Here is a 456,650-nt window from a genome sequence, read left to right as displayed (position 1 = left end):
CGAGGGCGATACGCAGTTTCTCGGCCTGCGCCTCCATATCGGCGTGAGGGTGGGCCTGTGAGCCGGCCCTTGCGCGCACTGGCCTGGACCTCGTTCGGGCTGCTGATTCTGCTGGTGTCGATCCCGGCGATCGTCGCCTGGCTGATCGGCAGCGAATCGGGCAACGGCTTCCTGCTTGCCCGCCTGCCGGGCCTGCTCGGCGCGCAGATCAGCGTCGGCGAGCGCCACGGCTCGGTGGCCGGGGCGCTCGAATGGAAGGACATCGTCTACGAGGACGACGGCATCCGCGTCGGCGTGCGCCGCGTGGCGCTGGCCTGGAAGCCCGAATGGCTGCTCGACCGGCGCGTCGGCATCGAGTCGCTCGCGGTCGAGGGCGTCGACGTGCGGCTCAAGGACAAGCCCGAGGAACCGCCCAAGCCCGAATCGAACCAGCCGCCGCTGTCGCGCTTGCCGGTGGCCATCGAGATCAAGTCGCTGGCGCTGCGCGACTTCCAGCTGTGGACGGTCGGCGCCACGCAGCCGACCGTCATCGTGCCGAACGCGGCGTTCAAAGGCAGCTGGATCGGCCGCGAGGTGAAGATCGAAAACCTGTCGGCCGACTACGCGCCGATCGGCAAGGCCCAGCTCAGCGGCAAGGCCAAACTCAGCGACGAGGGCGTGGACATCGCGGCGCTCGACGTGACCGCTCCGGCCGCGCTGAGCGCCAAGGGTTTCGTCGGATACCAGAAGCCCAGCGATCTCGCGCTGTCGTGGCGCGACCTGCGCTGGCCGCTGCAGGCCGTCGATCCGCAGGCGCCGCCGATCGTCACGAGCCGCCAGGGCCAAGCCACGCTCAAGGGCCGTTGGGACGATCTGCGCTTCACGCTCGACACCGCGCTCGGCACCACCGCGCAAGTCCAGGGCGAAGGCCGCTGGAACGGTGCGCTCGACGCCAAATTGTCCTGGACCCGCCTCGGCTGGCCGCTCGTGGCGGCGCAGGCGGACGCCAAAGTCATCGAGAGCGCGCGCGGGAAGCTCGCGTTCAAGGGCATGCCCGAGCATTACGAATTCGATCTCGATGCCGACCTGCTCGCTCAGAAACAGAGCGGCGTCATGCAGGCGCAGGGTTCGGGCAGCACCGAGTCGGTGGATTTGAGCCTGCTGCGGCTGACCGTCGGCAAGGCGGTGCTCGAAGCGGCCGGCCCGCTGACCTGGGCACCGAAGCCGGCCGGGTCGCTCAAGGGCCGCATCGCGCATTTCGATCCGGGCCTGTTCGCGGCCGAGTGGCCGGGCGACATCAACGGCGAATTCGAAGTCACCGGCGACCCGGCGCCGGGCCAGCTGCCGGCGGTGCGCTTCAAGCTCGGGCTGCACGATTCCAAGCTGCGCAATTACCCGCTCAAGCTCGACGGCGAAGGCCAGTACGTCGACGAGGTGCTGCAGATCGCCAAACTCGAGGTGCAGAGCGGCGGCAGCCAGCTGTCCGCGAGTGGCCGCGCGAGCGCGCCGTACGATCTCCAGGCGCAGCTCGTGAGCCTCAAGCTGCAGGAGCTGGCTCCGCGGCTGGCCGGCTCGGCCCAGGTCACCGCGAGCTTCAAGGGCACCGTCGAAAAGCCGCATCTGGTGGTCGAAGCCGATGTCGCGCGCGCCGCTTTCGGCGACTACGCGGTGAACTCGGCCGAGCTGACCGCCGATCTCGACTGGAACGGCCCGCTCACGCTCGACCTCAAGACCACCGGGCTGGCGGTCGGCGTCGAGATCGACGAGCTCACGCTGACGGGCCGCGGCACACGCGGCGAGCACACGCTCAAGCTCGACGCCACCAGTCGCGAAGGCCAGGTCGGCATCGAACTCGCCGGCGGCTACGACGATAAGAAGCAGCGCTGGCAGGGCCAGCTCGCGCAGGGCCGCATCGCCCCGGCCGCGCTCGCGCCGTGGACCTTGCAGGCGCCGGCCGCGCTGAGCCTGTCGGCCCAGCAGAACGAAATCGGCCAGGCCTGCTGGACCAGCGATCCGGGACGCGTCTGCCTGCAGGCCAGGCAGACGCCGGCCACGACCAGCGCCGAAGTGCAGATCGAGCAGCTGGCCTTCGCCTATTTCAAGGCCGTGCTGCCGCAGGACTTGCACCTCGACGGCGCGCTGAGCGGCACCGCCGCGGTGGAACTCGCAGGCGGGCAGATCCGCCAGGCGCGCGCCGAGATCAACACCACCGAAGGCTCGGCCGGCTACGGCGACCAGCGCATGGGCTTCAAGCCCGCGCGGCTGCTCGTCACCGACGGTGCCGAAGGCCGAATCGAGCTGCGACTGCCGCTCGACGTCGGCGGCATCGAGGCCGATGCCCAGCTCGCGCCGAACGCGGTCATGAGCGACCGCGCGCTGAGCGGCGAACTGCGGCTCGATTTTCCCGATCTGGCCTTTTTGTCGGTGCTGAGTCCGGAGATCGGCGGGGCCTCGGGCCGGCTCGACGGGCGCTACCAGCTCGCCGGCCGCGTCGGCGCCCCCGAACTGCATGGCGAAGCCCAGCTCAGCGACGGCCGTATCAAGCTCACGCGGCCCGGCATCGAGCTGACCGAAGTCAGCGCGCGCGTCGCCGGCAGCCCGGGCGGGCGGCTCAGCGTGGATGCGCGCGCCAAGTCCGGCGAGGGCGAGCTGACGATCCAGGGCCAGGTCGAGAACGCGCACGAAACCACCGTGCTGGTCGAGCAGCCCAAGCCCGAGAACGCCGCCACCGAACTCGAGAACGTCGCCACCGCGACCCCGCCCGAAGCGCCTGCCGAACCGCCGTCGGCCGAACCGGGCTCGGTCGACGCCGAGTTGCCGGAGAAGCCCGAGCCCGGCGGAATCCGCCTCCAGCTCGCGATCAAGGGCGACAACTTCCTGGCCGCCAACCTGCCGACCGCCCGCGCCTGGATCGCACCCGATCTGACGTTCGAGATGGGCAACCAGCAGGCCCGGCTCAAGGGAACGCTCGGCGTGCCGCGCGCCGAGATCAAGCTCGCCAACGTCGAGGACAGCGGCGCCGCCCCGAGCGGCGATCAGATCATCGTCAACGCCGCCGGCGAAGCGCCCGATCCGGTCCAGGGCCTCAAGCTGTTCGCCGAGGTGAAACTGGTGCTCGGCAACAAGGTGTCGCTCGAGGGCTTCGGCCTGAAGACGCGCATCGAAGGCGACGTGACGGCGGTCGAGGAGCCCGGCCGCGACACGCTCGGCTATGGCGAACTGCGGCTCGTCGACGGCCGCTACAAGGCCTACGGACAGGACCTCACGATCGAGACCGGCAAGCTGCTCTTCAACGGCGGGCCGATCGCCAAGCCGGGGCTGGAGATTCGAGCCTTCCGCGAAATCCAGCAGGCCGCGCAGGAACAGATCAAGGTCGGCATCTACGTCCGCGGTACGCTCGAAAAGCCGCAGCTCTCGCTGTATTCCGAGCCGACGATGACCCAGCAGCAACAGCTGTCGTGGCTGCTGTTCGGGCGGCCGCTCGACCAGAGCAGTTCGTCGCAGGACCGCAGCATGCTGTCCGGTGCCGCGGTGGCGCTGGGGCTCGGCGGCGGCAGCGCGCTCGCCCAGAACCTGCGTGGCGGCCTGGGCGTGGATGAAATCTCGCTGGGCTCGTCACCGGGCGAAACGCAGGAGCAGGCGCGGCTGACGGTCGGCAAGTATCTGTCGCCGAAATTATTCGTCTCCTACGGCATCGGGCTATTCCAGCCCGGCAATGTTTTCAAGCTGCTCTACGATCTCGGAAAAGGATTCAAACTCTCCACCGAATCGGGCACTTTCACCGGAGCAGATTTGCTTTATACGGTCGAGCGCCGCTGAACGGCACAAAAGCTTGCCGCTATCTGAATCAAGCTGAGCATCCCGTTCGCTGAACCGTGGCCTATTCACAACGATCGCAAAAGCATCTGCTATCTGAACGTCAAGTCTTGCAATCGTCACGAGCCTGTAAAAGCTTGGCAAGGCAATGATTTTAATAAGGTTAAATAGAATGTTTGACAGCGGGCCCGGCGGCAGGGTTGGGAAGGCGGATCCGGCCCGTACCGCACTGCGGCATTTATTCCCCAAAGTTATCCACAATACCGATCGCTGATGGAAGTGCTGCTTTCCGTCGCGGTTCCGGTGCCGATCTACGGTAGTTTCGACTACCGAATCGGGACTTCTGCAGTGCCCGCCCCCGGATGCCGGGTAGAAATCCTGTTTAACCACCGTACGCTGATCGGGATCGTCGTCTCGGAGGCGCGCGAACCCGGTGAAACCGAGCCGCTTTCACGCTTCCGTCCGATCGAGCGGGTGATCGACGCCGAGCCGCTGCTGTCGCCCGCGATGATGGCCTTGGGCCAGTGGATCGCGGACTACTACCATCACCCGATCGGCGAAGTGCTCACGGCCCTGCTGCCGGTCAGCCTGCGCCGCGGCGAGCCCGCGCAGTTGCGCGCGACCCCGGCCTACCGGCTCACCGAAGGCGGGCTCGCGGCACTGGATCGCCTGCCGGCCCGCTCCCAGCGCCTGCGCGCGCTGCTCGAAGCGCTGCGCGATCAGGGCGCGGTCAGCCGCGCCGGGCTCAACGGCATCCAGGGCATCGCGGCGAGCCTGCGGCGCTGCCTCGACGAAGGTTGGGTCGAGCTCGCGGCCGAGGCGCTGCCTTCGCCGATCAGGCTCGCCGAATCCGAGCTGCCGCAGCTGACACCCGACCAGGCGCGCGCGGTGGAGGCGCTCGAAGCCGCCGGCAGCGGCTTTTCGACGCATCTGCTGCAGGGCGTGACCGGCAGCGGCAAGACCGAGGTCTATCTGCGCGCGATCGCCAGAGCCATCGCCCACGGCGGCCAGGTGCTGCTGCTGGTGCCCGAGATCGGGCTCACGCCGCAGCTGCTCGATCGCGTGCGCGAGCGTTTCGGCGAGATGGTGGTGGACGGCTACCACTCCGGGCTCAACGACGCGGCGCGCGGGCAGGTCTGGCTGCGCGCGGCCTCCGGGCGGCTGCCGGTCGTGGTCGGCACCCGATCGGCTGCGCTGCTGCCGATGCCGAGGCTCGCGCTGATCATCGTCGACGAGGAGCACGACACCTCGTTCAAACAGCAGGACGGTCTGCGCTATTCGGCGCGCGACGTGGCGGTGCTGCGCGGCAGCCGCGAAAACGCGCCGGTGATCCTCGGCTCGGCGACGCCGTCGCTCGAAACCCTGCAGCGCGTACAGGCCCAGCGCTATTCGCTGCTGCGCCTGCCTCGGCGCGTCCGAAGCGTCGATCCGCCGCGCCTGCAGCTGCTCGACGTGCGCGGCCAGCCGTTCCAGCAAGGTCTGGCGCCGGTACTCGTAGCCGCGATCGAGCGTCATCTGCAGGCCGGCGGGCAGGTACTGCTGTTCATCAACCGGCGCGGCTATGCGCCCGCGCTGATCTGCCACGACTGCGGCTGGACCGCCACCTGCACGCATTGCGATGCGCGGCTGACCTGGCATCGCGGCCGCGGCCGCCTGATCTGCCATCACTGCGGAGCGCGCCAGGTGCCGCCGGCCGCCTGCCCGCAATGCCAGTCGACGCAGATGCTCGCGGTCGGCCACGGCACCGAGCGCATCGAAGAAACCCTGCGCACGCGCTTCCCCGAAGCGCGCGTCGAACGCTTCGATTCCGATCGCCTGCGCAGCGTGCGCGCCCTGCAGGCCCTGCTCAAAGACACCCGCGAGGGCCGCGTGAACATCCTCGTCGGCACCCAGATGCTCGCCAAGGGACACGATTTCGCCGGGCTTTCGCTGGTCGGCGTCGTCGATGCGGACCAGGCGCTGTTCTCGGTGGATTTTCGCGCCGTCGAGCGCATGGGCCAGCTGCTCACGCAGGTGGCGGGGCGTGCCGGCCGTGCCGGGCAGCGCGGCGAAGTCATCGTGCAGACGCACCAGCCCGATCATCCGGCGCTGCGCCGGCTCATCGAAGCCAGCTACGACGGCCTCGCCGCCCTGCTGCTGCACGAGCGCGCCGAAGCCCAGCTGCCCCCGTTCTCGCACCTGGCCCTGCTGCGCGCCGAGGCCAGCACCGAGCAGAACGCGATGGATTTCCTCGACGCCGCGGGCGCCTGCCTGCCGACCCTGCCCGGCGTGCAGAAGCTCGGCCCGGTGCCGGCCCCTATGGAGCGACGCGCCGGCCGCTTCCGCGCACAACTTCTGATCCAGGCCCTCGACCGCGTCGCCCTGCATCGCGCGCTGACACCGTGGCTACCGCTGCTCGACACGCTGCCCGGTGCGCGCGGGCTGCGCTGGTCGATCGATGTCGATCCGGTGGATTTGTATTGAGGCGATGAGCCAGGTGGCTGCCGTCGTGCAGGGCGGGTCGCGACCCGCTTCGCAGGCGGAACCGCTGGCAAGGGCGCGAGTCGCCCTGCCAACGACTCACGGCAGGAACAGCCCGCCGAGCACCGTCGATCGTGCAGCTCCCGTCACGCTTGGCAGATTGCCGGTCGCCGCATCGAGCCTGCGCAGCGCGAGCCAGGCGAAGGCCGACGCTTCGACCCAATCCGCATGCAGGCCGTGCGCTTGTGTCGGTTCGACGATGCGCTGGGGGCTCAATTCGCGCAGCCGCTGCATCAGAAAGCCGTTGTGCGCTCCGCCGCCGCAGACCAGCAGGCGGCGCGCGGTTGGCAGCGTGGCGTCGAGCGCCTCGAGGGCCGATCGTGCGGTGAGTTCGCAGAGCGTGCGCTGCACGTCGGCAGCGGGCAGCGAAGCGAGCGCCGGAAAACGCCGGCGAACCCAGTCGATCAAAAAATAGCCGCGCCCGGTGCTCTTGGGCGGGGGCAGGGCGAAGTACGGGTCGGACAGCAGGGCATCGAGCAAGGCCGGAACCCGCTGGCCGCTCGCCGCGAACACGCCATCGGCGTCGTAGCGCAGGCCCCGGTGCAGCTCGATCCACTCGTCCATGAGCCCGTTCGCCGGGCCGCAGTCGAAGCCGCGGACCTGCGAGGCGTCGGCGTCCGGCAGCAGCGTGAGGTTGGCGATGCCGCCGAGGTTGAGCACGGCGCGCGGCTCGTCGGCGCGGGCGAACAGGGCGTGATGGAACACCGGCAGCAGCGGAGCGCCCTGGCCGCCAAGCGCGATGTCCTTGCGACGCAGATCGCCGACCGTGGCGATGCCGGTGCGCGCGGCGATACGCGAGGGGTCGCCGATCTGCAGGCTGTTGCCGAGCGCGGCGTCGTGAAAAATGGTCTGGCCGTGGCTGCCCAGCGCGCTGACCTGCGCGGCCGGAATTCCGGCCTGGCTCAGCACGGCGAGCGCGGTGTCGGCGAAGGCATCGGCGACCGCGCGATCGAGTTCGGCGAATTCGGCGAGCGAAACCGGGCGATTCTCGTAGCCCAGCGCGAGCAGCCGAGTCCGAACCGCTTGCGGATACTGCCCCGAGTGCGTCGCGACGATGCCTTGCCAGTCATCGTCTTCGAACGCGGCGAGAACCGCGTCGATGCCGTCCTGGCTGGTGCCGGAGATCAGCCCCAGCGCAAGACGCCGCATTCGATCAGCGGGCCGTCGTGATGGCGGCGGCGGTCGGGGCCGTGGTGGCCGGGCCGCCGATCGCCTTCTGGGTCTGCGCCTGGGCGGTCTGCTGGGTGCCGTCGCTGTCGAGCGCGGCGAGGTAGACGGCGGTCTCGGACTTGAACTGCGCGAGTTCCTTGCGATCGATCGGGTTCGCGCGCGGCATCGCCACGGTGACCGGATTCACCACCTTGCCGCCGATATGGAATTCGTAGTGCAGGTGCGGGGCGGTCGCCAGGCCGGACATGCCGACGTAACCGATGACGCGGCCCTGGCTCACGCGCTGGCCGGCGCTGATGCCCGGCGCGAAGCGCGACATGTGGGCGTAGAGGGTTTCGTACTGGTTGCCGTGCTGGAGCACGACCACGCGGCCGAAGCCGTTCTTGTTTCCGACGAAGGTCACCTTGGCGTCGCCCACGGCCTTGATCGGCGTGCCGGCGGCGGCGGCATAGTCGACGCCCTTGTGCGCGCGGATGGTGTTGAGGATCGGATGACGGCGCGCCAGGTTGAACGGCGAGCTGATGCGGATGACGTCGAGCGGGGTGCGGATGAAGGCCTTGCGCAGCGATTCGCCGGCCGGCGTGTAATAGGCGACGCGACCGTCGGCACCGACATGGCGAACCGCGCGGTAGGCCTTGCCCTGGTTGACGAATTCGGCGGCCAGGATGTCGCCGTAGCGCAGCGACTTGCCGTCCTTGTAGAGCTTCTCGTAGACCACCGAGAAGCGATCGCCCTGGCGCAGGTCGAGCGCGAAGTCGACGTCGTAGCCGAAGATTTCGGCCATTTCCATGACCATGCGGTCCGACAGGCCGGCCTTGTTGCCGTCGGCGAACAGCGAGCTGGTGATGCTGCCGGTGGCTTTTTCCTGGCGCCGCTCGAGCTCGGCGGTGATCGTCACGGCTTCGAACTGATCGTCGACGCGGCGCACATTGAGGGTGCGCATTTCGTCGAGGGCGTAGCGCAGCTCCTGGAGCTGGTCGCCGTCCTTGCGGATCTGCAGCTCTTCGCCGGCCTTGAGGCGCTTGAGCTCCATCACGTCGCCGCCGAGCTTCAGCAGCGCGATCCATTCATCGCTCGGCAATCCTTGAGCGCCGAAGATCGTCGAAAGGGTGTCGCCTTTCTTGACCTGCCAGTTGACCCACTCGCTGGCCTGCGGAACCACCAGGCTGCTGTCGGCCAGGGCGGCCTGGATCGAGGCGTCGTACTGGGCGGAGTCACCCTCGGACAACACGAGCGGCATCGCCGCCGTATCGGGCATGTGACGGTTCGCGGAGGTTTCCCGCGTGACCAGAATTCCCAGACCGAGTGCGCAAATTGCGCCGATAAAAACCGCTCTATGAGCCGAGCGGCGGGGCGCCGGCTCGGCTGAGCTATAATCAAATTTCATTTACAGACCCGTCGATTTGCACGAACCGGCCCGCATGGTGTTTCCCATGCCGCCGCTGTTCAGTGGCTCGGTCCCTCTCGTTTTAAGAATGAAGCATTTGTGACCGAACACACAGGTCACGTAAGAAACCACACAAACCCGTCGATCTGCAAGAGATTTCCCCCTTCGATTCGTAACAGCGCCCCTCTTTTCGATACTTTTGCACAAGCGCTGTCGAAGCTCTCAACACCGTCGAAACCTGGACCCATGGCACTCGAAGAACTGGAACGCGCGACCAATGAAATCATTCCTCTGGAAGAGTTCCGCAGTCGTCTGACCCAGGCCGAGGCCAAGGGCGAGCGTCTTCGCATCAAAGCGGGTTTCGACCCCACGGCCAAGGATCTTCATCTCGGCCACACCCTTTTGCTTAACAAATTGCGTGCCTTTCAGGAGCGCGGGCATGAGGCAATCTTCCTAATCGGCGACTTCACCGGAATGATCGGTGACCCGACTGGCAAGAACGAAACGCGCAAGCCGCTGACGCGCGAGCAGGTCGAGGAAAACGCGCAGACCTACAAGGAGCAGGTCTTCAAGATCCTCGATCCGGAGAAGACCACCATCGCCTTCAATTCGGCCTGGCTCGACCAGCTCGGCACCGAGGGCATGCTCAAGCTCGCGGCCCAGCACACCGTGGCCCGCATGCTCGAGCGCGACGATTTCTCCAAGCGCTACAGGGACGGCCAGCCGATCGCGATCCACGAGTTCATGTATCCGCTGCTGCAGGGCTACGACTCGGTGGCGCTGAAGGCCGACCTGGAGCTCGGCGGCAACGACCAGAAGTTCAACCTGCTGGTCGGCCGTCATCTGCAGGGCGCCTATGGCCAGAGGCCGCAGGCGATCATGACGGTGCCGATCCTCGAAGGGCTCGACGGCGTCAACAAGATGAGCAAGTCGCTCGGCAACTACATCGGCCTGACCGACGAGCCCCGCGACATGTTCGGCAAGCTCATGAGCATCTCGGACACGCTCATGTGGCGTTACTACGAGCTGCTGTCGTTCAAGCCACTCGCCGAGATCGAAGCGCTGCGCAAGGCGATGGCCGAGGGCGCCAACCCGCGCGACATCAAGATGACGCTCGGGATCGAGATCGTCGATCGCTTCCACGGCGCGGGTGCCGGCGAGGCGGCGAAGGCCGCCTTCATCGCCCAGTTCTCGCAGGGCGCGCTGCCCGAGAACATTCCGCAAGTGACCATCGCCGCGCCGGCCGAAGGCCTGGCGCTGGCCCGCGTGCTCAAGGAAGCGGGCCTGGTGACGAGCAACGCCGAAGGCAATCGCATGATCGACCAGAAGGCGGTGCGCGTGGACAACCAGCGCATCGAAGACCGCGCGCTCGTGCTCGCTCCGGGCGAATACCTGCTGCAGGTCGGATCGCGCCGCTACGCCAAGGCGACGCTCGCGAGCTGAGCTCGGCCCGGTCCAGCGAAACGCGATCGCCCGGCCGGTCGCTGAGGCGACCGGCCGGGCGTGGACATCGCTGCGTGGGATCGCTCAGTGCACCGAGGCCAGCGCCATGTCCATGAAGCGATCCGACAGCTGGCTGGTCGCGGTGCGATAAGCCGGGTAATCGACGACCACGCCGTACCGGGTCGTGTGCACCATGCCGGCACCGCTGCCCGAGCCGGCCGCGGCGGCCGCGAGCTGGGTCAGGCCCGCGAACACGTTGTAGGCGGTCTCGCCGACTTTGGAGCCGGTGGACTTGATGTCCGCGATCGATGAGTAGAACGGCTCGCCCGATTCGAGCGGAAGCTTGGCGATCACGCGCGGGGAGCGCGGCGCGTTCGGCATCGAGCACGGGGTGGCCAGGCTCTTGAAGCACTGCAGGTCGGCCACCGGATAAAAGCTCACGAAGCCCGAAACCGCGAGCGAGACCTTGGCGTCGACTTTCGCGCTGTCCTGGCCGGTGATGTTGCCGAGAATGCCCTTCTTGTCGTTGGATTTGGCGCTCGCGAAATCGACCAGGATGTTGATGTGCACGGCCGCGGTCTGCAGCTCGTCGATCAGCGCCGCTTCGGCCACGCCCGGGCCGCCGCCGCCCATGGCCTTGAACACATTGCCGATCGCCCCGCCGGTCGACATGAAGCCCTGATCGACCACCGATTGCCCGGCCGGCGTGAACACCGTGTAGGTGGTGCCGTTCTTCTGCTTCATCGTGAACGGCGTGGCCTGGCCGGCCGCGTGCATCTTCTGGTAGCTCGCATGGGCCGCGAGTTCGGAGCCCGGAATCAGCGTGTAACCGGCCGCCGCGAGCTTGGCCGATGCGCTTTCGCAGAGCGAGCCCGTGAGCGCCTGCAGCTGCGTGTTGTCGACGCCTTGCATGACGTAGAGCGTCGACACGTTGACCTCGCCGCGGCTGCTGCGGTCTTCGCCGAGGCCCGGCCGCGTCGAGGCCGAGGCGCCGGTTTCGGTGCCGTACAGCACGTTGCACGAGGTCACCGCGAGCTTGTCGAGCTTGGCGATGTCGGATTTCTTCTGCACCTCCATGAACAGCGCAGCCTGCGATTTCGCCGAGGCGTTCGGATCGAATCTGGGCGTGCTCTGGCCGTCGGCGCAGGCGGCGATCAGGGCGGTGGCGGACAAGCTGGCCCAGCGCAGGGAGCGCGGGCGGACGACGAATGCAGGCATGGTGGCTCCCCGGAGCGATGAGGCCAGCCCCTTCGGCTGGCCGGCGCCAATCTAGTCAGGCCGCCCCCCGGGCTTAACCCCCAGAACGGGGTGCAACGCGGGTTTCGTGCTAAAAAGGCCACTCTCGCGAGCCGGGAAGGTGTCGCGCCCTATATCGAGCGGGTTGCCAAGACAGCCGGCCGGTTGGAGAAAACGCCCTCATGCAGCAGCACGTCGACCGCATTCTGGAGGTCGCATCCGGCGCGATACCCCTGCGCGGGACTCATCAAACCGATAGCGGTCTGCTGATCGAGCGATCGTGGTTTCGCTGTGTCAACGAATACGGGCTCGATCCCTCCAAGCCCCGGCGCGGACGCATCGAAACGCGCCAGCGCCTGCGCGAGAGCCGCGAGCAGATCGAGGAATACATGCTGGTCGCGCGGGCCGGCATGGAACAGCTGTTCAAGCGGGTGCGCGCGCTGGGCTACGTACTGCTGTTGACCGATGCGCAGGGCATCACCGTCGACTACATCGGCAACGATTCCTGGGACCGCGAGCTGCGCAACGCCGGTCTGGCGCTCGGCGCGAACTGGCAGGAGTCGCATGCGGGCACCAATGGTATCGGCACCTGCATCGCCGAGCAGGCCGCGCTGACCTGCCATCGCGACGATCATTTCTTCTCTTCGCACCTGGGCCTCTCCTGCACGACCACGCCGCTGTTCGGGCCCGAGGGTGATTTCATCGGCGCACTCGACGTTTCCGCACTGTCGTCGCCCGAAGCCAAGGAGAGCCAGCATCTGGCGCTGCATCTGACCCTGCTCTATGGGCAGATGATCGAAGACGCCAACTTTCTGCGGCACTTTCGCGATCGCTGGATCCTGCGTCTCGGCACCGCGGGGCCGCTCGTCGATGTCTGCGGCGAACTCATGCTCGCCTTCGACAAGGACGGGGTCGTCGTCGGTGCCAATCCCGCCGCGCGGCGCGAACTGTGCGGGCTGGCCATCGCAACGCAAGGCAAACCGCAGCGCGACACCATCGTCGGACGTGCGCTCGACGAGCTGTTGCGCTGCCGTCTCGACGACATCTGGAAACTCGCGCGCAGTGCGCATCTGGACGAACAGACGCTCATCACCGCGACCAACCATCAGGTTTACCAGGCATCGCTGATCGTTCCGCGCGTGCCGGGCCCAACGGCGGTGGCGCGCATCGAACCGGCCAACGACGCGCTGTCTGCGAAGCAGGATTTCGCCGCGCTCGACAAGCTCGCCGGCGAAGACCGGCATATGGGCCGCGTGCTCGATCATGCGCGGCGGCTCGTCGACAAGCAGGTCAGCATTCTCGTGCAGGGTGAAACCGGAACCGGCAAGGAGGTCTTCGCGCGTGCCTTGCACGCATGCAGCCAGCGCAAGGACATGCCGTTCGTCGCGGTCAATTGCGCCTCGATTCCCGAGACGCTGATCGAGAGCGAATTGTTCGGTTACACGCCCGGCACCTTCACGGGTGCGCGCAGCCGCGGCATGAAGGGCTTGATCCAGCAATCCGACGGCGGCACCTTGTTCCTCGACGAGATCGGCGACATGCCGCTGCAGTTGCAGACACGTTTGCTGCGCGTACTGTCGGAGCGCGAAGTCTTGCCGCTCGGTGCGGAGCGTCCGGTCAAGGTCGCGCTGACCGTGATCGCGGCATCGCACCGCGACCTGCGCAAGCAGATCGCAGCGGGAACCTTCCGTGAAGACTTGTACTACCGTTTGTGCGGCGCGACCCTGTCGCTGCCTCCGCTGCGCGAGCGCGGAGACAAGCTCTACATCATCGATCGCATCCTGCGCGAGGAAGCCGAGCATCTGGCGGCTATGACCGCGATCAGTCCGGCGGCGATCGATCGGCTGCTTGAATACGACTGGCCTGGCAACGTGCGCCAGCTGCGCAACGTCATTCGCTTCGCGCTCGCGATTTCCGATGGTTTGGGCATCGGCGAAGAACACCTGCCGCCCGAACTCGGCGAGCCTGCTCCGTCGATCGCGAGCATCGAGATCAAGGCGCAGCCCGCGGCAAACGTCAGCGCCAACGCCTCGGAAGCCGAGCGCGAACTGCTCGCCACGCTGCAGCGCCTGCGCTGGAACATCTCCGCCGTCGCCAGCGAAATGGGGGTATCGCGCACGACGATCTATCACCTGATGCGCCGTCACAACATCGTCTCGCCGAAGGATCGCGACCTTCAGGCTTGAAGAAAACTCCCGCGAAAGCCGCGTAAGAAGCAGCGAGCAAAAAAGAAGGCCGGCATCGGAGCGATGCCGGCCTCAAGGCCCTCACGAGAGCGATTGGAGTGGTGCGCGATCCGGCTGCGGTGCAGCCGGATCGTTGAAGCCTTGCTGCGGTTGCCGCTTGAAACGGCGGCGAGACTTATTCGCCGAGCGCGAAGACCCAGACGCTGCCGCCTTCCGGAACCTTTTCGTCCCAGCCGGCCAAGCCATGCATCTTTCCTTGGATCCACTGGGCATCGACGCCGTAGCCGGAGACGACCGCGACGTACTGCTTGCCGTCGATCGAGAACGAGCTCGGGGGCGAGATGATTCCGGACGGGGTCGGGAACGACCACAGCAGCTTGCCGCTCTTGGCGTCATAGGCGCGGAACATCTTGTCGTTGGTGCCGCCGGCGAACAGCACGCCGCCCGCCGTCGTCAGGATCGAACCGAAGTTCCACGAGGTCGGATACTTCTCGGTCCATTCGACCTTGCCTGAATCGACGCCCCAGGCCTGGATGCCACCGATGTGATCGAAGCCGGGCTTGACCGACAGGTCGAGCTTGTTGATGTCCGCACCGGCGGACCACTGGCCAGGAATGATCGGCTGGATGATGCCGGTCAGCGTGAGGCAGTGGTTGTCGTTGTACGGCACGTACAGCATGCCCGTCTGCGGGTTGTAGGCTTCATACGGCCAGTCCTTGCCGCCCCAGAGGCTCGGGCAGTAGGTGTGCGTTTCGCCCGTGGTCGGCTTGGCGTCCATGTTGTACGTCGGACGGCCGGTCTTCTTGTCGACGCTCTTGAACACCGTGTTGGTGACGTAGGGCTCGGACTTGTTGTACGAGATCTTGCCCTTGGCATCGCGGTCCAGCCAGTAGATGCGGCCGTTGCGCTGGGCGCTGATCATGCCCGTCACTTTCTTGCCGTTCTTGGTGTACTCGACGAGCGTCGGCGCGTTCATGCCGGCCCAGTCCCACGAGTCGTTCCAGTGATACTGGAAGTGGCTCTTGATGTCGCCGGTGGCCGGGTCGAGCGCGAGCACCGAGGCCAGGTACAGGTTGTCGCCCGGACGCTGGTCGCCCATCCACGGACCGCCGTTGCCGACGCCCCAGTAGATGACGTCGTTCTTGGCGTCGTAGTTGCCCGGCATCCACATGGTGCCGCCGCCGTGCTTCCACGCATCCTTCCACTTGCCGTCCTTCGGCCAGGTTTCGAAGCCCTTCTCACCCGGCGCCGGAACGCTGTAGCGCGTCCAGACGAGCTTACCGGTTTCGGCATCGAAGGCCTTGAGGAAGCCGCGCACGCCGAACTCACCGCCCGACGGTCCGATCAGCACCTTGCCCTTCACCACGAGCGGAGCCGAGGTGATGTAGGCGCTTTCCTGTTCCCAGTTGCAGACTTCGGCTTCCCAGATCAGCTTGCCGGTCTTGGCGTCCAGCGCGCTGAGCACGCAATCGACGCTGCCGACGTAGACCTTGTCGCCGTAGAGCGAAACGCCACGGTTGGTGCGGTGCAGGGCGCCGATGCCTTCCGGAACTTCGCGCTGGAAGTGCCAGAGCGGCTTGCCGGTCTTGGCGTTGTACGCGAACACGTGGTTGTGCGGCGTGGCGACGAACATGTATTCGCCGTTGACGATCGCCGGCGCTTCATGGCCCGACAGCACGCCGGTCGACGACGACCACACCGGCTTGAGCTTGGACACGTTGGCGGTGGTGACCTGGTTCAGCGGGCTGTAGCTCCAGCCTTCGTAGTTGCCCTTGGTCAACAGCCAGTTTTCCGGTTCCGGATTGGCCAGGCGTGCGTCGGTGACCGGCTTGTAGGCCGGTTGCGGGGCGGCCGACGGTGCGGCTGCGAGTGACGCCGATGAAACGGTCGCGGCGAGCGCGGCCATCATCAGCGATTGTTTCAGCGAGACTTTCATGATTCTCCTCTCTCCTGGATGAACTTGATTGACTGCTCGGGGTTTGAACGCTTGGGGTTGTTGACGCGTCGTGAGGCCTGCTGGAACGCGACCAAGGTGCACATCAAGTCGGCGGTCCCAGCGGACCGTCGAACTTGCCCTTCACGACGATGGCGCCGTCCTTGAGCTCGAGCGGCAGCATCGCCAGGCGGCGAGTTGCCGGGCCGTTGGTGACGACGCCGCGATCCGCAGCGTTGAACACCGATCCATGGCAGTTGCAGACGACCTGCGTTCCATTCGGATGCAGAGTCGTGATCGGACAGCCGTAGTGCGTGCACATCGATGAGAAAGCCACCACGCCACCGTCGGCCGCGTTCTTCGCACTGCCGGGCTTGAGGTCTTCCGGCTTCAGGCGAACGACGACCAGCAGGCTGGCCTTGGCCACCAGCGCCTTGCCGGTCGCCGGATCGAGCGGGTAGGCGAGCGTAGGTTCTGCGCCGATCTTCAGATCGGACGGCAGAATCTCCTTGCCTTCCTTCTCGCCGAGCATGAAGGCGAGCTTGTCGCCCTCCTGCGGCTTGGTGCTGCGCTTGGGTGCTGCGTCCGCAGGCTCGCCGTCCGCGAGTGCGGCCATCGGGGCCATGGCGGCCAGCGCGAGTGCGCTGGTCAGCATTTGGCGACGACCGCTGTCGGCGAGTTCGTTTGCCGGCAGATTCGGACAGCTGCAGGCGCAGGCGTGGTTCTCGTTTGGCTTGCTCATCTTCACTGGCTCTTTGGCTTTTACTGGGGCTTTACTGCGTTTGCAGATAGACGACGTGGGTTTCGGTGAACTCGAGCAAGCCATGCTTGCCGTCGGCTCCACCGATGCCGGATTTGCGACGGCCCGCATGGAAGCCCTGCATGGCTTCGAAGTGCTCGCGGTTGATGTAGGTCTCGCCGAACTTCAGATCGCGCACGGCGCGCATCGCCGAGTTGATGTCGCGCGTGAAGATCGAAGAGGTCAGGCCGTACTCGGAATCGTTGGCGAGCGCGATGGCTTCTTCGACGTCGTCGACGATCTGCACCGGCAGCACCGGCCCGAAGATCTCCTTGCGCATGATCTCCATGTCGGCGGTGCAGTGGGTGATCAGCGTGGGCTCGTAGTGCCAGCCCGCGCTGTCGACCACGCGACCGCCGGTGACGATCTGCGCGCCATCGGCACGTGCACGCTCGACCATCGTCGCCACCTTGTCGCGACCGACGCGATTGACCAGCGGGCCCATGTCGACATCGGGCTGCGCGATCGGATCGCCGTAACGCGTCGCAGCGAGCTTGGCGGCGAGCTTCTCGGCGAGCGCATCGGCGACGCCGCGCTGCACGTAGACGCGCTCGGCGCAGTTGCAGACCTGCCCGGTGTTGATGATGCGCGAGTCGACCAGCGCCTTCGCAGCGAGATCGAGATCGGCATCGTTGAGCACGATCGCCGGCGCCTTGCCGCCGAGCTCGAGGTTCACGCGCGTGAGGTTCTGCGCGGCGGCCTGCATGATGCGGATGCCGGTCGGCACGCTGCCCGTGAAGGTGATCAGATCGACGCCCGTATGCGACGACAGCTGGCTGCCGACGGAAGCGCCACGGCCGCAGACGAGGTTGAACACGCCGGCCGGCAGATCGGTTTCGGCAACGAGCTTGGCGAATTCGTACGCGTTGATCGGCGTTTCTTCGCTGGGCTTGATGACGATGGTGTTGCCGGTGATCAGCGCCGGCGCCATCTTTCGCGCGATCAGGAAGAACGGGAAATTCCAGGGCAGGATGCCCGCGACCACGCCGATCGGCTTGCGCATGAGCCAGATGTGCTCGCCGGCGCGATCGGAGGTGAGCACTTCGCCGTCGAGACGACGTGCCCACTCGGCCATGTAGTCGATGTAGTCGGCGGTGAAGTCGACTTCGACCGTTGCCAGGCCGAGCACCTTGCCCTGCTCGCGCGTGATGATCTGCGCGAGACGGTCGCGATGCTGGCGCAGCTTGGCCGAGATCTGGCGCAGATAGCCGGCGCGCTGGATCGCAGGCGTTTTTTCCCAGCTTCCCTGCGCCTTGCGGGCCGCGGCGATCGCTTCTTCCACCGTGTCGGCCGACGATTCCGGCACGCGCGCGAGCAACTCCTGCGTCGCCGGGTTGTAGACATCGAGCATCGATGCGGCGGCTTCCACGAAGCGCCCATCGACGTAGTCCTTGTAATGTTCAGTCACAACGAATCTCCTCTAAGAAGCAGATGTGTTCTGGGATGTGTTCAGGCGGCGACGGCTTCGGCGCGCGTGAGCTTTGCTCCGAGCCATGCCGAGGCGTAGCCGAGCGAAACGCCGCAGAGCCAGCTCAGCGCGACGAAGGCGACGCTGATGTCGACCTTGCCGCCGGAGCCGAAGAACGACGCGGCGCCGAGAAACGCGGCCGGTGTGTAGGCCAACGACGGAACCGCCGCCATCGCCACCAGCACGAAGGCGAGCACCGCAACCAGCGCGATGAGCCAGATCAGCGATCCGCCCAAGGCACCGACGCCGAACAGCGTCAGTGCAGTGAGGCCGACGCCGGCGAGGCCCGCGATCGAAGCGTTGACGTATCCGCCGTTGCCGCCGCCGGCTGCGAAGAACGCAGCCCAGGCGACGAAACCGATCCACGGATTGAGATTGAGCTGCGGCTGTCCGACGCTGAGCCAGACCCAGAAGGCGACGAGTAACGCGATGCTCAGCGCAAGCGCATTCAGGCTTTTCATGGGGCAGATCTCCCGAGCGCTTACCAGGAATAGATGTAGCGGACGTTGAGGCTGTCGTTCTCGACGCGGCTCACGGCATCGAGCGTGGTCGAGTAGCGCACGGTGATCGACTGGTTCTTGAAGGTGTGGAACATCACGCCCACGCCGCCATCGATCGTCCACGAGTGCGGCGCGCCGTCGTTGCCGTCCTGGTATTCGGCGTCGAAGCCGATGAAGGGCTCGACGTGCTCGCTCACGCGCAGGCCGAAGCGATCGTTGGTGAACCACGACAGGCCGGGCTTGAAGCCGCTGACGCGCTCGGTCTGGTAGAGGTAGCCGGCATCACCGGTGAAGCCGAACTTGGCCGGCAGGCGGAAATCCCAGAAGAAGCTGGTGTTGCTCTTCCAGTTGGTGTCGGACACTTCGCCGCCGACCGGAATGTGCACGAACGACTGGAAGCCGAGGGTGGCGTTCTCGTTGGGCTTGTACCAGACCGCGAAGCCGGTCAGCGGATCGCCGATGCCGCTGGTTTGCGTGCCGGCGGCCTTGTCGCGCACGCCGATGGTCGGCACCAGGATTTCATAGGCCAGGCCGATCTTCGGCGCCCAGCCCGGCGTCCAGAAGCGGACGTACTTGCTGATGCCGACGAGCGTGCGCGTGCCCGGTCCGTCGATCTTGTCGCCATCGGCGTCGTAGGCCTTGTCGTCGTCCGACACCGAGGCGTACTGCACGAAGACGTTGAACGGCTCGAAACCGCCGGCCGGCAGGTTGTATTCGTGCGGGCCGATGGCGTCGAAGTTCACGCCGGCGCTGGCGCTGGCCGACATCAAGGCCAGTGCGGCGGCGACGAGCGATTTCTGAGTGTGCTTGTGCATCATGCTGCTCTCCTCATGGTTGTGTTTGAGCCGTGCCTGGCTGGGTGGTCTGCCGAAGGCACAGCCGTCCCCGAAACCCCGTTTCTGCGGGGCTTTTTTTGCTGCCACTGATGTGAGGGCCTTGCTGTCGTTGCTGCGCCTTGGACGGTGATCGTCCGCAGCACGCATTCGCATCAAGGTTTTTTATTTTTCGCGCGGACGTCGCCGTTGCTTGTGGTTTTGTCCGGCAGGTGAAGCGTTCTTCATCTGCTCATTGCCCTCGGTTGCGGCCGATAGGGGCAAGGCACGTGCCATGCGCTGTCCGGATCGACGGTTCACCTGATGAAAAACGGCCGACAGACACTCGCAAACATATGATTAGGTTTGAAAATCCTTCCGGCTGGAATTTGGCGTGCCGATGGCGTGACCGCCGGCCGCACAGCGCCGCCGTACAGCTCCGCGCAACACTTGTTGCAGGTGTTCTGGACAGTTGTACGGAGCACTTGAACAGCTGATGCGAGCTGCAGCAAAACCCTTCGTCGCCCATTGGTCCGACCAATTCCAGGGCGCGGGAAAAGCGCGCTAGAACTGCGCGTGAGCGATCCGCCGATGGCACAGACGAGCGGAAGCCCTCGCGATCAATGGAGAGAGCAGCATGAGTACGCAAACGCATGTCGAGCGCGTGATGGCCGGCGTCGGTGGCCTGATGCCCCTGGGCGGTATCGATGGCCTCGCCGAGCCGATCCAGCGCTCGTGGACGCGCTGCATCAATCAGCACAAGTTGCATCCGGGCAGCGCGGTCGTGGCGCATGTCGAATCGCAATCGCGCCTGCGTGAATGCCGCGGTCAGATCGAGGAATACCTGCACGTCGCACGAGCCGGCATGGAGCAGCTGTACAAGTGCGTCGCGGGCCTGGGTTATGTGTTGCTGCTCGCCGATTCCGAGGGCGTGACGATCGACTACATCGGTGACGACAGCGCCGATCACGCACTGCGCCGCGGCGGCCTGCATCTCGGCGCCAACTGGCGCGAGGAATACGGCGGCACCAACGGCATCGGCACCTGCCTGATCGAGCAGCAGCCCTTCGTCTGCCATCGCGACGATCACTTCTTCTGGTCGAATACCTCGCTGAGCTGCGTGACGACACCGCTGTTCGATCCCGAAGGCCAGTTCCTCGGCGTGCTCGACGTGTCGGCATTGTCGGCCCCGGTTTCACGCGAGACCTCGCAGCTCGCGCTGGGCCTGACGACCATGCATGGCCGCATGATCGAAGACGCCAACTTCATGCGTCACTTCGCCGACCGCTGGGTGTTGCGCCTGGCCACCGCGGGCGCGCTGGCCGATGTCGCATCCGACCTCATGCTCGCGCTCGACAACGACGGCATCGTCGTCGGCGCCAACAGCGGCGCGCGTCGGCGCCTGCGCACGGCAGCCGAATGGCGATCGGACAACGCCGACATCATCGGCCGTCCGATCGCCGACCTGTTCCGCGATCCGATGGATGCCTTGTCGCGCCTGCGCAAGCCGCATGCCTCGCACGATCGCGCGGTGCTCGTGACCACCGATTTCGTCTCGTACTACGGCTCGCTGGTTCCGCCGCGCACGCAAGCTCGCACAGCTTCGATGGCGACGGCGGTCGCGTCTCCGTCGGTGACGCCGACGCGCGAACACGTACTCGACCGACTCGCGGGCGACGATCGCCACATGCAGCGCGTGCTCGACCAGGCCAAGCGCCTCGTCAACAAGCGCATCAACGTGCTGATCCAGGGCGAAACCGGAACCGGCAAGGAAGTGTTCGCGCGTGCGATGCACGAGGCCAGCGCGCGCGTCGACAAGCCCTTCGTCGCGATCAACTGCGCGGCGATTCCGGAGTCTCTGATCGAGAGCGAGTTGTTCGGCTACACCGCGGGCACCTTCACGGGCGCGCGCGCCAAGGGCATGAAGGGCCTGATCCAGCAATCCGACGGCGGCACCCTGTTTCTCGATGAAATCGGCGACATGCCGCTGAGCCTGCAGACGCGCCTGCTGCGCGTGCTGTCGGAGCGCGAAGTGCTGCCGCTGGGTTCCGACAAGCCGATCGCGATCGACCTGACCGTGATCGCCGCCTCGCATCGCGACCTGCGCCGGCAGATCGCGGCCGGCACCTTCCGCGAAGATCTCTACTACCGCCTGTGCGGCGCAACGATGGCGCTGCCCGCGCTGCGCGAACGGCAGGATCGCGAATACATCATCAATCACCTGCTGCGCGAGGAATCGGCCAAGCTCAATGCGCGTCCGTGGCTGCAGGATCGGGCGCTCGCGCAGCTGCTGTCGTACAACTGGCCCGGCAACGTGCGCGAGTTGCGCAACGTGCTGCGCTACGCGGTGGCGATGTCGGACGGCGAGGGCGTGTTCATCGAACACCTGCCGGCCGAGCTGCTCGCCGCCAATGCCGTGCCGCGTGCGGTTTCGAGCGTGCCGGCTTCCGCATCCGCCGACGAAGCCACCGCGGAGCCGATGAGCATCGCCGGCGTCGCGCCCATGCATGTAGAGCCTGAACTGCCCGCCGTGCCGCCGCTGCCGATGAAGACCCAGCCGCTCGTCACCGCGCTGCGGCGGAACAAGTGGAACATCTCGGCCGCGGCGGCCGAGCTCGGCATGTGTCGCACCACGCTGTATCGGCAGATGAAGCGCTACGGCATCACGCCGCCGACGCACTGGTAGGAGGAAGCTCGCTCCGCAGCCTCAGCGCATTCCTGCGCGCCGCCTGCGCGACAACAGCGCCGGCACCAGCAACAGCAGGTTCCAGAGTCCGAATGCACCGCCGCTGCGGATGGGTTGATCGCGGCTCGGAGCGCCCGGATCGGCGATGCGGCCCGGCGTCGGGTCGCTGTCGCCGCGTCCGTTGTCGACGAGCGTGAGAATCACGGTATCGCCGACGATCTGCGCGCCCGGACCGCTGGCGGCATCGAACAGATACCAATGCGGCGTCGCGTTGCCGGCTTCCGGCCCGTATTTGTAGTAATGCTGGGGCCGCGTGCCGCTCGGCAGCTTGATCGCCACCTGCACCGTCGCACCGGCAGCGAGGCCTTCGATCGCGAAGCTGAAGGCGCCGTTCGCGAAGATTTGGTCGGCCGGCGGCTCCACCTCGCTCGGCAGCGACACGGCGCCGGCGTTGACGAGTCGTCCCGCATTGGTCGAGATGCCGACCGCACGCCCGTTCGCATCGCTGACGACGGCGCTGCGATCGTCGGTCGGCGGCGCGGCATCCGCGCTGGTCACGGTGAAGTTCGCGCTGACGCCGCCGATGCTCAAGCTTGCCGTCTTCGACTGTCCTGCCGCAGCGGACTGCAGGCGCAGGCTCACGCGGTCGCCGTTCTGCACTTGCCCCGCAGCGCTCGTGAAGGCGCCATCGCCGATGCGGTACTCGCCGCCGCTGACGCTGATCGGAGCTGCGACGTTGATGCCGCTGACGACGATGCTCTGCGAGCTCACCGGTGTGTTCGCGGGCGCATTGCGAATGCTCGCGAAGCTGAAAGCATCGGGCGTGCTGTCGGCTGCCGGCGGGGTCGCGGCGCGCGTGGTGCTCGCGAAGCTGCCGTTGACGCCGCCGATGCCGAGCGTCGTCACCGTGCGCAAGCCGTTGCCGCTCGCCGCGGTGTGGCGCACGCGCAGTGAGTCGCCATTGGCGACGCTGCCGTTCGCACGCGTGAAGTCGCCTCCGTTGATCGAGTATTCGCCGTTGTCGATGCTGACGCCTGCAGGTGCGTCGATGCCGGCGACGATGATCGCGGCACTCGTGACGAGGCTGCCGGGCTCGACTTCGGTCTGCTCGGGAAAGCTGAACGCATCCGGCGTGGTGTCCGCAGGCGGCGGCACATCGGGTTGCTGGCGTGTGCGCACGCTGTAGGCATCGCTGACGCCGCCGATGGTCACGCTGCTGTTGACCGTCGTCGAATACTGCGTCGAGCTGCGCAAGCTCAGCGTCACGACGTCGCCGTTGCGCACGCTGCCGTCGGCGCTCGTGAACGCGGCGCCGTTGATGCTGTAGGTGCAGCCGCTGCAGCGAATGCCGGTGACCGCATCGATGCCGCTGATGGTCTGCGGTTGCGAGCGCACGTCGGTGTCGGGCAGCGCATCGACCACGTCGGCGAAGTCGAAGGCATCGGGCGTGGTGTCGGGCGCCGGTGCCTGCGCGGTGCGGCTCGTGAAGCGGCCTTCGATGCCGCCGACCGTGACGACGCTGACGACGGCTTGTCCACCGTTGGCCGACGAGCTGTGGCGAACGCGCAGCCTGGCGCCGTTGACGAGCGTACCGGCCGCTCGTGTGTAGGCGCCGCCGTTGATCGAGTATTCGCCGACGTCGCCGATGCTCACGGCGGTGGGCGAGTCGATGCCGCTGATCGTGACTTCGTTCGAGGTGACGAGCGTGTTCGTCGCGACGTCGTTCTGGTCGGCGAACGTGAAGGCATCGGGCACCGTGTCGGGCGCTGCGGGCGGCGGTGTCGTGGCGGCGAGATCGCTGCGATAAAGCCCGGCGTCCTGCACGGCGATGCGCAGGCCGTTCGCATCGGCCACCAGCGCGGTGCCCCAGCTCGAACGCGGAGTCGTGCGCGGCAGGCCGTTGCGATCGCGCGTCCAGCCCGTTGCGTTCGCGCCCTTGTAGTAGACGTCGGCGCCATCGGGTCCTGCGTAGCTCAGGTAGAGCGTGCCGTTGGCGTCTTCGGTCATCGAGGTGATCACGAAGCTCGCCGTCGGCAGGCCGGAGGTGGTGAACGCGGCCCAGCTGGCGCCCGCATCGCTCGTGCGATACAGCGCGCTGTTGGTGGTCTGCACGTAAACACCCGACGGCAGCGTGTAGAAGCGGTTGAGCCGCGTGTCGAAGCTCGAGGCCGACAGGCTGATGCCGTTGTTCGCGAGCGTCAGCGTGGCCCCGCCGTCGGTGCTGCGATAGACGGCCTTGGGCGTCGAGAACTCGTTGACGATCGCGAGCAGCGTGCCGCCGACGGCGGTCAGCGAGGCGATGCGCTCATTCGCCGGCAGCGTCGCGCTCGTGGCGCTCCAGCTGCTGCCGCGATCGGTGGATCGATACAGCTTGCCGGCGACGCCAACGAACCAATCGCCGTTGACGATCGCCGGTCCGAACGCCGGGTTGTACTGGATGTCGGCGATGCCGCTGTCCGCACGGCTCCAGCTCGCTGCGCCATCGTTGCTGCGATACAGGCTGTTGGTCGCGTTGACGATGATCGCATCGCCGTCGACGGTGAGCGATCGCCCGCTGCCGAGATCGAGCGCGGCGTTCGCCGGGCGCTGCGCGATGTCGGCCGAAAGCCTGTGCAGGCCGCTGCCCGAGACCAGTGCGATCAGGCCCGCTGCATCGAAGCCGAGCGCACTGATCGACGACACCGCGAGGCCGCCGTTGGCGCGGCGGAAGCCGCCACGCGTCACGCCGAACAGGCCGTCGCCGCTGGTGCCGAACAGGATGCCTTCGCCGCTGCGCACGAATTGCGTGATGCTGCGTCCAGTCTGCGCCTGATAATCGACGCCGCTCGCATCGCCGAAGCTCGTGCCCGCATCGGCGCTCGACAGCAGCTTGCCCGAGGCGCCCGCGACGTACAGCACACCAGCCAGGCTCACGCCGAGCGCGCGCGGCGGATCGATGTTGCTGAAGCTGGAGGGTGCGCTCGAGCTGAAGGTCTTGCAGCCGTCGTCGCTGCGATAGAGCCGGGCGTTGCCGACGTTGTTCGCGTAGAGCCGCGTGCCGTCCGCGCTCAGGGCGGTGCCTGCGATCGCAGACGGAGCCGCGTTGTTGCTGAAGTCGCCCGGCGCCGGATAGCCGAAGCCACTGCCCTTGATCCAGGTCGCTCCGCTGTCGAGGCTGTATTCGACACCGAAGCGATAATCCTGCGGAGACCACAGGCACAGCGAGGTCGCGGTGCGCACGAGTACCGCGTCGCGTCCGTTGCCGAGTCCATGCACGAGCGACCAGCTCGCGCTGGCTCCGTGCGTGCTGCGATAAATGCCCTGGCTGCTGTTGGCGTTGGCGCCGACGTAAACGTACTGCGCGTCGGCAACCAGGTTGCCGATGCCGAGGTTGTAGGTGCCGAACTCGGTCGGCAATCCGGTGTTGAACGCGCGCCAGCTCGCGCCACCGTCGTCGCTCGCGAAGATGCCGCTGTCGGCGATGGCACTGCTCGTGAACGTATTCGCGTAGTAGACGCCGCCGCCGTAAGCGAGTTCGGTGACCTGTCGTCCGAGCGCTGCACCAAAGCGGCTCCAGCGCACGCCGCCGTCGAGGCTTTCGAACATCTGTCCGCCCGCCGCGACCGCGATCAAATGCTCGCCATCGATGGCGACGAGCTGGCGGATCACCGGGCTCTCGGGCTGCGCCGCAACGGGCGTGAACGACAGCGCTTGTGCGCTGCCGGCGGACACGGCCAAGGCTGCCGACAGCGCAGCGGACACAGCGGTGACGAAGTAGCGAGCCGACATGCGGAAATTCCCCCAGTGAAGGTGCAGGACTCTAGGCACCGGCGCGAGATGTCCCCACCCCCTGTTCTGGGGGCATGCCTTGACGCTCGGAGGAGCCGCGCATCAGGCTTGCGTCACGGCCATCCTGGCCGCAGCGCTTGGGGGAGCGGCGACACGATGACGAGCATTCGGCAGGCCATGGTGGTGGAAGATCAGCCTGCGCTCGCGCAATGGCTCGTGCAGACGCTCGAAGAGGCGTTTCCGGGGGTGCACGTGGTCTATGCCGGAACCCTGCAGGCCGCGCGGCTCGTGCTCAAGGAGCTCGCGACGCCCGAGATCGCGCTGATCGATCTCGGTCTGCCCGATGGCTCGGGCGTCGACCTGATTCGCGAAATCGCGACGGCACATCCGAACTGCCAGTGCATCGTCAGCACCATCTACGCGGACGACCAGCATCTGTTTCCGGCGCTGCGTGCGGGCGCCGGCGGCTATCTGCTCAAGGATCAGCCGCGCGAGCGCATCGTGCAGTCGCTGCGCGGCATCGCGGCCGGCGAGCCGCCGCTGTCGGCGTCGATCGCGCGTCGCCTGCTGCGCGTGTTTGGCGATCCGGCGCCGACGGCCGCCGGCGCATCGACAGGTTCGGGAGAAACGCTCACGCCGCGCGAGCGCGAGACGCTCGCGCTGATCGCCAAGGGCTTCAAGATCGCCGAAGTGGCGACCAGCCTCGGCGTCACGCGCAACACCGCGCATGGCTTCATCAAGAACGTCTACCGCAAGCTCAAGATCGGCAGCCGCGCCGAGGCCGCCACCGAGGCAGCGCGCATGGGGCTCATCAACCCGCATCTGTAGTGAAGTGATCTGCGTATTGCTGGCACACTCAGCCAGACAACAACGAGAGTGCGCCGAGCCACATCGGCGCACCCGCTTGGGGGAGCCTCGTGAACCATATCGACGACAGCGGTCTGCCGCAGCAGATCGGGCCTTATCGCATCCTCGGCCTGCTCGGAGAGGGCAGCAACGGACGCGTCTACAAAGCGCAGCAGAGTGATCCGCAGCGCGAGGTGGCGCTCAAGGTGCTGCGCAGCGCCGGGCTGTCGGGCGAAGCGCAGCAGCGCTTCCGACGCGAAGCCGAGCTGCTCGCGCAGCTCGAGCATCCCGGTATCGCGCGGCTTTACGCGGCCGGTGTCGCCGACGGCGACGCCGGCCCGGTGCCGTACCTGGCGATGGAGCTCGTGCGCGGCACCGACCTGCTGCGCTACGCGCAGCAGCATCAGCTCGATCTGCACGCCAAGCTCGCGCTGCTCGCGCAGGTCTGCCAGGCCGTGCACTACGCGCATAGCCGCGGCATCGTGCATCGCGACCTCAAGCCCGCGAACATCCTGGTCGGCGAAGACGGGCATCCGCGCATCCTCGACTTCGGTGTCGCGAGCGTGGCCGAAGACGCGGCGAGCATGACCGTGGCCGGCGAAGTGCTCGGCACGGTGCCGTACATGAGTCCCGAGCAACTCGCGGGCGGCGCGCGCGGCAGCGATCCGCGCAGCGACGTCTACTCGCTCGGCGTCATCGCCTATGAGCTGCTGACCGGCGAGCTGCCGTATCCGGGCTTGTCGAAATCCACCGTCATCGAAGCGATCACGCTGATTCGCGAAGGCCGCATCGAGCCCTTGTCGAAACGCGAGCCGCGTGCGCGCGGCGACGCCGAAACCGTGATCATGAAAGCGATGGCGCAGGAGGCGCCACGTCGCTACGGCTCGGCCGCCGAGCTCGCGAGCGACCTCGAACGCTTTCTGCGTCATCAGCCGATCGAAGCGCATCCGCCGAGCGCGATGTATGTGATGCGCCTGTTCGTGCGGCGGCATCGAGCGGTTTCGGCCGCGATCACCGCCGCGCTCGCGATGCTCGTGATCGGCGCGCTAGTGTCGCTGCGCTACGGCCTGGCCGAGGCCGAGGCGCGCAAGCAGGCCGATGCGACCAATGCCTTCCTCGAAAAAATGCTCACGGCCGCCGATCCGGCGCAGGACATGGGCCGCGATCTGCGCGTGCGCGAGCTGCTCGACGAGGCGCGCCGGCAGTTGCCGAACGAACATGACCCGGCCGTCGTCGCGAGCCTGGATCGCACGCTCGGCGCGACGTATCTGAGCCTCGGAGAGGCCGAAATCGCGCTCGAGATGCTCGAGCGCGCGCTCGAGCTGTCGGCCGCGGCCGAAGGCGAGCAGGCGCAGCGCACGCGCGAGCTGCATCTGCTGCATGCGCGCGCGCTCGTGCAGCAGCGCCGCTACGACGACGCGCAGCGCGAGCTCGAAGCGCTCGTCGCCTCGCCCGCGAACGACGATGCGCAGTGGCGCCTGCGCTTCGATGCACGCCGGCAGCTCGGCATTTCGATCATGGAGCAGGGCCGCGAGGACGAGGCGGAAGTCTTCATGCGGGCCTTGCATGCGGACATGGCGGCCCGCTTCGGCGAGGAAGACGGCCCGACCCTGGTGGTCGAAGCCGATCTCGCGGCGATGCTGCAGATGGGCGGAAAACCCAAGGAAGCGCTCGCCCTGCAGGAAAAGCTGCTGGCCATCCAGACCCGCAAGATCGGCGCGGATGCGGCCGAAACCCTGGACGTGCAGAGCAGCCTCGCGGTCACGCTGGCCGATCTCGATCAGAGCGAGCGCGCGCTCGCGATCATGCGCGAGGTGGTCGAGCGCGAGCGCCGCATCTACGGGCCGACGCATCCCAAGACCATCATCAGCCTGCAGAATCTCGCAGGACAAACCGCGGTGGCCGGGCTTGCGGAAGAAAGCTATGCGCAGCGTCGCGAGTTGCTCGCCGCCGCGCTCACGCGCTATGGCCGCTCGCATGCGCGCAGCATCGACGCGCTGGCGATGATGGCGACGCAGAGCTCGGTGCTCGGCCGCGAGGACGAGGCCGCGGATTACTACCGCCAGTCCATCGAGGCCGCGCACAGCGATCCGCTGCTGGTCGTCAACGGCATCATTCCGCAGCACAACTTCGCCAACTGGCTGCTCAAGCGCGGCCGCCCGGCCGAGGCGCGTCCCGAGTTCGAGACCGCGGTGGCCGACGCGATCAAGCACTTCGGTGCGGAGGACTGGCGCACCGCGGCCTTCATGGCCAACTACGGCAACTGCCTGTCCAAGCTCGGCGAATATCCGCTGGCGCGCGCGCAGCTCGAACGCAGCCTCGCGGTGCTCGAAAAGGAGCTCGGCCCGCAGCACGACCGCACGCGCGATACGCGTGAAAAATTGCGCGCGGTATATCTGGCGATGGGCCTCAGGGCCGAAGCCGAGGCGCTACCGGCGAGCGTCGCCCCGTAGGTTCGGCGGGGCGCTGCTTCAAAGGAGCTGCGGCATGCAGCCGCAGATCACGTCGGCGGGGTGATACGCATCCTGATGCAGCTGTCGAAGCTTCAAAAGAGCTGCGGCATGAAGCCACGGAAACCCGCCGGCAACGGCAGTGCCGTGACCGGTGGAGCGATCGACTACCATGGCGCGCTCCTTTCGCCGGGTTCGTGATGCCGTCCCCATGCCGTCGTTGATCGCCGCCGCCGTCCTGCTCGCCGCGCTGATCGCTTTCGCGGTCTTCATGCTGCGTCGTCAGCGACGTTTGCAGGACCAGCTCGCGCAGCTGCAAGCCCAGCTCGCGGATGCCTTGCGCGCCGAGCGCCTGAAGGCCGCGGCCGAGGAGCGCCAGCGCCTGCTGGCCGACCTGCACGACGATATCGGCGCCAAGCTGCTCACGCTCGTGCACGCGGTGCGCGAGCCCGAGCTCGCCGATCTGGCGCGCGCGGTGGTGCAGGATTTTCGCGACGTGGTCAGCCGGACCAACCAGGACGCCTGCACCTTGCAGCAGGCGCTCGGCCAGATTCGCGAGGAAACCGAACACCGGCTCGAATCGGCCGGCGGCCTGCTCGACTGGCAGCAGGACGCGGCGCTGCCCGATCCGCTTCTCGACGAGGCGCAAGTGCTGCACCTGTTCCGCATCTCGCGAGAAGCCGTCACCAACGCGCTGCGCCACGGCCACGCCACGCACATCCGCGTGCGTGCGAAAGCGGTGGGCCAGAGCCTGCTGCTCGACGTCACCGACAACGGTCCCGGCTTGGCCGCCGAGCACCACGCCGGCCGCGGCACCGACAGCATGCGCAACCGCGCCCAGCAGCTCGCCGGCACCATCGACTGGACCGCCGGAACGCGCGGCGGCACCAAGGTGGTTCTGGAATTTCCGCTGCCGATAGCGCTGGCTGGCCAATCAGAACATCAGACCGGTTCGGTGCGGTAAGCGACTCGGATCGGAAGCGTAAACGCAGTCACGTTTGCCCGAAGCATTCGTCGCTAAGCTCGGCTCTTCATATGTCAGAGGGGGCTGAGAATGTCGAACCAAGTGGTGATGGAAGATGATGCCAAGAGCTCACGGGAGACGCTAGACAAGCGAATCGAAACGGCAATGAAGCTGAGCCACTTCGCGCTCCAGTTTGCTGTTGCCGTGGGCGTTATCTCCACGTACTGCTATTGCGCATTTGACGCGCACTTCTTTCCTACAGGGCTGACGCTAGGTGACGGTCTGCTATTTCTTTTCGTAGCGTTCGGCTTCGGATCAGGTTACGTGGTTTGGCTGTGGACGGGATGGGCGGTCATGGCGGGAGCACTTTCGCACAAGCTGGGCTGCAATAAAGATGACCGCCGGGTGATGATCTGGATGGCTGGCGCGGTCGGCGGTTTCTGGATATTGATGGTGGTCTGCACCTGGCAGTGCACCTGGGATTTTCTGTGGCTGGTCATAGAGGCAACGCTTCCTCCGCTAGTCAGTGGATTCTGTGTGTGCGGGGCCCTGATGCTTGAGGTGAAGGCCAGCAAAAACAGCATAGAAGATGAAGGATTACCGGCCGGGGTGCAGAAGAGGCGTAGGCAAGTGCAGGCGGTTATGATCGCTGTGGCTCTGCTTACCCCTGCGATCGTTGGGGCGACGCCGGTATTGCGCCTGATGTCTCACGCGATGAGCCTGCTGAGCATTCGCGTCAGCAGTGCTTCGCTCCTCGTCGATGAAGATAATTTCCGGATCATCGAGAGCGTTGCTTCGCAGATGGGACTGCCCATTCAGGGATGCGGCGTCAGCGACTCGAATGCGTACTTTGTTCATGGCGTACGTGTCTGGTGGCATGGCCTAGGAGAGCGCAGTTTCATCGAACTGGTCGATTTGGGGCGACAAAAAGACGGCAAGATCGTCGAGATTCCGGGCGCCCGGCTGGAACTCGCGCGAGCCGGCACAAAAGTTATCTCGTGGAGTAAAGCGCACCAGCAGATTCAGACTTGCCGCAACATCAAAACGGACTTGCTGTTTGATCGAAACAAAGCGGAGATCAGCACCTCGGGGCGGTCCGAAGTCGATCGCCAGCGACGAGACATCGAACAGCAGATCGAGAAATTCGGCTGGCGCATCGAGTCGGCAGAAGTGGTCGGCTACGCAGATCGGCAGCTGGTTCGGACGGAAGGCGGAAATCGGAAGCTTTCGCACGCACGCGCTCAAGCAGTCCGAGATGCGCTGGCCCCTTTGTTCCAGGGAGTCTCAGGCGACAAGATCGCGGTCGAAGGCATGGGCGCGCTGGAATCGCGAACCCACTGCGGCATGACATTGGCTGGGGAAGCGCTCAACGAATGCCTGGCGCCTGATCGGCGTGTCGAAATCAGGCTGAACGTGACGCGGCCATGAGCAACAGAGTGACGGCTTCTGTCATGGCCCGCCTCGCGCTTGAATTCTGCGGCCATATAGCCGATAAGCCGGCCCGGCCAGCAGCACGAGCGCGATCAGACGCACGAGCTGGAACGCCGCGACCACCGGCACGCCCAGGTGCAGCAGCTTCGCGGTGAGGCTCATTTCGGCGATGCCGCCGGGCGCCGTGGCCAGGATCATCGTCGGCCAGGAGGCTCCGGTGGCCGATGCCACCAGGCCCGCGAACAAGGCGCAGACGGCGACGATGAGCAGGCTCGTGACGCTGACGCAGGCCATGAAGCGTGGAGCGGCGCGCAGAAAATCGGGCGAGAAGCGACCGCCGAGCGCGCAGCCGAGCAGCAGCTGTCCGGCCCCGACGACGACGGGCGGCAGCGCCGACAGCGGCACGCCGGCGACCGCCATCGCCGCGACGGCGGCGAGCGGGCCGAGCGTCCAGGCGTTGGGCACGCGCAGGGCTTGCAGCAGCAGGCCGGACGGAACGGTGGCGGCAAGCATCAGCAGCAGCCGGCCGGCATCGACGCCCAGCGCAGCGGCGCCCAGCAGGTGGGTATCCGGATCGCTGCCGTGCGCGCCCGACATGAAGAACACATAGGGCAGGCCGACGACCACGATCACCACGCGCAGCGACTGCGCGGCGGCCACGCGATCGACGCGTGCGCCCGAGCGCTCGGCCTGGTTGGTCATTTCGACCGCGCCGCCGATGGCGACCGAAAAGAAGCCGGTGGCCCGGTCGACCCCGCTCAGGCGGCTCAACAGCGCGCCGCCCGCCGCGCTGATCGCGAGCGAGAACGCCACCGCGATCAGCAGCCAGGGCCACAGGTGCAGCAACTCGCGCAGCACCTCGAGGCTGAAATAGAGCCCGACCGCGGTGCCGATCGCCCATTGGCCGGCGCTGCGCAGCGGCATCGGCAGGCCGAGCCGGCGATCGAAACCGACGTTGAGCGTGGCGGTGACCAGCAGCGGGCCGAGCATCCACGGCAGCGGCGAATGCAGCAGCGTGAACAGCCCGCCCGCGGCCAGGCCCACGAGCAGGGTCGTGAGGATGCGCCAGGCGGCGTCGGGTTCGGGTGCAGCGCAAGAGGAGGACATCGGCGCGCATTGTCGCCCCGGCCTGGCGGATTTGCCGCGCCGATCGGCCGCATCGCGAGGGCCAATGGCGGAAGGCTTCGGTATTCTCCGCGCCCATCGCGCCGCCGGCTCGCGGCTGGCAGAGGCCTTGCTAATGCGGCGGTCCTTCGACTGCGGACAGGTCGCGTTACGGTCGCATCTGGCTTCATCGCCTGTCATCGATGTTGCACAACCGGATCAGATGTCATGAGCAGTGTCATGAGCAGTGTTGCGGAAAAGAAGCAGTCGCGGCGCCGCGTGGTGGTGGTCGGCGGTGGGTTCGGCGGCCTCAAGGCCGTGGCCGCGTTGCGCAAGGCCGAGGTCGACCTGACCCTGGTCGATCGTCGCAACCATCACCTGTTCCAACCGCTGCTGTACCAGGTCGCCACCGCCGCGCTGTCGCCCGCGCAGATCGCCCAGCCGATCCGCGCGATCCTCAAACGCCAGCGGAACGTCGACGTGGTGCTCGACGAAGTCACCGGCATCGACACGACGGCCCGCCAGGTGCTCACGCGCAGCGGCCCGATCGCCTACGACGACCTGATCCTCGCCACCGGCGCCTCTCACGCCTACTTCGGCCACGATCACTGGCAGGAGGCCGCGCCGGGGCTCAAGTCGCTCGACGATGCCACCGCGCTGCGCCGCCGCATCCTGAATGCCTTCGAGCAGGCCGAGCTCAGCGAGGACGCCGCCGAGCGCCAGGCGCTGCTGACCTTCTGCGTGGTCGGCGGCGGCCCCACCGGCGTCGAAATGGCCGGGGCGATCGCCGAACTCGCGCATCGCACGCTGGTGCACGAATTCCGCCGCATCGACACGCGCATTGCCCGCGTGATCCTGATCGAAGCCGGTCCACGCATCCTCGCGGCGATGCCGGCTTCGCTGTCGGCCAAGGCCCAGCAGGGCCTCGAACGGCTCGGCGTGACGGTGCGCGTCAACACCGCGGTGACCGATTGCACGCAGACCTCGGTGCAGGTCGGGGCCGAGCGCATCGATTGCCGGACCATCGTCTGGGCTGCGGGGGTGCGCGCCTCGCCGGTCGGCAGCTGGCTCGGCGCGAACGTGGCGCTCGATCGCGCCGGTCGCGTCAAGGTGAACCCGGACCTGTCGGTGCCGGGCCTGCCGGGCGTCTACGTGATCGGCGACGCGGCCGCGGTCAACATGGCCGGAGGCAAGCCGGTCCCGGGCGTCGCCCCGGCCGCCAAGCAGCAGGGCCGCTACGTGGCCGGGCTGATCTCGCGCCAGGTTCGCGGCCAGAGCGCGCCGCCGCCGTTTGCGTACGTAGACCAGGGCAATCTCGCCACCGTCGGCCGCGGCGAAGCGGTGGTGGACCTGGGCTGGCTCAAGCTCAGCGGCCTGCCGGCCTGGCTGTTCTGGGGCCTGATCCACGTGTTCTTCCTGATCGACTTCCGCAACCGCATCACGGTGTCGCTGGACTGGATCTGGTCGTTCGTGACCGATGGGCGCAGCGCGCGGCTGATTACGGAAGGCGAGCGGAAGCAGCCGTAAGACGGAGACCGGGAGACGCTAGAAGCGGCTTCGCTTTTACGTCTCCCGTTCCCCGTCTCTCGTCTCCCGGCTTCAATCGATACTCGATTTCCAGCGCGTATCGGGCATCGTCGCGTAGACGATCAGCGAGATCGCGATGCAGCCGGTCACGTACCAGTAGAAGCCGCTTTCGTGGCCGATGTCCTTGAACCAGAGCGCGATGGCTTCGGCGGTGCCGCCGAACAAGGAAACGGTGAGCGCGTAAGGCAAGCCCACGCCGAGGGCGCGAATTTCGGTGGGGAACAGTTCGGCCTTCACGACCGCATTGATCGAGGTGTAACCGCTGACGATCACGAGCGCAGCCATGATCAGCCAGAAGGCTTCGGTGGCCGACTGGGCTTCGCGCAGGGCGCTCAGGATCGGTACCGTGAGCAGCGTGCCGAGCACGCCGAAGCTCAGCAGCACCGGACGCCGGCCAATGCGATCCGACAGCGCGCCCATGAGCGGTTGCAGCAAGGCGAACAGGAACAGCGTGGCGCCCGAGATCAGCGTCGCATCGTTGTTGCTCATGCCGACGCTGTTGGCGAGGTATTTCTGCATGTACGTGGTGTACGTGTAGAACGCGAGCGTGCCGCCCATCGTCAACCCGACGACCGTCAGCAACTGACGCGGATGCTGCAGCAATCGCTGCATGGGGCTCACGTCGGTGCTGCGCTTGTGCGCGAACGATTCGGTCTCTTCCATGCCGCGTCGCAGCCACAGTGCGGTGACGGCCGCGAGCGCACCGATCAGAAACGGAATGCGCCAGCCCCAGGCTTCGAGCTGCTCGGTGGTCAGAAATACCTGCTGCAGCAGGATCAGAACCCCGAGCGCGAGCAGCTGCCCGCCGATCAAGGTGACGTACTGAAAGCTCGACCAGAAGCCGCGATGCTCGCGTGTCGCCACCTCGCTCAGGTACGTGGCCGAAGTGCCGTATTCGCCGCCGACCGAAAGCCCCTGCAGCAGCCGGGCCAGCACGAGCAGAACCGGCGCGGCGATGCCGATGCTCGCGTAGCCGGGCGTCAGCGCGATCACCAGCGACCCTGCGCACATCAGCAGCACCGACAGCAGCAGCGCGGCACGGCGTCCGTGCTTGTCCGCGTAGAGGCCCATGAGCCAGCCGCCGATCGGGCGCATCAGAAAGCCCACCGCGAAGATCACGGAGGTCTTGAGCAACTGGGCGGTGGGATCGCCGCTAGGGAAGAACACCTTGGCGAAATACAGCGAGAACGCGGAGTACGCGTACCAGTCGTACCACTCGACGAGATTGCCGACCGAGCCGCTGAAGATCGAGCGCAGCCTCCAGGCGGTGCCGTGGTCCGCGGTGACCGTCGCGCGCGCTTCGCCTGTCATGGGTCCTCCCGATCCTGGTATTGGCTTGAGCATCGGGGTGATCGGGGCTCGCCGCAAGCGCACGCCCGCCGCCTGACAGCTCGGCGACAGGCGAGTGGCCCCGGGCTGCACTAGAATCGCGGCGCATCGCCGCCAGCGCGCCCCGCATGAGAGAGTTCAGATGACCACGCAGCCGCAGACCCCACAGCTGCATAAGGCCAAGGTCAAATTGTTGGAGCCCTTGCAGGGCATCGCCTACGTCGATGCCGGAGAGGGCGATGCCGTGGTGTTCGTGCATGGCTCGATGTGCGACTGGCGCTACTGGCTGCCGCAGCTGTCGGGCATGGCCGAATCGCATTGGGTCGTCGCCCCGAGCCTGCGTCACTTCTTTCCGCGCCTGCCGTCGTCGATCGGCCGGCCGTTCAGCTGGGCCGATCATCGCGATCAGCTCGCGCAGTTCCTCGCCAAGCTGCAGAGCCCGAGACTGCATCTGGTCGGTCATTCGCGTGGAGCCTGCGTGGCCTACCAGCTCGCGCTCGCGCATCCGCAGCTCATCGACAGCCTCACGCTGGTCGATCCGGGCGGCCCGGCAAAGGACGCGGGGTCCGATGGCACGATGCCCCTCGAAACCGTCCTGCTGCGTGAGAAGGCGGTGTCGCTGATCGAAGAAGGCCATGTCGACGAAGGGCTCAAGATCTTCGTCGATTCGGTGAGCCGCCCCGGCTTCTGGGATCGCAGCAACGCCTTCTTCCAGGACATGGCGCGCGACAACGCGCAGACGCTCGCGCCGCAGATGAACGATCCGCTGCCGTTCTATATCGAGAGCGAGGCCGCGGGCATCGCCTGCCCGGCGCTGATCGTCGACGGTGAGCGCAGCCCGACGCCGTACCGGCACAACGCCGAGCTGCTCGGCGAGTGGATGCCGAATGCGCGCCGGCTCACGATGACGGGCGCCTCGCACGGCATGACCATCACCCACGCGCAGCGCTTCAATCGCGAATTGACGGCGTTCTTGCGGGACGCATCGAAAACCTGATCGGCCTTCATCGATAAAGACGCTTGGCCCCCGGGCGAGGCTTCGTGGTATCCCTTCCGGCCCGCTCGCTCCCATGAGGATGGGTGGCAGAACGGCGTCCCTATAATGATTTGTGGTTATTGATCCGCCCTCCCGGGCGCAAAGACAATTCGAACATGAGCCAGGAAGCCCCCGTCCCCAGCAAGGTGCGCGAAAGCCTCAGAGAGGCCGCGCTGTACTACCACGAGTTCCCGACGCCCGGAAAACTCTCGGTCACCGCCACCAAGCAGCTCACCAACCAGCGCGATCTCGCACTGGCGTATTCGCCGGGTGTGGCCGCGGCTTGCGAAGAGATCGTCACCGATCCGGTCAACGCGTTCCGCTACACCGCGCGCGGTAACCTGGTGGCCGTGATCACCAACGGCACCGCGGTGCTCGGCCTCGGCAACATCGGCCCGCTCGCGGCCAAGCCGGTGATGGAGGGCAAGGCGGTGCTGTTCAAGAAGTTCGCGGGCATCGATGTGTTCGACATCGAAGTCAATGAGCTCGACCCGGACAAGCTCGTCGAAGTGATCGCGGCGCTGGAGCCGACCTTCGGCGGCATCAACCTCGAAGACATCAAGGCGCCTGAATGCTTCGACATCGAACGCAAGCTGCGTTCGCGCATGAAGATTCCGGTGTTTCACGATGACCAGCACGGCACCGCGATCATCGTCGGCGCGGCCACGCTCAACGGGCTCAAGGTCGTCGGCAAGGACATCAAGCAGATCAAGCTCGTCGTCAGCGGCGCGGGCGCCGCGGCGCTCGCCTGCGTCGACCTGCTCGTCGACCTCGGCCTGCCGATCGAAAACATCTGGCTCACCGACCTGGCCGGCGTGGTCTATCAAGGCCGCGTCGAACTGATGGATCCGGACAAGTCGCGCTTCGCCCAGCCCACCGACCAGCGCACGCTCGCCGAGGTGATCGAGGGCGCCGACATGTTCCTCGGCCTGTCGGCCGGTGGCGTGCTCAAGCCGCCGATGGTCGAAAAGATGGCGCCGAATCCGCTGATCTTCGCGCTCGCCAACCCGAATCCTGAAATCCTGCCGGAAGACGTCAAGTCCGTGCGCAGCGACGCGATCATCGCGACTGGCCGTACCGACTATCCGAACCAGGTCAACAACGTCCTGTGTTTTCCCTTCATCTTTCGCGGTGCGCTCGATGCGGGCGCGACGACGATCACGCGCGAGATGGAGATCGCGGTCGTGCATGCGATCGCCGAACTCGCGCGCCAGGAACAGAGCGATGTCGTCGCGGCGGCTTACGGCATCGAGAACCTGTCGTTCGGCCCCGAATACATCATTCCGAAGCCCTTCGATCCGCGCCTGATCGTGCAGATCGCGCCGGCGGTTGCGAAGGCGGCGATGGAATCGGGCGTCGCGGCTCGCCCGATCGCCGATTTCGACGCGTATCGCCAGCAGCTGCAGCAGTTCGTGTATCAGTCCGGCACGATCATGAAGCCGGTATTCCAGGCCGCGCGCCAGGCGCCGCCGGAACGCAGCCGCATCGTCTACGCCGAAGGCGAAGAAGAGCGCGTGTTGCGCGCCGTGCAGATTCTGGTGGACGAGAAGATCGTCAAGCCGATTCTGGTCGGTCGTCCGGCCGTGATCGAAGAGCGCGTGCAGCGCTACGGTTTGCGCATCAAGCCCGGCGTGCACTTCGACATCGTCAACCCCGAGCACGACGATCGCTATCGCGAATACTGGTCCGAATATCACCACATCATGGCGCGCCGCGGCATCACCGCCCAGTACGCCAAGCTCGAAATGCGCCGCCGCAGCACGCTGATCGCCTCGATGCTGCTGCGCAAGGGTGAAGCCGACGGCATGATCTGCGGCACCATCAGCACCACCGCGCGTCATCTGCAGTACGTCGATCGCGTGATCGGCAAAGCCGAAGGCCGCAGCATCTTCGCCGCGATGAACGCGCTGATCCTGCCCGATCGGCAGGTGTTCATCGTCGACACTCACGTCAACATCGAGCCGACCGCCGAGCAGCTGTCCGAAATCGCGCAGATGGCGGCCGAAGCGGTCGCGCGTTTCGGCATCGAGCCCAAGATTGCGCTGCTTTCGCACAGCAATTTCGGCAGCTACGACTCGCCGTCGGCGCAGAAGATGCGCAAGACGCTTGCGCTGCTGCGCGAACAGGCGCCCGATCTCGAAGTCGACGGCGAAATGCATGGCGACTGCGCGCTCGACGAAGCGCTGCGTCGCCGCATCCTGCCCGAGACCACGCTGTCGGGTCCGGCGAACCTGCTCGTGATGCCGAACATCGACGCCGCCAACATCGCCTACAACCTGCTCAAGACCGCGGCCGGCAACAACGTCGCGATCGGCCCGATCCTGCTCGGTTGCGCCGCGCCCGTGCACATTCTCACGCCGAGCACGACGGTGCGCCGCATCGTCAACATGACGGCGCTGACGGTGGCCGAGGCCAACGCGAAGGCGAAGTGACTTGAGGTAAAGCGGTGCGTACATCGGCCGCTCAATGCGGCCGATGTGTTTTGCGGATCAGCTTTGGGCTGTCTTGTCCGACGAAAGCAGCACCGGCTTTTTCTTCGGTGAACCTTCCGGCTGGCCGATTCGCAGCTGGCTCGTTGCCAGATACATTTCACGCAGCGCGATCAACAGGCTGCTGATCAACGCGAGCATCGCCGTGATGAACGTAAGCGTCCGAGGCTCACCGCTTGAAGGGAGTGTTGTGGCGTAGAAGATAAGCGTCCCTTGGGCGCCGATGGTGTCCACGATTGATTAAGTGGACACCATGCAAGCATCATCCTTGGGCAAGAAGCGGCGCAGCTATTCGGCGGAATTCAAGGCGGCGTGCGTAGCCGAAGCACGGCAGAAGCAGAGTTCGGTCTCGTCGATCGCCCGGCGCCATGGGCTGAATCACAATCTAATTTTCAAATGGTGGCGCGAGGCGGACGCGGCGAGCAAGACGACGTTGCTGCCGGTCACGATCGTCCCGCCTGCTGCACCGACTCCGCAATCGACGAGCGTCGCTTTGAGCGTGTCCTTCGCCGACGGTGCCTGCCTACGCATCGAATCGGCATCCGATGCGATGGTGCTGACGATCCTTGATCGCCTGCGCTCACGATGATCGGTTTGCCAGCCAGCACACAGGTGTGGATCGCGGCCGGCGTGACGGACATGCGCAAAGGCTTCGATGGTTTATCGGCACGGGTGCAGCAGGTGCTCGCAGATGATCCGTTCTCGGGCCATGTCTTCGCCTTTCGCGGTCGCCGCGGCGATCAGCTCAAGCTGCTGTGGTGGGACGGTGACGGCTTGTGTCTGCTATCGAAGCGACTGGAGCGCGGCCGCTTCGTCTGGCCGAAGGCGGAGTCGGGCCGCGTGCATCTGACCGCAGCCCAGCTCTCGATGCTGCTCGAAGGCATCGACTGGCGACGACCGGAACGCACCACAAAACCCTCGAAAGCCGCCTGATTCTGCAAGCTTTTTGCATCGAGATGCCATGCTCGATGCGCCCGAATCCGATCTGCCCGATACCGTCGAAGCGCTGCGTGCGCTGGTGCAGTCGCATGCCGCCGAGCTGTCGACGCTGCGCAGCGTGCTGCGCCATCGCGATGCCCAGATCGACAAGCTGCTGATCCAGCTGGCACGCCTCAAGCGCATGCAGTTTGGCGCCAAGAGCGAGAAGCTCGACCGTGAGATCGAGCAGCTCGAATTGCTGATCGAGGAGCTGCAGACACCCGACGCGGTACCGGTCGTTTCAGCGGCCACGGAAGCCAGGCAGAAACCTGCCCGCAAGCCATTGCCCGATCACCTGCCGCGCGAGTCCATCGTCCATGCGCCGGCATCGGCGTGCCCCGACTGCGGCGGCGCGCTGCGGCCGATCGGCGAAGATGTTTCGGAAATGCTCGATTACGTGCCGGCGCACTGGAAAGTGATTCAGCACGTGCGCCCCAAGTGCGCCTGTGATGCCTGCTCGCGCATCGTCCAGGCCTCGGCACCTTCACGGCCGATCGCCCGTGGCCTGGCCGGCGCTGGCCTGCTGGCGCATGTGCTGGTCAGCAAGTACGGCGACTCCCTGCCGCTGTATCGGCAAAGCGAGATTTACGCCCGTGAAGGTGTCGAGATCGAGCGCTCGACGCTGGCCGAATGGGTCGGCGGCAGCGCGGCGCTACTCGCCCCGCTGGTCGAACGCATTGCCGCGCACGTGATGAGCGCGACCAAGATTCATGCGGACGACACGCCGGTGCCAGTGCTCGCGCCAGGCAATGGGAAAACCAAGACCGGACGGCTGTGGACTTACGTGCGCGACGATCGCCCGGCTGGCAGCCAGACTCCCGCAGCGGTGCTCTTCCGCTACACGCCCGATCGCAAGGGCGAGCATCCGAAGCGGCACCTGAGCCGTTTTGAAGGCACGCTGCAGGCCGATGGTTACGCCGGTTTTCATCACCTCTACGGCGGCGGCAAGATCCAGGAAGCCGCCTGCTGGGCGCACGTGCGAAGAAAATTCTTCGACATCCACCAGGCCAATGCCTCGCCCATCGCCAAGCAAGCCCTCGATCGCATCGGCGCTTTGTATGTCGTCGAGCAAGACATTCGCGGTAAACCAGCACAAGAGCGAAAAGCACAACGGCAATCGCGCGCCGGACCACTGCTGCAAGAACTGAAGGGCTGGTTCGATCAAACCGTCGGCACGCTCTCGACGAAATCCGAACTCGCCAAGGCGATTCGCTACGCCACCTCACGCTGGCCGGCGCTGACGCGCTATCGCGACGACGGGAATCTGGAAATCGACAACAACGCAGCGGAGCGATCCCTGCGCGTCGTCGCGCTCGGGCGCAAGAATTTTCTCTTCTGCGGCTCCGATGCCGGCGGCGTGCGTGCCGCTGCGATCTACAGCCTGATCGGCACGGCCAAGCTCAACGGACTCAACCCCGAAGCCTATCTGCGGCATGTGCTCGATCGCATCGCAGATCATTCCATCAACAAGCTTGATGAGCTGCTGCCCTGGAATGTCGCCGCTCAGCTCCCGCTATAGGTAGTCTCTGGACGCTTACTGATGAACAGCGTGGCCACGATCGCGCTCAGATTGATGCCGACGAGGCTGCTGACGAACAGCGTCACCACCACGCTCGCCACCAGAATCGCAGTCGCGATGCACAAGCCGATCGCCCAATTGATCAGCCGCGCGCGTCCCGCCTGCTGCCTGAGCATGCGATGCAACTGCTCCGCATGCACCGGATCATCCGTTCCAAGCTGAGCCTCCAGGCGACGAGCCCGATCGACGATGCGCGCGAGCCGGTTCGACAGCACGCCAAGCAAGCTCGCGACACCCGTGAGCAGGAACACCGGCGCCACCGCGAGCTGAATGACATGCGCGATCGCGACTGAAGTTGCGCCGGTGGTTTCGAGGTCTAGCGCCATGTTGGTGTGCATTGAACGGTCCGGAAGGCGAGTATACGGCGCGGTGCTGGGGGGATATTGATAGAGGGGCTGCGGCATGAAGCCGCAGATCACCGCAGCTCGCTACCTTCGTCGGGCTCGCTCACGTAGACGCTTCAAAGGAGCTGCGGCATGAAGCCGCAGATCACCAACGGCACCGAGCAGTACCGCGCGCTCGCGATCTGGGCCGCGCTTCAAAGGAGCTGCGGCATGAAGCCGCAGATCACCGCCGACCGCGCGCTGCGCCTGCGCGAGCGTGCTCACGCTTCAAAGGAGCTGCGGCATGAAGCCGCAGATCACGGAACCCTTCGCGATTCCTCCGTCGGGCAAGGTCGTGCTTCAAAGGAGCTGCGGCATGAAGCCGCAGATCACACGCAAGTTCGGCCATGTCCGGTGGGCCGTCGAACTCGCTTCAAAGGAGCTGCGGCATGAAGCCGCAGATCACCAACGTGCGAGACGCTTCGAGCCGCTGCGAATTGTCGCTTCAAAGGAGCTGCGGCATGAAGCCGCAGATCACGCGCGTCGCCGAAGCGTTCTGCAAGCAGGGCGGCGAATGGCTTCAAAGGAGCTGCGGCATGAAGCCGCAGATCACAAGTCAACAGAACCTCAAAACCTCAAAGTGATTTGACGCTTCAAAGGAGCTGCGGCATGAAGCCGCAGATCACGTGCTTAAACGCATTCTCAAGAATTGGGATATCAAAAGCTTCAAAGTAGCTGCGGCATGAAGCCGCAGATCACAAGCAGTGGAACAAACTGAAGGAACTGGAGTGGTTCCGGCTTCAAAGGAGCTGCGGCATGAAGCCGCAGATCACCGCAGTGTGTAGCTCGTCGGGTTCAACCAGAAACGGGCTTCAAAGGAGCTGCGGCATGAAGCCGCAGATCACTCGGACTTCGCTTGGTACCGTCGCTGGAAGATGCATGCTTCAAAGGAGCTGCGGCATGAAGCCGCAGATCACGCGTAGAGGCTGAGAAGCGTCCTCGCAGCTGGGATCAGCTTCAAAGGAGCTGCGGCATGAAGCCGCAGATCACCAAGCTGATGGCGCTGCGAGCGCCGGCCGTGCCGACGCTTCAAAGGAGCTGCGGCATGAAGCCGCAGATCACCAGTGGTGGGCAATACCGTATCCACTACTAGAATCGGCTTCAAAGGAGCTGCGGCATGAAGCCGCAGATCACTACGGCATGGCGAAACATGCCTGCGGTGGTTCGCTCGCTTCAAAGGAGCTGCGGCATGAAGCCGCAGATCACTCATCGAACACACGCGCCGCCTCTTCCCGTGGCAAGCCGCTTCAAAGGAGCTGCGGCATGAAGCCGCAGATCACCTCATTGATGCGGATAAGCTGCTCTCCGCCAGATACGCTTCAAAGGAGCTGCGGCATGAAGCCGCAGATCACGCCCTCCGAATCCGGGTCTTTCTCGATTTCTCCAGCCGGCTTCAAAGGAGCTGCGGCATGAAGCCGCAGATCACAAGTAACCCTTATCCAAGCACCGCCTCGTTAGATGGCTTCAAAGGAGCTGCGGCATGAAGCCGCAGATCACCTGCCTTGCAGTTGACACGATGCTCGTTGGAGGATCGCTTCAAAGGAGCTGCGGCATGAAGCCGCAGATCACGCCACCGAGGGGCGGTTGCTTGATCAGCGCCTTGAGGCTTCAAAGGAGCTGCGGCATGAAGCCGCAGATCACCAGCACACGCCAGTTCCCTAGCTAACTCATTGTTATCGCTTCAAAGGAGCTGCGGCATGAAGCCGCAGATCACTCGTTTTCTCATCGATGAGACCGGACTCCTCTTCCACAGCTTCAAAGGAGCTGCGGCATGAAGCCGCAGATCACGAGTGGCTTAGCTGGTTAATAGTAACGCGTTACAATGCTTCAAAGGAGCTGCGGCATGAAGCCGCAGATCACCGCCGCCGCCTGGTTCATCGCCTCACCGACGAGCACATGCTTCAAAGGAGCTGCGGCATGAAGCCGCAGATCACGGATGCACTCGATTTCCGAGAACACCGGGTGGCTCTTGCTTCAAAGGAGCTGCGGCATGAAGCCGCAGATCACCCTGGGACGGCCTACGCTGTTCTTGGTGGCGTCGTCCTTGCTTCAAAGGAGCTGCGGCATGAAGCCGCAGATCACTGGCCTTGGCAACGGACTTCGTGCTAGCCGGATCGCCGCTTCAAAGGAGCTGCGGCATGAAGCCGCAGATCACCAGAACGAACTCAGCACGGTCGACACGACCAGCAGCGGCTTCAAAGGAGCTGCGGCATGAAGCCGCAGATCACGATTGTCGGAATGGGGCTTGCTATTTATTCTGAGCTGCTTCAAAGGAGCTGCGGCATGAAGCCGCAGATCACCTTCGGATACACCCAGAAACTGGTCCATCACCTGACCGCTTCAAAGGAGCTGCGGCATGAAGCCGCAGATCACAAAAAATCCAAGATTTTCTTTCGCAGGCTGACAACAGGCTTCAAAGGAGCTGCGGCATGAAGCCGCAGATCACATGACTTTATTGATGCCCTTAGCCATTACGCGGCCTCGCTTCAAAGGAGCTGCGGCATGAAGCCGCAGATCACAAGATGCTCCGAGCGGGCCGTGGAATGACGATCTTCGCTTCAAAGGAGCTGCGGCATGAAGCCGCAGATCACCCAGCATCAAGGGCCAGCCAGGCAGCATTGCCGAGTAGCTTCAAAGGAGCTGCGGCATGAAGCCGCAGATCACTTCTGCGCGAGGAGGAGGGCGCTACCGCGCCATCTACGCTTCAAAGGAGCTGCGGCATGAAGCCGCAGATCACGGCGCCTGTGTGGACGACGTCAGTCACCCGTGCCGGGCTTCAAAGGAGCTGCGGCATGAAGCCGCAGATCACAGGCCCGCTTGTGCGGGCCTTTCTGATTTGCTTCCTTGCTTCAAAGGAGCTGCGGCATGAAGCCGCAGATCACCAGGAAGAGGCCGGCGCACCGGATCTGTCTGTCGAAGCTTCAAAGGAGCTGCGGCATGAAGCCGCAGATCACCAGCGCACGCGCGACCTGGCGCGCATCCATGTGCTCAAGCTTCAAAGGAGCTGCGGCATGAAGCCGCAGATCACGCGATACGAAAGCCAGCGGATCGCCTGCTGCAGCTCGCTTCAAAGGAGCTGCGGCATGAAGCCGCAGATCACCTCGTCAAGAACGTGATGGCGCTGCACAAGGCGCACGGCTTCAAAGGAGCTGCGGCATGAAGCCGCAGATCACCGCGTCATCCGCAGCGCTGGCTCGGTGCGATCTTCGGGCTTCAAAGGAGCTGCGGCATGAAGCCGCAGATCACCACCGAGGCGGCGTTGCGCCGTGACGTCACGCAACCTAGCTTCAAAGGAGCTGCGGCATGAAGCCGCAGATCACCTCGGCGTCGCCGGGAGCTCGCGAATTCAGCAGGTTTCGCTTCAAAGGAGCTGCGGCATGAAGCCGCAGATCACGCGCACGCGGGTGTGCGTGGGCTTGATCACATAGCCCAGGCTTCAAAGGAGCTGCGGCATGAAGCCGCAGATCACGAGCTCGATGTAGTCGACCACCGTGCTCGGATCTCGGCTTCAAAGGAGCTGCGGCATGAAGCCGCAGATCACGGTCCGCTTGATGCCCTCTCGCCAGCGAATCTCGATCAGCTTCAAAGGAGCTGCGGCATGAAGCCGCAGATCACCACCGACAAGCAGCGCGATTCGATCCGTGCCCACGTGCTTCAAAGGAGCTGCGGCATGAAGCCGCAGATCACCTAGCGCGCGCTCAAGTTGCTTGGGCCCCGTGTAGCGGCTTCAAAGGAGCTGCGGCATGAAGCCGCAGATCACCGAACTATTGCCGCATGACGTACTGGGACGGCACCGCGCTTCAAAGGAGCTGCGGCATGAAGCCGCAGATCACCTGCTGATTGCGGTAATGCGCTTCGGTGCAGGCTCGGGCTTCAAAGGAGCTGCGGCATGAAGCCGCAGATCACCGCCCGCATACAGCGGGAGAAGTTATTGCCTGAGAAGCTTCAAAGGAGCTGCGGCATGAAGCCGCAGATCACATCGGGACTACCACCGAAAAGTGACGGAGCCCACGTCATGCTTCAAAGGAGCTGCGGCATGAAGCCGCAGATCACCGGCCGCGTAGCCAAGCAAGCCATAGCCCGGAAACGCGCTTCAAAGGAGCTGCGGCATGAAGCCGCAGATCACCCGATGCTGGTCGACCTGCACTTTGCGCTGGGTTTGCTTCAAAGGAGCTGCGGCATGAAGCCGCAGATCACGGGTCTATTCCGTGTTCTGGCGGCCTCCGGAGTGCTCGCTTCAAAGGAGCTGCGGCATGAAGCCGCAGATCACCTCGCCGATCAAGCGAATCAGGCCGCTGTCGCGCTGGCTTCAAAGGAGCTGCGGCATGAAGCCGCAGATCACCGCTACGCCAATGTCTACGTGCTCGGCGTACAGACCGCTTCAAAGGAGCTGCGGCATGAAGCCGCAGATCACGCGCCTGCAGACGGGCGGCAGCTGCGCCAGCCAGGTCGCTTCAAAGGAGCTGCGGCATGAAGCCGCAGATCACCGGAAAGTCTGGGGGTAGGCCCAGGAGGCCAGAACGCTTCAAAGGAGCTGCGGCATGAAGCCGCAGATCACCGGCAAGACCACCACCCTGATGGCAGTGCTGGCGGAGCTTCAAAGGAGCTGCGGCATGAAGCCGCAGATCACGAGCGCCGGTGAGGCGGGGCGTGTCGATGACCGAGCTGGCTTCAAAGGAGCTGCGGCATGAAGCCGCAGATCACCAGATACGCAAGGCGCAGACCCCGCACCTTGCCCCGGCTTCAAAGGAGCTGCGGCATGAAGCCGCAGATCACGCCGGCGGCAATCCCTATTGAGCAACAACCAGGAGCGCTTCAAAGGAGCTGCGGCATGAAGCCGCAGATCACTCGGCAAAGGGCAAGGAAATGCACCTGTGCCCACTGGCTTCAAAGGAGCTGCGGCATGAAGCCGCAGATCACTGGAGTGCCTGCTACGGCGGGTGAAGCCTGCTCATACCGCTTCAAAGGAGCTGCGGCATGAAGCCGCAGATCACAGTCACCAACCGCAAAAGGCTTTCCGCGCTGGACCCTAGCTTCAAAGGAGCTGCGGCATGAAGCCGCAGATCACGGCTCCCGCATCGCGATGACATCCATCTGCCGTTCGCGCTTCAAAGGAGCTGCGGCATGAAGCCGCAGATCACCGCAGGGCGCCACTCGCGAAGGCGTGGGCCTGCTCGCGCTTCAAAGGAGCTGCGGCATGAAGCCGCAGATCACAGGCGGTAAACAAGGGGAACCCCGAAGCCGGGCGGCTGCTTCAAAGGAGCTGCGGCATGAAGCCGCAGATCACATCGTAAAGTTAGCCGTTTCGTACGCGAATTGGCCAGCTTCAAAGGAGCTGCGGCATGAAGCCGCAGATCACCGCATAGCTCGCGGCCGTAGCCGCACGAATATAGATGCTTCAAAGGAGCTGCGGCATGAAGCCGCAGATCACGAGCGATGGGAATGGTGCCCGGATGGGAGCAGGCGGGCGCTTCAAAGGAGCTGCGGCATGAAGCCGCAGATCACAGTCTACGACGTCGAAGCGTCGTCGCGCGGCGTGCTCTTGCTTCAAAGGAGCTGCGGCATGAAGCCGCAGATCACAAGCGGTCGCACGACGAAACAAATGCAAGATGCGCCGCTTCAAAGGAGCTGCGGCATGAAGCCGCAGATCACGCGATGACACAACAGCCCCCTTGAGTTAGAGACGATGGCTTCAAAGGAGCTGCGGCATGAAGCCGCAGATCACCCATCACACACCTCCTGTATACAGGGCCCTGTGGCCCGCTTCAAAGGAGCTGCGGCATGAAGCCGCAGATCACGTCGTTCGACCTCGATCGCTATCTCGGGATCACGTCGCTTCAAAGGAGCTGCGGCATGAAGCCGCAGATCACCGGCCTGGGCATTCAACGCCGCTACGGCGCTGCCACGCTTCAAAGGAGCTGCGGCATGAAGCCGCAGATCACATGATCCGATTCACGCCGGCCGCGTTTGCTCGACCGCTTCAAAGGAGCTGCGGCATGAAGCCGCAGATCACCTGTTCGCCGAATACACGGGCATCACGCTCGCGCAGATGGCTTCAAAGGAGCTGCGGCATGAAGCCGCAGATCACCGAGCTCGCGACCGCGCAGGCGCTCGGCCACGGCCTGCTTCAAAGGAGCTGCGGCATGAAGCCGCAGATCACGGACACCGGGGGAACGCCCCCGAGCCCGTTGATGCTGCTTCAAAGGAGCTGCGGCATGAAGCCGCAGATCACTAGGTAACCGTGACTCGGTCATAGGCCGATCTCTTGCTTCAAAGGAGCTGCGGCATGAAGCCGCAGATCACCCAAGCACACCATGAAGGGCGACCAGCTCATCGTCGCTTCAAAGGAGCTGCGGCATGAAGCCGCAGATCACGGCTCGCAAACCTGGATGCCTGTTGCGGTCGGCGTTGCTTCAAAGGAGCTGCGGCATGAAGCCGCAGATCACCGCGGCCAAGATGCGCCGCCGCGCCGAGCGCTACCGCAAGCTTCAAAGGAGCTGCGGCATGAAGCCGCAGATCACCACGATGTAATCCATCGGGGATTTCGTGGCTTGGCAGCTTCAAAGGAGCTGCGGCATGAAGCCGCAGATCACGCGATGCCGATGCCGAATCGGCCGCTTCCGTCGCCACCGCTTCAAAGGAGCTGCGGCATGAAGCCGCAGATCACCTTGCCAACGCCCATGTTCCCAAGGCCTTGCGCGTGCTTCAAAGGAGCTGCGGCATGAAGCCGCAGATCACGCCGACGAAGCAACTCGCGAGCAATTCTCGACGCTCGTGCTTCAAAGGAGCTGCGGCATGAAGCCGCAGATCACCGATTACTTTTCGATCATTGAATGCCAGACCGCTTTGCTTCAAAGGAGCTGCGGCATGAAGCCGCAGATCACACGCTGTGCGCGCCTTCATGGACGATCTGCGCACGCAGGCTTCAAAGGAGCTGCGGCATGAAGCCGCAGATCACCGGATTCTCGATCCGGCTCAGCGCCACCAGGCCGCCGCTTCAAAGGAGCTGCGGCATGAAGCCGCAGATCACCGGGTGCAAAGACTCGGGCGAACGACATCGGCGATGCTTCAAAGGAGCTGCGGCATGAAGCCGCAGATCACAAGGCTGCGGCTATCGCGGACCCGAGAAAGCCTTCGGCTTCAAAGGAGCTGCGGCATGAAGCCGCAGATCACGCCGCGATCGAGCAACAGCGCGAGCAGGAGCAGCCGAGCTTCAAAGGAGCTGCGGCATGAAGCCGCAGATCACGCAGGAATCAGGTGTTTTGTTGTGGATGGGCTCATGCTTCAAAGGAGCTGCGGCATGAAGCCGCAGATCACGTGATTGTGCTGATGCAGCAATGCCAGAGGGTTCTTGCTTCAAAGGAGCTGCGGCATGAAGCCGCAGATCACCTCTCGAAGCTGCCCGCGCACACAGTTCTGCGCCAGGGCTTCAAAGGAGCTGCGGCATGAAGCCGCAGATCACCTGGGGCACCTGTGGATTGCCTTAGGGCTCGACGAATGCTTCAAAGGAGCTGCGGCATGAAGCCGCAGATCACGTTTCAGGGGGGCAGCATAATCAATGGAAAGCTCTTGCTTCAAAGGAGCTGCGGCATGAAGCCGCAGATCACACCCGGGAGTCCCGTCGGATGCAGTGCGTTGATACACGCTTCAAAGGAGCTGCGGCATGAAGCCGCAGATCACCGCTCAAGCGTTCGAACTCGACTTCGCACTGCAAGGGGCTTCAAAGGAGCTGCGGCATGAAGCCGCAGATCACAAGGTTCTGGTCACTGGCGTCAAGTGGTTCGTCGGGCTTCAAAGGAGCTGCGGCATGAAGCCGCAGATCACATCGACGATGATCGTTTCGGACGAACCCTTGCCATCGCTGCTTCAAAGGAGCTGCGGCATGAAGCCGCAGATCACCCGAGCCTCAGCACCCGTAGCGAGCAACGCGAGAAGAAAGCTTCAAAGGAGCTGCGGCATGAAGCCGCAGATCACATGCTAACTCGGCTGCTGACTCGCACATGGCGGTAGCGCTTCAAAGGAGCTGCGGCATGAAGCCGCAGATCACTCATTGTCAATCCCATCGCTGCATTGCGAGGGCACGGCTTCAAAGGAGCTGCGGCATGAAGCCGCAGATCACCCGCCATGTGCGAGTCAGCAGCCGAGTTAGCATCCACAGCTTCAAAGGAGCTGCGGCATGAAGCCGCAGATCACGCGTCCTAGAACGAAGCTCCTTAGCGTGTCTCTGCCTAGCTTCAAAGGAGCTGCGGCATGAAGCCGCAGATCACCATGCTCAGAACGGAACGCCGCTGCACGTCTTGCAGGCTTCAAAGGAGCTGCGGCATGAAGCCGCAGATCACGGCCTGATCTGAAGCCTTTGATCTTGCCGGGCGCTGGTTCAAATTTGCGAGCGCTGGCGGACGATAGCGTTCCGAGGGGCTCGGTGTCGACAGACAGCGGCGCCCGGCCGCTAACAACATCATGTTTTTAAAGAGCATTACAGGCTGCGAGCGCTGTCTGGGTAAAACGACACCATAAGAGCGCTCGCGAAAAGACGGCATAGGCTGACCGAGGCGAGCCATGCTCAGACTACGATCGGTTCTCGCCTGACGGCCTCGAACGTCTTGCCCAAGCTGACCACGCGAGGCTTTACGCTGTCTGCCGGCCCCAGGTCGAGCATCATGACGTGGTCCTGGCCGTCGATGATGATGCCGTTGATGAGTCCGACGAGTTCGGCATGGCGGCGCTCCGAAAGGCGGCATTGGAACACCGACAGTTGCAGCCATTCGCCGTAGCCATGCATAAGCTTGAACAAGCGGCGCCAGCGCTTCTGGTCGCCGATGTCGTAGCTGATGACGTATAGATGTTCGTGGGTCTTCATCGCGTGGTGAAGTTCGGGTTTTCCTGCAATTCTCCGAGCAAGAATCGTCCCAGCAAGCGACATTGCAGTTCGAGCAGGCGTCGATAGCTGAGCTTGTAGCCGAACAGCGGGTGCGTGATCTCCTGCGATAGTCGGCGCTCGAACGTGGCGATGAATCGCTTGCGACCCTCGTCCGAAAGATTGACACGTCCCGAGCCGCCGATGAAATCCGTTGGTCGGACTTCTCCATTGTTGATCGCCTGGATCACGGCGGAATCCGCGATCAGCGGGCGGAACGGCTCCATCAAATCCAGTGCCAGTGCGGGGCGTCCATAGCGAGGTTGATGGTAGTAGCCGCGATAAGCATCGAAGCCGACCGTCGTCGCCGTGATCGTCAGTGTTCGAGCCAGCATCGAGTATGCGAACGAAAGCAGCGCGTTGACCGGATCGGCAGGCGGTCGTCGATTGCGTTGCATGAAATCGAACGTGAAAACACCGTCGTTGTCGGCTTCGCGCTTCAACAACTGGCCGAAGGAGCCAAAGTAAATCGCTGCGCCATTACCCTCGATACCGCGCAGCTCGTCGAGATTGCGCGCGCGATTCACTGTTTTAATCGAATGTTCGAGCTGGGCCATCATCGGGTCGACGGACTGCAAGCCGCGCCAATTGCGCCGCAGCATGACCCGACTATTGACGAGCTTGGCGCGCACCCAACCTTTAGCCAGCGCCAGACACACGCGCTCATCTTCGGCCCCGCGATGCTGAGCGATGCGTAGTTCCACGTTCTTGTGGCCCATGCCCGCCGTGTAGCCGATGAACCAGCCGCCGTGGCTATGCCAGACCACCGGAATCTCCCGCTGCATGAGCTCGTGCAAGGTCGGCGTCGTCACATAGATGTTGCCGTGCAGGATCAGCTGCGAAACTTCGGCGAGCCGGGGCTTGGAGGCCAGCTTGTCGTCGATGGTGATTTCGAGATTTTCTCCGTCCTTGGCAACCTTGGCCTTGCGCGCCTGCACGTATACGGGCAGTGATTCTTCGATGCTCACGGCCAGCGGGCGCGGCGGCGTGTCCTGTCGCCGAAGGAAGTTGATTTCGTCTGGCAGGCAAATGCCGACGAGCGAGCAGCGCGGGCACTTGGATGAATCTTCGAGCGGCGCCGGAATGCGACCACCGAGCGCCACGCCACGCAGGCCGTGGATCGAAGACAGCGTGAGATCGCGCAGCTCCGCATCGAAAGCCACCGGTACGCGCTCCCGCGATTCGACGAAATACAGTACGCCCGATTCGCATTTGTAGCCCTGCTCTTCGAGGATCAGCGCTTGCACACACAGCTGCACCCGCTCCGGATCGTAAGCGCCGCGCGCCACGTGCGGACGCTTGCCGCGCTTGTAATCGACGGGTTGCACAAAGCCGTCTTCGGCCTCGATCAGATCCATCTTCGCGACGAGGCCGAGGCGGTTCGACGAGATCGTCACGGAGCGCGCGTGGATGCGTTCACCCCGCTCGACATCGGCAGGTGACGGCAAATCGGCGCCAGGCTTGTCGACGCGCTTGTGCTTGTTGCGTCCATCCACCGTATCGCCGGAGTCGGACCACTCGCCCTGCACCCATTCGAGATACGCGAGCCGGGGGCAGTACACGTACTCGTTGATCATGCGCGCGGGCAACTGCGGCTGGTCGCCCGTGAGTTCGGGGAAGGGCAACGCGAGTTCGTGCTGTTGACCGTCCATCGAGTGCGCCTTTTAGTCTTGAGGTGGGCCGAACAAGCCGAGACCGAAGTGACAGCCGAAGCCCAAGGCGATCGGGCCTTGCATGGGCTTTGAAAAGTACAGCCTGAGCAGCTGACCGTAGGTGTCCGGCTGCATGACTTCGGTTTTCTTTTTGCGGAATCGATGGAATTGCAGACTATGCAGTCGCTTCCCCCCTTTGAGTTTGACCGTGGGCATAAACTCGATGCGCTCGATCACCGCATGCGATCCGAAACGCGCTTCCCACTCGCGCCGAATCTGTACCTCGACCGCCGCTTCCTTCGCTTCTCGCGAGCGCAACTCGCGCGGTTTCAGATGCCAAGGGAACAGATACGGGGTCGCGCTTTCCCAAACTGTTCCCGGCGCGACGTAAGGCGTTGCTGCCGCGAACAGTTTGGCGGAACCGATGCCTTCGAGCATGAGCTGCAACATGTCCTGCTCGCCACGTCGAATCTGTCTCAATTCATTCAAGACGCGTAGTGATCGATCGGACAAGCCGTCGGGCGCGTGCACGATTAAATGGTCGATGAAGCCATCGCGATCGGCATCTTCCGGTAGCCAGAAGGCATGGCCGTGGCAGCTGCCATCGGGCAGGTTGTGGCCGGAGAGTTCTGCGGGCAGTGACTCGGGCTTGGTGATTTGCATGGCTGCAAGACGTGCCGCTTCGCCGATTCGAATCGCATCTTCGATACGCGGTAGCGGCTTGCCATAGAGCGCATAGCGCGCGATGGTAAGCGCCGGATTGCGAGTGTCGTCGATGTTCGAATGCGTGCGCTTGCCGCCAGCACTGCGTCCGATCGTCTCGAGCACATGTGCGGGCCGGCCGTAGCGCACCTGGCGCGAGCCAGGCGGCGTATTCCAGCCTGCCGATTTCAGCGTACCGGTATCGACGCTGACTGCATCGAGCCAATCTTCCGGAAGTGTGCCGACGAGTTTGCGCCGCACGCCGTCGAGTTTGGGCATACGCCCGCGTGTATCGGGCACGAGGCCGGCCTCGGCGAATCGAGACGAGCGGAACTCCACGTAATCCGCCGGTCGGCGAGGCAGCATCAGATCGACGATTTCTTCGCCTCCCGAGCCGAGTTCGATCGGCTTGCAGTTATAGTCGTCCTCGACCTGCGATTTTCGGAACGCGTGAACCCAGGATTCCGCACGCCCCAAATAGCCGAGATGTTCGAGCAAGGTGTCGAGCAATTCGAGTTGCGGCGACGCCAACTCGAGTGCCGGCCAGGCCATCACGAGCTCGTCATCGCTCGAAAGCCGCGCGAACGCGTCGAACACCAAAGTTTTCTTGTCGCCCTTGCCGGGCATGTAATGCCGAGTGTGCGCATGCACGACGGACTGCGGAAGCCGGTACGACGGCGGGGCTGCTTCTGCGAGCGCCGCAAGCAGGTCGGCGAGCCGCTCGCGTGGAAACGCATCATGCGCGAGCTTTCGATGCCAGATCGCGATGAACGCGCGGCTGAGCCTCCACAGATCCGGCGGCCAGGCCACGTCGGCCTCGTTGACGTGTCGTCCCCAGGGAGTGGCGTGATAGCGCCCGGCCGGGAACTGAAAGGCGATGGCGAGCATGAAGGCGCGGTCTCAGTTGCTGTCTTCGTTCGCCTTGTCTTTCTTGGCTTTCGCCGACGGCTCCCATGTCAAGGTCGTAACCGGGTCGCTCGGCCATTGTTGCTCGCTTGCGACGCTCTTGATGAGCTGCGGCAACAATGCTTCCAATTCCGGTAGGCTCGGAACTTCGAAGCCCTTGGGTCTCTTCACCGACAAGCCATTGTCCTTGACCTCTAGATCGCAGGCCGTGCGCAGGCGCAACCCGGAGTGCAGCAGCGCCTGGATTTTGTAAAGCGAGATCGCGATGAGCAGCGTGCTCACCGCATCGCCGAGACCGAAGCCGCGAATCTGGGAGAGGTCGAGATTGAAGTAGGCGATGATCTTGGGCGACGTGAACTCCGTGCGCGCGAACGGAACGTTGCCGAAGCCGCGCGCGGTGTCCCCCGATGGATTCACGTGGTCGTTCTTGACGCCGCCGCTTTGCGCTTCACGTACGTCTTCGGCTTCGATGAACGACGACAGCACGCGCGGCAAGCGCAGGCGCCCCCCGGCGAGCTCGGACTTGGCCAGAAATATGCCGTGGATGAGGGCGTTCGCATCGAGCTTGAGCAGCACGCTCGCCAGCAGCTTGATGTCGACCGGCCCTTCTTCCATGCCCGCAAGCTCGCTCTTGAGGCGATCGAACACACTGCGATCCTTGCCTTCGAGCACGTACGGTGAGTTCAGGCGATGCGATTCGAGCACGGTGTTGGTCAGTGGCTCGTCCTTGGCCGTTCGCACCTTCACGAGCGGCAAGCCCTTGAGCGGCGTAACCCAATCATCCGCGTCGCGATCCCAGCAAACCGCTTCGAGGCGGTTCGCCATGCTCTGTGCCGATTCGACCAGTAGCATGCGCTTGTCGCCGCCTGGGCCGTCGTAGGTCGCATGGCCCAGGTTCGGGAAACCCGTGGGCTGAAAACGCGTGCCCTGGATCGGTTCGAGTTCGGCTTCCAGCAGCAGGCGCGGAGCGTGTTTGAGCGCGTCGAAGTTCAGTGGCATCGGGTGGTTCCTTGATGGCGATCAGGTGGCGTCGTTGGTTTCGGATTGCAGCTTCGATTCGAAGGGCAGCGTGGCGATCAGTTTGCGAAGCTCGGAGTCGCTGAGAGGAACGCATAGCGCGGCGAGCCAGCGTGTGCGTTCCTGCGGTGAGACGACGGGGACTGGAGGTGCGCGGCCGGGCAGCTTGATGTCGTAGGCCTTGAGCCGGCTCCAGGCGATCTCGACCGCCTTTGCGATCTGGCCGACGGCGAGCCGGCTGTAGATTTCGGCTGGCGTGTTGAGCGGTCGGTCTTCCGGCAACCAAGCGGGCGCAATCCGTTGTAACTGTGCTTCCGACGAAAAGAACAGCTTGAGCAGCGCAAACGCCGGTGGAAGAACCGCATCGCGTCCCGCTTCGCCACCCATGCGTACGCCGTACAGATTGACGCAGGCCAGGCCGCCGAGCAGATCGTCGATGCGCGCGTCATCGGTCTTGCCGGCCAGAAACGCATGCAAGTGGCGGCGACGGGTACCGGTGTAACTCTGCAGCGTCTGTCTTTCGCTCTGCATGGACAGCGCATCGAGGCGGCGGCGATGCAGCATCGAGGCGAGGTTGCGAGTGAGTGCTCCTGGGCCCCAGACGGCATGAGCGGAAGTCGGCTTCCATTCGCGATTGCCGTTGCCGTACAGCGGCTCGCCGACCCCGACACGGTGCATGCGGTAGTCGAGGATGCGTCCCTTCTCATTGCGCAGGGATAAGCCCGCGAGCGCGAGCGCAATGCTGAATTCCGCCGAGCGATCATCCGCTCGCTCGAGCCACTTCGCGGAAAGCTGAGGTGCGGGTGTGCGTACCGCCTCGTGCGATTTCACGCTCAAGCCCAGCGCCGATTCGATGCGCCCCACGCAGCGCAGTACCGTTTGCACGCTGTGGCTGTCCGCGCGTCGCGTCATCGCAAACAGCGCTGTATCGAGTTGCCGCGCAGCCGAGCGGAAGGCGTTCGGCGCGCTGTCTTCACGCGCATGTCGTTGAACGGATGAGAGCCAGCCTTGTTGATCGAGATTGTCGATCAGATCGGCATTCACATTGCGCGTGACCTCGATGCGATCCAAGGGCGTCGCCAGAAACGCCTTGCCCGAGCGCATCAGGAAGCCGTAGCGCTGAAACTGGCTGATGCCGCGATCTACGCCCAGATGCGCAACCGCGCGAGCGAAATCGAGCCCGTCGCGCGCCGGCTTGCCATTGAGTGCGGCGCGGCCCTCCGACAGCAGGCTGCGCAACTCGTCGAGGCCAAACGGTGCCGACCACAGCGGCATCCATATTTCGCCGCGTGCGTCGCCATCATCGGCGGCGCTCGCGGAGCCGCTCGTGCCGGCACGGCTGCGCACGGTGAATGGAGCGGACAGTACGCCAGCCTCTGACGATTCTAGGCGTCGCGCCGCGGATGCGCCGAACAGCAGCGCGCCTTCGAGCATCAGTACGAAATCCCAGGTGTTGATGCCGGCGCTGGCTTCGAAATCCGTCGTAGCGTTGGGTCCACCCGCGGAGCCGGGCGCGAACTGTCCAATCGCCCGATCCGACAGGCAGCGCGAAGGCTCGGCGAACAGCGCGGAATCGAGCGCCTCTGCGCTGCCTGGGAGCACGGCGCCCGACTGCGGATCGAACAGCTCCGCGAGCCGCTGCATGAAATTGTTGGTGAAGTCGAGCCGCCCGTCGTTGCCTCCCGTGCCGAGCAAGGGCGGATAACGCGGATCTTCGCCGGCGAGGATGACGGCGGCGTCCATCCAGCGCAGCAGGCCTTCGGGCGCGAGGTTGCGAAGGCGCTTGATGAAGCCGGCCTTGTCTTCGAGCTTGGGGCTTTCCTTGAATTGCGGCGCGGCGACGGCATGGGACGCCACCGAGATGGCCTCGCGATACGCCGCGAGCCTCGGCGTCTGCGAGTTCGCCATCGCCTCGATGCCGGTGCGATTATCCTTCGGATAGAAGCCGCTGCCCCCATTCCACGGCGCCACCAGCGGGGTCGGCGCATACGCTTCGAGAAAGAAGCGCCGAATCTCCTCCCTCGATCTCATCGTCTCGAGCACGAAGCGATCGTCGCGCCAGAAGCCGCGCACGTCCGGATCGCCGCCGTGCGGCTCGGGCGCTTCGGCGATCAGCCGCAGAATCGCAAGGGCTTTCAGGTAGCCGGCCAAAGGGGTCGGTGAGCAGCCCGACAGTTCGACGAATGCCCGGCCGGCGCGTGGCTCGTAGCGCTTCATGGGTTCGCGCGCCTGCAAGGCTTTCTCGGTCGAAGCCTGGGCGTACCGCACGCTGTGCTGCTGGAAGTGCAAGGCCGTGTCCGTCATCGCATCGAGCGCTTCGAGGCGCTGACGCAGGCTCATCGCGCGCGTTCGGCGCAGCTGTTCGCGGCGGCTGCCTTCGAACGTGGCCTTGGACCAGTCGATGTCGGAGTCGCGAGCGTCAACGTGATCAGGATCGGGATCAACCATGTCCTTGCTCCTCGTCGAGTATCCACTGCAAGTGCTGGATGTCGTCCAGATCGCGTGCGCGTCCGGCTTGTCGCTTCATGGCGATCAGTGTCGGAATGCAGACGAAGCGCACCGGCAAGCCTGGCAGCAGCTCGCCCCGCATCGCCGTCTCGAATTCCACTTCGAAGTCGAAAGGCTCATACACGAAGACATCGACCGATGTTTCGGGATGCTCACCGCTGAAGAAATTCAGCACGCGCATGCCCTTCTCGTCGATCCAGCGCTGGCGCAGGCTGGTGTTGGCGAACTGCTCAGCGGTGATCGGCAAGCTCGGCTCGTAGCCGGCGGCGGACATGGCCGCGAAGGCGGCGACGATGTTGCCCGCATCGAGTGCGATGACCAGATCGATGTCGGCGGTGAATCGCGAGTAGCCATGCGCATTCACGGCGAGACCCCCCGCGACGATGTAGCGCACGCCGTTCTCGGAAAGTGCGCGGGAGATCGCTTCGAAGGCGCGAAGCTTCATTGCTGCTCCTCGCGCGTTGCGCGCCAGTCGGCGAGACGTACCAGCGTTTCGAGCCACGCCAGGCGGAACGGGCCGTAGGCTTTCAACAAGGCTTGCGTGCGCGTGACCCAAGAGGCGCCCTGCGGCCCCTCGCCGAGCCGCATGAGCTCCAGGCTCAGCGAAGTTCTCGGTAGCTTTTCGCCAGCGAATTCGAGCTCGGGAAGCTCGTCGCCCTGCCAGACTCCGCGTGCGAACAGCTTGCCCGCATGCTCACCCTCGGGTTCGGCTTCATCCGGCAGCGCACGCAGTGAGAGCCGGACCTTGCCGTGATGCGCAGCGATCAGAAAAGCGATGAGATCGGCATCGGGCGCGTCGCCATGCCGGGCGATCCAGGCCAATGCGGATGCGAGCTCGTGGCGAAAATGCTTCCGGTCGACGCCGTCGGCTTCGTAGCGCGGTGGCGTCCAGCGCACGCCGGCGATGCGGCGCTTCGATCGTCCGCCGGATTTCGCCCAGAACTGCTGGGTATCCAGCGGCTCCGTGTCCTCGTTCGCGCTGCGATGCGCGGCTCTGATCATGGACTGAAACGCATCGTGCGCCTTTCCCACGTCATGCCAGCGCGCTGCGCGAACCACGGCGGCGGATTCGGGCACATCGAGCGCTGCGCAGAGCTTCTGAGCCGCCCGTTCCACGTCGGCCAGATGCTCCGGCAACGAGACGGCTTTGCTCTGCAGGCTGCGGTGTTCGTCGGACATCGCTTCGATGGCGATTTCGGCCGAGCGGTCGATGTCGACGGGCAAAACAGCGGCGGTGCGATCGGGCGAGAGGCCGCGCTCCGCCGAGTAGCCGCCGACGCTTGCGCGGATCATCAAGCTCATGCCGGGGCGCAGCCGCGCCTTGCCCGGATTGGACAACGCGGTCCACTGGCGTTGCAGGCTGTCCCACAGATAGACATCGCCGGTCTTGATGTCGCGCCGTCCGAGCAGTTCGGCCGCGGCGCGCAGCCCGGCGCGGCAAAGTTCCTGCTGCTGCATCGGCAGCTGCTTCTTGGCTTCCGCAGGTTCGGCCCAGTCGCGCCAAAACAGGAAGACGTCGGCATCTTCGGTGTCGCGAATGTATTGCGCGATGTCGATGTCGAATCCCGAGAGATCGGCCTCGGTGCTGAACAGATCGAGAAAATCCTTGCGCCGCAGCACCGGATGCAGCGGCGTGGAGTCGGGCGGCTTCTGCAAGCTGCCCGGCGAAGCACTGTCGAGACCGTTGAGCATGTCGCGTGCGACGGCGAGTTCATCGGACGAGTACGGTTTCGCGTCCGCCACGTCGATCCATTCGATGCGCGCACTGGCGTCTTGGTTGAATTCCCCGTAGCGATTGCAGCGACCGAAGCGTTGCACCATCGAGGCGTAAGGCGCGAGTTCGGTGAACAGCAGGCGCGCGGAAAGATCGACGCCGGCCTCGATCGCCTGCGTGGCGATGATGATGCGGCCGCTGGCGGATGCGGATACTTCGCACAACTGCTTGTTGCGCGCGCTACGTTCCGCGGAGCGAAAGCGCGAATGCACGAGCAGCAACTGCGGGGCGTCGCCATCGGGCGCAGCCTCGGCCGATGGCGACTTGCGCCCTTTGGCCGGCTTCGGCGTGAGCGAAGCCAGCAGCGCGTCATGAAGCCCTTGCGCACGCTCGACGGTGTTCAGAATGACCAGCGTCGTGCTTGCGGGCTGCTCCGTGTGCGCCGCGAGAACCTGCGCGGCGAGTGCGTTCAAGTAAGCCCCGACGGTGGCTTTGGTGTCGCCTTCGAGCCGGATTTTGCATCGGGCGAGCGGCTTGATCGAGGCGCTGCGCTCGCGCACCGCGGGCGAGGCCTGTTCTTCGGCGCTCAGCGTCAGGCGGGTCAGCGCGGCCGGATCGAAATCGACCGTCTTCATCCACGCCGTATTGAGCGTCGCCGAGACCCAGAGGCTGCGGCTGTTGCGCGCCGTGCCCAGCGAGCGGCGGAACGCATCGAGCTGCACGCTCGTGACCAGGCCCGGCCCCATGAGCTGCACTTCGTCGAACACCCACATCGCGTCGTTGTGCAGCGTCGCGAAGTGAATGGGCCACAGATAGCGGCTCATGCCGTAGCCGCGCATGAGCGCGCGCGACAGCAGCATGTCCTGGGTGCCGATCAGGATCTGGTCTTGCTCGGGATGTTCGCTCCAGAGCGGCTTGGCCAGGTCTTCGGAGCCGCCCATGAGCACGTGCACGCTGACGCGGCCATCGCCGGGCTCGCCTTCGCAGTGCAGGTTACGAAGCCATTGTCTGCATTCGGCTTCGGTCTGCTCGATCAGCACGCGCATCGGCAGGCAGATGACGAGCCGGCGCGGCGTGTCGGCTTGCGGATCGACGCGCGTTCCATCGGCGCGCCAGCCGCGCTTCCAGAGCCAGGCGAGGATGACGGCAGCGGTTTTGCCGAGACCTGTCGGCACGTTCAGGGTGTCGGGCCAGGCGGATTCGGCTAGTCGCTGCTGGTAGGGGTATGGCCCTTGTTTCCTGCACGTGGCCCGAGTGAAGAAGTCGGAGTAATCCATCGCCCGTCAATGCCCGCCCATTGTCGTTGACGCCCCTGGAGATATTCGCCGATTACCCAGCTATCGAAAAAGCTTCAAAGGAGCCGAGGGGTATCGTCGATAAACAACTATCAAAAAAGAATCGTGGCGCTGAGTGAGAACAAGACTGCACGATGTCATTCGATAGAAACAGGAACTACGTCACAAATCCACGGCGCAGCGCGCAGCAGACGACTCAAACAATCGGCGGCTCGTCCGACTCGATGTCCCGCGTGGCTGCCTCCAGCTGCGAGAACGCGATCGCGGCTTCGCGCGGTTCGGCGACCTGGGCGATGTGGAAGACGGCGTCGCCTTCGTGCACGAGCGGCAGGCTCAGTTTGCCGATCACCAGCCCTTCGTCTTCGGCGATGACGGGCCAGTCGTTGCCGCCGAACGGGTCGCCGACGATGCCGAGCGTCTGACCCGCTTCGACGTGATCGCCGAGGGCGACCTGCGCTCGCAGGATGCCGCTCGATGGCGCGCGCACCCAGCGGCTTTTCTGCGCGAGCACCGGCTCGGTCGCGTTCCAGGCCGAGGCGTCGGGCGGCAGCATGCCGGTTTCACGCAGCACGTTAAGCACGCCTTGCACGCCGATGCGGATCGCGGTTTCGTCGAAGCGCAGGGCTTCGCTGGATTCGTAGAGGATCACCGGAATATTGCGCTTGGTGGTGGTCTCGCGCAGCGTTCCGGGCGCCGGCTTGGAGTTCAGCAGCAGCGGGGCGCCGAAGGCTTTCGCCAAGCGCAGGTTGACCGGGTTGCGCAGGTCGGCGCGAATCTGCGGCAGGTTCGGGCGATGGATCGCGCCGGTGTGCAGGTCGATGCCGTAATCGGAGCGTTCGACGACTTCGCGCAGGAACACGTGCGCCAAGCGCGCCGCGAGCGAGCCCGATTCGCTGCCCGGAAAGCTGCGGTTGAGATCGCGCCGGTCAGGCAGGTAGCGCGACTGGTGCAGGAACGCCATTACGTTGACGACGGGCACCGCGAGCAGGGTGCCCGCGAGTTCGTCGAGCACCGGCAGCTTGAGCAGGCGGCGAATGATTTCGACGCCGATGATCTCGTCGCCATGCAAGGCCGCGCTGACGAACGCGGTCGGCCCCGGCTTGAGCCCGCGGTGCACGACCACCGGCAGCGCAACAGGCGCGCTGTTGTAGAGCGTGGCGATGGGCAGCTCGACGCTGCGCCGTTCGCCGGCCGCGATGCGGGCGTCGCCGATGGCGAACGGCGTGGCGGGATCGATCGAGCGGGTCATGCGCGAATGGTAGCGCGCATCATCGGCAGCCCGCGCAGCGCGGCGATCAGCTCTTGCCGCGCGTCTTGGTGCGGCCCTGGCGCGCGTTGTTCTCGATGAACTCGATGATGCGGTCGGCGATGTCGATCTGCGTGACCGTCTCGATGCCTTCGAGTCCGGGCGAGGAATTCACCTCCATCACCACCGGGCCCTTGTTCGAACGCAGGATGTCGACGCCGGCGATGTTGAGGCCCATGGCCTTGGCCGCCTCGATCGCGGTGCGGCGCTCGTCAGGCGTGAGCTTCACGGCCAGTGCGGTGCCGCCGCGATGCAGGTTCGAGCGGAATTCGCCGGACTTGGCCTGGCGCATCATCGCGGCGACCACCTTGTTGCCGATGACGAAGCAGCGAATGTCCGCGCCCTTGGCCTCGGCGACGAAGTCCTGCACGAGAAAGTACGCATCGAGCCCGCGAAACGCATCGATGACCGATTCGGCGGCCTGATCGGTTTCGGCGAGCACCACGCCCTGGCCCTGCGTGCCTTCGATGAGCTTGATCACGAGCGGGGCCTTGCCGACCAGGCTCATCAAGTCCTTGGTGTCGTCGGGCGAATGCGCGAAGCCGGTGATCGGCATGCCGATGCCGTGGCGTGCGAGCAGCTGGTGCGCGCGCAGCTTGTCGCGCGAGCGCGTGATCGCCTGCGATTCGTTGACCGAATACGTGCCCATCATTTCGAACTGGCGCACGACCGCGGTGCCGTAGAACGTCACCGAGGCGCCGATGCGCGGAATCACCGCGTCGAAGCCTTCGAGCTTGCGGCCGCGATAGTGGATCTCGGTGCAATTGGGCGCGATGTTCATATAGCAGCGCAGCACGTCGACCACTTCGATCTGGTGGCCGCGGGCTTCGGCGGCTTCGACGAGGCGTCGCGTCGAGTAGAGCTTGCCGTTGCGCGAGAGCAGGGCGATCTTCATGCATCCCGCTCCGAGCTGGAATCGGCATCGTTCACGTCGTTCTTGCGCCCTTGCAGATAGCTTCCGCCCGGGTCGACGCGAAAGCGTCCGGCCAGTGCGGTGCGGCCGAGCAGCATGCGGAATTGCAGCGAATCGCGCGCGGTCAAGGTGATCTCGATCGGCCAGGTGATGAGTCCGAGCGTGATCGGCGTGAGGATCACCGGGCGATACTCGCGGCGACCGCCCGAATCGGTGATCCAGCGTTCGTCGATCACCTCGGCTTCGCACCAGACCTGCGTGGTCGCGTGCTGCAGCGGATGCACGCCAAAGCGCACGCGTCCCGGAACCGGGCGCTCGATCGCGAAAGTATGCAGCGCCGAGGTGCGCGCGCCGGTGTCGATCTTGGCCTTGACGCGGTCGATGCCGAGTTCGCCGATGCTCACCCATTCGCGCCAGCCCACCAGTGGGGCATCGGGGGACAGAGCGGCTCGCTTGCGGCGCCAGGCGGGTGAGGTCATGCGAAGAAGATTCGCGCGTCTAAGGGGTGCGTATCCTGAACCGCCTGCGTGACGTTGTCGCGTCCTTTTCTCCTCCGCGCCCAGGCCCTACACTGCGCGGCCAAATTTTGCTCAACAGAGTGCGGCCATGCAGGACAACAGCTTCGACGTCATCGTCATCGGCGGCGGCCATGCCGGCACCGAAGCGGCGCTCGCCGCGGCGCGCAGCGGAGCGTCCACGCTGCTGGTCACGCAGTCGATCGAAACCCTGGGCCAGATGTCCTGCAACCCGGCGATCGGCGGCATCGGCAAGGGTCACCTGGTTCGCGAGGTCGATGCGCTCGGCGGGCTCATGGCGATCGCGGCCGACAAGGCGGGCATCCAGTTCCGCACGCTCAACGGCAGCAAGGGCCCGGCGGTGCGGGCCACGCGCGCCCAGGCCGATCGCATGCTCTACAAGTGGGTCGTGCGCGAGGCGCTCGAGAACCAGCCGAATCTCACGCTGTTCCAGAACGAAGTCGAAGACCTGATCGTCGAGGGCACGCGCGTCGCCGGCGTGGTGACCAAGATCGGCCTGCGCTTCATGGCGCGCGCGGTGGTGCTGACGACGGGCACTTTCCTGGGCGGACGCATTCACGTGGGCCTTGCGAATCATCCGGGCGGGCGCGCGGGCGATGCGCCGTCGCTGCCGCTGGCGCTGCGCCTGCGCGAACTGATGCCGCGCACGGGCCGGCTCAAGACCGGCACGCCGCCGCGGCTCGACGGCCGCACGATCGATTGGGCGCAGCTCACGCCGCAGCCCGGCGACACGCCGGTACCGGTGTTCTCGTTCATGGGCTCGGCCGCGGATCATCCGCGCCAGATCGACTGCTACATCACGCACACCAACGAGCGGACGCATTCGATCATCCGCGAAGGCTTCGATCGCTCGCCGATGTTCACCGGCGTAATCGAGGGTGTCGGTCCGCGCTATTGCCCGAGCGTCGAAGACAAGGTCAACCGCTTCGCCGACAAGCTCAGCCACCAGATTTTCCTCGAGCCCGAAGGGCTCAACACGCGCGAGATTTATCCCAACGGCATTTCGACTTCGCTGCCGTACGACATCCAGGAGCGTTTCGTCCGCAGCATTCGCGGCCTGGAGAACGTGCGCATCACGCGGCCCGGTTATGCGATCGAATACGACTACTTCGACCCGCGCGATCTCAGGCGCAGTTTGGAGACCAAGGCCGTCGACGGCCTGTTCTTCGCGGGCCAGATCAACGGCACCACGGGTTACGAAGAAGCCGCCGCGCAAGGCCTGCTCGCGGGCATCAACGCCTCGCGCTTCGCTCGTGAGCTGGAGAGCTGGACGCCGCTGCGTCACGAGGCCTACATCGGCGTGCTCGTCGACGACCTCATCACGCGCGGCACCAACGAGCCGTATCGCATGTTCACCTCGCGTGCCGAGCATCGCCTGCTGCTGCGCGAGGACAACGCCGATCTGCGGCTGACACCGGTCGGCCGCGATCTCGGGCTCGTCGATGACGCACGCTGGGCGAGCTTCACCGCCAAGCGCGAAGCCATCGAAGCCGAACGTGCACGCCTGACGGCGCTGTGGCTCAAGCCGCAGCAGCTCGCGGCGCCCGAAGTGGTCGAAGTATTCGGTCCGGCGCCGGTGTCGAACGGCGCGAGCGCGCTCGAGCTGCTGCGCCGCCCGGAAGCCGATTACGCCACGCTGCACCGCCTCGGCCTGGCCGACGATGGCATCGATCCGCTCGCGGCCGAGCAGGTCGAGATCGAAGTGAAGTACGCCGGCTACATCACGCGCCAGCAGACCGAGATCGATCGCGCGCGTCGCTACGAGGATGCCGTGCTGCCGAAGGATTTCGATTACGCGGCCGTCAGCGGCCTGTCGAACGAAGTGCGCCAGAAGCTGATCCAGCATCGGCCCGAAACGGTCGCCCAGGCCGGACGCATTTCGGGCGTCACGCCCGCTGCGGTTTCGCTGCTGTTGATCCAGCTCAAGAAGACCGGCCAGCTGCGGCTGGCGCCGGTCGTCGCTGCGGGTTGAGGCGTCTGCCTAGCTGCGCGAAGACGAGAAATATTTCTCGGCCATCGTGAGCTCCTGCAGCGTGCCCGAGCAGGCATCGCTGATCGCACGCAGCGCGTCGCGGCGCGAAACGATGCCGACGAGCCGGCCGTTCTCGATCACCGGATAGCGGCGGTGCGAGGCATTGGTGAACAGCTGGCAGAGCTGCGTGATGCTGGTGTCCGGCGCCACCGAAGCCACCTTGCTGCTCATGAACTGGCTCACCGGGCCGGCGACGCAGGAGTCGCTCGAGGCGATGAAGGCGATCGACAGGCAGTCGCGCTCCGAGAGCATGCCGACGAGCTTGCCGTCCTCCACCACCGGGGCGCTCGCGATGCGGTGTTTGACCAGTTCGTGCACCGCGCTCATGACCTCCATGTCGGGCGGGAACGAGATGATCTGCGTGGTCATGTATTGCCTGACCTGAACCGTATCGAGCGTGGACATGCGCGTGCCTTGGTTGGGTGATCGCCTCGCGATACCGGTATGGGCCGGAACCGCGTCTCCTGTCATTCACCTTACTCCCGCCTTACAAGGGTCGACAACCGCCTTTGGGACGAGTTTTTGTCAGCCGATGCAGGCAGCGTCGATTCCCGCCACCGGGGCAGGATCAGCTTTTCAGATACCAGTGCAGGCGCTGACCGTGCTCGCGCAGCCACTGGCGATGGCGCGCGTGATCAGGCATCTGCCGGGCAACCAGCGACCAGAACGCATCGGAATGATCCAGGTGAACGCGATGGCAGAGCTCGTGGATCACCACGTAGCGGAACGCTTCGGGCGGCGTCAGCAGCAGCCGCCAGGACAGGCTGATGAGTCCGTCGGGCGTGCAGCTGCCCCATAGCGTTCGCTGGTCGGCGATGCGCGGACCCTGGAAGTTCACGCCGAGCCGGGTGGCCTCGCGGTTGAGCAGTACGCGCGCCTCGGTCGCGGCCTCGCGCCGCAGCGTCTCGCGCAGCAGATGTTCGAGCTTGGCGGTCTCTGCGAGCCAGCTGCCCGGGCAGAACAGCGTCACCCGCTCGGGCTCGACGCGCACCACCGGCCGAACCTGCGCCTGCACGATCTTGAGCGGCACCGCGCCTCCGTGCAGTGGTAGCAGGTCGGTGCCGTCCCAGCGCAGGTGCGGCGAAGGCCCACCCTCGGCATCGCGATCGGCGCGCTGCTGGAGTTCGGCGAGCTTCTGGCGAATCCAGCCATCCCGGCTGCGCAAAAAATCGCGCGCAACCTGACGCGCGACGAAGCGCGGAATCACCAGTGTGACCTCGGTCGGCGAGATCACCTCGACGCGAATGCTGCGCGATTTGGCGCTGATGCGTTCGGTCACCTTGTAGGTGTCGAACCGCAAGTCGAGTTGTTCGTCCGGAATCTGCAATTGTGATTTAATATCTAATATTAAAGTTTAGTTGTGTGATTTAAATGTAAACTAAAACTCAGTATCAGATGAATAAAAATAAAACTAAATTGTAGAAATGAAGATTTAATCAAGAAAGCCGATTGAACGCATCGAGCTCCGCCTGGTTCAGCAGCACGATCTGCTGCTCGGCCGGGTCGCGTTCGGTATCGCCTCGGCCGACGCCGAGCAGCTTGAGCAAATAAGGCGCCAGCGCGAGCCGCACGCGCTTTTCGAGCAGCCCGCCGTGCATGCCGAAATCGTGCTCGACGACGCGCCGCTGCGGCAGGGTGAGCCCCGGATGCGGGCCAATGCGCACGGTCACCTGGTTACGCCAGTCCCAATCCGCGTCCGGGCTGTGGCGGCAGGCTTCGCCGAGCTCGGGCAGGCCGAGGATGCGCGAGAGCAGAAAGTCGCGAAACGATTGGTGCTCGGCCGAGTAGGCACGCGCATGCCAGCGGCCGACGTAGGCCAGCGCATGCGGGGCGATCCGCAACTTGCGTGGGTCCGGGCGGTTCATCGACTGGTATTCGATCGTCAGCCAGCGGCCTTCGCGGATCGCCGTGCTCATGCGTTGCAACACGCGCACGTCGAACTCGCGCTCGGGTAGTTCGAGCGTCTCCGCAGGCACGTGATCCGAGGCCGCCATCGCCAGCGGCAGATCCTGCGCGAGGTCGTGATTGCGCAGTACGCCGAGGAACTCCTGCGCGGTGCCGCGCAAAAAGATCGGCTCGAAGCGATCGTCCGGGTAGAAAACGCCGGTTTCGTCGTCGAGCACGAGGTTGCGCGGGCAGCGTTCACGGTAGAGCTGCAGGTCCTTCTCGGCCTTGCGCGTGCCGATGTCGAAGGCGTCGCGCAGGTCGCCGAGCTGGATTTTGCCGGTCCAGATCAGCCGGGCTTCGAGCAGCATGAAGCGCTGGCGCTGGTCCCAGGGCAGCTTGGTGTCGTAGACGGTCATGGAGGCGATGGACCTTGGTAACTGATTGAAGAGTAAGACATGCCGGGCGCGCGCGATGCGGTAAAAAAATCGTCATCGCGCTCGGAAGCCTGCAAAAAGCAGGCTTTGTGATCCTTCATGACCGGCTTATCCACAGGCTTATCCAGCGTTGCTGTCGATAACTTGGACAAGTGGGCCGGGCCGTCGAAAGACTAGCGGCTGCGATAGCCGAGACGCTCGAGCAGGCCGTCGAGTTCCTCGAGCGAGTGGAAGCGGATGCGCAGCTCGCCTTCGCCGCCACGGTCACTGCTGACACTGACCGGATAACCGATCTGATCGGAGAGTTCGCGTTCGAGCAGGGCGATGTCGCCGGACTTGGCGGGCCTGAAGCCTGGTTTCGAGCCGGTCGCCGCCCTGCGCCGCTGGGCGACGCGGCGTTCGAGCTGGCGCACGGTGAGCTTGAGCCGGATCACTTCGTCGGCGGTGGCGACATGTTCGCGCATCGGCAGGCCGGCGATGACCTTGGCGTGGCCCAGGTGCAGGTGGCCTTCGTTGACGAGCGCCCCGACCTCGGGCGCCAGATTGAGCAGCCGAAGGTAATTGCTGACGTATTCGCGCGACTTGCCGATGCGCCGGCCAAGCTGCTCGTGCGTGAGCGTGAAGATTTCGCCGAGCCGTTTGATGCCGGCGGCGGTTTCCATCGGTGAAAGCGATTCGCGCTGCAGGTTTTCGACGAGCCCGAGCACGAAGGCTTCGGATTCGGACAGATCGTCGCGAACGATGGCCGGGATATCGTGCAGCCCGGCCTGCTGGGCAGCGCGCCAGCGGCGTTCGCCGGCGAGCAGCTCGAAACCCCAGACCCGCGTGCGCAGCACGATCGGCTGGACCACGCCCGATGCGCGGATCGACTCGGCGAGGTCGGCGAGCGTGTCCGGGTCGAAGCGGCGGCGCGCCTGCTGCGATCCGGGACGGATCAGGTCGACCGGGATCAGGCGGACAGGATCGGGTGAGGGCTTGCCGAGCATGCGTGCGAGGGAGGTAAGGGCCTGAATACCTTGAATTGCCGGCAACCATTGCCATGAGGAGGCGAGACCGCCTGTGACACAATGGCCGGCATACCGAGAAGATCCGCCCGAGGGCGGGCCGGCCATAAAGGACCATTATCGTGGAAGAACACTACCGAGCCATCATCGAGGCCATCGGCGAGAACCCGGAGCGCGAGGGCCTGCTGCGCACGCCGCACCGCGCCGCCAAGGCCATGGAATTCCTGACCCGGGGCTACGATCAGGACATCGGCGAGATCGTCAACGGCGCGATCTTCGAGTCCGACAACGAGGAAATGGTCATCGTGCGCGACATCGAGCTCTACTCGATGTGCGAGCATCACCTGCTGCCGTTCATCGGTCGCTGCCATGTGGCCTACTTGCCGCAGGGCAAGGTCATCGGGCTGTCCAAGATTCCGCGCATCGTCGACATGTTCGCGCGCCGCCTGCAGATCCAGGAGAACCTGACCAAGCAGATCGGCGATTGCATTCAGGGTGTGACGTCAGCCGCCGGTGTCGCTGTGGTCATTGAAGCGAAACACCTGTGCGCGATGATGCGGGGCGTCGAAAAACAGAACTCATCGATGATCACCTCGATGATGCTGGGCCGCTTCCGCGAGGATCCGCGGACCCGCCAGGAATTCCTGAACTTGGTCCAGCGCCGGTAGTGGTTCAAGCTTGAGGTAGAATTCTGGCGACCAACGCCTCCGGCTTGTTACGTATGGTGGCATCCATCGTGCGATGCTGCTCGTAAGGCCGAAGCGAGGCCACTTACTCGGAGATGGAACGATGGGCGCTGCGGATGCACAGCTGGTCACTCCCGATCAGGTCGAAGTCCTGGTTTCGATGGAGCCGGCCGTCCTGCGCGAAACCGAGGCGCACAAGGAACGCCGCAATCTCTGGTTTCCCAACGACCTGGTGCGCGCCGACACCAACGCACCGGCCGAGTGGGACGAACAGATCATCGAGGTCCGTCGCGCTGCGCGCGAGCTGCCCGATTCGGTGCGCGTCGCCGTCGCGGTCAACCTGCTGACCGAAGAGGGCCTGCCGCACTTCCACCGCCTGATCGCCGTGCACTTCGGCGAATCGTCGCCGTGGGTGACCTGGAACAACATGTGGACGGCCGAAGAAGACCGCCACGGCTGCGCGCTGCGCGACTACGTGCGCGACGCGCGCCTGTTCGAAATGGGCGCGCTCGAGCGCCTGCAGTATTCGTACATCGAGGCCGGCTTCGATCCCGAATGGGAATCCGATCCGTATCGCCTGCTCGCCTACACCTCGCTGCAGGAGAAGGCGACGCAAATCTCGCACGCCAACACCGGCCGCACCGCCGGAACCACCGAGCCGCTGCTGCGCCGCGTGCTGGGCCACCTGGCCGGCGACGAATCGCGGCATTACGTGTTCTACCGCGAGATGTTCAACGAGATCCTCGCCCGCGATCCGAACCGCGCGCTCAACTCGCTGCAGAAAGTGGTCTCGAACTTCTCGATGCCGGGGCATCGCATCGCCGGCTTCGACGAAATGAGCGAAGTGGTGCGCCGCGCCAACATCTTCGGCCCGCGCCAGTACCAGCAGATCGTCGAGGAATGCCTCGATTACTGGAAGGTCAGCGAGTTGACCGGCCTGTCCGGCGAAGGCAACGAGGCGCAGGACAAGCTCATGAAGGTGCCCAAGCGCCTGGCGCGCATGGCCGACTACGTCGAGAGCAAGAGCGCCCCACGCAAGTTCCGCTTCGACTTCGCCTACGACCGCGAGCTGACGATCTAAGCGATCGCCTCGTCGCCGGCCCGCGCCGGCGCTTCGGAGTCGGGGCTTGTTCAGCGCCGCACGACAAACTCGGTCGGCAACTCTCCGGGCGCGCTCTCCACGCGCTGCCAGTCGACCGCGTCGACGCGCGCTGCGGGCGGTCCGAGCAACAACCAGCGATGCAGGGCTTCCAGCGCCGCCTCGCTGCCGTGGGCGACGCCTTCGACGCGTCCGTCCACGAGGTTGCAGACCCAGCCGACAAGGCCGAGCGCTTCCGCCTGCTCACGCGTCGATTCGCGGAAGTAGACACCCTGAACCCGGCCGGTGACGACGAAGCGATAAGATGCGGACATGACGGTCTGAAAGTTTTCCCGGAATCGCATGCAGGCCGCGAAGGAGCTCAAGATGGGCATGTTAAGCCGATTGCGCGAACGCCTCGATGCGACATTCGAGAATCGCGGTGGAGCCGAGGCGGAGCGCTTCGCGTTCTCGGCCGAATTGCCGGCCGGTCGTCGCGGCCCTATCTGCAGTGTCAACGTACAGGTGCTCGTCGAGCCGCAGCAGGACGGTGATCGCGTGCGCGTTCGCGCCCATCTGCAAAGCAATCTGGCATCGGTGCTCCGGCCGGCGCTGCGTGCGCAGCCCGAGGTGGAACCGGCGGTCTCGACCTCGCGTTCGCTCGTGCAGGCCAGCGGCCAGCGCATGAGCCGCATCGCCGGCAACGGCCTGCAGCGTGTAATGGCGAGCCGCGTCGTCAGCCGTATCACCGAGCCGCTGCTGCGGCGCGACTTCAACACCTGGGTCGAGGTGCAAGCCTCGACCGAACCGCTGAACGATGGGGCGCACAGCATCGTGCCGCAGCAGGACAAGCTCGCGTCACTCGGCATTCGCCCATCGAAAGGGCGCAGCGCGCTTGCTGAATCCTGGTCGGGTCATACACCGACAGGTTTCGCGCAGCTCTCGCTGCTGCAGATCGACAAGCAGGATTTGCCGCCGGACCTGGTCCGACGCATGGGGCCGCGCCCGTTCCAGCTCGCCGCCGCCATCGTCAACACGGTCGAGCGCAAGTAGCGAGCGCAAGTAATTTGGTGTGAGGCGTGAGGTGAGATGAGCTGGCTTTGGCGCTCGCTCCCCACGGCTTCCCTCAAAAAAATCTCAGCCGCCGACCGGAACCTGCAGTTTCTCCAGCGATTCCATGCTGATGCCGCTTTGCGGCAGCCCGTTGGCAGCCTGGAACTGGCGCATCGCACGGGCGGACTGGGCGTTCCAGCGGCCGTCGGCGCGGCCCGGATCGTGTCCCGCCTTCTTGAGGGCCTGCTGCACGCGGCCGAGCAGTTCGCGCGTCAGGTTGGTTTCGCAGAGCACGCTGCGCCATTCGCTACGCGCCGGGCTGATCTGCACTATCCGCACCACATCTTCGTAGACCGCAGGCGTCGGCTCGAGGGCGAAGCCCGCGGGCTCGACGAGTTGCTTCACGCGCTTGGTGATCGTGCGCTCGGGGCGGTCGACGAGCCTGGTTTCGGCCGGGGTGACGAGCTTGCGATGCTGGACGGTCTTGTAGCGCGCCTGGGTTTCGACCATCTGAGTGCCGGCCGGTGTGATCAGCTGCTTGCGCTTGACGATCTGGTACTCGATCGGCCCTTCGACGACGCACAACTCGCCGGTCACCGGATGCGGCCCGAGCACGGCACCGGTCTTGGACGGCACGCGCTCCTCGATCGTGCGGTAGGTGGCCGGCGTGCTGACGGCGCGGCTGCCGGCCGGGCTGATCAGCACCTGCTCTTCAGTGATTTCGTACTCGGCCGCTTTGACGACGATGCGCCGCTTGCCGGCCGGAACCGTGATGGTCTGTTCGACCCACTCGTAGCGCGCCGGCTTGGGAATCCGCTTCTCGCCGGCCGGCGTCTTCAGCACGGTTTCGACCTGACGTTCGAACGTGGCCGGAACCACCACCAGGCTCCAGCATTCGCCGGGTTTGGCCGCGGGCGGCTCGGCGATGGCGATGCTGGTGGACGGGGCCGCCTCCTGAGCGATCGCGAGCGGGCTCAGGACGAACGCGAGCAGCGGCAGCAGGCGCGAGGGCATGGCAGTGATCACGGATCGGCGTCGGGGCTGCGGGTCGGCGTTCAGTAAGTGCCGGCGCCGCTCGCCGAAATGTGACTCGTGCTCACGCCGAGACGCTGCAGCACTTCGAGCGTGATGCCGCCTTCGGCGAGACCGTTGGCCTTCTGGTAGCGGCGCACTGCGTCGGCGGTGCCGGCGCCGAGACGGCCGTCGATCTTGCCGGGCGCGTAGCCCGCGTTCTGTAGCGCGGTCTGCAGGGCATGGACGGTTTCGGGCGTGGCGTTGGTTTCGCACAGCACCTGGCTCCAGACCATGTGGCCGTCGGCGACTTTCTCCTGGCGCGTGACGGTCTGGTATTCGGCCGGAATGGCGATGCGCTCCTCGCGCGCCGCCTCGACGAGCTTGCGGACCCTGACGGTCTGGTACTGCGCGGGGACCGCTTCCTTGCGGACCTCGGCTTCCTTGACGAGCACCTGACGGCGCACGGCCTGGTATTCGGCTGGAATCGTCACGCGGCGGGTACTGGCCGGCGTTTCGACTTCGGAACGCGTGATGGTGCGGTATTCGGCCGGCACTTCGACCAGGCACATGATGTCGCCCGTGAGGTTATCGATCTTCTCGACCGGTCCGCGACCGCGCTTCCACTCGGTGGTGGCGGCCTTGACGAGTTCGGTCTGGGTGACCGTCTTGTAGGTCGCGGGTACTTCTTCGATTTTCTCGGAAGCCGGCTTGACCATCACCTGCTCCTCTTCCCAGCGGTATTCGGCCGGAATGACCTGGGCGATGCGCTCCGAGGCCGGCTTCACCATCACGGTTTCCTCGGTCCACTCGTAGCGCTCGGGAATCACGTTGACGCGCTCGGATGCGGCCTTCTTGATCACCGTGTCGGTCACGGTCTTGAACTGCGGAGCCGTGTAGACGCGGGCATAGCATTCGCCCGGGCGCGCGTTCAGCGGCAGCGCCGCGTCGGACATCATGGTCTGTGCGTGGGCCAGGCTCGACGACAGCGCAATGACGGCAGCCGCCAGGGCGGCAGGCGGAAAACGACGCGACATTCGGAAGGCTCCCTTGTTTGCGGCAAGCCTATCGGGTGCACGTACCAGCGCAAAGCGGCAAAACATACTGATCGCGGGCTCAGGTCAGCCTCACCTTGAACAGCTGGCGCGAGCGGCTGGCGATGTAGCCGACGGTGAGCAGCGTGCCGATGCCGCCGGCGACCACCGAAGGCACGGTGCCGAGCAGGCGCGCGGCGAGGCCGGATTCGAACGCACCGAGTTCGTTGCTGGCCGAAATGAAGATGCTGTTCACCGAGGCCACGCGCCCCCGCATGTTTTCGGCCGGCAACGATTGCAGCAAGGTGTTGCGGATCACCACGCTGACGCTGTCGAAGGCACCGGTCGTGAACAGCGCCGCGATCGACAGCCAGAACGTCGTCGACAGCGCGAACACCAGGGTCGCCGCGCCGAAGCCGGCGACGACGATCAGCAGCGTTTCCCACGGGCGGCGTGTCGGCGGGAACCAGTTGCAGGCGATCACGGTGACGAGGGCGCCGGCGGCCGGCGCGGCGCGCAGCAGTCCCAAGCCGTCCGGCCCGACCTTCAGAAGATCCTCGGCGAAGATCGGCAGGATCGCGACCACGCCGCCGAACAGCACCGAGAACATGTCGAGCGAGATCGCGTAGAGCAGGATCTTGGTGCGCCAGACGTAGACCAGGCCTTCGCGCAGGCTGGTCCACAGATCGCCGCCGCCGGACTTGAGCGGCGCCACCGGCTGCGGCGGAATGCGGCCGATCAGCAGCACGTTGGCGACGATCATCACCACGGTGATGACGAGCGTTCCGGTGAGCCCGACCGCCAGGTACAGAATGCCGCCGAGCGCCGGTCCGGCGATCGCCCCGGCCTGGAAGAAGGTGCCACTCCAGCTCGCCGAGTTGGCGTAGATCTCGCGCGGAACCAGGAAAGCGCGCAGCGCGGCCGAAGTCGGCGAATAGATGCCGCGAGCGAGACCGAGAATGAAGATGCTCGTATAGACCGTCATCAGCAGCGCGTTGCGCGACAGCGTCTCGCGCGTCGACGGCAACATCGCCCACAGCAATACGAGCGAACTGACCACCACCACCGCGCCAGCCTGCTGCATGAGTCGGCGCTTTTCGCGCCGGTCGGCCAGATGGCCGCCGAACAGGGCCAGCCCGATGAAGGGCACCGCTTCGGCCAGGCCGACCAGCCCCAGCGACAGCGGATCGTGGGTGATCTGGTAGAGCTGGTAGCCGATCACCACGGTCTGGATCAGCAGCGCGGTGGACAGCAGCAGGTTGGCGGAGATCAGCAACAGGAACGGCTGGTGACGCAACGCGGCGAAGGCGTCGTGCGTGGAGGTTTTCATGGCGGGGCGCAGCTTAGCCAGGGCGTCGCCGAAAGTCCTGTGAAACTTGCTTCAATTCCTCGACGCAAAAAAAGACCGGGCGGCTTGCGCCGCCCGGTCCGTCACAGCTTACGACTTGAGGCTTACTTCGCCAGCACGCGGAACTCCACGCGGCGGTTCTGCGCACGGCCTTCGTCGGTGTCGTTGGTGGCGACCGGCGACTTCTCGCCGTAGCCCTTGGCGACCAGACGGGTGGCCGGCACGCCCTGGCTGACCAGGTAGGCCTTCACCGAGTTGGCGCGGTTCTGCGAGAGCTTCTGGTTGTAGGCATCGCTGCCCTTGCTGTCGGTGTGACCGGCGATTTCGACCTTCATGTTCGGGTCGCTCTTGAGGCCGGTGGCCACGTCGTTCAGAACGCTCTGGCTGTCCGCGGTCAGCGTGGCCTTGTTGAACTCGAAGTTCACGTTCTGCAGCACGATGGTCTGGGCTTCACGCACGCAACCGGTAGCGTCGACCTTCAGGCCCTTCGGCGTGTTGGGGCACTTGTCGAGGTAGTCCGGAACGCCGTCGCCGTCGGTGTCGAGCGGGCAGCCGCTGGCGTCGACCGGGGTGCCGCGCGGGGTGTTCGGACACTTGTCGAGGTAGTCGAGCACGCCGTCGCCGTCGGAATCGAGCGGGCAACCCTGAGCATTGACCGCCGCACCGCGCGGGGTGTTCGGGCACTTGTCGAGGTAGTCCGGAACGCCGTCGCCGTCGGAATCGAGCGGGCAGCCCTTGGCATCGACCGTCACGCCGGCCGGGGTGTTCGGGCAGGCATCCTGCGGATCGACCACGCCGTCGCCGTCGGAATCGATCGGCTTGCGCTTGCCGATGTCGGCCTGCAGGCCGAGACCGACTTCCACGTCGTAGAGCGGATCATCGCCGTTGGTCGAGGCGAAGTCGTTGAACACCGCGCGATAGCGGCCTTCGGTACGCAGCTTGAGGCCTTCGGTCAGCGGAACGAAGAAGCCGAGGCCGACGTTGGCGTAGCCCGAACCATCGGTGCTGCCGTTGACCTTCTCGTCGAGGTAACCGCCACCGGCGAGCACGAACGGCTGGAAGCCGCCCTGGGTGAACGGGAACAGGAAATCACCGCCGACGCCCCAGGCGGAATCCTTGCCGCTACCGATGTCGCGGTTGCCTTGCAGCCCGAAGCCGTTGACTTCGAACATCAGGCCGCTGTTGAGGCGCGTGCCGAGGAACACGCGCGAGCCCCAGCCGTCCTCCATGTTGCGGTTGGAATCCGGCTTGTTCCAGAAGGCGCTGCCGCCCACATAGGCCTTGGGTTCTTCGTAGCCCGCGGAATCCGCGGCGGTAGCTGTGTTGATGAATCCTGCGGCCGCGCACAAAGCAGCGGCCGATAGCGCGAGACGACGCAGTCGGGACGACATTGAAACCTCCTAGTAAGGGCGAAACTCCCGGGATACTCCCCGTTGATTCTTGTTCGGCGCGTCATCGTCGCAGTCCGTCCGACGTCTGAGGCACCGGGCCTTGCAGCAGGCGCTATGGTTAGCTGAACCAATGAACTCAACCTGAATGTTTCGCTCGTAAGCCTCGGTATCGAGAGAGATTTTCCGATTAACGGAGCTTTCGGAAACGACAAAAAAACCGCCGCTCGCGCGCATCGCGAGGGCGGTTCCAAAACTGATCGAGGTGTCAGGATCGGTCGTTCAGGAGCGACCGTGCTCCTTGGTGTCGAGGAAGCGGACTTCGGGGTGGCGCTCGCGCGTCATCGACAGGTTGACGCTGCTGCTGGCGAGATAGACCAGGTCGCCGTAGTGGTCCTTGGCGATGCGCAGCTCGTTCTTGTCGACGAAGGCCTTGAGCGTGCGCTCGTCGTCGGCCTGCAGCCAGCGCGCGCAGTAGACCTGCACGGGCTCGAACACCGATTCCACGCCGTACTCGTCGCGCAGGCGGAACTGCACCACGTCGAACTGCAGCGTGCCGACCGCGCCGAGCACGATGTCGTTGTTGGTCAGCGGCCGGTAGACCTGCGTCGCGCCCTCTTCGGAGAGCTGGTCGAGGCCCTTGTTGAGCTGCTTGGCCTTGAGCGGGTCTTTCAGCACCACGCGGCGGAACAGGTCCGGCGCGAAGTTGGGGATGCCCGTGAAGCGCAGCGTCTCGCCCTCGGAGAACGAGTCGCCGATCGCGATGGTGCCGTGGTTGTGCAGGCCGATGATGTCGCCCGGGTAGGCTTCTTCGACCGACTCGCGATCGGCGGCCATGAAGATCAGCGCGTTCGACACGCGCACGCCCTGGCCCAGGCGCACCGAGTACGGGTTCATGCCGCGCCGGTAGACACCCGAGCAGACGCGCAGGAAGGCCACGCGGTCGCGATGCTTGGGGTCCATGTTCGCCTGGATCTTGAACACGAAGCCGGTGAACTTCTCCTCGCTCGGCTGCACCTCGCGCGTCTCGGTTGCGCGCGGCAACGGGCTCGGCGCCCAGTCGGTGAAGCCATTGAGCAACTCGCGCACGCCGAAGTTGTTGATCGCACTGCCCATGAACACCGGCGTGAGCTTTCCGGCGCGGTATTTCTCGAGATCGAAATCGGTGCCGGCCATCTGCAGCAGCTCGATCTCGTCGAGCAGGGTCTGGTAGACCGCGCCGAAGCGCTCGGCGAGTCCGGGTGCATGCAGGCCGTCGATGGTCTCGATCTCGGAAACGCGGTGCTTGTCGCCCGTGTACAGGTAGAAGCGGTCTTCGAGCAGGTGGTACACGCCCTTGAAATCGCGGCCCATGCCGAGCGGCCAGGTGATCGGCGTGCACTGGATGTTGAGCACCTTCTCGACCTCGTCGAGCAGGTTCAGCGGGGCCTGGCCTTCGCGGTCGAGCTTGTTGATGAAGGTGATGATCGGCGTGTCGCGCAGCCGGCAGACTTCCATGAGCTTGATCGTGCGCGCTTCGACGCCCTTGGCCGCGTCGATCACCATCAGCGCGCTATCGACCGCCGTCAGCGTGCGATAGGTGTCTTCGGAGAAGTCCTCGTGGCCCGGCGTATCGAGCAGGTTCACGATCTTGCCGTTGTACGGGAACTGCATCACCGAGGTGGTGATCGAGATGCCGCGCTGCTGTTCGAGCGCCATCCAGTCCGAGGTCGCGTGCCGGCTGGCCTTGCGGCCCTTCACCGTGCCGGCGAGCTGGATCGCGCCGCCGAACAGCAGCAGCTTCTCGGTCAGCGTGGTCTTGCCCGCGTCGGGGTGGGAAATGATGGCGAAGGTGCGGCGCTTCTGCGCCTGCTCGAGAACGGCGGACATGGTGTCGGCACTGCGGACGGCGGGCGCGGATTGTAGCGGGTCGGGCCGCGGAGACGGGACCCGAGTGCCTAGCCGGCGGATCGGGATCGCGAGTGCCAGGTGGCGTGAGGCTGTCGACGGGTCATAGCTCGCCGAGCCCCTCCTGCTCGCCTTTGATGCCGCGCTCGCGCATCGCCTCGGCGAGTGCCCGCAGCGTGGTGGGCAGAGGTCTGCCCAGCAGGCGCGACAGCAGCACCCGATCGGCCTCGGCCAGCGGTTTCGCGGTCGGCAGCCGATTGAGCACTGCGGGTTCCATCTGCCATGGCTGCCAGTCCAGACCTGCCGATTCCCACGGCGCCGCGGCGCTCAGCGCGATCTCGATGCCGGCCGGATCGGGATCGCAGGCGATCAGCGCGGGTGCCGGATGCTGTTCGAGCAGTTGCGCCACCGCCTTCATCCACCAGCCCGGCGGATAACCCGGCAGCCAGATCACGCCATCCTCGGCCCCATAGCGGCGCGCGGCGCGTTCGAAGCTCGTGCGGTTTTCGACCAGGCGCCAGCGCGGGATCCGGGCTGGCGAGCCGATGCCGGCGGCGATGGTCTCGGGCGTCAGGCCGATGAAATCGGGAACCGCTGCGATCGCCAGCGGTGCGCGCATCAGCAGCAGTGGCGTGTGCGCCTCGATGCCGAACTCGGCGAGCGAGAGCGATGCGGCGAGCCAGTTCCAGTCGGCATCGGCGATGCCCTTGGTGTCGCCGGCCGCGAACAGTGCGAAATCGCGGCGCGTGCCGCTGCGTCGGTCGGCGCTCCAGTCCGCGAGCTTGCCGAGCAGGCTATGGCGGCGGATCGCGAGCGCGGGTGCCGTCTCGATGAGGGCTTGCGCGGCGGCATCGAGCGCCGCGTCGTCGAAGCGCCGATCGAGCAAGCCTCGGTGCCGCTCAGCGAGGCGATCGCGGTTCGGCAGCCCGAGACGTTCGCGCAGGCGTTCCAGCTCGCGAAATTCCGCGCGCACGGCGACCCAGCGGCCGTCCTCGCGCTTCTCGTCGAGCGTCAGCCAGCCCGCGACGAGCAAGGCATCGAGCAGCTCGGGCGCCATCGCGGCGCGCGTCGGACCGGCAATGCCGAGCAGCGTCTTCCATTGCCGCGACGCGCTGTCGGCGAGCCATTCGCGCGCGAGCGTGCGCCAGTCCTCGGGCCAGGCCGCGCAGGCTTCGGGATCGAGCGCATCGACTCGACGCTGGCGCTTGCCGCGCAGCGTCGATTTGGCGCCGACGTCGATCGCGCGCGTGCGAATGCCGCGCGCATCGGCGGATGACCAGTCCGCCTCGCTCATTCGCGCCTCAGCCCACCGCCCGCCGCAAAAACGCGATCGGCGGCGCGAAGCTCATGCCGCCGCGCTTTTTCTGCGTGACCAGCGTGAGTTCGGACGGCTTGAACACATTGACGTTGTGCGTGTTCGGCGTGGTGACGATGTACTGCGCGCGTGTGGCCTGCAGAAACGCGCCGACCTTGTCGATGTTGAAGATATCCAGGTGCGCGAACGGCTCGTCGATGAAGACGAAGCCGCCGCCCTTGTCGTCCTCGGCCATCAGGCCGACCAGCAGGATCATCGATTTCATCACCTGCTGGCCGCCGCTGGCTTCGCCGTCGTTGAGGCCGATCATGCCCTTCTGGTCGAAGTTGAACTGCACTTCGAGCCGCGCCTGCGCGAGCGACAGATCGTCGTTCGACAGCTCCGGATGCTTGACCTCGACGTCGATGCCGGCGAGCGCGCCGAGCGAGCGCAGGTTGCTGGCGTAGCGGCGCAGCGTGGCACGCAGTACGCCGATGTAGGTGCTGCGCGCGCGGTCGGTGCTGTTGCGCGCGCGGTCGAGATGCACGTGCTGATCGTCCATGCGCGATTCGAGCTGCTGGTGCTCGGCGAACAGCTTGTCGCGCAGCGGAATGCACTGCGGATCGGTGACGTAGTTCGTCTCGGCCTTGCGCTTTTCCTGTCGGTCGATTTCGCGCTCCACCGCAGCCACCGATTCGAACTTCGCACGCGTTTGGGCGAGCCCCGCGTCGGAGCGCCAGGACAGCGGCTTGCCGCTGCGCAGCGAGCGCCACGACAGCACGTGCTCGACGTAGGCGCGCTGTGTCCTGCGCAGCTCGAAGTCGATCTGCTCGGCGGCCTTGCGCGCGCGCTGCAGTTTTTCCTCGGCGAGCGCGTGCTGCGTGCCGAGCGGCTTGGTGCGCTCGACGGCGGCGAAGTAACGCGTCGCCGCGTCGGCACGCGCGCTCTCCAGCGCCTGCGCCTCGGCCGTCAGGCGTTCGAGTTCGGCGGTTGCCGCTTCGAACTCTGCCGCGCGCGCCGCGAGTTCGCGCGTCGCGTCGAGTCCGGCGAGCGCCATCTGCACGGCCGAGAGCTTCTGCGCGACGCTCTGGCGCGCTTCGCGCAGGCCGGCGGCTTCGTCTTCGATCGCGAGCAGTCGCGTGCGTGCCTGCGCGGCGGCGTTGCGGCCGAAATGCACGTCGGCGACCGAAATGTCGCGCCCGCCGCGGCGTTCGCGCTGATAGCCGCGCGGTGTGATCCAGGCCTGGCTTTCGGGCAGCCTGGCGCCTTCGTCGGTGCTGTCGACACGCTGGATGCCGTCGAGCAGGCGCACCAGCCAGCTCGGCGGATCGGCCGTGAAGCGCAGGCATTCGAGCAGCGAGCCGCTGCGCGCGGATGGCGCGGGCGCGCGATCCGGCACCACGTAATGGCGATAGCGATGCTGCTCGCCGAGCTTCCACGCGCGGCCGCGGTCCTCGGGCTTTTCGAGCAGCACCAGCTGGCGCACGCCCGCGAGCACGGCTTCGATCGCGGGCTGCCAGCTGTCGTCGGTGATCTCGACGATGTCGGCGAGCATGCGATGCGCGATGCCTTCCTTCTGCAGCGCGGCGCGGAACGCGACGACTTCGGCTGGTTCCGGACGACGACCCGATTCGAGCGCGGCGACGCGCTGGCGCAGCTCGTCGCGTTCGCGGCCGAGCGCTTCGATCTGCGCATCGAGCTCGTAGCTGCGGCGCGAGAGCTTGTTCTGATCGCGCGTCGCGGCTTCGACATCGAGGCCTTCGGCCTGGCGCGCGGCGCGATCGAGCAGGCGCTGGTGTTCGTCGACGAGGCCCTGCGGCTTGCGCAGCTGCTTGGCGAAATCCTTCTCGGCCTTCTGCGCGCGATCGAGTTCGAGCTTGCTGGTGGATTCGAGCTCGGCCGCCTGCGCGAGTTCGGTGGTGAGCGCGGCATGCGTGGCTTCGGTCTCGCTCATCGTGCGCTGCAGCTCGCGATGCTCGCGACGCTTGCCGACCAGGTTCGTGCGGCTGCCGCGCAGGCTGTCGGACAGCTCGGCGAGCTGCACGCGCGGGCGCCACTGGCTCGTCAGTTCGGCGAGCTCGGAGAACAGGCGCTGGTATTCGCGGTAGGACGACACATCGCTCTCGGCCGCGCGCAGGCGCGTGTGCAGGCTCGCGAGCTGCACCGTGAGCTCGTCGAGCTCGCGCTGGCAGGCGGTCTGGTCTTCGCGCGCCTTCTGGTAGTTGTCGAGCACGTCCTTGTCGCCGAACACTTCGAACACCAGCGACAACAGCTCGCGTCCGTTGAGTTCGCAGAGCTTGTCGGTGTGGCCCTGGTCGAGTGCGAGCACGCGCTTGATCGCGCGCGTCAGGCCGGCGCCTTCGAGCTGCGATTCGTACTGACGCAGGCCGACCCAGTTCACCGCCTCGGCGGTTTCGGCTTCCTCGACGCTGATGTCGCCGCGGCCGATGCCGTAGCTGCGCTTCCATTCGCCGCCGTCCTTGCGGATGCGGCAGAACAGCGTCACGCGCTCGTCGGTGATCGGCCAGAACGCGAGCTGGCCGTTGGCGCGCCGCGGATTGCTGACGACCGCGCGCAGCCAGGCGTAGGGCCTGTCGGCGCGGCGCACGTAGCGCTTGAAATCGCGGCCGTTGCTGCACGGAATGGTCAGCAATACGCGCAGCGCGTCGAGCAGCGTGGTCTTGCCCGAGCCGTTGGGCCCGACCACGGTGACGATGTTCGCGTCCAGCGGCAGCGAGAAGCGCTCCCACCAGTCCCAGTGAACGATCTCGAGCTTATGGAAGCTGAACATCGTCTTCGCTCTCCGGCGGTTGTTCTTCGTTGAGGGTTCCGTCTTCTTCGCCGGGCGAATCGATCGACGGCTCGTTCGGCGCTTCGGCCTGCTCGGCGAGGCTGCCGAACAGCTCGGACAGCGTGCCGTCGAGCACGCGCGGGGCCATGCGGCTGTAGTCGAGCGCGAGATCGAGCAGCGGGCCTTCGGAGATGCGGCCGTTGCGGCGTTCGATGAAGCCCAGTCGCGACAGCATCGGCAGCGCGATGCTGATGCGCGTGCGTCCGCCCAGGCGATCGCCGAAGTCGGCCACCAGTGTCGCCTCGGCCACGCTGATGCCGATGTCGGCCGCGGTCGGCAGCGGCTTTTCGACCGCGAACATTTCATTCTGGCGTTGCGTGTTCGGTGCATCGCGGCGCTCGTGCTGGCGCGAGCGCTTGGGCAGGATCAGCAACGCCCACAGCACCACGAGCAGCGCGATCTGGTCGCGCTTGAGCCCCACGTTGTTCGACAGCCAGGCGTCTTCGCCGCCGAACACCGCGTGCTCCATGTCGCGGCGCACGCGCAGGCAGACGTTGTCGGCGTAAGGATGCTCGACGAGTTCGAGCCCGCAGGCGGCCAGGCGCTCGTTGAGTGCGTTGTAGAACAGATCGTCGGTCAGGGCGCGCCGGACCTGCGCGTCGGTGCGCGGCAGCACACGATGCGTGGACAGCCGCGCCACCAGGGTTTGCAGCTCAGTTTCCATTCGGGTCGCCTGCTTGGTTGTCGGGTTCCGCGGCTTTCGCCCGCAGATGGCCTTCGCTCATTTCGGCGACGCCGTCGCGATCGAGCCGCAGCACGCGGCCGCTCCAGACCGGGCGCGTGGCCAGCCGCGCGAGGTCGGCGACCGGGCCGTCGAGCGTGGCCGATTCGCGATCGCCGATCAGCGCGAGCAGCGAGAGCCGGTAGCTCGAGAGCTCGTAGTCGCGCAGCGGTACCGCTTCGGCGAGCGGCCAGCCGTCGGGCGCCACGCGCAGGGCGTCGCGCCAGTGTTCGAGTTCGGCGTAATCGGGCGGCTCCAGCTCCACGCCTTCGCTGAGCGGCGACTCCGCGGCGTTCGGCAACCGGGCGTCGAGCTTGTCGGGCAGCAGCTTGTCGACGAGCTCGAATTCGGCCGCGTCGAGCGCGATGTCGCCGAGCACGAAGTTCATGTCCGGCACCGGGGAGACCGCGCCCTGCGCGAGCGCGACGAGCCGGCTCTGGTCGAGGCTGCGCAGCCAGGCCGAAACGTCGGCGGACGACAGGCCGCTCGCGCCGAGGTGCACTTTCTGGCTCTCGATCTGGTTCAGCGCGCGCTGGAAGGCGCCGCTCATGCGCAGCAGTTCGCTCTGGACCTGGCCGATGCGCTGGGCCGCCCGGTGCGTGGGGCCTTCGAGATCGGTCTCGTCGATGATGCGGCGCAGGATGTCGCTGCCCTTGTCGACCCAGCTCCAGACCGAGGCGAGCTTGGTTTCGGCTCCGCGGATGCGGTGCTCGGAGCCCGACAGGATCGCGCGCTCGAATTCGTCCTTGAGCTCGACCAGGCGCGACAGCAGATGCTGCAGCTCGTCTTCCTGCACCGAGCCGATCGCTCCGCTGCCGGCGAGTTGCGCGGCCAGGTAGCCGAGCTCGGCGCCGTCGTCGTCGAACTTCAGCAAGCCCGACAACGCCGCGATGATCATGCGTCCGAGCGGGCTGACGCTGTAGCGCGCGGTTTCGCTGTCCCAGGACAGCAGGCCGTTGATGCGCAGGCGGCCGATCAGGTGGTTGAGCTTGGCTTCGTCGAGATACGGGAACTGGGCGCGCAGCTCGCCGGCCTCGAAGAACGGGTCGCCGCCGCGCCGCCCGAGCTCGCGCAGCACCAGCAGGCGCACGAGCACGGCGGCCTCGGTGCCCGAGAACAGGGTACTCAGCGACTGGATCGCCGGCCGCGCCTGGATCAGGGCGTGCAGGGCGGGAACGTCGTCGGGCTCGACGCCGCGGACGAACCAGTCGGCCAGGCGTTCTTCGGTGCTGTTGGGGCGGGGCTCGCTGCGCATCCGCGATTTTACCCCGCCCCGCCGGCTGGAGCCGGTTCGCGATCTGTCGGTCACTGCGTTTCCTGTGCGCCAACCCTTCGGGCTGGCGCAGCGATCGCCAGATCGTGAACCGGCTCTTAGGGTGCGGCGCGGCGGCGCACGACGAACAAGGGGTGCGCCCCGTGCTGCTTGGCCAGCTCCAGTTCGCCGGCGTATTCGGCCGAGAAGCGATCGGGCGATTCGATCGCCAGCCGGGCGACGAAGGTATCGGAGCCGAACAGGGTGCCGGGCGGCGTCACCGGCTCGATGCGCGCCGCGAACGAGATCTGCGAGCCGTAGAACACCGGGGTCTGGCGCAGCGGATCGGTTTCCTCGAAGGCCGGGGCGTAGTGCGCGGCGATGCGCAATTCGAGTGCCTGCAGGCTGCCGCTGCGCTGCTGCCTGCGGGTTTCCATGAGCCGCTGGATATCGGCCGCGATATCGGCTGCGGTGGTGGCGTTGTCGGTGATCACGTGCAGGGCGTCGCCCCAGGTGGCGGCGTGCAGCACGCGCTCGCCGTAGGCTTTGAGATGCGAGATCAGGGCGATCATGACCTCGCGCCAGAAGCGCGGCATGTCGATGTCGGCGATGCGCCGGAAGCCGACGAAATCCGCGAACAGGATGCCCACCATGCGCCGGCCCGGGCCGGCTCCGGATTCCTGCTGAAGGCAGGCCAGGCGTTGCTGCTCGGCGCCGAGCTTGACGCCGAGGCAGCGCGCGATGCCGTCGTCGAGGCTGACCGACACCAGCCGCCACGGGCAGCCGAGCCGGCGCGCGGTCAGCAGCGAGGCGCCGAGCGCGGTCGAATCGAGCTGCCGCGTGCACCAGTCGCGTTCACTGTCGAGAAAGCCCGGCGCCACCGCCATCGGCTGTGCGCGCCGTAGAATCTGCAGCAACTGCGCCGCCGAAGCCTCGCCCCAGTTGCGGGTCCACTCGCCTTGCAGTTCGCGTTCGGGCTGGGCGAGCACCGGATACAGGTTGAGCCCGCGTTCGAGCAATTGCTGGGCGAGCTGCAGATCGAGCGGGTCGAGCAGGCTCGCGAACACCGGCATGCCGGGCTTGAGTCCGTCGCCGAGCTCGATCGTCGGCGCGGCGCCGGCCTCGAATGCGAGCCGCGAGCCGGCGCTGCGCCGCAGCAGCACCAGCGTCGGCATCTGCAGCGCATCGAGCACCGCCTCGTCGATCCGCAGCTGGCGGCAGAGCTGGCGCAGCTGTCGCAGCGTGCGTCCGCGCCGCGTGATGTCGCCGACGAGCAGGCGGTCGGCGCGGGCCAGGCTCGCGGAACAGGCGCTGAAGTCGCCCAGGTGCAGGGCGATTTCGGCCACGGTGGCGTGGCGGTAGAAGTCCCGCACCGGATTGCCCGCGGGCAGCTCGTCGAGCGCTTCGCGCGCGGTGAGCGCGGTGAGACGCGCCCGCTCGGTCTTGCCGGCCATGCAGTACATCGTCGCCGCATTGACTCCGCTGTAAGCCCCGCGAGAGCGCAGGAAGGCCGAGGCGTAGGCGTCGGCCGAGTGCAGGTAGTGCGCCTGCGCCTCGGCGTCGCTCGAAGCCTGCTGGGCGAGGTCTTTTTCGAGCCGGCCCTGCAGGGCCATCCAGTCTTCGTCGATCTCGTCGGGCGCCAGCACCAGGCCGCGGTAATGCTCCAGCGCGAGCGCGGTGTTGCCGAGGTTGGCGAGCGTGAGGATGCGCAGATAGTCCATGCGCCGCGAGCGCAGCCCGCGCTTGGACGCGCTCGCCAGCAGGTCGTGGCAACGCAGCTCGTTGCCGCTGCGGCGGGCCTGCTCGACTTCGTCGAGCATCGCGCGCTCGTCGTCGCGGCGATTGTCCTGGGGCATCGTGGACTGTGCCTCGTAGTGGCCGAAGCGCACGCTCGGGTCGATGACGATGAGCGGACGCCGGCGCGCGAGCGATTCGGGCTCCTGCGCATCGAGCGTGCTGAGCTGCGGCGGAATGCGGCGAATGTGCCGGCGCCATTCGACCACTTCGGCGGTGCCGCCGGGCTCGCGCAGGTTTTGCGCGCGCAGCATGGCGACGAGGATGTCGGGCTGCTCGGCCAGGCAGGCCGCGAGCTGGCGGTATTGATCGGTGCGCCAATCGAGCGAGCGTGGCGCCGGTTCGCTGCGCGGCCGGTACAGCGTCACCCGCCATTGCGATTCTTCGAGCATCAGCGAAAGCGCGGCGCGATGGCGTGCAATGGTCTCGTCTTCGAGCGCCAGGCCGGCGCTGCGTGCGTAGAGCACCCAGTCCTGGATCAGCCATTCGGGCGGCACCGGCAGCAGCGCGACGCCGCGACAGGCAATGCCGGTGCGGCGGAACCAGTCGAGCGCGGTGCGATGAAACACCAGATCGGCTCCCGGGGCCGCGCCGGTGGCGACGAGCACGCCGCCGCTCGGCGCCTGGCGGGCGATGTCGGGCAGGACGCGGCCGACCAGGTGAGCGGTGATTTCGGCCTCCTCGGCCGGCGACAGCAGCAAATGCCCGGTGCCGCCGAGCACCAGCGTGGCACCGGGTCCGCTGCGCGAAAAACTGCGGCGCAAACACAGCCACTCGTCGAGACCGATTTCGCCACCCGATGTTGGAATCATGGTTCAAGCCTGCCATGCCGGAACGGCCGCGGCATCGCGGAAGTTCGTGTGGCGTTCAAGGAGTCAGGCCCGATTGTCTTGCTTTGTCGCATCCGCAGCCGCCGATCCGTTCACAATAGGCCCGACGGATCGCAGGGGCGCGGTCCGTCGGGCGCTTTCTCGGGGGAGAACGTGTTGATGTCATCGCAGCCGCAGGACCCGCGCCGGTATTGGGCGTTCATCAGTTACAGCCATCACGACAGCCACGCCGCGATCCGGCTGCATCGGCGGCTTGAGGCGTATCGCGTGCCGAGACATCTGGTCGGCCGGTCGACCGCCAGCGGCGCGGTCCCCAAGCGGCTGCAGCCGATCTTTCGCGACCGTGACGAGTTGCCGAGCTCGGCCGAGCTCGGCGGCGTGATTCGCCAGGCGTTGTCGGAATCGCGCCATCTGATCGTGATCTGTTCTCCATCCGCGGCCGCCAGCCGCTGGGTTGATGAGGAGATCCGGCTGTTCAAGGCGATGGGCGGCGGCGATCGCATCCTCGCGCTGATCGTCGACGGCGAGCCGCACGCCGCCGATCCGTCGCGCGAATGCTTTCCACCCGCACTGCTCGAGTCCGAGCCGATCGCGGCCGATCTGCGCAAATCCGGTGACGGTCCTTTCCTGGCGCGCATGAAGCTGCTCGCCGGCCTGCTCGGCCTGGGACTCGACGAGCTCGTGCGCCGCGAGCGGCGCCGGCAGCGCGAGCAGAGCCTGATCCGCGGCGGCGTGCTGGCCGTCTTCGCTTTGCTGATCGTCGTCGCGATGACCGTGCAGCGTCGTGATTTCGATCAGCGCGAGCAGCTCGAGTATCGGCGTCAGCTCGTCGAGCACGGTCGTCGCGAACTGCTGGCCGAGTCGCCGATGCGCGCCGCCGTCTATCTCGCCGAGGCCTATCGGCGCGGCGAGGACAGCCTGGCCCTGCGTTACATGCTGCAGCGGGCGATGCAGCCGATCGATGCCCTGCGCCAGGTGCTGAACAGCAACGGCGTGCCCTGGCGTTCGTTCCTGACCGAGGACGATGCGCTGCTGACGGTGGTCGGCCAGGACGGCTGGATCGATGTCTGGTCGCTGGAGCAGGGCAGGCGGCTGGCTCACATCGAAGATGCGGCGATAGCGGCGCGGAACTTCGTCAAACGTGAAGAGCCCGCCCTCAGTCACGATCGCCGACTGCTGTCGGTGGCGGTTGTCAACTCGAAGACGCTTCAGGGCCATCGTACGGTCTGGTCGATCCAAGATCAGCGCCGGTTGCTCGATGTCGCCGTCGATCCGTTCGATCCGGCTTCGGTCCAGCCCTTCGGCCCCGATGGCGAACTGCTGGCGATCGCCCCGGGTGGCAAGCCCAGGTTGTGGTCGATCGCCGATGGCGCTTTCAGGTCGATCGACGTGGATGGTGAGGTCACTCTCTCCACCTTCGATCGCAGTGGTCGCTGGATGGCCTTCGGTAAGCGTTCCGGTGAGGTCGAACTGCGCTCGCGACAGCCGGGCGGTCGTTCTCTGAGGTTGCGCGGGCTCAGCCGCCCTGTGGTTCTCATGGTGTTCGATGACGACAGCGGTCGCCTGCTCGCAGCCGGCGAAGACGGTAGCGTGCGTGGCTGGACCTTGCCGAACGGGGAGCTGGTATTCGCCAGCGGTCATTCCCAGCAAGTCACCTTTCTCGATTTTTCGCGTGATCGCGAACGCTTCCTGACCGCAGCGGCCGATGGCCTGCGCATCTGGCGCAGCCGGGATGGCAGCCTGCTGTACTCGGGCGCATCTCCAGATTCCAAGCCATTCTCGCTGGGGCCCGACGGCGCGCAGTTTGCCCAGATCGTTCCGGGAGGGGCACAGGTTGTCGATGTGCAGACCAACGAGAGTCTGTTGCGCCTGGAGGGCAACATTCTCAATGTGCTGCTCTCGAATCGCGGGCGTCAGCTGTTGACCGTCAATGCGAGCGGCCAGATCGCCCGTTGGCGAGCCGATCAGCGCCCGCTCGGGCAACGCTGGCATGGCGATCGCCCGGAAAGCTCTCGGGTCTTCTGGCGCAATTCGGTCGATTTCGCGTTGCTGCCGGACGGACGGATTGTCAGTGGAGGCCTCGATGGCAGGCCGCGAATCTGGCGAGGCTCCGCGCTGGAGCCGCTCGCAAGCCTGGATCCGCTTGGCGACGCCATCTCTCGCGTGTCCGCCTCGGCGGACGGCGAACGCGTGGCGGTCTCGACGATCTCGGGCGTCATCGAGGTCTGGAATCCGCAGACGCAAGAGCGACTGCGCCGCTTCGAGCTGCCCGGCCGCTTCATCTCCAACCTGCGCCTCAGCCCGGACGGACGTCATCTGTTCGCGGCCGACAGGGGCAACACCGGCCATCTGTGGAATGTCGACAGCGGCGAGCATCGGGCGCAGTACGTCATGGATTCGCGCTTCGCGCTCGACATCAGCGGTGATTCGCGCTGGCTCGCGATACCGGTGCAGCGCCGGACGCTCGTGATCGATCTGCTGACGCTGGAGTCGCGCCTGGAGGAGCCGCTCGTCGGCGATGCGGAAGAATCGCCAGAGATCGGCTGCCTGCGCTTTGCTCCCGATGGCCGGGCGCTGGTTGCGATGGCGTCCGAGAGCGATGAGGTCGGCTGGATTTCGCTGCATTCGCCGCAGCGGTACCACATGCATCTACCGGATGCCGGCGGCTGCTTCGCTGCCAAATTCTCGCCCGACGGCCAACGGATACTGCTGCTCGACCAGGCGCGTACCTCCGCCGCCATCTGGGAGCCCGCACAAGGGCGAATCGGTGATCTGGCTGGGCACACCAAATCGGTCTTCGATGCCGACTGGAGCCCGGACGGTCGTTTCCTCGTCACGGGCGGCAGCGACGGGCAGATCAAGCTCTGGGATGCGCAGAGCCTGTTGCTGATCGATGACATCGGAAGTCATATGGGAGCGATCTCGACCATTTCGTTTTCGCCCGATGGCCGGACCCTTTACAGCAGCGGGGTCGACGACGGTCGCCTGCAGGCCTGGCCTTTCGGGCTCGAAAACAGAACGGCCGGCGAAATCGCCGGCCGTGTGAACTGCGTGAGTCCCTGGACGCTGGAGAACAATGCCCTGCTGCCGAAATCGGTGGATCTGCAGCGTTGCCTCGAACCCTGAGCTGGACTCGTTCTTGCCGATCAACGCGGTGGCTTGGTTCCGCCGCCTCCACCACCGCCAGCGTCCTCGGGCGGTGTGCCCGGCGGCTTCGGCGGCGGCGGCTCCGGGTCGGCGCCGCAAATGCGGGCATGGACTGCAGGCGAATGCAGGTGCTTGGCTGACATCGAAAACTCCCCCGTTTGAAAGGTGAGCCATAGATATCGAGCACATCGGTTCGCGGCCGTGCACAGTTCACAGTGCGCGGCCTTGCCGGAAGCATTTTGTTAAGTCGGTCTCACTACCAGGCTTTCGAGAGGTTCCAAAACACCGCGCTGCCGTCGAGAGCCGGATCGCGGCTCTGGTTCCACTGATAACTCAGGCGGGCGGTCAGCAGATTCGCCGCGCCGATCTGTTCGGCGAGCCAGGAGCGCAGGTCGAGTCCGAGCGCGAGCTGATCGACGGGGCTGGCGATTCCCGGCACGAACCAGAGCGGATCGGCATCGCGCTTCCAGCCCGCGGTGAGGACGACATCGCGAATCTGTCGCTGCAGCTTGGCCTGCGCGGTCCAGTCGGTGGTGCCGCTGCCCGTTTCGATGGTGGCGACGCGACGCAGGCTCAGTGCGGATTCGCCGGTCCAGCTGCCGGCCGAACGTGTCTGGGTCAGGCGCAGTTCGTAGCCCGAACCCGCATCGATGGCCGTGAGCGGGGTGTTCGCCACTTCGAGCACCGAGAAACTCAACTGGTGCCGCAGCGCCGTTTTGCCGAACTGCCAGGCACCGCTCCAGTTGTCGACGCCCAGGCTGCCGACGAGCCGGTCGGGCGAATCGACCTGGCAGTTGCGCGCTCCGAGGCTGAGCGATTGATCGTCCGCGCCGAAGCGATCGAGCCCGAGCTCTAGGCGTCCGCCGAGGCTGCAATCGAGCGGCTTGTTGAGATCGGAGATCAAACGCGGAGCCGACCATTCCAGGCGCAGGTCGAACGGCGCCGGGCTCCAGTCGAGCAGCGCCTTCTGCTCGCGTTGCGGCGTATCCGCCACGCCGTTGAAGCGGCTGCCGCTCAGGCTGCTGAAGCTGAGCTGCGGCGCGTTGCCGACCAGGCTCGGCAAGGTCGCGCTGATCGATTGTCGCAGTGCCTCACCGGAGTAATCGCGCGGCGCTCGCGTGAGCAGCGGCTGCGTCCCGCTGCCATCGAGGCGCGACAGCAGATCGCCGCCGTCGACGACGTAGCTCACCTGATATTGCAGCCGATCGAACGGGCCGCTCAGGCTGATGCGGCTGTTGAACCAGTCGTTGCCCGTGGCGCTGCGATCGGCGACCAGGCCGCCGAGGCTGATGCGCGGATCGAGCGGAGCCGTGCGCTGGGCAGTTGAAGCGCAGGCCGACGCTGCCAGCACGCCGGCGAGTGCGAGCATTCGGTGAAGCACTTTGGTTTTCGGCATGACCGCAGGCATGCCGGTCTTTCCGATTTCGTCCGTGAAAAGTGTGGAGGGCATCGTCCGTGATGGGCTCCAACGAACCGCGATGAAGCGGGCGCTCGCAGTAATCCTGATGGCCCTCGATTGTGCCCGCGTAATCCCGTCGAATCACCCCAGCAGCACGATCTGGCGTGAATACAGACTCGACAGCAGTTGGGCACCGGCTTCGACGACCGGCTCGGGTGCCTGCGAGAGCTCGGCTGCGAGCCGCCGCAACTGCTCTCGACCGCTGTGCGTGGGTGCATCGCGGAGCGCTTGCAGCAGTCGTGCGCTCAGCGCATTGATCTCGATGAAACGCACGCTGTCCGCGCGATCTCGCCAGATCACGAGTTGCGTGCGCTGATCGGCGGAGGGCTGCGCATCGTCGCGTGTCGCAGCCGCAAAAGCCGCATCGATGCGATGCACGGGCCATTCGGATTCGAACAAGCGCGCCAAGGGCGAGAGCTGCGGTCGTCCGTCCAGCAATTGCAACGCGAGCGCCTCGCCTTGCGGTGCGGGCGCATCGGGCAGCTCGATATCGGCCATCGCCAGTTCGAGCTCGATCTGCTCGTAGCGGCACAGCGCAAGCCACCAGGCTGGAGCCTCACGTGGCGCCTCGTCCGCCAGCCAGCGCGTGAACTCCGCAGGCAGGCGACGCAGCTGGGGTTCGCGCGTGCGCAAGGTTTTGAAGAAAGCACCGACGAGCGCGTTCCAGCGTGCTTCGCTCAGCAAGGAGTGCGAGACCGCGAAGCTGCGCGCGAGCGCGCGTTGCAGATTGTTGAAGGCGAGCTCGCGATAAATCTGCAGCGGTCGCGCAGCGATCCAGGCTGGTGCCGCCGCGGCGGAATCACGCAAGGCCTGCGCGAACGCGAGTTGCTCGGCCTGGTCGCTGGCCGCACTCATGCGGCGCTTCGCTGCAGCTCGCGAATATGTCGCACTTCGTCGAGCAGTTCCGGGAACGGTGGTATCCGGCTATCGCGTTCGAGCAGCGTCGGCCGCACGCCGAAGCGCGCATGCGCGGCTTGCAGCAAGCGCCAGACCGGATCGATCACCGGCTCGCCGTGCGTATCGATGCGCAGCCCGTCGCGGGTTTCGAGGTGCCCGGCCACGTGATAGCTGCGGATGCGCTCGGCCGGCAATTCGCGCTGCAGCCGATCGAGCAGCGCGATCGCATCGCTGCCGCCCTCGCGATGCGGATGGTTGCCTTCGTTGACGTAGAGATTGTTCAGGTCGAGCAGCAGGTCGCAGCCCGATTCGTGCAGCACCGCGAGCAGGAAGTCGGCTTCGCTGAGCGATGACGGCAATGTCGCGTAGCGGCTGATGTTCTCCACCGCGATGCGCCGTTCGAGCACGTCCTGCGTGCGGCGAATGCGGGCGCTCACGTGGCGCACCGAGGCGTCGGTGAACGGCAGCGGCAGCAACTCGTAAAGCTGACCGCCGGCTGCGGTCCAGCTCAGGTGTTCGCTGTAGTCGGCGATGCCGTGCGTGTCGAGGAAGCGGCGGATGCGGCGCAGCCAGTCTTCGTCGAGCGGATCGGGTCCGCCGAGCGAGAGCGAGAGCCCGTGCGCGGCGACGGCGTAGCGCTCGGTCAGCGCGCGAAAACGGCGGCCTGCGCTGCCGCCGAGTTCGGCCCAGTTCTCGGGGGCAAGCTCGACGAAATCCACAACCCCGGCGGGTGCCTGCAGCAAGTCGTCGAGCAGCGACCGGCGCAGGCCCAGGCCGGCGCCGGTGAACTCGGACATTCGCGGCCCCGCTGCGTCAGGCCTGCTTACTTGGACGGCTTGGCCTTGTCCTGGCCGGCATGATCGTCGCTCTTTTTCGCATCGGCCTTCTTGTCGTCGGCCTTGCCGGCATCGGCGCCCATGTCGCCGCCGCAGCCGCCTTCACCGCCGCAAGCGTGATCGGCCGCTTTTTCGCCGGCCTTGCCGTCTCCGGCCACCGCCACCGCGTAGCCCGAGGCGAGCTCGCTGGCCACGAACAGCAATTGTGTCGAGGCTGCCGAAGCGCTGCCGGCGCCGAGCGCCACCACCGTGCCGAGCGCGATGGCCAGCGGTTGATTCAGGTGAGACTTGCTCATGTCGTACTCCGTCGAAGGGCCGTCCAGGCAGGGCGGCGGATCAAGATGCGGGCCGCCATCCTAGCCGAAGCGCCGCCGCGAGCCGCGTTGTCGAAGGCCTGGCCACCCGCCGGGGCTTCGCGCTCATCGGCTATGATGCCGGCCGCTTGTTCGCAAGCAGCGTTGACGCAGGGCCTATAGCTCAATTGGTTAGAGCAGGAGACTCATAATCCCGCGTTTGGGATTTTCAGAAGTCCAAGGCGCTGGTTGGGGAAAGTGTAAAAAGGGCCTATAGCTCAATCGGTTAGAGCAGCGAACTCATAATTCGTAGGTTCTCGGTTCAAGTCCGGGTGGGCCCACCAATTTGATTATGGCTCCGGCATGGCTCCGGCTTTTACGGGCATTTGCCGTTGCCCTTTTGCCGCTTCTTTTGGCTCGCCAGCAGGTATCCTCACCTGAGAAAAAGAGCCTCGGAGTTGCCTGTGCCAAAAGAAATCCCTGGCATTCCTACGGAAGTGCTGCTGCGTGAGTTGTCGCAGCTTGATGGGATGCTGTTGGTGACCCCCCAGCAGGCGGCCATCATTCTTTCAAGAACACCGAAGCAACTCAGTGATGACCGAGCGGCAGGCCGTCCCCCGCCATTCACAAAGGTGGGCGGATCGAACCGGTACAGCATTCAGGCAATACGTGAGTACGTTCGAGGCAATACGTTCAAGAGCACTGCCCAAGCTTCAAGCCATGAACGCAAGCTCACCAGTGGCTTGGTGAGTGCTTCTTTCAGTGCCTTTATGAACGAAGGTCATGACTCACTGTGGCCCTTTATGGTTGAGGCCGGGAAACCGCTGGAATTCTTCTACTCCCTGACCCAGAACCTATCTGAAGACGCAGCAGGCGAGTGGCTGACGCTTCCTCAGTATCTGGCAGCAAGGCAGAGGCACTTAGATGCCGAGAGGGCGTCCGAACAGGACGCAACGATTAAGGCTGACATGGCCCACAAAGACTTGCCGACTGGTGAAGGCCGCCCAGTTCTATAAGCCGGTGTAGCGTTTCCGCTTCTTTCCTGCTGGAAGGTTTTTGCCTTCAATCAAGCTATCAATCTGCGCCTTCTGCAGCAGTGGTTGGATGCCAGCCAGTATCAGGGGATGCGCTTCTGCCGGTGGCATGATGAGGACATGGGCAGGCACATGGATGGCAGCCCCCAGCGTTACCAGTGAGTCGATGCTGGCCCCGCTGGCTCCCCGCTCGATGGCACCCACAAGGCTGCGGTCTACATTGACCCGCTCTGCCAACTGTTCCTGAGTCAGCCCCAGCAGGGTCCTGCCGTACTTGAGGTTCATCCCAAGATGGCGGCGGATGGTTGTGTTTCGTGCTCCTTTTGGCATTCGCCCATGTTCTCGGGAGACATGCCGCCTATACAGCCAACTAGGCTACCGCTAGGCTAGTTGTACTCCCATTTTGGGAGAATTACGGGAGCCACGCGTGAAAAAAGTAGCGGTTGGGGGTTTTGCTGTCCTGTTGTCGGCCTGCGCTTCAATGGCTGTCACAGATCAGAGGCTGGAACAGAACACAGCTTTTGCCCTGGGTCTGGACGTGGGAGATTTCACGATCGCAAACCGCATGGATGAAGGGCTGAAAACGACGTACTCGGTGAAGACGAAGGCCGGCAAGCAGTACAACTGCTATGTGATGGGCACCATTGGCATCACTGGCAAGAACGTCTCCGATGCCATGTGCAACGAGAAGGGGAAACCTGCTGTTAATCCTCTGACCGGTAAGTAAGGCGGTCACCATGAGAGGGCTTATCTACTTGGCGATGTGTGGTGGCCTTTGCTTCTTCATGTGGACCCATCTGCAAGTGATGCGCTCAAGGCGGATTTCCACCAAAGCGATACCGGGCTACCAAAGAGCGCAGGCCGGGGCTGGGGAATGGAAGTTCACCGTTTCCCCGCATGTAGACCAAGGCAAATACCTTGGCACCTCCTTCATTGCGTTGGTTGGGGGTTTCATCGGTGGATCAATTGGCATGATGGTGTTAGCCGCCCTTGCTGCTGGAACAAGGGGTGGTGATCCAGATTTTGGAGCCATGAATTTTCTGGCTGTGCCTGCCGGCTTGATCACCTCCATCGTCTTTGCTGTTTGGCTGACAGTGTTCTGGCGTCATCATGCAAAGAAGGGCTTCCAGAAGCAGACGCTAGGCCGCCCTTACGAATTTGTGGTCAGTGAAAATGAACTGTCGATCGATGGCCGAACCTATCCTGCGCATTCGATTGCTCGGTTTCTGACGCGCAATGTCATGACAGGCAAGGAGTCCATCAGCACGACGATTGTGGGCACGTCAGGAACCATGATGGCCGCAGGATTGATGAATGCCGTTACAGAGGGAATTCGTGAAGCCCGTCAAGCTCAGGTGGCAGCAGTGGGTAACATGGTTTGCTTCGAGGCAAGTGGAAACAGGCACATCATCGGCAGCGCACTGAATGAAGCGCAGGCTTATGGCCTTATGAAAGAAGTTGCTGACATCATGGGCTTCCGCTGATTTCTTGGCACTCAACAGAACCTGCCATCAATTGCTTGGTGGCGGGTTTTTCTTTGCCTGCTTCAGATCCTCTGCATTGGCTAGCATGGAAGCGTCGATTTACAGGACAAGCCTTTTTCTCTTCGTGACGGTTTGCAGTTCCTTTCTTTCCAGCAGTCGCTTCATCAGAACCTGCTCGATTGGTTCGCGCTGGTGAGGCTTGAAGGACTCTACGTTTTCCGCTAACCACTGCTCCAAATGCAGGCAGTCCTGCTGGTTGAGGCAGTCAAACACTGTCTGGCCCTTGTCATTGGTGGCCGTGATATCTGCGCCACCCTTGATGCATGACTTGATCATGCTCAAGTGATTTTCTTGGAGCTTGCACAGTCTGTGCTCCTCTAGCCACTGATACTGCTGGCAATTCCAAAAGAGCAGTTCGGTCATGAATTTTATGAAGTCGTCGTCGGCCATCACCACCCCCTTGGCTTCATTGGCGTTGGTGGTGGCAAGCTCATAGCTGGCACAGGTGGACCTGTGGCTACTGGTGCGGCCGCTGGCCTGCTTGGGAATGTGGGGCCTGTGCTGCCGCCCCCCTTCTGCTTCGTCTTCTGGTCCAACTGCTGAGCAAGCTGGGCTTTCAGGTTTTCAATCTGCTTCTTGAGGCTGGCACGCTGCTGGCTGACCTTGGGGTTAAAAGCACCGGGTAACGCTGCAAGCTTAGCTTCTAGGGCATCGATTTGGCTGATGGTGGCTTCTATCGAGCCATCCATTGAACTGCCACCACTGCTGCCCACTGATGGGTTTTGCTGGCCCGCCAGATGTGCAACCAGATTTCCAAACTGCTCAAAGCGAGCATGTGGGCTTGAGGTGGCAATGGGTCCAGAAGGTTTTGCCTTGCTGGGTTCGGCGCTCAGGCCCAGCATTGCCAGCGCTTCCTTCTTGATCTCGATGGGATTGATCTCTGCTTTCAGCAGGTCGATGAATTCACGCTGCTGCTGGAAGTTCTCAGCCCTAATCTGAACATTCACTGCCTTTCTGTGTTCGCTGCCTGCTCCATGCCCTTCCTTGATGGTGGGCTGTCTGTTGGCATGGACCAAAGCTTTGAGATCGCCAGCATCTGCTGCTGCCTGCTGTTGATCCAACAAGGAACGATGGTCAACACGCGCGCTGAAGCCTGCATGGGCAAGGTGTTCGTTGGTGATATCGGCAACCAGCTTTCTGACTTCGAGAATGGCAGGGTTGAAGCGCTTGCCGTCTTCATCCTTGGCCTTGGCTATCTCATCGAGGTCGCGGGTTTTGTCGGTGAAGCCTTCTGCTTCCAGCATTCTGGTTGAAGCCAGCATGTGTACATGATGGTTGAGGCCACCGGGCTTGTCTGGCAGATGGATATTGAACTGCAAGGCAAAGCCAAAGCGTTCAACCAGCTTTGAACCCAAGTCCCTGCAAAGCTCGATCCTCTGTTCTGGACTGAGTTCGTGGGGCAGAGCGATCAGGAATTCACGTGCAACCGTGGAGTTCTTGCGCTTCTCTGCTTTCTCGACCTGGTTCCAGAGGGTGGATTGATCCTTGGCCCATGCAGGTGAGTTCTTGGGCAGCAGGATTTCAGAATGAGCAAGACCAGGGCGCTTGCTGTAGTCATATCTCAGGCCGGTGCTTTCATCCAGCAAATTGTCCCTAGCACGATAGGCAGCTTTTGCGACCGCTGAATGTCCAGCAGACCGGGAAAAAGTTTTGACCTCACACCTGTAGATTGCCATCCATTTTGCAGACCTAAATAACAAGGGAAAATCTTTCGCTTCTGCTGTTGGGGTCAAGGGGGCTTCATCCCCTTGCGCGGGCAAACGGCTTCATCGTTTGCATAACCGCGCTTTACGCTTCGCTTTGGGTGTGGCTTTTGAGGGCCACCCTTGTTCTTTGGATCAACTCCGGTTCTTACATATATGGTGACTCCTTTTCACCGACCGGCAAGATTTTTCTCTGTTACAAGAAAAAATCAGGAATGCAAATTTTTGGGCCACGTTCATTGTGGCAACAAAACGCCTCCTGCTTGACTCTTTTTTCTCGTCCGTCATCTTGGGATCAAGAACCATGTTGCCGCTCGCTGAAAACTGACCAGCAAATCGAGGATCTGCTCGCGGAAAATTGACCAGGGTGTTCCGACTTAGCCTGCGGGGTTTAAGGCCCAGCAGGGAGAAGAGGTGCACACCATGGCGACATACGCGAAAGTCCGCAGGATGCGGCTTCGGGACGGGCTATCGATCAGCGAGATCGCACGACGCACGAGCCTGTCGAGAAACACGATCAAGGCGTGGCTGCGGGAGGCGACCCGCAGCGAGATGAAGTACCGGCGCCCTGCCGGCCCCAAGAAGATCACGGACCACGAGCAGTGGCTGCGCAAGGCGCTGGAGGCCGATTCGCGCCGTCCGCGTCGAGAGCAACGCACCGCCCTGAAGCTGCATGCGCAGCTCAAGGACCAGGGCTTCACCGGCAGCTACGCGCGCGTCACAGAGTTTGTCCGTAAGTGGCGCGCCGAGCTGGGTGCGGTCAGCGCCCGAGCGGTCTACGTGCCGCTGACCTTCACCTGGGGCGAGGCCTTCCAGTTTGACTGGAGCGAGGAGCGCCTCGTGATCGGCAGCATCTGGCGCAAGGTGCAGCTGGCACACATGAAGCTGTGCGCCTCTCGCGCCTTCTGGCTCGTGGCCTATCCGAGCCAGGGCCACGAGATGCTCTTCGACGCCCACACGCGCTGCCTGACCGGGCTGGGCGGGGTCGCCCGGCGCGGCATCTACGACAATATGAAGACGGCGGTCGACCAGACCCCGCGCAAGGATCGCGGTCGCGTCGTCAACGCGCGCTTCGCCGCGATGACGGCGCACTATCTCTTCGATCCCGACTTCTGCAACGTCGCCTCCGGCTGGGAGAAGGGTCGCGTCGAAAAAGGCGTGCAGGATGCCCGTCGCCGGATCTGGCTCGACGCTACGCAGCAGCGATTCGGCAGCTTCGCCGAGCTCAATGTCTGGCTGGCGACCCAGTGCATGGAGGCCTGGTCAGCGCCGCACCCGGACTTCTCCGGCATGACGATCCGCGAGGCCTGGGAGCACGAGCAGCCACAGCTGATGCCGATGCCCACACCGTTTGACGGCTACGTCGAGCTGCCGGCCAGAGTGTCGAGCACGAGTCTGGTGTCGGTCGCCCGCAATCGCTACTCAGTGCCGTGTCGGCTGGCGGGCCATCGCGTCAGCGTGCGGCTGTATCCGGAGCGCATTGTCATCGTCGCCGATCAGTCGATCGTGGCCGAGCATGCCCGCGCCGTCGATCGCGATCATGTCGTCTACGACTGGCAGCACTACCTGCCGCTGATCGAGCGCAAGCCCGGTGCGCTGCGAAACGGTGCGCCGTTTGCCGATCTGCCGGACCCGCTGCAACGGCTGCGTCGGGCTTTGCTCAAACGTGACGGCGGCGACAAGGTCATGGCACAGGTGCTCATGACGGTGCCGACGCACGGATTGGAGGCGGTGCTGGTCGCCGTCGAACTGGTGCTCGACAGCGGTCGGCCCAGCGCCGAGCACGTCCTCAATGTCCTCGCGCGACTTAGGGAGGGACCACCACCGCAGACGGTCGAGACCTCCCTGCAGGTGAAGGCGGCGCCGATTGCCGATACCGAGCGTTACGACACGCTGCGTACGGAGCTGAGCCATGGCTGATCTGATCAATGATCTGAAGCGGCTGCGCCTGTATGGCATGGCGGCTTGCTATGCCGAGGGCCTGGAACAAGGCTCGACGACGGGCCTGACCAGCTACGAGACCCTGCTGACGCAGCTGGTACAGGCCGAAATCAACGGACCGGGCGATGCGCTCGATCCGCTACCAGATGCACGTCGCGCGCTTTCCGATCCACCGCGATCTGGCGGGTTTCGATTTCGAGCAGTCGAAGGTCGACCGCCGGCAGATCACCACCTTTGCCACGACCGCCTTCACCGAGAAGGCCGAGAACATCGTGCTGATCGGCGGTACTGGCACCGGCAAGACGCATCTGGCCACGGCGCTGGGGATCGAAGCCGTCGCCCGCCATGGCAAGCGGGTGCGCTTCTACTCGACCATCGAGCTGGTCAACACGCTGGAGAAGGAGAAAGCCGCTGGAAGGGCTGGCCGGCTGGCGCACCAGCTGATGCATCTGGACCTCGTGATCCTCGATGAGCTGGGTTACTTGCCGTTTTCGCAGGCCGGTGGCGCGCTGCTGTTTCACCTGCTGTCGAAGCTCTACGAGCACACCAGCGTGATCATCACGACCAATCTGGTCTTCGCCGAATGGGCGTCCGTCTTCGGCGATCCGAAGATGACCACGGCGCTACTGGATCGACTGACGCATCACTGCCACATCGTCGAGACCGGCAACGAGTCCTATCGCTTCCGGCACAGCAGTCACATCGCCAAAGCACGTATCAAGTCCAGGGAGCAGGCCAAGACCCGGCAACAGGAGGAAACCGACGAGACGATCTGACGACCAGCGATAGAATCAAACCACGCCGGCAGCATCCGCCGCCGGCCTCCATCCCTGGTCAATTTTCAACGAGCAGTGATGGTCAGTTCTCGGTGAGCGCCAACACCGGGCAGACGCTGACCATGTGGCTGCGGCCCCTGGAGGCCCGCCGATGAAGCTTGCCGTGGCCAAGTACTCCGTGGGCAAACCCGCGGACTTCGGGGAATTCGCCGCACGCCAGCGGCTGATCTTGGAGGAAGCGAGTCGCGCCGGCGCCGAACTGGCGGTGCTGCCCGAGTACCTTGCCCTCGAGCTGGCGGCGACGTTTGCCCCCCGAGATCAGCCGCGACCTGAGCGCCTCGCTGGCCGCGCTGCAGCCTCTGCAGCCGGCGTGGTTGACGCTGTACGCTGATCTGGCGCGCGAGCTGCGCATGACCCTCCAGGCCGGCACGTTCCTCACCGAGGTGGCCCCGCAGCGCTATCGCAATCGGGCCTGGTGGTTTGCGCCAGACGGCACGCGCGGTTATCAGGACAAGTTGCAGCTGACGGGGTTCGAGAGGGCGGCCGGCATCATCGAGGGCGGCGACGACCTCAAGGTGTTCGATCTCAACGGTGTGCGTGCCGGCATCTCCGTCTGCTACGACAGCGAATTCCCCTTGCCCGTACGCGCCCAGCGCGAGGCCGGCGCCCGCCTGCTGCTGGTCCCGAGTTGCACGGACACCGCGGCGGGCGCGACACGGGTCCGCGTGGGCTGCATGGCACGCGCCCTGGAGAACCGGATGTTCGTCGCGCAGGCGGTGACGACTGGAACCGCCGGCTGGAGCCCTGCGCTGGACACGAACACCGGCGAGGCCACGATCTATGCACCGATGGATCATGGCTTTCCGGAAGGCGGCATTCTCGCCATGGCCCGCGGCGAGCAGTTGTGGGCGATCGCCGATCTGGACTTCGAGGCGCTTGAAAAGCACCGGGCACAGGCCCAGGTCGCGGTTGACCGCGACTGGGATGGGCAGAAGATGCCGGCTCTCCAGAGGGCTCGGCATGCGAATCCGTAGCTGGTTTTTCCCAACCACCACCCGGACCCCAGGCGGATCGCCCGCCATCGGGTTCATCTCAACCCAGAGGTTTCAATCATGACGAAGCTCCCTGTTCTAACCCTGATGTTCTCCTCTCTCCTTCTGCCGCTCGCGGCTCACGCGGGCGCGTGCGACCGCCTTCCTGGCTGGCAGCAGCTCAAGGAAACGCTCACCGCCGCCCGCAAGGAATCCAATGGCGGCTTCAACCTCGACATGTGGGGCACGGTTGTCAGCACCGACGGCACCGTGTGTGCCGTGGCCTTCACCGGCGCGGAGTACGGCGACCAGTGGCTCGGTAGCCGCGTGATCTCCGCGCAGAAGGCGAATACCGCGAATGCCTTCAGCCTTCCGGGCCTCGCGCTTTCCACCGCCAATCTCTACTCGGCCACGCAGCCGGGCGGCAGCCTCTACGGCTTGCAGCACTCCAACCCGGTGGACACCGGCGTGGCCTACGCCGGCAACGCCGCGTATTTCGGCACCGCGAAGGACCCCATGACGGGCAAGCGGATCGGCGGCGTGAACGTGTTCGGCGGCGGACTGGCGCTATACAACGCGAAAGGCGATCGCGTGGGAGCACTGGGCGTAAGCGGCGATTCTTCGTGCGCGGACCACAACATCGCCTGGAAGACGCGCCAAGCGTTCGCGCTCGACTACATGCCGGGTGGTGTCAGCCCCGCGAAGGACGACAACATCATCTTCCTCGGCCAGACCGAGAAGTCGAGCGGCTTCAAGCATCCACTCTGCGGGGGAACCGAGGAGAAGGTGAAGCTGTCGGTGGTGAGAAAGAAGTAAATCAGCCCGCGCAGGGCGGGCATAACCCGCCCTGCGCGCTGTTTCCGAAACATGCGGCTCACAACCTTCGGGGGAAAAAATGACGAAACCTGCTTCCGGTGGTTCATCCCGCACCGCAGGGGCCAGCGGTTTCCTGGAAGTGCGTGGCGCACGCGAGAACAACCTCGAGGACGTTGACGTCGCCATCCCACGCAATGCGCTGGTCGTGTTTTCCGGCGTCTCCGGATCCGGCAAGTCCTCGCTCGCCTTCGGCACCATCTATGCCGAGGCGCAGCGGCGCTACTTCGAGTCGGTGGCGCCGTACGCGCGGCGCCTGATCGATCAGGCGGGCGTGCCGGATGTCGATGCGATCGACGGCCTGCCTCCTGCAGTGGCGCTGCAGCAGCAGCGCGGATCCAGTAACGCACGTTCCTCCGTGGGCAGCGTGACTACCTTGTCGAGCCTGGTGCGGATGATGTATTCCCGCGCCGGCGCTTACCCGCCATGCCAGCCGATGCTGTATGCCGAGGATTTCTCGCCAAACACGCCCCAGGGAGCATGCCCGAGCTGCCATGGCCTCGGACATGTGTACGAGGTGACCGAAGCCAGCATGGTGCCGGACCCGTCACTGAGCATTCGCGAACGTGCGGTCGCCGCCTGGCCGCCGGCCTGGCACGGGCAGAACCTGCGCGACATCCTGGTGACCCTGGGCTACGACATCGACCGGCCATGGAAGGACCTCTCCAGGAAAGACCGCAACTGGATCCTGTTCACCGAGGAAACGCCCACCGTGCCGGTTTACGCGGGCTTCACAGCTGCCGAAACCCGCGCGGCGCTCAGGCGCAAGCTGGAGCCCAGCTATATGGGGACCTTCACCGGCGCACGGCGCTACGTCCTGCAGACCTTCGCCAACACGCAGAGCGCGCTGATGAGAAAGCGCGTATCCCGCTTCATGAAGGGCCAGCCGTGTCCGGCCTGCCACGGCAAGCGGCTCAAGCCCGAGGCGCTTTCGGTGACCTTCGCCGGGGCGGACATCGGCGAATTCCTGAAAATGCCGCTGGACCAGGTGGCGTCCTTGCTGGAACCCATTGCCAAGGGCGATTTCCGTGCGCATGCCGCTGGAGCGGGCGCCGACAAGGAGGTCACGCGCCGCGACCGTGCCGCGCGTGCGGCCTCGGGCCGGGCTGTCCATGCGGCATCGCCCGATGTACGTCGCAGCTCCGCGCTGTCGGAGGAAAAGCGCCTCGCCGCGCAGCGGCTGGCCGACGGGGTATTGGCGCGCTTGCGCCAGTTGCGGGAGCTGGGCCTGGGCTACCTGACGCTGGACCGCGCAACGCCGACCCTCTCGGCCGGCGAACTGCAGCGCCTGCGGCTTGCCACGCAGCTGAGTTCCCTGCTGTTCGGCGTGGTTTATGTGCTCGACGAGCCCTCGGCGGGCCTGCATCCCTCGGACAGCCAGGCTTTATACGGCGCACTCGAAAGGCTGCGCGACGCGGGCAATTCGGTGCTCGTGGTGGAGCACGACCTGGATCTGATGCGCCGAGCGCAATGGCTGGTGGATGTCGGCCCGGAGGCCGGTGAGCGCGGCGGCCGCGTTCTCTACAGCGGCGTGCCTGCCGGCCTGCGCGACGTCGCCGAGTCGCGCACTGCGGGCTACCTGTTCGCCAAGATCCCCGCGCCGGGCAGCCGCGGGCGCACACCCGCCGGCTGGCTGGAGTTGCAGGGTATCCGTCGACATAACCTGCGTGGGGTGGATGCGCGCATACCGCTGGGCGTCCTGACGGCCGTCACCGGCATCTCCGGCTCCGGCAAGTCCAGCCTCGTGGCGCAGGCGCTGCCCGAGCTGGTGCTGCTGCACCTGGGGCACGAGCCCGAGGACGATCCGGTCGAAGCAGAGGACGGTGATGGGCCTGCGGTGATCGAGACCACCGGAGGCCACCTCGCCGGCGATGTGGACGCCGTGCAGCGCCTGGTGCAGGTAGACCAGAAGCCGATCGGCCGCACGCCGCGTTCCAACCTGGCGACGTACACCGGGCTGTTCGATCACGTGCGCAGGCTTTTCGCCGCTACCCCCGATGCGCGACGCCGCCGTTTCGATGCGGGCCGGTTCTCGTTCAATGTGCCGAAGGGACGCTGCGAAACCTGCGAGGGAGAGGGATTCGTTAGCGTGGAGTTGCTGTTCATGCCCAGTGTGTACGCGCCCTGCTCGACCTGTCATGGCGCGCGTTACAACGAAGCCACACTGAAGGTGCTCTGGAAGGGGCGCAACATTGCCCAGGTGCTGCAGATGACCGTGGAGGAGGCGCATGAATTCTTCGGCGGCGAGGATGCAGTGGCGCGCCCACTGCAGTTGCTGATCGAGATCGGGCTGGGCTACCTGCGCCTGGGACAGCCGGCTACCGAGCTGTCCGGAGGCGAGGCGCAGCGCATCAAGCTGGCCACTGAACTGCAGCGCAGCCAGCGCGGCCGCAACCTGTACGTGCTCGACGAGCCGACCACCGGGCTGCATGCATCGGATGCCGATCGGCTGCTGGTTCAATTGCAGCGCCTGGTCGATGCGGGCAACACGGTAGTGATGATCGAGCATGACATGCGCGCGGTGATGCAAGCCGACTGGGTGATCGACGTGGGTCCGGGCGCGGGCGACGCCGGTGGCCGGCTGGTGGCGAGCGGCACGCCGCATCAAGTATCTCAGGAAACGGGCAGTCGAACCGCTCTATTTCTCGCGCAAGAGCTGCAGGGCCATCCCCGCAATATAGCGCCGGTGAAATGACGGGCCTTTCTTACTTCCGCAGGTCGGAACCCTTGCGAAGCCGCGACGCCTTGGCAGGGCTCAAGCACAGAAGCGACAAAGACCATGCGGTAATGATGCTTGCTGTCGCAGCGAGCAGCTGAACACGCGACTGCCCGCTCGGAGGCCGCCGGGGCATCCAGTAGGTTCCCACAAAGCAGGCCCGGGATAGAGCGCCACTCCGCCCCGGCAAATTGCACGCTCATCCGCGTTACGTTGCAGATCGAGGTTGCTCCCCGCTGGTGCCAAGAGCGAGCGGCCGCGCGGCGATTTCCGCTACCAAAATCCGCTTTTTCTGCAGGAAACGCGGTTCCCTTTTTGTCGACCGAGGGATAGCACCAGTTTATTCATCCCAGTGATGGCGATCATTCCCGCAATCGGGTTCACTTATATCGCTGCTTCACTGATTCTCCCTCCGCAGTTTATTACTACTCGGAGGAGACTCGGCAATGAGCCGTCCCGCGCCACTGGCGCTCCATCTTGGATTGCCCAGCGCGATCCTGGCCATTTTTGCTGTGGCTGCCGCCTTTTCGCCGATCGCCCATGGCGCCACGCACGTCGCTGACGACCTGCAAAAAATTGCGTCGAATGGCCAGGCGATCGTGGCTGTCGGCAATGACCTACTGTCCCGTTCGACCGATTCCGGCAAGACCTGGGAAGCGCAAAAGCTGGAGAGCCGAGCGGCGCTGATCGACGTCGCGGCCTGCGCGGACAGAAGCTTTGTCGCACTCGACTTCCATCGCCGTGTCTGGACTGGGAATGCACAAGGCACCGGCTGGCGCCTTGCCGCGGGCTCGATGCCGGAGGACTTCACCCCTATGGCCCTGGCGTGTGCTCCGGACGGCGGATTCTGGGTCGTTGGGACCTATTCCACTGTTCTGCATAGCGGCGATCGCGGAGTGAGCTGGCAGAAGACCGAGTTTGGCCAAGACGCGATCCTCACCACCATCCGATTCATCGACGCCGGCAATGCGGTTGTCGCCGGTGAGTTTGGCATCGTTGCGCGCAGCAGCGATGGCGGCGCCAGCTGGGAGATGCTGCCCCCCATCCCGGACGATTTCTACGCCTTCGACGTCTGGTTCACCGACGCCGATACCGGCTGGCTGACGGGTCGCGGCGGGATCATCCTCGGCACCCGCGATGGCGGACAGAGCTGGACGCCGGAAACCAATGCCGCCGGTGTGCCGATGTACGGGTTTCTTTCGGGTGCCGGTGGCCGCCTATTTGCTGTCGGCGAACTCGGTTTGATCCAGCAGCGCGGATCCAACGGCAAATGGCGGGTTTTGCCGAGCGCTACCTCCGGCAGCGGTTACCTCCGTGGCGGCGTCGCCCTCCCGGGCCGCTCGTCCCTGATCGTGGTCGGCGGTTCCGGCGCCAGCACGCCGGCGATGGTGAATATCGAATCGGAGGGCATCCATTGATTCGCCAAAAGATAGTCGCCGCGCTGCAGCGGGGCGAAGAGTGGATTTTTGCCAGCCCGCGCTTCGTGCTCGCGCTGATTCTCGGCCTGTCGGCGTTCTTCGCCAGCCAGATCCCCGGCATGAAAATGGCGTCGGATTTCGAGGACCTTCTGCCGCAGCAGCATTCCTATATCCAGCTGCACAACGAGGTGCGCGGGATTTTTGGCGGGGCCAACGTCATCACGGTTGCGGTGGAGGTCGGGCAGGGCACGATCTTCAGCAACGAAGCACTCGCCGCGATCGAACGCATTACGCAGGGCATCGACATGCTGCCGGGGGTCAATCACAACCTCGTGGCCAGCATCACGCATCGCACGACGCGCCGGGTCTACATCAATGAAGCCGGCACGATCCGCTCCGATCCCTACTACGACCCGAATGCCGAGGCGCTGACGCCGGCGCAACTGAAGACCTTGCAGTTGCAGGTGCAGGCGGATCCACGCATCAGCGGGCGCCTGGTGTCGGCCGATGGCAAGGTGGCGATCATCCGGGCACAGATGAACAGTTCGACCTCCGACGAACTGCTCGAAGCCTTCGCCGGGCTGCAGAAGATCCGCGAGGCGGAAGCACGCAACGGCCTGCGCATCTACGCGGTGGGAAACCCGGTGCTGACCGGCTGGGTCTACACCTATCTGCCGCAGATCGTCGAGATTCTGCTCTACACCACGGCCTTGATAATCCTGTTGCTGGCGGGATACTTCCGCCGCCTCTACGGCATCGTGTTGCCATTGCTGGGCATTCTCCTGTCCTCGGCCTGGGGCCTGGGCTTCATGAATCTGGTCGGCATTCATCTCGATCCGCTGTCGATGCCGATCCCTTTTCTGATTGCCGCCCGTGCGACCTCGCACGGGGTGCAGTTGGTCGAGCGCTACTACTACGAACTGGCGCGCACCCAGAACGGTCGTCAGGCTGCGCGCAATGCATTGGACGCGCTGTTCCGCCCGGGCTCCCTGGCGATCATCGTCGACGCCATCGGTATCGCCGCGGTGGCGATCGGCGCGGCGCCGTTCAACAAGCATCTCGGCGCCTTTGCCGGCTTCTGGGCCTTCTCGGTGATCTTCACAGTGCACTTCATGGTGCCGCTGGCGCTGACCGTGCTACCGCAGCCCCGGCGCACTGAGAACAGCCGTGACCAGACTTCGGCGACGCTGCACCGGATGGTGGAGCCGGTCTCCAACGCCGGCGTCGGCCGTGCGGTGTTGTTGGGCGCCCTGGTGCTGCTCGGGCTGGGTGCATGGGGCGCGTCCCAGGTGCAGTTCGGAGAGTCCGAGCCTGGCTCGCCGATTCTCAAGCGTGACCACGACTACAACCGCTCGGCGCACCTGATCTCGGAGAGCTTCCCCGGCAGTGAGGAACTGTTCGTGGTGGCCCGCTCCAGCGAGCGCGAGGGCTTGCGCAGCCCCGAGGCGATGGCAGCCATGGAGAAATTCGAGCGCTACATGCTTGAGGAGCCGGTGGTGGGCGCCGCCAAGGGCCTCCCTGACCTGGTGAAGCAGGTCAATCGCCTGACCCACGAGGGCGATCCGCGCTGGCTGCAAATACCCGGAGACGCACGCGGCGTGGGCAGCCTGATGTATGCCTTCGAGTACTCCAGTCCGGTACCCGGAGCCCTGCGCGAGTACGTCAACCCCGAGGAGACGCTGGCAAACCTGAGCTTCTACCTGCCGGACCTGCAGGCGAAGACGATCGAGGCGGCGGTGCAGCGCGCGAAGCAGGGCGCCGAGCTTTACGGCAAGGGTATCGAGGGCTTCACGATCGAGCCGGCGGCCGGTGTCGTCGGCGTCAACGCCGCTATCAATCAGGCCAACTTCCATGACAGCGTCATGGTCACGGCTTTCGTGTTGATCGCATCGTTCCTGATGGTGGCGACCTACTACAACTCGGCGCACGCCGGCTGGCTGATGATCCTGCCGATGATCTTCGCCACGGTGCTCAGCTACGGCTATCTGGGCATCGCCAATGTAGGCATAAACGTCAACATCATCCCGGTGGTCGCGGTGGGAATGGGCGTGGGCATCGACTATGCGATCTATGTGATGGACCGCGTTCGCGACGAGATAGAGAAGGGACGAGCGCTGCACGATGCCGTCGCCCATGCCATCAGCACCACTGGCCTTGCGGTGATGTTCACCGCAACGACCCTCGTCGCTGGTGTGGTCATGTGGGTGTTCTTCTCAGACCTGCGCTTCCAGTCCTCGGCCGCACTGCTGCTGATTGTGATGCTGGTGCTCAACGCCATTGGCGCCATGGTCGTCGTACCCGCCTGGATTCTCGCCTTCCGCCCCGGCTTCGTGACGGCCTCGTCCGCCGCGCCCGCGGGTGCAACCAAGGCGGCATCGTCCCCGGCTTTCGCCACGCCCGGCTGCGAGCGCCAGTCAGCCGCCGAATAACCAGAGACCTGAGAGAGGAGTGAATCAGATGAGGATTGCCGGAAAGGCATTGGGAAGCCTCGTGATGGGATTGTGCGCATGGGGCTTGGCCCTGCATGGCAAGACGGTACAGGCCGGGGAATTGGGCGCATGGCGCATCAATGGCTTCCTGGAGAACGATACCCGCGTCCGCCAGGATGTCGGCCTGTCGAAGGAGCGCAATACCCTGCGCCTCGAGGCAGATCGCGAGTTCGACGATCTCGGTGCCTTCACCGGCAACTCCTTGACCTTGAAGCTGCGTGGCACCTACGACGGTGTTTATGACCTCAATTCGAAGGAGTACGGCCGCAATGCCGGTGGCCCGATCTGCCTGGAGGACACCTCCGGCTTGATCCCGGCCGGCTGCGTGGCGCATGGCCGCGGCGCCTTCGGCGGCAATAACCTGCAGTACGGGGTGTTCAACGGCGTGCCGGGCGCGGGCCTCGGCCAATTCGGTTTCAACCTGGCCAACAATCCCAACGACGGCATGATCGTGCTGGGCGAGCCCCTGCACCGGCCGGGCGGCGGTGTCGCATTCGGCGTTCCGGTGCGGCCCTGCGACGTGGATTCCCGCGGCTGCCTCCGCGGCTACATGGACGGCAGCGAGAACGATCTGCGCTTCCCGGAATTCGCTGATGCCGACCGCCTCGACTGGCTGCGCGAAGCCTACTTCGACAGTTCCCTGCTGTTCTCATCGCCGCTCAGCGACGAGGAGCAGGAACTGTTCTTCCGCGTAGGCAAGCAGCAGGTCATCTGGGGCCGTACCGATCTGTTTCGCGTGCTCGACGTCATCAACCCGGTCGACTACTCGCGCAACAACATCTATGACGAATTGCAGGACATTCGCATCCCGATGTGGATCGCCACGGCAGAGTACCGAATGGGCCCGGTGGGGGCCCTGCAGGATCTCAACTGGCAGGTGGTATGGAACTTCGACAAGTTCCGCCCCAACAGCCTGGGCCAATGCGGCACCGCCAACGTCATCCTGGATGCCGGCTGCTTCTTCCGCGGCATGAAGAATCTCTGGGATAACGGCGGTACGGTGTCCAACTTTGCCCTGGTGCCGCCAATCCTCGGGCAGCCGGGTACGGCCATGACTACGGACTTCGGCCCCAACCAGGTCGGCATCCGCGAGGTGCAGCTGCCGAACTGGACGCTGTCCAACACGCAGATCGGCACCAAGTTCGAGGGCGTGCTCGGCGACGTCAGCTTCTCGCTCAATGGCCTGCTCTACCGTTCGCAGCTGCCCAGCCTGCATGGTGGCTCCGGGGGACCGCCAGCGATCAGTCCCTTCGCCAACCTGCTGCTGCCGGTGGACCTGCAACTGCCGGAACTGCTGCCGGGGGTGGGCCAGTACAACACCGTGCCACGCCCGGTGCCTTACCTGATCGCCTTCGACATCGCCTTCCCGCGCGTCAAGCTGCTCGGCGGTTCGCTCGACTTCACCATCGCGCCGATCAAGACAGTGGCACGCATCGAAGCGGCGATGACTTGGGGCGAAGAGTTTCCCAATACCCTGCGCCCCGAGCTGTACAGCAAGTCGCGCGTCGCGCGCTACGTCGTCGGGCTTGATCGCCTGACGTTCATTCCCTTCCTGAACGCCGACCGAACCTTCCTGTTCTCGCTGCAGATTTTCGGCCAGCACCTGCTCGATCACGAACTGGAGCAGGCGCAGCTTGGCCAGATCGGCATGCCGGACTGGAAGGACAACTGGACCGGCACGCTCTTCATCCAGACCTGGTACCTGCAAGACCGCTTGCAGCCCAAGCTGGTGATGGCGCGCGACTGGAAGGCTGGTGCCTACGCGATGCAGCCTTCGGTCGACTACCTGCTATCGCAGAACTTCAAGATCTCGATCGGTGCCAACGTCAAGTTCGGCGACGGTGCGCAGAAGTTCAACGACTGCCGCGACTGCAACCCCTATCCGCCGTTTACCGCCTATGCCTCATCCGGCGGCCCCTTGCTGGAGGCCGGCCCCATCGGTCTCACCGGCTTCGAGCCGCTGGGCCGTTTCCGCCAGGGCCCCCTGGGCTCATCGGACAAGGAAGACGAGGTCTTTATCACCCTGGGCTACCAGTTCTTCTGATCCGGCCCCACGCATAAACCCCCGAGAGGAATCCAAGATGAAGAGAATCACCCGATCCGTATTGGCGATGCTCGCCGGAACGCTGTTCACTGCTCCGGCGCTGGCGCAGAGCGCCGACGAAGTCATCAACCAGTCCTTTTACCCCTACAAGGCCGGCGCGCCGACGGCGCCCGGCGTTAACGTCGGGGTCGTGATCGACAAGAACAATGCCGACCAGTTCAAGGCGGTGCTGGACCCGGTCACCTACGACCTGCTGAAGAAAGGTGAGCAGCCGGCTATCAAGGTTGGCCCTACCGATTCCTTCGATGTGCATCCGAAGTACGTGGAGGCGACACGGCAGAACATCGGCAAGGTCAAGATCGTCGGTGGCAACCTCGAAGGCTACAGCGCCGGCCGACCGTTTCCGGAGCTGCCGTCGAGCAGCGATCCCGACGCCGGCCGCAAGCTGGCGTTCAATTTCCGTCACACCTTCTCGGCTGGCGACAACGTCCAGATCAAGCCGTTCTACTGGAAGTACCGCAACGCCGCCACCGGAAAGGTGGATCGCACGGTCGAATTCCAGTTCAACTTCCTGAACTTCAAGCACCGTGTCGCCGAGGAGCCGATCCCGGCGGTTTCGCCCAATCCCAACGACTACTTCCGCGGCATCTACGGCAAGGCGTTCAGCCCGCAGGACGTTCAGGACACGCAGCTGATGATTCTGAACTTCGACCAGGACCAGAAGGCCAGCGACGGCTACCTGTATCTGGGCTTCCAGCGCCGCGTGCGTCGCCTGGAGACCAGCCAGACCACGGATGCCTTCCTCGGTTCCGACCTGATGATCCAGGACTTCGAGGGTTACTTCGGGCGCGTGGCCGAGATGAACTGGAAGTTCAAGGGAACCAAGACCCTGCTGATGCCGCTGTACCGCCATAACGAGCAGAAGCTTTCGGATGAGTACAAGCAGCCGGACGGCTACAAGTTCGTTGCGATGACCGGCAAGGGCGAGTGCTTCCCCGACGTCACCTGGCAGCTGCGGCAGGTGCACGAAGTGGAGATGACGCCGGTTGATAAATCCTCGCCGGTTGGTCGCCGCGTGATGTACCTCGACTCCCAGACTTTCGTCGCGCCGCGCACGCTGGTCTATGACCGCGCCGGAAAGCTGTGGAAGTCCTGGATGATCGGCCACACCTCTACCGAGCATCATCTGCCGAGCAACAAGGGCAAGTTTGCGGCGATCTACGATAGCTTCAGCATGTTCGACGTGCAGAACCAGCGCTGCACCACCGGGCAGTTCCGCACCGAGATTGACGGAAGCAAGAGCCCGGTGCGCATGTTCAACCCGCAGTTCATGCGCAGCGGTGGTGCTTGATGGGCAGGCAGTTGCTCACTGTCGATGAGGTTCGTGGGTGTTGGGCGATCATGCCCACACCCGCGACCCCGGACGCCGGCGACTGGCGCGTCCAGAACACCGTTGACCTCGACGAAACCGCGAGAGCGGCCGAAAAGCTGATCGCCGCCGGAGTCGATGCGATCGTGACCCTGGGCTCCCTGGGCGAGTGCGCGACGCTGACCTGGGAGGAGAAGCGCGCCTACCTGGGGACGCTGGTCGAGACCGTGCGTGGCCGCGTGCCGCTGTTCGGCGGCACCAGCAGCCTGGGCACGCGCGAGACCATCCGGCAGACGCGCGAGGCACGCGACATCGGTATTGACGGCGTCATGCTCGGACCGCCGATGTGGTGCGCGCCTGATGTGCCGACCGCGGTGCAGTTCTACCGCGACGTCGCCGAGGCATGCCCGGACACGGCGATCTGCATTTACGCCAACCCGGAGGCCTTCAAGTTCGATTTCCCGCGGCCGTTCTGGGCACAGGTCGCGGAGATCCCGCAGGTCATCACGGCGAAGTACCTGGGTATCGGCGCACTGATGGCGGATCTGAATCTGACCAAGGGACGCATCCGCTTCCTGCCGATTGACGCCGACTACTACGCCGCCGCACGTATCGCGCCGGAGGCCTGCACCGCGTTCTGGACCAGCGGCGCAGTCTGCGGCCCGGCGCCGGTGCTGCGGCTGCGCGACGAGGTGGAACGGGCGAAGAAGTGCGGCGACTGGGCGCAGGCGCAGGCGCTGACCGGAGCTATCGGCCGCACTTACCAGACACTGTTCCCGCAAGGCTCGTTCAAGGAGTTCTCGCTTTACAACATTGGCCTGGAGAAGGCGCGCATGGACGCCGCCGGCTGGATGCGAGCGGGCCCGGCCCGGCCGCCGTACACGCTGGTGCCGGAGGCTTATCTCGAAGGCGCCCGCGAGTCTGGCCGGCGTTGGGCACAGCTGCACCGCGAATATGACAGCAGGGGAGGGTGACATGAGTACCAATGCACTGGAAAAGGCCTTGTGGCAGATCGGCACCAACCCGGTGGAGACAGAGCGCTACCGCGCCTGCCCGCAGACCTATGCGGCCGAGTTCCGGCTGGACGAAGCGGAGCGGGCCATCCTGGCTGATCTGGATGTCGGCGCGATGGCGCGGCGCGAAACCAGCACGCTGCTGCTGATGATGGCTTTCCTGGCGGTGCGCGGGCCTGGATCGATGGGCGAGTACATGCAGAGCATGAACCGTCCGGCCTGAGGCCGACCTACGAAGGAGATAGAAATGGCAGAAATAGTGGGCGGCTTCCTGATGCCGCATGACCCCTTGATCCCGAGCATTACCGATGCGGCGGAACCGGCGCAGTGCGACCGCGTGCTCGGTGCCTTCGAGAAGGTCGCGCGCCGGGTCGATGAACTTGATGCCGACACTGCGATCATCATCGGAGACGATCACTACGCGCTGTTTGGGCCGCACTGCATCCCGCGCTGCCTGATCGGCATTGGCGATGTCGAGGGGCCGGCCGAGAAGTGGCTCGGCTTCGAGACCGGCGTGATCGAGAACAACGAGCCGCTGGCCAAGCACATCCTGTTCAGTGGCTATGACGATGGTATCGACTGGTCCTTTGCCAAGGCCCTGACGGTGGACCACGGGGTGGCTGTGCCGCATCACTACTGCGTCAAGTCCAATGTCGGGCTGCGCACCATTCCCGTGTATCTCAACTGCGGTGTGATGCCGGTGGTGCAGGGGCGTCGTGCCCAGCAGATTGGCCAGAGCATCCGCCGCGCTATCGGCAGTTGGGGTGGCAAGGAGCGGGTGGTGGTGTTCGGAACCGGCGGCATCAGTCACTGGGTCGGCAGTGCAGAAATGGGCCGCATCAACGAGAGCTTCGACCGCCGCATCCTGGCGCTTGCGGGCGCCGGTGACGTCGAGGGTCTGATCGCGCTGTCCGACGAGGAGATCCTGCGCGAGGGCGGCAACGGCGCTCTGGAGATCCGCAACTGGATCTGCGCCATGGCTGCTCTCGGAGAATCCAGGGCCGAGCTGATGCTGTACGAGCCGGTGCCGCAGTGGATCACCGGCATCGGATTCGCCGAACTGAAGGCGGCCTGAGCTCCCCGTGTCCCACAACCTGCAGTTCTTCCTAGACTTCATGAGTCCCTTCGCCTACCTGGCGCACCAGCGGCTGCCGTCGCTTGCGCGCCGCTATGGGCGCGGCATCACCTACTGCCCGATCGACCTGCCGGCAGCCAAGCGTGCTGCCGGCAACAGCGGCCCACCCAACGTGAAGATCCCGGTGAAGCTGCGCTACCTGGTGACCGACATGGATCGCTGGGCGCGGCGCTACGGCGTACCGCTGAAATTCCCGGTGTCGCTGGACTCGGGCCTGATGAACAAGGGTCTGTTCTATGCCATCGACCGAGCCCAGGCGGAATCCTATGCAGGCGTCGCCTGGCGCCGCTGTTGGGGCGAGGGCGGCGATATGGGTGACCCCGCGCTTCTGCAGGAGGTTGCGGAAGAGCTCGGCTGGGACGCGGGCGAGTTCCTCGGGTTTCTCCATTCGGAGGACGCCGAGGCGCGGTACGACGCCAGCAACAGGCGCGCCCAGGAACTGGGTGTTTTTGGGGTGCCGACGATACTGATCGGCGATCAGATGTGGTGGGGCAACGACCGCCTGGACTTCCTCGAGGAGTACCTCGCGCAGCCCGATTTGAAGTTTGCGATACAGGAGAAAGTACCATGAGTTCCATCAATACCTTGATCGATGTGCGGAACGGTCTGCAGAGCGCGCGCATCTATCATGACCGTGATATCTACGAGCAGGAGATGGCGCAGATTTTCGCGCGCTGCTGGCTGTTCCTGACGCATGAGAGCGCGATCCCGAATCCGGGTGACTTCGTTACCGCGCGCATGGGCCAGGATGAGGTCATCGTCGTGCGACAGCAGGACCGGGGCATCAAGGCCTTCCTCAACGTGTGCCGTCACCGCGGAGCGCGCCTGTGTCCGGTCGAAGCCGGAAATTCGCGGGGCTTCGTCTGCAACTACCACGGCTGGTCCTATGGCTCGGATGGTTCGTTGCAGTCCGTGCCGTTCGAGAAGGAGCTGTACAAGGGTCGACTGGACAAGGCCACGCATGGCCTGCGCGAAGTAGCCAAAGTGAAGAGTTATCACGGTTTTGTTTATGGCTGCTTTGATGCCGCCGCCCCGAGCCTGGAGGACTACCTGGGCGAGGCGCGCTGGTACCTGGATATCTGGATGGAAGCCAGCGGCGGCGTCGAGTTGATCGGACCGCCCGGGCGCTCTATGGTGCATTGCAACTGGAAGGCGCCGAGCGAGAACTTCGTTGGCGATGCCTATCACGTTGGATGGACCCATGCTGCCGCGCTGAAAGCCGGTGGCGGCATGCTGGCGCCGATGGCCGGCAATGCGGGCCTGCCGCCGGAGGGCGCCGGCCTGCAGGTGGCGACGCGCTACGGCCACGGTTTGGGCATCCTCTACGACGTCGCCCCCGGCTCCCACGACGGCAAGCTGGCCGCCGACCTACTGGCGTGGCAGGCCCAGAAGCGTCCCGCGATCGAGAAAGCGGTGGGCGCCCTGCGCGCGCGCTACTACGGTTCGCACATCAACGGTTCGGTGTTTCCCAACAATACCTACCTCTGGGGATCCAACCTGTTCAAGGTCTGGCAGCCTCACGGGCCCGATCGCACCGAGTGCTTCACCTGGGCGATTGTGGAGAAGGACATGCCGGCGGAGCTCAAGCAGCGCATCGCCAATTCCATGCACCGCACCTTCGGCGTGGCGGGCTACTGGGAGGCGGATGACAACGACAACATGGAATCGGAAAGCCAGCTGTCTCGCGGCTATGTCACGCGCCAGGGCTTCATGAACGCGCAAATGGGTATCGGTGGTGACCGCGAGGACCCGGAACTGCCGGGCGTGGTCGGCGAGTCGGCCATCGGCGAGACCTCCTACCGTGGCTACTTCCGCTTCTACCAGGAAGTGATGGCCGCGAAGGACTGGCACGACATGGATCCCAACGACTCGCAGTGGAAGCGCCAGCTTATCGAGGCAGGAGCCGATCCGACCACCGTCGCGGCAGCGGCCTGATCCCCGGAGACCCTATATGGCAAACGATGCAGCGGTAGCGGTGAAGCAGGACACGGCCGGAACCGTGCCGCCGGAACAGTACGCTCCGGACGCGGTCTGGCGCGAGGCCGAGCGGCTGTTGTACCGCGAGGCCCGGTTGCTCGACACCGAGCGCTTGTCCGACTGGCTGGAGCAGATCGTGGATCCGACGATTCGCTACATGGTGGTGAGCAGGGAACTGCGCTTTCGCAAGGAGAAACGCTATGGACAGCCCGCGGAGGTCTTCATGTACGACGACGACTATGGCTTCCTCAAGGCGCGTGTCGACCAGTTCCACAGCGGCATGCAGTGGCGCGTCGATCCGCCGGAGCGCTACCGGCGTCTGGTGACGAATGTCGAGGTGTTCGAGACCGGCAAGGACGGCGAGTTCGCGGCGCGCAGCAATTGCCTGGCGGTCCGCACGCGCCGCGCCTACGAGATCGACCAGTTCGTGTACTGCCGGGAGGACGTCCTGAGGCGCTGCCCCTTCGGCACGCTGCGGCTGGTGCAGCGACGTATCGACTTCGACGAGCGCTCGGTGGCTGGCCGCAATCTGGTGATGATCCTTTGACAGACGAGAAACAACATGGCGGAGCGAAGCATGGGATGGCTTGAAGGCAATGTGGCAATCGTCACCGGCGGCGGTTCCGGGCTTGGCAGGGCGCTGGTCGAGCGCTTCATCAAGGAAGGCGCAAGGGTGGGCGTACTGGAGCGCAGCGCCGAGCGCGGCGAGGAACTGCGGCGCGATTTCGGCGATCAGGTCGAGGTCGTAACGGGCGATGTCACGACCTGGGAGGACAATGCCCGTGTGGTGGAACGGACCGCCGCGCGCTTCGGCCGGCTGGACACCTTTATCGCCAACGCGGGCATCTTTGATTTTTTCCAGGCCCTGCCGCAGCTGGAGCCTGAGAAGATTTCCGCGGCCTTCGATGAATTGTTCGCGGTCAACGTCAAGGGCGGCCTCCTCGGGGCCCGGGCAGCGTTGCCGGAGTTGCTGAAGAGCCAGGGCAGCATCATCTTCACGATCTCCAATTCCGGCTTCTATGCCGGCGGAGGCGGCCCGATCTATACCGCCTCCAAGCATGCGCTGGTCGGCCTGGTGAAGCAGCTGGCGCATGAGCTGGCACCGAAGGTGCGCGTCAACGGCGTCGCCCCCGGTGGCCTGCGCACCAACCTCAGCGGCCTGGCCGCGACGGGGACCGCGCAGCAGGCGCTGAACCAGATCGATGAATTCGACCAGATGATCGTCGGAATCACGCCTTTGCGTATGGCGCCGACGACGGCACAGACCTGCGGACCCTACGTCCTTTTGGCCTCGCGCGAAAACGCGGCGCCCATCACCGGTGTCGTCATCAACAGCGATGGCGGCTTCGGCGTGCGCGGCATCATGAATGTCTGCGGCGGCGAGAACCTGTAACTCCATTACATAGGGGAAAACCCATGCTGAAGCTGTACTACAGTCCCGGTGCCTGCTCGCTGGCGGCACACATCGCCTTGTGCGAGTCAGGCCTGTCCTTCGAGCTGGAGAAGGTCGACTTGGCCAGCCGCCGGACCGCCTCCGGCGGCGACTATCTCTCGATCAATTCCAAGGGCTATGTGCCGGCGCTGCAGTTTGCCGACGGCTCGGTATTGACTGAGGGGCCGGCGATCCTGCAGTACGTCGCGGACCAGAATCCGGGGCTGCGACTGGCGCCGCCAGTCGGCAGCCGAGAGCGCTACCAACTACAGGCCTGGCTGAACTTCTTCTCCTCCGAACTGCACAAGCAGTACAGCCCGCTGTTCAACCCGGCTTGCACCGCCGAGCAGCGCCAGACAGCGATAGCCGCGCTGGAGCGGCGCTATATCTGGCTGGCCAACGAGCTGCGCGACCGCACCTATCTGGTCGGCGATTGCTTCACGATAGCCGACGCTTACCTGTTCACGGTCAATGGCTGGGGCGCTTTCATCGGTTTCGATCTTGGCCGCTGGCCGGTGATCGGGGCATACCAGCAGCGCATCGCCGCCCGCCAGGCGGTGCAGGCCGCGTTGCGCGCGGAGGGCTTGCTGAAGGATATGACCTGAAGCGCGGGGCATGACATGAAAATCTGTCGATTCAACGGCAACCGCCTCGGAGTTCTGGTAGGAGACGGCGTTCTGGACGTGACGCCGGCGCTGGCCGCGATCCCCCTGCAGCATTGGCCGTTGGCACAGGGCGATCCCCTGATCCTGCATTTCGACACTGTACTGGAGCGAGTGCGGGAGCTGCTGCCCGAGGCACCGCGCCTGGCGCTGGATCGCCTGGCGCTGGATTCACCGGTGGCCAATCCCGGCAAGATCGTCAATGCGCCGATCAACTACCGGGCACACATCGACGAGACCAGCCAGGACGCAGCCATTGCGCATGGGCGCGACATGACCCGGAGCATCTGGGACTGGGGCCTGTTCCTGAAGGCCAGCAGCGCGCTGATCGGTCCCTCCGAACAGATTCGCCTGCGCTTTCCCGATCGCCGAAATGACCACGAAGTGGAACTGGCGGTGGTCATCGGTCGGCGCTGCCACCAAGTGTCCCGCGAGGAGGCCTTGAACTACGTCGCCGGCTACGCCATCGGCCTGGACATCACGATCCGCGGCCCCGAGTTGCAGAGCTTTCGCAAGTCGCCGGACACCTATGCGGTATGCGGGCCCTGGCTGGCGACGCGGGACGAGATTCCGGATCCCGGCGTATTGGATCTGCGCCTCTGGGTCAACAACGAACTGCGGCAGTCGGCCAATACCCGGCAGCTGATTTACGATGTGCCGCGCCTGATCGAATACGCCTCCAGCTTCTACACGCTCCATCCGGGCGATCTGATCTTCACGGGCACGCCGGAGGGGGTGGGGCCGTTGCTGCCCGGTGACCGGGTGGACGCGGAAATCGCGCAGATTGGCCGTTTCAGCATCCAGGTGGCGGACCGCTACGTCTGATCGTACAGAAGGCTCGTCTCCAATCACCGCGCCGGCATTTTGCCGGCGCGGTGTGTCCGCTTAGACGAAACGGTCGAAATGCAGCTGTGCGGTTGGCACGCGCTTTTCCAGCATCAGTAGTCGCTGCAGTGCGTCCGTCATCGGCGGCGGGCCACAGAAGTAGTAGTCGTATCTGCTGGCATCGCCCGCCGACTCCAGCCACCCCTGCAGCACCTGGTGCACGAAGCCGCGCTGGCCTTCCCAGGCCCCGGCATGCGCTGGGTCGGAGATCGCGGTGACGCACTCGACTCTTCTGGCCAGCGCCTCATCGCGCGCCAGCAGGGCCGGCGCGCAGAGGTCTGCCGGCGTACGGCCGCCGTAGAACAGCAGCAGCCGCTTTGACGCCAGCTGCGGTGCCCGTGCCGCAGCGGCCAAGATCGACAGCAGTGGCGAAATGCCCGAGCCGCCGCCGACGCAGACGATGTCGCGGTCATTGTCCGGGCGCAGGTGTGCCATGCCGTAGGGGCCGTCCAGGCCGATCGTATCGCCGGGCTGCAGGCCCTCGAACAGAGCCGCGCCGCCGCGACCGGCGCCTATTTGTTTGATCACGAACTGCCAGAGGCCCTCGCCGTTCGGCAGATTCGACATGGAGTAGGCGCGCGCGCCAGCGACGCCCGGCAGGTCCAGCAAGGCGTACTGGCCAGGCAGGAAATCCGCCGGGTCCCCTGCGCGGAAGCTGAACTCGGCCATGTCGGCGGTCAGCCGCGTTCTCGATACCAGGGTCGCACGCCGCCGCGTGGGTCGCAGCGACGGCTGGCAGTCTGGCTTGAGCCGGACGCGCAGTGTGCAGTCACCGCTGGGGACCGTTTGGCAGGCCAACTGCCGCCCGCGCTCGCGGGCCCGTGGCGTGAGGCCCGGGGCCTGAGGCCACAATTCTTCGAGGTCGCCGGAAACCCTTTCGAACTGGCAGGAGCCGCAGCCACCGGAATTGCACTCGTAGGGGAAGGCGATTCCGGCACGCAGCGCGGCACGCAGCACCGTATCTCCGGCATCGCAAGGAAAGCTCTGACCGCTGGCTTCGAGGGTAATCAGGTGTCTGGCCATTGTGTTATGGAATAGAAAAGGCGGCCGGCGTCGACACTGCCGACGTGGCCGCCAAGGAGGAGCAGGGAGGCTTACTGCTGCCCGAAGACGCCGATCGGACCTTCAGCAAGGTTGACGATCACGCTCTTGGTCAGGGTGTAGTGGTTCATCACCTCGGCGGCAAACTCGCGGCCGAAACCGCTCTGCTTGTAGCCGCCGACCGGCATGCCGCCAAGGAAGTTGTAGTAACGGTTGACCCAGACCGTGCCGGTTTCCAAGCCCCGCGCGATGCGATGGGCGCGGGAGAGGTCCCTGGTCCACAGTCCGCCACCGAGACCGTAGACCGAGTCGTTTGCCATGCGCACCACCTCTTCGTCGTCGCGAAAGCCGATGACGCAGCTGACCGGCCCGAAGATTTCTTCCTGGGCGATGCGCATGCTGTTGTCGACGTCGAAGAACACCGTCGGTTCGATGAACAGACCATCCTCGAATCCGGCCGGGGCGGCCTTGCGGCCACCGGCGGCGAGCTTGGCGCCCTCCTGCTGGCCGAGTTCGAGGTAACCCATGATCTTGTCGTACTGCGTCCTGGAGACCTGCGGGCCGATCTGCGTCGTCGGCTCGCGCGGGTCTCCTGCCTTCACGCGCTTGAGCAGGGAGGTGAACTTGTCGAGGAAGACATCCTTGACCTTTTCGTGCACGAAGACGCGGCTGCCAGCCAGGCAAACCTCGCCCTTGTTGAGCACGGTCGACATCGCCGCGCCCTCGGCGGCGGCATCCAGGTCGGCATCCTCGCAGACGATATTGGCGGACTTGCCACCCAACTCCATGGTCTGCGGAATGATGTTGACGCTGGCGTACTGCATCAGCTTTTGTGCCGTCGGACGGGAGCCGGTGAAGGCGACCTTGCGCACCTTCGGGTGCGTCACCAGTGCCTCACCGACGCTGGGGCCATATCCGGTGACGACGTTGACCACGCCTGGCGGCAGAAGATCTGCCATCTCGCGGAAGAACTCCAGCACCGACAGGCAGACGATCTCGGAGGGCTTCAGCACCACGGTGTTGCCAGCAGCCAGAGCCGGCGCCAGCTTCGCGGCCATCATGATCAGCGGAACGTTCCAGGGAATGATCTGCGCCACCACCCCCAGCGGTTCACGCAGCACGATACCCAGGGTATTAGGTGCGTCGATCGACTGGCCATGAAGGAACCAAGGAGCTCCGGAGAATATCTCGAACTGCTCGATGGCCATCGGCAGGTCGAAATGCATCGCTTCCATAGCGGGTTTGCCATTGTCCAGGCAATCCATCATCGCGTAGTCGGCCATTCGCGCACGCAGGCGGCGCGCCATCTCGTAGAGGACGCGCTGGCGCTCGGAGCGCGGCGTCAGCGACCAGGCCGGAAAGGCTTGCGCTGCGGCATCGACAGCTCGGCGCGCGTCCTCGGCGTTGCCGGACTGGATATACGACAGAGTCTGACCGTTGGCGGGATTGATCATCGGGATGCGCTCGCCGCTGGCACCCTGGACCCATGTGCCGCCTATGAAGTGGCCATACTCCTTCTGGAAGTATTTCGCTGCATAGGCGGCATCGCCGTTGCGGTCCGGGAATTCGCTCTTGGTCATTTCTGGTCTCCTCGTTCGACTGGCGGCTTGTCCGTCAGTGATCCTTGATTTCGGTATAGAGATCGCCGCCCTCGACGATCACCGGGTAGGTCTGCAGCGGCACTTCACAGGGGAACTGCGTGGCCTCACCGGTCCTTACGTTGAAGCAACCCCCGTGGAGGGGGCACTCGATGGTGTCGCCCTCGAAGAAGCCGTCGCTCAGCAGGGCGACGTTGTGCGTGCAGACGTTGCTGGTGACGTAGATTTCGCCGCCGACGTCGAAGGCGGCAACCGGCGGAAGGCCGGCGATGTCCAGGGGCAGCATGCCGGCAGCGGGGACGTCGGCCCTGCTACAAAGCCGTATTTTTCTTGTCATTGAAGTGCGCTCTCCGATTCTCGACCGTTGGTCTGTCAGCTGTTGCCAAAGGATCGTGAACGGCAGAGCATCATTCAATAGAATGAGAGTAATGGACCTCATCACTCCGCTGAATGTCGGTCCAGCGCGCGTCAGGTTCAAATGGAGGCGCCATGGATCTGAATAAAGTCGACCTGAACCTATTGCTTGTGTTCAACCAGCTGGTAATCGAGCGGCGCGTGTCGCGCGTCGCCGAAAGCCTGGGGATCTCGCAGCCAGCGGTGAGCAATGCGCTTAACCGCCTGCGCAAGCTGCTCAACGATGACCTGTTCCTTCGTACCTCTCACGGCATGGAACCCACGCCTCGTGCGCTGCAGCTGGCCGAACCGATCGCCTACGCGATCGATACGATCAAGAGCGCGCTGAGCCAGGAGAGTGTGTTCGAACCGGCGACCAGCACGCGCAGCTTCACCATTGCGGCGACCGACATCGGCGAGATCTATTTCCTTCCGCCGCTGCTGAACCGGCTCGCGGAGATGGCGCCGGGCGTCACCCTGTCGACGATCCGCCACAACCCGGCAAACCTGAAGGACGACATGGAGAGCGGCCGCGCGGATTTTGCGATCGGCCTGCTGCCGCAGCTGCAGGGCAGCTTCTTCCGCCAGCGCCTGTTTCGTCAGCGCTTCGTCTGCGTGTTCCGCAACCAGCATCCGCTGGCCAAGCGCAAGATCGTCAGCAAGGAAGATTTCTACTCGGCGAAACACGCCGTGGTGGTGCTCCATGGCACCGGTCACGGAGAAATTGACAAGCTGATTGACGGCAAGGGCGCCGAGCGCAGGATACAGTTGTCAGTGCCGCATTTCGTTGCGATGGGCCATATCCTGCAGGAAACCGACCTGATCGCGACTCTGCCGGAGCGTCTCGCGAAACGCCTCGAAGGTCCCTTCAAGCTCACATGCGTGCCGCATCCGGTCAAACTGCCGGATCACTCCATCGACTTGTTTTGGCATGCCAAGCTGCATCGCGACCCGGCCAACCAGTGGCTGCGGCGATTGCTGTTCGAACTGTTTACCGTTTGACGATGGCCGCGGGGCGCCGTTCCAGGCGCCGCCCGGCCTTGAGGATTTGACCGGGGACTTCGTGGCCGACCAGCTTCTGCAGCCTCTCGGAAGCGGCGAGCAGGATGTCGATGTCGATGCCGCAGTCGTAGCCCTGCAACTCCAGCATGTGCGCGACGTCCTCGGTGCAGACATTTCCTGTGGCACCCGGCGCATACGGGCAGCCGCCCAATCCGCCCAGCGAAGCGTCGAAGCGCCTGACGCCTGCAGCTGCGCCGGCCAGCACGTTGGCCAGGCCCATGCCGCGGGTGTTGTGGAAGTGCAGTGTCAGCGTCTCCAGCGGCCATCGTCGCGCCCAGGCGGCGCTGATCGTGGAAACCTGGGCGGGGTAGGCCATTCCGGTGGTATCGCAGAGCGCAATGCTGTCCACGCCGAGATCGAAGAACTGCCATGCCCAGTCGAGCACACGTGCCTGAGCGACCTCACCTTCGTAAGGACAGCCGAAGGCGGTTGATAGCGAGACGTTGATGGCGATGCCGGCCGTGCGTGCCAGGGCGACGACCTCGCGCAAGGCGCTGAAGGACTCTTCGCAGCTGCGTCGCAGGTTGGCACGGTTGTGACTCTCACTGACCGACATCACCAGGTTGAATTCGTCCGGCCGCAATGGCAGTGCGCGTTCGGCTCCCCGCAGGTTCGGCACCAGGACCGTGTAGATGATCTCCGGCGCGCGATGGATCGTGCCTAGCACGGCGTCCGCATCGGCCAGCGCCGGGATGGCCTGGGGCGATACGAAGGACGTGACTTCGATCTTGGCCAGGCCGCTGCGCGACAGCATGTCGATCAGCGCGATCTTGTCGGCACTGGGCACAAAGCAGGCTTCGGCCTGTAGGCCGTCGCGCGGGGCGACCTCGGTGAGGTGGATGCGGGGACGCGGATTCATTGCATGGGTCATACGATGCGCGCCCCGCGCAAGGCAGAAAGGCGCTCGCCCTCGATCCCAAGGCTGGCCAGCACGGCCTCGGTGTCCTCACCTAGCCGCGGCGCGGGGTGGCGAATTCCGCCAGGACTTAGCGACAGCTGGGGGATGATGCCCGGAACTTCCAGCATGTCGCCCTCCCGCGTGGTCACGGTCTGTATCATGCCGCGTGCACGGTATTGCGGGTCCTCGGCGATGTCTCGGGCGGAGTAGACCCGGCCGCAGGGCACGCGTACTGCCTGCAGTGTCCCTAGTACCTCCTCGACGCGGCGTAGCCGGGTCCAGGCGCCGATCGCTTCATCGAGCTGCGCGGCGCGGGCAACACGGCCTTCGTTGTCGGCTAGTGCCGTGTCCTGCGCCAGGTCTTGGCGGCCGATCGTCTCCATCAACCGCCTGAAGATGCTGTCGCCGTTGCCGGCGATCAGGACGTGGCCGTCGCTGCAGGGATAGGCGTTGCTGGGTGCGATACCCGGCAGCGCGCTGCCCGCTGGTTCACGTATGACGCCGGCGGCGCTGTACTCCGATAGCAGGCTCTCCATGCAGTTGAACACGGCCTCGTACAGCGCCACGTCGATCATCTGGCCGGCCCCGCCGTTGACCTTGCGGTGGTACAGCGCCAGCAGTATGCCGATCACGCCGTGCAGTGCGGCCAGGGTATCGCCGATGCTGACGCCAACCCGAACCGGCAGGCGTCCGGGCTCGCCGCTGAGGTGGCGCAGGCCGCCCATGGCTTCGCCGATGACGCCAAAGCCCGGACGGTCGCGGTAAGGGCCGGTCTGGCCATAACCGGAGATGCGCAGCATCACCAGGCCCGGGTTAAGCGCCGATAACTGCTTCCAGCCCAGTCCCCAGTCCTCCAGCACCCCGGGGCGGAAATTCTCGATCAGCACGTCGGCCTCTTCCGCGAGACGTCGCGCGATGTCCTGCGCCTCGGGCTGGCGCAGGTCCAGCGTCACCGAACGTTTGTTGCGCGACTGTATCTGCCACCAGACCGAGGTGCCGTTGCGAAGCAGGCGCCAGTTGCGCAGCGGATCGCCCTGTCCCGGCGGCTCGATCTTGATCACTTCGGCGCCGAAGTCGCCGAGAATCTTGCCGGCGAAGGGACCGCCTATCAGCTGGCCAAATTCGAGAACCTTGAGTCCTGTCAGAGGCGGCGGGTCGGTACGTGCATCGCTGCTCATCGTTGATCCCTGTCGGTGTCGGAGTGCGCAGACTAGCCCGCGATCCTCCGGATACAACATTCACCAGAGTGAACTGCATCATTCACCTCATACGATTTACTTATGGTGGGGCATCTCCGATTCTGCAATCGAAGTGGATCAGAGGAGCAACGAGAGTGGAACTGGTGGTGCGACCCAGCGGGCGTGTCCTGGAAGTACAGGCGGGGGAGACCCTGCTGAACGCGCTATTGGCCAACCAGGTTCCTATCTCGCACAGCTGCAAGGACGGACGCTGCGGCGTCTGTCGCTGCCGGCTCCTGCGCGGCAAGGTCGTGGGGCCGGCGCGGCAGATGCGTCCGTCGCCGGTTCCGGGGTCGTCCTGCGTGCTGGCCTGCCAGAGCGTGCTGACCGAAGACTGTGTGATCGAGATTCCCGCGCCGGAAGAGGTTGTAGTTCACCCGGCGCGCACGATGAGGGCCGAGGTCGTGGCGGTGGCGCCGCTGTGCCGCGACACCCTGCGGCTGAGGTTGCGGCCACAGGCGGCGCTGTCGTTTTCCCCGGGACAGTACGTCGAGCTGGAATTCGAGCGCGGCCTTGCTCGTCCGTACTCGATGTGCGGATTGCCGGGAAACGAACTGGAGTTTCACGCTCGTCTCCATCCAGGGGGCCGTGCTTCCGCCCGCCTTTCCGGAGAGCTCAAGCCCGGCGACATGCTCAAGCTGCGTGGGCCGCTGGGAAGCACCTTCCTGCGATCTCGCAATGAAGATCCCATCCTCTGTGTGGGTGCCGGCACCGGTCTGGCACCGACGCTGTCGATCCTGCGCGGCATCGCCGCCGCAGGAATGAAGAATCCGCTGCAGATCTACTTGGGGTTCACCTGTCGGGAAGACGTCTATGGCCAGGACGAACTGGCGCAGCTCCTGGAGCATTTGCCGGCGGCGTGTGCGCACACCGTGGTCGCGACCGGAGCCCTCGACCGTGGCATGAGGCGTGGCCTGCTGACAAGCGCGATCGCGGCTGATTTCCCCAGCCTTGCGGGCTGGCGCGGCTACGTTTTTGGATCGCCGCACGCGGTGGACGCCACGGTTCGTACGCTGCGGGAGAAGCAGATGGCGGAACAGAGCATCTACGCGGAACCCTTTCACATCACCGGAAACTAGCCAGGCTCCCATGACCTCCGCTGCCATGATCGACCCCGCTGGCCTCGATGCCCGCCGCGAGTACTACGAACGCATCGACCGCCACCACCTCACGCCGCTCTGGGAAGTGCTAGGGACGTTGGTGCCGCCGACGCCGAGAAGCCCGGCACAGGCGGCACTGTGGCGCTACAACCAGGCCCGCGCCTATCTGCTTGAAGCCGGCGGGTTGATCAGTGCGCACGAGGCCGAGCGCCGGGTGCTGGTGCTGGAGAATCCCGGATTGCGGGGGCAGTCGCGCATCACTCAGAGCCTTTATGCCGGCCTACAGCTGATCCTGCCGGGTGAAGTCGCGCCAGCGCATCGCCACACGCAGTCGGCGCTGCGCCTGGTGCTGGAGGGCGAGGGCGCCTACACCGCGGTGGACGGCGAGCGCACGACGATGCGCCGGGGTGATTTCATCATCACCCCGGCTTGGACCTTCCACGATCACGGAAACTCCGGCACACAGCCGGTGATCTGGCTCGATGGCCTCGACATCCCGATCGTGCAACTGCTCGACGCCGGCTTCGCTGAAAAGAGCGCGCAAGACGAGCAAGCGGTGATACGGCGCGAGGGCGATGCACTCGCGCGCTACGGGTACAACATGCTGCCGGTGGATTTCGAGCCGCAGCGCCAGGATCCGACCAAGGTCTTCGTCTATCCCTACGCCCGGACGCGAGAGGCGCTGCGTGGGATCGCATCAGGCGACATCGATCCGCATCACGGTTACAAGCTTCGCTACGTCAACCCGGCCACCGGAGGTTCCCCGATGCCGACGATCGGCGCGGCGGCTCAATTGCTGCCCGCCGGCTTCGAGACCCGCGGTTGCCGCAGTACCGACAGCAGCATCTTTGTCTGCCTGCAGGGCGGTGGTGCGGCGCGCATCGGCGAGACCGAACTGAGCTTTGGCGAGAACGACGTGTTCGTCGTGCCCTCCTGGAATGAACTGCATCTCCAGGTGACCTGCGAAACCATCCTGTTCAGCTATTCCGACCGCCCGGTCCAGCGACTGCTGGGTCTGTGGCGCGAGCAAAAGGCCTGATTACACATCCAGGTTCACAACCCGATTCACAGTACTCGAGGAGAGTTTGGTGAAGTACACATTTTCGCCCGCGCCGGGCTATGTGCTGCCGGTGGCCGGCAGCGACGAACAGTTTCCGGTCAATCGCATTTTCTGCGTCGGCCGCAACTACGCGGCCCATGCCCGTGAAATGGGCCAGGACGAGCGCGAGCCGCCGTTCTTCTTCATGAAACCCGCTTCCGCGACCGTGGCCGTCAACGGCCAGACCGCGGAGATTCCGTATCCGCCGATGACCGGCAACTTCCATCATGAGATCGAGCTGGTGGTGGCGATCGGCCGGCAGGGCAGGGCGGTGTCGCAGGACGAGGCCGAGTCGCTGGTCTACGGCTACGCCGTGGGCCTGGACATGACGCGCCGTGACCTGCAGCTGGAGGCTCGCGACAAGGGGCGCCCCTGGGAGTTCGGCAAATCTTTTTCGCAGTCTGCGCCGATCGGCGCGATCCGTCGGGTCGCCGACGTGGGCCATCCGAAATCCGCTTCCATATCGGTCGCTGTCAATGGCCAGCCGCGCCAGGCTTCGGATATCGCCAAGCTCATCTGGAGCGTGCCGGAGTGCATCGCCTTCTTGTCGCAGTTCGAGACCCTGCAACCGGGCGATCTGATCATGACCGGCACGCCGGAAGGCGTCGGCGCGGTGGTCGTCGGCGACCTGATGGTGGGACGGATCGATGGTCTAGGCGAAATCCAGGTACGCGTGGCGGGCTGACCGCTCAGGAGAACCGCCATGAACGACGCCCCCATCACTCTCCCTTCGTCGCCGGGTTGGCCGGGCGACGGGGTGCACCGCGTGCCCTATTGGGTCTACACGGATCCGGATACCTATCGACGCGAACTCGATCGCTTCTACTACGCCGGTCACTGGTGCTATATCGGCCTGGAGGCCGAGATCCCGCACCCGGGCGACTTCCGCCGCTCGGTTGTCGGAGAGCGTTCGGTCATCATGGTGCGCACCCAGGACGGCGGCGTGCGGGTGCTGGAGAACGTCTGCGCCCATCGCGGCGCGCAGTTCTGCCGCGAGCGCCAGGGTAACCGCAAGGAATTCGTCTGCCCCTACCATCAGTGGGCCTACGATCTTGAGGGCAAGTTGCGCGGCATTCCCTATCGCCGAGGTATCCGCCAGGACGGTCAGCTCAATGGCGGCATGCCGGCTGATTTCCAGATGGAGGGCCGCGGCCTGACCTCGCTCAAGGTCGCGGTGCGCGGCGGCGTGGTGTTTGCCAGCTTCGACCACTCGCTGGAGTCCTTTGAGGACTACCTCGGTCCGACGATCCTGTCCTACTTCGACCGCGTTTTCGACGGCCGCAAGCTGAAGATACTGGGCTACAACCGGCAACGAATTCCGGGAAACTGGAAGCTGATGCAGGAAAACATCAAGGATCCCTATCATCCGGGCCTGTTGCATAGCTGGTTCGTGACCTTCGGCTTGTGGCGCGCCGACAGCAAGACCTCACTGAAGATGGACCCGCACAAGCGCCATGCCGCGATGATCGGCGTGCGCAGCGTCGGCAAGCCGGCCGGGGACGTCGTCTCCGGCGTGACCAGCTACAAAGCCGACATGAGCCTGCGCGACCCGCGCCAACTCGACATCGTGCCAGAGGAATGGTGGAAGGGTCCGACCGCGGTGATGTTGACGCTGTTTCCGAGCCTGATCATTCAGCAGCAGGTCAATAGTCTCTCAATGCGGCATATCCAACCGCGCGGGCCTGGCGTGTTTGATTTCGTGTGGACTCACTTCGCCTTCGAAGACGACAGCGACGAGATGATCCAGCGGCGCTTGCTGCAAGCCAACCTGTTCGGCCCGTCCGGCTATGTTTCCGCGGACGACGGCGAGGTAATCGAGTTCTCGCAGATGGGGTTCCAGGAAAAGCCAGACCAGCAATGCCTGCTGGAAATGGGTGGGCACGATAGCGAAGAGGCAACCAACATCGCCTCGGAGACACTGATTCGGGGCATGTATCAATACTGGCGGCGGGTGATGGGCGTATGAATCAGGCACTTGAACCGCTGGTGTACACCGAGCTTTTGCAGCTCTACGCCGAGTATACGGCCACCGTCGATGCGGGCAACTGGGACCGCTGGCCCGAGTTCTTCACCGAGGATTGCGTCTACAAGCTCCAGCCGCGCGAAAACCATGAGCGTGGGCTGCCGCTGGCGACGCTGCATTTCCATAGCAAGGGCATGCTGCAGGACCGCGTCTACGGAATCCGCGAGACCCTGTTCCATGACCCCTACTACCAACGGCATGTCGTGAGCCTGCCGCGCGTCCTGGCGGTGGACCGCGGCCGCTGGTTTCTGGAGGCGAACTACGCGGTGTTCCGTACCAAGCTTGGGGAAATCAGCACAGTGTTCAATGTCGGCCGCTACCTGGACGAAGTGGTGAGGGTAGATGGTGCGCTGAAGTTCGCGTCGCGCTTCTGCATTTACGACAGCGAAATGATCCCCAACGCGATCATCTACCCAATCTAGGAACCTAATGACCGGCGTATTTCGGATCACCGAGCTGATCGACACGCGCCCGCTGGGACGCCTGCAGCTTGAGGTTGTCACGCTGTGCGCTCTGGTGGCCTTGCTTGACGGCTTCGACACCCAAGTCATCGCCTACGTCGCTCCCGCGATTGCCGAGCAATGGGGCATGGCGCCGTCGGCGCTGGGGCCGGTGTTCGGTGCCGGGCTGCTGGGTCTAATGGCCGGCGCGCTTATCGGCGGGCTGCTGGCCGACCGTTGGGGGCGCAAGTGGACGATCGTGGTTTCGACTCTGCTGTTCGGTGTGTTCGCGCTGGCGACAGCCTGGGCGCAGACGCCCGGACATTTGCTGGCCTTGCGCCTGCTGACCGGGCTAGGCCTGGGCAGCGCGATGCCCAACCTGGTCGCGCTGACCTCCGAGTATGCTCCGGCGCGACTGCGCACCATGCTGGTGACGCTGATGTTCTGCGGCTTCCCGCTGGGCTCGATCCTCGGTGGCGTGCTTAGCGCGCTGTGGATTCCAAGCCTGGGCTGGCCGGCGCTTTTCGTGTTGGGTGGCGCTGTCCCCCTGCTGCTGGCGTTGGTGCTGGCCTGGCGCTTGCCGGAATCGCCGGGCTTCCTGCTTTTGCGGCGCGCGCGGAGCCGTGAACTCCAGCGCGTGCTGGAACGGCTGGAGCCGGGCAGACGTCATGATTTGCGAAGCGTTATCGCCGGCGAACCGCCGCATCCGGGATTTCCTCTACGGGAGTTGTTCCGCGGTCGGCGCACGAAGGTCACCTTGCTGCTGTGGACCGCGTTCTTCATGAACCTACTGGTCATGTACTTCATGGTCAACTGGCTGCCGACCCTGCTGACGCTGACCGGCTACTCGCTAAGCTTGGCGATCCTGGCCTCGTCGTTGCTCAACTTGGGCGGGATCGGCGGGGGCATCCTGTTGGCTGCCTTGGTGCGACGCTATGGCCCCTACCGGACGCTGGGAGCTGCCTTCGTGCTGGTTGCCGCCATCGTGGCGGCGCTGGCCCACGTGACGGCGCTACCGCGGCTGACACTGCCAGCGATCTTCTTGGCCGGCGCGGGCGTAGTCGGCGCGCAATTCTGCCTCAACGCCTTGGCTGCCGAGGCCTATCCGACCGCGATCCGTGCTACCGGTGTCGGTTGGGCGCTGGGCATCGGTCGAATAGGCTCGGTCGCCGGTCCGCTGCTGGGTGGACTTCTGCTGGGCTGGGGGTGGTCCCCAGACCAACTGGTGCTGGCCTGCGCGATCCCGGCGCTGGTCACGGCAGCGGCGATCTTCGGCCTGGCGCGGCTGAGCGCCCCGGCTCCCGGCCCCTCGTCCCGGAACCTGCTTCCATGAAACTTCACACCTACTACCGCAGTTCCGCCTCCTACCGCGTCCGCATCGCGCTTAACCTCAAGGGGCTGGAGGCCGAACATCTGCCCGTGCATCTGACGCGAGATGGGGGCGAGCAGTTCCTGGCGAAGTTCCGCGCTACAAACCCCGCGGCGCTAGTACCGGTGCTGGAAGACGGTAGCGAACGTATCGCCCAGTCATTGGCAATCATTGAATATCTCGACGAGCGTTACCCGGAATCGCCGTTGCTGCCGGCCTCCGCCGCCGACCGTGCCTGGGTCCGGCAGATCGCGCTGGCCATCGCCTGCGATATTCACCCGCTAAACAATCTGCGCGTCCTGAAGTACTTGACCGGCCCGATAGGCTTGTCGGAGGAGCAGAAGCAGACCTGGATACGCCATTGGATCGATCTCGGGCTACAAGCGCTCGAGAGCAGGCTGGCCACATCGCCGCGCCGCGGTGCATTTTGCTTCGGCGATCGACCGACTTTGGCGGATTGTTGCCTGGTGCCCCAGTTATTCAATGCGGAGCGCTTCGGGATGGCGCTGGACGCCTATCCGACCCTGCGGCGCATCGAGCAGGCCTGCAATATTCTGAAGGCTTTCCAGAATGCACATCCGGCGAATCAACCGGATGCGGAGTGATGCGAGCCGGCAGCCGGCACTTAATGTTCCTGACCGGGAAACTTCGATGTCATTTGCTGGGATCGGTTTGCGTGGTCGCAACTCCAGAGTAAGAGTAGAGGTCCTGACGAACCGTGAGAAGCTCGTCTTCCAAGCCTTGCGGGACGGGTTGACCGCTCCCGAGACTGCAAAGGCGTTGGGGGTGTCAATCAACACCATCAAGTTTCATCGAAAGAATCTTTACTCGAAGCTGGGAGTAGGTCGCGCCTGGATGCCGTGAGAAGGTTTGATGCTGGTGAGGAAGCCTACTCATCCTGGCATGCATAGGCATCACGTTGTAGCAGGAGGCCGAGCAAGCGAGACGGCCACTTCGCTTCTCCCGCCCATATACGCATGTGCCCTTAGGTCTTCATCCGAGCATCTCGGAGGCGGTCATTTTCGAAGGCGATAACTGACACTTAAGCGACAGTCGCTGATCAGCCCAAAGCAGACGTTTAGCGTACGTCTCTACCCGTCCATTCCGCCTCGTCTTCCTATCCATGCACGATAGGCCGTGGGTGTCATGCCCGTATGCCGCACGAAGGCGCGGCGGAAGCTGCCCTCATCACGCCAGCCGCAATGCTGCGCTACGGCCTTGACCGCGGTGCGGCTGGTTTCCAGCAGGGTGCGGGCGGTCTCCAATTGCACGCGGGCAATAAAACCCTTGGGCGACTCCAGTCCAAGATTCTTCAGACGCCGGTGCAGGGTGCGCTCGCTGGTGGAAAGCTGTGCGGCTAGCGCACTCGGTGTCAGTCCTGCGTCGCCCCGGTGACTGCGCACGGCTTTCTCGGCTGCCAGCAGAAAAGGATCATGCGCTTGCATGTGGCTGGGCGGCACATACACGCTCTGCGCCAACGGCGCGGTATCGACCACGGCGAAATCGGCGGCAGTGCGCGCCGCCTCCGGCCCGGCCAGCACGCGGATGGTGTGCAGGGCGAGATCAATCCACGACAAGGGGCCGCCTGCCGTCACCACCCGGCCATCCTCGATCAGGGCGCTTCCCCAGGCCGGGTCGGCTTTCGGAAAGCGGTGCTTGAGCTCGTCGTGCAGCCACCAGGTGGTGGTGCAGCGACGGCCATTGAGCAGGCCGGCCTCGCCCACCACGAACACGCCCGCGCAGCTGCTGCAGATGTAAGCACCGTGTGCGTGCTGCTGGCGAAGCCAGGCGGCGGCCTTGGCGGTCTGCGCGTTTTGAGGCGGCAGGCCATCACTGGCGGGCATGAGGCCGGGGATGAGCACAGCGTCGGCGCGGGGGATGTCCTTGAGCGCGGCATCCACGGCGAGCCGGCGGCCCCGGCCATCGGTTACGGCGCGGCCATCGGGACTGGCGACGATCACCTCGCATAGCGGCCAGCGCCGCGCCTTGGGTTGGCTCTCGCCCGCCTTGCCGGCCAGCCAGAACACATCCGCGAGACCGACCAAACCGGAGGGCAGGTTACCGTCGAGGGCGAGCAGCACGACATGCATGGCGGATTCCGGCGGTTTGGAGTGATGGCGGATTTTGCCGGTTAATTGTCCGACCCGCCACAGCCAGGTGGAGGTTGGACACGTCCATACTGCGCCCCGCAGTCGCTGTATTCCCAAACCGTTAGCCGGAGCACCCCATGAGCCACGTCGCTGCCGTCGTCACCTTCAAAGCCCAGCCCGGAAAGGGCGCGGAAGTCGCTCGCCTGGTCGGTGCCGCCCTGCCGGAAGCCCTCAAGGAAACCCCCATGCCGCTGTGGCTGGTGCTGCACTCCGAGGCCAACCCGGACGTCGTCCATATCGTCGATGTGTTCGTGGACGCCGCCGGACGCGACAACCACCTGCGCGACACCACTGCCGCCCAGATCATCGCCACCGTGCCACCGCATCTCGCAGCGCCTCTCGACATAGCCCCCATGCGGCTCGTTGCCGCCAAGGGTCTCTGAATCCCCCTCACCTGAAACACCGCACCGGAACTCATGAAAACGACCATCTCCCTGGTCGCACTTGCCCTCGCTACGGCCACGACGGCCCAGGCCGCACCCGCTGCCACCGCCAAGCTGCTGGCCGCCGACAAAAGCTGCGCGGGCCTGCCGACGCACGCCGAGTTCAAAGCCGCACTGCAAGCGGCGCAGAAAGAAAAGAACGCCGCCTTCGGCCTCAACATGTGGGGTGCGGTGGTGAACCGCGCCGGCGTGGTCTGCGCTGTCGCCTTCACCGGCGACAATTGGGGCGATCAGTGGCCCGGCAGCCGCGTGATCGCCGCGCAAAAGGCCTACACCAGCAACAATTTCAGCCTGCCCAAACTCGCGATGGCAACAGCCAATCTCTACAGCATCGCCCAGCCGGGCGGCTTCGCCTTTGGCATCCAGGAGTCCAACCCCATCACGCCGGAACGCGCCTACGCCGGCCCCACCGCATACTGGGGCCAGCCCAACGACCCTATGGTGGGTGAGCGCGTGGGCGGCTTCAACGTCTTCGGCGGCGGCCTGCCGCTCTACAACGCCAAGGGCGAACTGATTGGCGCGCTGGGCACCTCGGGCGATAGCAGTTGTGCGGATCACTTCATCAGCTGGCGCACGCGCAGCAGCTTGAAGCTCGACTACGTGCCGGCAGGCCTGGGCCCCAACGGCGTGGATCAGATTGCCTTCTCCGGCCAGTGGAGCCAGCCGGTCTGCGGCGACCTCAAGGCGCACGAAGAGGTGGTGAAGAACCTGCCGCTTACCCGGAAAGCCGGTCAGTAACCCGCTGATCGCTTCTCAAATTTCTCAGATTGTCGTTGCTCGGCCCCAGTGGATCAGTACAAGGCCACTGGGGCCTTGGTCCGCAGTGACTGGCCATCGCGTGTCCCTTTGCAATCGGTCGGACAAATCTGAGGCTCAACCATCCTCTCGAGAATCATCATGCTGATCCCTGGCAATTCGTTGATCACCGCCACGCCAGAGGAGGGTCGCCAGCTTGCCATGACGATATCCAGGCTGGTCATCAAAACCACGCAACCGGATGACGCGGTGCGATCCAGGCTGCGCGATGTCTATGCGAACGACGCGATGGCTTTACTGCAGGTCGGCCAAACGGTCGCCATCGAGTTCGCCACGATCGCAGCCGCAAACAACTATTGGAGAAAGTAGCCAGGTCTCGGGCCTGCAGCTCCAGAAGGTCAAACCCTAAATGCCGACTAGCGGTTTAGTGCGGCTGATCAGCCGGAGCAACTCGACTTGAAGGACCGCTTCTGGCACCTCAGCGACAGTCGCTGATCAGCCCAAAGTCGCCATTGGCGGTCCGACTCTGGAAGGTCGCCGATCCAACGCGAGCGGACGGGCGTGCTGTCGACACGGCCCTGACTGCAACATTGCGGCGACACATGGCCGGACCGCTCTCTTGCGAACGAGCGACTTCTTCCGGGGGCAGCCGTGACGATGCGGCCGCCTCGGTGGCTGGCGGCCGGCCGATGTCGATGATCCAATCCGCGGCGGCGACGAGTTCCGAACGAGCGACGACTTGCCCAGTTCGGAGAGACGTTCGAACGCCACAAACGCGTGACGACGGAGGGCGACGGGCGCGCGCCCGAGGGAACGGAAACACCCCTGCGCTGTCTATGTAACCCGGCAGCGAGGGACCTGTCGTTCAATTTCCCGGAGGTGCGAGATGATTACCCGTGGCCTGCTGGTTCGCCTGGAAGCCAAGCCAGGCGAAGAGTCGGCGGTGGAGGATTTCCTCCGATCGTCGCTACCGCTCGTGCAAAAGGAAGCCGGCACCACCGCGTGGTTCGCCGTTCGGTTTGGGCGGGGCGAGTACGGGATCTTCGATGTCTTTCCGGACGACGCCAGCCGCGATGCGCACCTGGCCGGTGAGGTCGCAAAGGGGCTGCAAGCGCGCGGCGAAAAGCTCTTCTCGCGGACGCCGCGCATCCAGAAACTGGACGTGCTCGCCAGCAAGCTGCCTGTGGGCAGCGTCCCGCAGCAGGACACCAAGGGGCTGCTGCTCACCTTCAAGGCCAAGGCGGGTCATGAGCAGGAGGTCGAAAGCTTCCTGCGCGATGCCGAGAACCTGGTGAAGGAAGAGCCGAAAACCACCGCGTGGTTCGCGATCCACACTTCCGAAGGTGAATACGGAATATTCGACGTATTTCCGGACAACGGCGGCCGCTTTTCCCATCTGGTGGGGCACGTGCCGCGAGAGCTGGCGAAGCACGCGCTCACGCTGCTGGGCTCCGTACCCGACATGGAGATGCTGAACATAGAAGCGGAGAAGCTCGCCGCCTGATGGTCGGCGCCGCGTCGCTAAATGGCTCTTTCGAGGATGTCGAGACCGCGCTCGGAGGTGGCGCGGTCGATGGTGAGGGCGGGCATCAGCATGAGGACGTTCTCTTCGGCGGAGATCAGCAAGCCGCCTTTCCTGCACGTAGCACCGATTTTGCCCGCGTAGTCCTCGTCTTTCAGTTCGATGCCGATGGCGAGGCCTGTTGCCGCTCGCTGAAAACTGACCAGCAAATCGAGGATCTGCTCGCGGAAAATTGAATAGGGTGTTCCGACTTAGCCTGCGGGGTTTAAGGCCCAGCAGGGAGAAGAGGTGCACACCATGGCGACATACGCGAAAGTCCGCAGGATGCGGCTTCGGGACGGGCTATCGATCAGCGAGATCGCACGACGCACGAGCCTGTCGAGAAACACGATCAAGGCGTGGCTGCGGGAGGCGACCCGCAGCGAGATGAAGTACCGGCGCCCTGCCGGCCCCAAGAAGATCACGGACCACGAGCAGTGGCTGCGCAAGGCGCTGGAGGCCGATTCGCGCCGTCCGCGTCGAGAGCAACGCACCGCCCTGAAGCTGCATGCGCAGCTCAAGGACCAGGGCTTCACCGGCAGCTACGCGCGCGTCACAGAGTTTGTCCGTAAGTGGCGCGCCGAGCTGGGTGCGGTCAGCGCCCGAGCGGTCTACGTGCCGCTGACCTTCACCTGGGGCGAGGCCTTCCAGTTTGACTGGAGCGAGGAGCGCCTCGTGATCGGCAGCATCTGGCGCAAGGTGCAGCTGGCACACATGAAGCTGTGCGCCTCTCGCGCCTTCTGGCTCGTGGCCTATCCGAGCCAGGGCCACGAGATGCTCTTCGACGCCCACACGCGCTGCCTGACCGGGCTGGGCGGGGTCGCCCGGCGCGGCATCTACGACAATATGAAGACGGCGGTCGACCAGACCCCGCGCAAGGATCGCGGTCGCGTCGTCAACGCGCGCTTCGCCGCGATGACGGCGCACTATCTCTTCGATCCCGACTTCTGCAACGTCGCCTCCGGCTGGGAGAAGGGTCGCGTCGAAAAAGGCGTGCAGGATGCCCGTCGCCGGATCTGGCTCGACGCTACGCAGCAGCGATTCGGCAGCTTCGCCGAGCTCAATGTCTGGCTGGCGACCCAGTGCATGGAGGCCTGGTCAGCGCCGCACCCGGACTTCTCCGGCATGACGATCCGCGAGGCCTGGGAGCACGAGCAGCCACAGCTGATGCCGATGCCCACACCGTTTGACGGCTACGTCGAGCTGCCGGCCAGAGTGTCGAGCACGAGTCTGGTGTCGGTCGCCCGCAATCGCTACTCAGTGCCGTGTCGGCTGGCGGGCCATCGCGTCAGCGTGCGGCTGTATCCGGAGCGCATTGTCATCGTCGCCGATCAGTCGATCGTGGCCGAGCATGCCCGCGCCGTCGATCGCGATCATGTCGTCTACGACTGGCAGCACTACCTGCCGCTGATCGAGCGCAAGCCCGGTGCGCTGCGAAACGGTGCGCCGTTTGCCGATCTGCCGGACCCGCTGCAACGGCTGCGTCGGGCTTTGCTCAAACGTGACGGCGGCGACAAGGTCATGGCACAGGTGCTCATGACGGTGCCGACGCACGGATTGGAGGCGGTGCTGGTCGCCGTCGAACTGGTGCTCGACAGCGGTCGGCCCAGCGCCGAGCACGTCCTCAATGTCCTCGCGCGACTTAGGGAGGGACCACCACCGCAGACGGTCGAGACCTCCCTGCAGGTGAAGGCGGCGCCGATTGCCGATACCGAGCGTTACGACACGCTGCGTACGGAGCTGAGCCATGGCTGATCTGATCAATGATCTGAAGCGGCTGCGCCTGTATGGCATGGCGGCTTGCTATGCCGAGGGCCTGGAACAAGGCTCGACGACGGGCCTGACCAGCTACGAGACCCTGCTGACGCAGCTGGTACAGGCCGAAATCAACGGACCGGGCGATGCGCTCGATCCGCTACCAGATGCACGTCGCGCGCTTTCCGATCCACCGCGATCTGGCGGGTTTCGATTTCGAGCAGTCGAAGGTCGACCGCCGGCAGATCACCACCTTTGCCACGACCGCCTTCACCGAGAAGGCCGAGAACATCGTGCTGATCGGCGGTACTGGCACCGGCAAGACGCATCTGGCCACGGCGCTGGGGATCGAAGCCGTCGCCCGCCATGGCAAGCGGGTGCGCTTCTACTCGACCATCGAGCTGGTCAACACGCTGGAGAAGGAGAAAGCCGCTGGAAGGGCTGGCCGGCTGGCGCACCAGCTGATGCATCTGGACCTCGTGATCCTCGATGAGCTGGGTTACTTGCCGTTTTCGCAGGCCGGTGGCGCGCTGCTGTTTCACCTGCTGTCGAAGCTCTACGAGCACACCAGCGTGATCATCACGACCAATCTGGTCTTCGCCGAATGGGCGTCCGTCTTCGGCGATCCGAAGATGACCACGGCGCTACTGGATCGACTGACGCATCACTGCCACATCGTCGAGACCGGCAACGAGTCCTATCGCTTCCGGCACAGCAGTCACATCGCCAAAGCACGTATCAAGTCCAGGGAGCAGGCCAAGACCCGGCAACAGGAGGAAACCGACGAGACGATCTGACGACCAGCGATAGAATCAAACCACGCCGGCAGCATCCGCCGCCGGCCTCCATCCCTGGTCAATTTTCAACGAGCAGTGATGGTCAGTTCTCGGTGAGCGCCAACACCTGGTCAATATTTGGTCATCAGAACCCATTTGGACGGCAAATTGTTAGTCCGTAGTACTAGTCTAACGACACATAACCTCCACCTGCTGCAAGTCAAGGCAGGTACGCCGGAGGTACACGCGTCATGCGCGCTGAACTGCGCGAAAGCGCGCTAAGCCACTGGTTATAAACGACACTCACCATCGCCGATGCGCGATAACAACTACTTAACTATCATATAGTTAAGCCTTGAGGCCCCGACTCATAATCTCTTGGTTGTCGGTTCAAGTCCGGCTGGGCCCACCATTCACCCAGAAACTGGCGCTAGGACGGTGCCGGTCGGCGCACGTAGGTCAGGAGGTCTCGACCGAAGGCGATGCTCAGCCGGCAGACGATGTCGTCACGCCCGAGCCAGGCCGCGACCGTGCTGCGTTTGCTTCCGTTCACGCTTTCGAAGCGGCGGTGCCGACACTCTTCGCCCTCGTAGCGAACGATCCGTGGCGGATCGGATTTCGCTGATGAATTCGCCTTGAGCTCGATGACCTCGCCGGTGGCGAGATTGAAGTGCGGGCCTTCGGTCAGCGTGCGGCCCGACCAGATGCTCAAGGGCAGCGCGTCGGGCGGTAGCTCGTGCGATTTCCCATCAACGGTGGCGCGAAGCGTCCCCGAGGTTTCACGCGTCACCGCGAGCGATTTCTTCGACGCGCCGACCGCCACGTCGGAGCGCGTTTCCGAGCTCAGTGCGAGCAGGCTCTGGCCTTGCCAGCGCTCCTCGACCGTTTGCTCGAGCTTCGCCGTCAGCATCATTCGCCGAAGCTCGAGCTGGCCGCGCTGGCGCGCGATCAAACCCTGCGGCGACGGCTGCAGCGAGACCTCGAGTTGGCCGACGCGCTTGTCTCCGTCGAGGATGTCGTAGAGCAGCCGCGTCGGTGAAGCTTCCGCAGCCACGGCGTGCGAATGGCCGAGCGCCAGCAGCGCGCAGATCGTTGCGATGAGTGGAGTTCTGATGAGCATGTTCGGGTGTCGGGGTGCTTACACGTAAGCGGCCAGGGCGTCGCGCCAGCGGGCATAACCGGCGCCGTTGAGATGCAGGCGATCGAGCGTGCAACGCGAATCCAGCTCGCCGCTGCCATCGTCGAAGACCGGGAACAGGTCGATGAACGCAGCCGAGTGCCGGCTCGCCAGATCGCGATAGGCGGCGTTCAAGAATCTGATGCGATCGGCGTATCGACGTGCACGCGGCATCACGCCCTGCAGGTGGAGCGCGGCATCCGGCAGCGCGTTACGCAGCTGCCCGAGCAGCGAATCGACGTTCGAAGCAATGTCGTCCGGCTTGAGGCCCGAGGCCAGATCGTTGGTGCCGATCAGGATGAAGACCTTGTCGGGCTTCAATCGAACGAGGGGATCGAGTCGCATGAGCAGATGGCCGCTGCGTTCGCCGCTGATGCCGAAGTTGCGGGTTCTCGCGTCCGGGAACAGCAGATCCCAGCGGCCGAAGTGCGTGATGCTGTCGCCGAGCATCGCGATTCCGCCGCTGCCCGGCACCACGCTGTCGGCGATGCCGCTGCGCAGGGCGTCCCAGGTTTTACCGAGGACTTTCTCGGTCAAGGCGCGCACGAGGGCTCCCATCAGTTTCTCCGCCGGCCAAGAGCGGGGCTGCGGCGAGCGGCGGGAAGCGACGGCGTCGAGGGCGGCCGGAGTCGCGTCGGGGTTGGAAAGGGCATTCGGGTTCTCCTCGCTGTGCATCGGACCAGGTCGGCCCTGCAGGCTTCCTAACGATCGTTAGTCTCTGATGGCTGAAATTTATCCGCTCCGCGCCGGGCTGACAAGCCGTCACTCGTGGCGCGCGGCCGTGATCGGAGCCCGATGCGGCGGCTCGTGTTTCAATCCGGGAAGGGCAGTCCATTTCAGGAGAGCGATGTGAATTCAGGCGAGCACTATGCGATCGGAACGCCGGGCACGCCCTGGGCCGCGGCCGAGATCTCGGCCTGGCGTGCGCGGCGGCAGCGCCAGCGCCGCTACGCTGACGATGTGCTGAGCGTGATCGAGAGCTTCCGCACGCGTTTCGACATCATCGAATACGGCCGACTCGAGTACGCCGCGCCGTCTTATCCGCTGTTCGCGGTCAGGAGCCGCGCATGGAACGACGCGCTGCCCATCGTGCTCGTGACCGGCGGCGTGCATGGTTACGAAACCAGCGGTGTTCACGGCGCGCTGCGCTTCATCGACCGGCATGCGGCGCACTACGCGGGCCGCGTGAACCTGCTCGTCGTCCCGTGCGTGAGCCCTTGGGCCTATGAAGTGATCCAGCGCTGGAATCCGGATGCGATCGATCCGAATCGATCGTTCTTCGGCGACAGCCCGGCACCGGAATCGGCCGCCTTGCTGCAGCTGGTCGCGCCTTATCGCGATCGCGTGCGGCTGCATGTCGATCTGCACGAGACCACCGATACCGACGAAAGCGAATTTCGTCCGGCGCTCGCGGCGCGCGATGGTGTCGCTTACGAGCCCGGCGAAATTCCGGACGGCTTCTATCTGGTCGACGACAGTGCGCATCCGCAGACGGCGTTTCAGCAGGCCGTGCTCGCAGCCGTGGCGCAGGTTACGCATATCGCCCCGGCCGACCGCAAGGGCGAGATCATCGGCTCGCCGGTCGTCGCCCCGGGCGTGATCGAGTATCCGCTCGAACAGCTCGGGTTATGCGCGGGAATTACCCAGGCCGCTTACAAGACGACGACCGAGGTTTATCCGGACAGCCCATCGGCCACGCCCGAGCAATGCATCGTCGCGCAGGTGACGGCCGTCTGCGCGGCGATCGATTACGTTCTGGAGCACTGAGCCAACACACGCTGAATCGATGCGGCTGACACCAAGCACGTTGATTCACCGCAGCTGGCTGTCCTTGCTGCCGCGCCGGTTGTAGCCGCTGAACACCTGCGCCTCGTCGTCCTGTTCCTGCTGGCAGCTCACGCAGAGCCGTACACCTGCAATGGCCTGCCGGCGACGCTGCGGAATTTCTTCGCCGCATTCTGCGCAGTGCACCAGGCTTTCGCCCGCAGAAAGCTCGCTGCGTGCGCGTGCCACCGCATCGCCGACGGTGGCGTCGATCTGATCCTGGACGGCGCCTTCACGTGCCCAGCCGGTTGCCATGACTCATCGCTCCTGATGGTGGCTCGATGCATCCAAGATGCGGCCGCAGAAGCGCTTTGCAAGCAAGCGCTAGCTGATCTGCGTGATGTGGGCCGCGCTGAGCTGAAACGCGAGTGCCGACGATGCGACTGTCGAGGCTTGGCCGTTGTCATGGATCGCATCGGCTCCTGGCGACGGCGGTTGTTTCGCCACGTTCTATCAGGATTGAGGCGAGCTGTGTGCGGTCTGGCCCGATATGAACGCTTTTGTTGATTAGGAGCTCTGTTCAAACTGCTGCGCTTGCGATGCTCGAGCAGGGTTTTCTTGGGCGTTCCTTGGCGGCGGGCGACCACTAGCTGCGATTGCGGCGCCACCGAGCCGGCGGCAGGCCGGCGATGCGCGTGAACAGGCGGGTCAGATGACTCTGGTCGGCGAAGCCGCAGGCATCGGCGACATCGGCGATCGCCATGCCGTCGAGCAGCAGGGCCTTGGCCTTTTCGATCTTGTACTCCTGCAGCCAGCATTGCGGCGATCGGCCGGTGGTCTGCTTGAAGGCCTTGCTGAAGTGGCTGCGCGAGAGCCGGCATGCGCTTGCGGCATCGGCGATCGTCGCTTCGTTCGAGTCACGGCCCGACAGCAGGGCTTTGGCTCGAAGCTCCTGCCAGTGCGCGAGCCCGCTCTTGACCGGCCGGCTCGGAATCTCGACGGGCTTCGGCGCCGGCGTACGCAGCGTAACGAGCATCTGCTCGATGAAAGCCTGTTCGCCGGGATGCTCGAGCGCGGACAGCAGGGCGCTCGCGAAGCGCAGGGCGATCCAGCGTTGCTCGCTGTCGTCGACCGCCTCGTTCCGCGCCGCGAGATCGCGTGCGAAGCGTTCGAGTGCGTCGCGCGACAACACCTGATGGGCGTTGCTCGCTGCATCCGGCATCTGAAGATTCGACTCGATCATGTCCAGGCTCCAGCTCGATCTGAATGCGTCACCCGCGTGTGAACTTTCTCCACCGAGGACTCCGCCTCGATGGAGAAAGCAGCCGCTACCGCTTACTGCAGGCCCGGCAGTTCGTAGGGGCGCAGATCGAACAGCAGCACCTCGCTGTCGCGGCCGTTGGCGAAGCTCAGCGCTTGCGATTCGCGAATGCGCACGCCATCGCCTTCGACGAGCTTCTGGCCATTGAGCTCGACTTCGCCACGGGCCACGTGCACGTAGGCGTAGCGGTTCTCGGGCATGGTGAACGTGGCCGCTTCGGCGCCATCGAACAGGCCGGCGTAGACCTTCACGTCCTGGCGGACTTCCAGCGAGCCTTCGTTGCCTTCGGGCGAGATGATCAGGCGCAGGCGGCCACGCTTGTCGTCGGCGCTGAAGTTGCGCTCACCGTAGCGCGGCGTCGCACCGCGCACGTTCGGCACGATCCAGATCTGCAGGAAGTGCACGAGCTCGTCGCGGCTGCCGTTGAACTCGCTGTGCGCCACGCCGCTGCCGGCGCTCATCATCTGCACGTCGCCCGGACGGATCGTCGAGCCGTTGCCCATGGTGTCGCGGTGAGCGAGCGCGCCTTCGAGCACGTACGAGAAGATTTCCATGTCGCGGTGCGGATGCGTGCCGAAGCCTTCGCCGCCGTCCACGCGATCGTCGTTGATCACGCGCAGATCCGAGAAGCCGATCTGCTCGGGGTTGTAGTAACCGCCGAACGAAAACGTATGACGGGACTTGAGCCAGCCGTGATTGGCGTAGCCGCGGTCGTTGGCCTGGGTGATCTGCATGGCGATTCTCCTTTCGAGTCGGGCGCTCGGTGCGAGCTCCATTGAGGCCATCGTAATGTCGCTCTATGATCCGAAAAACCGGCTGACGAGCGACTGATTGTCGCCGCCGAGTGGACAAATACGGAGAGACGATGAACCAGCTCGAAGACATGCGCCTGTTCGTCCAGACCGTGGACTCGGGCAATTTCACCGCCGCGGCCGACAAGCTCGGCCTGTCCAAGCAGTTCGTCAGCAAAAGGCTCATCGCGCTCGAAGCGCGGCTCGGCGTGCGCCTGCTCGTTCGCACCACGCGGGCGCTGCGCATGACCGAGGCCGGGCAGTCGTATTACGAGCAGGCGAGCCGGCTCGTGCAGGAAGTCGATGGCCTCGAGCAGGCCATCTCACGCCACAACGAAGCTCCGCGCGGGCGCCTGCGCGTGTCGGCGCCGATGACTTTCGGAACCATGCATCTGAGTGCGGCGATTCCGCGTTTCTTGAGCGCCTATCCGGACGTGATGCTCGAGCTCGACCTGAACGATCGCACCGTCGATCTCGTCGCCGAAGGCTACGACGTCGGCATCCGCATCGGGGTATTGCCCGACTCCTCGCTGATCGCCACGCGCGTGACGATGATGGAGATGGCGACCTGCTGCAGTCCGGACTATCTGCGCCGCAGGGGCAGGCCACTCAAGCCCGACGACCTGCGCCAGCACGAATGCCTGCCGTATGGACACAAGCGCCATGTCGAATGGAGCTTCGAAGTGCAGGGCAAGCGCAAGCTCGTCGCCGTCAACGGGCGCTTGTGCAGCAACAACGGCGAGATCCTGCGCGATGCGGCCTGCGCCGGGATCGGCATCGCGCATCTGCCGACCTTCATCGTCGGCGACGCGATCGCACGCGGTGACCTGGTGAAGGTCCTCGGCGAATTCCGTCCGCCGATCGCGGGCGTGCACGTGGTGTATCCGGGCCATCGACAGGCCTCGATCGCGGTGCGCGCGTTCGCCGATTTCGTGCGCAGTACTTTTGCGACTCCTCCGCGGCAGGAAGCGAGCGCTGCGAAGCCGTCAAGCCGGCAGCGCGGCCGTGGCACCGCGGGGATTGATCGCTAGCCGGGCGGTGCCAGGGCCTGCCGCAGGGCCCGTCGCAGGCTGCCGGCCTTGCGCATGTCGGCCAGCAGGCGGCGCCATTCGCCGAAGGCGATGCGCAGCGGGTTGTGGCCGACCGATGCGCCGCCGAGGCCGAAGCGCAACGGCTCGTGCTCGGGCGTCGCTGCGTAGGTTCCGAACAGGCGATCCCAGACGATCAGCACGCCGCCGAAGTTCTTGTCGAGCAGGCTCTCGTTGCAGGCGTGATGCACGCGATGATGGGTCGGTGTGTTGAAGATCCATTCGAGCGGGCCGAGCCGGCCGATGGCTTCGGTGTGCAGAAAGAACTGGAACAGCAGGTTCAGCGCGAGCGCGCCGGTCGCGGCTGCGGGTGGAACGCCGAGCCAGACGAAGCCGAGCACCAACAGCCAGGCGCCGGCGAGCAGATCGGTCCAGCCGAGGCGATAGGCCGCCGACAGATTGAAGCGCGTGGTCGAGTGATGCACCGAATGGGTGGCCCAGAGCCAGCGCACACGGTGGTTGGCCCGATGAAAGCCGTAATAGGCGAAATCGACCGCGACGAGCAGCAGTGCAAAGCGGGCCGCATCGAGCTTCCAGTCGAACACGCGATGCTCGTGGACGAAGTCGAACAGCGGCAACAGCAGCGCGGCCGTCAACGGACGGATCAGCGCGTTGCCGAGCGCGATCGCGGTCGACGCGCCGCTTTCGCGCCAATCATAGCCGCGCCCGGCTTCGGCACGGCGGTGCAGCCACAGCATTTCGAGCAGCGCGAACAGCATGAAGAACAGCAGCAGCCCGCCGGGCCGGTGCTGCGGCAGCAGGACATCGATCGACATGGCGAGGTTTCCGTCGAAGGGAGACGGGATGCGGCCATCGAGCCACATCCCGCCATGAAGTGCGGTGCGGTTCGGCGCTCAGCGCTTGTGCGAGGTTTCGCGGCTCACGCTGCCGCCGTTGGGTCCGTAGCGATACGCGCTGCGGCTGCCGCCGGTTTCGTCATGGCTCACGCTGACGCTGCTGCCCGCGCTGGCGCCGCCGGGGCCGCTGACGCTGCGCGATCGGCTCATCGAGCCCTCTTCGATACTCGTGCTGCGACTGCGGCTCCAGTCGTCGCCGGACGCCGTGGTGCCGCTGACCTCGCGATAGCGGTTGCCGTCCTCGTGGCCGCGCTCCACGCTGCGCGAGCCGCCGTTGGGGCCGCTTTGCGAGCGCGCGGCCGATCGATAGCCCGGGCCGGCCTGAACCTGCGATTGGCGCTCGAACGATCCGGCGGCCGTTTCGCGGCTCACCGAACGATTGCGCTCGCGCGCATCGGCGATGCTCGAGAAGGCCAGCCCGACCGCGAGTGCGCCGGTGATCAGGGCCAGGCGATTGTGAACCGGGCCTGCGGTTTTCGGCTGTGAAGCAAATGTAGGCGTCATGGGATCAACTCCGGTTGAAGAAAGGGGCGCGAATCAGCGTTTCCTGCGTGCCGCCTTGGCGGCCTGGCGCATTTCGCTGCGGTCGATTTCGCCGTTGCCGTCGGCATCGAGCGCGGAAAACATTTCGAGCCGCGCATCGACGAACTCGGCCTGGCTCAGCGAGCCGTTGTGATCACCATCGAGGCGCGCGAACTGCTGGGCTGCGGCATCGCGCACTTCCTGCGTGCTGATCGATCCGTTGCCGTCCCTATCGGCGCCGGCCATCTCGCCCATCGGCAGCTGGGCCATGGCCGGAAACGCCAGCAGGCCTGCCAGGCCGAGCGCGCAAGCGGCGGGCGTGAAGCGGGTTCTGAACCTCATCGAAAGCTCCTGTGATGGCCGTCGCGGCCGGTGGAATCACGGTGCGCCGTCGCGGTTTCGGCACGATCACCGGGGCATGACGGACCGTGATCCCGTGTTACGGCGGGTTACAGGCTGGTTCGGCGGGCCGCGTCTTCCCGTATAAATCCGCTCATGCACGCCATTACCGAACTGCTTGTGGTCGAGGACGACGCCGAGATCGGCCCGCTCGTGCGCGACCGCCTGCAGCGCGACGGCTATGCGGCGCGCTGGGTGCGCAATGGCGTCGAGATGGACGCCGCGCTGGCCCAGAAGCCCGCCTCGCTGCTCGTGCTCGACCTCATGCTGCCCGGCGAAGACGGGCTGTCGATCTGCCGGCGCGTGCGCGCCCGGAGCAATCTGCCGATCATCATGCTCACGGCCAGGGGCGAGGATCTGGACCGCATCATCGGCCTCGAGATCGGCGCCGACGATTACCTCGCCAAGCCCTTCAATCCGCGCGAACTGCTCGCCCGCATCCGCGCGGTGCTGCGCCGCTGCGAGCCGGCCACGCCGGCGGCCGATGCGAACGCCGAGCTGCTGCGCTTCGATCGCTATCGCTTCGACCTCGCTGCGCGCCGGCTCATGCGCGACGACGGTGTCGAGATCGAGCTGTCGGCCGGCGATTACGACCTGCTCGCCACCTTCGTGCATCACCCGCAACGCGTGCTCTCGCGCGACCAGCTCATGGATTACACCAAGGGCCGCAGCTGGGAGGCTTTCGATCGCTCGATCGATGTCGCCCTGATGCGTCTGCGCCGCAAGATCGAACCCGATCCGGCGAAACCGACATTGCTGCGCACCGTGCGCAACGGCGGCTACCTGTTCACGGTTCCGGTCGAGCCCTGCTGATGTGGCTGCGGCCCGGGCTGGCGCTACGCCTGATCCTGCTCACGAGCGCTGCGCTGCTGCTCGCGGTGTTGACCATGTATGGAGTTTTTCAGCTGCAACGGCATGCCGATACCGGACAAGACCTGCGCCTGCCGCTGCCCGATCAGATGGCCGCGATCGCCGAGCTGCTCGATCGCACCCCGGCCGAGCAGCGGCCGCTGGTCCTGCGTGCGCTGAGTTCGGTCGATCTGCGCGTGAACCTGCAAGACCATTGGCCACCGAAAGCCGAGCAGGGGTTCGCGCTGCCGCGCATCGCCTGGATGACCGCGCGCTATCTCAACGCACTCGGCGAACGTCCGGTGCGAGCCGAACTCGAGAGAGGCGCGGACGATGATTTTCGCGGCCCGCTGCGCATCGCCATCGGCTTGCGCGATGGACAGATCGCGGTGGTCGAACTGCGCGGCCCATTGATGCGTGCGGCGCTCGGACGGCCGCTCGTGCGGCTGATGATGCTCGCGCTGCTCATGATCGGCGTACTTTCCCTGCTGGCGCTCAAGCGGCAGATCCAGCCGCTCGAGCGACTCGTCGAGGCGGTCGAGCGCTTTGGCACCGCACGCGAAATTCCACCTCCGCCACCCAAGGGCGCACCCGAAGTGCGTCGCCTGCTCGATGCGTTCACGCGCATGCGCGAACGCATGCACGGTTTGCTGGAGGGCCGCGCCCAGCTGTTCGCTGCGATCAGCCACGATCTCGGCACCTATCTCACGCGGCTGCGCCTGCGCGTCGACGACTTGCCCGACGAGCGACAGCGCGATGCAGCCGAACGCGACATCCTGCAGATGCGGCAATTGCTCAGCGACACGCTCGCGCTGGCAAGACCGCGCAGTACGGGTGACACGCAAGCCGGTCCGCAGGAGATCGTCGATCTGTCGATGCTCGTGCTTCGCGAGATCGCGGCCCATGCGGGTCCGGCGCAGGCGATACAGCTGTGCGAACTCGACGAGCCTGCGCGCGTCTGTGCCCGCGAAGCTTCCCTGGCCCGGCTCCTGAACAATCTCGTCGACAACGCACTCAAGTACGCAGGCTCGGCGCAGATCAGCGTGCTGTCGCGGCGCGGCCTGATCGAACTGCGCGTCGAAGATCGGGGTCCGGGCATCGCGGCGGACGAGATCGAGCGCGTCACCGAGCCGTTCTATCGAGGTGATCGCTCGCGCAATCTCGATGCGGGCGGATCGGGCCTGGGCCTGGCGATCGTTTCCGATATCGCGCGCCGGCTCGGTGGTGAACTCGAACTCAGGCCGCGCGAGGGAGGCGGGCTCAGCGCGCGCGTGCGCCTGCCTGCGGTCTGATCGTTCGCAGGCGAGTGCCCGTTCAGACACCGGGTTCGTTCGCAGTGGCAAGATCGTCGCTCGCCTGCAACGAGCCGAGCGCATGGGTCATCCGAATCAAAAAGCCGTCGACAGTCCCTACCTTGTGCCGTTCGACGGCAATCTGCGCGTTTCCAGGCTCGACACCAAAGCGGCGAAGAAGCTGCAGCTTGACGGCAAGGGCGAGCGCGAAGCCAGGCTGCAGCAGCACGTCGCCAACATCTCCGATCTGCAGCGTATCCTGTACGCGGACAACCGCTACTCGCTGCTGTTGATCTTTCAGGCGATGGACGCGGCCGGCAAGGATTCGACGATCCGCGCAGTGCTCACGGGCATCGATCCTTCGGGCTGCGAAGTGCATGCGTTCAAGCGGCCGACCGAAGAGGAGTTGAGCCACGATTTCCTCTGGCGCACGAGCCAGCACCTGCCGCAGCGCGGGCGCATCGGCGTGTTCAACCGCAGCTACTACGAAGAAGTGCTCGCGGTGCGCGTGAAGCCGCAGTTTCTGAAAGCGCAGCGCCTGCCGAACCCGGCACCGCTGCCGGAGCTCTTCGGCCAGCGCTACGAATCGATCCGCGATCACGAGAAACACCTCGCGCACAACGGCACGGTGATCCTGAAGTTCTGGCTCAACGTCTCGGCCGAAGAACAGCGCACGCGCCTGCTCGCGAGGCTCGACGAGCCCGAGAAGAACTGGAAGTTCGAATCGGCCGACCTGCTCGTTCGCGAGCACTGGAAGGACTATCAGGCCGCGTACGAAGAAGCGCTCAACCAGACCTCGCGCCCGTGGGCGCCGTGGTATGCGATTCCGGCTGACAGCAAGTCCTACATGCGCGTGGCCGTGGCTGACATCATCGAGCGCACGCTCGCCGGGCTCGACCTGCGCTGGCCCGAGCTTGCGCAGCACGAGCGCGACCAGCTCGACGAGATGCGCAAGAAGCTCGCCGAGTAAGGTGCGCCGGCCGAACGGTCGGGCGAGTCAATCCCATTCCGGCTGCAGCCGGGCCGGAGCCGCGAGTCGTTGGCCGCGATCGAGCCTGGCGATCGCCTGCATGTCGCTGTCGTCGAGCGCAAGGTCGAGCGCCTTGAGATTGCTCGCGAGATTCTCGCGCTTGGTGGACGACGGAATCACCGCGTGGCCGAGCTTCATCGCCCAGGCCAGCGCCACCTGCGCGACCGTCGCGTCATGGCGTTCGGCGATCTGCTGCAGCACCGGATCCTGCATCACGCGGCCCACCGCGAGCGTCATGTACGAGGTCAGGTGGATACCTGCGCCTGCGGCGAATTCGGCGAGCTTGCGGTTCTGCAGAAACGGATGCAGCTCCACCTGGTTGGTCGCGATGTGGTCGGCGCCGACGATGGCGATGGACTGGCGCAGCAGATCGATCGTGAAGTTGGAGACGCCGATCGCCTTGGTGAGCCCCTGCGACTTGGCCTCGGCGAGCGCGTTCAGCGATTCGGCGAGCGGCACGGCGCCGCCCGGCGACGGCCAGTGCAGCAGCGTCAGGTCGACGTGATCCAGGCGCAGCCTGGCGAGGCTTTCGATCAGGCTCGGCACGAGCTTGTCGCGCGAGAAATTGTCGACCCAGATCTTGGTGGTGACGAACAAGTCCTTGCGCGGAACGCCCGATTCGGCGATCGCCCGGCCCACTTCGGCCTCGTTCTCGTAAATCTGCGCGGTGTCGACGAGCCGATAACCCAGCTCGAGCGCGTTGCGCACCGAGTCGATGACCACCTGGTCTTTGAGGCGGAAGGTGCCGACGCCGAAAGCGGGAGTGCTCATGGAAAGTCCTTTTGTCGAATGATGGGCCGTGTGCCGAGGAAAGCCGCGCCCCGATCGGGCGCCCTTGTCCGTTGAGTTGAGGGCCGCGCCGGTGAATCCAAGTCGCGCCGGGCCGCGAACGAATCGGAACCGCAGCTTCACGATGTCTTCAGAGAATGCCGGCAACGTAGGACTGCAGCTTGCCATCGGCCGTCACCGACGGCGTCAGGAGTTGACCATGATATCGCTTGCCTTCCCGTGTCGTTCGTCCTTGCTCGCGGCTGCCGCCGCCGTCGCTGTACTGGCCGGCTGTGCGAGCCAGACGCCTTACCAGCCTGCGCAGAAGCCGGCCGGCTTCGGCTACACCGAGACCGCGCTCGCGGCCGACCGCTATCGCATCAGCTTCAAGGGCAACGACATTACACCGGCCGAGACCACGCGCAATTACGCCCTGCTGCGCGCCGGCGAACTCGCGCTGCAGCGTGGTGCCGACTGGTTCCAGATCGTCGGCAGGAACACCGACAAGAACACGCGCGAATTCGGCGGCTCGCCCGAGTTCATCTCGCCGCCGCAGACCACGGTCTATCAGCGCTGCGGCCTGATCCGCTGCGATGCGGTGGTGACGACCTCGCCGGGCTACGTCAGCGGAGGCGACATCGCGCCGACGACAAGCACGCAGTACACCTCGGAGCTCGAGATCCTGATCGGCAACAACCCGATGCCGGCCTCGGTGGAGTCTTACAACGCGCGCGAACTGGTTTCGAACTTGAGACCTTTGGTTTACGGGAAGCCGTGAGGGCGCCGAGGGCAGGTCGCGGCTTCGCCCGACCTTAGCTTGCCAAACGAGGCCGGTAGAGTGGGTGCGCCGCACAGCTGCGGCGCGCCCGGCTTGCGGACGAACGCCCGAGCGGCGTCGTCCTGCCTTCGCGCGTGCACGGATCGCGATTCAATCCGCCGCCGCGTGCACCGCTGGCCCGCCACGCGGACGCCGCGTGAGCCAGACCAAGCCGATCGAGGCGATCGAGATCCAGGCGCAGATCCAGAAGAAATCGAGCGTGGACATCAAATACGCCTGATTGGCGAGCTCCCGCGCGAGCGCGCCGATCGACTGGCCTTCCGACAGGCCACGTTCCTGCAGCGTGCCCATCGCCTGCTGCAGGCGCGGGTCGGTGATGCTCGTGGCTTCGGCGAGCCGCGTCTGGTGCAAGGCCGCGTGACGGTCCCAGAACGTGGTCGTGATGCTGGTCGCGAACGCACCCGCGGTGATGCGCAGGAAGTTCGACAGCCCCGAGGCCGCGGGCAGGCGCGCGTCCGGCACGCCGTCGAGCAGGATCGTCAGCATGGCGACGAAGAACATCGACATGCCCACGCCCTGCACGAGCAGCGGCAGCACGTAGTCCATGAATTCGGCGTTGGCGGTGTAGCCCGCGCGCATGAAGTACGAAATGCCGAAGGCGATGAAGGCGATGGTCGCAAGAATGCGCGGATCGACGCGGCCGATGTTGCGGCCCACGAGCGGCGACAGCAGCACCGCCACCATGCCGCTCGGCGCGGCGACCAGCCCGGCCCAGGTCGCGGTGTAGCCGAGCCAGGTCTGCATCCACAGCGGCAGCAGCACCACGCCGCCGAAGAACACGCCGTAGCCGACGCAGAACACCAGCACGCCGAGCGTGAAGTTGCGGTTCTTGAACAGCGACAGATCGATGATCGGATGCTTTTCGCCGAGCTCCCAGATCAGAAAGGCGATGAAGCCGACGCCCGCGACGATCGCTTCGGCGACGATCACCGGCGACGAGAACCAGTCTTGGTCCTTGCCGGTGTCGAGCATGATCTGCAGCGCTCCGACCCATAGCACCAGCAGCGACAGGCCGATGCTGTCGATCGGAATCTTGCGCGTGGGCGTCTCGCGGTGCTTGAGCCCGTTCCAGCAGATGAAGGCGCAGAACAAACCCACCGGCACGTTGATGTAGAAGATCCACGGCCACGAGTAATCGTCGGAGATATGCCCGCCGAGGATCGGCCCGCAGATCGGCGCAACCAGGGTCGTCATCGACCAGATCGCCAATGCCGAGCCTTTCTTCTCGGGCGGGAACAGCGAAATCAGCAAAGCCTGCGAACCCGGAATCATCGGCCCCGACACCGCGCCCTGCAGGATGCGGAACAGGATCAGCGACGACAGACTCCAGGCCGCGCCGCATAAGAACGAGGCGATCGTGAACAGCAGCACCGAGGCGACGAAGGTGCGCACCACGCCGAAGCGCTGCATGAGCCAGCCCGTCAGCGGCACCGAGATGCCGTTGGCGACCGCGAAGCTCGTGATGACCCAGGTGCCCTGGTCGGTCGAGGTGCCGAGGTTGCCCGCGATGGTCGGGATCGACACGTTGGCGATGGTCGTGTCGAGCACCTGCATGAAGGTGCCGAGCGCCAGCGCGGTCGCCACCAGCGCGCGACCGCCCGGGATCGCCGCCTGAGCCTGCGGCGCTGCGCCTCCGGCGTTCGGATTGGCGGCGGAGGTGCTCACAGCGCGGCGTGGCCGGCGTTGTCGGCGATGATGCGCGCGATCTGCTGCTGCACTTCGGCGTCGCGCTGCTCGTTGATCGTCACGCGCTGCGGCTCGCTGCGCAGTTGTGTCGCGACGAGCGGGCCGGAGCCGTCGTGCAGGTCGACCGTCGCGGTCATCGACAGGCCCACGCGCAGCGGATGATCGCTGAGCTCCTTCGGATCGAGCGCGATGCGCACCGGAACGCGTTGCACGATCTTGATCCAGTTGCCCGAGGCGTTCTGCGCGGGCAACAGCGCGAACGCCGCACCGCTGCCGGCACCGAGGCCGGCGATCTTGCCGTGATAGTTCACGTCCTTGCCGTAGAGGTCGGAATGCAATTCCACCGGCTGGCCGATGCGGATGCCGGCGAGCTGCACCTCCTTGAAGTTGGCATCGACCCAGACGCGATCGAGCGGCACCACCGCCATCAGCGCGGCGCCCGGCGCAATGCGCGCGCCGATCTGCACGCCGCGACGCGCCACCGTGCCCGACACCGGCGCGACGATCCTGGTGCGACGCAGCGCGAGCCCGGCTTCGCGAACCTTGGCCGCCGCCGCGAGCACCTGCGGATGCGTTTCGATCCGCGTGTCGGCGATCTGCGCCTGCGTCGTGCGCAGCGATTCCTGCGAGATGTTCAAAGCGGCTTCGAGCTGCGCGACCTGGTCCTTGGCGTGCTGCAGTTCTTCGGCGGACACCGCGCCGTCGGCGGCGACCTTCTGCCGGCGCTGCAAATCCGCACGCGCGCTGCGCAGCGCAATCTGGCGCTCGTTGATCTGCGCCTTCAGGCCATCGGCTTGCGAGAACACGGCGCGCACCTGGCGCACCGTGCGCGCGAGTTCGGCTTCGGCCGCGGCCGTCGACACTTGCGCATCGGCGTCGTCGAGCTGCACGAGCAGCTGGCCGCGTTCGACGTGCTGGGTGTCGTCGACGAACACCGCGGTCACCGCACCGGCGACTTCGCTGGTGATCTGCACGAGATCGGAGGCCACGTAGGCATCGTCGGTTTCCTCGAAGTGGCGTGCGTGCAGATACCAGTAGCTGCCGTAGAGGCCGACGCCGACAAGGACCGCGACGCCGAGCGCGATCAGGCGCGTGCGGCGTTTGCCGTTTTGGGCGGGTGCTTCTTGATTGGGAGTGTTCATGGCGAGGTGCCTTGTTGTTTCTTGATTTTCTTGATTCAGGGCGAAGCGCTGTCAGTCGCGACGACTGCCAGTTGCTGTTCCCCTCTCCCGCGTGCGGGAGAGGGTCTCGCGTCAGCGAGGGGTGAGGGGGCTTCTTCCGATGAAGGCGCTTGCTCCGAGAGCGCAGCTCGATCTGCGTATCGAGCCCGGTGTCGACGCGCTGCTGCGTGAGCTTGAGCAAGTGTTCGCGCTGGGCGAGCTGGCGATCGGCGATGTCGGACAGCGTCCAGGCGCGATGCAGGTCGACGTAGGCCTGGGCGATGGCGCCGGCGAGCGCGAGCCGGGCGGCTTCGACGTCGAGCTCGCTCGCGGCCTGGGCGTCGCGCGCCTGCGACAGCTGCGCGGCCTGCTTGCCCCAGAAGTCCAGGTTCCAGCTCAGGTTGGCGCCGAGGTTGCTGACCCAGTAGGTATGCCCGCCGTAGGGCGGCGGCACGATGTAATTGGCCGACAAGCGCTGGCGCGAAGCCTCGCCGTCGATCGAAACGCCAGGCCGGTCTTCGGCGCTGATCGACAGGCTTTGCGCCTGCGCGGCGCGCACGCGGGCGAGCCCGGCCTGCAGGCTCGGGCTGTTGGCGAGCGCCTGGTCGACGAGCTTGTCGAGCTGCGGGTCGCCGAAGGCCTTCCACCAGCCGGCGGCGACCGGGGCCATCGGCGTGCCGGTCAGGCCGAGCGATTGCGGAGCCAGCGCGGTGGCGCGCGGATCTTCGACCTGCGGGGTGACGCAGCCCGCGAGCGCGAGCAGGGCGCCGGCCAGCGTGCCGGCGATCGCGAATCGGGATGGGCGGATCATGAAGCGCTGCCTTTGGGTTCGGACCCTTTGAGTTCTGAGGCACTCAGCTCGGACTCGGTGCGCGACAGTCCGCCGATGAGCTTTTCGATCAGACGCGTGAACTCGGCGAACTCGGCCGAGCTGAAATCGGCGAGCGCCTCGTTGAGCTTGGCGACGGCCAGCGGCGTCATCTCGTCGAGTTTTTCGAGCCCGGCTTCGGTGACTTCGAGCTCGACGACGCGGCGATCCTGGCGGCTGCGTTCACGGCTCAGGTAGCCGCGCTCTTCAAGCGAATCGATCAGCCGGGTCACCGCACCGGTGTCGTAATACATGCCCTTGCAGAGATCGCCCGCAGTACGCGCCGAGCCTTCGCGCAGCTTGGTCAGCACGATCCATTGCATGAAGTTGAGATCGTGCTCGGAGAAGGCCAGCGAGGCGCACTCGTGCATGCGCGCGTGCGCCACCTTGAGCAGGTAGCCGAGGCTCTTGTTCGAACGGAACGTCTTGGCGTCGTAGTGCTGGACCATGTGTCTGCCGATTCGTATTTCTGCCTAAGCAGATAATGAGGCGGCAGATGGTGATCTGGCAGTTACTGCTTGTCAATGGGAATTGGGATTTTCAAGCGGCAGGATTGGTGTCGCCGCGACCGCATGCTTGTCCTCTCTCCCGCTCGCGGGAGAGAGTCCCGCCGAAGGCGGGGAGAGAGGGCCAGGTCGGAAAATGCGCGCTCTTTACGAGCCGACCCTCTCCCGGCGCTGCGCGCCGCCCTCTCCCGCAAGCGGGAGAGGGGAACATCAACAGACGATCAAAAACTACGGCTTGACCACCTGTCCCGCCCCGATCCGCCGGCCCGGCCGGGCCCGGCGCTTGGCCGCCGTGCGCGGCTGGCGCACGAGCTCGCCGATGAAGCGGTGCAGCGTTTCGATCGCCTCGGCGCGACCGTCGCGGGCGTGCTCGCCCATGTGGCTGCGGTAGTAGCTCTCGTTGCCGAGGAAGCGATCGATGTCGCTCGGCGTCAGCGTGGCGAGGTTGCCGCGCATGCCCACGCCCATGCGTTCGATCATGTGCGCGTTCAGGCGCTGCTCGAAGGCCTGCTCGGGCAGCGCGAGGATCGGCTTGCCGAAGTGGATCGCTTCGCCGATCAGCTGGTTGCCCGCCGTGCTGACGACCCCGCGGCAACTCGCGAGATCGTTGACGAACCACTCGTTGCTCGGGGCGCGGAACTCGAGGTTGTCGCTCCTGCCGCGGTTCGGTGTGCCATAGACGACCACCGGGCAGTCGAGCAGGCGCAGCGCGCGGTCGACGTGCGGGCGGTACTGGTGCTCGCCCTTGTTGAAGTAGGCGAGAAGGAAATCCTTGGGCGCGGCCCCGCGCGAGACCGCGCTCGCGCGCAGCACTTCGTCGCGCAGCATCGGGCCGACGATGCGGGTGCCGCTCTGGCGCGGCTCGGCCGGGTAGAAGCTCGAAATGATGATGCGATCGGGCTGGCCCATCAGCGAGCGATAGCCGACCGCGTCGCGCATGCCGGAGAGCCAGAGCTCCGCCGGGAAGTGCGGCTTGCACCAGGCGATGATGCCGACGTGGTCGAAGCTGATGCGCGGCAGCTTGAGCTTGGCCGCGGCGCGGTGGCACCAGGCCTCGGAGTCCGAGATCACCAGCTGGATGCCGCGGTCGCGGAATTCGCGCTCGACCTGCTCCATGCCCGGGCCGTGCAGCAGCAGATCGGCCATCGGCCCCAGGTTCTCGCCGACGGTGCGCGGAATCGAATGTCCGCCGCGGCTGTTGTAGCGATAGCCGATCATCGGGATGCGCACGGTCGGGAACAGCGGGGCGAGCACGTCGTAGGCGTCGCCGGCCGTGAACACGGTGACCTCGTGCTCCTGCATCAGCGAGGGCAGCACGCTGAGGCTGCGCATGGCGTGGCCGCGGCCGTAGCCCATGACTCCATAGGCGATGCGCATGGCGATCTCCGGTCGATTTTTACGCCTGCCAGACTAGATCGCGTCTCTGCCAGATCGATGAAGATTCGGCGAAGCTTTCATGACAGCTTCGAGCAGCCGGTATCATTCAGCGGTGTTTGTCGCCCCTTACGGGCAATCCCTCATCTTTTAGCGAGAACAATGGAAGCTCTGGCCAACCCCGAAATGTGGGCCGCGTTGTTGACCCTCACCGCGCTCGAGATCGTGCTCGGCATCGACAACGTCATCTTCATCTCGATCATCGTCTCCAAGCTGCCTCAGCATCAGCAGGGCAAGGCGCGCACGCTCGGCCTGGCCGGTGCGCTGCTCACGCGCGTGGGCCTGCTGTTTTCGCTGGCCTGGCTCGCGAGTCTCACCGCGCCGCTGTTCTCGCTCGGTTCGCTGCCGGTTTCGGGCCGCGATCTGGTCCTGTTCTTCGGCGGCCTGTTCCTGCTCTACAAGGCCGGCAAGGAGATCGTCGAGATGCTCAGCGCGGGCGATCACGCGGCCGAGTCGGGCACCGCGACGCCGCGCAAGGTCATGAGCATGAGCGGCGCGATCGTGCAGATCATGATCCTCGACATCGTGTTCTCGCTCGACTCGGTGATCACTGCGGTCGGCATGACCAACAACCTGCCGGTGATGGTCGCGGCCATCGTCATCGCCATCATCACCATGATGTTCTTCGCCGGCCCGCTGTCGCGCTTCGTCGATGCGCACCCGACCGTGAAGATGCTCGCACTGGCCTTCCTGGTCATGATCGGCTTCGTGCTGATGGTCGAGAGCGCCCACGTCCACGTGTCCAAGGCCTACGTCTACGTGGCGATGGCGTTCTCGGTGGCGGTGGAGTTGCTGAACCTGCGGCTGCGGCACCGGCTCGACCCTCAGAGCGAGCCGGCCCTTTCGCCCGAAGAGGCTCTCAAGAAATAATCCGCCTTTGACACGAACCAGGGTCCATGCCGTGAGCCGCCAGATCATCCATACCGACGACGCACCCGCTGCCATCGGCACCTATTCGCAGGCCGTGCGCGTCGGCGACACCGTCTACGTCTCGGGCCAGATTCCGCTCGATCCGAAGACGATGACCTTGCTCAACGCGAGCATCGAAGACGAGATCCACCAGGTGTTCAAGAACCTGTCGGCGATCGCCAAGGCCGCCGGCGGCTCGCTCGACAAGGTCGTCAAGCTCAACGTGTTCCTGACCGATCTCGCCCACTTTCCGAAAGTGAACGAGATCATGGCGCAGTACTTCACGCAGCCTTATCCGGCGCGCGCGGCGCTCGGCATCAGCTCGCTGCCCAAGGGCGCGAACGTCGAAGCCGATGCCATCGTCGTGCTCGACTAAGCCGTCCTGAGCACCCGCAAAACGGTAGCGCCGGACGGCGGGCTGCAGACGCGGCTCGCCGATCTCAAGGGCTTCGGGCCGCAGCTCGCCGGCGTGCTGCGCGGCATCGGGCTCGAGACGCTGCAGGACCTGCTGTTCCATCTGCCGACGCGCTATGAGGATCGCAGCCGGCTGGTCGCGCTCGCCGATCTGCGCGACGGCGAGGACGCGCTCGTGCGCGGGCGCGTCGAAGCCTCCGAAGTGCGCTACGGCGGCCGTCGCTCGCTGCGCGTGGTGATCGGCGACGCCGGCCGCTCGCTGCTGCTGCGCTTCTTCTATTTCAACGATGCGCAGCGCAACGCGTTCAAGAACGGACGCTGGGTGCAGGCCTATGGCAGCGCGCGTTTCGCGGCCAGCGGCTTCGAGATGGTGCATCCCGAGTATCGCGTCGCCGACGATGTTTCCGAGTTCGAGATCGCGCAAGGCCTCACGCCGATCTATCCGCTGACCACCGGCGTCACGCAGGCGCGCCTGCGCCGGCTCGCCGAGCGCGCGCTCAAGGCTGCGGCGGGCGACGTGGGCCTGTCCGCGCAGCTGCCGGGCCTCGAAGGCCCCGGGACGCTCGCCGCGCTGCGCATCGTGCATGCACCGCCGACGCCCGAGGATGCACAGCTGCTCGTCGCCGGCAAGCACCCGGCGCAGCGCCGGCTCATCAACGAAGAGCTGCTCGCGCATCAGCTCTGCATGCGCCTGTTGCGTGCGCAGGTGCGCGCGCGGCCGGCGCCGGTGATTCCGGCAATGGAAAAAGCCGCCGATGCGCTGCAGGGCGTGCTGCCGTTCGAGTTCACCAAGGCGCAGCGCAAGGTGATCGGCGAAGTGGCTCGCGATGTCGCGGCGCGGCGGCCGATGCTGCGGCTCGTGCAGGGCGATGTCGGTTCGGGCAAGACCGTGGTCGCCGCATCGGCGATGCTCGCGGCGGCGAACGCGGGCTTTCAAAGCGCGCTGATGGCGCCTACCGAACTGCTCGCCGAGCAGCATTATCTGAATCTCTCGCGCTGGTTCGAGCCGCTCGGCATCGCGGTCGAGTTCATCGCCGGCAAGCTGCGCAAGAGCGAAAAGGACGCGCGGCTCGCACGCGTGGCGAGCGGCGAATCGCGCATCGTCGTCGGCACGCACGCGGTGTTCCAGAGCAGCGTGAGTTTCTCCAGGCTCGCGCTCGTGGTCGTCGACGAGCAGCATCGCTTCGGCGTACAGCAACGGCTTTCCTTGCGCGACAAAGGACCGCAAGGGTCGTCGCCACACCAGCTGATCATGTCGGCCACGCCGATCCCGCGCACGCTCGCGCAGACCGTCTACGCCGATCTCGATGTGTCGGTCATCGACGAGCTGCCACCGGGTCGCACACCGGTGACGACGGTGGTGCTCAACAACGCCCGGCGCGACGAGATGCTCACGCGCATCGGCGAGGCCTGTCGCGCCGGACGCCAGGCGTACTGGGTCTGCACGCTGATCGAGGAATCCGAGGAACTCGACGCGCAGGCCGCCGAAGTCACCGCCGCCCTGCTGCGCCAGGAACTGCCCGATCTGCAGATCGGGCTCGTGCACGGCCGGCTCAAGGGCGACGAGAAGGAAGCGCAGATGCGCGACTTCAAGGAAGGCCGCACGCAGCTGCTGGTCGCGACCACGGTGATCGAAGTCGGCGTCGACGTGCCGAACGCGAGCATCATGGTGATCGACAACGCCGAGCGCCTGGGCCTGGCGCAGCTGCATCAGCTGCGCGGTCGCGTCGGTCGCGGCGCGGCCGCGAGCCAGTGCGTGCTGATGTATCAGCTGCCGCTGTCGGAGGCGGCCAAGAGCCGGCTCGAAACCATGCGCTCGACCACCGATGGTTTCCGCATCGCCCAGGCCGATCTCGAACTGCGCGGTCCCGGAGAGATTCTCGGCCGCCGCCAGACCGGCGTGATCGGCCTCAAGATCGCCGACCCGGTGCGTGACCAGGCGCTGATCGCGCCGCTGCAGCAGCTCGCCGATGAATGGCTCGAGCGCTTCCCGCTCGATGCCAAGCGCCTGATCGCGCGCTGGGTCGGCGACGTCGAGAAATACGGACAGGTCTGACTCTTACACTGCGCGCATGAACACCTCTTCCACGCCGAGCTTCGCCGCCAAATTCGACATCTACTGGCGGCTGATGCGCTTTCACCGGCCGATCGGCATCTACCTGCTGCTGTGGCCGACGCTGTGGGGACTGTGGTTCGCGGCCGGCGGCCTGCCGCCGCTCAAGGTGCTGGTGGTGTTCGTGCTCGGCACCGTGCTGATGCGCGCCGCGGGCTGCGTCATCAACGATTTCGCCGATCGCGATTTCGACCCGCAGGTGGCGCGCACGCGCGATCGTCCGCTGGCGGCCGGCGAGATCGGCTCGGGCGAGGCGCTGCGGCTGTTCGTGGTGGTGGCGCTGATCGCGTTCGGGCTGACGACCTCGCTGCACAACGTGCGCGTGCTCGCGCTGGCGCTGCCGGCGGTGGCGATCGCGGCCGCGTATCCGTTCATGAAGCGATTCATCAGCATTCCGCAGGCGGTGCTCGGGCTCGCGTTCTCGTGGGGCATTCCGATGGCCTACGCGGCCGTGCGCGAGCGTTTGCCGATCGGCGAGATCGCCGCGCTGATGCTCGCGAACATCGCCTGGGTGATCGCCTACGACACCTACTACGCGATGGCCGATCGCGCCGACGATCTCAAGGCCGGCGTCAAATCGAGCGCGATCCTGTTCGGTCGCGCGGATCGCGTGATCGTGCTCGCGCTGCAATGGATCGCGCTGCTGCTGATGGCCGGCGTCGGTGTCGCGCACGCGCTCGGCTGGGCGTATTACGCGGGCCTGGCGCTGGCCGCGCTGACGACGCTTCACCAGTGGCGCATCACCGCGGCGCGCGAGCCGGCGGCCTGCATGCGCGCGTTCTTGCATAACCACTACTACGGGCTCGCGATCTTCGTCGGCACGGCGCTGTCTATGCCTCCGGTTTCCTTGTGAAGCCGTAGCTTCTTCCAGGATCCTCCATTCAGGAGCAGGGATGCTGCGCCAACTCGCCACCACCGCGCTGATCGCGTTCGCCGTGCTCGGCGCGGCCTGCAGCACGCACCTGGGCAAACCGAGCACGCCGGGGCCGGCGCGCGTGCAGACGCATTACGAGCGCGTGCGCGACCAGGTCTTCACGCCGGCCGACTGGCCCAAGCCGCTGCTCGCCGATGTCTACGTCCCCGAGGGCGCGGGCCCGTTTCCGGCCGTGCTCGTGATCCACGGCGGCGGCTGGGAGAGCGGCGATCGCGATCAGGTGAAGTCGATCGCCAAGCGCCTCGCGAGCCGCGGCTTCGTCGCCGTCAACGTCACTTATCGGCTGGTGCCCGAGGCGATCTTCCCGGCGCAGCTGCAGGACGTGCAGCAGGCCGTGCTGTGGACGCGCGCGAACGCGCAGCGCTTTCGCATCGACCCGAAGCGCATCGGCGCTTTCGGTTATTCGGCCGGCGCGCATCTGGCCGCGCTGCTCGGCGGCATCGGCGAGGCGCCGCCGCTCGGCAGGCCGGGGCTCGCGATCCAGGCCGTGGTCGGCGGCGGCACGCCGACCGATCTGACCCGCTCGGCCGGCGGCGGCCTGGTGCCGCGCTTTCTGGGCGGCAGCGTCGAGCAGAAACCGGCCGCGTACCGCGATGCCTCGCCGATCAATCACGTCAGCGCGGGCGACCCGCCGGTGTTTCTCTATCACGGCGGCGGCGACAGCCTGGTCAGCATCGATCACGCCAAGGATTACGAAAAAGCGCTGCAGGCGGCCGGCGTGCCGACCGAGCTTTACGTGCTGCGTGGGCGCGGGCACATCGGCGCCTTTCTGACCGATGGCAGCGCGGTCGATGCGGCGCTCGATTTTCTCGATCGCTACCTGCGCCGCTGAAGAAACGCCGCATCGCCGAAGTCATTCGACCCGCCCTGCGTGTGCGCAGAGCGGTGCGCCGCGTGGTTCAGGCTAAGGCGCGTTGGCAGCGGCGACCGCTGCGTCCATCTGCTGCTGGATGCGTTGCACATCGGCCATCGCCACATCGAGATAGGCGTTGACGCAGGCGGTGTAGGCCTGCGCCTGCTGGTTGTAGCGCTCGACCACGAGCTTGTACTGGGCGGCGGCCGCCGCGCTGTTGATGTCCAGCGGCGTGAACGGCTTAACCGGCTTGCTGCAGCTCATCGCCGGGTAGCGGCTGTCGGGCAGCCTGGAATCCTGTGCCTGCGCCTGCGACGACGCGAGCAGCAGGGCGAGGGCGACGAGGCTGGGTGAGCGTGCCGGATGGGGGCGCGCGTGCCGGGCGAGTGTCATGGTCGGGTTCGGTCGGAAAAACGCTTGCGCAACATAGCGGCTCGAACTGCGCGGCGCGCGCGGGTTTACACACTTTTACCCGGCAGTTTTGCCGGGCCCGCGCTCCGATTCACGGCGTGCGCGCGGCCGCCCAGGCTTCGATGCGCAGCGCTCCGGCCTTGCGGCAGACGCGCGCGAGCTCGTCGAAAGTGGCGCCGGTGGTCATCACGTCGTCGACGATCGCGACATGCAGGCCGTCGAGCCGGCGTGTCAGCTCGAACGCCTTGCGCAGATTGTGTCGCCGCTCGCTGGCCGATCGTCCGATCTGGTCGGGCGTCGCATGGACACGCCGCAGGCTGCGGACGTCGAGCTCGATATCGAGCGCCCTGCCGATTTCGCGCGCGAGCAGCTGCGCCTGGTTGTAGCCGCGGCTGATCAGCCGCCGCCAGTGCAGCGGAACCGGCAGCAGCAGATCGGGCGAGGCGCCGCCACGATGCTGCAGGCCTTCGGCCATCAGCCCGCCGAGCAAACGAGCCTGCTCGAAGCGCGCTGCGTACTTGAGCCCGAGAATGCCGAGCCGCACCGGCGGGGCGAGCCGGAACGGTGCCCAGGCCGCGTCGAAGCGTCGAGGCCGGCGCAGGCAGGCCGGGCAGGGCAGGCCGCGCGTCGACGGGATGGCGCAGCCCGGGCAGGCTTCGAGGTTCCAGGGCAGGTCGGCCTTGCAGCCTTCGCAGAGCAGCTCGGTGGCCGTCGGCAGCTCGCAGCACAGGCAATGCGGGCTGCTCAGCAGTCGTCTGACGGGCTCCAGCTTGTAAACCTGGAGGCGCCGAAGAAAGTTGACAGCCCTGGTGCCGGTTTTCACACTCGCTCCCCTCAATCCCCAAAAGTAGCCACGCGTGCCGCCTATGACGACCGCCGCCGACATCCGCCACGACTGGACCCGCGAAGAAGTCCAGGCCCTGTTCGACCTGCCCTTCATGGACCTGATGTTCAGAGCCCAGGAGTTGCATCGCCGCTACCAGAAGCCGAACACCGTGCAGTTGTCGACGCTGCTCTCGATCAAGACCGGCGCCTGTCCCGAGGACTGCGCCTACTGTCCGCAGTCGGTGCGCTTCGAAACCGGGCTCAAGAAGGAGCCGCTGATGGAAGTGCGCGCCGTGGTCGAGGCCGCTCGCGAGGCCCAGGCCAACGGGGCGACGCGCTTCTGCATGGGCGCGGCCTGGCGCAGCCCCAAAGACCGTGATCTCGACAAGGTCGAGGCGATGGTTCGCGAGGTCAAGGAACTGGGTATGGAAACCTGCGTGACCTTGGGCATGCTCAAGTCGCACCAGGCGAAGCGACTGGCCGACGCCGGGCTCGATTACTACAACCACAACCTCGATACCTCGCCCGAGTTCTACGGCAAGATCATCAGCACCCGCACGTATGAAGACCGTCTCGACACACTCGCCAACGTGCGCGCGGCCGGCGTGAAGGTCTGCAGCGGCGGCATCGTCGGCATGGGCGAACAGACCGCCGATCGCGCCGAACTGCTGCGCCAGCTGGCGACCATGGACGTGCATCCTGAGAGCGTGCCGATCAACGACCTCGTGCAGGTCGACGGCACCCCGCTCGCGATCGGCAAGCAGGAGCCGGTGCAGGGCCTCGACTTCGTGCGCGTGATCGCGGTCGCCCGCGTGCTGATGCCGAAGTCGTCGGTGCGGCTGTCGGCGGGCCGTCAGGCGATGTCGGACGAAACCCAGGCGATGTGCTTCATGGCCGGCGCCAACTCGATCTTCTACGGCGACAAGCTGCTGACCACCGAGAACCCGCAGAACGCCAAGGACCGCGCGCTGATCGCCAAGCTCGGCATGCAGATCGAAGGCAAGGTCACGACCGAAGTGGCGGTCGGCAATGCCGAGGACTGCCATCGGCATGGCGGCGCGGCCTGCGAGCATCATCAGCATCACGAACATGGGCACGAGCACGCGGCTGCGGTTTGAGCGTGATGGCTTCGCCGACGGCCGACGTGATTGATCCCCTCTCCCGCACGCGGGAGAGGGGTAGGGGTGAGGGAGCGCCGTTGGTCGGTGGCGCTGAGGAATCGGATTGTGCTCCCTCACCCGCCCCTGCGGGGCACCCTCTCCCGCAAGCGGGAGAGGGGAAGAAGCAAAGCCCGCTCGACGCCCGCCTGGCCCCGCAGCTCGACTCCCTGCGCGAACGCTCGCTCTACCGCAGCCGCCGTACCGTCTCGGGCCATCACGCGGTCCAGATGGTCGTCGACGGCAAACCCTGCCTGAATTTCTGCGCCAACGATTACCTCGGCCTGGCCACCGACCCGCGCGTCGCCGAAGCGGCGAAGCGGGCGATTTCGAACGGCGGCGTCGGCAGCACCGGCTCGGCGCTGATCAGCGGCTACGACGCCGAGCATCGCGCTTTCGAAGAGGAATACGCCGATTTCATCGGCCGCCCGCGCGCCCTGCTGTTCTCGACCGGAACGGCCGCGAACATGGGCGTGCTCAAGGCCTTGCTCGGTCGCGGCGACGTGGTGATCGCCGACGAGCTCAACCACGCCTCGCTGATCGACGGCGCGCGCGCGAGCCAGGCCGAATACCTTCGCGTTCCGCATGCCGATCTCGCGGGCTATGAGTCGGCGCTCGCCACGCTGGAGCCTTCGCGTTTCGCGGCCGTCGTCACCGACGGTGTCTTCAGCATGGACGGCGACATCGCCGACCTGCCGTCGCTGGCCAGGCTCACGCGGGCTGCCGGCGCGGCGCTGATCGTCGACGACGTCCACGGCCTGGGCGTGCTCGGCGAGCGCGGGCGCGGCAGCATCGAGTTGCTCGATACCGAGCCCGACGTGCTGATCAACGGGCTCGGCAAGGCGCTTGGCTGCGCGGGCGGCATCGTCGCGGGCTCCGAAACGCTGATCGAATTCCTGATCCAGCGCGCCCGCAGCTGGATCTTCTCGACCGCGCCGCCGCCCGCGATCGCGGCCGCCGCGCGCGAATCGCTGCGCATCCTGCGCACCGAACCCGAGCGCCGGGCCAAGCTGCTCGCCAATGTGCATCGTTTCATCGCCGGCGCCCGCGAGCGCGGACTGGCGATTCCCGAACGGCCGGTGGCGACGCCGATCCAGCCCGTGATGGTCGGCGACGATGCGCGCGTGATGGCGCTCTCGAACGAACTCATGCGGCGCGGCTTCTGGGTGGCCGGCATTCGCCCGCCGACGGTGCCGCGCGGCACCGCGCGCCTGCGCATCACCCTGTCGGCGGCGCACGAGTTCGGACAGATTGACGCGCTGCTCGACGCCCTGCACGACAGCCTCGCCGTGCTGGCGCCGGCCTGATCGCCTTGTCGAAGCTGCCGACCGTCTTCGTCACCGGCACCGATACCGGTGTCGGCAAGACCCACGTGAGTGCTGCGCTGCTGCGGGCTGCCCGGTCCAGCGGCCTGCGCGCCTGCGGCTACAAGCCGGTCGCGAGCGGCTGCGAGCGCGATGCCGGCGGCCGGCTGCGCAACGAGGACGCGCTGGCCCTGCTCGCGGCTTCCGGCGCGGACGAGACCTACGAGGCGGTGAATCCCTACGCCTTCGAACCGCCGCTGGCCCCGCACATCGCGGCGCGCGAGGCGGGCGTCGAGGTCGAGCTGCGCGTGCTCGACGCCGCGGCCGACCGGCTCGCCGCTCGCCACGACTGGCTGCTCGTCGAAGGCGCCGGCGGCTGGCGCGTGCCGCTCAACGATGCGGCCGACTTCGCCGACTGGGTCGGCGCGCGCGGCTGGCCGGTGCTGCTCGTCGTCGGCATGCGCCTGGGCTGCGTGAGCCACGCGCTGCTGACGGCCGAATCGATCCGCGCCCGCGGCCTGCATCTGGCCGGCTGGGTCGCCAACGAACTGCCGCCGCGACAGGATCGGCTCGACGAGAACATCCGCAGCATCGCCGATCGCGTCGGCGCTCCGTTGCTCGGGCGCATCGCCACCGGCGGCACGGATGCGGGCGAGGTCTTCGCGTCGCTGCGCAGCGTGCTGGCCTGAAGCCCCGGCGCCGAGCCCGTCGGAAAGCCCAATTCCCAAAAATTTTTGCGCCGGCTCAGCGGCATCCACTACAATCCGGCGGCTCGAAAGCCTCTGCACAGTGTGCGGCGCTCCCAGCCATCACCCGATACCAACCATGCCGCAACCATGCCGATCACACGCATCGTCATTGGGCCGAACGCGTCGCTGGATGTTCGCGGGGCGTTGTGGTTCCTGGGTTCGCTGAGCGCTCTGGCGCTTTCGGTGGCAGCAGTCTGCGTCTGGTTCGGTTTTTGGCCCGTGTTGCCGTTCGCGGGTGCCGAGATCATGGCGGTGACTGCCGCGGTGTGGGTCAGCCTGCGCCGCAATCGCTACCGGGAAGTGATCAGTGTGGACGACGAGCGAGTGCTGGTGGAGTTCGGACAGACGGGGCGAGCTGGCGCAGCCAGCATCGATTCGCGGATCGAGTTTCCAAGAGCGTGGGCACGGGTTGCGATCGAGGCGGGCCACTACCGCCATGATCCGAGCCGGCTGCGCCTGGGCAGCTCGGGGCAATGGGTCGAGATCGGCAGCTGTCTGACGGAAGAGGAACGCGCGGCCTTGGCCGTGCGGCTAAAACAAGTATTGTCCGCTAAGCCGGCTTGGGGCCGGGTGATTGCCACCGAGGGGGCCGACGGGTCCGCTGGGAAGCCTTTTGGAGACTAGAAGCATGCTGAAGATGCCGGGTTGGGCGCGCGCTATCGCGTTCTTGGGCTCACTTCTCGCCAGTGGTTCGGCGTTCGCCTACACGGGTGCGAAGTGGAATCTGCCCGAGGGTGTGACCGAGATCAGCCGCGAGGTCCACCATCTGCACATGATCATCTTCTGGGTCTGTGTGGTGATCGCCGTGGTGGTCTTCGGCGTCATGTTCTACTCGGTGTTCGCGCACCGTAAATCGCGCCATCCGAAGCCGGCCGATTTCCACGAGTCCACGCTCGTCGAAATCATCTGGACCACGATTCCGTTTCTGATTCTGATCGGCATGGCCATTCCCGCGGCCGCCACGCTCGTGCGCATGGATGACACGCGCAATTCCGAGCTGACCGTGAAGGTGACGGGCTATCAGTGGAAATGGCAGTACGAATATATCGGCGAAGACGTTTCGTTCTTCTCCACGCTGGCCGCCGATTCGAACAAGGCGCGCCAGCTGCAGTCGGGCATCGACGTCAACACGGTGCCGAACTACCTCGTCGACGTGGACAACCCGCTGGTGCTGCCGGTGGGCAAGAAGGTCCGCTTCCTGATCACCTCCAACGACGTCATCCACGCCTGGTGGGTGTCCGAACTCGCGGTCAAGAAGGACGCGATCCCGGGCTACGTCAACGAAATCTGGACCAAGATCGACCAGCCCGGCACCTATCGCGGCGTCTGCGCCGAACTCTGCGGCCGTGACCATGGCTTCATGCCGATCGTCGTGAAGGCGCTGCCGGAAGACGAATACGCGGCCTGGCTCGCTTCGAAGAAGCAGGGTGGCACCGAAGTCGCCGCCGCCGCTCCGGCCACCGCGACCGATGCGGCTCCGGCTGCCGCCGAAGCGCCGGCCGCTGCCGCCGTCGAAGAGAAGACCGAAGTCGCCGCTGCAGCGGCTCCGGCCGAAGCCGCCAAGCCTGCTGCCGCTCCGGCGGCCGACGGCGAGAAGATCTACAAGGCCAACTGCGCGGCCTGCCATCAGCCCACCGGTGCCGGCGCTCCGCCGACCTTCCCGGCGCTCGCCGGCGGCAAGATCGTCAATGGTCCGAAGGATGCGGTGATCGGCCAGGTGCTGCACGGCAAGAACATGATGCCGCCGTTCCCGCAGCTCTCGGACGCCGAGATCGCCGCGGTGGCGACCTACATCCGCAGCTCGTGGGGCAACAAGGCCGACGCGGTGAGCGCGGCCGACGTCGCGGCGCAGCGCAAGTAAGCCGCACGCGCCGCCGACCCCAAACAGATAGCAGTCGACAGAGTTTTTCGGAGTTTTCGCATGGCTCACACCGATCACGCCCACCACGACGATCACGCGCACCACGGCCCCGAGAAGGGGATCATGCGCTGGATCAAGACCACCAACCACAAGGACCTGGGCACGCTGTACCTGGTGTTCGCGTTCATCATGTTCTTCATCGGCGGCCTGATGTCGCTGGTGATCCGTGCCGAGCTGTTCACGCCCGGCATGCAGTTCGTGCATCCCGAGTTCTTCAACTCGATGACCACGCTGCACGCGCTGGTGATGATCTTCGGCGGCGTGATGCCGGCCTTCACCGGCCTGGCGAACTGGATGGTGCCGATGCAGATCGGCTGCTCCGACCTGGCCCTGCCGCGCATCAACAACTGGGGCTTCTGGATCCTGCCGTTCGCGTTCGCGCTGCTGCTGTCGACCCTGTTCCTGCCCTCGGGCGGCCCGGCCGGCGGCTGGACCATGTATCCGCCGCTCGTGCTGCAGATGGGCGAAGGCTTTCCGTTCCTGATCTTCGCCGTGCACTTGATGGGTATCAGCTCGATCACGGGCGCCATCAACGTCGCCGTGACGATCCTGAACATGCGCGCGCCCGGCATGACGCTGCTGAAGATGCCGCTGTTCTGCTGGACCTGGCTGATCACCGCCTACCTGCTGATCGCGACCATGCCGGTGCTCGCCGGCGCGGTGACCATGCTGCTGACCGACAAGTACTTCGGCACGAGCTTCTTCACGGCTTCGGGCGGTGGTGACCCGGTCCTGTTCCAGCACGTGTTCTGGTTCTTCGGCCACCCCGAGGTGTACATCCTGATCCTGCCCGCGTTCGGCGTCGTCTCGACGATCATCCCGACCTTCGCGCGCAAGACCTTGTTCGGCTATGACTCGATGGTCTATGCCACTGCCTCGATCGCGTTCCTGAGCTTCATCGTCTGGGCGCACCACATGTTCACGGTCGGCATGCCGCTGGCCGGTGAGCTGTTCTTCATGTTCAGCACCATGCTCATCGCGGTGCCGACCGGCGTGAAGGTGTTCAACTGGGTGGCGACGATGTGGAAGGGCTCGATGACCTTCGAGACCCCGATGCTGTTCGCGGTCGCCTTCGTGTTCCTGTTCTCGATCGGCGGCTTCTCGGGCCTGATGCTCGCGGTCGCCCCGGTGGACTTCCAGTACCACGACACCTATTTCGTGGTCGCGCACTTCCACTACGTGCTGGTGCCGGGCGCGGTGTTCTCGATCCTCGCGGGCGTCTACTACTGGATCCCGAAGTGGACCGGCCGCATGTACAACGAAACGCTCGGCAAGCTGCACTTCTGGCTGTCGGCGATCGCCATCAACGTGACCTTCTTCCCGCAGCATTTCTCGGGTCTGGCTGGCATGCAGCGCCGCGTTCCGGACTACGCGGTGCAGTTCACCGACTTCAACCAGATCTCCACGATCGGCGCTTTCGTGTTCTTCATCGCCCAGTTCATCTTCATCGGCAACATGCTCAAGTGCATGTTCAAGAAGGGCACCAAGGCAACCGACCGCGTCTGGGAAGGCGCGCACGGCCTGGAGTGGACGGTGCCGTCGCCGGCTCCGTATCACACCTTCGTCGATCCGCCGTACGTCGGTGACGCCGAAACGCAGAACCTGCACGACACCACCCACGCGCACGCCGGTCATCACTGATCGCGTCGCTATCGATGAGTGCAATGGAAGCTGATCGCAAGCGGGCCCGGCGCAACGTGATTCTCGCGCTGGTGCACGTGGCGCTCGTGATCGTCGTGCTGGCCGGCTTCGTCTACGCGCAGACCCGGCGCTGAGCCGCATGAGCGCCACGGAACAGGGCCGCAAATCGGTACGCCGCACGGCCTTGATCATGGTCGCGGTGGTCGCCGGCATGTTCGGCTTCGGCTACGCGACGGTGCCGCTGTACAACGCGCTGTGCACGTTCATCGGCCTCAACGGCAAGGTGTCGACCGAGGCGGTCAGTGAAAGCGGTGGGGCCGCGGTCGACAAGACGCGGCTCGTGAAGGTGCAGTTCGTGACCACCGTGAACGGCGGTCGCAATTGGGAGTTTCGTTCGGAGCAGGCACAGGTCGAAGTGCATCCGGGCGAGTTTTCGACGGTGATGTTCCATGCTCGCAACACCGAGGACCACGACATCGTGGCCCAGGCGGTTCCGAACGTTGCACCCACCACCGCCGCAAGGCATTTGCGCAAGTCGGAGTGCTTCTGCTTCAACAACCAGCCGTTCAAGGCCGGGGAAGAGAAGGAGATGCCGGTGCGCTTCGTGATTGATCCGGAGTTACCGCCGGAAGTGGATACGGTGACCCTGTCGTATACTTTTTTTGACGTGACGCAGACCGCTGGAAAGAGCGCGCCTGCTTCGCCCAACAGCTAGCACGAGGTTTGAGAGAGACCCATGGCGACGCCAGCCGCAACCCACGATCACGCCCCGGACAAGAGTCACTATTTCGTTCCGGAGCCCACGGCCTGGCCGTTCATCCTGACTGCGGCTCTGGTGGCCGTCGTCATCGGCGTCTGGGGCTATCTCGAAGAGCAGCACGTCGGCATGCTGCCCGTGTGGATCGGTGCGGCGCTGGCCATCTACATCGTGTTCCGCTGGGTGCGCGGCATCTGCCTCGAGAGTGAGAGCGGCGCGTACAACGCGCAGGTCGATCGCACCTATCGCATGGGCATGGCCTGGTTCATCTTCTCCGAGGTCATGTTCTTCGCCGCCTTCTTCGGCGCGCTCTGGTATACCCGCGAAATGTCGGTGCCGTGGCTCTCGGGCGAGGGCGCCAAGGTCGCCACGCACCTGACGCTGTGGCCCGGTTTCGAGAACACTTGGCCGACCAACGGCCCGGCCGCGGTCGGCGGAAAGTTCGAGACGGTCGGCGCCTGGGGCCTGCCCTTCGTCAACACCGTGCTGCTGATCACGTCGGGCATGACGCTCGAGAAGGCGCATCACGATCTCAAGGAAAACCACCGCCTGTCCTGCATCATCTGGATGTGGGTCACGGTCGCGCTGGGTTCGCTGTTCCTGTACTTCCAGGCCAGCGAATACATCCACGCCTACCACGAGCTCAACCTCAAGCTCACCTCGGGCGTCTACGGCTCCACCTTCTTCATGCTCACGGGCTTCCACGGCTTCCACGTGACGCTCGGTACGCTGATGCTCGCGATCATCGCGATCCGCCTGATGCTCGGCCATTTCAAGCCCGACAGCCACTTCGGCTTCGAGGGCGTGGCCTGGTACTGGCACTTCGTGGACGTGGTCTGGATCGGCCTGTTCATCTTCGTCTACATCGTCTGATCCTCGATCAGGCGACGTGGTCAGCAAAAAGGCCCGCTCAGCGGGCCTTTTTGCTGTACGGATGCGATTCCGCGTTTCGGTTTCGAAGCCTCAGCCACCGACCCCGTGCGGCTTGATCCAGCCGAAGAAGAAGGCGAGGACCAGGAAGATCAGCAGCAAGGCCTGCAGGCCGACGCGCCAGATCAGGGCCCACAAGGCGCGGCGCTGGGTGCTCGGATCGCGCACGACGAAGTAGCCGCCGGCGAGCAGGGCGACGATGATCGCGACCAGGAAGATGACGATGAATCCGTTGACGACCATATGTCGATGTTGTCCAAGGCGCTCCAGGCTGAGCGGCGCATGGTATCGCCGTTCTCGGTCGCTGCTAATGCCCGCATCTTCGCCATTCCCGACTGAAGGCCGCCCGACCGTTCGATGAGTGCTTCTTCATACAGCCGACTGCAGTTCCGCCCACCGCTGTGGGCCTGGCTCGGCCTGCTGCCGTGCCTGGCCTTGCTGATCACGCTCGGAACCTGGCAACTCGATCGCGGAATCCGCAAGATCGCCCTGCAACAGACGCTCGACGAGGCGGGGCAGCAGGCGCCGACGGCGCTGTCGCGCAGCAGCGAGGCCGCGCAGAAGGACGGCGCCCTGCACGCCCAGGCCGTGGGTCGCTACGACAGCGCGCACCAGCTATTGCTCGACAATGAAGGCTACGAAGGTCGCCCGGGGTATCATGTGCTGACCCCGCTTCGACTCGACGACGGCGCCATCGTCATCGTCAACCGTGGCTGGGTGCCGCAGACGGCGAGCCGTAGCCAGCTGCCGAATGTCGCGGTCGGCGAGGAGACGCGGCAGGTGGCCGGCCTCTGGCGCGAGCCGGCCCGTCCCGGTTTGCGACTGGCCGTCGACAACTGCGCAGGCGAGGCCTGGCCCCGCGTGCTGCAGTATCCGGAGGTGAAGGATTTTCGCTGTCTGCTCGGCGAGGCCGTGTTGCCGGGCGTGCTCTTGCTGCAGGCCGACGCCGCCGATGGCTACGTGCGCGACTGGCGCGTGAGCACCGGTTTTCCGCCGCAGCGGCATTACGCCTATGCGGCCCAGTGGTACGCGTTCGCGGCCACTCTGTTGTTCCTGTTCGTGAAGCTCAACCTCAAACGCATTCCGAGAAGTCCCGACGCATGAACGCTGCTCCGCCCACCGCCGGCCCTCGCTCGCGCCTCACCGGCCGCACGCAGTTCGTGCTGCTCGCCCTGCTGTTCTTCGCCCCGTTCGTCGCGGCCTGGTCGCTGTATTTCTATTTTCCCGACGCCCGGCCGACCGGCACGACCAACTACGGCCAGCTCGTGAACCCGCCGCTGCAGCTGCCGAACTGGTCGCTCACCGAGCCCGACGGCAGCGCCTCCACCACCGAAGCCCTGCGCGGCAAATGGCTGCTGATCCAGCTCGTCGATGGCGACTGCGAGAAGCTTTGCACCGATCGCCTGGTCACCACGCGGCAGATGCGCACCGCGCTCGCGGCTGAGCGCGAGCGCCTGCAGCGCGTCGTGATCGGCAACGACGCCGCCGGCCTCGCGGCCCTGCAATCGCGGCTCGCGGCCGAGCAGCCCGACGTCAGCTGGCATGCGATCGCCGACCTCGGCGAAGCGCGCCGCTTCTTCGGCTCCACCGATGCCGAGACGCTGTTCCTGGTCGATCCGGCCGGCAATTACCTGATGCTGTATCCGGGCGGCCACGGCGTGCAGGCCGATTTCAAGGGCATGCAAAAAGACATCAACAAGCTGCTCAAGCTGTCCCGCCTGGGCTGATAGGTCACTAAAATGCCGTCCGCCGCGTCCGCGTCGCCTCACACGTCACCGTCCATGCTCTGGTTCCGCCGCATCAATTTCACCGCCGTGCTGCTGTGCTTCGTCGTGGTGGTGTTCGGCGCCTTCGTGCGGCTGTCGGATGCCGGCCTCGGTTGCCCGGACTGGCCGGGCTGCTACGGACACGTCGGCGTGCCCGAGGCCGATCACGATGTCGCCCAGGCCCAGCAGGCCTTTCCGGAGCGTCCGGTCGAGGCGCACAAGGCCTGGAAGGAAATGATTCATCGCTATCTGGCCTCGACGCTGGGTTTCCTGATCGTGGCGCTCGCGCTGATGAGCACGCGCATCAAGGGTGCGCCCAAAAAACTGCCGTGGGTGCTCGTCGGGCTGGTCGTGTTCCAGGGCATGCTCGGCATGTGGACGGTCACCCTGCTGCTCAAGCCGCTCGTGGTCACCGGCCATCTGATCGGTGGATTGACCACGCTATCGCTGCTGCTGGTCCTGTGGCTGTCCGGCCGCGCGCACGGCGCCGCCAAGGCGCCGCGCCCGCTGATCGGCGTCGCCACCATCGGCCTGATCCTGGTGGCCCTGCAGATCTTCCTGGGTGGCTGGACCAGCACCAATTACGCCGCGCTGGCCTGCCCGGATTTCCCGACCTGCCATTACCGGCTCGTGCCCGAAACCGATTTCAAGACCGCGTTCACGCTCTGGCACGGGCTCGGCATCAATTACGAACACGGCATTCTCGATGCGCGCGCGCGCGTGACGATTCATTGGATGCATCGCGTCGGCGCGCTCGTGGTGAGCCTGTTCCTGCTGCTGCTCGCGGTGGCGCTGCTGCGCTGTCGCGAAAGCGTCTGGAAGCATTTCGGCCAGGCCGTGCTCGCGGTGCTCGCGCTGCAGATCACGCTCGGCATCACCACGGTGCTGTTCCAGCTGCCACTGCCGCTGGCCACCGCGCACAACGCCGGAGCCGCGCTGCTGCTGAGCACGCTGCTCGCGCTCAACGTGCGCCTGCGTCAGGCGCCTCCGCGCTGACATGGGCACGAGTTCCGATATGACCTCCGCCGCCGAACAACCCAGCTCGCTGCTCCACGAGTACTACGAGCTGTGCAAGCCGCGCGTGGTCATGCTGATCGTGTTCACCGCGATCATCGGCATGTTCCTCGCGGTGCCGGGACTGCCGCCGATCGCGGCGCTGGTCTGGGGCACGCTCGGCATCACCTTGCAGGCCGCTTCGGCCGCCGCGATCAACCAGATCATCGATCGCAACATCGACGCCAACATGGCGCGCACCTGCGGCCGTCCGCTCGTGACTGGCCGCCTCGGCATGACCGAGTCGATCGCCTTCGCGACCGTGATCGGGCTCGCGGGCTTCGTCGTGCTGTGGTTTCTCGTCAACCCGCTCACGGCCGTGCTCACGCAGTTCACGCTGGTCGGTTACGCAGGCATCTACACGCTGTATCTGAAGCGCGCGACGCCGCAGAACATCGTCATCGGCGGCGCTGCGGGCGCTGCGCCGCCGGTGCTCGGCTGGGTGGCCGCGACGGGCGAACTGCATGCGCATTCGCTGATCCTGTTCCTGATCATCTTCATCTGGACGCCGCCGCATTTCTGGGCGCTCGCGATCGAGCGTCGCGACGAGTACGCCAAGGCCGGAGTGCCGATGCTGCCGGTCACGCACGGCATCGAATTCACGCGCACGCAGGTGCTGCTCTATACGGTGCTGCTCGTCGTCGTCACGATCCTGCCATTCGTGACCGGCATGAGCGGGCTGCTGTATCTGATCGGCGCGCTCGGGCTCGGCGGCGTGTTCCTGTACTACGCCTGGCGGCTCAAGTTTTCACCGGTTCCGGGCCTGCCGATGCGCACCTTCGGCTATTCCATCGTGTATCTGATGGGCCTGTTCACGTTCCTGCTCGTCGATCATTACGTGCGGCTGTTCTAGCTTTTCGAGCGCCTCATTCCCCAGCGTGCTTTCGACGTATAGCGGTTCAGATTCGCTTGGGTATGCTGTGTGTTCCGACCGGCACATCGAGCAGCACTGAATGAGCGACGACCGTTTGCGCGTGGTGGTGGGCTGGCACATGCACCAGCCCGAGTATCGCGACCCCGCCACGGGCGTCTCGGCGCTGCCTTGGACGTACCTGCACGCGATCAAGGATTACGCCGACATGGCGGCGCATTTCGAGGCCGAGGTGTCGGCTCGCGGCGTCGTCAACTTCGCCCCGCTGCTGCTCGAACAGCTCGAAGCACGTGCGCAGACCATCGCCGATTTCCTCGCCCGCGGCGCCGAACTCAAGGAGCCGCTGCTCGAGGCGCTCGTCGCCGAGCACTATCCGCCTGACGCGAATACGCGAGCCGCGCTGATCCAGGCAGGATTGCGTTCGCACAAGGAGCGCCTGATCGCACGCTGGGCGCCTTATGCGGCGCTCGCGAAGATCGCCGAGCGCATCGATCAGGAGCACGAGTTCGCGGCGTATCTGTCCGATGCCTACATCGCCGATCTGCTGACCTGGCTGCATCTGGCCTGGATGGGCGAGACGGTTCGCCGCGACAACGCATTCGTGCAGCAACTCGCCGAGCAGGGCCGCGGCTACACGCTGCAGCAGCGACGCGAACTGCTCGAACTGATCGGCCAGATCACCGCCGGCATCATCCCGCGCTATCGCAAGCTCGCCGAAAGCGGACGCGTGGAACTCACCACCACGCCTTACGGGCATCCGATCGTGCCGCTGCTGCTCGATCTGCAATCGGCGCACGAGGCGATGCCGGGCGCTCCGCTGCCGACTTCCGCCGCGCAGTATCCGGGCGGCATCGATCGCGCACGCTGGCACTTCGAACGCGGGCTGCAAGTGTTCGAACGCTGCTTCGGCTTTCGACCCGAAGGTTGCTGGCCGTCCGAAGGTTCCATCAGCGAGGCGACGCTCAAACTGCTGCCTGAGTTCGGCTTTCGCTGGACGGCTTCGGGCGGCAACGTGCTGCATCACAGCGTGCTCAACGCGGGCCTGCGCTCGGCGCCCGCCAACGCGCCCGTGCAGTTCGGCGACAACCCGCTGGCCTGCGTCTTCCGCGACGACGAGCTCTCCGACGCGGTCGGCTTCCAGTATCAAACCTGGCACGCAGACGACGCGGTCACGCATCTGCTGCAACGCCTCGAATCGCGCGCCTGGCAAACGCCCGGCGGCCTGTTGCTGATCTATCTCGACGGCGAGAACGCCTGGGAGTTCTATCCGCACAACGCCTACTGGCTGCTGTCGACGCTGTACGCGCGCATCGCCGCGCATCCGCAGCTCAGGCTCTCGACGATGTCCGAAGCGTTGGCCGGACAAGCGCGGCTTTCGCACCTGCCCAGGCTCACGGCCGGCAGCTGGGTTTACGGCACGTTCTCGACCTGGATCGGCAGCGCCGACAAGAACCGCGGCTGGGATCTGCTCGTGCATGCCAAGAACGCCTACGACCGCGTGGTCGCGAGCGGGCGCCTGTCGCCAGCCGAACTCACGGCCATCGATCGCCAACTCGCGGTTTGCGAGGGATCGGACTGGTTCTGGTGGCTTGGCGACTACAACCCCGATCGCGCGGTCAGCGATTTCGAATCGCTTTATCGCCTGCACCTGCGCCGGCTCTACGAAATGCTCGGTGAGCCGCCGCCGGCCGAACTCGCGGCCGTGCTGAGCTTGGGTCAGGGCGATCCGGCCGCCGGCGGCGTGATGCGCGCGAACTAGGGACTTGGGAAAAGGACTTCCGATGACGCTCCAAGCTGTGCCGGCCGCGACGGTGCCGGTCAATCCGCTGGCCAGGCGCCGAGCCGGCGTGCTTGCGCACATCACCTCGCTCCCCGGGCCGCTCGGCAACGGCGACTTCAGCCACGATGCCTACCGTTTCGTCGATTTCGCGGTGCGCGCCGGATTTTCGATCTGGCAGGTGCTGCCGCTGAATCCGACGCACGAGGATGGCTCGCCGTACTACAGCACCTCGGCGAACGCCGGGAACCCACTGCTGATCAGCCTCGACTGGCTCGTCGATCGCGGCTGGCTCGCCGGCTACGATCGCGGACTGAGCCGGGTCGGGGCACGCGAGCATCGCGCGGCGTGTCTGCGCGAGGCGCACAAGAAGTTCTTCGAAACCGCTTCGGCCGATTGGCTGGCCCGCTATCGCCGCTTCTGCCACGAAGCCGACCACTGGCTCGAAGACTACGTGCGCTTCGTCGCCTTCGACGCGCAATACAACAGTGGCTGGATCGACTGGCCCAAAGCGGTACGCGATCGCAAGGGAGCGGCCTACGAGCGCGCGGTCGAGGCGGTCGCCGAGCGTTGCGATTTCGAGCGCTTCCAGCAATTCATCTTCGCGATGCAATGGGCCGATCTGCGCGCCTACGCCAACGATCGCGGTCTCTATCTGTTCGGCGATTTGCCGATCTTCGTCGCCCATCACAGCGCCGACGTCTGGGCGCGGCCCGCGCTCTGGAAGCTCGACAAAGCCGGCCAACCGACCGTGGTCGCCGGCGTGCCACCCGATTACTTCTCCGAAACCGGGCAGCTCTGGGGCAACCCGCTGTATCGCTGGCCCGAGCATCAGAAGCACGGCTACGACTGGTGGCTGCAGCGGCTGGCCCGCCAGCGCGAGCTGTTCGACCTGCTGCGCATCGATCACTTTCGCGGCCTGGAAGCTTGCTGGGAGATTCCGGCCGGAGACGAAACCGCGGTCAACGGCAGCTGGGTCAAGGCGCCCGGCGAGGAATTGCTGACGGCGGTGTCCGAAAAGCTCGGCGCCCTGCCGCTGGTGGCCGAAGACCTCGGCGACATCACGCCCGAAGTCGACCAGCTGCGGAAGCGCTTCGGACTGCCGGGCATGCGGGTGATGCAATTCGGATTCGACGGCGACCCGGCCAACCCGCATCTGCCGCACAACTACATGGTCGATTCGGTGGCCTACACGGGCACGCACGACAATGCCGTGACGCGCGAATGGTTCGAAAACCTCGACGAGCAGAGCCTGGCCGACGTGCGGCGCTACCTGCCCGACCCGGCACCGATGCCAGACCCGCTGATCCGCGCGATCTACGCTTCGTGTGCGCAGCTCGCGATCGTTCCGATGCAGGACGTGCTGAGCCTCGGCGCAGGCAACCGCATGAATACGCCGGGCACGCTGGCCGATACCAACTGGACCTGGCGTTTCGACTGGAGCGAACTCGCCGTCGGGCGGACTCAGGAGCTCGCCGGGCTCGCGAAGCTCTACAACCGCTGACCCTGCGAAATACGAAGCAGCGACTGCAGCAAAGATAAAGCCCGCTGATAGCGGGCTTTATCTTTGCTCAACTCGATGAAGCAAGCCGATCAGGCCGGCAATGCCTCGATGGCCTTGCGCAGCTTCTTCATCGCCGCGGCCTCGATCTGGCGGATGCGCTCGGCCGACACGCCGTACTCGTCCGCCAGCTCCTGCAGGCCGGCCTTCTGGCCATCTTCCGACAGCCAGCGGCGCATCAGGATGCTCTTGGCACGGTCGTCGAGCTTGGCGAGCGCGTTGCGCATGGTGGTTTCGCGGCGCTCGTTCCAGCCGGCGTCCTCGATCTCGGCGTAGGTCGAGTCTTCGGTCGCCAGATAATCTTCCGGCACGTAGCTGGTTTCCTCGCTGTCTTCCGTGGTCATGCTGAAGGACACGTCGTGCCCGCCCAGGCGCGATTCCATCTGCATGACTTCTTCGGGCTTGACCTTGAGATCCTTGGCGATCGCCTCGACCTCGGACTGGTTCATCCAGCCCAGGCGCTGCTTGGCCGAGCGCAGGTTGAAGAACAGCTTGCGCTGGGCCTTGGTCGTGGCGATCTTCACGATGCGCCAGTTCTTGAGGATGAACTCGTGAATCTCGGCCTTGATCCAGTGCACCGCGAAGCTGATCAGTCGCACGCCGACGTTCGGGTCGAAGCGCTTGACGGCCTTCATGAGGCCGACGTTGCCTTCCTGGATCAGGTCGGCCAGCTGCAGGCCGTAGCCCATGTAGCCGCGGGCGATGTGAACCACGAAGCGCAGGTTGGAGAACACGAGTTTCTGCGCGGAGGGCAGATCCTGCTCATCGTGCAGACGATGAGCGAGGCGGGATTCTTCTTCGGCGTCCAGCACCGGGATGCGCGAGACCGACTGGATGTACGACTCCAGGCTGCCCGACAGCGGCATCAGAGCGGCGCCGGTATTGGCGCGCAGGCTCAGGGCGGTGGATTGCGTCATGACTTACTCCATTAGGACGGCTGCTACCCAGAGCATTACCGTGTGAGGCAATGCTAGCAGTCGGAATCATAGAGTGCTAAGGCTATGGAAAGTTCGCTTGATGCGGTTTGAATTTATCAATCGCCACGATCGGCAAAACGCAAAGTTCTACAAATAATCACGTCTGTGCGACGGCGAGTCCCCCCTTTCGGGGAGAAGCGGAACGGCTCCCGTAAGATGGCTCCGTCGCCCGCTCACTCAAGCTTCGGGAGTTCCAATTCGCATGCGCCGTCAACGCAACGCCAAGATCGTCGCCACGCTGGGTCCCGCGAGCAGGGATCGCGAAACCATCGAAGCCCTGTTTCGCGCCGGCGCCGACGTCTTCCGCCTGAACTTCAGCCATGGCTCGCACGAGGATCACCGGGCGCGTTTCGAGCTGATCCGCGAGATCGAGCGCGAGCTCGGGCGGCCGATCGGCATCCTGATGGACCTGCAGGGGCCGAAGCTGCGCATCGGCACCTTTGCCGCCGGGCCGATCAGGCTCGAACCCGGCCAGCCCTTCCTGCTCGACCTGCGCCGCGAAGTGGCCGGCGACAGCACGCGCGTGGCGCTGCCGCACCCGGAAATCTTCGCCGCGCTGACCGAGGGCACCGACCTGCTGCTCGACGATGGCCGCATCCGCCTGCGCGTCGAGCGCTTCGACGCCCTGCATGCGCAGACCCGCGTGATCACCGGCGGCTCGCTGTCGGAGCGCAAGGGCGTCAACGTGCCGGGCGTGACCCTGCCGATCTCGGCGCTGACCGAAAAAGACCGCCGCGATCTCGATTTCGGGCTCGAGCTCGGCGTCGACTGGATCGCGCTGTCGTTCGTGCAGCGGCCCGAGGACATCGAGGAGATCAAGGCCATTGTCCAGGGCCGGGCGGGCATCGTCGCCAAGCTCGAGAAGCCCGCCGCCATCGGCCAGCTCGACGCCATCGTCGAGGCCACCGACGCGGTGATGGTGGCCCGAGGCGATCTCGGCGTGGAAATGCCGGCCGAGTACGTGCCATCGATCCAGAAGCGCATCGTGCGCAGCAGCCGTCGGCTCGGACGACCCGTGATCGTCGCCACGCAGATGCTCGAATCGATGATCTCGGCCCCGGTACCGACGCGCGCCGAGGCCTCCGACGTCGCCACCGCGATCTACGACGGCGCCGACGCGGTGATGCTGTCGGCCGAATCGGCGGCCGGCCAGTACCCGGTCGAGGCGGTGCGCATGATGGACCGCATCATCGCGCAGACCGAATCCGACCCCTATTACCGCGAGGTCATCGACGCGGCGCACACCCCGCCGCAGGCCGACATCGCCGGGGCGATCGGCGAGGCCGTCTGCGCGATCGCGGGGCGGCTCAAGGCCGCGGCGGTGGTCACCTACACGAGCTCGGGCTACTCGGCCCTGCGCGTCGCGCGCGAGCGTCCGGAAGCGCCGATCATCGGCATGACGCCGCGCGCCGACACTTCGCACCGGCTCACGCTGGTCTGGGGCATTCACCCGGTGATCACGCCCGACGTCGCGAGCGTGACCGAGATGACCAACTTCGCGAGCTGGACCGCGTCCGAGGAAGGCTTCGCGCGCGCCGGCCAGACCGTGGTGATCGCCGCCGGCATGCCGTTCGGCGCGCCGGGGCACACCAACCTGCTGCGCGTGGCGCAGGTCGGTGGCGAGGCCTCGACCGGCGCTTGATCGATGGCGGGTGACGCGGCTGCGCCGCCAGCCCGCCTACGGCGCTCCGAGCTCGGCGCAGCGCTTTTGCAGCAGCGCATGCAGCTCTCGGATCGACGGAAGGAATTGCTTGCGGTGCGGGCAGACCAGGCTCAGCGGCGTCGCCTCGGTGGGCTGGCCCGCTAATAGCAATTCAAGCCGGCCGGCGCGCACGTCGGAGCAGACGTCGAGCCAGGACTTGTAGGCGATGCCCTGGCCGTCGATCGCCCAGCGACGCGCGACGTCGGCATCGTCGCAAGCCAGCGCGGCTTTCATCGTCACCGTCTGCCGGCGCCCGCCTTCGAGCGGGAACACCCATTTGTCGTAGAGACGGCCGTCGAGCCCCCAGAGCAGGCCGTCGTGGGCGCGCAGTTCGTCGAGCGACTGCGGGCGACCCTTGCGCCGCAAATAGTCCGGCGAGGCGACCAGCACGCGCCGGTTGTGCGGAGCCAGCGGCAGCGCGACGTAGCTGGAGTCCTCGATGCGCCCGTAGCGGATCGCCACATCGACCGGATCCCGATACAGATTCGTCACCTGATCCGAGAGCGACAACCGCAGGCTCAGCTGCGGATGCGCATTGCGCAGCTCGGCGAGCCAGGGCAACAGCATGTTGCGGCCGAAATCCGATGGCGCCGCGAGCTGCAGGACGCCGCGCAGCGCACCCGATTCCGCGTGCAGGCTGTCGCGGCCCTCGCGCAGTTGGGCCAGCGCCTGCTGCGCGTGGGGCAGGTAGCGCTCGCCCTCGGCGGTCAGCCGCAGGCTGCGCGTCGAGCGCGCGAACAGCCGGATGTCGAGCTCGCGCTCCAGCCGCTGGATCGCGGCGCTGACCTGGGCCGGCAGCAGGTCGGCCTCGCGGGCCGCGTTCGAAAAGCTGCCGAGCGCGGCCGTGCGCACGAACAGGCTCAGGTCGTCGAGACGGATCATTTTCTTCACTGGTGTGAAAGTGATGTTCGATTCTGCGGGTTTCTCGGATCAATGGAGGGGTGCAGCATGGCCGCCTGTTCCCCATCACCAGAGTTCGACATGAAAGCCATCGTCTACACCCGGCAGGGCCTGCCGATCGAAGACCCGCAGGCCCTGCACGAGATCGAGTTGCCGCGCCCGACGCCGGGCCCGCGCGACCTGCTCGTGAAGATTCGCGCCGTATCGGTCAACCCGGTCGATACCAAGGTCCGCCGCAATGCGGTCACCGAAACCCCGCGCATCCTCGGCTGGGACGCGGTCGGCTCGGTCGTCGAAGTCGGTTCGGACGTCAGCCTGTTCAAGCCCGGCGACGAGGTCTATTACGCGGGTTCGATCGCGCGGCCCGGCAGCTACGCCGAATACGGGCTCGTCGACGAGCGCATCGCCGGCCACAAGCCGGCTTCGCTGCCCGACGCGCAGGCCGCGGCCCTGCCGCTGACCTCGATCACCGCCTGGGAATTGCTGTTCGATCGCCTCGGCATCGCCGAAGGCGGCGGCGAGGGCCACAAGCTGCTCGTGATCGGCGCGGCGGGCGGCGTCGGCTCGATGCTCGTGCAGCTCGCGCGTCGGCTGACCAAGCTCACGGTGATCGGCACCGCCTCGCGCGAGGCGACGCAGCAGTGGGTGCGCGAGCTCGGCGCGCACGAGGTCATCGATCACTCGCGTCCGCTCAAGCAGGAGCTCGATCGTCTCGGCCTAGGCACCGTGCACTATGTCGCGAGCCTCACGCATACCGATGCGCACTACGCACAGATCGTCGAGGCACTCGCTCCGCAGGGAAAACTCGCGCTGATCGACGATCCCGCGACGCCGATCGACATCATGCCGCTCAAGCGCAAGTCGATCTCGCTGCACTGGGAGCTCATGTTCACGCGCCCGCTGTTCGAGACCGACGACATGATCCGCCAGCACCAGCTGCTCGATCGTGTCGCCGAGCTCATCGACGCGGGCACGCTCAAGACCACGCTCGGCGAGCATTACGGGCGCATCGATGCGCAGAATCTGCGACGCGCGCACGCGCTGATCGAAAGCCACCAGGCACGCGGCAAGATCGTGCTCGAAGGCTTCGAGTGAAGCCTCTGATCGGATTTGGCTGTCATTCCCGCGAAAGCGGGAATCCAGTCTGGTAGTGAGCAGCAACAGCCCTGGACGCCCGCCTGCGCGGACATGGCAGCTTGGTTTACTCGGCGGTGATTTCCACCAGCGCCGAGCCTTCCTTGACCTGCTCGCCGACCGCGCACAGATAGCTCGCGAGCTTGCCGGCGCTCGGCGCGGAGACGGTCAGCTCCATCTTCATCGCCTCCATCACGAGCAGGGCATCGCCCTTGGCGATGCTCGCGCCGGGCTCGACGAGCAGGGCGATGATCTTGCCGGGCATCGGCGCGGTAAGCCCGCCTTGCGCCTCGTCGGATTCACCGGCGTGGGCGAGCGGATCGAGTACGTCGATCACGTACTGGCGCTCGCGCAGGAATAGATGCAGCTGATCTCCTAGCCGCAGCGCATCGGTGTCGATGCGACGATCGCCGATGGCGATGCGCAGCCGCTGCGCCGAAAGCCGCACGACGCTCGCAGGCTCGCTGCCGATGCGATAGCCCTTGCCTGCGTAGCGCACGTCGATCTGCACGTTCTGCTCGCCGCTCGCGAACGAGAGGCGACGGCTCTGCGCTCCGTTGATGCGCCAGCCATCGGCGATCGTCCACGGCGATGGTGGCTCGTTGCTCGCCGCGTCGCGCTCGAAGGTGAGCTGCGCGAGCGCGACGACTTCGAAGACTTCGGCGGGCAGCTCGCCCGGCGGCGGAATCAGCGCCTCGCGCTCGCGCTCGATCAAGCCGGTGTCGACGCGGCCTTCACGAAACAGCGGATGGCCGATGAGCTTCGACAGGAACGCGATGTTGTGGCCGACGCCGACCACACGCAGCTGCGCGAGCGCGCCGAGCATGCGTTCGATCGCGGCTTCGCGCGTGCGGTCCCAGACGATGAGCTTGGCGAGCATCGGATCGTAATGCGGCGTGATCTCGTCGCCCTGTTCGACGCCGCTGTCGAGTCGCACGTGCGCCGAGGTCTGCGGCGCCGAGAAATACGCAAGCTTGCCGATCGACGGCAGAAAGCCTTTCTCGGGTTCTTCGGCGTAGACGCGCACTTCGATCGAGTGGCCGTTGAGCGGCACCTGTTCCTGCGTGAGCGGCAGCGATTCGCCGGCCGCAACGCGCAGCTGCCATTCGACGAGATCGAGCCCGGTGATCATCTCGGTGACCGGATGCTCGACCTGCAGACGCGTGTTCATCTCCATGAAGTAGAAATCGGAGCGGCCCGAATCATGGTGACTTTCTGCGATGAACTCGACCGTACCCGCGCCGACGTAGCCGACCGCGCGTGCCGCATCGCAGGCCGCGCGACCCATCGCTTCGCGCTGCTGCGTGCTCATGCCCGGCGCGGGCGCTTCTTCGACGACTTTCTGATGCCGGCGCTGCGCCGAGCAATCGCGCTCGTGCAGGCTGATGGTGTTGCCCTGCGCATCCGCGAACACCTGGATCTCGATGTGCCGCGGCTGCTGCAAGTACTTTTCGATCAGTACGCGATCGTCGCCGAAACTCGCGCGCGCCTCGCGCTGGCAGGAGGCGAGCGCGGCAGCGAAATCGGCACTCGCGTTGACCACGCGCATGCCCTTGCCGCCACCGCCGGCCGAGGCCTTGATGAGCACCGGATAGCCGATGCGATCGGCCTCCTTCTGCAGCAGCGCGGGATCCTGATCGTCGCCGTGATAGCCCGGAACCAGCGGAACCTTGGCGCGCTCCATGAGCGATTTGGCCGCGGACTTGCTGCCCATCGCGCGAATGCTTTCGACCGGCGGGCCGACGAAGACGATGCCGGCTTCGGCGCAAGCCTGGGCGAAGGTTTCGTTCTCGGACAAAAAGCCGTAGCCCGGATGGATCGCCTGCGCGCCCGAGCGCTTGGCCGCGTCGATGATGCTTTCGATGCGCAGATAGCTTTCGCGCGAGGCCGCGGGGCCGACGCAATAGGCTTCGTCGGCGAGCCGCACGTGACGCGCCTGCGCATCGGCTTCCGAGTACACGGCGACCGTGCGAATGCCCAGACGACGGCAGGTGCCGATGATGCGGCAGGCGATCTCGCCGCGATTGGCGATCAGGATCTTGGTGAACAAGGTCGAGTCGCGTCGGTTGCTTGGTGTGCTCATTCGCGCGTTCTCACATGCGGAAGACGCCGAAGCGGGTTTCGCGTATCGGCGCGTTGGAAGCGGCGGCCAGGCCGAGCGCGAGCATGCGCCGGGTCTGCGCCGGATCGACGATGCCGTCGTCCCAGAGTCGCGCGGTCGCGTAGTAGCAGCTGCCCTGCGCATCGAACTGCGCACGCGTCGGCGCCTTGAACTTCTCTTCTTCTTCGGCGCTCCAGGTTTTGCCCTGCGCTTCGAGTCCATCGCGTCGCACGGTGGCGAGCACGCTCGCAGCCTGTTCGCCGCCCATGACCGAAATCTTCGAGTTCGGCCAGGTCCACAGAAAGCGCGGCGAATACGCGCGTCCGCACATGCCGTAGTTGCCGGCGCCGTACGATCCGCCGATCAGCACGGTGAACTTCGGAACCTGCGCGGTCGCAACCGCCGTGACCATCTTCGCGCCGTGGCGCGCGATGCCTTCGTTCTCGTATTTGCGGCCGACCATGAAGCCGGTGATGTTCTGCAGGAACAGCAGCGGAATGCCGCGTTGCGCGCACAGCTCGATGAAGTGCGCGGCTTTTTGCGCCGATTCCGAAAACAGCACGCCGTTGTTGGCGACGATGCCGATCGGATAACCGTGGATATGTGCGAAGCCGGTCACCAGCGTGGTGCCGAAGCGTGCCTTGAATTCGTCGAAGCGCGAGCCGTCGACGATGCGCGCGATCACTTCGCGCACGTCATAGGGCTTGCGCGTATCGGCCGGAATCACGCCGTAGATTTCTTCGGGATCGTAGAGCGGCTGCTCGAACGATTGCGGGTGTAGCGAGAACGTGCGCGGCCCGAGATTGCCGACGATGCGGCGCACGGTCGCGAGTGCGTGATAGTCGTTCTCGGCGAGGTGATCGGCCACGCCCGAGATGCGCGTGTGCACGTCGCCGCCGCCGAGGTCTTCGGCGCTGACCACTTCACCGGTCGCCGCCTTCACGAGCGGCGGGCCACCGAGGAAGATCGTGCCCTGGTTCTTGACGATCACGGTTTCGTCCGACATCGCCGGAACGTAGGCGCCGCCGGCCGTGCACGAGCCCATCACGCAGGCGATCTGCGGAATGCCCTGCGCCGACAGATTGGCCTGGTTGTAGAAGATGCGGCCGAAGTGTTCCTTGTCCGGAAACACCTTGTCCTGCAGCGGCAGGAAGGCGCCGCCCGAATCGACCAGGTACACGCAGGGCAGGCGATTCTCGAGCGCGATTTCCTGCGCTCGAAGATGCTTCTTCACCGTGATCGGATAATAGGTTCCGCCCTTGACCGTGGCATCGTTGGCGACGATCACGCATTCGCGTCCGTTGATGCGGCCGATGCCGCCGACCGCGCCGGCGCTCGGCACTTCGCCGCCGTACATGCCATGCGCGGCGAGTGGCGAGAACTCGAGGAACGCCGTGCCCGGATCGAGCAGGGCATCGATGCGGTCACGCACGAGCAGCTTGCCGCGCGCGGTGTGCTTGGCGCGCGCACTTTCAGTACCGCCGAGAGCGGCCTGCGCGGTCTTCTCGCGCAGCTCGTCGACGAGCTTGCGCAAGGCCGCGCTGTTGGCCCTGAACTCCTCACTGCCGGTGCGCAGCCTGGACTGAATCGCCTGCATCAGGCGGTCTCGCCGAACAGCTCACGACCGATCAGCATGCGCCGGATCTCCGAGGTGCCCGCGCCGATTTCGTAGAGCTTCGCGTCACGCCAGATTCGACCCGTGGGGAATTCGTTGATGTAACCGTTGCCGCCGAGCGCCTGAATCGCCTGGCCTGCCATCCACGTCGCTTTCTCGGCGGAATAAAGAATCGCGCCGGCCGCATCCTTGCGCGTGGTCTCGCCGCGGTCGCAGGCCTTGGCGACCGCGTAGACGTAGGCGCGGCAGGCGTTGAAGCCCACATACATATCGGCGAGCTTGGCCTGCATGAGCTGGAATTCGCCGATGCTCTGGCCGAACTGCTTGCGCTCATGCGTATAGGGCAGTACCACGTCGAGGCAGGCGGCCATCAGGCCAAGCGGTCCGCCCGAAAGCACCGCGCGCTCGTAGTCGAGGCCGGACATCAACACGTTCACGCCCTTGCCGACGGTGCCGAGGACGTTCTCTTCGGGCACCTCGCAATCCTGGAACACGAGTTCGCAGGTGTTGCTCCCGCGCATGCCGAGCTTGTCGAGCTTCTGCGCGGTCGAGAAGCCCTTGAAGCTCTTCTCGATGATGAACGCGGTGATGCCACGCGGACCGGCGCTGATGTCGGTCTTGGCGTAGACGATCAGCGTGTTCGCGTCCGGGCCATTGGTGATCCACATCTTGTTGCCGTTGAGCACGTAGCGGTCGCCTTTCTTGTCGGCGCGCAGTTTCATGCTGACGACGTCCGAGCCGGCGCCGGGCTCGCTCATCGCGAGCGCGCCGATGTGCTCGCCGCTGATGAGCCGGGGCAGGTACTTCTGCTTCTGCGCCTCGCTGCCGTTCTTGGTCAGCTGGTTCACGCAGAGATTCGAATGCGCGCCGTAGGACAGGCCGATCGAACCCGAAGCGCGCGAGATTTCTTCCATCGCGACCACGTGTGCCAGATAGCCCATCGGCGTGCCGCCGTAGGCCTCGGGCGCGGTCAGCCCGAGCACGCCGAGTTCGCCGAGCTTGGGCCACAGCGCGTTCGGAAACGCATTGTCGCGATCGGTCTGCGCCGCTATCGGCGCAATCTCGCGCTGCGCGAACTCGCGCACCGCGTCGCGCAGGGCCTCGATATCGGCGCCCAGATCGAAGTTGAAGGCACTCAGTGACATTGGGGTCTCCTCCAGGCGGAATGTTCTAGGCGTGGTCCCGGGAGACGCATTCTAGGCGCGCCTTTTGAAAAAGTGAATTACAATTCACCAAAGAAATATCGGTTCACAAATTCATGGCCAGCAAGGAAGTCCGAATGCCGTATCGCCGTTCGTCGCTGATGGAGGAAAGGTTGGCCGACAACCGCTTGCGCATCCTCAAGTCGGCGCGCGCCCTGGTCGCCGAAGGCGGTTTTCGCCAGGCCTCGATCACCGCGGTCGCCGCACGGGCCGGCTTATCGACGGGCGCGATCTACCGCTACTTCCCGGCCAAGGCGGATCTGTTCGTCGAGGTGCTCAACAGCGCCGTCGACTACGAAGTGGCGATGCTGCAGAAGATCGCCGACGGCAAGGGCGATGTCGGCACGCGCCTGCGCGCGGCGGTGCGCTCGTTCGTGAGTCGAGCGGTGGAAGGGCCGAATCTGGCCTATGCGTTCATCGCCGAACCGGCCGATCTCGAAGTGGAGGCCGCGCGCCTCATCTGCCGCGAGCGCTTCGGCGAAGTGTTCAAGCAGCTGCTGCGCGAAGGCATCGCCGCCAACGTGCTGCCGGCGCAATCGATCGACGTCGGCGCGGCCTGTATCGTCGGCGCGTTCACCGAGGCGCTGGTCCGGCCGATCACGCCGAACGCCAAGCGCGAGGCCAGCAAGGCGCTGATCGAGGGGATCGTGGAGTTCTGCGCGCGTGCGGTCGGCGCGGCGAAAGCTTCTTAAAGAATGGCCGCGGTACCGGCGCGCGCGACCTGCGCATCCTGATCGGCCTTGACGCCGGAGACGCCGACCGCGCCGATGCAGTCGCCGTCGACGATCAGCGGAACGCCGCCTTCGAGCAGGCCGCGACTGATGTCCGCGACCGCGACGAAGGCCGTGCGTCCGCCGTTGATCATGTCTTCGTAGGCCTTGGTTTCGCGGCGGCCGAGCGCCGCGCTGCGCGCCTTCTCCATCGCGATGTAGGCGCCGACCGGCGCGCAGCCGTCGAGGCGCTGCAAGGCCAGCGGATGCCCGCCTTCGTCGACGATGGCGATGCTGACCTTCCAGTCGTTGCGCAGCGCTTCCTCGCGCGCAGCGGAGGCGATGCGCTCGACATCGGCGGCGGTCAGCACGGGGCGGGTGGTCAGGACAGGCATGCGGGTCTTCCTTGAAATGGGGACGGAACGATCAGCCGCGCAGCGACTGATCGACGATTTCGATCCAGTGCCGCACGGGCACTTTCGACGCGGCCGCCAGATGCGTCTGGCAGCCGATGTTGGCGGTGACGATCTGTTGCGGATCGCCGCTCTGCAGCGCGACCAGCTTGTTGTCGCGCAACTGCTTGGACAACTCGGGCTGCGTGATCGAATAAGTGCCTGCGGAGCCGCAGCACAGATGGGCATCGGGCACGCTCGTCAGCGGAAAGCCGAGCCGCTTGAGCACGTCTTCGACCGCGCCGCCGAGCTTCTGCGCATGCTGCAGGGTGCAGGGGCAATGAAACGCGAGCTTGTCGTCGCCCGCGTCGGGAAGGCGCAACTTTTCGAGCGGCTCCTTGCGCAGCACTTCGACCAGATCGAGCGCGAGCGCACTGACTTTTCTCGCCTTGGCCGCGTACGCCGGATCGCGTTCGAGCAGATGGCCGTATTCCTTCACGAAAGCTCCGCAACCGCTCGCGGTCTGCACGATCGCCTCGGCGCCTGCTTCGATCGCAGGCCACCACGCATCGATGTTGCGGCGCGCGTGATTCAGGCCATCGTCCTGCGCGTCGAGGTGATAGTCGACCGCGCCGCAGCAGCGCACGCCGCCGATCGGCTGAACCTGGATGCCGAGCTTGTCGAGCACGCGCGCGGTCGCGGCATTGGTGTTCGGCGACAGGCTCGGCTGCACGCAGCCTTCGAGCATCAGCACCTTGCGTGTGCGCTGCGCAAGCGGACGCTTGCCCGGCGCAGCCGGATGCGCGGGCACCTTGTCGCGCAACAGCGCCGGCAGCAGCGGACGGAACAGACGGCCGATGCGCAGCAGAAAGCCGAACAAGGCCGGTTGCGTCATGAGCCTGCGCAGCGTTCCGCGCAGCAGCTTTTCGCCCGGCGTACGCGGCACGCGGCGTGCGATCTCTTCGCGGCCGATATCGAGCAGCGAGTGATAGCGCACGCCGGACGGGCAGGTGGTTTCGCAGTTGCGACACGTCAGGCAGCGATCGAGATGCAACTGCGTCTCGCGCGTGACCTCGCCGCCCTCGAGCATCTGCTTGATCTGGTAGATGCGTCCGCGTGGCCCATCGAGCTCGTCGCCGAGCAGCTGATACGTCGGGCAGGTGGCATTGCAGAAGCCGCAATGCACGCAGCTGCGCAAAATGCTTTCGGCCTCGGCCGCGCGCGGCAGTTGCAGGGCGACGGAATCCAGTCGGGTTTGCATGGCTTAGAGTCCGGCGTACAGGCGGCCCGGGTTGAACAGGCCCTGCGGATCGAGTTGTGCCTTGAGCCGCTGCTGTAGCGCGAGCAGCGCTGCGGGCAGCGGATGGAACGGGCAGTCGATGTCAGATGCACCGCGCCAGCGCGTCGCATGGCCGCCGACGGCGGCCGTGCGCTCGCGAATCAGCGCGGCGTCGGCGTCGCTGCGCAGCCAGATTTGCGCGCCGGCCCAATCGATCAGCATCGTGCCGGGCAGGTGCTGCGGCAGCTGCTTGTGCGTCGGCAGCGAGAGTCGCCAGAGCGCTTGCTCGCCCGTAAAAAACGGCAGCTCGTGATCGCGCAGCGCCGACCAGAATTGGCCGTCGACGATGTCGCCGCCGAGTCTTGCGGCGGATGCTTCGACCGATCCGTGGCCACCTTCGAGCCGCAGCATCAGCGCGGTGCCATCGTGGCTCGCGCCCGAGATCGGTAGCGGTTGGCTGGCCCAGCCGGCGAGTCGGCGCAGTGATTCGGCGATGTCGAGATCGAGCTTGAGCGTGATCGTGTGCAGCGGTCGCGGCAGCACCTTCATCGAGATTTCGGTGAGCAGCGCGAGCGTGCCGAAACTGCCGGCCATCAGGCGCGACAGGTCGTAGCCGGCGACGTTCTTCATGACTTCGCCGCCGAAGCGAAGATGGCGCGCATGGCCGTCGATGAGCCGGCAGCCGAGCACGAAATCACGCACGGCTCCGGACCACGGCCTGCGCGGTCCCGACAAGCCCGCGGCAACCGCGCCGCCGAAGGTCGCGCCATCGCCGAAATGCGGAGGCTCGCAGGGCAGCATCTGATTGTGCTCGGCGAGCGCGGCTTCGATCTCGCGCAGCGGCGTGCCGGCGCGCGCGGTCAGCACGAGTTCGGTCGGATCGTAATGCACGATGCCGCGATGCTCGCGCGTGTCGATCTCGCGGCCTTCGATGCGCCGGCCGAGGAAAGCCTTGCTGTTGCCGCCCCGGATGCGCAGCGGCACGTCGTCGGCGATGGCGGCGCGCACCTGTTCCTGCAGCGCATCGCTGCGATCGATGGAATCGCCCATCAGAAGCGCTCCAGGTGAGGATGCGGCAGCTGGCCGTGATGCACGTGCAGGCGTCCGAACTCGGCGCAGCGCGCGAGCGTCGGCACGTTCTTGCCGGGGTTCAGCAGCGCATCCGGATCGAACGCGAACTTCACCGCGTGAAAGGTCTCGAGCTCGTCGTGATTGAACTGCGTGCACATCTGGTTGATCTTCTCGCGGCCCACGCCGTGTTCGCCAGTGATGCTGCCGCCCACTTCGACGCAGAGCTCGAGAATCTTGCCGCCGATTTCCTCGGCGCGCTCGAGCTCGCCGGGCTGATTCGCATCGAACAGAATCAGCGGATGCATGTTGCCGTCGCCCGCATGAAACACGTTGGCGACGCGCAATCCGTAGTGTTCGGATAGCTCGCCGATTTTCTCGAGCACCATCGGCAAGGCGCGCTTCGGAATGGTGCCGTCCATGCAGTAGTAATCGGGCGAAATGCGGCCGACGGCGGGGAAGGCGTTCTTGCGGCCGGCCCAGAACTGCTTGCGCTCGTTTTCATCACGCGCGAGCCGGCAGTCGACAGCGCCTGCATTGATCAGCACCGCTCGCACGCGCTCGCAATCGGCCGCGACATCGGCTTCGACGCCATCGAGTTCGCAGAGCAAAATCGCCGCCGCGTCGACTGGATAACCCGCATGGATGAAATCTTCGGCGGCGCGAATCGACAGGTTGTCCATCATCTCGAGTCCGCCCGGCACCACGCCGGCCGCGATGATGTCGGACACCGCGCGGCCGGCTTTCGCCACGTCGTCGAAGCTCGCGAGCAGCACCTTGGCGACTTCGGGCTTGGGCAGCAGCTTGACGGTGACTTCGACGACCACGCCGAGCAAGCCTTCGGAACCGATGAACAAGGCGAGCAGATCGAGGCCCGGGCTGTCGAGCGCTTCGCTGCCGAGCGTCAGCCGCTCGCCGTCCATCGTGATGACGTCCACGCGCAGCACGTTGTGCACGGTGAGACCGTACTTGAGGCAGTGCACGCCGCCCGCGTTCTCGGCGACGTTGCCGCCGATCGTGCAAGCGATCTGCGAGGACGGATCGGGCGCGTAGTACAGACCGTGCGGAGCCGCGGCTTCGGAGATCGCGAGATTGCGCACGCCGGGCTGCACGCGCGCGACGCAGCTCACCGGATCGACTTCGAGGATGCGCTTGAGCCTGGCGAGCGAGAGCAGCACGCCTTTGGCGAGCGGCAGCGCGCCTCCCGACAAGCCGGTGCCGGCACCGCGGGCGACCACGGGCACCTGAAAGCGATGGCAGCAGCGCAGGATCGCCTGCACCTGTTCTGCGGTTTCGGGCAGCACGACCAGCAGCGGCACGGTGCGATAGGCCGAGAGCCCGTCGCATTCGTAGGGGCGCAGCTGTTCGGCTTCATGCAGCAGGGCGGCGCCCGGTGCAGCTTCGCGCAGCGCTTTGATCAGTGCCGGGCGGTCGATGTCGGGCAGCGGCCCGTCGATGGCTTCGTCGTAGAGCAGGTTCATGGCGGGGAGCGTGGCTCGTGGCGGGGCGGATCGTTCCATGCGGTTGCGACGATCGCAAACTGGTCTTACCAGATGCCCATACAATGCCGCCCTAGTATCGCGTGGGAGAGGAGCAGAGCATGAAAATGGTCATACCAGATGCCGGGAGTGACAAACCGGTGGTCGGCGCGGTCGCGGACCGCGTCGCGGCCCGCATCGAGCAGCTCATCGCCGACGGGGTGTTCGCGGTCGGCCAGAGCCTGCCGGCTGAGCGCGAGCTCAGCGCGAGCCTGGGCTTCTCACGCCCCGCGGTGCGCGAAGGCCTGCGCCTGCTGCGCGGTCGCGGGCTGCTGCGCACCGAGCACGGCCGCGGCACTTTTGTCGCGAACCTGCACGAGAGCGCGGCGACCACGCCGCTGCTGCAGCTGTTCGCGAGCCAGCCGCGTACGCTCTACGACCTGCTCGAAGTGCGCGCCCTGCTCGAAGGCGAATCGGCGCGGCTCGCGGCGATACGCGGCACCGACGCCGACTTCGTGCTGATGGCGCGCCGCTACGAGGAACTGCGCCAGGCCGAGTCGGCGCGCACGCAGCTCGATGTCGACACGCACGCGCGGCTCGATCACGCGTTCCACCTGTCGATCTGCGAGGCCTCGCACAACCCGGTGCTGCTGCACACGCTGCGTTCGCTGACCGACCTGCTGCTGAGCTCGGTGTTCGCCGCGGTGGTGAACCTGTATCACCGCACGCCCTACAAGGAGCTCATCGACACGCAGCATGCGCGGCTCTATCAGGCCGTGCTGTCGCGCAAACCCGATCTTGCGCAGCGTGCGGCGCTCGACCATCTGCACGGCATTCGCGATGCGCTGCGCGAGATCGAGCAGGACGAGCAGCGGCTGATCCGTTCGATGATGCGGCTCGAATCGCGCAGCTGAGCCGAAGACAGGCTACTTCGGCTTCTTGCAGCCCTTGGCCTGCGCCATGTAAGGCGCGAACACCTTCGCCTCCTCCGCGCTGTTCATCGCCTTGGCCGCATCGCTCGCGGCCTGCCACTGCGCGGGGCTCAGCGAGCGATTGAAGGTGTCCGCGATGCAGCCGCAGAAGGCCGCGATGCCGGCCGGCGCGTCTCCACGCTGAATGCCCTGATTCACGCAGCCCTGCTTGATGCCGGTTTTGTAGAGCTCGACGTCCTGGCGGCTGTCTGCAGAGGGCATCGTGGGTGTCGTCGTCTGAGGCGCCGTCGACGGAGCGGGCGGCTGCGTCGCCGCGGCGGCCGTCATGGGTGTCCTGGAGCTGCAGGCGGTCACGAGCATCACGGCGAAAAGCACCGCACCCCTCGACGCCCGTGCGGAAATTTTCATGTGTGCGTCGACGAAAGCGCTCCTGAACGGGTCCGTCGATAGACGGCCGATCATGCGAGCACCCTCGAAATCGTCCCTGACATCAAACCGAAACATTGCCTGCTGACCATGCTGTCATCCCAAGTCCGCAATCCCTGGCGCCATGAGCTCCGCTTCTCTCGCTACTCCGCCGCTGGCGACTCCTTCGCGACCGCAGCTCGATCGCAAGCCCAGCATCGTAACCGTGATCCTGTTCGTCGGTCTGCTCGGCGCCGGCTTGCTCTTCACCGGCATCAGCCTCGTCAGCGATGTCAGCGAAGCGGGAGCGCGCACCACGACACTGGTTCCGTTCATCCTGCTCGGCGTGGCGCTGCTGATCGCGCTGGGCTTCGAGTTCGTCAACGGTTTCCACGACACCGCCAACGCGGTGGCGACGGTCATCTATACGCATTCGCTGCCGCCGAGTTTCGCCGTCGTCTGGTCGGGCTTCTTCAATTTCGTCGGCGTGATGGTGTCGAGCGGCGCGGTGGCCTTCGGCATCATCGCGCTGCTGCCGGTGGAGCTGATCCTGCAGGTGAGCTCGGGTGCCGGCTTCGCGATGGTGTTCGCACTGCTGATCGCGGCCATCGTCTGGAACCTCGCGACCTGGGCGCTCGGCCTGCCGGCTTCGTCCTCGCACACGCTGATCGGCTCGATCATCGGCGTCGGCATCGCCAACGCGCTCATGCATGGCCGCGACGGCACCAGTGGCGTCGATTGGGCGCAGGCGACCAAGGTCGGCTATTCACTGCTGCTGTCCCCGATGATCGGCTTCGGTTTCGCCGCGCTGATGCTGCTCGCGCTGCGCACGCTCGTGAAGAAGCGCGAACTCTACGAGGAGCCCAAGGGCAACACGCCGCCGCCGTGGTGGATTCGCGGCCTGCTGATCGCCACCTGCACTGGCGTGTCGTTCGCGCACGGTTCCAACGACGGCCAGAAGGGCATGGGCCTGATCATGCTGATCCTCGTCGGCACGGTGCCGATGGCCTATGCGCTCAATCGCGCGATGCCGCAGAGTGAAGTCACGCATTTCGTCGAAATGGCGCAGGGCGCGCAGCAGTTGCTCGTCGCGCATTCGCCTGCGAACGCGCCGACCGATCCGCGCGCCGCTTTGACCGACTACGTGCGTACGCACGAGTTCAAGGCCGAGGTGCTGTCTTCGCTCGCGTCGATCTCGGGCAGCATCGGCGAACAGGTTCGCGAACACGGTTCGCTCGCGCGCCTGCCGGCCGATGCGGTCGCCAACGTGCGCAACGACATGTACATCGCCTCCGAGACGATCCGCTTCCTCGACAAGCATCACCACGGCGATCTCGGCCAGGACGAGATGGCCAGGCTCGGCGCGTTCAAGAAGGAGATCGACAACGCGACCAAGTTCATCCCGCTGTGGGTCAAGGTCGCCGTCGCGATCGCGCTCGGACTCGGCACGATGGTCGGCTGGAAGCGCATCGTCGTCACCGTCGGCGAGAAGATCGGCAAGACGCACCTGACTTACGCGCAGGGTGCGTCCGCGGAACTCGTGGCGATGATGACGATCGGTGCGGCCGACCTCTACGGCCTGCCGGTATCGACGACGCACGTACTGAGTTCCGGTGTCGCCGGCACCATGGCGGCGAATCGCTCGGGCCTGCAGATGTCGACGATCCGCAATCTGCTGATGGCCTGGGTGCTCACACTGCCCGCGGCGATCCTGCTGTCGGGCTCGCTCTACTGGCTGTTCACGCAGCTGATGTAAGCGCGCGCGTTTACCGGCCGCGCCAGCGGGTCATCGCGGAGTCTTCCGCCCTGGTGTCTCGCGCAGCGGCGAGCAGTTCGCCGACCGCGGCGAAGAAGCTGTCGCGTCCGGTGCCGTGATACGGCGAATCGGGCGGAAGCGCCGACGACAATCTGCGATGCGCTTCGCCCAGATTGTGATACGGCATCGTCGGAAACAGATGATGCAGCGCGTGATAGCGCAGCCCGACCGGGAACAGCAGCACCGTGAGCCAGCTCTGGCCGGTGATGTTGATCGAATTGATGAACTGTTCCGCGTGGCTCATGCGATCGCCGCGGCTGTCGTAGCGGTGCGCCGCGAGATTGCGCACCCAGTTCAGGCTCAAGGTCCAGGCCATCAGCGCATAGGCCATGAGCAGCTGCGTGCCGCTGACGGCGCGCGTGTAGATCAGCGCCGCGAGCGCGATCAGATAGGCGAAGCACAGCGCCTCGACGAGCGTCAGGTGAGACTGCTCTCGCTTCGGAAAACGCTTGCGGTAATACGGATTCGACACCGCGGCCGAAGTCGCCGTAAGCACCCACTCGCGCAGGCCGCGATGAAACCAGGACAGCGGCCCCAGAATGCCGAAACGCACGAGCGTGAAGATCGGCAGCAGCGGTGCCTGCGCCAGGTACTTCACCGTCTCGCGCAGCGGCGAGGCCGCGAGCGGCAGGTATTCGCCGTCGTCGGGCGAGCCGAAGTGCTTGGCGCTGTGGTGGTCGACGTGATTGCGATACATCACCCAGGGCATCAGCAGCGGAATGCCTTGCAGCAGGTTCCAGGTGCGACCGAACCAGACCATCTGCCCGGGCGGGAAATGCACGATCTCGTGGATGAAGGTGCCCGCGCGGAAGAACAGCACGCTCGCGACCAGAAACGCGCCGATCTGCAGCGCACTCCAGGCCGGCGCGAGGAAGTACACCGCGGTCGCGGCCCAGGCGATGCCGATGCTGAGCAGGAAGTCGGTCCAGTAGATCGCAGGCGAACGCACGTACAGATCGCCGACGATGCCGCGCGCCTGCCTGAGCCAGGCCGGATCGCGGTTGCTGAAATGCAGCGCGTCGGGCGACGTGGCCGCGATCGTGAAGGACGGGGGAAGAGGGGCGTTCATGCCGGCCAGCTCCTGATGCAGCACAAGGGAATCACTAAAAGGGAGGGGACGAGGGCTACCCGTCGATCGCGTCGCGAGCGGGCCGCGGCTCCCTGTGGGCGTCACGACGAGGCTTTCGTCGATCGGCATACTGCAGGCTTCGAAACGCATTGAACTTTTCAATATACATACTGTATATCGACAACATGCCTGTCAAGCCTCCGCGCCAGCCATACAGCAGCCGCGTCCGCGAAGCCGCTGCGGACGAGACCCGCTGCCGCATCGTGGCCGCGGCCCGCACGCTGCTCGCGGGAGGCGAGGGCTTGCCGGCGTTCTCGGTCGACGGCGTCGCCCGCCAGGCCGGGGTCACGCGGCTGACGGTCTACAACCAGTTCGATTCGCGCTGCGGATTGCTCGAGGCGGTGTTCGACGACCTTGCCCGCCAGGGCGGCATGTGCGAATTGCCTGCGATCTTCGCGGAGCGCGATCCGGCCCAGGCTTTGCGCAGTTTCGTCCACGTGTTCTGCCGCTACTGGGCCCACTACGGAGTGGTCATTTCACGCTATGCAGCCGTCGCCAGGATGGACGAGGACGTGGCCTGCAGCCTGAAGTGGCGCACCGAGCAGCGGCGCGTGGCGCTGAGCGAATTGGTCGAGCGAGTCGTAACGGTGCCGTGTCCGCAGGCGGCGGCCGAACTCGTCGACGTGCTGTTCGCCCTCACGAGCCTCGAAATGTACGAAGCCCTGAGTGTGAGCGGACGCGGGGCGGAGGCGGTCGAACGGCTGATCCAGGGGCTGGTCGAGCAGGCTTTGCACGCCGTTTCGGTAAAGCTGGCGGCATCGGCATAGCGACAGTCGCGCCATAACAGTTGCAGGTTGTCTCGAAAACCGGACACCAGAAAAGCCAAGGCCCATCGACACTTGCATGTAGACGGGCCTTTTTTCTCCTCTCGCACCTCGCTCTCGACTACGCGAGAGTTCTTTTAAGGCGAGGTCCGAACGGAGAGATATCAATCCGGTCGATGCTCGCGATCCACGGGGCGGATTGTGCCTGCCCTTCGCATCCGGAGCAACCGGTATGGCTGGCCCGGCTTTTGCTCGAACTTCTACAAGCCGTGAAAAAAGTTTGTCGAAGTCTATTTACATGTAGGTAAGTTATCCGTATATTTCGCTCCATCAGGCACGTCGAACTTCCGGTTCCGGCCTAACCAGTCTCCTCCAGAAGGGCCACGCGCCCTTCTCGCACTTTGGCCCCCTTCTTGGGGGCTTCTTTTTGTCCAAAATTCGGACAGAGCGCCGAAATCCCGCGAAAAACCAGCCGATTCAGGCCGTCAAAGCTCGAATCGGCTTTTGAACTCGCGTTGCTCGCCGCCGACCGGATCTTCGAACGCCAGGCTGCGGGCGAGCAGCTTGAGCGGTTTGCGGTAGTCGTCTTCGCTCTCGTCCAGCAGATCCGGATACCAGCGATCGTTCTCGATCGGCAGGCCGAGCGCGGCCATGTGCAGGCGCAGCTGGTGCTTCTTGCCGGTTTGCGGACGCAGCCGATAGCGACCGCGGCCGGTGTCGTGGTGCGTTTCGATGAGCTCGATCTGCGTATGCGCGTTCGGCTCCCCGTCGATCTCGCGCATGCGGAAGAACGGCTCGCCTGCGACGATGCGGCTGCTGCGCTGCAAGGGAAACCGATGCGCCGGCGACAGCGGCGCGAGCGCCTCGTAGACCTTGTCGATGCGCCGTTCGGCGAATAAAGCGCTGTACGCGGCGCGCGAGCGCTCGTCGATCGAGAACAGCACGAGCCCCGCCGTTTCGCGATCCAGGCGGTGCAGCGGCGCGAGCGAGCCGAGCCCGGTTGCGAGCTTCAAGCGCATGAGCAGCGATTCGCGCACGAAGCGCCCCGCGGGCACGGTCGGCAGAAAATGCGGCTTATCGACGACGAGCAGATGCTCGTCGCGATGCAGGATGTTCGCTTCGAACGGAATGCGCGGCTCGTGCTCGACCTCGCGGAAGTAGCGCACGACCTGCCCCGCGACGAAGGGCGCGTCGACGCTCAAGGGTTCGCCGCGCGCGTCGAACACCTTGCCCTGCTGCAGTCGCGCGATCCAGACCTCGCGGCCGATTCGCGCAAAGTGCTCGGCGAGAAAATCGACCAGCAGCGCCCAGTCGCCCGGTGGCAGCTGGATGCTGCTGCGTCCGACGCCGGGCTGCATGGGCTCGCGAACCGCTCAGGCGTGGCCGGCGCTGTCGTCCTCGACCGTCAGCCAGCGCGCCGAAACGAACACCAGCGCCATCAGCGCATAGGCCCAGACCCAGGGCCAGGCCGGCTGCAGCTGCAGCACGGTGTCGGCCGGCGTGTACTGATAGCCGTGCATGAGCCCGGTGGCCGAGACCGCGGCGGCGATGCCGCACCAGACCGCGGCGCGCACGAACTGGCGCTCGATCACCGCGACCGTCATCGCCGACAGGATCATCGCGGTGAACACCACGCCTTGTTCGAGCGCGAAGGCGCCGGTGATATGCACGTCGCCCTGCAGAAAGCCCGGCACGATGTCGGCTCCGAGCGCGTGTTCGGGCGAGCCGATGCCGGCCGCGCGCAGGCCCGACTTGGCCATGATGGCGCCCCAGGTCGCCAGCCCCGGAAGAATGCCGATGACGACGGCCGGCGCGTGGTGCCTCGGCGTGGCCTGGAACGCTTGTGCGGTCATGACGATGCCGATCCACAGCAGGATCGCCATGCCGGCTTCGACGGGCATCGCCCAGGCCACATGCGCGATGGTGCCGGTGAAGCAGAGCAGGGCGATGAAAATGCCCGAGAGCGCCGAATAGCCGGCGCGCGCGCCCATCGCCTTCCAGCCCGGATGGCCGATGTAGAGCGTGGTCGGGAAGCAAGAGCCGAATGCGGCGGCGGCGATCGAGCCGATGCCGTTCACCGCGAGCGAGGGCCGTGCCGCGAACTTGTCGCCGGCGGCTTCGGCCGATTCGAGGTTCTGCATCGAGCCGGCGACGATGAACAGGCCCATCGGCAAAATGATCGCGAAGTAGCTCAGCAAAAAATCGCCGCGGAACGAGGCGAGCAGATCGCCGATCACGGGCAGCGGCAATGCGAGCTGAGGTGCGCCCGGAGCCGGGCCGACCGGAGCCAGGCCGGTTCCCCAGGCCAGCGCGGTGCCCAGCGCGACCGCGACCAGGCCCACCGGCAGGCCGCCGCGAAACTTCACGCGACCGAAGTAGCCGAGCAGGATCACCGCGAGCGTGGTGAGCCCGACCACCGGCGTGGCGTAGGCGCGGAACAGGAAGCCCAGCGAAATGAAGGCCAACGCCAGACCCGCGAGCGTCGACAGCAAGGCGGCGCGCGGAGTGGCGCGGCGAATGCGATCGACGATCGTGGAGCCGATCAGCTCGATCGCGCCGCAGCTGAAGCAGGCGAGCAGGCCGGCCTGCCAGGCGATGCGCGCCGGATCGGCCGCGCCCGCCGCGGTCGCCGCGAGCTTGGCCGGCAGCATCACCAGGAACACGAAGGTGAAGACGGTGACCGCATTGAGCCCATACGGCAGCGCGCAGACATCGCGGCGATTCTCGGCGCGCGCGAGCTGCAGGGCCTGCCAGGCGTAGTAGAGGTTGCCGACCAGCAGCGACACCGCCGCGCCCGGCAGGATGCGTCCCACCACGAGCTCCTCGGGGAAGCCGAGCACGTAGCGGCACAGGGCGGACAGCACCAGCAGCAGGATCAGATTGTCGAGCGCGAGCCCGAAGAAGCCGTCGATATCACCGCGGACGAACAAGCGCATGGTCGAATCCGGTCACGCCACAGGAAAGGGAAGAGCCGCTCAGCTCAGAACGACACGTCGGCCGGCTGGGTCACGCGCAGCACCGACAGATCGCCGGTGGCGGCTTTCCAGGCGCTGCGAATCTGCTCGATCTTCGCATCGTTGGCGGCGTTGGACTCGTGCAGCAGCACGACGACTTTCGAGCGCAGGCGCTCGGGTGCGGGCGCGCCCTGGTCCTGCCACTGGCCGTAGATGTCGAACACGCTGAGCCCGCTGGCAAAGCGAGTGGAAATCTCGCGGTCGAGAAAGGCGCGCCAGCCGGCTTCGTCGACTCCCTTTTTGAGGTCGTCGGCCGGACCGGTGGCGAAGTAGAGCTCGGTGCGCACCCAGTTCTGCGCCTGCCCCGGATGCGAGGCATCGCCTTGCAGGCGCGAGGGCGTGCCGCCGGTGCCTTGCAGCGATGGCGCAGCGCAGCCTGCGAGGAGCAGCAGCAACAAGGCGCAGGCGCGCGGTGCGAAGGATCGGGCGAACGGGCTCATCGAGTGTGATTCCTGGAGCGGTCGATAAATGCGCAATGCAGGCCGCGGCGCGTTATAGCGCCTATTGCGGCTTATATAAACGGAGACTGCTAGTCGAAATTGGTCTATTGACACGCCCTCGACAGAAACTTCCCAATGCGCGCCTGCATATCTTCTGGGGGATTTATGAGTCATCGCCTCGCCGCGACCGTCGCGGCTGCCGTCTTGAGCTTTGCGGGCTCCGCCGCTGCACAGGAAGCTCAATCCAGCGCCACCGAGACCGCCCGCAATACCCGCGCGGACGACGGCGATCTCGCCGAAGTCATCGTCACCGGCACGCGCGCCAAGAACCGCACGGTGCTCGATTCGCCGGTGCCCGTCGACGTGCTGACCGCGCAGGATCTGCGCTCCGCGGCTTCGGTCGGCGGCGAGCTCGGCCAGGCGCTGCAGGTGCTGCTGCCCTCGTTCAACTTCCCGCGCCAGTCCAACTCGGGCGGCGCCGATCATGTGCGCGCCGCGCAGCTGCGCGGCCTGAGCCCCGACCAGGTGCTGGTGCTCGTCAACGGCAAGCGTCGCCACACCTCGGCGCTCGTCAACGATTCCTCCAAGATCGGCCGCGGTACCGCGGCGGTCGACTTCAACTCGATTCCGGTCAGCGCGATCAAGCGCATCGAAGTGCTGCGCGATGGCGCCGGCGCTCAATACGGTTCCGATGCGGTCGCCGGCGTCATCAACGTGATCCTCGACGACGGCGCCGAAGGCGGCGAACTGTCGGCGAGCTACGGCGGTTATCACACGCATCAGGACGCCATCGACAAGACCACGACCGACGGCCAGAACGTGTTCTACAGCGCCAAGGCCGGTGCGGCGATCGGCGACGGCGGCTTCATTCGCGCGGGCGCGGAATACAAGGATCGCAATCCGACCAATCGCGCGGGCTTCGATGGCTTCGACGACGTGCCGGGCCGCCGCAATTATGCGATGGGCGACGGCGAGGCGCGCGACGTCAACGCCTGGTTCAATAGCGATCTGCCGTTTTCGTTCGGCGAGGCCTACGCCTTCGGCACCTACAACACGCGCGATACCACCGGCTACGCGTTCTATCGCTATCCCGATGCCGAGCGTCCGATCTTTCCGGAAGGCTATCTGCCGCAATCGCTCGGCGAGAACACCGACATTTCGGCCAGCGCCGGCCTGCGCGGTGATTTCGCGAGCGCCTGGACCTACGACGCGAGCCTCACGCACGGCCGCAACAAGTTCGAATCGGCGGTGCAGCGCACGATCAATACCTCGCTCGGCGCGGCGTCGCCGACCTACTTCAACACCGGCGACTACGAGCTGCGCCAGAGCCTCGCGAATCTCGATTTCACGCGCGCGCTGAACCTCGGCGGGCGCAACTTCCTGCTCGCGCTCGGCGGCGAATATCGCTACGAAAACTACGTGACCGGCGCGGGCGACGAAGCCTCGTACGCGGGCACCGGCGCCGATGGCGCGAGCGGCCTGCGCCCGAGCGATACCTCCGACATCGATCGCAACGTCTTCGGCGTTTATCTCGATCTGTCGGGTGACCTGACCGACAAGCTGTTCGTCGACATCGCCACGCGCTACGAAGACTACGACGACGCCGGCGACAAGCTCACCGGCAAGCTGTCCGCGCGCTATCAGCTCGTCGATGCGGTGGCGCTGCGTGGCGCGGTGTCGAACAACTTCCGCGCGCCTTCGCTGACGCAGATCGGCTTCCAGAGCACCACGAGCAACTTCGGCGACGGCGGCGTGCTCGTCGACGTGCGCACCTTGTCGGTCAACGATCCGATCGCGCGCGCGCTCGGCGCGCGTGACCTCAAGCCGGAGACGTCCGAGAACTTCAGCCTCGGCGTCACCGGCCAGCTCAGCGATCGCCTCGATGTCTCGCTCGACGTGTTCCAGATCAACATCGACGATCGCGTGACCTTGTCGCAGCGCCTCGGCAGCGATGCGCTGGAGGACTTCGTCGAAGACAACTTCGGTGTCAGTGGCGTGCACGACGTTGTGTTCTTCAGCAACGCGGCGAACACGCGCACGCGCGGGGCCGAACTGGTCAGCAACTACAGGCAGCCGCTGTTCGCGGGCAAGCTGCTCGTCACCACGAGCTACACCTACAACAAGACCAAGGTGCGCAGCACGCAGGCGATTCCGGGGCAGCTCACCGATCTCGACATCACCGAAACCGATCTCGTCGGTGTGGAAGAGCGCAACACGCTCACCGATGCGACGCCGCGTGATCGCTTCATCGTCAACGCCACCTGGAACAGCCCGCGCTGGGGCCTGCTCGGCCGCGTCACGCGCCACGGCAAGACCACGCGCGTGTTCAACTTCGGCGGCGGCTACGAGCCCACGCAGACCTACGACGCACGCTGGCAGCTCGATGCGGAAGTCTCGTATCGCGTGACGCAGAACCTGTCGTTCGCGGTCGGCGGCAACAACCTGACGGACAATTACCCGGAGCGTTCGAGCGACGAGATCAACTACGGCGGCAACCTGCCGTACGACGTGCTCTCGCCGATCGGCTCCAACGGCGCGTATTACTACGGCCGCGCTGCGTTCACGTTCTGATCCTTGTGCCGAGCATGCCCTGAGCGCTTTGCCTAAAGCGCTCAGGGTCTGGAGCCTCATGTCGCCAGTCGTCGACGACCGCGCAGCCGGCCCGCGCCGCCACCTCGGCACGGCGACGGCGCTCGTCGTCACGCTGGGCATGACGATCACCACCGACATCCTCAAGACCGCGCCGACGGTCGCGCAAGGTGTCGGTGAATCGTATTTCTACGCGGTCTGGCTGCTCGGCGGCGTGTTGTCGGTGATCGGCGCCCTGTGCTTCGCCGAGCTCGCCGCCGCGTTTCCGGATGCCGGTGGCGATTACCACTTCCTGCGGCTCGCCTACGGCCCCTATGCCGGTTTCGTCTACGCGTGGTCGCGCTTCTCGGTGCTGCATACGGGCTGGATCGCGCTGACCGCGTTCTTGTTCGCGGATCACCTGGCCTCGTTGCTGCACTGGCCAGCCGCGGCGGAAGGCGGGTGCGCGGCGGCGATCGTGATCGCCTTGGTGGCGACGAATCTCGCCGGCATGCGCATGGGCCTGCTCACGCAAACCGTGCTCGTCGCGCTCGTGGCCCTGGGCTTCGTCGCGATCATCGGCGCAGCCTGGTGGAGCGAGCCGGCTCCGGCTTCAACAGTGGCGGAATCATCGCCGAGCTTCGCAGGCTGGTCATCCGCGATGATCTACGTTCTGCTCGCTCTGGGCGGTTGGGGCGATGCGGCGACCTTGTCGGCCGAAGCTCGCGATGGCCGCCGTGGACTGCTGATCGCTCTGGTCGGCAGCATCGTGCTGATGCTCGCGATTTATCTGGCGGTGAACTGGGCGTTTGTGCGTGGGCTCGGTTTCGACGGACTCGCGGCAAGTGAAGCGCCGGCAGTGGAATTGCTCACGCAGGTGTTCGGAAAATCCGGCGGCCTGCTGATCGTCATCGTGGTCGGCGTCACCGCGGTATCGAGCATCAACGCGGTGTTGATCGCGGGCCCGCGCGTGACTTTTGCGGCGGCTCGCGATGTGCCGGCGCTCGGGCGTCTCGGCACCTGGAACGAAGATCGCGGCGTGCCCGCGTTCGCCTTGCTCGCGATCGGCGCGGTGTCCTTGCTGCTGATCGCGTTCGGCAGCTACGCGGACGATGGTTTCAACGCGATGGTCGAATACATGACGCCGGTGTATTGGTTCTTCATGAGCCTCAGCGGCTTGTCCCTGATCGTACTGCGACGGCGCTTTCCGCAGGTCGAGCGGCCGTTCGCGGTTCCGTTCTATCCATGGCTGCCGCTGCTGTTCCTCGCGCTCTGCATCGCCATGTTCTGTTCGAGCGTGGTCTACGTCGGCTGGGGCGCCTTGCTCGGTCTGGGCATCAGCTTGATCGGCGCGCTCGTGCTGGCTTTGCTGCAACTGCGGCGCTCGCGACGGCCGCGCGCTTCTTCATCGGGAGTTTCCACTTGAATCTGCGTTCCCTGTTGTGTGCCGCGATGGTCGGTGCTTCGGCTTCGCTGATGTTGTTGCCCGTGAAGGCGGCCGACGAGGCTCCGGCCGTGCGTCAGATGCTGCGCACCGAGCTGTACTTCACCGCGATCGACGCGGCGCAGTGGGACACGTTCCTGGCCGAAGTCGTTACGCCGCGATTTCCGGATGGACTGACCTGGTACGACGTGCACGGCCAATGGCGAGGCCCGAGTGGAAAGCCCGAAAAGCTGCCTTCGCGCCTGCTGATCGTGCTGCACGCGGATAACCGCAACAACGAGCGCGCGCTGGTTGAAGTGGGCGCACTGTTCAAGCAGCGCTTCGGTTATTCGGTGCTGCGCGCCTCGGCGAAAGTCGAAGCCTCCGATCCGGATTGGACGACGGACCGCGTCAATCGCAATCCGCAGCTCACACCGCAGAGCCGCTTCCGGCCGTGACGATGAAGCGGTGCGCGCGGCTCAGATCAGAGCGTGATCTCGAACGCATCCGCATCGAGCCAGGCCGGAAAGCGCTTGCGATGCGCGAGCAGCGGGGCCGGATCGAGCGCGAGCGTGCTGCTCTGTTCGCGCTCGTCGAGCTCGACGAGGTTCTCGCCTAGCGGATCGACGATGGTGCTGTCACCGCTGTACGGATGCCCGTTGCCATCGGTGCCGGCGCGATTCACGCCGACGACGTAGCTGAGGTTTTCGATCGCGCGCGCCTTGAGCAAGGTGCGCCAGGCATGGCGGCGGGCACTCGGCCAGTTCGCCACGTAGAGCGCGAGGTCGTAATCCATGCCGCCTTCGGCCTGCTCGTTGCCGCGATTGCGCGACCACGCCGGAAAGCGCAGGTCGTAGCAAACCAGCGGCAACACGCGCCAGCCGCGCAGCGTGAACACCGGCCTGCGCCTGCCGCTCGCGTAGCGCTCGTGCTCGCGTGCCATGCGGAACAGATGGCGCTTGTCGTAATACTCGATCGCGGTGTCGGGCGTGGCCCAGATCAGCCGGTTGAAGAACCGTCCGCCTTCTTCGATGACGAGGCTGCCGGTGATCACCGCGCCGGTTTCGAGCGCGAGCTTGCGCAGCCACTGCACGCTGGGGCCCTCCATGCTCTCGGCGGCCTTGGCGACGTCGTTGGTGAAGCCAGAGGAGAACGTCTCGGGCAGCACGATCAGGTCGGGCTTGCCGTCGAGCGCACGAATGCGCTCGGCGTAGTAGTCGTGATTGGCCTGGGCGTCGAGCCAGCGCGTGTCGCCCTGGATCAGGCTGACGGTCAAAGTCTGCATAAGGCATCCGCTCCGGCGCGCAAGGTGTCGTCGTTCTTGGCGAAGCATAGGCGGATCAGCCGCGTGGCGGGCGGGGTTTCGTAGAACACCGAGATCGGAATCGCTGCGAGCTTGTGCTTTTCGACGAGCCAGCGACTGAAGGCGACATCGTCGAGTTCGTCGTCGATCGCCGAATAATCGGCGAGCTGGAAGTAGCCGCCCGGCACGTCGAGCAGCTTCAGGCGCGACCCCGCGAGCAGCGAGCGGAAGCGGTTGCGCTTGCGTTGATAGAACGCCGGCAGCTCGAGGTAATGCGCGGGCTCGTGTTCGAGCATGTCGGCGAACGCCCACTGCGCCGGGTTGAACGTGCAGAACGTGAGGTACTGGTGAACCTTGCGGAATTCCGCGCTCAGCGCAGCCGGCGCGACGCAGTAGCCGACCTTCCAGCCGGTGCAGTGAAACGTCTTGCCGAACGAGCTGATGACGAAGCTGCGCCCGGCGAGTTCGGCGTGTCGCAGCACGCTGTGGTGTTCGGCGCCGTCGAAGGTGATGTGCTCGTAGACCTCGTCGGACAGCAGCAGGATGCCGGTGCCGCGCAGCAGCCCGGCGAGCTGGTCCAGATCGGCCGCGCCGAGCATCGCGCCGGTCGGATTGTGCGGCGAGTTGATGACGAGCAGGCGCGTGCGCGGGCCGATCGCGTCCCGCAGGCGCTGCCAATCGATCGAAAAGCGTGGAGCGAGCAGCGGCACGTGCACCGCACGAGCGCCTTGCAGCTCGATCGCCGGTTCGTAGCTGTCGTAGCACGGGTCGAGCAGGATCACTTCATCGCCGATGCCGACGGTGGCGGCGATCGCCGCGAAGATCGCTTCGGTGGCGCCGGAGGTGATCGTGATTTCGGTTTCGGGGTCGAGCCTGCGCGCATGCAGGCGCTGCGACTTGATGGCGATCTGCTCGCGCAGGCGCAGCAGTCCGGTCATTGGAGCGTACTGGTTCGCGCCTGCCGCCATGGCGCGGACAAGCGAATCGCGCAGGCGCTGCGGCGGCTCGAAATCCGGAAAGCCCTGCCCGAGGTTGACCGCCCCGTGCTGCTGGGCGAGCTGGCTCATGACAGTGAAGATGGTGGTGCCCACGCGCGGAAGCTTGCTGGCGGGCGGAACGAGCGTGGGAAAAGACAGCGAATCGGCCATGATCGAAAGCGGCTTTGCGCGGTGGGCGACTGGGAGACGCGATCAGACCATGGTTGGCACCGCGTGGTTGCGAGAACCGCTAGTCCGAGTGGCGCTAATCACATTCGTTTGGGGAATATGCGCGCGGCGTGATGGGCCACAGCTTGGTGAAAAATCAGCGCCATTGCTGGCTTCCGCGCAGATGGCGGCTGCGAACTGTTGGCTATCCAACAAGCGCGTCAACAATTTGCTGAACAGCTCGTCGATATTCAAGTTATCGCTTAAGAATAGCGTCTGTAATTCTTTTACGTATCTCTACGCGGCCTCCTAGATTGCAGCTCGACGAATCAGCAAGCGAGCAACTCGGAGCCAGGATGTCTGATTGGGGATCAAAAGCCACGGTGTTGTCCTTGGACGGCGTACACGCGCAGCCTGTGTCGATACGCGCCAAGGCCCTGGTGTTCGAAGACCCGGCGTCGCTGGAACTCAGACGCTATCTCGAACGCGTGGCGCCGAGCGAGGCGCCGGTGGTCATTCTCGGTGAAACCGGCACCGGCAAGGAGCTCGTCGCGCGGCATATCCATCAGCTCAGTGGCCGCAAGGGGCCTTTCGTCGCGGTCAATTGCGGCGCCATCAGCGAGCAGCTCGCCGAGAGCGAACTGTTCGGTCATGAGCCCGGCGCGTTCACCGGTGCGACGACGCGCCGCGAAGGCTGGTTCGAAGCCGCGCATCGGGGCACTTTGTTCCTCGATGAAATCGGCGATCTGCCGCTGCCCTTGCAGGTCAAGCTGTTGCGCGTATTGCAGGAGCGCGAGGTGGTGCGGGTCGGTTCGCGCAGGCCGATTCCGGTCGACATTCGCCTGGTTGCGGCGACCAACGTCGATCTCAACGAGGCCGTGAAGGCCGGGCGTTTCCGGCTTGATCTCGTCTATCGCCTGAACATCGCGCAGGTGCGGCTCGCGCCGCTGCGCGAGCGCATCGGCGACATCGTGCCGCTGGCCGAACATTTCCTGCGGCTCTATACGCAGAAGCTGTCGTTGCCGCCGCAATTGCTGAGCGATCGGGTCAAGCAGGAGCTGGAGCGTTATCACTGGCCCGGCAACATCCGCGAGCTCGAGAACGTCATCCACTTTGCGTTGCTGGTCGCGCCGAATCGTATCCAGCCCGAGCATTTGCAGCTGGCGGGCAGCGTCGGCGCGCCGTCGTCGTCTTCGTCCCAGCCGCTGGAGCCGAAAGAGCAGATCGCGCAGGCCCTGCGCACGATGTTCGAGGCCGGCGGAGACAAGCTGTTCGAAACCGTCGAGAAGCTGGTCGTCGACGAGGCGTTTCGCCACTCGCGCTACAACCAGGTTCGGGCGGCGTCCTTGCTCGGCATTTCGCGCAACGTGCTGCGGACCCTGTTGAAGAAGTACCACTACCTGTCGGGCCGGTCTGGCAGCGATACCGCGTCCGGTGCCGAAGACGAGCCGGAAGACGAGGCTCGAGGCTGGCAGGGCGCCAGCTGGGCGGCTTCGAGATGAACGCTTAAACGTTTATCGATCGGCGCCGACGCCATCGGCGTCTTCAATACGCATACGAGTGGCCACGAGGCCATCGGTGGGTCGCGCCCCGCGTTTGCGGGGCTGGGCAAGGAGTACGGCTCACGCCGCCTTACACCCGGATGGCGGTCGGAAATCCTGGTCAGGAGTCGTGGGCAGGCGCAGCGCCGAAAGCGCATCGCGATGTTGGTTCGCAAGCAACTCGATAGAGCCGCTGCTTGCGAATCAGCAGCGTGATTTTGCGAAAGCAGCAGACGCAGGCGAGCAGCGTCCCGGAGAGTGCCGGAAGGCGTCTCCAACAGGGGCGAAATATCGAGCCGAGTCAGCGTGCTAGCGCGGTCTGGAGCCGAGCTTGACGACGGTGATTTCGGCTGGCTCGCTCGTTGCAAAAACGCTGGCCCGGCAAGCCTCAGGAAAGCCTGGGACGGCATCGAAAGCTTCATTGGCATGCGTGCTTCGCAGTGGGCGAGGTACGACGGAATGGTTCTGCACCGGGCTCGAAACCGGTTTTGGAGTTGGAGTCGATCGAATGAAGAAGAGCGCATCTATCGCGGTTCTGGTGGGCGTGGCATTGGGGGCGGCAAGCAGCTCGGCGGCGATCGCGGCTGACGGCATCGCCGCGCAGCCGGCCGCGATCGCGATCGCGGTTGCCGCGGTGGACACGACGGCGGTCGCCAAGGCCCCGGCCCGCTCGCTGCTCAAGCCGGCGCAGCTGTGGTCGTATCAGCCGGTCAAGGAGCAGGCCGTGCCGGCGGTCAGGCAGCAGAAGTGGGTGCGCGATCCGGTCGACGCCTTCGTGCTCGCCAAGCTCGAAGAGAAGAATCTCAAGCCCTCGGCCGAAGCCGCGCGCGGCGCGTTCATTCGTCGTGCCACGCTCGACGTCTGGGGCCTGATCCCGACGCCCGAGGAAGTCGTCGCGTTCGAGAAGGACAAGTCGCCCGACGCCTACGAAAAGCTCGTCGATCGCCTGCTGGCGTCGCCGCGCTTCGGCGAGCGCCAGGCGCGTCGCTGGCTCGATCTGGCCCGCTATGCGGACAGCACGGGCTTTCAGAACGACGACACGCGCCCGAACATGTTCCGCTACCGCGACTACGTGATCGGCGCGTTCAACGACAACAAGCCCTACGACCGCTTCATCAAGGAGCAGCTCGCAGGTGACGAGCTGTATCCGGACGACCAGAACGCGCTGATCGCCACGGGCTTCATGGCCGGCTTTCCGGACAACAGCAACTCGCGCGACCTGGTGCAGCGCAAGTACCAGATCACCACCGACATCGTCGACACCGTGGGCACCGTGATGCTCGCGCAGACCGTCGGGTGCGCGCGTTGCCACGATCACAAGATCGACAAGATTTCCGAGAAGGAATACTTCCAGCTGCAGGCCTTCTTCGCGAACCTCTCCGCGGTCGACAACCTGCCGGCCGCCGTGGGTCCGCAGGAAATCGCGTACCGGGCGCAGCAGGCGAAGTGGGAAGAGGCGACCAAGGACATCCGCGCCAAGCGCAAGGCGATCATCGACAGCGTCTACGACGCCGGCCTGAAGTACCACAAGGAGCGCTATCTCACGGACAGCCGCGAGTCGATCTTCAAGCCCGAGAGCGAGTGGAACGCACACGATCGCTGGATCAACCATCGCCTCGCCAACGTCACCGACGAAGCGAGCATCGCCAACTATCTCGAAGAGGCCGGCAGCAACAAGGACAACGCGGTCTACGACGCCAAGTACGAAGAGCCGTACAAGCAGTACAAGAAGCTCGGCGAAGAGCTGAAGAAGTTCGACAACCTCAAGCCGGCCAAGGGCTCGGACCAGATCTCGGCGATGACCGAACTCGGTTATGCCGATGCGCCGCCGACCTTCCTGTTCTTCGGCGGCAACCACGAGCGCCCGCTCGAGGAAGTGCAGCCGGGCTTTCCGGCCGCGTTCTCCAATGGCGAGAAGCCGGTGATCGTGCCGACCGCGACCTCGTCGGGCCGCCGCACCGCGCTGGCCAACTGGATCGCCAGCCCGGGCAATCCGCTGACGGCCCGCGTGTTCGTCAACCGCGTCTGGGATCAGTACTTCGGCACCGGCATCGTCAAGACGGTCAGCGACTTCGGCAAGGCCGGCGAGAAGCCGACGCATCCGGAACTGCTCGATTTCCTCGCCGATCGCTTCGTCAAATCCGGCTGGGACGTCAAGCAGCTGCATCGCGAGATCCTGCTGTCGAGCGTCTACCGCCAGGCTTCGGACTATCGCGCAGACATCGTCGCCGCCGATCCGGACAACAAGCTGCTCGCGATCTTCCCGCGCCGTCGCCTCGAGGCCGAGCAGATCCGTGATTCGCTGCTGGTCGCATCGGGCAAGCTCACCGATCAGCTCGGTGGCCCGAGCGTGTTCGCACCGCTGCCGGCCGGCGTGAACGCCGGCAACATGTGGAAGGTGTCGAAAGACGAGGCCGACTGGAACCGCCGCAGCCTTTACGTCTTCACGCGCCGCAGCCTGACGTATCCGCTGCTCGAAACCTTCGACATGGCCTCGGCCCAGCAGGCGCACAGCAAGCGCGACGTGACGACCACGCCGCTGCAGGCGCTCACGCTGGTCAACAACGACCAGGTGTTCCAGTGGTCGCAGGCGCTGGCCGGCCGCGTCATCAGCGAATCCAATGGCACGCCATCGGCGCAGATCGACCGGCTCTACGAAATCCTGTTCGCCCGCAACGCGAGCGAGCAGGAGAAGCAGCAGCTGCTGGCCTTCCTCGACGAACACCAGAAGGTGATCACGCAGAAAGCCGCCGACGGCAAGCTGTCGCTCGCATTGCCCACGGGCCTCAAGACGAGCCCGAGCGATCCGATCCGTGCCGCCGCCTTCGTCGACCTCGTGCACACGGTCGCCAACTCCAACGATTTCACCTACCGCTTCTGAAGCGCCGCTCGCTTCCCAACGAATCAAGCGATCACAGGAACAAGGACAACCCCATGAGCAACAACCATCACTCTCGTCGCAACTTCCTGCGCAACGCCGGCATCGGCGCTGGCTCGCTCGCCCTCGGCGGCTTCGGCGGCGGCCTGCTCAATGTCGCGCAGGCGTCCGACCTCGCCAATCCGGTGCAGGTCGATCCGCTCGCACCGAAGGCGCCGCACTTCGCGGCCAAGGCCAAGTCGATCATCTGGCTGCACATGAACGGTGCCCCGAGCACGCTCGACCTGTACGACTACAAGCCCGAGCTCGTGAAGCTCGCCGGCCAGGACGTGCCGGAATCCTTCCTCAAGGGCATCAAGACGAGCACCCAGGGCGGCGTCGGCAAGCTCTACGCGTCGAACCGCAGCTGGAAGCAGTACGGCGAGAGCGGCGCCTGGTTCTCCGATCTGCTGCCGAACCTCGGCAAGCAGGCCGACAAGCTCGCCTTCATCAAGTCGAGCACCACCATCGGCGCGACGCACGACATCTCGATCCTCAAGCTCAACACCGGTGACCTCAACCCGGGCCGTCCGACGCTCGGCGCCTGGGTGCAGTACGCACTCGGCACCGCGAACCCGGACCTGCCGGCCTACGTCGTGCTCTACGGCGGCGATCGCGAGCCGAGCGGTGGTTCGGTGAACTGGGCTTCGGGCTTTTTGCCGGCGATCTACCAGGGCACGGCGTTCCGCCCGGGGCCGTCTCCGATCCTCAATCTGTCGAGCCCCGAGCTCGTCGCCGCCGCCCAGCAGCGCGACAACCTCGACCTGCTGCGCAAGCTCAACCAGCAGAACGCGGCGCGCTATCCGCGCGACACCGAGCTGGCGGCGCGCCTGAACTCCTACGAGCTCGCGTACCGCATGCAGTCGGCGGCGCCCGAAGCGGTGGACCTGAGCAAGGAAAGCGACGCCACCCGCGAGCTCTACGGTCTCAACGATGAGCTGACCAAGGATTACGGCACGCAGATGCTGCGTGCGCGTCGCCTCGTCGAGCGCGGCGTGCGCTTCGTGCAGGTGATCAACGGGCCGGTGAAGATTGCGGGCGAAGATCGCACCAACTGGGACGCCCACGAGAATCTCGAAGCCAACCACGCCGCGAACGCGAAGGCTGTCGACAAGCCGATCGCCGGCCTGCTCGCCGACCTCGAATCGCGCGGCCTGCTCGATTCCACGCTCGTGGTCTGGGCTTCGGAATTCGGCCGCACCTCGTACGGCCAGAGTGGCAACGGCCGCGACCACAACCCCTGGGGCTACACGCAGTGGATCGCGGGCGGCGGCTCCAAGGCCGGCACCACCTTCGGCGCGACCGACGAAATCGGCCTGCGCTCGGTGGGCCGCACGGTCGACACCTATGACCTGCACGCCACCGTGCTCGCACTCATGGGCCTGGATCATCTCAAGACCACTTACCTCAACAACGGCCGCTCCGAGCGTCCGACGGTGGTCTACGGCGAAGTGATCAAGGAACTGATCGCTTAAAGGCCTTGCATCCCTCTCCCCACGGGAGAGGGATGCGTCCGTCGATTCAGTGGATTCACTTAGGTTCTATTACGCAAATGCGCAGTGTTTGGAAGTGGAGTGTCTGGCTGTCGCTCATCGTCTCGAGTGTAAGTCCCGCGCTGGCGGTGGAGCTGGAAGGTTTCGACAAGGACGTCATGCAGGCGATGGACGATGCCTTCAAGGACCTCGAACCCGTGATCGGGGCGCGCAACACCGAGGCCGCGATCTCGGACGTGCAGGTGCTGCTCGAGGGTTATCAGTGGACGGGCGATTACTTCAAGGCACGGACCGACACGCCCGATGCGGTGCAGTGGAACGCCGAAGGTCATGCGCTGCTCGAATCCGTACTCGCCTCGCTGAACCGTCAGGACTTCGAGAAAGCAGCTGAATCGGCGCGCGCCACGGCGAAGAATTGCAAAGCCTGCCACGAGGTCTATAAAAAGTCCTTGAGCCGCTGACCGCTGCATCTGACCGCAGCGTCACTGCGCCTTCGTCCCATCCACAACCGTGAGTCATCCCATGATCCGTTTCGCCTCTCGCATCGCCCCTCTCGCATTGCTCGCCGCCTGCATCTCGCTGCCGGCCGCCGCCGCGCTCAAGCAGGGCGATACCGCGCCCGATTTCAAGACCCAGGCTTCGCTGGCCGGCAAGGCCTTCACGTTCTCGCTGAAGGATTCGCTCAAGAAAGGCCCGGTGGTGGTGTACTTCTATCCGTCCGCGTACACGGGCGGCTGCAATATCCAGGCGCATACGTTTGCCGAGAAGAGCGACGAGTTCGCCGCCGCGGGCGCCACCATCATCGGCGTCTCGCTCGACAGCATCGAGCGACTCAACGATTTCTCCGCCGACCCGGACTACTGCGCGGGCAAGTTCCCGGTGGCATCGGACAAGGACGGCAAGATCTCCAAGTCCTTCGATCTCGCGGTCCGCGAGGCGAGCGCGGGCAAGAAGGATTCGCGCGGCGTGGAGATCGACCACGGCTTCGCCGAGCGCACCACCTTCATCGTGACGCCGGACGGCAAGGTCGCCAGCACGCTGGGCGGGCTGGCGCCTGCGGCGAACGTCGAGCAGGCCTTGCAGGCCGTGCGCGAAATCGCAGCCAAGCGCTGAGATAGCAGGATCAGGCTCGATGCGGATTCGCTCATCGCTCATTTCATCGACTGGCGCGCAGTGGTGGGTCTTGCTGTTTGCGCTGCTGGTGAGCGGATTCGCCAGAGCCGCGATCAGCGATCAGGAGCTCGCCGAGCGCGTCGGCGATGGTGATCCGGTGGCAGGCCAGTCGAAGTCGCAGGCCTGCCAGGCTTGCCACGGAGCCGACGGCAACAGTGCGGGCCCGGCGCCCGCGCTCGCGGCGCAGTATTCGAGCTATCTGCTCAAGCAGTTCCGCAAGTTTCAATTCGGCGAGCGTCCGCATCCCGGCGACGCGGCCAGCAACATTCTTTCGAGCGAAGACCTCGCCGATGTCGCGGCCTACTTCGCATTGCAGGACAGAACCGCGCCTGTTTCGGCGGTTTCGCCCATCGGCGAGCGCTTGTTCGCGCGTGGCGACGCGCCGCGCCAGATCGCCCCGTGTACGAGCTGCCATGGCGACAAGGGCCAGGGCCTGATCGCGGGCAGCGATGCCAACCCGGCGATCGGTGGCCAGCACGCGGCTTACCTGCGCGCGCAGCTGCTCGATTGGCGCAGCGGCAAACGCGTCGGCAGCACGGCGATGAGCCTCACGGCCAAAGCGCTCAGCGATGCCGAGATCGAGGCGCTGTCGGTTTATCTGGCCGGTCTGCGCTGACCGGTCGGGTTTTCGTTCCTGTCATTCACGTCAAGAGGTGCTGGATGTCCACAGTGGTTTCGAGCCGGCCGCGTGCGCTGGCATTGGCAGTCGCCGTGCTCGCGATGTCGCACGCGGCTTCGAGCGCCGCCGACCCCGATCCGGTGACGCCGACGATCGCGGGCGTGGTGGCCGGCGGCATCAAGATCCGGCTGATCAAGGACGGCCTCAACGGCTCCGAAGGGCCGATCGCGCAGCCCGACGGCAGCCTGCTGTTCACCGAGACGCGTGCGAACCGCATCGTGCACGTCGGGCTCGACGACAAGATCGGCAGCTTCCTCGAGAACAGCAACGGCTCGAACGGCCTGGCGTACGCGCCCGGCGGCGAACTCGTGTCGGTGCAGACGGCCAAGGCGAGCGTCGGCGTGGTGTATCCGAAAGACAAGGCCAAGGTCTGGGTCGATGGCTTCGAGGCGACGCCGCTGCGCCGGCCGAACGATCTGGTCATCGATCGCAAGGGCGGTGTCTACTTCACCGACCCGGGCCCGTTCCGCAAGGCCGACGAGCCGGCGTCGCCCACGGCCGTGTACTACCGCACGCCGGCCGGCGAGCTGCGCCGCATCGCCACCGACATCACCTGGCCCAACGGTATCCAGCTGAGCCCCGAAGAGCGCGTGCTGTATGTGGCGGATACACACGGCGAGTTCGTGATCGCCTACGACGTCGCCGATGACGGCTCGGTTTCGAACCGCCGCAACTTCGCCAGGCTGCAGGGCTGGAACAAGCCGGAGAACGGCAACGGCAGCAGCGGTGCAGACGGCCTCGCCGTCGATTCGCTGGGGCGCCTGTATGTCGCATCGAGCGCGGGCATCGAGGTGTTCGACGCCGCCGGCAAGGCGCTCGGCGTGATTCCGATTCCCGGGCAGACCCAGAACCTCGCGTTCGCCGGTCCGGACAAGAAAACGCTCTACGTCGTCGGCGGCGGAAAGCTCTATCGCTTTGCCGTGCTGACGCCGGGACTTTCCACGCGCGCGAAGTGATCGCGCCTTTGCATCATCGTTGAAGCCATCATGAAGAAAGCCATCAGTCGAATCGTCGTCCCCGTGCTCGCGCTGTCCGCGCTGAGTGTTTCCATCGCCTATGCGCAGCAGGGGCCACGGCCCGAGAATCTCGTCAAATGGCGGCAGTCCGCGTATCAGGTGGTGGCCTGGAACTCGGCGCGCATCAAGGCCTCCGTCACCGGCAGCTACGACAAGGCCGAGGTCGCGCAGGCCGCATCTACGCTCGCCGCGGTCGCCAACTCCGGCCTGCCGAAGCTGTTCGCCGCGGGCACCGAGAAAACCCGTGGCTGGCACGAGACGAGTGCCAAAGCCGAAGTGTTCAGTGAGAGCAAGCGCTTTTCCGAACTCGATGCGGATTTCGCCAAGGCCGCCAACGAACTCGCCAAGCTCGCCCAAGCGGGCGACGAAGCCGGCGTGAAGACGCAGTACGTCGCGCTCAACAAGACCTGCAAGGCCTGCCACGACTCGTACAAGGCTTCCGAATGACATGAGTTGATTGGGCTGCACGTGGAGAAAACGCAATGAGCATCGACGACCGCATCGGTCAAACCATCGAAGAAACCGCACGCTCGCAGCAGGCGACACGCAAAGTCTGGGACCTGCCGGTGCGCGTGTTCCACTGGAGCCTCGCGCTCGCCTTCATCGGCGCCTATGTGAGCAATCGCGCCGGCATCGAGTATTTCACGGTGCATCTGTGGTGCGGCTACGCGGTCATCGTGCTCGTTGCGTTTCGCATCGTCTGGGGGCTCGTCGGCACGCGGCATGCGCGCTTCTGGAACTTCGTGCGCGGGCCCGTGAGCACCTGGCGCTACACGCGCGCGACGCTGCGCAATCGCGAGCAGCACACGCCCGGGCACAATCCGCTCGGCGCGCTGATGGTGATCGCGCTGCTCGCGTCCTTGCTCGTGCAGTCGGTGTTCGGGCTGTTCACCAATGACGAGATCTTCAACGTCGGTCCGCTCTACGGCTACGTCAGCGATGCGCTGGCGCTCAAGCTGACGTCCTGGCATCGGCAGCTGTTCTACTGGATCGCCGCCGCGGTGGCGCTGCACGTGATCGCCGTGCTCGTGCACGTGGTGCTCAAGAAGGACAACCTGGTTCGCGCGATGATCACCGGTCGCAAGCCGGCGGCGCAGATCGCAGCCAGCGATGAAATCCGCTCCTCGCGCTGGTGGCTCGCACTCGTGATCGTACTGGCGCTGTCGGCGCTGCTGGCCTGGATCGTTCTGCATGCGCCGCAGGGTTCTTCGGGCGAGCTCTACTGAAGCGGAACCACAGCTGTAAGAAACAGCCGCAAGGCACAAAAAGAAAACCCCGGCGCGAGAGCATCGCGCCGGGGTTTTCTTTTGAACTGATGCTCAGAGCCTGCCGGTGAAGACCACGCCGAGCCAGCGCTCCGGAACCGGAATCCAGCTGTTCCAGGTGATGACCTGCGACTGATCCTCGTCGAACACGTTCTTGGCGATGAGGCTCGCTTCGAAGCGCCCGTCACGCGTGCCGACGCCGATCGCCGCATCGGCGATGCCGTAGGCCTTGGTCCAGCCGTAGCTCGACAGCGTGATGTCCGAGTTGTAGCGGCTCGTGTACGCATAGTTGCCGCTCAGGTGCAGCTCCTTGTCGTTCAGGATCGGCAGGCGATAGTCGATGCCGACGTTGCCGGTCCACTTGGCGGCACCCGGCAGGTTCTGGCCGCTGACGTCGCGATAGCGCGGAAGTGCAGGCAGAGCGGGCTGACCGGGCGGGGCGACCGGGTTCAGGTTGACTTCGGGAGGCTGGCCCAGGTTCGTGAACTTCCTGTAGTACGCATCGTTGTAAGCGCCCGAGAAGCGGATCGTGGTGTTCTGGATACCGCTGTAGAACGCATCGATCTCCACGCCCTTGGTCCTGACTTTGTCCGCATTGCCGGTGGCTGAGATGTACGTCGGCGGATTGTTGGGGTTGAGGTTGCTGGTGTATTCGTCCAGAACGAAGACGGCCTGCTGGTAGTCGTCGATGTCGGCCAGGAACACGTCGGCATTGAAGGTCAGCGTGTTGTCGAGCAACGCGGTCTTGATGCCGATTTCGTAGGAGCTGTTCTTTTCAGGCTTGGCGAGGTTCGAATAGCCGTTGGTGACCTGCGCGATGCCGGCCTTCTCACCGTACTGATACGAGAGATACGTCGTCACCTGCTCGTTGATCTTGTAGCTCGGGCTGATGATGTAGGTGGGTTGCACTTCCTTGAACGTCTCGCCTTCGACTTCGTTCCAAAGCACCCCGATCTGCGACTGGCGAATCGCTTTGGCGGCGGCGATCTGCCTGAACTGCTCGTCGCTGAGATCGTTATAGCTGGCGACGCCGAAATACTTGTTGGCGGTGGCGTCAGCCAGCGCAAGCTGTTCGGCGGAGTTGGCGTTATCGGTCAGTCTTCCGTTCGAGTTGGTTGCAAAGCCGCCGAGCTGTACGCCGTTGACCTGTACGGGGTTGAGTTCCGAGCCATAGCCATTGCTGTAAACGAGCTTGCTGACACGGTTGCGACGGTTCTCCTGGGTGAAGCGCAGGCCTGTGGTCAGCGTGAGCGGCTCGCTGATGTGCCAATTGGTCTGGCCGAACACCGCAGCCGTCTCGTTGCGAATCTTCTGCAGCGGCTTCTGGTTGAGGCCGTTGAGAGAGTTCTCCATCAGGTAGCGGCCATTGCTGTTCTTGTCGAGCAGATCGTACTGCGTGGGTGTCGCGAACCATGCACCCGCATCGGAGCCGTAACCACTTCCCGAATCGTAATCGTTGGAGGTCTTGAGGAAGTAGACGCCGGCCTGATAGTCGAAAGCGCCTCCGACCGGTGAACTCAAGCGCAGCTCCTGGCTGATCTGGTCATATTCGACGTGGCCGCCACCGTTCTTGCTCGCATCGAACGGCGTGCCTTCGTCGTTGCGGGCCTGGAAGTAGAAGTCCTTGTAACCCGAGACCGAGGTCAGCGTGTGCTCACCGAAACGCCAGTTCAGCGTCGCGGTCGCGCCGCGGCTCGAGGTCACGAGCGGCTGCTGGGCATCGAGATTCACATGCTTGCTGTTGAGGTAATCGCGCTCGTAGCTGTACTGCGTGTCCTGCCGGAACCAGCGCCGCGCCAGTCGAGTCGAGGCATCGGTATTGAGGTTGGTCGGTGTGCCGTCCGAGTACGTGGCCGGCGTCGGCTTGTAGAACACCCAGCCGTTGTAGAACTCGGCATGGCGCGGCTGCAGTTCGAGCTTGAGCAGCGCATCGAAATTGTCCGTCGGCGTGTAGAGGAACTGCACGCGGCCCGAGACGTTGTCCTTGTTCTTGTAGCTGAAATCCTCGTTGTAGGCGTTGGAGTAATCGCCATCGCCCTTGTCGACCGAGAACGCGCCGCGCCAGGCCAGCTTGTCGGCGACGATCGGTCCGCCGCCCGCCGCGATACCGATCACGCGGTCGTTCTGACCGAGTGCGATCGAGTAGTAGGCGTCCGGCGTGAACGACGGCCTGCGCGTGCGAATGTTCAGCACGCCGAGCGTCGCGTTCTTGCCGAGCAGCGTGCCTTGCGGGCCACGCGTGACTTCCACCGCTTCGATGTCGGTGAAGTCGAAGCTCGACAGCGGGTTGTAGGCGTAGGCGAGGCCGTCGACGATGATGCCGACGCTCGGATCCTGCGCATCGGTCTGCGCCTGCTTGCCGATGCCGCGAATCGACAGGCTGCTCGTGCGCGAGTTGCCCTGGTTCCACGAAATGTTCGCAGCGCGCTGCGTGATCGTGCTCATGTCGGTGGCGATCAGGCGAGTGAGTTCAGTGCCTTCGACCACCGAGACCGAAACCGGAACGTCCTGCAGCTTCTCGAGCCGGTTGCGCGTGTTCACGACCACCGTGGCGATGTCCGCATCCGCGACGATGGCGGCGGACACTTCTTCCACGGCGGCAACCTCCAGCTTGTCGACGCCGGCCTCGTCGGCGGACTCGACTGCAGCCTCGTTGGCGTCGGAAGCCACGTCGGCTGCGCGCGCATGCGTCGCGAGCAGACTGCTGCCCGCGAGCATGCCGAACATCGCGATAAGGAACGACGACAGTGCGAAAAGTGAGCGCACCTGCTGCGGTGCAGCCTCTGAATCAAAAGCCGGAATCATTACGTCCTCGATGTTGTCGCATGCCACTGCGGGAAAGGAGTGGGCGATAAGGCAGAGTCCGTACCAGTCGTTCGCGGGCTTCGAACAAAACAGCCTACGATCGCTGCAAGCAGCAGCAGACGTTGATAAGCAAAAGGCTTTTTTATCGGCTCATTTCATGCGGCGGTTTTATAAAACTTCTTTTATGTTGTGTTCTTGCGGCTTTCAAACCAGCTGCGCAAGCAGATTGCTGAGAACCACGCAGTGCAAGCAGCAGCATCAATGTGCTTTGGCCTGCGTGGTTTCGAGCGGACCGTAGCCGGTGACCTGAATGATGGTCTCCTCGTTCTTGGCGCCGTCGTAATGCAACTGTCCGCCCTTGTGCAGAACGTAGCTGCCGGCCGGAAGCGGCACGGTGTCGTTCGGATCGTAGTGATCGCCGGTGCCGACCCACCAGGTTCCCGAAATCACGGTGAAGAAGCGATCGCCGTTGTGGAAATGCGGCCGGCTGAAATTGCCCGGCAGCCACTTGATACGCATGACGTAAGGGCCGGGCTTGCTCGGATCGCCGAACAGAATCGCGCGCTCGCTGGTGCCTTCGGCATTGCGTACCCACTGAATCTGCTGGGCCGTCTTGAACTCGACCGAAGCGGAATCGAGGCTGGCGGCGGAGATCGAAAGCGCAGGCGTGAGCGCGAGCGCAACGACGAGGGCGGATGACAGCAGGCGTAGCGGGTTGAGCATGGTGGTCTCGGCAGAAGAAGCGTGGAGCGCGATTCGTGGCAAGCACCGCACCATCCGTCTCAGAGCCTTGTCCTCAAAGGCTTTTGTGACATCGGGTGGCAACGTGCCGCTGTATCGATGCTGCATCGGCAACAGTCGCGCGACGCGCGCTGTTGCGATCCACGCAAATCAACAATTCGTGAACCTGCGAAGAGGCCAAGAACAAGGCCGCGAGCGGCCGATTCGTGTGCTTGGTCTGTCGTCGAATCATGGGCTTGCGATGCACTGAAAGACGGGATCGCGAATGCGGCGATCACTGGCACGATCACTGCGGATAGGCGCCAACCTGAGAAGCACCAACATCCACACGAATCACTACCGAGGAATCACCGTGGCGAAGATCAACAAGGCTTGGGTCGTTGCAGCAGCGGTGCTGGTCGCCGCCGGCGGCTATGCGAAAGCCCAGCAGAAAACGGCGACGACGGCAGCGGCTGCGACGCCGGCATACAAGACCGTCAAGCTGGATCGCAAGCAGATCGATGCGCTGCTCGCCAAGCCCGGCGAGCTTACGATCATCGACGTGCGCCGTCCCGACGAACTCACGCGCATCGGCGGCTTTCCGGTTTACCTGAGCATCCAGAACGACGACGTCGAGAAGAACCTCGCCTTCATACCGAAGGATCGCAAGATCGTGACGGTGTCGAACCACGCGGGGCGCGCGCTCAAGATCGGTGATCTGCTGTCGTCCAAGGGCTACAACGTGGTCGGCGCAATCGGCGTGCAGAACTACGAGGAAGAGGGCGGCAAGCTCACGCGCATCGAGCCCAAGGCGCCCGCCACCGCTGCAGTGACGAAGTAGGAAGCGGAGCTCGATCGCCTCCTTCCATCGATTCAAGCGCTGATGATTCCGGCATTCCCCGCGCAGACCCCGTACTACCGAGACGCGGTTTCCCCAAGCCCGTCTCGTTGTCTGCGCGGGCTTTTTATACCGGGCATCGGAGCTAGGCTGTAGCATCGAGCTGTCTCGATTTGTCGATCGATTTCACCAACGGAGAAGAATCATGTCGCTGGTTTCCTTCACCCGCCGCGCTGCGCTTGGCCTGGCTTTCGCCGCGCTGATTCCGGTTTCCGCGTTCGCGGCCTTGCCGACGATCAGTCAGCCGGCGCCTGCCTTCACCGCGAAGACCGCGGACGGCAAGACGCTGAGTCTCGATTCGCTGCGCGGCAAGACCGTGGTGCTCGAATGGACCAATGCCGATTGCCCGTTCGTGAAAAAGCATTACGAGAGCGGCAACATCCCGAACCTGCAGGAAGCCGAGACCGCCAAGGGCGTGGTGTGGCTGCAGGTGATCTCGTCCGCGCCCGGGCAGCAGGGCAACGTCGACGGCCCCACCGCGATCAAGCTCAACGACTATCGCGGCGCCAAGCCGACGGCGACGCTGCTCGATCCAGAAGGCAAGATCGGCAAGCTCTACGGCGCACAGACCACGCCGCATTTCTTCATCATCGACGCCAAAGGCCAGCTCGCCTACAAGGGCGCGATCGACAGTATCGCCTCGGCCGACCAGGGCGATATCGCCAAGGCCGACAACTACGTCAAGGATGCGCTCGCCGCGATCGCGACTGGAGCGAAGATCGAACACGCGAACACCAAGCCCTATGGTTGTTCGGTGAAGTACGCCAGCTGAGCGACAAGAGCGTTCGCTGCGATTGTGCTTTTGCGACTGTTTTTCAGGGGGGGGAGAGTGCCGGTGCGATGCACCGGGTAAGGGGACCGGCGGTCTCGCGTGTGCAATACGCGCGAGACCGCCGGTGATGTTGCAAACGTCGACAGCGACGCGACGACCGGATGCAGCAAGAACCAGGATCGAGCAGCGCCCGTCGTCGGGACTGAGTTACTTCAGGCGATATTCGTCGTGGCAGCCCTTGCAGGTCTTGCCGGTCTCGGCGACCTGCGCCTTGAGCGTCGCCAGATCCGCCGCTGCGGCCGGCAGCTTGGCGGCTTCGAGCTGGAACTTGTCGGCGAGCGATTGGAACTTGGCCGGGTCTTCCCAGATTTTCGGCGAGGACTTGTGCGAGGCCCCGGCATCGGTGCCCGGGCCGAACGATGCGAACGGCAGCGTCGACAGATCGGCAACCAGCTTGGCCGCCTTGACGGCCTCGGCCTGATCGTAGGGGCGCTCGCCCTTGGCGATCGCGCCGAGCACGCCGCCGAAGTTGCGACCGATGACGTTGAAGACCGATTGGCGATAGCGAATTTCGTCTTCGGGTTTGGGAGCAGCGAAAGCCGAACCCGCCACGATGGCGAGCGCGACACCGCATCCGGCTGCTTTCCAGGCAGAACTGTTCATTTGGATACCTTTTGGGTTTCTGGGAGCGCCACTGCGCGTGGCTTTCGGCAGAGAGCAGAGAGCGTGCCATGCGGAGCGATGCCAAAAATCCCAATGCACAGCGAGGATTGTGCGTGTCGATGCCGATGTCGCGTATCGAGCGTGTGCGGTTTTCAGCAGCGATAAAGCGCGTCTTGCTGCTAGACCAACACGAGCGCAAGCGATGTGCGGGCTTTTCGAAGCATGAACCACAGTCTTCGCATGTCGTGGCAGCAATGAAAACTCCCGTTGCGAAAAGGGCTTTCGATCGACTGCGAGGATCGTGCGGTGCATGCCCGGTTCACTGGCACGCTCGTTGCCATTTTGCCGGTTCGCACTGATTCACACTGATTCGCACTGATTGATACGGAGCCGACAACATGTCCTCGATGCGCCTTGCCGACGTTTTGAATCCGTCTTCCACGCTGGCCCTGCGAGTGAGCGTGCTCGCCACGCTGATCTGGGCCGGGCATGCCAAGGCTGAGGATCTGGTGACGCCGGCGATCGAAGGCGTGGTCGCTGCGGGCACGAAGATCGAACTCATCCAGGACGGCTTCAACGGCACCGAAGGGCCGCTAGGCTTGCCCGACGGCAGCCTGGTTTTTACCGAGACACCGGCCAATCGCATCACGCGCATCGCGGCCGACGGCAGCGTGTCGGCGTTCGTCGAAGACAGCAACGGTTCCAATGGACTCGGAGTCGATGCGCACGGCGACATCGTTTCGGTGCAGCGCGGCAAGCCACAGGTGGGCGTCATCTATCCCGCCGAGCATCGCAAGCTGCTGGCCGACAGCTTCGAGGGCAAGCCTTTCAATCAGCCCAACGATCTCGTGGTCGGCAGCAAGGCCGGCATCTTCTTCACCGATCCGGGCGCGCAGCCCAAGCCGGGTGAAGCCGCGCCGGCGCCGGCGGTCTATCACATCGATACGGGCGGCAAGGTGCAGCGCATCGCGACCGACATCGCGCGCCCGAACGGCATTCAACTTTCGACCGACGAAAAGACGCTCTACATCGCCAACACCGCCGGCGAATACGTGATCGCCTACGACGTCGCCGCCAACGGCAGCGTCGGCAAGCCGCGCAACTTCGCCAAGCTCAAGGCCGGCCTCACGCCGACCGACACCGGCGCGCAATCGAGTGGCGCCGACGGCCTCGCCGTCGATGCGAAGGGACGGCTGTACGTCGCCTCGAACGCGGGCATCGAAGTGTTCGACGCCAAGGGCAAGGCGCTCGGCGTCATCGCGCTGCCGAAGAAGCCGCAGAACCTGGCGTTCGCGGGCCAGGACAAGAAGCTGCTTTACGTGGTCGGCCGTGGCGCGGTCTACAAGATCGCCACCCAGAGCGCCGGCTTTTCCGGACGCGCCAAGTAAGCGCTGCGGTCGCTTCCCCAACTCCATCGAGAATTCCGACATGACTCGCAAGACCGCGAACGATTTCGATCCCGAAGTGCTCAAGCTGTTCGACCGCTATGTGCATGGCCAGCTGTCGCGCCGCGGCTTTCTGCAAGGCGCAGGCAGGTTCGCGATCGCAGCCGGTGTGACGGCCGAGGGCTTGCTGCTCGCGCTGAACCCGACTTTCGCCGCCGCCGAGCAGGTGAAGCCCGACGATGCGCGCCTGAGCGCGCGCTACGTGGAATATCCGTCGCCCGAGGGCTACGGCAAGCTGCGCGGCTATCTCGTGCAGCCCGCCAAGGCCAAGGGCAAGCTGCCGACGGTGCTCGTGGTCCACGAGAATCGCGGGCTCAATCCGCATATCGAAGACATCGCGCGCCGCCTCGCGCTCGATGGCTTCATCGCGTTCGCGCCCGATGCGCTGTTCCCGCTCGGCGGCTATCCGGGCGACGAGGACAAGGCGCGCGAGCTGTTCCAGAAACTCGACCAGACCAAGACCCGCGCGGATTTCGTCGCCGCGGCCGACATCCTCAAGAAGCTTCCGGAAGGCAACGGCAAAGTCGGCGCCGTGGGCTTCTGCTACGGCGGCGGTGTGTCGAACTTCCTCGCGACGCGCATTCCGGACCTGGCCGCCGCGGTTCCGTTCTACGGCCAGCAGCCGGCCGATGAAGAGGTGTCGAAGATCAAGGCGCCGCTGCTGCTGCAGTACGCCGAGAACGATGAGCGCATCAACGCCGGCTGGCCGAAGTACGAGGCAGCGCTCAAGGCCAACCAGGTGAACTATCAGGCCTACGTCTATCCAGGCGTGCAGCACGGCTTCAACAACGACACCACCCCGCGTTACGACGAGGCGGCCGCGAAGCTCGCCTGGAGCCGTACGGTCGCATTCTTCAAGCAGCATCTGGCCTGATTTAGTTTCATCCCCGGCATTCCAGACTCGTCGAGCCTGGAATGCTCAACAGAAAAGCCACGGCAGATCGCCGTGGCTTTTCTGTTTGCAGCCCTTGCGATCAGCTCAGTCGCAAGCTCAGCGTCACGCCGAACGTCAGCGGCTGGCCGAGGCGGACGGTGGCCGGTGCGGTGGCGTTGTTGAGGTTGACGCGATCGTAGTAGCGCTCGTCGAACACGTTCTTGCCCCACAGCGTCAGCGCGAAGCTGCGGTCCGGGCGACGGATGCCGATGCCGGCGTTGGTCAGCGCGTAGGTATCCTGGCCGCGATAGTTCAGATCGGCTTCGGTGGAATAGCGCGTGTCGCCCTTGACGGCCTCGTTGACGTAGACGAACAGATCGATCGGCGAGCCCTGGAAGTTGCCGATCGGCTGGTCGTAGTCGAAGCCGAGGTTGGCGGTCCACTCGGGCACGTTCGGAATGTCGGTGCCGGACAGATCGGTCTCGGTGGTGTTGACCCAGGTGCCCGATGCGTTCTGCACGCGCGCGCCCTGCGTCGGCGGTGCGTTGGCGAAATCGACGTACTTGGCCTCGGTGATCGCCGCGTTGGCCCAGACGTTCAGACGGCGCGTCGGCGACCAGCTGCCTTCGATCTCGACACCGCGCAGGCGCACGTGATCGATGTTGCCGAGGTACTGGCGCGGCAGCAGCGAGCCCGTCGCCGGATCGGTGAACACGCCCACGAGCACGCCTTGATAATCCTTGATGTCGTTCTGGTACAGGTTCACGTTGAGCGTCGTGCGCAGTTCCGGCCAGCTCTTCTTGAAGCCGAGCTCGTAGTCGGTCGCCTTCTCGGGATCGATGACCACGGCCTGCGTTTCGATGATGGCGCTGCCGGCGCCGCCCGCGTAGATCGGACGCGCGTCGGTGTTGATGGCGCCCGACTTGGAGCCCTGTGCCACCGAGCCGTAGACGAGCAGATCGGGATTGATCTTCCACGATGGATTGACCAGCCAGGACACCGAGGTGTCCTTCTTCGAGCCGTCGACCGAGAAATCGCCCGAGCGTGCGGTGAACAGGTAGTTGTCGCGCCGGGTCTGATCGGCCGCCGGCAAATCCTGCGCGCCACCGAACGAGTAACCGTCGTTGGAGCCCGAGCGCTTCTCGTGCGTGAGGCGCAGGCCCGCGGTCAGGTCGACGTTGCTGAGCACGTGCCAGGTGCCCTGGCCGAACGCGGCGTAGCTGCGCGTATGCGCCTTGCCGAACGAGTCGTGCTCGACGTTGTTGAGAATGGCCGGGTTCGCCGTCTTGTCGTTGAGCAGGAAGGTGGCGGCATCCCTGCCGTAGAGAAAGCGATAGTTGCTGTCGCGGTCGTCCTTCAGGAAGAAGCTGCCGACCTGCCAGTCGAAGATGTCGGAAACCGCGGAAGCCAGGCGGAATTCCTGCGAGTACTGCTCGGCTTCCACGTCGTAACCGGTGCTGACCGAGTAGATGCCGTTGTAGCCCTGCGTGTTGCGCGGATACAGCTCGAACTTGCGCCAGGCGGTCACCGAGGTGAACGTGTATTCGCCGATGTTCCAGTTGAGTTCGTTCGAGAGTCCGTCCGTGCTCGACGGCAGCTTCGACGGGTTGGTGGCATCGCCCGTCCACGGGTCGTAATCGATCTGCTCGATGCCGTAGAGATTGCGGATGCGCGTTTCGTAGAGCGGGAACGCGGCACCGTCGGAGTATTGCGTGAGAATCGGGGCGACGATGCCACTGTAGTTGTTGAATTCGTCGGAGCTGATGTGGTCGTAGATCACGCGGCTGGTCGCATCGCCATCGGCGAACTTGAACAGCAACTGCCCGCGCGCGGCCCAGCGGTTGGTATCGAGCAGGCGCTTCTCGTCGCGCTGATCGTCCTGGACGATCGGATAGCTCGGGTTCGGCACCAAGCCTTCGTCCTTGTCGCTGTAGTAGCTCAAGCGATAAGCCACGCGATCCTCGACGAGCGCGCCGGTGCTGTAGGCCGAAGTCTGCAGACCCTTGTAGTTGCGCGGCGAGATGTCGACGCCATTCTCAGCCGTGAAGCTCGGCGCCTTGGTGCGCAGGATCACCGCGCCGACCGTGGTGTTCTTGCCGAGCAGCGTGCCTTGTGGCCCGCGCGCGACCTCGATGCTCTCGAGATCGTAGAGCGGAGCCCATCCGAAGCCGACATGCGTATAGAACACGTTGTCGACGATCTGGCCGACACCCGATTCGGAGCCGTCGCTGCCGCTGCCGAGCCCGCCGACGCCGCGGATCGACAGCGAGGACGTGCGCGGATTGCTGGTGTCGGGATTGAAGTTCGGAATGCGCGCCGCGAACTCCTGGATGCGCACGAGGTTCTGCTCCTGCACGAACTCGCCGCTCAGCGCGCTGATCGATAGCGGAACGTCCTGCAGGCGTTCTTCGCGGCGCCTGGCCGTGATGACGACTTCGGCCACCGCAGCCGCTTCGGCCGGCAGCGGATTGACGCCCAGCTGCGCGGTCTCGATTCGATCGGTCTCGAGTTGAGCCGTCTCGACGGCTGCGCCGCTGGCGGGTTGCGCTGCTTCGACGGCATCGGCCGACTGCACGTTCCACGCAGCCAACAGCAAGCCACCACCGACCATCCAAGCTGCATCGGCCTGGCTCAGCGCAGGTCGCAGCGAAAACGTCCTCGACATCTGATGACACTCCCTTCTTTTTGATAAGCGCCGTAGCGCAATGGAGTGCCGCACGAGGCGAAGAGCGTACCAAGCGAAAAAGCGCGAGCCCGATGGCTTTCGTTATCGGATTTTTCCGATGTAAGCCATTCACTCGAAATACTTTATTGGAATTGAATCGATGGTCCACGAGCGGCTTTCGCCCTCAAACAGCGCTTTTTCTGCTGGTCTTTCATCAATAATCGCAGCAATGCTGTTCTGATTGAAGCATTCGGCGTTGTTCCAAACGCAGACGATTGCTGCAAAAGCTGTTGCATGCTCATGGAGTTCTATCGATAAGCCTCATCGTTGCAACCGCAATCGAATTGGAAGGCAGCACCACCACCGTTTAGTAACGACTGGTTGTATCGATAGAAATCAAATGCCATCCGTGCTTTTGTCCAGGTCCATCGACTCGATGTTCACTAATGACCTTGCGTCGAAAGCAGCAGGGCATTCGGAATGAATGGTCGCTGTACAGCAGCGCGACCATGAAATACCAGGCCACGGCAGCGTCTTTTCGCTGGAATATGAGTGGAGCGTTCTGATCAAAGCTTTTCCAATAATCACTTAACTGCATTCGAATCATCGTTTCGTGCATACAAAGACGATTCGATGATGACTGGTACGCTCTCTGCCTAGGAGCCACTCCATTGCGTGCATCGGCGCGCTTCTATGAGGGAGTGGCTTCAACATGTTTGTTTCGCGCGTGCTTTCATCTTCACCTCCATCCGCATCGCATCCGCTGCCAGTCAGAACGCTGCTGAGCACGGGCATTCTGTTGATGACGGCGGCACCTTGGTCCGCAACGAATGCGGCGGATGCAGCGGCTTCGACAACGTCTACCGATGTGACCGCGACGCAGAAAGCGGCTCAGCCCGTAGAAGCAAGGTTCGCGGCGGAAGCACCTGCCACGGCGGAGAACTACGTCATCACCGAAACGGCGCAAATCGAGGTCGAGGCGCAAGCCGCCACGTCGGCATCGAGTGCACTGCCCACCAGCGCGGAAGATGCAGCGGCCGCGGGCGAGATCGAGACGATCTACGTGAGCAGCCGAGTCGCGCTCGCGGCCAAGCAGGACGTTCCGGCTTCGATTTCCGTCATCAGCGGCGACGACCTGCGTGCGCTTGGCGCCGATTCGCTGCGCGACATCACGCGTCGCGCCGCAAACATCTCGCGCAACAATTCCAGCAATGCCCGCAGCCAGGGCCTGGTCGTGCGCGGCATCGGCCGTCGTGGATCGACCGAAGCGCAGGACCCGACGGTCGGCATCACTGTCGACGGCATTCCGTATCTGTATCCGGGTTTGTCGGCCTGGGACTGGGTCGACATCGACAACGTCGAAGTGGCGCGTGGACCACAGGGAACCACGGGTGGTGGTTATGCGAGCTTCGGCAACCTGACGCTCAACACCAAGCGGCCGACCTTCGATCCGACCACCGAGTGGTCGCTGCGTCTAGGTCAGCGCGACACGCTGTTCGGAACGGCGGCCATCGGCGGTCCGATCGTGGAGGACAAGCTCGCATGGCGCGGCACGTTCTACGTCAACAAGTTGCTCGGCTACTACAAGAACGAGTACTGGAACGGCAATCAGACCTATACCGACCGCCTGAAAATCTCCGGCAAGACGCAGTTTCTGTTCAAGCCGACGAACAACTACAGCGTGCATGTGTCGGTCGATCTGCAGCCGAAGACGTTTCAGAACGACAACGGCCTGAACTTCTTCCATCAGACGCCGGCCACGTACTCCGACGGCAAGCCCGTCAATATGAACAACGATCCCAAGACGCGCCTGGAGCGCAGATGGTTCGGGCAGCTGGAAAGCTACAACTACGAAGACAACTATCTGAACTACAACAGCGGAACCCAGAACAACGACAACCAGCTGCCGTTGATCACCGGAACGCGCGGTGCGGGTCTTACGCAGAACTACACTTTCGGCGACGACTCGCTGCTGACCTCGATCACCGGCTGGCGCGATCTGGACTTCGAAGCACGCAACGACGAAGGCACGCCGTTCGACATCTCCACGCAGGGCGGCGGCGGCGTGCGCTTTCAGCAGTTCACGCAGGAGCTGCGGCTCAATACGCGCCTGGCCGATGTCGCGGAGCTGACTACGGGTGCTTTCTACGCGCATCACACTTACGAGGTCGATTCCAAGACGGGTTGGGGTGACGACGCCGGCGCATGGTTCGCCAATGCAACGCAGTACAGAGAACTGGACGTGGACGGTGAAGGCCGTTACCTGCTTCAGCAGTCGCTGACCGGGCTCAGAAGAATCAGCACGGCGTACATCGACAACGACAGTACGGCAGTGTTCGGCAACGTCAAGTTCGACATCACCGAGCAACTCAAGCTGACGACCGGCCTGCGCGTGAGCTGGGAAGATCGCAAGAACAAGACGTTCCAGCTGATAGACGACAATGGCTACGGCGGATTGCTGAATCGATCCATTTCGAGTTTCGGTGTTCCGCTCGGAGGCTTCGATCTGTACCGCAATGCAACCAATGAGACGGTTTGGGTTCGCGATGGCCGTGTCGTGAATGAGACGACGCCTGGAGCGGTGGCCGTGGCGGGGCAGTCATACGGCCTGACCACCGACACGCGCAGCGGCGAACGTCTCGTCAGAGCCAATGCGGCCGCCGATGCGGCGGCTCAGAAATACTTCGGGGCGGCCAACTTCGCCGCGCTCACCAATGCGCAGAAGCAGCAGCTGCTGCACGCGCAGACGCTGCGTCAGGCCCAGCTCGGCCAGATCTTCAACATGCTGCAGGCCGAGGTCTACAAGAAGACGCAGTACACCTACGTGGTCAGCCCGAGCTACAAGTTCAATGATCAGGTCACCGGCTACTTCTCGTTCCAGCACGGCGAGAAGCCCGGCATCTCGCAGGTGATCGGCGGCAACTCGATCCTGGTCGACGGTGAATCCGGCAACCACTTCGAACTCGGTACCAAGACGAGTCTCTTCGACAACAGCTTGTTGTTCAACGCCGACATTTTCCTGTCCCGACTGAAGAACTATCAGCAGACCACCCGCCTGGTAGACGACTTCACGACCACGCTCAACAACGATGGTCAGCTGGCGTTCCTGGACGCTGCTGCAAACGTGCCGCGTATTCAGATTCACGGACTGGAGATCGATGGTTCCTACAACGGCATTCCGTTCACGACCATTACGCTGTCTGCGGCTTACAACATCGCCAAGTACAAGAAGTTCGAAACGGCGCCGCTGAATCCTGAAACCAATCCGGACCGGAATGCGCCGGGTTATAGCGACTATCAGGACTTTTCGGGTCGCATCCTGCCGGGCGCCGCCAAGTACACCGGCAACCTCGGCGTGGATTTCCGCTATCCGCTCTGGAGCAAGTACGAAGTTTTCGCCAACGCCAACGCCAACTATACGAGCCGCTACAACAGCGACATTTCGCTCTCCAGGTACAGCTGGATCAGCGACTACACGGTGTTTGACGCGGGCCTCGGCTTCGGACGTCGCGATCAGGGCTTCTCGGTGACGCTGCTCGGCCGCAACATCGCCGACGCCGAAGGCAAGGCTTACAACTGGCAGAACGGCATCCTCGATACCACGCCGCGCTGGTACGGCGTGATCTTCGCGGGACGGCTGTAGTTGCCTTTGTGAATGCGGCGTAGCCCGTCGGCTCGGGCTACGTCGCGCTTCGGGTTTCGATCACGGGCGGCGAGGCGCCCATTCTTGACCCTGGATTCCACTCCAGGGTTTAGAGTGGGCGCCTCGCTTTTCATTGGGAGGACGCCATGTCCGCTCTGAGCATCGGTGAGGTCGCCAAGGCGGCCGAGTTGCCGATCGACACGATTCGCTACTACGAGAAGGCCGGGCTCATTCCGCCGCCCCAACGGCGCGAATCCGGATACCGCATCTACACGCGCGACACCGTGAGCCGGCTGCGCTTCATCCGCCGCGCCAAGGAGCTCGGGTTCACGCTCGCCGAAATCACCGAGTTGCTCGATCTGTCCGCACAGGGCGCCCAGGACATGGGCCGCATGCGCGTCGCGGCGCAGCAGAAGCTCGCGGTGGTCGAGGACAAGCTGCGCGAGCTCGACCGCGTTCGCGCGGCCCTGCATCAGCTCGTGGAGGCCTGTCCGGGACACGGCGCGCTCGCCGAATGTCCGATCGTGCAGGCGCTCAGCGGCGAGCGGTCGGCCGATCGCAGCGGAGTGGGCGCATGAGCGATTGCTGCGGAAATGGTGGGCACAAGCCGCACTCGCACGCCGGGCATGCGGCCGCGATGGCGGCGCCGGCGAAGGCGACCGATCCGGTCTGCGGCATGAGCGCCGATCCGGCGACGGCGCCCTTCCACGATCACGCGGGCCAGCGCTACTGGTTCTGTAGCGAAGGCTGCCGCAAGCGCTTCTCGCAGGATCCGCCGCGTTACCTCGGCGCCGCCGCTGGCGAACCCGCGCCGGCCGCGCCGCCCGGCACGATCTACATCTGCCCGATGCACCCGGAAGTGCGCCAGGACCATCCGGGCAGCTGTCCCAAGTGCGGCATGGCGCTCGAACCCGAGATGCCGTCCCCTGACGAGGGCCACAGTCCCGAGCTCGTCGATTTCACGCATCGTTTCTGGTGGAGCCTGCCGGCGAGCGCGATCGTGTTCGTGCTCGCGATGTTCGGCCATCGGCTCGGCGTGCCGGCCGCGGTCGGACCGTGGATCGAACTGGCGCTGGCGACGCCGGTCGTGCTGTGGGCCGGCTGGCCGTTTCTGCAGCGCTGCGTGCAATCGATCGCGAACCGCAATCCGAACATGTTCACGCTGATCGGCATCGGTGTGAGCGCGGCCTACGTGTACAGCGCTATCGCGCTGCTGCTGGCCGTGCTCGCTCCGCAGTGGTTGCCGCTGGCGATGGCGGGCGGCATGCACGGCGGTGTCGCCGTGTACTTCGAAGCGGCAGCCGTGATCGTCTCGCTGACCTTGCTCGGCCAGTTGCTCGAACTCAAGGCGCGCGCACGAACCTCGGAGGCGATTCGTACGCTCATGCGGCTCGCGCCGAAAACCGCGCTGCGCATCGAGACCGACGGACGAGAGCATGAAGTCGAGCTCGAAGCCGTGCGCGTCGGCGATCGTCTGCGCGTACGTCCGGGCGAGAAGCTGCCGGTGGATGGCAGGCTGCTCGAAGGCAGCAGCCATGTCGACGAATCGATGCTCACCGGCGAGTCGATGCCGGTTTCGAAAAAGCCTGGCGATCGCGTCACCGCGGCGACGATCAACGGCAGCGGCGGGCTCGTGGTGCTTGCCGAGCGGGTCGGCAACGACACGCTGCTCGCGCAGATCGTGCAGATGGTCGCGCAGGCGCAGCGCTCGCGTTCGCCGATGCAGAGGCTCGCCGACGTCGTGAGCCATTGGTTCGTGCTCGCGGTGCTGCTGGTGTCTCTGCTGAGCCTGCTCGGCTGGGGTTTGCTCGCCGGTGCCTGGCCGCAAGGGCTCGTCAACGCGGTGGCCGTGCTGATCGTGGCCTGTCCGTGCGCGCTGGGCCTGGCGACGCCGATGTCGATCATGGTCGCCTCGGGGCGCGCCGCGAGCCTCGGCGTGCTGTTTCGCGATGCGGAGGCGATCGAGAACCTGCGCCGCGTCGATACGTTGGTGATCGACAAGACCGGCACGCTGACCGAAGGCGCGCCGCAGGTTCGCGAAGTGCAGGTGTTCGATGCGCGCAGCGACGACGAGCTGTTGCAACTCGCCGCGAGCCTCGATCGCAGCAGCGAGCATCCGGTCGCCAGGGCGCTCGTCACCGAAGCCGAGCGGCGCAATCTGTGGCTCAAGCCGGTGCCGGATTTCGAAGCTGTCGCGGGTGCCGGTGCACGCGGTCACGTCGGGCCTTCGATGGTCGTCGTCGGCAACGCGGCGATGTGCGAGGAGGCCGGTATCTCTCTCGATGCGACGCAAGCGGCGCTCGCCACGCAGGATGCCTCGCTGAGCCGCGTCTTCGTTGCCGTCGACGGCCTGCTCAGCGGTCTCATCACCGTGGCCGATGCGATCAAGCCATCGACGCCGCAGGCGCTCGAAAAGCTGCGCGCGCTGGACCTGCGCATCGTGCTCGCCAGCGGAGACGCCGAAGCCACCGCGCGTTCGGTCGCGCAGGCGCTGGGCATCACCGAAGTTCACGGCAACGCCAGGCCGCAGGACAAGGCCGCGCTCGTCGCGCGCCTGCAGCAGCAGGGACGCGTCGTCGCGATGGCCGGCGACGGCATCAACGACGCGCCGGCGCTCGCGACCGCGAACGTCGGCATCGCCATGGGCACCGGCACCGACGTCGCCATGCAGAGCGCGCAGCTCACGCTCGTGCGCGGCGACCTGCTCGGCATCGAGCGGGCGATCGCGCTGTCGCGCGCGACCGTGCGCAACATGCGCCAGAACCTGGGTTTCGCGCTGCTCTACAACGGGCTCGGCGTGCCGGTCGCGGCCGGACTGCTGTACGCGCCGTTCGGCTGGCAGATGTCGCCGATGCTCGCCGCGTTGGCAATGAGCCTGAGTTCGGTTTCGGTGATCGGCAATGCGCTGAGGTTGCGGGCGATCAAATTGTAGAGAGGGGTAGCCGAGGCACGTGCAGGCCGCCGCTGTTTCCCCTCCGCACCCGAAGGGCCGGTTGCGGCCATGGGTGCGGGTTCGAGTATCGTCTGCCCGTGGCACAGCTCCTGCTAAGGGGGCGCGCACCTGACGAGCCTCCCCGATCGAGAGAGGCCGCTAAACACGAGGAGATGTCTTGCGAGTCCGATCGCTTTCGACGGCAATCGCCTGCGCGGCGGCCAGCGCGGTGCCGGTGCTGCCCGCTGCTGCGGCTGGGCCACCGACGCCGCTCGCACTTTCGTGCACGAGTTGTCATGTGTCACCACTGACACAGACTGCCTCGATCCCGTCTCTTTCCGCCCTGTCTTCGGCGGAGATCGGCGAGGCCCTGCGCGACTATGCGAGCGGCAAGCGTGCGGGTGTGATCATGCCCAGGCTCGCGCCGGCGCTCAGTGAATCGGACATCGCATCGCTGTCGGTCTATTTCGGCCGCGCCGAAGCCGAGTCGGCGATGCAGGACGAAGCGCCATGATCTCGCGCCGCGATCTGCTCGCCGGGGCGGGTGCCGGACTGCTGCTGCGCACGAGCCGGTCGCACGCCGCGAGCACCGCGCGTGTCGTCGTCATCGGCGGAGGCTTCGCGGGCGCGGCGTTCGCGCGTCGTCTGCACGAGCTGGAGCCGCAGGCGCAGATCACGCTGATCGAACGCCGTCGCTCGTTCTATACCGGGCCGCTCTGCAACACCGTCGTCGCCGGCCTCGAAGCGGCGCGCTACGTCGAGCGCAGCAGCCGCTCGCTCGGCAAGCAAGGCATCCGCTATCTCGAAGCCGAGGTCATCGAGATCGATCCGGTGGCCAAGCGCGTGCGCACCGCGCAAGGCCACAAGCTGCAGGCCGATTTCATCGTCGTCGCACCGGGCGTCGCGATGCGCTGGGATGCGATCGAAGGGCTCGATCAACGCAGCCAGCAAGCGCAGCCGCATGCCTGGCTCGGCGATGCCCAGCTCACGCAGCTCGCCAAGCGCGTGGCTGCGCTCGAAGACGGAGCCGTCGTCGCCATCGCCTCGCCGCCGAATCCCTATCGCTGCCCGCCGGGGCCTTACGAACGAGCGAGCCTGATCGCCTGGGCTTTGCAGCAGCGTGGGCACAAGCGCAGCAAGATTCTGATCCTCGACGCCAAGGACGATTTCACCAAGAAGCCGCTCTTCGAATACGGCTGGGATCTGCTGTATCCGGGCATGGTGCAATGGCATTCGCGCAGCAGCGGAGGCACGGTGGTCGCCACCGATCCGCAAGGGCACTGGCTGCGCACCGGGAACGGCGAGCGCGTGAACGCCGATCTGTCCTGCGTGATTCCGCCACAGCGCGCGGGCGATATCGCAGCCAAGGCCGATCTGGCCGATGAAACGCTCTGGTGTCCGGTGCATGCGCAAGGGCTCGAGTCGAAGCGTCATGCCGGTGTCTACGTGATCGGCGACGCGGCCGCGATCGCGCCGGTACCGAAGTCGGCCTTCGCTGCGCACAGCCAGGCGCAGCTCTGCGCGTTGACGATCGCGGCGCGCCTGCGCGGCGATGCGCTGCCGGAGCCCCGGCTCATCAACACCTGCTACAGCGTGCTCGCTCCGAACTACGCGATCTCGGTCAGCGCGGTGTACGCGCCCGCCGACGCGGGCTTCGGCGCGCAGCACTCGGGCATGAGTCCGCTGCAAGGCGACGCGGCCTTGCGCGAATCCGAATATCACCAGGCACGAGAATGGTATGCACACATCACGCAGGCCTGTTTCGGTTGACCGGGCCGTTATGAACGACGATGTTCCCGCCTCGCTGCGCGAAAGCCCGCAGCAGACTTTTCTGCTCTGGCTGTGCCTGAGTCTGCTCGCCGCCTTCATCGTGCACGTCTGCTGGACGCTCGACGTGCTGCAACACGTGATCGCCAGCGATCAGTCGCGCATTACCGTGATCCTGCTGCTGCTCTACGTGGCCTGCATTGCGCATGGCGGCTGGCGGGCCTGGCAGCTGTCGGCTCAGCATGCATCGCTGGCCGCCTTGCGCGCGGGTGATGCCGAGGCCGCGCGTGACTCCTGGGCCGGGCTGCATCTGCGCGCACTGTCGCTGCCCGGGGCCGATCAGGCTTCGCTCAACGAAGTGCTCGTCGAGCAGGCGCGCGGCACCCACGAGTTCGGCTGGTTCATGGCCGGCGCGATCCTCAAGCTCGCGCTGCTCGCGACCGTGGTCGGTTTCATGATCATGCTCAGCGCGATCAATTCGCTGTCGGTACGCGAGTTCGCCGATCTGCCGCAGATGCTCGCGCAAATGGGTTCGGGCATGGGTGTCTCGCTGTACACCACACTGGTCGGCCTGCTCGTGAACATGGCGCTGTCGCTGCAATACCTGCTGCTCGATCGCTCGGCCGATCGCTTCATCGCGCAGGCCCTGCTGTTCGCGCCGGCTCCGCGCACATGAGGCGTCGCAACCTCGGTCGACACGACCACGACCCGTTCACCGACCTGCTGTTCGACATCCTGCTCGGCTTCACCTTCATGTTCGTGATCGCGGTGACCGCGCTGAATCCACCCGCGAAGAAGAAGGGCGAGATTCCGGCGAAGGCCGAGATCATCATCACCACCACCTGGCCCGACGGAAACCCCGACGATGTCGATACCTGGGTGCAGGCGCCCGATGGCGAAGTGGTGTGGTTTCGCAACCCCGACGCCGGGCTCATGCATCTCGATCGCGACGATCGCGGCACCGACAACGATCGCATCACCATCAACGGCCAGTCCGTCGTCAATCCGCTCAACCAGGAAGTGGTGACCGTGCGCGGCACGGTGCCGGGCGAATACACGGTCAACGTGCACTGCTATCACTCGACGACCGAAAAGCCGGTGCCCGTGCAGATCAGCGTGGTGAAGGTGAACCCGGTGCTCGAAGTCGTCTACTACGGCAGCGTCGAACTCGCCGGACAGGACAGCGAGCGTACCGCCGTGCGCTTCTCGGTGGCCGAAGACGGCCGTATCTACAACCTGCATACCTTGCCCAAGTCTCTGGTGACTTCATGACGTCCGATCTCGTGCTGCTCGTCGTGCTCTATGCCGCTGTGGCCTTGATGGCCTGCTGGCTGGCCGCTGTTTCGCGCATGCCGGTGTTGCTCAAGCTGGTGGCGATCGTGCTGATCGGCGCGAGCGACTTCGTCTGCTGGCAGCTGTGGCGCGACGCCACCGGCTGGCCGACCGAAGAGCCGATGCCGAAGAATTTCCTGTTTCACGCCGCCACGATCGAGGAGCCCGACGAACATTCCGGCAGCAAGGGCAGCCTGCTGCTCTGGCTCACGACGCTGAAGGACGACGGTCCGGACGGCCCGCCGCGTTCCTATCGCGTGCCGTACAAGCGCTCGCTGCACGAGCAGGTGCAGCTCGCGATGGATCGCATGCGCGAAGGGCATCCGCAGATCGGCTCGATCAAGGAAAACGACAACGGCGAATCCGGCCGCGGTCGCGGCATGTTCTCGATCGAAGAGCCGCCGCCGGACTTCGAGCTGCGGACCTTGCCGGCGCCCGCCCTGCCGGAGAAGTGAGATGCCTCGCGCGCTCCTGATCGCCGCTTGCGTGTTGCTGTCGGCCTGCGGAGAAGAACCGCAGCCGAGCTACTTTCCGCTCAACGAGGGCTATCGCTGGCAGTACCGCATGAGCGAGTCCAACCCGCTCGTCAACCGGCGCTTGCCTTTGAGCATGGAGAACCTCGGCGCGCGCAACCGTGACGGGGTGCGCTACTGGCTGCGTCGCAGTAGCGAAGGCAACGAATACTGGCTGCGTATCGAGGGCGACGGCGTGCAGCGCAGCGGCGCGCGCTCGTGGCTCGATGCGCCGCCTGCGGTCGATGGACCGCCGCAGACGGTACTGCCTTCGAAGCTCGTCGTCGGAGCGGAATGGAACGCGCAGACGCGGCCGTACATCCTGGAGCGCGCGATCCCGTTCCGCGAGCGCTTCACGCAGGACGAATCGAAGAACATCGAGCTGCGCATGCGGCTCGCGAGCGACGATGAGGTCGTCGAAGTGCCGGCCGGGCGCTTCGAGCATTGCCTGCGCGTCGAAGGGCAGGGGCGCTTGTTCGTGCTCGCCGATGCCCGCATCGGGGCTTCGGAAGTGCCGATCACGCAAACCGAGTGGTACGCGCCGGGCGTCGGCCTGGTGAAACTGCAGCGCACCGAAGCACTCAAGACCGAGCAGATCGTGGGCGGCGAGGTGACGCTGGAGTTGCTGCGCTTCGAGCGCTGAGCGATTGGGGTTGCTGCTGCTGTTGTGACTGCAGCCAGGTTTCGAATGCGCTGAGCACCGCGCCGTCGAAACTGCCGCGCCGGGTGATGCGCCAGAGCTGGCGCTCGAGCGTGAGCATCGGCGCTTGCAGGGCGATGAGCCGGCCTTCGCGCAAATCGTCCGCGATGGCGAGCACCGGCAGGCATGCGGCGCCGAAGCCCTGGATCACGGCTTCCTTCACCGCTTCGGCATCGTTGAACGTTTGTGTCGCCGGCAAGGGATCGAGCCCGGCCGTGCGCACGGCCTGGTCGAACAGCTCGCGCGTTCCCGAGCCGGGTTCGCGCATGATCCACGGCAGCTTGCGCAGCTGGCTCGCATCGAGCTTGCGCCGGGGCTGCGGGCCCTCTCGGCCGACGACGATCTCGAGCCTGTCGCGTCGCCATGGCATCGCCACGATGTCGGGCTGGCTCACGCGGCCTTCGACGTAGCCGACATCGGCCTCGTGAGCGAGCAGCGATTGCACCGCGACCGCAGTGTTGCCGATGTGGCAATGCACGCGCGTCTGCGGATGCGCGCGTGCGAACGCGGCGATCGCCGGGGCCAGCAGATAGCAACCGGCCGTCTGGCTCGCGGTGATGCGCAGTTCGCCGCGCAGCGCTTCGCCCGCACCGCTCAGCAAGGTCGGCAGCGCCTGCACGCGAGCGAGCAGTTCGCGTGCTTCGGTGGCGAGCAGGCGTCCGCGTTCGGTGAGCTTGAGGCTGCGTCCACGGCGCTCGAACAAGGGCGTGTCGAGCTGACGCTCGAGCTGCGCGATCGCCATGCTCGCGGCCGACTGCGACAGATGCAGGGTCTGCGAGGCCCGCGTGACGTGCCCGGAGCCGGCGACGGCGAGAAAGATTTCGAGCTGGCGCAGCGTGATCGGGGTGCTCATGGGCTTATCTTAAATCAACTGGATTGATGGATTTTAGAAGAATAATGCGTTAGACCGATGCATGAGCCCGGATCGATGATGCGCGCCTCGCCCGAAAACGCGCTGCAATGACGGCCGCTCGCCATGACTGCATCGACATTCACCCTCAACGATCGCCATCCGCTGATCGAGATCGTTCGCCAGTTCACGCCGAACTGGTTCACGGTCACGATGGGCACCGGCATCCTCGCGCTCGCGATCGAGCGTCTGCCGCAGCGCGGCGCCTTGCTGCACGCGCTCGCCGAATCGCTGTGGCTGCTCAACGTGCTGCTGTTCGCGGCTTGTGCGCTGATGTACGCGGCGCGCTGGCTGCTGTTTACCGCGGAGGCCAGGCGCGTCTTCGCGCACGGCACCATGAGCTTGTTCTTCGGTGCGGTGCCGATGGGCTTCGCGACCATCGTCAATGGGCTGCTCGCCTTCGGTGACGAGCGCACGCTCGGATTCGCGCAGATCCTGTGGTGGATCGATTCGGCGATGGCCGCAGGCTGCGCGGTCGCCATTCCGTACCTCATGTTCACTCGCCACGATCATCGGCTCGACACCATGACGGCGCTGTGGCTGATGCCGGTGGTGGCCTGCGTGGTGTCGGCCGCTTCGGGTGGATTGCTGGTGGCGAAATTGCCGCCGTCGGCTGCGGCCGATCGCGTGTTCTGGCTCAGCTATGGGCTGTGGGCGATGTCGATGCTGCCGGCGTTCGGCATCCAGGCCGTGCTGTTCCTGCGCATGGCCCTGCACAAGCTGCCGGTGCGCGATGCGGCGGCGACCTGCTGGCTTTCGCTGGGACCGGTGGCCACCGCCGGATTCGCGCTGCTCACGCTCGGCGATGCGGCACCGATGACACTCGCCGTTCAGGAGGCTCCACAACTCGGTGAAGCGGCGCGCAGCTTCGGCTTGATCGCAGCGGCCTTGCTGTGGGGCGCTTCGCTGTGGTGGTTCGCGCTCGCGACGCTGATTACGCTCGGCTATCTGCGCCAGGGTCTGCCGTTCAATCTCGGCTGGTGGGCCTTCACGTTTCCGATCGGCAATTTCGCGCTGTGCTCACTCGCGCTCGGCGCGCACACGGGCGCTGCGTTCTTCAGCACCTGTGGAACGGCGCTCGTCGTGTTGCTCGCTGCGATCTGGCTGGTGGTCGCGACACGTACGCTGCATGGAGCCTGGCGGCGCCAGCTGTTCGTCGCGCCCTGTCTGGCGGGCCGAAACGAAGAAGGGCAGGCGACCGTCTAGATCGCCCGCCCTTTTCGTTTCGATGCGCGCGAGGCTCAGACCACGTTGAGCTTCACGTCGATGTTGTTGCGCGTCGCGTTCGAGTACGGACAGACCTGGTGCGCCTTCTCGACCAGCGTGCGGGCGGCTTCGGCGTCGAGGCCGGGCAGCGAGACGTCGAGCGAGATGGCCAGGCCGAAGCCGCCTTCTTCGCGCGGGCCGATCCCGACCGTGGCCTTCACCGTCGTGTCCGCCGGCACCTTGGGGCCGCCCTGGGAGGCGACGAACTTCATCGCGCCGATGAAGCAGGCCGAGTAGCCGGCCGCGAACAGCTGCTCCGGGTTGTTGCCGGCGCCACCGCCGCCACCGAGTTCCTTCGGCGTGGTGAGCTTGACGGTCAGGCTGCCGTCTTCGACGACGGACTGGCCGTCACGGCCGCCGGTGGCGGTTGCAGAGGTGCTGTAGAGGACTTTGGTCGGCATTGGAGAACTCCTTCGTCTTGCGTTGAATGCTGCTGGGGTGGACGCATATTGCGATAAATTAAATTGCGCACAAAATAATTTCTCGCAATGAGAAATTTTGTTTTTATGCAAATAGATTGTTCGCAATACAATTCGCGGCAACGCATCCAAGCTATTTCGGTCCATCGCCATGTCCAAGTCAGTGTCCGAGTCCCCGTCGAAGTCGCCGGCTTCCAAGGCCTCCAGCGAAGCGGCGATCGACCTGCTCAAGCTCGATATGCAGCTCTGCTTCGCGGTCTATTCCACCGCGCTCGCGTTCAATTCCGTTTACAAGCCGCTGCTCGATCCGCTGGGGCTCACGTACCCGCAGTACCTCGTCATGCTGGTGCTGTGGGAGCGCGATGGCGTGCCGGTGAAGGAGATCGGGCGCCTGCTGCATCTGGATTCGGGCACGCTGACTCCGCTGCTCAAGCGGCTCGAAGCCGCGGGCCTGGTGCAGCGCAGCCGCGATCCCGCCGACGAGCGTCAGCTGCAGGTGACGCTGAGCGTGGCCGGCCGCGCCCTGCGCGAGAAGGCGCAGGCGGTTCCGCCGGGTATCGGCGCTGCCTGCGGGCTCGGAGCGGGTGCGCTGATGGACCTGCGCGATCGCTTGCTCGCCTTGCGCGAGCGGCTCGATGGTTCGGCTTCGTAGCGCGGTTGGCGGCGAGGCCGCATAACCCACCGGCAGCGCGAAACGCCGGTGGGTTACGCGATCCGACCGCTATTGCGATTGCGCGATCGGGTAGAACAGCAGCGCCAGGACCAGCAGCCCGCTGTACATGCCGATCTCGGCCGTCTCGGTCCAGGGCTGAATGCGCTTGATCGCGCCCCAGATGTGCACGATGACCATGAAGATGGCGACGGCGGCGAGCACCTGGAAGGTGAAGACGATGCCTTCGCCGGTCAGCGCGGCGCGCAGCATCAGGCCTTCGACGATGAGGATGAAGGCGCCGAGGCAGCGGCCGAAGTAGACGGCGAGGTCGGTGTGCTCGGGGATGCGCCATTGGAACCAGCGCGCCCAGGTGAGTGGGATCAGGAAAATGGGGCCTGCGAAGACGAGCGTGGTGACGATCGTCAGGATGAGCAGGAAGGTTTGGGCGTGGGCGTGGTAGATGCCGATCATTGTGGGTGTCTCCTCCGTGGTGTTGCTTTGTTGTGGTTGTAAGTTCAGCCATGCGCTGATGGCTTTTGACCTCGCCGGTCAGGCCTTACTTTCTTTGCTCCTGCATCGATCCGTAAGCAAAGAAAGCAGGCCCCGAGTCCGCGCCCGTTCGTCGCGGAGCGACGAACGGGTCCCCGTCTGGGGAGACGTGCTCGGGGTCGCTTCGACGCGGCATTCCTGTCGCGGCGAAGCTCAGCCGGCCATCCATGGCCGACTGCCCCACTGCGCGCGCCACTCCAGCCGGCGCTGCCAGGGGTTGAACATCTACAGCAACTGCAACAGCACAACGGCTCGCTTCGCTTTGCCGTTGTTTTCGCTTTTGATCGAGGTCGGTGCGGTAGATCTTCTGTACGCCTTCCATTTTCAGCATGGCCATTGTCGTGTTCCCATTCTTGATGTCGTCAGATGTCTTCAATCCCTTGTGACGCACCGAGCAGCGGAGTGCTTCGTCGCGACAGGATGTCGCGTCGAAGCGTTGCCCCGAGCACGTGAGCAGCGCAGGGCACCCCAACGGGGTGCGTCAGCAGGGGGTGCTTTCTTCTGCTTACGGATCGATGCAGGAGCAAAGAAAAGTAAGGCCTGACCGGCGAGGTCAAAAGCTCTCAGTGCTCAACTGCCAAAGAGCGAAGCCCGAACCAAAAACTACTTCGCCGGAGACAACGCCTCCAACTCCATCGCCGGATACAAATGACTCACCGACCGCGTGTGCTCCTCCTGCACGACCGCCAGACTGCGAAACCGCTCCGGGATCGGCTGATTCGCCACCTCCATCATGTCGAGCCCATTCGCCGCCGCTGCATGTAGCGAATCACGCAGCCAAACGAGATAGGCACGCGTCTCGGCGATCGCCTCGGGGCCGTGCACGACGGGCCCGTGCCCAGGCACCAGGGTCTGAAAATCGATCTTCTGCAAAGCGTCGAGCGCTGCGAGCCACTTCGCGATATTCGCATTCGGTGTCGTCGCGGCGCGATGCAAGAACACCAGATCACCCGCGAACAGGGTCCGCGAGGCTTCGTCGTAAACCGCGAGATCGGCCTCGGTGTGGCCTTGCAACGCGATCAGGCGCAGCTTGCGTCCGCCGATCACGCGTTCGCCCGTCTGCGTGAGCGCTTCGGGCTTGCGTACTTCGGTGCCCTGCATCCAGGCGCCCACGAGCCGATACAAATTGGCCGACAGCGTCTCGCCTTGCTCGGCGATCACCGCGACGGTCTGTGGCAGGGCTTCGATCCGGATGCCGTTGAAAGCCTGGTTACCGAGAAAATGATCCGGATGCGCATGCGTGATGAGCACTTCGACGATCTTCTTGCCGCCGCTGTGCGCTTCGACCTGCTTGCGCATCTGCTCGCCGTACTGTCTCGATGGACCACTGTCGATCACGACCACGCCATCACGTCCGACGATGAAGCCGGTGTTGGCGATGTTGCCTCCGTTGCTGCGCGTGAAATGCTCCTGCAGGCCTTCGAACCACCAGACGCCGTCGGCGATCCGCTGCGGCGCGAGCGCGTAGTCGGGCGCAACGGCAGCGCCCGCGTAGCAATATGCGGGCAGTAGCAACGCGCAAAGCCAGCGCTTCACTTGGCGGCTCCTGCAGCGACCGTGGCTTCGATCAGATTGCCCTGGATATCGCGTCCGCTGACGACGACACTGCCTTGCGACTGCAGATCGAAGCTCAGCATCGGGTTCTCGGATACCGGCTCGTAAGGCTTGAGCACCGCGAGCACGCTGCCCTCGGCGTCGCGCAAGGTCAGCGTCTCGATGTGAAATACCGGAATGCCCGGCGCAAGGCCCGTATCCATCGGATGCATGACGCGGATGCGCAGACGTTCGCTGCCGTTGTTCTGCGGCCAGATGCGGCCGCTGACCTTGCCGAGCTGCTCGTGCCAGAGCCCGCTGCCGGTGCCCATGCTCGGGGCCGTGCAACCGCCGCCGGCCGCGCTGAGCCAGGCACCGCCGAGATGCCAGACGCCGTCGCGTGTCTTCATCGCGGCGCGCACGGGTGTGGATTGCTCGACCTTGAAGCGGAACTGCAGATTCGGCCTGGCCCGCTTGGGAAAATACTCGAGGATCTTCGGCAGCGGATTCAGATCGGCGTAGACCAGCACCTGCTCGACACCATCGAGGCCATCGGCGCTGATCTCGACCGGAACCGCGAGCGGATCTTCGGCCGCGGCCGGCATGATCACGCGCACGCGATCGTCGATGACCACGGGCGCGTCGCCGAGATAGCGCTTGACCATGAAGGCCCAGACCGGCGACCGCAGGGGATCGTCGGGCAATTTGGTCTCGGCGAACGCGGGGTTCGACACGAGTGTTGCGATGACGAAGGTGGCCGCTCTCCTCAGACCGGCGCCCCGTCGTGTGCTGCGATTGCGCATGGCATCGCCTTGTTGTTCGTCGGCTTTCGCCCTTATAGAAACCTCGATCGCAGCATGCAATGGCGCATGCTGCGATCGACCCATCCTTGTGACTTTTTCCTGGCTCTCTCGCTTATTTCACGGCCGCTTTGGGCTCGGCTCTGTTGACACCGTAACGCTGATAGATCGTATCGATCTGGCCACTCTGCTGCAGCGTCGCCAGCGCCTTTTCGAGCGCGGCGCGCAGCTGCGGGTTGCCGGCCTTGATCGCCATGCCCACGTCCCAGCTGCTGCGGAACAGGCCGACGAATTCGCTGATGTCGAGCTCTGCAGCCGACTGCTTGCGTTTGAACAGCGCGCCCTCGAGCTGGCCGCGCGGGGCCATTACCGCATCGACTTCGTTATTGAAGTAGGCATCGACGGCGTCTTCGACCGTGGCCTTGCGCACCGCGGCGCTGGCCAGGCGACCGTTGAAGCCACCGCTCAGGTAGTAATCGCTGATCGAATCGTTTTCGACCGCCACCTTGTGTCCCGACAGGTTCAGCGGCGAATCGAGCTTCTCGATCACGTCGCTGTGGTAGATCACCGCAACCGTCTCGCGCTGATAGGCGTTGAACAGATCGGCCTTGTCGTTGCGCTTGACGTATTCGGGGTCCATGCCCAGATGCAGCATCACGTCCGACGCACTGCCGTTGATCAGCGGGCCGCGCCAGATGTTCGTGCGCAGATCGTCGTTGCTGTCTTCGCCGGCGGTCACCGGGTTGAGGATCAGCCTGACGCCGAGCTGCTGGGCAAGCGCGTTGGCGATGTCGACGTCGACCCCGGTGTAGCGCCCGCCTTCGCCCGCGTACGAGTACGGCGGAAAGTCGCGATACACGGCGACGGAAATCTCGCCCTTCTCGCGAATCTTCTGCAAGCGGTCTTCGTCCTGCGCGCCTGCGGTGAAGCTCACGACGCTGGTGGCCAATGCGGCCACCAGCGTGATCGATACGGGGAGGAGCCGGCGGTGCTTATTCGTCCACATGCACGGAATCCAGGTAGCTGCGAATGGCCCAGATGGCTGATTCGCTGAAGGTGCCTTCGAACGGCGGCATGTAGGTTACGCCGTTGCGGACGCTGCCGTGGCGGATGCGCTGGCTGAAGATTTCGTCGCCATCGACACCGGCCGGCAGCATGCGCAGATCCGGAGCGATGCCGCCCGAGACGGCGCCAAGGCCGTGGCAGCGCGCGCAGTTCTGGTTGTACGCCGAAGAACCGATCTCGACGGCCTTGGCGACCACCTTTTTGTCCTTGTTGGCGCGATAGGGGTTTTCTTCGAGTGGGCCTTTGACCTGCGGCAGGCCATCGGTGTTCACGGCCTGCGGAACCACGTCGCCGTGCGCGAATGCGAGTCCCGCGGCGCCCAGCGCGGAAGCCGTGAGAAGAACGAGGGCAGATTTGGAGAGCAGCGAGCGCATGGGGTTTACCTTTGTGTTTGCTAAGACTTAGGACATCGGAACTGAAAGAAAAAACGGAGGCCCCTTTGCAGGGACCTCCGTCGTTGACGCTTTACTTGGCAGCGGTCTGCGACTTGTGCAGCTTGAACACCCAGAGCATGCCGCCCTGGCTGATGCTCTTCACCTTCTTGGCCACTTCGCCGCCCCAGAGCGGAACCGCGCCGCCCCAGCCGGAAGCCACGGCGACATACTGCTCGCCGCCTTCTTCCCAGGTGATCGGCTGGCCGACGACGCCCGAGCCGGTCTGGAACTTCCAGACTTCCTTGCCCGTCTTGGCATCGAAAGCCTTGAGGAAGCCCTCAGGCGTACCCGTGAACACGAGGTTGCCCGCCGTGGTCATCACGCCGCCCCAGAGCGGAGCCGGGTTCTTGTACTCCCAGACGATCTTGCCGGTGGCCGGATCCATCGCACGCAGGGCGCCGATGTAATCTTCGTAGAGCGGCTTGATGGTGAAGCCGGCACCCAGATAGGCCGCACCCTTCTTGTAGGTGATCGGCTCGTTCCAGATATCCATGCCCCACTCGTTGGCCGGCACGTAGAACAGGCCCGTGCCCTGGTTGTAAGCCATCGGCATCCAGTTCTTGCCGCCCAGGAAGGACGGAGCGGAGAACACGGTGCTGCCCTTTTCGGCCGAGCCCGGGTTGCCCGGACGCGTATCGGCTTCGATCGGACGGCCGGTCTTGAGATCGACGCCCTTGGTCCACGACTGCTTGGTCACGAACGGCGAGGCGCTGATGAGCTTGCCGTTGGTGCGATCGAGCACGTAGAAGAAGCCATTGCGGTCGGCCTTGCCGCCGGCCTTGATGGTCTTGCCGCCGCTCTTGAGATCGAACGGAATGAACTCGTTCACGCCGTCGAAATCCCAGCCGTCATGCGGCGTGGTCTGGTAGTGCCAGACGATCTTGCCGGTCTTCGGGCTGATGGCCACCGTCGACGAGGAGTAGAGGTTGTCGCCCGGACGCAGGTGCGAGTTCCACGGAGCCGGGTTGCCGGTACCGCAGAAGATCAGGTCGACGTCGGCGCCGTAGGTGCAGCCGAGCCAGGTGGCTGCGCCGCCGGTCTTCCACTGGTCGCCCTGCCAGCTCGCGTTGAGCTTGCCGGTGATGCCATTTTCCTTGCCGTTCAGATAGCCCATGTTGCCTTCGACGGTCGGACGCGACCACACGAGCTTGCCGGTCTTGGCGTCACGCGCGTCGACGCGGCCGACGATGCCGAATTCGCCGCCCGAGTTGCCGGTGACGACCAGGCCATTGACGATCAGCGGAGCCGCGGTGGCCGAGTAGCCAGCCTTGTAGTCGTCGGTCTTTTCGCTCCAGACCACCTTGCCGGTGTCCTGGTCGAGGGCGACGAGCTTGGCATCGAGCGTGGCGAAGATCACCAGGTTGTCGTAAAGCGCGGCGCCGCGGTTGACCACGTCGCAGCAGGGCATGATGCCGTCGGGCAGACGGGCTTCGTACTGCCAGAGCTTCTCGCCGGTCTTGGTGTCGAGCGCCCAGATGCGCGAGTACGAACCGGTGACGAACATCTTGCCGTTGTAGACGAGCGGCTGGGTTTCCTGGCCGCGCTGCTTCTCGTCGCCAAACGAGAAGCTCCATACGGGCACGAGGTCGCCGATGTTGTCGCTGGTGATCTTGGTCAGTGGGCTAAAGCGCTGGCCGCTCTGGCCCATGCCCACGGTGAGCACGTCGCCAGTGCTGGTGGCGTCGCCACTGACCATCGCATCGGTAACGCCGGCTGCCTGTGCGCTGGTCGATGCCATGGCCACGAAAGCGGCCGTCATCAGCGACACACACATCCCCCCAACTCTGGTCCGACGATAAAACTTGTCCATTTAATTCCTCCGATGTTTTGCTCGTAAGTACGCCACATGGCGTCACGGCGGGCGCCCGGGAGCAAATTCGATGCCAGGAATTTTTCCCGTTGCGATGCGGCATTAGACGAGGAAATGGGAATGAAACGATACGTGACACAGCCAAAACTGTCCCATAAACGGGACACAGTGCTGTCTCTGGCGTTTTCTCGTCGGCAAGATCGTCGAAGCGCGGGCAAGGTAGCGCCGCGTCTCGAAGCCAGCCATGGGAATAAATCCCAAGCTTGCGTCGATTGGCGCTTTTTTCGTTGCCTGTGCGGATGTGCGCTGCCAACGTGCCGGCATGCCCCAAGTCCTGTTTCGTGCGTGGATCGTAAGCCTGATTGCCGCGATGCTGGCCGGGGCGCCGGGCAGCGTCGGCGCGCAAGACGAAAAGCCGGACGAAAAGTCCTTCGAAAGTCTGCGCCGCGCGTTCAAGGCTTGCCGCGATATCGCCGATGTCGATGAACGCGTGCGCTGCTACGACCAGTTGCAGATACAGCTCGAGCCGCCGCGCTTCGAAGGCCGTCTGAGTTCGGTGACACCGCTGTTTTCCATCGAAGCACCCAGCTGGCTGCGCTATCGAAGCGATGGCCCGGTGTTCGTCATGGCGCTCAAGAACGAGCATGGCGAGATCGTGCAGAACCTGCATTTGGGCGGCGGCGGTGAGGCACGCTATCGCATCGCCAAGGCGGGACGCTACAGCCTGCAGATCAGCGGTACCGATGGCTGGCGCATCTGGATCGATCCTGCGCCATAACGCATGCGCGCCGGTCGTTTCGCAACTCGCTCCTTGCTGTGCTGGTCGATGCTGTCGCCGATCGATGCGTCGCTCGCGCGTGTGCAGGACTACCAGATTCGGCGCTTGCTGAGCTACGTCAGCGAATGCCGCGTCGAGTCGATGGGCGAAGCGGGGAAGACCGCTGATGGCGGCCTGCGCTATCAGGTCGGATGCTCCGATCTGAACGCGTACCCGCAAGGCGTCGAAGTGGAATGCCGCGATGCGGACGACGAGCGCTCCTGCCGTGTTCTCACGCGATCTCAGACTTTCGACCAATTGCATTCGCTCGATCGGCATTGAGCAAAAAGCCCTGATGTCCCGCGCTCGGGATTAAGTCCCGACATCCTTCGCAAAAGTGTGTTTTTCGTTGAGCGCATCGCCACTCGGTGCGAATTTCCCGCCGCGAGACACGCAGGCCAATAAAAGGGGGCGCTCTGACAGGCGCTGCCGAGTCGAGTGGGCTTGACCAGCCGCAGGTTGAAAGAGCCGCTGTAGCGAGATGGTGAGAAGAGGCCGCGTTGTTTTCGAGATAGCCCATCCATTGAAGAGGAGAGATCGTTATGGGACGCAAGCTTTTCGCCCCCACCGCATTCGCCGCAGCACTTGCTGCAAGCCTGGTTTCGGCATCCGCCGTCGCTGCATCGGGCCCGACCTGGGACGACATCCTGAAAGATGCCGACACGCCCGCCGACGTGCTGAGTTATGGGCTGGGTCTGAAGGCCCAGCGTTACAGCCCGGCGACGCAGATCAACACGAACAACGTCGATGCGCTGACGCCGGCGTGGAGCTTCTCGTTCGGTGACGAGAAGCAGCGCGGCCAGGAAGCGCAGGCGCTGGTGTACGACGGCATGATTTACGTCACGGCCTCGTACTCGCGTTTCTTCGCGCTCGATGCGCGCACCGGCCGCAAGGTCTGGGAATACCAGGCCCGCCTGCCCGATGACATCCGTCCCTGCTGCGACGTGGTCAATCGTGGTCCGGCGATCTATCAGGACAAGGTGTTCTTCGGCACGCTCGATGGTTCCGTCGTCGCGCTCGATCGCCTCACCGGCAAGCTCGCCTGGAAGGAAAAGTTCGGCGATCAGAAGGTGGGCTACACCATGACCGGCGCACCCTTCATCGTGAAGGATTCCAAGACCGGCAAGGTGCTGCTCGTGCACGGCTCCTCGGGTGACGAATTCGGCGTCGTCGGCTGGCTGTTCGCGCGGGATCCGGACACCGGCAAGGAAGTCTGGGCCCGTCCGATGGTGGAAGGCCACACCGGTCGCCTCAATGGCAAGGATGGCAGCGTCACCGGCAATCCGAAGGCGCCTTCCTGGCCGCGCGGCAAGGATGGCAAGCTCGTCGAGGCATGGAGCCACGGTGGCGGCGCTCCCTGGCAGACGCCGAGCTTCGACGTGGAAAACAACACCATCGTCGTCGGCACCGGCAACCCCGCGCCCTGGAACACCTGGCAGCGCACCGCCGAAGGCGGCGACCCGCTCGACTGGGACAGCCTGTTCACCTCCGGCCAGGCCTACCTCGATCCGACTTCGGGCGACCTGAAGGGCTTCTTCCAGCACACGCCGAACGATGCCTGGGATTTCTCGGGCAACAATTCGGTGCTGCTGTTCGACTACAAGGACCCCAAGACCGGCAAGACGATCAAGGCGTCGGCGCACGCCGACCGCAACGGCTTCTTCTTCGTCACCGATCGCACCAAGCTCGCGACGGGCTCGGGCTATCCGAACAAGCCGACTTCGCTGATCGGTGCGTATCCGTTCGTGCAGGGCATCACCTGGGCCAAGGGCTTCGACCTGAAGACCGGCAAGCCGATCGAAACCGGCAACCGTCCGCCGAAGCCGAAGGCCGGAGAAGAGAAGGGCGATACCGTGTTCGTGTCGCCGCCGTTCCTGGGGGGCACCAACTGGATGCCGATGTCGTACAGCCCGGACACCAATCTGTTCTACATCCCGGCCAACGAGTGGGGCATGGACTACTGGACAGAGCATCTGCAATACAAGGCCGGCGCCGCGTATCTGGGACAGGGCTTCCGCATCAAGCGCATTTTCGACGATCACGTCGGCGTGCTGCGCGCGATCGATCCGGTCACCGGCAAGATCGCCTGGGAGCACAAGGAGGAAATGCCGCTGTGGGCCGGCACGCTGACCACCAAGGGCGGCCTGGTCATCACCGGTACGTCTGATGGCTATGTGAAGGCTTTCGACAACAAGACGGGCAAGGAACTGTGGAAGTTCCAGACCGGCTCCGGCGTGGTGTCCTGCCCGATCACCTGGGAAATGGACGGCGAGCAATACATCGGCATCGCCTCGGGCTACGGCGGCGCGGTGCCGCTCTGGGGTGGCGACATGGCCGACATGACCAAGAAGGTCAGCCAGGGCGGTTCGTTCTGGGTGTTCAAGCTGCCGAAGACGAAGGTCGCGGCGAAGTAAGGGCGGTGAAACCCCTCTCCCACCGGGAGAGGGGCTGGATGGGGACTCGCCGGACAACGGCTCTCGTGTCGCTGCGAGTCCCTCATTCGCCCTTCGGGCACCTTCTCCCGGTGGGGAAGGCAACACGCGGCTCTACACCCGGAGTTTCTTCCATGAACACTCGTAGCGGGCTGGCCTCGAGTCTAGCGCTCGTCGTATCGGCGATGCTGTCGCCGCCGTCGTTCGCGCAGATGGCCAACGATCCCGATCATCCCGTCGATGCGCCGAAGGCGAAGACGCTGGTGCAGGTACTCGTCGTCAACGGCTGTCCGATCTGGCCGTTCACCCGTTGTCCCGGTGCCGATCTGCGGCACGCGAATCTCGTCGGCAAAAGCCTGCGTGGCGCTGATCTGAATCACGCCAGGCTCGCACGTGCCGATCTCTCCGGCGCCAATCTCGCGGGCGCCAACCTCGACGGTGCCGATCTCACGGCGGCGAAGATGCAACTCGTCAATGCGCCGGTGTCGACGTTCCGCGGTGCGACCTTGATCGGTGCCGACATGCTGTTCGCCAAAGTGCAGCGCGCCGATCTGACAGGCGCCGACATGACCGCCGCGAATCTCGAGTCGCTGCGCGCCAATTTCACCCTGTTCGTCGATGCCAAGCTGACGAATGCGAATCTGCAGGAAACCCGCTTCGAATCCAGCAATCTCACGCGAGCGAATCTCGAAGGCAGCTTCCAGCGGTTCACGCTGTTCCCCGAATCCGATCTCGACGAATGCAAGGGCTGCCCGAGCGGCTGGAGCGACAAATGAAAGCCAGGCTCGCATGCCTGTCGGCAGTGTTCGCCATCGCCGCCTGGGCCGCTCCGGAGCCTGCGACCCCGACCGTCGATGCCTCGGACCTGCCGGCGCTCGGCAAAAACTGGCTCGAAACCAATCCGTATCGCGGCAACGCCGAGATCGCAGAACTCGGCCACCAGATCTACTCGCAAACCTGTCAGCGCTGCCACGGCCCGGACGCCGATGGCAGCCGCTCACCTGCGGCCGACTTGCGCAGGCTCGATGCCTACTGTCTTCGCATCGAGGACGCCGACCTGCGCGCCTGGTGCACGCGCGATGTGGATGCCTACTTCCTCAAGAGCATCCGGCACGGCAAGAAATTCGTCGGCACCGTGCACATGCCGCCCTGGGAAGGCGTGCTGAGCCAGGAACAGATGTGGGCGATCAAGACCTACATCGAGACACGCAAGCCCTGAAGCGCCATTCGCAGCGGTCGATTCGCTCCCGCCGCCCGCATATCCGTTGTCCGCTGTTCTTCACTCCCCTTGTTCATCATCCGGTCTTCTTTGCCATGTCCAAGCTCATTCGTCGCTCCAATATCCGCCAGCTCCAGGCCAGCGTTGCGCTCGCCCTCGTTTCATCCTTGTTCGTCGCCGCAGCCCATGCGCATGGCGACGTCGCGCCGCAGCCCGTCGACACCAAGGATCTGCCCAAGCTCAAGGGCGAGCAGGCGGTGAACCCCTATCGCGGCACGCCCAACGCGAAGAAGGCGGCCGAGATCGGCTCCTCCGCGTTCAATCAGAACTGCGCCCGTTGCCACGGCCTCGGCGCCGTGTCCGGTGGTATCGCGCCCGATCTTCGCTACCTGCCCGAAGGCAAGGAAGGCGATGAGTTCTTCGCGATGCGCATCCGCAACGGTTCGGTCCGCAACGGTGTCACCTACATGCCTCCGTTCGGCAACCTGTTCAGCGAAGAGGCCATCTGGGCGATCCGCTCCTACCTGGATTCGGTGCAAGTCGCCGAATAAGACCGTTGAGGGCAGGAACCGCAGGTGACACAGTCTGTGCCAGTCTGTGCGGGCCTCACTGGGAGAAGAGCAATGGATGACACATCGATCCCGGCGCAAGCCGCTCTGCCCACGGTCGATCAAGACCTGGACTGGGCCGTCGATCCGGTTCTGGGACTGGTCCGATCCTTGCTCCTGGCGCACCCTGAAATCGGGAGCGCCATGTACCAGCCATCCAACTCACCGGTTCATCTTTCGCCGGTTCGTGTCCTGTTGATCGACGATCATCCGCTCGTGCGTGCGGGCTATCGCTACCTGCTGCACTGCACGCGGCGCCTGCAGGTGGCCGCCGAGGCATCCTCGGCGGCAGCCGGCTATCGCCGTTACCTCGAAGGCGCGATCGACGTCGTCGTGCTCGATCTGTCGCTACCGGGTGCGGGAGGGCTCGAGGTGCTGCGCCGCATTCGCCATCGCGACGAGGCGCGCAAGTCGAAGGTGCTCATCGTCAGCATGCACGACGAGCCGGCGATGATCGAGCGCGCGCTCGCGCTCGGTGCCAACGGCTATCTTTGCAAGCGCTCGAACCCCGAAATGCTCGTCGAGGCCGTCAATGCGGTCGCACGCGGCGAGACCTTCATCGATCCCGCGTACGCTAAGGCGATGAAGCCTGCGGCCGAGGCGCAAAGCCAGGTCGGGCTCAAGAGTCTCAACGAGCGCGAGTTCGAAATTTTCCGCCAGCTTGCCGAGGGCCGCTCGGTGGATCTGATCGCAAGCTCGCTGAGCCTGAGTGCGAAAACGGTTGCGAACTACGGCACCGCAATCCGCAGTAAGCTCCGTCTGGAGAATCGCGCCGCGATGGCGCGCATGGCGATGGCGGCGGGCATCGTTTCGCCTGCATAGGGCAAAAAGATCGCGAGGGGGAGGCCTCATGCGACTCCCCGAACTGAAGAACCTGGAGTTGCGCTGGCGTCTGTCGCTGGTGATCGGTCTGCTGTTGACGGCGACGATGTCGGTCGGCGCCGCGATCGCCGTCAGCGATGCGCGTGTCGCGGTCGGCGATGAAGTCAACGCCAGCCTGCGCGCGGCGACCGCCAACCTCGATGTCACGCTCGCCTTGCTGCGAGGACGCCCGGCGTCGGAAGTCGAGTCCGCCCTGCAGCTGTGGAGCGCCACCTACACGGACGGGCGCCATCTCTGCGTTGCGCTCGACAGGCCGTCGCAGCCATCGATGCGCTGTCACCAGGTGACCGACGTCAGCAAGGTGCCGGCCTGGTTCTCGCGCGGGGCCGAAGTGATCGAGCCGGCAGTGGTTCACGAGGTTGCGCTCGAGGGCGGCGTGTTGCGCGTTCATCTGGTTCCCGATCCGGGCGATGAGCTGCGCGAGGCCTGGTCCGATGTGCGCAATCTGTTGCTGCTGATCGGCCTGCTCGCGTTTTCGGTGAATCTCTGCATTTTTCTCGCGCTCTCGCATGGGCTGAAGCCTCTGAGGCAACTCATGCTGGCGATGGATCAGATCGGCCGCGGGCTGCCGATGCCCGCGTTGTCCGACCGTGGAGCGCTCGAAATGCGCACGCTGCTGCAAGGCTTGCGTGAACTGTCGCAGCGGCTCGTGCAAGGCAGGGAGGCGCTCAATGCTCTGCATCTGCGCAATCTGGAGCTGCAGGAAGATGAGCGCCGCTTCGTCGCGCGCGAGCTGCACGATGAAATCGGCCAGCATGTCACCGCCATCGAAATGGAAGTGATCCGCATCGGACATCTGGATCCGGCGGATCTGCCGCAGCGCCAGGAGCGGCTCGCACAGATTCGCGAGTCGGTTTCGCAGGTGCATCGCGTGAGCCGTCGCCTCGCGCATCGGCTGAAGCCGCCGGCGATCGACAGGCTGGGGCTTGCCGGATCGATCAGAAGCATGACGGAGCGCTGGCGCGAAGACCTGCACGGCGTGGAGCTGCATCTCGATCTGGATGCGGCCTGCGATCGCATTCCAGACGAACTCGCGGTGCACGTCTATCGCATCGTGCAGGAAAGCCTGTCGAATGCCACGCGTCACGCACAGGCCGGCAACGTTTGGGTGCGCGTCGCGTTGCAGGGTGCTGTCGTCATCGTTCGCATACACGACGACGGGCGTGGTTTCGATGCAGCGTCGTCGACGGCCGGCTTCGGCCTCGCCGGCATGCGCGAGCGCGCTCAGGCGCTGTCAGGCCGTTTCAACGTCGAAAGCGCTGCGGACCAAGGCACGATGATCGAGGCGATCATTCCGCTGGCGATGCACGCATAAGCTCTTTGCGCCGATTTGCGGGGCTCCATCTCGCGTACGGGCAGGTGGGAGGGTTCTATACGCAGCTTCGCGCGTAAAAAGAAAGCCGGGCCCTTTCCGGGGCCCGGCTAATGCTCCTACAGGGAGCTACGCCGAGAGTCGAAAACTCAAGGATCAGAACGAGAGGTAGGCACCGACGTTGAAGTTGCTGCTCTTGTTCTCTGCGTTGTTGTGCGCTTCGGTCTTCACGTCGCTGAACTCGGCCAGAAGGGTCAGGTTCGGCGTCAGGCTGTGATAGACGCCGAGCGTGTACTTGCTGTTTTTCTTGAGCAGGTTCGGCGCATCGGCGGAGGTGGCTTTGTCGAGATTGCTCTCACCGTAGTTCACGCCGAGCTTGGTGTCGCCGATCGTGTAGGTGGCCTGCGCGATGAAGCCGTCGGAATCACGCTCGTTGCCGGCGCCATCGTCGGACAGCACGAACAGGCCGGTGGTGCCGACGCCTTTGCCGGTGTACCAGTAGGCCATCACCGCAGCCGGGCCGAAGGTGTACTTGCCACCGATGTCGAATGCGCGGCTCTTGAAATCGCCTGCGTCGGTCACGCCTTCCTGCTTCTGCGTGAGGAACGACGAGGACAGATACAGATCGCCGGCCTTGTACGCGAGCTTGCCGTGGAAGCCCGGAGCGGCCTTCGGCGTCGCAGCGGCCTGGAACAGCGGCTCGACCGGGTCGAAGATGCCGACGGTGGCGGTCAGGCCGCCGAAGCTCGGCGTGGTGTAGTTCATCTGCGCGAGCGTGTCGGTGTAGATGTAGCCGAAGCCGATCGAACCGAGCGAGGTGTTGGCCGGCGCGCCACCCGAGGCTGCACCGCCGACGCCGACGCCCGGAAGCGTCATGTCGTTGATGATCGCGTCGAAGCCGAACAGACCGAAGTTGCGGCCCAGCGAGAACGTACCGATGTTGGCGTTGCCGATGGTCATGAACACCTGACGCACGTCCATGCCGGTGGTGCCGAGTGCGGTGTTGGAACTGCCGGCCTGCAGGTTGGGGCTGCCGCCATCGTTGGTGCTGATGCCTGGGTAGAGACCGAACGTCGCGGTGATGTCGTAGCCCTTCTGCGTGGTCGAAGCGCCGAACACGAGCGCAGCGGGCAGCAGGCCGTTGCTGACCGAGGAGCTGTTCTTTTCGGTATCGCCGCCGGCCGTGCAGGCGCCGCCGACGGTCAGGATGGCGGCAGGGCTGCTGTCGCACTGCGAGTTGATGTAATGGACGTTGACGTTGCCGTTGACCGTGAAATTCCAGTCACCGGCTTTGATCTCGATCGCATGAGCGGTCTGGCTGGCGGACAGTGCTGCGATCGTGGCGACGGCAGCGGCCGACAACGCACCCATGCTGCGTTCTTTCATCATTGTGAATCTCCCGTATGTATCGTTATGGCATCGCGTCAGGCGACGCCGCCTGCCTGATCGAACTCCTAGTCGCACCGATCGAGGCGGGCGCGCTGAGGCAACGCTCATGCCACTCGCGACAATCGCGATATCGCCTGGGAAAAATACCGGTTGACGTGCGCGGGCCCACGTGTTTGTACCGTTGCTGAAGCGCTTCTGTACCGCGGCTGTCACGCTGTCGTTACGCTTTGAAATGGAAGAACAGCGATTACTCCCATAGTCGGTTTTCCCCGTTGCCAATTGGGGTTTTCCGCTACCGAACGAGTGTGTCGAGAATGCGCCACTGTTGTTGCGGCGGCCCGTGACGCTGTCTCGATGTCGTGAGCGCAAAAAAAGAAAACCCGCCTCGCCGGCTAGCGGCGAGGCGGGTTCGGGTACGCGGAGCAAGCGCCCGATGAAATCGATTCTGTTCCCGAATAGCCGGCTCGCGAGTCTGCCTGCTTACGCCTTGGCGATGCAGATGTCGATGCGGCAGCCGCGCTTGGGGCGGCTATCGATGCGCAGGGAGGCGCGCATGGCTTCGGCACGTTCGCGCATGCCGACGAGCCCCAGCCCGCGGCGCTGGGAAGTGGACGGCAAACCACGTCCATTATCGGCGACCGTGAGCTGCAGGCCGTCGTCGCCCCGATGCAGGCGCAACAGGACTTCGCTCGCATCGGCATGGCGAGCGACGTTGGTCATCGCCTCCTGCGCAACGCGGTATAGATGCAGTGCGGTCGTCGCATCGTCGACGCAGACACTGTCATCGACGTCGCAGACGAAACATACGTCAGGTAACCGGCGTTGCCAGTCGTCGACGAGCTGTCGCAGTGCGAGCGACAGTCCGACGTGATCAAGGCCGCCTGGACGCAGCTCGTGCAGAACGCGGCGCAGGCTCACGAGCGCGGAGCGCGCATTCACCGCGGCCGCGTCCAGGGATGCATCGGCATCGCCGCCTCCGCTTTGCATCACCGAACGCGCGACCATGATTTCGACCTCGACCGCGGTGAGGCTTTGACCCATGTCGTCGTGAAGCTCGCGAGCCAGATGCACGCGCTCCTCTTCCTGTGTCTCGAGGCAGCGTTGCAGCAGCCTGTGGTTGTCCGCGCAAGTGGTGGCCAGGCGTGCGCGCAGCGCATCGACGCCTTCGGCGATGCTCAGCAGATCGCGTGCGCCGGCTTTTTCGGTGAGCTTGCGTGCGGGTTCCGATAGATCGCCGTCGCGCAGGCGAGCGAGTGCCTCGACGATCGCGGACACCGGCTTCAAGCCGCGTGAGACCAGTGCGAAGCCGAGGATCTGGATCGCGATCGTGGTGCCGACGAGCATCAGCAGCAGGCCGCGCGCGTCGCTCCAGGCTTCGGCCATTTCGTCGGCCGGATCGGCCACCAGTGTGAGCGTCCAGGCTTGCGCGCCGCTACCGAAAGTCCGCGTCTGCTGCGGGCGCGCAGGTGCGACCCAACGCTGGAACCAGTCTGGAACATCGAGCGCGCGGTTGTCTGGGCATGCGAGCTCGATCGGCTCGTCGCCGGTGCTCACGCACAGATGGCGCGCGGTATCGAGGTGGCGCGCGAGATCGCGCAGCATGCGATCGTCGGCGCCGTCGGCCAGCGCGCCCTCGATCGCGCTGACCGCGAAATCGAGTTCGCTGCCAACCTCGCGCTCCACCGATCGCCGCGACTGCTGGATCACCAGCGCCACCGACATCAACAGGCCGAGGATCAGGATCGCGGCGATCGTGAACGAGAGGCGGGTCGCCAGATCCATGCGGCGAAAGCCCGTCTGGGCGTGGTCGGGCCGGCCGACCGATTCGGAGCTGAGTTCAGGCATGGACGACGCCCGCGCGTACGGCCATGCGGGCCAGATCGGCCGCGCTGCCGGCGCCGAGCTTGATGCGCACCTGCGTGTAGTAATTGGCGATGGTCTTGCCGGAGAGCTGCAGATTACCGGCGATGTCTCGCACCGAATGACCTTCGGCGATCTGGCGGAACACTTCGAACTCACGGCGGGAGAGCTGTTCGAGCCCGACGGCTTCGGTGGTCTGCTGCGTCAGCGTGAGTTCGGGCGGCAGATAGCGTCGGCCGGCTGCGACATGGTCGATGGCGACCAGCAGGCGATCGGCGGAACAGCATTTCGACAGGTAGCCGAGCGCCCCGGCCGCGAAAGCGCGCTGGATGAACACCGGCTCCTCATGCATGCTGAAAACCAGAATGCGCACGTCCGGAGCCCGCATGCGAATGCGGCGGGCGACTTCGAGGCCGCCGACGCCGGGCAGCGACAGGTCGAGCACGACGACATCGATACCGCCCTGGAGAATGCGCCGGTAGGCGGTCGCTCCGCGATCGGCTTCGGCCACCACCTGAAGATGCGGCCTCGATTCGATCAAGCGCCGATACCCCGTTCGCACGACGGCGTGATCGTCGACCAGAAGAATGCGTGTCATCGGCTTCTTCCTCTTTGTTCTAGTAAGAAAAGGAAGGAGGCGGGATGTGGATGGACGCATCCCGCCTCAAATACTCAGGCAAGGTGCCCGAGGAGGAGACTGGTGACGGCCCTCCGCCGTCATGAACCCCTGAGAGCAACAAGCGGGCCAGCTGCTGCGCAAACGCCGAAACAGGCCGGAAATGAGGGGATCTGCACGTTTCGTCGCGTTCGTCGTCGCCCTGAATGGAACTCGGACCAGGGCTCCGCGACGAGATTCGGGGTGTTATGTGTCATACCTGACACAAATTGAGCCCCCGGTGGGTCTTCGACTTTCGGCGGGTTGACGCCGCCGGGTGTTCGCCTAAAGTGACACTGTCACGCCACATCTGCATCAACTGTTGCAAGCGATGTTACAAAGCGCGGCGCCCCCCGGAAGTCCCGCCAGAGGACTGCCGCGGGCCGATTCTAATGAGCCACATATAAAGAGCTGCAAGATGGTCCGAGGAGGAGAGAATCAAATGGCAGAAGCCACAGCGGTAGCGCATGCCGAAGGCGTGCTCAGAACGGTCCATGGTTTGCCACGCGTCGGGCGCGAAGTGCAGCACGAGGCGCCGATCACCAACTCGTGGACACGATGTGTCAACGATCATCGTCTCGATCCCTCCAAGCTCTACGCGCCGACCGTCATCGGCAGCCTCGATCTAAAGGACAGACAGACGCAGCACGAAGATCTCGTGCAGATCGCCGCTGCGGAAATGGATTCGCTGTACGACCAGATCTCGGGCTCCGGTTACGCACTGCTGATGACTGACGCGAGCGGTGTGATCCTGTGCGAACGCGTCGATCCGACACTGCGCAAGATGTTCCGCTCCGCCGGCCTTTTGATCGGTGCCGATTGGAGCGAGAACCGCGAAGGCACCAACGGCATCGGCACCTGCATCGCCGAGAATCGCCCGGTCACCGTGCATCGCGCCGATCACTTCCGTGCGCGTCACATCGGGCTCTCGTGCACGGGGGCTCCGATTCGCGATCCGGGCGGTTCGCTCGTCGCCGTGCTCGATGCCTCGAGCGTGTCGTCGCATGACACGCGCGCGAGTCAGATGCACACGATGGCGCTCGTCAACCTGTCCGCCAACCTGATCGAAAAATGCCTGTTCCTGCGACGCCAGCAGAATCACACGATCCTGCGCTTTCATAGCCGTCCGGAACTCGTGAATCTGCTGCACGACGGTGCGCTCACGCTGTCCGGCGACGGCACCGTGATCGCGGCCGACGACACCGCGGTTCGCCTGCTCGGAGCGAGCAATCGCCTCGATCTGGTCGGCCGCCCGCTGTCCGAAATCTTCGACGTGCGGGCCGAAGACCTGATGGCCGGCTCGCGCACGCATCAGGCGATCTGGCCGGTACGCGATCTGCGTCGCGGTCGTCGCTATTTCGTGAGCCTGCACGAGCCGCAGCGCGGTCGCTTTCTCGATGCGAGCGAATCGTTCGATCGCAGCTTCGAGCACTTGCGTGAGCCACAGCGCCAGGCTGCGAGTGAAAGCAACCTCGTCAGGCCGATGCTGCAGTCGGTGGCTCAGCCGCCGAAGAACGCGCTGACGCTCGACGATCTGGCCGGAGAAGATCCGCAGATGCTGCGCAATGTGCGCAGTGCGCGGCGCATCGCCGATTCGATGGTCTCGGTGCTGATCCAGGGACCGACCGGCTCGGGCAAGGAAGTGTTCGCGCGGGCCCTGCATCTGGCGAGCTCGCGCGCGCCGCAGAACTTCGTCGCGGTGAACTGCGCCGCGATTCCCGAAACGCTGATCGAGAGCGAACTGTTCGGCTACAAGGCCGGCGCGTTCACCGGCGCGCGCAAGGACGGCATGCGCGGCAAGGTATTGCAGGCGTCCGGCGGCACCTTGTTCCTCGACGAAATCGGCGACATGCCGCTGCTGCTGCAGACGCGCCTGCTGCGGGTTCTGGAAGAGCACGAAGTGGTTCCGCTGGGCAGCGAAACGCCGATCAAGGTCGACATTCGCGTGATCTGCGCGAGCCATCGCAACCTGCGCGAGATGATCGCCAAGGGCCAGTTCCGCGAAGACCTCTACTACCGCCTCAACGGCATCACGCTCGAGCTGCCGTCGCTCGCCCAGCGCTCGGACCGAGATCGCCTGATCCGCGAGGTGTTCTCGATCGAGACCGCGGGCGGACGTCCGGCGGCGATGGAGGCCGAAGCCTTCCAGTGCCTGATGGACTACAACTGGCCCGGCAACGTGCGCGAGCTGCGCAACGTGATCCGCACCGCGCTCGCAATCTGCGAAGGGGGCGTGATCACCCGGTTGGATCTGCCGCGCGAATTGCGCGAGGCCGCCGCCGAAGCGGAAGCCGCGCCGGTGCTCGCTGTGCCCGGTGCGTCTGCAACCACTGCGGCAGTGGCAGAAGCGGCCAGCAGCAACCCGCTCGAAGCCGCCGAGAAGGAGGCGCTGCTCTCCGCAATCGATGCGAACCGCTGGAACATGAGCCTGACGGCGCAACAGCTCGGCATGAGCCGCAACACTTTGTACCGCAAGCTCAAGCGGCATCGCATCGCAGTGGGCCCCGCGCGCCGCGACCAGATCTGATCCACCGCGGTCGCGAACGTCGCATCGAACGCTTCAGGATTGATTCCTGAAGCGTTTTTTTTGGGGCCGAAGCGCAGATGAACGCGGCGCGAAACCCTGGAATGAAACCTGCTTTGGGCGGCTCGCCATGCAAGCCCCGCCTTATCCGAAAGCCCCGTCCATCGTTCCGCCCATGCAGGATTTCGAACCTGGCGCAGCTCGTGGGCTTCTGCGTCTCGCCCAGGGTTACAAGGTGATTGCGGCCAAGCGTTCGTTGAGCGGACCTGGCGGCATGATCCCCGTGAATGAACTCGGTCTGGCGATTCTGAACCTCTGCAATGGAACGCTCGACGCGCAGGGCATCGAGAGCCGGGTTCGCGGGCAGTTCGGCGGCAGTACTCAGGACCTCGAGGAGTTCATCGGAGCGCTCAAGACTCGCGGCTGGATCAGCTGCGATTGAGTGCTCCCGCGTTCCCGGCAGGTTGCCTCTCGCAGGCTGGAGAGGGGTATCGACTCACTTCGTCAGCACGCCCCAGGGCTTTTTGCCGACCGCGATCGTGTCGATCACTTCGAGCTTGCGCGTGTCGATGACCGAGATCGAATCGGAGCGGCCGTTGGCGACGAGCAGCTTGTTGCCGCCGTCGGCGAAGGCCATGTTCCAGGGGCGCTGGCCGACCGCCACGGTACCGACAATGGTGTTGCTCGCTGTGTCGATGACCGAGATCGTGCCCGCCCCGCCGTTGGCCGCGTAGACGCGCTTGCCGTCGGCCGCGACGATGATGCCCGCAGTGCGCAGCGCGCTCGTGATGCTGCCGACGATTTCCCACTTGGCGGTGTCGACGATCTCGACCACGCCCTTGCCTTCGTTGGCGACGTAGAGCCTCGATCCGTCGGGCGTGAAGCCCATGCCGCGCGCGGCGCCGTCGACCTTGATGAGCTTGACCGACTTGCCCTTGCTCAGATCGATCACGTCGATGTCGTGCGTGTCCTCGTTGCCGGCGACGAGCCATTGACCGTTGGGGCTGAACACGCAGTGCTCGGGGTTCTCGCCCTGCATCGGAATGCGTTTGCCGAGCTTGAAGCTCGCGGCATCGAACAGCAGGGCCTCGTTGCTGGATTCGGCGCAGACCGCGATCCACCTGCCGTCCGGCGAACGTTCGATGCCTTCGGGGCCTTTGCCCGCAGCTTGCGTGCTGAGCTTGCCGGTGGCGAGATCGATCGCGCTGATGGTGTTGCCTTCGGCATCGACGACGAACAGGCGCTTGCCGTCCTTGTCGAGTGCGATGCCCTGGATTTTCTGGCCGAGGCTGCCTTCGGCTGGCAGCGTCTTCACGACCTTGTGGGTGGCGAGGTCGATGACGCTGATGTTGGCGGAGCCTTCGTTCGGAACGTAAGCCAGCTCAGGCGAGTGATCGGCCGCGTAGACCGGAGCGCTCGTCAGGGTGCCAACGGCAAGCGTGGTGGCGAGAAGGTGGCGCATCAACATGAATGTTCTCCGTCTTTATGGCCGCGCGCAGTGAGCAAGGACGGTGCCAGCTCTGTTGCTGCACTACATCGCGAAATTCTTGAATTCTATAAATCAAAAAAGCTGAACGGGTATCGCGAGCGGGAGAACTCGCGATACCCGTTCAGCACACGCGTGCTCAGAGCGAGTTGGTCTTGCCGAAGTTCAGGCGTATGCCCGCGAAGAACCGGCGCGGAGCGCCCGGACCGACGAAGCGGCGCGCGTCTTCGAACTCGTCGCCGAGCACCTCGTCGCCTTCACCGTAGACACCGAAGGTTTCGTAGTCCTTGTCGAGCAGATTTTCGACGCGGGCGAATAAAGTCAGGCGCGGCAGCGGCCGCACTTCGCCGAGCAGGTTCAGCAGTACGAAGCCGTCGAGCTGCTCGCTGTCGACATTGGCTTCGTCACCGCGATAACGGCTCTTGCTGCGACCGACCGCCTGCAGGCGCAGCGCGCCGATGTCGCGTTCCCAACCGAGCGTCGCGTTGAACAGATGCTTCGGAATCAGCGGAATGCGATCGCCCTTGGAAACTTCGCGCGCGGATTCGTCCACCTCGTCTTCGTCGTCCTCGTCGCGCAGCGGATGGTTCGGCGTGTTGACGAGGAAGTCTTCGCGGAATTCGGCGGTGAGATAGGTGTAGTTCGCATCGAGCGACCAGTTCTGCAGCGGCTTCCAGTGGAACGCGAACTCGACGCCCTGGCGCAGGGTTTTGCCGACGTTGTCGAAATAGCCTTCGTTGGTCAGGTTGCCGTCGGTGATGAACAAAATGTCGTCGTGGCTCAGCGCATGGAACAGCGACACCGACGAGCGCATCGTCTGCGTTTGCTGGCGAAGGCCCAGCGAGAACGTGCGCGTGACCACCTGGTCGAGCGGCGGATCATCGACGAAGCCGTTCGGCAGCTTGCAGGGGTCGTCCGGGTTCGCGCACGTGAGCTCCACCGGCGTCGGTGCGCGCGTGGCCTGCGAGGCGCTCGCGAACGCGGTGAGCTGCGGGTTGATGCGCAGCGTCGCGCCGAGCATCGGGTTGAAGTGGTTGAACTTGTGATCGCCGCTGAGGCTGCCGTCCGGGTCTTGGTCGCGCAGCTGGATGTCGGTGTGGTTGTAGCGGCCGCCGATGCTCAGCATCAGCGCGTCGGTGGCCTGCCAGGTGTCGAGCGCATAGACCGCGTAGTTGTCGTTGCGCGTCTTCACGTGCACGAGCGACTCTTCGACGTAGATGCCGCTGCCGACGGTGCCGCGCTCATCGGTCAGCGCAGCGAGCTCGGTGCTGGAGCTGAAGTTGGCGCGGCCGAAATCGACGGTGCCGCCGAAGGTGAGCTTGTTGGTGTCGCTGATGCGCCACGAAGCCTGCAAGCCGCCGCCGATGCTGCGCTGCTTGGTGTGGCTGCGGTTCTGCGTCGCGCTGTCGTTGTCGTCGCCGGCCACCACTGGATTGTCGTTGGTATCTTCGACCACTTCCTCGCCGTCGTCCTCGCTTTCGCAGAGATACGGGGCGCCGGTTCCATCGACGTTGGCGGGATCGATGCAGGCTTCGAACTCGGTGCCGTCGCCGTTGAAGGCGCGCACGTTGTTGCGGCGTACGTAGAGGTTGCCGCCGATGTCGAGCACGTCGGACAGCTTGCGCTGGCCAAACAAATTGACGAACAGCAGGTTCGGCTTGGTCTCGTCCGGATACGTGAAGACCGCGTCGCGGCCCTCTTCTTCCATCAGCTCGATCGGCACCGCGCCGTTGCCGCGCAGGCGGTTGTCGGCGTGCGTGACCGTCAGGTCGAGCTGGCCCTTGTCGTCCGGGCGCCAGCTGCCGCGTGCGAACAGCTGCTGCACTTCGGACCTGGAATGATCGCGCCAGCCGTCTTCGCTGAAGCGTTCGGCGGCGACGTAGAGCGCGGTCTTTTCACCGGCGACGCCGTAGTCGGCCGTCGTCGAAATGCGGTTGTTCGAGCCGCCGTAGACCTCGAGCTCGCCGCCGTCGTAGTCGAAGCCGTTCTTGGTACGCGCGACCAGCGAGCCGCCGATGGCGTTCTGGCCGAACAGCGGGTTCGAGTCCGGCACCAGCTCGATGCTCGAAATCGCCTGTTCGGGAATCAGGTCCCAGTTCACGGTGTCGCCGAAGGCTTCGTTGACGCGCACGCCGTCCTGATAGACCGCCAGGCCCTGCGGCAGGCCGAGCAGCGGCGAGACGCTGTAGCCGCGATAGAACAGGTCGGGCTGGTAGGGATTGTTGGCGGCGTCGCTGATATGCACGCCGTCCATGCTGCGGGCCAGGAAGTCCGCGAGGCTGATCGCCTGGCTGTCTTCGATCGCCTTGGCGTTGGCGGTCTGCAGGTTGCCCGGATAGTCGCGCAGATCGATCGACGCGGCCGGCAACGGCGTCTGGCCGACGACGATGACTTCGGGAAGTTCGGTAAGCGCATCGGCGTCGGCCGCCTGAGCGGGCAGCGAGCCGATCAGCGCGAAGGCCGGGGCCGAGAGCGCCGAGATGCGGCAGGCGCGCCTGAACGCGTCGGCTCTGAATCGGGGGCTGGGTCGTTTCGTATTTCCGCTCATCGGCGGACTCTCCCTGTTGATTGTGATCGGCACGAGTGCCGACGGTGGAACTCTGACGCGCCGCCGACGCCGGCTGAACGGGAAAAACTCCCGAAATCGGGGGAGACGAAGGTCGGCTTGCAGCGGGGCCAGCGCCGCTTGTATGTGGTGTCATTCGAACTGCCGATACGCTGGGGTATGCTCTCCGCTATTAAACGAGTGGTTAGCTCGTGTTCCGTGGCGAAGCCGCGTGACACTGCCGTCCGGTACCGGATCGCCGACGCGCTCACACCAGAACCAGGGGAGACCCGATGCGCCTTTCGTCAGCGCCGACCGCCGATCGCGGGCGACGCGATTTTCTCAAGCTCGGCTTCACCGGCAGCGCCCTGCTGGCCGGGGGTGCCCTTACCGCCGGTCTCTCCGGCTGTAGTCGGGCGATCGAGCCGGCTGCGGGCTATCGTTTCCTGCGCAGCGGCGACGCCGCGCTGTTCGCGGCCATCGCTCCGGCCATCCTCGGCGGTGCCCTGCCGCAGAACGGCCGCGCGGCGCATCTGCAAGCCCTGCTGCAACGCCTCGACGGCACCTGCTCGCACCTGCAATCGCCCGCGCACACGCAACTGCGCCAGCTGTTCGATCTGCTCGACGCCGGGCTTACGCGCCGGCTCACGACCGGCGTGTCGGCTCCGTGGGCGCAGGCCGAGTCTGCGCAGGTGCAGCGCTTCATCGAGCGCTGGAGAAGCTCGAGCGTCGGCCTGTTCAACTCGGGCTATCGCGTGCTCGCCAAGCTCGTCACTGCCTCGTGGATGCAGACCGAAGGCGGCCAGCGCGCCTGCGGGTATCCGGGGCCGTGGGCGCCGATGTTCGCGGCCGTGAACGCTTAGCCCGCGTTTCTCACAGGTCGCCGGAGAATCTCGGCTGCAACTGGCGAGTTCGCTAAAGGATTTGAAAATGGACCCTATCAACAGACTGTCGGAAGATTCTCCGGCTCAATCGGTGCTGGCCTGCCCGTGGCCGATCGGGCTTGGGCTTCACTCATCCCATGAAGCGACCATGGGGCTCGCTCCGGCCCGGCACCCGCTCGGTCCTCGCCAACGGCCATCACTCGATCGCCCTGTGAGAAACGCGGGCTAATGGCGATCAACGACCTCTACGGCGACGGCATCGCGGCGGGTTGGGACGTTCGCGACGCTTCCACGTTCACCAAACCGCTGACGCTGGCGGCCGACGTCGTCATCGTCGGCACCGGCGCGGGCGGCGGCACCACGGCCGAGATTCTCGCCAAGGCCGGATTCAAGGTGCTCATGATCGAGGAAGGGCCGCTGAAGACCTCGGCCGATTTCCGCGACATGGGCGAAGCCCGCGCCTACGCCGACCTGTATCAGGAAGCGAGCGGGCGCAGCTCGGCCGACGGCAGCATCACCATCCTGCAAGGGCGCAGCGTCGGCGGTACGACGACGGTGAACTGGACCTCGAGCTTCCGCACGCCCGAAGAGACGCTGCGCCACTGGGCCCGCGAGCACGCGGTGAAAGACTGGAGCGTCGAAGAATCAAAGCCCTGGTTCGACGATCGCAGCGAGCGCCTCGGCATCGCGCCGTGGGCGATGCCGCCGAACGCGAACAACGCGGTGCTCAAGGCCGGCTGCGAAAAGCTCGGCTGGGAATGGCATGTGATTCCGCGCAACGTGCGCGGCTGCTGGAACTCGGGCTATTGCGGCTACGGCTGCCCGGTCAACGCCAAGCAATCGATGCTCGTCAGCACAGTGCCGGGGGCCTTGCAGCACGGCGCGACGCTCGTGCATCACTTAAGCGTACGCAAGCTCAAGTTCTGGGGCGATCGCGTCTCGGGGCTGGAATGCGAAGCCTTGCAGGCCGACGGCATCGCACCGAGCGGCGTGCGCGTGAACATCGAGGCCAGGCACGTGGTGCTCGCCGGCGGCGCGATCAACAACCCGGCGCTGCTGCTGCGCTCGGGCACGGCCGATCCGCATCAGCGCATCGGCAAGCGCACGTTTTTGCATCCGGTGGTGTTCACCATGGCCAAGATGCGCGAGCGCGTCGATGGCTGGTACGGCGCTCCGCAGTCGATCGCGAGCGATCAGTTCCAATGGCAGGGTGATTTCGACACCGCGCCGGGCTTCAAGATGGAAGTGCCGCCGATCTATCCGGCGCTCGTCGCCTCGCTGTTCGGCCGCGCCGGCGAGCCGCTCGCGGCCGGAATCGCCGACATGCCGAACTTCAGCGCCATGCTCGCGCTGACGCGCGACGGCTTTCACGAGCAGAGCCAGGGCGGACGCGTGCGCATCGACGAGCAAGGCGCGCCGGTGCTCGACTATCCGCTGACCGATTACCTGTTTCGCGGCTTCCGCAACGCCTTGCTGCGCATGGCCGAGGCGCAATTCGCCGGCGGAGCCGAACGCGTCTACGCCGGCCATCTCGACGCCGAATGGGCGACGAGCTGGGTTGCCGCGCGTGAGCAGATCGATGCTTTGTCGATGCGCGCCTTCAAGCTCGCGCTCGGTTCCGCGCACGTCATGGGCGGCTGCGCGATGGGCGAGGATGCGCGCCACGCGGTCGTGCGCAGCGACGGCAGCCATCACCTGATAGAGAACCTGTCGATCATCGACGGCTCGGTGTTCCCGACGAGTATCGGCGCCAATCCGCAGCTGTCGATTTACGCGCTGGCGGCGAGGAATGCGACGCTGCTGGCGGAGAGGCTCAGGAGGCCGTTTTAAGACCGCGACCCACTGCAACGGGTATCGATAAGCAGCGGAATCTATACACGTTATCCGCTTCGAGTTCAGAAATGAGACAACGCCGAGCGCCTGCCGGTGGCCGGCAAGGTGGTCTGGGTGACGCCACGCGCCGCGCACTTTCTCACCGCCCAGGCAGCTCGCGCAGGCGATTGGTCCGGCCCGCTTCGAGACGCCGGCCGTGCTCAAGAAACTGGTCTCCGCCAACCGCCAGCTGGCGGAACTCAAGGGCGTGGCGGCTTCGATTCCGAACCAGAGCATTCTGATCAGCACGCTCGGTTTGCAGGAGGCGAAGGAAAGCTCGGCGATCGAGAACATCGTGACGACCCATGACGAATTGTTTCGCGAGGGAAGCGCGGAGTCACCCTACAGTGCGGCGGCCAAGGAAGTGCGGCTTTATTCGCATGCGCTGCAGATTGGCCTGGCCGCCGTGCGCCAGACCGGCCTGTTGACCGGCAATCACATTCTGGAGATTCGGACTGCGCTGGAGCAGAGCCGGCCGGGTTATCGCAAGCTTCCGGGCACCACGCTCAGGGATGGCGCGGGTCGTGTCATCTACACGCCGCCGTCGCCAGAGCGGTTGCCCGGCCTGATGGGCGACCTCGAACGCTTCATCAACGATGCCACGTCGTTCGATGCCGATCCGCTCGTGAAGATGGCGATGATCCATCATCAATTCGAGAGCATCCATCCGTTTTACGACGGCAATGGACGCACCGGGCGCATCATCAACGTGCTGTATCTCGTCAAAGAAAAACTGCTCGACATTCCGGTGCTCTACCTGAGTCGCTCGATCGTACGGACCAAGTCCGATTACTAAGGCAAGCTGCAAGCCGTACGCGAACGCGACGCCTGGGAAGACTGGGTGCTGTACATGCTCGATGCCGTCGAAAAGACCGCAGCCGAAGGCATTACCACGATTCAGGACATCAATAGCCTGCTGCTGGATTACAAGCATTGCATTCGCGCGAAGCATAAGTTCTACAGCCAGGATCTGATCAACAATCTGTTCTCGTATCCGTATACGAAGATCGAGTTCGTTCAGCACGATCTCAAGGTTTCGCGCCTGACGGCGACGCGTTATCTGGACGTTCTGGCGGAAGACGGCTTGCTGGTCAAGCGCAAGTTCGGACGCAGCAACCACTACATCAACGAGCCGCTGTTCCGCATTCTGACCGGAGAGCCGCCGCCGACGGGAGAGTGAGGCTTCACCCGCCGTTCGCCGCCTGCTCGATCTGCGCAAGATCGATCTTGACCATCTTCATCATCGCGCCGAACACGCGTGCGGCTTGCACCGGATCGGGGTCGACCGCGAGTTGGCCGAGGATGCGGGGAGCCACCTGCCACGAGACGCCGTAGCGATCCTTGAGCCAGCCGCATTGCACGGATCGTCCGCCGCCGCCTTCGCCGAGCTGGCCAGTAGTGATCGATCTGCTCCTGCGTGTCGCAGAGAATCTGCAGCGAAATCGCCTCGTTGAACTGGAATGCAGGCCCGGCGTTGAGGGCGCAGAACAACACGCCTTCGAGTTCGAATTCGACGGTCATCACCGAGCCGGCCTCGCGTCCGTGCACGTCCTGGCCGACGTTTGGATAACGCGCGATCTTGTGGATTTTCGCGTTCGGAAAAATACCGACGTAATGCGTGGCGGCTTCTTCGGCCTGATGGTCGAACCAGAGGCAGGGACTGATGACGGCGGTTTGGATGAGGGACATGGTCGTTCCTTGATCGTGTCGTGATGCGCTTTCAATGCGCGCAGGCGGCGGCGCGGGCGAGCAGCAGCTTGCGTTCGCGTTCGTTGCGTGTGAGCGAGGCGGCGCGTTCGAACGCCTCGCGCGCTTCGGTGAAGCGTTGCAGCTTGAACAGCAGGTCGCCGCGCACGCTCGGCAACAAATGGTATTGGCGCAGCACGGGCTCCTGCATGAGCTCGTCGACGATGCGCAAGGCTTCGGCCGGGCCGAACGCCATGCTCACCGCGACCGCGCGATTGAGCTCGACGATCGGCGAGGGCGTGATCTGCGCGAGCGCTTCGTAGAGCGCGGCGATGCGCGTCCAGTCGGTGTCTTCGGCCGTGCGTGCGCGTGCGTGACAGGCCGCGATCGCGGCTTGCAGCGCATAAGGGCCAAGGCTTCCGCCGAGCGTTTCGGCGCGTTGCAGCGCCGCGAGCCCTCGACGAATCAGCAGCTGATCCCACAGCGCCCGGTTCTGTTCGAGCAACAGCACCGGCTCGCCATCGGCTTTCACGCGCGCCTTCGCTCGCGAGGCTTGAATCTCCATCAGCGCAACCAGGCCATGCACTTCGGATTCGCCGGACATCAGCCCCGCCAGGATGCGGCCGACGCGCAGCGCTTCTTCGCAGAGCGCGGGACGCACCCAGTCGTCGCCCGCGGTCGCCGAATAGCCTTCGTTGAAGATCAGGTAGAGCACTTCGAGCACCGAGGACAGGCGCTCGGGAAGCTCGCTTGCGCGCGGCACTTCGAACGGAACCTTGGCGTCCGTCAAAGAGCGTTTGGCGCGCACGATGCGCTGCGCGATCGTCGGCTCCGGCGTCAGATAGGCGCGTGCGATTTCGTCGGTGGAGAGTCCGCCGAGCAGTTTCAGCGTGAGCGCGCTGCGGGCATCGGGCGTGAGCACCGGATGGCAGGCCGTGAAGATCAGGCGCAGCAGGTCGTCGCCGATGTCGTCTTCGAGCGCGGCGGTGTCGTCGGGTGCGGGCATGGTGGATTCGCCCTCCAGCTCGCGTGCGAGCTCTTCATGCTTGCGCTCGATCAGCGTGCCGCGGCGCAGCCAGTCGATCGCCCGGTTCTTGGCCGCGGCCGTGAGCCAGGCGCCGGCATTGCGCGGAATGCCTTCGCCCGGCCATTGCTCCAATGCCGAGATCAGCGCGTCCTGCGCGAGTTCTTCGGCGACGCCGACGTCGTGCACGAGCCGCGCGACGGTGGCGACGACGCGAGCCGATTCGATACGCCAGACCGCGTCGATCGTGCGGCGGATGTCATGCGGGCTGCTCATGGGATCGGTGTGCGGGGCTCAGTTCGGTTCGGTGATCTTCTTGAGATTCTGCAGGCCCTGGGCGAAATCGCCACCGATCATCTGGTCCATGTCGAAGAACACGCTCATGAGCTTGGAGACGAGGTTGGCCTTGCCTTCCATCGCCCAGCTCACCGTGGTGGTGTCGCCGTTGCTCGCGAAGTCAAAGGTTGCGACGTGCTGCGCCTGCATCGGCTTGAGGAATTCGAGCTGCATGACGATCTTGCGATCGGGCTGCGATTCGCTGATCAACATGCTGCCTTCGCCGACCTGACTGTTGCCGGCCCAGGCCATCTTGGCGCCGACGCCGCTGGCCGGCCCCTCGAAGCGATGCTGCATGTCCGGGTCTTTGGCTTCGTACGGCGACCACTGTTTCCAGGCGCTCAGATCGTCGACGAGCGCGAACAATTTATCGGCCGGTGCGTGAATCGTAAGCGAGCGTTGCACGCGGAATGCATCTGGCTTGGTCGATGCATAAGCCAGCAGGCCGACGATGGCGAGCACGACGACGATGAGCATGATCTTGAGCATGGCGAATCCTTTCTGCGTTGTGCGTTTTCGATGTGTGTTCGATTGGGGGCTTTCAGCGTTTCCCGACCCTCTCGAAGTAGTCGCCCGCGGCAGCCTGCACCTCGGGCGAGAAATCGCCGAACTCGTGCACCTGGCGGACTTCGATCACCTCGTCGTCGCCGGCCGGGCAGCGCATGGCCCAGGCGATCGCCTCTTCGCGCGACTGGGCCTGGATCAGCCAGTAGCCGCCGAGCACTTCCTTGGCCTCGGCGAACGGGCCATCGACGACGCGCGCCCGGCCAGCCGTGAAATGCACGCGCGCGCCGCTCGCGGGCGGATGCAGCGAATCGATCGCCAGCAGCACGCCCGCGCGTTGCAGCGATTCGTTGTATCGCATCATCGCGGCGACTTGAGCGGGGTCGGGCTGCGCCCCGGCGTCGGCGGATTCGTAGCCCTTCGGAATCATCAGCAGCATGTAGCGCATGGTCGTCTCCTGGTCGCGTACCGGCGTGTGTACGAACACGTCGAGGCGAGGCGGCGGAAATCGACAGGATTTTTCGGCTGGAGCCTTTGAATCCGTCAAGCGCTTGATGCGGAAAGAATTGTCGTCGGCGTGGCTCGGCGGCGCGCTCGCGCGCCCTTGCCGCCCGGCCCGCCTACATGGCGCTCGCGAGCTCGGCCGACAGATGCGCGGTCTGGTTGTACGAGTGCAGCACGCGCGCGTCCCGCGTCCAGATCAGCCGGGTGAACGAGGCGTTGCCGATCACCGACATCATCGCGCCGAGTTCGGCGCTGGGCCTTTGCATGAGCTCGGCGATCACCACGGCGATGACGCCGGCCGACGTCACCGCGAGCACGTTGTGGCCGCGGCCCGGCGCGGCGGTGAGTTCGTCGAGCCAGGCCTTGATGCCGGCGCGGAACTCGGCGACCGGCGGAATGCCGTCGACACGCACCGCGTCCGCGGCCCAGAGCCCGATCTGCTCGCCGTAGAGCCGCAGCTTGTCCTTGCGGCTCACGCTCGCGTTCTCGATCAACGGCACGCCGGTGCGCGCGCTCGCGGCTTCGAGCAGGGTGGAGCCTTCGCCGAACTCGTCGAGCGCGTTCGTCACCACGGCTGCGGGCAGCGCGAGCGCCCCGGTGATCGCGAGCGCGGTCTGGCGCTGGCGTTCGCGCGGGCCGCTGTAGATGGCCGTGAAGGCTTCGCCGCGCGCCTTGAAATAAGCCCCGGTCGCCTGCGCCTGGCGCTGGCCGAGCGCGGACAGCTGGTCGTAGTGGTGCGAGTCGAAGGAAGCCTGTCCGTGGCGGACGAGGGTCAGCGTGCTCATGCGGCGCGAGTATTTTTCGAGTGGAAGCCCGGCAGTTTAGCGGCCCGCTCGAGGGCCGGCCCAAAACGAAAGGGCCGCATCGGCGGCCCTTTCGTTCGAAGCGATGCGGCTCAGACCTTCTCGAAGATCGCGGCGATGCCCTGGCCGCCGCCGATGCACATCGTCGCCAGGCCGTAGCGGCCGCCGATGCGGTGCAGCTCGTGGATGGCCTTGGTGGCGATCATCACGCCGGTGGCGCCCACCGGGTGGCCGAGCGAGATGCCCGAGCCGTTCGGGTTGACCTTGGCCGGGTCGAGGTCGAGTTCGCGGCTGACCGCGCAGGCCTGGGCGGCGAAGGCTTCGTTGGACTCGATGACGTCGAAATCGCGCACCGTGAGGCTGGTCTTGGCGAGCGCGTTGCGCGTGGCGGTGACCGGGCCGATGCCCATGATCGCCGGCTCGACGCCGGAATGGCCGTAGGCGACCAGGCGGGCCAGCGGCTTCAGGCCGAGCGCCTTGAGCTTCTCGCCCGACACCAGCACCATCGCAGCGGCGCCGTCGTTGATGCTCGAGGCGTTGCCGGCGGTGACCAGGCCGTCCTTCTTGAACACCGGCTTCATCTGCGCGAGCTGCTCGACGGTCACGTCGCGCACGTTCTCGTCGACTTCGAAATTGACGACGCCCTTGCGCGTCTTGACCGGCACCGGAATCAGCTGCGAGGCGAAGCGGCCTTCGGCGGTGGCGCGGGCGGCGCGGCGCTGCGATTCGGCGGCGAGCTGGTCCATGTCCTGCCGCGTGACGCCGTAGCGCGCGGCGACGTTCTCGGCGGTGATGCCCATGTGGATGTTCTGGAACGGGTCGTGGAGGATGCCGACCATGTAGTCGAGCATCGCGGTGTCGCCCATGCGCGCGCCCCAGCGGCCGGCCGGCATCAGGTAGGGGCCGCGGCTCATCGATTCGGCGCCGGCGCCGACCGCGGCTTCGGCGTCACCGAGCAGGATGGACTGCGCGGCCGAGACGATGGCCTGCAGGCCCGAGCCGCACAGGCGGTTCACGTTGAAGGCCGGAGTGGTGTTCGGCATGCCGGCTTCGATCGTGGCGACACGCGACAGGTAGGCGTCGCGCGGCTCGGTCGGGATCACGTTGCCCATCACCAGATGGTCGATCTGGTCGGCCGGAACGCCCGAGCGGGCCAGCGATTCCTTCACCGCGAGCGTCGCCAGCTGGGCCAGCGGAACGTCCTTGAGTCCGCCGCCGAAGCTGCCGACGGGGGTGCGGAGGGCGGAGACGACGAAGACTTCGCGTTGGGCCATGGCGGGTTCCTGGTCTGTTGTTATGGGAGAGTCCGGCAGTATTCGGAGCACGTTCAACCGGCGCAATGCCACATCCGCCCAACTGCGATGGCGGCTCGTGCAACCCGGAGAAAGGTCGGGGTGCTGCAAGCTGACGAAGGGTTCTGGTAGGTTCGCCGCTCGCAGCAGCCCCTCGATAAAGCGCGACAGGAGAAAAAATGCGGAGCCGGACGGCGACCTCATCGATCAGGCAACTCATCGCCTTGTTTGCAATGGCCTTTTGTTGCGCGAGCGTTGGGGCCGTCGAGCCGCCCGATGGCTGGCGCATGGTGCTTTCGTGGTCGCCGCTGTACTGCTCGGCCAACCTCACCTCCAAGGAGCCTCAGTGCAGCGAGGAGTATTACTTCGTCAATCACGGACTGGTGCCGTTTCGCCGCAGCGGCCCGGCCGAGAAGGACGACAGCTGCGCCGAATGGGACATGTCCGACGCCGACAGCGACCGCTGGCTCTGGGTGATTCCGAACAAGATTCGCGTGCGCTCGCTCTGGCGCAAGCACGGCTCCTGCAGTGGGCTCGATACCACGCAGTATCTCGCCGCGGTCGACCGCGGCAGCCGGCGCATCCAGATTCCGGAGCGCTACAAGAAGGTGACCGAACGGCTCGACACCACCGCGAGCGCCGTGCGCCAGGCCTTCGTCGAGGCCAACCCGGGACTCACGGCCGACAGCGTCGACCTGATCTGCAAGGGCACGCGGCTTTCGGAGGTGAACATCTGCTTCGATGCGGCCTTCGGCTTCCGCAGTTGCGACGCGATCAAGGAATGCGGCGAAAGCCTGCGCCTGATGCCGATCCGCGCGAGCCGGATCGGGGTGGAGCCTTATCGCTGATCGCGCGACTCAGAGCGCCCAGTTGACCACCAGGCCGATCAGCACGGCGTAAAGCAGCAGCTTGCCCGACTTGTACAGTCGGCGATTGCGGTCCTTGAGACCGCGCATGGTGGCCTTGTAGCGCGTCACCGGCCCCCACAGGCGATTGCCGACGCCGGACCGGCTGCTGTCCAGATTGTCGATATAGAACAGGCCGTTGAAGAAGCGGCCGAAGCGGTAGTACAGCTTCTGCACCCAGGCCAGGCGCAGCGGACGGTCGATGTCCGTCATCAGGATGATGCGCGGAGTCTGCGTGTCGTTGTATGCCGCGTGCAGGTAGGTCTCGTCGAACAGGATGGCGTCGCCGTCGCGCCAGACGTAGTGCTCGCCATTGATCATCAGGCCGCAGCGCTCGGAGTTGGGCGTCGACAGGCCCAGCGAATAGCGCAGGCTCAGCGCGAAGGGATCAGCGTGCTGGCCCAGGCGCTTGCCGGGCATCAGCACCGCGAACAGTGCCAGGTTCATGTCGGGCACCTGCTCGATCAGCGCCAGGGTCTTGGGGGCGAGTGCGCGGGCCGACGGAAGCTCATGGTCGTAGACCTTGAGGTAGAAGCTCTTCCAGCGATCGTTCTTGTAGAAGCTGCTGCCCGGCAGGTCGGTTTTCACCGCGATGTGGCCGTCGCCGTAGAGGGCGAGCGCCTCGTCGCGGATCGTCTGCCAGTTGTCCTGCAGCACGCGCAGCTGCGGCAGGCTGGACAGCGGCGTACGCGCCGACAACGGCACCCGCGACAGCAGGTAGGCCGGGATGTTGAACGGCACCATGAAGGTGGAAAAATCCGTGAGCTGGCGGCCCCAGTTCAAGTGCGCGCGATTGCGCAGGCGAACGAAGGCGATGCAGGACACATAGAGCACGAAGACAGCGATCAGCGTGGGCACGGCGGAATCCGGGGAGCGGTACAGCGGTGGCGCGCAGCTTAGTTCAAAGTCGCGCCGCGGTTTGTCACGACAGCCCCGATCCGTCGCGACAAGCCGTCGGCGGGGCGTGGAAACCCGACGGGGCAGCGGGCCGCTAGGGCGCTACGCGGCGGCCGAGAATGACCAGGTCGCGCTCGACGCCGTCGAGCAAGGCCACGCGCGGCAGATGCGCCCAGCGCGCGAAGCCGTAGCGCTCGAACAGCGCCAGGCTCGGCAGGTTGTGGCCGAAGATGAAGCCGAGCAGCGTGTGCACGCCGATCTGCGGCGCCTGCGCCATCGCCTCGCCGAGCAGATAGCGACCGATGCCGGCGCGGCGGAAGCGCTCGTCGATATAGAGGCTGACCTCGGCGGTGCCGTCGTAGGCCGGCCGGCCGTAGAACGAAGAAAAGCTCAGCCAGCCCGCGACCTCGCCGTCGATCTCGACGACCCAGAGCGGGCGGAACTGCGGCGAATGCTCGGCGAACCAGGGCTCGCGGCTTTCGACGCTGATGGGTTCGAGATCGGCCGTGACCTCGCGCGAGGCGATCGTGCTGTTGTAGATCTCGACGATGCGCGCAAGGTCGGCGCGCGTGGCGAGTCGATGCGTGAGCGGGGAGGGGTTCGGCATGCCGGCAGCATATCCAGCGGCCTGCCGGCGCGGTAGCGTTGGCCGAATCAGCCCTGCGTCAGCCCGCGCGGCACAGGCTGCTCCATGTCCAGGCGAGCTCCGGCCCCAGTGCGATCCGCGAAAAACGACATCCGCGAACTCATCGTCGTGCTGGGCGATCAGCTCGATGCCGATTCGCCGGTCTTCGCCGATTTCGATGCGCAGCAGGACGCGGTGTGGATGTGCGAAGCACCGGCCGAGGCGCGCTACGCCTGGTCGCACAAGGCGCGCATCGCGATGTTCCTGGCGGCCATGCGCCATTACGCGCACGAGATCGAACGGCGCGGCTGGCGGCTGATCTACCGCGCGACGCAGCAGCACGGGCACGACACGCTGGCCGATGCACTCGCGGCCGATCTTCGCGAGCTGCGCCCGCAACGCATTCGCCTGCTCTGGCCCGGCGAACATCGGCTCGTCGGTGATCTCGAAGCCGTCGCCAGGAACGCGCGCATCGAACTCGTGCTGCTCGAAGACCCGCACTTTCTATGCTCGCGCCAGGAATTCGCCGACTGGATGCAGGGCAGGCGACAGCCGCGCATGGAGAACTTCTATCGCTGGATGCGCCAGCGCACGGGCTGGCTCATGCACGACGGCGAGCCCGAAGGCGGACGCTGTAATTTCGACGAGGACAATCGCAAGAGCTTCGGCGCGCACGGCCCCGGCCCGCTGCGCCCCGCACGGCGCTTCCAGCCCGATGCGATCACCCGGCAAGTGCTCGCGCTCGTCGCCGAGCGCTACCCAGATCATCCGGGCGAGCTCGATGCGTTCGACTGGCCGCTCACGCGCACCGAAGCCTTGCAGGCGCTGGCCGATTTCATCGAGCACCGGCTCGCCGGATTCGGACAATGGCAGGACGCGATGTGGGCCGATCAGCCGCTGCTGCATCACTCGCGGCTGTCGGCCGCGATGAACCTCAAGCTGCTCGATCCGCGCGAAGTCTGCGCGACGGCGATCGAGGCGTATCGCAACAAGCGCGCGCCGCTTGCCGCGGTCGAAGGCTTCGTGCGGCAGGTTCTCGGCTGGCGCGAATACGTGCGCGGGCTCTACTGGCAGCGCATGCCCGAGTTCGCCGAAGACAACGAGCTCGGCGCCGACCAGCCGCTGCCCTGGCTCTACTGGAACGCGCAAACGCACATGCAGTGCATGGCGCAGACCGTCGGCCAGACCTTGAAGCTCGGCTACGCGCATCACATCCAGCGGCTCATGGTGACGGGCCTGTTCGCGCTGCTGCTCGGCGTGCGTCCGCGCGAGATCCATCTCTGGTATCTGGCGGTCTACGTCGACGCGGTGGAATGGGTCGAGCTGCCGAACACCATCGGCATGAGCCAGTTCGCTGACGGCGGCGTGCTGGGCTCCAAGCCCTACGTCGCCTCGGGCCGCTACATCGAGCGCATGAGCAACTACTGCGCGCATTGCCGCTACGATCCTGGCAAGGCCATCGGCGACGATGCCTGTCCGTTCACCACGCTGTACTGGGATTTCCTCGGCCGCCACGAGCGCCGTTTCGACGGCCATCCGCGATTGCAGTTCCAGGTCAAGAACCTGCAGCGCAAATCCAGGCAGGAGCGCGAGGCGATCGCCGAGCGTGCGCAGTGGCTGCGGGAGCGGCTGGCCGGGCAGCGCTCTTGACGCACTCTTGAAAAGCCTTGCACGCGCTCAATGTAAAGCCGAATGCGCCGAAACTCCTTCCTGCTCGTCCCGCTGCTGAGCCTGCTGCTGCACGCCTACATCGGCGTTCGCCTGTTACCCGCGTTGCAGCTGTCGAGCTCGGGCCTGGCGGTTTCGAGCGCCCTGCTGCTGCTCTCGGCGCTGCTGATGCCCGCGCCGCTGCTGCTCCGGCTCAGCCGCATGCCGCAAGGCGCGGGCGATGCGCTGGCCTGGGCCGGTTACCTCGCGATGGGTATTTTCTCCAGCCTGTTCGTGCTGACGCTGCTGCGCGATCTGGTGCTGCTGCCGCTGGCGCTGTGGGCGGTCTGGCACCCGCTCGAGCTCGGCGCCTGGAAGCAGGCGTCGGCGTTCGCGGTGCTGGTGTTGACCGCGTTCGTGAGCCTGGTGGGCCTGTTCAATGCGCGCCGCACGGCGCGCGTGGTGCCGGTGGACGTGCCGATCGCCGGCCTGCCCGCGGCGCTGTCGGGCTTTCGCATCGCACAGTTGTCCGACGTGCACGTCGGGCCGACGATCAAGCGCGGCTATCTCGAAGCGATCGTGCGGCGCGTCAACGCGCTCGATGCGGACCTCGTCGCGCTGACCGGCGACATCGTCGACGGCAGCGTCGAAGCCCTGCGCGAGCACGTGCAGCCGCTGTCCGCACTGCGTTCGCGACATGGCAGTTACTGCGTGACCGGCAACCACGAGTACTACCACGGCGCGCATGGCTGGGTACGCGAATGGCGCTCGCTCGGCCTGCGCGTACTGCTCAACGCGAACGAGGTGATCGAGCACGGCGGCGCCCGGCTGCTCGTCGGCGGCGTGACCGATTACAGCGCCGGGCATTTCGACGAGCAGCATCGCAGCGATCCACTCGCCGCCGCGCGCAGTGCGCAGAAAGTCGACGCGCGCCTGCTGCTCGCGCATCAGCCGCGCTCGGCGCCAGCCGCGGCCGAAGCGGGTTTCGACCTGCAGATTTCCGGGCACACGCACGGCGGCCAGTTCCTGCCGTGGAATTTCTTCGTGCCCTTGCAGCAACCCTTCGTCGCGGGCCTCGCGAGGCTCGGCAAGCTGTGGGTCTACACGAGCCGCGGCACCGGCTACTGGGGCCCGCCGCTGCGCTTCGGCGCGCCGTCGGAGATCACCTTGTTGCGCCTGGTTGCCGCGCGATAATGCACACCGGTTTGAAAGCGGATCGCCCATGAAAGCGCACATCCTCCAGCACGTCGCCTTCGAAGGCCCCGGCAGCATCGCCAGCTGGTTGCGGCAGCGTGACGCGCGCGTGAGCACGACGCCGTTCTTCGAATCGTCCGCACGGCTGCCGCAGCCCAACGATGTCGACCTGCTCGTGGTCATGGGCGGCCCGATGAGCGTCAACGACGAGGCCGCGTTGCCCTGGCTCGTCGACGAAAAGCGTTTCGTGCGCGCGATGCTGCAGGCCGGCAAGCCCGTGGTGGGCATCTGCCTCGGCGCCCAGCTGATCGCGAACGCGCTCGGGGCCCGTGTGTATCCCGGCCCTCGGCGCGAGATCGGCTGGCTCGACATCGAGGGCGCCGCCGTGGACGCGCCGCTGTTGTCGCTGCCGCCGCGCGAGCGCGTGTTCCACTGGCACGGCGAGACCTTCGATCTGCCCGGTGGCGCGACGCGCCTGGCGTCGAGCGCGGGCTGTCGCAACCAGGCTTTCCAGTGGGGTGAGCGCGCCATCGGCCTGCAGTTTCATCTCGAATCGACGCCGCAGACCGTGAACGCCATCGTCGAGCATTGCCGCGACGAACTGGTGCCCGACATCGACGTGCAATCCGAGCCGGTGATTCTGGCCGAACCCGTTGCGAGCTATGCTCGCATCAACGCGCTGATGGGACGCGTGCTCGATTACGTGACGCGCTGAGGCGCGCCGCACCGCTTTTTCTTACTCATGAACCAAGGACAACCGGACATGAAAACCTACGCCTACGCCGCTCCGAGTGGCGATCAGCCGCTCGCTCCGTTTTCGTTCGAACGCCGTGCCCCGCGCGACAACGACGTCGCCATCGACATCCTGTTCTGCGGCGTCTGCCACTCCGACCTGCACACCGCGCGCGCCGAGTGGGGCGGCAGCCAGTTCCCGTGCGTGCCGGGCCACGAAATCGTCGGCCGCGTGACGGCGGTCGGCGCCAAGGTCGGCAAGTTCAAGGTCGGGCAGCTGGTGGGTGTCGGCTGCATGGTCGACAGCTGCCAGGTCTGCCAGTCGTGCAGGGAAGGCCTCGAAAATTACTGCGACGAAGGCTTCACGGGCACCTACAACGGCCGTGATCGCCAGACCGGCGGCAATACCTACGGCGGCTATTCCGACAAGATCGTCGTGCGCGAAGAGTTCGTGCTGCGCCTGCCCGAAGGGCTCGACCCGGCCGCGGCCGCGCCGCTGCTGTGCGCGGGTATCACCACCTATTCGCCGCTCGCGCACTGGAAGGTGAAGCCGGGCCAGAAAGTCGGCGTGGTGGGCCTCGGCGGCCTCGGCCACATGGCGGTGAAGATCGCCAAGGCGATGGGCGCGGACGTCACCTTGTTCACCACTTCGCCCGGCAAGGAAGCCGATGCGCGCCGCCTCGGCGCCGATCGCGTGGTGATCTCCAAGAACGCTCAGCAGATGAAGTCGGTCGCCGGCAGTCTCGACTTTCTGCTCAACACGGTCGCCGCTCCGCTCGATCTCGATCCCTATCTCAACGCGCTCAAGCGCGACGGCGTGCTGACCCTGGTCGGCGCTCCGGCCGAGCCGCACCAGATCACCGGCTTCGGCGGCATGATCTTCCGCCGCCGCACGCTCGCGGGCTCGCTGATCGGCGGGATCAAGGAGACGCAGGAGATGCTCGACTTCTGCGCCGAGCACGGCATCGTCTCGGATATCGAAGTCATCGCGATCAAGGACATCAACACGGCCTACGATCGCATGCAGAAGGGCGACGTGAAGTATCGCTTCGTGATCGACATGCAGTCGCTCAAGGACGAGGTCGCGAAGGCGGCCTGATGCGGGCTTCGATGTAGCTTCGAAAGGCACGGCGGCGCGTGCATGACGCCGCCGTGCCGCTTGCGGGACGCGCGCCTATAATTCGCGCGCTGTCAGGAGGAACGACCTCCCCACCTTGGAACAATGCCCGGGACGGCCCGGCCCCTTTCACTGAAAAAGTAAGGAGGCCGGACATGGCCTGGGTTCATCTGATCGTCGCCGGTTTGCTCGAAGTGGTCTGGGCTTACTCGATGAAACAGTCCGAAGGCTTCACGCGCGTGGTGCCCACCGCCGTCACCTTCGTCTTCATGGCGGCGAGCTTCGGGCTGCTGTCCATTGCGATGCGCAGCCTGCCGCTCGGCACCGCGTACATGGTCTGGACCGGCATCGGCGCGGTCGGCGCCTTCGCCGTCGGCGTGCTGATGCTCGGCGAAGCGTTCACGCCGATGCGGGCGCTCGCGGCAGCGTTGATTCTGGGCGGCATCCTGCTGATGAAGTTTTCCCACTAAACCATCGCTCGATGGGCAAGGCCGTCGGATCCCGAGGGCCTTGCTGCGGTGGCGACGACTTCCCGCGGACGAGGTCTGCTGCTTCCCTCGCGTCGAGTGGCAGAATGCGGCTGAATCGAGGAGACATCAGGAAAATGAACGGACTCGCCAGGCAACTGATCTTCATCGCCGTCGCGGTTCTCGGCGCTTTCGCGCTCGGCGTGGTCGCGCTTCGGCGCGACGAGGCGATCAACGCCTTGTGGATCGTGGTCGCCGCGCTCTCGCTGTACACGATCGCGTACCGCTACTACTCGCTGTTTCTCGCGCGCAAGGTCGTCGGCCTCGACCGCTGGCGCGTCACGCCCGCGGTGGCGAACGACGATGGACTCGATTACGTTCCCACGCACCGCCACGTGCTGTTCGGCCATCACTTCGCCGCGATCGCGGGCGCGGGCCCGCTGGTCGGGCCGGTGCTCGCGGCGCAGCTCGGTTATCTGCCCGGCGTGCTCTGGCTCATCGTCGGCGTGGTGTTCGCAGGCGCGGTGCAGGATTTTCTCGTGCTGTTCATTTCCACGCGCCGCAACGGCCGCTCGATCGGCGAACTCGTGCGCATGGAGATGGGCGACACCGCCGGCGTTATCACGCTGTTCGGCACCTTCATGATCATGATCATCATCCTGTCGGTGCTCGCGCTGATCGTGGTCAAGGCGCTCGCGCACAGCGCCTGGGGCCTGTTCACGGTGGCGGCCACTATTCCGATCGCCGTGCTCATGGGCTTGTATCTGCGCTACCTGCGGCCCGGCCGCGTCGGCGAAGTATCGATCGCCGGCTTCGTTCTGCTGATGCTGTCGATCTGGGGCGGCGGCCTGGTTTCGCAGTCGCCGACGCTCGCGCCGATGTTCACCTTCGAAGCCACGCAGATTGCCTGGATGCTGATCGGCTACGGCTTCGTCGCCGCCGTGCTGCCGGTGTGGCTGCTGCTCGCGCCGCGCGATTATCTGTCGACCTTCCTCAAGATCGGCACCATCGCGCTGCTCGCGATCGCGATCCTGTTCGTCGCGCCGCAGCTCAAGATGCCGGCGCTCACGCAGTTCGTCGACGGCAGCGGACCGGTGTGGAAGGGCTCGCTGTTTCCGTTCTTGTTCATCACCATCGCCTGCGGCGCGATCTCGGGGTTTCATGCGCTGATCTGCTCGGGCACCACGCCCAAGCTCATCGCGAGCGAAACCGACATCCGCTATATCGGCTATGGCGCGATGCTGGCCGAATCCTTCGTCGGCATCATGGCGCTGGTCGCCGCGTCGGTGATCGAGCCGGGCGTCTACTTCGCGATGAACAGCCCGGCCGCGGTCGTCGGCAGCGACGTCGCGAGCGTGGCGCAGGCGGTTTCGTCATGGGGCTTCACGATCACGCCCGAGCAGCTCGAAACCACCGCGAAAGATATCGGCGAAACCACCGTCCTCGGCCGCGCGGGCGGCGCGCCGACCCTGGCCGTCGGCATGGCGCAGATTCTTCACGGCTTCGTGCCGGCCTTCAGCAACATGGGCTTCTGGTATCACTTCGCGATCCTGTTCGAAGCGCTGTTCATACTGACCGCCGTCGATGCGGGCACGCGCGCCGGACGCTTCATGCTGCAGGACCTGCTCGGCCGCTTTGCGCCGATGTTTCGCGATACGAGTTCCCTGCCTGCGAACCTCGTCGCCACCGCGGGCTGCGTCGCCTGCTGGGGCTGGTTCCTCTACGCGGGCGTGACCGATCCGTTCGGCGGCATCAACACGCTGTGGCCGATGTTCGGCATCTCCAACCAGATGCTGGCCGGCATCGCGCTGATGCTTGCAACCGTCGTGCTGATTCGCATGAAGCGCGAGCGCTACGCGCTGGTGCCGGCCTTGCCGGCACTGTGGCTGCTGGTCTGCACGGGCAGCGCCGGGCTCATCAAGCTTTTCAGCCGCGATCCGGCGATCGGCTTTATCGCGCAGGCGCGGCGCTATCAGGCGGCGATTGCAGAAGGCAGCGTGCTCGCGCCCGCCAAGACGGCGGAGCAGATGCAGCAGATCGTCTTCAACGGCTACATCAACGCGGCGCTCACGGCCCTGTTCCTCGCGGTGATGCTCTCGGTGCTCGTCTACAGCCTGCGCGTCGCAAGACAGGCCCTCAAGCTGCCGCAGCGCAGCGACCACGAGGTGCTGCAAGCGGTCGGGCAGGCAGCCCGGAGCGCCTCATGAACGCCAGGCTCGTCGAGCGCTTCCGCCATTGCGCCGCGCTGTTCGGTGAGACGGCGAGGCTCATGATCGGCCTCCCGAACTACGATCGCTACGTCGCGCATACGCGCGAGAAGCATCCCGAGCGCGAGCCGATGAGCCATGCGGAGTTCGTGCGCGAGCGACAGCAGGCTCGCTACGGCGGCAGTCGGCCGGGGCGCTGTTGCTGAGTGAACGAGGGCATCGGCGCGCCCGTTCCGTCGCCGAGCCAGGTCATGGGCCCGACGACGGGACGGGCTACCGGCTCCCACGCTACTTAACGGCCTCTTCGCCCGGATCGCGCCGATGAATCACCGCAAACAGCACCGGCAGCACGAGCAGGCTCAGCAAGGTGGCCGAGAGGATGCCGCCGATGACGACGGTGGCCAGCGGTCGCTGCACTTCGGCGCCGGTGCCGGTGTTGAGCGCCATCGGCAGAAAGCCCAGCGATGCGACCAGCGCGACCATCAGCACCGGGCGCAGGCGTGCGAGCGCGCCTTCGCGGATCGCGTCGAGCAGCGTGCGGTTCTGCGCGAGCAGCTCGCGAAACATCGACACCATCACCACACCGGTCAGCACCGCGACGCCCGACAGCGTGATGAAGCCGACGCCGGCCGAGATCGACAGCGGAATGTCGCGCAGCCACAAGCCCAGTACACCGCCGGTCAGCGCGAGCGGCACGCCGGAGAACACCAGCGCCGCATCCTTGATCGACGAGAACGTGAGGTACAGCAGGCCGAAGATCATCGCGAGCGATAACGGCACCACGATGGCGAGGCGCTGCGTCGCCGATGCGAGCTGTTCGAAGCTGCCGCCCCAGGATACGTAATAGCCGGTCGGCAGTTTCACTTCGCGCTCGATCGCCGCACGCGCTTCGCCGACGAAGCCGCCGAGATCGCGGCCGCGCACGTTTGCGGTGACCACCACGCGGCGCTTGCCGTTCTCGCGCGAGATCTGGTTCGGTCCGGTGGCGCGGATCACGTCGGCGACTTCGGACAGCGGCACGTAGGCGCCATTCGGCAACAGCAACGGCAGGCGTTCTAGCGCACTCGGATCGGTACGCGCGGCTTCGGGCAGGCGCACGACCACGTCGTAGCGCGCGTCGCCTTCGAAGATCATGCCGGCCGCACTGCCACCGACGGCGGTCGCGACGAGATCCTGCACGTCGGACACGCGCAGGCCATAGCGTGCGAGCTGCGCGCGATTCGGTTGCACCGCGAGCATCGGCAGGCCGCCGGCCTGTTCGACCTTCACGTCGGCTGCCCCGGCGATGCGCTGCATCCGCACGGCTGCGGCGTTGGCGAGTCGCTGCAGGCTGTCGAGATCGTCGCCGAAGACCTTTACCGCCACGTCCGCGCGCACGCCCGAAATCAGCTCGTTGAAGCGCATCTGGATCGGCTGCGTGAAGCTGTATTCGGCACCCGGAATCGCCTCGACCGCAGCCGACATCTGGGCGATCAATTGCTCCTTGGGCTTGTGCGGATCGGGCCAGTCGGCTCGCTCCTTGATCATGATGAAGATGTCGGTCTCGCCGGGCGACATCGGATCGGTCGCGGCCTCGTTGGTGCCCGTGCGCGCGAATACGCGCTTGACTTCGGGCAGCTTCATGAGCGCCGCGTTGACGATCTTCTGCGTCCGCAAGGCCTGCTCGATGCCGATGCCCGGCAAGCGCGTCGGCTGGATCACCACGTCGCCCTCGTCGAGATTCGGAATGAACTCGGCGCCGAGCTTCGTCGTGATGACTCCGCAGACGATCATGAACATCACCGCGCCCGCGATCACCGCAAAACGCCGGCGCAGCGCCCAGTCCAGCGCCGGCGCGTAGACGCGCTTGGCTGCACGCACGATGACGTTCTCCTTCTCGTCGATCTTGCCGGTGAGCAGGATCGCGATCAGCGCCGGCACCATCGTCACCGACAGCAGCAGCGCCGCGAGCAGGGCGATGATCACGGTCAGCGCCATCGGGTGGAACATGCGCCCTTCGACACCCGAGAGCGCGAGGATCGGCAGGTTCACGATCACCACCACGATCACGCTGACGAAGCTCGGGCGGAACACTTCGGCCGTCGCCTCGTGCACCACCGACAGCCGCTGCCGCAGCGGCAATACGCCGCCATGACGATGCTGGGCCTCGCCCATGCGCAGCAGGCAGTTCTCGACGATGATCACCGAGCCGTCGACGATGAGTCCGAAGTCGAGCGCCCCGAGGCTCATGAGGTTGGCGCTGATGTCGCCGGCCACCATGCCCGTGAACGTCATCAGCAGCGATAGCGGAATCACCAGCGCGGTGAGCAGCGCGGCGCGCAGGTTACCGAGCATCACGAACAGCACCACGATCACGAGTACCGCACCTTCGATGAGGTTCTTCTGCACGGTCGCGACGGTCTTGGCGACGAGGTCGGTGCGGTTGTAGACCGTCAGCGCTTCGACCCCGGCCGGCAGCTGCTTCTGGATTTCGGCGAGCTTGGCGGCGACGCGTTCCGACACCACGCGGCTGTTTTCACCGATCAGCATGAAGGCCGTCGACAACACCGTCTCCTCGGTGCCGAGTTGAGCGGCGCCGGTGCGCAAGGGACTGCCGATCTGCACGTCGGCGACATCGGCTACCGTGATCGGCACGCCGCCGCGCGTGGCGACCACCACCTGTCGCAAGTCGTCGATACCTGCGAGCTGGCCCGGAACCCGGACCAGCAACTGTTCGCCGCTGCGCTCGATGTAGCCGGCGCCGCGATTGTCGTTCGAGGCGAGCAATGCGCCACGCAGATCATCGAAGCTCAGGTTCTGCGCGAGCAGGCGGGCCGGATCGGGCAGCACGTGGAACTGCTTGACGTGTCCGCCGATCGAATCGACTTCGGTGATCCCGGCGGTCTGTCGCAGCTGTGGGCGGATCGTCCAGTCCTGCAAGGAGCGCAGCACGGTCGCGTCGATCGGTGATCCATCCGCCAGACGAGCCTTCTCGTCGGCCCGCAGCGCGTACATGAAGATTTCGCCGAGCCCGGTGGCGACCGGACCGAGGGCCGGCTCGACATCGGCCGGCAGGCTTTCGCGGACCTCCTGCAGGCGTTCGCCGACGAGCTGGCGTGCGCGATACAGGTCGGTGCCGTCTTCGAACACCGCGGTGATCTGCGCGAGCCCGTATTTCGACAGCGAGCGCGTCTGCTTGAGCCCTTGCAGGCCGCCGAGCGAGGTTTCGATCGGAAAGGTCACGCGGCGCTCGGTTTCGAGCGGCGAATAGCCCGGCGCGCGCGCGGCGATCATCACCTGCACATTGGTGATGTCGGGCACCGCATCGACGGGCAGGCGCTGGTACGCGGCGATGCCGGCCGCGCCGAGCAGCAGCGCGAACAGCACCATCATCCATCGCCGGGTGACGGCGAGGTGCAGCAGGGCGTCAGTCATCGTGGCCGCCTTCGAGCCATTCGGACTTCAACAGGAACGAATTCGCGATCACGACGCGCTCCCCGGCACTCAGGCCTTCGAGCACTTCGACATGCGCCCGATCCTGCAAGCCCAGGCGCACCGGGCGCGCAGCGAATCCGCCATCGGTTTCGATGAAGACCAGCGGCTGGCCCTCGTCGTATTGCACTGCGGACTGCGGAACCGCAACCGCGGCGTTGCGCTCGTCGACGATCAGCTGCGCGTTGACGAAGGCGCCCGGAGGCCATCGGCCATCCGAATTGTCGAGCGTGGCGCGCACGACGATGCGGCGCTGCGCATCCGTGCCCGGCGCGATGTAGTCGATCTTCGCGCGTTGCGGATCGCTGCCGCGATCGAGCCGCACGTCCACCTCCATGCCCGGATGCAGTCGGGCCGCATCGCGCGGAAACACCGCGAGCTCCGCCCAGACCTGCGACAGATCGCCGATCACGAACAAGGTCTGCTCGGCCATCGCCTCGCCGACGTTGACGTGGCGTTCGAGCACGCGACCCGCGCCGGGCGAGACGATGCGATAGGGCTCGAGGCTGTCGTTGGATTCGACCACGACCAGGGTTTCGCCCTTGCTCACGCGGTCGCCGATGTTCTTGGCGATCTGCCGCGCGACGCCCGGATAACGCGCGGCGACACGATGCACGCGATCGGAGGCACTGACGAGTTCGCCATGCACGGGCAGGGTTTGGGCGATCGCCTGCGGTCCTGCGACGGCGACTTGAATACCGGCATCGCGACGCAGGTCGTCGCTGAGCCTGATCAGCGGATCGGGCTGGGGTGCGGCGGCTTCGCTGGCGGCGGCTTGTGTCGGCGAGGCAGCGGTGTCGGGTCTGTCGCAAGCACACAGCGAGGCCAGTGCAATGGTGCAGCTGCCGGCGATGGCGACAGTGTGGAGAGATCGAATGAGAAAGGAAGCGGAGAAGGGGAGAGGCGGCCTCATGGCGTGGGGTTTCCAGTGCGTGCAGCAGGCGCCAGAGCGGTCATGCGCTCGATGGCGGCCAGGGTGCGGTGATAGTCGGCGGCATTGCGCAGCTGCTCGCTTTCGAGCTCGAGCAGAGTGCGTTGCGCATCGAGCAGGTCGATCTGCGAGTAGCGGCCGTTGGCGTAGCCGCGGCGCGTCAGGCCGAGGGCTTCGCGAGCCTGCGGTATCACGGTGTCGCGTAGCGATTCGACTTGTGCGCGCGCGTGCTTGAGCTCTTGCGACAGGTCGTAGAGCGCCGCTTCGCTACGCACGGCTGCAGCGCGACGCTCGCGGTCGAGCCGATCGCGCACCGCGAGCGCTTCGGCGATGTTGCCCTGGTTGCGGTCGCGCACGGGGAGCGGAACCAGCAGCGAAGCGATCAGCGCGGTGTCGTGCGTCTGCTGCAGGCGGCGCACGCCTGCGGAGAAAGTGGGATCGGCGACCGCCTGCGAACGCGCGAGCGTGACGTCGGCTTCGCGCAGGCGACGCTCGACGTCGAAACGGGCGAAGTGCGGGCTTTGCCGCAGTCGCATGAGCCATTCGCCGTATTCAGGCGTGGCCGGCAGCTGCAACAGCTCCGAGCGTACCTCGCTGAAGCTCGCTTCCGTCGCCCCCCATTGCGCGGCGAGATGCCGGCGCCGCACCGAGAGCTCGTGCTCGTGATGTTCGAGGGCAAGGTTGGCACGCTCGACCGCGATGCGTGCCCGATTGGTTTCGAGGCTCGAGGCGGCACCGGCTTGCACGCGACGCTGAGCCGCGAGCAGAGTCTGCTCAGCGTATTCGAGGCCGCGGCGCGTCAGTTCGAACTGCGCCTGGGTCTCGGCCACGTCGATGAAATGACGCGTGGTCGAGGCGAGCACGTCGAGCCTGGCGAGCGTGAGCTCGATGTCGAGCTGATCGCCCTGCGCATCGGCGACGCCGATACGGGCTTCGCGCTTGCCCGTGCGTTCGACGAGCAGTTGCAGGCGCAAGGTGGCTTCCAACGAATCCGCGCCCTGGTAGAGCCCGTCACCGGCGAAGTTTTCGAGATCGACGCCGATCTCGGGGTTGGGTTTCAGGCCCGCCTGCAGGCGCCGGCCTTCGATGGCGGCGCGATCGAAGACGTAGCGTGCGAGATCGGGATGCCCCATCAGGGCGAGATCGGCCGCGGTGTCGAGATCGAGCGGCCCGTTCGGATCGGTGGCCCGACCTTTGGATACGGCTTCAGATTGAAGGGAAACATCGGTTGGCGCAGCCGCGTTCGCAACCAAGGCGAGCGGCAAGGCCGAAGGCAGGGCAAGCAGCGCGGCATGCGCGACGCGGCAGTGCCGGACAAGGCACGACATCGGAGAAACTCCCAGGCATGAATGTACGGGCCCGTATCGCTACGGACGAGCTGACGATTCAGGCTGGGGCAGGAGGGCCGCGCAAAGGCGGCGGCAGGGCGGGGATGCGGAAGCGATGCAGCGGACGGCGGCGCTCGGGTTGCAGTAGTGCGCTACCGGTATCGATCGCCGCAAGCCACAACAGGATCAGGATGGCGATCGTCGGAACTTCGAGCCCGATCGAGAACGAGGTGCCTTCGTCGGCGAGCAGCTTCACGTCGTGATCGAGATCGTCCGCGGAATGCGGCGAGGCGATGTCGGCCAGATGCGTGAGCACATGCGAATGCACCGTGCCGATCGTCGCGGGCTCGCCATCGGCGCTGCGCAAATGCTGATGCCGATGCGGGTTGACCATGCGCACGAGCAGCATCAGGCCGATCAGGGCGATCAGCAGCGGCAGGCGGAAGCTCGAGCGGCGAAGCATGGTGCGGCGATAGGTGCAGGTGATGATCGAACGCTGCTGACAGGCAGGATGCATGCCGTTTCGCATCGATGTGTCCGGTCACGGACCCACCATTGCCGCGGCAGCAAGATTCGGAGTGTGGCCCGCAGATGATAAGCCTAGCGTATGTCCAACACGAGACAGGGACATCACATGCTGACCGCTACTTCGCCGACCCCCGGGAATTTCGCGGACATCGCGGCGCGCATCGGGCGCATCGATTGGGCAACCGTTGAAAGCGGGCTCGACGGCCAAGGCAATGCAACAGTCGTCGCGCTGCTGCGACAGTCGGAGTGCCGCGAGCTTGCAACGCTCTACGACGAAAGCGGCTTCTACCGCAGCCGGGTCGTCATGGGACGCCACGGCTTCGGGCGCGGCGAATATCGCTACTACGACTATCCGCTGCCGAAGCTGATCGATGATTTACGCAGAACTGCGTATGCGCGGCTCGCGCCGATCGCCAATCGCTGGAACCAGCGGCTCGGCGTGGCGGTTCGCTACCCGGACACGCTCGCCGAATTCACGCACCGCTGCCATGAAGCTGGCCAGCGCAGGCCGACGCCGCTGATCCTTCGCTACGGCGAAGGCGACTACAACTGCCTGCACCAGGATCTGTACGGCGAGCAGGTGTTTCCGCTGCAGCTCGCGGTGCTGTTGTCCGAGCCCGGGCGCGATTTCACCGGCGGCGAATTCGTGATGACCGAGCAGCGCCCGCGCATGCAATCGCGCTGCGAGGTGGTGCCGCTGGGCCAGGGCGATGCGGTGATCTTCGCGGTCAATAACCGCCCGGTGCAGGGTTCGCGCGGCGCTTATCAGGTCAGGCTGCGGCACGGCGTGAGCCGCTTGCGATCGGGCCGGCGACATGCGCTCGGGTTGATCTTCCACGACGCGACTTGAGGTTTTCGGGGCCGGACGCTCAGTTGGCGACCGCGTTCTCGACCGCCTTCACGAAGGCATAGCCGCAGGCCCCGACGACGGTGCAGAAGATCAGCAGGGCACCGAGGATGCTGGCCGTGCTCGCATCGGCAAAGCCGCTGCCGCGCGCACTGTTGCCGCGTATGCCGACCGCAGCGGCCAGAATGCCGCCGAGCAGCTGGAACGAATTCGGGCGCTTGTTGGGCGGCTCGGGTGCGGGTGTGGGGTTCATGAGCGGATTGTAGCGCTGCGAGACGCGCAGCTAGTCCATGCAGGCCCTGCAGTCCTGCTCCTGCATCCGCTTGAAGAGCAGGTTCTGGCGCTCGTGGAAGTAGACGCTTTGGCGGGCGCTGTAGCCTTTGCGCATGCGTGCGTGCAGATCGGCCATCGATTCGCAGAGCCGCCGGCACTGCTGCACTTGCACCGCAGTGGCCTGGGCGGCCGCAAGCTGTGCCGAGTAGCGCTGCCTGTCCTGCTCGGAGCCGGCCCGGCGGGCCGATTCCACCTCGCGCCGGTAGCGCGCGTCGGCCGCGTCGAGCAGCGCCTGGTTCGGGTTCGATCGATCCGCGGCAGCCGGCGGCGGGCGCATTGCCGGCGAGGCGGATTCGTACGCGGGGCGGGTCATCGCGGGTCGCGATGCGGACGCGGCCCCACTCGCACAGGGCTCGGTTTGTTCGTAGAGCAGTTTGCCGGTCTGGCCGTCGTAGCAGGCGTAGATCGTCCTGACCGGTGACGTCGCGACGGCGGTGTCGTGCGTCGGCTTGCCGATGGTGATGCGCCAGCCGCTTTCATGCAGGTGCACGACGCCAATGGCGGCGACCATCAGTCCGAAGAGAACCGCCAGATACGGCAGCCATTCGCGTGTGCCGGAACGAGGCGCTGGCAGATCACGCTTCGGTGTGCGGATCGGTTCCACGTCTTTCCCCCGAAAGAGCGAGTGTCGATGGGCAAAGGCCCATGCAGGCCAGCTTATCGGGGCGAATCGCTCGCGCAACGCGACCGCAGTCTCAGGTCGGGCCGATACTGGAACGCAGCGCTCAATCCGATGCGAGCAACGGCTGCAACGCATCCCAGGCCTGTTGCGCCGAAGCCTGCAGCGGGCAGGAGCAATCCAGCGCCGGCACCTGCAGCTGGCCTTCCTGCACATAGCCGCCGAACAGGCGTGTGGGGTCGTCGATGAGCTTGCGGTAGCGGCTGCGGTAGTCGCGGAAGCGGTCGCGGCTGACGATGCAGGCCCCGCTGGCGCGGGCTTGGCGCAGCAGCTCGCCATCGGCTCGGCGACCCCGGGGCACTTCGGTGACGTATCGCGGATACCGGCTCAGCTGCTCGTAGAGGCCGGCTTCGTCACCGAGACGGTGGCGGGCGCTCGCATCGAAGTACAGCTGCGCCGGACGTCCCTGTTGGCGCAGCCCGGCCAGTAGCGACAGCGGTAACCGCAGCGACGGCGGGTTGCCGCGCCAGTACGCGATGTTGAGCGCGTCCAGCAGGACGCAGCGCGTGGCCTCGGGGCCCGCCTCGCCGGCTTCGGGAGTCGGTGGGTTCAGGAGCTGGATTCGCCGGCCGGCTTGGTTTTGGGCTTGGCCTTCTTGGGCTGAGTGGAGGCCTTGGTCGCCGGCTTCTTGGCGGGCTCCCTGGCCGGCTTCTTCGCGGGCTTCTTGACCGTCTTCTTCACCGGCGCCTGGACCTTGGTGCTCGCGCTGGTGATCGCCGGCGCGCTGAGCTCGCCCTTGCCCTGCAACTCCAGGTGTTTGCGCACGCGGCCGGCGTCGGCGAAGCGTGTCATGGTGCCGAACGAGTTCAGGAACACCATCGACATGCGCCGGTTGAGCGTGGTGGCGCGCATCACCAGGCAACGCCCGGCCTCGTTGGTGAAGCCGGTCTTCTGCAGGCCGATGTCCCAGTCGCGCGAGTTGCGGATCATGCGATTGGAGCTGATGAAGGTGAGTTGCTGCTTGCCGACGCGCACTTCGGTTTCGGGGCGCGTGGTGTAGTCGCGAATCAGGTCTTCGGAGTCGGCGGCGCTGACCAGGCGCAGCAGATCGCGCGCGGTGGAAACACTCTTGCTCGACAGCCCGGCCGGATCGGCGAAATAGGTCGACTGCATGCCGAGCGACTTGGCCTTGGCGTTCATCTGCGCGAGGAACGCCGGCCGGCCGCCCGGATAGCCGCGGCTCAGTGCATTGGCCGCGCGGTTCTCGGAGGACATCAGGGCGAGCAGCATCATCTGGCCACGCGTGAGCTTGGTGCCGACCGTGAGCCGCGAATGGGTGTTTTTTTCGCGGTCGACGTCCTCGGAGCTGATCTCGAGCGTCTCGTCCATCGGCAGCCGGGCATCGACGACCACGAGCGCGGTCATGAGCTTGGTCAGCGAGGCGATCGGCATGACCACGTCGGCGTTCTTGGCGTACAGCGTTTCGCCGCTGTCCTGATCGACGACGATGGCGGCGTTGGATTTGAGCGACAGGCTGGGCGCAGCGAGCACCACGGCCGGGGAAACGATGAGCATGACCGCGATGGTGGCGAGCAGGCTGCGCAGGATGCCGCGCGCGCCGATGCGTCGTGGCGGCGGCAAGGTCGTGGAGTTCGGCATCACGATCTGTCAAAGGTCCGTTTGTGACATTGCAAGACTTTAGCAAGCCCTTGATCGGCCTGCCGCTTCAGCGTTCGCGCGGTTCGATCCACCGGGTGCTATCGGGCGCCCGATAGCTCTCGATCCGCCGCAGCAGAGCGTCGGGCTTGTCGGCGACGATCAGCATGTCGCGGTGCCCGGGCCTGACGAAAGTCTCGCTCACGCAGCGGTCGAGAAAGCCCAGCAGGCCGTCGTAGTAGCCCGCCACGTTGAGCAGGGCCACCGGCTTGCGATGGCTGCCGAGCTGCGCCCAGGTCCAGATCTCGAACAGCTCTTCGAAGGTGCCGAGTCCGCCGGGCAGGGCGATGAAGCCGTCCGACAGTTCGGCCATGAGCGCCTTGCGCTCATGCATCGAGCCGACCACGCGCAGGTCCGACAGATGCGGATGGGCGACCTCGCGATCGACCAGCGCTTGCGGAATGACCCCGATCACTTCGCCATTGGCCGCGCGAGCCGCATCGGCGATCGCGCCCATCAGTCCCACCGACGCGCCGCCGTAGACCAGGCCGATGCCGCGCAGGCCGAGCAGGCCACCGAGCGCCTGCGCGGCCTTGCGGTATTCGGGATCCCGGCCGGTACTGGAGCCGCAGAAGACAGCCAGACGTTTCATGCGATCGCTCCGGATCGATTGCGAGCCCGATGATCGGGGCGCCGCACTATCGGCCCGCTGCCGGTGTGGTGCAAGCGCCCCGGCGCGGGAATTCTTCGCTCGCCGTACGGTTGCAGCTCATCGGGCTGCTGTAAAAAGATCGCGCTCCCGCCCCTGCTTCGACCTGGCCCGAATGATCGTCGATACCCTGCCGCGCCTGCACCGCATGTCTGCGCACGTGTGGAAGCCGCTGACCGTGCTGTTCGTCTGGGATGTGGCGGTCACGGTGACGTACTACACCTTGCCGTTCCATGCGCCGCCGCTGCCGCTGACCCTGTTCGGTTCGGCGCTCGCGCTGTTTCTCGGCTTTCGCGACACCTCGGCCTACCAGCGCTGGTGGGAAGGCCGCGTGCTGTGGGGAGCGATGATCAATGCCTCGCGCAGCCTGTCGCGTGCGGTGGTGAGTTTCCTGCCCGACGAGGACGAGGAAGCGCGCCAGACAAAGCGCACCATCGTCCGGCGCCAGATCGCCTACGTGCATGCGCTCAGGCGCCAGTTGCGCCGCCAGGATGTCGAAGCCGACGTGCGCCGCCATGTCGGCGAGGCCGAGGTCGTCGAGGTGCTCAAGCGCACCAACGTCGCCAACGGCCTGCTCGAACACAACGGCCGGCAGATCGAAGTGGCGCGCCGCCGCGGCTGGATCGACAGCATTCAGCAGGCCACGCTCGAACGCGTACTGATCGACATCGCCAATGCCCAGGGCGGCATGGAGCGGCTCAAGAACACGCCGCTGCCGAACCAATACCGCCTGTTCCCTGCGCTGTTCACACGCCTGTTCTGCGTGCTGCTGCCGATCGGCCTGGTCGAAAGCCTCGGCTATGCCACGCCAATCGGTTCGACCCTGGCCGGGCTGATGTTTCTCGCGATCCTGCAGATCGGCGATGACCTTGTCGACCCGTTCTCCAACACCGTGCACGATGTGCCGCTGAGCGCCATGTGCCGGACCATCGAGATCGATCTGCTGCAGTCCATCGGAGACGAGGCGCCCGAGGCGCTCAAGCCGGTCAGGGGCGTGCTCTGGTAAATCGCACGCCATAGGCCCTGCGAAAGCCGGGGTGGACGTGGGGCGAGGAGTTTCTAGTCGAGATCGGGAAGCCGCTGGCGCGTGGTCAGCAGCTCCGCCCAGGGATCGCGCTTGCGCTTCTTGAGCCAGCGTTCGGCGCTGCGCACAGTGAACTCCTTCGGATCGATCCTGCGAATGTCCTTCCATTCGACCGGCATCGCGATCGTGGCGCCGGGCCGTGCGCGCGGAGAGTAGGGCAGCACCGCGGTGGCGCCCTGGCCGTTGCGCAGGTAGTCGATGAAGATGCGGCCCTTGCGCTTGGCCTTGGACATGTTGGCGACGTAGCGATCGGGCTGCTGCTCGGCCATCGCGCTCGCGATCGCCTGCGCAAAGCCCTTGACCGAGTCCCAGCCGGCGTGCGGCTCGAGTGGGACCACCACGTGCAGGCCCTTGCCGCCGGTGGTCTTGACGAAGCTCGCCAGACCGATGCGATCGAGGTTGTCGCGCACTTCGAGCGCCGCCTCGACCACGTCGGAGAATTCGAGCGCGGTGTCGGGGTCGAGATCGATCACGATCCAGTCGGGCTTGTCGGGCGCGTCCATCGTTGCGCCCCAGCCGTGGATCTCGATCGCATTGAACTGCACGAGCTCCAAAATGCCGCGTTGGCTCTCGACATAGATGACCTCGTTGCCGGCGATGCGCGCCTTCTTCACCTCGTCACCGAGACCCGGCAGCTTGTGCTTCTGGAAAAAGCATTGCTGCGCATCGCCCTGAGGGCAGCGTACGAGCGCGATCGGGCGCTTCCGCGCATAGGGCAGCAGCAGCGGGCCGACGAGTTCGTGATATTCGGCGAGCTCGCGCTTGGTCACGCCCGAGGCTTCGTCCATCACGCGATCCGCATGCGAGATGCGCACGCCGCCGATCTCGACGACATCGCCACTGCGTGCACTCGATTGCTTCCGGGGCCGGTCCGGACTCGCTTCGACCTTGGTGCGCCGGGGCTTGCCGGCTTCGCTGGCAGTCGCGTGCATGTCCTCCTCCTTCTCGATAGCGGCGACGGGCACGGCCTTCTCGCGCTTCACCTGGCGTGCCGGCTTGTCCTCGCGCAGGCCCTGGAACGACGGATGGCGTAGCGCGCCGTCACGCGTGACCTCGGTATATTCGACCTCGCAAACCAGCTGTGGCTTGACCCAGATCACGCCGCGCATGCGCGGCGGATCGCTCACGGCGGGCTCGTCGGTCACGAGCTTCTGCAAGCGCGCGCCGATGTCTTCGAGCAGCGCCTGATCGAAGCCGGTGCCGACCTTGCCGCAGTAGCGCAGTGCCTTGGCTTCGCGCACGCCGAGCAGCAGGGAGCGAAAGCCCGTGCGCGCCTGCGAGGCGGTGTAGCCGACGATGACGAACTCCTGGCGCCGGTGGCACTTGAGCTTGAGCCAGTCGGCCGAACGCCCGCTGTGATAGGCCGCGTCGCGCCGCTTGGCGATCAGGCCTTCGAGCCCGCTCGCGCAGGCCTGCGTCAACACCGTGTCTCCGTCGCCTTCGATGTGATCGCTGTAGACGAGCGGCCACGGTGGCTTCTTGCCGAGCAGGATCTTGAGCCTGAGCTTGCGATCGACCAGCGGCTCGTCGCGCACGTCGACCCCGTCGTGATGCAGCACGTCGAAGACGTAGAACACCAGCTGCTTCTGCTGGTCGGCTCTGATCTCGCCCCCGCCGCGCGGCAGCACGCGCTGCAGATCCTGGAAGCTCGACCGGCCGTCTGCGGTTACATAGCAGACCTCGCCGTCGAGGATGGCCGAAGCGACGTCGAGCTTGGACAGGGCTGCGGCAATGCCCGGGAACGTGCGCGTCCAGTCGAGCTGGTTGCGCGATCGCAACTGCACCTTGCCGCGATCGAGTCTCGCGAGCATGCGATAGCCGTCGTACTTGATCTCGTAGACCCATCGGCCCGTCGACGGCGGACGATCGACCAGCGTTGCGAGCTGCGGCTCGATGCTCGACAGCGACGGGAGCTTCGAGGCTTTGCCGGCCTGCTTCGCCGCAGCCTTCGTGGGAGCTTTGGCTTTCGCCGTTCGGGTCGGCACCGAAGCCGCCGTCGTGCGCCGCTTGCCGCTCAGAGCCTCGCCGACCTGCTTGACCGTGCGACCGCTGATGACGCTATTGGGCTCGCGCTGCGTGATCTCGGCCGCCGGGCCCGAGCGCACGTACTCGTCGCTGCGCTTGAACAACAGCCACTGGCTCTTGGGGCCTTGCTTCGGCCCTGCTCCAGATCCTGTGCGCGTGCGCACGAGCGAGTAGCGGCCCTTGAGTTTCTCGCCGTCGAGCGAAAACGTCAGATGGCCTTTCTTGAGCGCGGCGCGCGCATCGCCCTCGGGTTTCCAGCGGCCGCGATCCCAGACGATCACCGGCCCGCCGCCGTACTCGCCGTGCGGAATGTTGCCTTCGAAATTGCGATACGCGATCGGATGATCTTCGGTCTGCACCGCGAGCCGCTTGTCGTCGGGCGACAGGCTCGGGCCCTTCGGCACCGCCCAGCTGAGCAAGACACCATCGAGCTCGAGCCGAAAGTCATAGTGCATGCGCGTCGCATCGTGCTGCTGCACGACGAAGGCATCGCCCTGCGAACGAGCCGCCGCCTCGCCGCGCGGCTCGGAGGTCACATCGAAGCGGCGCTTCTCGTTGTAGCGCTTGAGCGCCGCCGGCGTGCGGCGGCGCGGAGCGGCAGTGGCCATCGCAGGCTCCTGGTCTCGTGCAGGCTCACGACTGTGCCGCGACCTAGATGAGACGGGCCTTAAACAAGACCCGCCGCCGCGGTTTACGCATTCGCATCCACGCGCCAGCGATAGCGGTCCATCGGTGCGTATTCGTCGCTGACCGAGCCATCGCGGTTGAGGATGCGCAGCACCACATCCCCGAGGCCGGCGCTGAGCCGGTTGGCGGCGTGATGGTAAGTGTCGCGATTGACGATCTCGACGCGCGCCCTCCGCGCCGGGCGCTTGAGCCGCGCGATGGCTTCCTCGTCCTCGATCATCAAGGTGCCGACCGCTGGATGCGGAGGCGAATTCGCAAACAGCGGAGCGCTCGCGATACCGTCCCGCGCCAGGCGATCCTTCTCGTCCTCGAGCGAGGTTTCGATCTTCTCGAGCTCGGCCTGCAGTTGCTGCTCGCGTTCGGCGTAGCGCGACTGCAGTTCCTGCTCGATACGCTCGCGCGCCTGCTCGAGCGCGCTGCGCTTGTATTCGGCCGCTTCGAGCCGCAGCGCATTGAGCGCTTCGTTGGTGGCGTTGAAGCTTTTCTTGAGCGCCGGCAACTGGCCCGGCGAAGGCAGCAACTGGGCGTTCGACGATGTGTTCGCCGCCGTATCCGTCTGGCTCTCATCCATTGACGCTCTCCTCTTTCTTGAATGAATGCGATAGCTGAACTACAGCCTAACGCGCTGCGACAGCTGTCGCAGCTGAATTGAACAGTTGTGAATTCCAATGCCGTATTGCGACAGCGAAACGCTTTCGGAATCGCGCGCCGAAAGTCTCCATTTTTCTTAAATTTTTTGTAATGCCCAATGTTTTCAGCGGGATGAAGCCCGGTCAAGAGCCTGGTTCAATTCGTCCAGATGAATGGCATATCGATTGCCCTTATGGGCCGCGCCATCACATTTGAACAATGCGCCCAATCAACATCCAGGAGATGTCATGACTCGATCCATCATGGACTATCAGAATTACATCGACGGCCGCTTCGTCGCCGACGAGAAGAACGAATGGGTTGAAGTCGAAAACCCGGCCACGCACGAGATTCTGGCGCGCGTTCCCGAAAGCAGCGGAGCGTCGATCGATGCGGCCGTCGCCGCTGCAAACCGCGCGCAGCCGGCCTGGGAAAAGCTGCCCGCGATCCAGCGCGCCGGCTATCTGCGCAAGATCTCCGCGAAGATTCGAGAGAACGCGGCTCGCATCGCCGACATCATCGTGCGCGAGCAGGGCAAGACGCAGGCGCTGGCGAATGTCGAAGCCAACTTCACGGCGGATTACTTCGACTACATGGCCGAGTGGGCGCGCCGCCTCGAAGGCGAAGTGCTGACTTCCGATCGCGCCGGCGAAAGCATCTTCCTGCACCGCAAGCCGCTCGGCACCGTGGCCGGCATCCTGCCGTGGAATTTCCCGTTCTTCCTGATCGCGCGCAAGGTGGCTCCGGCGCTCGTCACCGGCAACACCATCGTGCTCAAGCCGAGCGAAGAAACGCCGATCAACGCCTTCGAGTTCGCCAAGCTCGTTGCCGAAACCGACATTCCGCCGGGCGTCATCAACCTGGTCGGTGGCCGCGGCGCGGTGGCCGGCAGCAAGCTGTCTTCGCACACCGGCATCGATCTCGTGACCTTCACGGGCAGCGTCGGCACCGGCATCCGCATCATGCAGGCGGCAGCGGCTAACCTCACGCGCGTGAACCTGGAACTCGGCGGCAAGGCGCCGGCCATCGTGCTCGCCGATGCCGATCTCGATCTCGCCGCCAAGGCCATCTACGACTCGCGCGTGATCAACACCGGACAGGTCTGCAACTGCGCAGAGCGCGTCTACGTGGAGAAGAAGGTCGAAGCCGAATTGACCGAGAAGCTCGCCAAGCTGTTCAAGGCCACGCGCTACGGTGATCCGGGCGCGATCGCCGAACTCGACATGGGCCCGCTGATCAACCAGGCCGCTCGCGACAAGCTCGTCGGCATCGTCGACCGTGCGCGGCAAGCCGGCGCCGAAGTGGTCACCGGCGGCAAGATCGCCTCGCTCGACAAGGGCTGGCATTACGAACCGACGCTGATCGTCGGCAACAAGTCCGGCGCAGAAGTGATGACCAAAGAAACCTTCGGTCCGGTGCTGCCGATCCAGTCGGTCGACAGCCTCGACGAAGCCGTGGCGCTGTCCAACGATTCCGAGTACGGCCTGACCTCGTCGATCTTCACCAAGGACTTGAACTCCGCGTTCCGCGCGGTGCGCGACCTGAAGTTCGGCGAGACCTACGTGAACCGCGAAAACTTCGAAGCGATGCAGGGCTTCCATGCCGGCCGCAAGAAGTCGGGCATCGGCGGCGCGGACGGCAAGCACGGCTTGTACGAGTTCACCGAGACGCACGTCGTCTACATCAACCACGGCTGATCGCCGACGCAACCACGGCTGAAAACGGCGAATCGGCTGCTGCGCTCGGCAGTTCGCGCGAGGGCGGTGCTCGGAATGCTCACGTGCTGCAGGCACGCTCCGCTTCCTGTGCTCCGTCCTCCTGCGACCTGCCATCGCTCACAACGCCGATTCGACGGTTTTTGTGCTCTGTCGATTCACGGCTTCACCGCTTAAACAGCTCACGAGGAGCTTCACCCATGAAAACAAAAGCCATGTCGCGGGCTGCGAGCCCGTTGCTGATCGCAGCCTCCGTAGCCGCGCTCAGCGTCATCGCGGCCTGCAGCAAGTCGTCGGCGCCCGAGAATGTCACCCCGGATGCCACCCAGCCCGCCGCCGCTCCGGTCGGCCTTCCGGCGAACCCGGCCAATGTCGACGGTGCGCGCATCGTCGCCGCCGACAAGGAGCCCGGCAACTGGATGAGCACGGGCCGTACCTACGACGAGCAGCGCTACAGCCCGCTCAAGAAGATCACCGATCAGAACGTCGGCCAGCTCGGCCTGGCCTGGCAATACAAGCTCGACTACGACCGTGGCGTCGAAGCCACGCCGATCGTCGTCGACGGCGTGATGTACACCACCGGTTCGTTCTCGGTGCTCTACGCGTTCAACGCGGCCACCGGCGAGCTGCTCTGGAAGGGCGACCCGCAGGTCGATCGCCTGAAGGCCGGCGAGTTCTGCTGCGACGCGGTCAACCGCGGCGCCGCCGTCTGGAAGGGCAAGGTCTACGTCGGCACCAACGACGGTCGCCTGGTGGCCTGGAACGCCAAGGACGGCAGCAAGGCCTGGGACATCGATACCGTCGTCGACCGTTCGCGCTCCTACGGCATCACCGGCGCGCCGCGCATCATGAAGGACAAGGTGATCATCGGTAACGGCGGCGCCGAATTCGGCGTGCGCGGCTACATCACCGCCTACGATGCCGAGACCGGCAAGCAGCTGTGGCGCTTCTACACGGTGCCGGGCGACCCCGCCAAGCCGCAGGAGAACAAGGCGCTCGAAGCCGCGCTGAAGACCTGGGACGGCACCAACTGGGTCAAGCAGGGCGGTGGCGGCACGGTGTGGGATTCGATGGCCTACGACCCCGACCTGAACCTGCTCTACATCGGCACCGGCAACGCCAGCTACTGGAACTACAAGACGCGCAGCAACGCCAAGGGCGACAACCTGTACCTGTCGTCGATCGTCGCGATCAACCCGGATACCGGCGAATACGTCTGGCACTACCAGACCACGCCGGGCGACGCCTGGGATTTCACCGCCACCCAGCACATGATCCTGGCCGACCTCGACATCAAGGGCGCCAAGCGCAAGGTCATCATGCAGGCGCCGAAGAACGGCTTCTTCTACGTGATCGATCGCGCCACCGGCAAGCTGATCTCGGCCGAGAAATACGCGCCGGTCACCTGGGCCGACAAGGTCGATCTCGAAACCGGTCGCCCGGTGTTCAACGACTCGGCCAAGTACTGGGAAAAGAACGGCAAGCCCACGCTGGTTCGTCCGGGATTCTGGGGCGGCCACGACTGGCAGCCGATGTCGTACAACCCCAACACCGGTCTGGTCTACATTCCCAAGCACACCTTCGCCGTCGAATACCGCGACGTGAAGGATCCGGGCTGGTCGCCGCGCAAGCACTTCTACCAGCTCGGCGTGGCCGCGGCCGAAATGGGCGATAGCGACAAGGACATGAAGTACTGGTCCGACGAGTGGACCGGTTCGCTGCTGGCCTGGGATCCGATCAAGCAGGAAAAGGTCTGGGAAAAGCCCTACGTCACCATCTTCAACGGCGGCACGCTGTCGACCGCCGGCAACCTGGTGTTCGAAGGCTCGGCCGACGGCCGCGTGATCGCCTACCGCGCCACCGACGGCGAGAAGCTGTGGGAATCGCCCGCGCAGTCCGGCGTGATGGCGGCTCCGGTGACCTACGAGGTCAACGGCGAGCAGTACGTGACCTTCATGGTGGGCTGGGGCGGCGCGTTCGCCACCTTCGCCGGCCACGCCTCGCTGAAGGCCGGCGTGCGTCCGTGGGCGCAGGTGCTGACCTTCAAGCTCGGCGGCAAGGCCGAGCTGGCCCCGGCCAATTATCCCGAGCTGCTGCCCCCGCAGCCGCCGGAATCCAAGGCCACGGCCGAGCAGGTTGCCCACGGCAAGGACCTGTTCAACGGCCATTGCTCGCAGTGCCATGGCATCAACGCGGTTTCGGGCGGCATCGTGCCCGACCTGCGTCGCCTGAGCAGCGAGAAGCACGCCATGTTCCCGGGCATCGTCGCGGGCGCGTTCGCGGCCAAGGGCATGCCGTCCTTCGCCGGCATCTTCACGCCCGAAGAGGTCGAAGACCTGCACGCCTACCTGATCAAGCGCGCCGTCGACCTCAAGACCGATCTCGCCAAGAACGAGAACGCGAAGTAAGGCCTCGCGCAGCGGTACTCGAAAAGCAGTCAGTCTCAGGTCTCCTCCAATGCCGCGCCTCGAAAGGGGCGCGGTTTTTTTGTTTGAAAGGGGCGGACGCGTCGCGGTCTTGATTCGACTCCGAAAGGCAGCATGTAGATGCGATGCCTCACCGGAGTTCGCCGTGACCGCTCTTTCCATCCTCGAACTCGTGCGCGTGCGCCAGGGCTCGGACGCTCGCACGGCGCTCGATCACGCACGTGACCTTGCGGCCCACGCCGAACGCTGGGATTACCAGCGGCTCTGGGTCGCCGAGCACCACAACATGCCCGGCATCGCGAGCGCGGCGACTTCGGTGGTGCTCGCGCACATCGCCGCGGGTTCTTCGAAGATTCGCATCGGCGCCGGCGGCATCATGCTGCCCAACCATTCGCCCTACGTGATCGCCGAGCAGTTCGGCACGCTCGCCACGCTGTTCCCGGGTCGCATCGACCTCGGCCTGGGCCGCGCTCCGGGCACCGACCAGAGCACCTTGCGCGCCCTGCGCCGCTCACCGGCCTCGGCCGAGCACTTCCCGCAGGACGTGCTGGAGTTGCAGGCCTATCTCGCCCCGACGAGGCCGGGCCAGAACATCGTCGCAGTTCCGGCCGCCGGCACCGAAGTGCCGCTCTGGATCCTCGGGTCGAGCACCTTCGGCGCCATGCTCGCGGCCGAACTCGGCCTGCCGTACGCCTTCGCGTCGCACTTCGCACCCGAGCAGCTGATGCCGGCGCTCGACCTCTATCGCAGCCGCTTCAAGCCTTCCGCGCAGCTCGACAAGCCTTACGCGATGGTCGGCGTCAACGTGATCGCGGCCGACACCGACGAGCACGCCAGGCGCCTGGCGACCACGCAGCAGATGTCGTTCACCGACCTGTTCCGCGGCGCCCGCGGCTTGAGCAAGCCACCGATCGACGACATCGAAACCTACTGGTCGCCGCTGGAGAAGGCCCAGGCCCGGCACATGCTCGCGCGCTCGATCTATGGCTCGGCGCCGACGGTGCGCGATGGTTTGCGCGCGCTGATCGCCGAGACCGGCGCCGACGAGCTCATGATTGTCTCCGACGTCTACGAGCACACCGAGCGGCTGCGCTCGTTCGAACTGATCGCCGACTGCATGTTCTAGCGGGTTTCACGCCAGATGACATTGGGCCTTGAGTGTAATACCGTAATGTCACAAGGTATTACATCTGCCTCGGGCGAGAAATCATGGCAACGACGATGACGGTGAAGGGCCAAGTCACCATTCCGAAGAAAGTACGTGATGCGCTGCGTCTGGCGCCTGGAGATGCCGTCGATTTCGATGTGAATCAGGAGGGTCAGGTCGTCGTGCTCAAGGCCGGTGCCGCAACCAAGGGCAAGCGGGATCGATTCGAAGCCGCTCGCGGCAAGGCGCAGGTGAAGTGGAAGACCGACGAGCTCATGGCTTTGCTACGCGGCTCGGATTGAGCGCAGGCCGTGCTGCTGGTCGACACCAATGTGCTGATCGATGTGCTCGAAGATGATCCCACCTGGGCCGACTGGTCGGTCCGGCAGCTGCGGGCTCAAGCCCAAGTGCACGAGTTGCTGATCAATCCCGTCATCTATTCGGAACTTTCGCTGACCTTCGAATCGGTCGAGTCGCTCGACAAGCTCATCGACGATATGGGCTTCTCGTTTCAAGAGCTGCCGCAGGCCGCACTTTTCCTGGCTGGGCGAGCCTTCGTGAAGTACCGCCGTGGCGGCGGGCAGCGCGAGAGCGTGCTGGCGGATTTCTTCATCGGCGCGCACGCCGCCGTAGTCGGCTGCGGAATCCTGACACGCGATGCCCGACGCTACAGGAACTACTTTCCCACCGTCTCGCTGGTGACACCGGAGCCGACGGCCCCGGGCTCCCGCAAAAACTGAACGCTCAATGCAAATGCGTCGGCGGCACGATGCCGTAGCGGCGCATGCGGCGGTAGATCGTCGCGCGGCACAGGTCGAGGTCGCGCGCGACGTAGCTGATGTTCCAGCGGTTGCGGCGCAGGGCGTCGAGCAGGCGCTGGCCTTCCTGCGGCAGGATGGCTTCGGCCTTCATCGCGGCGGTGACCGGCGCCGATAACGGGGCCGACAAGCCGATCGGGGCGACGACCGGCGTAACCGGCACGCCGATTTCTTCCGGCAGATGCTCCAGCCGCACGCCACGCTCGTCCGCGATCGACAGCATGAAGCGCAGTACCTGGCGCAGCTGGCGGATGTTGCCGGGCCAGTCGTAGCACACGAGGCGATCGAGCACTTCGGCTTCGATCTGCAGCTGCACGTCGAGCGAAGCCGCTTCTTCGCGCAGCAGGCGCTCGATCAGATAGGCCTTGTCCTGGCGCTCGCGCAGCGGCGACAGCCTCAGCGTGGCGCCGCAGAGACGGTAGTAGAGGTCTTCGCGGAACGCGCCGCTTTCGACGAGCTGGCGCAGGTCGCGATGCGAGGCTGCGATCACGTGCAGATCGATCGCCAGCGGCCGTTCGGCGCCGAGCGGCAGCACTTCGTGTTCGGACAGCACGCGCAGCAGGCGGGTCTGCAAATGCAGCGGCATGTCGCCGATCTCGTCGAGGAACAGCGTGCCACCGCTGCTGCGCGCGATCAGCCCGGTCATGCCGCGGCTGCGCGCGCCCGTGAAGGTGCCGGGCATGTAGCCGAACAGCTCGCTTTCGATCAGCGATTCCGGAATCGCCGCGCAATTGACCGCGACGAAGGGCTTGTCGGCACGCTGACTCGATTCGTGGATCGCCTTGGCGAGCACTTCCTTGCCGGTTCCGGTCTCGCCCTGGATCAGCAGGTTGACCGGCTTGCTCGCGAGACGTCGCGATTGGTCGAGCAGCTGGCGCATGCGCGCATCGTCGCCGGCGAGGGTCTGCAGCGTGTCGCCGTCGCTGTGCACGATCGTCTGCGTGATCGTGACCGGCGTGCGCGCGGTGCCGACCGTCGCGAGCGTGCGCGGAACCACGATGGCCGCGTGATAGCGCTGGCCGTTCCAGGTGTCGAATACGGAGAGATCGCTGCCCTGCTGGCCGCGTGCGAACTTCCAGATGTCGCCGAGACGATTGCGGAAGATCGCGGTCAGGCTGTTGCCGACCAGACCCGCCGCGAGCCCGGCCGATTCCACCAGCTGCAGGCGACGGCGCGCGCCGGTGTTGGCGCCGACGATAAGGCCGTCGTTGTCGAAGGCCAGCATCAGTTCGGCATGGACATCGACGAGCGCGGAGCCCTGGCTCAAGCGCAGGATGTGACGATCGCCGAAGTGCTGCATGAAGCTCGCGTCTTCGATCATGCGGCCGTAGAGCGAGGTCAGGTGGCGCGCCAGGTGCTGGCTCTCGCGCGCCTCGGGCGAGGTCACGGCGGAAACGTCGAGCACACCCATGAGTTCGCCGTGCGGATCGAACAGCGGCGTCGCCGTGCACGACAGGCCCAGGTTGCCGGTGTAGTAGTGGTCTTCGCGATGGCAGGTCAGCGTGCGGCGCTCGGCCAGGCAGGTGCCGATGCCGTTGGTGCCGGCGACGAGCTCGCTCCAGTTCGCGCCGAGCACCAGGCCCGCGGCGAGCGGCGAATCGGACGACGGACGGCCGATCGCATCGACGGTGACGCCGTCCGCATCGGCGAGCAGCAGGGTGTAGTCGAGTTCGGCGACGTGGCGATACAGCTGCTCCATGCCGCTGCGCGCCACCTGCAGATACGGCTCGCGCCTGGCGCGGCGCTCGCGCAGGCTCACGGGCGATTCGATCTGTGTGCGATGCGTACTGCGCGGATCGAGTCCGTAATCGTTGAAGCAGCGAAACCACGAGCGATGGATCAGGGTTTCGGCTCGACCGTCGAGCACCGGCATCGTGCCCGCGGCAACGACGCCCATGACCGTTTCGATGTGATGTAGCGGCGATCTCATCGCGTGATGCTCCATGCTGGCTGCGGGTTCTCGGCACCGCTCGATCGAGGGCGGGACGATGACTCGTCCGATCGACTTGGACCCGCTTGTCATTCGGACAGTTTACCGTGGCGAGTGGTTTCTCTCTTTGAGCCGGTCGCGGAAAGACTTGGGCGCCGGCTTCAGCGGCGCGCGGCTTTGCGTCCATCCGCCCTGCCAGGCCGGCGTCAGGAAGCGCAGGCGCGGCGCGAACCAGGCGAACAGCCGGTACAGCAAAGCGTGCGAATACAGCAGGCGCCAGCCCTTCCAGGCCAGCACTTCGACGAGCAGGCGCACTTCGCCCTGTCCGACGAGCGCCTGGGTCGGCGGTGTCATCGACTGCGAAACCGAATGACGCCCGGCCTCGCGCAGCTTCATGAGCATTTCGGGAATCGGAATGCCGACCGGGCAGACTTCGCCGCAGGCACCGCAGAGGCTCGAAGCCGTCGGCAGGTCGCGCGTCGATTTCAGGCCGACCAGATGCGGCGAGATGATCGAGCCGATCGGCCCCGGATACGTGGTGCCGTACGACAGGCCGCCGACGCGCGTGTAGACCGGGCAATGGTTCATGCAGGCCCCGCAGCGGATGCACTGCAGGGTCGCGCGGAAGCGCTCTTCGCGGTACGCCTGCGTGCGCCCGTTGTCGAGCAGTATCAGATGCATTTCGCGCGGGCCGTCGCGCTCGCCGGCGCGACGCGGGCCGGTGATCAGGTTGAAGTAGGTCGTCACCGCCTGGCCGGTCGCCGACTTCGGCAGCAGCGCATAGAGCGGAATGAGGTGCTCGAGCTTCTCGATCACTTTCTCGAGCCCGGTGATGGCGATGTGCACGTCCGGAACCGAGGTGCAGAGCCGGCCGTTGCCCTCGTTCTCGACCAGCGCGATGGTGCCGGTTTCCGCGACCATGAAGTTCACGCCCGAGACGCCGATCTTGGAGGCGCCGAACTTCTCGCGCAGGGCCTTGCGGCCGATGCCGATGAGCTCGTTGACGTCGTCGGTCAGCGGCGCGCCGGCGATGTGCTCGTGGAAGATCTCGGCGACATCCTGCTTGGTCTTGTGAATCGCCGGCATGATGATGTGGCTGGGCCGGTCGCCGTCGAGCTGCAGAATATATTCGCCCATGTCGGTTTCCAGGCAGTCGATGCCGTGTTCCGCCATCACATGGTTGAGCTCGATCTCCTCGCTGACCATCGACTTGCCCTTGACCATCATGCGGGCGTCGTGCGCCTTGGCGATGTCGAGGAAGATGCGGTTGGCATCCTCGGGCGTTTCGGCCCAATGCACGTGCACGCCGAGTTCGGTGAGCTTGGCTTCGAGCTGCGTCAGCAGGTCGGGCAGATGGTTCAGCGCGTGCTGGCGCGTTTGTTCGCCGAGTTTGCGCAGCTGGTCGAACGCAACGAAATCCGAGAAGTGAACCGCGCGGCGCTCGATGAGAAAATCCATCGCGCCGCGAAAGCTGCTGCGCAGGTTCGGATCGTTGACCGACTCGTGGCTGCGCAGCTTGAAGTCTTCGGGGCGATGCGTCTTCTCGTGCGTGTCCGCTGGCGCTGCGCCGACGCTCTTGGGCGTCGCCGGGCCGGGGCGTTCGATGACGACGGGAGCGTTCATGCCGATTCTCCGTTGGGGCTGGCCTGACGTGAGACGAGCACGATCACGAGTTCCTTCGGGCCGTGCGCGCCGTAGACGAGCATGCGCTGGATGTCCGCGGTCTTCGACGGCCCGGTGATCATCAGCAGATTGGTCGGCATGCGCTCGGACCAGCGGTTCTGCATCATCGCCTCGTGCAGCGTTTCGACGATCTGGTCTTCGAACAGCAGCGCGATATGCACGGGCGGAATCAGCGACAGCGTGCGCGGCTCGGCCGGCGTCGGCCACAGCAGCAGGCTGCCGGTTTCGGCGACGCCGCCGAGGGTGGTGCTGATGCCGGCGTCGACGTGATCGAACAGATCGGACTTGATCTCGGCCAGATCGCGCTCGTACCAGTACAGCTGCTCGGGCGGCAGCAGGGCGCTGAGCGTCCAGCCGATGGTGGTGTCGCGGCCGACCAGCAATTTGCCGAGCCGCTTGTGCTCGATCACTTGCACGAGCTTGCCCGGCCAGTCGCTTTCGCTGGCTTCGACGATTTCGGCGCGCCAGGACGTGGCGTTGCGGATGAAGCGTTCGCGGCGTGATTCTTCCGCCTTCGGTTGTGGACGATCGCGATAGTACGAGGCGATGTCCGGGGCGCCGACGAGCTTGCCGGGCTCTGCGGAGCGCAGGCGCGACAGGATGTTGTCGCGCGCCTTGCTGCTGTTCGAGGCGCTCATGCGCCACCGCCGGCGCAATCCATGCGCGTGCGGATGAAGGTGGCGATGTGCTCGCCGCGCAGCTTGTCCTGCTTCTGCTTTTCGAGCGTGAGATTGAGGTTGAGCAGGCAACCGCAGTCGGCGCTGACGAAGCCGTCGCAGCGCGTGCGACGGATCGATTCGAGCTTGTCCGACGCCATCGCCGCGGAAATGTCGGGATGCTTGACCGAGAAGGTGCCGCCGAAACCGCAGCATTCGCTCTCGTGATCGTGCACCACGAGTTCGACGCCCGGCAGCTTGGCCAGCGCGGAGCGCCCGATGTCGAGCGTGCCCATTTCACGCCGGGCGCTGCACGAGGTGTGAAGTGCGACGGTCGTCTTCTTGTCGTCGGCGACCGGCGGCAGGTTCAGGCCCAGCGTGTTGACGACGTAATCGGTGAATTCGACGGTGCGTGCCGCGATCGATTCGGCCTTGGCCGACAGCCTGGCGTCGTTCGCGAAGAGCTTGGGCCAGTGATGCTTGAGCATGCCGCCGCAGGAGCCGGACGGCACCACGATCGGCCAGGGCTGCGGAAACAGATCGAGCTGCGCCGCCGCCACCTTGCGCGCTTCTTCCGGAAATCCAGTGGTGTAGCCGGGCTGGCCGCAGCAGGTCTGGCGCTCGGGAAAATGGACGTCGACGCCAAGGCGTTCGAGCACTTCGACCGCGTCGATGCCGGCCTGCGGCGCGAACAGGTCGATCACGCAGGTCGCGAACAGATAGACCTGCCGACGAGGCGCGTCGGACGCGCGTACGGACAATGGAACTGCTTGGGAACTCACCGCTTTTCTCCTGTCAGCACGGACGTGCCTTGCGCCGCGCACGATGGGTTTTATTACGAGGCAGTCTGGTCGCCGGATATCCGACTGTGATATTGGTCAGACCAATAAACGGCAGGCCGCCGGAAGACAGGATTGAGATGGGTTCCTCGATGAGTGCCATACCCGAACGCCGCAGCGAACAGGTTGCCCAGCAACTCGAACGCGCCATTCTCGAACGTCGCTTCGAGGGCCGATTGCCGCCCGAGCGCGAGCTCGCGGAACGCTTCGGCCTGTCGCGGGCGAGCGTGCGCGAGGGCATCGGCCTGCTCGTCGCGCGCGGCCTGCTCACGCGCCGCCAGGGCGACGGCACCTACATCAACGATCGGGCCGATCAGCGCATGGCCGAGATCTGGTCCGACATGGCGCAACGCGATCCGCGCCTGCAGGAGAACCTCACCGAGTTCCGCACCATGCTCGAGTGCAGTACGGCGGAGCTCGCGGCGCAGCGCTACGACCAGCGGGACCGCGAGCGGCTGATCCGGGCCGAAGCGGCGGTCGACGCGGCCTATTCGACATCGGATCGACGCCAGCAGATCGGTAGCGACGTGGCGTTCCATACTGCGATCGCCGATGCGACGCACAACCCGGTCTATTCGTCGCTGATGGCCTCGCTGCTCAAGCTGCTGCACGAACACGTGCAGCTGAGCATCGCGGGATTGGCGCCGAACTCGCAGACCGCCGGCGCGCTTCGACAGCAGCATCGGGCGCTGCTCGACGCGATCCTCGCGCGCGATGCGGCGCATGCACGCGAGGTCGCGGCCGGGCACATGATCTTCGTGCGCACGCGCCTCAACGATCTGCGTCAGCCGTAGCGCTCACGTCGGTCAGCAAAAAGCTTCTGCCGCTCGATGGAGGAAACCGATATAACCCGCTGAAAAGCCGATTCTGAACACTGCTTCGACAAGGATGAGAGGGCCAAAGGATGAAGCCACGACTCGAGCTGCACATACCGGAGCCGGCCTGCAGGCCCGGCGATTCGGTCGATTTCAGCGCGATCCGGATCCCGCCGGCCGGCGGCCTCGCCAGACCGGCCGTCGATGCGCCGGCGTCGGAGCTGCGCGATTACGCCTACTCGCTGATCCGCGTGCTCGACGACGAGCACCGGGCGGTCGGCGACTGGAACCCCAGGCTCACCCCGGATCGCCTGCGTTCGGGCCTGCGCCACATGCTGCTCACGCGCGTCTACGACGAGCGCATGGTCCGTCAGCAGCGCATCGGCAAGACCAGCTTCTACATCAAGAGCACCGGCGAGGAAGCGGTTGCGGTGGCGCAGTCGTATGCGCTCGCCCCGGACGACATGCTGTTTCCGAGCTATCGACAGCAGGGCCTGCTGATCGCGCGCGACTGGTCGCTCGTCGACATGATGTGCCAGATCTTCAGCAACACGAAGGACCGCATCAAGGGCCGCCAGCTGCCGGTGATGTACTCGGTGCCCGAAGTCGGCTTTTTCTCGGTCTCGGGCAATCTCGGCACGCAGTTTCCGCAGGCCGTCGGCTGGGCGATGGCCTCGGCGTACTCGGGCGATCACCGCATCGCCGCAGGCTGGGTCGGTGACGGCACCACGGCCGAGGCCGATTTCCATTACGCGCTGACCTTCGCGGCGGTGTACCGCGCGCCGGTGATCCTCAACGTCGTCAACAACCAATGGGCGATCTCGACGTTCCAGGGCATGGCCGGCGGCGAGCAGACCACCTTCGCCGCGCGCGCCGTGGGCTACGGCCTGCCGGCGATTCGCGTGGACGGCAACGATTTCCTTGCCGTCTACGCGGCCACGCAATGGGCCGCCGAGCGCGCGCGCCACAATCACGGCGCGACCGTGATCGAGCTCTACACCTATCGCGCGGCTCCGCATTCGACGAGCGACGATCCTTCCGCCTATCGACCCGAGAACGAATGGAAGCTCTGGCCGCTCGGCGATCCGATCGAGCGACTCAAGCAGCATCTGATCCGGCTCGGCGAATGGAGCGAAGACCAGCACGCCGCCTTGGGCAAGGAGCTCGAAGATCAGGTCAAGCAGGCGCTCAGGGAAGCCGAAAGCCACGGCACCTTGAGCACGCCGCCCGATTCTCCCGAAACCATGTTCGAGGACGTGTTCAAGCAGATGCCGCCGCATCTGCAGCGGCAGCTCGAAGAATTCCGCTCTCTCGAAAGGGAGGATTGATCGCCATGTCACGCATGAACATGATCCAGGCGATCAACTCGGCGCTCGATACGATGATGGGCCGCGACGAAAAGGTGGTGATCTTCGGCGAGGACGTCGGCTATTTCGGCGGCGTGTTCCGCTGCACCGCGGGCCTGCAGAAGAAATACGGCAAGCGTCGCTGCTTCGACGCGCCGATCGCCGAAGGCGGCATCCTCGGAACCGCGGTCGGCATGGGCGTTTACGGCTTGCGGCCGGTCGTCGAGATTCAATTCGCGGATTACATCTATCCGGCTTTCGACCAGCTCGTCTCCGAGGCCGCGCGTCTGCGCTATCGCTCGGCCGGAGGCTTCACGGCGCCCCTGACCGTGCGCACGCCGTGCGGCGGCGGCATCTTCGGCGGGCAGACGCACAGCCAGTCGCCCGAGGCGATCTTCACACACGTCTGCGGGCTCAAGACGGTGATGCCGAGCAACCCCTACGACGCCAAGGGCCTGCTGATCGCCGCGATCGAGGACGATGATCCGGTCGTGTTCTTCGAGCCCAAGCGCATCTACAACGGGCCTTTCGACGGTCATCACGACAAGCCGCTGACGCCGTGGAGCAAGCACGAACTCGGCGAGGTGCCCGACGATTACTACCGCATCGAACTCGGCAAGGCCAAGACCGTGCGCGAGGGCGATGCGCTGACCGTGCTCGCCTACGGCACCATGGTTCACGTTGTGCTCGCGGCTGTCATCGAGTCCGGCATCGATGCGGAAGTGATCGACTTGCGGAGCCTGCTGCCGCTCGATCTCGACGCGATCGTCGCGTCGGTGAGCAAGACCGGCCGCTGCGTCGTCGTGCACGAGGCCACGCGCACCTGCGGCTTCGGTGCGGAGCTCGTCTCGCTGATCCAGGAAAACTGCTTCTACTACCTCAAGTCGCCGATCGCGCGCGTCACCGGTTGGGACACGCCGTACCCGCATGCCTTCGAGTGGGATTACTTCCCGGGGCCCAAGCGCGTCGCCAAGGCCTTGCATAAGGCAATGGAGGACTGATGGCCACGTTCCAGTTCAAGCTGCCCGATATCGGCGAAGGCATAGCCGAATCCGAAGTCGCGGCCTGGCATGTCGCCGAGGGCGATCAGATCGAAGAGGATCAGCGGCTCGTCGACATGCTGACCGACAAGGCCGCGGTCGAGATTCCGTCTCCGGTCGCGGGCAAGGTCGTCAAGCTGCATGCGGCGGTCGGCGACAAGGTGGCGGTCGGTGGGCTGCTGGTGACGATCGAGATGAGCGCGCATCGCATCGACACCGATACGGCTTCTCTCCCCTCTCGCTCCGGGAGGGGGGCCGGGGGTGAGGGATCTTCAGCGCCGCGCTCAACTGCGAGTCCCTCACCCGGCGCTGCGCGCCACCCTCTCCCGGAGCGAGAGGGCAAAGCTTCGCGCCCCGAAGGAGAGCGCAGAGCGCCCGAGACCGACGACGGCTACTACGAAGCGCGTCCGGCCGCAGCGCCTTCGGTGCGCTTGCGTGCCCGCGAAATGGGCCTCGACCTGCATCGTATCCGTGGCAGCGGACCTTCGGGTCGCATCCTGCTCGAAGATCTGCAGGCTCAGGCCCTTGCGCCGGTCGCAAAATCCACTGCACGCGCGGATGACGAGCCCGATCGCATCGAGCGGATCAAGATCATCGGCCTGCGCCGCAAGATCGCCGAGGCGATGGAGCGCTCGGTCCGGCGCATTCCGCATTTCGCCTATGTCGAGGAAGTGGACGTCACCGAGCTCGAAGCGCTGCGCCAGCATCTCAACGAGCAGCATGGCAAGACACGCGGCAAGCTCACGATGTTGCCCTTCCTGATACGCGCGCTCGTGCGGACGCTGCCCGAATTTCCGCAGATCAACGCGACCTACGACGACGAAGCCGGCATCGTTTCGCGCCATTCGGCCGTGCACGTCGGCATCGCCACGCAGACGCCGAACGGGCTCGTCGTGCCGGTCGTGCATGCGGCGCAGCGTCTCGATCTGTGGCAGTCCGCCAAGGAAGTCGCACGCGTGGCCGAAGCGGCGCGCAGCGGCAAGGCCACACGACAGGAACTGTCGGGCTCCACGATCACGATCACGAGCCTGGGCAAGCTCGGCGGCATCGTCACGACGCCGGTCATCAACGCGCCGGAAGTCGCCATCGTCGGCGTCAACGCGATGGTCGAACGTCCGGTCGTGCGCCAGGGCCAGGTCGTCGTGCGCTCGATGATGAACCTGTCGTCCTCGTTCGATCACCGCATCGTCGACGGCTTCGATGCGGCCTCGTTCATCCAGCGCATCAAGGCGCTGCTCGAACATCCGGCGATGCTGTTCATCGACTGATCCGCGCGCGGCACAGGAGCCGAGCTTGACGTCAAATCCAGTTTGGTGGAAATTGATTCCACCATGAAGGACGAATCCGCCGCCGCGAGCGACATCAACTCGCGCATCGCCGCCCGCGTGCGCGCCCTGCGAGCCCAGCGCGGGCTCACGCTCGAGGCGCTCGCGACGCGCAGCGAGGTCAGCCGCTCGATGCTGTCGCTCGTCGAACGCGGCGAAAGCAGCCCGACCGCCGTGGTGCTCGAAAAGATCGCGAGCGGCCTCGGCGTCACGCTCGCCGCCTTGTTCGACGACGAGCCGGCGGCCGAATCGAGCCCGGTGTCGAAAGCGGCCGAACGCAGCAGCTGGCGCGATCCGCAGTCGGGCTATCGGCGCTGCAACATCTCGCCGCCCGGGTATCCGTCGCCGATCCGCATCGTCGAGGTGAAGTTTCCGGCCGGCGCGAGCGTGGCCTACGAAAACGCGCACGACGGCGTGCATCAGCAGATCTGGGTGCAGCAGGGACGCATCGAGGTCACGCTCGGGACGCGCACGCACACGCTCGAAGAAGGCGACTGCCTCGCGATGGCGCTCGACCAGCCCGTGCGATTCCATAACCGCACGCGCAAGCCGGCGCACTACATCGTCGTGATCGCGGGCGAGCTGCCGTTCAATGCGAGGAAATGAGATGAGCGCGATCCGCATCCGCAGCCTGTCGAGCATCGGCGAGCGCGAGCTGCGCGGCCTGTGCGAGGTGCTCGTCGACTGCGTCGAAGGCGGCGCTTCGGTGAGCTTCATGTGGCCGATGACGCAGGCCAAGGCACAGGCGTTCTGGGGCAGTACGGCGCAAGCGCTCGAGCGTGGCGAGCGGCTCGTGTTCGTCGCGGAAGATGCGAGCGGCGAGATCGTCGGAACCGCGCAGATCGTGCTCGGCCTGCCCGAGAACCAGCCGCACCGGGCCGATCTCGCGAAGATGCTCGTGCATCGCAAGGCGCGTCGTCACGGTGTCGGCGAGGCACTGCTGATCGCGGCCGAACAGGGTGCGCGGGCGGCGGGGAAAAGCCTGCTCGTGCTCGATACCGCGAGCGATGCAGCCGAGCGCCTGTACGTTCGCCAGGGCTGGCAGCGTTGCGGGCGCATTCCGGACTATGCGCTGCTGCCCGACGGCGCTTACTGCGACACCGTCGTCTACTACAAGAATCTTGCCGTCAGCTGCGCCGCATAGGCCCGCGTTTCGAGGCGGTTGAAAAATCCGGCGACGCTGTTCCATGGAAAAGAGCGGCGGCAGATTGCAGCCTGCCGTCGCCCTCTTGCGTTGCTGCGATCACAGCGTGCTCATGCCGCCGTCGGCGATGATCTCGGCACCGACGATGAAGCCCGATTCGGGCGAGGCCAGATGAAGCACCGTCGCGGCGATCTCCTCTACCTTGCCGAAGCGGCCCAGCGGAATCCGGCTCTGGACCTGCGCGTTGCCCTCGCTGCCGAATTGCGCATGTAGCGGAGTCCAGACCGGGCCGGGGCTGATGACGTTGACCCGAATGCCGCGCGGAAGCAGTTCGGCCGACAGCGTCTTGGCGAGCGAGATCAGCGCTGCCTTGCTCGCCGCGTAGACCGACGAACCCGGCATGCCGATGTGCGCGTTGATCGAACCGTTGAGCACGATGGAAGCGCCCGGGTTCAGCAGCGGGGCAAGGGCCTGTATCTGGAAGAAGGCGCCCTTGACGTTGGCATCGAAGCTCGTGTCCCACTGAGCCTCGGTGATGTCGGCGAGCGCGCCGAACTTGGCCGCTCCGGCGTTGATGAATACCGCATCGAGCATGATGCCGCGGTGCGTGAGCTGTTCGGCAAGCGCTTGCGCATCGGCGATGCGTCCGCTGTCGTTCTGCAGGCCGATCGCGCGGTCGCCGAGCTGCTTCTGCACACGGTCGAGTGTGCCGGCGTCACGGCCCGTGAAAACGACGCGAGCACCCGCATCGATGAATGCCTGTGCGCTGCCGAGACCGATGCCGCTGGTGCCGCCGGTGACGAGAACCGATTTGTTGTCGAAACGTGCCATGGTGATGCTCCTGGGAAAATGGCTGGTCGGCGATGACCGTGAGGCCATCTTGGCGATCCCGAGGGCGTCTGCCGTATTACAATTTCGACGAACACGTGCGAAGGAGTCGAACATGTTGTCGGCCGATGAACTGGCCCTGCTCGAAGCGATTCGCGAAACCGGCAGCCTGTCGCGCGCAGCCGCACGGCTGGCCAAGGCTCCCTCGACGATTTCGCACGCCGCCCGACAGCTCGAAGCGCGCTTCGATGCGCTGCTGTTCGATCGCCGTCGCTACCGCCTGCAACTCACGCCGGCGGGCCAGTTGCTGGCGATCGAAGCGGCGCGCCTGCAGCAGGATGTTTCTCGTCTTACGCGTCGCGTGAAGCAGGTCGCCGGTGGTTGGGAAGACCGGCTTTGGATCGTCAGCGACGAGATCGTCGAATTCGATCTGCTGCTGCCGTCGATCCGCCGTTTCGACGCGCTGAATTCGGGCGTCACGCTGCGGCTCACGCACGAAGTGCTTGGCGGTACTTGGGAGGCCCTGCGCGATGGGCGTGCCGATCTGGTCATCGGAGCGACCAACGAGCCGCCGGTGATTCCGACGCTGCGCTGGTTCGAACTCGGCGTCATGGATTGGGTGTTCGCGGTTTCGCCGCGGCATGCACTCGCCAGCGCCAGGGAGCCGCTCGAACGCGAAGCGATCGCAGTGCATCGCTCGGTGGTGGTTGCCGACTCTTCGCGGCACATCGACGGGCGCCGCTATGGGGTGCTCGGAGGCCAGGCCACGCTTGCGGTACCGGGCATGCGCGAGAAAATCCTGGCCCAGCGCGATGGGTTGGGCGTGGGCTGGCTGCCACGGGCGCGCGTCGCCTCGCTGCTGAAGCGCGGCGAGCTGATCGAGAAAGCCGTCGCCGATCCGCGTGAGCCGAACCTGCTCTACGTCGCTTGGCGCGGAGACCACCAGGGCCGGGCACTCGACTGGTGGCTCGATCAGCTCAAGCAGAAGCGGTTGGCGAACCTGCTCGTGCGGGGCATCGACCGTTTCGTATAGAGAGAGTGAGCATGGCGATTCGAATCGTGCGATTGGGTAGCGAGAGGACGGCGGGCGAAGGCCTGCGCATCGGCACCGTGCGTCGTCCGCCGCGCGGCGTGCCGAAATCCCAATTCGCATCGTTGAACTGGTACGACGTCTGGTATCCGAATCTGGCGCCGAGTGCGGAACTCATGCAGGCGGGGCGTGCTGCGGGTACGGACGCCGAGTGGACTCGTTTCGCCAAGGCGTATCGGACCCAGATGGCGACGCCCGACAACAGTCGCTCGCTCGATCTACTCGCGGCCTTGTCGCACGGCAGCGATTTTTCGGTCGGCTGTTATTGCGAGGATGAGGCGCGCTGTCATCGCTCGCTGCTGCGAGCATTGCTCGCGGAGCGAGGCGCTCGTATCGTGGCTTGAGCTGCGATGCGGCACGCCGCGTAAGCCGCCATGCTCAACGAACGATCGCGAGCCCGTCCGCACTCGCGGCGACGAGCCGATCGCCCGCAGCCGGCTGCACTTCCCAGCCACCCGTGAAGACGCCGAACGAAGGCAGCACCGTGAGCGATTCGCGTAGCCAGAACACCGGCAGCCGCAGGCGCTCGCGGCGCGTTTGCAGCTTGAATACCGGATGCACGTGACCGCCGAGCGCGTGGCCGAGCGGCGAGGGCGCCGCATCGTGCATGAGCGCGAACGGCGCCTCGACTTGCGGTGCGTTGAGCCAGTCCAGTCGCCAACGCGGCGGGACGCCGCTGCGCTCGTCGTGATTGCCTTGCACGATCTCGATGCGCAGCGCCGCGTGCTGCCGGCGGAACGCATCGAATTGCGCATGCCAGGCTTCGCCGTCGTCGAGCCGCGCATGGAACAGGTCGCCGAGCACGAGCAGTCGCCGAGCTGCATGCCGCTCGATCAGCGCGGACAGCCGTTGCAGGTCGTGCAGTGTGGATCCGGTCGGCACCGCGATGCCCGAACGACGGAACACGCTGCCCTTGCCGAGATGCACGTCGGCGACGATCACGGTTTTCTCGCGTGGCCAGTACACGGCGCGCTCGCTGTCGAGCAGCAGGTCTTCGCCCGCGATGCGCCAAGCCAGCGTCTTCAAGCGCGGGCCTTGCGGCGCTTGGGCGATGCCGATTCGTGCGCCGCCGTCTCGATCTGTTCGAGCATGCGCGCGATGCGCTGCTGCAGGGCTTCGCTCGAAATCTGGTGGCTGTTGAGCCGGTCGGCCCACAGCGGAAACGCGAGCGGGGTGAAGCGTTCGACGTCGACGATGTCGAACGCCGAATCGCGCAGGCGGACGAGCGTTTCGGCCAGGCGCCGGTAGTCGAGCTGCTGTTCGAGCGCTTCGATCAAGGCCTGTCGCGTGAGCAGGTTGCCCTCGTCGTAGCGCGTCAGCACGTCGTAGATCAGGCCACTCGAGACCTGCACCTGCTTCACGCTCTTGCCGGCGCCCGGATAGCCTTCGAACACCAGGCCGGCGATGCGCGCGATCTCGCGAAAGCGGCGGCGCGCCATCTCCGAGGCATTCAGGCTCGCGGGCAGATCGCGAGCCAGATCGTCGGGCGACAGCAGCACATGCAGGCTGGCGGCATCGAGCTCCGGCAGCTCGCGTGAAACCAGTTCGAAGCCGTAGTCGTTGACCGAGAAGCTGCAGGTGAGCGGCGCGCGTTGCGCCAGGCGCCAGGCCAGCAGCGCCGAAAGGCCTTCGTGCACGTGGCGTCCGGCCATCGGATAGACGAACCAGTGCTGGCCTTCGCGCGAGCGCGCGCGCTCGATCAGCAGGCGTCCCGGCGCGGGCAGGCGCGACCAGCGCCGCTGCACGCCGAGCAGCGGTGCGAGCGCCTGCAGCTCGGCGGCCGCCGGCTGATCGCCGAGCGCTCCGGCGAGCACTTCGGTCAGCGTTTCGGCGAGCTCGGACGACAGCGGCATGCGGCCGCCCATCCAGCGCGGGATCATCTGCGTACCGGCTTCGGCGCGCACGTAGGCCGTCATGTCGCGTACGCGGATCAGGCTCAGCCGACGCCCCGCGAACGTGAAGCCGTCGCCGGGCTTGAGCCGGGCGACGAAGCTCTCTTCGACGCTGCCGAGCGAGGGCCCGCGCAGGTAGCGCACGCGCACCATGTTGTCGGAGACGATGGTGCCGACCGCGAGCCGATGGCGCTTGGCGAGCGTGGCGTCGTCGACGTGCAGCAGGCCGTCGCGCTCGACCACCTTGCGGTACTGCGGATACGCCGCGAGCGCCGGGCCGCCGCGCATGACGAAGTCGAGTACCCAGCGCCATTCGGCATCGGACAACCGCTCGTAGGCGTGCGTGCCGGCGATCTGCGTGCGGATTTCGTCGGCGCTCAGGCGGGCGGTGAGCGCGAGCGTGACGACGTGCTGGGCGAGCACGTCGAGGCTGTTGCGCAAGGGCCGGCGTGCTTCGATGTGTCCGCGCTGCGCGGCCAGGCGCGCGGCAGCGAACTCGGCGAGTTCGAGCGCCAGCGTCGGCACGCAGACGATGCGGCTGGCCGCGCCGGGCCGATGTCCGCTGCGGCCCGCGCGTTGCAGCAGTCGCGCCACGCCCTTGGGGCCGCCGATCTGCAGCACCTGCTCGACCGGCCCGAAGTCGACGCCCAGATCGAGGCTCGAGGTCGCCACCACTGCGCGCAGGCTGCCGTCGCGCAGGCCCTGCTCGACTTCGCGGCGCAGCGTGGTGTCGAGCGAGCCGTGATGCAGGGCCATCGGCCAGTCGGGGCGCGCCTCCTGCAGCGCCGTGAACCAGCGCTCGGCCTGCGAGCGCGTGTTGGTGAACACCAGCGAGGTGCCCGCGCGTTCGAGCTCGGCGACCACCTGCGGCAGCTGCGGCAGACCCAGATGCCCGGCCCAGGCCATGCGCTCGACCTTCGGCGGAATCACCGTGTCGATGCGCACCGTCTTGCGTTGCTCGCCCGCGATCAGGCGCGCCTCGCGCTGCGGGCCGACGAGTACGCGCGCGGCCTCGTCGAGATTGCCGAGCGTCGCCGACAGGCCCCAGACGCGCAGCGCCGGCGCGAGCGCGCGCAGCCGTGACAGGCACAGCTCGGTCTGCACGCCGCGCTTGGTTCCGAGCAGCTCGTGCCATTCGTCGACGATCACCGCCGACAGACCGGCGAACTGCGCAATCAAATCGGCATACGAGAGCAGCAGGGACAGCGATTCGGGCGTGGTCACGAGCGCCTGCGGCAGCCGCTTGCGCTGGCGCGCACGCGCCGCGCTGCCGGTGTCGCCGGTGCGCAGCTCCACGGTCCAACCGCAGCCGAGTTCCTCGGCCGCACGCTGCAGGCCCGCCGTGGTGTCGGCCGCCAGCGCGCGCATCGGCGTGATCCAGAGCAGGCGCAGCGGCTCGTGCTCGCCATCGGCCTGCAGTAGCGCGCCGATCCACGCGGCCAGGGTCTTGCCGCTGCCGGTGGACGAATGGATCAGCCCCGATTCGCCCGCCGCGTAGGCGGCCCAGGCCGAACGCTGGAAATCGGCGATGTGCCAGCCGCGGCGGCTGAACCAGGACTCGACGGCGGCCAGATCGATCATGTGCGTGAGCCTAAGGCGTTCCAACCGACGGCATAATGAAGGCCCGTCGCAGACCCGTTCCAGCCCGTTCCTCATGGCCATCGCTCAGGCGAGCAAGCAGCACGCGGAGATGGCGCGCCAGATCCAGGCGCACGACTGGAGCTGCAGCGGTCTCGGTCCGATGGACGGCTGGCCCACCTCGATGCGCACCGTGGTCGAACTGAGCCTGCGCTCGCCGGCCGCGATGATGAGCTGGTGGGGCCCCGATGCGATCATGATCTACAACGACGCCTACATCCCGATCGCGGGTGCCCGGCACGGGCGGCTGCTCGGCGTATCGGTGTTCGAAGGCTGGCCCGAAGTGGCTGAGCTCAATCGCGCGATTCTCGCCAGCGTTCAGGCCGGGAAAACCCATTCGTTGCGCAACGAGCATCTGGTGCTCTATCGCAATGGCGTTGCCGAAGACGTCTGGCTCAACGTCGATTACAGCCCGGTCGAAGACGGACAGCGCGGCGTGATCGGCGTGCTCTGCATCGTCACCGAAACTTCGGTCTCGCAGCTCACCGAGCGCCGGCTCGCGGCGAGCGAGGCGCGCCTGCGCAACATGCTCGACGAGCAGCGGCGCACCGGCGAGCAGCTCATCGAGGCGCAGCGCCAGCAGGCCGCGATTCTCGATGGCATCGGCGATATCTTCTACGCGCTCGACCAGGATTTGCGCTTCACGTTCTTCAATGCGGCCGCGGAGCGCTTCACGCGGCGCTCGCGCGGCGAGGTGCTTGGCCGCAGGCTCGTCGAGGCGATGCCCGAGACCGCCGGCAGCATGATCGAATCGCTGTTCAGGCGCGTGTTGCAGACGCGCCGACCCAAGCGTCTCGAGATGGGTTCGCTGACGCGTCCCGGACGCTGGCTCGATCTGCGCGTGTTCCCCACCGAGGAGGGCCTCGGCGTCGCCGTCATCGATCTGACCGACCAGCGCGCGGCCGAAGTGGCTTTGCGCGAATCCGAATCGCGCTTCCGGCTCGTGGTCGAGACACTGCCGCAGCTGGTCTGGACCTGCCTGCCCGACGGCCGCTGCGACTACCTGAGCCGCCAGTGGCTCGAATACACCGGCGTGCCGGTCGAAGAGCAGCTCGGCACGCGCTGGATCGAGCTCGTGCATCCCGACGATCGCGAGCAGGCCGCCAGGCATCGCGCCGGGGCGCTCGCGGGCGCGCACGACTACGACGTCGACTACCGCATCCGCCGTTACGATGGAGAATACCGCTGGTTCAAGACGCGCGGCCTGCCGGTGCTCGGCAGCGACGGCCGCGTCGCGCACTGGTTCGGCACCTCGACCGACATCCAGGACATCATCGCCGCGCGCGAGCTGCAGGCGAGCCTTCGGCAGCAGCTCGAAGCGCAGGTGGCGCTGCGCACGCGCGAGCGCGATCGTCTGTGGAGCGTGACGCAGGATCTGGCGCTGGTCGCCGACCGCGAGGGGCGTTTCCTGGAGGTCAATCCGGCCTGGAAGCGGATGCTCGGCTACGACGACGAGGAGTTGCTCGGCAAGACCTCGGAGTGGCTCGAGCACCCGGACGATCGCGAGAGAACCCAGCGTGCGCGCGTGCAGACCGGCGGTGGGCAGGCGCTGTCGCTGCTCGAAAACCGCTTCAGGAGCAAGGACGGCCAGTACCGCTGGCTCGCTTGGTCGGCCGTGCTCGACGGCGATCAGATCTACGCCACCGCGCGCGACGTCACCTCGCAGAAACTCGCCGAAACCCGGCTGCTCGATGCGCAGGCGCAGTTGCGCCAGGCACAGAAGATGGAAGCCATCGGCCTGCTCACGGGCGGCATCGCGCACGACTTCAACAACCTGCTCGCGAGCATCCTGGCCTCGCTGCAGCTCGCCGAACGCGCGCGCGCGGACGAGGTTCGGCGCTTTCTCGAAACCGCGATGAGCTCGGTGCAGCGCGCGGCCTCGCTGACGCAGCGCCTGCTCGCGTTCGGCCGCCGCCAGGCGCTCGACATCCGCGCGATCGACGTCAACGAGCTGATCCGCTCGATGCAGGAAATGATCGAGCGCACGCTGGGCTCGTCGATCGCGGTGAGCACCGAGCTGGCGAGCGACAGCGGCCGGGCGCTCGCCGATCACAACCAGCTCGAGAGCGCGCTGCTCAACCTCGTCATCAACGCACGCGACGCAATGCCCGAAGGCGGGCGGCTGCGCATCCGCACGCAGCGCTTGCTCGCCGATGCGGACTATTGCGCGCGCAACGCCGGGCTCACACCCGGCGAGTACCTGGCGCTGAGCGTGCAGGACAGCGGCACCGGCGTCGCCGCGGACATCGTCGACAAGATCTTCGATCCGTTCTTCACCACCAAGCCGCTCGGGCAGGGCACCGGGCTCGGGCTTTCGATGATCTATGGCTTCGTCAAGCAGCTCGGCGGCCATGTGCAGATCGACACCGAAGTCGGCCGCGGCACCACTGTGTACCTGTTGCTGCCGGGCACGCGTTCGTCGGCCGTCACGCGGCTGGAATCGCCGAGCCCGCTCGCCGCTCATGCGCTGCAGACCTCGGCGGCCGAGACCATCCTGCTGGTCGAGGACAACGCTGATCTGCGTGATCTCGCGGCCAAGATCCTCGGCGAACTCGGCTATCGCGTGCTCAAAGCCGAGAACGGCGAAGAAGCGCTGGAGGTTCTCGAACGGCAGGCGGTGGACCTGCTCGCGACCGATGTCGGCCTGCCGGGCCTGAACGGCCGCCAGATCGCCGAGATCGCGAGGCAGAAGCGGCCCGATCTGAAGGTGCTGTTCATCACCGGCTACGCGGAAAGCGCCGCGCGCGAAGCCGGGTTTTCCGAAGCCGGAATGGCGATGATCAGCAAGCCCTTCAGCATCGACGGGCTGGCGGCGAAAGTGCGGCAGGTGCTCTCGGCCTGAGCCCGAGGCCGTTCAGTCCGCGATCGCGCGGAAGGTCACCACGAGCACGTCGCGATACGCCGGCTTTGCCGGATCGATCGGCTGCACCGGGGTCACGCCGTGAAAGACGCGATGATCGTCGATCAAGGTGGCGTCGAACGGATGCGTGAGCGTGAAGCTGCCCAGATCGCGATCGTCGGGCGAGTGGATCGTGGTGGTGCCGCTGGCAATGTTGATGCGCCGGATCAGCAGCACGAGTACGTAATCGACGCCGTCGCGATGCTTGCCCTCGGGCGTCGGTTTGCCGCTCTCGCCCGGAATCGCCTCGATGCGGAACTGATGCAGCTCGACGTGCCAGCGCCTGGCCTGCGGCGCGAGCTTGCCGAACAGCGCGTGGCAGCAGCGCAGCGCAGCCTGCAGGCTCGGACCTTGCGCAATCGCGTCCGCCACCGGCTCGAACCAGCGCGCCACGCCGCCATTGAGACGGTTGTATTCGAGCCCCTGGTAGTGCGGCTGGTGCGGCTGCCGCTCGATGCCGACGGCATCGGCCGCGAACACCGCGTAGCGGCGACGCCTATAGCGCCCGCCGTCGGCCATGAAGGCGTCCACCGGCATGTCGTCCCAGCTCGCGGTGAACGCGGCCCAATCGCTCAGCGGGCCCGCGGCTTCGAGCAGCCGGCGCATCGCGGGCGCTTCGACGAACACGTGGCCATCGACCGCCAGCGCCCGTTCGATCGCCTCGACGGAGGTCGCGGGAACGGGCGGGACGGGAGCCTGGCTCATGGATTTTTAGGGGCGGCGCGTGGCGGCGGGGCAGCTGGGGCGCAGGATCATCCGCCCGAGCATTATTCGCGTCAACGCCGCGAGCCCCTACGCCGACATGAACAGCCCGCCATTGACCGGCAGGTTCGCGCCGGTGATGTAGCCCGCGTCCTCGTCGGCGAGAAAGCGCACGGCGCGCGCGATCTCGGACGGCTCGGCCATGCGGCCGACCGGCACCTGGGCGAGCACGGCGGCGAGCGCTTCGGGCTTGATCGCGGCGGTCATCGGCGTGCGCACGTAGCCCGGCGAAACCGTGTTGACGGTGACGCCGTAGCGCGCGCCTTCCTGCGCGAGCGCCATCGAGAAGCCGTGCATGCCGGCCTTAGCGGCCGAGTAGTTGGCCTGGCCGAACTGGCCTTTCTGGCCGTTGACCGAGGCGATGTTGACGATGCGTCCGTACCGCTGGGCGCACATGGCCTCGAACACCGCCTTGCAGCAGTGGAACACGCTGTCGAGATTGCTCGCGATCACCGCGCGCCATTGCTCGAGCGACATCTTCGCGAAGCGCGCATCGCGCGTGATGCCGGCCGCGTTGACCAGCACGTCGACGCCGCCGAGCCGCGCGATCGCCGCCTGCATCGCGGCCTGCGCCGAGGCCGCGTCGGCCAGGTCGCCAAGTTCGGCGTCGATGCGGGCCGCGGGATCCCCGAGCGAATCGCGCCAGGCCGGCAGCCGCTCGCTGTCGGACGGATGGCCGATGGCGACCACACGCAGGCCCGCCGCGGCGAGCTGCCGGCAGATTTCGCTGCCGATGGCGCCGGTGCCGCCGGTGACGATGGCCCTGCGTGGACTGGAGGTGCTCATGGACGCTCGTCCCGTGTGAGGTTTCAGGCGATTATCAGGCGCGCACGCGGGTGATTCTGCGGTGCATTGTGCGCGAATCGCCGGGGGCTCCGTCGAGTGCGTAGCCGAACGTCTCGGCCGGATACGGTAGCCTGCCGCTCCAAACCGGGGCGAGGCCCCTTTCATGCGGAGTTTTTGATGGCAACGGTTCACTTCATCGGCGGCGAAAAGGGCGGAGTCGGCAAGTCGCTGCTCGCGCGCCTGCTGGCGCAATACCTGATCGATCGCAAGCAGCCTTTCCTGGGTTTCGACTCCGATCGCTCGCACGGGGCGCTGCTGCGCTTCTATTCCGGCTATGCCTCGCCGGTAGCCATCGATCGCTTCGAGAGCCTGGACGCGGTGCTCGAAGCCGCCGCCGAAGAACCCGATCGCCGCATCCTGGTGGATCTCGCGGCGCAGACGCACGAGCCGCTGGTGCGCTGGCTCGACGAATCCGGCGTGATCGAACTCAGCGAGGAGCTGGGCCTGTCGATCCGCTATTGGCACGTGATGGATTCGGGACGCGATTCGGTGGACCTGCTCGCGCGCTGGCTCGACCGATTCGGCAACCAGCTGCCGCTGGTGATCGTGCTCAACGCGGCGCGCGGCGACGACTTCGCGATCTTCGAGCGATCCGGCCTGCGCGAACGCGCCACCGCGCTGGGCGCGACGATCATCGAGATCCCACGCCTGCACGAAGCGGCGATGACCAAGATCGATGCGCGCAGCATCAGCTTCTGGGCCGCAGCCAACAGCGAAGACCGGAGCCACACGGGCCTGGGTCTGCTCGAACGCCAGCGAACCAAAGTCTGGCTACGCAAGTCCTACGAAGCCCTGGAAACCGTGGAGATCTGAAATGGAATTTCGCCAGCTTGGACGCTCGGGGCTCAAAGTCCCCGCGCTGTGTTTCGGCACCGGCACTTTCGGCGGCGTCGGCGAGCTCTTCAAGAAGTGGGGCGCATCGGACGTCAAGGAGGCAACGCGGCTCGTCGACGTCTGCCTCGAATCCGGGCTCAATTTCTTCGACACTGCCAACATCTACTCGGCGGGCGCTTCCGAACAGATTCTCGGCCAAGCCATCAAGGGCCGCCGCGATCGAGTGCTGATCGCGAGCAAGGGCACGTTCACGACCGGCCCGTCGCCGAACGACAAGGGCTCGTCGCGCTACAACCTGATCCGTGCCTGCGAAGCCAGCCTCGAGCGGCTCGGTACCGACCATATCGATCTGTACTTCATGCACGGCTTCGACGCGCTCACGCCGGTCGAAGAGCAGCTGCGTGCGCTCGACGATCTGATCACCGCGGGCAAGATTCGCTACATCGGCTGCTCGAATTACTCGGGCTGGCACGTCATGAAGGCACTCGCGACGAGCGAGCGCGACGGCTTGGCGCGTTACGTGAGTTACCAAGGCTATTACTCGCTGCTGCATCGCGAGTACGAGTGGGAGCTCATGCCGCTCGCGCTCGATCAAGGTCTCGGCACGATGGTCTGGAGCCCGCTCGGCTGGGGCCGCCTGACCGGCAAGATTCGCCGCGACAGCGTCGGTAGCGGGCGCATCGCCCAGGGCGGGGCAGTAGGCGGTCCGGCGGTCGAGGACGAGCACTTGTACAAGGTCGTGGACGTGCTCGATCAACTCGCCGAAGAAACCGGCAAGAGCGTGCCGCAGGTCGCGCTGAACTGGCTGCTGCAGCGCCCGAGTGTGAGCTCGCTGGTGATCGGAGCGCGCAACGAAGAGCAGCTGCGCCAGAACCTCGGTGCGATCGGCTGGAAGCTCAGCGTCGAGCAGATCGCCAAGCTCGATGCGGTGAGCCGACGCGCGCCGATCTATCCCTACTGGCACCAGATGGATTTCGACGAGCGCAATCCCAAGCCGACGCAGTGGTGACGTTCGCGTGAGTCACAGGAAGGCCGGTCTGCGGCCTTCCTGTCTCATGCAAGCCGGCGCCGTTCGTTCAGCAGCCAATCGCTGCCCCAGGGAACACTATGCGCTGGTTCTTGGATCCAGCGAGATAAGCCCATGCCGAATTCAATGCGCCTGCTTTCAGGCATCGCCTTCGCGCTGCTGGCTTCATGCAAGCAGCAAAGCGAACCCGGCTCCATCGCACCGGGGCCTGCCTCGCAGCCTCCGACGGCCGAAAGTCCGCAGACTCAGGCGGTCCCCGGTTCGCCTGCTGATGCACCCGCATCGTTCGCCGAAACCGCCCCGATCGGGTTCGAAGGCTTCGGGCCTGCGCATTTCGGCGACGACGAAGAATCCGTTCGCCAATCCTGGGGTAGGCCCTTGAAGATCACGGGCACTGACCAGGACAGCTGCCGCCTGCTGATTCCGGAGCCCAGGATCGGATCGACGTATCGCATCGTCTTCATGCTCGAAGACAAGAAACTGGTGCGCTACGTGGTGGACGTCGATCAATATCTGGCGCCCGGCGGGCTCAAGGTCGGCGCGAGCGCGGACGAAGTGCTCAAGGCTTACGCCGGACACGTCGAGGCGATGCCGCACAAGTACGTCGAAGGCGCGCAGTATCTGGTCGTCACGCCCCCGCAGGGCGGCGACAAGCGCCTGCTGTTCGAGACCGATGCGCAGGGCAAGGTCATCGCCTGGCGCATCGGCCTGATGCCGCAGGTGATGTACGTCGAAGGCTGCTCGTAGGCCGAACGAAAAGCGCCTGCATCCCGCCTTCGCGGGCCGGATGCAGGCGCTTTTTCCGTTGTTGCGAGCGCAACGCTTCGAGGCTTACTTCAGCTCGACCACGTCGATCTGGAACAGCGAGGTCGTGCCGCTGACTTCGTTGCCGACCGCCAGCATCGGCTTGCCGTTGGGGCTGTTGTCGGCCGGGATGAAGTGCAGGCCTTCAGGGCCGACGTCACCGGCCGTGGGATCGCTGGCCAGCTTGGTGAAATCGCGCGTGTTGAGGTACTGCACGAAGCGTGCGTTCTGCGGGTTGCTGACGTCGTAGACCATGACGCCGCCGATGCGCTCGAGGCCGATGAACGCGAACGTGTGGCCGCCGATCTTGCCGAGCGCGACCCCTTCCGGCTCCGGACCCTTGTTGTCGCTGCGGTCGTCGAAGTTGTTGTTGTCGTTGCTCGCATTGAAGAAGCCCGGATTGCGCTGCGCGACGATGCGCTCGAATTCCGATCCGCTGTCATATACCTGCGCGCCGTCCGAATTCCAGATGCTGAACGAGCGGCCGCCGAGCACCAGCAGCTCCTGCAGCTCGCCGGCCGCATTGGTTTTCGCGCCGTACGGGGTGATGGTCAGGCGGCCAAGGTTGGCGTCGAGCTTGAGCGTGGCCGCATCGGGAAAGATCGTCGCGTCGAGCGCGGCGGCCTTCACACGCTTGGTTTCTTCGCCCGGGATGAAGTCGTTGCGGTCGTCGCCTTCGTTGGCGGTGACGTAGTAGGTCTTGCCGTTGAAGTCGTAGGCGGCGATCGCGTCGGGCTGATAAAGGCCCTTCACCGGCCAGTTGCGAATGTTGATGCGGCCGTCGCGATCGCTGGCATCGAGTTCGTTGCCGATGATCGAGTGATCCTTGAGGCCGAACGGACGGATGTCGACGAGCGTCGGGCTGGCGATGTCGCTGAGGTCGATCACCGCGGCTGCGTTGGCTTCCTGCAGCGTGGCCCAGGCGGTCTTGCCGTCCGGCGAAATGGCGATGTACTCCGGCTCCAGATCCTGCGCGACGCTGGAGCCCGGGCCGTAGATGCGCACGCCCTTGGCGCGAAGCTCGTCGGCCCTGTCGTTGTAGGCCTCGAAGCCGAGCGTCTTCACGGTGGCCGCGGCGACGCCGGCGCGCAGATCGATCACGCTGATCGAGCCGACCGGGTCGACCGCATAGCCTGCGTCGGGTTCGCCCTCGTTGGCGACCAGCACGGCCTTGCCGTCCGGCGTGAAGGTGAGCATGTCGGGCAGGGCGCCCACCGCCACTTCGCCGAGCTTGGCGAGCGAACTCGAGTTGTAGAACTCGACCTTGCCGTTGTCGGTCTTGGTGCCGGCCTGGATCGCCACCGCGACGATGCCGCCCGACACCGCCACGCTGTTCGCGCTGCCGCCTTCGGACTGGATGCTGCCGAGCTTGGCCGGCGCGCTGGGATTGGCCGCATCGAGCACGTCGATGCTCACTTCGGCCGCGTTGACCACGAACAGGCGTTTGGTGGCTGGATCGTAGGTGACGATTTCGGCGGCGCTTTCTTCGGTCAGGCCCGACACGTAGCGGCCGAGCAGGCTCAGCTCGATCAGCACGCTGTTGGTGCCGGGCTCGCCGACGGCGCCGTCTTCGCCAGCCGGGCCGGTCGCACCGTCGGAACCATCATCACCCGAGCATGCGGAAAGGCCGGCAGCGAACAGCATCGCGGCCAGCGACAGAGCGTACTTCTTCATCAAAAAACTCCCGTTCCTGGAATTCGATCGTGTATCGAAGAACCGCGAACGGTAGGTCGGCTTTGCGACAGGCCGGTGACAGCGGAATGACGATTCGGTTGCGCATCGAGCGCGCATCGAGCGCGCATCGAGCGCGCATCGAGAGCCGGTAGTTTCACTGTGCCGACGCGCGCTTGGGCACCTCGTCAGCTGTGCTTCATGCGCGCGCCCGGATGATTTTTGGGCTTGGCGGTGGGGCGCTACGCAGCTTCATCCTGACTTTCCAAGACTCATTACGGAGTTCATCACATGAAAAAGCAGCTCTCGCTCGTGCTCTTGGCGTCCGCGCTCGGTCTGGCTTCGCTGCCCGCGTTCGCCGATTGCGTGTCCTCGGCCCAGGCCGTCGAATCGGATATTTCCAAGCTCTCCAGCCAAGTGAAGAAAGAGAAGGCGCAACGCTCGATCTCGCTGGCCGTCGAAAGCGCGCAGAGCGGCAACGAAGCGGCGTGCGAGAAGCATTTCAAGGAAGCCAAGCGCATCGCGGGCATTCGCGGCGAGGCGGTCTCCAGCCGCTGATCGGCCCTAGAGCAGGCGCTTGATGGAGCCCGCGAACAGCTCCATCAGGCGATCGAACCAGCCGCGCCGTTTCCACTGCGCGAGCCGGATTTCGCCGGCATGCCGCAAGTCGTGCTCGAACACGCGTTCGAGCTCCTGCGCGAAGCTCGCATCGACGATGAAGGCGTTGGCTTCGTCGTTGTGAAACAGGCTGCGATAGTCGAGGTTGGCGGAGCCCACGGTGGCCCAGACGCCATCGATGACGGCGGTCTTGGCGTGCAGCATCGCCTGCTGGTATTCCCAGATGCGCACGCCGGCCTTGAGCAGCCGCGCGTAGCGTCGACGGCCCGCGTAGTGCACCAGCGGCACGTCGCTGGCGCCCGGCAGCAGCAGCCGCACGTCGAGCCCGCGACGCGCGGCTGCCGCGAGTGCGCGGATCAGCCTGCCGTTCGGTGCGAAGTAGGCCTGCGTGATCCAGATGCGCTCGCGTGCGAGCCGGATCGCCGACAGATAGGCGTGATAGATGCGCGGCTCGACACGGTATTTCGGCCGCAACTGCATCAGGTGCGACGGCGGTGCATCGGTGATCAGGTGATCGACGAAATCCTCGCCCTGGTCGGTGATCGCGCAAACCCGCGCCTGTGCGTCGGCGATCGGCTCGCTGCAATAGCAGCCGTCTTCGTCGCGCAGCGCGCCGAGGCGTGCCCAGTACATCAGGAACATCTGCTGGAACTCGGCCACCGCCGGGCCTTCGAGCATCACCTGCGTATCGCGCCAGCCGCGCTCGCTGCCGACGGCGGGCGTCGGATCGTCCGGTGAGCGCCGGTATTCGTCGGTGATGTTGACGCCGCCCGTGAACGCCACGCGGCCGTCGACGATCAGCGTCTTGCGATGCGAGCGCCGGGTCATGCGCCAGACCCGCGGGTTCTTGAACGGGTTGATGCTGTTGAACTCGCGCAGCTCGACACCGGCCTCGCGCAGCGCATCGCGATACTCGTCGCCCGCGCCCGAAGCGCCGAGTCCATCGAGCATCAGCCGCACTTTCACTCCGGCGCGGGCGCGCTGCTGCAGCACCTCGCCGTAGCGCGTGCCGAGATCGTCGTCGGTCAGCAGGTAGGTTTCCAGATGCACGTGATGCTGCGCGTTTGCGATCGCGCGCAACTGCGCCTCGTGCGCCTGCGGGCCGTCGAGCAGCAGCGTGAGCCGGTTGCCGCTCTTGAGCTCGCGCCCGGCGATCTTGCGCAGCGAGGCCTCGAACCAAACGGCGCGTTCCAGTGCTGCGGGGACGACCGGAGCGTTCACGGGCCCTAGTTTGCCGAGCCCGGCTTGAGCGGCGCGGGCACTTGGTCCGCCGGCATCATGCGCGTCTTCTGCGCGATGAGTTCGCGAATCTTCGGCACCGCCGCGAGCGCGGCGCGCTCCCCTTCGAGAATCGCCTTCTGCTTGGTTTCGAAGCTGGTCGTCGCCAGGCCTTTGACGTTCGGCGCGATGATCACATCCGCCGTCGGCAGCTCGTTGGCCTTCAGCGCATTGCCCATGATGTCGAAGGCCTTGAGCACCGCGGCCAGCGAGCTGTTGCTGGGCACTTCGGCGACCGGCTGACTGATGTCGACCGCGATGACGATCTCCGCGCCCATGCGCCGGGCGTAGCTGACCGGAACCGGGCTCACGGTGCCGCCGTCGACGTATTCCTCTCCGCTGATGACCGGCGAGACGAAGATGCCCGGAATCGCAGACGAGGCGCGCACTGCCTGGCCGACGTCACCGCGTGTGAACAGCACGCCTTCGCCCGTGCGCAGCTTCGCCGCCACGGCCGCGAAGGGTTTGTCGAGCGATTCGATCGGCCGGTTGCCGACCTTGTCGTTGATGAACTTCTGCAGCGCCTCGCCGCGCAGCAGGCCGCGACCGAAGAACTGCCAGTCCGCGAAGGCGGCGCGGTCGAGGTCGAAGGTCATTTCCTGCAGTTCGAAACCGCCGTGGCCGGCCGCGTAGAGCGCACCGACCACGCTGCCGGCGCTGGTGCCGACGACGAGGTCGGGCACGATGCCCTGCGATTCGAGCATCTTGAGCACGCCCACGTGCGCGAAGCCGCGCGCCGCGCCGCCGCCGAGCGCGATGCCGACCCGCGGCTTGACCGCGACCATCGGCGGTGGCTCGGCGGGTGGCGTGACAGGCTCGGGGTGGCTGGCGCAGGCGCTCAACAGCAAGGCGGCGAGCAGGATGAAGCGGCGGCGATGACGGAGGCGCGCGAGCGACGGCATGATCGGACGAAGGGGCGGCGGGAGCCTGATTCTACGGCCGAGCCGGGTGCCGGGGCTGAACGTGCAACGGCGCAACAATCGGATGGTTCGGCCGGGCGGGGCACGCGAAGATGCACCGCATCAGGAGAACGACATGACATCGACGACTTCGAACACCGCCGCGGCCGACCTCGACCGCATCAGCGCGCTGTGCCGCTACATCGAGACGCATCTCGACGAATCGCTCACGCTCGATCATCTCGCGGGCCAGGCCGGGCTGAGCCGGTTTCATCTGCAGCGCCGCTTCAAGGCCGTCACCGGCGTGAGCCCGCGGCAATACATCGAGGCCTTGCGCCTGCGCCGTTTCAAGAGCGGGCTGCGCGACGAGGCGGCCGTGAGCGATGCGATCACCGACGCGATCTTCGACGCCGGCTTCGGCTCGGCCAGCCGGCTCTACGAGCGCACGGCCGCGCATCTGGGCATGACGCCGGGGCAGTATCGCGCGGGCGGCAAGGGCGTGAGCCTGTCGTACGCGGTCGAGCAAACCGAGCTGGGGCCCTTGCTGATGGCCGCGAGCGATCGCGGGCTTTGCTTCGTGCAGTTCGGCGACAGCGAAGCGGGTTTGCTCGAACAGCTCGCAAGCGAGTTTCCGCAGGCTTCGATCACGCCGATGCCGGCCTCGTCGGCCGCGCAGTTCTCGGCCTGGATGCAGGCGCTGTCGGCGCATCTGCAAGGCCGCGCGCCGGCCACCGGCCTGCCGCTCGACCTACGCGGAACCGCGTTCCAGCATCGCGTCTGGACTTATCTGCTGAGCATTCCGCCGGGCGAGCTGCGCTCGTACAGCGAAGTCGCCGAAGGCATCGGCAACGCGCGCGCGGTGCGCGCGGTCGCGAGCGCCTGTGCGTCGAACCGCGTCGGCGTGATCGTGCCGTGTCATCGCGTGATTCGCGGCGACGGCAGTCTCGGCGGCTACCGCTGGGGGCTGGATCGCAAGCGCGCGCTGATCGACGCCGAGCGGCGCATGCAGCCGCCCGGATCCGACGAGGTCGGTGGCCTTGCGGTCACTAGGAGCGGAAGATGAAATACACCGCCCCGACCATGCACAGTGCCGCCCACAGGAAGTCGAGCTTGATCGGCTGCTTCATGTAGAGCACCACGAACGGCACGAACACCGCGAGCGTGATGACCTCCTGCAGTATCTTGAGCTGAGGCAGCGACAGCGCCGACGAGCCGATGCGATTGGCCGGCACCTGCAGCAGGTATTCGAACAGCGCGATGCCCCAGGAGATCAGCGCCGCGATGATCCAGGGCTTGTCCTTGAGTCCCTTGAGATGGCCGTACCAGGCCATCGTCATGAAAATGTTCGACAGCACCAGCAGTCCCGCGGTCTGGCCCAGCACATTCCAGTTCATCGCTGCAGTCCCCATTTGTTGCGCAAGGTGGCATCCAACAAAAAGCCCCGCCGTAGCGGGGCCTTTTGACGAGGCGGTCGATCAATCGTCGTTCGAGGCGAAGCCCAGGATGTGCAGCAGGCTCGTGAACAGGTTGTAGATCGACACGTAAAGCGTGACCGTGGCGAGCACGTAGTTGGTCTCGCCGCCGTTCACGATCTCGCCGGTCTGGTACAGGATCATGCCGCACATCAGCAGTGCGAACATGGCCGACACCGCGAGCGCGAGCGGTTGCAGCTGTACGCCGAACAGCGAGGCGATCAGCACGCCGATGCTCAGCGCGAAGGCCAGCAGGATGCCGCCGACCAGAAAGCCGCGCATGAAGGAGAAGTCCTTCTTGCTCTTGACCGCGTACGCGGACAGGCCGAGGAAGATGGTGCCGGTGAGGCCCAGCGCCATCACCACCACCTGCGTGCCGTTGGCGAGGTGATTGATGTAGGCGTTGAGGATCGGGCCGAGGCCGAAGCCGAGCAGGCCGGTGACCGCGAACACCACGTAGATGCCGGATTCGGAATTCGCGGTGCGCGGAACCACGAACCACAGCAGACCCATCGCGGCGAACGAGCAGATCAGGCTCAAGCCATAGGGAGCGCCGATGGCCATCGACACGCCGGCCATCGCGGCACTGAACAGCAGCGTCATCGACAGCAGCAGATAGGTATTGCGCAGCACCTTGTGCGCAGGGGAGGCGGCGCCGGCGGTGCCGAAGCGACCGTTGGCGACGGTAGCGCCGCGGTATTGAGGTTGCAGGTCCTTCATGAGGCTCTCCTAAGGAACGTAGTGACCCAGGGTCATCGATCGGAGTCTAGCAAACGAATGCCCGGCGAGCCGGGCATTCGGTGCTGCAGTGAGACTCCGCGACAGCCGCGGGGTTCCGCTGACGCGAGCGTCAGCCGCCGCCGTCAGAACGGAATCAGCGAGCGCTTGAGCGTGTAGTGCAGGTAGCCGACGTTGGCACCCGCGCGCAGGCCGACGCCGGTGCGGATCGGAGCCAGCGTGATGTCGCCGCTGCGCTGATAGTTCACGCCGAGACCACCCACCACGTAGATGCTGCCGTCGACGCCCGGAAAGCGCTGCAGCATCTGATCGGTATTGCGCAGGTTGTAGACCAGCGTGAACGACTTCGACGCGTTGCCACCGAAATCCCAGCCCACCGACGGCCCCTGCCAGAAGATCGGCAGGCCGGCGCTGCCTTCGCTGCCCTTGTAGTAGAGCGTGCCCTTGCCGTAGCGCAGGCCGGCGATGAAAGCGCCGCCGCCTTCCTCGCCGAGGATGTAGGCGTTCGGCTGACCCTGGTCGGCGAATACCTTTTCGATGGCCTTGGCGAGTCCTTCGGTGGTGGCACCGAAGAAATCCCTGCCCTTGGCGAGGATTTCGTCCGAGGAATAAGTTTCCTGGCTGACCGGCTTGGCTGCGCCCTTTTCACCGGCCGGCGGCTCGTCCTGAGCGAGCGTGCTCATCGACGCGGTGATCGAGAACATCGACAACACCGCGGCGAACGCGGTCGTCACGACTTTATGCATGGTCCCACTCCAGGGCTTCGAAAGTGCACCAGTCTTGAGTCGCGTGATTAGCCGAAACTGAATCTTCGCCCAATCCAGGCGGGGCTGCTACATTCCGAAACTTCCAGCGATTAGAGCAATTAGAAAGGGAGGCCGGCTTGGAGCAGCCCAGTGTGCAGAACGAGCCCAACGAACGGGTCGATACCGTCGACCGCTACATCGCACGGCTCTACCGGTCGGTGCTCGCGGTTTCACCGAGCGACTACCGCAGCTGGGCGCTGAGTCGGCTCGCGCAGGTGGTTCCGCACGATGCCGCGATCTGGGCCAGCGGCAGCATCGAGAGCTTTCGTTTCCATACGGTGACGATGGTCGGCCTGCCGAAGGATTTTCCTTCGAGGCTCGAGGCCACCCATCATGTCAATCCGCTGTTCCAGCGCATCCTGGCCGACCTCGATCAGCCGACCGACATGGAAAGCGTGCTCGACGACGAGGCCTTTCACCGCAGCGAGCTATACCACCAGGCGTTCAAGCCGGTGGGCATCGAGCGCATCCTGAGCACCGCGCACATGGACGAGCGCAGCGGGCTCTATTCGCTCGTCACGCTGTATCGCAAGAACCCGCAGGCGCGCTTCAGCGCGGCCGAGAAGGATGCGCAGCGACGCATCAACTTCCATCTGTTCAACGCGCACTCGCACGCCTTCTTCGTCAACCAGCTGCAGGGCAGCGATCGTCCGCCCGGCAGCGGAGCGGCGGTGGTCGATGCCACCGGCGTGTTTCACGAAGTACAGCCGCGCCTGCTCGATTCGCTCGACCAGCATTTTCCGCGGCGCGCCAAGCCGCAGCAGCTGCCGTTTCCGCTGCCCAAGCCCGGCACCACGGTGATGGTCGACGGGCTCGCGGTGAAGTGCCAGCCGCTCGGCGACCTGTTCCTGCTGCACATCTGGGAAGCCGGCCCGCTCGACCGGCTCACCGCGCGCGAGCGCGAGATCGTCTACGCGGTCGCGCAGGGCCTGTCGTTCAAGCAGGCGGCGCGCAAGATCGGCGTGGCGCCGTCGACGGTCGCCAATCATCTGTATCGCGTGTATCGCAAGCTCGGCGTTTCGAGCCGCACCGAACTCGCCGGGCTGGTCTATCCGGCCGGCGACTAGCCTCGCGGCTCAGGCGCGGTGGTACGGATGTCCGGCGAGCAGCGTGGTCGCGCGATACAACTGCTCGGCGAGCAGCACGCGCACCAGCGCATGCGGCAGCGTGAGCTTGGATAGCGCCCATTTCTGCTGCGCTTTCTGAATCACTTCGGGGGCGTGGCCATCGGGCCCGCCGACCAGCAGGCAGACTTCGCGCGCATCGGCTTGCCAGCGCTTGAGCTGGTCGGCCAAGTCGAGGCTGCTCCAGTGCTCGCCGCGCTCGTCGAGCGCGACGATGCGCGATTGCTCCGGAATCGCCTTGAGCACGCGTTCGCCCTCGTGCTGCTTGGCGCGCGCGATGTCGGCGTTCTTGCCGCGCGGTGCCAGCGGCAGCTCGATGAGCTCGAGCCGGAACTCGCGCGGCAGGCGTTTGACGTAGTCCGTCCAGGCCGTCTCGACCCAGTCGGGCATGCGCCCGCCGACGCTGACGAGGCGCACTTTCACGAATGAAGCCTGGCCTCAGCCGTTGGCTTGGCGCGGCATGGACGGCCCCATGTCCCAGAGTTTTTCGAGCTGGTAGAACGCCCGCGTCTGCGCCTGCATGACATGCACCACGACGTCGCCGAGATCGACGAGCGCCCACTCGCCTTCTTCGAGGCCTTCCACACCCATCGATTTGAGGCCGGATTCGCGGGCTTTATCGACCACGTTGCGCGCGAGTGCGGCGACATGCCGGCTCGACGTGCCGGTGCAGATCATCATGGTGTCGGTGATGGTGGTGATTCCGCGCACGTCCAGGACGCGCAAGTCGATGGCCTTGAGGTCTTCGAGAGCATGGCGGGCGATGTCAGTCATTGGCTGGGTCTTCATCATGTGAGAGAAGGCTGATGTCCTCGGGGGTGAACGACGAGATCACGGCCTCGGGAACGAGGCCGCGTACGGACCGCCCCGCCTTGAGCAGCCGGCGGATGCGGGTTGAAGAAATCGACAGCGGCGGAATGTGCGCGGACATCCACAAACCATGCGGCCGCGCGTGCAGCTCGGAAGCCTCGTGCGCGCGCCGCCCACGCAGATGAGCGACGAGTTCGGGTGCCGGAGCCGGCGGCTCGAACGGGCGCTCGACGAACACCAGATGCGCCAGGTCGGTGATCTCGCGCCAGCGATGCCAGGCGTGGAACTGATTCGCCACGTCGTCGCCGAGCAACAGCACGAACGGACGATCGGGATGCTCCTGCCGCAGGCTCGCGAGCGTGTCGTAGGTGTAGGACGGCCCTTGCCGGCGCAGCTCGCGATCGTCGGCGATCAATCCGTCTTCGGTGCCGATGGCCAAGCGTACCCAGTCGAAGCGACGCTGCGGTGACACCTGCGGCGAATCGCGGTGCGGTGGCCTGGAGCTCGGAATCAAATGAACGGCAGACAGCGCGAGGCGTTCGCGCAGTTCCAGCGCGAGCCGCAAATGCCCGTTGTGGATGGGCGTGAAGGTGCCGCCGAAGATGCCGAGCGGAGCGTTCAGCGCCGCCACCCGATGCCGTTGCGCGGCCGACTCATGCGCCCCGGCTCATGAGAGGACGATTCTCAACGAACATTCCCGTCGCCGAGCACGACCCATTTCTGCGAGGTGAGCCCTTCGAGCCCGACCGGGCCGCGCGCGTGGAACTTGTCGGTGCTGATGCCGATCTCGGCGCCGAGGCCGTACTCGTAGCCGTCCGCGAAGCGCGTCGAGGCGTTGACCATCACCGAGCTGCTGTCCACCTCGCGCAGGAAGCGGCGTGCCTTGGTGTAGTTCTCGGTGACGATCGCATCGGTGTGGGCCGAGCTGTAGAGCGCGATGTGATCGAGCGCCTCGTCGAAGCCGTCGACCACGCGGATCGCGAGGATCGGCGCCAGATATTCCTCGCGCCAGTCGTCTTCGGTGGCCGGCCTGGCGTCCGGCAGGATGCGGCGCGTGCGTTCGCAGCCGCGCAGCTCGACGCCGGCTTCGCGATAGATCGGCGCGATGCGGTCGAGCGCCTGCTGCGCGACCGCCGCGTCGACGAGCAGCGTTTCCATCGTGTTGCAGGTGCCGTAGCGCTGGGTCTTGGCGTTGACCGCGATCGCGGTGGCCTTGTCGAGATCGGCTTCGGCGTCGATGTAGACGTGGCAGACGCCGTCGAGATGCTTGATCACCGGCACGCGTGCGCCGTTCGAAACCGCCGCGACGAGGCCCTTGCCGCCGCGCGGAATCACCACGTCGACGAACTCCGGCATCGCCACCAGCTCACCGACCGTGCGGCGATCGGTGATGTCGAGAATCTGCACCGCGTCCTCGGGCAGGCCGGCGTCGCGCAGTGCGCGCGCGATGCAGCGCGCGATCGCCTGGTTGCTCTGCATGGCTTCGGAGCCGCCGCGCAGGATCGCGGCGTTGCCGGATTTCAGGCACAGGCTCGCGGCGTCGGCGGTCACGTTCGGACGCGATTCGTAAATGATGCCGACCACGCCGAGCGGAACCCGCATGCGGCCGACCTGGATGCCGGACGGGCGCAGCTTCATGTCGGTCATTTCGCCGACCGGATCGGGCAGCGCGGCGACCTGGCGCACGCCGTCGGCCATCGCTTCGATGCGGGCCTCGTTGAGTTCGAGACGATCGAGCAGCGCGGCGTCGAGCTTGTTGGTGCGGCCCAGGCGCATGTCTTCGGCGTTGGCGGCGAGAATCGCGCGCTTTTCGTCGATCAGGATCTGGGCCAGCGAGAACAGGCAGCCGTTCTTGGCGCCGGTGTCGGCACGGGCGACGAGGCGGGCGGCGGCGCGTGCGCGCTGGCCCTTCTCACGCATGTAGGCGGCGACGTCGATCTGCTTGTGGTTGGCGGTCTTGACCGCAGTGGCGTTCATGCTCTGCTACTCAGAAAACGAGGTGCGGCCCCAGTGGCCGACAGCACCAATGTTAGCAACTCTTCCCAGGCCTGTTCCTTGCCGCCGGTGGACTTCGCGAGCTGGTCGATGACCGCGGCCTTGCGCATCCAGCCGTAGACCTGCGGCAGCCGGGTCCGGCGCAGTGCTTTCTGGTACGGCCCCTGGCGCGGCCGGGCGATACGGGCCGCGTCGATGGCGCGCTGCACATCGCCCTCCTTCGCGAGCAGGGCCTGGGCCTCGGCCCACTGGCGCAGGCACCAGTTCACCGCGCCGAGCAGTTCGAGCACCTCGACGCCCTCTTCGCGCAGACGCGTCAGGCTGCGCAGGCTTCCGGGGCCGTCGCCCGAGAGCATGCGTTCGGTCAGGTCGAAGGCATCGAAGCGGGCACTGTCGGCCACCGCCTCGCGCACCTGTTCGGCGCCGATGGTCGAGCCCGGAAACAGCAGCGCGAGCTTGGCGACGTCCTGGGCCGCGGCGAGCGCGTTGCCTTCGGTGCGCTCGGCCAGCAGGCGCAGGGCGTCCGGATCGGGCGCCAGGCCTGCGGCGCGCAGGCGGCCGGCGAGCCAGTCTTCGAATTGATCGCCTATTGGCCAGGCGTAGACGCTGGCTCCGGCGGATTCGATCGCGGTGAACCACGCGGCGTTGCGCTGGCGCGTGTCGAGCGCTCCGCAGACGACGATGATCAGCACGTCCTGCGCCGGACGCTCGGCCAGCTGCTGCAGCACCGAGCTGCCCTCGGTGCCCGGCGAGCCCGAGTTCATGCGCACTTCGATGATGCGCTGGCTCGCGAACAGCGACAGGCTGTTGCAGGCATCGGTGAGCTGATACCACTCGAAGCCCTTCTCGACGTCGAGGATTTCGCGTTCGGAAAAGCCGCGCTTGCGGGCGGCGGCGCGGATGGCGTCGAGCGATTCCTGGACCAGCAGCGGCTCGTCGCCGGCGACGACGTAGATCGGCTGCAGCTGGCGCGACAGGTGCGCGGCGAGATCGGCGGGCTTGAGCTTCATGGGCGCATTGTCCCATCGGCTTCCGCCAAAGAGAACCGGACGCCTACTGGCGAGCTTCGATGCCGAAAAACCGCCGCGCGTTGCGGGTGGTGAGCTGCGCGAGCTCGATTCGATCCTGTCCGCGGGCGTCGGCGATGGCGTCGAGCACGTAGGGCAGGTAGCAGGGTTCGTTGCGCCGGTGCGCGGATTTCTGCGCGCTCTTGGGCGCGGTGCGCGGCAGCAGGTAGGGCGCGTCGGTTTCGATCAGCAGCCGATCGTCCGGAATCAGTTTCACGGCCTCGATCAGATGCCGCCCGCGGCGCTCGTCGCAGATCCAGCCGGTGATGCCGATGTGGCAGTCGATGGCCAGGTAATCGGCGAGCGCCTCGGCGGTGTCGGTGAAGCAGTGCACGACCACCGCGCCGAGCTTGCCGCGGTATTCGCGCAGCAAGGCAAAAAAATCCGCATGCGCGTCGCGCTGGTGCAAAAACACCGGCAGGCCCAGGTCCACCGCGATCTCGAGCTGCGCGGCGAAGGCCTCGCGCTGGTCCGCGCGAGGGGAAAAGTCGCGAAAGTAATCGAGCCCGCATTCGCCCAGCGAGACCACGCCGGGCAGCAGAGCGAGCTCGCGGAAGCGCCGGCCCAGCGCGGGCGTCCAGTCGCTCGCGTGATGCGGATGCAGGCCGGCGGTGGCGTAGAGCCGACCCGGATGGCGGGCGGCGAGTTCGGCGGCGTGCTCGGCGCTCTCGGCCGAGCTGCCGGTGACGACGAGCGTCGATACGCCGGCCGCGGCGGCGCGCTCGAGCACGGCGTCGAAATCGGCCGCGAAGCTCTCGTGCGCCAGGTTGGCGCCGATGTCGATCAGCTCGGGTGTCACGGCTTTACTGCGGGGCAGTGCACTGCTGGCGCAGCAGCACGCGCTGCTCGGGCTGGGCCCTGGCGTCGAGCGGACGGACAACGCGGATCAGCTTGAACTCGGCGAGCCGTTCGGCATCGCCGGCCGGGCGGCCCTCGTTCCACTCGTCGCAGAGGCGGCCGGCCCAGACCGGCAGCAGGCTGCGGTGGCGCGGTTCGGCGAGCCGGTCCTCGTAATAGCGCCAGCGAATGTCGTCGTCGGCCGGATCGGGATCGAGCACGTCGGCCTCGGTGCCGTTGCCGAGCACGCCCGGGGCGAGCCAGTGCGCGTCTTCGCGCAGCATCGCCGGGGCGAACCAGTCCCAGCGCTGATCGAGACGCAGCAGCTGCAGCGGCGGGCTCAGCAGTTGCAGCAGGCCGTTGCCCGGCCCGGCGAGTCCGAGCAGGTTGCCGCCGAGCACGAGCACGGTCGCGACGACGATCCAGCGACCGCTGCGCACGGCAGCGGCCGGCGACGACCAGCGGTTGCGCCCGATGCGGGCCCAGCGCTGGTGATGCGGGGCCAGCTGCATGTAGAGCCGATCGGCCTGTGCGCTGAGCGCCGGGCGCGCGAGCCAGCGGCCGATCCAGCCGAGCAGCGGCGAGCGGCGGATCAGCAACAGCAGGGCTTCGCCGCGCAGATGGGCGCTGTCGTCGCGGTCGAACACGACCCAGGAATCGTTGGCGCGGGCCAGCGTGTCGGCCCGGCGGTTGCTGCGCGCAGGCAGCAGGTCGGCATCGACGAGCAGCAGGCCGATCAGCAGCCGGCAGGCGGTGCGGCAATGCGCGCAGCCGTCGTCGTAGAACACCCGCAGACGGGTCGGCGAGCGCAGCTGGCGACGGCGTTCGAGCGCCTCCCAGAAGCCGCTGCCGATCAGCGCCGACAGCCCGACCAGCAGCAGCCAGCTCAGCAGGCCGAGCGCGGTCGAGGTGAGCATCAGCAGCACCAGCAGGGCGAGCTGCGGCAGCACCAGCAGGCGCAGGATGCCGCGCAGGTCGAAGCGCTGCGCCACCACCGGCAGGGGCAGCATCAACAGCAGCGGGCCGAGCCATTGCAGCCATTGGCTCCAGGCGCTCAGCGCGGCCAGCAGCTGCGGATGCGTCGCCAGCCACGGCGCGAGCCCGCGTTCGAGGCTCTCGAGCGCGAACACGCGCTGCCAGCCGGCCCAGTCGCCGCTGCCACCGCGATGCAGGGCGTCGAAGAAGAACGGCGACAGCACCTGCAAGGTCAGCGCGACGGCCGCCGCCGATTGCAGACGTGCGGGCAGCGGCGGCGCCTCGCCGAGCGTGGCGTCGATGCTCCAGCGCCCGGCCAGCGGCAGGAACAGGCTCCAGAACAGCAGGGCGCAGAGCAGCGCGTCGCCCGGGCCGATCACGAGCGGGTTGCGGTTGCACAGCGACACCGCGAGCACCCAGGCGACCAGCGTCGCCAGTCGCGTGCGCAGACCGGCCGCGATCGCCAGGCCGGCGAGCGCCTGGGCCAGGATCAGCAGGGCCTGGAACGGCGTGCTGTGGTTGACCAGGTGCAGCGACCAGCGCCAGCCGCTGAGTTCGCCGGCCAGCGCCGACGGCGGCAGCAGGCCATCGAGCCCATAGAAGGCGCCGATGTCGCCGAAGCGTCCGCAGGCGTCGAAGAACACCAGCAGGCCGAGCCCGAAACGGAACACGGCGAGGGAGCGCAGGTCGACCGCGAACACGGGCCAGATGCGCTCGAAAAAGTGACGAAGGAAGGGAGTCATGCGAGGCCGCAGCTTACACAAACTGGGCTGCCAGCTGTGCCGTTCCGGCGCCGGTCGGCGGGCGCCGCATTCAGCTGCCGCCGAGGCGATTCCGTAAACTGGCGCGATGACCAGCGCATCCTCGAATCCGGCCGACGATCTGCCCGCACCGGGCGCCACGCAAGACCTGCTGCTGCCCGGCGCCGCCGGCGATATCGAGGTGACGCTCGCTGCTCCGCGCGTACCGGCCCGAGGCTACGCCGTCATCTGCCATCCGCATCCGCTGTTCGGCGGGGCGATGAGCAACAAGGTCACGTATACCTTGGCCTCGATCGCGCTCAAGGCCGGCTTTTACGCCCTGCGATTCAACTTCCGCGGCGTCGGCAAGAGCGCGGGGACGCACGACGAGGGCGTCGGCGAAACCGAGGACACCCTGCTGATGGTCGACTGGCTGCGCCAGCGCATGCCGGCTGCTTCGCCGTTGCTGCTGGCCGGCTTCTCGTTCGGCGGCTACGTCAGCGTGCGCGCCGCCGAACGCGCACGCCCGAATCTGCAGATCAGCGTCGCGCCGCCGTTCGGTGGACGCTTCGCCTATGCCGAGCGCCCGCAGCGGCCGGATTGTCCCTGGCTCGTCATCCACAGCCGCGATGATGACGTGGTCGCCTATGACGACACCGCCGCCGCGCTCAATGCCTACGATCCACCGCCGGAGCTCGTCACCGTCGACGGGGCCGGGCACTTCTTCAACGGGCGGCTCGGTGACTTGCAGTCGGCGGCAGGCGCCTTCATCGAGCGTCATCTCGCCTGGCCCTGAGCTATCCTGAAATCCACAACGCCGTCGCCCACGCGGCCATCAGCCGGAGCACACCATAATGAAAAAGGAATTCGCCGCAGCCTGCTGCCTGTTGTTCGCCCAGTCGGCCTTCGCCGACGACTTCGACATCGTCACTCCGGACCCGGTTGCGTTCAAAAAAGTCTCCGAAGACCTCGTCCACGCCTATAGCTACAAGGCGCTCGCCCCGGCCGAGGCCACCGGCCTGACCGGCTTCGGCATCGGCGCCTTCGGCAGCTACATGTCGGTCGACAAGAGCGCCTGGGAAACCCTGACCGGCGAAGACATCTCCGGCATCGGCATGGCCGGCGTCGTCGCCCACAAGGGCCTGCCGTTCGGCATCGACCTGGGCGCCTACTACGGCTACGTGCCGGGCGCCAAGGCCGACGTGTTCGGCGCCGAAGTGCGCTACGCGATCCTCGAAGGCGGCGTCGCCACACCGGCGCTCGCGGTACGCGGCTCGTACACCAACGTCGGCGGTGTCGACGACGTCGGCGTCGACAGCTATGGCCTCGACGTCACCGCCTCGAAGGGCTTCGCGTTCCTGACGCCGTATGCGGGCGTGGGCTACGTCTGGGGCAAGGTCAAGGCCAAGGGCGACGCGGCCGTGCTCGGCAGCGAGAACGTCGACGACGCGCGCTTCTTCGCCGGCCTGCGCATCTCGATGCTGCTGTTCGAACTCACGCCCGAATACGAGCGCATCGGCTCCGACGACGTGTTCAACCTGCGCGCGGGCTTTTCGTTCTGATCATCACGCCTGAGCGCGTCTGACCGAGGTCCGTTTCATGTGGCAAAAGCTGCTGCGGCATTTCGAAAGCCCGCCGGTCGACCCGGCGGTTCGTCAGCGGCTCGCCGTGGCCGTGCTGCTGCTCGAATGCGCGCGCGCGGATTTCGACCAGAGCGCGGACGAGATCGCCCAGGTCCGGAGCTCGCTGCAGCACTACTTCGGCCTCGACGCGGCCGGACTCGAAGCCCTGCTCGCCGAAGCCGGCGAGCAGGCGCGCAAGGCGGTTTCGCTGCACGAGTTCGTCGGCAGCCTCAACGCCTCGCTGCAACCCGCCGACAAGCTGCAGATCATGAGCATGCTCTGGCAGGTCGCCTACGCCGACGGCAAGCTCGACGTGCACGAGGAGCATCTGCTGCGCAAGTTCGCCGAACTGCTCTACGTGCCGCACAAGGATTTCATCGCCACCAAGCTCGAGGCCGCGGCACAGGCACAAAGCGGCTCACATGGCTGAGCCGGTAGCGTCCGGGCGCAACGAATCGACCGGCTCGCGCTGGCTGCAGAACCTATCGCTGATCAACAAGGCCAGGCTCGGACTGAGCCTGATCATGCTGGCCTTCCTGACCGCTTGCCTGGCCTTCGTCTGGATGCAGCGGCGCGAGCAGGAAGCGCGCGACTGGACCGTCCACACCTACGAAGTGCTGCTGGTCACCGGCCAGATCGACTCGGGCCTCATGCGCATGCGCCACGCTCTGCGCGACGGCCTGCTGACGAGTTCCCCGGCTCGCCTGCAGGATTTCCGCGACGAGCAGCGCAAGTTCGACGCGGCCCTGCAATCGATCGACGTGCTCACGCACGACAACCCGGGCCAGCAGGCGCGCCTGAGCCGCGCGAACCAGGAGCTCTCGCAGTGGACGACGGTGTTCGTCGATCCTGCGCTGCAGATGCTGCGTAGCCTCAAGCCCGGCGAGCAGTTGCGCGAGCGCCAGGGCGTGCTCGACCTGCTGTCGATCGGCTCGAATCACATTGTCGCCCTGCAGCAGTTATTGTCCGAGATCGAGCAGGACGAGCGCGTGCTGCTCGAGCAGCGCATGCTCACGCTCAAGCGCAACAACTCGCTCGGCAAGGTCACGATGGGCGTGGTGTTTGTCGTCGGCCTGCTCGCCACCGGGTGGGCGCTGACGATGGTGCGTCGCAGCGTGGCCGAGCCGCTCGGCCGCCTGACCGGGCTGCTCGATCCGATCGCCTCGGGCGATTACAAGGACCGCATTCCGTATCAGTGGCGCAGCGACGAAGTGGGCCTGTTCGCACAGGCATTGAACAAGCTCAACCAGCTCGTGCGCCAGCGCGGCGACGAAAACTGGATCAAGACGCAGCTGGCGCGCCTGGCGGGCGAGCTGCAGCTGGCCGACCAGCACGAGCGCTTCGGCGATTGCCTGCTGCGCCTGCTCTGCGAATGGAGCGGTGCGGGCTACGGGGTCGCCTATCGATGGAACGAGGACAGGCATCGGCTCGAAGCCTGCGCGGGTTACGGCGTCGCCGCCTCGGCCTGGAAGCGCACGAGCTTCGAGTCGGGCGAAGGCCCGGTCGGCCAGTGCATGCACGAGCAGAAGATCATCCTGCTGTCGCCGGTGCCGGCTGCGCATTTCGAGATCGTCTCGGGGCTGGGCGCCGGTATGCCCGATTCGCTGCTGTTCGCGCCGCTGGTCTCGCGCGGCGAAGTGGTGGGCGTGATCGAGCTCGCGAGCCTCGGCGGCTTCGCTCCGCTCGTACAGCAGTTGCTAGGCGAGGCGCTGAATCCGACCGCGCTGGCCTGGCAGACGCTGGGCCGCAGCCTCAGGACGCGGGAGCTGCTCGACGTCACCCAGACGCAGGCCGAAGAGCTGCAGGCGTCCGAAGAAGCGCTGCGCATCCAGCAGGAACAGCTGCAGAGCACCAACGAAGCCTTGCGCACGCGCAGCACGCAGCTCGAGGAACAAGGCCAGCGCCTTCAGGCCTCAGAGGAGGAACTGCGCGCCCAGGCCGAGGAACTGCGCATCGCCAACGAGGCCTTGCGCGAACGCTCCGAATCGCTGATCCAGCGCCAGGGCGAACTCGAATCCGCTCGCGGCGAGCTGGAGAAACGCGCCGAGGAGCTCGAGCGCGCGAGCCGCTACAAGAGCGAGTTCCTCGCCAACATGTCGCACGAGCTGCGCACGCCGCTCAACAGCATGCTGATCCTCTCCAAGAGCCTCGCCGACAACGACGACGGCAACCTGCTGCCCGAGCAGATCGAGAGCGCGAGCATCGTTCACGATTCCGGCCGCAACCTGCTGCAGCTCATCAACGACATCCTCGACCTGTCGAAGGTCGAGGCCGGGCGCATGCAGGTGCTGCCCGAGGACGTGGTGCTCGCCGATTTCGCGGCGATGGAAGAGCGCAACTTCGCGCCGGTGGCGCGCACGCGCAACCTGGAGCTCAAGATCGAGCTCGACCCGGCATTGCCGCCGACGATCCGCACCGACGGCACGCGCCTGGGCCAGATCATCACCAACCTGCTGTCGAACGCCTTCAAGTTCACGTCCGAAGGCGGCGTGACGCTGCGCATTTCGCCGGCGCCGGTCGAGCGCCTGAACCTGTCGGGCCTCAAGCCCGGACACGCGGTGCTGTTCTCGGTGATCGACACCGGCATCGGCATTGCGCAGGACAAGCTCGAGCAGGTGTTCCGCCCGTTCGAACAGGCCGACTCGAGCACCAGCCGGCGCTACGGTGGTACCGGCCTGGGCCTGTCGATCGTGCGCGGCATGGCCGGCCTGCTCGGCGGCGATGTGTTTGCCGAAAGCGAGCCCGGCAAGGGCTCGACCTTCATGCTCGTGTTGCCCGACGTGCTCGATATCGCCGGTGGCGACGTGGCGCTGCACACGCCCGTCGCGCCGAAGGCCGTGGTGCCCGTGGCATCGAGCGCCGCATCGATCGCGATGCCGGTTTCGCCGGCTCCGGCTGCATCGGCGCCGGCCGCGCAGGCGCCGCCGCAGAGCGACAAGCCGCCGGTGCTGCTCGTGGTCGAGGACGACGCTGCGTTCTCGAACATCCTGACCGCGCTGGCCGGTCGCAAGCAGCTGCCGGTCGAAGTCGCGGCCAGCGGCGCCGAGGCGCTGCGCATCGCGGCCGAGCGCTCGCTGCTCGGCGTGCTGCTCGATCTCGGCCTGCCCGACATGAGCGGCTGGAGCGTGCTCGAAACGCTCAAGCAGCAGCCCGCCACCGCGAACGTGCCCGTGCACATCATCTCGGCCGCCGACGAAGCCGAGCGCGGGCGCAACTCGGGCGCGGTGGGTTTCCTGACCAAGCCGGTGACGCGCGAAGCGGTGCTCGAGGCGATGCAGGGGCTCATCGATTTCGGCTCCGCGCTGCCGCGCGGCGCGCGCCAGGTGCTGCTCGTCGACGACGACGCCGGCGCGCGCAAGGCCGTGCGCAAGCTGCTCGAGCACGAGCCGGCCGAAATCTACGAGGCCGCGAGCGGCGCCGAGGCCGAAGCCGCGCTGCGCGAGCGTCATTACGACTGCATGATCCTGGACCTCGGGCTGCCGGATATTTCGGGTTTCGACCTGCTCGACAAGCTGTCCGCGCAAGGTCCGCTGCCGCCGGTGGTGATCTATTCGGGCCGCGATCTCGGCGACGAGGAAAACCTGCGGCTGCGCCAGTACACCGAGAGCATCGTGATCAAGGGCGCACGTTCGCCCGAGCGCCTGCTCGACGAGGTCTCGCTGTTCCTGCATGCGCTCGGACGCCGCGACGCGGCGACCGCCGCGAGCGTCGCCGACGTGCAGAAGGACGTCGCCGGCAAGAAGCTGCTGATCGTCGACGACGACATGCGCAACATCTTCGCGCTGAGCAAGGCGCTGCGCACGCGCAAGCTCGACGTGACGATGGCGCAGGACGGCTACAAGGCGCTCGCCCAGCTCGATGCGAATCCGGACGTCGATCTCGTGCTGATGGACATCATGATGCCCGGCATGGACGGCTACGAGACCATCCGCAAAATTCGCGAGCAGCCGCGCTTCGCTAGGCTGCCGATCATCGCGGTGACCGCCAAGGCGATGACCGGCGACCGCGAAAAATGCATCGAGGCCGGCGCCAGCGATTACTGTTCCAAGCCGATCGATGTCGAAAAGCTGATGTCCCAGATCCGGGTCTGGATCTGAAGAGGGCGAACTGAATGGACGCTCGAGACCTGCAGGACATCGAGATCGAACTGTTCACGCAGGCGCTCAAGCTGCGCTACGGCTACGACTTCACGGGTTACGCGCAGGCTTCGTTCCATCGCCGCGTGCGCGCGCTGTACGCGACCAGCGGCCTGCCGACGATCAGCGCGCTGACCGCGCGCCTGCTGCACGACGAACGCTACCTGCCCGAAGTCATCGCCAAGCTGTCGGTGCCGGTGTCCGAGATGTTCCGCAGCCCGAAGTCGTTCGAGCTGCTGCGTCGCGAGGTGATGCCGGTGCTCGCGAGCTATCCGCAGATCAGCATCTGGCAGGCCGGCTGCGCGCACGGCGAGGAGGCGTATTCGCTGGCGATCCTGCTCAAGGAATGCGGGCTCTACAACCGCTCGCGCATCTACGCGACCGACATCAGCGAAGACGCGCTGGCCAAGGCGCGCGAGGGCATCTATCCGCTGCGCGAGGCGCGGCTGTACTCGGACAACTACATCAAATCCGGCGGCACCGGCTCGCTGTCGGACTGGTACACGGCCATGTACAACCACATCAAGCTCGACGAATCGCTGTCCGAGCGCATCACCTTCGTCAACCACAATCTGGTCGCCGACGGCGTGTTCGGCGAGATGCACCTGATCCTCTGCCGCAACGTGCTGATCTACTTCGGCGAAGCCTTGCAGCAGCGCGTGATCGGCCTGTTTCGCGACAGCCTCGTGCGCGGCGGCTTTCTCGCGCTCGGCGATCGCGAGCGGCCGATCGGCGGCAAGTTCTTCGAAGACTTCAAGCCCGTGGTGCCGGGCCAGCCGGTGTATCGCAGCGTGATGGTGCGCAAGCCATGAATGCGCCGGCGACTGCGCGCTGGGGCGATCGCTACGCGGCGGTGGTCGTCGCGGTCTCGACCGGCGGCATCCAGGCGCTGCGCCGGCTGCTGTCGGCGCTGCCCGGCGATTTCCCGCTGCCGATCATGGTCGTGCTGCACACGGCCACGAGCGATGGCTACGGCCTTTGCGAAGTGCTGCAGACGCATTCGACGCTGCCGGTGACGATCGCCGAAATAGGCGATACGCCCGGCCCCGGCGTTTATCTGGCCCCGCCGGGCTATCACCTGCTGATCGAGCGCGACCACCGCTTCAGCCTGTCGATCGACGACAAGGTCTGCTTCGTGCGGCCGTCGGCCGACGTGCTGTTCGAGTCCGCCGCCGACGCCTGGACCGATCGCCTGATCGGCATCGTGCTGACCGGCGCCAACGACGACGGTGCGCGTGGCCTGCGCCAGCTGCGGTTGCGCGGGGGCCACGCGATCGTGCAGGCGCTCGACGACGCCGAGATGCCCTCGATGCCCGAGGCCGCACTGCGCCTCGCCGGCGCTGATGAACTTGTCCCACTGGCGGCCATCGCGCCGCGGCTGGTCGAATTGGCCAGCTCAACCTGAACCCGACATGCCTGACCATCCGACCCCTTCTACAAGCAGCGCTGCGGACGCTGCGCAGGAGACACCGCTGCCGAAGATCCTCGTCGTCGACGACACGCCGGCCAACCTCGTCGCGATGCGCCGGCTGCTGGCCCGATCGGGCGCCGAAATCATCGAGGCCCGATCGGGCAACGAAGCGCTCGCTGCCTGCCTCGATCACGAGTTCGCGCTGATCCTGCTCGACGTGCAGATGCCCGACATCGACGGCTTCGAAGTCGCCAGCCTGCTCGCCGAGGAAGCTAGCACCGCCCAGACGCCGATCATCTTCGTCACCGCCGCGTTCGCCGACGACATGAACCGCCTGCGCGGCTACAGCTTCGGCGCGGTCGACTACATCGCCAAGCCGATCAACGACGTCATCCTGCAGAGCAAGGTGCGCGTGTTCCTCGACCTGTACCGGGGCAAGCGGCAACTGCGGAAACTGGTGACCGAACTCGATGCGCGCAACCAGCTGCTCGAAGCCGAGATCATCGAACGCAAGCGCGCCGAGGAGATGGTGCTGTACCGCGCCACGCATGATGCGCTGACCGATCTGCCGAACCGCGCGCTGTTCATGGACCGGATGGATCACGCGCTCGCGCGCGCAGACCGCAGCCGCCAGCTCGTCGGCCTGCTCTACATCGACATCGACGGCTTCAAGCCGGTCAACGATCGCTACGGCCATCTGGCCGGCGATCGGCTGCTGCAGCGGATCGCCGGCCGCATGCGCCAGGCGATCCGTCGCAGCGACACCGTCGCGCGACTCGGCGGCGACGAGTTCGCGGTGATCGTCGAAGACGTCAATACGGCGGAGCAGATCGTCGATCTCGCGAACCTCATCTGCGAGGCGGTCAAGCAGCCCTACGAGCTCGAGATCGGCGGCGGTGAACAGCAGATCGTGTCGATCGGCGCGAGCCTCGGCGTCGCCCTGTTCCCCGAGCACTGCCGCGGCATGCCGGATCGCCGCGAGGCGCTGATCCGCGCCGCCGACACGGCGATGTACACGGCCAAGAAATCGGGCAAGAACCGCGTGGTGCTGGCGGGCTGACGGCGCCGCCCCGACCGGGCCCGGAAGGGCCCATGAGCTCATCGGATGGGCTGCAGGCCGACTACCGGGCGGGTAGCCATGCCGACAGGTTCGGCCACCCCGCGCTGCACGAAAGCGTCGACGCGGGGCTTGCCGCGATTCGCGCCTCGTTCCGATCCCGCCGCGAATCCGTCGGGCCACGCGCTTGCACAGATGCGCGATTCTGTCGACCAGGCGCACGCGCTGCCAAGCCCTGATCGCCTATTCGCTGCCGCCGCGGCTGCGCCGCTGATACACCGCGGCGGTCGTGAACAAGGCGCCGTAGGCGAACAGGATCGCGCCGGCGGCGATGAAGCCGTGCAGCGATTCTTCGCTCTGGTCGATCAGCAGCAACAGCAGCAGCACCGAGCACAGGTGGGCGACGAAGCCCCAGAGCGAGGAGCGTCCGAGTGCTTCGACGAGCGAGAGCTTGCGCAGCGGCGCGAGATACTGGCCCAGGCCGACGAACACGCAGAGCAGCGCGCCGAGGTTGAGCAGGCGGATCGGCGAGAGCGTCCACTTGTCGATCCAGAAGAAGTGCCGCGACAGATCGCTGAAGCCTTCGGGCCCGCTCGTGTGCCGCCAGACGAACAGCGCGAGCGACAGCAGCACGCCGGCGATCAGCAGTCCGTTGCCGGCCTGCAGCGCATGGCGCAGCCGATCCATGCCGACATCGCCGAACCAGAGCCCGAGCATCCATAGCAGCTGCCAGGCGAACAGATCGAAGGCGCCGATCGCGGTGAGCGGAATGTCCCAGCCGAAATGCCGCTGGATCGACTGCGAAACCGCCTGGAACACCCAGGGCCGCAGGCCGAATTGCGCGAGTGCCCACAGTGCGCCGCTCGCCCCGAGTATCCAGCGCCAGCCGACGCGACCGGCCAGCAACAGCATCGGCGCGGTGGTGAGCAGGAACAGCACGTACATCGGCAGGATGTCGAGCAGCGGCGGCTGGTAGACGAGCACGAGCGCGCTCAGCGAGGCCAGCGCCGGATCGCGGAAATAGAAGTCGAGCAGGTTCATCACCGCAGGCCGCTGGTAACGGCTCGCGAACCAGGCGATCACGGTGAAGGCGAGCACGATCAGCGCGATGTGGCACAGATAGACGCGCAGCGCACGCTGGAAAACCCAGCGTGTCGCCGCCGCCGCGCCGCGCTGCCGGTAGCGGCGCATGAAGATGCTCGACGCCAGGAACGCGGAGACGAAGACGAAGCCTTCGGCCGCCGAGATGAAGCCGAGCGGCTGCCCGAGCCCGCCGGCCCAGCCGATCGGCAGATGCGACATCGTCATGAGCAGCAACAGGCTACCGCGCAGCAGATCGACACCGGACAAGCGCTCGAGCGTGCTCATCGCGAAGCTTTCAGGTCGTCGCGTCGCGGCCCTCGGCCGCGAGATGGCGCTGCTGGATGACGTCGAGCATCAACGAGACGAGTTGACCGAACGCGAGCCCGACGATGGCCGCACCGACGCTCAGCAGCCACAGCAGGGCGCCAACGCCACTATCCGCGGACGAGGAGAGCGTGACCTTGTGCGCAACCGGATAGAACAGCAGCGCGAACACCCAGAAGCCGATCAGCGCATACAGCGCGGGCAGCATCGAACGTCGCAATTGCTGCCGCCACAGCGTCGAAGCATCGGCCTTGCGCGAACGTCCGTTGGCCAGAGAGCGGTTGAGCAGGCAGTGATAGATGCGAAACGCCAGGTGCGTGAGATACAGGCACTCGATGAACAGCCCGAGCGTGCCCACGATCGGAACCAGCCGTTCGGGGGTTCCGCTTGGCGCGACGAACAGCACGAAAACGCTGAAAACCAGCAGCACGGGCAGCACGATGGACACGGGCGGCAGGCGCTCGCTGGTCGCACCCAGCGTGCCCGCGATGCGTGAATCCCAACTCGGCTGCGACATGAAAAGGCCCGTGGCATCAGGCCCAGGACAAAGGCCCACCGCGGCATGCTAGGCAGCTGGCGTGCTTTTCATAATCCGTGACGTCCCGTAAGGGGTTGCAACGCCGGCTCGCGCTGCGAAGGCGCGCCGGTGTGGCTCACGATGCGGCGGCAACGCCGATTATTGTTGTTTTTCGTCGAAGACGACGCGAATCAAGTCGGCCAGCGTGCGCGTCTGCAGTTTTTCCATCAGCCGCGCCTTGTAGACCTCGACGGTACGGGGGCTGATGTCGAGCTTCACGGCCACGTCGCGGTTCTGCAGGCCTTCGGCGAGCAGGCGCAGCACCTCGCTTTCGCGCGGCGTCAGCCGGCTCAGGCGGCTTTGCTTCTGGCTCTGGCGATCGCGGTCGGCGGCCAGGCTCGCCTGCTGCGCCAGCGCCTTGTTGACGGCCTCGATCAGCATGTCGTGATCGACCGGCTTCTCGATGAAATCCGACGCGCCGGCCTTGAGGCATTGGCGCACGGTGGCGACATCGCCATGCGCGGTCAGGAAGATCACCGGCAGCTCCGGACGGCTGCGCAGCAGCTGCTGATGCACTTCGATTCCCGACAGCCCCGGCATGCGCAGATCGAGCAGCACGCAGCCCACGGGCTCGTCGGGCATGGCCGACAGGAAGTCTTCGCCGCAGGCGAACAGCTGCGTCTGGAAGCCCTTGAGGCTCAGGTACAGGGCGGTGGAATCGCGCACCGAGGCATCGTCGTCGACGATGAAGACGGTGCCGGTCAGCGTGGCGGGGTGATGGCCCGCGAGAGGCGTTGCGGTGCTGGCGATTCGTGACATGTTCAAAGCCCCTGCAGCAGCAGTTCGAAACGGCTGCCGCCGCGCGTGGAAGGAAGATAGTGCAGCTCGCCGCCATTGGCCTCGGCGAGCGTGCGGCTGATCGCCAGGCCCAGTCCCAGCCCGGTCGATTTGCTCGTCGTGAACGGCTCGAACAGGCGCGCCATCAAGTCGGCCGGAATGCCCGGACCATCATCGTCGATGCCGATCAGGATGCGGCGCGGGGCTTTGGACACGTCGTCTGCGACAAGGTTCGACACGGTGATGACCACTTGCCCGCGGGCGCGTCCGGCTTGTTCGTAAGCGTCGAGCGCGTTGGTGAGCAGGTTGTTGAGGACCAGTTCCAGTTGTACCGCATCCGCCTGCACGCGGAAAAGCTCGCTCTCGGCGCGCAGGTCGACGCTGATGCCGAGGCGCGCGGCCCGCGCCGCCAGCCGGCGCTCGACGCGGCCGATCAGCGCTGGAAGATCCACGGGCTCGCGAACGATGGTGCCGTGCTGGAAGAAGTCACGCAGACGGTGCACCACCCCGGCGGCCCGGCGCACTTCCTGGTCGGCCTTGATCAGCGTATCGGCGAGGCGCTCGCGATCGAGCTCGGGCTGCTCGATCAGCAGCCGGCAGGCAGACAGGTAATTGGTCGAGGCGGTGATGGGCTGATTGAGCTCGTGCGTGAGCGTGGACGACAGCTCGCCCGCCGCGGCCATCTGCAGGGTGCGCGAGAGCAGCGCGGTTTTCTCGTGCACCGCGGCGTCGGCGCGCGCGCGCTGCATGGCCAGCGCGCCCATCGTCAGGCCGGTGACGCAGAGGCTCAGCATCAGAAACTGGTAGCGGATGAACGAGACCGCGAACAGCTCGGTGCCCGGCACCACCGCGATCAGGCCGAGCTGGGTCGCCGCGAGCGAGATCACCGCCCCGATCAGGCCATGCCGCGCGACGATCCAGAGCATCGGCAGGAACAGCACATAAAAGAACTGGAACTGCTCGAGATTCGGCTCGCGGAACACGAACCAGAGCGCCAGCCCCAGGCTCGAGCCCTGGGCGAGCAGTTCGAGCAGCTCGCGGTTGTCGGGGCGGTTTGGCCGCCAGCCGCGCAGGGTCAGCAGCAGCGGCGTGACCACGAGAATGCCGTTGGCTTCGCCGATCCAGAAGCGGATGAAGTGCGCGGAGAAATCGGGCCAGTGCAGCGCGCCGCCGAGTGTGAAGATGGCAACGTAGCCTGCTGCGACCGCGAGCGTGGAAACCAGCGTGCAGCCCAGAAACCAGCCGAAATCGGCCAGCGATTCGATGCGCGAGCCCTGCGACAGCCGGCGCTTCAGCACCAGCGCGCTGAGCGAGTAGACCAGCGTGATCCAGCAGGCCGCGAACAGCAGCGGCACCGGCGTCGGCAAGCCGCGCGTGAAAAATTCGGACACGATGCAGGCCACCGGCACCGTGGGCCAGTAGCGGATGCCGAAGCCCAGCAGCAGGAACATCGTCAGCCCGGACGGCGGATTCCACGGCGAGATGCCGAGCGGAAGCACCGGCACGATGTAGCTGATGCGATCCAGCACCGCGTGGCCGACCACGTAGGCCAGCACCACGATCCACGGTTGCCATAGCCAGCGTCGATCCTGCAGTTTGAAGTCCTCGCCAGGCCGATCGCGCGGCGGGGCGGGACCGGGTCACCTCAGTAGCGCTGTTCCTGATGCCAGCGCCAGGCCGTGGCGATGATACGGTGCAGTTCGGGGATTTTGGGCGTCCAGCCGAGGATGCTGCGGGCCTTGCCGGCCCCGGCGACGAGTACGGGCGGATCGCCGGCGCGGCGATCGGCCAGCTCCATCGGGATCGTCCTGCCGACCACCGCCTCAGCCGCGCGCAGCACTTCGATCACCGAAAAACCCTGGCCGTTGCCGAGGTTGTAGAGCTGGAAATCCGGCTGGTCGGCGCGGTTGAGCGCGTCGTAGGCGAGCAGATGCGCGTCGGCCAGGTCGTTGACGTGGATGTAGTCGCGCACGCAGTAGCCGTCGCGCGTGTCGTGATCCTTGCCGAACACGGTGACCTTGTCGGCGCGCCCGACCGCGGCGCGCAGCACGTTCGGAATCAGATGCGTCTCGGGTTCGTGCGCCTCGCCGATGGTGCCCGAGGGATCGGCGCCCGAGGCGTTGAAATAGCGCAGCACGGCCGCGCGCAGCCCGTAGGCGCGGCAGTAGTCGCTGATCATGCTTTCGCAGAACAGCTTGCTCCAGCCGTAGGTGTTGATCGGCGCGGTCGGATGGCTTTCGTCGATGCGCCGCTGCTGCGGAAAACCGTAGACCGCGGCGGTGGACGAGAACACCAGCCGATCGAGCTTGTGGCGGCGCATGCCGTCGAGCAGCGTCATGACGCCGCAGGTGTTGTTGGCGTGATAGAGCGCCGGATCGACCATCGATTCGGCGACCAGCGAGCGCGCCGCGAAATGCAGCACCAGGTCGGGGCGATAGCCGGAGAGCACCGGGTCGATCTCGGCGGCCGCCTGCAGGTCGCCCTCGTAGATCTTCACGTCTTCGATCGCTTCGCGATGTCCGGTGGAGAAATTGTCGAACACCGCGACCTCGTGTCCGGCGCGCTGCAAGGTCTTCACCATGTGGCTGCCGATGTAGCCGGCGCCACCGATCACCAATGCCTTCATGCTCTTTTCGTCCTTGAAAAGAAGGAAATACCCGGCCCATTCCCGCCATCCGTGGCAGGGACGCAAGGCCCGAGGCCGGCGAGCGGCCGCCGGACATCGTTCAAAGCTTTGTAAACTATTGGGCCCAGCAGGAGCTGACCCGCTCCTGACCGTACGGGCCGGCCCTTGAATCCACCGCCTGATGACTTCGCGATGATCGTCGACTCCGCTGTATCCGAACTCCGCGCCGTGCTCGGCCCCCGCTGTGTCGACGCGAGCGAGCGGCTCGAGCGCTACGAAGTGCTCGAGCGCGGTCCGCGTGGCCGTACGGGCCTGGTGCTGCTGCCGCAGACCGAGGCCGAAGTCGGCGAGATCCTGAAAATCTGCAATCGCCATGCGATGCCGCTGGTGATCAGCAGCGGACGCACCGGCCTGGTCGAAGCGCAGCGCCCGCTCGGCGAAGCGGTGCTGAGCCTCGAAAAGCTCAATCGCCCGATCGAATTCACGCTCGCCGACGGTCGCCGCTACACCTGGTCCGAGAACATCGTCGTCAGCGCGGCCGGCGATGCGCTGCTGGCCTGGTGGGAATCGCTCAAGCGGCCCGACCCGCGCGGCGCGCGCCTCACCGTGCAGGGCGGCGTTGCCGTCGACGCGGTGAACGACTGGTTGCGCCCGCTGGGGCTGATGTTTCCGATGGAAATGGGTTCGAGCTCGTCGGCCAGCGTCGGCGCCTGCGCGGCGAATGCCTCGGCCGGCTCCAATGCGGTCTGCTACGGCACCGGCGCGCACATGACCGAGGCGGCCTGGGGTTGGTGGGGCAACGGCGAAGCCGCCGGCCCGTGCAGCGCCAGCCCGTGGCAGCCGTCGCCCGAGCGCTTCGCGATCAACTCGCTGCACATCGAACCGGGCTGGGGTCTGCTCGGCTCGCAAGGCGCGTTCGGGCTCATCACGCGCCTGACGCTGCGCACGTATGCGATTCCGGCACAGCGCGAGGCCGCGCTGATTCCGGTCGCCGACATGAAGCAGTCGATGCGTGTGCTCAAAGCCGCGCGCAAGCGCTTCGGCGATCGCGTCGAGGAATTCGAATTCATCTCGTCGTCGGCCATGGACCTCGTGCGCGAGCTGCAGGGCGAAGCTTTCCGCCTGCCGTTTTCGCAAGCGGTCGACAGCCCGCTGTACCTGCTGCTGCAGGTGAAATCCGACGATGCCGACGAGGACCTCGCGTCCTCGCTCTACGATTTCCTGGCCGGTGATCTAAACCTGCCCGACGAGCACATCGGCTACGCGCCGCTGCCCGCGCTCAAGAAGATCCGCCACTCGATCACCGAAGCGAGCAACGCGCGCATGCGCGCGCTCGGCGGCGGGCGCCTGAGCTTCGACACCGCGACGCCGCTGACCGGCTTCGGCGAATACCTCGACGGCCTGCGCGCCGCGCTCGCCGAGCGTGCGGCCGGCACCGAGCTGATCGCCTTCGGTCACGCCGGCGTCGGCGGCGCGCATCTGCATGTGATCGGCACGAAGGAGCATCCGATCGCGCCGCGTTCGGCCGAGCTGACCGGCCTGGTCATCGACGTCACCTTGCAGCACGGCGGCTCGTTTTCGGCCGAACACGGCATCGGCTCCAAGTGGGCCGACGAGTATCTGCGGCGTTCGCCACGCGAAGAGCTCGACACCGTGCGCGGGCTCAAGCGCGAGCACGATCCGCTCAACATCCTCAATCCGCGCAGCTTCGGCTTCGATCGACTGCTGGCTTCGTGAGTCGCGTGCATGCGGCACGGCGCGCGGTGAGCGCGCGATGAGTGCCTTCCTTCTGCTGCTGATCTGCCCGCTGCTGGGCTGGGTTTGTGCGCGCCTCAAGTGGATGCCCGACAACGCGGTGCCGGTCATCAACGCCTGGCTGCTGCGCATCGCCTTGCCCGCGGTGGTGCTCGAGCAGATTCCGAAGCTGCATTTCGACGGCCGCATGCTGCTGCCCGCGCTGGGCCCCGTCGTGCTGATGCTGTCGACGATGGCGGTCATGGCGGTGCTCGCGCGGCGCCTGAACTGGGATCGCGGAACCCAGGGCGCGATGACCTTGTGCTGGGGCCTGGGCAACACCTCGTTCGTGGGCTTTCCGCTGCTGATCGCGCTGATCGGCCCGCAGGCGCTGGGCCCGGCCGTCATCGCGGATCAGGCCGGTTTCTACTGCACGACCCTGATCGGCCTGCCGCTCGCGGCCTACTTCGCCGGGCAGCAATCGAAGCCGCTCGATCTGCTCGTCAGCGTGCTGCGCTTCGTGCCCGTGCAGGCCCTGTTCATCGCGCTCGCGATGAAGCTGGTCGGCCTGCAATGGAACGAGGCGCTCGAAGGCGTGCTCAAGCGCCTGTCCGACACGCTGTCGCCGCTCGCGCTGTTCTCGGTGGGCTTGCAGCTGCAGCTCGGGGCGATCCGCCGTTATCTGCCGCTGATCGGCATCGGCGTGCTGTGGAAGCTGTTGCTGATGCCGGGCCTCATGTGGCTCGGGGCGATCGCCATGGGCGTGCACGGCCTGCCGATCACGGTCGGCATCCTGCAGGTGGCGATGGCGCCGATGATCACCGCCGGCATCTTCGCCAAGCAGTACGGGCTCAACCCCGATGCGACCACGGCGATGATCAGCATCGGCATCGCGGTGTCGTTCCTGACCGTGCCGATGTGGTACCTGCTCATCGGCGTGTAGCGGGCTGTTCAGGCGCTAGGCGCCGGCATCGACTTTCCAGACGACGGTGCTGGCGCTCGCGCGCACTTCGATGTCGTCGCGGCGCAGCGCCCGCTGCGGGTCCGCGAGCACGGCGGCGGAATTATTGGCGTGGTCGATGTGATGGCGCGGCCACAGGCCCACCCAGCCGTTGCGGCCCGAATGCTTGGCCGCGTAGAGCGCGTGATCGGCGAAGCTCAGCGCGTTCTTCCAGCCCGGCTGGTTCGCCGCGTCGCTCGCGAAGAACGGGCACGGGGCGAAGCCGATCGAGACCGTGATCGGGTCTTCCGACAAGTGCTCGATGGTGCTGCGCAGGCGTTCCGAAAGCGCCGCGGCGCCGGCGAAATCGAGGCCGTGCGCAATGACCAGGAATTCCTCGCCGCCCCAGCGCGCCAGTACGTCGCCGTCGCGCTGAACCTTGCGCAGACCTTCGGCCACGGTCTTGAGCGCGAGATCGCCACCATCGTGGCCGAGCCTGTCGTTGATGGCCTTGAAGTGATCGACGTCGATCAGCAGCACCACGCTGCGCGTCGCCTTGTCGGGCGCGGCCGCGGCCGCGGCCACGGCTTCGTCGAGCAGGCGCGTCGCGGCGCGCCGGTTCGGCAGGCCGGTCAGCATGTCGTGGGTGCTGAGCCGGTGCAGCTTGCGGTTCACGCGGCGCTGGTACAGCGTCACCGCGAACGCGATGAACGCGGCCATGGCCAGCGTGATGAGCTCCCAGCGGCGCACCAGCTGATCGCGCTCGGCGGTCAGCGCATTGACCTTGCTTTCGTGGCGCAGGCGCTCGATCTCGCGCGTATCGGCCTCGCTCTGCAGGCGCGCCTGCAGCTGCGCGAGGCGTTGCACGTTGTAGCTGCGCAGCGGCGCGATTTCGAGCGCGGCGCGCTGCTCGCTCGTGCGCAGCGCGGCCACCGCCTGGCCGGAGGCGGCCTGCGCTTCGGCGAGCGCCGCGAGCGCGGTCAGCCGCTCCTGATGCAGGGCCGCGGATTCGGCGAGCTCGACCGCGAGCCGCGCCTTGGCGAGCGCCAGCGGTAGTTCGCCGGGGCCGCGCAGCAGCGCCGACAGCCGCGACAGGCTCATCGATTCGCCGCCCGGATCGGGCAGGGCGTGCTGGGCTTCGATCGTGGTTTCGAGCAGGCGCCGGGCCTCGCGATCCTGATGGCGGTGCCGCAGCAGCATCGCGCGCTCGGAGGCGAGCCGGTACTCGAACATGCGCGAGCCTTCGGCCCTGGCGAGGACTTCGGCGCGGTCGATCGCCCCGGCCGCCTCGTCGTAGCGTTCGAGCCGCACGAGGTTGTAGGCGAAGTTGTAGGCCAGCAGGACGCCGATCGATTTGCTCGTCGCCAGCGCGAGCGCGGCGCGCAGCTGCTTGTCGGCGGCCTCGGGATCGCCGAGATACTCGGAGTGGATCATCGCCAGGTTGGTCAGCATGACCTGCTGGGCCTCCTTGCCGTCCTCGTCGCCCTGGGCGGCCTCGTAGGCGCGCTCGTAGAGCGTCTCGGCCATCGCGATGTCGCCGATGTTGTGAAACACCGCGCCGGCATTGGACAAGGCGCGCAGCTGGAAAGCGGGCGAGAACGCGTTGTGGTCGACGAGATCGACGACGCGCTGCGCGGTTTCGCGTGCGCGCGGGGCATTGCCCGCCAGGCTCAGCGCCATGCCCTGGCAGCTCAGCGTCTTGATGCGGGTTTCGAGCGAGAGCCTGGGTGTGGCGAGGATGGTGTCGGCGAGCGCGGCGGCGGCGGCGGGGTCGTCGCGGCGCAGCGTGAAGCAGCGGATCGCCTCGTCTTCAGGCGTCGGCGCGGAGACTTCGACCGGTGCCGATGCTGATGCCTCGGTCGGGTTGCCGGCCGCGGCTTCGATGCTCAGCGCGAGCCATGACAGTGCTGCCAATCGCCATCCGCGTCGCATGCGTATCGCCGCTAGCGGGAGGCGCGATCGGGCTTGAAGCGATGCATCGCGTTCCTCGCGTGAAGTGTCGGCCGAAGTCCATCAGCCTTCGTCGGCCGACGATAGCGCGTGTGAACAAACCGTCGGGCCAGCGCCCGACGAACGCGACTTAATCCTCGATAACCTCGGCGTGCAGATCGTGCTCGCTCGATTCGAGCACCCTGGCCTTGACGATCTGGCCCGGCTTGAGCGGGATTTCGCAGGACAGGTAGACCTTGCCGTCGATCTCGGGCGCTTCGCCGTAGCTGCGGCCGACCAGCACGCCGTCTTCGTCGGTGCCGTCGACCATGATGTCGAGCAGCTTGCCGACGCGCTTCTTGAGCCGTGCCTTGCTGATCTTGGCCTGCGCCTTCATGAAGCGGGCGAGACGATCGGCCTTCACCTCGTCCGGCACCGGATCGGCGAGTTCGTTCGCGGTCGCGCCTTCGACGGGCGAGTATTCGAAGCAGCCGACGCGATCGAGCTGCGCCACCTTGAGCCAGTCGAGCAGTTCCTGGAACTCGGCTTCGGTCTCGCCCGGAAAGCCGACGATGAAGGTGCTGCGGATCACGAGCTCCGGGCAGATCTTGCGCCAGGCCTTGATGCGCTCGAGCGTGTTCTCGGCGAAGGCCGGGCGCTTCATGCGCTTGAGCACGCTCGGCGAGCCGTGCTGGAACGGAATATCGAGATAGGGCAGCAGCTTGCCCGCCGCCATCAGCGGAATGATCTCGTCGACGTGCGGGTACGGGTAGACGTAATGCAGGCGCACCCAGATGCCGAGTTCGGCGAGGCCGCGGCACAGGTCGAGCATCGAAGTGCGGTACTCGGTGCCGCGCCAGCTGCCGCCCTTGTACTTGAGGTCGGCGCCGTAGGCCGAGGTGTCCTGGCTGATGACCAGCAGCTCTTTGACGCCGGCCTTGGCGAGCTTTTCGGCTTCGATCAGCACGTCGGTGACGAGGCGCGAATCGAGCTTGCCGCGCATCGACGGAATGATGCAGAAGCTGCACTTGTGGTTGCAGCCTTCGGAAATCTTCAGGTACGCGTAGTGCTTGGGCGTGAGCTTGACGCCGACGTCGTCGGCCTTCGACTTGCGCCTGGCCGGAATCAGGTCGACGAAGGGATCGTGCCGATGCGGCACCGCGGTGTGCACCGCGTCCATCACCGCGGTGAAGTTCTGCGGACCGCTGATCGACAGCAGCTCCGGAAACTTCTCGCGCAGCATGTCGCCCTTGGCGCCGAGACAGCCGGTGACGATCACCTTGCCGTTCTCGTTCATCGCCTCGCCGATCGCATCGAGCGATTCGGCCACCGCGCTGTCGATGAAGCCGCAGGTGTTGACGATGACCACGTCGGCCGCGTCGTAGGTCGGCGCGGTCTGGTAACCCTCGGCGCGCAGCTGCGTGAGGATGCGCTCGGAATCGACGAGCGCCTTCGGGCAGCCCAGCGAAACGAAGCCGACCTTCGGGGCGGCGGACTTGCTGCGGGTACGACGAGGGGTGGCGACGGAGGACATCTGGGCGCGCTGCCGAAAAAACGAGGCGCGCATTGTACGGGCCTGCCGTGCGGGAATGCGAAGCGCAGCCGCCGCACGGTTGCCGCCCCTCGCCCGGCGAGCGTCCGGGTCCGAGGGTCAAGGAGCCGCTCGGCTTGCTCGCGCCAGCACCGCAATCAGGCCGTCTTTCGCCTCACGCCCGCGCGGCGTTGGCGGCGATCAGCTCGGACCAGCGCGGGGCGAGGCTGGGCGCAAGGTCGTGACCCATGCCCGCGATCAGCTCGAGCTTCGCGCCACGGATCAGCTGGGCGCTGCGGCGGCCGCAGGCCGGACGCAGCAGCGGATCGGCCAGGCCGTGGACGATCTGGGTCGGCGCGACGACCTGCGGCAGCAGGTCCTCGAAGCTGCCGGTGGCGAGCACCGCGTGGGTCTGGCGCATCGTCGCGCTCGGGCGGAACGCGCGGTCGTAGGCGCGGCCGGCGAGCTGCATGCGGTATTCGGTCGGCGTCGGAAACCCCGGGCTGCCGACCCGGCGCAGCATCGCGGTCGAGCGGCGGATCACCGCCTCGCGCGTGCGCGGGCGTGGGCCGATGCCGCTCATGCCGAACAGCACGTCGAGCCGGGCCGCCGGCAGCTTGGGGTGGTTGGTGCTCGACATGATCGAGGTCAGGCTGCGCACACGCTTGCCGAAACGCGCCGCGGCGATCTGCGAAATCATGCCGCCCATCGAGACGCCGACGAAATGCGCGCTGTCGATGCCGAGCGCATCGAGCACGCCGAGGCTGTCGGCCGCCATGTCGTGCAGCGTGTAGTTCGAGGCACAGCGCCGGCCGAAGCGGCTGCGCAGCCAGTCGCGCGGCAGGTTGACGTCGATGCCCGCATCGGCGTCGGACGACAGCCCCGAATCGCGATTATCGAAGCGGATCACGCGAAAGCCGCGGCTCACGAGATCGGCGCAGAGCGCCTCCGGCCAATGGATCAGCTGGCCGCCGAGCCCCATGACCAGCAGCAGCGGCTCGCCGTGCGCGGGGCCGGCCTCTTCCCAGTGGAGTTGTTGCAGCCCATTGACGCAGGCGCTGCCGGCGGACCAGCACAGGTTCATGACGGCTTGATGTCGGTTCGGTGAAAGTTGAGTGACGCCGGACCATAACAACAAATTTTAAATTTAGTCACCGCAACCGGAAGGTGGGCGACGAATGGTGGTTTACAGTCGATCTGAGCGTGCAGGTGCTTGGGGGCGAACGGAAAAGTTAAGTCGATGTTCAGTGCCCGGAGGCCCATCATGGCGCCCGAAGCCGACGATGAGCGGCGCTCTTGCGGCCTTTATGGCGATTTGCTCGAATTGGATGTCGATAGCACGGAGTTCAGGGATGAAGGCGGATTTTTCGAAGGGCTTCCTCACGGACGAGGACATGGCGCAGGTGCGCGACATCATGGGCGTGCACGGCATCGACGGCTTCGACGCCACGGTGCGCTTCTGGGGGCGCGGCAAGGCCGTCCAGGTGAGCGGCGACCTCGGCGAGAAGCAGCTGCAATGCCTGCTCGAGATCGTGCGGGCCCTGAGCGCACCGTCGGGCGCCGTGCCGGCGGCCGAGACGATCATCGACTCGCCGATGCTGGCGACGCTCGATACCGAACTCGCCCGCGCCGCCTGAGCTTGAGGCAAGCTTGCGCGCCGGCCGCTCGCCGGCGCCGATCGAAAGGCTGCGAATGGACTGGCACCGCAATCTGCTGCAAAGCCCTGCCGAAATCGGCGGGCTGCTCGCCCGCACGCGGCGGATCGCCGTGCTCGGCATCAAGACCGAAGCGCAGGGCAATCAGCCCGCGTTCTACGTGCCGGCCTACATGGCCGACGCCGGTTTCGAGGTGGTGCCGGTTCCGGTCTATTACCCCGAGGTCACGCAGATCCTCGGCCAGCCGGTCTACCGCAGGCTCAGCGAGGTGCCCGGCACCGTCGACATGGTCGACGTGTTCCGCCGTCCGGGCGATCTGCCCGCGCATCTCGACGATCTGCTGGCGGCCAAGCCACGCTCGGTCTGGCTGCAGCTCGGCATCCGCAACGATGCCTTCGCCGAAGCGCTCGCCAGGGCCGGCATCCAGGTGGTGCAGGACAAATGCCTGATGGTCGAGCACCGCAATCGCGGTACGCCGCCGGCCGTCCAGCACACGTAAGCAAGCGCTGCGCGGCGAGGGCGTCCTCGAATCGGCAGCTTCAAACGAAGAAGGCGAAGCGCTCTTGCGCTTCGCCTTCTTCGTTTCACCCGGCCAACATCAGTTCAGCGCACTGGCCGGCACCGCCGGCAGCACCACGCTCGAGGGATGCTCGGCGTCGCTGTAGATCGTCAGCACGCCGGCCAGCGATTGCAGCAAGGTCGGCACCGGCGGAACGCCCTGCGGCAGGTTGCTGGCCCCGACCGCGACGCGCAGGCGATGGCCCTTGGTGATCATCGCGCTGGTCGGGAAGATTTCGACCGGCACGAGCACGATGTTGCCGCTGCCCACTTCCTGCACCGCCGCCTGCGTATACGGATGCCAGGGCTGGATCATCTGGCCGTCGAGCTTGCGCGAGCGGCTGTCGTCGACCGCTCGCAGCGAGGCCGTCTGCAGGCCATTGGTGAGCGACTTGGCGACGCCGTTCTCGTCGACATCGTCCACACGCACCGACAGCCCGGCGTCGAGCGCGGTGGTCGACATCCAGATGTCGGCCTGGATCGGGCCGTTGATGTAGTAATCCTCGGTCATCACCGGCGTTTCGTACTTGATCGCCCAGCGCTCGGCCGAGTTGCTGTTCTCGAAGCAGGGCAGCGGAATCAGGCCGAGCAGGCCGGCGGTCCATTGCGATGTGCTGATCGAGCACAGGCCCTGGATCGGCAGCTGGGCGACGGTGTTCGACGCTTCGCCGGCGGCCGGCGCGGCGGTGTCGAGCGACTTGTCGCCGCGCAGGTAGAGCCGACGCGCGCTGGCATCGGGATGCGGCCAGTCGCTCGCGGTCACGTAGTGGCCGTAGCCGAGCACGTACTGGGTGACGTTGGGCAGGGTGTCGGCGCCCACGTCGAGGCCTTTGACGTACTGGTCGAACCAGCGCAGCACGATCTGGTTCATCGGCGGCACGCCGTCGACCGGCAGGCCGTTGCCGCCCGCGGCCTGGATGTGCGTCCACGGGCCGATCAGCAGCTTGGCCGGAACCCGCGTCTTGAGGCGCTCGTAGGTCATCGGCTCGCTGCGCTGGAAGATGTCGTGCAGCCCGCCGACGACGAAGGTCGGCACCTGGATCTGGGCAGTGGTTTCGAGCGGCGAGCGGGTGCTCCAGAACGCGCTGTCGTAGGCCGTTTCGGGCTCGCCGAGCAGGGCGCGCAGGATCGTCGGCACCTGGAAGTTGGTGACCGCGCTGATCACGTGCTCGAGCAGGGCCGGGATGCCCACGGTCGGGTCGGTCAGCGCGGTCGGGTTGGTGAGCCCGAGTACCGAGACCAGACCGAGCCAGATCGGGATGAAGGTCGGGTTGACCTGCCCGCCGGTGAAGACGATGTCGCGGTAGCCGTCGCCGATCGGCACGATCGGGAACGCGGCCTTGACCGACGGATGCTGCTGCGCGGCGGTCAGCACCGTGGTGATGCCGAGGTACGAGACGCCGAACAGGCCGATGCTGCCGTTGCAGAACGGTTGCTTGGCCACCCAGTCGACGGTTTCGGCGTAATCGGCCTGTTCGTCCGCGCCGAAGGCTTCCCACGAGCCCTGCGACTGCCCGGTTCCGCGCACATCGACGACGACGTTGGCGTAGCCGCGCTGCACCAGGTAAGGGTCGGCCCCGCCGATCGCGGAGACGGTCTGGCCGGCCACGCCGTTGTAGCTGGTCTGCACGAGGATGGTCGGCAGCGGCGTGGTCACCGCATTACCGTCGGCGTCGGCCGGCAGGGTCACGTAGACGGCCAGCTGCTTGCCGTCGCGCATGCTGATGAACTGGGTCGGCAGCTGGACCGTGCCCGGGTAGGTCGCCGGCGGATCGTAGGTCGTCCACTGGCCGCCTTCGTTGCTCGTGACGATGCGGCCGTCCTCGGCCGGCGTGGCGCGGGTGCCGAGCGTGGTCCATTGCGAGGACTTGGTTTGCGGCGCGCCATTGCCGTTGCCGCCGTCGGCGTCGCCGCCATTGCTGCTGCAGGCGCTCGCCAGCACGAGCAGGCAAATGGCCGCTGCCGTCAGCGGCTTTTTCGGATCCAGCTTCATCGGGTTCTCCTCCCTGATGCAGAGTCTTTCCGGACGCGCCGGAGGCAATGCCGATGCTCGGTCGATGCTCGGCGTTCGAAGTGTCGCGAATGATGACTGAACCCTCAGCTGCGTCCCTATGGGCGCAGCGCCAACGGCTACCGTAAAACCAGTCATCGCCGTCGATCTTCGATCTCCGATGATCGGACGCAGGCCTCTGGCTATGATGCCGGCCGGGCAGAGACCGCAGCGTGGGCTGCCGGCAAGGAGAGCAAGGTGGCCATGGCGCAGCGCACGATCCGGATCGCATCAGAGCTGCAGGACAACCGGCCCGGACTCGCCGGGGCCACCGCGGCCGCAGTCCCCACGCCGCGCGACGGGCTGCGGCCATGAGCACGACGCAAAACCCGGCCTCCTGGCCCGACCGGCGCGCGCTCGATCTGCTCGGCATCGAGCGGCCGATCATCCAGGCGCCGATGGCCGGCAGCGGGACGCCGGAGCTCGCGATCGCCGTCTGCGAAGCGGGCGGCCTCGGTTCGCTCGCCTGCGCCCAATACAGCGTCGACCAGGCGCGCGAGGCCGTGCAGACGATCCGCGCGGCGACGAGCAAGCCGTTCAACCTCAATTTCTTCTGCCATCGCACGCCGCAATTCGATGCGCAGCAGCACGCGGCCTGGGTCGCGCAGCTCGAGCCGTACTACCGCGAACTCGGGCTCGAGGCCTCGACAATCAAACCGGCCGCGGGCCGCGCGCCATTCGATGCGGTGTATTGCGAACTCGTCGAAAGCCTGCGTCCGGCCGTCGTGAGCTTTCACTTCGGCCTGCCGGAACCCACGCTGCTCGCGCGTGTGAAAGCGAGCGGCGCGCGCGTGCTGTCGTCGGCGACCACGGTGGCCGAAGCGCGCTGGCTCGCCGCGCGAGGCTGCGACGCGATCATCGCCATGGGCAGCGAGGCCGGCGGGCATCGCGGCAGTTTCCTGAGCCAGGACATGAGCACGCAAGTCGGCACGTTCGCGCTGGTTCCGCAGATCGTCGACGCGGTCGACGTGCCGGTGATCGCGGCGGGCGGCATCGCCGATGGACGCGGCGTCGCGGCCGCGTTGTTGCTCGGTGCGAGCGCGGCGCAGATCGGAACCGCGTATCTGTTCTGTCCCGAAGTGAAGCTGTCGCCGCTGTACCGCGCAGCCTTGGAAAACGTGAACGACGACGGCACCGCGCTGACCAATCTGTTCACCGGCAGGCCCGCTCGCGGCGCGATGAACCGGCTCATGCGCGAACGTGGCCCGTTGTCGAACTACGTGCCGAGGTTTCCTCTGGCGGGTGCGGCGCTCGCACCACTGCGCGCCGAAGCCGAGCGCAAGGGGCACGATGATTTCACCAACCTGTGGTCCGGTCAGGCTGCGCCGATCGCGCGCCAGTACGCACGACCCGCTGCAGCACTCACGCGATGTTTGGCCGAAGAGGCCTTGAAGCTGTTATGTCAGGGAATGCGTGTCGGGGCTGAAAGCGGGGGGTGACGGGCCGCGAGCAGCCGTCCATTTCTCACGGTGCCCCGGCAGGGCTTTCCGTCACCCCGCCGGCATCAGCCCGTCTTGCCCGGCACCGGCGTGTTGAGAAGCTGCTGCTCCCAAAGATACGCGATGCCGCTGCCGGCGAAATGCTGAATGAGGACTTCGGTCAGCTCCTCGACATGATCGGTGCGCGCCCAGTCGCGCTGCCATTCGCCAGCGAGCGCCATCACCGTCATCGGGTTGGCACCCGCCGCGATCATCCGCTGGACGGCAACCTCATGAGATTCCTTCGAAATGCCGCCCGATGCGTCGGTGATCACCGTTACGTCCCAGCCTTCGCCCGCCGCCTGGATCACCGGCATCGCGACGCAGACTTCGGTCCAGAGGCCAGCGATGATGAGCTGCTTGCGACCGGTCGCCTTGACCGCGTCCACAACCTTCTCGTCCTGCCAGGTGTTCACCCAGGTCCGGTCGATCACCTCCTGATCCGGAAACACGTCGGTGATCTGCTTGAAGAGAACCCCACCTCGCTCCGCGATCACGCTCGTGAGAATCGTCGGAACATGGAAAGCTTTGGCCAGCTTCGCCAGAGCGGTCGTGAGGTTGACCACGGATTGCGGATCGTGGCTGTTGAGGTTGGCGAGCTGGTAGGGCTGGTGGTCGATCAGAACGAGGACCGAGTCTTCGGGGCGAAGAAGTGAAGCAAGGCCGTTACGAAAGGGCATGGAGGCATCCTGGCTGTCGTTGTCGAGATGGGTTTGCACAGCGGCAAGCGCGAAGCGGTGCGCTGCCGACGAGGCCAAACCATGTCATTCCGATGCCCGGTGCGATAGCGCCGCCGGTTGTCCTGCTGTGTCGCAAAAGCAGCAACGCCGGAACAGAAATTCCTGTGTCAGGCTGTGCCGCGAAAACGAGAGGGCCAAGGTGGATATCGAAGCGTTGCGGACCTTTGTGGAAGTGGCGGATGCAGGTGGTGTCTCACCCGCCGCGCGCCGGCTCGGCGTCTCCAAGTCCATCGTCAGTCGGCAACTGGCCCGGCTCGAGGCGGCACTCGGCGTCCAGCTGCTTGCACGCAACACCCGCGGCGCCGCGCTGACCGAAGCGGGCGCCACGTTTCGCGATCACGCTGCCCGGGCCTGCGCCGAGATCGACATCGCCAGGGAAACGATACTGCCTGCCGGCGAGCTTCGCGGCCGACTGCGGATCGCCGCGCCGCTTTCCTTCGGCCCGACTCACCTTGCGCCCGTCCTCGCGAAAATGGCGCTGCGCTATCCGCAGCTGCATATCCATACGGCCTACAGCGATCGCTTCGTCGATCTGATCGCCGAGGGTTTCGATTGTGCGATCCGCGTGGGCTACCTGCAGGATTCCAACCTGATCGCAAGGTGTGTCGGCCCGCTGCATGGCAGGCTGGTGGCGAGCCCGGACTATATCGAGGCGCACGGCTGTCCCGAGACGCCGGCAGACCTTGCCGGCCATGAGGCCCTCATGCAGGGGACGGAAGCCTGGCAGTTCATGAACGGCGACGAGACCATTACGGTTCATCCCCGCGGGCGCTTCAAGGCCGACAATGCCATGGCACTCGCCGCCGCCGCGGCAGCAGGACTCGGCATCGCCTGGTTACCCGACGGCATCATCAAAGACTACCTGGCCTCGGGCGCGCTGATTCCGGTGATGACACGCTATCCGCCACCTCCGGCCGGCATTTACGTCGTGCGCCCGCCGGGGCTGCATGCCTCGTACAAGGTGCGGGTGCTCACCGAAGTGCTGATCGACTGTTTCGAGCCGGCGCAGGTGGCGGACTAGCCGGGATTCGTCTCATCGACGCATAGCGTGAAGATGCCGTCGTTGCGTGGCCGACTTCGCGGCTGCTGGCGATGAGTCCGCGCGAACCAGCGGTGTTCGAATGCCGTTGCCCGAAAGCGGTCAACCCCGCGGCTTCTTCGTCGCATTCCGGCCGGGTGCAGCGCTCGCCTCTTCGGCGAACTGCCGGACCGTGCCGATCAGGATGCGCCGGCAGTTGCGCACCACGTGCGTCGCCGGCCGCGTGTAGCCCGAAAGCGCCCAGGCGCTCGCGGCGAAGGTCATCGCGCCGATCAAGGCAAGGCCGAGCACGCGGCGATCCTCGGGATGCTTCTCGAACTCGGGCACGTGCAGCTTCACCGCATCGAGCAACTGCTCGGCGAACTCCGCCGTGGTCTTCAGATACAGCGCGGTGACGGCGGAACTCACGCCGAGCACTTCGGCGAACAGGATGCGTGCGGCGCGCGGATCGCGAATGGTGTCGAGGAAAGCCACCAGCGCCGCATCGAGCTGGGCTTCGAGCGAACTCGGTGCCTTGCCGACGGCCTTGTCGATCGCGGCATGCAAGCGCGCGCTGATCTCGCTGTAGACCGCCCGCAGCAAGGCTTCGGTGCCTTCGAACGATTCGTAGAAATAGCGATCGGTGAGCCCGGCTTCGGCGCAGACCGCGCGCACGGTCGCAGCCCGATAGCCTTGCGCGCCGATGATGCCGAGCCCGGCCTCGACGAAGGCGCGCCGACGCTCGCTGACGCGTGCATCGTGAGTCTGTCCGGCATAGACGCGGCGGGCGTTGCGAGTGGGCATGGCTTATTTGACGACATGTGTCGTCAAACGTAAAGTGAATTCAACTGTCATCAGATGAGATCCCTCCAGTGAAAGACTTCAAAGGCAAGGTCGCCGCGATTACCGGCGCGGCGTCCGGAATGGGGCGCTCGCTCGCCGTCGAGCTCGCGCGTCGCGGCTGCCATCTGGCGCTGTCGGACATCAACCAGGCCGAGCTCGACAAAACCGCGCAGCTCGCCTCCCGGCACGGCGTGAAGGTGACGACGGCCAGGCTTGATGTCGCGAATCGCGATGCGGTGTTCGCCTGGGCCGCGCAGGCGCAGGCCGATCACGGCAAGGTCAACCTGATCTTCAACAACGCGGGCGTCATGCTCGCGGTGCCGGCCGAGAGCGCCAGGATCGGCGATTTCGAATGGGTCATGGGCATCAACTTCTGGGGCGTGGTGCACGGCACGCAGGCGTTCCTGCCGCTGCTGCGCGCCTCTGGCGACGGCCACGTGATCAACACTTCGTCGCTGTTCGGCCTCATGTCGATGCCGACGCAAGGCACCTACAACGCGAGCAAGTTCGCGGTGCGCGGCTACACCGAAGCGCTGCGCATGGAACTCGAGATCGAAGGCGCGCCGGTCTCCGCGACCTGCATCCATCCGGGCGGCATCGCGACCAACATCGCGCTCGCCGGTCGCGTCGACGAGAGCGTCCGGCAGGTGACCGGCGTCGATGCGGAGCGGCTCAAGAAGCGCGCGCATCGCGTGATCCAGACCACCACGGCGGACGATGCGGCGTTGCAGATCCTGCGCGGTGTCGAGCGCAATGCGCGTCGCGTGCTCGTGGGCCCCGACGCGCGCTGGTACGACCGGCTCGTGCGGCTGCTCGGTGCGGGCTATCAGTCCGTCGTCGTCCGTCAGGGACGCAAGCAGCTGCAGTTCGCGCTGCGCCGCGATGCGGCCGAAGCCAAGCCAGGATCGGGAAAAACTCATGGCGCCTGATTCGCGAGCGGTTGCCGGCGGTGTCGCGGAACTCGATGTGCTCATCATCGGCGCCGGCTTGTCGGGCATCGATGCGGCGTATCGCCTGCAGACCGAATGTCCGGCGCTGAGTTTCACGATCCTCGAAGCACGGCAGACGCTCGGCGGAACCTGGGATCTCTTCCGCTATCCGGGCATTCGTTCGGATTCGGACATGAGCACGCTGGGCTTTCCGTTCGAGCCTTGGGACAGCGATGTCGCGATCGCCGATGGGCCGGACATCCTGCGCTACATCCAGAACACGGCGCGCAAATACGGCATCGACCGGCGCATCCAGTATGGCCATCGCGTGGTGGCGGCGGACTGGTCTTCGGAGTCGGCGCGCTGGCTCGTGACGGTCGAAACGGGCGGTGAGACGAAGCAGTTGCGCTGCCGCTTCCTGTACGCCTGCGCGGGCTATTACGACTATGCGCGTGGCTACATGCCGGAGTATCCGGGTATCGAGCGCTACCAGGGCCAAGTGATCCATCCGCAGCAGTGGCCGGAGAATCTCGAGGTCGCGGGCAAGCGCATCGTCGTGATCGGCAGCGGCGCGACCGCGATCACGCTGGTGCCGGCACTCGCCGCGCAAGGCGCGCAGGTGACGATGCTGCAACGCACGCCCACCTACGTGATCAACCTGCCGAGGCGCGACAAGCTGGCGGCCTGGCTGCGCAAGCGCCTGCCCGATGCGGCCGCGGGTGCGGTCACGCGCTGGAAGAACATCGGCATCACGCTGTTCTTCTACCACTATGCGCGCAAGAAGCCCCAGCAGACGCGCGAGAAGATTCTGCATCTGGCGAAGCGGCAGGTGGGCGAGGGCTTCGATGTCGAAAAGCACTTCGGCCCGAGCTACAAGCCCTGGGACCAGCGGCTCTGCATCGTTCCGAATGGCGATCTGTTCAAGACGATCCGCGCCGGCAAGGCGGCGGTGGTCACCGATCGCATCGAGACTTTCACCGAAACCGGTATCCGCACGCAGTCCGGCGAGGAGCTGCAGGCCGACATCGTGGTGTCGGCCACGGGCCTGGTGATCCAGCTGCTCGGCGGCGCGCGCGTGAGCGTCGACGGCGAGCTTGTCGATACCTCGAGGAAGATGGTCTACAAGGGCATGATGCTCGACGGTGTTCCGAACCTCGCGTTCGCGTTCGGCTATACCAACGCCTCGTGGACGCTCAAATGCGATCTGTCCGCGCAATACGTCTGTCGCCTGCTCAACGACATGCAGCGCCGCGGGCGCGACATCTGCGTGACGCGTCGCGAGGCCGACGCGCAATCCGAATCGATGGTCGATCTCGAATCGGGCTACATCCAGCGCGCCAAGTCGGTGATGCCGCAGCAGGGCGCCGCCGCGCCGTGGCGCGTGCACCAGAACTATCTGCTCGATCTCGCGGCGACGCGTTTCTCCGGTCTCGATGACGGCGCGATGCACTTCGAGAAAGCGCAGGCGAAGACGCGGAGCGCGGCGTGAGCGTCGCGGCGCTCGAGTGGAAGCCGGCGCGCGCGTCGACCAACGGCGTCGAGCTCGCCTACGAGGAAGCGGGCCCGCACGACGGCGCCTGCGTGCTGCTGATTCCAGGGCTTTCGTGGCAGCTGATTCACTGGCCCGACGACTATTGCCGCCTGCTCGTCGAGCAAGGGCTGCGTGTCGTGCGCATCGACAATCGCGATGCGGGCTTGTCGACGATTCTCAAAGGCCGCACGCGCATCAACCTCGTCAAGGCCACCATCCGCAGCAAACTGCGCCTGCGCGTGGCCGCCGATTACACGCTGCATGACATGGCGGCCGACGTGATCGGCCTGCTCGATGCGCTGGCGATCGGGCGCGCGCATCTGGTCGGCATGTCGATGGGCGGCATGATCGCGCAGATCGTCGCGGGCACGGCGCCCGAGCGCGTCGCGAGCCTGACCTCGATCATGTCGACGACCAATCATCCGTGGCTGCCCGGTGCCGCGGCGGCGGTGCAGAAGCGCCTGATCAGCCGCTCGCCCGACAACCAGCGCGAAACCATCGTCGCGCGCGACATGGCGATGCAGGCGATGATCGGCAGTCCGCGCTATCCGGCGTCGGAGACGCAGCGGCGCTTGCTCGCCGAGCGCGCCTTCGATCGCGCACATCGTCCGGGCGGCGTGCTGCGGCAGATGAACGCGATCATCGCCACCGGCAGCTTCGAGCGCACGCTCAAGCAGATCACCGCGCCGACGCAGATCATTCACGGCCGCGACGATCTGCTGGTGCGTCCGGCCGGCGGCAAGCGCAGCGCCAGGCGCATTCGCGGCGCGCAGCTCGCGATCATCGACGGCATGGGCCATGATCTGCCGCAAGCCTTGCTGCCGCAGATCGCGCAGCTGACGCTGGACAACATCGCGAGAGCTTGAATCATGAGCCGTGAGCACTATGCGCACTTCCAGGCCATCACCACGCGCTGGAAGGACAACGACGTTTACGGCCATGTGAACAACGTCGAGTACTACAGCTACTTCGACACCGTCATCAACACCTTCCTGATCCGCGAAGGCGGGCTCGACATTCATCGCGGCGCGAGCATCGGCCTGTGTGTCGAATCGCATTGCCGCTTCGATGCGCCGATCGAATTTCCCGACGCGGTGCACGCGGGGCTGCGGGTGTCCAGGCTCGGCAATTCGAGCGTGCGCTACGAGATCGGCCTGTTCCGCGAGCACGACGACAAGCCCGCCGCCGAAGGCTGGTTCGTGCATGTGTTCGTCGATCGGCAGAGCCGTCGTCCGGCGGCATTGCCGGACTCGCTGCGCGCTGCGTTGGCCAAGCTGTTGCGCGAATAGGAGAGACCATGAAAGTCCGTGCCGCCGTGTTGCGTCAAATGGGTTTGCCGGCTCCGTATGCGCAGTCCAGGCCGCTCGTGATCGACACCATCGAACTCGCGGCGCCCGGTGCGGGCGAGTTGTGCGTGAAGGTGCTCGCGGCGGGCCTTTGCCATTCGGATCTGTCGGTCATCGACGGCTCGCGTCCGCGCGTGATGCCGATGGTCATGGGCCACGAAGCGGTCGGGGAGATCGTCGAAGTCGGAGCCGACGTGCAGGACTTCGCGGTCGGCGATCGCGTGGTGTTTTCGTTCGTACCGGGCTGCGGCCACTGCCTGCCGTGCGCGGGCGGCCGCCCCGCACTCTGCGAGCCCGGTGCGAAGGCGAACACCAACGGAACGCTGCTGTCCGGCGAACGTCGCTGGCAGCAGCAGGGCAGTGACTTGAATCACCATCTCGGCGTATCGGCTTTCGCCGAACACACGGTGGTATCGGCGCGTTCGGCGGTGAAGATCGATCCTGAGGTTCCGCCGCAGATCGCCGCGCTGTTCGGCTGTGCGGTGATGACCGGCGTGGGCGCGGTGGTCAACACCGCGCGCGTCGCGCCGGGCGAAAGCGTCGCCGTGTTCGGGCTCGGCGGTGTCGGGCTGGCGGCGCTGATCGGCGCGCGCGCCGCGGGCGCATATCCGCTCGTCGCGGTGGACGTCCTGCCGCAGAAGCTCGCGCTCGCGGCCGAACTCGGCGCCACGCATTGCGTGCTGGCCGAGCCGGGCGCCGACGTCGTCGCTCAAGTTCGCGAAGCTACCCATGGCGGCGCGCTCCACGCGATCGAAACCGTCGGCAGCGAAGCGGTGCTCGCGCAGGCTTACGCCGCGACGCGACGCGGCGGCACGACGGTGACGGTCGGCCTGCCGCATCCGTCCAGGCAGTTTTCGATCTCGGCCGTGAGCCTGGTCGCCGAGGAGCGCACGGTGAAAGGCTCGTACATGGGCTCCTGCGTGCCGGCGCGCGACATTCCGCGCTTCGTCGGTCTCTATCGCGCGGGCCGCCTGCCGGTGGACCGGCTGCTCACGCACGAGATCGCGCTCGACGAGCTCAACGAGGCCTTCGACCGGCTCGCGAGCGGAGCGGCGGTGCGGCAGGTGATCCGGTTCGGGTAATCCGGTCCGGAGTATCGGTTCCCGGCCCGACCCGAGGCCGGCCCCGGATCGGTTCGGCTACGGCATCCGATGCGGCTGCCGTGGTCGGCAGTCGCGGCACCGCGCCCTTCGATGTGCCGCTCCGGGCGGGCATGGCCGGTGAACTCCTCGCCGGCTCGCGCCTGATGCCGTCGGTTTACCCGTCGGACGCCGCCGCACTACCCATTTCGCCTGCGCGTTCCTACTCGGTTGGGCGGTGACGGCACCGGGCGGTGTCCCTAAGCTTCAAAAAAAGCGTTACGACTCAAAATAATGGAGGAGTTCCATGTTCGACACACCGCCTGAAGCACCCAGCAAGACCTACGACGCCGTCATCGTTGGAGCCGGCATTTCCGGCCTGTACCAGCTCTATCGCCTGCGTGAGCAGGGCCTGCGAGTCCGGCTGTTCGAAGCCGGCAATAGCGTCGGTGGCACCTGGTACTGGAATCGCTATCCCGGAGCCCGGGTCGATTCGCAGTCCTACATCTATCAATACTGGTTCTCCGACGAACTGCTGCAGGAATGGACCTGGTCGGAACGTTTCCCGGCCCAGGCGGAAGTGGAGCGCTATCTCAACCACGTGGCCGACCGCTTCTCGCTGCGTGACGACATTCAGTTCAATACGCGCATCCGGTCCGCCCACTACGACGAGACGAGGGGGCGCTGGACCGTCACCTCCGAGTCCGGCGAATCGTTCGATTCGCAGTTCGTGGTGATGTGCGTGGGTGGCCTGTCCGCGCCGATCGTGCCGCCGTTTCGCGGGCACGAGAACTTCAAGGGCCAGATTTTCCACACCGGCCGCTGGCCCAAGGAAGGCGTGGACTTCGCAGGCAAGCGCGTGGGCGTGATCGGCACCGGCGCCACCGGCATCCAGGTGATCCAGACCATCGCGCCGACCGTTGGACACCTCACCGTATTCCAGCGCACGCCGAATTATGCGATCCCGATGCGCAATCCGAAGTACGGCGCCGAAGATCATTCCGATTTCCGTCAGCGCTACCCGGCGCTCAAGGCGCGCGTCCAGTCCACCTTCGCGGGCTTCGACTACGACTTCCACGGGAAACCTTACCGCGAGATGGCACCGGAAGAGCGCAATCGGGTGCTCGAGGAACTGTGGGCCGACGGCTCGTTGTCGATGTGGATCGGCGGCTTCAGCGAGGTCTTCACCGACGCCGAGGTCAACGAGGAAATCTCGAAGTTCGTGCGCTCGAAGATCCGCGCGCGGATCAACGACCCCGCGGTGGCCGACAAGCTCGTTCCGACCGATCACGGCTTCGGTACCCGTCGCGTACCGCTGGAGACGCGCTACTTCGAGGTCTACAACCGCGACAACGTCGAACTCGTCGACGTGAAAGCGGAGCGCATCGAAGAGATCACCGCCAATGGCTTGCGCACCTCGGCGCGGGAATACCCGCTCGACGTCCTGATCTTCGCGACGGGCTTCGATGCCGGTACCGGCGCGCTCACCTCCATCGACGTGCGGGGCCGTGGCGGCAAGTCGCTCAAGGAGAGCTGGTCCAAGCAGGTTCACACCACGATGGGCTTGCAGATCAACGGCTATCCGAACCTGTTCACCACGATGGCGCCGCTGGCGCCCGCCGCGGCCTTCTGCAACGTGCCGACCTGTCTTCAGCAGCAGGTGGACTGGATCAACGATTGCATCCGCTACGCGCGCGCCAAGGGCGCCAGCACCGTGGAGCCCACCGCCGAGATGGAAACACGCTGGCTCACGCATCACAACGAGGTCGCCAACATGACGCTCGTGCCCAAGACGCCCAGCTGGTACACCGGGGCCAATGTCGACGGCAAGCCGCCGATGCTGCTGTCCTACATCGGTGGCGTGGGCGCGTATCGCCAGCAGTGCGAAGAGGTGAAGGCGAGCGGATACGCCGGATTCGCCATCGAGTAAGCGCTCGAGTCCGCGGATCGCGGCGCCATCCGTATCCATGCAAACCGTGTCACGCGCCAGCCCGATGCCGACGAGGGCCCAGGCGCGTGATCGGGGAGCGGTGGAGCGTCTTGCGAATGGCGATGGGCGCCCGGCCGTCACTCCCCGGTTACGGCGATTCGGTGGGCCGGTCCCGATGCCCGAAGCGCTCGCGTTCAAGCCCGTCGTCGACCGTGGTTTCTCGCTGCCGTAGCGGGCGGACTCGCCTGCCGATGCTGGCGGCGGGGAGCCCGGTTCGGCATGACGGGCATTTTCATTCCTGAAGCATCGTTGCTCGTTCCCGCGCGGGCGCAATCGAAAGCCCGGGAAAAACCTGCCGAATCGCTTTTCCGCTTCAGTTCAATTTGAGAATCACCGATGAATGCACAGATGATGCAGATGCCCTTGCTGGTGTCGTCGATCATGACGCACGCAGCGCGCTATCACGGCGACACCGAAATCGTGTCGCAGACCGTCGAGGGCGCGGTCCATCGCTATACCTATGCCGAAGCGAGCCGGCGGACGCAGGCTCTGGCCAACGTACTCGCGCGCCTCGACATCGGCCCCGGCGATCGGGTCGGAACGCTGGCGTGGAACGGCTTCCGCCACCTCGAGCTCTATTACGCCGTGTCCGGTATCGGCGCGGTGGTCCACACGCTCAATCCGCGCCTGTTCTCGGAGCAGATCGCGTGGATCGTCAACCACGCCCGGGATACGGTCGTCTTCTTCGACCTGAGCTTCCTGTCGCTGGTCGAAGCGGTGGCGCCGCAGTGCCCGTCGGTCAGGCACTGGATCGTGATGACGGACAAGGCGCACATGCCCGCGGATTCGAGCGGCAAGTTCCTCTGCTACGAAGACCTGATGTCCGCCGAGCCGCAGCACTACGACTGGCCGGATCTGCCCGAAACCATGGCCTCCGGCTTGTGCTACACCTCCGGAACCACGGGCAACCCCAAGGGCGTGTTGTATTCGCATCGCTCCACGGTGCTGCATGCGCTCGCCTGCATCCAGCCCGACGTCATGAACCTCTCGGCGCGGGATGTCGTGCTTCCCGCGGTGCCGATGTTCCATGTCAATGCCTGGGGTCTGCCGTATTCCGCTCTGATGGTCGGCGCCAAGCTGGTCCTGCCCGGGCCGAACCTCGATGGCGCGAGCCTGCACAGGCTCTGCGACGATGAAGGCGTCACGCTCAGTGCCGGTGTGCCGACCGTGTGGCTGGGCTTCAGGCAGCATCTCCAGAAAATCCAGAGCAAGCCGTCCACGCTGAAGCGCGTGCTGGTCGGCGGCTCCGCTTGCCCGCCTTCGCTGATGCAAGCCTTCGACGACGAATACGGAGTCAGCATCCTGCATCTCTGGGGCATGACGGAGCTTTCTCCGGTGGGCACCGTCAACACGTTGAAGCTCAAGCATCAGGATTTGCCGGACGCGCAGCGGCACGATCTGCTCGCCAAGCAGGGACGTCCTCCGTTCGGCATCGAATTGAAGATCGTCAACGATGCCGGAGAGTCCTTGCCCACGGATGGCCAGGCGGCGGGCGATCTGCTCGTGCGTGGCCATTGGGTTCTCGATCGATACTACGAAAGCGATCATTCACCGCTGCGAGAGGGATGGTTCCCCACCGGCGATGTCGCGAACATCGATGCCGATGGCTATCTGCTGATCACCGATCGCTCCAAGGACATCATCAAGTCGGGCGGAGAATGGATCAGCTCGATCGAGCTCGAGAACATCGCGATGTCCCATCCGGCCATCGCCGAAGCCGCCGCCATCGGCGTGCGGCATCCGAAATGGGACGAGCGTCCGCTGATCGTCGCAGTCAAAAAGCCGGGGGCCGACGCGACGCGCGAGGACATCCTGGCCCACTACGCGGGCAAGATCGCCAAGTGGAGCGTTCCCGACGATGTGGTCTTCGTCGACGAGCTTCCGCACACGGCCACCGGCAAGCTCAGCAAGCTTCAGTTGCGCCAGAAGCTCAGCGAATACCGCCTGCCCGATTCCCGATAGATCGCTCGAATCAGACGTCCGACAAGCCGCGATCCCAAACGAGCGGCATTCACGAAACCAGCGGTGGAGAGCAGACATGAGCGTGAAGCAGGCAGTCGATTCCATGTTGTCCGAAGCGGTCGATCGCAAACTCATTCCCGGTGTCGTCGCAATCGCCACCGACCGCGACAGCGCGATCTACCAGGGAGCGTTCGGCGTCCGCTCGCTCGGTGACGGCGGTGAGATGTCGATCGATGCGGTGGCACTGCTCGCTTCGATGACCAAGGCCATCACCGCCACCGCGGCGATGCAACTCGTGGAGCGCGGCCTGATCGGACTCGATGAGCCGATCTCGCAGAAGCTTCCGGCGCTGGCATCGGTGCAGGTCCTGGACGGCTTCGGCCGTGACGGCAAGGCGATCCTGCGCGCGCCCAGAAGGCAGCTCACGCTGCGTCATCTGCTCACGCATACCTCCGGTTTCGGCTACGACTTTCTGAGCGCGGACATCCAGCGCTTCGAAGCGGAGCGTGGCTTGCCGACGGTGCTGAGCGGCGATCCGGCCGCCTTGCAGATTCCCCTGCTGTTCGATCCCGGCGCACGCTGGGAATACGGCATCGGCATCGATTGGGTCGGGCGCGTGATCGAGCGCCTGAGCGGGCAGACGCTCTCGGACTACTTGAGCGAACACGTCCTGGGCCCGCTCGGCATGCGCGACACGACTTTCCATCTGCGGCCCGACATGCGCAGTCGTCTGGCCAGGATTCACGCTCGGCAAGCCGACGGCTCGCTCGTTCCGACCGACATCGAGCTGGCCGCCAGGCCCGACTTCGACATGGGTGGCGCCGGTCTTTACGGCACGCTCGTCGACTACATGAAGTTCGTTCGCATGGTGCTCAACGGCGGTGCCGCGGAACGGGGTCGCGTGCTGCAAGCCGCCACGATTCTGCAAATGCAGCGCAACCAGATCGGCGAGATCGATGTGCCCGGCATCTTCAGCGCCGATCCGAGCCTGACCAATGACCTGCCGCTGCCCGCCGACAATCCGCACAAATGGGGACTGGCCTGGCTCATCAACACCAAACCGCTCGATACCGGCCGGCCCGCGGGCAGCCAGATGTGGGCAGGCATCACCAACTGCTACTACTGGATCGATCCGGCGAACGGCATCGGCGGCGCGTTGATGACGCAGATACTGCCGTTCGCCGATCCGGTGGCGCTTCCGCTGTTCATGCAGTTCGAAGCCGAGCTCTACAAAAGCCTGCGCTGAGGACGGGCATTGCGGCCGACCATTGAAGGGGCCGGTCAGAGCAGGCCTCCAGCGCTCCGCTCTCATCGGTTTCAGGCTCTTTCAAGCCTCGCTCGGAACGATGCTGCATTCTGGCGAGGCTGATGCGCTTCCAACGAATCGAATGAGGAGACTTATGAAAGCATTTGCATTTCTCGGAGTTGGAAAAGTGGGGGTCATCGAGAAGGCGATCCCCGTCGCCGGTCTGAACGACGCGGTCATTCGTACCACCGCATCGCTGATCTGCACCTCGGACGTCCACACCGTCGCCGGCACCTTGCCGCTACCCGAAGGGCGGGTCCTGGGGCATGAAAGCGTCGGTGTCGTTCATGCGATTGGTGAAGGCGTCACGCGCTTCCGTGTCGGAGATCGGGTGGCGGTCAACGCGGCGACACCCTGCGGCCACTGCAATCCGTGCCAGCGCGGCTTCGCCGCGCAATGCGGGGGAATGCTCGGCGCGTACAAGTTCACCGCGCAGAAGGACGGCAACCTGGCGGAGTATTTCCACGTCAACGACGCGGACTACAACCTCGCCGCGATTCCGGCCGCGATGACGGACGAACAGGCGCTCTACGCGACCGATATGCTCTCGACCGGATTCGTCGGAGCCGAGTACGCCGACATTCCCATCGGAGGCTCGGTGGTGATCTTCGCGCAGGGCCCCGTCGGCCTTTCCGCCACCATCGGCGCCAAGCTTCGCGGCGCCGGGCTGATCATTGCGGTCGAATCGAAGCCCGATCGCGCCGCGCTCGCGAGAACCTACGGCGCGGATGTCGTCATCAATCCGCGCACGGAAGACGTGGTCGCCCGAGTGATGGAACTGACGGGCGATGGAGCCGACGCCGCGATCGAGGCCTTGGGCAGCCAGGAGACCTTCAGCAACTGCATCAAGGTCATCAAGCCGGGCGGCGTGGTCTCGAACATCGGCTACCACGGCGACGGATACTCGACGCTCGAAATTCCGCTCGCCGAATTCGGACTCGGAATGGGCGACAAGACGATCCGCACGGCACTGTGCCAGGGGGGGCGCGAGCGAATGGATCGCCTGTTCCGCCTGATTCAAACCAAGCGCTTCGATCCGACGCTGATGACGACCCATCGCTTCTCGTTCGACCAGGTCGACCAGGCCTTCGAGATGATGCGTAACAAGCAGGACAACATCATCAAGCCGCTCATTACGTTCTAGGCACCCGGACAGGCGTCCGGTCGTGGAATCTCGCCCTCGCGGCCGCACCGAGCGGATATCGCTCCGCTACGGGCATGCCTTGCAGCAGTAGCGGTCTCGAGGGCCTTGATCCGGGGTTCGGTTGCCCCAGCTTGCCGTTGAAGTCGAGCGATCCCATCGCCGCCTCGACATAGGTCACTACTTGCCCAGCCGCATGAGCGCGGATCGCGTCAGGTAGCGATCGTAGATCTGCGGATCGTTCGCGCTGGATTGATGGCCGCCCGCGATCGTGCGCACCTGTTCGAGTCGCGTCATGCGCCCGCTCTGCAGATCGAAGGCGTGCACGTGCCCCCAGCTCCACAGCGGATGCTGGCCGTCCATCACGCGCTGGTTGCCCGATTCGTAGAGTGCGAATGCGCCATCGAACGAGCGGAAGGCTTCGCCACGACGATCGAACGAGACCATCGCCAACGGCAGTTGGGTGCGCGCATCGAACCAGACGCGCTTCTTGCGGAGCGGACGGGGCTCGAACCCGCGACCCCCGGCGTGACAGGCCGGTATTCTAACCAACTGAACTACCGCTCCCGTTCCAGCTCTTGCCGCCATCGCTCGATTCGAGCAGTTCGCCCATCGCCCCGACCGCAACACCGCGATCACCGTCGAAGGCGACGCTGAACAGCGCCTGATGCGCCTTGCCCTGCAGCACGACCGGGTTGTTCGATGACGTTTTTGCGGAGGTATTGGCGTAAGCCGCTGCGGACAGCAGTCCGGCGGCGGCCAAGGTAAAACAAGCGGCGCGCACGCCGCGGTTGGTCACGCTCACGAGAGTTCTCTCCTGCACCACATTTCGTCTCCCTCTCCCTCCGGGAGAGGGCCGGGGTGAGGGATTCGGGCGCGATAGCAAAGCTTCACTATCACGCCCGAATCCCTCATCCGCCCTTCGAGCACCTTCTCCCGCAGGGAGAAGGCATCCCAGCACGCGCGTCTTACGCGCCGAGTCTGCCGATGGCCTGCGGCGTCAGGAACTTGTTGTAGACGTCGACGCCGGCTTCGCTGTACGTCGACTTGTAGCCGCCGGTCACTTCCTTGGCCTGCACGAAGCGCGACAGACGGTTCGCCTGAATGTCGTGCGAGATCACGCCGACCCACGACCATTCCGGCTTGCCGTTGGCATCCTTGATCGTCAGCTTGTCGTTGCTGTACTGCGCGAACTGAGGCTCGAATGACTTCCAGATTTCACCGCGGCGATCGTAGGTGACATAGGCGATGAACATGCCGTTGCGCACGTCGATCCAGGTGCGCTTCTTGCCGACCGGCGCACGCGGAAAGCCCGTCGGCTCGGCTTCGACGATGACGCACTCGGGGATCAGCTCCATATAGGTTTCGTGGAAGGTCTTGCCCTTCGGGCCGCCGTGAACGGAACGCTCGTAGTTGGCGTTGCTTCCTCCGGTGAAATTCTTGTTGCCGATCGCCCCGAGCATCGGGCCGCGACCGACGATCTTGTAGTTGCCCCAGGTCTGCATCGGATCGCCGGCCGACCAGGCGTCCGACAGGAACAGCGTGATGCCCGGAACCAGCGGCTCGAAGCGCTGGTTGGTCGGGAACTGGCGCACGCGTTTGAACGCCGGCAGATAGCCGATCAGATCGGGGAACTTGCGCTGGTCGTAATACCAGGTATTGAGGAAGGAGCTGCCCTTGGTATCGTTCGGCGCTGTGAAGAATACCGACTGCAGGCGCAGCAGATCACTGCGGTTGTTCCAGACCTTGCCGTCGGAACGCGAGGTGCAGTTGAGTTCGCACCAGACGAAATCGTACTGATAGGAGATTTCGCCCGAGGGATCGATGTCCCAATCGCGAATCGCATATTGCGAGTAGTCGTGGCGGCCCCAGCTCAAGGTGAGGTTGGCCGTGGCCTCATTGGCATCCTTGGCATCGGGGAACGGGCTGCCGCCGACCCAGGGCTTGCCGGCCTCATCATAGACGTTGCCGTCCGCTCCGAACTTCGCCTTGCCCTTGTTCCTGAGTGTGGAGTCGAGATAAGCGGCCGGATACAGCCTGGTCACGTCCTTGGTGGACTCGACGATGTTGATGCGACGCCCCATCGTCTTGACCTGCTTGTACGCCACCGGATCGAGCAGATCCTTCACCGCGTCGACGTTGTCGGCCGTCAGCACGTCACCGGGCTTGATCTTGCCCTTGGTATACATCTCGATCGACAGCAGCTCGTCCGGATAGGCCTTCGACACATCGGCCGAGTGCGCCAGCTCCGACCACATCGGCGCCAGGACACCTGCGGTTGCAGCACCGGCCAGGGTTTTGCCCATGAACATGCGGCGGCTGTAATCGAAATCGAATTTGCGGATATGCATCTCTCGTCTCCTCTAGTGCAACGTTTTTTCCGAACGTCTATTCGTGTGTGTTGCGGGGGTTCTGCTACAGCGCGTGCGCGAGACGCTCCTCGTGCTCGCGAGCCGCCGTGTACTGCGACAGATCGACGCCTTCGCCCACCAGCAGGTCTTCGCGCCGCAGGAAGCGCGGATTGATCAGCCAGACCAGCAGCGGCAGCACCACCAGCGCCAGCACCATGTTGATCAGCATCAGCAGGTCGAGCAGCAGGCCCATGTCGGCCAAAAACTTCAGGTCCGACAGGAAGTACCAGGGCGTGATCCCCAGCAGCATGATCGACGCCGTGAACATGATCGCCTTGCCCGTCGTGCTCAGCGCCGCCGTGTTCGCGCGTCCGATGTCGCGGCCCTGCGCGTGATACTCCTCGCAGATGCGGCTCAGCAGGTAGATGCCGTAGTCGATGCCCACGCCGACGCCGATCGACGCCACCATCAGCGAGTTGATGTCCAGGCCGATGCCCATCAAATGCATCGAGGACAGCAGCACGAAGTTCGACAGGTTCACCGGCACCAGCAGGATCAGGCCGGCCACGATCGATTTGTATGCGTAGCTGCAGCCCAGCAGGATCGTGAAATTCAGCAGGCCGATGATGACCCAGTGGTAGCGCTCGACCACGTCGTTCATCGCCTGCTGCAGCGCGATGGTGCCGGTGCCCAGGCGCACCGTGAACGCGTCGTGATCGGCGCCGACGGTTTCGACCGCTTTCTTGGCTGCGGCGAGCGCCGAATCGACCGTCTCCTGCTTGTTGTCCTTGTACCAGAGCGAGACGGTGCCGTTCTGGATGTCGAAGTTGATGACGTGCGAGAACGCTTTCGGGCTCGAGCCGAGCATCACCGCGATCGAGGCCGCTCCGACCATTTCATTGGTCGGGTCCAGCGGCAGCCACTTCGGGTTGCCGCCCGAGAACAGGCGGTTGCCTTCCATCAAATAATCCGCGAACGACAGCGTCGCGCGCGGCGGCTCGCCGCCGTTCTCCATGATGTTCTGCAGCTGCAGCATCGTCATGATCGTCTCGGCCTGGCGGCCGACGCGATCCGGGTTTCGCTGGTCCTTGGCTTCGAGCACGATCTCCAGTGTGTTCACACCCGGGAAATTGCCGTTGATCTGGCGCACCGCTTCGTTGTATTCCGAATCGTCCCAGAGCAGGTTGCTGCCCTCCACCGGGTTGCCGATCTTGATCTGCAGGCCGGTGATGATCGCCGCCGCTCCGCACACCGCCACGATCACCGCGGTGACCTTGCCGCGCTTGCCGTAGGTGACGTTGGCGATCGATTCGAGCAGCTTCTTGAACCCGCGGTTGAACGGCGTCTGCGCCGCTTCGGCACCCACCAGCTTCTCGATATTCTTCGGTGCCGGCAGCGCCGCCAGCAGCAGCGAGATCAGCACCACGCCGGTCGGGATCAGCCAGATCGCCCAGGAAGCCGCAGAACAGCGCGAAGCGCTCCATCGCCGGAATCGGCGCCAGCGCGATCAGGAAGATGCCGACGATGTCGGTGAAGATGCCGAGCACCGACGGCGCCATCATCACGCCCATGGTGATCTCGGCTGCCTTCTGCTTGTCGCGCACGTGCGCGTAGATTTCGTAGTACCGCTCGGTGAACTGCACGCAGTGGGAAAAGCTGCGCGCCACCAGCAGCAGCGGCACGATCATCAGCAGCGGTTCGATCGGCGACTTGAGCCAGCCGACGAATCCGAAACCCCACACCGCCGCCACCAGGCTCGTCACGATCGGCGTCACCACGCCGACCACGTTGCGCATGTACAGCGTCAATGCGATCACGAGCAGGCTCAGCGTGACCGCGAAGAATGCCGATCTGGCTTTCGTATTCGTAGACCCAGCCTGTCAGCGCCGGCTGGCCCGCCAGGTAGATGTCGTGGTCGGCGTCGCGGTTCTTGTTAACGAGGTTCTGCACGTACTGGAACGCTTCGCCGTAGTCGAGCCGCGATTCGATGAAGGTGGCGTTGATCAGCGTGCTGCTCTGGTCCTGCGAGACCAGGAAGGTGCGCGCGTTCGGCGATTTGTCGAGGTTGTTGCGGAAGGCATCGATGTCTTCCTGCGTCTTGGGCACCGAATCACCCATCAGCGGCCGCATGTCGATACCGTAGGGCGTCGCCTCGGCATAGCGCGCCTTCTCGGTCGCGATCGACAGGATCTGGTCGTGGTCGACGCCCGGCGCCAGGTCGATGTCGCGCGTCATCTGCCAGACCTTGTTCAGGGTCTCGGCATTGAAGATGTCGCCGTTCTTGCGCTTGACCATCAGGGTCACGGTCAGCGGGTTGCCGAAGTTCGGGTGATCCTTGAACACCTGCACGAACGGATCGTCCTTCGGCAGCAGGTCCGAGAAGATCGTCTTGAGCTCGACATTCCTCAGCCCCACCGCGAAGAACGCGGTGATCACGATGAACACCGCCCAGCTGGTCTTCTGGTGACCAATGATCCACATCGCGAGACGTTGACGCAGGGAGTACATTCGAGATCCTTGTGGCAGACGCTCAACAGGCGCCTTTTTCTGAAAAGACGGTGAGAGGGCCATCGCTGAGCAGCGACGTAGCAGAGGCAGGCCCGAACTTCGGCGACGAGATCTTCCCGATGCGACCGGGCCAAATGAGCGCGCGCAGTTCACCCGCAGCGGTCGAGGCCTTCGTCCCGCTGTCAGCGATGAAGATTCGAGACGTTCGTCAGCAGGCTTTCACCGAGGGGGTTGCTGCGAACCGTTGAGCTAGCGGGCCCTACGAACCGCTGGCATGTGTGCCCGCTGCCATGACGCCTATCGGGGGCATGCTCACGTCTGATGTCATCACTCTTCTCCTATCCGTCGTCGCGATCGCATTCGGGCGGGCTGGCGCCGAATGGATTTTTTATAGTGGGCAAATGGGGCTCGACGATTCCAGGCCGGAGACCGGGTAGGCCGAGGCGATTCTGATCTCGCTCCACTACCCGTTTTTCAGCCTCGATACCGCCGCAGCGCTTCGCTCTTGAACTGTGAGATCAGTCTGGAGGTGTGGGACGGAGGAGTCACCGCCCGACCGGGTAGCGACAAAGGGTGAAACGGGTAGTGGACTCGCGCGCCGACAGAGCAGCCCGAAAATCCCTGTATCGTTTGTTGCGCATGCGCAACGCCCGGCCGGGAATCCCTGCAGAGGAGGCCGGCGGGCTAGCTCTGACTACCGGTGACGAGCTGAGCAAGGATTGCCCGAGGAAGAGAGATTCGAATGGCCGATTCCACAGCGATAGCGCACGCCGAAGGCGTGTTCAGGACGGTTCACGGCTTGCCGAACATCGATCGACAGCTTCGGCATGAGGCGCCGATCACCCAATCGTGGACGCGCTGCGTCAACGACCATCGTCTCGATCCGTCCAAACTCCATGCCCCGACTGTCATTGGCAGCGCCGATCTCAAGGATCGGCAGACCCAGCACGAAGACCTGTTGCAGATTGCCGTTGCCGAGATGGATTCGCTGTACGACCAGATTTCGGGTTCCGGCCACGCATTGCTGATGACCGACGCGAGCGGCGTAATCCTGTGCGAACGCGTCGATCCGACCTTGCGCAAGATGTTTCGCTCGGCAGGCATTCTGATCGGTGCCGACTGGAGCGAGAATCGCGAAGGCACCAATGGTGTCGGCACCTGCATCGCCGAGAACCGTCCGGTTACCGTGCATCGCGCCGATCACTTCCGCGCGCGTCATATCGGGCTTTCGTGCACGGGGGCTCCGATTCGCGATCCGGGCGGTTCACTGGTCGCGGTGCTCGATGTTTCCAGCATCTCGTCGCACGATACGCGTGCGGGCCGAACGCACACGATGGCGCTGGTGAATCTCTCCGCGAACTTCATCGAGAAATGCCTGTTCCTGCGGCGCCAGCGGAATCATACGATCCTGCGCTTCCACAGCCGTCCGGAACTCGTGAACCTGCTGTACGACGGCGCGCTGGCCCTGTCGCAGGACGGTACCGTGATCGCGGCAGACGATACCGCGGTTCGCCTGCTCGGAGCGAACGGCCGGCTCAATCTGCTTGGCCGTCCGCTCGCGGAAATCTTCGATGTGCGGCCCGAAGACCTCTTGGCCGGCTCGCGCAACCACCCGGCGATCTGGCCGCTGCGCGATCTGCGCCGGGGTCGTCGTTACTTCGTCAGCCTGCGCGAGCCTCAGCGCGAACCTGCGCGTGACGGCGGCGCGAAGCCCGCGCTGGAACCTGCGATGCTCCAGCCGCGGAAGAACGCGCTGTCGCTCGACGACCTCGCCGGCGAGGACCCGCAGATGCTGCGCAACGTGCACAATGCGCGGCGCATCGCCGATTCGATGGTCTCGGTGCTGATTCAGGGCCCGACCGGCTCGGGCAAGGAAGTGTTCGCGCGGGCACTGCACCGGGCGAGCTCGCGTGCGCAGCGGAATTTTGTCGCAGTAAACTGCGCCGCGATTCCCGAAACGCTGATCGAGAGCGAGCTGTTCGGCTACAAGAGCGGCGCTTTCACCGGTGCGCACAAGGACGGCATGCGCGGCAAGGTGCTGCAGGCTTCCGGCGGCACCTTGTTCCTCGACGAGGTCGGCGATATGCCCTTGCTGTTGCAGACGCGTCTGCTGCGGGTGCTCGAGGACAATGAAGTGGTTCCGCTGGGGAGCGAGAAGCCGATCAAGGTCGACATCCGCGTGATCAGCGCGAGCCACCGCAACCTGCGCGAGATGATCGCCAAGGGCCAGTTCCGCGAAGACCTCTACTACCGTCTCAACGGCATCAAGATCGAGCTGCCTGCACTCGCTGAGCGCGCCGATCGCAATCGCCTGATTCGCGAAGTGTTCGCGATCGAGGCCGCGGGCGAGGCTCACGCCGCGGTGGAGGCGAAGGCCTTGCAGTGCCTGCTGAACTATCAGTGGCCCGGCAACGTGCGCGAGCTGCGCAATGTGATCCGCGCCGCGCTCGCGATCTGCGAAGGCGGTCTGGTCACAAGGCTCGATTTGCCGAGGGAGCTGTGCGAGGCCGCATCCCCGGCGGCAGCAGCGCCCGCAGCTCCGGGCGCACCGCTTGCCAACATGGCGACGCCGGCCGAGACGAGCGCCGGCAATCCGCTCGAAGTCGCGGAGCGCGAGGCGCTGCTGGCCGTGATCGATGCGAACCGCTGGAACATGAGGCTGACCGCGCAGCAGCTCGGCATGAGCCGAAACACCTTGTACCGGAGGTTGAAGCGGCTGCGCATCGGCGTCGGTCTGGAGCGGGTCGATCAGATCTGAATCTGCGGATCGCGCGGTATACTCGATCTGGCTGCAAAACCACAAAAACAACAACACCCTCAAGCCCCGATAGCGATGATCGGCGACGATCGACGTGGTGGGGTTCGCCGCACCGATTGCTCGTCCAGGACGAGATGAGGCTCGGGCGGTATCTAGTGTCGTCACTAGAAGTGCAGGAGAGAGAGAAGGTGCCTAACCGCAGCTTCAAAATTACGAAACCGCGCCAGATCATGAGCAAGTTCAAGCCTCCTGCGGGCTCGGGAAGCTTGCTGCCGCGTCGGCGCCTGCTCGACAAGATCAACGAGGGCTTGAACCGCAGGCTGGTTCTGATCCATGGCCCGGCGGGGTTCGGCAAGACGACGTTGGCCGTCCAGTGGCGTCAGGTTCTCATCGAGCGCGGAGCGCGGGTCGCGTGGCTGAGTCTCGACACCGAGGATGACGAGCTCGAGCGCTTCTTATGCTACATGGTGGAAGCCATTCGTTATGTAGAGCCTTCTATCGGCATCGATGCGATCTCCTTGCTGGAGGGCAAGTCCGAGCAGGCCACCTCGTTCGTTCTGACCGATCTAGTCAACGAACTCGAAGTGTTCGAAGGCGAAATTTTCCTGGTGCTGGACGATTGGCATCTGATCCGTAACGAAGCGATACAGAAGAGCCTGGTGTTTCTGATCGAGCACGCCCCCTCGAATCTGCATCTGATCATCACGAGTCGCACACAGCCGCCACTGCCTCTCGGCACCTTGCGCGTACAGAGCCAGCTGACCGAAATCGATAGCGTAGACCTGCGCTTCGATGTCGACGAGTCATCCATCTTTCTTCGCGATCTCAATCAGCTGGATGTCGACAGCGATGACGTGCAGCTCCTGTGGCGGACGACGGAAGGTTGGATCGCGGCGCTGCAGCTTGCGTCGATTTCGTTGCGATCGAGCAGTGACACGGAGGCTTTGATTCACTCGTTTTCCGGAAAGCATCAAGCCATCGGCAAATACCTCGTCGAGAACGTGCTCAACAACCTGCCGGCGGCGACGCTCGACTTTCTGATGAAGACGTCCATTCTGGAGAGCCTGTCCGGGGACCTGTGCGCCGCCGTGACCGGACGTGCCGACAGCCAGGCCTTGCTGGAGCAGCTGCAGGAAGAGGACATGTTCGTACGGGCGCGGGACGAGGAGATGCAGTGGTTTCGCTATCACCATCTGTTCGCCGACTTCCTGCGTCGCCGCTTGGAGCGCGATCACCCCGAGAAGGTGGCATCTTTGCATCGCGCCGCTTCCGCATGGTTTGCCGCACAGCTCGAAACCGAGGAAGCCGTGCGTCACGCGTTGGCGGCGGGCGACATCGATCGGGCGATCGAGCTCGTGGAGCGCGACGCCATGTGGCTGGTCCACCACAGCCTGATGGCCACCCTGCTCAGGCTGATCAACCGCCTGCCTCGCGACCGGATCGCGAACCGATGCGAACTTCAATTCGCGATCGCCTGGGCGAACTGTCTGACACATCATTCGTCGGAAGCGCAGAAAGCGCTCGAACATATCGAGCGTAGCCTGGATGGACCCACGCTCCCGAATGAAGACAGCATTCGCGCCGAGGCGCAGGTCGTGCAGAGCTGCATCGACATCTTTGCCGACCGCTTGACCGGCGTCGAGGCCTTGCTGCGACCGCTCATCGTGGACGTTGAGGCCAATGGGCCGTGGGTCACCGGAGTCGGGGCCAACGTCCTGACTTACGTGCTGATCCAGACCTTCCGGTTCGAAGAGGCGCTGAGCTTGCAGAGATGGGCGAGTTCGCTCCATGAGCGCAACCCGGGCCCGTTCTCGGGTGTTTACGGACATTGCTTCACGGGCATGGCCGAGTTCGCGCTCGGACAGCTCACGCAGGCCGAGGAAAGCTTTTCCGAGGCGCTCAGGCTTGCGCGCAACGTCGCGGGTCGCCACTCGCATGCGGCTCAATTGGCCGGAGCGCTTCTTGGGCAGCTGCTGTACGAACGGAACGCGCTCGGCGATGCGGAGCTCCTGCTCGAAGACAGCAGGACGCTCGGCGTTGAAGGCGGAGTGGGCGACTTCTCCATCGCCACCTACATCTACAGCTGCCGGCTCGAAGTGTTGAACGAGCGATACGGAGATGCCCATGCCATTCTCGACGAGGGGGCCCAAGTCGCGCGTAAGCAGAGCATCGAAAGATTGGCTCATGCCGTGGAGTCGGAGCGCATCAGGCTTTACCTGCTGCAAGGTGATTTGCGGGCTGCCGATCAGCTGCTGATCTACCTCGATGAGATCCGGCCGGCCCCGGCGACCGAAGAACCCGGAATCGCGCACCAGTTGCATGAGATCCGGCAGCGCTCCCGAGCCCGCGTACTCGGCGCCAAGGGCGAATACCCGGCTGCAGTGCAGATTCTGAACCTGCTCATCGCGGACGCTCAAAAGCGAGGCAGGCGCCTGGCCGAGATGCAATCGCGGGCGCAGCTGGCTTGCGTGCTCGAGATCGCGGGGAATCGCGCGGAGGCCGAGACGGCGCTGATTCCTGCCGTGATCTACGGCGCCTCCGACGGCATGTTTCGCACGTTCCTCGATGAAGGGCCGCGCCTGATCTCGGTGTTGGAACGCCTCAGGGATCGCTGCCGGCACGGCCAGGTCCCTGCCGAAATGCCGCCTACCTCTTCCTACACGCTGGCGACGATCATCGCCGCGGGCCGCCAGGAGCGGCGCGCACCCGCTCAGCGTTCATCCCAGTCGGTGGCGGCGGCGCCGACGATCGAGCCACTGAAAGCGCGAGAGCTCGACATTCTGAAGATGCTGAGCCAGGGCAGATCCAACAAGGAAATTTCGCGCGACCTCGGCGTTGGAATCGACACCGTGAAGTGGTACCTGAAGGGAATCTACGCAAAGCTCGGCGTGGCTCGCAGGGTCCAGGCCACCACGGCGGCGAGACGGCTCGGCCTGCTGTCCTGAGCGGGCTGTCGGCGATCGCCGCAGGATCGCGATACTGGCGTCCTGTATCTGAGGACACGCCTGTTCGGTCTTTTCGCCGTCTGCTTGCAAACCCGCGAGTGCGACGAGGCAACCGTAACTCAGGATTTGATAACTGACTGTTGAGAGCCGAAGGTGAATGAGAAGGCATCGCCGATCGCATCGCTAGGGACGGGCGCGCGCGCCTGAACTGCGCGACGCATGCCCTGGCTCGGCAGGCACATGCCATGGGCCTGCCGATCGGTACCGCACTGCGCGCGTTCGAGCGTTCGCCGCCGGATGCATGCAACCATCCGATTTTCTACCGCGAGCCGAAAGCAGGCGGTGATTCTGCATGTCCTCCGTGGCGCGATGCGGACGTCAGTCAGTGCTTCAGAGGGGCAAGTCTTGATTCCGAATCTACAAGTGCTGTGAAGTCGTGCGCAACCGCGAGCTGGCGCAGGCCGCCAAAGACACAGCCACCGAAACCGGCCAGGAGCATCGGCCCGTGTCCGCTGGCCAGCGCGAGAGCGGCATCTACCGGCGCTCCATGATGCTCGCAAGCGGGCGCTACGCGATGCTCGATGACGGTATTGGGTTTGGCCCAGTACTGCGGATGCCGGTAATCGAGCAACGGCTGGGGCAGCCACTTCACGCTATCGTGCGCAGCAGCGGTGTCTTCTGGGAGCTTGGCAGACGTCGCGGGCCATCGGTTTGATCGCCGACATTTCTTTGGATCGTTGCATGTGCGGTGGCATGTCGCGCCCTTTGCATGCTCGTGCTACGAGGCCGGCTTCAGCCTCCCCATAAGTAGATTCAGAACACGACCGGCTTGCTCTCTCTCGAACGAAGTGGTCGCTGGGTACACGGCTCCAGCGAAGCACAGCGCCACGTCTTCGGACTTGAGTAAGCGTCCGAGGCTCACCGCTTGAAGGGAGTGTTGTGGCGTAGAAGATAAGCGTCCCTTGGGCGCCGATGGTGCCCACGATTGATTAAGTGGACACCATGCAAGCATCATCCTTGGGCAAGAAGCGGCGCAGCTATTCGGCGGAATTCAAGGCGGCGTGCGTAGCCGAAGCACGGCAGAAGCAGAGTTCGGTCTCGTCGATCGCCCGGCGCCATGGGCTGAATCACAATCTAATTTTCAAATGGTGGCGCGAGGCGGACGCGGCGAGCAAGACGACGTTGCTGCCGGTCACGATCGTCCCGCCTGCTGCACCGACTCCGCAATCGACGAGCGTCGCTTTGAGCGTGTCCTTCGCCGACGGTGCCTGCCTACGCATCGAATCGGCATCCGATGCGATGGTGCTGACGATCCTTGATCGCCTGCGTTCGCGATGATCGGTTTGCCAGCCAGCACACAGGTGTGGATCGCGGCCGGGTTCTACCCCGTTTTCACGGACACATCTGAGAAGGTCGATACTGGCCGAAAGGAGTGTTCATGTCGAAGCGAAGGAAGTTCAGCGTGGAGTTCAAGCGGGGAGCGGTTGAGCAGACCCGCCGGCCGGGCGTCAGCTGCGCGCAGGTTGCCCGGGAATTGGGGATACGAGACGGCCTGCTGACGCGCTGGAAGCGGGAATTGGAAAGCCAGCCCAAGGCCTTCGTTGGGACTGGCACGGCGCGCGACGAAGAGGTTGCCCGGCTCAAGCGCGAGCTGGCCCGCGTGACCAAGGAGCGGGATTTTTTGCGCGAAGCGGCGACGTTCTTTGCCAAGACATCGTCCTGAGATATCAGGCGATCGAGCGTTGCCGCGAGGAGTTTCCTGTGCGCCTGATGTGCCGCTGCTTGAAGGTATCGCCGAGTGGCTATTACGAATGGAGCGGTCGCTCAGCGAGTCCGCGGCAACTCGACAATGAGCGTCTGCTCACCCGGATTCGCGCGATGCATGAAGACAGCCGAGGCGCTCTGGGCGCTCCCCGCATGCACGAAGACCTGGCCGAGGAAGGCGAAACGGCGAGCCTGAATCGTGTGGCGCGCCTGATGGCAAAGAACGGATTGCAAGGCTGGCCTCGGAAGAAGCGCCGGGGCCAGCGTGCCGATCCGGGTCTGCCGCCACCAGGCGTCAGCAACCTGCTGGAGCGGGATTTCGATGCCTTGGAACCCGAAACCAAGTGGGTGACGGACATCACCGAGATCGCTACCGACGAGGGCAAGCTGTATCTGTGTGTTGTGATCGATCTTTTCAGCAAGCTGGTGATCGGCTGGTCGATGCACCATCGGCAGGATCGCCAGATGGTGATGCGTGCCGTCGAGATGGCGATCTGGCAGCGGCAGGGCGGCTGGTCGGTGATCCTGCATTCGGATCGCGGCAGCCAGTTTCGCAGCAGCGACTATCAGCGTCTGCTGACGAAGAACACGCTGCTGTGTTCGATGAGTGCGCCCGGACACTGTGGCGACAACGCAGCCTGCGAAGGCTTCTTTGGCATGCTCAAGCGCGAGCGCGTGCATCGCACGAAGTACGCGACGCTCGATATCGCCAAGGCTGATCTGTTCAACTATATCGAGCGGTTTCACAACCCCAGAATGCGGCGTAGAGTCGCCAAGCAGGATCAGAAGTTTTCAGCTCTTTCTAAACCGTCCGTGGAAACGGGGTAGAACCCCAGACCAATGGTATGGCTAACGGCCTGTTGGTCTTCCATCGCAGAAGATGAGCCTTCCAGGCTGTATGCGCTGCTCGAGCATCCGAACAGAGTCAGTCCCTGACGGCCGGGTAGATCCCACCAGAATCGTGCGGCGTCAAACATCCGCCCACTCTGGCTTCGCGGACGTCAGTTCAATATTTCAGGGGAAACTGGTTCAGATCTTAGTTAATCAGTTCAGATCCTAATTCCGAATTTACAAGTGCGCTTTCTTCGCCGAAAAGCTCAGCAAAAACTCCATCTGATCGGCGAGGATGCGGCGGTTCGAGAGGATCAGGTATTCGGCGAGATTCGGCGTGTACGGCACCGCGAGCAGCTTCATCCCGGCTTCCTCGGGCGTGCGATCGGCTTTCTTGTGATTGCAACGCGCACAGGCGGTGACGCAGTTCTCCCATATCGTGCCGCCACCGCGCGAGGCCGGAACGACGTGATCGCGCGTGAGGGCCGAGTGGGCGAACTGCATGCCGCAGTAGAGGCACAGGTTGCGATCGCGCTGGAACAGCGTGCGATTGGTCAGCAACGGAGCGCCGGCGGCGAATCTGCGGGCCCGGTCGGCCACCGCGATGATCGAGCCGATCTCCACGCTCGAGCGTTCGCCGGTCCGGGCGTTGTAGCCGCCGCTGACGCGAAAGCGCTCGTCGCCGGCTTCCCAGCAGACGCGCCGACGCGCATACAGCGTCACCGCCGACTGCCAGCGGATCCAGCCCACCGGTAAACCACCAGCATCCAGTTTGAGAATCGAAGGGATCATCCCCACTCCGTTCGCACGTACAGGAACCGCTGAATGTCCCGCTATTGCCTCTCATGCGGAATCGGCCGAGTGTAACCCGGACAAATGGCATACCGGAGACTTCGGTGTGATTTTTTATGCCAAATGATTTCCGAGGAGTCGCTCGAGTCCCGTCCCCGCGAATCGGCTATTCGACCCGGAAGAACGATTGAGTAACTGCTTCGTGGAGATCGCTCAGGCCGAGCTGAATCTCGTCGAGCAGCTCGTGCAGGCCCGTTTCGACGAGCTTGTCGACATTGGCGTCCTGCACCAGGGCGCGAACGCGCCAGAGCGTGCGTTCGACGCTGCGGCTCTCGGGCAGGTGGGAGCGCGTCATCGCGATCGTCGACAGGCAGAACATGACTGAGCGCGGGAACTCGCGGTTCTGCAGCAGGAAGCGCAGAACGCCGGTGCGATTGACGCGCGCACGCACGTGGCGGCGGTACATCTGGTACGCGGTCAGCGAGCGCAGCACGCTCATCCATTGGATGTTGTAGAGCGGGGCGAGCTGCTCGGGCCGGCCGGTCGGGTCGATCAGCGAGACCGAGCGCACGTCGAGAATGCGCGTGGTCATGTCGGCCTGCTCCAGATTGGTGCCGATGCGCAGGAACTGGAAGCCGACGTCCTGGCTCATGTTCATCGTCAGCACGGAGTACACGAGCATGGTGTTGTCGATCACGCGCTGCAGGAACGCGCCGCGCCGCGAGCGCGTCAGTGCGCCTTCGCCCTGGCCGATCACGAAGTAGTGCAGATCGTTGAGCTTTTCCCAGACCTCGCGCGGCATCGCGTCGCGTACGGTGCGGATGATTTCGCGCGCCGTGTGCAGTGAGCTGTGGATCGAGCCCGGGTTGCGCTGGTCGAGCAGCAGGAAGCGTACGACGTTGAGCTCGCTGTAGTCCTCGCCGTAGATCGAGCGATACAGATCGTCGGCGCCGACGATCTGGATCAGCGGCTGCCAGCCGAACGGAATGCCGCGCGGCAGGTCGAGCAGCAGCAGTGAATTGACGTTGACGAGGCGGGCGGTGTTCTCGGCGCGCTGCAGGTAGCGGCCGAGCCAATAGATGTTGCTGGCGACGCGCGAGAGCATCAGCCTTCTTCCTTAGCCGAATCCTTCGGCGAGTTGCTGCCGAAGCTTTGCGACTGGCTCATGCCACCGAGTGTCTGGCTCTGCGACAGGCCGTCGTCGGTATCGACGATCCAGGTGTCCTTCGCACCGCCGCCCTGGCTCGAATTGACGACGAGCGAGCCGCGCACCATCGCCACGCGCGTGAGGCCGCCCATGGTCACGTAGGTCGAGTCGATGTCGCCGCGCGAGAGGATGAACGGACGCAGGTCGAGATGCCGCGGCTCCACCGTGCCGTCCTCCATGAGCGTCGGCGCGGTCGACAGCGCGAGCGTCGGCTGGGCCATGTAGTTGCGCGGGTTGGCTTCGATGAGCTTGCGGAACTTGTCGTGCTCTTCCTTGCTCGCGCGCGGGCCGATCAGCATGCCGTAGCCGCCCGATTCGTTCGCCGGCTTCACTACGAGCTTGTCGATGTTGGCGAGCACGTAGCTGCGATCCTTCGGGTCCATGCACAGATAGCTCGGCACGTTCGGGATGATCGGATCCTGATCGAGGTAGTACTTGATCATCTTCGGCACGAAAGCGTAGACGACCTTGTCGTCCGCCACGCCGGCGCCCGGGCAGTTGGCGAGCGCCACCTTGTTGCTGATCCACGAGCGCATGAGGCCCTTGACGCCGAGGATCGAATCCGGATTGAAGGCCTCCGGATCGAGGAACAGATCGTCGATGCGGCGATAGATCACGTCGACGCGCTTGGGCCCGTGGATCGTGCGCATGTAGACGCAGTCGTCATCGGCGACGAACAGGTCGCTGCCCTCGACGAGCTCGATGCCCATCTGCTGCGCCAGATACGCGTGCTCGAAATAAGCCGAGTTGAAGATGCCCGGCGTCAGCAGCACCACGTTGGGCTGGTCGAGCGGGCGCGGCGAGATCGCACAGAGCGTGTCGTAGAGCTGGGCCGGGTATTCGTCGACCGGCAAGATCGTCTGCGCCTCGAACAGTTCGGGGAACACACGCTTGGTGACGAGCCGGTTCTCGACCATGTACGAGACGCCTGACGGTACGCGCAGGTTGTCCTCGAGCACGTACATGGTGCCGTCCTTGTCGCGCACGAGGTCGCTGCCGCAGATGTGCGCCCAGACGCCATTGGCCGGCTTCACGCCGACGCATTGCTTGCGGAAGTTGACCGATTCATTGAGCAGGTCGGCCGGAAATACGCCGTCCTTGATGATCTTCTGCTCGTTGTAGAGGTCTTGAATGAACAGGTTCAGCGCATGCACGCGCTGCTTGAGGCCGGCTTCGGTCTTCTGCCATTCGGACAGCGGGATGATGCGCGGGATGATGTCGAACGGCCAGGCGCGGTCGACGTTCTTGCCCTCGGAATACACCGTGAAACTGATGCCCATGACCTTGATCGCCAGTTCGGCGGCCAGGCGGCGTTCGGCCAGTTCGGGTTCGGTGAGGTCGTCGAGATAGTCGGCCAGCGTGCGGGCGGCGGGACGGGCCTTACCCGGCGACTCGAACAGCTCGTCGTAGAAGTTCTCGCAACGGTACTGCCGCCAATCGATTGCCATGGTCTCCCGAGGGGTGGCCGTTCGTTTTTGGAATAGGGGATGCGGGTTACGCTAACAGGAAGCAGTAGCAAAACATAGGCCACGAAACGCGAAGGATGGGCGTCGGCACGACCGTCCACGTCGGCCGCCGGACAGGGCGGGGAAGGCAGCTGCGGACGCCAATGCTAGACTGCACGCTGTTCCCTCGACCACACCCATGTCCAAAGCCAAGCCTGCTCTGGAGTTCAAGGGCCGTATGCTGTCCTTGACCCGAGTCCGCGTCATCGAGCCGGACTTGCCCGCCATCGAAGCGCAGCTCAAGAACTTCGCCCGCCAGATGTCGGGGGCCATCGACGGCATGCCCGTCATCCTGGAAAGCGACAAGCCCGTCGAGCTCGTCGGCGTTCTGCAGTCCATGCGGCGGCTCGGCATGCAACCGATCGCGGCGATGGAAGGGGCTCTGGCCAACGACGCGCGCCTGTGCGGCCTGCCGGTGCTGCCGGCCGACATGCTCACCGACGCCCGCGCCGCCGCACCCAAGCCGGCCGAAGCCGCACCGCCGCCCCCCCCCCCTGCGCCCGAGCCGCCGCCGGTAATGCCAGTGCGCCGGTCCACGCGCATCATCACCGAGCCGGTGCGCTCGGGGCAGCAGATCTACGTGGAAGGGGCTGACCTGATCGTGACCCAGCCGGTGAGCCCGGGCGCCGAAATCATCGCCGACGGCTGCATCCACGTGTACGGCCTGTTGCGCGGCCGGGCCATCGCCGGGGCTCGCGGAGACGAAACGGCGCGCATATTCTGCAAGAAGATGGAAGCCGATCTGCTCGCCGTCGCCGGCGTCTATGCAGTGGCGGACCAGATACAAGGCGCTCTGCGAGGCCACGCCGTGCAGGCCTGGCTCGAACAGGGCAAGCTGCGGATCGAGCGCCTAGACGCTTGATTGCAAGCGCAGCTCACCAAGACAATCAAGAATACGGAAGACAGCAGTGGCGAAAATCGTCGTAGTGACATCAGGCAAGGGCGGCGTCGGCAAGACCACGACGAGCGCTTCGTTCTCCACCGGCCTCGCGGCTCGCGGCAAGAAGACCGTGGTCATCGACTTCGACGTCGGCCTGCGCAACCTCGACCTCATCATGGGTTGCGAGCGCCGCGTGGTGTTCGACTTCGTCAACGTGATCCACGGCGAGGCCAACCTGCGCCAGGCGCTCATCAAGGACAAGACCTACGACAACCTGTTCGTGCTGGCCGCGAGCCAGACGCGCGACAAGGATGCGCTCTCCGAAGAAGGGGTCGAAAAGGTGCTCAACGAACTTGCCAAGGAGTTCGACTACATCGTCTGCGACTCGCCTGCCGGCATCGAGCGCGGTGCGCATCTGGCGATGTACTTCGCCGACGAAGCCCTGGTCGTGACCAATCCCGAAGTCTCTTCGGTGCGCGACTCCGATCGCGTGCTCGGCCTGCTGTCGAGCAAGACCAAGAAGGTCGAGAGCGGCGAAGGCCGCGTCAAGGAGCATCTGGTGCTCACGCGCTACAACCCGCTGCGCGTGCAGAAGGGCGAGATGCTGTCGATCGAGGACGTCAAGGACATCCTCGCGATTCCGGTGCTTGGCGTGATCCCCGAATCGTCCAGCGTGCTGTCGGCCTCCAACTCGGGGTCGCCGGTCATCAACGACAAGGCCACCGATGCCGGCCAGGCTTACGACGATCTGGTCGCCCGCTTTCTCGGCGAAGACCGCCCGCATCGTTTCATCACGGCAGAGAAGAAAGGCCTGCTCAGCAAACTGTTCGGAGGCTGATCCGACTATGGCCATCGATTGGATGAAGCTGTTCCGCAGTGAGCAGAAAGCCACGGCTCAAACGGCCAAGGAAAGGCTGCTCGTGGTCGTCTCGCATCAGCGTGCGGGTCGCGCGAACGGACCAGAATATCTCACCCGCCTGCGTGAGGAGTTGCTCGCGGTCGTGCGCAAATACGTGCCGGTCGACGACTCGGCCGTGCATGTCGACGTCAAGCGCGAGGACGGCGACGAAGTGCTCGCCATGAGCATCACGCTGCCCGAGCGCAACTGATTCCTTCGGCTCGACGCAGTAACGAAAAAGCCGGCATCTGTGCCGGCTTTTTCGTTACTGCGATGCGTGTGGAACTTACGCCGCCTTGCCTCGCAGCTCCTTGCGCAGGATCTTGCCGATCGGCGATTTCGGCAGCTCGTTGCGGAACTCGATGATCTTCGGCACCTTGTAGCCGGTCATGTTCTGCTTGCAGTGGTTGCGCAAGGCTTCGGCCGTCAACCCCGGGTCTTTCTTAACCACGACGATCTTCACCGCCTCGCCGGTCTTGTCGTCCGGAATGCCGACGCAGGCCACTTCGAGCACGCCCTCGTGCTTGGCGACGATGTCTTCGATCTCGTTCGGAAACACGTTGAAGCCCGAGACGATGATCATGTCCTTCTTGCGATCGACGATGCGCACGAAGCCTTCGGCATCGATCGTCCCGATATCGCCGGTACGCAGGAAGCCATCGGACGTCATCACCTTGGCGGTTTCCTCAGGGCGATTCCAGTAACCGGCCATGACCTGCGGGCCCTTCACGCAGAGCTCGCCGGGTTGGCCGAGCGGAACGTCGTTGTTGTCGTCGTCGCGGAACACCACGTAGGTCGAGCTGATCGGCAGGCCGATGGTGCCGTTCCAGTCCGGTTTGTTGAGCGGGTTGATGCAGACGCCCGGCGAAGTCTCGGTGAGGCCATAGGCTTCGGACAGCGGCTTGCCGGTGACCTTGGACCACTTCTCGGCGACCGCCTGCTGCACCGCGGCGCCGCCCCCGAGCGTACAGCGCAGACCCGAGAAATCGAGTTCGCCGAAGCCCGGTGTGTTGAGCAGGCCGTTGAACAGCGTGTTGACGCCGGTGAACGCGGTGAAGCGATGCTTCTTGAGCTCCTTGACGAAGCCGGGCAGGTCGCGCGGGTTCGGAATCAGCACATTCTTGGCGCCGATCGACAGGAACACGAGGCAGTTCGCCGTGAGTGCGAAGATGTGGTAGAGCGGCAGCGGCGTGATGATGATTTCCTTGCCCTCGGTGATATGGCCGGTGAGCCATGCGCGGGCCTGCAGGACGTTGCCGACGATGTTCTTGTGCAGCAGCTGCGCGCCCTTCGAGACGCCCGTGGTGCCTCCGGTGTACTGCAGGAACGCGGTGTCTTCGTGCGTGAGCCTGATGCGATGGAAGGGCTGCGAGCGGCCGAGCGAGAGCGCCTTCTTGAACGGCACCGTGCCCGGGATGTCCCAGTCCGGCACCATCTTCTTCACGCGCTTGACCACGAAGTTCATGATCACCGACTTCGGGAACGGCGCCAGATCACCGAGCTGAGTGGTGACGACGGTTTCGACCTTGGTGTTGCCGAGCACTTTCTGCAGCGTGGTGCAGAAGTTTTCGACGATCACGATCGCGCGCGCGCCGCTGTCGTTGAGCTGGTGCTCTAGCTCGCGTGCGGTGTAGAGCGGGTTGACGTTGACGACGACCAGACCGGCACGCAGCACGCCGAACATCGCCACCGGATACTGCAGCGTGTTGGGCATCATGATGGCGACGCGATCGCCCGCGTTGAGCCCGAGCACGTTCTGCAGATAGCTCGCGAAATCCTGGCTGAGCTTGTCGAGCTCGTCGAAGCTCATGCTCACGCCCATGCACTCGAAGGCGGTGACGTCGCGGAAGCGACCGCAAGCCTGCTCGAGGATGTCGACGACCGACTGATAGGTGTTCAGATCGATGTCGGCAGGAACGCCGGGCGCGTAATTCTTGAGCCAGATGCGATCCTGGGCTGCGGGGGGGGCGGTGTTCTCCATCATCGCGTGTCCTGTGCCCGTGGGGCTTCTATGTGGTTGTTCGAGATCGAACTTCGATCAGTCCATACGCTGTCGAAGGTCGAGATTCGCCGATCATAGAAGAACCGAGCGTGAACACCAATTGGCTTGCGGACAGCGCTGGCGTGGCCTCGCGGTGCATGGGCGAGGCATGGGAATCAGTGCGGGTCGAGCCAGCTGCGCAGATTGCGGTCGCCGGCTTCGGCGTCGAAGCTCGCCTCGGCCTTGTCGAGCAGGTCCGAAACCCGGTGCGCGAGCGAGCCGTGCGGGCGCGGGCGGTCGGCTCCGCAGCGCACCGTGCGCCAGAGCGCACCGAGGCGGATCGAGTCGAGATCGCGGGCCGGCAGCAGCAGACTGCGCGAGCTTCCGGCTTCGGCGAGATAGCCGGCGTCGATCAGCATTTCGGTCACATGGGTGACGTGTTCGGGTGGAGCATCGATGGCCTCGATCAGGTCGTCCTGTGTCAGGCCGGGTTTGCCCTTGGCGAAGCGCTCGGCCACCAGCGTCATGATCATCAGGCTCAGGAACTCGATGTCACGCGAGGCCATCTGCTGCTGGCGCACGGCGGGCGCGAGATGCCGCGGGTTCTGCACGTAGAACGCGAGCTGGCAGCCGATCAGCAGGATCAGCCAGCCGACATGCAGCCAGATCAGCAGAAAAATCACGATCGCGAAGCCGGAGTAGATCGCGTTGTAGTTGCCGGCGTTGGCGACGAAGGAGGCGAACAGCACGCTGCTGGTCTGCCACAGCAGGCCGGCCGCGATCCCGCCGATCAGCGCGGCCTTCCATTGCACGCGTGTGTTGACCAGGAACAGATACATGAAGCTGAAAAGCCCGACGATGATCACGTACGGAATCAGCCGCCCGACCAGGTAGATAAGCCCGCCGAAGGGCTCGATCATCGCGATCTGCGACACCAGCGTGCTGTTGAGGATGGTCGCTGTGAGCCCGAGTGCCGAAAATACCAGCACCGGCCCGACCATCAGCACGCCGAAGTATTCGCCGATGCGCTGGGCGATCGGCCGCGAGCGCTCGATGCGCCAGATGTAGTTGAAGCTGGTCTCCACTTTCTGGATCAGCGAAATCGCGGTGTAGAACAGCAGCGCCACACCGACCGAGCCGAGTACGCCGACCTGGATTTTCTCGACGAAAGCCACGACGTTGGTCGCGATTTCGGTTCCGCGCGGCCCGAGCGGGCGCAGGAACTCGATCAGCACGGGCTCCAGGCTGTTGTGAGCCCCGAGCGCCTTGAGCACCGAAAAACCCAGCGCCAGCAGTGGGACCACCGACAGCAAGGTGGTGTAGACCAAGCTGACGGCCCGCAGCGAAAGCTGGCCGTCGGCGAGGTCGCGCACGATTGCGAAGACGTAGCGGCCCACCCGCACGAGCATGCGTTGGGAGCGGGTCAGCGCCGCCTGCTCCTCCCAGAGCTTGGCCTTGAGCCGATTGATCAGCGCCTTGTTCATCCCTGCATGTTCTCCGGCTCCTTCGGACGAACGGTTTCTATCCGCCGCTTGACTTTGTTGCATTGCACAAATAAATTTCGGCCATGCCTTGTTGCAGTGCAACAAGGGGCTCGGGCTCAATGTAGCGCCGAGCGGTCCCTCAAACCACTTTCATACAACCGTGTGCCGTCTGCCCATTGGGCGCGGCTTTACCGAAGGAGTTTTGCGATGAGCGTCCAGGCGATTGTCCACGATGTCAAAGGCCGCGTTGAACCCTACGTGGCCAAGGGCCAGCAGGTCGTTACGGTGTCGGTCGATACCTTCAAGAAAGCCACTCCGATCGTCGTCGACGGCGTGCAGTCGCTCGTGCACACCCAGATCGAGGCCGGCAAGGATCTGTTCGCCGCCGTGCAGGGCAGCTTCGAAAAGGCCAAGACCGCCGGTATCAAGGCCGTCGCCGCCTCGCCGATCGAGTATCTGCCGGACGGTCGCGAGCGCGTGCTCTCGGCCTATAACGACAGCGTCGTGCTTGTGAGCAAGACCAGCGACAAGCTCGTCAAGCTCGTCAAGAGCAGCTTCGCCACGGTCGATGGCGAAGCCAAGAAGACCGCGGCTCCGCGTAAGACCACCGCGAAAAAGGCCACCAAAAAGGCGGCCAAGAAGGCTGCTTAAGCCTCTTTTTGGGTCTGTGGAACGAGAGAGCCGGAGCGCAAGCTTCGGCTCTTTCTGTTCGCGGCGGCGGAAGCGGGCTTTCGGGCATTTGCTTTAGGCTGGCGGAACCATGATCGCTGCCGACTCTTCATTCTCCGCCCGCGCGCACGGCCTCGTCGTGGCGAGCCGTTTCAAGCCGCACCCGCTATTGCCGGGCGCGCATCTGCAAACCATCGCGCCGGCCTTCATCCGCCCGCGGGTCGAACTCGCGATGCGCATCGAGCGCCTCGAGACGCCCGACGACGATTTCGTCGACATCGGCTGGATTGGCGAGCACAACCTCGGCGGGCCGATCGCCACGCTGGTCCACGGACTCGGCGGAGGCTTCGAATCGCAGTATCTGCGCGGCTTGGCGCGCTTGCTCGCGGCGTTCGGCTGGCGCGTAGCGCTGCTGCAGCTTCGCGGCGGCGGCGAGCAGCCCAACAAGCTGCCGCGCAGTTATCACCATGGCGACACCGTCGATCTGCGCTGGCTCTGGCATCGCTTGCGCGCCCTGGAGCCGCAGACGCCGATCGCGGCGGTCGGCTGGTCGCTCGGTGGCAATCTGCTGCTGCGCGCCTTGCACGAGGAAGGCGCCCATGCGCCGGTCTCGCTGGCGGTGGCGGCGAGCGTTCCGTTCAAGCTGCGCGATTGCGCCGAGCACATGAATCGAGGGTTCGCGCGCGTCTACCAGCATCACCTGCTGGCGGGCCTGCGGCAGATCGTGCGACGCAAGCTCGCAGCCGGGCCGCTGCCGGATTCGGTTGACGTGCGGCAGGCGCTGTCGGCGCGCAGCTTCTTCGAATTCGACGACGCCTTCACCGCCCCGCTCAACGGCTTTCGCAACGCGATCGACTATTACGAGCGCACGAGCTGCGGTGCCATCGTCCACGACATCCGCGTGCCGACGCTGATCGTGCAGGCCGAGGACGACCCATTCATGAGCCCGGGCTGCGTTCCGGCGGCCAGCGCGCTCGCTCCGCAAGTGACGCTCGAAGTCTCGGCGAGCGGCGGGCACGTCGGCTTCGTCGGGCTCGGGCGCCGGGGGCAGCTCGACTGGTGGCTGGAGCAGCGCATCGCCGCGCATCTGCAGGCGGCGCTCGGGCGCGCTGCGCTCGCGGAGGACTGGCTCAACGGCGTAGCCGCCTAAGCCGTCACAGGGTTTCAGCGCAGCAGCCCTGGCCGTCCTCGTTTGCGGCGCAGCAGATAACGTTGCAAGCGGAACACCGCCCGGCTGATCGCCGAATCGTGCAGCGGCGACAGCGCGGTGAACTCCATTCCCAGTCGCGTCGAGTCCGATGTGTTTCCGCAATGGCGCACGGTGACCTCGGTTTCAATCGGGGCGTCCTCGAGCACCAGCCGGCAGCGCAGCCGAGTGCCGCGCGGCAGTTCGATCTCGCCCGACAGCCGCGCCGACAGGCCGATGCGCGAGAGATCGAGCACGATCGCACCGGCCGCCTGGCCGTCGTCTCCGAGCAGGGTCGCTGCGATCCAGTTCGGGTCCGGTACCGGGACGCGAAAGGCGGCGCGACGCTGGGCGTCGGCGCTCACGTCGGGCGGGCGGTCGGGGGAGGCGTGGGGCACGGCGTCGGCGGGTGGTTGGCTCCGGTCTGCAGGCTATCGGCAGCCGGGCAGTTAACTTCAGTGCCCAGTTCCTGGCGCCGCCTTGACCGGCTCGCCAGCCGCCGTTGGCCGAACCGCGCCTATGCCCGTCACGGTTGGCCGCTTACCATCGGCCGGTTATGGCCTACCGACTGTCCGTGCCCCTTTCCGACGCTCTCGGCGAACGTGCCGAAGAACTCCCGCGCCGCCTGCGCAGCGGCGAACTCACGATGGACCGGGCCGACCAGGTCGGCGAGCTCATCAGCGAGCTGGCCGACGATGTGCCGCGTTATAACTTCAGGCGCCCGGCCGAGGCTTTCAAGCTCGGCCTGGCCTCGCGCGGCATGATCGATCTGGGCATCCGCAGCACCATCAAGACGATCCGCATGGCGATCAGGCAGACCCTGCCGAGGCTGAACCCGAGCAGTTCAAACAGGTTGCGGATTACATCGATGACGTTCTGCAGAAGAGCCGAGCGTAGAGGACAGACATGAGCAAGGCAGTGACGGCTATCGCAACCGACAGCGCGAGCGATCGCGTTCGCTTCTCGGACCTGGTCCGGAGCGCCGTGCGCATGCTGCCCGAGTTTCCGATGGTGGCTCGCGGGCTGTTGCGGCTGGCCACGCTCAAGCCCGCCAGGCGCGGCTCGATCGGCGCTTTGATCGAAGCCCATGCGAGCCGCCGGCCGCAGTCGCTTGCGCTGCGCTTCGAAGACCGCCAATGGACGTACGCGCAATTCAATGCCGAAGCCAATCGCATCGCGCGCGTGCTGCAGGATCAGGGCATCCGCGCCGGCGATGCGGTGGCGATTCTCATGGAGAACCGCGCCGAAGTGCTCATCGTCGTCGCGGCCGTGCTCAAGCTCGGCGCCATCGCGGGCATGCTCAATCATCAGCAGCGCGGTGACGTGCTATCGCACAGCATCAAGCTCACGCAGGCCAAGCTCATGGTCGTGGGACAGGAAAGTCGCGAGGCGATCGAGAGTACGACGTTCGCGCCGGGATATGCTGCGATGGCCTTCTTCTGGGAAGGAGAGGGCGGCGCGCCTGAAGGCTATACCGCATTGCGTCCGCTCGCCGAAAAGGCTTCCTCCGAGAACCTGCCGCAGACCGCGCGGATCCCGCTGAAGTCGCCGGCCTTCTACGTCTTCACCTCGGGCACCACGGGCCTGCCGAAAGCGTCGGTGATGACGCATTTCCGCTGGATACGCGGCATGGCGGGCCTGTCCGAGTCGGCCGTGCGCCTGCGCTCCGACGACGTGCTGTACTGCTGCCTGCCGCTGTATCACAACAACGCGCTGACGGTGTCCTGGGGCGCGGTGCTCGCCAACGGCGCGGGCTTCGCACTCGGTCGCAGGTTCAGTGCTTCGCGCTTCTGGGACGAGATCCGCGCGAACCGGGCGACGAGCTTCTGCTACATCGGCGAGCTCTGCCGCTATCTGCTCAATCGCCCGGCCAGCGAACGCGATCGCGATCACGCGGTGCGCGTGATCGTCGGCAATGGCCTGCGCCCCGAAATCTGGGATGATTTCCAGCAGCGCTTCGGCATCGATCGCATCGTCGAATTCTACGGTGCGAGCGAGGCGAACCTCGCGTTCGTGAATGCCTGGGGGCTCAAGCGCACGGCCGGCTACTGTCCGCTCTCGCACGCGATCGTCGAATTCGATGCGGAGGAGGAAGCGCCCGCGCGCGATGCGCAAGGCCGGCTCAAGCGCGTCGCCAAAGGCGGCGTCGGTTTGCTGATCGGCGAGGTCACCAAGAAGACGCCGTTCGACGGATACACCGATCGCAAGGCCAGCGAAGCCAAGCTGTTGCGCAATGTCTTCGCTGAGGGCGATTGCTGGTTCAACTCGGGCGACCTGGTTCGCGACCAGGGCTACAAGCATATCCAGTTCGTCGATCGCGTCGGTGACACCTTTCGTTGGAAAGGCGAGAACGTTGCGACCACCGAAGTCGAAGCGGCCCTGTGCGCGAGCGGCGATATCGAAGAAGCCGTCGTCTACGGTGTTCAGATTCCGGGCATGGACGGTCGCGCCGGCATGGCCTCGCTGAGCGTCAACGGCGGCCGCTTCGATGGCGTTGCGCTCGCGAGCGCGCTACGCCAGAAGTTGCCGCAATACGCGGTGCCGGTGTTTTTGCGGCTGCGACAGGATCAAGAAACGACTTCGACGTTCAAGCATCGCAAGGTCGATCTCAAGCGCGAGGGTTTCGATCCATCGCGCGTCAAAGACCCGCTTTATGTGCTCGAACAGAATGGCTACGTACCATTGACGACTGACACATTCGTAACGATACAAAATGGGCAGGCTCGCCTCTGAACCAAGCCTCGGGATGCGGTTGACTGCGCCGCCGCACGGTATGGTGGCGCAGCCAAGGCTCCAGTGAAATCGCCATGCGACTCTTCGCCGCGTCATCGGCGGAGAGGCGTCAAGTGAAAGTCAATATCGAGGTCGAACGCAGCGTCAAAGTCGAGCTGCCGGCAGAGCAGGTGCGCAAGCTGTTCGACGATCTGGAAGCCACCATCGGCCGGTTTCCGAAGCTCAAGCGACTGAACAGGATCGGCCCGGATCAGTACGTCTGGGAGCTCAACACCATCGGTTCGCGCATCGCCAAGATCGCGCACGACGTGACCTACGGCGCGCACTACAAGCGCAGCGGCGACGGCAAGGAAGTGTCGTGGACACCGATCGCGGGCAAGGGCAACGCGGACATCAGCGGCGTGTTCCGCGTGAGCGAAAGCGGCAGTGGCAGCGAGGTTCGTTTCAAGGTCAAGGGCGAGCTGCGTGACGTGCCCGTTCCGCTGATCTATCGGCTCGCGGCTCCGCCGTTCATCCAGGGCAAGTTCATCGCCCTGGTCGACACCTTTCTCGAACGCACGCGCGATGCGGTGATGCAGCAGGTCTCCGAAGAAGCGCCGAAGAAAAAGATCGCCCGCAAGACCGCTTAGCCGGGCCGCGATCAGATCGCTCGCACTCGATTCACGGAGAAGAAGATGCGGAACGCGAGTCGGAGCCCATCTCAAAACGCGATGGGATTGGGGCTACGGGTATTGAATCGCTTCGCCGGGCTTGCGATCGTCGATCGACTCCGCCTGCGCAAGCCTGCCGAGAAATTCCTGCACGCTGCGAGCAAGACCGGCTTCCAGGTCGCGATGGCCGCTGCACGCCAGTTCAAGGCCACGCAAAAGCTCGTCGGTCCGCAGCGCTTGCCCAAAGCATCGAAGCCCGAGCTGTTCGATCTTGCGCCCAGCGAAGAGCAGGAGATGCTGCGCGATGCGGCGCGCAGCTTCGCGATCGAACAGTTGCTGCCGGCTGCACAAGCGGCGGACACCAACGCGCAGGCGCCCGCCGAACTGCTCGTGCAGGCCGGCGATCTCGGCCTCTCGCTGCTCGGCGTGCCGGAATCGCTTGGCGGCGCGGGCAGCGAACGCTCGGTGCTCACCAACGTGCTCATCGGCGAAGCACTCGCGCAAGGCGATCTGAGTCTCGCGGTGGCCTGCCTCGCACCGAGCGCGGTCAGCACGGCGCTCACGCTGTGGGGCGATGCGCAGCAGCAAGCCGCGTATCTGCCGGCGTTCACGGGCGACAAGCCGCCGGTCGCGGCGCTCGCGGTGCTCGAAGCGCGGCCCTTGTTCGATGTGTTCACGTTGTCGACCAAGGCGCGCCGCAGCGACGGTGGCTTCGTGCTCGACGGCACCAAGGCCTTCGTGCCGCGTGCGGCCGAAGCCGAGCTGTTCATCGTCGCGGCGGAGCTCGACGGAACGCCGGCGCTGTTCATCATCGAAAGCAGCGCGCAAGGCCTGAGCGCCAAGGCCGATCCCGGAATGGGCCTGCGCGCCGCAGCGACGGCGACGCTCGATTTGAGCAACGTGAAGCTGCCCACGAACGCCCTGATCGCCGAAGGCTCGGCCGCCGTCTACGCCGAATGCATCGCGCTCTCGCGCCTGGCCTGGTGCGCGCTCGCGGTCGGCACGAGCCAGGCCGTGCTCGATTACCTGGTTCCCTACGTCAACGATCGCGTCGCCTTCGGCGAGCCGATCAGCCATCGCCAGGCGGTTGCGTTCGCGGTGGCCAACGTCGGCATCGAACTCGAAGGCATGCGCCTGCTCACGTATCGCGCCGCGAGCCGGGCGGAGCAGGGCGCGGACTTCATGCGACCCGTCGCGCTCGCGCGCCGCGCCTGCATCGACAAGGGCATGCTGATCGGCTCCGAAGGCGTGCAGCTGCTCGGCGGGCACGGCTTCATCAAGGAGCATCCGGTCGAGCGCTGGTATCGCGACCTGCGTGCGATCGGCGTCATGGAAGGCGCCTTGCTCGTCTAGAGGACTCGAACATGATCAACCTCGAAACGCCGAAGAAATTCCGCGTCCTGACCGATCAGGCGCATCTCGTCGCCACCGAAATCTTCCGCGCCAATTCGCGCAAGTACGATCGCGCCGAGCACGCGTACCCGAAAGAACTCGACATGCTCGCCTCGCTGATGGACGGCATGGAAGAGGCCGGCGCGCGCGGTGGCGCGGGCGCATCGGGCGTGCGTCGCGAGGCCAGTGCCGACGAAGGCAATCGCAACGGGTCGAACCTCTCGACCTGTCTCGGCATCATGGAGCTGTGCTGGGGTGACGTCGGCCTGCTGCTGGCCATGCCGCGCCAGGGGCTCGGCAATTCGGCGATCGCCAGCGTGGCCAACGAAGAACAGCTGCAGCGCTTCGCCGGTCGCTGGGCGGCGATGGCGATCACCGAGCCGGGCTGCGGTTCGGATTCCGCGAACATCCGCACGACCGCGGTGCTCGACGGCGATCACTACGTGCTCAATGGCGAAAAGATCTACGTGACCAGCGGTGACCGCGCTGATCTCGTCGTGGTCTGGGCCACGCTCGATCGCAGCAAGGGACGCGCGGCGATCAAGAGCTTCGTCGTCGAAAAAGGCACGCCGGGTTTCGAACTCGTGCGGCTCGAACACAAGCTCGGCATCCGCGCTTCGGACACCGCGGCCTTCGTGCTCAAGGATTGCCGCGTGCCGAAAGAAAACCTGCTCGGCGATCCGGAGGTCAATGTCGAAAAGGGCTTCGCGGGCGTGATGCAGACCTTCGACAACACGCGGCCGCTGGTGGCCTCGATGGCCATCGGGCTCACGCGCGCCTGTCTCGAAGAAACCTGGGCGCAGCTCAAGCGCGTCGGCGTCGAAGTCGATTACAGCAAGCCGGCGTTGAATCAATCCGCCGCTGCGGCAGCGCTGCTCGCACTCGAAGCCGACTACGAGGCCGCGCGACTGCTGACCTTGCAGGCCGCCTGGATGGCCGACAACCGCAAGCCCAATTCGCTGCAGGCCTCGATGGCCAAGGCCAAGGCCGGGCGCACCTGCGTCGATGTCGCGCTCAAGTGCGTCGAGATTTGCGGGGCGATCGGCTACAGCGAGAACGATCTGCTCGAGAAGTGGGCGCGCGACGCCAAGATTCTCGACATCTTCGAAGGCACGCAGCAGATCCAGCTGCTGATCGTCTCGCGCCGGCTGCTCGGAAAGAGCTCGGCCGAGCTCAAGTAGCGCGACGCCCGCGTGGCGTGAGCGAGCAACGAAAAAGCCCCGCTTTCGCGGGGCTTTTCCTTATGCGCGGGACCGTCAGGCCGCGGCGTTGTAAGCGCGGTTCAGGCCGTCGATCTGCGTCAGGTACTGGCGGTTGTCGTGCATCCACGGGTGGAAGCTCGGGCGGAAGTAATCGAGCCAGGGCAGCACGATCGCGCGCAGGGAGCCGGGCTTGAAGAACAGGAAGTTCACCAGACGCCCCCAGCCGCGCAGGCCGCGCGCCTTCGGATCGGCCTTGATGATCTTGACGTGGAAGAAGAACACCAGCGGCAGGAAGATGAAGGTCGTCGCCACCAGCAGGAAGCAGCGGCGCAGCCAGGCGGTGAAGCCGCGGCCGAAGACCTGTTCGTAGACGTCGTAGGCGACGGCCTTGTGCTCGGTTTCCTCGAGCGCGTGCCAGCGCCAGAGGTCGGCCATGCGCGGGTTGGCGTCGGCCAGCACTTCGGGCTTGGACAGCAGCACGTTGGCGAGAATCGCGGTGAAGTGTTCGAGCGCCAGAGTCACGCCGAGCTGCCAACTCGTCGGAATGCGCGCCTTCACGCGTTCCAGCAGGCGGCCGACGAATTTGTCGAGCTGCGTGGCCGGCAGGCCGGCCTGATCCATGAGCTTGTTGAAGTCCACATGCTCGCGGCCGTGCATGGCTTCCTGGCCGATGAAGCCCGAGATCGCCTGCTGCAGGGCCGGATCGGTGATCTGGCTGCGGTACTGGCGCACGCTGTGGATGAAAAAGCGCTCGCCCTCGGGGAAGAACAGCGAGAGTGCGTTGAAGAAGTGGCTGACGTGCGGACCCAGCGGGTGCCACTGACCGATGTCTTCGGGCTTGAGCTGGTTCGGCAGATCGAAGTCGAGATCGCGGCGGACAGGCTGCATGGCGCGGCTCCAATGAAATAGTGCCATCAAACAATGTCACAGTCATTTTGGTACGTCAACACCCGCCAGCGAGCCGGTATGATTTCGTCCTTATGTCGTCCTCCCAGAACAGCTCCGACCCCCAGTCCCGCTCGGCCGCCCAGCAGGCCGCCGAATATTCGATCGACGAACTCGCCCGCGCCGCCAGCACCACGGTGCGCAACGTGCGCGCCTACCAGGACCGCGGCCTGCTGCCACCGCCCGAACGACGCGGCCGCATCGGCGTGTACGGTCAGGCACATCTGTCGCGGCTGCGCATCATCGGCCAGCTGCTCACGCGCGGTTACACGCTCGCGAGCATCGGCGAACTCATCGCGGCCTGGGAAAGCGGCAGCGATCTGGCCGGTCTGCTGGGCCTGGAATCGGCCGTCGCGAGCCCCTGGGGCGACGAGGAGCCGGCCTGGTACACGCTGCCCGAACTGATCGGGCTGTTCGGCGGCCGCTTCGACCCGCGCTGGCTCGCGCAGGCCTCGTCGCTCGGCATCCTCGAACTCGACGGCGTGCGCTTCCGCTGTTCGAGCCCCCGCCTGCTGCAGGCCGGCGCCGAGCTCGTGAAGATCGGCATTCCGCTCGACGACATGCTTGACGTGCTCGCCAAGCTGCGCGCGAACGTCGAGGCCGCGTCGGACCAGATGGTCAAGCTCATCGAGCGTCACTTGTTCGAGCGATACGGCCCCGGCCTGCCGCCGGCCACCGAGGCGCCAAACCTCGGCGCCATCATCTGGCGCCTGCGTCCGCTGGTGGAAACCGCGGTGCACTCCGAGGTTGCGCGGGCGATGGAGCGCGCGGCGAACCGGCACCTGGGCGATCGCCTCGCGCACGTGCTCGACGAGTTCGAGAAGCAGCGCAGCGCCAGCGGCGAAGCTCCCGCGCCCACACCGCTGCCGCTGCCTCCGCTGAACTAGCGGCTAGGCGGCACCGCGTGCGGTCAGCACCGCGCGAAAGATCGTCAGGGCGCTGGACACCACGTCGTCGATGGCCTGCTCGTAGCCCTGCAGGCTCCAGGTCATGGCGATGAACACCACCGAGCCGACCAGGCCCGCGGTCAGCATCTGCTCCTCATGCGGCTCGATGCGCACGTGCAGAGCCAAAGCCATCGTGCGGATGATGCGCGCGAAGTCGTCGATCGCGGTCTGCGTGAGCCGGGTGACTTCCGGGCTCACGCCGAGTACCTCGAACAGCAAGATGCGGGCGACGTTCGGATCGGCGCGCATGGCGGCGAAGAATTCGTGCAGGCCCAGGCGCACGATGTCCTCGGGATTCTTCAGCCGCGAGGTCATCAGCGTGGCTGCGATCTGCTGCTGCAGCTGCTCGACGAGATGCGAATACACCGCTCCGAGCAAAGCCTCGCGATCGCCGAAGGCCTCGTAGAAATAGCGCTCGGTGAGCCCGGCTTCGGCACTGACCGAGCGCACCGTCGTCGCCCGGTAACCGTCTCGCCCGATCACCTTGATGCCGGCTTCGATGAGCTTCAGGCGACGCTCGTCGCGACGCTGGTCGGCGCTGGTTCCGCGGTAGCTGCGACCGCTCGGCGGCGGCGTGGAATCGGCTTGTTTCGACATGCCCGGAATATTGACATCCGTCGTTGTCACATTCAAAGTTGACATCAATCAATGGCAGATTGCCATCAGAACACAGGCGGGGAGAATCATGAAGAACTTTTCGGGCAAGGTCGCGGCCATCACGGGCGCCGCATCGGGCATGGGCCGGCAGCTCGCGATCCGCCTGGCCGAGCGCGGTTGCCATGTGGCGATCAGCGACGTCAACGCGGCCGAACTCGAGATCACCGCCGAGCGTGCCCGTGCCTATGGTGTCCGCGTGACCACCCGATCGCTCGATGTCTCCGACCGCGCCGCGATGCAGTCCTGGGCGGACGACACCGCGGCCGAGCACGGCAAGGTCAATCTGATCTTCAACAATGCCGGCGTGGCGCTGTCTTCGACCATGGAAGGCGTCCGCTACGACGATTTCGAATGGATCATGGCCATCAATTTCTGGGGCGTGGTCTACGGCACCAAGGCTTTCATGCCGTATCTGAAGGCGGCGGGCGAGGGCCATGTGATCAACACCTCGAGCGTGTTCGGCCTGTGCTCGCAGCCCGGCATGGGCGGCTACAACGCGAGCAAGTTCGCGGTTCGCGGCTTCACCGAATCGCTGCGCCAGGAGCTCGATCTGCAGCGCTGCGGCGTCAGCGCGACGAGCGTGCATCCGGGCGGCATCAAGACCAACATCGCACGCGCCGGCCGCGTCGACCGCAACATCGAAGGCCTGCTCGTGAAGGATTCGACCAAGGGCGCCGCGCAGTTCGAAAAGCTGTTCATCACCACCGCCGACTCGGCCGCGCTGACCATTCTCAAGGCCGTGCAGCGCGATGCGCGCCGCGTGCTGGTCGGCCCGGACGCGCACCTGATCGACTGGATGGTGCGCTGCTTCCCGAGCTTCTATCAGGCGATCGTCGCCTTCTTGACCAAGCGCTTCATGCGCAAGGTCTGAATCGCGGGCGGTGGGGTTGCGCGCCTGCGGCTAACCCACCGACAGGCTACGACTTCGAACCCTCCGCTCCGGCCATCGCCGCGTTGCGGCGGGCGCGGCGGCTCTCGCGGTACTGCACCGGCGTCTGCCCGGACCAGCGCTTGAACGCGCGGTAGAAGGTGCTCGGCTCCGAAAATCCCGTGAGATAGACGATGTTCTCGATCGCCTCGTCGGTGCGCGCGAGCAGGCGCTTGGCGAGCGAGAAGCGGAAGTCCGCGAGAATCTGCGAGAAGCTCGTGCCGGCGCGCGCGAGCTCGAAGCGCAGCCGGCGCGGGGCGATGTCGAGTTCCTTGGCCACCTCTTCGAGATCGCAGTTCTCGAGTTCGAGGCGCTGCGCGAACACGCCGCGAATGCGCTCGACGAGGTCCTCGCGCTTGAGTTTCATGAGCCGCTTCTCGGCCAGGCCTTCGTGCAGCTGCAACAGGTCCGGATCGAAGTGCGGCGAGCGGTAGTCGAGCAGCGCCGGGTCGAACCAGATTTCGCTTTCGCCACCGCCGAAGGTCACCGGACAGCCGAACACTTTCTCGTAAGCCGCGTCCGATGCGCGCTGGCTGCAGCGCAGCAGCACGCGCTGCGGGGCGAACTGCGCATCGGTCACCGCGCGCGCGAACTGGATCAGTTCGTAGACGACGATGATTTCGGTGTGGCGCAGCTGCGGCGCATCGACCGCGGTGCCGATCACCGCCACGCGCGCGCCCGCCGCGTCGTTGACGATGCGCATGCTCAATGCGTCCGAGATCAGGCGCAGGTACTTCAGCGAGCGCTTGAGCCCTTCGGCGAAGGTGCGGCTGCTGAACATCAGGTATTCGAGCACCTCGCCGCGGAACACCGGCAGGTGCGGGCACAGGTGCAGGCCGACTTCGGGGTCGTGCGTGACCGACTCGACCGTGCTCCAGAAGAAGGCCTGCTGCTGATGCGGGGTGCGCAGCTCGCGCAGCGGCAGCTTCTCGGCGTCGTAGCCGAGGCGCTGGTAGATGGCCGAGACGTCCAGGCCGGCCTTCACCATGCCTTCGTGGATGAGCTGCAGTAGTTGTCCCGAATCCCGCATCGGCGCTCGCCCTTTTGGTGAAGAAGGCGCCTAGTGTGCCGGATTGGCCGATTTGACACACGCCTGCGTATGGGGCGATTCGCCGACCGACTCCGGCGCAGGGCCGGAACGGGTCTTTACGGGCTCTGCGTCTTGAGCTCGGTCGTCGGCGTGCGCGAATCCACCGCCTGCGGTCGCACCCATTCGGGCGGCGCCCACAGGTGCTTGAGCCGCTCGCGCAAGGCGCCCGGGCGGGCGACGTCGGCGAACATGTCGCGCCACTCGTGGAACATCATCGTGACCGGATTGCGCGTGTGAATCTGCCTTGTGATGCCGTAATCGCAGGGCGCTTCCTCGGGCACGAAGCTGCCGAACAGCTTGTCCCAGATCACCAGCACGCCGGCGTAGTTGCGGTCGATGTACTGCGGATTGCGCGCGTGATGCACGCGGTGATGCGAAGGCGTGTTGAACACCGCCTCGAACCAGCGCGGCAGCTTGCGCACCACTTCGGTGTGGACGAAGAACTGGTAGCCGAGGTTGATCGCGACGACCAGGATCACGTGCTCGGGCTTGAAGCCGATGAAGGCCAGCGGCAGCCAGAACAGCCACATGCCCGAGATCGGATAGGTGAGGCTCTGGCGCAGCGCGGTCGACAGGTTCATGCGCTCGGAGCTGTGGTGCGTCACGTGGCTGGCCCACATCCAGCGGATGCGATGGCTGCCGCGATGGAACCAGTAATAGAAGAAGTCCTGCAGCAGCACGAGCAGCAACAGCGTCCAGCCGTTGAACGGCACGTCGAACAGCCGATGCTGGTAGACCACGTAGAACAGGCCGATCAGCAGCGCCCAGGCAATGCCGTCGGCCACCGCGTGCGAGAGCGCGAGCACGACGTTGGTGCCGGTCTCGTGCACCGAATAGGTCTGCTGCCGGCGGCGATGCAGCACGATCGCCTCGGCGATCATGCAGACCAGGAAGATCGGGGCCATCAGCAGCAGGAACACCTTTTCGATGCCCACCTGCTCGATGGCCTGGATTGCGTTGTTGAGCATGTGCGGTCCTCCGTCCTTGCCGCAGCTTATGCGGCGGATTGGACCACAGACCAGGGCCCGCGCCACTGGTCAATGCGCAGGGACGGGCAGGCGCTGGGGCGATGCCCGGAGGACGCACCCTGGCAGGGTGGAGATGGACGCGCCGCTTCCACCTCATCCGCGCACCGGTGACGGTCTAGGCACGCCCTGCGAGAGGCCGCAGTGGGCTCACTGTTTGGCGAACACCTTCTTGAGCAGTTCGGTGCTGCGTGCTGCAGGGTCCTTGCGGATGCGCGCCTCCTCGTCGGCGATCTTGGTGAACAGGCCGTTGAGCGCCTGCTGGGCCACGTAATCGTCGAGATCGGTCGGCGGGGTGCTGCCCGAGAGCCGCAGGATCGGCCCGGCCTTGCTCGCCACCTTCTTGTACTGCTGGGTCACGCCGACCTGGGCCGTGGCCTCGGAGACGATCGGCAGGATTCGGGCGTAGAGCTCGTTGGTCGAGGTGCGGCGGAAGAATTCGGTCGCCGCGTTGTCCGGCCCCTGCAGGATCTGCTTGGCGTCGGCCAGCGTCATTTGCGAGATCGAGTTCGCGAAAATACTCGTGACCTGCGGAACGGCCTTTTCGGCAGCCCGGTTCAAGGTGAGCTGGAACTGGTCGAGCGTACTGCCGTAGCCGATCGCCCGCACCGTGCTCTCGTACTTGGAGATGAAGCCCGGCAGCGGCACGCGCACGCGCGGGTCGGACCAGAAGCCGTCGGTGCGGCCGAGCTGGCCGATCGCGGCCGTGGTGCCCTGGTTCAGGGCCTGGCGCAGGGCCGCGGCAATCTCGCTCTGACTGGCTCCGGCGGTGCCCGGGATCACCGAACCGATCGCGGAGCCCAGGCCGTCGAGCGCCCCTTTCATCGACTGGCCGCCATCGGCGCAACCGACCATGCCGGCGAGGCCGAAACCGCAGACGAGCAGACGCAGGCGACGCGAGGACATGCACAGCTCCGAAAATTGGGTAGTGGTTCGGGTAGTGGCCAGCATAACCGCAGCCATCGTGCCAGCTAAGGGATATTTCAGAAGATCGTTGGATCGTTTTGAAGCTGCATCCAAACGGTGACCCAAGCACATTACACTGCGCGCCCCATGCTCTCGTTCTCCAACGTCACCCTGCGCCGCGGGGCCCGCAAGCTGCTCGAAAACGCCACGTTCACGGTGCATGCCGGCTGGCGCGTGGGTCTGGTCGGACGCAACGGCACCGGCAAGTCGAGCCTGTTCGCGATGGTGCTCGGCGAGCTTTCGCCGGACCTCGGCGAAGTGCAGCTACCCCGCCAGGTCGAAATCGCCTGGGTCGCGCAGGAAACGCCCGCGCTGCCGATGCCGGCGATCGACTTCGTGCTCGACGGCGACACCGAGTTGCGCCGCCTCGAAGCCGATCTGGCGGTGGCCGAGGCCAAGCACGACGCGGCGCGCATCGCCAAGCTGCACGATCGCCTGAACGCCATCGGTGGCTACGCGGCACGTTCGCGCGCGGCCAAGCTGCTCGACGGCCTGGGCTTCGCCAACGAGGCGCAGGCTCGGCCGGTGGCGAGCTTCTCGGGCGGCTGGCGCATGCGCCTGAACCTGGCGCGCGCGCTGATGTGCCGCTCCGATCTGCTGCTGCTCGACGAGCCGACCAACCATCTCGATCTCGACACCGTGATCTGGTTGCAGGACTGGCTGCGCAGCTACCCGGGCACGCTGTTCATCATCAGCCACGATCGCGAATTCCTCGACGCGGTGACCACGCACACGCTGCATCTGCATGCCGAGAGCGCCACGCTTTATTCCGGCAACTACAGCCAGTTCGAGCGCCTGCGCGCCGAGCGTCTCGCGCAGCAGACCGCGCAGCGCGAGCAGCAGCAGCGCCAGCTTGCGCACTTGCAGGCCTTCGTCGATCGCTTCCGCGCGCAGGCGACCAAGGCGCGGCAGGCGCAGTCGCGCCTCAAGATGATCGAGCGCATCCAGCTCACCGCGCCCGCGCATGCGGATTCCGAATTCAATTTCAGCTTCCGCGCCCCGCTCAAGCTGCCGAGCCCGATGCTGCGGCTCGATCGCGTCGCGGTCGGCTACGGCGACAAGCCGCAGCTGTCGGGGCTCAAGCTCGGCCTGGAGCCGGGCGATCGCATCGGCCTGCTCGGCCCGAACGGCGCTGGCAAGTCCACGCTGATCAAGCTCATCGTCGGCGACCTTGCGGCCATGCAGGGCGAGGTCAAGCGGTCGCCCGAACTCAAGATCGGCTACTTCGCGCAGCATCAGCTCGAATCGCTGGACATGAAGGCCTCGCCGCTGCTGCATCTGCGGCGCATCGACAAGGACGCGACCGAACAGGCGCTGCGCGATTACCTCGGCGGCTTCAACTTCCGTGGCGATCGCGTCTACGAAGCGATCGAACCGTTCTCGGGCGGCGAGAAAGCGCGGCTGGCGCTCGCGCTCGTCGTCTATCCGCAGCCGAACCTGCTGCTGCTCGACGAGCCGACCAACCATCTCGATCTCGACATGCGCCACGCGCTCGAACTCGCCTTGCAGGAATTCGCGGGCGCGATGGTGCTGGTCTCGCACGATCGTCACCTGGTCGCGAGCACCTGCGACACGCTCTGGCGCGTCGCCGACGGACGCTGCGAAGCCTTCGACGGCGACCTCGACGACTATGCCAGGTGGCTCGGCTCGCGCGGCAACGACGGTGGCAGCGGCAAGGCGCCCGAAAAAGTGCTCGACGCCGCGGCCAAGGCACAGCAGCGCGCGCTGCGCGACGCGGTCGGCAAGCTCGAATCGCAGATGGGCAAGGCGCAGGCGCGACTCGAGCAGATCGAAGCCGCGCTCGGCGACGCCGGTCTTTATGAAGCCGCGCGCAAGAAGGAACTCGACAAGCTGCTCGATGAGCAGAAAACGTTGCGCGACAAGCTCGCCGACGTCGAGGCGCGCTGGCTCGAGGCGATGGAACAGCTCGAGGCCGTCTGAGCCATGAGCCTGCCGCTGGTCGAGATCAACGGAATCGCGGCCAGCGCCGCGCAGATGCTCGCGGCGGGCGCGGGCTACGGGCATTTCACTTCGCTGCAGGTGCGCGACGGCGCGGTCGCCGGCTTGTCGCTGCATTTCCGGCGACTGGCCGATGCGACGCAGCGGCTGTTCGGCAGCACGCTCGATCTCGCCCAGCTGCGCGTCTGGCTCGAGCAGGCGCTCAGGAACGCGAACGCGCTCGACGCGGCGTCGGTGCGCATCGTCGTGCATGCCGCGCGCTTCGATCGCGAGCGGCCCGAAGCGGCGACGCCGGTCGACGTGATGATCGCGGTCAGCGCAGCGATCGAGCGCAAACGGGCTCCGATTCGCGTGCAGTTGCGAACCTACGAGCGCGAGCTGCCGCAGGTGAAGCATCTGGCGACCTTCGGCCTGCTCTGGCAGCGTCGCGAGGCGCGCCTGGCCGGCTACGACGACGCCTTGTTCGAGACGCGCGCGGGCCTGATTTCCGAAGGCAGCGTCTGGAACATCGGCTTCTGGGACGGCGCACGCGTGATCTGGCCGCAGGCACCGATGCTCGACGGCATCAGCCAGCAGGTGCTCAAGCTCGGGCTCGTTCGCAACGGCGTCGCGAGCGAGGTGCGCGAGCTGCGCCGCGAGCAGCTGCGCGATCTGAGCTCGGCTTTCGCCTGCAACGCGAACGGCGTCGCCGTGCCGATCGCGAGCATCGACGGCATCGGCTTCGATCCGGCGCCGGAGCTCATCGATGAATTGTTGCGCTGCTATGAAAGCGCGGAACCGGAAGCGGTCTGATGCCTTTTCATCCCTCTCCCTTCCGGGAGAGAGGCCGAGGGTGAGGGTCTCTCCGGTGCGAGCAAGCCTGGCTGTCGCTGCGAGGCCTTCACCCCTGCCCATCTCCCGGAGGGAGAGGGAAAACAGACAGGTCAGGCCACTTTTCGTGCGCTCGGCCTGCTCGGATAAGCTGCTCTATCTTCCATGATGCAGAGCACCATGTCCTCCCGCACCTCCAGCAACGCCGCGATGTGGACGCTGATCCTCTGCGCGGCCGCCACGCTCATGATCACGATGGGCGGACGCCAGTCGATGGGCCTGTTCGTCGCCCCGATCACGCAGGCGACCGGCATCGGCATCGTCAGCATCAGCTTCTCGCTCGCGATCGCGCAGTTCACCTGGGGCGCGGTGCAGCCGGTGTTCGGGGCGATCGCCGATCAATACGGCGCGCGGCCGGTGATCTTTCTCGGCACCTTGTTGCTCGCGGCCGGCTATGCGCTGGTGCCGAACGTGCAGTCGCCGCTGATGCTCACGCTCGCGCTCGGCCTGTTCACGGCGGCCGGCGCGGGCGCGGGCAGCTTTTCGATCCTGATCGGGGCGACGGCGTCGGAACTGCCGGCCGAAAAGCGTTCGATGGCGAGCGGCATCATCAACGCGGGCGGCTCGGCCGGGCAGTTCGTGTTCGCCCCATTGCTGCAATTCCTGATCGCGGGCTTCGGCTGGATCGTGGCGCTGTATTCGCTCGCGGCCGTGAGCCTGCTGTCGCTGCCGCTGCTGCTGGGCCTGCGCAAGCGCGCCCCGCAGGCGTCGGTCGCGAGCGCCGCAGTGGCCGAAGCGAGCCTCGGCGCGCAGGTTCGCATCGCCCTGCGCGATCGCAGCTATTGGCTGCTGCATGCGGGCTTCTTCACCTGCGGATTCCATATCGGTTTTCTCGTCACGCATTTGCCCGGCGAAGTGTCGCTGTGCGGTTTGCCGGCGAGCGTGTCGGCGACGTCGCTCGCGCTGATCGGCCTGTTCAACATCATGGGCAGCCTGGCCGCCGGCGCGCTCGGCGGGCGCTATCGCATGCGTTCGATACTCGGGCTCATGTATGCGAGCCGGGCCTTGATCATCGCGATCTACCTCGTCTCTCCGCGCACGCCGCTGACCTTCTATCTGTTCGCGGCGGCGCTCGGCTTCAGCTGGCTCGCGACCGTGCCGCCGACGGCCGGGTTGATCGGCAAGCTGTTCGGCACGCGCTACCTCGGCACGTTGTTCGGGCTCACCCTGCTGTCGCACCAGACCGGCGGCTTCTTCGGCGCCTGGGTCGGCGGACTCACGATCTCGCGCTACGGCGATTACGGCTGGATGTGGTACGCCGACATCGCGCTCGCGGTGGCCGCGGCGCTGCTGTGCCTGCCGATACGCGAGGCGTACGTGAAGCCGGTCGCCCAGCCGGCCTGAGCGCCCGCAACGTCGCCCCTTGCGCCATCCGCGAGGGGCGCAGGCCTCCGAAATTTTCCCGGCAAGAAAGGCCGCGTCGCCAGTCGACGGACGGTGACACGCTGTCGCCTGGGCCAGTGTCCATACGCACCCGTATCCGATAGGCTGGCGGCATTCGATTTCCCTTCGCCTATCCACCTTCGCTTTACGGAGATTTCGTATGCCCAGCTATACCGCCCCGATGCGTGACATCCAGTTCGTCCTGCACGAGCTGCTCAAGGTCGAAGACGCGCTCAAAGAGATTCCGGCCCACGCCGAACTCGACGCGGACACGCTCAATTCGGTGCTCGAGGAAGGCGCCCGCTTCGCCTCCGAGGTGATCCAGCCGCTCAACCAGAGTGGTGACGAAGAGGGCTGCACCTACGTCGGCGACGGCGTCGTGCACGCGCCCAAGGGCTTCAAGGAAGCCTATGCGCAGTACGTCGAAGGCGGCTGGCCGGCGCTGTCCTGCGACACCGAATACGGCGGCCAGGGCCTGCCGCATTTCGTCAACAACGCCTTCTACGAAATGCTCAACTCGGCGAACCAGGCCTGGACCATGTACCCAGGCCTCACGCACGGCGCCTACGAGGCCCTGCATGCGCACGGCACGCCGCAGCAGAAGCAGCTCTACCTGCCCAAGCTCACGAGCGGCGAATGGACCGGCACCATGTGCCTGACCGAGCCGCATTGCGGCTCGGACCTCGGCATCCTGAAAGCCAAGGCCGAGCCGGTCGGCGACGGCAGCTACCTGATCTCGGGCACCAAGATCTTCATCAGCTCCGGCGAGCACGATCTGGCCGAGAACATCATCCACCTCGTGCTCGCTCGCCTGCCGGGTGCGCCAGAAGGCACCAAGGGCATTTCGCTCTTCATCGTGCCGAAGTTCCTGCCCGACGCGAGTGGCAAGCCCGGCGAGCGCAACCCGGTCAAGTGCGGCTCGATCGAACACAAGATGGGCATCCACGGCAACGCCACCTGCGTGATCAACCTCGACGGCGCCAAGGGCTGGCTCGTCGGTGAGGAAAATCGCGGCCTCAATGCGATGTTCGTGATGATGAACGGCGCGCGCCTCGGCGTCGGCATGCAGTCGCTGGGCCTGGCCGAGGTGGCGTTGCAGAACTCGCTGATCTACGCCAAGGACCGCGTGCAGTTCCGCGCCGCCAAGGGTCCGGTCAATCGCGACAAGCCGGCCGATCCGATCATCGTGCACGCCGACGTGCGCCGCATGCTGTTCACGCAGAAGGCCTACGTCGAAGCCGGTCGCGCGTTCTCGTACTGGCTCGCGCTCAACATCGACAAGGAGCTTTCGCATCCGGACGAAGCGGTGCGCAAGGAATCGGCCGATCTCGTCGCGCTGCTGACGCCGATCGTCAAGGCCTTCGTCTCCGACAACACTTTCGAGTGCACCAACCACGCGCTGCAGTGCTTCGGCGGCCACGGCTTCATCAAGGAATGGGGCATGGAGCAGTTCGTGCGCGATGCGCGCATCAACCTGATCTACGAAGGCACCAACGCGATCCAGTCGCTCGACCTGCTCGCGCGCAAGGTGCTCGCCGACGGCGGCGCCAAGCTCAAGAAGTTCGGCAAGCTGATCCAGGCTTTCGTCGTCGAAAACCAGGGCCATGCCGGGATGCAGGAATTCCTCGAACCGCTCATGGACATCGGCGACAAGGTCAACAAGCTCACCGGCGAGATCGGCGCCAAGGCCCAGCAGAATCAGGAGGAGGTCACCGCTGCCGCAGTGCCCTACCTGCGCGTGGTCGGCCATCTGGTCTACTCGTACTTCTGGGCGCAAATGGCCAGGATCGCGCTCGACAATCAGGGCGACGATTTCTACAAGGCCAAGCTCGCCACCGCGCGTTTCTACTTCGCCAAGCTACTGCCGGAAACCGCAGGCTACATTCGCCAGGCGCGTGCGGGTTCGGAGGTGGTGATGGGCTTGCCGGCCGAGTTGTTCTGATCGGCCGCTTGCGAAGCGGTGGGGTCGGTTCCAGGCCGTAACCCACCGCTTCGCTTGCCCCGAAAAAACGGCTGCCGTACTCGAATACCGCTTCAAATACCGCTTCAAACCGGAATGTCGACGAGCTGCAGGGGCCTGCGCACGCAGAGCCGAAAGCGCCCACGGCCGGTTTTTTCGATGCGCACGCTGGCCTCGTGTTCGACGAGCCGGCGCTGCAGCAGGATCAGTCGGGCTTCGAGGTTGTCGGACAGATCGGGCAGGCCGATGCGCGGGTCGACGCGCAGCTCGCGGTTCGAGAAGACCGTGCGCCCGCTCTGCGCGTGATCGCGCATCAGCGTCCAGAAGATCGAGCCGGCGACACCCTTGATCAGGTAGCTGTCGCCGAGGAACACGCTGTGGTTCTCGGCGTAATGGCGCACGACGAGCGGCGGGGCATCGTTTGCCAGCGGAGCCGGACGCTCGTCGATCTCGTCTTCGATCGTGGCCGGCTCGGCGGCTTGCAGCAGGCGCATCGCGAGCGCGAGCTGGGCGGCGAGCGTGACGAGCGCGTCTTCGTCGTCGTACGAGAAACGCATCATCTGCATGCTCTCGACGTAGAGCACGCCGAGCAGCGCGGGCACCGCGCCGGTCGACAGGATCGGCACCGCGAGCTGGCTGTTCGGCTCGGCCAGGCCCGGAAACGGAATCCGCGTTTCGAGCCGGTCGCCGAGCCCGCCTTGCAGCGCGGCCTCGCGTATCGCGCGGCCGTACGAATATTCGAGCGCGCGGAAGCTGATGCGGATCGGCGTGCGGCTTGCGGCCGCGATGCCGATCACGCCGGCGCCGAGCGGAATTTCGGCGCCGACGCCGGAGTCGTCGTAGCCGCGCGAGCCGACCGCGTAGAGCCGCGTGCCGCTGCCGTCGGGCATCAAGAGCAAGGCCTGTTCGATACCGAAGTCTTCGACCAGGCCATCGAGCACGGCGTCGAAGGCGGACGCCAGGTCGGTTGCCGCGTTGAGCCTCGCGCTGCTGCGGCGCAAAGCCGCGAGCCGGCTCGCGGGCCGCGGCGGCGCAGGCATCGGCCGGCCCGGAACGGACTCGATGTCGGTGATGCGGTAGACGTCCGAGCCGCGCAGCCTGAACACGCCGCTCATGCCCTCGTGCGAGGCGATGCCGGCGAGCTTGGCGCGCATGCGTTCGAACAGCGGGCCGCTGGTTTCGGTGCGCTCGTAGCGCAGACCGACGCGGAACATCGCGCCCGTGAGCGGATGGATCAGCAGCAGCCGCGCGACCGGGTTCGCAAGGATGTTGCGCCGCGTGGTGTTGAAGAACTGGAACGACAGCGCGAGATGCCCGGCGTCGAGATATTCGATCTGCGACAGATAGCTCACGTTCGGCGTGCCGTCCGGCGCGCAGGTGGCGAGCACGCCGGGAATCGCGCCTTCGCAGCAATCGCGGATGTCGTCGGGCGCGGCTTGCACGCTCAGGCGCCGGCCTGCAGCGGTTGTCCGGCGTTCGGTCCGGGCGTCTGCAAGAACGCCTCGGTGACGCGAAAGTCCAGCGTCACGATCGGCGCTTCACCGGGCCACAGCAGCGTCTCGGCGAGCGCGGCCGGCAGCCCGATGCCCTGCAGCTCGGCGACGAAACCGCGCCGGTAGGCGGCGATGATCGCCTCGTCTCCGGCCTGCAGGCGCCCGAGCCGCAGATCGCGGCTCTTGAGCTGCACCGTGCGATGCGTGCTCGGCTGCGAGAACACCACCGCCACGCCGCTGCCCGAGCGCAGGTCGTCGAGCACGCGCGCCGACTGCTCGGCGGCCAGGAACACGCTCACGTCGTCCTGCTCGACCCGGCAGCCGAGCGCGCGCACGAGGCTGCTGTTGAGCCGTGCATCGGCCGCCGAGACGATCACCGACACCTGGCCGCGCATGAAACGGCGCGTGTCCTCGTCGAGGATCATAGGCGTTTGCTCGGCTTGCGGATCAGAGCGTTCCGGGCGGCAGCAGGCCGATGACGCCGATCGCGATCAGGTAGATCGCCACCACGTAGTTGAGCAGCTTGGGCTGCACCAGGATCAGGATGCCCGCGATCAGCGAAATCACCGGCACGGCGTGGATGTGCAGCGTCATGGTCTTGCTCCTCGAATGGTGCGATCGAGTGTCTCAGAGTTTGGTTCAGACGAACCAGGCGAACGCGAAAGTACCGACCATCGCCAGCCCGAGCGCGAGCTTGGCGATGGTGCCGAGCAGCAGGCCGACCCAGGTCGCGAAGCCCGATGCGGCGGCCTGCTCCAGGCCGCGCCGCGCCCCGATCTCGCCGATCACCGCGCCGACGAACGGGCCGAGGATCAGCCCCGGCAGGCCGAAGAAGATGCCGACGACGCTGCCGATGGTCGCGCCGAGCACGGCCTTGGGGCTCGCGCCGACGCGCTTGGCGCCGAGGCTGCCGGCGACGAAATCGAGCGCCAGCCCGATCACGAGCATCACCGCGAGCACGCCGATCGTGAGCCCCGAGACGCGCTGGAACTGATCGCCCCAGGCCGCCAGCAGCAGACCGCCGAACACCATCGGCAAGCCCGGCAGTATCGGCAGCACCGCGCCGGCGAGGCCGCCGATCACGAGCAGCGTGGCGAACAGCCCGATCAGCAATTCCATCAGTGCCTGGCCTCGTTGTTCGGTTCGGCCGCCGCGGCTGGCGGGCTCAGCCCGTCGATCAGCGTGCCGGCCAGATTCTCGTAGTTGCCGTCGAAGTGATGGCTGCCCGGCAGTATCTGGATGCGGTAGTGCTTGGCATCGAGCTTGGGGCAGATGGCGGCCTCGTCGTCCGCTCCGCAGACGACCATGAAGCGATCCTGCCGGTCGGCGAGCTGGCGCACTTCGGGCCAGGTGGATTCGTCGCCCGAGGCGCCGGCCCAGGCACCGACATGGAATTCGAAGGCCGCGTGTTCGGACAGCGCCACCGCCCCGGTCAGCGCGATGCGATCGCGCGTCGCCGGCGGCAGGCGGTTCAGCGCGAACGGCAGCACGTCCGCGCCCTGCGAATAGCCCAGCAGCATGACACGCGGGCGGTTCCATTGATCGGCGTAGTGCGTGATCACGCGGTCGATATCGGCAGCAACGTTCTCGGGCGTGCGCGCGGTCCAGAAGTAGCGCAGCGAATCGAGCCCGACCACCGGAATGCCGTGCGCCGCGAGCGTGTCGGCGAGCTCCTCGTCGAGCCCGGCCCAGCCGCCGTCGCCGGACAGCAGGACCGCGAACAGATCGCGATGCTCGGCGCGGTGAGCGGTGGGTTCGATCTCGACGAGCGGCAGGTCGGGCAGGGCTTCGGAGCGCCGGTGCGGGGGCGACACGCTGGCCGCGAGCTTGCCGTAGGCGACGATCGCGGCGGCCGGAGCACTCGGCGCTCCGGCCCGGCGACGCACCGGATACTGCAGCTCGGTCATCGGCACGCGGGACAGAAAATTGCGCGCATCGCAGCTGCCGCTTTCGGGCGTGATGACGGCCGTGAACGGGGCGCGCAGGCGCGAGGTGCTCAGGAACTCCGAGCCCTTTACCGAGCCTCCCACGAGCGGTTTCTGCTGCAGCGAGGTGCCCTTGCAGAGCGGCGGATGCAGCGCGCTGCGCGGGCAGAAACCCACGCCGACGCCGCCGCCGAACTGCTTGGCCGGTGCCTGAGCGAGCACGCCGAACACCAGCGCGGCGCCTTCGTCGCTGCCGAACAGCAGCGGCGCGCGGTAATCGTCCTGATGCGTATAGGCCTGGACGAAGCGTCCGAGGTTGTCGAGATCGCCGTCGAGGAATTCGCAATTGTCCCCGTCCTCGGCGAGCTTCTTGAGCAGTGCGGGCGTATCGATGCCGGCGACCAGTGTCTGCCGCTGGCGCAGGGTTTCGGCGTAGACCGCGGTTTCCTTGTCCCAGCCGTCGCGGCCCGAGAACAGCAGCACGGTACTGCGCGCCGCCCCGTCCGGACGCAGCAGGCGCAGGTGCTCGAAGCGGCCGTGGTCGATGATCTCGATCTTCGGCGGCTCCTGTTGCGGCTCATTGGCATTGGCTCGTGCCAAGAGCGAAACCGAAAGGGCCAGCGCCCCGGCCAACCCGTGAGCGCCCAGCTTCATTTCCAGACCATTTCCTTGACCCCGCCGGCGATCAGCGCGCCGGTGTCGAGCATGACGCGCGGCAGCGCTAGGCCGCCCGGCGAGGCGAGGTAACGCGGACGCCAGACCGGCAGGTACTTTTCCTTGTACCGGCGCAGGCCGTCGAAGTTGTAGAACGACTCGCCGTAGCGATGCACGAGCAGGCCCATGCGATGCCAGAGCGGGGCGAGCGGATGGTGCTCGAGCCCGGACAGCGGGGCCATGCCGAGGTTGAACCAGCTGTAGCCGTTCTGCTGGCCCCAAAGCAGCAGCTCGACGAACAGATAATCCATCACGCCCTTCGGCGCATCGGCCCCGTAGCGCATGAGGTCCACCGACAGCTCTGCGCCGTCGCCGGACTTCCACAGGTTGGCGAATGCCACGATGTGGCCGTCACGCTGCGCGACCGCGCACGGGAAGTTTGCGAGGTAGCGGCGATCGAAGCGGCCGACCGAGAAACTCTTCTCGGCGGTGGATTTGTGACTGAGCCAGGCGCTCGAGATTTTTTCGAGCTCGTCCATGCGCGTGACCACTTCATCGGTGCCGATGACCGAAAAGCTCAGGCCTTCGCGCTGGCCCTTGCGCTGCGCGGTACGCAGTTCGGCGCGCGGCTTGCCTTCGAGCGAGAAAGCCTTCAGCGGCACACGTGCTTCTTCGCCGAGCTTGGACAGAGACAGCCCGAGGTCGAGATAAAGCGGCAGTTTTTCCGCAGTGGCCTGATAGAACACGCACCAGCCGCCGTGCTCGTCGCAGAGCTCGCGAAAGCGCCAGGCAAGTTCTGCATGCCGCGCCGGATTGCCGACCGGATCGCCGAGCGCGATCCACGAGCGGCCCGAGCGCCGGTACATGATGAAGGCGTCGCGCTGCTCCGAAAACAGAATTTGCTTGTCGCCGAGCAGTACCAGGTTCGGCAACGAGTCGCTGCCGGAACCGAGGCAGGCGCGGGCGGCCTGCAAGTCCTCGTCGCCGGGCGCCTCGGGTTCCGTATGGACACTGCCGAGCAGCGACCACAAGCCGTAGGCCGAGGCGATCACCACCGCGACGAGGCTCGCGCGCAGCATGCGCGGCGCATTCGCATCGAACGCGAACTGCCACCAGAGCTGATGCGCGTACTCCACCTTGCGAAACGCGACGAAGCCGAGCCAGATCGCGGCCGCGATCACGAGTGCGACGTTGAGCAGCCACAGCGGCGACAGCTTGGCTTCGGTCAGCGGGGCCTTGCGGTAGAAGCGCTCGTGCGAGAGCGCGAGCACCGCCATGATGATCGCGAGCAGGATCGCCTCCTCGAAGTCGACGCCCTTGAGCAGCGAGGCCGCGATACCCGCGCCGAGCAGCAGCAAGGTGAGCCACCAGGCCGCTTCCAGGCGTCGATAAAGCCCGCGTGCGAGGATCAGCAGGCCCACACCGAGTGCGCTGCCGGCGAGGTGCGAAGCCTCGATGACGCCGAGCGGCAGCGCTTCGGCGAGCCAGTCGATGCGTTGCCCGATCGCCGGCAGAGAACCCGAGAACAGCAGCACCGCGCCGGCCGCGAACACCGCGATCGCCAGTGCCTGGGGGACCACCGATTCGAGCGAACGGCGCAGCAGCGACGTTGCGCGCATCAGGGGCTTGCGCACCGCGTGCATCTCGCGCCAGCCGAGCAGCAGCAGGGCGATGATGAACGGGCCGATGTAGTAGACGAGCCGGAACAGCAGGATAGCGCCGAGCATCGGCGCCGGATTCGTCGTCGGCAGCAACAGCATCAGCGCCGATTCGAACACGCCGAGGCCGCCCGGCACGTTGCTGATCGCCCCGAGCGTGATCGCGATGACGTAGATACCCAGAAACGCCGGATAGCCGATCTCGACGCTGCCGGGCAGCAGCACGTAGAGCGCCGCGGCCGAGCAGGCGATGTCGAGCGTGCTGACTGCGAACTGCGAAAGCACCTGGGTCGGCCTGGGCGTCGGAATCTGCCAGTGGCGCAGGCGCAGCGGCTGATCGCGCAGGCTTGCGGCGAGCGCATAGCCGACCAGCGCGAGCGCGAGCAGCGCGCCGAGGCCCTGCGCCAGCGGCGCCGGAATGTGCAGCAGGCGCGCGGCGTCGGCGGGTTCGATCAGCAGCGAGCCGCTCAGCAAGGTGCCGGCGCCGATCAGGAAGGTCAGCGAGAACAGCCCCTGCACGACCGCGATGTCGGCCGCCGACAGTCCTTCGGCGCTGTAGGCGCGCAGGCGCACCGAGCCGCCCGAGACCGACGACAGGCCCAGCGAATGCGCGAGCGCGCAGGCGATGAACGAAATCGTCGCCACGCGCGGATAGGGCAGCGGCCTGCCGGCGATGTCCAGTGACAGCCGGTCGTACAGCGTCAGCGCGAAGTAGCTCGCCGCAGTCCAGCCGATGGCGGCGGCGATCTCGGCCGTGGTCAGCGTCCGCAGCGGCGTCCAGATGTCGCGCAGGTGCAGATGCCGCAGGCTGTCGTCGAGCACCCACAGCGCGGCGATGAAAACGCAAAGCGTGAGCAGGGCCGCGAGCAGGGCTCGCCGTTGGGCAGGTTCGATGCGGGGCATGGTGGGGAATTCTATTGAAGCGGCCGTCGAAAAGGTCGGAAAGCCCTTGAGGGAACACGCAGCTAGCCGTCCGGGCGTGCGGACTTGAAGCCGATGTTCGGCCGCCTGCTGCCGTCGGTCCGAAATCCGGCTGACGCCCGAATCGGCCTGCGCACTATCCAGGGCGATCGTTGCCGAAATGTTCTGCACGCCGCCGCGCCGGCTCTCAATGCGGCTCCGGCGGGCTCATCGCCTCATCAATGGAGCCCTCTGCACATGAATTCTCCTCTGCCCTATCCCGTTCCGAGCTTCCGCACGCTGGTCCCGGCGACCGCTCGTGGTGAAGCGACCCGCCGCAAGCTCATGGATGCGGCCATCGTCGAATTCGGCGCCCGCGGCTTCCACGCGGCCTCGGTGAGCTCGATCACGAGCCGCGCCGACGTCGGGCAAGGCACCTTCTATCTTTATTTCCACACCAAGGAAGAAATCTTCATCACGCTCGTGCGCGACATCGGCCGCAGTCTGCGGCTGCATGTGGCACGTGCGATGACCGGTGCAGAGAACCGCGCCCAGACCGAGCGCCGCGCGCTCGTCGCGCTGCTGAGCTTCATGCTCGACAACCCCGGCTACTACCGCATCGTGCAGGAATCGCAGTTCGTCGACGAAACCGTGTTCCGCGAGTACTACGAACGCTTCGCCAAGAGCTACGCCCAGGATCTCGGCGAAGCGATCAAGCGCGGCGAAGTGCGTCCGGGCGATTCCGAAACGCGCGCCTGGGCAATTCTCGGCATCAGCCAGTATCTGGGCATGCGCCACTGCCTCTGGGGCGGCGCCATGCCGCCGGACGCGGTCATCGATTCGGCGCTCGAAATGATCGAATCGGGCATCGCTCCCGTCACGGTCTGAGCGGTGTCGGTAAGCCGCCGCGGCGGCTTACCGAGGCCTGGCATCGTCGCTGCGCGGCGCTTTCGCAACCTCGCCTTGGCGGGGTTCGTAGGGACGTGAGATGCGGAAGTTGTGACCGATCACGACTCTGCCGATGGAGCCTGGAATCGAGCGGACCAGCGCCCGGTTTCCGGATTCGTGCTTGACCTGATACAGCGCCCGGTCGGCCAGCCTCAGCAGCTCGTCGAGGCGGGTCGCCCCATGCGGAACGCCGCTGCAGGCCCCGAGACTGATCTTGGGCTGGATGGCCGTGCCGACGGGTAGTCGCAGCGGCCGCGTCCCGACGCTCGTCACGAGTTCGCGGCCGAGCCGTCCGGCCTGCTCGATGTCGAGATCGAACCAGAAGATCACGAACTCGTCGCCGCCGAGGCGGGCGATGCAGTCGAGCGGACGCTGGGCGAACTGACGCAGCCCGTCGGCGACCAGCTGCAGCACGCTGTCGCCCACGTCATGCCCATGCAGGTCGTTGACGCTCTTGAATTTGTCGAGATCGAGAACGGCGACGGTGACCGCCCGTCGCTCGCGTTGCGCATAGCGCAGGCCGATCTCGGCGATGCGTTCGAGGGCTCGCCGGTTGGCTAGGCCGGTCAGCGGGTCGGCGAGCGCTTCAAGCGTGCTCAGGCGCTGCTGCTGGTCGAGCCGCCAGAGGCGCAGATTCGCTGGCACACCGATCAGTGCGCAAAGCCCGTCTGAGAGCAGCGTTTGCTGGATCGCCTGACCGGCGCCGTGCCGGATGTAGGCCAGGAACACATCCGCACCGAGCAGCAGGGCAGCGACCGCGAACAGATGGGCTGGGCGCAGGCGGGTGAGGGTGAAGGCACCGAATACGAAGGCGGTGAGCAGGTAGGACAGCGGATTGTAGCTGCGCTGGGCCCATTGGTCGGCCATGGCCAGCAGGCCGCAACCGACCACGAGCAGGGCGATCAGCGTGACGATGTCGTCCGGCGGGTTCCCGGTGCGGTTCGCCGCCATGCCTGCCGCGCAGCCCGGAATGACCATCACCAGGCCCACCGCCGAGCTCAGCGTCAGCGACAGGGCCACTTTGGCGTTCGAAACCCAAAGCTCGGTGATGCCGCCCAGCAGCAACAACAGGCCGACGCAGGCGAACAGGAAAGCGGTCGAGGTGGGGAGAGCCTTACCGCCACCCGGTCGGATCACGTCTTCTGAAAAGGCGGGCAAGCCCTTCGCCGACGGGGGGAATCCGTTCCCCAGATTCAACCGCTCGTTCATCCGGACTCCGGTCGAAGAGGGCCAGCCGGCTCGATCGTCAGTTTTCTGCAAGTGTCCCCCACCGTACTCTCAGCCATCCCCCAATCCCGTCGGCAATAGCCGAATCGCTTGTCAGGTCATCATTGTTGATTCCTATGAATCGAGCCTGATTCGTGTCGAACCCTTGGATACGGGCCAGACGCTGGCCGGTATGTCTTGATGGCGAATTCGGGACCACCTTGTCCTTGAGACTGCAAAAAGCGTTGCTAGAATGATCTGGCTGGTCATCCGCCAGCTGCCCACCGAGGCCTCTCAGGATTTCTGTTCCAATGTCTTCTTCCCCTGCTGCAAATGCTGGCGGCGCAAAACCTCCCTACAACTGGCCCGCTATCGTCATGTTCGGCCTGACCACGGGCCTCATGCTGACCGTGCTGCCCCTGTACGCCTGGCATCACGACTTCAGCGCTGCGGCCTGGGTCTGGTTTGCCGTGTTCCTGTATTTCAGCGGCCTGTCGATCACCGGCGGTTACCACCGGCTGTGGTCGCACAAGGCATATCAGGCGCACTGGGGTCTGCGTCTGTTCTACGCCGCGTTCGGCGCCCAGGCTCTGCAGAACAGCGTGCTGGTCTGGGCCTCGATGCATCGCGTGCATCACCGCGAAGTCGATCACGAGACGCTCGATCCGTATTCCTCACGCCGCGGGCTTTGGTATTCGCACATGGGCTGGATGCTGCGCGACGAACAGTCGCACAAGCTCGATTTCGGTAACGTACGCGACCTCGAAAAAGACCCGATCGTGGCCTTCCAGCACAAGCACTATCTCGGTGTCGCGCTGTTCATGAACATCGCCGTGCCGCTGCTGGCGGGCTGGGCGACGGGTGACCCCTGGGGAACGCTGGTGCTCGCGGGCCTGGTGCGCTTGGTCGTGAACCATCACTTCACGTTCCTGATCAACTCGCTGGCCCACTTCTGGGGACGCCAGCCATACACTACCGAAAACTCGGCGCGCGACAACGATTTCCTGGCCGTGCTGACCTACGGCGAGGGCTATCACAACTTCCACCACCTGTTTCAGTGGGACTATCGCAACGGTATCCGCTGGTGGCAGTGGGATCCGACCAAGTGGCTGATCGCCTCGATGTCCTGGCTCGGCCTGGCGAGCAACCTGCGCCGCACGCCGGAGTTCCAGATCCAGCGCGCCAAGCTGCAGCGCCACTTCGAGAAGGCGCGCGAGCGTCTGGCCAAGGCCGAATCGGGCGACCGCGTGGCCCACCTGCAATTGCTGCTCGAGCACGAACTGCAGAGTTTCTCGGCGACCTTGTCCGAGTGGGCGCGCCTGCAGCAGGAGAAGTTCGAGCATGCCAAGCAGCAGCTCACCGAGCACTGGGAAACCAGCGAAGTGCGCCGCCGCATCCAGCATCTCGAGGATTCGCTGCGCCAGCAGCAGAAGCGCGTGCGCCTGCTGAGTCTGCAGGTCGCCTGATCGACCTCACGCAGTCGGAAAAGCCGGGAATCTCGCGATTCCCGGCTTTTTTGTTGCTCGCCAAAAGAAAACCGCCGGTCTGAGCCCGGCGGTTTTTCATTGCCCCATGCGATCAGTGGTGGTGGTGGTGATCGTCCCAGTGCCTGTCGCGACGATAGTCGCGGTGGCCGCGATCGTAGCCGCGGTAGTAATAGTTGTCGCGAACGATCACGCGCGGCGGCGGGGCGTAGTACACGACCGTCGGGGGCGGGGGCGGCGCGTAATAGCGAACCGGCGGCGGCGCGTAGTAGTTGTTGTAATAGACGCGCTCGCGATAAACCGGCGGGCGATAGCTGTCGTAATAGACGACGCCGGGTGCTGGCAGGCCGATGCCGATCGACACGTTCGCGCCTGCGTTCGCGGTCCCGATACTGCCGACGCCGCAGGCGACGAGCGCCGATGCGGCCAGCCATTTGACGAATTTCATGTGACGCTCCGGGGGATGGTGCGGAGTCATCATGGATTCGTGCAATGAACCCGATCTGAACTGATCAAGGGTGCAAAATGCAGTCTCGATGTTGTCGAGTTTCAATAAAAACGCCCGGGTTTACCGGGCGTTTTGTCTCACATCGAGCGTCGGGGACGCCTTACGCGCGCTTGCGCTCGTGCTCCTTGAGGAACTTCTTGCGGATGCGGATGCTGGTCGGCGTCAGTTCGACGAGTTCGTCTTCGTTGATGAACTCGAGCGCCTGCTCGAGCGAGTGCTTGACCGGCGGCGTCAGGATCACGTTTTCGTCCGAGCCCGAAGCGCGCATATTCGTGAGCTTCTTGCCCTTGAGCACGTTGACGACCAGGTCGTTGTCGCGCGAGTGGATGCCGACGATCTGGCCTTCGTACACGTCGACGGCCGGGTCGACCATCATGCGGCCGCGCTCCTGCAGGTTGAACAGCGCATACGGCGCAGTCTTGCCCTGTTCGTTGGAGATCAGCACGCCGTTGTGGCGCTGGCCGATGTCGGCGTTGTCGGCCTTCGGACCGAAGTGGTCGAAGTTGTGGAACAGCAGGCCGGTGCCGGACGTCATCGACATGAATTCGGTCTGGAAGCCGATCAGGCCGCGCGACGGAATCATGTAGGACAGGCGCACGCGGCCTTTGCCGTCGACCACCATGTCGAGCATCTTGCCGCCACGCTCGGCCAGACCCTGGATGGTGCCGCCCTGGTTGGCTTCTTCTACGTCGGCGACCAGCGATTCGTAGGGCTCGCAGATTTCGCCGTCGATCTCCTTGAGGATGACCTGCGGACGCGAGACGGCGATCTCGAAGCCTTCGCGGCGCATGTTTTCGAGCAGGATGCCCAGATGCAGCAGGCCGCGGCCGGAGACGCGGAACTGGTCGGGGGAATCGCCCGGCTCGACGCGCAGGGCGACATTGGTCTGCAGCTCTTTCTGCAGGCGGTCGCCGATCTGGCGCGAAGTGACGAACTTGCCTTCCTTGCCCGCGAACGGCGACTTGTTGACCTCGAACACCATGCTCATGGTCGGCTCATCGACGGTCAGCGTCGGCAGCGCTTCGGGTTTCTTCGGATCGCAGATGGTCTCGGAGATGCCGAGTTCGGCGATGCCGGTGACGGCGATGATGTCGCCGGCTTCGGCCTCGGGAACTTCTACCTTGTCGAGGCCCATGAAGCCGAGGATCTGCAGCACGCGGCCCTGGCGCACTTCGCCGTTGCGGTTGACGACCGAGACCGGCGAGTTCGCCTTGATCTTGCCGCGGCTGATGCGGCCAGTGCCGATCACGCCGACATACGACGAGTAGGCCAGCGAGATGACCTGCATCTGGAACGGACCGTCGGCATCGACCTTCGGCGGGGCGACTTTGTCGACGATGGTCTGGAACAGCGGGTCCATGTTGCCTTCGCGCACCGAGCCGTCGAAGCCGGCGTAGCCGTTGAGGGCCGAGGCGTAGACGATCGGGAAGTCGAGCTGGGTGTCGGTGGCGCCGAGCTTGTCGAACAGGTCGAACACCTGATCGACGACCCAGTCCGGGCGCGCGCCCGGACGGTCGACCTTGTTGATGACGACGATCGGGTTCAGGCCCATCGCGAACGCCTTCTGCGTCACGAAGCGGGTCTGCGGCATCGGGCCGTCCTGCGCGTCGACCAGCAGGCAGACGCAGTCGACCATGCTCAGCACGCGCTCCACTTCGCCGCCGAAGTCGGCGTGGCCGGGGGTGTCGACGATGTTGATTCGGTAATCGACGCCCGAGCGCTTGTCGTGCCAGCGGATCGCCGTGTTTTTCGACAGGATGGTGATGCCGCGCTCACGTTCCAGGTCATTGCTGTCCATCACGCGCTCGCCGAGATTCTCGCGGGCGTCGAGGGTCTGGGACTGGCGCAGCAGCTTGTCGACAAGGGTGGTCTTGCCATGATCGACGTGGGCGATGATGGCGATGTTGCGAAGATTCTGAATCACGGTTTCAAAACTCAGGACGGAACGGGCCGGGCGAAAGCCGCGGTGGAATGTCTTGCTTGGGATGGGCAAGGAGCTGGCCGGATACGGTTAGATTCCCGGCGTGGGTGACGCGCAAAAAGCCAAGACACCCCAAAAAAAGATCGCGGATTCTACGCTGGTGTCGATGACGCGGATAGGGGCGAGGTGCTTCGTGCAGGCCGGCCCCGCAAATTTTTGTTGACCCACCGGGGGCGCTTGCCCAGAATTTTCGCATGTCCGCCTCTTTCCTTGCCCTCGTTCGCCGACGTCGCCCGGCTCCCGCCACGGGAAGCCGCCTTTGCGCGCGTCGACGACGAGAACGCTGCTGAACTACGCAGCGTTTCCATCGACGAGGCCACAGGCGACCCCTGTGGCCTTTTTGTTTCCGCTCGCTTTTTCGCAAGGATCGACACGTGAATTTCAACAGCAACCAGGCTTCAGACTTTTCCACCGACGCCCTCATGCACGTCGCCGAACGCCCGCCGCCGGTGTTCGTGCGCGGGCAGGGTTCCTGGCTGTGGGACCGCGAGGGCCGGCGCTACCTGGATTTCGTCCAGGGCTGGGCGGTCAATTCGCTCGGCCATAGTCCGGCGCTGATCGCCGAGACGCTCGCGGCGCAGGCCGCGACGCTGATCTCGCCCGGACCGGGCTACTGGAATGCCCCGAGCGCCCGGCTCGCGACGCAATTGGTCGCGCGGTCCAGCCTGGACCGCGTGTTCTTCGCGAGCAGCGGGGCCGAGGCCAACGAGGGCGCGATCAAGCTCGCGCGCAAGTTCGGGGCGCGGCATCGCAACGGGGCCTTCGAGATCATCAGCTTCGACCAGGGCTTCCACGGGCGCACGCTGGCGACGATGTCGGCCTCGGGCAAGCCGGGCTGGGAGGCGCTGTTCGCGCCGAAGGTGCCGGGCTTTCCAAAAGCGAAGCTCAACGACCTGACCTCGGTCGAGGCGCTGATCGGCGAGAAGACCGTCGCGGTGATGCTCGAGCCGATCCAGGGCGAAGCGGGCGTACGGCCGGCGAGCGATGAATTCCTGCGCGAACTCAGGACGCTCACGCGGCAGCGCGGCCTGCTGCTGATCTGTGATGAGGTGCAGACCGGCATGGGCCGCACGGGCCGGCTGTTCGCGCACGAGCATGCCGGCATCGAGCCGGATGTGATGACGCTCGGCAAGGGCATCGGCGGCGGCGTTCCGCTGGCCGCGCTGCTCGCGCGCGAGGAGGTCTGCTGCTTCGAGCCGGGTGATCAGGGCGGCACCTACAACGGCAATCCGCTGATGGCGGCGGTCGGCGAGGCGGTGCTCGGTGCAATCACCGCGCCCGGTTTTCTCGATGAGGTCATTGCCAAGGGCGAGCGGCTCGCGGCCGCGCTGGCGCGGTTGTCGGCCCGGCATGGGCTCGGCGAGGTGCGCGGACGCGGCCTGCTGCGGGCGCTCGACCTGGACGGCGACTTCGCGTTCGATCTCGTGCGCCGGGCACGCGAATCGGGCCTGCTGATCAACGCGCCGAGGCCGAACCTGCTGCGCCTGATGCCGGCGCTGACGGTCACGCCGGACGAGATCGACGAGCTGCTGAGCCGGCTCGACGCGCTGCTCGCGCAAGTCCGCGGCGGCTGACGCCGCCGGGGGACCGACTCCAGTCGCCCGTGCGGCGGCTGGAGTCGCAACGCGAAGTTTCCCTACACTGCTCGTCTTGCGCGACCGGGTGGACGAGCGAATCACGATGAGTGTCCTGCACAAAGCGACGCGGCTGGTCCTGGGGCGCAAGCTCGATCCGTTCGATCCCAGCACCCGGCACAGCATCGCCCTGGTCGCGATCCTGGCCTGGATCGGCCTCGGCGCCGACGGCTTGTCGTCCTCGTGCTACGGCCCCGAGGAAGCCTTTCTCGCGCTCGGCGTGCACACCGACATGGCGCTGTTCCTGGCGTTTGCGACGGCGGTGACGGTGTTCGTGATCGCCGCCTCGTACAACCAGGTCATCGACCTGTTTCCGTCGGGCGGTGGCGGCTACAAGGCGGCGACCAAGCTCATCGGTCCGCGCGCCGGGCTCATCAGCGGCTCGGCGCTGATCGTCGACTACGTGCTGACGATCGCGATCTCGGTGGCCAGCGGCACCGATGCGCTGTTCAGCCTGCTTCCGCAGTCGCTGCATGCGGCCAAGCTGCCGACCGAAGCGCTGCTGGTCTGCCTGCTTACGGTGCTGAACCTGCGCGGCATGAAGGAATCGATCCGCATCCTCGCCCCGATCTTTCTGGGCTTCGTGCTCACGCACGTGGCGCTGATCGTCTACGGCGTCTCTGCGCATGCGGACGGCATCGGCACGCTGTGGCCGCAGTCGGTCGCCGAGGCCGAGAAGCTCTCCGCGGAAAGCGGCTGGTTCTTCGTCGTCGCCTTGTTCCTGCGTGCCTACTCGATCGGCGGCGGCACCTACACCGGCATCGAGGCGGTTTCGAACAACGTCAACATGCTCGCCGAGCCGCGCGTGAAGACCGGCCACTGGACCATGTTCTACATGGCGTTCTCGCTCGCCTTCATGGCTGGCGGCATCATCCTGCTGTACCTGCTCTGGGACGCGCAGCACGTGCCGGGGCAGACGCTCAACGCGGTGACTTTCCGCGACATTCTCGGCAACGCCTTCGGCGATTCGCCGAGCACGCATGTGGCGCTCGGCGTGGTGCTGCTGTTCGAAGTGGGCTTGCTGCTGGTTGCCGCGAACACCGGTTTTCTCGGTGGCCCCGCGGTGCTCGCGAGCATGGCGTCCGATCGCTGGGTGCCGCGCCAGTTTCGCCAGCTGTCGAACCGCATGGTCACGCAGAACGGCGTGCTGCTGATGGGCTGCGGCGCGCTGCTGATCGTGCTTGCCACGCAAGGCAAGGTCGCGCTGCTGGTGGTGCTCTACAGCATCAACGTGTTCATCACGTTTACGCTGACCCTGTTCGGACTCACGCGGCACTGGTGGCAGCAGCGCCGCTACATCCTGGTCTGGAAGCGTCCGCTGTTGCTGTCGATGCTCGGCCTGCTCGTCACCGCGTTCATGCTCACCGTGATCCTGGTCGAAAAATTTCTGCTCGGCGGTTGGGTGACGCTGCTGATCACCGGTGCGGTCGCCGCCGTCTGCGTGGCGATTCGCCGGCACTACGACGAGGTCAAGCGCCTGCTCGCGCGTGTCGACCAACTGGCTCCGCGCGCGACCTGGCTCGACGATCAACCGCCGCCTTGCGACAAGAACGCAGCCACCGCGATCGTGCTCGTCGGCGCCAATCGCGGAGCGGGTTACCGCACGGTGGAATGGGTGCGCTCGATGTTCCCCGGGCTTTACAAGAACTTCGTGTTCGTCGCCGTCGGCGAAGTCGATCGCGATGCCTTCGACAGCGAACGCTCGCTCGAAGCAATGCGTGCGCGCTTGCAGAATTCGCTCGCCTACTTCGTCGGCTACTGCGCGAGCCAGGGCCTGGCCGCGACTTCGTACGAAGGCTACGGCGCCGATCCGCAGGGCGAGCTCGTCAGCCTGATCGACCAGGTGTTCGACGATTATCCGAACAGCGTCTGCTTCGCGAGCCGCATCGTCTTCCGCAAGGAAAACCTGTTCACTTCACTGCTGCACAACCAGATGCCGATCGCCGTGCAGCGTCGCCTGCACGAGCAGAATCGCAAGATGATCATCGTGCCCGTGAAGATCGAAGAAGACGACACGCCGTCGAACACCACGCGCGTGCCGGTTCACTGAGCGCGCCTACTGCTTCCAGGCTTCGGTGGCCTCCCACAGGCGCAGATAAACCTCGGCCGACGAGAACAGCTCGCGCAGTGCCTGATCGACCTGAGCGGGCGTGCGATCGTCGGTGTGCAATTGCATGTCGGCGATCTGGTCGGGATACATCCCGTAATGCGAGACGCCACGGCCATCGTAGAGATCGAACACATGATCGCCGGTGACCTGGCGATCGAAGCGCACGCGGCCGTCCACCGAGGTGAACGGATACAAGGGCGTATCGGCTGCGCCGCTGTTGCCCGGTAACGAGGCGATGCCGTTGACGTCGGTCGCCAGGCCCGTGCCGACCACGCCGGCGACGCGATGCCGGGCCGGTCGATCCTCGACCTTGATCAGGCGGTCGACCCAGCCGCTGCGCGAGCTCGCGAAGCGGCCGATCATGCCGCCACTCGCCGCCAGGCGATCGAGCAGCTGCTCCGAATACAGCCAGTCGTGGCTGCTGATCAGGCCCGGATAGCCGTTGTTTTCGGCGAGTTCGAGGATGCGGTCGATCACGCCGAGGCTGCTGTGGTCGACTTCGATGAACATGCGCCGACGCATGAGTTCCTGTACGAAGAACTGGCCGAGCTCGGTGATGCCGCGCTTGTTGCAGAGCCCGTGTTCGGAGCTCGGTGCGAGCGGCGGAATCGGCATCGCCTGGCTGAGCTGGCCGTTGATGTATTCGAGCTGGCGCAGCAGCTGGTCGATGATGCCGAGCGGATTCGCGCTGTCGGGGCGAGTGGCGGAATCGTCGCCGAAGCTTTCGGGGCAGGCTTCGAATTCGATCGGATGTCCGGTCTCGGCGACATTGCCCGCGTACAGAATGGTGCCGATGCCGAGCGCCTCGTCGGGCACCACGCCACCGAAGGCGTTATCGAACTTGTGGATCGGAAAGATGTGCCGGATGCCGGCCGCGTAAGCCGCATCGAGCCGCTCGACGATCTGCTCGCGCGTGCATTCGGGCACGTCGAGAAACTCGCCGCAATCGAAGATCTTGGAGATCTCGATGCCTTGCACCACCGCGAGCTTGCCGCTCTCGATCACGCGGCGCGCGTCGGCCGGCGACGTCACGATGCGGAACCAGCCCTTGCCCGGCCCGCCGTTCTGCGCATCGATGTAATCCTGCATCTCGCGCAGGCGCTGGGCCTGCAGGCGCCAGTTCACCTCGAAGTGGCAGTCGTTCTGCTTCTGCGGGTTGAGCTGGCACAGGATTTCGTTGCCCGTGTAGTGATTCACGAGCAGGCGCAAGCCGCCGAGGTAGCTGCGCTCGATCCATTTGTAATAGCTCTGGTGATGCTGCAGCGAGTCGTGGCGCGGCCAGAAATTGAAGCTCGGCCAGCCCTTGGTTTCGTGCACGGGATTGAAGCCCGAGGTCACCGTCTCGACGATGCCGAGAATGCCCTGCGGGCCGTGGTTGACCTCGCAGTCGTCGAGCGCGTGATCGACGCCGAACTTGTGGAACGGATCGCCGTAGTTCACGCGTCCGCCGATGAATTCATACGCGGTGATGTGCGAATGCCCGTCGACGTAGCCGTACAGATCGTGCGCGCCGATCTGCGAAGCGCCCGCGCTTTTCGCGAACAGCGGCACGTCGCGCAGATAGATCGCAGGCCCGCGCTTGTCGATGAGCTGCGCATTGGTGTCGACTTCGGGATACGCGGCGCAGCCCTGCGTGGGCGCGAGCTTGAATTCGGTGTCGATGCCGGCCGTCGTCGCGCTCGTGAGCGCGAGAATGCCGTGCGAGGCCGCGAGTCGCTGCCCGGTGATCGCCGAAGTCAGGCTGAAGCGCCTGTTCGAGGCCGGCAGCAGATTCCACACCGCGAGATCGTTGGCCTCGTTCACCATCGCCAGGCTCGGATCGATGTCGATTCCACCGATTCCACCACCGACTCCGCCGATCACTTCGCCGCCTTCGCGAATGATGCCGCCGCCCGGTGCGAGCGGATCGAGCACGATGGCGGTGATATCGCCGACGCCCGCGATCAGGTTGCCGACTTCGCCGATGAAATTGCCGGCGGCATCGAGGAATTCACCGCCCGGATCGCGAATGCCGAGCAGCGATTTGCTGCCACGCTCGCCCGCCGCGCGTCGATAGCCCGACATCAGCAGGTACGAACCGAGCGCGGTCGGGCGCATGGTGAACGCGACGGCTTTCGACGCATCGTCGCTCAGCGTGTAGTCCGCGCCCGAGGCATCGAGCGCGACGTAGCCCGAATCCGATTGCAGCGTGTAGCAGCCGTTGGCGAACGAGTAGATCGTCTGCTCGCCGGAAGGCCCGCTCGGATCGTCGGGCCCGTCGCCCGGGACGACGCCCGATGGCCCGTGCGCCTCGCAGGCCGCGAGCAGGCCCGAGAGAAAAATCATCACGCACAGCGCCGCTGCGGTTCGTGCAAACCGTCGTTTCATGCCGCGTTCTCCTCATGGTCCGCATCTGGGGCGCGGACTTTGGAGGCAAGCGTAGTTTCTGCGGCAGGGCGGTGACGAGCGTAAAACCAGCCCAACGCGATGATGCTGACGCGTCGAGCTGCTCGATCGAATCAATCGCGGGCTAGTCGACCACGCGCACACAGGCAGCCGAGCGGCGCGCCTTGGCGCGGGCTTCATCGATGCTCGCCGCGAGTGCGAGCGCGACGCCCATGCGGCGACGACCGACGATCTCGGGCTTGCCGAACAGGCGCAGCTGCGTGTCGGGCTCGGCGAGGGCTTCGGCCGCACCGGCGAAGCGCGGGGCCTTGCGATCGCCTTCGAGCAGGATCGCGGTCGATGCGGCCGCACCGCGCTGCGCGATGTTCGGAATCGGCAGGCCGAGGATCGCGCGTGCATGTAGTGCGAACTCCGACAGATCCTGCGAGATCAGCGTGATCAGGCCGGTGTCGTGCGGGCGCGGCGACACTTCGCTGAAGATCACCTCGTCGCCCTTGACGAACAGTTCCACGCCGAACAGGCCGCGCCCGCCGAGATTGGCGGTGATGCTTTCGGAAATCTGCTGGGCTTTCTGCAGCGCCGCGTTCGACATCGGATGCGGCTGCCAGCTTTCACGGTAGTCGCCGTCGATCTGCAGATGGCCTATCGGCGCGCAGAACGAGGTCTTGATGCCGCCCGCGCCGTCGTCGTGGCGCACGGTCAGCAAGGTGATCTCGTAATCGAAGTCGATGAAGCCTTCGACGATCACGCGACCCGCGCCGGCACGTCCACCGGCCTGCGCGTAATCCCAGGCCTTCTGCGCATCGGCCGGCGTCTTGACGACGGACTGGCCCTTGCCCGACGAGGACATCAGCGGCTTGACCACGCAAGGCGTGCCGAGCGCCTTGATCGCCTCGTGATACTCGGCCTCGTTGTCGGCGAAGCGATACGGCGAGGTCGGCAGGCCGAGCGTTTCGGCGGCGAGGCGTCGGATGCCTTCGCGATCCATCGTCAGCCGCGCCGCGCGCGCGGTCGGAATCACCGTATAGCCCTCGGCATCGAGCGCCTGCAGCGTCGGCGTATGGATGGCCTCGATCTCGGGAACGATCAGATGCGGTTTTTCGAGCTCGACGATGCGACGCAGCTCGTCGCCATCGAGCATGCGCAGCACGTGATGGCGATGCGCGACCTGCATCGCGGGCGCATCGGCATAGCGATCGCAGGCGATCGTCTCGACGCCGAGGCGCTGCAGTTCGATGACGACTTCCTTGCCGAGTTCGCCCGAGCCGAGCAGGAGTACGCGGGTAGCGCCGGGGGACAGCGGAGTGCCGAAGGTCGTCATTTGCATTTCTGTGTGGGGCGAAACGACCGCAATTATGCAGCCAAGCCCATTTTGAATTCAGTCACGAGCCGGTCCGGCATCTCTACGGTAAGAAGCCGTCCTGATGTCGAAGGAGGTGTCGCATGCTGGTTCAGCAAAGCCAGCAGCGACTGTGGCCTGGGGGAGCTGCGTCGCTGCTCGTATGCATCACCGTGCTCGCGCTGCTTGTGCTCGTCATCGGCGGCCTGAGCGGGCTACGCCAGCAAACGGCCGGCTCTTCCGTCGCCATCGCGGCCTTGGCGGAGGGGCACCCCGTGAGCCTGCTGGAGGCCGATTCCCCGCGGGCACGTTCGCTCGGGTCGAAAGCAGTGCCGGTGGTGTTGCCGGACCAAAGCCAGGCCGAGCTGCTCGTCGATCGTGACGGCTTGCCGCGAGCGCTGGTGTTCGAATCATCGAATGTGCTGGCCGGTGCGCGCGAGCGTGCCTTGCAGGCCGGAGCGGTGATTGCCGATGACGACAGTTTGGTGATGCAGGCGATCACGAAAGAAGGGCAAGCGCTTCACTTCGTCGTCAAGCCGAACGGCGATGCGTTCGTCTCGGCCCCGCAGGCTCGTTAGGGCAATCTACTTCTGGCAGTTGGGGCAGAAAAAGCTCGACCGCTGCCCGATCACGAGCTTGCGGATGGGCTTGGCGCAGACGCGACAGGCTTCGCCATCGCGTCCATAGACATCGAGCACTTGCTGAAAGTAACCCGGCGCTCCATCGGCTCCCGCGTAATCGCGCAAGGTGGTGCCGCCTTGTTCGATCGCGGCTGCGAGCACTTCGCGAATCGCGACGGCGAGCCGGTCGTAGCGCGGACGGCTGACGTCGCTGGCGGCGCGCGTGGGCCTGATGCCCGCGCGAAACAGCGATTCGGCCGCGTAGATATTGCCCGCGCCGACCACGACGCCGCCGTCCATGATGAAACTCTTGACCGCCGTTTTTCGTCCGCGCGACAGCGTGTGCAGATACTCGCCGTTGAACTCGTCGGAAAACGGTTCCGGGCCCATGGTCGCGAGCAGCGGATGCAGCGGCTCGCCCGAGTGCCACAGCAGCATCGCGCCGAAGCGGCGCGGATCGTTGAAGCGCAGCAGCGTGCCGTCGTCGAGCTCGACATCGACGTGATCGTGCTTGAGCAGGGCGTGCCCGCTGCGCAGCACGAACAAGCGGCCCGACATGCCCAGATGCACGAGCAGGCGATCGCCATTGTCGAGGACGAGTTGCAAATATTTTCCGCGGCGCTCGGTAGCGACGATCCGTCGTCCGATCAGCTTGTCGACGAAGTCTTCGGCGATGGGCCAGCGCAGGCGCTTCTCGCGCACGACCACGCGCTCGATGCGGCGGCCGAGCACATGCGGCTCGACTCCGCGACGAACCGTTTCGACTTCGGGCAACTCGGGCATCAGGGCTCTGGCGTCGGCGCGCCGGTTTCGCCGGCGGGCTTGGCTTCGCCGGGTTTGGGCAGCTCGAGCATCTTGCCGACTTCGTTCTTGTCGATCGTGTAGCGCACGTTCAAGTCCGGACGCGACAGGACGAACTGCGGAGTGCGCGCGGTGACGATGAAGTTGAGCGTGCGGCCGTCCGCGAGCGTCACTGCCACGGCTTCGCCCTGCGAGCCCTGCGCGAGTTCGGCGCCGTTCCACATGGCCTTGCTGGCGTTCCAGGCATCGACGACGGTCTGCAGATCGATCGGCTTGGCCTGCGGGTTTTCGGGCGAAGCCCATTCGCCGGCCGCGTTCTTTTCGATCGTCAGGCCCGGCAGCGCGAGCCTGGTGATCTGCGCCCCGAGCGGCACGATGCTCTTCGACAGCAAGTCGCTGTAATCCTTGTCGAGCGCGGCGCTCGAAGGATTGTCGATCAGCGCCACCTTGTCGCCGTCGACGCGCACGTAGCGCCGGTAGCGGATCGGCTCGTCGCCGCCGAAGTCCAGCGTCTGGTCGTTGAGCGTGATGCGAAACGCGGGCGGATCGAGACCGAGCGACTTGTAGTCGAGATCGCTGTCGCCGAGTTCGTACTGGCGCTTGGTGTCGGCCAGGCCGACCAGCGCGCTGACTTCGAAGCTGTCGGTATCGGCCTGCACCGGCGCGACCAGTTTCCACTCGCCATCTTTCTTCTCGAGCTTGATCGCGGGCGCATCCGGATGCTCGATGCTGATGCGGCTGACCGCGTTCGGCGCGAGCGACGTCAGCGGGCCGCTGGACTTGTCGTCGTCCTTGTTGCCGCTGGTCCACACCGCGACGCCGAGGCCGATCGCGATCAGCAGCAAGCCGCCGTTGAGTATCGTGCGATTCATGCGCGGCCTTTCAGCGGCGACGACGCGAGAGCCAGCGGCCGATGCCGATGCCGAGCAGCAACAAGGGCAGGGCGATGACGAAGCCGATCGCGATCAGCGCGAGCGCCCAATCGGGCAGGAACAGATTGACGTCGGGCGCTTTCGGCACGTCGATGTTGAGCTGGTTGTCGCGCGCCGCGAGCCACTGGATCACGTTGAGCCCCAGCTGCTGGTTGCCGAGCTGCGCGACATAGGCGTTGGAGAGGAAATCGGCGTCGCCGATCGCGACGACGCGCTGCTGCGGCTTGGGCGGCGCGGGCTGATCGGGGCTTGTCGGAGCCGGCGGCGCTTCCGCACCCGGACGATCGCGCGTGAGCGTCATGCCGATGTTGAGCGGGCCGGGCACGTCGCCCTTTTCGGGTTCGAGCTGCACCGGGCCGCCATCGATCGAGCCGGTTTCGAGCCAGGCAGTTTCCGAAGACGTCAGCATCGGTTGCGGCGTCCAGCCGGCCGTGGTCTTCGCGGTCAGCGAGCGCACGAGCGGGAACAGCGTGACCTGCTGCAGGCCGGCGGTGACCGCCGACGGCGGATAGTCGAGCGCCGCGTAAATGCCCGGATGACCGGTGCCGATCGCCTCGTATTCGGGGAACACCGCGTAGCCGTTCTGCCAGGCGATGCCGAGCGCATCGGCCACCGGCTGCAGGCCCGGCGCATTGTCCGGATCGGCGAGCCAGAGCAGGTTGCCGCCCTTCTCGACGTAGTCCTGCACGAGCTTGATTTCGCCTTCGAGCAGCGCGCTCTTGGGGCTCGCGATCACCAGCACCGAGGTGTTGTCCGGAATCTTCGGCGTCTTGACCAGATTCAGCGGCTGGACCTTGAGACCCTTGGATTGCAGCGTCTGCGCGAACTGCGAGATCGCCTCATTGCCACCGTCCTGCGTCGAACGCTCGCCGTGGCCTTCGAGGAACACGATCCAGCTTTCGCCTGTGTACGAGAGCCGCTGCAGCGCCGTGGTGATGGCCTGCTCGGAGAGCCCACGCAGGTTCTCGCGGCGGCCCTGGTATTCGAGCACCACTTCGCCGGCCGACTGGATGTTGTACTCGCGCACCTTCTGCGGCTGGCTCGACGGATCGATGAAGTCGATCGCGATGTCCGGCTTCACGCGCTTGTAGCGCTCGACGAAGGCGGTGATCGCCTCGCGCTCTTCGGCGCCCGGATACGTGAAGGCGACGAACTTGAGCGGCTCCTTCATCGATTCGAGCTGCGTGCGGCTCGCCTGCGTGAGCGTGTTGCGCTTGCCGGCGGTCCAGTCCCAATGCACGTCGTAGCGCACCGACAGCACGCCGATGAGCACCAGCACCGCGATGAACAGCACGCCGCTGACGACCTGCTGCAGATAGAGTTTTTTCTTGTTCATGATCGGGTCTATTCGCCTTCGCTCAATTGCGTTCCATGTCGAGCCGCTGCACGGTCAGCCACAGGAACAGCGCGGTGAACAGCAGGTAGTAGACGACGTCGGACGAGGTGAACAGGCCGCTGATGAGATCCTGGTAATGGCTGATCAGCGACAGGTATTCGAAGACGTCCTTGAGGCCGTTGTCGTACTGCGCGGGCATCTTGAGCAGCCAGACCAGCAGCAGCAGGCCGAAGCTGCCGATCGCGGCGATCGTCGGCTCGCGCGTGAGCGAGGAGATGAAAATGCCCGCCGCGCCGAAGGACATCGTGATCAGGAACAGGCCGAGCAGACCGGCCGCGAGACGGCCGAGGTCGAGATGCACGGCCGGCAGCAGCGCGGCCGGCATCAGCGCGAGCAGCAGCACCATCGCGGCGACGAAGCCGAGCAGGCCCAGGAACTTGCCGAGCACGATGTCGACGAGTGAAACCGGCGCCGAGAACAGCAAGGTCAGCGTGTTGCCTTTGCGCTCTTCGGAGAACAGCCGCATGGTCATCAGCGGCATCACCAGCAGCAGCACGATGGTCGCGGTGCCGTAAAGCCCGCCGCCGATGTAGTCCGAAACACCGGTGAACTGATCGGCCATTTCATAGTTGCGCAGGTACTGCATGAGCATGCCGATGAACACGTAGCCGAAAATCACTTGGCTCACGGCGAGCACGGCCCAGGCGAGCGGCGAGACGAAGATGCGGCGCACTTCGTGGCGCGCGATGACGAGGATGTTGCTCATGCTTATGCGGCCTCTCTGAGCGTGGCTTCACCGGAGGTGAGTTCGACGAAGATCTCTTCGAGCGTACGCGTTTCCAGCCTCAATTCGCGCAAGCCCCAGCCGCCATGCACGGAGGCTTCGACCACCGCGTCGCGCGCATCGGCGCCATCGGCGAGTTCGATCAGGAAGCGGCCTGCGGGGCCCGCGTCGACCTTGTTCACGCCGGGCAGGTTTTGCAGCGCATCGATCTGCGGCGGATGGGCGAACACCACCACGAGCCCGCTCTTGCCCAGATGCGCGTCGATGGTCGCGTCGTACACCGAGCGGCCCTTGTTGATGATCATCACGCGATCGCAGACGGCCTGGATCTCGGGAAGGATGTGGCTCGACAGGATCACGCTGTGCTGGTTGCCGAGTTCACCGATCAGGTTGCGGATCTCGCGAATCTGGATCGGATCGAGGCCCACGGTCGGCTCGTCGAGAATGATCACGTCGGGTCGATGGATGATCGCCTGCGCCAGCCCGACGCGCTGCTGATAGCCCTTCGACAGGTTGCCGATCAGGCGCGAGCTGACCTGGGTGAGCCCGCAATCGCGCTTGGCCGTCGTCACCGCCGCCGAGCGCTCCTTGCGCGGTACGCCATGCAGGCCTGCGCAGTAGCTCAGGTATTCGTCGACCGTGAGTTCGGGATAGACCGGCGGCTGCTCGGGCAGGTACCCCAAGTGCCGCTTGGCCGCCTGCGCGTCCGCACGCAGGTTCTTGCCCTTGATCAGCACCTCGCCGCTGGTGGGCGACAGGTTGCCGGTGAGCATCTTCATGCTCGTCGACTTGCCGGCTCCGTTGGGACCGAGCAGGCCGAGCACCTCGCCTTTTTTGAGCGTGAGATCGAGGCCGGAAACCGCGACATTGGGGCCGTAACGGCGCGTCAGTGCGCGCGCTTCGATGAGCGTTTCGCTATCCATGTGGTCGATGTGTTCTTGTATGAATGGGGTCGCAGCAAAAGCGGGCCTTACGACCGCGGCTTTCGTCGCCGGGTTCCGCGGTGATCGCGGATTGTAAGGGCCGCGTCCGGGCCGGCAAGCTGAATCGTCGTCCCGGCACGTTTAGACTGGCGCCGCCAAGCCGACGCACTGCGCCGGCACCGATCGCACACCCGGAGCTCGCCATGCTGGAGTCGCAGAAACTCGAAGAACTCGCCGCCCGGCTCGCCGCGGTGCTGCCGCCTGGCGTGATGGGCCTGCGCAAGGAGCTCGAGGAGAATTTCCGCGCCGTGCTGCGCGCCAATCTCGAACGCTTCGACCTGGTCTCGCGCGAGCGCTTCGATATCCAGGCCCAGCTGCTGTCGCGCTCGATCGCACGCATCGAGGCGCTCGAGCAGCGCCTCAAGACGCTGGAATCCGAGAAGGCCTAGCCGACGCTTTGCCTGATTGAGCGCTGCGCCCGGTTCGGGCGCAATCCGCTCGGCATGCTGGCGACATGAATCTCGCCACCGTTTTCAGTCGCGCCCAGAACGGCCTCGACGCCGATCTGGTCATCGTCGAAGTCCATATCGCGAACGGCCTGCCGGGGCTCACCGTCGTCGGCTTGCCCGAGGCGGCTGTGCGCGAGGCCAAGGATCGCGTCAAGGCCGCCATGCTGACCTGCGGTTACGAGTTCCCGAACACGCGGCGCATCGTCTGCAATCTCGCGCCGGCGGATCTGCCGAAAGAAGGCGGACGCTTCGATCTGGCCATCGCGCTCGGCATTCTCGCGGCTTCGAACCAGATTCCGGCCGCGGCGCTGGCCTCGATGGAAGTGCTCGGCGAGCTGTCGCTGTCGGGCGAACTGCGGCCCGTGCGCGGCGCCCTGCCGGCCGCGCTGCAGGCGGCACGATCGGATCGCGCGCTGCTGTTGCCCGAATCCAATGCGGCCGAAGCGGCGCTCGCCGCGCGGGCTCGAGTGTTCGCGGCCCGGCATCTCGGCGAGCTCTGCGGGCAGTTGCACGCCGGAGCGCTGAAACCCTACGTCCGCCCGGTCGAGACCTCGCCCGTGCCCGACGAGCCCTTGCCCGATCTGGCCGACGTGCGCGGCCAGACCCAGGCCCGGCGGGCGCTAGAGATCGCGGCGAGCGGCGGCCATTCCCTGCTCATGGCCGGCCCGCCGGGTTCGGGCAAGAGCATGCTCGCGGCCCGGCTGCCGGGTTTGCTGCCGCCGATGACCGAGGAGGAGTCGGTTGAAGTCGCGGCGATCGCTTCGGTAGGTACTCAGGGTTTTTACGCACAACAATGGGGCAAAAGGCCGTACCGGGCGCCCCATCACACAGCATCCGGTGTCGCGCTCGTGGGCGGGGGCAGTTCGCCGAGGCCCGGCGAGATCACCTTGGCTCATCGCGGAATTTTGTTTCTCGATGAAATTCCCGAGTTCGATCGGCACGTTCTCGAGGTGCTGCGCGAGCCGCTCGAGAACGGGCGCATCACCATCTCACGCGCTGCCCGCCAGGCCGATTTTCCGGCTCGCTTTCAGCTGGTCGCCGCGATGAATCCCTGTCCCTGCGGCTACTTGGGCGATCTCGAAGGCCGTTGCCGCTGCACGCCCGACCAAGTCGCACGCTACCGAAGCCGGCTTTCCGGGCCGCTCATGGATCGCATCGACCTGCAGATCTTCGTCCCGCGCGTCGAGCGTTCGCTGCTGCTGTGCGGGCCCGACCCGCAGGGCGAATCGAGCGCCATCGTGCGCGAACGCGTGATCGCCTGCCGGGCACGGCAGCAGGCGCGGGCCGGCAAGTGCAATGCGGAGCTCCAGGCCGGCGAGATCGAGGCGTTCTGCACTCCCGACGAAGCCGGCCGACGGCTGATCGAACTGGCGATGACCAGGCTCGGGCTGTCGGCGCGTGCCTATCACCGCGTGCTGCGCCTGGGCCGCACGCTGGCCGACATGGCCGGCGTCGAGCAGGTCCGGTCGACACAGATCGCCGAGGCGATCCGCTACCGGCAGCTCGACCGGATCGCGGGTGGATGAGGCTCGTTTCGGCGCCCGAAAACGAAGAAGCCCGCGCATTGCGCGGGCTTCTTCGTTACAGCGACAGCTGAAACAAGAACTTACAGGCCGAACGAGTAGATCGCCTTCACGCCGACCGTCGGCTGGGTGCCCGTGGGGCCCTTGCCGCCAGAACGCGCGTAGACGTCTTCGTCGGCATCGTCGACGCGGGCTTCGAACAACAGGCGGAAATCGCTGGCCGGCGTATAGCCGAGCGCGATGGTCGCAGCGTTGATGGTTTCCGCGACGCCGGGCGGGGTGCCGCCATCGAAGTCATAGTTCAGGCTTTCGAGGCGCAACGTGGCCGACCACTGCGGGGCGAGCGCCATGGTGGCGTATCCGGCGACACCCACGACGTCGACGGTGTCTTCGACCGAGAACCAGTCCACGTTCAGACCGAGCGAGAACGACTCCGAGATGGTGAACGAGCCAACAACGTCGAGGAAGTTGGTCTGGAGTTCTCCATCGATGCCGTAGTAGTCATATACAGCGAGCGAAACCGCATCGCTGGCTTTCAAGGACACGCCGGCTTCGACGGTCTTCTGGTCATCCGGGTCTTCCGCGAAGCCGCCGACCGCGCTGTTGTTCACGCCCAGGTAGAGCGTGGCCGCATCGGAGGCCGCGTAAGCCACGCGGACGCCGGTGTGGAAGTAGGGTTCGGCGGCCGGGAACTGCAGCGAGCGCGAGAGCAGCGGGTTGGCGGCGTCGCTGAGCACTTCGTAGCCCGCCAGCGTGCCGTAACGGCCGGCCTTCACGCTCAGGGCGCCCGAGGTGTAGGTCACATAGGCTTCCGGAAGGCTGAAGCTGTCGCCGGCGTTTTCGCCGTAGGACGGGTTGACGATGGTCTTGGCATCGTTGCCCGCGAGCAGCTGCACGCCGGCGCCGAAGCCGTCGCCGGCCGGCGTGACGAGGTTCAGCACGGCCTGGTTCAACGTGAACGAGTTGGACTCGATGTCCGTCGCACGGCCGACGTTGTCCACGC

The 456,650-nt window shown here is 65.5% G+C and carries 389 protein-coding genes, 2 tRNA genes, 9 pseudogenes and 1 CRISPR repeat array (2 of these 401 only partly in view); of the genes and pseudogenes, 212 read left to right on the top strand and 188 right to left on the bottom strand.

The window, feature by feature from the left end:
* The 3 genes from WQQ_RS07450 to WQQ_RS07440 form a co-directional block, all read left to right on the top strand.
* A protein-coding gene (locus WQQ_RS07450; RefSeq protein ID WP_083844453.1) for an autotransporter assembly complex protein TamA crosses the window boundary here: on the top strand, positions 1-61 show its end. 1,754 nt of this gene lie to the left of the window's left edge; the window shows 61 of its 1,815 coding nt (coding positions 1,755-1,815); its start codon lies beyond the left edge, outside the window; it ends in the stop codon at positions 59-61.
* A complete protein-coding gene (locus WQQ_RS07445; RefSeq protein WP_007184520.1) occupies positions 58-3,798 on the top strand; it encodes a translocation/assembly module TamB domain-containing protein in 3,741 nt (1,246 codons plus the stop codon). The genes WQQ_RS07450 and WQQ_RS07445 overlap by 4 nt, the downstream gene beginning before the upstream one ends.
* Positions 3,799-4,068: 270 nt before the next feature.
* Positions 4,069-6,258 carry a primosomal protein N' gene (locus WQQ_RS07440; protein WP_007184519.1) on the top strand — a complete coding sequence of 730 codons (2,190 nt, stop codon included), beginning with the start codon at positions 4,069-4,071 and terminating at the stop codon, positions 6,256-6,258.
* 96 nt (positions 6,259-6,354) lie between these two features.
* Here WQQ_RS07440 and WQQ_RS07435 read toward each other — a convergent pair whose 3' ends face one another.
* Together WQQ_RS07435 and WQQ_RS07430 are read right to left on the bottom strand one after the other, a co-directional pair.
* Positions 6,355-7,464 (bottom strand): anhydro-N-acetylmuramic acid kinase, encoded by a 1,110-nt coding sequence (locus WQQ_RS07435; RefSeq protein ID WP_007184518.1) that lies wholly within the window; start codon positions 7,462-7,464, stop codon positions 6,355-6,357.
* 4 nt (positions 7,465-7,468) lie between these two features.
* Entirely contained in the window at positions 7,469-8,743 is a 1,275-nt protein-coding gene (locus WQQ_RS07430) for an OapA family protein (RefSeq protein ID WP_007184517.1), read from the bottom strand.
* A gap of 375 nt (positions 8,744-9,118) precedes the next feature.
* Here WQQ_RS07430 and tyrS point away from each other — a divergent pair, with 375 nt between their 5' ends.
* Positions 9,119-10,315 (top strand): tyrosine--tRNA ligase, encoded by a 1,197-nt coding sequence (gene tyrS, locus WQQ_RS07425; protein ID WP_007184516.1) that lies wholly within the window; start codon positions 9,119-9,121, stop codon positions 10,313-10,315.
* A gap of 84 nt (positions 10,316-10,399) precedes the next feature.
* Here tyrS and WQQ_RS07420 read toward each other — a convergent pair whose 3' ends face one another.
* On the bottom strand, positions 10,400-11,533 hold the full coding sequence (locus WQQ_RS07420; RefSeq protein ID WP_007184515.1) for a hypothetical protein: 1,134 nt from the start codon (positions 11,531-11,533) through the stop codon (positions 10,400-10,402).
* A gap of 200 nt (positions 11,534-11,733) precedes the next feature.
* Here WQQ_RS07420 and WQQ_RS07415 point away from each other — a divergent pair, with 200 nt between their 5' ends.
* On the top strand, positions 11,734-13,737 hold the full coding sequence (locus tag WQQ_RS07415) for a sigma-54-dependent Fis family transcriptional regulator (RefSeq protein ID WP_007184514.1): 2,004 nt from the start codon (positions 11,734-11,736) through the stop codon (positions 13,735-13,737).
* A 175-nt stretch (positions 13,738-13,912) separates the two neighbouring features.
* On the opposite strand, the gene WQQ_RS07410 is transcribed toward WQQ_RS07415, so the two are convergent.
* The 5 genes from WQQ_RS07410 to WQQ_RS07390 all read right to left on the bottom strand — a co-directional run bounded on the left by WQQ_RS07410 (position 13,913) and on the right by WQQ_RS07390 (position 19,252).
* Entirely contained in the window at positions 13,913-15,673 is a 1,761-nt protein-coding gene (locus WQQ_RS07410; protein WP_007184513.1) for a PQQ-dependent dehydrogenase, methanol/ethanol family, read from the bottom strand.
* Positions 15,674-15,776: 103 nt separating this feature from the next.
* On the bottom strand, positions 15,777-16,412 hold the full coding sequence (locus tag WQQ_RS07405) for a QcrA and Rieske domain-containing protein (RefSeq protein ID WP_157534544.1): 636 nt from the start codon (positions 16,410-16,412) through the stop codon (positions 15,777-15,779).
* A 31-nt stretch (positions 16,413-16,443) separates the two neighbouring features.
* Positions 16,444-17,877: an aldehyde dehydrogenase gene (aldA, locus tag WQQ_RS07400; RefSeq protein WP_007184511.1), complete on the bottom strand. Its 1,434-nt coding sequence runs from the start codon at positions 17,875-17,877 to the stop codon at positions 16,444-16,446.
* A gap of 41 nt (positions 17,878-17,918) precedes the next feature.
* Positions 17,919-18,398, bottom strand: coding sequence for a DUF1097 domain-containing protein (locus WQQ_RS07395; protein WP_007184510.1), 480 nt, complete (start codon positions 18,396-18,398; stop codon positions 17,919-17,921).
* A 20-nt stretch (positions 18,399-18,418) separates the two neighbouring features.
* Complete coding sequence (locus tag WQQ_RS07390) at positions 18,419-19,252, bottom strand: transporter (RefSeq protein WP_040453694.1); 834 nt, start codon at positions 19,250-19,252, stop codon at positions 18,419-18,421.
* A gap of 634 nt (positions 19,253-19,886) precedes the next feature.
* On the opposite strand from WQQ_RS07390, the gene WQQ_RS07385 reads away from it, so the two are divergent.
* A complete protein-coding gene (locus tag WQQ_RS07385) occupies positions 19,887-21,935 on the top strand; it encodes a sigma-54-dependent Fis family transcriptional regulator (RefSeq protein ID WP_007184508.1) in 2,049 nt (682 codons plus the stop codon).
* Positions 21,936-21,956: 21 nt separating this feature from the next.
* Here the strand turns inward: WQQ_RS07385 and WQQ_RS07380 are convergent, their stop codons facing one another.
* Complete coding sequence (locus tag WQQ_RS07380) at positions 21,957-25,703, bottom strand: choice-of-anchor U domain-containing protein (protein WP_007184507.1); 3,747 nt, start codon at positions 25,701-25,703, stop codon at positions 21,957-21,959.
* Between the two features lie 156 nt (positions 25,704-25,859).
* Here WQQ_RS07380 and WQQ_RS07375 point away from each other — a divergent pair, with 156 nt between their 5' ends.
* Together WQQ_RS07375 and WQQ_RS07370 are read left to right on the top strand one after the other, a co-directional pair.
* Positions 25,860-26,531, top strand: a complete 672-nt coding sequence (locus WQQ_RS07375; protein ID WP_007184506.1) for a response regulator — start codon at positions 25,860-25,862, stop codon at positions 26,529-26,531.
* Positions 26,532-26,620: 89 nt separating this feature from the next.
* Positions 26,621-29,002 carry a serine/threonine-protein kinase gene (locus WQQ_RS07370; RefSeq protein ID WP_007184505.1) on the top strand — a complete coding sequence of 794 codons (2,382 nt, stop codon included), beginning with the start codon at positions 26,621-26,623 and terminating at the stop codon, positions 29,000-29,002.
* Positions 29,003-29,020: 18 nt separating this feature from the next.
* Here the strand turns inward: WQQ_RS07370 and WQQ_RS24270 are convergent, their stop codons facing one another.
* Positions 29,021-29,173, bottom strand: a complete 153-nt coding sequence (locus tag WQQ_RS24270; RefSeq protein ID WP_007184504.1) for a hypothetical protein — start codon at positions 29,171-29,173, stop codon at positions 29,021-29,023.
* 37 nt (positions 29,174-29,210) lie between these two features.
* On the opposite strand from WQQ_RS24270, the gene WQQ_RS07365 reads away from it, so the two are divergent.
* Both WQQ_RS07365 and WQQ_RS07360 read left to right on the top strand, forming a co-directional pair.
* Entirely contained in the window at positions 29,211-29,963 is a 753-nt protein-coding gene (locus WQQ_RS07365) for a sensor histidine kinase (protein WP_007184503.1), read from the top strand.
* A gap of 90 nt (positions 29,964-30,053) precedes the next feature.
* Entirely contained in the window at positions 30,054-31,391 is a 1,338-nt protein-coding gene (locus WQQ_RS07360) for an OmpA family protein (protein ID WP_040453180.1), read from the top strand.
* Between the two features lie 21 nt (positions 31,392-31,412).
* On the opposite strand, the gene WQQ_RS07355 is transcribed toward WQQ_RS07360, so the two are convergent.
* On the bottom strand, positions 31,413-32,501 hold the full coding sequence (locus WQQ_RS07355; protein ID WP_007184501.1) for an AbrB family transcriptional regulator: 1,089 nt from the start codon (positions 32,499-32,501) through the stop codon (positions 31,413-31,415).
* A 237-nt stretch (positions 32,502-32,738) separates the two neighbouring features.
* Here WQQ_RS07355 and WQQ_RS07350 point away from each other — a divergent pair, with 237 nt between their 5' ends.
* Entirely contained in the window at positions 32,739-34,025 is a 1,287-nt protein-coding gene (locus WQQ_RS07350; RefSeq protein ID WP_007184500.1) for an NAD(P)/FAD-dependent oxidoreductase, read from the top strand.
* A 72-nt stretch (positions 34,026-34,097) separates the two neighbouring features.
* Here WQQ_RS07350 and WQQ_RS07345 read toward each other — a convergent pair whose 3' ends face one another.
* The gene (locus WQQ_RS07345; protein WP_007184498.1) at positions 34,098-35,396 is read right to left on the bottom strand and encodes an MFS transporter; all 1,299 of its coding nucleotides are present in this window, start codon (positions 35,394-35,396) and stop codon (positions 34,098-34,100) included.
* A gap of 160 nt (positions 35,397-35,556) precedes the next feature.
* On the opposite strand from WQQ_RS07345, the gene WQQ_RS07340 reads away from it, so the two are divergent.
* Positions 35,557-36,411 carry an alpha/beta fold hydrolase gene (locus WQQ_RS07340; protein WP_007184497.1) on the top strand — a complete coding sequence of 285 codons (855 nt, stop codon included), beginning with the start codon at positions 35,557-35,559 and terminating at the stop codon, positions 36,409-36,411.
* Between the two features lie 155 nt (positions 36,412-36,566).
* Positions 36,567-38,882 carry an NADP-dependent malic enzyme gene (locus WQQ_RS07335; protein ID WP_040453178.1) on the top strand — a complete coding sequence of 772 codons (2,316 nt, stop codon included), beginning with the start codon at positions 36,567-36,569 and terminating at the stop codon, positions 38,880-38,882.
* 57 nt (positions 38,883-38,939) lie between these two features.
* On the opposite strand, the gene WQQ_RS24265 is transcribed toward WQQ_RS07335, so the two are convergent.
* Positions 38,940-39,173, bottom strand: a complete 234-nt coding sequence (locus WQQ_RS24265; RefSeq protein WP_157534543.1) for a DUF2721 domain-containing protein — start codon at positions 39,171-39,173, stop codon at positions 38,940-38,942.
* Between the two features lie 19 nt (positions 39,174-39,192).
* Between WQQ_RS24265 and tnpA (WQQ_RS22895) the strand changes: the two genes are divergently transcribed.
* The 3 genes from tnpA (WQQ_RS22895) to tnpC are packed head-to-tail and all read left to right on the top strand — an operon-like array spanning position 39,193 to position 41,436.
* A complete protein-coding gene (gene tnpA / locus WQQ_RS22895; protein ID WP_083844375.1) occupies positions 39,193-39,528 on the top strand; it encodes an IS66-like element accessory protein TnpA in 336 nt (111 codons plus the stop codon).
* Positions 39,525-39,872: an IS66 family insertion sequence element accessory protein TnpB gene (gene tnpB, locus WQQ_RS07325; RefSeq protein WP_040452778.1), complete on the top strand. Its 348-nt coding sequence runs from the start codon at positions 39,525-39,527 to the stop codon at positions 39,870-39,872. The genes tnpA (WQQ_RS22895) and tnpB overlap by 4 nt, the downstream gene beginning before the upstream one ends.
* Before the next feature lie 28 nt (positions 39,873-39,900).
* Complete coding sequence (tnpC, locus tag WQQ_RS07320; protein WP_007183254.1) at positions 39,901-41,436, top strand: IS66 family transposase; 1,536 nt, start codon at positions 39,901-39,903, stop codon at positions 41,434-41,436.
* On the opposite strand, the gene WQQ_RS07315 is transcribed toward tnpC, so the two are convergent.
* From WQQ_RS07315 to WQQ_RS07265, 11 genes are all read right to left on the bottom strand, one after another.
* Positions 41,421-41,834: a DUF2721 domain-containing protein gene (locus tag WQQ_RS07315; protein WP_007184494.1), complete on the bottom strand. Its 414-nt coding sequence runs from the start codon at positions 41,832-41,834 to the stop codon at positions 41,421-41,423. The genes tnpC and WQQ_RS07315 overlap by 16 nt on opposite strands.
* Positions 41,835-41,879: 45 nt before the next feature.
* Positions 41,880-50,218: direct repeats of the CRISPR family, unit length 36 nt; unit sequence GCTTCAAAGGAGCTGCGGCATGAAGCCGCAGATCAC.
* A gap of 224 nt (positions 50,219-50,442) precedes the next feature.
* Positions 50,443-50,739: a CRISPR-associated endonuclease Cas2 gene (gene cas2 / locus WQQ_RS07310; protein ID WP_007184473.1), complete on the bottom strand. Its 297-nt coding sequence runs from the start codon at positions 50,737-50,739 to the stop codon at positions 50,443-50,445.
* Positions 50,736-52,448 (bottom strand): CRISPR-associated endonuclease Cas4/Cas1, encoded by a 1,713-nt coding sequence (locus tag WQQ_RS07305; RefSeq protein ID WP_007184472.1) that lies wholly within the window; start codon positions 52,446-52,448, stop codon positions 50,736-50,738. The genes cas2 and WQQ_RS07305 overlap by 4 nt, the downstream gene beginning before the upstream one ends.
* A 12-nt stretch (positions 52,449-52,460) precedes the next feature.
* Entirely contained in the window at positions 52,461-54,038 is a 1,578-nt protein-coding gene (gene csb2 / locus WQQ_RS07300; RefSeq protein WP_007184471.1) for a type I-G CRISPR-associated protein Csb2, read from the bottom strand.
* A gap of 12 nt (positions 54,039-54,050) precedes the next feature.
* On the bottom strand, positions 54,051-55,055 hold the full coding sequence (gene cas7g, locus WQQ_RS07295; protein WP_007184470.1) for a type I-G CRISPR-associated RAMP protein Csb1/Cas7g: 1,005 nt from the start codon (positions 55,053-55,055) through the stop codon (positions 54,051-54,053).
* A 21-nt stretch (positions 55,056-55,076) separates the two neighbouring features.
* Entirely contained in the window at positions 55,077-57,521 is a 2,445-nt protein-coding gene (cas8g1, locus tag WQQ_RS07290) for a type I-G CRISPR-associated protein Cas8g1/Csx17 (protein WP_007184469.1), read from the bottom strand.
* Positions 57,514-58,026: a nucleotidyl transferase AbiEii/AbiGii toxin family protein gene (locus WQQ_RS07285; protein ID WP_007184468.1), complete on the bottom strand. Its 513-nt coding sequence runs from the start codon at positions 58,024-58,026 to the stop codon at positions 57,514-57,516. The genes cas8g1 and WQQ_RS07285 overlap by 8 nt, the downstream gene beginning before the upstream one ends.
* Positions 58,023-60,572, bottom strand: coding sequence for a type I-G CRISPR-associated helicase/endonuclease Cas3g (gene cas3g / locus WQQ_RS07280; RefSeq protein WP_040453176.1), 2,550 nt, complete (start codon positions 60,570-60,572; stop codon positions 58,023-58,025). Before cas3g ends, WQQ_RS07285 begins: the two co-directional genes overlap by 4 nt.
* A 214-nt stretch (positions 60,573-60,786) precedes the next feature.
* Positions 60,787-61,839 (bottom strand): succinylglutamate desuccinylase/aspartoacylase family protein, encoded by a 1,053-nt coding sequence (locus tag WQQ_RS07275; protein ID WP_007184466.1) that lies wholly within the window; start codon positions 61,837-61,839, stop codon positions 60,787-60,789.
* A 46-nt stretch (positions 61,840-61,885) separates the two neighbouring features.
* Positions 61,886-62,791 carry a 30S ribosomal protein S6--L-glutamate ligase gene (gene rimK, locus WQQ_RS07270; RefSeq protein WP_007184465.1) on the bottom strand — a complete coding sequence of 302 codons (906 nt, stop codon included), beginning with the start codon at positions 62,789-62,791 and terminating at the stop codon, positions 61,886-61,888.
* Positions 62,788-63,288, bottom strand: a complete 501-nt coding sequence (locus tag WQQ_RS07265) for an ATP-dependent zinc protease family protein (protein WP_050997594.1) — start codon at positions 63,286-63,288, stop codon at positions 62,788-62,790. The genes rimK and WQQ_RS07265 overlap by 4 nt, the downstream gene beginning before the upstream one ends.
* 127 nt (positions 63,289-63,415) lie before the next feature.
* Between WQQ_RS07265 and mnmG the strand changes: the two genes are divergently transcribed.
* Entirely contained in the window at positions 63,416-65,317 is a 1,902-nt protein-coding gene (mnmG, locus tag WQQ_RS07260) for a tRNA uridine-5-carboxymethylaminomethyl(34) synthesis enzyme MnmG (protein WP_007184463.1), read from the top strand.
* A gap of 9 nt (positions 65,318-65,326) precedes the next feature.
* Here mnmG and WQQ_RS07255 read toward each other — a convergent pair whose 3' ends face one another.
* The 4 genes from WQQ_RS07255 to WQQ_RS07240 form a co-directional block, all read right to left on the bottom strand.
* Positions 65,327-65,782: a CBS domain-containing protein gene (locus tag WQQ_RS07255; protein ID WP_007184462.1), complete on the bottom strand. Its 456-nt coding sequence runs from the start codon at positions 65,780-65,782 to the stop codon at positions 65,327-65,329.
* Between the two features lie 163 nt (positions 65,783-65,945).
* Positions 65,946-66,704: a M48 family metallopeptidase gene (locus tag WQQ_RS22890; RefSeq protein ID WP_007184461.1), complete on the bottom strand. Its 759-nt coding sequence runs from the start codon at positions 66,702-66,704 to the stop codon at positions 65,946-65,948.
* Between the two features lie 109 nt (positions 66,705-66,813).
* The gene (locus tag WQQ_RS07245) at positions 66,814-67,680 is read right to left on the bottom strand and encodes a BrxR family transcriptional regulator (protein ID WP_007184460.1); all 867 of its coding nucleotides are present in this window, start codon (positions 67,678-67,680) and stop codon (positions 66,814-66,816) included.
* Positions 67,681-67,871: 191 nt separating this feature from the next.
* On the bottom strand, positions 67,872-68,684 hold the full coding sequence (locus WQQ_RS07240; protein WP_007184459.1) for a ParB/RepB/Spo0J family partition protein: 813 nt from the start codon (positions 68,682-68,684) through the stop codon (positions 67,872-67,874).
* Between the two features lie 140 nt (positions 68,685-68,824).
* On the opposite strand from WQQ_RS07240, the gene folE reads away from it, so the two are divergent.
* Together folE and WQQ_RS07230 are read left to right on the top strand one after the other, a co-directional pair.
* Complete coding sequence (gene folE, locus WQQ_RS07235) at positions 68,825-69,370, top strand: GTP cyclohydrolase I FolE (RefSeq protein WP_007184458.1); 546 nt, start codon at positions 68,825-68,827, stop codon at positions 69,368-69,370.
* A gap of 121 nt (positions 69,371-69,491) precedes the next feature.
* A complete protein-coding gene (locus WQQ_RS07230; RefSeq protein WP_007184457.1) occupies positions 69,492-70,469 on the top strand; it encodes an acyl-ACP desaturase in 978 nt (325 codons plus the stop codon).
* 50 nt (positions 70,470-70,519) lie between these two features.
* Here WQQ_RS07230 and WQQ_RS07225 read toward each other — a convergent pair whose 3' ends face one another.
* On the bottom strand, positions 70,520-70,801 hold the full coding sequence (locus WQQ_RS07225) for an acylphosphatase (RefSeq protein ID WP_040453170.1): 282 nt from the start codon (positions 70,799-70,801) through the stop codon (positions 70,520-70,522).
* Positions 70,802-70,853: 52 nt separating this feature from the next.
* Here WQQ_RS07225 and WQQ_RS07220 point away from each other — a divergent pair, with 52 nt between their 5' ends.
* Entirely contained in the window at positions 70,854-71,519 is a 666-nt protein-coding gene (locus tag WQQ_RS07220) for a hypothetical protein (protein ID WP_157534542.1), read from the top strand.
* A gap of 84 nt (positions 71,520-71,603) precedes the next feature.
* On the opposite strand, the gene WQQ_RS07215 is transcribed toward WQQ_RS07220, so the two are convergent.
* The 10 genes from WQQ_RS07215 to WQQ_RS24260 form a co-directional block, all read right to left on the bottom strand.
* A complete protein-coding gene (locus tag WQQ_RS07215; protein ID WP_007184454.1) occupies positions 71,604-72,533 on the bottom strand; it encodes a peptidoglycan-binding domain-containing protein in 930 nt (309 codons plus the stop codon).
* A 41-nt stretch (positions 72,534-72,574) separates the two neighbouring features.
* Positions 72,575-73,567 carry a peptidoglycan-binding domain-containing protein gene (locus tag WQQ_RS07210; RefSeq protein ID WP_007184453.1) on the bottom strand — a complete coding sequence of 331 codons (993 nt, stop codon included), beginning with the start codon at positions 73,565-73,567 and terminating at the stop codon, positions 72,575-72,577.
* A 79-nt stretch (positions 73,568-73,646) separates the two neighbouring features.
* Positions 73,647-74,894 (bottom strand): MFS transporter, encoded by a 1,248-nt coding sequence (locus tag WQQ_RS07205; protein ID WP_007184452.1) that lies wholly within the window; start codon positions 74,892-74,894, stop codon positions 73,647-73,649.
* A 122-nt stretch (positions 74,895-75,016) separates the two neighbouring features.
* A complete protein-coding gene (locus WQQ_RS07200; protein WP_007184451.1) occupies positions 75,017-76,303 on the bottom strand; it encodes an OmpA family protein in 1,287 nt (428 codons plus the stop codon).
* A gap of 279 nt (positions 76,304-76,582) precedes the next feature.
* Positions 76,583-78,169 (bottom strand): peptide chain release factor 3, encoded by a 1,587-nt coding sequence (locus WQQ_RS07195; protein WP_007184450.1) that lies wholly within the window; start codon positions 78,167-78,169, stop codon positions 76,583-76,585.
* A gap of 121 nt (positions 78,170-78,290) precedes the next feature.
* Positions 78,291-79,481, bottom strand: a complete 1,191-nt coding sequence (locus WQQ_RS22885) for a hypothetical protein (RefSeq protein WP_007184449.1) — start codon at positions 79,479-79,481, stop codon at positions 78,291-78,293.
* A 7-nt stretch (positions 79,482-79,488) separates the two neighbouring features.
* Positions 79,489-82,272, bottom strand: a complete 2,784-nt coding sequence (locus WQQ_RS07185; RefSeq protein WP_007184448.1) for an AAA family ATPase — start codon at positions 82,270-82,272, stop codon at positions 79,489-79,491.
* Positions 82,256-82,996, bottom strand: a complete 741-nt coding sequence (locus WQQ_RS07180) for a hypothetical protein (RefSeq protein WP_007184447.1) — start codon at positions 82,994-82,996, stop codon at positions 82,256-82,258. Before WQQ_RS07180 ends, WQQ_RS07185 begins: the two co-directional genes overlap by 17 nt.
* On the bottom strand, positions 82,986-84,308 hold the full coding sequence (locus WQQ_RS07175; protein ID WP_007184446.1) for a hypothetical protein: 1,323 nt from the start codon (positions 84,306-84,308) through the stop codon (positions 82,986-82,988). The genes WQQ_RS07180 and WQQ_RS07175 overlap by 11 nt, the downstream gene beginning before the upstream one ends.
* Positions 84,309-84,424: 116 nt before the next feature.
* Positions 84,425-86,911 (bottom strand): tetratricopeptide repeat-containing protein, encoded by a 2,487-nt coding sequence (locus tag WQQ_RS24260; RefSeq protein ID WP_007184445.1) that lies wholly within the window; start codon positions 86,909-86,911, stop codon positions 84,425-84,427.
* Positions 86,912-87,088: 177 nt separating this feature from the next.
* On the opposite strand from WQQ_RS24260, the gene WQQ_RS22880 reads away from it, so the two are divergent.
* Positions 87,089-90,055, top strand: a complete 2,967-nt coding sequence (locus WQQ_RS22880; RefSeq protein ID WP_007184444.1) for a toll/interleukin-1 receptor domain-containing protein — start codon at positions 87,089-87,091, stop codon at positions 90,053-90,055.
* Positions 90,056-90,332: 277 nt separating this feature from the next.
* Here the strand turns inward: WQQ_RS22880 and WQQ_RS07160 are convergent, their stop codons facing one another.
* The 4 genes from WQQ_RS07160 to WQQ_RS07145 form a co-directional block, all read right to left on the bottom strand.
* Positions 90,333-91,445 carry a hypothetical protein gene (locus tag WQQ_RS07160; RefSeq protein ID WP_157534540.1) on the bottom strand — a complete coding sequence of 371 codons (1,113 nt, stop codon included), beginning with the start codon at positions 91,443-91,445 and terminating at the stop codon, positions 90,333-90,335.
* A 171-nt stretch (positions 91,446-91,616) separates the two neighbouring features.
* Positions 91,617-92,390: an HvfC family RiPP maturation protein gene (locus WQQ_RS22875; protein ID WP_007184441.1), complete on the bottom strand. Its 774-nt coding sequence runs from the start codon at positions 92,388-92,390 to the stop codon at positions 91,617-91,619.
* Entirely contained in the window at positions 92,387-93,229 is an 843-nt protein-coding gene (locus WQQ_RS07150; RefSeq protein WP_007184440.1) for an MbnB/TglH/ChrH family RiPP precursor modification enzyme, read from the bottom strand. Before WQQ_RS07150 ends, WQQ_RS22875 begins: the two co-directional genes overlap by 4 nt.
* Positions 93,230-93,255: 26 nt before the next feature.
* Positions 93,256-93,564, bottom strand: a complete 309-nt coding sequence (locus tag WQQ_RS07145) for a hypothetical protein (protein ID WP_007184439.1) — start codon at positions 93,562-93,564, stop codon at positions 93,256-93,258.
* Between the two features lie 264 nt (positions 93,565-93,828).
* On the opposite strand from WQQ_RS07145, the gene WQQ_RS07140 reads away from it, so the two are divergent.
* Both WQQ_RS07140 and WQQ_RS07135 read left to right on the top strand, forming a co-directional pair.
* Positions 93,829-93,905 (top strand) — tRNA-Ile (locus tag WQQ_RS07140).
* 120 nt (positions 93,906-94,025) lie between these two features.
* Entirely contained in the window at positions 94,026-94,577 is a 552-nt protein-coding gene (locus WQQ_RS07135) for a hypothetical protein (protein WP_157534539.1), read from the top strand.
* Here WQQ_RS07135 and WQQ_RS07130 read toward each other — a convergent pair.
* On the bottom strand, positions 94,572-94,880 hold the full coding sequence (locus WQQ_RS07130) for a helix-turn-helix domain-containing protein (protein WP_040453166.1): 309 nt from the start codon (positions 94,878-94,880) through the stop codon (positions 94,572-94,574). The two genes, WQQ_RS07135 and WQQ_RS07130, sit on opposite strands and share 6 nt — an antisense overlap.
* 142 nt (positions 94,881-95,022) lie before the next feature.
* Between WQQ_RS07130 and WQQ_RS07125 the strand changes: the two genes are divergently transcribed.
* Both WQQ_RS07125 and WQQ_RS07120 read left to right on the top strand, forming a co-directional pair.
* A complete protein-coding gene (locus WQQ_RS07125) occupies positions 95,023-95,322 on the top strand; it encodes a hypothetical protein (protein ID WP_202800617.1) in 300 nt (99 codons plus the stop codon).
* 10 nt (positions 95,323-95,332) lie between these two features.
* Positions 95,333-96,079 carry a hypothetical protein gene (locus tag WQQ_RS07120; RefSeq protein WP_040453164.1) on the top strand — a complete coding sequence of 249 codons (747 nt, stop codon included), beginning with the start codon at positions 95,333-95,335 and terminating at the stop codon, positions 96,077-96,079.
* Positions 96,080-96,178: 99 nt separating this feature from the next.
* Here WQQ_RS07120 and WQQ_RS07115 read toward each other — a convergent pair whose 3' ends face one another.
* Both WQQ_RS07115 and mobQ read right to left on the bottom strand, forming a co-directional pair.
* Positions 96,179-96,529: a hypothetical protein gene (locus tag WQQ_RS07115; protein WP_040453162.1), complete on the bottom strand. Its 351-nt coding sequence runs from the start codon at positions 96,527-96,529 to the stop codon at positions 96,179-96,181.
* The gene (mobQ, locus tag WQQ_RS23625; RefSeq protein ID WP_157534538.1) at positions 96,529-97,872 is read right to left on the bottom strand and encodes a MobQ family relaxase; all 1,344 of its coding nucleotides are present in this window, start codon (positions 97,870-97,872) and stop codon (positions 96,529-96,531) included. Before mobQ ends, WQQ_RS07115 begins: the two co-directional genes overlap by 1 nt.
* A 393-nt stretch (positions 97,873-98,265) precedes the next feature.
* Between mobQ and istA (WQQ_RS07105) the strand changes: the two genes are divergently transcribed.
* From istA (WQQ_RS07105) to WQQ_RS07020, 18 genes and pseudogenes are all read left to right on the top strand, one after another.
* Positions 98,266-99,762 carry an IS21 family transposase gene (gene istA / locus WQQ_RS07105; protein WP_040453142.1) on the top strand — a complete coding sequence of 499 codons (1,497 nt, stop codon included), beginning with the start codon at positions 98,266-98,268 and terminating at the stop codon, positions 99,760-99,762.
* Positions 99,755-100,559, top strand: a pseudogene (istB, locus tag WQQ_RS07100) (IS21-like element helper ATPase IstB). Before istA (WQQ_RS07105) ends, istB (WQQ_RS07100) begins: the two are co-directional and overlap by 8 nt.
* Before the next feature lie 151 nt (positions 100,560-100,710).
* Positions 100,711-101,593 (top strand): annotated as a pseudogene (locus tag WQQ_RS07095) (carbon-nitrogen hydrolase family protein).
* A 78-nt stretch (positions 101,594-101,671) separates the two neighbouring features.
* Complete coding sequence (locus WQQ_RS07090; RefSeq protein WP_050997591.1) at positions 101,672-102,406, top strand: GlcG/HbpS family heme-binding protein; 735 nt, start codon at positions 101,672-101,674, stop codon at positions 102,404-102,406.
* Between the two features lie 79 nt (positions 102,407-102,485).
* On the top strand, positions 102,486-105,158 hold the full coding sequence (locus WQQ_RS07085) for an excinuclease ABC subunit UvrA (RefSeq protein ID WP_007184432.1): 2,673 nt from the start codon (positions 102,486-102,488) through the stop codon (positions 105,156-105,158).
* Positions 105,159-105,625: 467 nt separating this feature from the next.
* A complete protein-coding gene (locus WQQ_RS24715; protein WP_007184431.1) occupies positions 105,626-106,597 on the top strand; it encodes a WD40/YVTN/BNR-like repeat-containing protein in 972 nt (323 codons plus the stop codon).
* Positions 106,594-109,026, top strand: coding sequence for an efflux RND transporter permease subunit (locus WQQ_RS07075; protein WP_007184430.1), 2,433 nt, complete (start codon positions 106,594-106,596; stop codon positions 109,024-109,026). The genes WQQ_RS24715 and WQQ_RS07075 overlap by 4 nt, the downstream gene beginning before the upstream one ends.
* Positions 109,027-109,054: 28 nt before the next feature.
* Complete coding sequence (locus WQQ_RS07070) at positions 109,055-111,130, top strand: DUF1302 family protein (protein WP_040453158.1); 2,076 nt, start codon at positions 109,055-109,057, stop codon at positions 111,128-111,130.
* A gap of 37 nt (positions 111,131-111,167) precedes the next feature.
* The gene (locus WQQ_RS07065) at positions 111,168-112,481 is read left to right on the top strand and encodes a DUF1329 domain-containing protein (RefSeq protein WP_007184428.1); all 1,314 of its coding nucleotides are present in this window, start codon (positions 111,168-111,170) and stop codon (positions 112,479-112,481) included.
* A gap of 50 nt (positions 112,482-112,531) precedes the next feature.
* Positions 112,532-113,473: a dihydrodipicolinate synthase family protein gene (locus WQQ_RS07060; protein ID WP_007184427.1), complete on the top strand. Its 942-nt coding sequence runs from the start codon at positions 112,532-112,534 to the stop codon at positions 113,471-113,473.
* A gap of 1 nt (position 113,474) precedes the next feature.
* The gene (locus tag WQQ_RS07055; protein ID WP_007184426.1) at positions 113,475-113,735 is read left to right on the top strand and encodes a hypothetical protein; all 261 of its coding nucleotides are present in this window, start codon (positions 113,475-113,477) and stop codon (positions 113,733-113,735) included.
* 24 nt (positions 113,736-113,759) lie between these two features.
* Positions 113,760-114,587 carry a DODA-type extradiol aromatic ring-opening family dioxygenase gene (locus tag WQQ_RS07050; RefSeq protein WP_007184425.1) on the top strand — a complete coding sequence of 276 codons (828 nt, stop codon included), beginning with the start codon at positions 113,760-113,762 and terminating at the stop codon, positions 114,585-114,587.
* 7 nt (positions 114,588-114,594) lie between these two features.
* Complete coding sequence (locus WQQ_RS07045; RefSeq protein ID WP_007184424.1) at positions 114,595-115,218, top strand: 2-hydroxychromene-2-carboxylate isomerase; 624 nt, start codon at positions 114,595-114,597, stop codon at positions 115,216-115,218.
* Complete coding sequence (locus WQQ_RS07040; protein ID WP_007184423.1) at positions 115,215-116,582, top strand: aromatic ring-hydroxylating oxygenase subunit alpha; 1,368 nt, start codon at positions 115,215-115,217, stop codon at positions 116,580-116,582. Before WQQ_RS07045 ends, WQQ_RS07040 begins: the two co-directional genes overlap by 4 nt.
* A 16-nt stretch (positions 116,583-116,598) precedes the next feature.
* Positions 116,599-117,171 carry an aromatic-ring-hydroxylating dioxygenase subunit beta gene (locus tag WQQ_RS07035; RefSeq protein WP_007184422.1) on the top strand — a complete coding sequence of 191 codons (573 nt, stop codon included), beginning with the start codon at positions 116,599-116,601 and terminating at the stop codon, positions 117,169-117,171.
* 30 nt (positions 117,172-117,201) lie between these two features.
* Positions 117,202-118,017, top strand: a complete 816-nt coding sequence (hcaB, locus tag WQQ_RS07030) for a 3-(cis-5,6-dihydroxycyclohexa-1,3-dien-1-yl)propanoate dehydrogenase (RefSeq protein WP_007184421.1) — start codon at positions 117,202-117,204, stop codon at positions 118,015-118,017.
* 26 nt (positions 118,018-118,043) lie between these two features.
* The gene (gene gstA, locus WQQ_RS07025) at positions 118,044-118,661 is read left to right on the top strand and encodes a glutathione transferase GstA (protein WP_040453673.1); all 618 of its coding nucleotides are present in this window, start codon (positions 118,044-118,046) and stop codon (positions 118,659-118,661) included.
* A gap of 15 nt (positions 118,662-118,676) precedes the next feature.
* On the top strand, positions 118,677-119,543 hold the full coding sequence (locus tag WQQ_RS07020) for a fumarylacetoacetate hydrolase family protein (protein ID WP_040453154.1): 867 nt from the start codon (positions 118,677-118,679) through the stop codon (positions 119,541-119,543).
* Between the two features lie 60 nt (positions 119,544-119,603).
* On the opposite strand, the gene WQQ_RS07015 is transcribed toward WQQ_RS07020, so the two are convergent.
* The 3 genes from WQQ_RS07015 to WQQ_RS07005 all read right to left on the bottom strand — a co-directional run bounded on the left by WQQ_RS07015 (position 119,604) and on the right by WQQ_RS07005 (position 122,579).
* Entirely contained in the window at positions 119,604-120,626 is a 1,023-nt protein-coding gene (locus WQQ_RS07015) for a 2Fe-2S iron-sulfur cluster-binding protein (RefSeq protein ID WP_040453152.1), read from the bottom strand.
* A gap of 71 nt (positions 120,627-120,697) precedes the next feature.
* Complete coding sequence (locus tag WQQ_RS07010) at positions 120,698-122,224, bottom strand: aldehyde dehydrogenase family protein (protein WP_007184417.1); 1,527 nt, start codon at positions 122,222-122,224, stop codon at positions 120,698-120,700.
* 34 nt (positions 122,225-122,258) lie between these two features.
* On the bottom strand, positions 122,259-122,579 hold the full coding sequence (locus tag WQQ_RS07005; RefSeq protein WP_040453672.1) for a non-heme iron oxygenase ferredoxin subunit: 321 nt from the start codon (positions 122,577-122,579) through the stop codon (positions 122,259-122,261).
* Between the two features lie 152 nt (positions 122,580-122,731).
* Between WQQ_RS07005 and WQQ_RS07000 the strand changes: the two genes are divergently transcribed.
* A complete protein-coding gene (locus WQQ_RS07000; RefSeq protein WP_007184415.1) occupies positions 122,732-123,637 on the top strand; it encodes a LysR family transcriptional regulator in 906 nt (301 codons plus the stop codon).
* Here WQQ_RS07000 and WQQ_RS06995 read toward each other — a convergent pair.
* Entirely contained in the window at positions 123,627-124,556 is a 930-nt protein-coding gene (locus tag WQQ_RS06995; RefSeq protein ID WP_007184414.1) for a hydroxymethylglutaryl-CoA lyase, read from the bottom strand. The genes WQQ_RS07000 and WQQ_RS06995 overlap by 11 nt on opposite strands.
* A gap of 8 nt (positions 124,557-124,564) precedes the next feature.
* Positions 124,565-125,773, bottom strand: a complete 1,209-nt coding sequence (locus WQQ_RS06990) for a CaiB/BaiF CoA transferase family protein (RefSeq protein ID WP_007184413.1) — start codon at positions 125,771-125,773, stop codon at positions 124,565-124,567.
* A gap of 155 nt (positions 125,774-125,928) precedes the next feature.
* On the opposite strand from WQQ_RS06990, the gene WQQ_RS06985 reads away from it, so the two are divergent.
* The 8 genes from WQQ_RS06985 to WQQ_RS25230 are packed head-to-tail and all read left to right on the top strand — an operon-like array spanning position 125,929 to position 132,728.
* Positions 125,929-126,912, top strand: a complete 984-nt coding sequence (locus WQQ_RS06985) for a 2Fe-2S iron-sulfur cluster-binding protein (protein WP_040453150.1) — start codon at positions 125,929-125,931, stop codon at positions 126,910-126,912.
* Between the two features lie 10 nt (positions 126,913-126,922).
* The gene (gene gtdA, locus WQQ_RS06980) at positions 126,923-127,972 is read left to right on the top strand and encodes a gentisate 1,2-dioxygenase (RefSeq protein ID WP_157534535.1); all 1,050 of its coding nucleotides are present in this window, start codon (positions 126,923-126,925) and stop codon (positions 127,970-127,972) included.
* A 49-nt stretch (positions 127,973-128,021) separates the two neighbouring features.
* Positions 128,022-128,717 (top strand): fumarylacetoacetate hydrolase family protein, encoded by a 696-nt coding sequence (locus WQQ_RS06975; protein WP_007184410.1) that lies wholly within the window; start codon positions 128,022-128,024, stop codon positions 128,715-128,717.
* A gap of 18 nt (positions 128,718-128,735) precedes the next feature.
* Positions 128,736-129,998, top strand: coding sequence for an aromatic ring-hydroxylating dioxygenase subunit alpha (locus WQQ_RS06970; RefSeq protein WP_040453148.1), 1,263 nt, complete (start codon positions 128,736-128,738; stop codon positions 129,996-129,998).
* On the top strand, positions 129,995-130,477 hold the full coding sequence (locus WQQ_RS06965; protein WP_040453146.1) for an aromatic-ring-hydroxylating dioxygenase subunit beta: 483 nt from the start codon (positions 129,995-129,997) through the stop codon (positions 130,475-130,477). The genes WQQ_RS06970 and WQQ_RS06965 overlap by 4 nt, the downstream gene beginning before the upstream one ends.
* A 7-nt stretch (positions 130,478-130,484) precedes the next feature.
* Entirely contained in the window at positions 130,485-131,828 is a 1,344-nt protein-coding gene (locus WQQ_RS06960; RefSeq protein ID WP_007184407.1) for an MFS transporter, read from the top strand.
* On the top strand, positions 131,825-132,469 hold the full coding sequence (gene maiA, locus WQQ_RS06955) for a maleylacetoacetate isomerase (protein ID WP_007184406.1): 645 nt from the start codon (positions 131,825-131,827) through the stop codon (positions 132,467-132,469). The genes WQQ_RS06960 and maiA overlap by 4 nt, the downstream gene beginning before the upstream one ends.
* Positions 132,435-132,728 carry a helix-turn-helix domain-containing protein gene (locus WQQ_RS25230; RefSeq protein ID WP_083844445.1) on the top strand — a complete coding sequence of 98 codons (294 nt, stop codon included), beginning with the start codon at positions 132,435-132,437 and terminating at the stop codon, positions 132,726-132,728. Before maiA ends, WQQ_RS25230 begins: the two co-directional genes overlap by 35 nt.
* A 227-nt stretch (positions 132,729-132,955) precedes the next feature.
* On the opposite strand, the gene WQQ_RS06950 is transcribed toward WQQ_RS25230, so the two are convergent.
* A complete protein-coding gene (locus WQQ_RS06950) occupies positions 132,956-133,954 on the bottom strand; it encodes a GlxA family transcriptional regulator (RefSeq protein ID WP_007184405.1) in 999 nt (332 codons plus the stop codon).
* Between the two features lie 137 nt (positions 133,955-134,091).
* On the opposite strand from WQQ_RS06950, the gene WQQ_RS06945 reads away from it, so the two are divergent.
* From WQQ_RS06945 to istB (WQQ_RS06915), 7 genes and pseudogenes are all read left to right on the top strand, one after another.
* Positions 134,092-134,397, top strand: coding sequence for a putative quinol monooxygenase (locus WQQ_RS06945; RefSeq protein WP_007184404.1), 306 nt, complete (start codon positions 134,092-134,094; stop codon positions 134,395-134,397).
* 33 nt (positions 134,398-134,430) lie between these two features.
* A complete protein-coding gene (locus WQQ_RS06940) occupies positions 134,431-135,195 on the top strand; it encodes a GlcG/HbpS family heme-binding protein (RefSeq protein ID WP_007184403.1) in 765 nt (254 codons plus the stop codon).
* Between the two features lie 159 nt (positions 135,196-135,354).
* Complete coding sequence (locus WQQ_RS06935; RefSeq protein WP_007184402.1) at positions 135,355-135,582, top strand: hexameric tyrosine-coordinated heme protein; 228 nt, start codon at positions 135,355-135,357, stop codon at positions 135,580-135,582.
* Between the two features lie 517 nt (positions 135,583-136,099).
* Complete coding sequence (locus WQQ_RS24855) at positions 136,100-136,717, top strand: putative quinol monooxygenase (protein ID WP_007184401.1); 618 nt, start codon at positions 136,100-136,102, stop codon at positions 136,715-136,717.
* Complete coding sequence (locus WQQ_RS24620) at positions 136,717-136,971, top strand: hypothetical protein (RefSeq protein WP_192812950.1); 255 nt, start codon at positions 136,717-136,719, stop codon at positions 136,969-136,971. Before WQQ_RS24855 ends, WQQ_RS24620 begins: the two co-directional genes overlap by 1 nt.
* Before the next feature lie 61 nt (positions 136,972-137,032).
* Positions 137,033-138,529, top strand: a complete 1,497-nt coding sequence (gene istA, locus WQQ_RS06920) for an IS21 family transposase (RefSeq protein WP_040453142.1) — start codon at positions 137,033-137,035, stop codon at positions 138,527-138,529.
* Positions 138,522-139,326: pseudogene (gene istB, locus WQQ_RS06915) on the top strand (IS21-like element helper ATPase IstB). Before istA (WQQ_RS06920) ends, istB (WQQ_RS06915) begins: the two are co-directional and overlap by 8 nt.
* A gap of 409 nt (positions 139,327-139,735) precedes the next feature.
* Here the strand turns inward: istB (WQQ_RS06915) and WQQ_RS06910 are convergent.
* Positions 139,736-140,425 carry a DUF6134 family protein gene (locus tag WQQ_RS06910; RefSeq protein ID WP_007184397.1) on the bottom strand — a complete coding sequence of 230 codons (690 nt, stop codon included), beginning with the start codon at positions 140,423-140,425 and terminating at the stop codon, positions 139,736-139,738.
* 18 nt (positions 140,426-140,443) lie between these two features.
* Complete coding sequence (locus WQQ_RS06905) at positions 140,444-141,040, bottom strand: GDSL-type esterase/lipase family protein (protein ID WP_007184396.1); 597 nt, start codon at positions 141,038-141,040, stop codon at positions 140,444-140,446.
* 291 nt (positions 141,041-141,331) lie between these two features.
* On the opposite strand from WQQ_RS06905, the gene WQQ_RS06900 reads away from it, so the two are divergent.
* Positions 141,332-142,249: a M14 family metallopeptidase gene (locus WQQ_RS06900; protein WP_007184395.1), complete on the top strand. Its 918-nt coding sequence runs from the start codon at positions 141,332-141,334 to the stop codon at positions 142,247-142,249.
* Between the two features lie 45 nt (positions 142,250-142,294).
* On the opposite strand, the gene WQQ_RS06895 is transcribed toward WQQ_RS06900, so the two are convergent.
* The 3 genes from WQQ_RS06895 to WQQ_RS06885 form a co-directional block, all read right to left on the bottom strand.
* A complete protein-coding gene (locus WQQ_RS06895; protein ID WP_007184394.1) occupies positions 142,295-142,561 on the bottom strand; it encodes a DksA/TraR family C4-type zinc finger protein in 267 nt (88 codons plus the stop codon).
* Between the two features lie 331 nt (positions 142,562-142,892).
* The gene (locus WQQ_RS06890) at positions 142,893-143,489 is read right to left on the bottom strand and encodes a helix-turn-helix domain-containing protein (protein ID WP_007184392.1); all 597 of its coding nucleotides are present in this window, start codon (positions 143,487-143,489) and stop codon (positions 142,893-142,895) included.
* A gap of 92 nt (positions 143,490-143,581) precedes the next feature.
* Positions 143,582-144,301 carry a pirin family protein gene (locus WQQ_RS06885; protein ID WP_040453140.1) on the bottom strand — a complete coding sequence of 240 codons (720 nt, stop codon included), beginning with the start codon at positions 144,299-144,301 and terminating at the stop codon, positions 143,582-143,584.
* A gap of 131 nt (positions 144,302-144,432) precedes the next feature.
* Between WQQ_RS06885 and WQQ_RS06880 the strand changes: the two genes are divergently transcribed.
* Positions 144,433-145,389 carry a LysR family transcriptional regulator gene (locus tag WQQ_RS06880; protein ID WP_007184390.1) on the top strand — a complete coding sequence of 319 codons (957 nt, stop codon included), beginning with the start codon at positions 144,433-144,435 and terminating at the stop codon, positions 145,387-145,389.
* Here WQQ_RS06880 and WQQ_RS06875 read toward each other — a convergent pair.
* From WQQ_RS06875 to WQQ_RS06865, 3 genes are all read right to left on the bottom strand, one after another.
* The gene (locus tag WQQ_RS06875) at positions 145,386-146,222 is read right to left on the bottom strand and encodes a sterol desaturase family protein (protein WP_157534532.1); all 837 of its coding nucleotides are present in this window, start codon (positions 146,220-146,222) and stop codon (positions 145,386-145,388) included. The genes WQQ_RS06880 and WQQ_RS06875 overlap by 4 nt on opposite strands.
* Positions 146,223-146,300: 78 nt before the next feature.
* A complete protein-coding gene (locus WQQ_RS06870) occupies positions 146,301-146,807 on the bottom strand; it encodes a hypothetical protein (protein WP_007184388.1) in 507 nt (168 codons plus the stop codon).
* A gap of 33 nt (positions 146,808-146,840) precedes the next feature.
* Positions 146,841-147,167, bottom strand: coding sequence for an EF-hand domain-containing protein (locus WQQ_RS06865; protein ID WP_007184387.1), 327 nt, complete (start codon positions 147,165-147,167; stop codon positions 146,841-146,843).
* A gap of 153 nt (positions 147,168-147,320) precedes the next feature.
* On the opposite strand from WQQ_RS06865, the gene WQQ_RS06860 reads away from it, so the two are divergent.
* From WQQ_RS06860 to WQQ_RS06850, 3 genes are all read left to right on the top strand, one after another.
* Positions 147,321-148,037 carry a response regulator gene (locus tag WQQ_RS06860; RefSeq protein ID WP_040453138.1) on the top strand — a complete coding sequence of 239 codons (717 nt, stop codon included), beginning with the start codon at positions 147,321-147,323 and terminating at the stop codon, positions 148,035-148,037.
* Positions 148,037-149,365 (top strand): ATP-binding protein, encoded by a 1,329-nt coding sequence (locus WQQ_RS06855; RefSeq protein WP_007184385.1) that lies wholly within the window; start codon positions 148,037-148,039, stop codon positions 149,363-149,365. Before WQQ_RS06860 ends, WQQ_RS06855 begins: the two co-directional genes overlap by 1 nt.
* 82 nt (positions 149,366-149,447) lie before the next feature.
* Complete coding sequence (locus tag WQQ_RS06850; RefSeq protein WP_007184384.1) at positions 149,448-150,335, top strand: PPK2 family polyphosphate kinase; 888 nt, start codon at positions 149,448-149,450, stop codon at positions 150,333-150,335.
* A 27-nt stretch (positions 150,336-150,362) separates the two neighbouring features.
* Here WQQ_RS06850 and dkgB read toward each other — a convergent pair whose 3' ends face one another.
* On the bottom strand, positions 150,363-151,166 hold the full coding sequence (dkgB, locus tag WQQ_RS06845) for a 2,5-didehydrogluconate reductase DkgB (RefSeq protein WP_007184383.1): 804 nt from the start codon (positions 151,164-151,166) through the stop codon (positions 150,363-150,365).
* A gap of 217 nt (positions 151,167-151,383) precedes the next feature.
* Here dkgB and WQQ_RS22870 point away from each other — a divergent pair, with 217 nt between their 5' ends.
* On the top strand, positions 151,384-151,941 hold the full coding sequence (locus WQQ_RS22870) for a CC0125/CC1285 family lipoprotein (RefSeq protein WP_007184382.1): 558 nt from the start codon (positions 151,384-151,386) through the stop codon (positions 151,939-151,941).
* 150 nt (positions 151,942-152,091) lie between these two features.
* On the opposite strand, the gene WQQ_RS06835 is transcribed toward WQQ_RS22870, so the two are convergent.
* The 3 genes and pseudogenes from WQQ_RS06835 to WQQ_RS25225 all read right to left on the bottom strand — a co-directional run.
* Entirely contained in the window at positions 152,092-153,666 is a 1,575-nt protein-coding gene (locus WQQ_RS06835) for a DHA2 family efflux MFS transporter permease subunit (protein ID WP_007184380.1), read from the bottom strand.
* Positions 153,663-154,829: an HlyD family secretion protein gene (locus WQQ_RS06830; protein ID WP_007184378.1), complete on the bottom strand. Its 1,167-nt coding sequence runs from the start codon at positions 154,827-154,829 to the stop codon at positions 153,663-153,665. The genes WQQ_RS06835 and WQQ_RS06830 overlap by 4 nt, the downstream gene beginning before the upstream one ends.
* 223 nt (positions 154,830-155,052) lie before the next feature.
* Positions 155,053-155,406: pseudogene (locus WQQ_RS25225) on the bottom strand (TolC family protein); the annotation flags it as partial.
* Between WQQ_RS25225 and WQQ_RS24850 the strand changes: the two are divergent.
* A complete protein-coding gene (locus WQQ_RS24850) occupies positions 155,309-155,689 on the top strand; it encodes a hypothetical protein (RefSeq protein WP_237715021.1) in 381 nt (126 codons plus the stop codon). The pseudogene WQQ_RS25225 and the gene WQQ_RS24850 overlap by 98 nt on opposite strands.
* Here the strand turns inward: WQQ_RS24850 and WQQ_RS06825 are convergent.
* Both WQQ_RS06825 and WQQ_RS06820 read right to left on the bottom strand, forming a co-directional pair.
* Positions 155,655-156,164, bottom strand: coding sequence for a MarR family winged helix-turn-helix transcriptional regulator (locus tag WQQ_RS06825; RefSeq protein ID WP_007184377.1), 510 nt, complete (start codon positions 156,162-156,164; stop codon positions 155,655-155,657). The genes WQQ_RS24850 and WQQ_RS06825 overlap by 35 nt on opposite strands.
* A gap of 285 nt (positions 156,165-156,449) precedes the next feature.
* Positions 156,450-157,598 (bottom strand): glycosyltransferase family protein, encoded by a 1,149-nt coding sequence (locus tag WQQ_RS06820; RefSeq protein WP_007184375.1) that lies wholly within the window; start codon positions 157,596-157,598, stop codon positions 156,450-156,452.
* 159 nt (positions 157,599-157,757) lie between these two features.
* Between WQQ_RS06820 and WQQ_RS06815 the strand changes: the two genes are divergently transcribed.
* From WQQ_RS06815 to WQQ_RS06795, 5 genes are read left to right on the top strand one after another with little or no spacing between them, the layout of a single operon-like run.
* Complete coding sequence (locus WQQ_RS06815) at positions 157,758-158,525, top strand: TerC family protein (RefSeq protein WP_007184374.1); 768 nt, start codon at positions 157,758-157,760, stop codon at positions 158,523-158,525.
* A gap of 31 nt (positions 158,526-158,556) precedes the next feature.
* Entirely contained in the window at positions 158,557-158,940 is a 384-nt protein-coding gene (locus WQQ_RS06810) for a RidA family protein (protein ID WP_007184373.1), read from the top strand.
* Positions 158,941-158,982: 42 nt separating this feature from the next.
* The gene (gene recG, locus WQQ_RS06805; protein WP_040453134.1) at positions 158,983-161,034 is read left to right on the top strand and encodes an ATP-dependent DNA helicase RecG; all 2,052 of its coding nucleotides are present in this window, start codon (positions 158,983-158,985) and stop codon (positions 161,032-161,034) included.
* 16 nt (positions 161,035-161,050) lie between these two features.
* Positions 161,051-161,944, top strand: coding sequence for a 4-hydroxybenzoate octaprenyltransferase (gene ubiA, locus WQQ_RS06800; protein ID WP_007184371.1), 894 nt, complete (start codon positions 161,051-161,053; stop codon positions 161,942-161,944).
* 40 nt (positions 161,945-161,984) lie between these two features.
* Positions 161,985-162,857: an alpha/beta hydrolase gene (locus WQQ_RS06795; RefSeq protein WP_007184370.1), complete on the top strand. Its 873-nt coding sequence runs from the start codon at positions 161,985-161,987 to the stop codon at positions 162,855-162,857.
* A 72-nt stretch (positions 162,858-162,929) separates the two neighbouring features.
* On the opposite strand, the gene WQQ_RS06790 is transcribed toward WQQ_RS06795, so the two are convergent.
* Positions 162,930-163,271 carry a hypothetical protein gene (locus tag WQQ_RS06790; RefSeq protein WP_007184369.1) on the bottom strand — a complete coding sequence of 114 codons (342 nt, stop codon included), beginning with the start codon at positions 163,269-163,271 and terminating at the stop codon, positions 162,930-162,932.
* A gap of 109 nt (positions 163,272-163,380) precedes the next feature.
* Positions 163,381-164,112, bottom strand: coding sequence for a ComFC family protein (locus WQQ_RS06785; protein ID WP_007184368.1), 732 nt, complete (start codon positions 164,110-164,112; stop codon positions 163,381-163,383).
* Positions 164,113-164,155: 43 nt separating this feature from the next.
* Between WQQ_RS06785 and bioB the strand changes: the two genes are divergently transcribed.
* From bioB to WQQ_RS06745, 8 genes are all read left to right on the top strand, one after another.
* Positions 164,156-165,232: a biotin synthase BioB gene (bioB, locus tag WQQ_RS06780; RefSeq protein ID WP_007184367.1), complete on the top strand. Its 1,077-nt coding sequence runs from the start codon at positions 164,156-164,158 to the stop codon at positions 165,230-165,232.
* Between the two features lie 80 nt (positions 165,233-165,312).
* Positions 165,313-166,578 (top strand): aminotransferase class I/II-fold pyridoxal phosphate-dependent enzyme, encoded by a 1,266-nt coding sequence (locus WQQ_RS06775; RefSeq protein WP_007184366.1) that lies wholly within the window; start codon positions 165,313-165,315, stop codon positions 166,576-166,578.
* Positions 166,579-166,583: 5 nt separating this feature from the next.
* Positions 166,584-167,264, top strand: a complete 681-nt coding sequence (gene bioD / locus WQQ_RS06770; protein WP_007184365.1) for a dethiobiotin synthase — start codon at positions 166,584-166,586, stop codon at positions 167,262-167,264.
* 147 nt (positions 167,265-167,411) lie between these two features.
* Positions 167,412-167,948 carry a DUF2244 domain-containing protein gene (locus WQQ_RS06765; RefSeq protein WP_050997587.1) on the top strand — a complete coding sequence of 179 codons (537 nt, stop codon included), beginning with the start codon at positions 167,412-167,414 and terminating at the stop codon, positions 167,946-167,948.
* A 4-nt stretch (positions 167,949-167,952) separates the two neighbouring features.
* Complete coding sequence (gene coxB, locus WQQ_RS06760; protein ID WP_007184363.1) at positions 167,953-169,185, top strand: cytochrome c oxidase subunit II; 1,233 nt, start codon at positions 167,953-167,955, stop codon at positions 169,183-169,185.
* 60 nt (positions 169,186-169,245) lie between these two features.
* The gene (ctaD, locus tag WQQ_RS06755) at positions 169,246-170,886 is read left to right on the top strand and encodes a cytochrome c oxidase subunit I (protein ID WP_007184362.1); all 1,641 of its coding nucleotides are present in this window, start codon (positions 169,246-169,248) and stop codon (positions 170,884-170,886) included.
* A gap of 139 nt (positions 170,887-171,025) precedes the next feature.
* Positions 171,026-171,601: a cytochrome c oxidase assembly protein gene (locus tag WQQ_RS06750; RefSeq protein ID WP_007184360.1), complete on the top strand. Its 576-nt coding sequence runs from the start codon at positions 171,026-171,028 to the stop codon at positions 171,599-171,601.
* A gap of 21 nt (positions 171,602-171,622) precedes the next feature.
* On the top strand, positions 171,623-172,516 hold the full coding sequence (locus tag WQQ_RS06745; protein ID WP_007184359.1) for a cytochrome c oxidase subunit 3: 894 nt from the start codon (positions 171,623-171,625) through the stop codon (positions 172,514-172,516).
* A gap of 90 nt (positions 172,517-172,606) precedes the next feature.
* On the opposite strand, the gene WQQ_RS06740 is transcribed toward WQQ_RS06745, so the two are convergent.
* The gene (locus WQQ_RS06740) at positions 172,607-172,816 is read right to left on the bottom strand and encodes a DUF2909 domain-containing protein (protein ID WP_007184358.1); all 210 of its coding nucleotides are present in this window, start codon (positions 172,814-172,816) and stop codon (positions 172,607-172,609) included.
* A 114-nt stretch (positions 172,817-172,930) separates the two neighbouring features.
* On the opposite strand from WQQ_RS06740, the gene WQQ_RS22865 reads away from it, so the two are divergent.
* The 6 genes from WQQ_RS22865 to malQ all read left to right on the top strand — a co-directional run bounded on the left by WQQ_RS22865 (position 172,931) and on the right by malQ (position 179,544).
* Positions 172,931-173,677 (top strand): SURF1 family protein, encoded by a 747-nt coding sequence (locus tag WQQ_RS22865; RefSeq protein WP_007184357.1) that lies wholly within the window; start codon positions 172,931-172,933, stop codon positions 173,675-173,677.
* Positions 173,674-174,300: a redox-active disulfide-containing membrane protein gene (locus tag WQQ_RS06730; protein ID WP_007184356.1), complete on the top strand. Its 627-nt coding sequence runs from the start codon at positions 173,674-173,676 to the stop codon at positions 174,298-174,300. Before WQQ_RS22865 ends, WQQ_RS06730 begins: the two co-directional genes overlap by 4 nt.
* A gap of 54 nt (positions 174,301-174,354) precedes the next feature.
* Positions 174,355-175,335: a COX15/CtaA family protein gene (locus tag WQQ_RS06725; protein ID WP_007184355.1), complete on the top strand. Its 981-nt coding sequence runs from the start codon at positions 174,355-174,357 to the stop codon at positions 175,333-175,335.
* A gap of 19 nt (positions 175,336-175,354) precedes the next feature.
* Positions 175,355-176,245 (top strand): heme o synthase, encoded by an 891-nt coding sequence (gene cyoE / locus WQQ_RS06720; protein ID WP_007184354.1) that lies wholly within the window; start codon positions 175,355-175,357, stop codon positions 176,243-176,245.
* 100 nt (positions 176,246-176,345) lie between these two features.
* Positions 176,346-178,022 (top strand): glycoside hydrolase family 57 protein, encoded by a 1,677-nt coding sequence (locus WQQ_RS06715; RefSeq protein ID WP_007184353.1) that lies wholly within the window; start codon positions 176,346-176,348, stop codon positions 178,020-178,022.
* Positions 178,023-178,044: 22 nt separating this feature from the next.
* Positions 178,045-179,544 (top strand): 4-alpha-glucanotransferase, encoded by a 1,500-nt coding sequence (malQ, locus tag WQQ_RS06710; protein ID WP_007184352.1) that lies wholly within the window; start codon positions 178,045-178,047, stop codon positions 179,542-179,544.
* Between the two features lie 89 nt (positions 179,545-179,633).
* Here the strand turns inward: malQ and rpoH are convergent, their stop codons facing one another.
* Positions 179,634-180,518, bottom strand: a complete 885-nt coding sequence (gene rpoH / locus WQQ_RS06705) for an RNA polymerase sigma factor RpoH (RefSeq protein WP_007184351.1) — start codon at positions 180,516-180,518, stop codon at positions 179,634-179,636.
* Positions 180,519-180,780: 262 nt separating this feature from the next.
* Between rpoH and pyk the strand changes: the two genes are divergently transcribed.
* Positions 180,781-182,220 carry a pyruvate kinase gene (gene pyk, locus WQQ_RS06700; protein WP_007184350.1) on the top strand — a complete coding sequence of 480 codons (1,440 nt, stop codon included), beginning with the start codon at positions 180,781-180,783 and terminating at the stop codon, positions 182,218-182,220.
* Positions 182,221-182,256: 36 nt separating this feature from the next.
* Here pyk and WQQ_RS06695 read toward each other — a convergent pair whose 3' ends face one another.
* Positions 182,257-183,162 carry a LysR family transcriptional regulator gene (locus WQQ_RS06695; RefSeq protein ID WP_007184348.1) on the bottom strand — a complete coding sequence of 302 codons (906 nt, stop codon included), beginning with the start codon at positions 183,160-183,162 and terminating at the stop codon, positions 182,257-182,259.
* 99 nt (positions 183,163-183,261) lie between these two features.
* On the opposite strand from WQQ_RS06695, the gene WQQ_RS06690 reads away from it, so the two are divergent.
* Entirely contained in the window at positions 183,262-184,275 is a 1,014-nt protein-coding gene (locus WQQ_RS06690; protein WP_040453132.1) for a zinc-binding alcohol dehydrogenase family protein, read from the top strand.
* A gap of 106 nt (positions 184,276-184,381) precedes the next feature.
* Here WQQ_RS06690 and WQQ_RS06685 read toward each other — a convergent pair whose 3' ends face one another.
* The 3 genes from WQQ_RS06685 to WQQ_RS06675 are packed head-to-tail and all read right to left on the bottom strand — an operon-like array spanning position 184,382 to position 189,175.
* Positions 184,382-186,364 (bottom strand): acetyl/propionyl/methylcrotonyl-CoA carboxylase subunit alpha, encoded by a 1,983-nt coding sequence (locus WQQ_RS06685; RefSeq protein ID WP_007184346.1) that lies wholly within the window; start codon positions 186,362-186,364, stop codon positions 184,382-184,384.
* Positions 186,365-186,407: 43 nt separating this feature from the next.
* Entirely contained in the window at positions 186,408-188,012 is a 1,605-nt protein-coding gene (locus WQQ_RS06680; protein ID WP_007184345.1) for a carboxyl transferase domain-containing protein, read from the bottom strand.
* Positions 188,012-189,175: an isovaleryl-CoA dehydrogenase gene (locus WQQ_RS06675; RefSeq protein WP_007184344.1), complete on the bottom strand. Its 1,164-nt coding sequence runs from the start codon at positions 189,173-189,175 to the stop codon at positions 188,012-188,014. The genes WQQ_RS06680 and WQQ_RS06675 overlap by 1 nt, the downstream gene beginning before the upstream one ends.
* 134 nt (positions 189,176-189,309) lie before the next feature.
* Between WQQ_RS06675 and WQQ_RS06670 the strand changes: the two genes are divergently transcribed.
* Complete coding sequence (locus WQQ_RS06670) at positions 189,310-189,924, top strand: TetR/AcrR family transcriptional regulator (protein ID WP_007184343.1); 615 nt, start codon at positions 189,310-189,312, stop codon at positions 189,922-189,924.
* On the opposite strand, the gene WQQ_RS06665 is transcribed toward WQQ_RS06670, so the two are convergent.
* Genes WQQ_RS06665 through glcD form a run of 4 tightly spaced genes read right to left on the bottom strand, consistent with a single transcriptional unit; the run spans position 189,921 to position 194,162 of the window.
* On the bottom strand, positions 189,921-190,328 hold the full coding sequence (locus WQQ_RS06665) for a GlcG/HbpS family heme-binding protein (protein WP_040453656.1): 408 nt from the start codon (positions 190,326-190,328) through the stop codon (positions 189,921-189,923). The genes WQQ_RS06670 and WQQ_RS06665 overlap by 4 nt on opposite strands.
* Before the next feature lie 40 nt (positions 190,329-190,368).
* Positions 190,369-191,595 carry a glycolate oxidase subunit GlcF gene (gene glcF / locus WQQ_RS06660; protein ID WP_007184341.1) on the bottom strand — a complete coding sequence of 409 codons (1,227 nt, stop codon included), beginning with the start codon at positions 191,593-191,595 and terminating at the stop codon, positions 190,369-190,371.
* Positions 191,596-191,598: 3 nt separating this feature from the next.
* Positions 191,599-192,663, bottom strand: coding sequence for a glycolate oxidase subunit GlcE (glcE, locus tag WQQ_RS06655; protein WP_007184340.1), 1,065 nt, complete (start codon positions 192,661-192,663; stop codon positions 191,599-191,601).
* The gene (gene glcD, locus WQQ_RS06650) at positions 192,663-194,162 is read right to left on the bottom strand and encodes a glycolate oxidase subunit GlcD (RefSeq protein WP_007184339.1); all 1,500 of its coding nucleotides are present in this window, start codon (positions 194,160-194,162) and stop codon (positions 192,663-192,665) included. Before glcD ends, glcE begins: the two co-directional genes overlap by 1 nt.
* A gap of 119 nt (positions 194,163-194,281) precedes the next feature.
* Here glcD and glcC point away from each other — a divergent pair, with 119 nt between their 5' ends.
* A complete protein-coding gene (gene glcC, locus WQQ_RS06645) occupies positions 194,282-195,073 on the top strand; it encodes a transcriptional regulator GlcC (protein WP_202800615.1) in 792 nt (263 codons plus the stop codon).
* Positions 195,074-195,085: 12 nt separating this feature from the next.
* Here the strand turns inward: glcC and WQQ_RS24255 are convergent, their stop codons facing one another.
* Positions 195,086-195,352 carry a hypothetical protein gene (locus tag WQQ_RS24255; RefSeq protein ID WP_157534530.1) on the bottom strand — a complete coding sequence of 89 codons (267 nt, stop codon included), beginning with the start codon at positions 195,350-195,352 and terminating at the stop codon, positions 195,086-195,088.
* Positions 195,353-195,641: 289 nt separating this feature from the next.
* Between WQQ_RS24255 and WQQ_RS06635 the strand changes: the two genes are divergently transcribed.
* Entirely contained in the window at positions 195,642-197,252 is a 1,611-nt protein-coding gene (locus WQQ_RS06635) for an inorganic phosphate transporter (protein ID WP_007184336.1), read from the top strand.
* A gap of 10 nt (positions 197,253-197,262) precedes the next feature.
* Here the strand turns inward: WQQ_RS06635 and WQQ_RS06630 are convergent, their stop codons facing one another.
* The gene (locus WQQ_RS06630; protein ID WP_157534529.1) at positions 197,263-198,381 is read right to left on the bottom strand and encodes a fatty acid desaturase family protein; all 1,119 of its coding nucleotides are present in this window, start codon (positions 198,379-198,381) and stop codon (positions 197,263-197,265) included.
* 185 nt (positions 198,382-198,566) lie between these two features.
* Between WQQ_RS06630 and WQQ_RS06625 the strand changes: the two genes are divergently transcribed.
* Complete coding sequence (locus tag WQQ_RS06625; protein ID WP_007184334.1) at positions 198,567-199,208, top strand: TetR/AcrR family transcriptional regulator; 642 nt, start codon at positions 198,567-198,569, stop codon at positions 199,206-199,208.
* Positions 199,209-199,690: 482 nt separating this feature from the next.
* Here the strand turns inward: WQQ_RS06625 and WQQ_RS06620 are convergent, their stop codons facing one another.
* From WQQ_RS06620 to WQQ_RS06610, 3 genes are read right to left on the bottom strand one after another with little or no spacing between them, the layout of a single operon-like run.
* Complete coding sequence (locus WQQ_RS06620) at positions 199,691-200,563, bottom strand: pseudouridine synthase (protein WP_007184333.1); 873 nt, start codon at positions 200,561-200,563, stop codon at positions 199,691-199,693.
* Positions 200,564-200,578: 15 nt separating this feature from the next.
* Positions 200,579-202,141: a SulP family inorganic anion transporter gene (locus tag WQQ_RS06615; RefSeq protein ID WP_007184332.1), complete on the bottom strand. Its 1,563-nt coding sequence runs from the start codon at positions 202,139-202,141 to the stop codon at positions 200,579-200,581.
* 44 nt (positions 202,142-202,185) lie between these two features.
* Complete coding sequence (locus WQQ_RS06610; protein WP_007184331.1) at positions 202,186-202,659, bottom strand: DUF3574 domain-containing protein; 474 nt, start codon at positions 202,657-202,659, stop codon at positions 202,186-202,188.
* A gap of 165 nt (positions 202,660-202,824) precedes the next feature.
* On the opposite strand from WQQ_RS06610, the gene WQQ_RS06605 reads away from it, so the two are divergent.
* From WQQ_RS06605 to WQQ_RS06595, 3 genes are read left to right on the top strand one after another with little or no spacing between them, the layout of a single operon-like run.
* Complete coding sequence (locus WQQ_RS06605; protein ID WP_007184330.1) at positions 202,825-205,230, top strand: TonB-dependent receptor plug domain-containing protein; 2,406 nt, start codon at positions 202,825-202,827, stop codon at positions 205,228-205,230.
* A 58-nt stretch (positions 205,231-205,288) separates the two neighbouring features.
* A complete protein-coding gene (locus WQQ_RS06600; protein ID WP_007184329.1) occupies positions 205,289-206,653 on the top strand; it encodes an APC family permease in 1,365 nt (454 codons plus the stop codon).
* Complete coding sequence (locus WQQ_RS06595) at positions 206,650-207,108, top strand: DUF3574 domain-containing protein (RefSeq protein WP_007184328.1); 459 nt, start codon at positions 206,650-206,652, stop codon at positions 207,106-207,108. Before WQQ_RS06600 ends, WQQ_RS06595 begins: the two co-directional genes overlap by 4 nt.
* 26 nt (positions 207,109-207,134) lie before the next feature.
* Here WQQ_RS06595 and WQQ_RS06590 read toward each other — a convergent pair whose 3' ends face one another.
* The gene (locus WQQ_RS06590) at positions 207,135-207,935 is read right to left on the bottom strand and encodes an amidohydrolase (RefSeq protein WP_007184327.1); all 801 of its coding nucleotides are present in this window, start codon (positions 207,933-207,935) and stop codon (positions 207,135-207,137) included.
* Positions 207,923-209,101, bottom strand: coding sequence for a pyridoxal phosphate-dependent aminotransferase (locus WQQ_RS06585; protein WP_007184326.1), 1,179 nt, complete (start codon positions 209,099-209,101; stop codon positions 207,923-207,925). The genes WQQ_RS06590 and WQQ_RS06585 overlap by 13 nt, the downstream gene beginning before the upstream one ends.
* Before the next feature lie 353 nt (positions 209,102-209,454).
* On the opposite strand from WQQ_RS06585, the gene WQQ_RS06580 reads away from it, so the two are divergent.
* The 9 genes from WQQ_RS06580 to WQQ_RS06540 all read left to right on the top strand — a co-directional run bounded on the left by WQQ_RS06580 (position 209,455) and on the right by WQQ_RS06540 (position 219,143).
* Positions 209,455-210,600 (top strand): sigma-54-dependent Fis family transcriptional regulator, encoded by a 1,146-nt coding sequence (locus WQQ_RS06580; RefSeq protein ID WP_050997585.1) that lies wholly within the window; start codon positions 209,455-209,457, stop codon positions 210,598-210,600.
* Positions 210,601-211,147: 547 nt separating this feature from the next.
* Positions 211,148-213,520, top strand: coding sequence for a DUF1549 and DUF1553 domain-containing protein (locus WQQ_RS06575; RefSeq protein ID WP_007184324.1), 2,373 nt, complete (start codon positions 211,148-211,150; stop codon positions 213,518-213,520).
* A 53-nt stretch (positions 213,521-213,573) separates the two neighbouring features.
* A complete protein-coding gene (locus WQQ_RS06570) occupies positions 213,574-215,031 on the top strand; it encodes a DUF1501 domain-containing protein (RefSeq protein WP_007184323.1) in 1,458 nt (485 codons plus the stop codon).
* Between the two features lie 32 nt (positions 215,032-215,063).
* Positions 215,064-215,510, top strand: a complete 447-nt coding sequence (locus WQQ_RS06565; protein ID WP_157534528.1) for a C2 domain-containing protein — start codon at positions 215,064-215,066, stop codon at positions 215,508-215,510.
* A gap of 61 nt (positions 215,511-215,571) precedes the next feature.
* Positions 215,572-216,162: a peroxiredoxin gene (locus WQQ_RS06560; RefSeq protein WP_007184321.1), complete on the top strand. Its 591-nt coding sequence runs from the start codon at positions 215,572-215,574 to the stop codon at positions 216,160-216,162.
* A 19-nt stretch (positions 216,163-216,181) separates the two neighbouring features.
* Complete coding sequence (locus WQQ_RS06555) at positions 216,182-216,838, top strand: c-type cytochrome (RefSeq protein ID WP_007184320.1); 657 nt, start codon at positions 216,182-216,184, stop codon at positions 216,836-216,838.
* Between the two features lie 44 nt (positions 216,839-216,882).
* Complete coding sequence (locus WQQ_RS06550) at positions 216,883-217,857, top strand: SMP-30/gluconolactonase/LRE family protein (protein WP_040453128.1); 975 nt, start codon at positions 216,883-216,885, stop codon at positions 217,855-217,857.
* A gap of 30 nt (positions 217,858-217,887) precedes the next feature.
* A complete protein-coding gene (locus WQQ_RS06545) occupies positions 217,888-218,364 on the top strand; it encodes a c-type cytochrome (RefSeq protein ID WP_007184318.1) in 477 nt (158 codons plus the stop codon).
* Between the two features lie 35 nt (positions 218,365-218,399).
* Positions 218,400-219,143 (top strand): cytochrome b/b6 domain-containing protein, encoded by a 744-nt coding sequence (locus tag WQQ_RS06540; RefSeq protein WP_007184317.1) that lies wholly within the window; start codon positions 218,400-218,402, stop codon positions 219,141-219,143.
* 93 nt (positions 219,144-219,236) lie between these two features.
* On the opposite strand, the gene WQQ_RS06535 is transcribed toward WQQ_RS06540, so the two are convergent.
* Both WQQ_RS06535 and WQQ_RS06530 read right to left on the bottom strand, forming a co-directional pair.
* Positions 219,237-221,987, bottom strand: a complete 2,751-nt coding sequence (locus tag WQQ_RS06535) for a TonB-dependent receptor (RefSeq protein WP_007184316.1) — start codon at positions 221,985-221,987, stop codon at positions 219,237-219,239.
* Positions 221,988-222,245: 258 nt separating this feature from the next.
* Positions 222,246-222,710 carry a cupin domain-containing protein gene (locus WQQ_RS06530; RefSeq protein ID WP_007184315.1) on the bottom strand — a complete coding sequence of 155 codons (465 nt, stop codon included), beginning with the start codon at positions 222,708-222,710 and terminating at the stop codon, positions 222,246-222,248.
* On the opposite strand from WQQ_RS06530, the gene WQQ_RS24250 reads away from it, so the two are divergent.
* From WQQ_RS24250 to WQQ_RS06520, 3 genes are all read left to right on the top strand, one after another.
* Positions 222,703-222,978, top strand: coding sequence for a hypothetical protein (locus WQQ_RS24250; protein ID WP_157534527.1), 276 nt, complete (start codon positions 222,703-222,705; stop codon positions 222,976-222,978). The genes WQQ_RS06530 and WQQ_RS24250 overlap by 8 nt on opposite strands.
* Positions 222,979-223,080: 102 nt before the next feature.
* The gene (locus tag WQQ_RS06525) at positions 223,081-223,548 is read left to right on the top strand and encodes a rhodanese-like domain-containing protein (protein ID WP_007184313.1); all 468 of its coding nucleotides are present in this window, start codon (positions 223,081-223,083) and stop codon (positions 223,546-223,548) included.
* A gap of 202 nt (positions 223,549-223,750) precedes the next feature.
* Positions 223,751-224,377: a redoxin family protein gene (locus tag WQQ_RS06520; RefSeq protein WP_007184312.1), complete on the top strand. Its 627-nt coding sequence runs from the start codon at positions 223,751-223,753 to the stop codon at positions 224,375-224,377.
* Positions 224,378-224,584: 207 nt separating this feature from the next.
* Here the strand turns inward: WQQ_RS06520 and WQQ_RS06515 are convergent, their stop codons facing one another.
* A complete protein-coding gene (locus tag WQQ_RS06515; protein WP_007184311.1) occupies positions 224,585-225,040 on the bottom strand; it encodes a c-type cytochrome in 456 nt (151 codons plus the stop codon).
* Between the two features lie 398 nt (positions 225,041-225,438).
* On the opposite strand from WQQ_RS06515, the gene WQQ_RS06510 reads away from it, so the two are divergent.
* Positions 225,439-226,428: an SMP-30/gluconolactonase/LRE family protein gene (locus tag WQQ_RS06510; RefSeq protein WP_007184310.1), complete on the top strand. Its 990-nt coding sequence runs from the start codon at positions 225,439-225,441 to the stop codon at positions 226,426-226,428.
* Between the two features lie 40 nt (positions 226,429-226,468).
* On the top strand, positions 226,469-227,359 hold the full coding sequence (locus tag WQQ_RS06505; RefSeq protein ID WP_007184309.1) for a dienelactone hydrolase family protein: 891 nt from the start codon (positions 226,469-226,471) through the stop codon (positions 227,357-227,359).
* A 100-nt stretch (positions 227,360-227,459) separates the two neighbouring features.
* Here WQQ_RS06505 and WQQ_RS06500 read toward each other — a convergent pair whose 3' ends face one another.
* On the bottom strand, positions 227,460-230,024 hold the full coding sequence (locus WQQ_RS06500) for a TonB-dependent receptor (protein ID WP_007184308.1): 2,565 nt from the start codon (positions 230,022-230,024) through the stop codon (positions 227,460-227,462).
* An 868-nt stretch (positions 230,025-230,892) separates the two neighbouring features.
* On the opposite strand from WQQ_RS06500, the gene WQQ_RS06495 reads away from it, so the two are divergent.
* The 9 genes from WQQ_RS06495 (at position 230,893) to WQQ_RS06455 (ending at position 240,853) form a co-directional block, all read left to right on the top strand.
* Positions 230,893-233,667: a TonB-dependent receptor gene (locus tag WQQ_RS06495; protein ID WP_050997584.1), complete on the top strand. Its 2,775-nt coding sequence runs from the start codon at positions 230,893-230,895 to the stop codon at positions 233,665-233,667.
* Positions 233,668-233,813: 146 nt separating this feature from the next.
* Complete coding sequence (locus tag WQQ_RS06490) at positions 233,814-234,245, top strand: heavy metal-responsive transcriptional regulator (protein ID WP_007184305.1); 432 nt, start codon at positions 233,814-233,816, stop codon at positions 234,243-234,245.
* The gene (locus WQQ_RS06485) at positions 234,242-236,599 is read left to right on the top strand and encodes a heavy metal translocating P-type ATPase (protein ID WP_007184304.1); all 2,358 of its coding nucleotides are present in this window, start codon (positions 234,242-234,244) and stop codon (positions 236,597-236,599) included. Before WQQ_RS06490 ends, WQQ_RS06485 begins: the two co-directional genes overlap by 4 nt.
* A 298-nt stretch (positions 236,600-236,897) precedes the next feature.
* Complete coding sequence (locus WQQ_RS06480; protein ID WP_007184302.1) at positions 236,898-237,113, top strand: c-type cytochrome; 216 nt, start codon at positions 236,898-236,900, stop codon at positions 237,111-237,113.
* Positions 237,110-238,369: an NAD(P)/FAD-dependent oxidoreductase gene (locus WQQ_RS06475; RefSeq protein ID WP_007184301.1), complete on the top strand. Its 1,260-nt coding sequence runs from the start codon at positions 237,110-237,112 to the stop codon at positions 238,367-238,369. The genes WQQ_RS06480 and WQQ_RS06475 overlap by 4 nt, the downstream gene beginning before the upstream one ends.
* Before the next feature lie 10 nt (positions 238,370-238,379).
* On the top strand, positions 238,380-239,042 hold the full coding sequence (locus tag WQQ_RS06470) for a MotA/TolQ/ExbB proton channel family protein (RefSeq protein ID WP_007184300.1): 663 nt from the start codon (positions 238,380-238,382) through the stop codon (positions 239,040-239,042).
* Entirely contained in the window at positions 239,039-239,638 is a 600-nt protein-coding gene (locus WQQ_RS06465; protein WP_007184299.1) for a hypothetical protein, read from the top strand. The genes WQQ_RS06470 and WQQ_RS06465 overlap by 4 nt, the downstream gene beginning before the upstream one ends.
* Positions 239,635-240,153 carry a hypothetical protein gene (locus WQQ_RS22860; RefSeq protein WP_007184298.1) on the top strand — a complete coding sequence of 173 codons (519 nt, stop codon included), beginning with the start codon at positions 239,635-239,637 and terminating at the stop codon, positions 240,151-240,153. Before WQQ_RS06465 ends, WQQ_RS22860 begins: the two co-directional genes overlap by 4 nt.
* Position 240,154: 1 nt before the next feature.
* The gene (locus tag WQQ_RS06455; RefSeq protein ID WP_040453125.1) at positions 240,155-240,853 is read left to right on the top strand and encodes a hypothetical protein; all 699 of its coding nucleotides are present in this window, start codon (positions 240,155-240,157) and stop codon (positions 240,851-240,853) included.
* Here WQQ_RS06455 and WQQ_RS06450 read toward each other — a convergent pair.
* Positions 240,792-241,763 (bottom strand): LysR substrate-binding domain-containing protein, encoded by a 972-nt coding sequence (locus WQQ_RS06450; RefSeq protein WP_007184296.1) that lies wholly within the window; start codon positions 241,761-241,763, stop codon positions 240,792-240,794. The two genes, WQQ_RS06455 and WQQ_RS06450, sit on opposite strands and share 62 nt — an antisense overlap.
* A gap of 123 nt (positions 241,764-241,886) precedes the next feature.
* Between WQQ_RS06450 and WQQ_RS06445 the strand changes: the two genes are divergently transcribed.
* Positions 241,887-243,026 (top strand): TDT family transporter, encoded by a 1,140-nt coding sequence (locus tag WQQ_RS06445; protein WP_007184295.1) that lies wholly within the window; start codon positions 241,887-241,889, stop codon positions 243,024-243,026.
* Positions 243,027-243,061: 35 nt separating this feature from the next.
* Here WQQ_RS06445 and WQQ_RS06440 read toward each other — a convergent pair whose 3' ends face one another.
* Positions 243,062-243,487: an organic hydroperoxide resistance protein gene (locus WQQ_RS06440; protein ID WP_007184293.1), complete on the bottom strand. Its 426-nt coding sequence runs from the start codon at positions 243,485-243,487 to the stop codon at positions 243,062-243,064.
* 169 nt (positions 243,488-243,656) lie between these two features.
* On the opposite strand from WQQ_RS06440, the gene WQQ_RS06435 reads away from it, so the two are divergent.
* Entirely contained in the window at positions 243,657-244,157 is a 501-nt protein-coding gene (locus WQQ_RS06435; protein WP_007184292.1) for a MarR family winged helix-turn-helix transcriptional regulator, read from the top strand.
* Positions 244,158-244,226: 69 nt separating this feature from the next.
* Here the strand turns inward: WQQ_RS06435 and WQQ_RS06430 are convergent, their stop codons facing one another.
* From WQQ_RS06430 to WQQ_RS06405, 7 genes are all read right to left on the bottom strand, one after another.
* Complete coding sequence (locus tag WQQ_RS06430) at positions 244,227-244,628, bottom strand: hypothetical protein (RefSeq protein ID WP_007184291.1); 402 nt, start codon at positions 244,626-244,628, stop codon at positions 244,227-244,229.
* Positions 244,629-244,713: 85 nt separating this feature from the next.
* Complete coding sequence (locus WQQ_RS24245; protein WP_157534526.1) at positions 244,714-245,037, bottom strand: hypothetical protein; 324 nt, start codon at positions 245,035-245,037, stop codon at positions 244,714-244,716.
* Between the two features lie 272 nt (positions 245,038-245,309).
* Entirely contained in the window at positions 245,310-246,242 is a 933-nt protein-coding gene (locus tag WQQ_RS06425; RefSeq protein WP_007184290.1) for a quinoprotein relay system zinc metallohydrolase 1, read from the bottom strand.
* Positions 246,239-246,943 carry a quinoprotein dehydrogenase-associated SoxYZ-like carrier gene (locus WQQ_RS06420; protein WP_237715019.1) on the bottom strand — a complete coding sequence of 235 codons (705 nt, stop codon included), beginning with the start codon at positions 246,941-246,943 and terminating at the stop codon, positions 246,239-246,241. The genes WQQ_RS06425 and WQQ_RS06420 overlap by 4 nt, the downstream gene beginning before the upstream one ends.
* A 211-nt stretch (positions 246,944-247,154) precedes the next feature.
* A complete protein-coding gene (locus WQQ_RS06415) occupies positions 247,155-247,997 on the bottom strand; it encodes a substrate-binding periplasmic protein (protein WP_007184288.1) in 843 nt (280 codons plus the stop codon).
* A 34-nt stretch (positions 247,998-248,031) separates the two neighbouring features.
* Positions 248,032-248,478: a cytochrome c-550 PedF gene (gene pedF, locus WQQ_RS06410; RefSeq protein WP_007184287.1), complete on the bottom strand. Its 447-nt coding sequence runs from the start codon at positions 248,476-248,478 to the stop codon at positions 248,032-248,034.
* Between the two features lie 91 nt (positions 248,479-248,569).
* Positions 248,570-250,297, bottom strand: a complete 1,728-nt coding sequence (locus tag WQQ_RS06405; RefSeq protein WP_050997648.1) for a methanol/ethanol family PQQ-dependent dehydrogenase — start codon at positions 250,295-250,297, stop codon at positions 248,570-248,572.
* Positions 250,298-250,670: 373 nt separating this feature from the next.
* Here WQQ_RS06405 and WQQ_RS06400 point away from each other — a divergent pair, with 373 nt between their 5' ends.
* From WQQ_RS06400 to WQQ_RS06365, 8 genes are all read left to right on the top strand, one after another.
* Positions 250,671-251,126 (top strand): hypothetical protein, encoded by a 456-nt coding sequence (locus WQQ_RS06400; RefSeq protein ID WP_157534525.1) that lies wholly within the window; start codon positions 250,671-250,673, stop codon positions 251,124-251,126.
* 48 nt (positions 251,127-251,174) lie between these two features.
* Positions 251,175-251,447, top strand: a complete 273-nt coding sequence (locus WQQ_RS06395; RefSeq protein ID WP_040453115.1) for a hypothetical protein — start codon at positions 251,175-251,177, stop codon at positions 251,445-251,447.
* A 260-nt stretch (positions 251,448-251,707) separates the two neighbouring features.
* Entirely contained in the window at positions 251,708-253,579 is a 1,872-nt protein-coding gene (locus WQQ_RS06390; RefSeq protein ID WP_007184281.1) for a methanol/ethanol family PQQ-dependent dehydrogenase, read from the top strand.
* 152 nt (positions 253,580-253,731) lie between these two features.
* Positions 253,732-254,373 (top strand): pentapeptide repeat-containing protein, encoded by a 642-nt coding sequence (locus WQQ_RS06385; protein ID WP_007184280.1) that lies wholly within the window; start codon positions 253,732-253,734, stop codon positions 254,371-254,373.
* A complete protein-coding gene (locus tag WQQ_RS06380) occupies positions 254,370-254,816 on the top strand; it encodes a c-type cytochrome (protein ID WP_007184279.1) in 447 nt (148 codons plus the stop codon). Before WQQ_RS06385 ends, WQQ_RS06380 begins: the two co-directional genes overlap by 4 nt.
* Positions 254,777-255,367 (top strand): cytochrome c-550 PedF, encoded by a 591-nt coding sequence (gene pedF, locus WQQ_RS06375; RefSeq protein ID WP_237715018.1) that lies wholly within the window; start codon positions 254,777-254,779, stop codon positions 255,365-255,367. The genes WQQ_RS06380 and pedF (WQQ_RS06375) overlap by 40 nt, the downstream gene beginning before the upstream one ends.
* A 201-nt stretch (positions 255,368-255,568) precedes the next feature.
* Complete coding sequence (locus WQQ_RS06370) at positions 255,569-256,246, top strand: response regulator transcription factor (RefSeq protein WP_007184277.1); 678 nt, start codon at positions 255,569-255,571, stop codon at positions 256,244-256,246.
* Between the two features lie 28 nt (positions 256,247-256,274).
* Positions 256,275-257,621 carry an ATP-binding protein gene (locus WQQ_RS06365; RefSeq protein ID WP_007184276.1) on the top strand — a complete coding sequence of 449 codons (1,347 nt, stop codon included), beginning with the start codon at positions 256,275-256,277 and terminating at the stop codon, positions 257,619-257,621.
* Positions 257,622-257,774: 153 nt separating this feature from the next.
* Here the strand turns inward: WQQ_RS06365 and WQQ_RS06360 are convergent, their stop codons facing one another.
* The 3 genes from WQQ_RS06360 to WQQ_RS06350 all read right to left on the bottom strand — a co-directional run bounded on the left by WQQ_RS06360 (position 257,775) and on the right by WQQ_RS06350 (position 261,465).
* Positions 257,775-259,007 carry a porin gene (locus WQQ_RS06360; RefSeq protein ID WP_007184275.1) on the bottom strand — a complete coding sequence of 411 codons (1,233 nt, stop codon included), beginning with the start codon at positions 259,005-259,007 and terminating at the stop codon, positions 257,775-257,777.
* 480 nt (positions 259,008-259,487) lie between these two features.
* Positions 259,488-260,852 (bottom strand): histidine kinase, encoded by a 1,365-nt coding sequence (locus WQQ_RS06355; RefSeq protein WP_007184274.1) that lies wholly within the window; start codon positions 260,850-260,852, stop codon positions 259,488-259,490.
* Complete coding sequence (locus WQQ_RS06350; RefSeq protein ID WP_007184273.1) at positions 260,845-261,465, bottom strand: response regulator; 621 nt, start codon at positions 261,463-261,465, stop codon at positions 260,845-260,847. The genes WQQ_RS06355 and WQQ_RS06350 overlap by 8 nt, the downstream gene beginning before the upstream one ends.
* A 499-nt stretch (positions 261,466-261,964) precedes the next feature.
* Here WQQ_RS06350 and WQQ_RS06345 point away from each other — a divergent pair, with 499 nt between their 5' ends.
* Both WQQ_RS06345 and WQQ_RS24240 read left to right on the top strand, forming a co-directional pair.
* Positions 261,965-264,049 carry a sigma-54-dependent Fis family transcriptional regulator gene (locus WQQ_RS06345; RefSeq protein ID WP_007184271.1) on the top strand — a complete coding sequence of 695 codons (2,085 nt, stop codon included), beginning with the start codon at positions 261,965-261,967 and terminating at the stop codon, positions 264,047-264,049.
* Between the two features lie 271 nt (positions 264,050-264,320).
* Positions 264,321-264,488 carry a PqqD family peptide modification chaperone gene (locus tag WQQ_RS24240; protein WP_157534524.1) on the top strand — a complete coding sequence of 56 codons (168 nt, stop codon included), beginning with the start codon at positions 264,321-264,323 and terminating at the stop codon, positions 264,486-264,488.
* Between the two features lie 54 nt (positions 264,489-264,542).
* Here WQQ_RS24240 and WQQ_RS06335 read toward each other — a convergent pair whose 3' ends face one another.
* The gene (locus WQQ_RS06335) at positions 264,543-265,514 is read right to left on the bottom strand and encodes a beta-propeller fold lactonase family protein (RefSeq protein WP_007184269.1); all 972 of its coding nucleotides are present in this window, start codon (positions 265,512-265,514) and stop codon (positions 264,543-264,545) included.
* A 157-nt stretch (positions 265,515-265,671) separates the two neighbouring features.
* Entirely contained in the window at positions 265,672-268,080 is a 2,409-nt protein-coding gene (locus WQQ_RS06330; RefSeq protein WP_007184268.1) for a TonB-dependent receptor, read from the bottom strand.
* A 290-nt stretch (positions 268,081-268,370) separates the two neighbouring features.
* Between WQQ_RS06330 and WQQ_RS06325 the strand changes: the two genes are divergently transcribed.
* From WQQ_RS06325 to WQQ_RS25400, 3 genes and pseudogenes are all read left to right on the top strand, one after another.
* Positions 268,371-268,940, top strand: a complete 570-nt coding sequence (locus tag WQQ_RS06325) for a hypothetical protein (RefSeq protein WP_007184267.1) — start codon at positions 268,371-268,373, stop codon at positions 268,938-268,940.
* Positions 268,941-269,189: 249 nt separating this feature from the next.
* Positions 269,190-270,791 (top strand): GMC family oxidoreductase, encoded by a 1,602-nt coding sequence (locus WQQ_RS06320; RefSeq protein WP_007184266.1) that lies wholly within the window; start codon positions 269,190-269,192, stop codon positions 270,789-270,791.
* 169 nt (positions 270,792-270,960) lie between these two features.
* Positions 270,961-272,013, top strand: a pseudogene (locus WQQ_RS25400) (Fic family protein).
* A gap of 4 nt (positions 272,014-272,017) precedes the next feature.
* Here WQQ_RS25400 and WQQ_RS25220 read toward each other — a convergent pair.
* The 6 genes and pseudogenes from WQQ_RS25220 to WQQ_RS06285 form a co-directional block, all read right to left on the bottom strand.
* A pseudogene (locus WQQ_RS25220) lies at positions 272,018-272,522 on the bottom strand (VOC family protein).
* A gap of 31 nt (positions 272,523-272,553) precedes the next feature.
* On the bottom strand, positions 272,554-273,819 hold the full coding sequence (locus tag WQQ_RS06305; RefSeq protein ID WP_007184262.1) for an RNA polymerase sigma factor: 1,266 nt from the start codon (positions 273,817-273,819) through the stop codon (positions 272,554-272,556).
* Between the two features lie 18 nt (positions 273,820-273,837).
* The gene (locus tag WQQ_RS06300) at positions 273,838-274,368 is read right to left on the bottom strand and encodes an SRPBCC family protein (protein WP_007184261.1); all 531 of its coding nucleotides are present in this window, start codon (positions 274,366-274,368) and stop codon (positions 273,838-273,840) included.
* Positions 274,369-274,420: 52 nt separating this feature from the next.
* Positions 274,421-274,831, bottom strand: coding sequence for a YciI family protein (locus tag WQQ_RS06295; protein WP_007184260.1), 411 nt, complete (start codon positions 274,829-274,831; stop codon positions 274,421-274,423).
* A 172-nt stretch (positions 274,832-275,003) separates the two neighbouring features.
* Complete coding sequence (locus tag WQQ_RS06290; protein WP_007184259.1) at positions 275,004-275,672, bottom strand: histidine phosphatase family protein; 669 nt, start codon at positions 275,670-275,672, stop codon at positions 275,004-275,006.
* A 110-nt stretch (positions 275,673-275,782) separates the two neighbouring features.
* A complete protein-coding gene (locus WQQ_RS06285; protein ID WP_007184257.1) occupies positions 275,783-276,964 on the bottom strand; it encodes an acetyl-CoA C-acyltransferase family protein in 1,182 nt (393 codons plus the stop codon).
* Positions 276,965-277,269: 305 nt separating this feature from the next.
* On the opposite strand from WQQ_RS06285, the gene WQQ_RS06280 reads away from it, so the two are divergent.
* Positions 277,270-277,830 carry a ribonuclease T2 family protein gene (locus WQQ_RS06280; RefSeq protein WP_157534523.1) on the top strand — a complete coding sequence of 187 codons (561 nt, stop codon included), beginning with the start codon at positions 277,270-277,272 and terminating at the stop codon, positions 277,828-277,830.
* A 9-nt stretch (positions 277,831-277,839) separates the two neighbouring features.
* Here the strand turns inward: WQQ_RS06280 and WQQ_RS06275 are convergent, their stop codons facing one another.
* Positions 277,840-278,745, bottom strand: coding sequence for an aspartyl/asparaginyl beta-hydroxylase domain-containing protein (locus WQQ_RS06275; RefSeq protein ID WP_007184255.1), 906 nt, complete (start codon positions 278,743-278,745; stop codon positions 277,840-277,842).
* Positions 278,746-278,878: 133 nt separating this feature from the next.
* On the bottom strand, positions 278,879-279,391 hold the full coding sequence (locus tag WQQ_RS06270; RefSeq protein ID WP_007184254.1) for a GNAT family N-acetyltransferase: 513 nt from the start codon (positions 279,389-279,391) through the stop codon (positions 278,879-278,881).
* Positions 279,392-279,475: 84 nt separating this feature from the next.
* Between WQQ_RS06270 and WQQ_RS06265 the strand changes: the two genes are divergently transcribed.
* The 7 genes from WQQ_RS06265 to WQQ_RS06235 all read left to right on the top strand — a co-directional run bounded on the left by WQQ_RS06265 (position 279,476) and on the right by WQQ_RS06235 (position 286,979).
* The gene (locus WQQ_RS06265) at positions 279,476-281,059 is read left to right on the top strand and encodes a cryptochrome/photolyase family protein (protein WP_050997581.1); all 1,584 of its coding nucleotides are present in this window, start codon (positions 279,476-279,478) and stop codon (positions 281,057-281,059) included.
* A gap of 42 nt (positions 281,060-281,101) precedes the next feature.
* Entirely contained in the window at positions 281,102-282,250 is a 1,149-nt protein-coding gene (locus WQQ_RS06260; protein WP_007184252.1) for a metallophosphoesterase, read from the top strand.
* A 28-nt stretch (positions 282,251-282,278) separates the two neighbouring features.
* Entirely contained in the window at positions 282,279-282,965 is a 687-nt protein-coding gene (locus tag WQQ_RS06255) for a type 1 glutamine amidotransferase (protein WP_007184251.1), read from the top strand.
* Positions 282,966-283,013: 48 nt separating this feature from the next.
* A complete protein-coding gene (locus WQQ_RS06250) occupies positions 283,014-284,081 on the top strand; it encodes an NAD(P)-dependent alcohol dehydrogenase (protein WP_007184250.1) in 1,068 nt (355 codons plus the stop codon).
* 173 nt (positions 284,082-284,254) lie between these two features.
* A complete protein-coding gene (locus tag WQQ_RS06245) occupies positions 284,255-284,569 on the top strand; it encodes a DMT family transporter (RefSeq protein ID WP_007184249.1) in 315 nt (104 codons plus the stop codon).
* 134 nt (positions 284,570-284,703) lie between these two features.
* The gene (locus tag WQQ_RS06240) at positions 284,704-286,773 is read left to right on the top strand and encodes a carbon starvation CstA family protein (RefSeq protein WP_007184248.1); all 2,070 of its coding nucleotides are present in this window, start codon (positions 284,704-284,706) and stop codon (positions 286,771-286,773) included.
* Positions 286,770-286,979, top strand: a complete 210-nt coding sequence (locus tag WQQ_RS06235) for a YbdD/YjiX family protein (RefSeq protein WP_007184246.1) — start codon at positions 286,770-286,772, stop codon at positions 286,977-286,979. The genes WQQ_RS06240 and WQQ_RS06235 overlap by 4 nt, the downstream gene beginning before the upstream one ends.
* 82 nt (positions 286,980-287,061) lie before the next feature.
* Here WQQ_RS06235 and WQQ_RS06230 read toward each other — a convergent pair whose 3' ends face one another.
* Genes WQQ_RS06230 through WQQ_RS06215 form a run of 4 tightly spaced genes read right to left on the bottom strand, consistent with a single transcriptional unit; the run spans position 287,062 to position 293,020 of the window.
* The gene (locus WQQ_RS06230; protein WP_040453108.1) at positions 287,062-290,187 is read right to left on the bottom strand and encodes an efflux RND transporter permease subunit; all 3,126 of its coding nucleotides are present in this window, start codon (positions 290,185-290,187) and stop codon (positions 287,062-287,064) included.
* The gene (locus tag WQQ_RS06225) at positions 290,180-291,157 is read right to left on the bottom strand and encodes an efflux RND transporter periplasmic adaptor subunit (RefSeq protein ID WP_007184244.1); all 978 of its coding nucleotides are present in this window, start codon (positions 291,155-291,157) and stop codon (positions 290,180-290,182) included. The genes WQQ_RS06230 and WQQ_RS06225 overlap by 8 nt, the downstream gene beginning before the upstream one ends.
* Positions 291,154-292,503, bottom strand: a complete 1,350-nt coding sequence (locus tag WQQ_RS06220; RefSeq protein ID WP_007184243.1) for a TolC family protein — start codon at positions 292,501-292,503, stop codon at positions 291,154-291,156. Before WQQ_RS06220 ends, WQQ_RS06225 begins: the two co-directional genes overlap by 4 nt.
* A 58-nt stretch (positions 292,504-292,561) precedes the next feature.
* Positions 292,562-293,020 (bottom strand): hypothetical protein, encoded by a 459-nt coding sequence (locus tag WQQ_RS06215; protein WP_007184242.1) that lies wholly within the window; start codon positions 293,018-293,020, stop codon positions 292,562-292,564.
* A gap of 117 nt (positions 293,021-293,137) precedes the next feature.
* Between WQQ_RS06215 and WQQ_RS06210 the strand changes: the two genes are divergently transcribed.
* On the top strand, positions 293,138-293,881 hold the full coding sequence (locus WQQ_RS06210; protein ID WP_007184241.1) for a 2OG-Fe(II) oxygenase: 744 nt from the start codon (positions 293,138-293,140) through the stop codon (positions 293,879-293,881).
* Between the two features lie 19 nt (positions 293,882-293,900).
* On the opposite strand, the gene WQQ_RS06205 is transcribed toward WQQ_RS06210, so the two are convergent.
* The 5 genes from WQQ_RS06205 to WQQ_RS06185 form a co-directional block, all read right to left on the bottom strand.
* Complete coding sequence (locus WQQ_RS06205; protein ID WP_007184240.1) at positions 293,901-294,131, bottom strand: hypothetical protein; 231 nt, start codon at positions 294,129-294,131, stop codon at positions 293,901-293,903.
* 30 nt (positions 294,132-294,161) lie between these two features.
* Complete coding sequence (locus tag WQQ_RS06200) at positions 294,162-294,815, bottom strand: hypothetical protein (RefSeq protein WP_007184239.1); 654 nt, start codon at positions 294,813-294,815, stop codon at positions 294,162-294,164.
* A 121-nt stretch (positions 294,816-294,936) separates the two neighbouring features.
* Complete coding sequence (locus WQQ_RS06195; RefSeq protein ID WP_007184238.1) at positions 294,937-295,191, bottom strand: hypothetical protein; 255 nt, start codon at positions 295,189-295,191, stop codon at positions 294,937-294,939.
* Positions 295,192-295,439: 248 nt separating this feature from the next.
* Positions 295,440-296,489: a D-alanyl-D-alanine endopeptidase gene (gene pbpG / locus WQQ_RS06190; protein WP_007184237.1), complete on the bottom strand. Its 1,050-nt coding sequence runs from the start codon at positions 296,487-296,489 to the stop codon at positions 295,440-295,442.
* A gap of 67 nt (positions 296,490-296,556) precedes the next feature.
* On the bottom strand, positions 296,557-297,138 hold the full coding sequence (locus tag WQQ_RS06185; protein WP_007184236.1) for an LOG family protein: 582 nt from the start codon (positions 297,136-297,138) through the stop codon (positions 296,557-296,559).
* A 172-nt stretch (positions 297,139-297,310) separates the two neighbouring features.
* Between WQQ_RS06185 and WQQ_RS06180 the strand changes: the two genes are divergently transcribed.
* Entirely contained in the window at positions 297,311-298,201 is an 891-nt protein-coding gene (locus WQQ_RS06180) for a bestrophin family protein (RefSeq protein WP_007184235.1), read from the top strand.
* Positions 298,202-298,254: 53 nt separating this feature from the next.
* Here the strand turns inward: WQQ_RS06180 and ligD are convergent, their stop codons facing one another.
* Both ligD and WQQ_RS06170 read right to left on the bottom strand, forming a co-directional pair.
* The gene (gene ligD / locus WQQ_RS06175) at positions 298,255-300,912 is read right to left on the bottom strand and encodes a DNA ligase D (protein WP_007184234.1); all 2,658 of its coding nucleotides are present in this window, start codon (positions 300,910-300,912) and stop codon (positions 298,255-298,257) included.
* A gap of 83 nt (positions 300,913-300,995) precedes the next feature.
* Positions 300,996-301,562: an ATP synthase subunit B family protein gene (locus WQQ_RS06170; RefSeq protein ID WP_007184233.1), complete on the bottom strand. Its 567-nt coding sequence runs from the start codon at positions 301,560-301,562 to the stop codon at positions 300,996-300,998.
* A 307-nt stretch (positions 301,563-301,869) separates the two neighbouring features.
* Here WQQ_RS06170 and aldA (WQQ_RS06165) point away from each other — a divergent pair, with 307 nt between their 5' ends.
* The 5 genes from aldA (WQQ_RS06165) (at position 301,870) to WQQ_RS06145 (ending at position 307,649) form a co-directional block, all read left to right on the top strand.
* Positions 301,870-303,318, top strand: a complete 1,449-nt coding sequence (gene aldA / locus WQQ_RS06165) for an aldehyde dehydrogenase (RefSeq protein ID WP_007184232.1) — start codon at positions 301,870-301,872, stop codon at positions 303,316-303,318.
* Between the two features lie 218 nt (positions 303,319-303,536).
* Positions 303,537-305,744, top strand: a complete 2,208-nt coding sequence (locus WQQ_RS06160) for a PQQ-dependent dehydrogenase, methanol/ethanol family (RefSeq protein WP_007184231.1) — start codon at positions 303,537-303,539, stop codon at positions 305,742-305,744.
* Between the two features lie 163 nt (positions 305,745-305,907).
* Positions 305,908-306,888, top strand: coding sequence for an LLM class flavin-dependent oxidoreductase (locus WQQ_RS06155; protein WP_007184230.1), 981 nt, complete (start codon positions 305,908-305,910; stop codon positions 306,886-306,888).
* An 83-nt stretch (positions 306,889-306,971) separates the two neighbouring features.
* Positions 306,972-307,211, top strand: a complete 240-nt coding sequence (locus WQQ_RS06150; protein WP_007184229.1) for an AbrB/MazE/SpoVT family DNA-binding domain-containing protein — start codon at positions 306,972-306,974, stop codon at positions 307,209-307,211.
* A 9-nt stretch (positions 307,212-307,220) separates the two neighbouring features.
* Complete coding sequence (locus tag WQQ_RS06145) at positions 307,221-307,649, top strand: type II toxin-antitoxin system VapC family toxin (RefSeq protein WP_007184228.1); 429 nt, start codon at positions 307,221-307,223, stop codon at positions 307,647-307,649.
* 4 nt (positions 307,650-307,653) lie between these two features.
* Here the strand turns inward: WQQ_RS06145 and WQQ_RS06140 are convergent, their stop codons facing one another.
* The 4 genes from WQQ_RS06140 to WQQ_RS06125 form a co-directional block, all read right to left on the bottom strand.
* A complete protein-coding gene (locus WQQ_RS06140; protein ID WP_007184227.1) occupies positions 307,654-309,657 on the bottom strand; it encodes a sigma-54-dependent Fis family transcriptional regulator in 2,004 nt (667 codons plus the stop codon).
* A gap of 102 nt (positions 309,658-309,759) precedes the next feature.
* Positions 309,760-311,280 carry a LutB/LldF family L-lactate oxidation iron-sulfur protein gene (locus WQQ_RS06135; protein ID WP_007184226.1) on the bottom strand — a complete coding sequence of 507 codons (1,521 nt, stop codon included), beginning with the start codon at positions 311,278-311,280 and terminating at the stop codon, positions 309,760-309,762.
* Entirely contained in the window at positions 311,277-311,978 is a 702-nt protein-coding gene (locus tag WQQ_RS06130; RefSeq protein WP_007184225.1) for a LutC/YkgG family protein, read from the bottom strand. Before WQQ_RS06130 ends, WQQ_RS06135 begins: the two co-directional genes overlap by 4 nt.
* Positions 311,975-312,778: a (Fe-S)-binding protein gene (locus WQQ_RS06125; protein WP_007184224.1), complete on the bottom strand. Its 804-nt coding sequence runs from the start codon at positions 312,776-312,778 to the stop codon at positions 311,975-311,977. The genes WQQ_RS06130 and WQQ_RS06125 overlap by 4 nt, the downstream gene beginning before the upstream one ends.
* Before the next feature lie 149 nt (positions 312,779-312,927).
* Here WQQ_RS06125 and WQQ_RS06120 point away from each other — a divergent pair, with 149 nt between their 5' ends.
* From WQQ_RS06120 to WQQ_RS06095, 6 genes are all read left to right on the top strand, one after another.
* Positions 312,928-313,629: a FadR/GntR family transcriptional regulator gene (locus WQQ_RS06120; RefSeq protein WP_007184223.1), complete on the top strand. Its 702-nt coding sequence runs from the start codon at positions 312,928-312,930 to the stop codon at positions 313,627-313,629.
* Between the two features lie 110 nt (positions 313,630-313,739).
* Positions 313,740-314,978: a thiamine pyrophosphate-dependent enzyme gene (locus WQQ_RS06115; RefSeq protein WP_007184222.1), complete on the top strand. Its 1,239-nt coding sequence runs from the start codon at positions 313,740-313,742 to the stop codon at positions 314,976-314,978.
* 5 nt (positions 314,979-314,983) lie between these two features.
* Positions 314,984-315,997, top strand: a complete 1,014-nt coding sequence (locus WQQ_RS06110; protein WP_007184220.1) for an alpha-ketoacid dehydrogenase subunit beta — start codon at positions 314,984-314,986, stop codon at positions 315,995-315,997.
* Positions 315,997-317,304, top strand: a complete 1,308-nt coding sequence (locus WQQ_RS06105) for a dihydrolipoamide acetyltransferase family protein (RefSeq protein WP_007184219.1) — start codon at positions 315,997-315,999, stop codon at positions 317,302-317,304. Before WQQ_RS06110 ends, WQQ_RS06105 begins: the two co-directional genes overlap by 1 nt.
* Positions 317,305-317,367: 63 nt before the next feature.
* Positions 317,368-317,967, top strand: coding sequence for a helix-turn-helix domain-containing protein (locus WQQ_RS06100; protein WP_007184218.1), 600 nt, complete (start codon positions 317,368-317,370; stop codon positions 317,965-317,967).
* A 1-nt stretch (position 317,968) separates the two neighbouring features.
* Positions 317,969-318,505 (top strand): GNAT family N-acetyltransferase, encoded by a 537-nt coding sequence (locus WQQ_RS06095; protein ID WP_040453103.1) that lies wholly within the window; start codon positions 317,969-317,971, stop codon positions 318,503-318,505.
* A gap of 99 nt (positions 318,506-318,604) precedes the next feature.
* On the opposite strand, the gene WQQ_RS06090 is transcribed toward WQQ_RS06095, so the two are convergent.
* Complete coding sequence (locus tag WQQ_RS06090; RefSeq protein WP_007184216.1) at positions 318,605-319,336, bottom strand: SDR family oxidoreductase; 732 nt, start codon at positions 319,334-319,336, stop codon at positions 318,605-318,607.
* Positions 319,337-319,448: 112 nt separating this feature from the next.
* Between WQQ_RS06090 and WQQ_RS06085 the strand changes: the two genes are divergently transcribed.
* The gene (locus WQQ_RS06085) at positions 319,449-320,366 is read left to right on the top strand and encodes a LysR family transcriptional regulator (RefSeq protein ID WP_007184215.1); all 918 of its coding nucleotides are present in this window, start codon (positions 319,449-319,451) and stop codon (positions 320,364-320,366) included.
* 11 nt (positions 320,367-320,377) lie between these two features.
* Positions 320,378-320,767, top strand: a complete 390-nt coding sequence (locus tag WQQ_RS06080) for a DUF488 domain-containing protein (protein ID WP_040453100.1) — start codon at positions 320,378-320,380, stop codon at positions 320,765-320,767.
* Positions 320,768-320,801: 34 nt separating this feature from the next.
* Here the strand turns inward: WQQ_RS06080 and pdeM are convergent, their stop codons facing one another.
* Both pdeM and WQQ_RS06070 read right to left on the bottom strand, forming a co-directional pair.
* Positions 320,802-321,449, bottom strand: coding sequence for a ligase-associated DNA damage response endonuclease PdeM (gene pdeM, locus WQQ_RS06075; RefSeq protein WP_007184213.1), 648 nt, complete (start codon positions 321,447-321,449; stop codon positions 320,802-320,804).
* Positions 321,446-323,896, bottom strand: a complete 2,451-nt coding sequence (locus WQQ_RS06070; RefSeq protein WP_007184212.1) for a ligase-associated DNA damage response DEXH box helicase — start codon at positions 323,894-323,896, stop codon at positions 321,446-321,448. Before WQQ_RS06070 ends, pdeM begins: the two co-directional genes overlap by 4 nt.
* A 73-nt stretch (positions 323,897-323,969) precedes the next feature.
* On the opposite strand from WQQ_RS06070, the gene WQQ_RS06065 reads away from it, so the two are divergent.
* A complete protein-coding gene (locus tag WQQ_RS06065; RefSeq protein WP_007184211.1) occupies positions 323,970-326,795 on the top strand; it encodes a hybrid sensor histidine kinase/response regulator in 2,826 nt (941 codons plus the stop codon).
* Between the two features lie 12 nt (positions 326,796-326,807).
* Here WQQ_RS06065 and WQQ_RS06060 read toward each other — a convergent pair whose 3' ends face one another.
* Both WQQ_RS06060 and phbB read right to left on the bottom strand, forming a co-directional pair.
* A complete protein-coding gene (locus tag WQQ_RS06060) occupies positions 326,808-327,557 on the bottom strand; it encodes a 2OG-Fe dioxygenase family protein (RefSeq protein WP_007184210.1) in 750 nt (249 codons plus the stop codon).
* An 87-nt stretch (positions 327,558-327,644) separates the two neighbouring features.
* Positions 327,645-328,400, bottom strand: coding sequence for an acetoacetyl-CoA reductase (gene phbB, locus WQQ_RS06055; protein WP_007184209.1), 756 nt, complete (start codon positions 328,398-328,400; stop codon positions 327,645-327,647).
* A 177-nt stretch (positions 328,401-328,577) separates the two neighbouring features.
* Between phbB and WQQ_RS06050 the strand changes: the two genes are divergently transcribed.
* The 3 genes from WQQ_RS06050 to WQQ_RS06040 all read left to right on the top strand — a co-directional run bounded on the left by WQQ_RS06050 (position 328,578) and on the right by WQQ_RS06040 (position 331,068).
* Positions 328,578-329,273: a P-loop NTPase family protein gene (locus tag WQQ_RS06050; RefSeq protein ID WP_007184208.1), complete on the top strand. Its 696-nt coding sequence runs from the start codon at positions 328,578-328,580 to the stop codon at positions 329,271-329,273.
* Position 329,274: 1 nt separating this feature from the next.
* Complete coding sequence (locus WQQ_RS06045; protein WP_007184207.1) at positions 329,275-330,303, top strand: aldo/keto reductase; 1,029 nt, start codon at positions 329,275-329,277, stop codon at positions 330,301-330,303.
* Positions 330,304-330,435: 132 nt separating this feature from the next.
* A complete protein-coding gene (locus tag WQQ_RS06040) occupies positions 330,436-331,068 on the top strand; it encodes a hypothetical protein (RefSeq protein ID WP_040453097.1) in 633 nt (210 codons plus the stop codon).
* A gap of 84 nt (positions 331,069-331,152) precedes the next feature.
* Here WQQ_RS06040 and WQQ_RS06035 read toward each other — a convergent pair whose 3' ends face one another.
* Entirely contained in the window at positions 331,153-332,799 is a 1,647-nt protein-coding gene (locus WQQ_RS06035; RefSeq protein ID WP_040453095.1) for a choice-of-anchor I family protein, read from the bottom strand.
* Between the two features lie 288 nt (positions 332,800-333,087).
* Here WQQ_RS06035 and WQQ_RS06030 point away from each other — a divergent pair, with 288 nt between their 5' ends.
* Positions 333,088-333,354, top strand: coding sequence for a hypothetical protein (locus WQQ_RS06030; protein WP_007184204.1), 267 nt, complete (start codon positions 333,088-333,090; stop codon positions 333,352-333,354).
* A 6-nt stretch (positions 333,355-333,360) separates the two neighbouring features.
* On the opposite strand, the gene WQQ_RS06025 is transcribed toward WQQ_RS06030, so the two are convergent.
* Both WQQ_RS06025 and WQQ_RS06020 read right to left on the bottom strand, forming a co-directional pair.
* Entirely contained in the window at positions 333,361-334,635 is a 1,275-nt protein-coding gene (locus tag WQQ_RS06025; RefSeq protein ID WP_007184203.1) for a phospholipase D-like domain-containing protein, read from the bottom strand.
* A gap of 5 nt (positions 334,636-334,640) precedes the next feature.
* Entirely contained in the window at positions 334,641-335,594 is a 954-nt protein-coding gene (locus tag WQQ_RS06020) for a patatin-like phospholipase family protein (RefSeq protein ID WP_040453093.1), read from the bottom strand.
* Between the two features lie 133 nt (positions 335,595-335,727).
* Here WQQ_RS06020 and WQQ_RS06015 point away from each other — a divergent pair, with 133 nt between their 5' ends.
* Positions 335,728-336,654 (top strand): methylated-DNA--[protein]-cysteine S-methyltransferase, encoded by a 927-nt coding sequence (locus WQQ_RS06015; RefSeq protein WP_007184200.1) that lies wholly within the window; start codon positions 335,728-335,730, stop codon positions 336,652-336,654.
* On the opposite strand, the gene WQQ_RS06010 is transcribed toward WQQ_RS06015, so the two are convergent.
* From WQQ_RS06010 to WQQ_RS06000, 3 genes are all read right to left on the bottom strand, one after another.
* A complete protein-coding gene (locus WQQ_RS06010) occupies positions 336,638-336,985 on the bottom strand; it encodes a DMT family protein (protein WP_040453091.1) in 348 nt (115 codons plus the stop codon). The two genes, WQQ_RS06015 and WQQ_RS06010, sit on opposite strands and share 17 nt — an antisense overlap.
* 81 nt (positions 336,986-337,066) lie before the next feature.
* The gene (locus WQQ_RS06005; RefSeq protein WP_007184198.1) at positions 337,067-337,783 is read right to left on the bottom strand and encodes a Bax inhibitor-1/YccA family protein; all 717 of its coding nucleotides are present in this window, start codon (positions 337,781-337,783) and stop codon (positions 337,067-337,069) included.
* 143 nt (positions 337,784-337,926) lie between these two features.
* Positions 337,927-338,547, bottom strand: a complete 621-nt coding sequence (locus WQQ_RS06000; protein ID WP_007184197.1) for a DUF1134 domain-containing protein — start codon at positions 338,545-338,547, stop codon at positions 337,927-337,929.
* Positions 338,548-338,684: 137 nt separating this feature from the next.
* Here WQQ_RS06000 and WQQ_RS05995 point away from each other — a divergent pair, with 137 nt between their 5' ends.
* Positions 338,685-339,674, top strand: a complete 990-nt coding sequence (locus WQQ_RS05995; protein ID WP_157534521.1) for a LuxR C-terminal-related transcriptional regulator — start codon at positions 338,685-338,687, stop codon at positions 339,672-339,674.
* A 9-nt stretch (positions 339,675-339,683) separates the two neighbouring features.
* Here WQQ_RS05995 and rlmH read toward each other — a convergent pair whose 3' ends face one another.
* From rlmH to WQQ_RS05960, 7 genes are read right to left on the bottom strand one after another with little or no spacing between them, the layout of a single operon-like run.
* A complete protein-coding gene (gene rlmH, locus WQQ_RS05990; protein ID WP_007184195.1) occupies positions 339,684-340,154 on the bottom strand; it encodes a 23S rRNA (pseudouridine(1915)-N(3))-methyltransferase RlmH in 471 nt (156 codons plus the stop codon).
* A gap of 15 nt (positions 340,155-340,169) precedes the next feature.
* Complete coding sequence (gene rsfS / locus WQQ_RS05985; RefSeq protein WP_050997580.1) at positions 340,170-340,520, bottom strand: ribosome silencing factor; 351 nt, start codon at positions 340,518-340,520, stop codon at positions 340,170-340,172.
* Positions 340,498-341,172, bottom strand: a complete 675-nt coding sequence (nadD, locus tag WQQ_RS05980) for a nicotinate-nucleotide adenylyltransferase (protein WP_007184193.1) — start codon at positions 341,170-341,172, stop codon at positions 340,498-340,500. The genes rsfS and nadD overlap by 23 nt, the downstream gene beginning before the upstream one ends.
* A gap of 53 nt (positions 341,173-341,225) precedes the next feature.
* Entirely contained in the window at positions 341,226-342,518 is a 1,293-nt protein-coding gene (locus WQQ_RS05975; protein WP_007184192.1) for a glutamate-5-semialdehyde dehydrogenase, read from the bottom strand.
* Positions 342,515-343,546 (bottom strand): DNA polymerase III subunit delta, encoded by a 1,032-nt coding sequence (gene holA, locus WQQ_RS05970; protein ID WP_007184191.1) that lies wholly within the window; start codon positions 343,544-343,546, stop codon positions 342,515-342,517. Before holA ends, WQQ_RS05975 begins: the two co-directional genes overlap by 4 nt.
* Before the next feature lie 43 nt (positions 343,547-343,589).
* The gene (locus WQQ_RS05965) at positions 343,590-344,402 is read right to left on the bottom strand and encodes a TatD family hydrolase (RefSeq protein ID WP_007184190.1); all 813 of its coding nucleotides are present in this window, start codon (positions 344,400-344,402) and stop codon (positions 343,590-343,592) included.
* 4 nt (positions 344,403-344,406) lie between these two features.
* The gene (locus WQQ_RS05960) at positions 344,407-346,158 is read right to left on the bottom strand and encodes a hypothetical protein (RefSeq protein ID WP_007184189.1); all 1,752 of its coding nucleotides are present in this window, start codon (positions 346,156-346,158) and stop codon (positions 344,407-344,409) included.
* Positions 346,159-346,264: 106 nt separating this feature from the next.
* Here WQQ_RS05960 and WQQ_RS05955 point away from each other — a divergent pair, with 106 nt between their 5' ends.
* Genes WQQ_RS05955 through WQQ_RS05925 form a run of 7 tightly spaced genes read left to right on the top strand, consistent with a single transcriptional unit; the run spans position 346,265 to position 354,384 of the window.
* Positions 346,265-346,951 (top strand): alpha/beta hydrolase, encoded by a 687-nt coding sequence (locus WQQ_RS05955; protein ID WP_007184188.1) that lies wholly within the window; start codon positions 346,265-346,267, stop codon positions 346,949-346,951.
* Between the two features lie 58 nt (positions 346,952-347,009).
* The gene (locus WQQ_RS05950; protein ID WP_007184187.1) at positions 347,010-347,717 is read left to right on the top strand and encodes a hypothetical protein; all 708 of its coding nucleotides are present in this window, start codon (positions 347,010-347,012) and stop codon (positions 347,715-347,717) included.
* Between the two features lie 37 nt (positions 347,718-347,754).
* Positions 347,755-348,207: a tellurite resistance TerB family protein gene (locus WQQ_RS05945; protein WP_007184186.1), complete on the top strand. Its 453-nt coding sequence runs from the start codon at positions 347,755-347,757 to the stop codon at positions 348,205-348,207.
* Positions 348,200-351,874 (top strand): response regulator, encoded by a 3,675-nt coding sequence (locus WQQ_RS05940; RefSeq protein ID WP_007184185.1) that lies wholly within the window; start codon positions 348,200-348,202, stop codon positions 351,872-351,874. Before WQQ_RS05945 ends, WQQ_RS05940 begins: the two co-directional genes overlap by 8 nt.
* A gap of 14 nt (positions 351,875-351,888) precedes the next feature.
* Positions 351,889-352,725: a CheR family methyltransferase gene (locus WQQ_RS05935; protein ID WP_007184184.1), complete on the top strand. Its 837-nt coding sequence runs from the start codon at positions 351,889-351,891 to the stop codon at positions 352,723-352,725.
* Positions 352,722-353,318, top strand: coding sequence for a chemotaxis protein CheB (locus WQQ_RS05930; RefSeq protein WP_007184183.1), 597 nt, complete (start codon positions 352,722-352,724; stop codon positions 353,316-353,318). Before WQQ_RS05935 ends, WQQ_RS05930 begins: the two co-directional genes overlap by 4 nt.
* A gap of 7 nt (positions 353,319-353,325) precedes the next feature.
* Positions 353,326-354,384, top strand: coding sequence for a diguanylate cyclase domain-containing protein (locus tag WQQ_RS05925; RefSeq protein WP_007184182.1), 1,059 nt, complete (start codon positions 353,326-353,328; stop codon positions 354,382-354,384).
* Positions 354,385-354,624: 240 nt separating this feature from the next.
* Here WQQ_RS05925 and opgC read toward each other — a convergent pair whose 3' ends face one another.
* From opgC to galE, 5 genes are all read right to left on the bottom strand, one after another.
* Positions 354,625-355,749 carry an OpgC domain-containing protein gene (opgC, locus tag WQQ_RS05920; protein ID WP_007184181.1) on the bottom strand — a complete coding sequence of 375 codons (1,125 nt, stop codon included), beginning with the start codon at positions 355,747-355,749 and terminating at the stop codon, positions 354,625-354,627.
* A gap of 10 nt (positions 355,750-355,759) precedes the next feature.
* Positions 355,760-356,305, bottom strand: a complete 546-nt coding sequence (locus WQQ_RS05915; RefSeq protein ID WP_007184180.1) for a hypothetical protein — start codon at positions 356,303-356,305, stop codon at positions 355,760-355,762.
* A 159-nt stretch (positions 356,306-356,464) separates the two neighbouring features.
* Entirely contained in the window at positions 356,465-357,124 is a 660-nt protein-coding gene (locus WQQ_RS05910) for a response regulator transcription factor (protein ID WP_007184179.1), read from the bottom strand.
* Between the two features lie 2 nt (positions 357,125-357,126).
* Entirely contained in the window at positions 357,127-358,698 is a 1,572-nt protein-coding gene (locus WQQ_RS05905; protein WP_007184178.1) for an ATP-binding protein, read from the bottom strand.
* Between the two features lie 89 nt (positions 358,699-358,787).
* On the bottom strand, positions 358,788-359,768 hold the full coding sequence (gene galE / locus WQQ_RS05900) for a UDP-glucose 4-epimerase GalE (protein WP_007184177.1): 981 nt from the start codon (positions 359,766-359,768) through the stop codon (positions 358,788-358,790).
* A 192-nt stretch (positions 359,769-359,960) separates the two neighbouring features.
* Here galE and WQQ_RS05895 point away from each other — a divergent pair, with 192 nt between their 5' ends.
* Both WQQ_RS05895 and WQQ_RS05890 read left to right on the top strand, forming a co-directional pair.
* Positions 359,961-361,505, top strand: coding sequence for an FAD-binding oxidoreductase (locus WQQ_RS05895; RefSeq protein ID WP_007184176.1), 1,545 nt, complete (start codon positions 359,961-359,963; stop codon positions 361,503-361,505).
* Positions 361,506-361,542: 37 nt separating this feature from the next.
* The gene (locus WQQ_RS05890) at positions 361,543-362,445 is read left to right on the top strand and encodes an AEC family transporter (protein WP_007184175.1); all 903 of its coding nucleotides are present in this window, start codon (positions 361,543-361,545) and stop codon (positions 362,443-362,445) included.
* Positions 362,446-362,460: 15 nt separating this feature from the next.
* On the opposite strand, the gene WQQ_RS05885 is transcribed toward WQQ_RS05890, so the two are convergent.
* The 3 genes from WQQ_RS05885 to WQQ_RS05875 all read right to left on the bottom strand — a co-directional run bounded on the left by WQQ_RS05885 (position 362,461) and on the right by WQQ_RS05875 (position 366,986).
* Positions 362,461-364,356 (bottom strand): GGDEF domain-containing protein, encoded by a 1,896-nt coding sequence (locus tag WQQ_RS05885; RefSeq protein ID WP_007184174.1) that lies wholly within the window; start codon positions 364,354-364,356, stop codon positions 362,461-362,463.
* A 166-nt stretch (positions 364,357-364,522) separates the two neighbouring features.
* A complete protein-coding gene (gene rimO / locus WQQ_RS05880; RefSeq protein WP_050997646.1) occupies positions 364,523-365,905 on the bottom strand; it encodes a 30S ribosomal protein S12 methylthiotransferase RimO in 1,383 nt (460 codons plus the stop codon).
* Between the two features lie 172 nt (positions 365,906-366,077).
* A complete protein-coding gene (locus WQQ_RS05875) occupies positions 366,078-366,986 on the bottom strand; it encodes an alpha/beta fold hydrolase (protein ID WP_007184172.1) in 909 nt (302 codons plus the stop codon).
* A gap of 268 nt (positions 366,987-367,254) precedes the next feature.
* Here WQQ_RS05875 and WQQ_RS05870 point away from each other — a divergent pair, with 268 nt between their 5' ends.
* The gene (locus WQQ_RS05870; RefSeq protein ID WP_007184171.1) at positions 367,255-367,539 is read left to right on the top strand and encodes a hypothetical protein; all 285 of its coding nucleotides are present in this window, start codon (positions 367,255-367,257) and stop codon (positions 367,537-367,539) included.
* Positions 367,540-367,594: 55 nt separating this feature from the next.
* Positions 367,595-368,056 carry a CoA-binding protein gene (locus WQQ_RS05865; RefSeq protein ID WP_040453622.1) on the top strand — a complete coding sequence of 154 codons (462 nt, stop codon included), beginning with the start codon at positions 367,595-367,597 and terminating at the stop codon, positions 368,054-368,056.
* Between the two features lie 99 nt (positions 368,057-368,155).
* Here the strand turns inward: WQQ_RS05865 and WQQ_RS05860 are convergent, their stop codons facing one another.
* Positions 368,156-370,108 carry a CocE/NonD family hydrolase gene (locus tag WQQ_RS05860; RefSeq protein ID WP_007184169.1) on the bottom strand — a complete coding sequence of 651 codons (1,953 nt, stop codon included), beginning with the start codon at positions 370,106-370,108 and terminating at the stop codon, positions 368,156-368,158.
* A gap of 368 nt (positions 370,109-370,476) precedes the next feature.
* Between WQQ_RS05860 and WQQ_RS05855 the strand changes: the two genes are divergently transcribed.
* The gene (locus tag WQQ_RS05855; protein WP_007184167.1) at positions 370,477-371,604 is read left to right on the top strand and encodes an NAD(P)H-dependent flavin oxidoreductase; all 1,128 of its coding nucleotides are present in this window, start codon (positions 370,477-370,479) and stop codon (positions 371,602-371,604) included.
* Between the two features lie 65 nt (positions 371,605-371,669).
* Here the strand turns inward: WQQ_RS05855 and WQQ_RS05850 are convergent, their stop codons facing one another.
* A complete protein-coding gene (locus WQQ_RS05850; protein WP_040453621.1) occupies positions 371,670-372,323 on the bottom strand; it encodes a hydrolase in 654 nt (217 codons plus the stop codon).
* A gap of 199 nt (positions 372,324-372,522) precedes the next feature.
* Between WQQ_RS05850 and WQQ_RS05845 the strand changes: the two genes are divergently transcribed.
* Entirely contained in the window at positions 372,523-373,404 is an 882-nt protein-coding gene (locus tag WQQ_RS05845) for a LysR family transcriptional regulator (RefSeq protein ID WP_007184165.1), read from the top strand.
* 120 nt (positions 373,405-373,524) lie between these two features.
* Here WQQ_RS05845 and WQQ_RS05840 read toward each other — a convergent pair whose 3' ends face one another.
* Positions 373,525-374,205: a TetR/AcrR family transcriptional regulator gene (locus WQQ_RS05840; protein WP_007184164.1), complete on the bottom strand. Its 681-nt coding sequence runs from the start codon at positions 374,203-374,205 to the stop codon at positions 373,525-373,527.
* Between the two features lie 68 nt (positions 374,206-374,273).
* Between WQQ_RS05840 and WQQ_RS05835 the strand changes: the two genes are divergently transcribed.
* From WQQ_RS05835 to WQQ_RS05795, 9 genes are all read left to right on the top strand, one after another.
* Positions 374,274-375,173, top strand: a complete 900-nt coding sequence (locus tag WQQ_RS05835) for an SDR family NAD(P)-dependent oxidoreductase (RefSeq protein WP_007184163.1) — start codon at positions 374,274-374,276, stop codon at positions 375,171-375,173.
* A complete protein-coding gene (locus WQQ_RS05830) occupies positions 375,163-376,662 on the top strand; it encodes a flavin-containing monooxygenase (RefSeq protein ID WP_007184162.1) in 1,500 nt (499 codons plus the stop codon). The genes WQQ_RS05835 and WQQ_RS05830 overlap by 11 nt, the downstream gene beginning before the upstream one ends.
* A complete protein-coding gene (locus tag WQQ_RS05825; protein WP_007184161.1) occupies positions 376,659-377,570 on the top strand; it encodes an alpha/beta fold hydrolase in 912 nt (303 codons plus the stop codon). The genes WQQ_RS05830 and WQQ_RS05825 overlap by 4 nt, the downstream gene beginning before the upstream one ends.
* A 3-nt stretch (positions 377,571-377,573) precedes the next feature.
* Positions 377,574-377,993: an acyl-CoA thioesterase gene (locus WQQ_RS05820; protein ID WP_007184160.1), complete on the top strand. Its 420-nt coding sequence runs from the start codon at positions 377,574-377,576 to the stop codon at positions 377,991-377,993.
* A gap of 8 nt (positions 377,994-378,001) precedes the next feature.
* Entirely contained in the window at positions 378,002-379,132 is a 1,131-nt protein-coding gene (locus WQQ_RS05815) for a zinc-dependent alcohol dehydrogenase family protein (protein WP_007184159.1), read from the top strand.
* A gap of 304 nt (positions 379,133-379,436) precedes the next feature.
* The gene (locus tag WQQ_RS05810) at positions 379,437-381,059 is read left to right on the top strand and encodes a flavin-containing monooxygenase (RefSeq protein ID WP_007184158.1); all 1,623 of its coding nucleotides are present in this window, start codon (positions 379,437-379,439) and stop codon (positions 381,057-381,059) included.
* A 396-nt stretch (positions 381,060-381,455) separates the two neighbouring features.
* Positions 381,456-383,081: a 3-(methylthio)propionyl-CoA ligase gene (locus WQQ_RS05805; protein WP_007184156.1), complete on the top strand. Its 1,626-nt coding sequence runs from the start codon at positions 381,456-381,458 to the stop codon at positions 383,079-383,081.
* Positions 383,082-383,157: 76 nt separating this feature from the next.
* Positions 383,158-384,327: a serine hydrolase domain-containing protein gene (locus WQQ_RS05800; RefSeq protein ID WP_007184155.1), complete on the top strand. Its 1,170-nt coding sequence runs from the start codon at positions 383,158-383,160 to the stop codon at positions 384,325-384,327.
* Positions 384,328-384,469: 142 nt separating this feature from the next.
* Entirely contained in the window at positions 384,470-385,531 is a 1,062-nt protein-coding gene (locus WQQ_RS05795; protein WP_040453080.1) for an NAD(P)-dependent alcohol dehydrogenase, read from the top strand.
* 177 nt (positions 385,532-385,708) lie between these two features.
* Here the strand turns inward: WQQ_RS05795 and WQQ_RS23610 are convergent.
* The 5 genes and pseudogenes from WQQ_RS23610 to WQQ_RS25215 form a co-directional block, all read right to left on the bottom strand.
* Positions 385,709-386,017, bottom strand: a pseudogene (locus WQQ_RS23610) (DUF1329 domain-containing protein); the annotation flags it as partial.
* A 4-nt stretch (positions 386,018-386,021) separates the two neighbouring features.
* Positions 386,022-386,095 (bottom strand) — tRNA-Asp (locus tag WQQ_RS05785).
* Positions 386,073-386,333: a hypothetical protein gene (locus WQQ_RS23605; protein WP_157534520.1), complete on the bottom strand. Its 261-nt coding sequence runs from the start codon at positions 386,331-386,333 to the stop codon at positions 386,073-386,075. Before WQQ_RS23605 ends, WQQ_RS05785 begins: the two co-directional genes overlap by 23 nt.
* A 163-nt stretch (positions 386,334-386,496) precedes the next feature.
* Positions 386,497-387,879: a DUF1329 domain-containing protein gene (locus WQQ_RS05780; RefSeq protein ID WP_007184152.1), complete on the bottom strand. Its 1,383-nt coding sequence runs from the start codon at positions 387,877-387,879 to the stop codon at positions 386,497-386,499.
* A gap of 64 nt (positions 387,880-387,943) precedes the next feature.
* Positions 387,944-390,387 (bottom strand): annotated as a pseudogene (locus WQQ_RS25215) (efflux RND transporter permease subunit).
* A gap of 742 nt (positions 390,388-391,129) precedes the next feature.
* Between WQQ_RS25215 and WQQ_RS05765 the strand changes: the two are divergent.
* The 5 genes and pseudogenes from WQQ_RS05765 (at position 391,130) to WQQ_RS05740 (ending at position 398,682) form a co-directional block, all read left to right on the top strand.
* Positions 391,130-393,145 (top strand): sigma-54-dependent Fis family transcriptional regulator, encoded by a 2,016-nt coding sequence (locus WQQ_RS05765; protein ID WP_007184148.1) that lies wholly within the window; start codon positions 391,130-391,132, stop codon positions 393,143-393,145.
* Positions 393,146-393,375: 230 nt separating this feature from the next.
* Complete coding sequence (locus WQQ_RS05760; RefSeq protein ID WP_040453074.1) at positions 393,376-396,090, top strand: winged helix-turn-helix domain-containing protein; 2,715 nt, start codon at positions 393,376-393,378, stop codon at positions 396,088-396,090.
* Positions 396,091-396,526: 436 nt separating this feature from the next.
* Positions 396,527-396,805, top strand: a pseudogene (locus WQQ_RS05755) (DUF3363 domain-containing protein); the annotation flags it as partial.
* A 287-nt stretch (positions 396,806-397,092) separates the two neighbouring features.
* Positions 397,093-397,428, top strand: coding sequence for an IS66-like element accessory protein TnpA (gene tnpA, locus WQQ_RS22850; protein ID WP_083844375.1), 336 nt, complete (start codon positions 397,093-397,095; stop codon positions 397,426-397,428).
* Positions 397,429-397,528: 100 nt separating this feature from the next.
* Positions 397,529-398,682 (top strand): IS3 family transposase gene (locus WQQ_RS05740; RefSeq protein WP_085943087.1). Its coding sequence is split into 2 segments (ribosomal slippage): positions 397,529-397,766 and positions 397,766-398,682, totalling 1,155 coding nucleotides; the frame shifts between segments, so codons are not numbered across the junction.
* A 240-nt stretch (positions 398,683-398,922) separates the two neighbouring features.
* Here the strand turns inward: WQQ_RS05740 and WQQ_RS05735 are convergent.
* The 3 genes from WQQ_RS05735 to WQQ_RS05725 form a co-directional block, all read right to left on the bottom strand.
* Complete coding sequence (locus WQQ_RS05735; protein WP_007184142.1) at positions 398,923-399,477, bottom strand: HNH endonuclease; 555 nt, start codon at positions 399,475-399,477, stop codon at positions 398,923-398,925.
* Positions 399,478-399,643: 166 nt separating this feature from the next.
* On the bottom strand, positions 399,644-400,582 hold the full coding sequence (locus tag WQQ_RS05730; protein ID WP_007184141.1) for an alpha-E domain-containing protein: 939 nt from the start codon (positions 400,580-400,582) through the stop codon (positions 399,644-399,646).
* A complete protein-coding gene (locus WQQ_RS05725) occupies positions 400,582-402,132 on the bottom strand; it encodes a circularly permuted type 2 ATP-grasp protein (RefSeq protein WP_007184140.1) in 1,551 nt (516 codons plus the stop codon). The genes WQQ_RS05730 and WQQ_RS05725 overlap by 1 nt, the downstream gene beginning before the upstream one ends.
* A gap of 196 nt (positions 402,133-402,328) precedes the next feature.
* Between WQQ_RS05725 and minC the strand changes: the two genes are divergently transcribed.
* The 3 genes from minC to minE are packed head-to-tail and all read left to right on the top strand — an operon-like array spanning position 402,329 to position 404,178.
* Positions 402,329-403,051, top strand: a complete 723-nt coding sequence (minC, locus tag WQQ_RS05720; RefSeq protein ID WP_007184139.1) for a septum site-determining protein MinC — start codon at positions 402,329-402,331, stop codon at positions 403,049-403,051.
* A gap of 46 nt (positions 403,052-403,097) precedes the next feature.
* Complete coding sequence (minD, locus tag WQQ_RS05715; protein WP_007184138.1) at positions 403,098-403,907, top strand: septum site-determining protein MinD; 810 nt, start codon at positions 403,098-403,100, stop codon at positions 403,905-403,907.
* A 7-nt stretch (positions 403,908-403,914) separates the two neighbouring features.
* The gene (gene minE, locus WQQ_RS05710) at positions 403,915-404,178 is read left to right on the top strand and encodes a cell division topological specificity factor MinE (RefSeq protein WP_007184137.1); all 264 of its coding nucleotides are present in this window, start codon (positions 403,915-403,917) and stop codon (positions 404,176-404,178) included.
* Positions 404,179-404,253: 75 nt separating this feature from the next.
* Here the strand turns inward: minE and WQQ_RS05705 are convergent, their stop codons facing one another.
* Together WQQ_RS05705 and WQQ_RS05700 are read right to left on the bottom strand one after the other, a co-directional pair.
* On the bottom strand, positions 404,254-405,951 hold the full coding sequence (locus WQQ_RS05705) for an AMP-binding protein (RefSeq protein WP_007184136.1): 1,698 nt from the start codon (positions 405,949-405,951) through the stop codon (positions 404,254-404,256).
* 173 nt (positions 405,952-406,124) lie between these two features.
* Positions 406,125-407,432, bottom strand: a complete 1,308-nt coding sequence (locus WQQ_RS05700; RefSeq protein ID WP_007184135.1) for a YihY/virulence factor BrkB family protein — start codon at positions 407,430-407,432, stop codon at positions 406,125-406,127.
* Positions 407,433-407,639: 207 nt separating this feature from the next.
* Between WQQ_RS05700 and WQQ_RS05695 the strand changes: the two genes are divergently transcribed.
* Both WQQ_RS05695 and WQQ_RS05690 read left to right on the top strand, forming a co-directional pair.
* Positions 407,640-408,083, top strand: a complete 444-nt coding sequence (locus WQQ_RS05695; RefSeq protein ID WP_007184134.1) for a phasin family protein — start codon at positions 407,640-407,642, stop codon at positions 408,081-408,083.
* 109 nt (positions 408,084-408,192) lie between these two features.
* A complete protein-coding gene (locus WQQ_RS05690; RefSeq protein ID WP_007184133.1) occupies positions 408,193-409,251 on the top strand; it encodes a hydrolase in 1,059 nt (352 codons plus the stop codon).
* 14 nt (positions 409,252-409,265) lie between these two features.
* Here WQQ_RS05690 and WQQ_RS05685 read toward each other — a convergent pair whose 3' ends face one another.
* Complete coding sequence (locus tag WQQ_RS05685) at positions 409,266-409,685, bottom strand: flagellar brake protein (protein WP_083844438.1); 420 nt, start codon at positions 409,683-409,685, stop codon at positions 409,266-409,268.
* A gap of 176 nt (positions 409,686-409,861) precedes the next feature.
* Between WQQ_RS05685 and WQQ_RS05680 the strand changes: the two genes are divergently transcribed.
* The 5 genes from WQQ_RS05680 to WQQ_RS05660 all read left to right on the top strand — a co-directional run bounded on the left by WQQ_RS05680 (position 409,862) and on the right by WQQ_RS05660 (position 415,243).
* The gene (locus tag WQQ_RS05680; RefSeq protein ID WP_007184131.1) at positions 409,862-410,197 is read left to right on the top strand and encodes a hypothetical protein; all 336 of its coding nucleotides are present in this window, start codon (positions 409,862-409,864) and stop codon (positions 410,195-410,197) included.
* Positions 410,194-412,020 (top strand): long-chain-acyl-CoA synthetase, encoded by a 1,827-nt coding sequence (locus WQQ_RS05675; protein ID WP_083844437.1) that lies wholly within the window; start codon positions 410,194-410,196, stop codon positions 412,018-412,020. The genes WQQ_RS05680 and WQQ_RS05675 overlap by 4 nt, the downstream gene beginning before the upstream one ends.
* Positions 412,021-412,133: 113 nt before the next feature.
* Positions 412,134-412,649: an SRPBCC family protein gene (locus WQQ_RS05670; protein WP_007184129.1), complete on the top strand. Its 516-nt coding sequence runs from the start codon at positions 412,134-412,136 to the stop codon at positions 412,647-412,649.
* Positions 412,650-412,730: 81 nt separating this feature from the next.
* Positions 412,731-414,023, top strand: a complete 1,293-nt coding sequence (locus WQQ_RS05665) for an acyl-CoA dehydrogenase family protein (protein ID WP_040453065.1) — start codon at positions 412,731-412,733, stop codon at positions 414,021-414,023.
* An 11-nt stretch (positions 414,024-414,034) separates the two neighbouring features.
* Positions 414,035-415,243, top strand: a complete 1,209-nt coding sequence (locus tag WQQ_RS05660; RefSeq protein WP_007184127.1) for an acyl-CoA dehydrogenase family protein — start codon at positions 414,035-414,037, stop codon at positions 415,241-415,243.
* 75 nt (positions 415,244-415,318) lie between these two features.
* Here the strand turns inward: WQQ_RS05660 and WQQ_RS05655 are convergent, their stop codons facing one another.
* Positions 415,319-416,152: a metal-dependent hydrolase gene (locus tag WQQ_RS05655; RefSeq protein WP_007184126.1), complete on the bottom strand. Its 834-nt coding sequence runs from the start codon at positions 416,150-416,152 to the stop codon at positions 415,319-415,321.
* A gap of 92 nt (positions 416,153-416,244) precedes the next feature.
* Between WQQ_RS05655 and WQQ_RS05650 the strand changes: the two genes are divergently transcribed.
* The gene (locus tag WQQ_RS05650) at positions 416,245-417,096 is read left to right on the top strand and encodes a MerR family transcriptional regulator (RefSeq protein WP_007184125.1); all 852 of its coding nucleotides are present in this window, start codon (positions 416,245-416,247) and stop codon (positions 417,094-417,096) included.
* 3 nt (positions 417,097-417,099) lie between these two features.
* On the opposite strand, the gene WQQ_RS05645 is transcribed toward WQQ_RS05650, so the two are convergent.
* Complete coding sequence (locus WQQ_RS05645) at positions 417,100-417,753, bottom strand: TetR/AcrR family transcriptional regulator (protein ID WP_050997578.1); 654 nt, start codon at positions 417,751-417,753, stop codon at positions 417,100-417,102.
* Positions 417,754-417,841: 88 nt separating this feature from the next.
* Between WQQ_RS05645 and WQQ_RS05640 the strand changes: the two genes are divergently transcribed.
* Positions 417,842-418,684, top strand: coding sequence for an SDR family NAD(P)-dependent oxidoreductase (locus tag WQQ_RS05640; protein WP_007184123.1), 843 nt, complete (start codon positions 417,842-417,844; stop codon positions 418,682-418,684).
* A 46-nt stretch (positions 418,685-418,730) separates the two neighbouring features.
* Here WQQ_RS05640 and WQQ_RS05635 read toward each other — a convergent pair whose 3' ends face one another.
* From WQQ_RS05635 to WQQ_RS05625, 3 genes are all read right to left on the bottom strand, one after another.
* Positions 418,731-419,771: an AraC family transcriptional regulator gene (locus WQQ_RS05635; protein WP_007184122.1), complete on the bottom strand. Its 1,041-nt coding sequence runs from the start codon at positions 419,769-419,771 to the stop codon at positions 418,731-418,733.
* Positions 419,772-419,887: 116 nt separating this feature from the next.
* Positions 419,888-420,799 (bottom strand): sterol desaturase family protein, encoded by a 912-nt coding sequence (locus WQQ_RS05630; protein ID WP_007184121.1) that lies wholly within the window; start codon positions 420,797-420,799, stop codon positions 419,888-419,890.
* Between the two features lie 207 nt (positions 420,800-421,006).
* A complete protein-coding gene (locus WQQ_RS05625; protein ID WP_007184120.1) occupies positions 421,007-421,762 on the bottom strand; it encodes a DUF4197 domain-containing protein in 756 nt (251 codons plus the stop codon).
* Between the two features lie 147 nt (positions 421,763-421,909).
* Here WQQ_RS05625 and WQQ_RS05620 point away from each other — a divergent pair, with 147 nt between their 5' ends.
* The 4 genes from WQQ_RS05620 (at position 421,910) to WQQ_RS05605 (ending at position 427,976) form a co-directional block, all read left to right on the top strand.
* On the top strand, positions 421,910-423,763 hold the full coding sequence (locus WQQ_RS05620) for an ATP-binding cassette domain-containing protein (protein ID WP_007184119.1): 1,854 nt from the start codon (positions 421,910-421,912) through the stop codon (positions 423,761-423,763).
* A gap of 3 nt (positions 423,764-423,766) precedes the next feature.
* Positions 423,767-424,573, top strand: a complete 807-nt coding sequence (locus WQQ_RS05615) for an aminotransferase class IV (protein ID WP_007184118.1) — start codon at positions 423,767-423,769, stop codon at positions 424,571-424,573.
* Between the two features lie 198 nt (positions 424,574-424,771).
* Complete coding sequence (locus WQQ_RS05610; protein WP_202800612.1) at positions 424,772-425,995, top strand: MFS transporter; 1,224 nt, start codon at positions 424,772-424,774, stop codon at positions 425,993-425,995.
* A gap of 199 nt (positions 425,996-426,194) precedes the next feature.
* Entirely contained in the window at positions 426,195-427,976 is a 1,782-nt protein-coding gene (locus WQQ_RS05605; RefSeq protein ID WP_007184116.1) for an acyl-CoA dehydrogenase C-terminal domain-containing protein, read from the top strand.
* 104 nt (positions 427,977-428,080) lie between these two features.
* On the opposite strand, the gene WQQ_RS05600 is transcribed toward WQQ_RS05605, so the two are convergent.
* Genes WQQ_RS05600 through mprF form a run of 6 tightly spaced genes read right to left on the bottom strand, consistent with a single transcriptional unit; the run spans position 428,081 to position 434,627 of the window.
* On the bottom strand, positions 428,081-429,436 hold the full coding sequence (locus tag WQQ_RS05600; protein ID WP_007184115.1) for a GAF domain-containing protein: 1,356 nt from the start codon (positions 429,434-429,436) through the stop codon (positions 428,081-428,083).
* A gap of 2 nt (positions 429,437-429,438) precedes the next feature.
* Entirely contained in the window at positions 429,439-429,912 is a 474-nt protein-coding gene (locus tag WQQ_RS05595; protein ID WP_007184114.1) for a hypothetical protein, read from the bottom strand.
* 22 nt (positions 429,913-429,934) lie between these two features.
* Positions 429,935-430,081, bottom strand: a complete 147-nt coding sequence (locus tag WQQ_RS23600) for a DUF3096 domain-containing protein (protein ID WP_007184113.1) — start codon at positions 430,079-430,081, stop codon at positions 429,935-429,937.
* A gap of 45 nt (positions 430,082-430,126) precedes the next feature.
* Entirely contained in the window at positions 430,127-430,606 is a 480-nt protein-coding gene (locus tag WQQ_RS05590; protein WP_007184112.1) for a DUF456 domain-containing protein, read from the bottom strand.
* The gene (locus WQQ_RS05585) at positions 430,606-432,012 is read right to left on the bottom strand and encodes a virulence factor family protein (RefSeq protein ID WP_157534519.1); all 1,407 of its coding nucleotides are present in this window, start codon (positions 432,010-432,012) and stop codon (positions 430,606-430,608) included. The genes WQQ_RS05590 and WQQ_RS05585 overlap by 1 nt, the downstream gene beginning before the upstream one ends.
* Before the next feature lie 50 nt (positions 432,013-432,062).
* Positions 432,063-434,627 (bottom strand): bifunctional lysylphosphatidylglycerol flippase/synthetase MprF, encoded by a 2,565-nt coding sequence (gene mprF, locus WQQ_RS05580; protein WP_007184110.1) that lies wholly within the window; start codon positions 434,625-434,627, stop codon positions 432,063-432,065.
* Positions 434,628-434,882: 255 nt separating this feature from the next.
* Between mprF and WQQ_RS05575 the strand changes: the two genes are divergently transcribed.
* Positions 434,883-435,512, top strand: a complete 630-nt coding sequence (locus tag WQQ_RS05575; protein WP_050997577.1) for a TetR/AcrR family transcriptional regulator — start codon at positions 434,883-434,885, stop codon at positions 435,510-435,512.
* Between the two features lie 27 nt (positions 435,513-435,539).
* Here the strand turns inward: WQQ_RS05575 and WQQ_RS05570 are convergent, their stop codons facing one another.
* Positions 435,540-436,730, bottom strand: coding sequence for a GGDEF domain-containing protein (locus WQQ_RS05570; RefSeq protein WP_040453062.1), 1,191 nt, complete (start codon positions 436,728-436,730; stop codon positions 435,540-435,542).
* Between the two features lie 425 nt (positions 436,731-437,155).
* Between WQQ_RS05570 and WQQ_RS05565 the strand changes: the two genes are divergently transcribed.
* A complete protein-coding gene (locus WQQ_RS05565) occupies positions 437,156-438,244 on the top strand; it encodes an acyl-CoA desaturase (protein ID WP_202800611.1) in 1,089 nt (362 codons plus the stop codon).
* 112 nt (positions 438,245-438,356) lie between these two features.
* Here the strand turns inward: WQQ_RS05565 and WQQ_RS05560 are convergent, their stop codons facing one another.
* Entirely contained in the window at positions 438,357-438,710 is a 354-nt protein-coding gene (locus WQQ_RS05560) for a hypothetical protein (protein WP_007184106.1), read from the bottom strand.
* Positions 438,711-438,870: 160 nt separating this feature from the next.
* Positions 438,871-440,694, bottom strand: coding sequence for a translational GTPase TypA (gene typA, locus WQQ_RS05555; RefSeq protein WP_007184105.1), 1,824 nt, complete (start codon positions 440,692-440,694; stop codon positions 438,871-438,873).
* Between the two features lie 431 nt (positions 440,695-441,125).
* Between typA and WQQ_RS05550 the strand changes: the two genes are divergently transcribed.
* Positions 441,126-442,325, top strand: coding sequence for an acetylornithine transaminase (locus WQQ_RS05550; RefSeq protein WP_007184104.1), 1,200 nt, complete (start codon positions 441,126-441,128; stop codon positions 442,323-442,325).
* Between the two features lie 106 nt (positions 442,326-442,431).
* Positions 442,432-444,435, top strand: a complete 2,004-nt coding sequence (locus WQQ_RS05545; protein ID WP_007184103.1) for an APC family permease — start codon at positions 442,432-442,434, stop codon at positions 444,433-444,435.
* Between the two features lie 6 nt (positions 444,436-444,441).
* On the opposite strand, the gene WQQ_RS05540 is transcribed toward WQQ_RS05545, so the two are convergent.
* The gene (locus tag WQQ_RS05540; RefSeq protein WP_007184102.1) at positions 444,442-446,862 is read right to left on the bottom strand and encodes an amidohydrolase family protein; all 2,421 of its coding nucleotides are present in this window, start codon (positions 446,860-446,862) and stop codon (positions 444,442-444,444) included.
* A gap of 142 nt (positions 446,863-447,004) precedes the next feature.
* The gene (purT, locus tag WQQ_RS05535; protein WP_007184100.1) at positions 447,005-448,201 is read right to left on the bottom strand and encodes a formate-dependent phosphoribosylglycinamide formyltransferase; all 1,197 of its coding nucleotides are present in this window, start codon (positions 448,199-448,201) and stop codon (positions 447,005-447,007) included.
* A 122-nt stretch (positions 448,202-448,323) separates the two neighbouring features.
* On the opposite strand from purT, the gene WQQ_RS05530 reads away from it, so the two are divergent.
* Complete coding sequence (locus WQQ_RS05530) at positions 448,324-448,797, top strand: hypothetical protein (protein ID WP_007184099.1); 474 nt, start codon at positions 448,324-448,326, stop codon at positions 448,795-448,797.
* Between the two features lie 6 nt (positions 448,798-448,803).
* Here the strand turns inward: WQQ_RS05530 and mutM are convergent, their stop codons facing one another.
* The 5 genes from mutM to WQQ_RS05505 are packed head-to-tail and all read right to left on the bottom strand — an operon-like array spanning position 448,804 to position 453,615.
* The gene (gene mutM / locus WQQ_RS05525) at positions 448,804-449,622 is read right to left on the bottom strand and encodes a bifunctional DNA-formamidopyrimidine glycosylase/DNA-(apurinic or apyrimidinic site) lyase (protein WP_007184098.1); all 819 of its coding nucleotides are present in this window, start codon (positions 449,620-449,622) and stop codon (positions 448,804-448,806) included.
* The gene (locus tag WQQ_RS05520) at positions 449,622-450,512 is read right to left on the bottom strand and encodes a DUF4340 domain-containing protein (RefSeq protein WP_007184097.1); all 891 of its coding nucleotides are present in this window, start codon (positions 450,510-450,512) and stop codon (positions 449,622-449,624) included. Before WQQ_RS05520 ends, mutM begins: the two co-directional genes overlap by 1 nt.
* 10 nt (positions 450,513-450,522) lie before the next feature.
* Entirely contained in the window at positions 450,523-451,908 is a 1,386-nt protein-coding gene (locus WQQ_RS05515) for a GldG family protein (protein ID WP_007184096.1), read from the bottom strand.
* Between the two features lie 22 nt (positions 451,909-451,930).
* Positions 451,931-452,674, bottom strand: a complete 744-nt coding sequence (locus WQQ_RS05510; protein ID WP_007184095.1) for an ABC transporter permease — start codon at positions 452,672-452,674, stop codon at positions 451,931-451,933.
* 2 nt (positions 452,675-452,676) lie between these two features.
* Positions 452,677-453,615 carry an ABC transporter ATP-binding protein gene (locus WQQ_RS05505; RefSeq protein ID WP_007184094.1) on the bottom strand — a complete coding sequence of 313 codons (939 nt, stop codon included), beginning with the start codon at positions 453,613-453,615 and terminating at the stop codon, positions 452,677-452,679.
* Positions 453,616-453,818: 203 nt separating this feature from the next.
* On the opposite strand from WQQ_RS05505, the gene WQQ_RS05500 reads away from it, so the two are divergent.
* Positions 453,819-454,064 (top strand): accessory factor UbiK family protein, encoded by a 246-nt coding sequence (locus WQQ_RS05500; protein WP_007184093.1) that lies wholly within the window; start codon positions 453,819-453,821, stop codon positions 454,062-454,064.
* 65 nt (positions 454,065-454,129) lie between these two features.
* Complete coding sequence (locus WQQ_RS05495) at positions 454,130-455,650, top strand: YifB family Mg chelatase-like AAA ATPase (protein ID WP_007184092.1); 1,521 nt, start codon at positions 454,130-454,132, stop codon at positions 455,648-455,650.
* 80 nt (positions 455,651-455,730) lie between these two features.
* Here WQQ_RS05495 and WQQ_RS05490 read toward each other — a convergent pair whose 3' ends face one another.
* Positions 455,731-456,650, bottom strand: partial view of an outer membrane beta-barrel protein gene (locus WQQ_RS05490; RefSeq protein WP_007184091.1) — the 3' portion only. The gene runs 136 nt beyond the window's last position; only the last 920 of its 1,056 coding nucleotides appear in the window; its start codon lies off the right edge, out of view; its stop codon occupies positions 455,731-455,733.

It is taken from the genome of Hydrocarboniphaga effusa AP103 (assembly GCF_000271305.1).
Classification (GTDB): Bacteria; Pseudomonadota; Gammaproteobacteria; order Nevskiales; family Nevskiaceae; genus Hydrocarboniphaga; species Hydrocarboniphaga effusa.
Note: the sequence above shows the minus strand (reverse complement) of the source record. Positions and strands in the feature narration are given on the sequence as shown.

Excerpts from the sequence above, each read along its gene's own strand:
- WQQ_RS06085 (WP_007184215.1), top strand. The coding sequence starts at position 319,449 with ATGTTGTCGGCCGATGAACTGGCCCTGCTCGAAGCGATTCGCGAAACC.
- WQQ_RS05575 (WP_050997577.1), top strand. The coding sequence starts at position 434,883 with ATGAATTCTCCTCTGCCCTATCCCGTTCCGAGCTTCCGCACGCTGGTC.
- dkgB (WP_007184383.1), bottom strand. The coding sequence starts at position 151,166 with ATGAGCACTCCCGCTTTCGGCGTCGGCACCTTCCGCCTCAAAGACCAG.
- WQQ_RS07440 (WP_007184519.1), top strand. The coding sequence starts at position 4,069 with ATGGAAGTGCTGCTTTCCGTCGCGGTTCCGGTGCCGATCTACGGTAGT.
- WQQ_RS06115 (WP_007184222.1), top strand. The coding sequence starts at position 313,740 with ATGAAGCCACGACTCGAGCTGCACATACCGGAGCCGGCCTGCAGGCCC.
- WQQ_RS06010 (WP_040453091.1), bottom strand. The coding sequence starts at position 336,985 with ATGAACTGGAATGTGCTGGGCCAGACCGCGGGACTGCTGGTGCTGTCG.
- WQQ_RS07345 (WP_007184498.1), bottom strand. The coding sequence starts at position 35,396 with ATGACAGGCGAAGCGCGCGCGACGGTCACCGCGGACCACGGCACCGCC.
- WQQ_RS06285 (WP_007184257.1), bottom strand. The coding sequence starts at position 276,964 with ATGGCCCAACGCGAAGTCTTCGTCGTCTCCGCCCTCCGCACCCCCGTC.
- WQQ_RS05935 (WP_007184184.1), top strand. The coding sequence starts at position 351,889 with ATGGACGCTCGAGACCTGCAGGACATCGAGATCGAACTGTTCACGCAG.
- WQQ_RS07015 (WP_040453152.1), bottom strand. The coding sequence starts at position 120,626 with ATGGCCAGACACCTGATTACCCTCGAAGCCAGCGGTCAGAGCTTTCCT.
- WQQ_RS06330 (WP_007184268.1), bottom strand. The coding sequence starts at position 268,080 with ATGAGCGGAAATACGAAACGACCCAGCCCCCGATTCAGAGCCGACGCG.
- WQQ_RS06905 (WP_007184396.1), bottom strand. The coding sequence starts at position 141,040 with ATGGGAGCCCTCGTGCGCGCCTTGACCGAGAAAGTCCTCGGTAAAACC.
- WQQ_RS06680 (WP_007184345.1), bottom strand. The coding sequence starts at position 188,012 with ATGCAGGCGATTCAGTCCAGGCTGCGCACCGGCAGTGAGGAGTTCAGG.
- WQQ_RS06100 (WP_007184218.1), top strand. The coding sequence starts at position 317,368 with ATGAAGGACGAATCCGCCGCCGCGAGCGACATCAACTCGCGCATCGCC.
- WQQ_RS06130 (WP_007184225.1), bottom strand. The coding sequence starts at position 311,978 with ATGAGCGCCTCGAACAGCAGCAAGGCGCGCGACAACATCCTGTCGCGC.
- WQQ_RS07210 (WP_007184453.1), bottom strand. The coding sequence starts at position 73,567 with ATGTCGCGTCGTTTTCCGCCTGCCGCCCTGGCGGCTGCCGTCATTGCG.
- WQQ_RS06475 (WP_007184301.1), top strand. The coding sequence starts at position 237,110 with ATGATCTCGCGCCGCGATCTGCTCGCCGGGGCGGGTGCCGGACTGCTG.
- WQQ_RS06405 (WP_050997648.1), bottom strand. The coding sequence starts at position 250,297 with ATGACGGCCGCTTTCGTGGCCATGGCATCGACCAGCGCACAGGCAGCC.
- WQQ_RS06535 (WP_007184316.1), bottom strand. The coding sequence starts at position 221,987 with ATGATTCCGGCTTTTGATTCAGAGGCTGCACCGCAGCAGGTGCGCTCA.
- WQQ_RS06290 (WP_007184259.1), bottom strand. The coding sequence starts at position 275,672 with ATGAGCACGCTGACCCTCGTCCGCCACGGACAGGCTTCCTTCGACTCG.
- WQQ_RS06160 (WP_007184231.1), top strand. The coding sequence starts at position 303,537 with ATGAAAACAAAAGCCATGTCGCGGGCTGCGAGCCCGTTGCTGATCGCA.
- WQQ_RS05500 (WP_007184093.1), top strand. The coding sequence starts at position 453,819 with ATGCTGGAGTCGCAGAAACTCGAAGAACTCGCCGCCCGGCTCGCCGCG.
- WQQ_RS07115 (WP_040453162.1), bottom strand. The coding sequence starts at position 96,529 with ATGGCCGACGACGACTTCATAAAATTCATGACCGAACTGCTCTTTTGG.
- WQQ_RS06615 (WP_007184332.1), bottom strand. The coding sequence starts at position 202,141 with ATGCGCTTGTTCGTCCGCGGTGATATCGACGGCTTCTTCGGGCTCGCG.
- cas7g (WP_007184470.1), bottom strand. The coding sequence starts at position 55,055 with ATGCCACTGAACTTCGACGCGCTCAAACACGCTCCGCGCCTGCTGCTG.
- ubiA (WP_007184371.1), top strand. The coding sequence starts at position 161,051 with ATGAACACCTCTTCCACGCCGAGCTTCGCCGCCAAATTCGACATCTAC.
- WQQ_RS06225 (WP_007184244.1), bottom strand. The coding sequence starts at position 291,157 with ATGAGGCCGCCTCTCCCCTTCTCCGCTTCCTTTCTCATTCGATCTCTC.
- WQQ_RS06725 (WP_007184355.1), top strand. The coding sequence starts at position 174,355 with ATGCTCTGGTTCCGCCGCATCAATTTCACCGCCGTGCTGCTGTGCTTC.
- WQQ_RS06325 (WP_007184267.1), top strand. The coding sequence starts at position 268,371 with ATGCGCCTTTCGTCAGCGCCGACCGCCGATCGCGGGCGACGCGATTTT.
- WQQ_RS07205 (WP_007184452.1), bottom strand. The coding sequence starts at position 74,894 with ATGAAAACCTCCACGCACGACGCCTTCGCCGCGTTGCGTCACCAGCCG.
- WQQ_RS06445 (WP_007184295.1), top strand. The coding sequence starts at position 241,887 with ATGACTGCATCGACATTCACCCTCAACGATCGCCATCCGCTGATCGAG.
- WQQ_RS07430 (WP_007184517.1), bottom strand. The coding sequence starts at position 8,743 with ATGCCCGATACGGCGGCGATGCCGCTCGTGTTGTCCGAGGGTGACTCC.
- WQQ_RS05795 (WP_040453080.1), top strand. The coding sequence starts at position 384,470 with ATGAGGAGACTTATGAAAGCATTTGCATTTCTCGGAGTTGGAAAAGTG.
- WQQ_RS06360 (WP_007184275.1), bottom strand. The coding sequence starts at position 259,007 with ATGATGAAAGAACGCAGCATGGGTGCGTTGTCGGCCGCTGCCGTCGCC.
- WQQ_RS05820 (WP_007184160.1), top strand. The coding sequence starts at position 377,574 with ATGAGCCGTGAGCACTATGCGCACTTCCAGGCCATCACCACGCGCTGG.
- WQQ_RS06570 (WP_007184323.1), top strand. The coding sequence starts at position 213,574 with ATGAGCAACAACCATCACTCTCGTCGCAACTTCCTGCGCAACGCCGGC.
- phbB (WP_007184209.1), bottom strand. The coding sequence starts at position 328,400 with ATGAGCACCTCCAGTCCACGCAGGGCCATCGTCACCGGCGGCACCGGC.
- WQQ_RS07055 (WP_007184426.1), top strand. The coding sequence starts at position 113,475 with ATGAGTACCAATGCACTGGAAAAGGCCTTGTGGCAGATCGGCACCAAC.
- WQQ_RS06870 (WP_007184388.1), bottom strand. The coding sequence starts at position 146,807 with ATGACGCCTACATTTGCTTCACAGCCGAAAACCGCAGGCCCGGTTCAC.
- WQQ_RS06675 (WP_007184344.1), bottom strand. The coding sequence starts at position 189,175 with ATGTCACTGAGTGCCTTCAACTTCGATCTGGGCGCCGATATCGAGGCC.
- tyrS (WP_007184516.1), top strand. The coding sequence starts at position 9,119 with ATGGCACTCGAAGAACTGGAACGCGCGACCAATGAAATCATTCCTCTG.
- WQQ_RS05515 (WP_007184096.1), bottom strand. The coding sequence starts at position 451,908 with ATGAACAAGAAAAAACTCTATCTGCAGCAGGTCGTCAGCGGCGTGCTG.
- WQQ_RS05650 (WP_007184125.1), top strand. The coding sequence starts at position 416,245 with ATGTCGTCCTCCCAGAACAGCTCCGACCCCCAGTCCCGCTCGGCCGCC.
- pedF (WP_007184287.1), bottom strand. The coding sequence starts at position 248,478 with ATGCGCTCGCTGCTCTCCAAATCTGCCCTCGTTCTTCTCACGGCTTCC.
- WQQ_RS06715 (WP_007184353.1), top strand. The coding sequence starts at position 176,346 with ATGAGCGACGACCGTTTGCGCGTGGTGGTGGGCTGGCACATGCACCAG.
- WQQ_RS06045 (WP_007184207.1), top strand. The coding sequence starts at position 329,275 with ATGGAATTTCGCCAGCTTGGACGCTCGGGGCTCAAAGTCCCCGCGCTG.
- WQQ_RS05560 (WP_007184106.1), bottom strand. The coding sequence starts at position 438,710 with ATGAAATTCGTCAAATGGCTGGCCGCATCGGCGCTCGTCGCCTGCGGC.
- WQQ_RS05595 (WP_007184114.1), bottom strand. The coding sequence starts at position 429,912 with ATGATCCTCGACGAGGACACGCGCCGTTTCATGCGCGGCCAGGTGTCG.
- minC (WP_007184139.1), top strand. The coding sequence starts at position 402,329 with ATGTCCAAAGCCAAGCCTGCTCTGGAGTTCAAGGGCCGTATGCTGTCC.
- glcF (WP_007184341.1), bottom strand. The coding sequence starts at position 191,595 with ATGCAAACCCGACTGGATTCCGTCGCCCTGCAACTGCCGCGCGCGGCC.
- WQQ_RS05940 (WP_007184185.1), top strand. The coding sequence starts at position 348,200 with ATGGCTGAGCCGGTAGCGTCCGGGCGCAACGAATCGACCGGCTCGCGC.
- WQQ_RS07050 (WP_007184425.1), top strand. The coding sequence starts at position 113,760 with ATGGCAGAAATAGTGGGCGGCTTCCTGATGCCGCATGACCCCTTGATC.
- WQQ_RS06070 (WP_007184212.1), bottom strand. The coding sequence starts at position 323,896 with ATGATCGATCTGGCCGCCGTCGAGTCCTGGTTCAGCCGCCGCGGCTGG.
- WQQ_RS07410 (WP_007184513.1), bottom strand. The coding sequence starts at position 15,673 with ATGAAAGTCTCGCTGAAACAATCGCTGATGATGGCCGCGCTCGCCGCG.
- WQQ_RS07275 (WP_007184466.1), bottom strand. The coding sequence starts at position 61,839 with ATGACCCGCTCGATCGATCCCGCCACGCCGTTCGCCATCGGCGACGCC.
- WQQ_RS05805 (WP_007184156.1), top strand. The coding sequence starts at position 381,456 with ATGAATGCACAGATGATGCAGATGCCCTTGCTGGTGTCGTCGATCATG.
- WQQ_RS05505 (WP_007184094.1), bottom strand. The coding sequence starts at position 453,615 with ATGGATAGCGAAACGCTCATCGAAGCGCGCGCACTGACGCGCCGTTAC.
- WQQ_RS05810 (WP_007184158.1), top strand. The coding sequence starts at position 379,437 with ATGTTCGACACACCGCCTGAAGCACCCAGCAAGACCTACGACGCCGTC.
- WQQ_RS07200 (WP_007184451.1), bottom strand. The coding sequence starts at position 76,303 with ATGTCGTCCCGACTGCGTCGTCTCGCGCTATCGGCCGCTGCTTTGTGC.
- mprF (WP_007184110.1), bottom strand. The coding sequence starts at position 434,627 with ATGCCCCGCATCGAACCTGCCCAACGGCGAGCCCTGCTCGCGGCCCTG.
- WQQ_RS06505 (WP_007184309.1), top strand. The coding sequence starts at position 226,469 with ATGACTCGCAAGACCGCGAACGATTTCGATCCCGAAGTGCTCAAGCTG.
- WQQ_RS06820 (WP_007184375.1), bottom strand. The coding sequence starts at position 157,598 with ATGCGCATCGCCTATGGAGTCATGGGCTACGGCCGCGGCCACGCCATG.
- WQQ_RS06245 (WP_007184249.1), top strand. The coding sequence starts at position 284,255 with ATGGCCTGGGTTCATCTGATCGTCGCCGGTTTGCTCGAAGTGGTCTGG.
- WQQ_RS07035 (WP_007184422.1), top strand. The coding sequence starts at position 116,599 with ATGGCAAACGATGCAGCGGTAGCGGTGAAGCAGGACACGGCCGGAACC.
- WQQ_RS06370 (WP_007184277.1), top strand. The coding sequence starts at position 255,569 with ATGTACCAGCCATCCAACTCACCGGTTCATCTTTCGCCGGTTCGTGTC.
- WQQ_RS05865 (WP_040453622.1), top strand. The coding sequence starts at position 367,595 with ATGGACTGGCACCGCAATCTGCTGCAAAGCCCTGCCGAAATCGGCGGG.
- WQQ_RS05915 (WP_007184180.1), bottom strand. The coding sequence starts at position 356,305 with ATGTCGCAGCCGAGTTGGGATTCACGCATCGCGGGCACGCTGGGTGCG.
- WQQ_RS07255 (WP_007184462.1), bottom strand. The coding sequence starts at position 65,782 with ATGTCCACGCTCGATACGGTTCAGGTCAGGCAATACATGACCACGCAG.
- WQQ_RS07360 (WP_040453180.1), top strand. The coding sequence starts at position 30,054 with ATGTCGAACCAAGTGGTGATGGAAGATGATGCCAAGAGCTCACGGGAG.
- WQQ_RS05700 (WP_007184135.1), bottom strand. The coding sequence starts at position 407,432 with ATGAACAAGGCGCTGATCAATCGGCTCAAGGCCAAGCTCTGGGAGGAG.
- WQQ_RS07185 (WP_007184448.1), bottom strand. The coding sequence starts at position 82,272 with ATGTTCAGCTTCCATAAGCTCGAGATCGTTCACTGGGACTGGTGGGAG.
- WQQ_RS06185 (WP_007184236.1), bottom strand. The coding sequence starts at position 297,138 with ATGAAACGTCTGGCTGTCTTCTGCGGCTCCAGTACCGGCCGGGATCCC.
- WQQ_RS05780 (WP_007184152.1), bottom strand. The coding sequence starts at position 387,879 with ATGCATATCCGCAAATTCGATTTCGATTACAGCCGCCGCATGTTCATG.
- WQQ_RS06435 (WP_007184292.1), top strand. The coding sequence starts at position 243,657 with ATGTCCAAGTCAGTGTCCGAGTCCCCGTCGAAGTCGCCGGCTTCCAAG.
- WQQ_RS06825 (WP_007184377.1), bottom strand. The coding sequence starts at position 156,164 with ATGGTCCAGCACTACGACGCCAAGACGTTCCGTTCGAACAAGAGCCTC.
- WQQ_RS06880 (WP_007184390.1), top strand. The coding sequence starts at position 144,433 with ATGAACCAGCTCGAAGACATGCGCCTGTTCGTCCAGACCGTGGACTCG.
- WQQ_RS06050 (WP_007184208.1), top strand. The coding sequence starts at position 328,578 with ATGGCAACGGTTCACTTCATCGGCGGCGAAAAGGGCGGAGTCGGCAAG.
- tnpB (WP_040452778.1), top strand. The coding sequence starts at position 39,525 with ATGATCGGTTTGCCAGCCAGCACACAGGTGTGGATCGCGGCCGGCGTG.
- WQQ_RS06865 (WP_007184387.1), bottom strand. The coding sequence starts at position 147,167 with ATGAGGTTCAGAACCCGCTTCACGCCCGCCGCTTGCGCGCTCGGCCTG.
- WQQ_RS06765 (WP_050997587.1), top strand. The coding sequence starts at position 167,412 with ATGCCGATCACACGCATCGTCATTGGGCCGAACGCGTCGCTGGATGTT.
- WQQ_RS06965 (WP_040453146.1), top strand. The coding sequence starts at position 129,995 with ATGAATCAGGCACTTGAACCGCTGGTGTACACCGAGCTTTTGCAGCTC.
- WQQ_RS06860 (WP_040453138.1), top strand. The coding sequence starts at position 147,321 with ATGCACGCCATTACCGAACTGCTTGTGGTCGAGGACGACGCCGAGATC.
- WQQ_RS06035 (WP_040453095.1), bottom strand. The coding sequence starts at position 332,799 with ATGAAGAAGTACGCTCTGTCGCTGGCCGCGATGCTGTTCGCTGCCGGC.
- WQQ_RS06065 (WP_007184211.1), top strand. The coding sequence starts at position 323,970 with ATGGCCATCGCTCAGGCGAGCAAGCAGCACGCGGAGATGGCGCGCCAG.
- WQQ_RS06300 (WP_007184261.1), bottom strand. The coding sequence starts at position 274,368 with ATGCTCAAGATCATGCTCATCGTCGTCGTGCTCGCCATCGTCGGCCTG.
- WQQ_RS05645 (WP_050997578.1), bottom strand. The coding sequence starts at position 417,753 with ATGTCGAAACAAGCCGATTCCACGCCGCCGCCGAGCGGTCGCAGCTAC.
- WQQ_RS05815 (WP_007184159.1), top strand. The coding sequence starts at position 378,002 with ATGAAAGTCCGTGCCGCCGTGTTGCGTCAAATGGGTTTGCCGGCTCCG.
- WQQ_RS06850 (WP_007184384.1), top strand. The coding sequence starts at position 149,448 with ATGGGTCATCCGAATCAAAAAGCCGTCGACAGTCCCTACCTTGTGCCG.
- WQQ_RS07350 (WP_007184500.1), top strand. The coding sequence starts at position 32,739 with ATGAGCAGTGTTGCGGAAAAGAAGCAGTCGCGGCGCCGCGTGGTGGTG.
- WQQ_RS07355 (WP_007184501.1), bottom strand. The coding sequence starts at position 32,501 with ATGTCCTCCTCTTGCGCTGCACCCGAACCCGACGCCGCCTGGCGCATC.
- WQQ_RS06750 (WP_007184360.1), top strand. The coding sequence starts at position 171,026 with ATGAGCGCCACGGAACAGGGCCGCAAATCGGTACGCCGCACGGCCTTG.
- WQQ_RS06960 (WP_007184407.1), top strand. The coding sequence starts at position 130,485 with ATGACCGGCGTATTTCGGATCACCGAGCTGATCGACACGCGCCCGCTG.
- WQQ_RS06260 (WP_007184252.1), top strand. The coding sequence starts at position 281,102 with ATGCGCCGAAACTCCTTCCTGCTCGTCCCGCTGCTGAGCCTGCTGCTG.
- WQQ_RS06430 (WP_007184291.1), bottom strand. The coding sequence starts at position 244,628 with ATGATCGGCATCTACCACGCCCACGCCCAAACCTTCCTGCTCATCCTG.
- WQQ_RS06555 (WP_007184320.1), top strand. The coding sequence starts at position 216,182 with ATGCGGATTCGCTCATCGCTCATTTCATCGACTGGCGCGCAGTGGTGG.
- hcaB (WP_007184421.1), top strand. The coding sequence starts at position 117,202 with ATGGGATGGCTTGAAGGCAATGTGGCAATCGTCACCGGCGGCGGTTCC.
- WQQ_RS07220 (WP_157534542.1), top strand. The coding sequence starts at position 70,854 with ATGGGCATGTTAAGCCGATTGCGCGAACGCCTCGATGCGACATTCGAG.
- WQQ_RS06890 (WP_007184392.1), bottom strand. The coding sequence starts at position 143,489 with ATGATCGAGTCGAATCTTCAGATGCCGGATGCAGCGAGCAACGCCCAT.
- WQQ_RS06970 (WP_040453148.1), top strand. The coding sequence starts at position 128,736 with ATGAACGACGCCCCCATCACTCTCCCTTCGTCGCCGGGTTGGCCGGGC.
- WQQ_RS07315 (WP_007184494.1), bottom strand. The coding sequence starts at position 41,834 with ATGCACACCAACATGGCGCTAGACCTCGAAACCACCGGCGCAACTTCA.
- coxB (WP_007184363.1), top strand. The coding sequence starts at position 167,953 with ATGCTGAAGATGCCGGGTTGGGCGCGCGCTATCGCGTTCTTGGGCTCA.
- galE (WP_007184177.1), bottom strand. The coding sequence starts at position 359,768 with ATGAAGGCATTGGTGATCGGTGGCGCCGGCTACATCGGCAGCCACATG.
- WQQ_RS24715 (WP_007184431.1), top strand. The coding sequence starts at position 105,626 with ATGAGCCGTCCCGCGCCACTGGCGCTCCATCTTGGATTGCCCAGCGCG.
- WQQ_RS05520 (WP_007184097.1), bottom strand. The coding sequence starts at position 450,512 with ATGAATCGCACGATACTCAACGGCGGCTTGCTGCTGATCGCGATCGGC.
- WQQ_RS06670 (WP_007184343.1), top strand. The coding sequence starts at position 189,310 with ATGCCGTATCGCCGTTCGTCGCTGATGGAGGAAAGGTTGGCCGACAAC.
- WQQ_RS06625 (WP_007184334.1), top strand. The coding sequence starts at position 198,567 with ATGCCTGTCAAGCCTCCGCGCCAGCCATACAGCAGCCGCGTCCGCGAA.
- WQQ_RS05725 (WP_007184140.1), bottom strand. The coding sequence starts at position 402,132 with ATGGCAATCGATTGGCGGCAGTACCGTTGCGAGAACTTCTACGACGAG.
- WQQ_RS06470 (WP_007184300.1), top strand. The coding sequence starts at position 238,380 with ATGAACGACGATGTTCCCGCCTCGCTGCGCGAAAGCCCGCAGCAGACT.
- WQQ_RS05850 (WP_040453621.1), bottom strand. The coding sequence starts at position 372,323 with ATGCCCTTTCGTAACGGCCTTGCTTCACTTCTTCGCCCCGAAGACTCG.
- WQQ_RS07285 (WP_007184468.1), bottom strand. The coding sequence starts at position 58,026 with ATGAAGCTTCGCGCCTTCGAAGCGATCTCCCGCGCACTTTCCGAGAAC.
- WQQ_RS07390 (WP_040453694.1), bottom strand. The coding sequence starts at position 19,252 with ATGCACAAGCACACTCAGAAATCGCTCGTCGCCGCCGCACTGGCCTTG.
- WQQ_RS05655 (WP_007184126.1), bottom strand. The coding sequence starts at position 416,152 with ATGCAGCCTGTCCGCCGCGATCTCGACTTCGATCTGCCGAACCAGCTC.
- WQQ_RS06580 (WP_050997585.1), top strand. The coding sequence starts at position 209,455 with ATGTCTGATTGGGGATCAAAAGCCACGGTGTTGTCCTTGGACGGCGTA.
- WQQ_RS06135 (WP_007184226.1), bottom strand. The coding sequence starts at position 311,280 with ATGAACGCTCCCGTCGTCATCGAACGCCCCGGCCCGGCGACGCCCAAG.
- WQQ_RS06180 (WP_007184235.1), top strand. The coding sequence starts at position 297,311 with ATGATCGTCGATACCCTGCCGCGCCTGCACCGCATGTCTGCGCACGTG.
- WQQ_RS05635 (WP_007184122.1), bottom strand. The coding sequence starts at position 419,771 with ATGCGGGATTCGGGACAACTACTGCAGCTCATCCACGAAGGCATGGTG.
- WQQ_RS06215 (WP_007184242.1), bottom strand. The coding sequence starts at position 293,020 with ATGCATCCTGCCTGTCAGCAGCGTTCGATCATCACCTGCACCTATCGC.
- glcE (WP_007184340.1), bottom strand. The coding sequence starts at position 192,663 with ATGGGCGATTCCATCGATCGCAGCGATGCGCTGCAGGAACAGGTGCGC.
- WQQ_RS06270 (WP_007184254.1), bottom strand. The coding sequence starts at position 279,391 with ATGCCGAACCCCTCCCCGCTCACGCATCGACTCGCCACGCGCGCCGAC.
- WQQ_RS05925 (WP_007184182.1), top strand. The coding sequence starts at position 353,326 with ATGCCTGACCATCCGACCCCTTCTACAAGCAGCGCTGCGGACGCTGCG.
- WQQ_RS05960 (WP_007184189.1), bottom strand. The coding sequence starts at position 346,158 with ATGACTCCCTTCCTTCGTCACTTTTTCGAGCGCATCTGGCCCGTGTTC.
- WQQ_RS05860 (WP_007184169.1), bottom strand. The coding sequence starts at position 370,108 with ATGAAGCTGGATCCGAAAAAGCCGCTGACGGCAGCGGCCATTTGCCTG.
- WQQ_RS05705 (WP_007184136.1), bottom strand. The coding sequence starts at position 405,951 with ATGATGGAGAACACCGCCCCCCCCGCAGCCCAGGATCGCATCTGGCTC.
- WQQ_RS06485 (WP_007184304.1), top strand. The coding sequence starts at position 234,242 with ATGAGCGATTGCTGCGGAAATGGTGGGCACAAGCCGCACTCGCACGCC.
- WQQ_RS07225 (WP_040453170.1), bottom strand. The coding sequence starts at position 70,801 with ATGTCCGCATCTTATCGCTTCGTCGTCACCGGCCGGGTTCAGGGTGTC.
- WQQ_RS05565 (WP_202800611.1), top strand. The coding sequence starts at position 437,156 with ATGTTCGGCCTGACCACGGGCCTCATGCTGACCGTGCTGCCCCTGTAC.
- WQQ_RS05895 (WP_007184176.1), top strand. The coding sequence starts at position 359,961 with ATGATCGTCGACTCCGCTGTATCCGAACTCCGCGCCGTGCTCGGCCCC.
- WQQ_RS24855 (WP_007184401.1), top strand. The coding sequence starts at position 136,100 with ATGATTACCCGTGGCCTGCTGGTTCGCCTGGAAGCCAAGCCAGGCGAA.
- WQQ_RS07340 (WP_007184497.1), top strand. The coding sequence starts at position 35,557 with ATGACCACGCAGCCGCAGACCCCACAGCTGCATAAGGCCAAGGTCAAA.
- WQQ_RS05730 (WP_007184141.1), bottom strand. The coding sequence starts at position 400,582 with ATGCTCTCGCGCGTCGCCAGCAACATCTATTGGCTCGGCCGCTACCTG.
- WQQ_RS05590 (WP_007184112.1), bottom strand. The coding sequence starts at position 430,606 with ATGGAATTGCTGATCGGGCTGTTCGCCACGCTGCTCGTGATCGGCGGC.
- WQQ_RS06015 (WP_007184200.1), top strand. The coding sequence starts at position 335,728 with ATGACATCGACGACTTCGAACACCGCCGCGGCCGACCTCGACCGCATC.
- WQQ_RS06320 (WP_007184266.1), top strand. The coding sequence starts at position 269,190 with ATGGCGATCAACGACCTCTACGGCGACGGCATCGCGGCGGGTTGGGAC.
- WQQ_RS06350 (WP_007184273.1), bottom strand. The coding sequence starts at position 261,465 with ATGACACGCATTCTTCTGGTCGACGATCACGCCGTCGTGCGAACGGGG.
- WQQ_RS05620 (WP_007184119.1), top strand. The coding sequence starts at position 421,910 with ATGCTCTCGTTCTCCAACGTCACCCTGCGCCGCGGGGCCCGCAAGCTG.
- WQQ_RS06280 (WP_157534523.1), top strand. The coding sequence starts at position 277,270 with ATGGTGCTTTCGTGGTCGCCGCTGTACTGCTCGGCCAACCTCACCTCC.
- WQQ_RS05975 (WP_007184192.1), bottom strand. The coding sequence starts at position 342,518 with ATGAACGCCACTGCGGTCAAGACCGCCAACCACAAGCAGATCGACGTC.
- WQQ_RS06400 (WP_157534525.1), top strand. The coding sequence starts at position 250,671 with ATGCCCCAAGTCCTGTTTCGTGCGTGGATCGTAAGCCTGATTGCCGCG.
- rimO (WP_050997646.1), bottom strand. The coding sequence starts at position 365,905 with ATGTCCTCCGTCGCCACCCCTCGTCGTACCCGCAGCAAGTCCGCCGCC.
- purT (WP_007184100.1), bottom strand. The coding sequence starts at position 448,201 with ATGACGACCTTCGGCACTCCGCTGTCCCCCGGCGCTACCCGCGTACTC.
- WQQ_RS06060 (WP_007184210.1), bottom strand. The coding sequence starts at position 327,557 with ATGAGCCAGGCTCCCGTCCCGCCCGTTCCCGCGACCTCCGTCGAGGCG.
- WQQ_RS06040 (WP_040453097.1), top strand. The coding sequence starts at position 330,436 with ATGCCGAATTCAATGCGCCTGCTTTCAGGCATCGCCTTCGCGCTGCTG.
- WQQ_RS06815 (WP_007184374.1), top strand. The coding sequence starts at position 157,758 with ATGGAAGCTCTGGCCAACCCCGAAATGTGGGCCGCGTTGTTGACCCTC.
- WQQ_RS07335 (WP_040453178.1), top strand. The coding sequence starts at position 36,567 with ATGAGCCAGGAAGCCCCCGTCCCCAGCAAGGTGCGCGAAAGCCTCAGA.
- WQQ_RS06610 (WP_007184331.1), bottom strand. The coding sequence starts at position 202,659 with ATGAGCCCGTTCGCCCGATCCTTCGCACCGCGCGCCTGCGCCTTGTTG.
- WQQ_RS05640 (WP_007184123.1), top strand. The coding sequence starts at position 417,842 with ATGAAGAACTTTTCGGGCAAGGTCGCGGCCATCACGGGCGCCGCATCG.
- csb2 (WP_007184471.1), bottom strand. The coding sequence starts at position 54,038 with ATGCTCGCCATCGCCTTTCAGTTCCCGGCCGGGCGCTATCACGCCACT.
- WQQ_RS07040 (WP_007184423.1), top strand. The coding sequence starts at position 115,215 with ATGAGTTCCATCAATACCTTGATCGATGTGCGGAACGGTCTGCAGAGC.
- WQQ_RS05540 (WP_007184102.1), bottom strand. The coding sequence starts at position 446,862 with ATGAAACGACGGTTTGCACGAACCGCAGCGGCGCTGTGCGTGATGATT.
- WQQ_RS06455 (WP_040453125.1), top strand. The coding sequence starts at position 240,155 with ATGCCTCGCGCGCTCCTGATCGCCGCTTGCGTGTTGCTGTCGGCCTGC.
- tnpA (WP_083844375.1), top strand. The coding sequence starts at position 39,193 with ATGCAAGCATCATCCTTGGGCAAGAAGCGGCGCAGCTATTCGGCGGAA.
- WQQ_RS06935 (WP_007184402.1), top strand. The coding sequence starts at position 135,355 with ATGCTGATCCCTGGCAATTCGTTGATCACCGCCACGCCAGAGGAGGGT.
- WQQ_RS07305 (WP_007184472.1), bottom strand. The coding sequence starts at position 52,448 with ATGGACGGTCAACAGCACGAACTCGCGTTGCCCTTCCCCGAACTCACG.
- WQQ_RS07090 (WP_050997591.1), top strand. The coding sequence starts at position 101,672 with ATGACGAAGCTCCCTGTTCTAACCCTGATGTTCTCCTCTCTCCTTCTG.
- WQQ_RS06465 (WP_007184299.1), top strand. The coding sequence starts at position 239,039 with ATGAGGCGTCGCAACCTCGGTCGACACGACCACGACCCGTTCACCGAC.
- cyoE (WP_007184354.1), top strand. The coding sequence starts at position 175,355 with ATGACCTCCGCCGCCGAACAACCCAGCTCGCTGCTCCACGAGTACTAC.
- WQQ_RS05955 (WP_007184188.1), top strand. The coding sequence starts at position 346,265 with ATGACCAGCGCATCCTCGAATCCGGCCGACGATCTGCCCGCACCGGGC.
- WQQ_RS07380 (WP_007184507.1), bottom strand. The coding sequence starts at position 25,703 with ATGTCGGCTCGCTACTTCGTCACCGCTGTGTCCGCTGCGCTGTCGGCA.
- WQQ_RS25230 (WP_083844445.1), top strand. The coding sequence starts at position 132,435 with ATGCACATCCGGCGAATCAACCGGATGCGGAGTGATGCGAGCCGGCAG.
- WQQ_RS06565 (WP_157534528.1), top strand. The coding sequence starts at position 215,064 with ATGCGTCCGTCGATTCAGTGGATTCACTTAGGTTCTATTACGCAAATG.
- WQQ_RS07265 (WP_050997594.1), bottom strand. The coding sequence starts at position 63,288 with ATGACCTCACCCGCCTGGCGCCGCAAGCGAGCCGCTCTGTCCCCCGAT.
- WQQ_RS07195 (WP_007184450.1), bottom strand. The coding sequence starts at position 78,169 with ATGTCCGCCGTTCTCGAGCAGGCGCAGAAGCGCCGCACCTTCGCCATC.
- WQQ_RS05630 (WP_007184121.1), bottom strand. The coding sequence starts at position 420,799 with ATGCTCAACAACGCAATCCAGGCCATCGAGCAGGTGGGCATCGAAAAG.
- WQQ_RS06105 (WP_007184219.1), top strand. The coding sequence starts at position 315,997 with ATGGCCACGTTCCAGTTCAAGCTGCCCGATATCGGCGAAGGCATAGCC.
- glcC (WP_202800615.1), top strand. The coding sequence starts at position 194,282 with ATGAAAATGGTCATACCAGATGCCGGGAGTGACAAACCGGTGGTCGGC.
- rimK (WP_007184465.1), bottom strand. The coding sequence starts at position 62,791 with ATGAAGATCGCCCTGCTCTCGCGCAACGGCAAGCTCTACTCGACGCGA.
- WQQ_RS06255 (WP_007184251.1), top strand. The coding sequence starts at position 282,279 with ATGAAAGCGCACATCCTCCAGCACGTCGCCTTCGAAGGCCCCGGCAGC.
- holA (WP_007184191.1), bottom strand. The coding sequence starts at position 343,546 with ATGAAGCTCAAGCCCGCCGATCTCGCCGCGCACCTGTCGCGCCAGCTG.
- istA (WP_040453142.1), top strand. The coding sequence starts at position 98,266 with ATGGCGACATACGCGAAAGTCCGCAGGATGCGGCTTCGGGACGGGCTA.
- WQQ_RS05760 (WP_040453074.1), top strand. The coding sequence starts at position 393,376 with ATGAGCAAGTTCAAGCCTCCTGCGGGCTCGGGAAGCTTGCTGCCGCGT.
- WQQ_RS06950 (WP_007184405.1), bottom strand. The coding sequence starts at position 133,954 with ATGCATGTCGTGCTGCTCGCCCTCGACGGTAACCTGCCCTCCGGTTTG.
- WQQ_RS06795 (WP_007184370.1), top strand. The coding sequence starts at position 161,985 with ATGCTGCGCCAACTCGCCACCACCGCGCTGATCGCGTTCGCCGTGCTC.
- aldA (WP_007184232.1), top strand. The coding sequence starts at position 301,870 with ATGACTCGATCCATCATGGACTATCAGAATTACATCGACGGCCGCTTC.
- WQQ_RS06790 (WP_007184369.1), bottom strand. The coding sequence starts at position 163,271 with ATGACACTCGCCCGGCACGCGCGCCCCCATCCGGCACGCTCACCCAGC.
- WQQ_RS06140 (WP_007184227.1), bottom strand. The coding sequence starts at position 309,657 with ATGAGATCGCCGCTACATCACATCGAAACGGTCATGGGCGTCGTTGCC.
- cas3g (WP_040453176.1), bottom strand. The coding sequence starts at position 60,572 with ATGGATTACTCCGACTTCTTCACTCGGGCCACGTGCAGGAAACAAGGG.
- WQQ_RS22875 (WP_007184441.1), bottom strand. The coding sequence starts at position 92,390 with ATGAGTGCGGCCAGCGACCAGGCCGAGCAACTCGCGTTCGCGCAGGCC.
- WQQ_RS06745 (WP_007184359.1), top strand. The coding sequence starts at position 171,623 with ATGGCGACGCCAGCCGCAACCCACGATCACGCCCCGGACAAGAGTCAC.
- WQQ_RS06395 (WP_040453115.1), top strand. The coding sequence starts at position 251,175 with ATGCTGTCGCCGATCGATGCGTCGCTCGCGCGTGTGCAGGACTACCAG.
- WQQ_RS07240 (WP_007184459.1), bottom strand. The coding sequence starts at position 68,684 with ATGCTCGGCAAGCCCTCACCCGATCCTGTCCGCCTGATCCCGGTCGAC.
- WQQ_RS06550 (WP_040453128.1), top strand. The coding sequence starts at position 216,883 with ATGTCCACAGTGGTTTCGAGCCGGCCGCGTGCGCTGGCATTGGCAGTC.
- WQQ_RS07120 (WP_040453164.1), top strand. The coding sequence starts at position 95,333 with ATGAGAGGGCTTATCTACTTGGCGATGTGTGGTGGCCTTTGCTTCTTC.
- WQQ_RS06305 (WP_007184262.1), bottom strand. The coding sequence starts at position 273,819 with ATGAGCAGCCCGCATGACATCCGCCGCACGATCGACGCGGTCTGGCGT.
- WQQ_RS06885 (WP_040453140.1), bottom strand. The coding sequence starts at position 144,301 with ATGCAGATCACCCAGGCCAACGACCGCGGCTACGCCAATCACGGCTGG.
- WQQ_RS07145 (WP_007184439.1), bottom strand. The coding sequence starts at position 93,564 with ATGAGCAAGTCTCACCTGAATCAACCGCTGGCCATCGCGCTCGGCACG.
- WQQ_RS06730 (WP_007184356.1), top strand. The coding sequence starts at position 173,674 with ATGAACGCTGCTCCGCCCACCGCCGGCCCTCGCTCGCGCCTCACCGGC.
- WQQ_RS06895 (WP_007184394.1), bottom strand. The coding sequence starts at position 142,561 with ATGGCAACCGGCTGGGCACGTGAAGGCGCCGTCCAGGATCAGATCGAC.
- WQQ_RS06120 (WP_007184223.1), top strand. The coding sequence starts at position 312,928 with ATGAGTGCCATACCCGAACGCCGCAGCGAACAGGTTGCCCAGCAACTC.
- WQQ_RS06490 (WP_007184305.1), top strand. The coding sequence starts at position 233,814 with ATGTCCGCTCTGAGCATCGGTGAGGTCGCCAAGGCGGCCGAGTTGCCG.
- WQQ_RS06030 (WP_007184204.1), top strand. The coding sequence starts at position 333,088 with ATGAAAAAGCAGCTCTCGCTCGTGCTCTTGGCGTCCGCGCTCGGTCTG.
- WQQ_RS06355 (WP_007184274.1), bottom strand. The coding sequence starts at position 260,852 with ATGCCTGAACTCAGCTCCGAATCGGTCGGCCGGCCCGACCACGCCCAG.
- WQQ_RS05690 (WP_007184133.1), top strand. The coding sequence starts at position 408,193 with ATGATCGCTGCCGACTCTTCATTCTCCGCCCGCGCGCACGGCCTCGTC.
- WQQ_RS06450 (WP_007184296.1), bottom strand. The coding sequence starts at position 241,763 with ATGAGCACCCCGATCACGCTGCGCCAGCTCGAAATCTTTCTCGCCGTC.
- WQQ_RS05840 (WP_007184164.1), bottom strand. The coding sequence starts at position 374,205 with ATGCCCACTCGCAACGCCCGCCGCGTCTATGCCGGACAGACTCACGAT.
- WQQ_RS05660 (WP_007184127.1), top strand. The coding sequence starts at position 414,035 with ATGATCAACCTCGAAACGCCGAAGAAATTCCGCGTCCTGACCGATCAG.
- WQQ_RS05930 (WP_007184183.1), top strand. The coding sequence starts at position 352,722 with ATGAATGCGCCGGCGACTGCGCGCTGGGGCGATCGCTACGCGGCGGTG.
- WQQ_RS06090 (WP_007184216.1), bottom strand. The coding sequence starts at position 319,336 with ATGGCACGTTTCGACAACAAATCGGTTCTCGTCACCGGCGGCACCAGC.
- WQQ_RS06150 (WP_007184229.1), top strand. The coding sequence starts at position 306,972 with ATGGCAACGACGATGACGGTGAAGGGCCAAGTCACCATTCCGAAGAAA.
- WQQ_RS24270 (WP_007184504.1), bottom strand. The coding sequence starts at position 29,173 with ATGGTAGTCGATCGCTCCACCGGTCACGGCACTGCCGTTGCCGGCGGG.
- tnpC (WP_007183254.1), top strand. The coding sequence starts at position 39,901 with ATGCTCGATGCGCCCGAATCCGATCTGCCCGATACCGTCGAAGCGCTG.
- WQQ_RS07175 (WP_007184446.1), bottom strand. The coding sequence starts at position 84,308 with ATGCGCAGCGAGCCCCGCCCCAACAGCACCGAAGAACGCCTGGCCGAC.
- WQQ_RS07065 (WP_007184428.1), top strand. The coding sequence starts at position 111,168 with ATGAAGAGAATCACCCGATCCGTATTGGCGATGCTCGCCGGAACGCTG.
- WQQ_RS07365 (WP_007184503.1), top strand. The coding sequence starts at position 29,211 with ATGCCGTCGTTGATCGCCGCCGCCGTCCTGCTCGCCGCGCTGATCGCT.
- ligD (WP_007184234.1), bottom strand. The coding sequence starts at position 300,912 with ATGGCCACTGCCGCTCCGCGCCGCCGCACGCCGGCGGCGCTCAAGCGC.
- WQQ_RS06515 (WP_007184311.1), bottom strand. The coding sequence starts at position 225,040 with ATGAACAGTTCTGCCTGGAAAGCAGCCGGATGCGGTGTCGCGCTCGCC.
- WQQ_RS06335 (WP_007184269.1), bottom strand. The coding sequence starts at position 265,514 with ATGTTGATGCGCCACCTTCTCGCCACCACGCTTGCCGTTGGCACCCTG.
- WQQ_RS06575 (WP_007184324.1), top strand. The coding sequence starts at position 211,148 with ATGAAGAAGAGCGCATCTATCGCGGTTCTGGTGGGCGTGGCATTGGGG.
- WQQ_RS07070 (WP_040453158.1), top strand. The coding sequence starts at position 109,055 with ATGAGGATTGCCGGAAAGGCATTGGGAAGCCTCGTGATGGGATTGTGC.
- WQQ_RS07415 (WP_007184514.1), top strand. The coding sequence starts at position 11,734 with ATGCAGCAGCACGTCGACCGCATTCTGGAGGTCGCATCCGGCGCGATA.
- tnpA (WP_083844375.1), top strand. The coding sequence starts at position 397,093 with ATGCAAGCATCATCCTTGGGCAAGAAGCGGCGCAGCTATTCGGCGGAA.
- maiA (WP_007184406.1), top strand. The coding sequence starts at position 131,825 with ATGAAACTTCACACCTACTACCGCAGTTCCGCCTCCTACCGCGTCCGC.
- WQQ_RS05675 (WP_083844437.1), top strand. The coding sequence starts at position 410,194 with ATGAGCAAGGCAGTGACGGCTATCGCAACCGACAGCGCGAGCGATCGC.
- WQQ_RS06500 (WP_007184308.1), bottom strand. The coding sequence starts at position 230,024 with ATGTCGAGGACGTTTTCGCTGCGACCTGCGCTGAGCCAGGCCGATGCA.
- WQQ_RS06510 (WP_007184310.1), top strand. The coding sequence starts at position 225,439 with ATGTCCTCGATGCGCCTTGCCGACGTTTTGAATCCGTCTTCCACGCTG.
- WQQ_RS06005 (WP_007184198.1), bottom strand. The coding sequence starts at position 337,783 with ATGAAGGACCTGCAACCTCAATACCGCGGCGCTACCGTCGCCAACGGT.
- WQQ_RS06000 (WP_007184197.1), bottom strand. The coding sequence starts at position 338,547 with ATGCATAAAGTCGTGACGACCGCGTTCGCCGCGGTGTTGTCGATGTTC.
- WQQ_RS22885 (WP_007184449.1), bottom strand. The coding sequence starts at position 79,481 with ATGAGCGAGGCGGACTGGTCATCCGCCGATGCGCGCGGCATTCGCACG.
- WQQ_RS07005 (WP_040453672.1), bottom strand. The coding sequence starts at position 122,579 with ATGACAAGAAAAATACGGCTTTGTAGCAGGGCCGACGTCCCCGCTGCC.
- WQQ_RS06380 (WP_007184279.1), top strand. The coding sequence starts at position 254,370 with ATGAAAGCCAGGCTCGCATGCCTGTCGGCAGTGTTCGCCATCGCCGCC.
- WQQ_RS06830 (WP_007184378.1), bottom strand. The coding sequence starts at position 154,829 with ATGAACACTCCCAATCAAGAAGCACCCGCCCAAAACGGCAAACGCCGC.
- WQQ_RS06990 (WP_007184413.1), bottom strand. The coding sequence starts at position 125,773 with ATGAGCAGCGATGCACGTACCGACCCGCCGCCTCTGACAGGACTCAAG.
- WQQ_RS07180 (WP_007184447.1), bottom strand. The coding sequence starts at position 82,996 with ATGGAAACTGAGCTGCAAACCCTGGTGGCGCGGCTGTCCACGCATCGT.
- WQQ_RS07385 (WP_007184508.1), top strand. The coding sequence starts at position 19,887 with ATGAGTACGCAAACGCATGTCGAGCGCGTGATGGCCGGCGTCGGTGGC.
- gtdA (WP_157534535.1), top strand. The coding sequence starts at position 126,923 with ATGACCTCCGCTGCCATGATCGACCCCGCTGGCCTCGATGCCCGCCGC.
- WQQ_RS07130 (WP_040453166.1), bottom strand. The coding sequence starts at position 94,880 with ATGAACCTCAAGTACGGCAGGACCCTGCTGGGGCTGACTCAGGAACAG.
- WQQ_RS06560 (WP_007184321.1), top strand. The coding sequence starts at position 215,572 with ATGATCCGTTTCGCCTCTCGCATCGCCCCTCTCGCATTGCTCGCCGCC.
- WQQ_RS05510 (WP_007184095.1), bottom strand. The coding sequence starts at position 452,674 with ATGAGCAACATCCTCGTCATCGCGCGCCACGAAGTGCGCCGCATCTTC.
- WQQ_RS06635 (WP_007184336.1), top strand. The coding sequence starts at position 195,642 with ATGAGCTCCGCTTCTCTCGCTACTCCGCCGCTGGCGACTCCTTCGCGA.
- WQQ_RS06210 (WP_007184241.1), top strand. The coding sequence starts at position 293,138 with ATGCTGACCGCTACTTCGCCGACCCCCGGGAATTTCGCGGACATCGCG.
- WQQ_RS05530 (WP_007184099.1), top strand. The coding sequence starts at position 448,324 with ATGCTGGTTCAGCAAAGCCAGCAGCGACTGTGGCCTGGGGGAGCTGCG.
- WQQ_RS24240 (WP_157534524.1), top strand. The coding sequence starts at position 264,321 with ATGATCCCCGTGAATGAACTCGGTCTGGCGATTCTGAACCTCTGCAAT.
- WQQ_RS05665 (WP_040453065.1), top strand. The coding sequence starts at position 412,731 with ATGGGATTGGGGCTACGGGTATTGAATCGCTTCGCCGGGCTTGCGATC.
- WQQ_RS23600 (WP_007184113.1), bottom strand. The coding sequence starts at position 430,081 with ATGACGCTGCACATCCACGCCGTGCCGGTGATTTCGCTGATCGCGGGC.
- mutM (WP_007184098.1), bottom strand. The coding sequence starts at position 449,622 with ATGCCCGAGTTGCCCGAAGTCGAAACGGTTCGTCGCGGAGTCGAGCCG.
- glcD (WP_007184339.1), bottom strand. The coding sequence starts at position 194,162 with ATGAACCTGCTCTACGACGAAGCCATCGACGGGCCGCTGCCCGACATC.
- WQQ_RS24620 (WP_192812950.1), top strand. The coding sequence starts at position 136,717 with ATGGTCGGCGCCGCGTCGCTAAATGGCTCTTTCGAGGATGTCGAGACC.
- WQQ_RS06170 (WP_007184233.1), bottom strand. The coding sequence starts at position 301,562 with ATGGATGAGAGCCAGACGGATACGGCGGCGAACACATCGTCGAACGCC.
- bioB (WP_007184367.1), top strand. The coding sequence starts at position 164,156 with ATGACGACCGCCGCCGACATCCGCCACGACTGGACCCGCGAAGAAGTC.
- WQQ_RS22865 (WP_007184357.1), top strand. The coding sequence starts at position 172,931 with ATGAGTGCTTCTTCATACAGCCGACTGCAGTTCCGCCCACCGCTGTGG.
- WQQ_RS05945 (WP_007184186.1), top strand. The coding sequence starts at position 347,755 with ATGTGGCAAAAGCTGCTGCGGCATTTCGAAAGCCCGCCGGTCGACCCG.
- cas2 (WP_007184473.1), bottom strand. The coding sequence starts at position 50,739 with ATGAAGACCCACGAACATCTATACGTCATCAGCTACGACATCGGCGAC.
- WQQ_RS06265 (WP_050997581.1), top strand. The coding sequence starts at position 279,476 with ATGTCCAGGCGAGCTCCGGCCCCAGTGCGATCCGCGAAAAACGACATC.
- WQQ_RS06910 (WP_007184397.1), bottom strand. The coding sequence starts at position 140,425 with ATGCTCATCAGAACTCCACTCATCGCAACGATCTGCGCGCTGCTGGCG.
- WQQ_RS24245 (WP_157534526.1), bottom strand. The coding sequence starts at position 245,037 with ATGCTGAAAATGGAAGGCGTACAGAAGATCTACCGCACCGACCTCGAT.
- WQQ_RS07000 (WP_007184415.1), top strand. The coding sequence starts at position 122,732 with ATGGATCTGAATAAAGTCGACCTGAACCTATTGCTTGTGTTCAACCAG.
- WQQ_RS06740 (WP_007184358.1), bottom strand. The coding sequence starts at position 172,816 with ATGGTCGTCAACGGATTCATCGTCATCTTCCTGGTCGCGATCATCGTC.
- WQQ_RS06080 (WP_040453100.1), top strand. The coding sequence starts at position 320,378 with ATGGCGATTCGAATCGTGCGATTGGGTAGCGAGAGGACGGCGGGCGAA.
- WQQ_RS05910 (WP_007184179.1), bottom strand. The coding sequence starts at position 357,124 with ATGTCACGAATCGCCAGCACCGCAACGCCTCTCGCGGGCCATCACCCC.
- WQQ_RS05855 (WP_007184167.1), top strand. The coding sequence starts at position 370,477 with ATGAGCACGACGCAAAACCCGGCCTCCTGGCCCGACCGGCGCGCGCTC.
- WQQ_RS06205 (WP_007184240.1), bottom strand. The coding sequence starts at position 294,131 with ATGAACCCCACACCCGCACCCGAGCCGCCCAACAAGCGCCCGAATTCG.
- WQQ_RS06945 (WP_007184404.1), top strand. The coding sequence starts at position 134,092 with ATGAGCCACGTCGCTGCCGTCGTCACCTTCAAAGCCCAGCCCGGAAAG.
- pyk (WP_007184350.1), top strand. The coding sequence starts at position 180,781 with ATGCGCCGTCAACGCAACGCCAAGATCGTCGCCACGCTGGGTCCCGCG.
- WQQ_RS06940 (WP_007184403.1), top strand. The coding sequence starts at position 134,431 with ATGAAAACGACCATCTCCCTGGTCGCACTTGCCCTCGCTACGGCCACG.
- WQQ_RS07435 (WP_007184518.1), bottom strand. The coding sequence starts at position 7,464 with ATGCGGCGTCTTGCGCTGGGGCTGATCTCCGGCACCAGCCAGGACGGC.
- WQQ_RS07085 (WP_007184432.1), top strand. The coding sequence starts at position 102,486 with ATGACGAAACCTGCTTCCGGTGGTTCATCCCGCACCGCAGGGGCCAGC.
- WQQ_RS05875 (WP_007184172.1), bottom strand. The coding sequence starts at position 366,986 with ATGAACCTGTGCTGGTCCGCCGGCAGCGCCTGCGTCAATGGGCTGCAA.
- rsfS (WP_050997580.1), bottom strand. The coding sequence starts at position 340,520 with ATGAAGACCCAGCCAATGACTGACATCGCCCGCCATGCTCTCGAAGAC.
- WQQ_RS06530 (WP_007184315.1), bottom strand. The coding sequence starts at position 222,710 with ATGCTCAACCCGCTACGCCTGCTGTCATCCGCCCTCGTCGTTGCGCTC.
- WQQ_RS06110 (WP_007184220.1), top strand. The coding sequence starts at position 314,984 with ATGTCACGCATGAACATGATCCAGGCGATCAACTCGGCGCTCGATACG.
- rpoH (WP_007184351.1), bottom strand. The coding sequence starts at position 180,518 with ATGACGCAATCCACCGCCCTGAGCCTGCGCGCCAATACCGGCGCCGCT.
- WQQ_RS06390 (WP_007184281.1), top strand. The coding sequence starts at position 251,708 with ATGGGACGCAAGCTTTTCGCCCCCACCGCATTCGCCGCAGCACTTGCT.
- WQQ_RS06235 (WP_007184246.1), top strand. The coding sequence starts at position 286,770 with ATGAACGCCAGGCTCGTCGAGCGCTTCCGCCATTGCGCCGCGCTGTTC.
- WQQ_RS24260 (WP_007184445.1), bottom strand. The coding sequence starts at position 86,911 with ATGATTCCAACATCGGGTGGCGAAATCGGTCTCGACGAGTGGCTGTGT.
- WQQ_RS07230 (WP_007184457.1), top strand. The coding sequence starts at position 69,492 with ATGGGCGCTGCGGATGCACAGCTGGTCACTCCCGATCAGGTCGAAGTC.
- WQQ_RS05610 (WP_202800612.1), top strand. The coding sequence starts at position 424,772 with ATGTCCTCCCGCACCTCCAGCAACGCCGCGATGTGGACGCTGATCCTC.
- WQQ_RS06240 (WP_007184248.1), top strand. The coding sequence starts at position 284,704 with ATGAACGGACTCGCCAGGCAACTGATCTTCATCGCCGTCGCGGTTCTC.
- WQQ_RS22870 (WP_007184382.1), top strand. The coding sequence starts at position 151,384 with ATGATATCGCTTGCCTTCCCGTGTCGTTCGTCCTTGCTCGCGGCTGCC.
- WQQ_RS05735 (WP_007184142.1), bottom strand. The coding sequence starts at position 399,477 with ATGATCCCTTCGATTCTCAAACTGGATGCTGGTGGTTTACCGGTGGGC.
- WQQ_RS05800 (WP_007184155.1), top strand. The coding sequence starts at position 383,158 with ATGAGCGTGAAGCAGGCAGTCGATTCCATGTTGTCCGAAGCGGTCGAT.
- WQQ_RS22860 (WP_007184298.1), top strand. The coding sequence starts at position 239,635 with ATGACGTCCGATCTCGTGCTGCTCGTCGTGCTCTATGCCGCTGTGGCC.
- WQQ_RS06520 (WP_007184312.1), top strand. The coding sequence starts at position 223,751 with ATGTCGCTGGTTTCCTTCACCCGCCGCGCTGCGCTTGGCCTGGCTTTC.
- WQQ_RS06385 (WP_007184280.1), top strand. The coding sequence starts at position 253,732 with ATGAACACTCGTAGCGGGCTGGCCTCGAGTCTAGCGCTCGTCGTATCG.
- WQQ_RS06590 (WP_007184327.1), bottom strand. The coding sequence starts at position 207,935 with ATGCAGACTTTGACCGTCAGCCTGATCCAGGGCGACACGCGCTGGCTC.
- WQQ_RS07420 (WP_007184515.1), bottom strand. The coding sequence starts at position 11,533 with ATGCCTGCATTCGTCGTCCGCCCGCGCTCCCTGCGCTGGGCCAGCTTG.
- WQQ_RS06230 (WP_040453108.1), bottom strand. The coding sequence starts at position 290,187 with ATGACTGACGCCCTGCTGCACCTCGCCGTCACCCGGCGATGGATGATG.
- WQQ_RS07215 (WP_007184454.1), bottom strand. The coding sequence starts at position 72,533 with ATGCCCTCGCGCCTGCTGCCGCTGCTCGCGTTCGTCCTGAGCCCGCTC.
- WQQ_RS06220 (WP_007184243.1), bottom strand. The coding sequence starts at position 292,503 with ATGTCGTGCCTTGTCCGGCACTGCCGCGTCGCGCATGCCGCGCTGCTT.
- WQQ_RS07160 (WP_157534540.1), bottom strand. The coding sequence starts at position 91,445 with ATGCTCGCACTCGCCGGCGTGCTGGCAGCGTCGGCCTGCGCTTCAACT.
- WQQ_RS06020 (WP_040453093.1), bottom strand. The coding sequence starts at position 335,594 with ATGCCGTCGCTCGCGCGCCTCCGTCATCGCCGCCGCTTCATCCTGCTC.
- minE (WP_007184137.1), top strand. The coding sequence starts at position 403,915 with ATGGCCATCGATTGGATGAAGCTGTTCCGCAGTGAGCAGAAAGCCACG.
- WQQ_RS24255 (WP_157534530.1), bottom strand. The coding sequence starts at position 195,352 with ATGCCCTCTGCAGACAGCCGCCAGGACGTCGAGCTCTACAAAACCGGC.
- WQQ_RS06690 (WP_040453132.1), top strand. The coding sequence starts at position 183,262 with ATGAAAGCCATCGTCTACACCCGGCAGGGCCTGCCGATCGAAGACCCG.
- WQQ_RS06695 (WP_007184348.1), bottom strand. The coding sequence starts at position 183,162 with ATGATCCGTCTCGACGACCTGAGCCTGTTCGTGCGCACGGCCGCGCTC.
- pbpG (WP_007184237.1), bottom strand. The coding sequence starts at position 296,489 with ATGCCGAACTCCACGACCTTGCCGCCGCCACGACGCATCGGCGCGCGC.
- WQQ_RS05870 (WP_007184171.1), top strand. The coding sequence starts at position 367,255 with ATGAAGGCGGATTTTTCGAAGGGCTTCCTCACGGACGAGGACATGGCG.
- WQQ_RS05830 (WP_007184162.1), top strand. The coding sequence starts at position 375,163 with ATGGCGCCTGATTCGCGAGCGGTTGCCGGCGGTGTCGCGGAACTCGAT.
- istA (WP_040453142.1), top strand. The coding sequence starts at position 137,033 with ATGGCGACATACGCGAAAGTCCGCAGGATGCGGCTTCGGGACGGGCTA.
- WQQ_RS06875 (WP_157534532.1), bottom strand. The coding sequence starts at position 146,222 with ATGTCGATCGATGTCCTGCTGCCGCAGCACCGGCCCGGCGGGCTGCTG.
- WQQ_RS05765 (WP_007184148.1), top strand. The coding sequence starts at position 391,130 with ATGGCCGATTCCACAGCGATAGCGCACGCCGAAGGCGTGTTCAGGACG.
- WQQ_RS05615 (WP_007184118.1), top strand. The coding sequence starts at position 423,767 with ATGAGCCTGCCGCTGGTCGAGATCAACGGAATCGCGGCCAGCGCCGCG.
- malQ (WP_007184352.1), top strand. The coding sequence starts at position 178,045 with ATGACGCTCCAAGCTGTGCCGGCCGCGACGGTGCCGGTCAATCCGCTG.
- WQQ_RS06585 (WP_007184326.1), bottom strand. The coding sequence starts at position 209,101 with ATGGCCGATTCGCTGTCTTTTCCCACGCTCGTTCCGCCCGCCAGCAAG.
- WQQ_RS06600 (WP_007184329.1), top strand. The coding sequence starts at position 205,289 with ATGTCGCCAGTCGTCGACGACCGCGCAGCCGGCCCGCGCCGCCACCTC.
- opgC (WP_007184181.1), bottom strand. The coding sequence starts at position 355,749 with ATGAGCACGCTCGAGCGCTTGTCCGGTGTCGATCTGCTGCGCGGTAGC.
- WQQ_RS07010 (WP_007184417.1), bottom strand. The coding sequence starts at position 122,224 with ATGACCAAGAGCGAATTCCCGGACCGCAACGGCGATGCCGCCTATGCA.
- WQQ_RS06855 (WP_007184385.1), top strand. The coding sequence starts at position 148,037 with ATGTGGCTGCGGCCCGGGCTGGCGCTACGCCTGATCCTGCTCACGAGC.
- WQQ_RS07020 (WP_040453154.1), top strand. The coding sequence starts at position 118,677 with ATGAAAATCTGTCGATTCAACGGCAACCGCCTCGGAGTTCTGGTAGGA.
- WQQ_RS06605 (WP_007184330.1), top strand. The coding sequence starts at position 202,825 with ATGAGTCATCGCCTCGCCGCGACCGTCGCGGCTGCCGTCTTGAGCTTT.
- WQQ_RS06630 (WP_157534529.1), bottom strand. The coding sequence starts at position 198,381 with ATGAACGCCCCTCTTCCCCCGTCCTTCACGATCGCGGCCACGTCGCCC.
- ctaD (WP_007184362.1), top strand. The coding sequence starts at position 169,246 with ATGGCTCACACCGATCACGCCCACCACGACGATCACGCGCACCACGGC.
- mnmG (WP_007184463.1), top strand. The coding sequence starts at position 63,416 with ATGCAGGACAACAGCTTCGACGTCATCGTCATCGGCGGCGGCCATGCC.
- WQQ_RS07395 (WP_007184510.1), bottom strand. The coding sequence starts at position 18,398 with ATGAAAAGCCTGAATGCGCTTGCGCTGAGCATCGCGTTACTCGTCGCC.
- WQQ_RS07405 (WP_157534544.1), bottom strand. The coding sequence starts at position 16,412 with ATGAGCAAGCCAAACGAGAACCACGCCTGCGCCTGCAGCTGTCCGAAT.
- WQQ_RS05605 (WP_007184116.1), top strand. The coding sequence starts at position 426,195 with ATGCCCAGCTATACCGCCCCGATGCGTGACATCCAGTTCGTCCTGCAC.
- WQQ_RS05950 (WP_007184187.1), top strand. The coding sequence starts at position 347,010 with ATGAAAAAGGAATTCGCCGCAGCCTGCTGCCTGTTGTTCGCCCAGTCG.
- WQQ_RS07060 (WP_007184427.1), top strand. The coding sequence starts at position 112,532 with ATGCCCACACCCGCGACCCCGGACGCCGGCGACTGGCGCGTCCAGAAC.
- WQQ_RS06995 (WP_007184414.1), bottom strand. The coding sequence starts at position 124,556 with ATGAATCCGCGTCCCCGCATCCACCTCACCGAGGTCGCCCCGCGCGAC.
- WQQ_RS07150 (WP_007184440.1), bottom strand. The coding sequence starts at position 93,229 with ATGTCCGAGTTCACCGGCGCCGGCCTGGGCCTGCGCCGGTCGCTGCTC.
- cas8g1 (WP_007184469.1), bottom strand. The coding sequence starts at position 57,521 with ATGGTTGATCCCGATCCTGATCACGTTGACGCTCGCGACTCCGACATC.
- WQQ_RS06095 (WP_040453103.1), top strand. The coding sequence starts at position 317,969 with ATGAGCGCGATCCGCATCCGCAGCCTGTCGAGCATCGGCGAGCGCGAG.
- WQQ_RS06620 (WP_007184333.1), bottom strand. The coding sequence starts at position 200,563 with ATGCAGCCCGGCGTCGGACGCAGCAGCATCCAGCTGCCACCGGGCGAC.
- WQQ_RS06545 (WP_007184318.1), top strand. The coding sequence starts at position 217,888 with ATGAAGAAAGCCATCAGTCGAATCGTCGTCCCCGTGCTCGCGCTGTCC.
- WQQ_RS06345 (WP_007184271.1), top strand. The coding sequence starts at position 261,965 with ATGGCAGAAGCCACAGCGGTAGCGCATGCCGAAGGCGTGCTCAGAACG.
- WQQ_RS05495 (WP_007184092.1), top strand. The coding sequence starts at position 454,130 with ATGAATCTCGCCACCGTTTTCAGTCGCGCCCAGAACGGCCTCGACGCC.
- WQQ_RS05625 (WP_007184120.1), bottom strand. The coding sequence starts at position 421,762 with ATGTCCTCGCGTCGCCTGCGTCTGCTCGTCTGCGGTTTCGGCCTCGCC.
- WQQ_RS06365 (WP_007184276.1), top strand. The coding sequence starts at position 256,275 with ATGCGACTCCCCGAACTGAAGAACCTGGAGTTGCGCTGGCGTCTGTCG.
- WQQ_RS22880 (WP_007184444.1), top strand. The coding sequence starts at position 87,089 with ATGTCATCGCAGCCGCAGGACCCGCGCCGGTATTGGGCGTTCATCAGT.
- WQQ_RS05890 (WP_007184175.1), top strand. The coding sequence starts at position 361,543 with ATGAGTGCCTTCCTTCTGCTGCTGATCTGCCCGCTGCTGGGCTGGGTT.
- WQQ_RS06540 (WP_007184317.1), top strand. The coding sequence starts at position 218,400 with ATGAGCATCGACGACCGCATCGGTCAAACCATCGAAGAAACCGCACGC.
- WQQ_RS06440 (WP_007184293.1), bottom strand. The coding sequence starts at position 243,487 with ATGCCGACCAAAGTCCTCTACAGCACCTCTGCAACCGCCACCGGCGGC.
- WQQ_RS06295 (WP_007184260.1), bottom strand. The coding sequence starts at position 274,831 with ATGCGCTACATGCTGCTGATGATTCCGAAGGGCTACGAATCCGCCGAC.
- WQQ_RS06250 (WP_007184250.1), top strand. The coding sequence starts at position 283,014 with ATGAAAACCTACGCCTACGCCGCTCCGAGTGGCGATCAGCCGCTCGCT.
- WQQ_RS07245 (WP_007184460.1), bottom strand. The coding sequence starts at position 67,680 with ATGACCGTCTACGACACCAAGCTGCCCTGGGACCAGCGCCAGCGCTTC.
- WQQ_RS07375 (WP_007184506.1), top strand. The coding sequence starts at position 25,860 with ATGACGAGCATTCGGCAGGCCATGGTGGTGGAAGATCAGCCTGCGCTC.
- WQQ_RS05695 (WP_007184134.1), top strand. The coding sequence starts at position 407,640 with ATGAGCGTCCAGGCGATTGTCCACGATGTCAAAGGCCGCGTTGAACCC.
- WQQ_RS05545 (WP_007184103.1), top strand. The coding sequence starts at position 442,432 with ATGAGTGTCCTGCACAAAGCGACGCGGCTGGTCCTGGGGCGCAAGCTC.